A 461,373-nucleotide genomic window follows, 5' to 3' on the forward strand; every position below is an offset into this window, starting at 1 on the left:
CCTTTCTCGAACCGGGCCGCCCGGAGAATGTCCTGGTACTCGTCGTCTCCGGCCATAGCTTCAAGGTCCTGCTCATTCAGGCCGGCGTCTGGCCGCCCCAGGTAATCCAGATCCCTCCCGCTGCGGGCAAAGTAACGCCCAATCAACAACAGTACCACCTGCACCCTGAACGCATTCTCATCGTGCTCTTCACTTTCGTCGTCACTGCTCTCCTTCAGGAAGAAAAATGCGCCGGTTTCATTGAATACAAGCTCACTGCCCAGGTGTTCGTAAAAGGTGCGGAAGTGGGATAAGTGGTTGTACAGCAGGTTGTATAGTGGATTGGCCCGCAGCTCCGAGCGGTTGTTGTCCCACACGTCCCGCACGATCACCCGGCCGGCCTGGAACTCACGGTAGATGGCCGCGCTGTGGGCGGGCAGGATCTGCTCGAAGCTGCCGACGGGCGCTGCGCTCAGGCTGTTTTCCGTCTCGGTCATGTCAGAAAAATCAGGCATGGCTTGGCTCTTGTTTGATGTCGGTTACGCCGGGCTCAAGCCGGCGTTTTCGGTAGACGAATTGCTCGCTGTCCGGCGCCTGCTCCAGGGTGCGGAAGCGGTTGGTGGTGACCACCTGCATACCCTCAGGTGGCGAATTCACCAAGCGGTTCAACGCTGCCAGCAGGTCCGGAAAGCGGTAGCCGGGAATAAAACCATCCAGCCGGCCGTGCAGCTCCCGCACCAGATCCGCCGTAGGCCTCAGCTCCAGCGTTTCCAGCCACTGATAAAGCTGGTTGATGCGCTGAACGTCGATACGACTATGGCGGCCGCTGCCATCCACTTCCTGCAGCACCGGCACTTCCGCTTTGCGGCGAAGATCACTCAGGCGCAGGTCCAGTTCGCTGAACAACAGCTGGTAGTAGCTGGAAGACTGGCCAAAGGCATAATGCTTGGGCCGCTGTTGTGCCCGCAGCCCCACCAGAAATCCGGTGCTGCGGGCAAACTCCCCACCTTCCAGCCACTTGCGGCGCAGGCTGAGGGTTTCGGTGTCGTCTTTGAGCGCCCGCAGCTTGCCGTAGAAGTGCTCCATAGCATTGTACTGGGCCATGCCCCGGCGGGTTTTGCGCAGGAAGTGCTCCACTTCCTGGGCCACTGCCTGAATGGGTTTGTACAGCGCATTCAGGCTGAGGGACGAGCGGAAAATCTGGTCCGCCAGGCTGTGGTTGTCGTTGGTTTCCAGTAACCGGACCATGGCTTCCAGAGTTTCGAACAAATTGCTGCCATCGGGCAGTCGGGTGTCCGGGTTCAGGAAGACCAGGGTGGGTTTGATGTGCCGGTCGTACAGGGTAACGATCTGTTCAAACAGGTTCTGGCGAAACTCCAGATACTTTTCTGGTGCCCGGCTGGCATCACCAGACAAGTCCGCCAGCTGGGCACTGATGGTTTGCATCCGCAGCACGTTCTGGCGCAACAGGCCGATGAGCTGGCTAACCCGTTCGTTCAGGTCGTCCCGCAGTTCGGTGTAATCCGGGTCTGCTTCACTGAAACTGCTGATTTCAAGGCGGTTGCGTACATCCCGCAGGGTCACCAAATGGCCCCGCAGGCGGGCGTCGGTCAGCTCCTGATACAGCGAGGCGTTACAGGCGCGCATCAGGTTGATCAGGGCGTCCTGGAACACCAGCCGGCGCTCGCCGTCGGCCTTGATGATGTCGATGATCAGGCCGCTACGGAACAGGTTGTCGGTGTTCATGGCCAGCCGGACCCGGTCCCGGTCGGCCTTGCCGAGGTTACCGGTATAGTCCATGACCTCGGCCACCAGGTCGCTTTCACGAATGTAGCGGGCCTCATTCCGGTCCATGCGTTCGATCATTCGGAACAGGATCTTCGGGTGCTCGAACAGCAGCCGGGTGGTATCCAGGGTGCTGAAGCGCTTACTCATCCACCGGCTCCAGCAGGCTGTTCTGGGTCTGGTCCGCCCAATGGCTCAGCGGTTCGCCGCCGGTGAAGCCTTCGGCGCCGCCCCAGAACACCAGGGTACGTTGCGGGCTGTATGGCCGAGCCGTGCGCATTTGCCCCACTTCCAGGTGCCGACCAATCAGGTAGATCACTTCGGCACTGGCACTGTGAGTGGCGGCGGAGAACAGGTTGAAGCCCTGTCTGCGCAGCCGTTCCAGCAAGGACGGCATCTGGCTGATATCTACACTGGCCAGCTCATCCAGCACCATGGGGAACGATAACTGCACGCCCGGGTACAGCACCCGCTTGAGCAGCCGGTACACCAGTTCCAGGTTGATCAGCGCGGTGGTGGAGGTGGACTGGCCTTTCTTGTCCAGGTTCGCGGCGTTTTCCTTGCGGGTGCGGTAGGAAATGCCGGTGATCACCTTGTCCATGGTCAGGCGTTTGCTGCCGCCCTGCTCGCCGAAAAAGTCGGCCACAAACACCCGCAGGCGGTCGTAGAAGGCGTCGGACTGCAACTGGTTGCCGTAGGGGTCGATGTTGTTGGCTTCTTCCACCAGGTTGCGGAATTTCGGGTCGGTGTGGATGTCCACCCGAATTTCCACCAGGTCGTTGATGCGAACGCCGTCCAGCTCCCGATTGAGCTGGGCTTCAAAGCGCGCAATGTGTTCGTGGTTGGATTTCAACGCCTGGCGGTAGCTGGCCACGGTCTCGTTGTGGATGGCAATCTGCTCTTCCAATACCTGCCAACGCTCGGCCATACCGGCGAACAGGTCCGCAAGGCTCTTGAAGGTCTCACGAATAATGGACGACGCTGGGCTATCTTTCTGCAACTCGCCGTCGCTGTCCTCGTGGATGCCCAGATAAACGAACTGGCGCAGGTGATCGAGTATGTTGCGGCGCCGTTCTTCCAGATCGTCCAGCTGGGTTTGCAGGTCGTCAAAGGCGGCAGCGGAGACTTTCTCAATGGCCAGTGGCTGTTCCGCGTCCACCGCTTTCAGGTGCGGGAAGCGGTGTTCAACGGTGCCTACGCTACGGCTCAGGCCCGCCAGCTCCCGCTCCCGTTCCTCGATGCGGTCTTTCTCAGCCTTGGCCTTGGCGGCCTTCTGTTGCACCGCGTCCTGTTTTTCCTGCTCCAGGCGGGCTTGCTCGTCCAGTTTGGCGAGCTGTTCTTCCGCCGCCAGCTTTTCCTCCGTCGCGTCTTTCAGGGTAGTGGCCGCCGCAGGATAGCGCTGTAGCGTTTCCAGGTCTTTCTCAATAGCGCGGATTTCTTTTTCCGTTCGCTCAATCAGCCGGGGCCGGTCGTGTTCCTGATTGGCGGTGTCCGCAAGCTCTGAACGTTCTCTTTCAAGGCTGTTTCGTTCACTTTCGATGTGATGCCGCTGTTCGGCAAAGTTGGTGTGGCGAGCGGGTTGGCTCTGGTATTCGGCGTCAAACCAGTCAAAACCCTGATCGTTGGGTATGAACAATCGCGCGAAGGCTTCAATAGTGGACTTGCTGTCCGCATCCAGATCCTGACCCGGACTGGCCATCATCAACCGGGGATCGACAGCACGAAGCGGCGCGGCGGTGGCTTCGTCCAGCTGGTTCTGCAACTGCCACTGCTGCTTGCTTTCCCGGTCTCTCAGACTTTCCAGCTGTCGTTCCAGGTCCAGCTTCTTGCGCTGTATCTGTTCCAGCCGAATCTCTGCCTGGGCGGCGCTTTTCAGGGCCGCCAGGTGGCCACGTTTGCCCTCGAGTTCTTCCTTCTGGATGTCCTCGATTTCCTGCAGGGTCATCTCGCCGTATTGCGCAACCAGCAGCTCGCCGTCTTTCTGGCTCTGCTCCGCCTGCTTGATGCGTCGGTCAGCGGAGCGGATCTCGCCTTTCAGTCCGCTGACTTCCTGTTCCAGTTTTTTCAGGGTTTGCAGCACGTGGCGCAGGGTGTCGTTCTGTTCGTTAAAGGCGTCCAGCGCCACCCGCCGTTTGGCGCCGATGTCCGCCAGGGCACTGGCCACGCCGTCCCGAAAGGCGGCAAAATCGTGCTGGCTGCGCAGCAAAGTCTGATAGGCCTGGTAGTCGCGGTTCAGCTTCTCAAACCTTGGTCGCTCTTTCTCGATTCGGTTGAGCTGGCTTTGCTGCTGTTTCAGTTGGTCATGGCGATTCAGGAAGTCGTCGATGTTGAAATCGAAGGCATCATCGGCGAACTTCTTGTCCGCTTCGATGATGCTGGCCACGGCATTGGCCATGGCCTGGTCGTCGGCCTTCATCTCGAACAGCAACAAAATCAGTGTGCGCAGGGACTGCACCCGGCGCTCGTCGGATTCCCCCAACGGCAACACCGAATAGCGCACGGCATCGGCGTTCATCAACTCGCTGCTGTAAAGCATGGATTTGAGTTTGGCGGGGTCGTTCACCAGCTTCGTGTCTTTCGACAGTTTTTTCAGGGCTTCGGACAACCGGCTGAACGACAACTCCGGCACCGCCTGGCCAATGCCGTCTTCCCCATCGCCATTCCAGAACAACGGCCGCAGCTGGTCGTAGCTCACCGGCACAAAGGCCCGGCCATAGCTGAGCTGGCTGGCGTTGTCCCGGTACAGAATCTGGCAATGGGTGCCCGCCGGGTTCTCCGCTTCCATGATGAGAAAGCTGAACTGGCTGGGGAAATAGTGCTGGTAGCTTTCTTCGTTGGTGTAGAAACTGCCGGCGCTGGCGTTGCGGAAAGCAAACTTCTTGCGGCTGTTCTTGAAGTTGTTCTCCGGCAACAGGAACAGGCGCAGGGAGTTCAGCAAGCTGGATTTACCCAGATTGCCCGGCCCCAGAATCAGGCCATGGTTATCCACCGGAATTTCCACATAACAGAAGCCGGCGGAATCCACCAGCACCAGGCGGCGAATGCCGAAGGTAAAGGTGCTCGCGCTCGCCTGTGAATCACTCATCCAGAATCATCTCCTGTTCCATGAATTTGCCGGTGGCCCGGAAAGCCTGCGCCAATGACACAAACCCCAGATCTTCCGCCAGCATGATGGCCTTTGTAAACCTTTCGGTGGCGTCCGGGGTTTTGCGGAAGCGGCTCAGCCAGAGCTGCCAGTCAGCCGGCTGCAGATAGCAGGCTTTGTTGCCCAACGCCGATCGCACCGATGCAAACATCTGCAGGCCGCCGGCATCGTAATCAAAGGCGCAGAGCACCTCATCGTAACCGGCCAGCCAGTTCAGGTCTGCCGTGCGGGTAATCCGGTTACCTCCGCCAAGTACTACATCACAATCTTTCAGAGCCACGGGCTCGCCAAGGCACTCCCCGGTAAAGGCCAGCATCTGGCGGTAATGATAAAAATTGCGTTCGTTTTCCACCACCAGCACCCGGGATGCAGGCGTATAAGCAATATCCACCGAATCCCCGGCAATCACTACCGAGTCCGGCCGGTGGCCGGTCAAGGCGTGATGATACACCAGCCGGAAACTCACCTCGGTGCCATGGCGGTGGGAATCGCCCTTCCTCGCCGCATCTACCCGGCTCACCGGGGCTGCAGCCTGCTCCCGAAGCGCCTCAAAGGCAGCCTCATCCAGAACGGTTACCCGCCAGCGGTTCGGCCCCGCCTTTTCCGTTGAAAAAAGCTCACGATGTCGCTGGCGCAGGACATCCGGCAACTTTTTCAGAAAGGCCTCGTAGTTGATGGCCTGGCCCTGAAGGATTTTCTCGAGGTAGTTGTTCAATGGCTCACCTGTTGTCGCCTTGGTAAACTTGCCGGAAAGTTTACAACCCGAGGCAGATTATGTCCCTGAAGTACCGCGTGATTCCCGTCACTCCCTTTGAACAGAACTGCACCCTGCTCTGGTGTACCGAAACGCGTAAAGCAGCGGTCGTAGACCCGGGCGGGGATCTGGATCGCGTTCGGGCAGCAGCGAAAGCCGAAGGCGTTACCCTGGAGAAAATTCTGCTCACCCACGCCCACATTGACCACGCCGGCGGTACCGCCGAGCTGGCAAAGGCGGAAGAACTGCCCATCGAAGGCCCCCATAAGGAAGATAACTTCTGGATTCAGGGCCTGGCCATGCAGGCGCAGATGTTCGGGTTTCCGGCGCCGGAGGTGTTCACGCCTAACCGCTGGCTGGAAGACGGGGATACGGTGACCGTTGGCAATGAAACCCTGGAGGTGTTGCACACTCCGGGCCACACGCCGGGCCATGTAGTGTTTTTCCATCGTGGATCAAAGCTGGCCCAGGTGGGTGACGTGCTGTTCAATGGCTCTATCGGCCGAACGGATTTCCCGAAAGGCGACTACAACACTCTGATTCATTCCATCCGGGAAAAACTGTTCCCCCTGGGGGATGATGTGAACTTCATCTGCGGCCACGGCCCTATGTCCACTTTCGGCCAGGAACGGGCTACCAACCCTTTCGTGTCGGATCACCGGGGCTGAGCGCCCCAGTACCAGCGGCCGGAATCAGTGTTGTGACAACCGGAACTGCTCGATGGTCTTACGCAGAGTTTCGGCCATAGCCAGGAGGTCACCGGCAATGCGGGCGGTTTCCTGGGCGTCGCTGGAGGTTTGCTCCGCCGAACGGCTGATTTCGATCACGTTGTGATTGATGGATTCCGACACATCGCTCTGTTCGTTGGCCGCGCTTTCCATTTCTTCGTTCAGGCCAGTGATCTCGCGCACCGCCGCCGCAATGGTCTGCAATTCCGTTTCCACTTTCAGAATCGACTCCACCTGATGCTGCGCCAGTTCAGAGGCATGGCGCATGGTGCCCACGCAATCCACCACCTCTTTCTTCAGGCCATCTATGGTGTGGCGAATCTCCTCCGTGGACGCCTGGGTGCGGGACGCCAGCGCGCGCACTTCATCAGCCACTACGGCAAATCCACGGCCCTGCTCACCGGCACGGGCGGCTTCAATGGCGGCGTTCAGTGCCAGCAGGTTGGTCTGGTCTGCAATCTCGGAAATCAGCTCCAGACGGGTGGCCATCTCGGTGGTGCGCTGATCCAGCTGTTCGATTCGCTGGGCACCGCTCTGCACCTCGGAGTTAAGTGTCTCAATACCCTTCACGGCGTTGTGGGCCAACTGCTCACCGGTCTCCGCCGCCTTCGCTGTGTCTGCGGATTTGCGAGCAGTATTCACCGCGTTCTCCCGCACCTGAACTGCGGATGCCGCCATCTCTGTCGTGGCGCTGGCCACCTGGTCGGTGTTGTCACGTTGAGCAAGCACTTCACGTTCCGTGGTTTCCGCCTTGCCGGCAATGGTCCGTGCCGCTGATTCAACTTGGGCAGCGTTGTCCATCACCGTATGCATGCTCTCCCGAATCTTCGCCACCATTCGGTTAAAGGCGCGGGACAGTGAACCGATTTCATCGTTGCGGGTAACGTCCAGCTCAATGGATAGATCCGAATTCCGGGATATTTCATCCATCCGGTCATGGAGCCTGCGCAACCGGGAAAACACCAGCCGCCCCAGGACCAGCGCGGTCAGGAAGAAAATCACAACGAAAATGACCACCTGAACACCACCACCCACCAGCAACTGCTGCTGCAGGCGGGCGTCGCTCTGGGCCAGGGAATAGTCCACCCGGATGGCACCGAGAATCTCCCCTTCCTGGGCCTGGTGGCAGCCGAGGCAATTCACCCCCTGATAGTCTGCCTCGGCAATAACCGGCTCAATCAGGGTATAAACCCGGCCCTGGTCATTTGCCGAGTAAAGCTCCACCCGCTCGCCACGTAGTGCCCGCATATCCTCAGGTTCGCGACGCCGCTCCTCCGCATTACCCGCGCCGTACATCGCGTTCAACTGATCACTGCGCACCACCCGGATGTCCAGAACATCTTCGGATGCCTTGGCCCTATCACGCAGTACATCCCGATTGTTGATGGTGCCTGTCACCATCATGGTGTTGAGCCCGTCAAAGTAGGATTTTGCCAGCCCGTCTACATATTTGTGGCTGAACTCCTCAAGATGCGCGCGCTGCGACTGGGCGCTGTAAACAACGGTGAACGCAAGAATGATGGAAAACGCCACGGCCAGAGCCGACAGCAGCAAAAAGCGGATCGAGTGTTGTTTTTTCATGGTACCCCGGCAGCGGAAGATCAACTGAACAACCACCTGTTATGACGGCAGTTTCGGGCATAACTTTATAGACATACGTCAATTTTTATATGACCCAGATCAGCCCGATGCCATCCCTATGACACTCGTTGCAAAGTTTTACATTTCCACGCAAGTAAAGACTGCCAAACCTCAAGAACAACCTGGCCCAAAACCTGCTTGTTACTCACAAACACACCCCATAATCGAATTTCCGGCAGTTATTTACCGCCGAGGAGGAAATGCACCATGTCTTTGCTGACATCCCTGATACAAGCCAGCACACGCTTTCAGCAAGCCATGGACAGCCGCCAGGCACCCGCAGCCAAGCCCGATGGCGAGAAACCCGCTGCCACGAAGCAACCCGAAGCCGCCGGTAACCCGGGTGATGACCGCTTTACCCCGTCCGGGCAGTCAGAACTGGACCCCGGCAGCCTGAAAGCTCGCAAACTCCCACTCGGCCAGTACAAACAGACCGTTGCGCAGGATCTCTCCTTTGTTCGTGAAACCCTCCGGCACAAACTTGCCGAGTACAACCTGCACCCGGCAACGGCCCTGAGCGTGGGAAAAGGCGAGAACGGCAATGCGGTAGTTGAGGGGAAGCTGCCAGAAGAGCTTCGCGAAAGAATTGAAATGGACCTGAACAACAACCGGGGCTTCCGGGAAGCCTTCAGTCGGCTGAGCGTCAGCGAACCGACACTACACTTTATGGATAACGCCCTGAAGCTCAATCAGGCCTACGGCGTGAACAACTCCCTGCTGGATTCACTGCTCAGCGACAATCAGCAGTTCAACGGCTTACAGGATGTCATCCACCGTTACGACAGCCTGAAACGCAACGCCAACAGCGGCCAACCCGACTTTGGTAACAGCGCACAACGCTACGCCTTCAACCTGAACACCCGGGCCTGATACCCGGGTGACATTGATCTTTGACCGTTAAACCTGAAACGGAGCGGGATCACCTTTACCCACCCGCGTAACCTCCGGGGCATCCCCGAGGAAGTTCACCACGGTAGTCGCTTCCATACCGCAGAACCCACCATCAATGATCAAATCCAGCTCGTGTTCCAGAACATCCCGGATTTCATAGGGATCGGTCATTGGCTCAGTTTCATCGGGCAGAATCAGGGTACTGCTCATGATCGGCTCGCCCAACTCGCCCAGCAGCTCCCGCACAATCTCGTTATCCGGCACCCGCACGCCAATAGACCGACGCTTGGGATGCAACAAACGGCGCGGCACCTCACTGGTGGCTGGCAGAATGAACGTATACGGCCCCGGTGTGAACGTCTTCAGCAAACGGTACTGCGTGTTATCCACCTTGGCGTACACACCAATATCCGACAAATCCCGGCACACAAGCGTAAAGTTATGCTTGTCATCCAGCTTCCGGATACGCTTGATACGATCCGCTGCCTGCTTGTCACCCAGGTGACAACCCAGCGCATACCCGGAATCCGTGGGATACACAATCACCCCACCCTTGCGAAGAATATCAACCGCCTGGTTGATCAACCGCTTCTGCGGATTCTCAGGATGGATCTGGAAAAACTGACTCATGAATTCACTCCCTGTCCCAATTTCGCAGCCATGGCGTCATCGCCCTTCGAACCACCCATACAACCGGGCGAATCCGGCGCCGCCTGACCACTGGCCGCCCACTCCTCCGGCGTATACAAATGCAACGCCAAAGCATGCACAGGCCCCGCCAGCTCTTCCGCCAACACTTTATAAATGGCCTGATGCCGCTTAACTTTCATCTGACCGGCAAAATCCGGCGACACCAACGTCACCTTGAAATGGGTTTCCGAATTCGGCGGCACGGAATGCATGTGGCTCTCGTTCTCCACAGCCAGCAGCTGCGCGGCAAACCCGTCTTTGAGCTTGGTTTCAATTGCGTTCTGAACTTTCATAAAAAATCTTCTGCTCCAACTTCTCAAATGACCACTCGCACTATCGCGGCGGCTTGCAGGGCGCCCGAAAGCGCTCTCTACCGGGCGAATTGCACGGAGTCTCAAGCGGCTGTGGTGGAAGCTTTCCCAAAAGTGTGTGTTGCCAGGGATGGCAACACCAAGCCCCCATGGACGGGTTCACGGCGTCTTTTGGGAAAGCTTCCACCACAGCCGCCTCCCCCAACACAACCAGTCTACTACACAACAAACGATAAGCCCGAAGCCCTTGACACAAAAGCCCCAAACAGACACATTCCGATGCCACTCAGCGAACCACCAACACCATGCACCTGTACATCGCCGAAAAACCCAGCCTGGCCAGAGCCATCGCCGCCGCCCTCCCCGGCCCGCACCAGAAAGGCCAGGGCTGGATCCGTTGCGGAAACGGCCAGGAAGCCGCCACCGTCAGCTGGTGCATCGGCCATCTGCTGGAGCCGGCCGAGCCCGCCCGCTACAACCCGGCATGGAAAAAGTGGCGCCAGGAAGACCTGCCCATGTTCCCCGAACAATGGCAGCTCACCCCCAAAGACAGCGTAAAACAGCAACTCAAGGTGCTCGAATCCCTGATTCGACAGGCCGACGTGATCACCCACGCCGGCGACCCGGACCGTGAAGGCCAGCTACTGGTGGATGAAGTACTGCGCTACGTTGGTACCACCGTTCCGGTAAAACGGGTACTGATTAACGACCTGACTCCCAGCGCCGTCGCTCGCTCCATTCAGGCACCCAGAGACAACAAGGAATTCCGCCGGCTATCCCATTCCGCCCTGGCCCGACAAAGGGCCGACTGGTTGTATGGGATCAACCTCACCCGGTTCTACACCCTGAGCTACCAGCAACAGGGTCAGGACGGCGTTTACTCGGTTGGCCGAGTACAAACACCGGTGCTCGGCCTGGTTGTGGAGCGGGATAACACCATCGAGAACTTCGAGCCCAAGCCCTGGTACCGAATTGAAGGTCAATTCCAAGCCTCCGAAGAGGACGCGGACCAACGCCCGTTTACCGCCCGCTGGCTGCCGGATGAAGCCTATGAAGACCATCTGGACGAAGAGAAACGCCTGCTCAGCAGGGACGTGGCCGAGCAAATTGCCCATGCCGTGAACGGTCGGCCTGGCACCATCGCAGAATCCCGCTTCAGAGACCGGCCCGAGCCACCGCCCCTGCCGCTGTCCCTGTCGGCACTGCAGATAGAAGCCGGGCGACTGTTCCGGATGGGTGCCAAAGACGTGCTGGACACCGCCCAGAATCTGTATGAACGGCACCAGTTGATCACCTACCCCCGGTCCGACAACCGTTACCTGCCCGAGGAACATTTTCATCAACGGGAGCAGGTGATTCGCGCTATTAGCCGGGTATCCGGCGAGCTGGAAGCGCTCACAGGGCAACTGGACAGCAACCGGCGCTCTGCGGCCTGGAACGACAAACAGGTGGACGCCCACCACGCGATCATTCCAACCGTCCGCCCTACCCCGAATGGCAAGCTGACGGCCGCCGAGGAAAAGATCTATAACCTGATCAGCCGCTACTATCTGATGCAGTTCGCCCAGGATGCAGTTCACCGTGAGGGAAAACTGACGGTGCAGGTTCAGGAACACAGATTCCGGGCCACCGAGACGGCGATACTCACCCCCGGCTGGAAAGCCCTGGAGCTGAAACTTCGGGAGAACAACAACGAGCCGGAAAAACCACCGCTGCCAAGGCTGGGGAGTCGTGAGCCGGTCACCTGCAGCAACACCACGGTAACCGAACGCAAAACTCAGCCACCCCAGCACTTTACCGATGCCACCTTGCTGTCGGCGATGACCAACATCGCTCGTTTCGTGGCGGCCCCGGAACTGCGTAAAACCCTGAGGGAGACCGATGGCCTTGGCACGGAAGCCACCCGCGCCGCCATTATCGACACACTGTTCCGGCGAGATTACCTGTACCGGGAAAAGCGATTCATCCGCGCCACCGACAAAGGCAAGGCGCTGATTGCGGCGCTGCCGGACACTATCCGTACCCCGGACCGTACAGCGGTCTGGGAAGCAACACTGGAGAGCATCCGCCGCGGCGAAGACGACCCCAGGGCATTTCTGGAGTCGCTAAAGCAGGAGATCCGCGAATTCATTCATCGGGCGCCCGATGCGACCGGAACTCCTGCCAGCGAAACGTCTGTGCATTGCCCAAAGTGCCGGGCGCCCATGATCGAGCGGGAAGGAAAATTCGGACGTTTTTTTGCCTGCACCCGCTACCCAAAATGTAAAGGCACGCGCCCTCTGGAAGACAGTGCACCAGCAGACGGAACCGGGCAGAAACCCGTGCCCTGCCCCCATTGTTTTTCACCCCTGGTGAGGCGCCAAAGCAAAAAAGGCTGGTTCTGGGGCTGCAGTAATTTCCCGGCCTGCCGACAAACAGTGAATGACGCCAACGGCAAACCTGAACTGTAGTTACGGAATTCTACATATCACTACTGAACGCAGCCTCATTTTTTGGGATACTTGGCCTCTAATGCAGGGGATTTCTACTCCGCTCTGTGCCAAGACCACGAAATCGGCAACACCATCGAGGGCCAAGCTTAATGCGCATTGCTCTGCTGGAAGACGAACATGAACAAGCGCAACACATTCAAGCCATTCTCTCCGAGAAAGGTCATCACTGTGACAGCTTCCCCACCGGCCAGGCCTTTCTCGGTGCCGTTCTGCACCGAAGTTATGACCTGATTATCCTGGACTGGCAAATTCCAGACATGACCGGTATCGACGTGCTGGAGAATGTGCGCGCCCAGCTGGACTGGCCCATTCCGGCCATTTTCCTGACCCAGCGGGACAGCGAGGCCGACATCGTCCGGGCGCTGGACGCCGGCGCCGACGACTACCTGTCTAAACCGGCCCGGGCGGCCGAGCTCACCGCCAGGATCAATGCCCTGGCCCGCCGCAGCAACCCTGACAGTGACAAAGAAGTGCTGGTTTACGGTCCGTTTGAAGTCAACACCCGGCAACGAGTCATCCTGCTGCACGGTGAACCGCTTACCCTGACCGACAAGGACTTCGACCTCACCCTGTTCCTGTTTCAGAACCAGGGCCGGCTCCTGACCCGCGAGATGCTGCTGGAACGCGTGTGGGGCCTTGCCCGGGATATCAACACCCGGACCGTTGATACCCACATGAGCCGACTACGCCGCCGGCTGGGTGTAAATCCGGAGAACGGATTCCGCATCAAGACCATTTACCAGCGCGGCTATCGCCTGGAAGCGATCAAAGCCACTGAAGCTGACGAGCCCCGGGAAGACAGTGCAACCAATGCTTGATCGAAAACGCCAAAGCGTCACAGGTTTGCTCCTGTTGATTGTAACCAGCCTGCTGCCCGGCGTGGCTGCCGCCGAGATATCGGTTGCCCGGGGCTCTTCTTCCGCCGCGCCCGCTCAGCAATCGGAAAGCGCCCAGGAATGGGTGTATACGCTCCGCTCCGGTGAGACACTCAGCGACATCGGCCAGTCCTTGCTGATGGACCGGGTAACCATTGGCCAGGTGCTGCAATACAATAACCTTCCCGGTAACGCCAGGCTGTCTGCCGGGGAACAAATTCGCATTCCTCTGGCCTGGTTGAAGCGCCAGCCCGAGCCCGCCAGGGTTAGCTCCGCCAGCGGTAATGTTATTCACGTATCGGGCACCACCGGCCAGAAAACGTCACTGACCGAAAATTCTGTCATCCGGGTGGGCGATGAAGTGATCTCCTCTGCCGGCACTGCGACTATCGTCCTGGCTGATGGCTCCGAACTGCGTATGGCGCCCAATTCCAGACTCATTTTCAACCGCCTCACCCAATACGGCAAAGCCGGAATGGCAGATACCCGTGTTCGCCTTCAACGGGGCGAGGTGCATACCCGAGTAAAGCCGGTGCTGGAAGATGGTGCCCGGTTCGAAATCGAAACCCCATCAGCGGTCGCCGCTGTTCGAGGTACCGTGTTTTCCATGCAGACATCCGCCTCTGGCAGCAGCGTTCAGGTAACCGAGGGCGTGGTTGATTTCGGCCAGCCGGGCCAGGTACGCCGGATTCCTGCAGGCTATGGCGCCAGCGTGTCCACCGCGAGCGCCACCCCCATGAACATCCGCCGGCTACCACCGGCCCCGGTGCTCAACCCCATCACTCCGGTTCTCACACAGCTACCGGCTGAACTCAGCTGGCAGCAGGACGGCGCCAACCGGTATCGCGTCGATATCTTCGAAGAGGATGGCGGCACCTGGCTACAAAGTCGGGAAATGCCTGGCCATCGCTTTGACATTAGCCAACTGGACAACGGGCGCTACGAACTCCACCTGGCCGCACTGGATCGTCAGGGCATCACCGGAATGCCGGCCATCACGTCGATCGAAGTTGACCTGCAGGCACGAACACCTGATCTGCTTTCGCCAGAACCCGGTGAGAGCGTGAATGACGACATGCCAGAGTTCCAATGGCGCCTGAACGGTACCAACGAAGTTGCTCGGGTTGAAATCGCAGAAGATGAAGAATTCCGACGGCTGATTACCTCCAGTGAATGGGCGCCAGACAACCGAGCCCTCCCCTCCCGACCCCTAAGCCCCGGCCAGTACTACTGGCGAGTGGTCAGCGAGGCCGGCGGTAACTCCGTGGCCGCGTCCCAGCCCCGGTCACTGGTTGTGAACGGCACTTTGCCGCCGGTACGAATCATCAGCATCAACTACCTGGACAACCAGGTGCGCGTGTTCTGGGAGAAGGTGGATACCGCAAAAGACTATCGCCTCCAACTAGCGGAAGAGCCCGGATTCAACAACATTATCAAGGAAGCAAACGTGGCAGATACCACAGCGGCCTTGCGTCTGATTCCCGGAAGAAGGTATTTTGTGCGCGTCAAAGCTCTTTCTGATGGTCCGCTGGCAAGCCGATGGGGCCCGGGGAGGGAGCTTTACCTGGATTAAATACCTCCACAACAAGAACGAACCGCACGGCCCATGAGAAGGGATTGGTTAACCTTAAAGACGACACCCTGGTCTCTGGGCTTGCTGCTCACAGGCATCCTGCTATTACTCCAGATAACCACCCTGGAAGAGCGCATTGATTTCTGGCTTTACGACAAAGCCATCACCACCTGGCCTGCGCCCATTGATGACAGCCTGGCTCTGGTGGGCATCGATGAACACAGCCTGGACGCGCTCGGGCGCTGGCCCTGGGACCGAAACCTCCATGCCCGGCTGATTGATCAGCTTGCCGATGCCGGCGCGGAAGTCATTGTGCTGGACATCCTGTTTCCCGAACCCTCCCCCAGCGACCAGGCCCTTGCAGACGCCATGGAGCGCCATGGCCGGGTTGTGCTGCCCATACACTACTCACCGGCAACACCAACACAACGGATGGCCGAACAACTGCCCGCACCGCTGCTGGAGAAGACAGCTTCTGCACTCGGGCACGTGCATGTTGAGCTGGAAGACGATGGCGTGGCCCGCGGCCTGTACCTTTACAACAGCCTGGGCAATCATCGATGGCCCGCGCTGGCACTGGCGGCACAGGATCGGGTCAACCCCAGTGGCCACGCACCGGATGCGCCTGCCTATACCAACGTCCGCAGCGAATTCCGCTTTGTGCCACTGGCCGGCGGAGCAGATACAATCCCTGCCCATTCCTACGTCGATGTGCTGAACGGCGCCGTGCCCCTGGAGACCTTCGCTGGCAAGACCGTCTTCATAGGAGCCACGGCGGTCGGTTTTGGCGATATTCTTAGTACACCGTTTTCCGGCCTGGGCAGGCCCATGAGTGGCGTTGAGTTCCACGCCAACGTTTATTCCGCCAGTCGCCAGGACACACTGATCTCCTCCGCACCTGGCTGGGCCTCCATTGCACTGGCACTGGTGATCCTCCTTGGCCTGGCCAACTCCCTGCCGAGACTCAAGCCCGCAGCGACCGTCCTCGCCTGTAGCACAGGTTTTGTCCTGGTGTTGATCACCTACTTTGTGGTCCTACGCAGCTTGCATTACCACCTGTCAGCCGCCAATGCCCTATTGTTGCCCATGATCGCTCTGCCGGTGGCCAGCGGTCTTCGGCTTGCGATGGCCAACCGCTTCCTGAACCGTCAACTGGATGACTTGGCCAGAACACCGCAACTTGCCTTGCCAGACCCCTCACGCAGGCACCCTCACCAACTTCTCGAACACCTGAGCGCGCTACTCCAACCCCAGGGTTGGCTGCTGGCGGAAGGCAGAGACCTGCTGGCAGTCAAAGGCATGACACTGGCCGATGTCCCGACCAACATCCAAGTCGGGCAATGGAGTCATCATGGTAACCAGAGCTGGATACGCCTTATTCGCGGCGGCAGCGGGTACCTGCTCGGGCTCACCCTCCCGGATGACCTGAGCCGGGAAGTTATCCAGCTGTACTTGCAGAACCTTAAACTGGAAGACCCAAGCGCGCCCGCCCTTGAGCCGGGCGCCCAGGAGAACCTGTCCCGGCGCATTGAAAAAGTCCGAACCGCCACCGAGCGCCTCAGCCAGATGCAGGCATTCATCAGCCATAGCTTCGAGCGCATGCCAGACGGCATAATCGTAACGGATGAGCTGGGTGTTATCCGCTTCGCCAACCGGCACATTGAAGCCTGGTTCCGGGAGCCCATGCCGAGCCTCAGCGGATTACCCCTGACGCGCCTGCTGGAAGGCCATGACCCAAGGGACGCGGCGCCCTGGTACGAAACCGTGTCTGAGACGTTGACCCTTCGGCAAAGCCGAACCGTTGACCTCAAAATTCACAACAAGGACTTCCTGATTCACCTGGCACCGTTCGCATTGCCAGACAGCAATCAATTCGGAATCATCGCCAACATCTCAGACATTTCCGAGCTTCGGGAGCAGCAGCGGCAGCACCGGGAAGCCATCGACTTTATTTCTCACGATGTTCGCTCTCCGCTGGTGTCTCAGTTGGCATTGATTGAGCAACTGAAACGAGACCCTAGCCATATTGATGAGCGCCAGCTTGAACAACTGGGCAGGCTGGCCCGGCGCAGCTACCACCTGGCGGAAGAATTTGTGCAGCTGGCGCGGGCCGAGCAGCTGACGGAAACCCGGTTCTACGAGTGTGAGTTTCTGGCTATCGTAGAAAACGCACGGGACAGTGTGTGTGAGCAGGCACAGGAAAAGCAGATCAGCCTGCAGGTGATCGGCACCGAAGACCTCTGGCTGAAGGGGAATGCGGAATTGCTGGAACGGGCAGTCATCAACCTGATGACCAATGCCGTTCAATACAGCCCGCCGGGATCTGCGATCACGGTTCAGGTATACCGCGCTGGCCACCTGGCATGCCTCGCCATCGCCGATGAGGGTAGCGGGATAGATCAGGCAGAACTACCGATGCTGTTCGATCGCTACCACCGGCAGAAACGCAGTGAGCTGGCAGGCACCCACGGCACCGGGCTGGGCCTGTCGTTCGTGAAAACCGTTGTTGAAAAACATCGGGGCGACATCTCTGTTGAATCCACCGCAGGCGAAGGCACCACTTTCATCCTGAAACTGCCCATTGCCGACCCGATGCCGTGACTTGCTCACGCCCCTCAGGACCGAATGGTCTTGCTGACAGGCGCTGAGGGCTCGCTGACCAGACCCTGCTTATCTTGCACCTGGATCGTGAAGTACCAGGTACCGGAATCCAGATTGTCCACCGTGTAGCTCATCTCCGGGTAGACGTCGGCCTCGCCAATGATCACCTCACCAGACAGATTTTCGACGTCCTGGCCGTACCGGATCACATACTTGTCGAGCTCGCCCATGGCAATACCGTCGCCATTGACTCGGGTAGAGGGTGCTGACCAGCTCAGGACAGCTGCACGGGCCGGCTCAGGCTGCACACCCGAAGGGCCTGACCCGACATTACCGGAGGTATTGGAGCCCGAGGTATTTGCACCACTCCCGGCATCGGAGCCACCTCCACCACAGCCGGTGAGCAGAATCCCTAGTAAAAACGCGGCCGTCCATGCCTTTGACAATTTGATGACGCGTTTCATTGGCTATTTGCACCATTATTCCGTCGACTTTGTGAAATTCTATAAAATCGGATCGGATGATGATGCGAATGACGTCATTTTTGAAGTTAGAAAATTGTCATTTTTTTGACTTTACAGTTGGTGAAAAATTGTGCATACGATCAGGCAAAACGCCAAACGCGGATCGTGTAAGAGAAGAGTTCAGGAGGTTATCGGGCGTAGAAAACGAAAAAGGCCGGCTAAAAAGCCGGCCTTTTTCTGATTGGTAGCGGGGGCTGGATTCGAACCAACGACCTTCGGGTTATGAGCCCGACGAGCTACCAGACTGCTCCACCCCGCATCAAAACTTTTAACGAAATCTTTTGTTTACCGGGGTTGCCCCGATCAACGTGGCGCGAATATTACAGCGCACCACCGGGACTGTCAATCCATATTTTCAAACAGGTCGGTGGGATAGCTCAACTCGGGCGCACCCTTCTCGCTGGCCGGGTGAAAGAAACCTACGGAGTCAATTGCTTCCTGGACAGGACGAAAGGATCGGCGATGCTCCGGGGTTGCCCCAAGACGCATCAGCGCCTCCAGGTGCACCGGCGTCGGGTACCCCTTATGTTGCGCCAGACCGTAACCGGGATAGGTTTGCTCCAGCAACGCCATTTCCCGGTCACGCGTCACCTTGGCAATGATAGATGCCGCGCTGATGGCCGGGTGTCGACTATCCCCTTTTACCACCGGCTCCGATGGCCAGCGCCAGTTCGGGCAACGGTTGCCATCCACGAGAACGTATTCCGGAGCGATGGAAAGACCATCCACCGCCCGCTTCATGGCCAGCATCGTGGCCTGGTAGATATTCAATTGATCGATCTCGCCAGGCTCACAGCGCCCCAGGCACCAAGCCGCTGACTTTTCGACAATCTCATCGTACAGTGCCAGGCGCCGCTTCTCAGTGAGCTTCTTGGAATCCGCAAGGCCCTGAATAGGCCGCTCGGGGTCCAGGATCACCGCTGCGGTGACGACGGCACCGATTAAAGGGCCCCGGCCTACCTCGTCCACCCCGGCGAGTCGCCGGCCTTGATAACTGCATTCAAACGGAGGGAGCTTCTTACCAGCCATTAGCCATGACGCTCCAACAACTCAGAAACAGCCTTGGCGGCCCGCTCATCGGCATTCTGTTTCAGAGACTGATGAAGCTCGGAAAAGGCCCGCTTCAATGCAGCCCGCTCCTGTTCATTTTCCAGTCGCTCAAGCACAGCAGCACCCAGGCTTTCAGGAGTGGCATCGTCCTGCAACAGTTCCGGCACTAATGGTTTCTGGGCGAGCAGGTTCGGTAACGCCACCCAGGGCACTTTTACCAGCCGCGACAGCAGCTTGTAACTGAAGTTGCTCAATCGGTAGCCCACCACCATTGGCTTTTTGAGCAACATCGCTTCGAGGGTGGCAGTTCCTGAGGCAAGCAGCACCACATCACTGGCAGCCATCACCTCACGAGAGCGACCACGCACCAGGGTAACCGACAGTTTGACGTCCAGGGATTCCACCAACGCCTGAACCTGCCGTTCCCGATCCCGGTTTACACAGGGAATCACCAACTGAATGTCTGGCCTGCGGGCCTGTAGCCAACGGGAGGCCTCCAGGAACAGTGTACCAAGGCGCTCCACCTCCCCACCCCGACTGCCTGGCAAAACGGCCAGTACCGGCTTGTCTGGCTCAAGCCCAAGGCTCTCCCGGGCGGAACCGGTATCCGGTTCCATGGGAATACGATCAGCCAGCGGGTGCCCCACAAAAGCGACCGGCACCTGGTGCTCTTCGTAGAAACGGGCTTCAAAGGGAAACAGCGTGAGCATCAGGTCCACAGACTTGGCAATCTTGAAAATACGCTTCTGGCGCCACGCCCAGACCGAAGGACTCACATAATGAACCGAGGGGATACCCGCCTCCCGACACCGCCGCTCGATAGCCAGGGTGAAATCCGGTGAATCAATGCCAATCACGACATCCGGCGGAGTGGTAAAGAGATAGTCCAACAGCCGGGCGCGGATACTGAACAACTCCCGAATACGCCCCAGCACTTCCACCAACCCCATAACGGATAACCGCTCCATGGGGACCAGGGAATGAAACCCTTCGGCGTTCATCTCATCGCCGCCAATACCAACGAAGCGGGCATTCGGATAGCGATTACGGAGAGACCGGATCAAGCCGGCACCGAGGATATCCCCCGATGCCTCACCGGCGATAATGGCAATGGTCAACTTGCGGGAACTGACCATGTCAGCCTGTGCGTGCGTCACCGGCAGCCTCCTGCCGGATCAGCGGATGATGCCGCGATCCGCTCCCCGGAGCGAGTCGATCAGCGGGCGAACCTCTGGCACGTCAGCAAAGCTGCCCTCAAGTTCTTCCAGTGCCTGCTCTGTGGTCAGGCCCTGACGGTAGATCACCTTATAGGCCCGGCGTAAGGTCAACAAAACTTCCTTGCTGAAACCCCGGCGCTTAAGCCCCTCCACGTTCATGCCGTGGGGCTGGGCTGACTGTCCGCTGGCCATGACATAAGCGGGGATATCCTTGAGCACGATACTGCCACCGGCCGCCATGCTGTGGGGCCCGATATGGCAGAACTGATGCACCATGGTGCCGCCGCCGAGGATGGCGTAATCACCTACCGTAACGTGACCAGCCAGGGTGGCACAGTTCGCCAGAATGGTGTTGTCTCCAACGCAGCAGTCATGGGCAACATGCACGTAGGCCATTAGCAGGTTGCCATTGCCAATGCGGGTTTCGCCCCGGTCCTGAATCGTTCCGCGGTGGATGGTGCAGTTCTCGCGGATAACGTTGTTGTCGCCGATCACCAGTGTCGTTGGCTCACCGGCGTACTTCTTGTCCTGACACTCTTCCCCGACACTGGAGAACTGGAAAATACGGTTATTGCGACCGATAACTGTCGGGCCCTTGATCACCACATGGGAAAGAATCTCGGTGCCCTCACCGATTTCCACCCCCGGGCCAATGTAACTCCAGGGACCTACCGTAACGTTATCCGCCAGTTTGGCTGACGGGTCCACAATCGCCTGAGGATGGACACCCGACCAGTCATTTGTCGCCATCAAACTTCTCTCTCAGCGGTCAATATTTCTGCAACGCACGCGACTTCTCCGTCCACCAATGCGCGGCATTCGAATTTCCAGATACCACGCTTGCCAGACACAAACTCGGATTCCATATCCAGGCGGTCTCCCGGCAGCACGGGACGCTTGAAGCGTACTTTACTGGAGCCAGCCAAATATTGTATCACGCCATCAGACGGTTTCCGTTCCACGGTCACAAAACCGAGAATTCCGGAAAGTTGCGCCATGGCCTCAATAATCAGCACCCCGGGCATAATGGGGTTGTCCGGGAAATGCCCGGTGAAGAAAGGCTCATTGAAGGAGATATTCTTGTATCCCTTAATCGACTTTCCTTTTTCGACTTCGGTTACCCGGTCCACCAGCAGAAACGGATAGCGATGCGGCAGATACTCCAGGATTTCATCAATTTTCATCATCTTGCTTGGCCTCAGCCCTCTAGCTTTTTTTCCAGTTCCTTGACCCGCCTCGCCAGAACGTCCAACTGCCTGAAGCGTACCGCATTTTTTCGCCATTGCCGGTTGGTATCTGCGCTGGTACCCGACGAATACACCCCGGGCTCTGCAATGTCGCCTGTGACCATCGTCATACCGGTCAGTTGCACCTGATCCGTAATTTCCAGGTGGCCGGCAACACCAGCGGCGCCCCCGAACACACAATGCCGACCAATCTTTGTGCTGCCGGCAATGCCCACTTTCGCGGCCATGGCGCTGTGGTCGCCAATGCGCACGTTGTGCGCAACCTGAACCAGGTTATCGATCTTTACACCATTGCCAATCACTGTGTCGTCAACCGCACCCCGATCAATCGTGGTATTGGCACCAATCTCTACATCATCTCCGAGCACCACGCCCCCAACCTGGGCAATGCGGTGCCACACACCACGCTCGTTGGCAAAACCAAAGCCATCTGAACCGATGACTGCCCCGCTGAGAATATGACAACGCAGCCCGAGCACTACATCATGGGCCAGGGTAGCTCGCGGGCGCAGGACTGACTGATCACCGATCCGGGAACGGGCTCCGATGAAACAGCCGGCCCCGATGACAACTTGATCACCGATTTGCGCATCCGCTTCAATCACCACGTGCGGGCCGACACAGGCAGAGTCCGCAACGGTTGCCGAGGGATCAACCACGGCGGTAGGGTGAATACCGGCAACCGGTGCCGGCGTGGCGTCAAACCAGTGACTGATGCGAGCGTAGCCCAGGTAGGGGTTGTCCAGTAACAGGACATTGGTCGGAGCATCGGCCGCATTAGCCGGCGACACAATCACCGCAGAGGCCTTGGTCTGCGCCAGATACTTGGCATAGGCGGGATTAGCCAGAAAACTCATCTGCCCGGGGCCCGCAGCCTGCAGCGTTGCCAAACCGGAAATGGCTGTGTCCGGATCTCCCCTCAGCTCAGCACCCAACGCCTCGGCCAGTTCCTGCAAACGAAAGGATTTTTGCACCATTGAACCTTCTCCCGATGCGGTAGTAACAGTGCCTGGCCAGGTTTATCGGTTAAGCTTCTCGAGCAATTCCGAGGTCAGGTTCATCTCCGGCTTAACGTAGACAACCGCTTCGCTCGGCAGAATCAGGTCCAGATTGTGCTCTTCCAGCAGCTCTTTGACGGCCGCGTCTACTTCAGGGCGAGCGTTCTCCAGAAACTGCTGTTTGCGCTGCGCAACAGTCTGGTCCAGGCGCTGTTTGAGGAAGTTGAACTCCTGCACTTTCTCCTGGAACTCACCGGTCAGCTTGTTGCGCTCGCTTTCATTCATCATGGCGCCGTCTTTCTCGATCCGATCCTTCAGCCTGCGGGCCTGTTCCTGGGCCTCACGAACCTTGGCTTCTTCGCCAGCAAAATCCTGCTGAAGTTTCTCACTGAAAGACTGGGCGTCGTTGGACGAAAACAACGCCTGGCGCAGGTCAACCACGCCAATTCTAGTCTCCGCTGCGAGCTGCAGCGAGAATGCCATCAGAGTTGCGCCAACAATGGCAGATAGACGTTTCATCGGGAATCTCCTGTGTTTCATCCTTTGTTTTTCTGTTTACTGCAATCAGAAGGTTTGCCCCAGCGAGAACTGGAACACCTGAGTATCATCGCCCGGCTTGTCATTAAGCGGTTTCGCCAGGCTGAAAGCAAGCGGACCCACTGCCGTAATCCACTGGAAACTCACACCAGCCGCGGTCCTCACTTCCTTCAGTTCCGGGTCGAAGCCGCGATCGGTATCGAACACCTGGCCTGCGTCAAGGAAGAAGGAAGTACGCATGGAACGGGTGTCGCCCGCAAAAGGTGTCGGGAAAATCAGCTCCAGGCCGGCTTCAGTCAGCAGGTTGCCACCGAAGGGGTCCGGACTGGAGAAATCAAACTCTGCCGGCTCAGCACGATTACCAAGGGAGTTTGCCCGGTAACCACGCACCGAACCATAGCCACCCGAGTAGAAGTGCTCAAAGAACGGCATCTGGGTACGATCGCCATAGCCATCCCCGTAACCCACCTCAGTGCGAGCCCTGACCACCCACCGCTGCGTATCGACCAGCGGGAAATAAAAATCTGTTCTGTGGGTGGCCTTATAGAACGTGAGGTCACTTCCGGGCACCGCCACATCCAGCGACAGAGAATGGCTATAACCGCGAGTAGGCAGTACGCCGCGGTTCAGTGTGCTGCGCCGCCAGCTGCCGAACAGGAAATAGTTGGTAAACGAATCACCTTCGTCGGCAATGAAGTCACGCACCTCAACCGAGGAAAAGATGCCGGGTTTGAGATTGGATTGAGTGACACCCACACCGAAATTGAGCCGGGTGATGGCATCTGTCGGATACCCGAAGGTTAATCTGGCGCCATATTCATCCAGCAAGTAAGAGGAGATATCCTGCTCTTCAAAATCGGTTTCTCTGGCAAACAAACTGAAACCACGGCTGACGCCGTCGACAGTGTAGTAGGGATCCAGATAGGAAATATTGGCGCTTTTAACAGAATCGCTGACGTTTACACCAAACGACACCCGCTTACCTGTACCGAAGAAGTTGTTCTCGGAGACTGCAGCACCGAGGATCACACCGGAGTTCTGGGAAAAACCGATCGACGCTGACAAGCTGCCCGTCGGCTGTTCACGGACACTGTAATTCACATCCACCAGATCATCGGTTCCGGGTACTGGGGCGGTTTCGACGTCTACAGTCTGGAAGAAGCCCAATCGCTCCAATCGGGTTTTTGAGAATTCTATGCGATCAGATGACGCAACGCCCCCTTCCATCTGGGTCATTTCCTGACGCAACACTTCATCCTTGGTGGAGATATTGCCCTCAAAATTCACACGCCTGACGTAAGCGCGCTTGCCCGGCTCGATAAAGAAGGTCACCGCCGCTGTGTTGTCTTCGCCGGGTTCAGGGACCGCATTGACGTTGGCAAAGGCATAGCCCTCGCGCCCCAGGCGGAACGACAACGCCTCAGAGATGGAGGTCATCTGGGCGCGGGAGAATACATCTCCCTCTTTAACCGGGATCAGTTTGCGCAACTCTTCTTCTTCGACGATCAGGTTGCCGCGAAGGCGAATGTCCGAAATCGTATACTGGGGGCCTTCATCCAGGGAGATGGCGATAAATACCTGCTGCTTGTCCGGTGAAATGGACACCTGGCTGGATTCTACGGTGAAATCCAGATAACCGCGGTCAAGGTAAAATGAACGCAACGATTCCAGGTCACCACTCAGGCGCTCCCGGGCATACTTGTCTTTATTGGTAATGGAATTCCACCAGCTGCTGGTGCGCAACTCAAACAGGCTGATCAGCTCTTCATCACTGAAATCCTGATTTCCAACAATATTAATGTGCTTGATTGAGGCAACAGTGCCTTCGTTGATATCGAGACGAACCGCTACCCGGTTTCTGGGAAGTTCTTCAGCCGTGGCACGCACTCGCGCGTTATAACGGCCCTGTGCGATATAGGAGCGCAGGATCTCAAGCTCCAGCCGTTCGAGGGTCGCTCTACGGAAAACCTGACCTTCTTCCAGCCCGGCGCCCGCCAGCGCATCCATCAACATATCGGTTTCGATGTTCTTGTTGCCGTCGATCTCAATGGACGAAATGGAAGGGCGCTCCTTGACCGACAGAATGAGTACACCGCTGTCACGGCTGGCTTCGATGTCGGTAAACAGACCGGTCCTGAACAACTCCTTGATGGCATTGGCCAGACGGGTCTCGTCGATTTGCTCGCCAATGTTTACCGGAAAAGCCGAGAAGACGGAGCCCGCTGAAACCCGCTGAAGGCCTTCTACCTCGATATCCGCTACCGTGAATTCATCCGCCAGCACAGGCTTGATACCAGTTGCGGTAATGGCTAGGCCAACGGCTACAGCTAGAAGGGAACGTCTCATTCAGTTATATCGCCTGGTTAATGTGCGGTAAGGAGCCCGCAATTCTCACAACCGCATCAGGTCGTTGTAAAGAGCAAACACCATTAAAGTCAGAATCAAAGCCATACCAATTCGTAATCCAAGTGCCTGAACCTGTTCAGATACCGGCTTTCGGCGTATAGCCTCGATGGTGTAATACACAATGTGGCCACCGTCCAATACAGGAATCGGCAAAAGATTCAGCACCCCGAGGCTGACACTCAGGTAGGCCAGAAAACGGATAAAATCTTCAAACCCGGAACTGACACTGGCCTCAGCCACCCGGGCAATGGTTATCGGCCCACTCAGATTGGTGGGCGACAACAGGCCCGTGACCATTTTCTTGATGGCCACCAGCGTCAGTCGGGTATCCGCCCAGGTTTCATGCACCGCATTCGGAATGGCCGCAAAGGGGCCGTAACGGACTTCACGCAGAAACTCGTCTGGCCAGGTGATCGCTTCGACACCTGCACCCACGAAGCCAATTTCCTGGCCGTCGTCGAGGGTTCGGGTAGCCGGGCGAACGGTAAGCTCCAGGGGAGTGCCATCACGCTCTATGGACAGCTCAAGGTCGGTTTCCGGCGCATTCCTGATGTAGTCCACCAGGGCAAACCAGTCGGCCACCGGCTCGTCGTCCACGGCAACAATACGATCGCCGCTCCGAAGCCCTGCGGCAGCAGCCCGGCCATCACTGGTGACCTGCCCCAACACAGCCGGCACCGCCGGTCGCCAGGGCGTGATACCGAATTCTGCCAGGGGGTTAGGCGTATCATTGCTCAGACGCCAGCCATTCAGGGCTCCGTCGACTGTGCCTTTTGATCCATTCTGTGACACCTCAAGTGTCACCAGGCCCTGTTCTCCGGTTCGCTCCAACAGGCGCATATTAATATCACGCCAGGACGTCACCCGGTGACCATCCACAGCATGGATTTCCATGCCCTGCTGCAACCCTGCCCTCTCGGCCACACTGCCGGGCGTCACATCCCCTACCACCGGAGCAACGGTTGTTACGCCCACTACGCTCAGCAACCAGTAGGCGAAGATGGCAAACAGGAAATTTGCTAGCGGGCCGGCAGCAGCGATGGCAATTCTCTGGGACGGCGGCTTGGAGGTAAAGGCCTGATCTTTCAGCCCCTCCGGTACGGGGCCTTCCCGCTCATCGAGCATCTTGACGTAGCCGCCCAACGGGATCGCCGCCACCGCAAACTCGGTACCGTGACGATCGTACCAGGAAAACAAGGGTTTACCGAAGCCCACGGAAAACCTGAGCACCTTGACCCCGCACCGCCGGGCCACCCAGAAGTGACCATACTCGTGCAGGGTCACCAGGATTCCCAGTGTTAATGCAAGTGCCAGAACGGTTTGAATAATCTGCATAGAGTTTCCGGTTTGAGGCCGTCGGCCAACATGAACATTCCCGCAGGACTCAGACAGACAGCAGGCTTATCTGTTCCCTGGCCCGGCTGCGAGCCTCGGCATCCTTGGTAAATATGGTGTCGAAGTCGCTCGCTGGAACGACCGGCGTCGCCGCCAATGTCCGCTCTATGATAACGGGGATATCGGCGAAGCACAGCTTACCGTCCAGAAACGCCTCCACCGCCACTTCGTTGGCGGCATTCAGCACCGCTGGTGCCGTGCCACCACTGGCGAAAGCCTCGGCGGCCAGCCGCAGGCAGGGGAAGCGCTGGAGATCCGGTCGTTCAAAATGGAATTTACCAATGGCAAACAGGTCCAGAGGTGCAACCCCCGCCTCAATACGCTCGGGCCAGGCCAGCCCGTTGGCAATTGGCGTACGCATGTCCGGGCTTCCAAGTTGAGCCAGAACAGAGCCGTCCGCGTACTCCACCATGGAATGGATAATACTCTCCGGATGAACGTGAACCTCAACCCGGTCTGGCGTGGTATTGAACAGCCAGCAGGCTTCAATCAGCTCCAACCCTTTGTTCATCAGCGTGGCGGAATCGACCGAAATCTTCTGGCCCATCGACCAGTTCGGGTGCGCACAGGCCTGAGACGGAGTAACACTGCGGAGCTCTTCTGCTGCCATGGTTCGAAACGGCCCACCAGAGGCGGTCAACAGGATCCGGGTAATACCGGCGGCCTTCGGATCCCGAATTTTGTCTGCTGGCATACACTGGAAAATGGCGTTGTGCTCGGAGTCGATGGGCAGCAACTCCGAGCCTGAGGCGATTACCGCGTCCATAAACAACTGGCCCGACATCACCAACGCTTCCTTGTTGGCCAGCAGTACCCGCTTTCCGGCCCGCACTGCCGATAAGGTTGGCGCCAGGCCCGCAGCGCCAACAATGGCGGCCATGACTGTATCGGCGTCGCTCGCAGCAGCCACGGCACAGAGGCCTGCCTCACCCCCGAGCACCTGGGTATCCGGGCAATCGGCCAGCAACTCCCTGAGCTCGTCCGCAGCGCGCTCACTGGCCATGACAGCCACCTTGGGGCGAAACTCCCGGCACAGGGTTGCCAACTCCCATGCCCGCGTGCCCGCTGTCAGCGCGTAGACCGAGAACCGGCCCGGGTGTCGGCGAATCACATCCAGGGTGCTGAGCCCGATGGAGCCCGTTGCCCCCAATACGGTAATGCAACGTGTTGTCATAGTTACCAGTGACCGGTGGTCAACCAACCCAGCAGGGTGATTATCAGGGCAAATACAGGAATGGCGGCAGTCAGGCTATCGATGCGATCCATGATCCCGCCATGGCCGGGCAGCAATTGACTGCTGTCCTTGATACCCCGGAACCGCTTGAGCATGCTTTCAAGAAGGTCGCCCAGCACCGACACAAAACCGGTGACCAGTGTGGCAACGATCAACAGAGCCATTTGAACAGGCGTGGCGCCAGCCAGCTGGCTGGCGACAACGGCAAGCAAGGCGACCGCCGCCAGGCCACCCCACACACCGGCCCAGGACTTACCGGGGCTGACCCGGGGCGCCAGTTTGGCCTTGCCGAACGCTCTGCCCGCAAAATAGGCGCCAATATCCGCCACCCAGACCACAAGAAATATATAGAGAATCGCCAGGCGGTTATCTGCCAGGTCACCAAACTGAAAGCCTCCGGTTCGCAGGTGGTTCAACCCCACCCAGGCCGGTATCAGTACCAGCAGGCCCATCACCGCTCGCACTGGCACGGCACCCCAGGAATCCGATCCAGCCGGATACCGGCGCACCAGCCAGAAGCACACCAGCCACCAAATCACGGCAAGCCAGAGCACGGCCACCGAAGGCACGTTCAGCAGCCCATAGAGTAACGCCGCAACAACAGCGGCGTAGATCACCCGGCCCGGCTGCGTCTCAATGCCGGACATATTTGCCCATTCCCAGGCACCCAGAGTGATGATCGCGCCGGTGAACAGGGCAAACCCCAGGGGTGATGTAAAAAAGATGCCGCCAATCGCGATGGGAGCAAGAACAAGAGCTGTGATGATGCGGGTTTTTAACACGGTATAAGTCGCTGTATCGTTATTGTTGTGAAGCTCGCGCCGCGATCTGGTCGTCGGTTTGCCCGAAACGACGCTGGCGACGGCTGTAGGCTTCCAGTGCCTTGCGCATTTCCTCAGCCTTGAAATCCGGCCAGTAAACGCTGGAAAAGTAGAACTCGGTATAGGCCAGGTGCCACAACAGGAAGTTGCTGATGCGCTGCTCGCCGGCGGTACGGATCATCAGGTCCGGCATGGGCAGGTCGCCGATACTGAGGTGCTGCTGGATCAGGTCGTCGGTAATGTCTGACGGTTCAAGTTGACCAATCCGAACCTGCTCTGCCACCTTCCGGGTTGCCTGGGTTATGTCCCAGTGGCCTCCGTAGTTCGCCGCAATCACCAGGGTCATCGCCGTGTTGTCGCGGGTCAGCGTCTCGGCTTTCTCCATGTGCTCCTGAAGCGTTGGATTGAAAGCCGAGCGATCGCCTATTATGCGCAAGCGGATATTGTTGCGATGAAGCTTCCGGACCTCGCGCTCAAGGGCAATCAGGAAAAGCCTCATCAAAGCCGACACTTCGTCTTTCGGGCGACGCCAGTTCTCGCTGGAGAAAGCGAACAGGGTGAGCACCTCCACCCCTTCCCTGGCGCAGGTTTCCACCACGGCCTTTACCGCATCCACACCAGCCTTGTGACCAGCCACTCCTTTGAGCCGATGAGCCTTGGCCCAGCGGTTATTGCCATCCATGATAATGGCCACATGCCGGGGACAGTTGTCTGCCATCACCGGAATTTCTGCGGTTATTTGTGCCGTCATGAAACCCTCTGTGCGGCGGAGCATCCACCCCGCCGCGTGCTTTCTACTGAATGGACCTGGCGGTCAGACCGCCATCAGGTCCTCTTCCTTCGCCTTCAGCATCTTGTCGACTTCAGCGATGTACTTGTCAGTCAGTTTCTGGACTTCGTCTTCGCCCCGGCGCTGATCGTCCTCACTGATCTCTTTTTCTTTCAGCAGGTCTTTGATCATGCTGTTGGCATCGCGGCGAGCGTTACGGATGGACACCCGACCATGCTCGGCATCCGCTTTCGCCTGCTTGACCATTTCCTTACGGGTTTCTTCGGTCAGCATGGGCATGGGCACACGAATCACATCACCGCTGGTAGACGGATTCAGTCCCAAATCCGACGTCATGATGGCCTTTTCGATGGTGGGAACGAGATTCTTCTCCCAAGGGGCAACCATCAGGGTGCGATTGTCTTCAACGTTAACGCTGGCAATCTGCTTCAGCGGCGTTTCCTGACCGTAGTAGTTCACCATCACACTGTCCAGAATCGCAGGGTGGGCACGGCCGGTGCGAATCTTGTTGAAAGCCGAGTGCAGAGCCTCCAGGCTCTTCTTCATCTTCTTCTCGGCATCTGCTTTGATATCGTTTATCACGTCAGCATCCTCGAAACGTTCGTCTGGTTATAGTGCAGTATCCGTCCAGCTTTCCACAGCCGGCAACCAATTATTCAATCAATGTGCCTTCTTTCTCACCGGTCACAATGCGGGTCAGTACGCCCGGCTGGCTCATATTGAACACGCGCAGCGGCATACCATGATCCCGTGCCAGGCAGATAGCCGTGAGGTCCATCACCCCGAGCTTTTTGTCCAGAACCTCATCGTAGGTCAGGTAATCGTATTTTACAGCGCTGGGGTCAAGATGGGGATCCGCATTGTAGACACCGTCAACCTTGGTGGCCTTCAGCACGGCATCGGCCTCGATCTCGATACCCCGCAGGCAAGCGGCGGAGTCTGTGGTGAAGAACGGGTTACCGGTACCTGCGCTGAAAATAACCACGTCACCCTCTTTCAGGTCACGTACTGCGCGCCGGCGGTCATAATGCTCAACAATACCGCTCATTGGAATGGCAGACATCACACGGGTCCGGATATTGGAACGCTCAAGCGCATCACGCATGGCCAGACCATTCATGACCGTGGCCAGCATACCCATGTGATCCCCCGTCACACGGTCAAGGCCTGCGGCACTCAGCGCTGCCCCCCGGAACAGGTTACCACCACCAATCACCAACCCCACTTGTACGCCAATACCGACCAGGGCACCGATTTCAAGCGCCATGCGATCAAGAACTTTGGGATCAATACCGAAATCGTGATCGCCCATCAGGGCCTCGCCACTGAGCTTCAGCAGAACACGCTTGTATCTGGGCTGGTTTTTTGAAGATGTCGGCATGGTGATCCCCTTATCGTCTGTTGGCTATCCGGCGCAAACCCGTTGCAGGCTTGTATCTGACATACTCCTCGAAAAAAGGGGTATCTCAGATACAAGCCCGCCACGAAAGCCGGGCACACCCGACTGACGTGGCAGACTCAGGTAAGCGCTGCCACCTTGCGTGACAGCGCTCAGAAGAGGATCAGGCCTTGCCTGTGCCAGCGGCAGCAGCCACTTCAGCAGCGAAATCCACTTCTTCTTTCTCGATGCCTTCACCCACTTCCAGGCGAACGAAACCAACCAGCTCGCCACCGGCAGCTTTGATCAGGTCGCCCACTTTCTGGTCGGGGTTCTTGACGAACGGCTGCTCAATCAGGCTGTTCTCAGCCAGGAACTTCTTGATGCGGCCACCCATCATCTTTTCGATGATCTCAGCAGGCTTGCCTTCCATATCCGGCTGCGCCTTGATGATCTCTTTCTCTTTTTCCAGCTCTTCAGCCGGCATGTCGTCGGGCTTGCCAACGCGCGGGTTAACAGCAGCCACGTGCATCGCGATGTCACGAGCCAGCTCTTCGTTACCTGCAGTCAGGGCCACAACAGAGGCAATCTTGTTGTTGCTGTGAACGTAACCGCCCACAACCGGACCTTCCACCTTGATGATGCGACGAACCGTGATGTTCTCGCCGATCTTCTGAACCAGCGCCTCACGCTTGGCTTCCAGATCGCCAGCCATCAGGGCCGCAACGTCGGTTTCACCTTTTTCGAAGGCAACGTTCAGAACGTCGTTGGCGAAGTTCATGAAGTTGTCGTCGCGAGCAACAAAGTCTGTCTCGGAGTTCACTTCCAGAATGTAGGCAACGGTGTTGTCGTCAGACACTTTAACCAGAGACACGCCTTCAGCGGCGGTACGGCCGGCTTTCTTGGCGGCTTTCAGACCGGAAGACTTGCGCAGCTCTTCGATTGCGGCGTCAACGTCACCACCGGCTTCAACCAGTGCCTTCTTGCATTCCATCATGCCAAGGCCGGTACGCTCACGCAGCTCTTTGACCATTGCAGCGGTAATTGCAGCCATGTTCAGTCCTCTTAATCGTTTCCGAATTCGGTGGGGAGGTATGCCCGGATTAACGAGCGGACATACCTTACAACTCAAACGTGAAGTTTAAGTGTTACTCGGCAGCCGGAGCGGCGCCCGCAGCGTCTTCGCTGACTTCAACAAACTCGTCAGCGCCAGCGCCTGCAGACTGGGAAGCTTCCAGGCAGGTATCGGCAACAGCCTTCACGTAGATCTGGATGGCGCGGATGGCGTCATCGTTACCCGGGATTACGTAATCAACGCCGTCCGGATCGCTGTTGGTATCAACAACACCGATAACAGGAATACCCAGCTTGTTGGCTTCCTTGATAGCGATACGCTCGTGATCCACGTCGATAACGAACAGCGCGTCAGGCAGGCCGCCCATATCCTTGATACCACCGATGGAGCGCTCGAGCTTGTCCATTTCACGGGTACGCTCAAGGGCTTCTTTCTTGGTCAGCTTGTCGAAAGTACCGTCTTTGCTCTGGGCTTCCAGATCACGGTAGCGGCGAATAGACTGACGGATGGTCTTGTAGTTGGTCAGCATGCCACCCAACCAGCGATGGTTAACGTAGGGCTGGCCGGAACGCTGAGCTTCTTCCTTGATGATCTTGGACGCAGCACGCTTGGTGCCAACGAACAGGATCTTGTTCTTGCTTTCTGCCAGCTGCTGAATCACATTCAGCGCTTCGTTCATGGCAGGAACAGTCTGCTCAAGGTTGATGATATGAATCTTGTTGCGGGCACCGAAAATGTACTTACCCATTTTCGGGTTCCAGTAACGGGTCTGGTGACCAAAGTGAGCACCTGCTTTGAGCAGGTCACGCATATTTACCTGAGCCATGATATTTACCTTTTAGCTTCGGGTTAGTCCTCCACGCGTCCGATTGCCCCAACCAGCCTCCTTTAAACAGGAGCTGGCACCCTGGGACAACGTGCTGACACGTGTGTGAATTTGCCGGATTCGTTTCCGGCGGGCGCGTTTATACCATAAAGCGACACCGGGGTGCCATTATTTTTAGCGCAACCCTATAGTCACGATAGCAGGCAGCTCGCCTTGTACCTGACCCCTCAGGCCCTTAAAATGCCTGTTTGATGCAAATCAACAGGTATAGCGATGCAAGTATCCATCAAGACTCCCGAAGAAATTGAAAAAATGCGCGTGGCCGGCCGGCTGGCGGCCGAAGTTCTGGAAATGCTGGACGAACACGTAAAGCCCGGAATTTCTACCGAGGAGCTCAACAGCATCGCCCACGATTACATCGTCAACAAACAGCAGGCTATTCCGGCGCCGCTCAACTACAAGGGTTTCCCGAAATCCATCTGTACATCGGTCAATCATGTGATCTGCCACGGTATCCCGACCGAAAAGAAAATTCTGAAAGACGGCGACATCATTAACATTGACGTCACCGTTATAAAGGATGAGTACCACGGCGACACCAGCAAGATGTGGGTCGTTGGCAAACCCAAGCCCGGTACCGAACGCCTGATCCAGATCACCCAGGAGTGCCTATATAAAGGTATTGAACTGGTCAAACCCGGCACCCGCCTGGGCGACATTGGCCACGTCATCCAGCAGCATGCCGAGAAACATCGTTATTCCGTGGTAAGAGACTACTGCGGCCACGGCATTGGCAAGGTGTTCCACGAGGAGCCGCAGGTCATGCATTACGGCAAGCCCGGCACCGGCATGGAACTGCAGGAAGGCATGACCTTCACCATCGAACCGATGATTAACCAGGGCAAATACCAAACCAAGCTGATGGCCGATGGCTGGACGGTGGTCACCAAGGACCACAAACTGTCTGCCCAGTGGGAGCACACCATCCTGGTGACCGCTGACGGCTATGAAGTGCTGACCAAACGATCGGAAGAGTCATTCTAAGTGGACCGAAGCGAGCTGGAATCCCGTATCAGCAACGACACCTCACCGGTATTTGCCGCCAGGGAACTGTTACGGGAAAGCTATAATGCTGACGCCGAAGCTTTCCGCCAGGGTGCCGATGTAAGAGCCCTGGTTCATGCCAGAGCCAACACCATAGACAAAGTGCTCAGGCTGATCTGGAATCGGTACCCGTTTTCCCGCTCCTCCGACATTGCCCTGGTCGCCGTCGGCGGCTACGGGCGCGGCGAACTACACCCCCACTCAGACATAGACCTGCTTATCCTGACCCGCCACGGCATAGAAGAGGCCTGGCAGGATGACCTGGGCGCATTCGTTACCCTGCTCTGGGACCTCAAGCTGGATATCGGTCACAGTGTGCGCAGCATGGAAGAGTGCCTCTCCTCGGCCCGGCAGGACATCACCATCCTGACCAACCTGCTGGAGACCCGAACCATCGCCGGCCCCGATGGACTGCGGGCAGAGCTCAGTGAGCTGGTCTATTCCGACGAGGTCAGCTCGGATCGTGACTACTTCCTGGCCAAGCGGGAAGAGCAGCAACAGCGCCACAAAAAGTACGGCGACACCGAATACAACCTGGAGCCAAACGTTAAAGGTTCCCCCGGCGCGCTTCGGGACATCCAGACCATCGGCTGGATCACCAAACGCCACTTTGGCCTGCAGAACATTGCCGACCTCACCCGCTTCAGCATTCTGACCGAAGAAGAACACCAGATCCTGCACCAGGGCGAAACCTTCCTGTGGCAATTGCGTTATGGCCTCCAACTGATCGCCGACCGCAATGAAAACCGGCTGCTGTTCGACCACCAACGTGCGCTCGCGGAAATGCTCGGCTACAAAGATGAAGGCAAACGGCTGGGCGTAGAGCTGATGATGCAGTCCTACTACCGCACCGTACTAGCCCTGGCGGAGCTGGCTGACGTTATCCTGCAGTACTACGACGAAGCCATTATCGGCGAGGGCAGTGAAGACGAAATCCGCCCCCTGAACAAACGCTTCCAGATTCGCAACCTTTATATAGAAGCCATCAACAACCAGGTATTCGCCTACGCCCCCTACGCCATCATGGAAATCTTCGTGCTGATGGCCCAGCACCCTGAAATCAAGGGCATCCGTGCGACCACCATCCGCTCGTTAAGGGCCCACCGGCACCTGATTGACGACGCCTTCCGGTCCGACCTGGCAGTCACCACCCTGTTCATGGAACTGTTACGCACGCCACACGCCCTGGACCAGACTCTGTCTGCCATGAAAAAGTACAACGTACTGGGCCGCTACCTGCCGGAGTTTGGCCAGATCATCGGCCAGATGCAGCACGACCTCTTCCATATATACACGGTCGATGCCCACACCATGCGCGTGATCCGCAATATGGCGCGGCTGAACAGTACCGACGTGCGCAATGAATACCCCCTGGCCTCCCGGCTGATTCATCGGTTGCCCAAACTGGAAACGCTGTTTATTGCTGGCCTGTATCACGATGTGGCCAAGGGCCGTGGCGGTGACCACTCAGAACTGGGCGCCATTGACGCAGAAGCCTTCTGTGAACGCCACCACTTGAGTGAGCGGGACACCCAGCTGGTGTCATGGCTGGTGGAAAACCACCTGCTGATGTCCATGACCGCCCAGCGCAAGGACATTTCAGACCCGGACATCATCCAGGCCTTTGCCCGCGCAATGCCCAGCCAGGCCCATCTGGATTACCTGTACATTCTGACGGTGTGCGACATCAGCGCCACCAATCCAAAACTCTGGAACACCTGGCGCGCATCCTTGCTGCGCCAGCTTTACATTGAAGCCAAGCGCGCCTTGCGCCGTGGCACCGACACGCCAGTAGACCGCCAGGCCTGGATACGCGCCACCAGGGAAGAAGCCCGTCAGATCCTGCACGCACAGAATATGACCGATGAGCAGATTGATCCTATCTGGGAAACCGTAGACGAGGACTACTTCCTGCAGGATTCCACCGTGGATATTGCCTGGCAGACGGCAGCCATCATTCGCCACGGCGACAACCCGGACCCATTGGTGCTGATTCGTGACACCCGGGGCGGGCCGACAGACGGTTACTCACAGATCATTATCTACATGAAAGACCGGGTTGCCTTGTTTGCGGCAACCACGGCGGTGCTGGAACAGCTGAACCTGAACATCGTGGATGCCCGCATCAACTCCAGCGAAGGCCCCCACTCGATCAGCTCCTACGTGGTATTGGATGAACAGGGTCAGCCACTGGGCGTTGATCCGGCCCGCAAGGAAAGAGTGCGCAAGCGCCTGATCGAAGAACTCGATGACCCGGAAGACTACCCGGACATCATCCACCGGCGCACGCCCCGGCAGCTGAAGCACTTTGCTTTCCCAACCGAAGTGACGTTTTCCAATGACACCATCAATCAGCGCACGGTGATGGAAGTCATCACCCCGGACCGCCCCGGCCTTCTGGCCCGCATCGGCCAGGTGCTGCTGGAACACCGGGTGCGACTGACCAACGCCAAGATCGCCACCCTGGGCGAGCGCGTGGAAGACGTGTTCTTCATCACCGATGAACACGGAGAGCCATTGCGCGACCCGGGCGTGTGCCAGGCCCTGCAACAGGACCTTTGCAAAATGCTGGACGACATTCAATGAACCCGAATCTCGAAAGACTTCACCCTTACCCGTTTGAAAAGCTGGCCAAACTGAAAGCCGGCATTACGGTGCCTGAACACCTGAAACCCATCTCTCTGGGAATTGGCGAGCCCAAGCACCCATCACCCGCATTCGTGAAACAGGTGATCGCCGACAACCTGGACAAACTGGCCAACTACCCCACCACCAAAGGCATCGACGAACTGCGCGAAGCCATCGCCACATGGGCCAGCAAGCGCTTTCAACTGGCCGAGGGCACCCTCGACCCAGCGCGCAACGTGGTTCCGGTCAACGGTACCCGTGAGGCCATTTTCGCCCTGGTTCAGGCGGTGGTCGATACCAGCAAACCGGCCACGGTGGTAAGCCCGAATCCGTTCTACCAGATCTACGAGGGTGCCGCTTTCCTGGCCGGCGCCGACCCCGTGTACCTGCCCTGTGATAACAGCAACAACTTTATTCCGGATTTCGACGCGGTGCCGGAATCAGTCTGGAAAGACTGCCAGGTCTTGTTCCTGTGCTCCCCGGGTAACCCCAGCGGCGCAGTCATCCCCCGGGAGACTCTGGTAAAGGTTATCGAACTGGCCGACCGTCATGACTTTCTGGTCGCCTCCGATGAATGCTATTCCGAACTCTACCCGGACGAAGCCACCCCGCCCGAAGGCCTGCTGCAAACCTGCGCGGCCATCGGTCGTCACGACTTCAAGCGCTGCATTGTGTTCCACAGCCTGTCCAAGCGCAGCAACCTGCCCGGCCTGCGCTCCGGCTTTGTGGCCGGTGACGCCGAGGTACTGGCCGGTTACCTGAAGTACCGCACCTACCACGGCTGCGCCATGCCCGTTCACAACCAGCTGGCCAGCATTGCCGCCTGGAGTGATGAAGACCACGTGCGGGAAAACCGCGCCGCCTACCGGGCCAAGTTCGAAGCGGTGGTGCCCATCCTGCGTGAAGTGATGAACGTGGACTTTCCGGATGCCGGTTTCTATCTATGGCCGGAAACGCCGATGGATGATGAAACCTTCGCCAAGGAGCTGTCTGCACAACAGAACGTGCACGTGCTGCCCGGCCGGTACCTGTCCCGAACGGTAGATGGCCACAACCCAGGTGCGAACCGAGTGCGCATGGCGCTGGTAGCACCACTGGAGGAGTGTGTGGAAGCAGCCCAGCGAATCGTCGATTTTGTAAAAGGTTTCAAAGCATGAAGTTATATGGCATCAAGAACTGCGATACCGTGAAAAAAGCCCGTAAGTGGCTGGACGACAACGGCATCGCCTACGAATTCCACGACTTCAAGAAAGACGGCCTGACCAGCGAGAAGCTGAGCCAGTGGGAGCAGGCCATAGGCTGGGAAACCCTGATCAACAAGCGGGGCACGACCTGGCGAAAACTTCCCGACGAGCTTCGTGATACCATTAGCGCCCAAAGCGCCCACCAGATCATGCTGGAGAATACCTCCATCATCAAACGCCCGGTGGTTGAGCGGGGCGACGAAGTGACCGTGGGCTTTAACGCAGACCAATGGGCTGCGTGGTAAAACCAATTTTCAATCGTTAAGTACAGGAGCAACCACCAGATGAGTTTTGCATTCGGCATTGGCATCGGCACCCAGAATAACCAGGGCGAATGGCTGGAGGTGTATTACCAGCAGCCGATCATGACCCCAGGCAAAGACCTGATCGACGTGGTTGAAACCGCGCTGGACTACAAAGGCGGTAACCAGGCCATTGATGTTAAAGCCGAGCAACTGACCAGGTTTGCCAACGCCCTGCGCCAGCTGGGCCAAACCGACCAGGCGAAACTTGCGGAAAAAGCGGCCGAGAGCAAGCGCCCTGTTGTGGTTACCGTACTGGCTACCGACGATACCGCCTCCAGCACCCCGGAAGTGTATCTGAAGCTGCACCTGATCTCCCACCGGCTGGCCAAGCCCCACAGTGTAAAGCTGGACGGCATTTTCGGCCTGCTGCCGAACCTGGCCTGGACCAACGAAGGCGCCATCGATCTGAACGAACTGCCAGAGCGCCAGCTGCAGGCCCGTATTGAGGGCCGCACCCTGGAAGTGAAATCGGTCGACAAGTTCCCGCAGATGACCGACTACGTGGTACCCAAAGGTGTGCGTATTGCCGATACCGCCCGTGTTCGTCTGGGCGCCTATGTGGGCGAAGGCACCACCGTGATGCACGAGGGCTTTATCAACTTCAACGCCGGCACCGAAGGCACCAGCATGATCGAAGGCCGCATTTCTGCCGGCGTGATGATCGGCAAGGGCTCTGACCTGGGCGGTGGCTGCTCCACCATGGGTACCCTGTCTGGTGGCGGCAACATCATCATCTCCGTGGGCGAAAACTGCCTGCTCGGCGCTAACGCCGGCATCGGTATCCCCCTGGGCGATCGCTGCACCGTTGAAGCTGGTCTGTACATCACCTCTGGCACCAAGGTGAACCTGCTGGATGACAACAACAAACAGGTAGAAGTCATCAAGGCCCGCGACCTGACCGGCAAGAACGACCTGCTGTTCCGTCGCAACAGTCTCACTGGCGCTGTTGAGTGCAAGACCAACAAGTCCGCTATTGAACTGAACGAAGAGCTGCACGCGAATAATTAATCGCTTGGGTTAGCCACGGACGACACGGACAATCACGGACAAAACCCTTTCTTGATGTCCGTGAACGTCCGTGTTGTCCGTAGCAAATTTTCTTTTTTACACAGGTTTCCCGCATGTCATTATCACCCACTTTAGAACTCGCCATGGACCTCATTCGCCGCCGTTCGGTGACGCCGGATGACGCCGGCTGCCAGGAACTGATGATGTCCCGCCTGGCGCCGCTGGGCTTTGCAGGCGAGAACCTGCGGTTCGGTGATACCGACAACCTCTGGGCCCGCAAGGGCTCAGACGGCCCGGTACTGGCATTTGCCGGCCACACCGATGTGGTGCCAACCGGCCCGGAGAAAAACTGGGCCCACCCGCCCTTTGATCCCGTGATCAAAGATGGCTATCTGTATGGCCGGGGCGCAGCAGACATGAAGGGCAGTCTGGCGGCCTTCATTACCGCCTGCGAACGGTTTGTGGCGAACAACCCTGAGCACCGCGGCTCCATTGCCCTCTTGATCACCAGCGATGAAGAAGGCCCCGCCCAGGACGGCACGGTGAAAGTGGTAGAAACCCTGGAAGCCCGCAACGAAAAGATGGACTGGTGCCTGATTGGCGAGCCTTCCAGCACCCATCAGGTGGGCGATGTCATCAAGAACGGCCGCAGGGGCTCCCTGCACGGCTACCTGACAGTACACGGCGTACAAGGCCACGTGGCCTACCCTCATCTGGCAGAGAACCCCGTGCACACGGTAGCACCGGCGCTGGATGCACTGGCCAGGGAATTCTGGGACAACGGCAACGACTTCTTCCCGCCGACCACGTTCCAGATTACCCGGATTGAATCCGGCGTGGGCAGCAACATCATTCCCGGCGAGTGCCTGGTGCACTTCAACTTCCGCTACTGCACCGAAAATACGGCAGAAAGCCTGGAAGAGCGGGTAGTGGCCATTCTGGACCGGCACCAGCTCAAGTACGACCTGCAGTGGCACCTGAGCGGCCGCCCCTTCCTGACCGACAAGGGCGCCCTGGTTGCCGCCAGCCAGAACGCCATCCGCTCCGTCACCGGCCGCGAGACCGAGCTGTCCACCTCCGGCGGCACCTCTGATGGCCGCTTCATCGCACCGACTGGAGCACAGGTAGTAGAACTCGGCCCCATCAACGCCACCATCCACAAAGTGGACGAATGCGTAAAGGCCGAAGACCTGGATACCCTCTCCGAAATCTACGAACAGATACTGGAAGAACTGCTAGGCTAACTCTGAGGGGTCTGACCCCGGAGCTCAAGCCATACACCAACTTCAATAATGCGGAGGCGGAGTCTCATCCTCCTCCGCCTTGATGTTCGAGGGCGAAATATCCTTCAACTGCTTGTGCAGCACCTTCTTGGCATCCCACAGCTCCCGAATATCCATCTCCTGCTTCGCCACCTGCTCACTCAGGGTATTGATCACATCGTCCTGGAACGCAAGTCGCATTTCCAGCTCTGCAAGCCTGTCTTCCAGTGTCTTTTTGCTCATGAGATTTGGTCAGCCCTTTCGGTAATCTGGTATGATGCCGCCTTTTACCGCCAACATTGAACATTGGCGGCGTTCATTGGCCGGGCATGCCATGTTACCCGATGTCTGGCTTTTTATCGTTAGTGTTAACCCATGGAGAATATTCAGCCAATGCGTAATCCAGCCAAAGCGATCCGTCTTTCCCTTATGATCGCCATTCCGGCACCCCTGGTACTGTTTCTGCTGCTGTCTGTCACACCGCAATTCCTGGCCGCGCTGAGCGCTGGCAACGTCGCCGAGGCACTGGGCAGTGTTGGTGGCCTTGCAGCGTACCTGATTGCCTTTGTTATTTTTGCCATCACCGGTTTTCTGGCCATCGCGCTTGCCACCAAGCAGCCCTCCGCAGCGCCGGCTTCCAGAAGCCAGAGCCGCCCGGCACGCAACAGTCGCCAGAACAACGTTTATGATGACGAAGAAGACGATTTTGACGACACCACACCGGAAGGTGACGAAGAAGGCACCGTCAAGTGGTTCAACGTCAAGAAAGGCTTTGGCTTCATCGTCCGCGACAGCGGCGACGAGATCTTCGTCCATTTCCGCGCCATTCGCGGTCGTGGTCGCCGAGTCTTGCGTCAGGGCCAACTGGTTCGGTTCAACGTTGTGGAAGCCGACAAAGGCCTGCAAGCAGACAACGTGTCTATCCTGAGCGAGTAATTTCAAAGCACGGAATACGAAAAAGGCAGCCTCCAATGGCTGCCTTTTTACCTTCTGGCGATCGGTTCAGTTCCAAACCACCCGTTGTTCACCCCGGTGGTCCAGGCGCCACCACTTCTCATCTTCCACCGGATCGCCCTCTTTCCAGTCACCGGTGCTGCACCGTATCTCCCCTTCCATGGCACGCCAGGCACTTCGGGCGCAGTCCAGGTCACTGTTCCAGGGCAAATCGTCGCCCTCCATCAGCACAGAGGTAAACCTCTTTCCAAAGGCGCCGGGATACAGGGTAATCCGCAAACGGGTACCATTGAACAACGCACTTCCCTTCACCACCGACGTGACATCCGAATCGTCCAGTTGAACGTCATCAAGCTGGTTCTCCAGCCAACCGGATATGGCCGCCGGTTCCAGATCACGAATATAAATTTCCAGGTCCTGCACCCAAGGTATCTCCCTGCTGTTGTTCACAATTCAGCACATAGTGAACCGGCCCGGGCCTGGCTGCAACCCATCGTTCCAGTTCCTGGCGAAGATCCTCCACCAATAACCGGCGCAGGGTGCCGGAACGCTTACGTTCGTGCCAAACCACCTCAGCGGCGGCTTGTTCAAGATCCAGTTGTTGTATCTGCAGCTCTACCCGCTCAGCACACTCACCCCGGGCGAGGGCCACCAGGGACTGGCGCCGAAGGGTGTCGTGTTCTGCCGCCAGAGCCACCGCCTCCAGCGGTCCCCGGCTGGCAAACAGGTCAAGCCTGGCGGCTGCCCGGTGCAACCATTCGAGCATACCGCCGGGCGTTGCTATACTTCGTGTTTGGCGGGACGCCGCATACTCCATCGCTGCCGGCGACAATTGCAGGTTCCAACGCTTTTCGATGGCTGGCTGGTGTGCTGTCAAGATCGCTCTTCTCTGCGCCTCGCTAACACCCGGCATCGCCATGGTTTCCAACTCCCGGCCCAGAATGGCGGTCAACCGGCTGTTGTCTGTTCGTCCTTTACCCCTGTCGTCTGATGCCAGCATCAGGATTGGCCCCTGCCATCCTGTCACCAGTTCCCGAACAGCACCATCCGGCATGCTCATCAGTTCCAGTAGGTCGAGCGGTGCCACATTGTCCAGAATCATCGCTGGCCACTGTGGGACTCCGCCCCCGCCTGGTGGGACCACCGGCTGATCGGACGCCATCACCTCTGCCTGGCGGCGCAAGTCCATCTGCACCCACGAGAATCCCGGCGTTGCCAGCAACATCCTCAGCCAGGCGGTTTTTCCGCTACCACGGGGGCCTGCTACCCAGATCAACCCATTCCGGTTTGCGGATAAAGCCACCACAACGTCCTCAGCCAGCTGCAACCAGGCTGGATCAGTCACCGTAACGGGGCTGAAAGGTTGGTCAGGCGAAGCCGGAGGCGTGCAGGCCTCACCCTCCGCACTCGGCCAGTGGCTGACCAGTTCCAGCACCGCCACATAGGCTTTGTCTTGCAGGCGCTCGGCAAGGTGAACCAGCCCATGCAACAGTACAGGCCAGTCCAGCCAGGGCTGATCGGTCGCTTCACGGGTGCTGGAAATCCAGTAGATAAGCTGGGAAGACAGGTCCCCATCGCCACGTACTTCTGCAACAATGGGTTGTTCACCCTGGATGGTGCGAATCAGTTCGTCCAGGTCCACACCCTGCCGTTTCAGAAACGAAACTGCCTCCGGAACGGCATCGAGCAATGCCAACAGGTAGTCTTCAACCGTAATCACCGAACCACCGCGGCTGGCGACATTGTTGCGGGCCTGCAAAAGCGCAGTCTGACACTGGGGCGCAAGGCACCCTTGCCAATCATCCATCGGCATTCTCCTTCCTTGGGTTTGGGGCAGCATCATCCTGATGCATGGTTTGAACAGCAAGGGATTTTAGGGGGAAGAGCGGCCAACAGCAACGGTTAGCCGCCGGTTTTGCTGAGTCGGCCGCACTATGTTCAGGTTGGAGCTTGGGCCGATGCCTTGCAAGCCAATCACAGGGCCAGGCGCATCCCGACCCTGTGGCGCTGATCACTCAGCCTGATTGGGTGACAGGGTGACCGCAAACGCGGGTGACGCCCACCCCGGAACAGGCTGATCGTTGCTGCTCAGCGGCGCGCCGCCATGCACCACCGTCTCGGCATCACCGTAATGCATCCAGGTGACGGTTGGCTCCTGGCCAACCGGTGGTATGCTGTAATCGCATACCCCGTTCGGGAAGATCTCCGCAACCTTCTGGGCAAAGTTCTCCGAGGTATAAATACCCTGCAGCAGGTTGGCCGGGTAGTCCGCAGGGTCTACCGGCTTGAGCTGACACTTGTTATTCAGGGTGCGAATGTCATCTCCGGCCACGGTTCTTGGGGTACCAAACCGGGTTTGCACCAGCAGTGCCTGGGTTTCAACAATCGGGTCTGTGATCGGCGCCAACAAATCGGTCACCAGCGAGGGCAAGCCAAGGGCGCCAAGATCCAGGCCACACACCTGTCCGGTGGCCACGTCCAGGATCTCACCCATCTCTGCTGGCAATCGGTTGGTCGGCGAGTATTCCAGGCCGGGCAGAACCGGGTCCGGGTACAACAGGCCACCGGTGAGCGGCAGAATCACACCCCATTCGGCGGTAGCGCCCGACAACGACAGGCAGCGATCACGGGCGAAGCCGGGCCGATTGCGAATCACTTTCTCCGGCAGGCTATCGTGGCGCTCATCCGCCTCGATGCCCGCCAGCCACTGGTCCATGGTCAACAGGGCCTCAGTGGTAAACACGGTATCCCCGGCGATCGGGAAGGCGCCATACCAGATCACATGATTGAGCGAATGGCCCTGAACCTCCTCAATGCGGGCACGGGTTTGCCAGGAGTGGAAGGCATCGTGGGCAAAGCCGGGGTCCGGGCCTCGCAGATCAATCATCGGCACACCGGCAAGATTCTCTGCAGTGTTGATGGCGCCGGTGCGATAAGCATTGGTGATGGCCTGGATATCGCCCAGGGTACGCTCTGGCTGATATTTGATGTCCACGTTGAAGCCACCAATCTCCCGATTCAGATCCAGGAACTGGGAACCGGTAATCAACCCTTCCTGCAATGCTCTGAGGCCGTACTGAACCCCTTCGTTATCCAGCGGAATGCCGGCAAAACCCCGGCCCAAAAGCTGTTCATTCTCAGACCACACCTCCGGTGGCCGCTCGCCAAACTGGTTGACCATGTAATCGATCAACCCGCAGCGCAGGCCGCCCGGTCGTTCCTCAGGATGATAGACCTCAACGCCGTCTTTCAGGCGCCGGCAATCCTCCTGATCCGGGTAGGCCGCCGGGAAAAAGGCCAGGTCTGAAACCACTGGATTGACGGGCAGGTGCCCGTAGATAAAGGGCCACTGGGTTGGCAGCAGGCCGTTGGTCAGCAGATCCGTCATGAAGGAGAAGAACCCTTCCGGACCCTCCGGCATCTGCAGCCCAAGGTAGTTGCTGATCAGGTTGTAGTCGGCAAACTGGGTAGCGGTGGTCCAGACATCCGGATAGGAACACTGAACAATCAACCCCTGGTAGATACCGGGGTAGGCATTGGCAATGTGTTGCTGGGCAATCGCCCCGCCCGAGCAGCCAGTGCCAATGGTGTAACGAACAGGGCCATAGTTCTCGATGATGTGCTCCTTGGCCATCATCAAAGACTCGGCAGCCGTGACCAGGTTCACGTTATGGCCGAGGTTGGCCTGGGCGGTGGACAGGGTTACAAAACCCCGGGCCAGCGCCACGGAAATACTGTCTCCCAGCAACAGCTCGTTACCGCTAGTCAGGCCGGAAATGTCACCGTTGGGCGGACTGCCCATACCGTAACTCACCCCCACGTTACCACCGTGATGAACCAGTACTTTCCCGTTCCACTGCTCCTGGGGATTCAGGGCGGTCCAGTCGTTTCCAGGTTGGAACAATGACATTACCTGGTAACGGTCCCGGTTCAGCACACCGGTTGCCACACGAACGATGAACGGCATTTCAACGCCTTCGTCGGTGGTCACGGTGGCGATGTCGTCATCGGCGGGAGGGTTTTCCGGGTCGTAAGGCAAAAAAGCATCCGGCAGGCCGGGGTCTTGCGGATCAAACTCGGTGAACAACCGGGTGAAGCGCTCCGCCGGAACATATTTGAAGCGGTATTCCGCAGGCTGGTTGCATTGCTCGTCCATCGCAGCGGCGTTGGTGCAGGTCCAGGGTTGAACCTGGGGGCCCGAAAATACCGGCCCACCTTTCGGGTGGTTAGTGATGGTCTTCACCAGCCGGCTACTGCGATTATCCAGCAGCACTTCCAGCGTGTTCTCGCCCAACGCCAGGCCGGTAACAAGGCCACGCAGCTGCCCCTGCTCCATCAAGGTAAACTGCCCGGTAATATCCTGGCCGTTCAGCAACACACGGGCAGCCTCCGGGTTGGCAGCCTCGATGTCGATCAGGGCATCGCCACCGCTGATCAGATCGGCGCGATTGGACAGAACCCGCACCTCGCCCTCACCTATTGGCAGACCTCTGTTGCCATCGGACTGACCGGGCGGCGTAGTGCCCGGAACCGTCGGCCCCGGGCCCTGGGCATTGGTATTATCGGAAGCGTTCTCTGAACCGGAACCCCCGCACCCCACCAAACCCAGCATAACGGCTGCAACCAGAGCGTTTCTGGAGAACATAACGACCACCTCATTTGTTGTTGTTTTAGTAACAGAGCGTTACATAGCGCAACAAATGATAAGCGAGTGTTATGTTTCAGGGCCTTGGTCAAATCGCCCGGGGCCTGCGTCAAAAATGTGAATCAAGTCTCACTTTAGTCTGACCAATAGACTCCATGGCTTCACCAGGTACCGGTGTTTTCCATACTGGCCCAAGGCTCCTGAGCCGGCAGTGCATCGCCCTTCTGCAGCAGTTCAATCGAGATATTATCTGGCGTGCGGATGAAGGCCATATGGCCATCCCGAGGCGGACGATTGATGGTAACGCCGTTGGCCTGGAGCCTTTCGCACAGCGCATAAATGTTGTCCACCCGGAATGCCAGGTGCCCGAAGTTGCGGCCGCCAGTGTACTCCTCAGGGTCCCAGTTATAGGTAAGCTCAATCATCGGCGCCCTGTCTTCCCGGGCACGGGCTTCGTCTTCCGGAGCAGCCAGGAACACCAGCGTAAAACGGCCTTTCTCGCTGTCTTTACGAGAAATCTCCACCATACCCAGCAGGTCGCAGAAGAAATGGAGTGTGTCATCCAGATTGCTGACCCGAATCATCGTGTGCAGGTATTGCATATAGGGCTCCTGTGGTTTCGTGACTCTCAAACACGCCCAGTTTACGTTATTCTCAGGCCATGACGACAAACGCAGATACCGAAACCCTGCTCAACCTGCAGATACCGGCCATCCGGCATCTCGCCTGGCTGTGCACGGCACCGCAACTCCTGGCCGCCCCCGTGAGCTTTGAGCCACTGCAGTGGCTGCCCGATGATTACCTCGACAAACTCAAACACTGGGACAAGCACCCAAACACCATGCCAGCAAGACTCGCGGCCACCACCGAGCGCCGCCTTGGCCATTACTTTGAGCGTTTATACGAAGTGCTCCTGGTCGATCTACTGGGTTGGGAGCTGCTGCTGAAGAATCAGCAGATCAAGGCCGGCAACCGAACCATCGGTGAGCTGGATTTTCTGGTGCGGAATCCACACACCCGGTGCCTGGAACACCATGAAATTGCCATCAAATACTATCTGGGCGTCAACGAAGGCCCCGAAATGACCAAGTGGTACGGGCCAAACGCCAAGGACCGCCTGGACCTTAAAGTAGACAGAATGCTCAGCCACCAGAGCCCTATGGCCCAGCGGGCGGAGGCACAGGCGCTGTTAGCGGAGCTGGGGATTTCAGAACCAATTATTCCGAGAGTATTTCTGCCGGGGTATCTGTTCTATCCCGGTGATGAGGTGGAACTTCCGGACTATGTGCCGGCGGGCCATAGGCAGGGGCAATGGTGCTATGCCCGGGATTTGGTGAACTCGGATCTGACGGACTGGGTGCCCCTGAAAAAGCCACATTGGATTGGGCCTTGGAGACAGGATGAGCAGCCCGACACTGAGGCGGCGCGGGAAGCGGTGGCGTTTGTGGAGGCTAAGGGCGTGCCAGTGTTGTTCGCGCGGTTGGAGTGGAAGCCTGCGCTTGGGTGTTGGGTTGAGAGGGAGCGGTGGTTTGTGGTGCCGGGGGAGTGGCCTGCTTGACGCCCAAGAGTAACGTATGACGGAACTACATCCTGATAAAAACCTCAGCCCACTCCGGCAAGACGTCCTGATGCAGCACCCACTCTGCCCCACGATGCTCGGCCACTCGCAAAAACGGCTTCTCGGCACTGGAGTTGTCAACAAGATAAAGTTCGTCTACCAAGCCAATGCTTGCCTTCACATTCTGCATAGTACGAGGGATGCGATCTTCGATCTTCTTCTCAGGAACTCCATGCCCTCCCGCCTTTACCCGAGAGGACACCCGAGCCTTGTTCAGCGCCACAAAATCGAGGTGGAAGTAAACCATTCGGATTCGAAAGCCCGCCGCTTTGGCAGCTCCCAGAAAGTCCAGCTTCGATGAATGAGAGAACACTGTTTCAAAGCAAAAGCTGCTGCCCTCCTCCAGAAAACGAAATCTTTCCTTTTCGGCAATCAAAGCCGCCGCATAGCTGTGTTTCTCAGGCTCGTCCGGCCAGAGGCTCCTGGCAATGTTATCTGCGTTGATAAACGGAAAATTTCGGCGAGCCAGAAATTTTTCATAAAAAGTCGACTTGCCGGCCCCATTGCCGCCGACCAATATCCAAAGTTCAGGCTGCGTCGTCTCGATCATTCAGCGCCTCAAAAGCTCCATTTCTGAAAACACCGGTTTGCCGGGTACCATCAGGATGGATAGCCTGCAGATAGCCCGGTTTGTTTGGTGAACGCTGATAGACAACACGATTATTAGCAATAATCTTAGCTAGCTCACCGGAATCACGGGCAGCATCCACCTCAGCCCATAATTCATCACCGGATACCGGCTCCGGAACTAACGGCTCCACCTTTACCCGACGATTGCCCTGCGCAATGGACATCAGATCCTCAGCCGAGACTTCGCCAGCGACAATCCTGCCAATCTCCGCCCAGTATTCGATCTGTTTGGGCGTAGAACGACGTTGAACCTGAGCCTCTGCAGCCGCCTCCCGGATCAGTTTGTCATCGATTCGAATTGCAGTTGCCATGGTGCCCTCCTGAAATGATTGCCGCGAACCATGCGTACAGATTACTACAGGAGTTGCATTTTGCAACAGGGCGAGCCTGATCATAACTCGGAGAGTACAGCTTCGACTACTCGAAGATGTGCTTCCCGTTTTCATCCTTCCTTACATCCATAAAGCCCATGTGAGGAAAAAGTCGAACCTTGATCGTGTACGAAAGTGTAGTGGTCAACGGGAGGCAACCCGGTCGGCAGCGGAAGCGGCGAAAGATAGGTCACGTTGCCGCTTTTGAAAGCGTCCGAGTTGCCGGCTCTAGGTGCCTTGGTATCTGCCATTTTCTTCATGCACCTGCCTCAAAGAGAACAAGTGCCAATCGAGCTCCCACGACAACCGGAAAGAGTGGCCTTACATGGCACAGGCTGTTTCAGGTCGACTTTGGCGATAGGTGGGCATATCTACACGACCCAATTGCGGAGTGACTCTGCATTGCCTGCGGCCCCAAGCAAACTGCCGCTGGTTTCTCAACAGCTCCGCACCTTCACCTTTTTGCCAGGCTTCAAGATCAAGATCCCGCCAGTAGCGGGGGTTACGGCCAGTAGTCTGATCGTACTTGGCGGTCACCGGGTCCAGGTGGCGAAACGGCTCCAATCGGGGCATATCTGGCAGGGGTTGGGTGACGTCCATGTAGCGCTGCACCATATCCCACAGAGCCAGCACCTCAGTTTTCTCGGCTTCAATGTTGCTCAGGGAGGTTTTATTGAATTGCTTCTGGGTGTAACGATGCACGAACATCAGCCGGTAGAAGATACCGCCCCGCTGGACCACTCGCTCCACGTAGGCATCGAACTCCACAAACGGGGCCTCGAAAGAACGCCCCTTGCCCAGGGCGAACTTTACCTGCCCGGTGACCCGATTGAACTCGCTGCAGCCATCTTCCAGAGTTTTGTCTAACTTCTTTTCCAGAGTTTTCTCGAAAGGTTTCAGGAGAGCTCCAACGACGTTGGTCATAAGCCAGTTGGTGGTAGGGGGGATGATCCAAAATGAAAAGAATATCCAAGCTGGCACCAATATTAATAATAGCGATATAAACCAATAGGCACTTAAGTCAAGCTGCTTTGGAATGGTAACAAGCCCCCACCCCAATAACGCCAAACCGCCGACTAAAACCAGTAATGCCCATGCAAATGGCAACAACAATGCCAAAATCTTAAGCCCTATTTTCTCGTTAAGGAAACGCAGCCTTTGATGATCCCACCACCAGTCCTTCCTATAGAATTCTGGATCGTCTCGCTCACTCAACTGGACTGTCTCAACATCCTCCACGATTCGGTAGTACGGGTTAAGGTTGGCGTAGGCGCCATACGGCTGAAGCTCGTCCCCAACTCGTTCCCGTTTAGCCCTGGTTTCAGGTAGCCCCACCGCCTGATCAGACCGATAGGCGGTCGAAGCATATTCTTGTGTCTCTATCGGTATGGTCATACAGAAACTTCCTTAAGGAACCAATAGGGTACTAATGGCTCGGAATGCGGATTAAAAACACTGCGGGACTTATCCGGTGCCCCGCCATGGCGGGTATCATTATAGGGTTCGTAATTCTCCATCACAGGCGTGGGAAAGACCACAGGTCCCTGTTCTGTGCCAACCACAGCCTGCAATCCAACCCGTATCGTTGTAGTGACTTCTTCCTGATATCCAAAACTCTGGAAGCTGCTGGCCTGGAACTCCCGTTTAACCAAAAAACGCACGGCGGACTCATGAGGCAGGGACTGCCTCGCGACAATTTGTGTAAGGGGAGTAGTCGACAACACGACTTCCTGCTCCACTGTGCCAACCGCTACGTTGGAGGTTTCGGCACGGCTGTTCATGTACGCCACTTCCTGTACCACAATCTTGAAAGGTTGGGTTGGCAGGTCTGGACGGCACTCCTGTAGCACCTTCAACCGACTGACCACTGGAGTTTGTAAAGTGATGACATAATCATCCGGCTGTGGCGGATGGTCCGGGCTAGTCAACGCCGGATCCGGATCGACATCCCCGTATCTTTTTGCGGAAATATTGACCGGGGAAAGCAGTGTTAGCAACTGCCCGTAGTAGGCCAGATCGTCCAGGTGCACCGAGGAGTCCTGCGGGTGCGTCCCCAATGGCCCCTGTTTCAGCACCCTTTCGAAGAGGTCGTCTGCCACGCTTCCCGCATACAATGACCCACCCAAAGCCATGCTCATACCGAGAACGGCCCACCCCCAACCCGGAATCGCCAGCAGCCCGCCTATCAATGGTACTGACAGGAAGATCAAACCACCGGCGACCGCTATTCCGTGCCCATTCGCAGCATCAAAATCCCCCCGGCTCAGACTGATCCTCATATCCCAATAGCTCAACCCAACTGCCACTCCTCCTGCCACGAAACTGGCAAGGCCAACCGTCCTGACAAGGGTGCTTGCTCCTACTGTTGCAAGCCTTTTCCCTATTAGCGGCGCCCTCTTCATATCGAAGAGTGGACGACTGGAAACCCTATATAGTTTTGATGACTGAGCTAAGTCGATCCCCGCTATTTCGTGCATAACTACACTCAATTTCATTGATGCAGCAGTGAGATCAACGATGGCACCAATGGATTTCCCAACGCTCAATGAAAATGCTCGACTGTCAGCTTGGTAAGCTGCAAATGCGGACCGTACTTCCAAGAACAAATTAAACGCCGCCAATGCCACCAATCCACTGGACACGCCCGGGCCATCCACCACCGCCCCAACACGCTTGGCGAGGTCCACCTTTAATACACTGAGCTTCCTTGCCTCCGGGTGTCCGGCAGGCACCACGTAGACCCAAGTATTGCCAGCGATTTTCTTGATAGCTTCTTCCAGCTCATTAGAGGCACGGGCGGGGCTGGTAGAACCCTGGACCTGTCCAGATCGATCCACAAGATCCGCATAGAGGTAATCATTGGCGCGAGTGAGCAGCCCACCCTGGCTGCGGTCGAAGTCGGTCAGGCCACGGCGAATGCCATCACCCTCCACGCCAATAATGGTGTGCTTGGTAGGATCTACGTCACCTCGACGCATCAGATCCACCCCCGCCAGACCGGGGTCAGAAAGGATGGCATTGGCAGACGCGGCCTGCATGATCCTGTGGACCTGGATGGCCTCCACGCTACCGTCTTCCATCAGCCTTCTGCAGGCGGTCAGTACTGAGGCACTCCACTCCCCCAGCACCCCACTTACCAGTGCCCCAACGCGCCCTGCATCCTTAACCTCCCCGGCCACTTGCTCGCCAGTGGACTCCTCGTCGTACTGGAACTGTTTCTCAGCATACGCCAGGGCCTGGAGGTTGAGGCGGCCCAGGTGCTGATCGTTAATCTCCGTCTGGTCGCTGGCGAGCGACCGAAGTTGTTCGTAGGGAGATGACTGCGTGCCTTCCTCCCCTGTTTCGGCGGCGATTCCCGGCGACCACTTTGCCAACATTGATTCGTCCGATAGCCACTTTGCCAGAGCGCTAGGGATCCCCTGATCATCATCCACTCCCTGTGCTTTGAGCACCCCTGGGATTTGCTGCAGTACATTCAAGTTGTCCGCGCACAGCAAAAAGGCTTCACAAGCCGCTACATCCGGGCTTTGCAGATAATCGTCGAACACCGAGTTGAATGACGAGCTCTTCATCAATTTCTTCAGGCGGCGCGCCTGGTCTTCTATGTTCCGAACAGCGTGATTCCTTTCGGCCGTTTCCAGAATGTCATCCAGCTGTTCCCGGTTGATAGCGTTCCGGTAGTTCGCAAGGTCTCCACTCTGACCGCTCGGCGCCGGGTCGAACACTGCCTGGCGGATTAACATGGCGGAATGGACCAGGGGTTTATCCTTTATAGCAACATCGATGGCATCCAGATAATGCATGGCCAAGTGCAACTGGGCCAGGGCGTGGCGGAACAGGAAAAAAGGGTCCGGGATGGCCACGCAAACGACCCCCTTCTGCGAGCGAAGATGCTGCAAAAGATCCGCTCCAGGTGGGCAGGTAAGGTCAAGAATGTTCGCCGACTCCTTCGCCTGTTTCTCATTGCGCTCTAATAATTTCGAGAGCTTGCTGCATAGTTCGTCTTCACCCGGCCCTTCAAAACTGAGCACGAAGTCACAGGGATTCTCTATCATCAGTTCAATGCCCAGATCCCTGTGCCTGAGCTCGGGAGCATCCTCAACACGTGATGCAGGAAATCCGGTTTCAAAGCTCAGTGAATCAACCGATGTGACAGCCCAGGCGTGACCCACACCCGTCGTCCTTGCATTACGAGTCGCTGCACTCTCTTCAAGTTTTTGGATGTAGGCCCAATCCCACTGGATTTCACTGTAGGCCATGCGGAAATCGTGCATCACCGCTTGCCCCTGGAGAAACACCGGAACAAGCACATCGTCCAACCACTGTCCGGCTGATGGGCGTATCATTCTCAAGTCAGATTCTGGGTCACCAACCTCCGCCCGCACTGCCTGAAGATCAATATCGCTGAATTGGGAGTTCTGACTGATCTCTAATTCTCGCCAGAGCTTGTCTTCGCGGAAAATATAAAGAAAGCCAGGCCGCAACAGTGCTACGCCTTTCCCTTGATAAACAGGGGCATTTGAGCCACTTCTAACAGGCAAGTTGCTGGCGATCTCTGCCAGGGGCTTAATCCTTACGAGGGTATTATCCTGGTAATCTTCGCGCTCGATGTTAGATCTTGCGTGCTTCAGGAGAGAAATCGAGATCTTGCCGCCATCGCGCTTGGGCACAGTCAGTACGAGATCTGCGGGATCGGTATCGTCGTAATCTGCTGTTCGTAGAATCGAGCGATCCCGGGATTCATCCGAAAAATCCACAGTGTCCGTCATACAGTTTCCTCCCCATCAGTCCCTTTAATCGCTTCCACAGAATCTCGCTCAAGATGTCCGCCAATCACATCAATGATCAGTTTTCGATCTGAGCCCGGTAACTGATCAAACTCCTCTTGGTCAGGAGAGGCAGATTTGCGCTGGCCGACCATGGCCAGTTCGGGGGGCTGTGGCGTTGCCGCCCCATCTTTGCCAACAAGATTTGGCAGTTCCGGATTAGCAGAACTTTGCCCAGCCCCACTCCCCGGCGCCCCACCAGAATTAATCTTGATCCCAGGCCCAGCCAACGTAACCCCGCTTGGGTCCAGCTTGATAAAGCTGCCGCCACCAGAAATCGTCAGCTCCGCCCCGGCATCCAGCACCACTTTCGCACCGGCTTTGTGATGAACTTCTGTGCCGGCTTCCGAGGCCATGGTGCGGCCGGTCTTCTGGTGGAAACTGCCGGCGATGGTCTGGCTGCAATCGGCGCCGACGGAGGCTCGGCTTTCACCATCAGTGGTGCAGTGGTCTGCCGCTTTCACATGGCTGAACTGGTGGTTCTCCACCGTCAGGTGGCTGTCGTTCTTGATGACTTCGGTACGGTTGTTTTCCGTCAGCAGGTCCAGGTCTTTCTGGGCGTGGACGTAGATCTGTTCCTGGTCGGCTTCGTCTTCAAAGCGCAACTCATTACTGCCCTCACCCTTGTGGGTTTTGGTTTTCAGGGTGGTTCTTGTTTTGTGTTCTGGCAGCGCATAAGGCGGTGTGTTGGTGGCGTGGTAAGTCCTGCCGGTGATGATGGGCTGGTCCGGGTCGCCGTCCAGGAAGGAAACTATTACTTCGTTGCCGATTCTGGGCAGGGCCATAAAGCCGTATTGGCCGCCAGCCCAGCCCTGGCTGACTCGCAGCCAGGCACTGCTGTGTTCGTCGTTTTTTGAGTAGCGGTCCCAAGGGAAGCGTACTTTGACTCGTCCGTACTGGTCGCAGTGGATCTCCTCACCCTCGGGGCCGGTGACGATGGCCATCTGGGGGCCGTCCATCATCGGTTTGTGTTCGCACAGCGGGCGCCAGGTTTTATCGGCGGGGATGGCGGTGAAGTCGTTGTGGTAGCTGGTGGGCTGGCTGCCACCTTCTTCCTGCATCGCCTGAGGCTGCTTGCCGGTGTGGGTGATGGCGGTCAGCAGCCATTCCCGGTTCAGGCTCTGGCTGTCGTGGTCCTGCAGCTCGACTTTGGCGCCGGGGGTGAAGTCGGGGCGGTTGCTTTCGCCCTTGGCCAGGCTGGCGTCGTTTCTGAGGGCGTCCAGTCTGGCCTGGGTGAAGGGCTGGCCACTGGCGTCGGCTTTGTAGCGGCCGGGGTAATCATAGTGCTGGTAGTCTTCGCGGTGGTTCGGGCTGCCGGCGCTTTGTTCGTGCATCAGGGCGTAAGCGGGGTTTTTGAAGGTGTAGTCCTTCATGGCGACCGAAGCGGCTTTGATACGCTCTTCGTAGGCGAAGCTGAACACACAGGCCTGCTTGGTGCTGCCGCCGGCTTGGGTGTTGCAGGGGACCGGGTCCAGCTTAGGGGCGTCGCCGTGGTGGTCGGCAATGATCAGGGCCGGTTGTTCTTCGCCGTCCACGCTGCCGTGCTGGTAGCGGTAATGCCAGCCTTCTTCGGCGGCCAGGCGTTCGATAAATTGAAGATCGGATTCCCGGTGCTGGACGCAGTACTCCCGTTCTTCCGGCGGGCGTTTGAAGTCAAAGACGGTGTCGATGATGCCCCGCTCTTCCAGCAGGGTGCGCACGATGGCATCGGTGGTCTGGGTCTGGAAGATGCGGCTGTTGTGCATCAGGTCCAGGCGCCAGGCCGGGGGCTGGATGACCACTTGATAGGCGGTGCGGCGGTGGCCGGTGTTGCCTCGGACGAATTCGTTGACCACGCCGGTAAACCGCCGTACCGGCTGGCCGTCTTGCCACACCACCAAATCCACCGGTTGTTCCAGAACGTCAGCAGCGGCCACATCCGGGTCGGTGCTCGCCAGTTCTAACCGGCCATGAAACAAGGAAGACAGCTGTTCGGCCAGCTTAAAGCCAACTACCGAAAAGTGATCTGAGGGGAATTCGCCTACACGGGCGGTGAACTGCAATCCGCTTGCCTGGGGCATGACTTCGGTCCCTGAAGAATAGTGGTTTGTAACTGACTCATCCTGAGCCCGACCGATTATAACCGCACAGTCGTGGATTACAAACCACCGTTCTTTGCGCTACTCCTCAACAAAATCATAATTCCTGATCAGATGGCAGACCGCCGAACACGGTAGGTTTTCATCTCAAGCTGCTCGGCGGTGTCATCCAACCCCACCTGGCCACCAAACTGTTCCAGAAGCCCCTCAAGTACCTCACCCTGTTCTTCGTCACCTCGGTGTCCGAACACAATCGCCAGCGGATTAGGGCAATAGGATTGCTCCCACAACCGATACACCTCATTGCCATAGCTACGGTACCCAGACGTTGTATACCACTTCCAGTTCTCATCCTTACGGCTCACCTGGTTCAGCTTGGCCAGATCCGCTACAGACAATACCGGCCCGGGCGCGTCTTCTTTTTTGAGGTATCCGGCAAGGCTGTCTGCAAGTTTCAGAACCCGGGGTTTCTCGCAACCGTACGATTTGCTACGGCTGATCACATAGAGATAGTCGCCAGGCTCGTTCGCGCCCTGCTCTTCATTGGCTTCCTTCGAATCGACGCCGTTTTCAACCTTGGGGCCATGGTCGACCTCTTCGAGGCGAATGGTCTCGATGCCGGAAACATTGAAAGGCCGGGATGACTCCTCCGGTGTTTCAGTCAAGCCGGCCAGAAACTCGTGGATAGACTCCTGATCCCCGCGCCCTCTCCCAGCAACCACATGAGAGGGTACATCCGCGAAAATGGTCACTGTGCTGTAGTCAGAACTGACCACACTGTCCAACAGCGCGGCCTGCTTTAGCCGACGTTCCAGATAAGGCCGCTCCGCCTCGCTATATCCGGGTTTGTCCGGAACCATCGGATAGCTTTGCAGATAACCGTAGGGGCCTTGCAGAAGCAGATAGCTGAAATACCGGTCATCCCAGACGGATCTGAGTTCCTTTAACGGTAAACCAGAGTCTGATCGAATCTCCTGAAAAAACTCTCCCATCCCGTTAAAAACGGCAGGAGTCAGTACATCATCACCGGCGCCCGCTGCAGACAGAGATATCTCAACCCACTCAACCGCCCTGCCTGACTCCTGCCATTGGTAAGAACGACTGCCCGATTCTGCAAGCTGCAATACTGCCGATGTCTCAACCCGCCCCAACAATGATCTCGCCATCAACTGGCCGGTCGCACCATTCTCAACACCATGGAACCAATACTGATTGTCCTGCCGATATCCAACTCCCTGAATACCCGCCAGCAACAACCTGTTGTTCTCACCCTCAGCGACCCCCGTCAGGGCCCCCAACGGGAGATCAAGCTCCGGATAAAACATCTCTCCGCCCGCAGCGCGCCGGGCCACGATACCCTCACTTCCAACCAGGATCACACTGCCGTCGGACAACAGGCGCCCACCGAAATAGCCCACCTTGCTGGCGCTTTTGATGCTATTCCAGCTCACTCCGCCGTCCGGGCTATGCATTACCGTGCCTTCTGCTCCAAAGGCCAGAGCCTCACTGCCACCTAAGCCTATTACGCCCAATAGTGGCTTGAACCCCTCACGAAACACTTGCCAGTCGTCGCCCCACTCCGAACGGGAAAGAATGTCACTGCCATCGGTAACAATCAGTTGATGCCCGCTCTCCAGAATGGCCACTCCGTTGAGGTCTGAGCCGTAAGACCTCGCCGCCAGACGCTCCCGCGTCCAGTTTTCACCACCATCAAGCGTCGTGAGAATAAACCGGTTGGGCCCAACGATAATGCCCTGGCCCTGGCTATCGAAAGCCACGTCCATCAGCGCCTGATCAGCATCTATCTGCTGGTCCAGTTGAAGAGATTCCCAGGTGTCGCCCCCATTATCCGTTCGCAACACCGTGCCATCATGGCCAACGGCCCAACCAGTCTGATCAGACACAAAGCTAACCGCAGTCAAAGTGCTATTCACTCCGGAACTGACCACTCGCCAGGAACTACCGTTGTCATCCGAAACCCTAATCGCACCAGATTCACCCACTGCCACGATGCGGGAACCCGCACGATCAAGATCAATGAATACCTGCGAAGGAAATACCTCGGGCGTTACAGCCAGCCCGCTGTCAGACGCACCCCGCTGGTCATCGCCAGACGCATCCGTATTGTCACTGTTACTGCAACCACCCAACACCCCAAGCGCCAGCAGGCCTGCGGCAAACACTCCGATAGCGCGGATTTTCAACATGATACCTTTGTCCTCAAACCGTCCGTGTTCCTGCACAGCCTCAAACCATGCTTTTTCATCAGCGCACCCGCGAAGTCGACAGGGAGTCCAGGGCAATATCGCCCTCGCTGATGAGCGTTCCATTTTCGTAGCGCTTGCGAATCACAGACATGCCGCCGTAACCCATTTCAATCCACTCCCCGTGGGGCTCGCCGTCGCGATAGCTCCGTTTCTTCAACATCTGGCCAACGCTGGAGAACTCGTAGTGAACGCCTTCCGGTTTCCCACGCCGGTAATTGCCCTGGCGTACGATGCGCCCGTTATCGGTCGTTTCCAGATAGTCGCCATCCGGCTCGTCTTTGTAGAAGTTAGCCACCACGCGATGACCGTAACCATCACTGAAATCGGCCGGTCCATGTTTCTGTCCATTTTCATAATGGATGACGTCTGAGCGCTCTCCGGTCTCGTCAAAGCGCTCGTAACGGCCGTGGCGTTTGCCGGCACGATAGTTCACTTTCTCGGTTATGCCATTGCTCTGTAGCGTTAGCCACTGGCCTGTTTTCAGGCCATTCTCGTAACGCCCTTCCTCGCGGGAACCACCACTGCCCTCCCGGAGGGAATCGCCATGTTTTTCCCCGTCCTTGTAGTGCTCCCGCACCAGGGTCGACCATTGCCGGGTCAGGAGCAGACCCTGTAGCCCTTTGTCATCCTGCTCCCGCCGGGCGATGAGCTCACCACTCTCGCTGTATTCTTCCTTAAGCTGCCAATCACCCACCTTGTGTTTAAGCTTGACCAGCCGCTCACCGTCGCCATATTGCTCATCCCGGGACTCAACAAGCCGGCCGTTGTCATCCAGAACGCGCATCACCTTGCGAGACAGACTACCGTCCATTCGGTAGTAAAGATCTTCACCCACCGGCTGAGACCGGAACTTACTGGCAATATACACACGCTTGGGTGTGCCGTCGGGGTAGTAGGTTTTCTGCAAACCCAGCCGGTTACCCTCGTGGTAATGCTCCTCACTGGCCAGAATTCCATCTCGATAGGTTTCCAGCACTCCCTGATACTTGCCATCCAAGAAGGTGGCTTTCCGGATTAGGTGGCCCTGTTCATCTAGCTCCCGGTAATTTCCTTCCCTGGCCCCATTCACGTAGTAGGCCTCTTTGGTCAGCTGACCATTTTTATACTCGGCATAATCGCCATGGCGCCGATAATTCCGGATGGAATAGCGACGGGTTACCCGGCCTGCCTCGTCATATTCGGTGTAGTCTCCATCGGCGATGCCGCCGCCATAATAGTCAAGTGAGCGCTCAAGCTGGCCGTTCGGGTGATAAGCCTTGTAGGCACCGTGGAGCACCGGGTAATTGTTGCCGCAGTCGCAGATCTGGTCACGAACCACGTAACTGGCCTGCACCGATACCTGCCCATCGGCGTAATATTCCACCACATCACCCAACAGGTCCTTGCGGTTAAAATCCGGCGTGGGTGAGAGGCCTTCCAGCGCAACCTGGCCGTCAGCGTAGAAGAGTTTGACCTGATAAAACTCATCCACCTTGGGAAGTGGCAGCTCAAGGTAACTCGCCTTCCGGTGCCAGGGATTGGCAGGGTCGTAGTAATCGCCATTTTCCGTAAACCATACCCGTTGGTCGGCTTGCAGAATCAGCGGCATGCAGAGCAATAAAGTAAACAACAGCTTTTTGGTCATGGTCTCATCCTGAGTTATTGACCGGTTGAATCAAGGCAGCGGCGGGAACTGCACAGACACTTGCCTGGCCTCCCGCTCCATACTCACGGGGTAACGGACCTCAGCGATTTCGCCCCAGAAACGGAGATCCATGCCACCACCATCCCAACCTTCCGAAGGGTTCCCTGAGTAGGCAGGAGACAGAGGCTCCAGAACTTTACCGTCCCGGTTGTAGGCGATCAAAGGCAGCTCTCTTAGATTGAATCGCTGCTGGATCTGCTTGAGAGTCTGGTGTTGGGACTTGCTCAGTCTCAGGGTGCTGGGGTCTACCCCAAATAACTGACCGCTATCGGGAATGGCCCCCCTGTGCAGCACTACCTTGGTTATGCAGTCAACATTGACGTCAATCTCAAGGTCGTAGAAATATTTCAGGCCATGCTCGGTAACCAACTCACGGCCGGGCTGATCGTTATAGGCGCCGGATGCAAACAGTAGTTGTGACGTTCCATAGCTTTGCTCGGCAGAAAAACTGACAGGGCTGCCCTGGTACATTGGTTCGCCAGCCACAGAAATGTCGCAGCGCCCGGCGCCCTCACCAGGAACCACGGCACTGAGCCTGTTCTGACGAACGCCTTCGAGTACCACCTCATCCAACTCAAATGATGAAAACTCCAGCACCGGCTCCCGGTACTGCTCCAGAGTTCGCTCACCAACCACCGGCCCGCCATCTAACGTGGGGAGCGCGTTCGGGGCTACAAACGTACGCTGCTCCACCTCACGGTCGTACACATAAACCTGAACGCCTTCAATGGGCTGGCCACCCTCTGCCCCCAACTCATAGATCCAGTCACCGTAGCGCTCTTCCATAGGGGAGGCTATGAGTGTGTCGGTGGCTGAATGCGCAAATTGCTCGGCCCTGGCCCAGTGATCACCCTCATCCGAGGTTTCCAGAAAGGCATTCCGCAGAGGTTCAATCGCCGTATGAGTCAGCCGCAGGCTGAACGTCGGCAGAAAGTCGCCTCCGGCATTCACAGGATAGGCGCCAATCAACGGAAAGCTGGTGGGTAGCGACCCCCCGGGCTCATGGGCCCGAACCAGGAGCCCATCGGGATCCCAACTTTCAACAGAAAGCGTCAGCCCAAGGCTCTCGATGTGGCGGGATGGGGTTTCCGGCGTCAGCACAAAGCCGTGCAGCTCTCCGGGCACGATAACCGTGGCATCCACCTCCACCGAGGCAATCGCATCCAACTGATCGCGCGTTAACTCACTGGCGATAAACGGCACACGGCGATGGTCTGCGCTGTCAATCGAATACAGAGTGTAACGCGGATCACGCGGTACCGAATCGATCACTGGTTCACCCTCGGCATTCAGCAGCCGGACGGCACTCGCAGGCTCAAACTCAACGGCTGCGAAATGATAATGCTCAATCTGGAAATCCAGACCCAGGCGACCATCAACTTCCTCATTGCCGAACCAGAGCAGCGACCTCTCCAACTGTTCAAAGGATTCTTCGGGCGTGGCCAGGCCAAACGGCGGCAGGTAATAGGTTTCGAACTCCGGATCGGTGGTATCAACAACCCGGCTATCCAGCGCCCCCAGTGCCCGGTACCATGCCTGCCCCGCCGTGAATCGCGGCTCTATACCGGTCTGGGTCAACGTCATCGTGCTTTTCATAGCCAGGTGCTCGTCGGCGTATTCAAACACCCCACTGATTCGGGCAGCAGCGCGCCTCGGCCACCCGGTCAGGCGCTCAAGCTCCATAAAGCCCTCGATTTCAACGGCAGCAGTGTCTGTGGCACCCTCTGTTGTCACCGAACGGAACTTCAAAGAAACGGTGTCGTCATTTACGTGGCTGATTTCGTATTGCACCGCTGGCAGCGACTGACCGCCCATATCGCGCGCCGGCACCTGCCAGCTCAGGCCTGCTCGGGGCTTACCCGAAGGAAAAGCTGGCTGGTAGGTGTGCATCACGCTGAGATCGCGGCTCAGCATATCCCGAACGGGTTCAGGCAACCGGGAATCTTTCGTGAGCTCGGCCAGGGCGGCCTTATTCACGTAATTGGTTTCAAGTACCTGACCATCGCTGGCAACCCGTTCAACAATCCCGGCCTTGAGCAATGCCGCCATAGACTGCAGCCGGTCACTGTATTCCGGAATCTGCTCGGTATCGAGACCGAGACGATCCTGCTCCCAAAGCTGGGTATGCAAAGAGCGGGATTGCAACTCAACCACATCGTTGTCTACCGCCAGTACGTCACTGCGCAGCAGGCTTTCCATTCGGACACGAGTCGGCTCCCTGCGAAACCCGCTGGGCGTTTGCAGTTCGGCGGTTTGTTCGAGAATAAAATGGCGGCTGTCGCCCGGCTCGGGCTTAAAGGCAAGGCTGTCGCCGGTGAACCAGAACATTCCGGCCAAACCTAACGACAGTAACAAAGCTACTGCGACGAACATCCTCATCGTCTCTGTCCCCTCCGTGGGTCATCAGTCAGTTAATGCGGCGGGATTATAGGGGCTGCCTCCACAGAACTCAATGCAACAGGCTCGCAATGGGGTCAGACCCCAAGACATTTCACCCCATCAAATGTTCTGGGGTCTGACCCCAACTTAGTTGGAGAGCCAGACGCTTTGGTAGGGTTTGAGGGTGATGACTCCGGCGAGGTCGTCGATGGCCATACCGGAAAGCAGATCGGTCCACTGGTCGGTGCCAATGAGGTTGATGTCGGTGAGGGCCACTTGCTGCACTTCGTCGCTTATGTTGTGGATGCAGAAGATGGATTGCTCCCGGCGCATGCTCTGGCGCCAGAAGCCGAACAGCTGCAGGCCCAGGTGCAGGGTGAACTGGGTGGCGTTGGGGTGGAAGGCGGGTTGGGCGCGGCGGATGGCGATCAGGCGTTTGAGTTCAGTGAAGGCTTTGCTGTGGTGGCTGAGTGGGTCCGCCAGGGCGGCTTCCACGGCATCCAGCTGCCACTGGCCGCGGTTAATAGAGCGGAAGCGGCCGGTGTGCTCTACCCGGGCATGGTCATTTTCGGTGGCCAGCAGGCTGTGAATATAGAACGCGGGAATACCTTCCAGCGCCAGCATGATGGTGTGGGCACACAGGAATCGCTGTAACTGCCAGTGGTCTGCGCCACCCTCGGCGGTGCCTTTGAGGGCATCCCACAAGGCAATGTTCATTTCGTAGGGCTGGTCCCGGCCGTCGGCAGTGCGCCGGTAGGATACCTTGCCGCCAAAGGATTCCATGGTGTTGATCAGCCGCTGTTTCTCGTCCTCATCCAATAGGCCGTCAGTGGGCCGCAAGCCAACGCCGTCGTGGGAGGCAATGAAGTTCAGGTAGGTGGTGCCCATCTGCGCCGGCGGCATGCTCATCAGCCAGGTTTTCAGATGCCGGCAATTGCCGGTGACCAGGGTATTGATCAGCAGTGGCGGCAACGAGAAGTTGTAGATGGCATGGGCTTCGTTGGCGTTGCCGAAATAAGTCAGGTTCTCCCGGTTGGGCACGTTGGTTTCGGTGATCACCACCGCATCCGGCGTGTGATGCTCAATCAACAGCCGCAGAATCTTGATCAGCTCGTGGGTCTGCTGCAGGTGAATGCAGGGCGTGCCCGGTTCTTTCCACAAGAACGCCACCGCATCCAGCCGGAAGATCTTTACTCCGCGTTCCAGGTAATAGTGGATAATCCGGGCAAACTCGATCAGCACTTCCGGGTTGGCGAAATTCAGGTCCACCTGGTCTTCGCTGAAGGTACACCATACATGGCGTTCGCCGTCGTCGGTCTGCACTGGGGTCAGCAACGGCGAGGTTCGGGGGCGCACCACCATGCTTAAATCGTCTTTCGGGTTGCCCTCAAAGAAGTAATCCTTGCCCGGCCCCACGCGCTTGCGAAAGTTCTCGAACCAGCGGCTGCGGGCCGACATGTGGTTGATCACCAGGTCTGCCATCAGCTTATAGTCCGCGGCGATGGCCTCGATGTCTTCCCAGCCACCGTGGGACTCGTTCACCGCCAGGTAATCCATCACCGCAAAGCCGTCGTCCGAGCTGTACGGGAAAAACGGCAGGATATGCACGGCACTGATGACGTCCTGCAGGCAGTCGTCCAGAAATCGCTTTAAAGTCACCAACGGCTTTTCATCCGGCTGCTGAACGGTATCGGCGTAGGTGATCAGCACAATGTCCGATGGGTCCCAATGGTTCTGGTGCGCCGGCGGTGCCTCGGTATCGGGCTCCAGCGCCATCGCATCCATCAACTGCTCTGCCACAAAGGCACAGTCCACCGCCGGGTAGACCACTTCCAGCATGGCCACCAGTTTGCTGTCGAGGGTCTGGCTCATGGCCGGAACTCCTGGTTATCCAGTTCCACCGCTTCCAGCAACTGCTCCCGGATATCCGGAATGGCGCTGGTTACCCGGTTCCAGCTCGGGATGAACGGCGTGTCCATGGGGTTGTCGAGGAAGTAGGCGCCGGCGCGCATCACGTTCTGGGCGAACAGCTCCACCGCCTTCTCTTCCTTGTGACGATCGAAACTCAGGCCGTTAATGATGGCGTCGTTCTGGTAGGTCTCCACAAAATCCAGGGCAATACGGAAGTAACTTGCCTTGATGGTGCGGAACTTTTCGTTGGAGAAAATCTCACCGTTAGTGGCCAGCTTGCGGAACAGCGCCTTGGAGATGTCCACACTCATCTTGGACAGGCCACGGCTGGCGTCTTCCGGTGACAGGTCCTGATGCTTGTGGTCATAAACATCCGCCACGTCCACCTGGCACAAGCGGTTGGTGGCGTAGTTGCGCTTCATTTCAGACAAAACGCCGATCTCGAGCCCCCAGTCGCTGGGAATACGCAGGTCATTAATCACATCGGTACGGAAGGAGAACTCGCCCGCCAGCGGGTAGCGGTAGCTGTCCAGGTAATCCAGAAAATCGTTGGGGCCACACACTTTTTTGAGGGCGCGAATCAGTGGCGTGACCAGCAGGCGGCTGACCCGGCCATTCATGCTGCCGTCCGCCACCCGTGCATAATAGCCTTTGCAGAACATGTAGTTAAAACCGGGGTTGGCCACCGGGTAAATCAGGCGCGCGAGCAAATCCCGGGAATAGGTCAGGATGTCGCAATCATGCAGGGCCACGGATTTACTCACACCCGAGGCCAGCACATAACCAAAGCAATACCACACATTGCGGCCCTTCCCCATCTCCGTGGGCGCCAGGCCCTGCTCCCGCAATTTCATATCCAGTGCCCGCAACCGGGGGCCATCGTTCCAGAGCACCTTGAACGGCTGCGGCAGCTCGGAAAAATACTCCAGAGCATGGCGGTACTGGGCTTCATCGGCACGGTCCAAACCGATCACAATCTCATCCAAATACGGAACCTTGGTCAGCTCCTGGACGATGTTTTTAAGCGCAGGCCCTTCCAGCTCCGAGTACAAAGACGGCAACACCAAAGACATAGGCCGGGCTTTACGAAAGCTCATCAGGTCCGCTTCAATATCCTCCACGGGGCGGCGCACAAGGTTGTGCAGGGTGGTGATAATGCCATTCTGGTAAAAGTCGCCCATGGCGGCTCCTCCTTTACTGGTAGCCGTACTCAAAGAGCAGATTGAGCACGCATTCATTCCAACCCTCCGGGCCGGGCTTGAGGGAGCGCATGGCGTGCCGGGACGACGGCAACTGAACCTGATCACTGTTCACCCCGCGAATCACCACCGGTACGTCGGCGGCCTCCAGCATGCACTGGTCGTTGGGGCTATCGCCCAGGGCGATGGTCACAATCGGTTCCTCACCAAAGTGCTCCTGATAACGCTTCAGCAAGAACCGGGCCCCTTCCGCCTTATCAAAGGTGCCCATGGCATGCCAGAAGCGCCCGCCCTGCACCAGCTTCAGGCCCTCCAGCTCAAGCGCCGCGCGGAATTGCGCCAGCTCTTCCTCCGTGCCATCCCACACAAGCGGCACCGTCGCCAAACGCTGTTTCGCCCGGGCCGCCTCCGTTACCGTCAACCGGGTAAGCGACGCCACCTGCTCCGCAGACAGGTCATCAAAGCTCCGAAACTGTGCACCGGATTCCCTCTGCACCAAAATAGTGCGAACAACCTCCTCATAAGACCTGCCAACATGAACCACTTCTTCCTCCGCATTGCCCAGGCAGCCAGCAGGAATCACCACCGCCGCGCCGTTCTCCGCAATAAACGGCCCCCGCAGCCCCATCATGCTTTGCAACTCACTGATCTCCGCCGCCGTTTTGCTGGAATTGAAAATCAACGGAATGCCATTGCACCCCAACCGCGCCATCGCCGGCTTCGCTGCCCGCCAGCTATAGCTGTCGTGATCCAGCAAGGTGCCGTCCAGATCCGTAAAAACAATCAACCGTGGTTGCATTTCCCCACCCCGCTCTGCAATGTAACTGGGGTCAGACCCCAAGACATTTGATGCGGTGAAATGTTCTGGGGTCTGACCCCAAATTAGATTCAAGAACCAGGCCAGACTATGAGCACGAATGCCTTTAAGGTGGAACACCGTTACCTGGAATTGCCAGACAGCTTTTATACGCGGGTGAAGCCGACGCCTTTGTCTCAGCCGGCGATGGTGTGTTTCAACCACAATCTGGCAGCGCAGATGGGGTTTCATGTTAATGATGAAGCTAAGTGGGCCGGTGTGGGTGCCGGGGCGGAATTGCTGGAGGGTATGGACCCAGTGGCGATGAAGTACACCGGGCACCAATTTGGCGTGTACAACCCGGAACTGGGCGATGGCCGGGGCTTGTTACTGTGGGAAACCTTGGCGCCGGACGGCACCCGCTGGGACTGGCACCTGAAAGGGGCAGGCACCACGCCCTACTCCCGCTTTGGCGACGGCCGGGCCGTGCTGCGCTCCACCATTCGCGAATACCTGTGCTCGGAAGCCATGCACGGTCTTGGCATTCCGACCACTCGCGCCCTGTTTATGGTCAGCGCGAAAGACCCGGTGCGCCGGGAATCCATCGAAACCGCTGCCGCGCTGATGCGAGTGGCGCAAACTCACATCCGTTTCGGTCACTTCGAATTCGCCGCCCACCACGAAGGCCCCGAGGCACTGAAAACCTTGCTGGAACACGTGGTCACCCTGCACTTCCCGCACCTGATCAGTCTGCCGGAAGAACAACGCCACCAACGCTGGTTTGAAGAAGTGGTGGAACGCACCGCCCGGCTGATCGCGGACTGGCAAGCGGTCGGCTTCTGCCACGGCGTGATGAACAGCGACAACATGTCGATCATCGGCGACACCTTCGACTACGGCCCCTACGCCTTCCTGGACGATTTCGATGCCGGCTACATCTGCAACCACACCGACGAGGGCGGCCGCTACGCCTACAACCGGCAGCCGCAGACCGGCTTTGTGAACTGTCAGTACCTGGCCAACGCCCTGCTGCCAATCATGGATGAGGACCACGTGCGCCGTGGTCTGCGCCGGTACGAAACCGCGTATAACGAACATTTCAAGAACAACATGAGGGCAAAACTGGGGCTGGAGGAAACCGACGACTCAGACATGAGCCTGATCATGGACACCTTCAGCATGCTGCACGAACACCGGGTAGACTACACCCGCTTCTTCCGAGGCATCTCCAACCTGCACCGCCATGGCAATGCCCCGGTGCGGGATCTATTTGCCGACCGAAGCGCGGCCGACGAATGGCTCGAACGCTACGAGGCCCGCCTCAAGACCGAAACCCGCGCCCACGACGAACGCGAATACCTCATGCGTCAGGTAAACCCCAGATATATCCTGCGCAACTACCTGGCCCAACAAGTCATTATGGAAGCCCAGAACGGCGACTACGCGCCCCTGAAAGAGCTGTTAAAGGTGCTCGAGAACCCCTTCGACGACCAACCCGAGTTCGAACACTACGCGGCCTTACCGCCAGACTGGGGCAAACACCTCAACATCAGCTGCTCCTCCTGAAGTTGGGGTCAGACCCCAGAACATTTGATGGGGTGAAATGTCTTGGGGTCTGACCCCAAATTATTTTACGAGGGCATCCTCGGTGTCTTTTACGGGAGCCAGGGCGTCGAGCCTGGCGCCGTGGCGCATCATGTATATAACCAGCAACACAGCTGGTATGCCCATGATGGCAGAGATTGTGAAGAACTCGGCGTAGCCGAAACTGGCCACGACAATACCGGAGAAGCCGCCAAGGAACTTGCCGGGCAAGGTCATCAGAGAGCTGAAAAGCGCGTATTGGGTCGCCGTGAAGGACGCGCTGGTCATGCTGGATAACCAGGCAATCAGGGCAACATTGGCCATGCCACCGCTGAGGTTATCGGCACTCACCACCACCGCCAGGGTCATCATGTTAGGCGGGTAATTAGCCAACCATACAAACAGCAGGTTGGTGGCGGCCGTCAGAATGGCCCCCGCCAGCAGGATATTGCGCACGCCATAACGAACCACCAGCACGCCGCCAACCAACGACCCCATGATGGTCATGAAGAAACCAAAGATCTTGGTGACATCCGCCACCTGGGTTTTGCTGAAGCCCATGAAATCCAGGTAAAACGGGTTGGCCATAACCCCCATAGCAATGTCGGAAATCCGGTACACCGCAACCAGTAGCAGAATGGCAATCGCCATTTCTTTGTAGCGCCGGAAAAAGTCCAGAAAGGGTCCGGCAATAGCGGCATAAAACCAGCCCGCTGCCCGGGCAATGGCGGGGGGAAGGTGACCGCGTTTGCCGGCCTCTTCCTCAATCTTGTGTGCGATGTCCTGGGCAGCCGCATAGTGATTGACCCTTGGCTCCGGCACGATCAGTACCGTGGCGGCACCTACACCCACCAGCGCGGCCATCACCTGATAAGATACCTCCCATGACCAGTACTCTGCGAGATACAGCGCCCCGGCCCCTGCCACCAGAAGCGCCAATCGATAGCCAAAGATATACGTTGCCGCCAGCGCTGCCTGCAATCGCTCCTCGGCGATCTCAATGCGGTAGGCGTCAATCGCGACATCCTGAGTGGCAGAAGAAAAAGCCACCAGCAAGCCAAACAGCGCCAGAGTTTGTGGCGCCGCCACCGGGTCCACATTGGCCATCAGGTACAACCCGGTGGCAATACCGGCCTGGGCCAGCAGAATCCAGCTTCGGCGCTTTCCAAGCAGCCTATCCAGCACCGGCAGCTTCAGGCGGTCCACAATCGGAGCCCAAAACACTTTGATGGAATAGGTGATCCCCAGCCAGCTGAAAAACCCGATGGTGGCGGTTTGAACGCCCACATCCGCCAGCCGGGCATTGAGTGTTGAGAACACCAACAAAAACGGCAACCCGGCGGAAAAGCCCAGGAACAGCATCGCCAGCACTTGCCAACGGGTGTAGACGTAGAACGTGTCTAGAATCAGGGTAAGCAGGTTGCGGATGATAAGCTTAACTCCTTGGTGCAACTGTCGGGGACTACCCCCGGGCCTGGGTGATCAATCGCGGAAGTTATTAAACTGCAGCGGAATATCCAGCTCCGCCTCGCGCAGCATGGCAATGGCTTCCTGCAGGTCGTCCCGTTTCTTGCCGGTTACCCGCACCTTGTCGCCCTGAATGCTGGCCTGCACCTTCATCTTCTGGTCTTTGATCATTTTCACGATCTTCTTGGCCATGTCGGTTTCGATACCCTGCTTCAGGGAAAAATGCTGTTTCACCAGTTTGCCGGCCTTGCTCTCGCCGTCTTCCGCCAGAGCCCGGGCGTCAATGTTGCGTTTGGCGAAGGCCATACGCAGCAGATCAATCAGTTGCTCCAGCTGGAACTCCTGCTCGGCGCTCACCGTAATGCGCTTGTCTTCCAGTTCGATATCCGCCTGCACATTTTTAAAATCCCAGCGGTTACCCAGATCACGCTTGGCCTGATCCACCGCGTTGGTGACTTCGTGCATTTCAATTTCTGAAACAATGTCAAAAGAAGGCATGGTCGTTATTCTCCAAAGGCCACACGGGGGTATACTGTGGCGACATTAAAAATACCGGATGTTCCGAAACCGCCAAAGCATACCAAGAGCCGCGGCGAACCGCATCTGACAATGGACTGGTAAGAAGTAGACAAACGATGCCAAACCTGGACCTACCCATACTCGTAGTAGACGACGCCAAATTCAGCAGTATGGTGGTCGGCCGCACCCTGCGAAATGCCGGTTACCGCGATATACGCATTGCCAACAACGCGCCAGACGCCCTGAAGCTGATGGAACAGCGGCAGGTCAGCGTGTTGATTGCCGATTGGCTGATGCCTGAAATGGACGGGCTGCAACTGACCGACCACGTGCGCCAGCAGGATGAGCAGGACAACCACTACACCTACGTGATCCTGCTAACTGCGCGCGAAAGCGTGGAAGCACTGTCAGAAGCCTTCGACCGGGGCGTGGATGATTTTATCTACAAGTCAGACATGACCAAGCAGCTGATCCCCCGCATCTTTGCCGCCGACCGAATGGCCGACCGCCAGAACACCCTGCTGCGAGCCAACGCACTGCTGGTCGAAAACAATCGGGAGCTGGAATCCACCAACATCATCGACCTGGAAACCGGCCTGTGTAACAGCAAGTATGCCCGCCAGCGCCTGCAGAAAACCCTTCGCCACGCGGAATCCCGCGGCGGTTCCACCTCCTACGTGATGTGCGGCATTCGTAACTGGCAAGACCTGAAACGCAAGCATCCACCCAGCGTGATGAGCGAACTGGCCACCGGCATCGCCCGCCGTCTGAGCACCCTGATTCGCCCCATCGACGCCCTGTGCCGTGTTGGCGACAACCAGTTTGCCATCGTCTCCTACTTCCCGAACAGCGACCATTGCTCCACCACCGCGTTCCGGCGAATTTTTGATGGCATCAACCACAAGGCCCTGAAAACCACCGCGGGCTTTATCTCCGTGGAAGCCGGCATGGTGCTATGCCGCGCCGATGCCCAGGACGGCACGCCCTCGGTGCAGGATATGGAACGGGCGGCGGTGCAAGGCCTGGTTGACGCCTACGAAACCCGCCGCTTTACCGAAACCAAACCCGAGATACGGGAAGGTGTGTAGCCCTCACAAACGGTAACAACGGGACACAGATCACAAACAGACAGGAAGGGCGCGAGGGCTTATTCTGAGATCGTGGAATCAAGCAGTATCCGCCCATGGCGGAGGAGCCGAGTAGTAACTCCGCCGTATTATGGGCCCTGACTCCACAGGATTAACGAATTTTTCAGGCACTTTCGTTCTTTCCGAAGTATTTTCGAGCCAGCTCTTGTGAGCTGGCTTTTTTATTGGTTTTCCGGGTCTGTTTCAGGGGCCTGTCCCCGCATGGGGACTGACCCACTTTTGCCCGTCCTTGCACCAAAACTCGAACCCATGGGTCCAAAATGGGTCAGTCCCCGTTCGGGGACAGACCCTTACGATAATCCCCAGGCGTCTTCCCAGCAGCCGCCTTAAACTTCCGATGAAACGACGTGGTCTCGCTATACCCCAACCGCAGCGCGATATCGGGAATACTCATCTCGGTATTCCGCAAATAGTCCTCAGCCATCTGCTGGCGCACGTCATCCAGTAGTTTCTGGTAGGAAACGCCTTCCTGGCTCAGTTTGCGTTGCAGGGTGCGGCTGGTCATGCCCAGGTCTTCGGCGATCATGTCTTGCCGGGTCACGCCGCTGGCCAGTTGTTTCTGGATGCCTTGCTTCACTCTGGAAGTTAGATCGGTGTCGGTATCCAGCAGTGCCAACTGCGACAGCGCATGGGCTTCAAGGGTCTTGCGCAGCAGAGGGTCTGGCTGGCGAAGGCGGGTGGCCAGTAGATCCTGGGGCATGGTCACCACATTCTCCGGCGCTTCGAACTCAACCGGGCAGCCCCAGCGATCCTGATAAGCGCTCTCACAGCCAGGCCCGGGCGAGGAACGTTTCAGGGCAACCCGAATCGGAGAGGCTTCATCGTTATCTGCCAACCAGCGAGCGTAATTTATCCAGGAGGCGAACACGTTATCCACCACCTGGGGCCACACCACCGAGTCGGTAAAGTTGCAGGTCCACACCAACGACACTTCATTCCCCTTCATCCGAAGGCCGGTCGTGCCCATGTCCCCTACCAGTTTTTCATAGGGCGCAATTCGGGTGACGGCCTCCCCCAGCGTGGCACAGCTCATGGTGATATAGCCAAGCACACTGTAGGAACCGGGCTGAACGAAATCACCGGTTTCCAGGCCAAGGATGGGATTGCCGGATGCTTCGGCCAGCAGGCGAATAAACGTCTGAAGCTGCTCGCCCGTCAGGCGGCCGTCATCGGTATCAAGGATCTTCGGCTCAAGGCCGGCTTTGCTGAACAGCTCTGAGGTACTGATGCCCTTGGCATCGGCGTAGCGAACGTATTGGCGCAGGGCGGCGACAGAGGCGGTTCCAAGAGGGGTCATGACGACTGCTTTGGTTGTTGATTTTATGCAGCGAGTATAACCGAAAATGGGTAGGGCTGGGTGTTATAGGGTTTGTCCTCAGGGTCTGTCCCCGAACGGGGACTGACCCACCTTTGCCCGTCCCTGCTACCTGAATCCGAGCCCATTGGTTCCAAAATGGGTCAGTCCCCATGCGGGGACAGACCCTTGGGACAGACCCCTAGGTCAGAGCCTAAAGCTTCCGCCCTTTCCCAGCCGCAATCCGCAGCCGCAGCGCGTTCAGCTTGATGAAGCCTTCGGCGTCTTTCTGATCATACGCACCTTGATCTTCCTCAAAGGTGGCAATCTTTTCGTCGAACAGGGAGTCGTCAGACTTCCGGCCCACCACGTCCACGTTGCCCTTGTACAGCTTCAGGCGAACGGTACCGTTCACGTAGGTTTGGGTCTGGTCGATCAGTGCCTGCAGGGCTTCGCGCTCCGGGGACCACCAGTAGCCGTTGTAGATGACCTCGGCGTAGCGGGGCATCAGGCTGTCTTTCAGGTGGGCCACTTCGCGGTCCAGAGTGATGGACTCGATGGCACGATGGGCGCGCAGCATGATGGTGCCGCCCGGGGTTTCGTAGCAGCCGCGGGACTTCATGCCCACGTAGCGGTTTTCTACGATGTCCAGGCGGCCAATACCGTTGGCGCCGGCCACCTTGTTCAGGGTTTCCAGCACTTCATGGGGCTTCATTTCCTGGCCATCAACGGCAACAATGTCGCCCTTCTTGTAGGTCAGCTCCACGTAAGTCGGCTTATCCGGCGCGGCTTCCGGAGACACGCTCCAACGCCACATGTCTTCCTCGGCTTCCGCCCAGGGGTCTTCCAGGTTCATGCCTTCGTAGGAAATGTGCAGCAGGTTGGCGTCCATGGAGTACGGGCTCTTGCCCTTCTTCATTTCCACCGGAATGTTGCGCTCTTCACAGTACTTCAGCAGTTTTTCGCGGGAGTTCAGATCCCACTCACGCCATGGAGCGATCACCTTAACACCCGGCTTCAGCGCGTAGGCACCCAGCTCGAAACGAACCTGGTCGTTACCCTTACCGGTAGCGCCATGGGAAATCGCATCCGCGCCGGTTTCGTTGGCAATGTCGATCAAACGCTTTGCAATCAGCGGGCGGGCGATGGAAGTACCCAGCAGGTACTCGCCCTCATAGATGGTATTGGCGCGGAACATCGGGAACACGTAATCGCGCACAAACTCTTCACGCAGGTCCTCGATGTAGATTTCCTTAACGCCCAGCGCCTCCGCCTTGGCGCGCGCCGGCTCAACTTCCTCGCCCTGGCCGATGTCGGCGGTGAAGGTCACCACCTCACAGTTATAGGTGTCCTGTAACCACCGAACGATCACGGAAGTATCCAGGCCACCGGAATAAGCCAGCACCACCTTTTTAATATCAGACATGCCCTTGCTCCAGACTGAACAGAATGGATGTATTGAAAAGAAGGTGCGTATTGTACGGGAGTGCGGGGGGAATGGCTATTGGGCGGAAGAAGTCTGGAAAATGCGCTGTAACTCGCCGTTGTCACGCATGTGTTGCAGCGCTTCTTTGAAAAGGCGAGCGTGTTCCGGGTTGCCGCTGTCTGGTGACATATACAGCCGGGCCTTTTGGCCTTTTACATGCTCCTGCAGACGGAACTCTTCAGCTGGAAAGCCGTAAGCATCAATCGTCATCGCGATGTTGTGATCGCTGGCAAGCACCGCAGAAATCCGCTCCAGCATCAGCATTTCAATGGCTTGCCGAATGTTATAAACCGGCACTTTCAGCACGGCCTCATCCGCTTTGAACGACTCGCCGAGATAGGTACCCCGCACATAGCCAACCCGCTTGCCGGCCAGGCCTTCCAGAGTCAGGGGGAAATCGGTGTCACGCAACGCCATCAGCATCAGATTAAGCTGAAGTACGGTATCGACGGGAAAAGCGTTCTCGTCCAGGTCTGGACTTTGAAACAGAAAAGTAAACTCTGCGCGCCCCGTGAGCAGGTCAAGGATGACCCGCCGCAGAGGAAGCAACTGCGCACTCACGGGCACACCCGAGAGTTCTGATAACCGGTCCATCAGCGTAATCAGACTGCCTTGCAGTTCACCCTGATCATCCTGAAAGCCCCAGGGCCAGACATCAGGAATCGCAAACATCGCCGGCGAACTGGCTGGAAGGCTCTCGCTTGAGCCGACAACTTTATCACTAGCGCTGGCCTGGGCAGCTACAAACAGAAAGGCCACCAACAGCCCGCGAAAAAACGCCATATGTTCGACCAACGCTAACTCAAACCGCCTGCTGCTGGCTCACCACCTCATCACGAATGCCATCCCAGCCGTCTTTCACAGAACGCAGCAGGTTCAGCACTTCATCCAGCTTGGCAACGTCATTCTTGGCGCTGGCTTCCAGCAAGGTGCGCTCCATGTAGTCGTATAGAGCCTCCAGCTGGGTGGCCAGCTCTCCGCCTTTTTCGAAATCCAGGAACGCCCGCAGGCCACCGATAATCTCAATGGCTTTATTGAGCAACTGAGCCTTGGCTGCGTAATCCTTGGCCTGAATTTTGGACTTGGCCATGTTAATCCGCTCAATCGCCCCGTTATACAGCAGCTGAATCAGCTTGTGCGGGTCTGCATCGGTGATGCTGGTTTGGGTATTAACGCGCTGATACGCCTGTAAACCGTTCATATATAACCTCGTTTCACCGTTGTCCGGCATGCCATGGTTGGCTGGCCAACCATCAGTATAGCCGAATTAATCTCTCTGCCTGTTCGGCGCCAGGGCCGCCAGCTGCTGAGTCACGTAATCCCGCGTATTATTCAACTGGGAGATCAGGGAGTCGGCAGCGCTGAATTGCTTCACCAGGCGTTCCTGATAGCTTTCAATCCGCAAGTCCAGCTTGATCCGGTCTTCCTGAATGCGCTCAAGATCCCGGTTCAGGGCATCGGTGCGAGAACTTAAAGCACCGTCTGCACCCAGAATACTGGTGATGGCATCTACCGCTCGCTCACTCACACCCTCGATGAACTTCACCGAGCCGCGATTGCCAACGTCACCGCCGGTAATACGCACCTGCAGACCAGCGGCATCGCCACCGGCACTGTTTGCCAGAAACAGCACCTGGCCGTCGCCCTGAGCGGTCTGGCCGTTGATGGTGCCTTGGACATCCTGGCCGGCGGTGCCGGTGGCGGTATTCAGACCAGTCACATTATTCAGGCTGGTCAGGCTGACATTTGAGTCACTGCCAAAGCGATTGGATGTAAAGGTCAGGCCTTCGGTCGCGTCATAACCCACCTGGACTGACCGGCCCGCCGCACTCAATGCGGAATTGTTGCGCAGTGCCTCTTGAATGGCCGCAGCAAAATCAGCCCCGGAATAGTCGCCAGCCGCAATTGAAACAGTAGCATTAGTTGCGCCATCCACCCGGAAGGTAAAGCTGTTATCCGCCTGCACCTGAATTGCATCCGCAGTATCTGGAATTGCATAGTTCAGGGTACCGCGAGACGCCATCTGGGTGACGTTGATATCGAAGTTTCCAGGCTGAGTATTGGACCCACTGCGAACAAACTCCACCTGGGAATCGCTGGTTCTGCCCTGCTCGGCAAACAGTGCCGTAACATCATCCGGGTTTTCCCGAAGCTGCTGCTGGAATTTCTGACTATCAAACTGCAGCTCACCGGTGCGGAAATCCGTGCCAATTCCCACATCCGCCAGGCTGCGAACGCTGGCGTTTTCCAGCCCGGGAATAATATCTGTCAACACTCGCTTCAACTGGTTCTGGATATTCCGAACCGTGGAATCCCCGGTCAGGATACTGCCTTGCCCCGTCTCGCTATCAAATGAAGACAGCTCACGGATGGTGCCCTGCAGCTCGTTGAACTTGTCTACGAACGCCTGAACACGCTCGGCAACCGCCGCCGTGTCCTGCTCCACTTTGATAGTGGACTTACCCTCACCAGTAATGTTGAAGGTCAGCCCATCCACCACGTTTTCAATGGTGTTGGTGGCCCGGCGAATTTCCACGCCGTTGATTTCCATCACCGCATCGCTCGCCGCAATGGTCTGGCGCATGCCATCCATGTTTTCGGGATCTGCCGTATCGAAAGCGAACCGGCTTAATCCCGGGGCAGCACCATCTTCAGTAACGGAAATATTCACGGCATTGGCTTCACCGGTCTCATCCGCAGACAACACCAGTTGGAAACCGTTGCCGGTATCAATCACACCGGCAGACACGCCCGCATTGGCCTCGTTGATGGCATTCGCCAGGCCTTGCAGGGTGTCGTTGGAAGAATCGATGGTGATGTTGGTGGTCTTGTCACCCACCTGAAGCGTCATGGTGCCACGGCCCACACTGGTGGCATCCCGGTCGGCGAACACATCCCGGCTGGCCAGGGCCTGGGACTGCGCCAGACTTTTCACATCGAGGCTGTAAGAGCCGCGGCTGGCCTTGCTGGCATCCACCGACACATCAATGTTGCTACCCGAGGAAGTGGCCGAAAACGACTTCATCGCATCCGCAGAACCGAGCTGACGCATAGGCAGGCGCAGCTCCGTTACAGCGCTCCGCAACATGCCATAGGCAGAAATAAGCGCTTCTGTACGCTCCGTTTTCTGATCCAGCCGAACTTCCGTGGGCCTGCGCTCCGCAGCCACCAACTGTTCGACAAGATCCGACGTCAAAACGCCGGAGCCGATACCTAATGATGAAATACTGGCCATAACCGTGCCTCCTCAGGGGGGCGAATCTCTGTACTGATCAGTTTATCGGCAGCAGGCGGCAAAACTTTGCCCTTTTTCGGAAAATTCCTATGCCGATTTGTAACAGTGCGTAAACGCAGAACACCGCCGGCTCTTCTCAGAGGCGGCGGTGCTGAAATACCGTCGTTTACATCCGCGCAAAAGCGGCAAGCTTTTACACCTTGATGTTAAACAACGTCAGCGGTTCGTCCTGCTGCAATTTTTCTGCCAACCTCATTGCCACTTCATCCGGGATCTGGCGGATCACTTCCTGGGTTTGCTGATCAACCACCCTTACGATGGTCTGGCCCATTTCATTATCCACTTCAAACTGAAGATCCCGCTGCACGGTTTGAACAAAGTCGTTCAACTGGCTAACCGCCTCATTCAGCTCCTTGCGCTGCTCTTCATTACGGGCCTGCAGCTTTTCAGCCTGCGAAGCCTGTTGAGCAACCTGGGGAGCCTGCACCTGGCGGGTACCGGCAGCCGAAGCAGCAAGGTCAGGGGCGTTCCGGCCCTCGGCCTGAGATGACGACATTGCCTTGGCCGGAGCCTGGGCGCCAGAGCGCACCAGTTTCAGGTCCGGGCTGTTCAGGTTAACGTCATTCATAGCTGTACCTCGCTATCCTTCAACGGCGGAAGGCCGGAACCCGAGGGTTCCGGCCGTTACCGCTATGCCCCTTACTGCAGGAGGGACAGAACCTGCTGCGGACGGGCGTTCGCCTGAGCCAGGACGGAGATACCGGCCTGCTGCAGTACCTGGGATTTAGCCAGGTTGGCAGTTTCTGCCGCGAAGTCAGCGTCCAGGATACGGCTGTTGGAGGCGCTGAGGTTCTCGACCGAGGTGCTCAGGTTCGCAATCGTAGACTCGAAACGGTTTTGGACCGCACCGAGCTGGCCGCGAATTTCGTTTACAGTACCCAGTGCGGCATCAACCCGCATGATGGCATTGTTCGCATCGGATACCGTGCTTACACTCAGGTCAGACAGGCTACCGGTGCCACTGGCCTCCAAATCAAAGCTATTAGCGCTCTCCAAATTGGCAACCGTAAAGGCCTCGGCCGATGCTTCTGAAGCTGCTACGTCGTATGCGAAATCCTGAGAAGCAGTGAGCTTTACCTGGTCGTTCTCATCTACCTCTGCAAACAATCCACCAATACCAGCGCCGTTGATCTGCTCGGCGACGTACTGTGATTTTTCAGCGTCAGTGGCACCGCTTCCCAGCGCATCGTTGAACGCTTCCAGCCGAACAATAATCGGATCACCACCACCTACACTGAATACTGCAAAGGAACTGGTAGCATCAGCACCAAACTCCCCGGCTGTGCCTGAGGCAGAAAGGACACCACCAATCTGCGCAGCCCTTGTACCCTTCTCCAGATCCACACTGATGGTCTCACCAGCGTTAGCACCAACCTGGAAGCTCTGCTTGCCGAAGTTACCGTCGAGGACTTTCGCTCCGTTAAAGGAAGTCTGTCCGGAAATACGGTCAATCTCCGCAATGCGCTGTTCTACTTCGTCATTCAGCGCTGCCCGGTCAGAGGCACTGTTAGAGGCGTTCGCTGCCTGAACCGCGAGCTCCCGAATGCGCTGCAGATTGTTGGTGATCTCGTCCAGCGCGCCCTCAGTGGTCTGTGCCAGGGAAATACCGTCGTTGGCATTACGGATCGCTACGTTCTGACCAGAAATCTGGGACTGGAAACGGGTCGAAATTGCCAGGCCAGCTGCGTCGTCTTTCGCGGAATTGATACGAAGGCCAGATGACAGTCTCTGAAGAGCCTGGTCATTCAACCCTTGGGATTTGCTCAATTGATTCTGAGCGTTCAAAGAGGCAACGTTAGTGTTGATACCGAGAGCCATAGTGCTTCTCCTTTAAAACCGTTTCAGTTTTGCTTGGTGAAGGCCTGGCCCCCGGTTCTCTCCTGGGGTGCCCCGCCCTGTTAATCCTCTTAACGGCACCCCAAAAGGTATCTTTAGAATTTTTTCGGATGAATATGTAAAAAAATGTTTCAGTAACTATTGCTACTCCCCAACTTTCTCCACGTCAGCGACAAATTCAGGATCCCGGTCACCTATGAACCTTCGGGACCATGGGTCGCTGTCCATATCTCGATCACACAGCATGACCTTGGCAAAGTGCTCAGGCGCTGTCTCCAGAAAATTCAGAAAACCTTGCTCCCAGATCCTCAAAAATGACTCTAAATCATCATCTTCACTGGCCATGCCATGGCAAATCCCTACATAAAGGAAGTGCTGCAAGGTCCCCCTCAACAACTGACTTACCATAAACTGGGGGCCGGAAGGAGCTGTTTTTCCGGGAGGTGCTGGAACGCGATGGAGTTGTTCTCGCATGGAATTGACCAAAGTACAGAGATCACGACGACCTCGAAGCCTGGCGGACTTCACAGTTCTGACATGTTCTCCACATACCTTTTCCAGCTCTTTTTGCACTCCCTTTAACGCCTCAATGAATAACTCCGAGCCCACGGTTCTCGAAAGGCCATCAAACAATTCCCCCGCCCCAAACGCTAAACGATCCTGATTTTCCTCACACTGCCCGATGAAGTCGTCTTCGGACATCCATGGCGCACCTTCAATAACGGCGCCGTCGGAGCAATTTCGTATGTCAGGTGGAGTTCCTGAAGATCTCAACCTATAAATCAACTCCTCAACTGAGCGCTTTGCAGAGTAGTAATCACTCCGAGTGTATACGGTTCCCCCATCAACGGATGGCGTTTGGAATACCCGCCTCTTCTTAACCGCTGAGTGAACACGCTTCTGGATATCCTTCGCAATGGAAGAATCAGTATCGTCCCCATAGACTGACTTACTGGAGTGGTCCCTCTCTTTATCTTCAAAACCGTAGTCGGTTCCAAACAGGTATATTTGCCGGAACCCCAAGGAGTGCCCTATAGACAACGCAGCATTTGTCACGGTGGGATTACAGTTGGCGAACGACTCTGCCGACAAACCCAACAGCGCCGGCTGCATATTGTCACTCTTGAAATAGTAATAAACGTTATCAAAGAGTGTCGGTACGAAAGGGTTTACTTCGTTCACTGCCAATAACGGTATATCGCGAATTTTGTCCTGACCAATGTCAGAAAGTAGCTGGTAAATCAGGTACGATGGATCGAGCTCTGCGTGGAAGTCTGGTGTGACACCGTGCGCCAACAGTGGTCGCAGCGCTGTGCCTGCGCTCACCACCACCACTTTGTCACGGACCTTCTTCAGGCTTTCCACCCGCTTGTCAAGTGAAGGCCCGCTCCCGACAACAACAAGCGGCTTACTTTGGGACGGCATCTCGGTTTTCGGAAGATAGCGCCCACCGCGCCTCATGTTGTAAGCGGTATTGGACAAACGCATCAACTCATTGTCGTAGTTGGACCAGTTAGTGCTGATTACCGCCAGGTCATTCGCATTTTCCAGGACCGCTTTCGCAAGCTCAACGTCAGCTAGATGATTGTAATAGGTTGAGAAGAATGGATAAAAAGGCACGTCTTTGGTCATGTACCGACTGACCAGACGCCGTATCTCCTCTGGCTGTTCAGCCCTGCCGATAGCAAATGTAAGGGAGAAACCTTTCCGAGAAAAACGTGAGCAAATCTCTTCCCAGTCCACCGTATATAAACTGACTGCAAATTTTTCCGGTTCCCGCTCAATGATAATGCCATTAACAATGGGAGCCTTCTTAGTCAGCGCATCAATGTGATACCCTAGGCCACACCCAAGAAACACCATTGAGGGAAAAATATTGCCCCGAATATAGCCCTTGAATGTCGAGGGCGTGACCGGGCTGGACTTAATGATATTTTGCAGAATCCGGTCCGCAAAGTTTTCTCGCACATAAGAGCTTGCCCAAGGCGGCGAGAACGTTCGGATTCGTTTACTCTCGGGATTTTCATCCAGCACCTTATCGGCTTCATCGATTGAATATTCGCGCGCCAAGCCCCGGTAACAAGACTTGCCGTTGGCAACCATATCCACGTCATCCCGCCCCGGTGTAACCACCAACTCGACGCGCTGAAGCTCCATATTTGCAAGCATCTGGTAAATAGCAGGCCGGCGCCTCTGGAAATACTCCAGATTTTTCTGGAGCCGTTGCATAAAGATTTGACCGTCATCCTGTTCCGTCTGCCGATTTTGTTTCTTACTTTTTTTTGCCATGAAGTACTCCGGAAAGGATAAATGTAAAAAGAGAACACCCAGGGAACAGGTAAAGGGTAGCCAGATTCTGCCATAGCAACAAACACTTCTCACGCACCATCCACTCTAAGAAACCGGCAAAGTTATTCCCTTTGGTTCCGTCAAATAGTTGCCTCCCCACAGTAACCAGAGATGCAAGAATAAAAAAATAGACCAGAAAAAACAGACCCTTAATGGCTCAATATCAATTCTGGCACGGTAATAGCTTGAACCACAAAAACGGCAATTATCCGAATTTGGCCGGCAAGCTCTTTTCAGGAGGTTGCGGCCTCTCTGAGCAGGGAGAATAGACAATGCCTCAGATTATCAACACCAACATCGCCTCGCTGAATGCTCAGCGTAATCTCAACGCTTCCCAGGGGGAGGCAAATGTCGCACTTCAGCGCCTTTCCTCCGGGCTACGGATCAACTCAGCAAAAGACGACGCGGCAGGCCTGGCCATATCTGAGCGCTTCCAGTCACAGATTACCGGCCTGAACATGGCTCAAAGAAATGCGAACGACGGTATCTCTCTTGCCCAGACCGCCGAGGGCGCACTGGACGAAGTCGCCAACAACCTGCAGCGGATACGGGAACTGGCCGTTCAATCCGCTAATGCCACCAACAGTAATTCAGATCGTCAGGCACTGAACCAGGAAGTTCAGCAGCGCCTACAAGAGATAAACCGCATTGCCTCACAAACCTCATTTAACGGTCTTAAGGTGCTGGACGGCACCTTCCGGACTCAGACCTTCCAGGTAGGCGCCAATACCGGCGAGACCATTGGTGTAAGCGGGCTAGACACTCGCGGCAGCCAAATTGGGTCAATCATCGATCAGACTCAACTGTTCTCTGATCTCGCCCTTGGGCCAACTGAGGCCTCGGCGGCGCTTGGCGCCTTCCCGGCATCCGGCGTATCCGAAATTGAGATTACGCTTGGATCTTCGGTAATCGGTACCGTCAGGGTAACAGACCCGGACAGCGTGGAAGATTTCCTTGCGCAATTCCGCGAGCAGGTCCGAAATAACCCGGATCTTCAGGGCATCACCATTGAAGCGGGTTCCGCCTCAGGCTCCGTTGTTATTGGCAACAGCCTCGACCAGGAATACGCTTTTGACCTATCCAACATCGGGGGCCCTAGTGGCTTAACAGTCAGTGCAGCGTCCAACGACACAACTCTCGACGAATACTTCAAAGCCGGAAATACGATCGATTTTGCAGTAAGTATCCAGTCTGATCGCAACGAGGACCCGGTGGACATCGAAGTGCGCGGCGCAACATCGATCAACGACATCGTCGCCCAAGTAAACGCCGCGTCCAACCGGACAGGGGTCCAGGCAAACCTCGACTCAAGCAATCGGAACATCATCTTCTCATCCCAGTTCGGTGAGGAATACTCGGTCAGCATCTCGGCGACAGTGGATGCTGACACTATCGACATCACGGTCGACGGCTCACAAGAAATAGACGCACTCTCTGCTGACTTCCTGGATATTTCTACCCGAGAAGGCGCCGATCGAGCCATGATCGCAGTGGACTACGCCATAGACACCATCAACGGCTTCCGAGCCGAGCTGGGTGCGGTCCAGAACCGCTTCGAGTCCACCATCGCCAATCTGAGTACTACCTCAGAAAACCTATCGGCCTCCAACAGCCGAATCCGCGATGCCGACTTCGCCGCAGAAACCGCCGAACTGGCTCGCACCCAGGTGCTCCAGCAGGCTGGTCTCTCCGTACTGGCCCAGGCCAACGCCAGGCCCCAGCAGGTGCTCCAGCTACTGCAGGGCTAAACTCCCGCAGCACAAACAAAACGGCCGGGCTAATCATCCGGCCGTTTTACTTTTGGGGTCAGACCCCAAGACATTTCACCCCATCAAATGTACTGGGGTCTGACCCCAAAACTGGCACACCTTTCGCAACACCTCCCTCAAAGCACGGCAAACCGTCAAAAAACTGCAGACCTTTGCCGCATCGAATCATGGCTGGTAACGAGGTGTTCCATGCACGTACAACATCACAATGCTCATCTTCCCCGCTCGGTTCAGGCGCAGGCGGCGCGGTTGGTTTTGCAGGCGAATCTGGCGTATGGGGAGTCCAACAGTAACGGGCTTTCCTATGTGCAGCGGCTGAAAGCGCGGTTTGAATGCCGGGAGTACCTGGACCAGGCGCTGGCGCTGGAGCCGGAAAACGCGGCGGCCCTTGGACTGCTGGGCCGGGTGGAGATGGACGATGGCCAGCTGGAGAAAGCCCATGCACTGTTCAATGCCAGCCTGAACAGCCAGCCTGGGCAAGCGCAGCAGTACTGCAACCTGGGTTACTGGGCGTTGAAGAGCGAGCGACCGGCCCTGGCGGAGGAGTACTTCCTGCGGGCGCTGGAATGCGACCGGCAATCCGCCGCCGCTTTCTGCGGTGTTGCCCACGCCAAGCGCCTGCAGGGGCAATTCGATGTGGCCTACCTGCATTACCGCAAACTGCTGCAAACCGGTTCCCGCTGGGATTCGGTGTATTCCGGCATGCTTACCTGCGCGCAGCATCTGCAGATTCACAAGGCAGACACCGACCTGGCGCAGGATGCCATCGCCCTGCTCCGCAAAGACGGCCTGCCGCACCAGGAAATCGGCCGGTTTGTCGGCGCCATCATCCAGCAGCAGTATGATCTGTATAACCCGAATGCCGAGGTCTTCCTGGATGCTGCCGCTGAAGACGAACTGCTGATTCTGGCCCTTCAGAAAACCCTGATGCCCAACGCTGCCGTGGAAGAGCTGGTGGTGATGCTACGCCGGGCGATCATGGCGGAAGTGGCGCAAACCGCCAGCCTGCGGGACGAACTTCAGCCCCTGTGCCTGGCCATTGCCGAATACGCAGACCGCACTGGATACGCACTGGCCGCGGAAGACGATGAAGAGCGCCTGGCGACCACGATCAACGACAGCGTCGTAGCGCAATTCGCCGTGCGCGAACCGCAAGAAGCCCTGATTGGCTCGCTGATGATCAGCGCCATGTACGGTGCCCTGTTCCATCAAAGCTTTGCCATGCAACTGGGGCAATGGAACCTGGTGGACTGGCCCCTGGCCATGCAGCCGATGATGGCCGCCAGCTATTACAGCCGCGCCGAAGAAGAAGCCATCAAACAGAACTTTGATGAGAAGGCGGAAGAGCTCTGCCTGGCCAAAACCGACGTGCCGCAAGCCTGGCCGGCGTGGAGCCAGCTGGCCTACCGCACCGAAACCAGCCTGAAAGCCGTGATGGCCCAGGAACTTGGACTCAATACAAACAACCTGCCCGCCACCCTGCGCATTCTGGTGTGCGGCGCCCAGTCCGGCCAGCGCGCCATGGAACTGGCACAGTACCTGGACGATGTAGAAGTGATCGCGGTGGACGAGTCCCTGGCTAACATCGCCAAGGCCACCCGCATGGCGCAAACCCTGAACATGGACAACATCGTGTTCTGGCCCTGGTCCATCGCCCAGCGCTTCGTGGCCGATGGTCATCAGGTCCATTGGGTGGAAGTGGGCCGCCTGCCGTCACCGGCCATGACCGAACTTTCCCTGGCAGCGCTCATCAACAGCGCCTCCATTGCCGGTGCCGTGGTGCACATGCACACCAGCATGGCCGAGCAAACCGCCGGCGACAAACAGATCCGCCGACTCATTGCAGAACACCAGCTGCAACCCACCCGCACCAGCCTGCGCCAGCTTCGCCGCATGGTGCTGGCGAACAAGCAAGACGCGGTATGGGCCAACCTGCTGAAAGACGACGACTTCTACAGCCTCGGCGGCTGCCGCGACCGCTGGTTTCGCCCACAAGACGCCGGCCAGCTCAAAGAACTGCTGGCGCTGGTCAGTAACGAAGTGGAATGGAAACTGGTCAAAGCTCGGGACGAAGACGGCCACAGCCTGGCCACCGCCCCGGTACAACGCCAAATCCAGGCCGAGGCCCTGGGCAGCGAAGTGCAAAGCATCATGGGCCAGAACCTCAGCGTCTACTTCCAACGCCGCAGATAAACGTTGGTAAACGTTGGGGTCAGACCCCCGGACATTTGGCAGCATCAAATGTCTTGGGGTCTGACCCCAATTTTACATGTAGGGGATGAGGGATTCGCCGTAGAGATGGAGGTCTTCGAGGATTTGCTGGTTCCTGGGCGTGAGCTCCGGGTCGGCGGCGAGTTTTTGCAGGATGCGGCCGTACTCTTCGAGGGAGCGCCAGCCTTGCTTGGGATGCATCAGGCGTTGGCTGCGAAATTCTTCCCAGCGTTCCATTTCTTCGCCGCTCAGAGTGCCCGGGTAATTTCGGGCGCGGTAGCGGAACAGCATGTCTGGCAGGCGTGCGTCTTCGAAGCTCACGTCTTGCTCGCCCAGGGTATCTGCCGGCTGGGTTAACAGCCAGTTCAGTTTCTCCCGATCGGTTTTGCTGATGAAGCCACCGGCGTAGAGTTGTTCGTCCGGGTCGGTCAGGTCGCTGCCGGCGAAATCCTGCTCGAAGGCTTGAGCGATGCGGCCTGGCAGGTCTGGCGCTTGCCGCAGTTTGGCCAGGTTGGCGCGCAGCACGTCGCCATCCAGCTCCAGTTCCGCCAGCCGTTCCGGCGACAGGGTTGACAGCATGTTGGCCGGGGCCAGCACCGGGCACTTGTTCAGTTGCACACCTTTCAAGGGGAAGCGGCTAACGCCCTCACCCAGCTCTGCCTGTGACGTAAATACCCGCTCACGAATCTGCTCCACGGTGGCGTTGATCAGTTCAGTGGGGTCTTCCCGCAGGTCGTACACAATCACCTGGTTCTTGTTGCTCAGACTTTCCGCCACCGGCGCCACCAGGGCGCAGCATCCGCGGGTGGCCGGGTACTTGGCAGAGATATGGAACACCGGTTTCATGGCGGCGGTGTCCAGCATTTGCCGGGCGGAGTGCTTGTCTTTATTGTTCAGAACGAAATCAAACAGCTTGGGCTGCTTTTCTTTGATCAGTTTGGCCACGGCGATGGTCGCCAGCACGTCAGACATGGCATCGTGGGCAGCCTCGTGGGCAATGCCGTTAGCCACCGTCAATTCCTCCAGCTTGAAGCTGGGGCTGCCGTCTTCTTTCTTCGGCCAGTTGATGCCTTCCGGGCGGAGGGCGTAGGTCAGTCGCACCATGTCGATGATGTCCCAGCGGGAGTTACCGTTCTGCCATTCCCGGGCGTAAGGATCGCGCAGGTTTCGGTACAGGGTGTGGCGGGTAACTTCATCATCAAAACGCAGGCTGTTGTACCCCACGGCGCAGGTGCCGGGCTGGCTGAAGGCTTCGTTGATCTTGGCAATGAATTCCGCTTCCGGGAAGCCGTCTTCCAGTGCTTTCTGCGGGGTAATGCCGGTAATCAAACAGGCTTCCGGGGAAGGCAGGTAATCGTCTGTCGGCTTGCAGAAGATCACCAACGGATCTTCGATCACGTTCAGATCGGCATCGGTGCGTACGCCGGCGAACTGGGAGGGGCGGTCATGAACCGGGTCCACGCCGAAGGTTTCGTAATCGTGCCAGTAGAAAGAACGGATCAAGGGAGCACTCCTGCCAAACGGATCAATGGCAGGAGTCTACCAAAATTCAAAACAACTTCGTCCCCATATCCACCTGATGAGTCCGCAACCGGTCTACACCCTCACCCGTTAACTGGCTCAAGTCCACCGTCATATTCGTGGGCAGGTTGATGAACACCCCCTTGCCCACGCTGATGGTGTTGGCACCATCCAGACTTTGCCAGGCCATGTTTTCATCACGCTGGAAACCGATAAAGAAGCCATCGGTGAAGGCTACCTCGCCCTCTGCGGCACCTTCGTCACCCACGATGATAGAACGCAGGTTGGTGAGCGGCGCGCAGTTCGCCAGATCACCACTGACGTTACAACCTGCCAGTTGATCGGGATTATTCGGGGCCAGCCCTATGTGCGTTGCACGGCGGTTGGTAGGGGCGCCCTCTACACCACTAAACAGCTGGGCATTGTAGACCTGTCCGGCGGATTCAATCTTCAGCCCCGGCAAGTCACCACTGAAACTGGTGGTATGAGAAGACATCGAACCCCGCGCCTGCTGGAACCCCAAACGGAAGCCCGCCAGGCCCTGGGCATCCTCAGCCAGCTCGATATAAGGCCGCTGGGCCTCAAAAGGGATAACCTCGCCTTCATTATAGGTTCGGCCATTGAATACTTCGCCGTTGGCACGGGCGATATGCCCCAAGGCCAGGTGGCTTGCTGAAAAATCGGTGCCGCCATCAATCTGGCCCACCTGAATGTCGTCCACATTCACCCGCGTTTCCACATCCATACCCAGGGTCATGCGGGTGAAGTCGTGGTTTTCGCCGGCAATGTTTTCTATCTGCATAAACGCCTGCCCGGTCACCTCACCCATTGCATCATCTGAAATGGGCTTAAGATCGGCCTGGGCAACGGGCGAAATACCCAGGCAGAACATGGCAAGGGCAGCGTATCCGTACGCTTGCGTCTTCATATTAGTGTCTCTGATTGTTTTTGTGAGTCAGTTTCCGACGCCGACTCATGCCGCCCGCTTATTTTGTTATTTCGGTGCTGGCATACGGCCACGTTATTCTTTGTAACGTTATGTTTCTTTTTGACCGCAACACGACTATAGCGGAGCCACCTGCGTATATAGAGTGCGCCACATCACATTCGCCCATTACACAGATGTCATTTCCTCGTTAAGCATGATCGCCATCACAGGATTACACTTAACTCTGCTCATCCATGGAATGAACAACAAAATCAGCAGAACCATTACTGTAGCAAGTAGATACACATAGACCGACACTGGTATACTGCATAACTTTACTCAGGGCCTCCACCAACGACCGATGTCTACCCACATCCTGATTTGCGACGACTCCGCCCTCGCCCGCAAGCAAATGGCTCGCGCCCTTCCCGACGGCCTGGCGGACGACATCCTGTTCGCCACCAACGGTGAAGAGGCCCTGCAGATTCTGCGCGAGCGCAAGGCTGAACTCCTGTTTCTGGACCTCAACATGCCAGAAATGGATGGCTACCAGGTTCTGGAGCACATCCGCAAAGAAGATCTGCCGGTGCTGACTATTGTGGTCTCCGGTGACATCCAGCCGGAAGCCCGTGAGCGCGTTCGTAAACTGGGCGCCATCGACTTCATCAAAAAGCCCACAGACACCGGCATTGTAAGCAGTTTGCTCGAGGAGTACGGTTTCTACCGCCCCGGCGAACTGGAAACCGCAGCGCTGAAAGATTCCTCTCTGCGCAGCACCGTCACCAAAGCCCGGGAAATCTCCGTCAGCCTGAACGACTACCTGCAGGAAATCGCCAACGTGGCCATGGGCCGCTCTTCAGATCTCTTGGCCCGCTTGCTCCGGGTGTTCGTAAAGCAGCCGATCCCGAAAGTGGCGTTTATCGCCAATTCCGAACTGCACATGGCCATCTCTGCCGCACAACGAGCCGACGACTATTCCGCCGTGTGCCAGGGTTTCACCGGCGCCGGCCTCGCGGGCGAAGCACTGCTGTTGTTCGAAGACGCCAGCTTTCAGGAAATGGCGGAACTGCTGCATTACGATGTAGTCGAGGGCGAAGCCGTTAACGTGGAAGTGCTGATGGACATGTCCAGCATCCTATTCGGCGCCTTCCTGAACGGCATTGGCGACCAGCTGGACCTGAAACTCGGCCTGGGCCACCCAACGGTGCTCGGCCAGCATCGGCCCATCAATGAGCTGCTGGAGCACCACAGCAAGCGGGAAGAACAACTGCTGTGCATTGAAATCAGCTACGCCATCGAAAACCGCGACATCCATTGCGACATGCTGATTCTGTTCACCGAAGACTCGGTGCCCTTCCTTGAAAAACGCCTCGAATACCTGGTGGATTGACCATGGTCTTTCAGAACCCGGAAGCAGACGCCTTTCACTGGCTGGTAGACATGCTCGAATCGGTCGAGGTTGGCCTCGTGGTGCTGGACCTCGATTTTCGCGTGCAGGCCTGGAATGGCTTTATGGAGCATCACAGCGGCATCACCGGCAGCCAAATCCAGAACAAAGTCCTGTTCGACGTGTTCCCAGACATCCCGCAAGCCTGGCTCACGCGAAAGGTAGATGCCGTGGCCATGCTCAACACCCGCGCCTTCACCTCCTGGGAACAGCGGCCTTACCTGTTCAAGTTCCGGAACACCCGGCCCATCACCGGCACCGAAGAGTACATGTTCCAAAACCTCACTATCAGCCCGCTGACCGGGACCAACGGTGAGGTCGACAAGATCTGCCTGCTGATTTACGACGTCACCGAATTCGCCAGTAGCAAACGGGCGCTGGAGCGGGCCAACGAACAGCTCGCCAAACTGAGCATGACAGACCGCCTGACCGGCCTGCTCAACCGTGGCACCTGGGAGAACCTGGTAGATGCGGAATACGAACGCTACCGGCGCTACGGCCAGGCCACCAGCCTGGTGATGTTCGACATCGACCACTTCAAGCCAGTCAACGATACCTACGGCCACCTGGCCGGCGATGAAGTCATCCGCCACACCGCCCAGATTACCCGCAGCAGCATCCGCCAATCCGACAGCGCCGGGCGCTACGGTGGTGAAGAATTCGGCATCATCCTGCCGGAAACCGACGCAGAGAATGCCCGCCTCATCTGCGAGCGCATCCGCGAGAGCATCGAGAAAAGCACCGTGGAGACCAACGCCGGCAACATCACCTACACCATCAGCATGGGCATCGCCCAACTCACCGACGAGCCAGAGAACTATATGCAGTGGATGCAGAAGGCAGATGAGGCGCTGTATGCGGCCAAGGAGAGTGGCAGGAACAGAGTAGTAGTTGCTGAATAATCGCGAGGTTGGCGATTGGCGCTGGCAGAAGGGTGGGGTCTGACCCCAAGGGGTCAGACCCCTTTGTAGCCTGCGAATTTGGTGCAGCGCACCCAACTCAGCGACGGGGTCTGTCCCCACGGGACTGACCCCAACCGCACCAACTAAAATGGGGTCTGACCCCAACTTAGAAGAGGCGGTCGATGAGGCCGGTGATGGCTCCGGTTATCGGCGACAGCAGCCGGCCAAGCAGGCTGTCGGCAGTGCTCAGGGCGTTTCGATCCAGTTGTTCAGTGACTTCGCGCACTACGGTGGCCAGCGCATCCGACAGGAAGTTGGTGGGCAGAGTGGCGTTCTGATTGATCGGGTCAGGGGCCTCCTCAAGCAGCAGCACTTCCAATACCAAGGTATTCAACGCCGAATTGATTGAACCGATCAGCGCATCAGAAGCGGCGGAGCTGTCGAGTTTGGAAACTTCCTCCAACGTGCCACCAACACCTCGCAAAGTGGTCGCCAACAAGCTAGTGACACCCCGCAGCACTGGCGCTGGCTCGGCCTGTTGATCCACGGCATCCAGAATGTTCTCCAGATTAATCACCAACTGTACGACCGGTCCAAGCAGGAACGCGGTGTCTTCCGACAACCCCTGGCCAGAGCTCTCATCGCCCTCACCCCCGAAACCAAGGGCAAAGGCTTCAAACGCCGAGCCCAGGCGGTCAAAGGGGGCTGGCAATTCAGAGGTATCAATAGCGTGCAAACGTTCGGCAGCCGCTTGTACCGCCAACGTAGCCTGGGCCATATCCTCCGGAGAGCCGGATTCGGAGACGGATGACGCCGCCGCATCCAACGTGACCAGCAGCGTATCCAGCCCGTTGATCAGCTGGGCAACGGCTTGCTGGGTTTCAGCGTTCGGATTGGCCATGTTCAGGGTATTCAGGCCACTGACCAGCTCCTCCCGGAACAGCTCCAACGGACCCGTAAAGTTACCGTCAAAACCCGCACCGTCAGCCAACGGCACTGGCAGGGAAACCGGCGAGCCGGAGAAATCCTTGCCCCGAGCAATATTCATTGGCTCGACCTTTTCCAGGCACTGGCTGTAGGCCGGGGTAAGCCCACCATCAGCACCCAGCACACCAAAGCCTTCCAGCTCCGGGTCTACGGTGTAGGCCTCGAAGCACATTTGTGCCGGCGCGCCCGTGGCCGGGTTGCTTTCCATCGCCTGCACCCAGAAAAAGCCGTAGGTATCGCCGGCCTGGTACATGGCCTGGTTTCGGCTTTCATCCTGCAGGGAGCGGGTTTTGCCGGCGGCGCCGCTCACCAAAAAACGGGTTCGACCACAGCTTTCCACCGGCTCCAGCAATTGCAGGTCGTGGTCGTGCCCGGTCATGATGAAATCGGCGTAGTCGCACACCCCCTCTTCCAGAAAATCCTTCCAGCGCTGGCCGGAGATCACCGGCAGAATGTACGAGGGAATGAAATCATAGTTGCCTGCGTTGCCGTGCAAGCCATTGGACAGATACGGGTGATGGGCCATGGCGATGTTGAACAGCGCCTGCGACGAGATCAGCTCGTCCTGGGCCCACATCAGCTGCGTCATGCCGTAATTCTGCCAGGTAAAACGGGAATCCGCGTCTGCCAACAGCGAGGCAATCGGGTTGGAATCCAGCGACACCACCGTTAACAGTGGCTTGCCTTCTCGGGTTTTCGGCATCAACGCGGTGGGTATTTCGCCGCTATTGAACGCATAGTAGCGGGCAGGCATGCGCCACCGAGGGCTGTTGCCCTCATAATGGTAATCCACCTGAATATCGCCCCGGCTGTTGTTGGCGCCATCGCCACCCACATAGCCGGTGTTGTCGTGGTTACCCAGCACCATATAGAACGGGCGTTCCCCCATGGGCTCAAACGGCTTCTCAAACTTCTCGATAAACTGAATGTCCTCTACCGAGGTGGCGCCGTCTTCATAAATGTTATCGCCAAACCCCAGCACAAACTCGCAGGGGCCTGCTTCTGCCGATTTGAGCTCGCAAACCTGCGCCATCGCCTCGCCCACCGCATACTGGCCGGGGCTGCCGGAGCCAGAATCGCCCATGGCGATAAACTGGGTTGAGGCCACCGCACGGGCACTATCCTCGTCACCAGGCGTAGTCGCATCGGGTTGGGTGCCCGGCGTGGTGGGTTCGGTTTCGTCTTCACCGGAACCGCCACAGGCCACCAGGGTGAGCGGTATGATCAAAAGGGCAAGCAACTTCAGTTTAGAGTTCATACGACAGACTCCAGGGAATGAACGGCGCCCAGCACAGCCGCCAGTTCCTGTTGATGTTGAGGCGTGGCGGCCGGCGCCAGCAGACTGGTTTGCCTGGTTCTCGGGCGGGATGGAGTAAGGTTGTCAGTGATCAGGCGATACCGCTGGCCCGGTTGTTTGGCGGCTACTTTCACCAGCTTGCGCTTGCCACTATCCAGCTCGCCTTTACGGGTTTCATCAGCAATCGACGCCACATAATGGAACTCCGCCTGGGCGCCGAACCGGTCCACATCCATCAGAATAAAACCGCGGGTTTGTAGCTCAGCGTACTTCACGTGCGGGTTGGTGGTGCGCACCGCGACCGCAGCCAATTCCGCCAAACCAGCCGGGAAGCCCGGCGAGGTCACAGACGGGCATACAAACTCCACCGCCAGCGCTTCAGGCGCAAACAAGTCACCCACCACAGACGCCGGATTCCGATAGATCTCATTGGCCCAGGAGGTATGAATATCACCGGTGAACACCACCACGTTCTCCACACCGTTCTGCTCGATGGCGTCCAGAATGCGGGTGCGGCTTGCGGTGTAACCATCCCATTGGTCCATATTCAGGCCCTGTTGGGTGGTGCCATAAGGCAGCTGTTCGGAGATCAGTTCCGGCTGGGGCAACTCCGCCAGGTTCAGCTGCCCGAACATCACCTGCTGGCCAATCATCTTCCATAAACTGCCAGAGCTGGTCAGGCCGTCCGTCAGCCAGCTCATCTGGGCATCGCTGATCAGCTTTCTGTCCGGGTCTGTGCGTTCGGGGCCGAAAGGCAAAGACGCCTGGGCATCCCGGCCTTCGATGCGGGTATCCAGCATCCACAAATCAATCAGATCGCCATACCGGAACCGGCGCCACAGGCGCTGGCTGTCTGCGCCGAAGTCCCGCACCGGCATCCACTCAAAATAGGCACGAATGGCTGCCTGCTTGCGGGTTTCCCAATCCCCCTCCGTGGCCGGGTCATGGTTCTCCGCACCATCCATATAGGCGTCATTGGCAATCTCATGGTCATCCCAGATGCAGATCATCGGGTATTGCTGATGCACCGCCTGCAAATCCGCGTCTCGCTTGTACTGGCCGTGGCGAATTCGGTAATCGGACAAGGAAAGGATTTCATTCGCCGGCTCATGGACGCGGTTTGGCACTGCAGCGGGGTCATCATAGTTCCCCGGCTCGTATTCGTAGAGGTAGTCACCCAGGTGCAGCACAAAATCCAGATCCCGCTCTTCCACCTTCGCCAAAGCGTTATAAACAGAGAAGTGGCCATAAGGCAGGTTGGAACAGGAAACCGTGGCAAACCGGGCCCGCCGCACACGCTGGTCCGGCGCCGGGAACGTACGGGTACGCCCAACCGGAGACACATTGGGGCCGCAACGGAAGGCGTAGTAATACCAGGTGTCGCTGGCGAGGCCAGTGGCATCCACCTTCACACAGAAATCAGAATCTGCCTCTGCGGTTGCGGTAAACACCTGAGGCTGCGAAAGATCCGGCTGACGGCTGACCAACACCTGAACCGGCACCGAGGTTTCCGTAGGCAGTGCCGGTGTCACCCGCGTCCACAGGATTACCCGGTCATCCAGCGGATCGCCAGAGGCAACCCCATGCTCAAAGAACCCCACCGGCTCATTACCAGGCTGCCCGTTACGCCCGGTGACAGGCCTTGGCCCGGCAGGCAACTCCACCGAAGAACCAGAATCACCACACCCCACCAAAGAGAAAGCCGGCAGCGCCAGCGACGATGCCAGGAAAGATCGACGTTTCATTGTTTTCACCCAGAAGCTGTATACAAACCAGGATTTTATGGAGCGATCGTTACAATTTTATTGCATAGCATATGCTATGCCGCACATTTTGACAAAAAACAAGTTTGGGGTCAGACCCCAGTACATTTCGGGTGGTCAAATGTCTTGGGGTCTGACCCCAAATTATAGAGTCAGTTGATAGCGGGCGTAGCGCCCTTTGCTTTGGATGGGAGCTAGTACACCCTGGGCGACCAGGTTCTGAAGGTCGCGGGTAGCGGTGGCTTTTGAGCAACGGGTCAGGTTCTGGTACTTCTTTGCGTTAATTCCATCTTCAAAACCTGGAACATCGTGCCCGAGCATTTTGCGAATCAGCTTCAGCTGCCTGTCATTCAGATCACGGTTGTTCAGCGAGTCCCAGAAGCGTGCCTTTTTTACCACATACTGGATAACCTGGATGCTGCCGTCCAAAGCCTCAACAACCCGCTCACCAAACCAGTTCACCCAGGGCGTTATATCCAGCGTCTCTTTTGAGGCTGTATTCAATTGCTGGTAGTAGGCTTTCCGATGTTTACTTAGCACCGTCGCCAGACTCATCATCAACGGCTGCTCTAACATCTGTGAAACTGCCACATCGGCAATCGCCCGGCCTACCCTTCCATTACCATCTTCATAAGGATGGATAGTTTCAAACCAGAGATGAGCAATCGCAGCACGGGCCACACCAGGCAACTCCGGCGAATCGTTGTTGAACCAGTCCAGAAACACCCTCATTTCCGCCGGCACACGTTCCGATGGTGGCGCCTCGAAGTGAACGGTAGGATTGTACACGGGGCCAGAAACAATCTGCATAGCATCAGAGTGCCTGCGCCACTGCCCAGCTGCTGTTCGCGCACTCGAAAACGAGCTTGAACCGGCCTCAGGGAGAACCAACTTGTTCCAATGGTGCAATCGCTGCTCCGCTAGAGCTTCACCATAAAGGTCCATCACCTCGAGAATAACAGCCGAAATACCGGCGGCGACCGGGTCATGCACAGCCACCTTCTCATCCGGTTTCAGGAAATGATTCTTGATGGAACTGCGCACATCTTCGCGATTGAGCACCTCACCTTCAATGGCACTGGTCTCAATGGCAGCACTCACCAGAAGATCCAGCCTTGCCTCGCTTTCGAGATCCTCCGGAACAACCGACATCGCCCCCAGAATTCTCTGGGAGGCCGCCAGCGCTTTCTGCGTCCAAAATTCCGCTTCTGCATGATCAAAGCGAAAGTGCGGCCAGTCTTTCAGTTCCCAAGTATACATTGTGCGAGCCATTGGAATAGATTCATCGGCTCATATTATGAAATTTATTGAGCCGAAGGAAGCGTTCTATCGGCTCAACAGTGCTTGGGGTCAGACCCCAGGACATTTCGGGTGGTCAAATGTCTTGGGGTCTGACCCCAAAAGTGATTTCGTGGCTGCTTGCGCGGAAGGTTTGGGACATGGTGGTGCCTACCTGAGTGAAGGCGGGTGTCTTGGTTGTGTACGAGTCTATCTGGCCGGCAATCTCAGTGAGTTTTTGCGCCAGTAACTCAAGATCTGTGCTTACCTCACCAGTCGTCAGGCCGCAGGATTGGCGGGCGAAGTTTTTCAAGTAACTCAAGGGCCACCATACCTTTCGGCCAGCCAGGGTAAGCGCGGGCACATCACGCTTCAGGTAGGGCGTGGTCGAAACAATGTCGTAGGTGGGTGCCAACCAGCGTTCACCAAACGGCTCGCAATACAACAAGCCAAAGTTCTTCAGATGGGCATCTCCATTGCGTACAGCCCATGAGAGCAGTACAGACCTGAATAGCCAGCGCAAGCCTTCACGGCGGTGTTGCGGGGAGAGAAATAGCGATAATGTTTTAGCCAGCTTCTCATAACTACCAGAATATTTATCCTCAGGCAGCAATCCTTGCAGAACACAGGCATCTTCAAAACCTAACCACGAACCATCCGGCCGCCGGTCAAAACGAGACATGATGAACAACCGGCCATTATCAGAAAGATAGAAATCCGGTACCGGCAACCCGAACTCCCGAGCCACAGTCATGCAAAAGTATTCATTGGCTGCCAATTGCGGATAGTCATCGCCCCAGGTCTTTACAATGTAGCCTTCGGTGCGAAGCGTCGATTTTTCAGAAATAGAGGCCGGCACCAAAACCTTCGGTTGCACGCCGGAAACGCCTGAACGAAGGGCGTACTTTTCAACGAGCTCCTCAAACAAAGAGTCGTCCTTGGCAGCCAGCAACCCGCCCAACGATTCGCCATGGTGCTCATCACCCATCCCTGCAAAATCACCAGCCGTCACGACCACTCGACCAACCTGATGCCGACCCAGTGTTGCCAGCACCGTCAAATCCCCGGAGCCGTAAAGCTTGGCGACATGCTTTCTGATGATGTCGCCCAAATAGCCCTCTGGCAGGTTCTGGGCAAAGATCGGATGCACACCGTCGAATGCATAAGACGCCTCACTCACCGGCATGGTCACCGACACCGCAGACTGCTCGGGCACACCTTCGCGATACACAAACACCGATGGTTCCGGCCGCTCTGGTGAAGACAAGTCACCCACAACACTGCCAGATACCTCTACCCTTGCCCGGCGAACAGAAGTCATTCCAGCCCCCGTTCATTATCTCTCTGAAGGTCTTTTAACGTAGGCAATCCCCCCATAACACGCACCGAAAATTCCAACCCCAGAACAGCTAGTACCCGTTCCAGCTTGGCATAACCCATTTCAGGGAGGTGCTGATTCTCCAGTTTCGACAAGGTTGTCCGGTCAACGCCCGCCATGTCAGACAAAGCCTGCATGGATAAGCCTGCGCGCTTGCGCTCTTTTCTGATAAACGGACCAAGTTCGAGAAGGGTCATGTGGATATACTCTACATTTCGACGAAAATCTTCTATATTGTAGCGTATATTCACAATTTGGCGAGAAGAATAGGCGGCGTAAACGAAATCGGGCCGCTGATTCCGCGGCCCGATTTAATTAATCCTGCTGCCAGCTTTGAACAGCTTCCTTACCGTGCTTTTCACGCCACTCGTTCAGAGTCTTGTGATTACCGCCACGGGTCTTAACCACTTCACCGGTATGCGGGTTCTTGTAGGTTTTCATCGGGCGCTTGGCGCGGGTGCCGGTTGAAGCGTCCGCTTTGGCGCCAGCAATCGAGGGGTCAATCGCCGCCAGAATCTGCAGAACATCCTTGGGAGATTTGTCATATTCCTTCATCAACGCGCGAACCTTGTTTTCAAATTCCAGTTCGCCTTTCAGTGCTTGGTCCTTCTCGAGCTGTTCCAGCTCAGCGGCCAGCTTTTCCATCAGCTGTTTCTTCTGGTAGTAATCGTTAATCTTTGCCATGGAAATAAAACCTTATTCGATGGGTTTTAATAAAACATTGAATATGACGAGAAGTCGCGGACAATCATAATAAACAATTCACACATTGGCAAAATAAAACGCTTACAGGCGATTAATAAAAAAGCCCGACAACAATGCCGGGCTTTTATTTTGTCGAGTTCATCAACACTCACATTTGGTCGGGCGCAACTGCGATGAGCTCGTTCAATGAAATTGCAGTTCCGACATGACGGCTCGAAAGCTTCTCATCATCAGTCACCAGAACAAAGTCTCCCTTTATGGCGGTTGACGAAATTATTGCATCCGGGAGTTTGAGCAATGTGTTCCTGCGAATCTTAACTGCCGTTTCCTGAATCGCGGGAAGCAATTGCACAACTGTGATCCGCTCTATGACCTCACGCAACTTCACCTCATCATTAGCCGTCAGCGCCGGCCAAGACAACAGCTCCATTTTAGTTATTACTGAAACTGCATAGTGCGCTGGGGGCAATTTTAAATTGCGACCAAGTGCATAAATAATGGCGTTGGTATCCAGCAGGTATCTACCACTCATCCCTCATTTCCCTCTGCATGACCACGGCATCCTTTTCCTTGAATGCCTGAATATCAACATCACTGAAATCCAGCGAGGATTTCTCAATAGCCAACGACGCCTGGTCACTAACCATCAAAAGAATCCGAGCGTGACTGTCTTCCAGCTGCGTGTACTCTGATGGAATTTTAACCATGCCATTTTTGATGTCTGCTTCAAATTCGATAGCGTACATCGCTACACTCCTCATCAAATAGCCGTCAGACAACTATATCAGGTATCCGATCCGAACACCGATTACAGCCGCAAGTCTGCATGCCCCAACGGCAACACACCTTTCAAATCAAACAACACACCGTTGCCGTTGGTATAACCACGTAATTCATCCGCATTCAAAGCCACGTATTCCCTGTGCGGAACGGCCAGCAAGACAGCGTCATAGCTTTCTTTCGCCGGCTCTGGTACCAATGAAATACCATATTCATGCTCTGCTTCGGCATTATCTGCCCAGCAGTCGGTGACATCCACCTGGCAGCCATAATCCTGAAGTTCGCGCACCACATCAATTACACGGGTATTGCGCAAATCCGGGCAATTTTCTTTAAAGGTAAAGCCCATAATCAAAATACGGGAATCGGCAATGGTGTGGCCTTTTTTAATCATTGCCTTCACCAGGGCCGAAGCAGCATAAGGCCCCATATTGTCATTCACCCGGCGCCCGGCAAGAATAATCTCCGGGTTATAGCCAATGGCCTGGGCTTTATGGGTCAGATAATACGGGTCTACCCCAATACAATGCCCGCCCACCAAGCCGGGTTTAAACGGCAAGAAGTTCCATTTAGTTCCGGCGGCGGCCAATACTTCATTGGTGTCGATCTTCAAACGAGCAAAGATCATCGACAACTCATTCATCAACGCAATATTCAAATCCCGCTGGGTGTTTTCAATCACCTTGGCGGCTTCCGCCACCTTAATGGAACTGGCCTTGTGGGTACCGGCGGTGATGATATCCGCGTATAAGGCATCCACTTCCTCGGCAATCTCCGGCGTAGAGCCGGACGTCACCTTCATGATCGTTGTTACCCGGTGTTCTTTATCGCCCGGGTTGATCCGCTCCGGGCTGTAACCGGCGAAGAAATCCTGGTTGAACACCAGGCCAGACAACTTCTCCAGCACCGGCACGCACACCTCTTCGGTGGCACCCGGGAACACCGTGGATTCGTAAATCACGATGTCGCCCTTCTTCAACACCTTGCTCACACTCTCACTGGCCTTCACCAGCGGCGTCAGGTCTGGGCTCTTGTATTCATCAATGGGCGTAGGCACCGTCACGATGTAGATCTGGCAATCCGCAATGCCCTCCAGCGAATCCGTAAACAACAAATGCTTCGCAGCCGCCAACTCATCCGCAGACACCTCACGGGTAAAATCCACCCCATCCTTAAGCTCGGCAATGCGCTTGCTGTTGATATCAAAACCAACCACCTCGCGCTTCTCACCAAAAGCCGCTGCCAACGGCAAGCCCACATAGCCCAGGCCAATAACACCAATCCTTTTCATGAACCCTCCAATTTTGGGGTCAGACCCCAAGACATTTTGATCGGCCAAATGTTCTGGGGTCTGACCCCATTATTTGATGTTCTGCTGATAGGCTTGATCAAGCTGCTGCTGGATAAGCCGGGTCGTCTCGGCGCTCACGCCCAGCGCCTTCGCTGTGGCGGAGAAACCGGCCAAGGCATCCAGTACACGCTCTATTCCCTGCCTCGCCTGTACCCAGCTGGCAAAGCCTGCCTCAGCGGCCAGCTTTTGCATGGCCTTCAACGGTGGTTTCTTGCCAAACCCGGCATAAGCCGTGCTGTGTTCGCCAAACCGGCCAGGGCTGAAGGTCACGTCATAGAACGGTGCAGGCTGCCAATCGCCATCATCGCTTTGCAGAAACGCCCAGTTCTTGCTGTGATCGTCCTGATTCACTGCGAACAAATTAAACACTGCGCGCAAGAACTGCAGCTGCGCCGCGTTAACGCCACGACATAACTGGCCACTGGCCTTGATCAAATCCTCGTAATCCAGACTGGGCGCCCGGAAATCCGCATCCAGCAAACCACAGGCACTGTGCAGATGAACGCAACCGGGCACATCCTGTGGGCGCCACACCCGGTCAAATCGCTCAACCGCTAACCAGGCCTTGGCACCCGATGCCTCGGGAGCCGGCAGAAGCTGCCAGCGGGGAGGCTGCAATCCCGCGCGCTCTGCCAGTGATAAATAAACCGCTTCACACAGCCCTTCTTCATGGCCCAGAGGCAGATTGGCAGAGGTAAACTTAACCAGCCAGGCTTCATCACCAGCGATGGGCCGAGTGCGACACACGCCGTACTCCCCTTCAGAAAAATACAGTTGCGCCTTGGGCCGCGCGCCTGCGGAGCTTCCGGCGGCAACCAGTTCGGCCAACACATCCGTCGTTTGCCCGTCGAATACGGCCTGCGCCTGAAGCCCAAGCTCTGCTGTTTCAATCAGCTTGTCATCCGCTACCGGCGCAATTTCCGCCACCGGCGTATAACTCAGTGCACCTGTGCCCGTGGCGCCCACAAACGCCAGCCTGTCCATCGGCGTTACCTGGGCTGGCAGAATACCCTGCTGACGAAACACCCGGTCCATCAACAGCAACCCCCAGCCATCAGGCAGAGAATCCGCGAACACCCCCGGCAGCCCGCCATGGGGATCGCGGGGAGCCAACTGAACCGTCGCATCCCACTTCAGCGCAAAGGGCGACAACGGGCTAAACCTGGCCAGGTAATCTGCATCGTACTGAAAGAATACACCTTGCCGGTTCTGCGCCAGGCCACCAACCAGGGCCCGCTGCCCATCGCTGAACGTGCGCCAAACCGATAACTGGCGAACCGGGGCAAAGCTCACTGGGCAAGCACCTCATCCAGTGAACGCGGCATAGGCTTTTGCTCCGCGCTCGTCAAATCCTGCAACCGATGAAGATCATCCACGCACTGCCACAACAGTAAAAACTGACGTAATGAAATCTGCCCTGTGGTTTCAAACTTCTTGATGGTCGGTGCCGGCACAGTACTGCGCTCCGCCAGCGCCGCCCGCGACCACTTCAAGGCCTTCCGCCGCTCCTGCACGTACGCCGCCAAGGCAACCTGTACATCCCGCCCTGAAATCAGATTCACAGAGATACCCCCATATCCAAAAGCCAATTAATCATATCAAATTGGATACAGTAGTATCTATTTTAAATTGGGGTCAGACCCCAAGACATTTTGATCGGTCAAATGTTCTGAGGTCTGCCCCCAAATTTATGACCCCAAATTTACAATGTCACGCCGCGCGGGTGGTTATGAGCGGCCAAGCACCACTCTCTTTGGCATCAAGAACCACAATCTCTACAATCGAGCCGTCTTCCGCATAGCTGATATGGGTGTTCCAGTCCTGAGAAACCTCTTTCACAATCGCCTTATCGCTGAGATGGATTGTCAGAATATCTTCCGATTCATCATAAACGGTACGCATATCATTAACCCTCCCAGGAAAAATGGTGCATTACAGTTTTTACTACCAGCAAATCTTTTTCATAAACCACTGGTACACATAACAGATTGTCACAGCGTTCCTCAAAAAAATGAGCTATCCAGAACCGCTTACTATCTTTGAATCGAGTTTGCCCTTCTTCAATCAATAAAGACAACTCCCTCTCACTGACAGCACGTGAATGCATGCGCTGAGCAGCATGCCGAGTAATCTGCACTTCCTTGGCGAATCGTTTCGAATACATATCGAGTTTTCATCCTTGAACCAACATTTACCCAGGTATCACCACAGCAGCCTCAGGCAGACTCTCACGCAACTTCCCCTGCAACGCCCGCTTCGCCCCGTCATCCCCATGCACAATCCGAATCTCGCTGGGCGGTTGTGGAATGCCCTCCACAAACCGCAGCAAATCCTCCTGCCCGGCGTGGGCAGAATAGCCGCCTACGGTGTGCACCTGCGCCCGGATATCGTAGCGTTCGCCATCCAGCTCAACCCAACCGCCCCGGGGGCCATAGGTCAGAATGTTGCGGCCCGGAGTGCCTTTAGCCTGGTAGCCCACAAACAACACATCGTTGCGGGCATCGCCCAGCATCGCTTTCAGATAATTTACCACCCTGCCGCCGGCGCACATACCGGAACCTGCGATCACCACGCAGGGGCGGTGAGATTTGGCCAGGTATTCCACAGCATTGAGGTGGTCTTCGTGGGAATTGATAACGGTAAGCTGCTCGAAAGAAAGCGGATGGCGGCCGGCTGCCACCAGGGCACGGGCTTCTTCATCCCAGAAGGGTTTGAGGTCTCGGTAGATTTTGGTGAACTCGGCGGCCAGGGGGGAATCGACGACGATTTCCAGATTGCTCCAGGTCAGAGACTCGCTACGGGGTCTGTCCCCTTGGGGACTGACCCCAATGGCACCATCCCCGAACTCCGCAATCAGCCCTTCGATCTCATACAAAAGCTCCTGAGTGCGCCCAATACTGAAAGCCGGTATCAACACCGTACCGCCGTCTTCCAACGCATGCTCCAGAACCGCCTTCAACCGGTACCGCCGCGTTTCCCGGTCTTCGTGGTTCTTATCGCCGTAAGTACTCTCAATCACCAGGCGATCAGCACGCTCCGGGGGCGCGGGCTCCGGAAGCAGCGGAGAATGGGGCGCGCCGAGATCGCCGCTGAACACAATACGCTCCGCCGCCGAGCCGGATAGCGCATCACACTCCACATAAGCCGAACCCAGAATGTGCCCGGCCCTCTGCAGGCGCACCTTCAAACTCCCAACTTCCTCCTCAAACACCGAATGCCATCGACCATAAGGCAGCGGCACCACCCTCGCCCGTATCAGCTCCAAAACACGATTAATCAAAGCGCGATCCCGGGTGAAGCCAATCTTCAGGGCGTCTTCCAGGATTTCCGGAAGCATGATGGCGGAAGGTTCAGAGCAAATGATGGGGCCGTCAAAGCCGGCGGCAAGCAGGTAGGGAATGCGGCCCACGTGGTCGATGTGAACGTGGGTAACCACCAGGGCGCGAATGTGGTCGATGGGGAAATCGATGGCGAGATCGGCGGCGGAGGAGCCTCGGGATTCTTCCTGGCCCTGGAACAGGCCGCAGTCTATGAGGATGCCTGGATGGGAGTTTGACGCTGGCAGAAGGGTGGGGTCTGACCCCGAGGGGTCAGACCCCTTTGTAGACTGAGAGCCTTTTGTAGCCTGCGACATTCGGAGTTCGTGGCACGAGCCCGTTACGCCATTCACGGCGCCGTGGTGAAGAATTTTGATCATGGCAACATCCTTGTCGTCCTATCAATTACTTGGGGGGCAACTCCGAGTCATTTCAACTGAAGCACTTTTCCACCGGCATCCAGTGCCGGCGGGGTGGGCAGGTCACCGTTGTTACACCAAACAAGATCGGCAACATCACCATTCGGTTCGTATGCAGTTCGGCCTTCTTTCAACAGTTCCACTACAGCCCGGCAGTCGAACGCCTGGCTAGCTCGAGTAAACTTGCTCAAAAGGTCTTCTACATTGGCCCAAGGCAAAGAGACCTCTCGGGCCATCATAATACGGGGATGTGAAGTACCCTGTGGATTATCACCAATAAGAAGCTCCTCATAGAGCTTCTCTCCCGGGCGTAATCCCGTGAAAACAATTTCTATATCCCCTGAGGGGTTATCATCCGATTTTTCTTCCAACCCCATCAGGTGAATCATCTTTCTTGCGAGATCAGCAATCTTGACCGGCTCTCCCATGTCCAACACAAATACCTCACCACCGCGCCCCATACTCCCGGCCTGCAACACCAACTGGCTCGCTTCCGGAATGGTCATGAAATAGCGAATGATATCCGGATGCGTCACCGTTACTGGCCCGCCGTCCCGAATCTGATCTCTGAACAAAGGAACGACCGATCCTGATGATCCAAGCACATTACCAAAACGCACCATTGAAAACACAGTTTTGCTCTGGCGTTGAGACAAGCCTTGCAGCACCAACTCCGCCATTCGTTTGCTGGCCCCCATCACATTAGTAGGCCGCACAGCCTTATCTGTGGAGATCAGAACAAAACGTTCAACACCGGCAGAGATGGCCGCCTCTGCCGTATGCCAGGTACCGAATACATTATTCTGGATACCTTCAATAATATTATGCTCAACCAGAGGCACATGTTTATACGCCGCCGCATGATAGACAGCCTGAACGCCAAAGGCCTTCATGACAGCTTCACACCGCCTGAGATGCGTCACACTGCCCAGAACCGCATGCACCGAAACATCCAGGCTCTCAACATCACTGATCGTGCGCAATTCCCTCTCGATGGCATACAGAGAAAACTCGGATTGCTCAAACAACACCAGCACCCGGGGCTTGTGGCGCAAAATCTGGCGACACAACTCAGAGCCAATTGATCCACCCGCCCCGGTTACCATTACAGACTTTCCGTAAAGGCTCTCGGAAACGATCGCCGCATCCGGGCGCACTGGGTCACGCCCCAGCAGGTCCTCAATCTCCAAATCGCGTATGTCGTTGATCCGTGCCTGCCCAGCTACCAGCTCCGACATCGAAGGAACGGTCTGGACAGGTATAGACAGCCTCTCAAGCGCGGCGAGCAATTCTTTTCGATTAACAGGCACCGCGTCCTCTAATGCGAGCAGCGCCCGTGAGGCATCCAACTCTCGTACTGCTTTCTCCAAATGCTCTACGGAATAGACCGGCAACCCACTAATTAAAGACCGGTGATTGCTGCTAACCAACGAGACAAACCCCACAGGGCGGTATTCAACGCCCTGGGCCAAGGCGGATGCCAACTGCATCCCTTTGGGCCCGGCGCCCACTATTAAAACTGTGTTCTTGGCCTTCTCTCTGGGCCGGCGAACAATCGCACGTACCGTAAAGCGCGTACCCGCTACCAATAAGAAAGCAAACGCACCATAGATAACCGGCACTGAGCGAGGGACCAACGCCTGGAACAGAAACCCAAAAACAATCAGAGCAACACTGGAAATGGCGACACCCAGAATGATCGCCAGGAAGGCGTGCTCACTGAGATATCGAATAACAGCCCGATACAATCCGAGCTTGATAAAAGCGCCAATCGTAATCAGCACCGTGGCAAGCGACACGAGAAGCTGTTTTTCATTAGGCATCCACGTGAGTGTCTCGAACCGCAGCGCAAAAGCGCCCCAAATCGCAACAGCCAGCAAGAGGAAGTCGACAGCCACCGAAACCAAACGCTTGGCAGGTCGAGACCACCCCAGTACTGATTCAATAGCATTCGATTTCACCTGCTACTCCCCCGATTTCACGCGATCACCCGACCCTTTGCCAGTGGCCGTTTGAACGATATAACGGAAATAGTGCTTTAAATCCAAAGAGCGCAACATCGCTGCATCGGTTTCAGCCAGCAATTGTGGAGTCGACATATCAATACCGTTCACCTGTGCCAGCCCCGTAATACCAGGGCGGGCCTTCAGAACTCCACGGCTCTCCCGCTCCTCAATAAGCTCGACCTGATTAAACAAACAGGGCCTTGGACCAACCAGACTCATCTCACCTTTCAGCACATTCCAGAGTTGAGGCAATTCATCAAGCTTTGTCCGCCTGAGAAACCGGCCAACCGGCGTAATGGATGATGAATCTGCCAGATGGCTGGCAACGGATTTAGTCTCCGGCGCCATGGTGCGAAACTTTATCAAGGTAAACGGTTTCTTGTACCGCCCAACCCGCTCCTGACGGAACAATGGAGAGCCGGTATCAAACAACCCGACGATAAAGATAACCACAAGAAAAGGCAGGCCAAATACCAAGCCAACAGTGGCAAAAACAATATCAAGAATCCTGATCACGCCAGATCTCCAGATTCCCCTGGGCAGTTATAATCACCCACCGTCAATTTCAACCCTTCTTTTACCGAGTAGGGTGCAGACCAACCCAGAACATCACGAGCCTTACTCGAATCGACCCTCAATGCACCTGTCAAACGCTCAACCGCAGCCCTTTTACCTAACAACACTGCTGCAAATCGAAACAGAACCACCGGCATTAACACCAGCCATGGGGCTCGACCCTGGGCGCGCCTGAGTTCCACCAAAAGCTCTGAAAACGAAAGCGTTTCATCGTCACTAACCAAGAAAGTCTCTCCCGCGGCGGCCGGCAAGCTAACACATTGAATCAGGAAATCTGCAAGATTGCCGACGTAAACCATGCTACGTTTGTTCTTCATAGAACCAAATGGCAACGGTATCGGCAAGTTACACAGCTTCAACAAACTCGCAAAATTTCCCTTAACGCCAGGGCCATAGACCAAAGGCGGCCGCACCACAACCAACTCCATGCCCACTTGTTCACAGAACTCCTTCAGCTTTAGCTCTGCCTCGTGCTTTGAACGTGCGTACGCATCCTCAGGAACCGGCTTATCGGCCTCGCAAAAGGGGGCCCTGTGATTGGTGTCTTCTCCATGCACCTTAACGGTACTTATAAACACAAAGCGTTTAACGCCCGCCTTGCTAGCCTCACTGGCCAAATTAAGTGCGCCATCCACGTTAACACGCAGATACTCCTCCAGGGGATCCAAAGATTGGTCTTTCATCACATGAGCGCGGGCAGCACAATGGACCACCACGTCAACTCCATAAAGTGCATCAGCCCAGCCTTCGCAATTAACCAACTCAAGTCCAGACACAAAACGGAATCCGGGGTCATCAACGACTCGCCCAGAACGCGCTACTGCAACCACCTCATAACGGTCTGACTGTGCAAGCAGGCGCTTTACAACAGCGCTGCCAACAAATCCCGAAGCACCGGTCACCAAAACCCGTTGCTTACTCATTGCCCGGGCCGCCTGATCAGTTCCAATAACTTGAAGGGAATTTTGCTCAAAACGAAAAGGAGATTGGTGTAGATGCCGTTATCACGGCAGGCTCGGACAATCTCGCGATTCAGACGTATGCTACTTCTGACTCCACTCGTGCTGACTCCGCCCGCACGCATTCGAACCAGAACCTTATCCAGATACATCCACTTCAATCCGGCCACCAGCAGCCAGCGAACGAACATGTCGTAGTCCGCGGCAATACGCATGTCGAGGCGGTATTCACCCACCCGTTCATATGCACTCTTCCTGACAAAGGTTGCGGGATGCGGTGGCATCCAGCCGAATCTAAGCTTCCAGGGTCGAAAATGCTCTGCACCGTAATAGCGAGTAACCCTTAACAGATCCTCCGGAGCCACAAAAACAACATCGCCAAAGACGACATCAACATCCGGGTTTTCAGCAAAGACACGTACAACGGACGAAATAACGTCTTCTGATTCATAGAAATCATCAGAGTTGAGTATACCGACTATATCACCCGTAGCCCGGGCAACACCTTTGTTCATGGCATCGTATAACCCTTCATCCGGCTCTGATACCAGCACATCAGATTCCCGCACTCGGGTACGCACCTTGTCAACCGTACCGTCAGTTGAACCACCATCGACAATCACGTGTTCTGTATCAGGATAAGTTTGCGATGAAACCGCAGCCAAAGTCCCCTCAATGGTTTCAGCGCTATTAAAACAAACAGTAATGACAGAAACTTTCAAAAAACGAACCTCAGGTCTCGGAAAAAATCAGCGATTTGTACTGTGGCCTATAAAAATAGGCCATTGGCCCTAAAAGAGCATAGTCAATCAGATTCCCAAAAAAAATAACATCAAAGAAACCTCGGAAAAGCATTACGCATAGCAGTACAAGGAGGAATCCCGAACTCGATGCAAGCAAACGTATAAAAATCAAAAAAATTACCACTAAACTTACAAACAACATAAATCCAAAGTTAGAATGAAAACGAATGAAGGCATTGTGAGGATTTCCACCATACTCCTGGATAGCCAACACCAGCTTCTCGTCGCCCCCTAAAAGCAATGAAAACAGATTCAGCTCACCCAAATAACCGAGAAGCATTTCATACCTTGGACTTTCAATACCTGATGAAAAATTGGTTTCTGAAGATAGATAATCAGCCACAACAGGCCCTAACACGATTGCAGCCATAACCGAAGCACAGAAGTAAAACAAAGAAAACTTAAACTTCCAACAGAAAAAAAGAACACAAAAAACCACCAGCATCAATGCCACAATATTAGATCTTCCATAAAGCGGGATCGTAATCAGGGCAGAAGAAATTACTATCAGAATACTAGGGCGAACATCCTTCTCATAACATATCCATAGATAACCACCTAGCAGGGCCAGAACCACTGCACCGACTATATTTCTACTGTAACCGGAAAAAATCTGATTAAATTCTCCGGGGCCAAAACCGAGGGCAAGCCAGCAAAAATACAAATACAGCAAGTAGCCCAGCAATGGAAATTTATAGGCGACGTCTCCAAGGTTAAAATCCCTGATAACCACAGCCATCGCCAGCCCACCCGTCAGGAAGAGTGCGGCAATCAGTGAGCTACCCCCTGAGCGATCGAGGGCAGCGAGCCCCATGAGAAAAATGAACAAGACATATATAATGTGGGGCAGCTTAAGATCGTTCGAGAAGCACGCAAAAAAAAGAAAAAACGAAAAGGATAGCGCAGCAAGAATGAGCCGAATGTAGAAAAAACCAGAAAACAGTGCCAGGAACAGCAGCAGCGTATAAACAAGCACCCCTACCATTAAGATTTGTCGAACCAGCGTGGTATGTGATGAAACGTTCGACACCTCAGGCCTATCCATCGCTGATACCCTAAACAGAGTCACTTCTACCCATTCTTGGAAATGCGTCTATGAAAGAGCCCGGCGTCTGATTAAAAATCTTGACACCAAGAGACGCCGACAGCTCGCCGATTACCCGGTAACTTTTATGCACAAGGCGATAACTCTCAAAAATCTCCTCCATGGAAAAATGCTGACCAGAAAGCCGATCTTTATATAAGGGTGACAGATCTGGCTCCTTATCGTAGAAATGACTATCTTTTATGTACAATAAGTTATCGTCAGAAACGTGGAGATTTTTATGCCAGGAATGATCGGCGCCATCGATTACCACTTTGGAGTGGCCGTTCAGAATTGACAAATAAATGGCAGCAATCAAAACATTGTTCGCGCGGGGCATCAATATCTGATGCTTCATTAAATACAAAAAAGGAAACCTAAAATACAACTTCAAACCAACGTCTCGGAAAAACACAAGCCTTATGGATGTACCCCGAAACAACTCAATCAAAGCCTGACTCATCGAATAGAATCTAATGGGAATATACAGATTCATGTCCCAATCAACCGTCTCTGCCAGTTTTATAAACAAGCTATTCCCAGATGCCAGATCAGCTTCAAGTGCATTAAAATAATTCGGATCGAATATCACATACTCTGATGGTTTGCATAAAATAAAGGCATCCTGAAAAGCAAAATTATTCACACAATAAACATCATGGCTACTGCCAATAGATGCCCAGTCGGCAGAAGCAACAAAATCTTGCAGTGAGGGCCCATTCCCCAGTATCAGCGCCTTTTTATGGCGAGATAGATGACTACACCGACTATAGAACTGGTTATTTCTGGCAACAAAACTTCTAAAATAGACAGGCCAGTAACTTAAGTGACGTCTCAGTTTACTTATCACAATTAACCGCATCCATTTCACGTCTAACCCGCACCAGAAAGTCTACAAACAATGTCAAAATCACCGCAGAAATTAGGGAGGCCAGAACAACCACCGCAAATTTGATAATAGTAGGCAGGCCCTCAGGCTCCATTCCTGGCCTCGCCAAAGTCAGGACCGTCGCTTCGTCCAGCGATTGTACCCGCTCAAGAAGCTTCGAACGCCGCTCAATCAGGGAGGCCAGTACCGCATCCCCCCCAGAACCATCTGGCGTCTCCTTTATGCCCTGTTCAACCGTCTCAATTTGGAGATCTAATCGTTCTGCAACCTGTTGCAGTAACTTCAAGTGATCGGCAACCAAACTGGAAACAGCTGTCTCGTGAACGTCACGAACAAGAGCTTCACCCGACCTGGGCAAAGTAGTTGATAGCGCAATCAGATCATCCGAGCCAACGCCGTACACCGACACTTTCAGTTTCTCTCCGCGCGAACCCTCGAGTGCAGCAATCGCATCAGGAATATGATCTCGCTCCAGGCGCATTATCGATGCCTGAAGCGGCTCAACCGGTCTACCCTGCGACACCATTGCAGGCTTTATAAGTGTTAGGTAACTGAACTTCTCCTCGCTCAAACCTACCAGCAAACCTCCTGCCACCAATGGCAACAGAAAGCTAGAAAGAAACAAATACTTCCAAAGAAAGAACGCCTGAAAAATCGCAACCAGACTGATTGCCTCTATGTCACCCGACTTAAAACCCTGATCCGCTCTAGACATTTTCACGGTACCACTTATAAGCGCTTCGCAACCCATCTTCCAGCTCGATGCTTGCCCCCCACCCCAACGCCTTCAACCGGCTCACATCCATTAACTTCCTCGGCGTACCATCCGGCTTGCTGCTATCAAACACAAGCCTTCCCGAGAATCCGGTTACCCTGGCAACCGTCTCTGCCAGTTCCCGGATGGTGCAATCCACACCGGTGCCCACATTGATGTGTGAAAGCATTGGCTCGGTGTTGCTGGTGTAGGTTTCGTAGTCCAGCTCCATCACGTGCACACTGGCCGCGGCCATGTCATCCACGTGCAAGAACTCACGCATAGGTTTGCCGCTGCCCCAGATAACAACTTCCTCATCGCCCGCTTTCACGGCTTCGTGAAAGCGCCGCAACAAAGCCGGGATCACATGGCTGTTTTCCGGGTGGAAGTTATCATTCGGGCCATACAGATTGGTGGGCATCACGCTGCGGTAGTCCCGCCCATATTGGCGGTTGTAGCTTTCGCACAGTTTGATGCCGGCGATTTTAGCAATCGCATAGGGCTCGTTGGTTGGCTCAAGAATACCCGTTAATAAGGCGTCTTCACGCATGGGCTGTTCGGCAAACTTCGGATAAATGCAGGACGACCCGAGAAACAACAACTTTTGCACACCGGCCTGGTGAGCAGCATGAATCAGGTTGGCTTCAATCATCAGGTTTTCGTAGATGAATTCCGCCGGGTAAGTGTTGTTTGCGTGAATACCCCCAACCTTGGCAGCGGCAATGTATACCTGCTCCGGTTGATGCTCGACAAACCAGGCCTGCACGGCCGCCTGATCAAGCAGATTCAGTTGATCACGGCTGGCGGTAAGAATATCCGTATAGCCCAACGACTCAAGGCGACGCACAACGGCAGAACCCACCATACCCCGATGCCCAGCTACAAATACCCTCTGATTGCGCAGTTCAGACATCTCAGTTCTCCACCGATACCGGCACGTCATGGCCATGGGCCTTGAGCAAGGCATGGCGCCTGGCAGTCTGCAGGTCTTCCTGAACCATCTCGGCACACATCTCCTGAACCGTGATCTCTGGCACCCAGCCAAGCGTTTCCTTCGCCTTGGTAGGATCCCCCAGCAAAGTCTCCACCTCAGCGGGGCGAAAATAACGGGGGTCTACCCGAACCACTACGTCCCCAGGCTTAACCGCCGGCGCAGAATCACCGGAGACAGACACAACCGTTGCTGTTTCCTCTACGCCTTCACCGTCAAAACGAAGCTCGATACCCAATTCAGCCGCAGACCACTGGATAAACTCCCGAACCGAATACTGAACGCCGGTCGCGATAACAAAATCTTCCGGCTGATCCTGCTGCAGCATCATCCACTGCATGCGCACGTAATCCTTTGCATGCCCCCAATCCCGGAGCGCATCCAGATTGCCCATATACAAACAGCTCTCCAACCCCTGGGCAATATTGGCCAGGCCGCGGGTGATCTTCCGGGTAACAAAGGTTTCACCGCGCCGCGGTGATTCATGGTTAAACAGCACGCCATTGCACGCATACATGCCATAGGCTTCCCGATAATTCACGGTAATCCAGTAGGCATAGAGTTTGGCAACCGCATAGGGGGAGCGGGGATAGAACGGTGTGGTTTCCTTCTGGGGAATTTCCTGCACCAGGCCGTAAAGCTCAGAGGTGGAAGCCTGATAAAAGCGAGTTTTCTTCTCCAACCCCAGCAAACGAATCGCCTCTAACAGGCGCAAGGTACCCATGGCATCCACATCTGCGGTGTATTCCGGCGACTCAAAACTTACCGCCACGTGGGACTGCGCCCCCAGGTTATACACCTCGTCTGGCTGGACTTCCTGCAAAATCCTCGTGAGGTTGGAAGAATCCGTCAGGTCACCGTAATGCAACACAAATCGTTGATTATCAGTGTGGGGATCTTGATAGATATGGTCTACACGCTGGGTATTAAACAACGACGCCCTGCGCTTGATACCGTGTACCTCGTACCCTTTTTGCAGCAGGAACTCTGCGAGGTAGGAACCATCCTGCCCGGTAACACCGGTAATCAACGCCTTCTTCATCGTAAAACCCTAAAAGTTTCCAAAAACAAAACAGAAACGGGCCTTCGCTCCACACGAAAGCCCGCTTGCTCGGAGATTGGCGCAAGTTTACGCCATCAGCACGATTTTTTCAGTAACCATCACGTAAACAACCCATTGGTTAGGTTCACCCCTAACGCACGGAAATCCTATTTTTTCGCGGCATCATCCGCCTCAAGCACCTTACTACAAACATCTCTTAGAGAGTCGGCCCAGCTTCCTTCTCGAATTCCCACTCTCGCCTCAAGTAATGACCCATCGAGAACAGAAAAAGCCGGGCGTTTCGCAGGCGTTGGGAATTCAGAAGTGGGTATTGGATTAACTACCGGGAACTGGAAGTCGGCCTTTAGATCCCCGCAAGCTTGGAAAATCTCCTGTGCAAACCCATACCAACTGCAGTGTTGCCCCCCAGAAAAATGGTATGTGCCGTTCACTGGCGGTTTTTCTGCCAAAACTCTCAACGCTGCGGCCAGATCCCCAGCATAGGTGGGCGTACCGATCTGATCATTCACAATTGCCAGACTGTCACGCTCACTCCCGAGCATCACCATTGTCTTTAAAAAATTGCTGCCGTATTCACTAAAAATCCAAGCAGCGCGGACAATGACATAGCGCTTAGCCTTCTCCGCTTCCTTCTCACCGGCTAACTTGGATTTTCCATACACACCCATCGGATTGACGGAATCTATCTCACGGTAGGGCCGAGTTGATGAGCCATCGAATACATAATCCGTGGACACATGAATCAGAAAAGCGCCAATCTTATTGACCGCCGCGGCTAAATGAGCGACAGCCTCGGCGTTCACTTTGAATGCTAGATCCGGTTCTGCTTCCGCTTTGTCAACCGAAGTATAAGCCGCAGCGTTAATTATTACGTCGGGCTCATGGGCAAGAACAAAAGCCTCAACTGAATTGGAACTTGTGATATCGAGCTCACTTCGGCCTGCTGCAATAACCTCATGGCCAGATTCTTTAAAACTGTCTTGCAAGCATTTTCCCAGCTGCCCGCACGCACCCGTTATCAGTACTCTCATGAACTACAAAACTCCCGAAAACTAGGGGCCTTCGCATCTTTCTCTGATAACTTGACCTCAAGATCAATAGGCCACTTTATCCCTATATCTGGATCATCCCATGCAATCGCACCTTCATCTGTCGGGTCATAGTAATCGGTGCATTTGTACTCAAAGTCTGCCGTCTCACTAACAACTACAAAGCCATGCGCGAAGCCAGGGGGCACCCAGAACTGGCGCTTGTTATCACCACTCAGATAAACACCTTCCCACTGACCAAAGGTGGGCGAATCACGACGAAGATCTACTGCAACATCAAACACTTCACCACTCACCACCCGCACCAGCTTCCCCTGTGGCTTCGTGATTTGAAAGTGCAAGCCACGTAAAACGCCCTTACCTGACCGGGAGTGATTATCTTGCACAAACGGCAAACTGATACTTGCCTCTTGGGCGTACCGCTCCGCCTGAAAAGTCTCAACAAAAAAGCCCCGGTGGTCTCCAAACACTTGGGGCTCAATCACCACACAATCCTTAAGGGTCGTCGGAACAACCTTCATACCTGCTCCTCAGCCAATCTCATTAGATACTGCCCGTAACCGGTCTTGGCGAGCTGCTGCCCCTTTTCGGCCAGCCAACCCTGGGTTACCCAACCGTTCCGGAAGGCAATTTCCTCAAGACAGGCAATTTTTAATCCCTGGCGATGCTCAACCGTTTGAACGAAATGCCCAGCTTCGATAAGCGAGTCGTGAGTTCCCGTATCCAACCAGGCGAACCCTCGCCCAAGAACACTCACATTCAAGTCACCCCGCCTTAGATAGGTATTATTTACATCGGTGATCTCTAATTCACCTCGATTTGAAGGCTGGATTTGTTTAGCAATATTCACTACATCGTTGTCGTAGAAATACAAACCTGTCACGGCGTATTGTGACTTGGGGCGTTCGGGCTTTTCTTCAATCGACAGTGCCCTGCCCGACCCATCGAACTCCACAACTCCGAAACGCTCGGGATCCGTCACATGATAACCAAACACCGTGGCCCCTGTTCCACGACCGACTGCCTCACGTAGCATCTGACTGAAACCATAGCCATGGAAAATGTTGTCCCCCAAGATCAAGCACACACTATCGTCGCCGATAAATTCTTCACCAATGATAAACGCCTGAGCAAGGCCATCCGGAGAGGGTTGTGGTGCGTAGCTAAGCTCGATACCAAAGTCAGATCCATCCCCAAGTAATTTAGAAAAGCTGGGCAGATCCTCCGGGGTGGAAATTACAAGTATTTCTCTAATTCCGGCCAACATCAGAACCGAGAGCGGATAGTAGATCATCGGCTTATCATAGACCGGTAACAACTGTTTAGAGACGCCGCGAGTGATGGGATGAAGCCGGGTGCCAGAACCGCCGGCAAGAATGATACCCTTCATGCGTTTTCCCCCAAACGATCCAATCGGTACTCTCCACTCAACACTCGCTGCCACCACTCAGGGTTATCCAGGTACCACCGGACAGTTTTACGAATGCCCGTCTCGAAAGACTCTTCCGGCAGCCAACCCAGCTCTCGTTCAATCTTACTGGCGTCTATCGCATACCGAACGTCGTGTCCGGGCCTATCCTTTACAAACGTAATTAACTCTCGGTAGTGGGCCACCGTAGAGGCCGGCTGCCACTTCAGGTGCGGATAGGTGCCCGGTGGAGACATTTCTTGCAACAGATCACATATGGTTTCCACCACTTCGAGATTTGTTTTCTCGTTATGGCCACCAATATTGTAGGTCTCTCCTACCAGCCCCTCGGTAGCCACGCGCAGCAACGCACGCGCATGATCTTCCACATACAGCCAATCACGAATCTGAGAGCCATCGCCATATACCGGCAAAGGTTTGCCCGATAAAGCATTCAAAATCATGTGCGGTACGAGTTTCTCAGGAAAATGAAAAGGCCCATAATTATTGGAGCAATTGGTGATCACAACCGGTAGACCATAGGTTCTATGCCAAGCCCGCACCAAATGATCGGAACTGGCTTTAGACGCCGAATAAGGCGAACTCGGCGCATAGGCCGTTGTTTCGGTAAACAGGTCGGAAGTATTCTCCAGATCTCCATAAACTTCATCTGTCGAAATATGGTGAAACCGGAACACCGATTGTTCTGATTTATCCAGACTTAGCCAATACCGACGAGTTGCTTCTAACAGCGTATAAGTCCCTACGATGTTGGTTTGAATAAAATCTGATGGACCATCGATCGACCGATCAACATGACTTTCCGCCGCCAAATGCATAATGTGGGTTGGCTGAAACTCAGAGAACACGCGATCCAATGCCGAAGCATTGGAAATATCTACAGGAAAGAAACGGTAACGAGGAGACCCAGAGACCCCCTTAACAGATTCCAAATTGCCCGCATAGGTCAGCTTGTCTAGGTTAGCCACGCTGCACCCAGACATCTGGGCGATCTGTCTAATTACGGCTGACCCAATGAATCCGGCACCACCTGTAACCAGAATCCGCATCACTTAGCCCGGATTTCTCATGACGGGATAAAAGAAAGCGGCTGAAAGTGCTATGATTTCAAGAGCCTAACCAATCCACCAAGCACCAACAGCCGCTTCCAAAATGGTACCTGAAAAACTGACCTTCTCGCCACTCTCTCGCCGTCAAATTGAAGCCGACTTCTCCGGTGGCCACATTACCTCCGATGCCGGATTGCTCCTACTTCGCGAAGTCGACAAACAACACCAGCTCACTCAGCGCCTGGCTACGGTTCTGAACGATGCCCGTAATCCGGTACTGGTTCGCCACAAGCTTCAGACCATGATCCGGCAGCGGGTCTTTGGCGTGGCCGCCGGGTACGAAGACCTGAACGATCACGAGGCGCTACGCACTGATCAGGCACTTCAGACCGCGACCGGTGAAGATGCCATTCTGGCGGGCAAATCGACCTTGTGCCGCATGGAACAGCGCGTGGACCGGCAGGCGGTGGTCAAAGCCCACGAACTGCTGTGGCATCACTTCATTGAACAGCACGAGACTCCACCCAAGGAAATTGTGCTGGATTTTGATGGCACCGATGTTCCGGTGCATGGCGACCAGCCCGGCAAGTTCTTTAACGCCTACTACGATCACCATTGTTACTTCCCACTGTACGTGTTCTGCGGTCGCCATCTGCTGGTGAGCTACCTGCGCACCAGCAACCGAAGCGACAGCCGCCACAGCTGGGCCATTCTGGCCTTGCTGGTGAAGTTCATTCGGCAGTACTGGCCGGATACCCGCATCGTGTTCCGGGGTGACAGCGGCTTTTACCGTCCCCGATTGCTGAGCTGGTGCGACCGGAACAACGTGGACTATCTGGTCGGCATCAGCAAGAACAGCCGGCTGCTCAAGGAGGTAGACGTACCCTCGATGCTGGTTCGCAAGGCTCACAACGAACTGGGTGAAAAAGTCTCCGCCACCTACCGGTTCCAGTACCAGGCCCGAACCTGGAAACACCCCCGCTGGGTGATCGCGCGTCTGGAGGAAGGCGAACTGGGTGCCAACCCCAGGTTCATTATCAGTTCCCGTTACGACGACGGCGTTAAACTCTACTACGAGCAATACTGTGCCCGGGGTGACATGGAAAACCGGATCAAGGATCAGCAGTTGTGTCTGTTCGCAGATCGCACCTCCAGCACGCGGTGGTGGACCAATCAGTGGCGGTTGCTCCTGTCGGGCTTTGCCTACACGCTGTTCGAGCGATTACGGGCCCACTTGAAGAAGACGCCCTTCGAGAGAATGAGCGCCAGTAACCTGCGGCTGAAGCTGATCAAGGTGGGCGCGGTCATCATTCGCAACACTCGGCGCATACGGGTGTTGATGAGCGATGCCTATCCTTACAAAGACGAACTCTCTGACCTGGTGCGTCAACTGGTTCCGGGATAGAAGCCCGGGCTCCCCCGGCCCGACTCAATGGGGGAAAGGGGGCCGTGTGTCCGGACAACAGGAATTGATCGATTATTGATCAGTCACGGCCGCCAATGAGCGGTAATGGCGGTAACCCGCACAGTCTGCGAGACTTGCTGGGGACCTATGAGAAATCCGGGTTAGTCCCCGCAAACGGCCCAAGCCAATAACCCCGGTACATTCCGATCTTCCTTTTTAATCGAACCGACAACTTGCGCTCACGCTGCCCCAACTTGTAGGCTATCAACTTAACGGCGTTGCGTAGTAAGGCCCCGGGCCACAAATAGCTTCTCCTGATTCCTAAAAACTCAATCTCTGACTTCACATACTTCAAGCCTTCTCCGCCGGCACCTCCAAACTCCTGACGTATCCAGGGCTCTCGAGAATGAAACACCCCCATATCGAAATACCGTCGGAACTCCTCGGAAACAGTATAATTATGAGAATGACGGCAGCAGGCGTCTCCGGCGTACGCTACCTTAAAGTCTGCAAGTAACATCTTTGCAGCTACATACATGTCTTCGGCAAAAATAACGTGCTCTGGAAATCCTCCCACTTCTTGTAATGCCTCTCGGCGGTATGCAGCGAATGAATTGGATATAAAAGCAGCCTTAATACCTAAAGCCGGTATGTCATCCTTGGATTTGACCCGTGAAACCGGAGGATAGTTAAAAAACCTGGCATGTTGCGCCAAAGGGTTTGCCTCATAGTGAGGTAGCTGACGACCACAAACCGCGCCAACGCTGCTGTCCGCCAACGGAGTCAGAATATTTCGAATGGCGTCTTTATCCTCAAGATAAGCGTCCTGAGTTAGAAAGACATAAACATCATAGTCGGGGAAATCATTCACCATCTTCTGACGCGTGCCGCCATGGTTAAATTCTGCCCCGGGGATGACAACAAGTTGCGTTACTTGCCCACATAATTGTCGACGTTGCGCCAGCTCTCCAGTGCCGTCAGACGAGCTAGAGTCGACGATTAACAGGTCAAACTGTGTGGTTTGGCACTGCATGCTGTCAAGTAACCGCTCTAGGTCATCCCTCCCATTGAACGTAGGCACGATACACGCAATGCGTAACTTGGTAAGGTTCTCGTTAATCATCTGTTCTTAACTCCATTCCTCGGGACATTCTTTCTTCCAATCTTCAAAAGCCGCACGCAAGGAATATTGATAGGAATACCCTTTATCTAAAAGATACTGGGGTCGTATATTGTTTGATCGCACCAATTTTCTAATCCTCACCGGACTGAAGGGATGACTTATACCCAAAGGCTTGGCGAAGAATTCAATGACGTACGAACAAGTTAAAAGTACCTTATACGATATATTAGGGACCCGGCGTTTAACTCCAGCCACATCACAAATAGTATCAACGTACTCTTGGATAGATGGACCCGGGTTCATGCTCATATTAAACAGGCTTATTTTTTCGCCATGCTTATCCTGGTTCTCCAAAACCCAACAAATAGCCCCACACAGTTCTTTAACGTAAGTACCTGCTTTCCTTGTGTTTCGGTTGCCCATATAAAAAAAGTAACGTCCAAGAACAGCTTTGATCAGCCGAGATACGTTACCGCCTTCGCCGGGACCAAATACTACACCTGGGCGAACAATCACCAGACGACGATTAACCTCGTCCCTGGCCTGCCAGATCTGATGTATTTTTTCAGCAACCAACTTCGAGCCGCCGTAAGCGGTTGCAGGAACCGGCAACGATGACTCTGTTCTTACTTCTTCACTCGGCCCATAAGGAGAGATAGAGCTGGTGAACACCAAGCGGTTACAGTTCACCTTCTCTGCAAATGCACACACATTCTCTGCGCCTAGCAAATTGGTCTCGTAATATTCATAATCTTCGTGACCGGGCTCCCGATGAATCGCCGCAAAGTTTGCAATCAACGACACATCTTCCGACGGAACCCAATCTAGTTTTTCACGAACATCAACAGCTTTGTATTCGATGCAAGGATCAGCGTCAAAAAGACGCCTTCTAAAGTCACTCGGCTTTTCATCAAGAGATTGATTATCAACAATGTAGGCTTTATCTATGCTTTCCTTTTCTAAAAGAAATTTAGCAAAATAAAGGCCTATAAATCCTGCACCACCGAATATAACAGCAGTATTCAAACCTATGCCTCCAAATTCCGAACATTGAAAACCTTTCACTAAATTGAAAAAATAATCCTGAACTAAGAATGCCTCTGTAGCTAAGTTTTTTCAGATCGTTATTAGCCGTCTCTGATAACCACAGAAAACTCATCGTCGTGCGACCAGACGAAATCCGCACCTGAAGACTTTTACAGACAATATCGTCGTGACAAACGAAACTAATATGTAAACACCAAGCGCGCTCTGTATTAAATTTACAACCGGAGCAAAAAAAACGACTGCTGACATATACGAGTAGAGTGGAAGATATTCTATTTTACCACTGCGAAACTTATAATAGCATAGGGTCATGACCATCGCCCACGCCGACAAAAAAAGGAAAGAAAAGAAACCGAAATCCACCCAAAGTGGACCTAGGATTGTGGTGTAAATGCCAGATCGAGGCGAAGCTGACTCCAAAAAATCGGGGCCAACCGAAACACCAAAAAATTTGGCTATCACGCTAAATGTGTACACGCCGAACTGATGGTCATACTCCTCAAAATTATCGAGCAAAAAAGAAAACTCTAAAGCCCCGTGAAGATAATATTGTGCGAAGTTTATTATTACAAAATAGAAAACAGAAAAAATCCCTCCATCTTCGGCAAGAGACGCCCCCAAACTACTCGGAACTAATGTGAATGCATAATTACTATGGAAAGCACTATATAAGGGGGAAATACCATGCGCCTCTAGCCTATTCAGTAAAATCATGCCTGAAACATAAAAGAGAGCAACACCGACAATTGAAAGAATCACCACTGAAAGCGTTTTCACCTTAAAAACGAATCTAGTATAAAAAAACAAGATGAATAGGGTAACGAGAACAATACCCCGACTCCCTATAAACAAAATTTCAATAGCAGGAATAAAAAAAAGTACAATTACAAATAACCTTGAATATCCCTTTAAATCAAGAACATTTAGGAAAGCTGGCAAACTTAAGCATAAAGCATAGAACGGCCCGGCAAGAACTCCAAATATCGACGTTGACTCTAGAGAATACCGTCTTTCGGCAGCGCTACTAAATGACAAAACATCCCTTATTATGACCTTGTCCACAAATTTAAAAAACACGCTCATGATAGCTAACAGAAGAAGCATATTGAAAGCTGCTCCTAGACTTCTCAGGTATGAATTCGTTAATTCAATCTTAGCTGGCTTCGCAATACTGGGGATAAATAGTTGGCAGGACATCCACCCGATGACCAGGGAAAGCTGTCCCATCACGAGTAATAAGACGGCTTCCAAAGAAGGCGCATATTTTACCTCAACTGGGGCAACTAACCACACGCTTAGGTAAAAAAATAAAGACCCGAAAATAACGCTAAATGGTGTCATTACTTCCTTGTTCTCCTAACACACGGAGCAAAGCATGAGCCAGCTTCGAGACATTATCAGCTCGTAAGCATTTGGGATCGGAAATCGGTTCACTCACCTCTCCTGGAATGCCATGTTCCAAGAGAAATTTCGCCACTTTGAAAGATACATCGTTATCTATCTGGCAATCCTTACCTCCAGAGATATCTGCTTCCGAAAGGGAATCGATACTAGCTTTTATGGCGCTGAAGTCACTAAACGGTGTATCACCGATTATATAAACGGGTTTCCCGGCCAATAGCCGCTCTATCTGGATTGTTCCGGTTACAGTTGCGACCATATCACACACATCAGAAATATCAGCCATAGGTACAGCCCGATCTAAGAAATATATATTTCCTTTGGAGCTGAGATCGATTATTTCCAACCTATTCATTTCGAAATACGGCTTTGGATTAGTTTTCAACAGTAAAACCCAGTCACTTGGAAGAGCGAACGCAAGTTTTTTTATTACGTCTAATTGGTTATTATTCGGAGCTCCCCAAACCTCAAGGTTAAACTCAGGCTGCATTTGAAGCGGATAGAGCAGAACATTCTTCTTCAATTTACGAAGAGTATCTAAATCGACGCTAACCCTGTCCCACAATCGTAACTGATTGCTTACTTTCTTCTTTTCAACAAAATTTTCTAATGGGTTTTGCGTGTTAAACACCTCTCCATATAAAAATCCAGCTAACACCTTTAGGATATCGAGTTTTTTTAAGAACCCCTTTTTCATCCTCCAAAATCTTTTAGAACTCTTTCCCATATAATCTGGAACTGGCCTATTTTTTTTGTAGTACTCTAGATAATCCCAAACATCGGAATCAGAAACATTCTGGATTTTTACCGGGTTCCATTGATCGTATTGAAATATGCTTATACACCCATTTGGAAATCGCGCGCTCTCTATATCATAAAACGGGATACCCAGTTTTTTGGCGATCAAACATGCGTAGTGCGCATAGAAAGTTCCAAGCTCACCAACAATAAAGTCGGGATCTTCTTCGGTTATAGCATGCTCAATTCTTTCACGGTAATAAGGGTAATACCATGGCTCTCGATTGAAATGAATAGTAAACCGATCGCTTGAGATAACCTTTTTATCTAAATCATCAAACTTGAAGTCATCTATATTTTCTATTTTTGGAAAGCCTAACTCATATAGTGTACCTCGCTTTGGCCTATAAAACGGATTCATTACTAACCAACTCAACTCCAACTCGGGCTTCAAGGTTGATAGTTCATATGCAACACTCTCAAACAGCTCGGTTTTAGATCTTATTTCAATAAACATCAACTTCATGATAAAACCTATTAAGCAAAGGATACTCCATAAACAGCGAAGGCACTGCGCTTCGTTTAAAGCGCAATTTATATTTGTCGCAGGAGACATAGCCACGCGGGCGGGGGGGGGAGGGGGTGGCAGATGCCCAAAAGAAATTAGCTAGATATTCGTTTAGCCCGAGTTGACGCTTGGTTCCAACGCTTCTCTGACTACCGGTGTATAAGCAGCAATCCTTTTGGATACTCTCCTTCCAATCACCCAATCCGTATGCTTTGGCGGTAAGCCATAACCAGGCCTCACACTTCTAATGCAATCTGGGCCAATTATGTCACCTTTGTTCATGTCCTTTATAAAATATAGAGATCGTCTGAACTGCACATTTCCTTGTTCACTGGATTTTTGGCCATAATCAACGTTTCCTAAAGCCTTCCATGCAGTCTTGCTATCTCGACAAAGCGCGGCGAGGTCTGCCGGCTCTAGTGAAAAACTGTCATCAGGACCACCACCATTCCTGTCCAGTGTAAAATGCTTTTCAATCAGAGAAGCACCCAGAACAACACTTGCGATGGCCGTTGTATTGTCAATAGTGTGGTCGGACAGTCCGGTAACCAAGCCGAAGCGCTCAACCATATCCGGAATGGTTCGTAGGTTGTAATCTTCAGCAGGTGCCGGATATCCACTCACACAATGCAATATCGCCAACTGCTGGCAACCGCCATCGCGCGCTGCAGCGATCGCTTCTGCGATCTCTTCCGCATCGGCCATACCGGTTGAAATAATCATGGGTTTTCCAGTGGACGCAACGTAACGGATCAGCGGCAGGTCGACCGCCTCGAACGAGGCTATCTTATATGCCGGTGCGTTCAAATCTTCGAGCAAATCCACAGCGGTATTGTCAAAGGGTGAGCTAAAAATCGGAATACCCACCTTGCGTGCATGTTCGAATAACGGTTTGTGCCACTCCCACGGCATATGAGCCTCTTCATATAGCTCATAGAGTGTTCGGCCATCCCACAACCCACCCTTGATTCGAAACTCCTCAGCGTCAGAGTTCAGCGTAATCGTATCGGGCCGATAGGTTTGGAGCTTTACGGCATCTGCACCTGCTTTTTTCGCTTCTTCAATAATGCGCATGGCCGTCTCGAGCTTTCCGTTATGGTTAGCAGAGAGTTCGGCAATTATGTAGGGAGGATGGTTCCGCCCAATCTTACGGCCAGCGATGCTGATTTCCTTTGACATATTCAGCCCCCAATCAAACGAATAAGTTTCTCTTGCATCTTAGGGCGTTGCTCCGCCCATTCGTCCGACAAGAGGCCAAGCCGGTAGATATCAACGTATTTGTCGTCCCGCTTGTATTGATCTCGCAGGATACCTTCCACTTTGAACCCGAACTTTTCATGCAGTTTGATCACAGGCGTGTTGAAGGCAAGCACTTCACAGCAAAGTTTATGGAGTTTTAGCTCATCAAAAGCATAATTCAACGCCAATAACTCCATCCTGCTGCCAGTTCCTCTGGGTGCGTTGGGCGAAGCGTAAAAGGCCCAGGATGAATTCCCGTTTGCTTGGTCAATGCCTGTAAAACCGACCACGCCCACTGCCTGCTTGTCTTGCTCATAGATGAAGTATTTATGAACGTCGGAACCTTGAACTTTAGCCCACCACGCCTGATGTTCGCCTGGTGATATTTCATGTGTGGTATACATGTTCTCTCTGACAGACGGCTCGTTACGCCACGCAAGCATCAATTCCAGTTCAGAATCTTGTATTGGTCTAATTGTGCCAAATTGGGCCGGAAGCTCAGTCATTGTTTTATGCCCTTGTCAGTCGGTTCCTAAATGATTTATCACTCGCTGGCACCCCAAGCCATCCACTAACGAAGTACCAGCCTTACTCATGGCAACTAATTTTTCGGCTAATTGATTGTCGGTTAACAGACAGTCTAACTCCGTCTGCAAGTGCTCAGTGTTCTTAATAACAAATGCCGCACCTTTCCTCGCAATTGCCTCTGCCGCTTCTTTCTGGTTTTCAGCCAAAACCATCGTTACTGTTGGCAATCCTAAACAACAACGTTCCCAGGAGGTACTTCCGGCGGCACCAATGCAAAAATCCGCCGTACACATACGCTTCGCCATATCGGTCACATTCACGCCCACTGTGGCTCGGTACGGGAGCGTTTCTGCTTGCCGTCGAACCTGCTCAAGGGCCGGGGCGGACGCCCCCATCACTATGTCCAGTTCAGTTTCCGGTGGCAATGAGCTTTGCGCTAGTGCGCCTAACACTTGGCCGGTTACGTTGTCCTGATCTACACCACCCAGTGTGATTAATATGCGTTCGAGTTTGGGAGTTTGCCTACGCTCCAGGCTGGCTTCCCGGAGTTCGGCAAATTCGGGCCTCAAAAGCGCGTAGTGAGGGCCAATTAGCCGGGTACAGGTTTCTGGAAGCAAGCCATTATAGTCCTGAGCCTTCCGGCCCAGGTTTTGATCTAGCAGTAATTGGCATTCATGGGGCCGGTCAGCAATGTCATCAATTACCATGATTTTGTTCGCATGGGCGCCTACCCTGCGTTCCCATCGTGCATCCAGGGCGTAGTGATCTACCACCAACCAATCTGTTTTTTGGCCGTTAAGTGCATTAAGTGTTTGCTCTGCATCCTGCTGCCACGGTACGCCCAACCACTGGGCGTGCTCGGGGGTAGCAGCATCTTCGCTACCAGTACTGTGTAATGCCCTCATCTCCTGACTCAGCAGATAGAGCTCAAACCCACGCTGGGCGATCACTTCGGAAAGGTTTCCCGGGTGATCCCGGCATATAAAGAGGCATTCATGCCCCTGATCACGCAGCGCGTCTGCCAGGGTAAGGCAACGCATAACGTGGCCTGTACCGATTTGAACGGAGGCATCTGCCCGGAAGGCGATCCGCATTATTGGGCGCCCTGCTCTTGCATGGCTTTGAACAGCCACTCGGCTCGTACCCAGTCTTCCGGGGTATCGATATCCTGAACCCGGTGCCTCGGTAGCGTTACGGGGGCTGCATCCTCTGAGAAGATCGGGCGCTCTTCCGTCCAGGCTTGGGCCGTTCCCCAATAGAACTGGCCTGCGTCGTGCCAGGCTTCTTCAAGATCCTGGGATCGAGTTCCGAAGTGTTCCGGATTAAACATGGCTACCCGCCCGCCACCGGTGATGCGAATAGCGCGCTGGATGGGGAAGGCGTAGCTGGTTACCGAGAAAGCATAGCTGCAGGCTTCGCTTTCCAGCAGTTGCTGGCCCCGCTTCAGATCTTCAGGGGAAACGAATGGGGCGGTCGCGTAGATACAGCAGGCTTGAGACACCGCGCAGCCACTATCGGCCAACCATTCAACCGCATGCCGGATAACGGGGATGGTTCCGGTGTAGTCGTCCGAGAGTTGGGCCGGGCGCATGAAGGGGGTTTCAGCTCCGTATTGCCGGGCAACCGCAGCAATTTCCTCATCATCCGTCGACACGATCACCCGGTCAAAACAGCCGCTTTCCAGTGCGGCCTCAATAGACCAGGCAATCATCGGTTTGCCGCAGAACGCTTTAATGTTTTTGCGTGGAATGCGCTTGCTGCCGCCGCGGGCGGGGATAATGGCTACTGTTGTCATGGTCATTTTACCGCCAGCGCCTTGCGAAGCGCTGCAACCACTTCGTCCTGCTGATTGTCCGTAAGGCCCTGGAACATCGGCAGGCTGATAGCCTCCCGGTAGTAGGCCATGGACTGCGGAAAGCTCTCTGGTTCAAAACCCATCGCTTCGTAGTACGGCTGCGTGTGTACCGGGATGTAGTGCAGGTTGACGCCTATGCCCTGTGCCCGTAAAGATTCAAACACCTCTCTATGAGTTCTGGAAATACTGTCCAGCTTCAGGCGAATAACGTAAAGGTGCAGGCCGGAATAGCTGTCCGGGTGCTGCCAGGGCAGCACGATAGGCAAATCCGCCAGCAGTTGGTTATACCGTGCTGCCAACTCGTGCCGGCGGGCCACAAACGCATCCAGCCGCTGCATCTGGCTTACACCCAGCGCTGCCTGCAATTCTGTCATCCGGTAATTAAAGCCCAGATCCACTTGCTGGTAATACCAGGGCCCATCTGGTTCATGGGTCATCAAGGATGGGTCTCGGGTAATGCCGTGGCTGCGCAACAGATTCATTTTTTCCGCCAACCGCGCATCGTTGGTTACCGCCATACCGCCCTCGGCCGTCGTCACAATCTTGACCGGGTGGAAGCTGAACACAGTGATATCGCTGTAACGGCAGTTGCCGATGAACTCGTCCCGATATTTGCCGCCAATCGCGTGGGATGCGTCTTCAATCAATCTGAAGCCATACTCCTTTGCAAGGGAGCCAATCGCTTCCATATTGCACGGCTGGCCACACAAGTGAACCGCTACCACCACTTTTGGCAAACGGTTTTCCTGCTTTGCCAGCTCAAGTTTTTTCTTCAACGCAACCGGGCAGAGGTTGTAGGTTTGTGGGTCGATATCCACAAAATCGACCCTGGCACCGCAATACACGCCGCAGTTGGCGGAGGCCACAAAGGTAACAGGCGTGGTCCATAACCAGTCGCTCTCCCCCAGGCCCAATGCCAGGCAGGCAATGTGCAAAGCAGAGGTGGCGCTGTTCACCGCGAGGGCATACTCGGCCCCCACGTGGCTTGCCACCGCCTGTTCAAATTTAGGCACCATCGGGCCCTGAGTCAGGAAGTCTGACTTCAGCACCTCCAGTACCGCATCGATATCTGCCTGGTTAATGTCCTGCTTACCGTAGGGAATCATGATCAGATCTTGCCAATTTCGCTGTTGTGGCGGTCGATCCAGGCTTGCAACTCTTCGTCCGTCATCCACTCGGTGTTGTTATCGCTGGCGTACACAAAGCCTTCGGGCACCGGCTTGCCATCTTTGATGCGATCTTTACAGGTTCCCCAGTCATTGATGTTGGGCAGGATCTTGAAGTGCTCGGGGTACTCGTAGGTGAAGTATGAATCCTCGGCCCCAATCATCTGCTCATGCAGTTTTTCACCCGGGCGAATCCCTACCACTTCCTGCTTGGCTTCTGGTGCCACAACGCGAGCCAGATCGGTCACCTTCATCGAAGGAATCTTCTTCACATAGATCTCGCCACCCACCATGTCTTCAAAGGCATGCCATACCAGCTCCACGCCCTGCTCCAGGCTGATCATGAACCGAGTCATACGCGGGTCTGTGATCGGCAGCACGCCATTCTCTTTGATAGACATAAAAAACGGGATAACTGAGCCGCGGGAACCCATTACGTTGCCATACCGAACCACAGAGAACTTGGTTTGGTGGCCACCGGCGTAGGAGTTGCCAGCCACAAACAGCTTGTCGGACGCCAGCTTGGTGGCACCGTACAGGTTGATGGGGCTGCTGGCTTTATCGGTAGAAAGGGCAACCACGCCTTTAATGCCTTTATCGATGGAGGCATCGATCAGGTTCATGGCACCGTGGATGTTGGTTTTTACGCATTCGAACGGGTTGTACTCGGCCGTGGGTACAATTTTGGTGGCCGCAGCATGCACTACGTAATCCACACCATCCAACGCCCGGTATAAGCGGTCTCTGTCGCGCACATCGCCAATGAAGAAGCGCAGGCGGTCGTCGCCCTGAAACAGCTTGGCCATCTCCCACTGCTTCATTTCGTCCCGGGAAAACACGATGATTTTCTTGGGGTTGTACTTTTCCAGGGTCATTGGAATGAATTTGTGGCCGAAGGAGCCGGTGCCGCCGGTGACGAGGATGGTGGAATTTTCGAACATAGTCACTTTCTCTGGATTTTACTGTAAAGATGAATGGTATCACCGCCAGTCGGCGGGTGTTAATCGGTAGAACTGGAAGGTTTTCCAGACCAGCATAAATACGAAGGCGGATATCAGCCCAAAAGGCACTGCCAACTCTCCCGCTATGGGCGCCAAGGTTGCGGTACTGGCCAGAAAAACCGCGAATCCGGCGATGTGGGCAATAATCAGCGCCTTGTCTTTGCCTCTGGCGTACAAGCCATAATGCGGGATCATGCCGACAACGAACAGACCGGTGGAGAGAAGCAGCCAGGCAAACAGATCAATACGCTCAAGATAAAGCGGTTTATCCAGCCACTGCAGTAATGGCATGGCCGCCAGCCACGCACACGCAGAGAACAGCGCAGTGAGGGCTATCGTCTGCCAGGCCAATTGGTGGTACTTTTTCCGGAACTCTGCGGCATTGTTGTTGGCATGGGCAGCGATCATAGCCGGGTATAGGAAAGTAAATACGCCCGCATCCATAAAGCCCAACAACGCCATGCACATGCCAATAAACAGTACGTAGGCACCCAGCACATCCAGCCCTGCCAGGGCCTCAAACCAGTACCGATCTACAGTGTAGATGCCACGCAATGCCAGTGTGGCAATCAGCATGGGAATCGCAATCTTCAGGCCTTTTCTCAACCACTTCCAATCTACTCTTTTGAGCCAGCCACCCATGGGTATTCGCCATAAAACGGCTACACCAATCAACATCCCAATACTGCTGCCGGCTATCCAACCGGTAAGTACGGTTGGCAGTTCCTGGCTGGGCTCATTGAGAAACATAACGGCGACCACCGCCACACACCAGGCGCCGGCGCGGAAGAACAATACCCAACTAGCGACGAGTTGCCTTTGCAGCGCCACCAGAAGGCGGTTCAGTTCCTGGGTTATATGCTCCAATACCAGAATGACCAGAAACCAAGGAAGCAACCACCAAGGGAGCAATTCCAGGGCGAACAAACCGACAGTAAGCGGCAGGAATACCGCGTACAAGATCAGACTGAGAGCAACCTGACTCTTAAGCAGCTGGCCTCGGTTTTCCGGCTCTGCTTTCAGGATCTCACGGGTAGTGAATATGTAGAAATCAAAGCCCAGAAAATAGAGCCCATAGCTGATGGTTACCGTCAGAAGGCCGTACAGGCCCAACTCCGCAGGCTCCAGAAATCTCGCCAGCATAAAAATCAGCAGGAATTTGCTGACCAGGGTTGTGCCCCGGAGCCCGAGATTGGTAAGCCTGATTAAAAGGTGTTTCATTCGTTGGCGGACAGAGCCTGCGACGTTTCCCGCGGCCCATGATCATTGCGGTTGTCGTTGTTGATAAACGCTCTTATGAAGACCAAAAATACGCCCAACATTCCACCCAGCAGAGTGGCAATCACCACAATTAGTGCACGTTTAGGTTCACTCTTTTCTTCCGGAACCACTGCCGGGTCTACGGTGCGGAACACATATTCCCGTTGAGCATTGGCAAGCATTACCGTGCGGGTTTCGTTTTCGATGAGTTGGTAAAACACCTGCTGCATGCCGGCGATGTTGGTTTCCTTGAGTTTGGCGTCCAGGTAGGCAATGCTCGCTTCTGCTTCTTCAACATCCTGTACTCGCATGTGCTCATTAATATCGTGCACCAACCATTGCGCCCACTGCTGCGCCGCGCGGGGTGAGTAGTGTTTTACACTCACAGTGATCATGCCGGTGTCTTTGGCCTCGCTCACACTGAGGTGGTCTTCTCTGAAGGCCTTTACCAAATCCCAGTTGGTGGGCTCTTGACTCTTACCTTTACGGTCTGGCAACCATTCTCCCGTATTCGGGTTGTAGACATCTGTGTCGTAAATCCATTCATCGGTTTCCTCTCGCCAACCTTTGACGGCATATAAAGGAATCACCAGGTTATGGCGGTGGATGAAGGATGTGAGGAAGGCCCGTGACTGTAGAACCTCTTTAGCAATAACAGTCTGATTGGAGTTTCCTCCACCCAGGCTGATACCCGCCAGGCTCGCCAGGCCACCGAGCTGGCCACTAATACCGCCCAGCTTGTTTTCATCGTTGGCTGGGGCCAGGAGGACGCTTGACTGGTAGATATTGGGTTTGTATAAGGCGTAGGCTATGCCTGCGGCGGCGAAGACGAATGTTAAACCCAGGATAAGCCATTTTCCTTGCCATAGGGTGGCGAAGAGTTCTCGGAGGTCTATTTCGTCGTCTGGGTAGTTTGGTGTTTGGTTCATGGTTTGTTCGGCCACGTTGTTTGTGCCTTTGTTAAAAATTTTACCTTGTGGGTCAGACCCCATTCGGGGTCAGACCCTTGGCCGCTGATATTACAGGTTGCCGACGGCGGCGGCGCCCAAGGCGATTTGGTAGACGATCTGGCTTACGTTGGTCCAGAGTTCGAGCTGGTTCAGGCGGTCTACGTCGATCGGCATGATGATGGTGTCGCCGGGCTCGAGTTGTTGGCTTCTGCCGCCGAACCAGCGGCTGCGTTGGGGGAGCGTTACGGAGCCGTCGGCTTTTACTACGTAGACTCGGCTTTCGTCTGCCTGGCGGGTTGGGCCGCCGGAGCGTTCTAAATAGTCATCCACGGTCAGGCCGGCCTGGTGCAGGTGGCTGGTGGGGAATTGTACTTCGCCAAATACGGAAACGGACTGCGGGATGATCGGCACGGTTAGCCGGTCGCCGTCTTGCAGGCGGATGGCTTGGTAGTTTTCGTTTTCCAGTACAGCGGCCAGGTCTATGACCATTCGGCCGACTGGGCGGCTGTTTTGCACGTCTTCCAGCAGGTCTTGTACCTGCTGGGCCCTTTCCGCACTTTGGCCGCCGAAGCTGTTACCTTCCAACTGGATTCCAAGAAGGTCGCCTTGCAGTCGTTCTTCGGCTTCACGCAGGCGCTGCTCTTCGAGCCGTCGAAGTTTTTCGCGGGTGAAAACGGCGCCACGGGGGAAGGCGTTACTGGTCAGTCCCCCTGCCCTTTGCAGTACGTCTTTCAGGGTTTCGCCGTCGCGGAAGGTGTATTCGCCGGGGTAACGGACTTCACCAGCCAGGGTGATAGTGCGGGTTTTGGCGAAATCCGGGATGGATTTGATCAGGATGGTGTCGCGGCTTTGCAGGCTGAGGTCTGCGTTGCCGGCCATGGCGTCTGCCAGGTTCACGTTGAGGATGTTGGTCTGGCCGATGCCATCGTCATCGGTGGTGTAACGGGCCACTTCAGCTTGATATAGAGAGGCGGAGTCTTTCAACCCGCCAGCAACAAATACCGCATCCGCCAGGCTGCGGGTAGCGGGCATGGGGTATTCGCCGGGGTAACGTACCGGGCCACTGATGCGGATGGTTTGTTGGGGGCTGCCTGGCCGGGCTTGGGCTTTCAGGCGTTGGAGAACCGGAGCGAACAGGCGTTCCCGGGTGAAATTCTCCGGGCCCTGTTCTGACGCGCCTTTCTCAGCGTTGGCTAAAGCCTCGTTCTCGCGCTCATTTTCTGGTTTCTGCTGCAGATCTACTTTGCCTGCATCTGAAAACAGGAACAGGCGGTCTCGCTCTTCCAGAACCAGGTCGTGCTCGCCGCCCGGGCTTCGCACCGCGTCTCTGAGGCGGAGGTTAAGCACGGAAATGGTGTCGTCTTTGGGGTTGGTACGAACCACCGCTGCGTATTGCTTGTCTGCAACCGGGAGCAGATCGGCGTCCAGGTTTCGAATTATGGAACTCACGCGCATACCCGGCATCCAGGCAAATTTGCCGGCACGGGTGGCTGCACCTTTTACTTCCACGTATTGGCCGGTGATGTCTGAGATAGACGGTATGCGAACACGGTCGCCGGCTTGTACGCGGGCGTTTTGGCCCTGTTGGGCGGTGTAGTCTGCCTCTGCGATGATGCGCAGGAAATCTTCGTTGGTACGCTCGATGTTAACTCGCTGGGGGTAGGCCTGTGGGGTGAGGCCGCCAGCCATGCGCACCAGGTCGGCCAGGGTGTTGTCGCCTTTGAGTTCGTACAGGGCCGGGCGGTATACCTCGCCTTCTATGCCGGCGCGTTTGCCTACAGGCGGGATGAAGATGACATCGCCCGGCTGCAGGCGATTGTCTGCGCTGCTGTCGCCTTTTAGGAGCAGGTCGTACAGGTCCAGGGTGCCCACGAGTTTGCCGTTGCGTTTGTGTTGTACGTTACGCAGGGAGCCGTTTTGCTTTACCCCGCCGGAGACATACAGGGCGTTGGTGATGGTAGACAGGGAACTGACGGTGTAGGAGCCGGGGTTGCGGGCCTCACCCAGCACGAATACGCGCATGCTGCGCAGTTCGCCCAGGGTAATGGAGGCTTCTACGCCGATGTACTGTTCGGATACCCGCTTGCGGATTTGTTGGCGGGCTTCGTCGAAGCTCAGGCCTGCCACGGTGACCGGGCCGGAATCCGGGAAGCTGATGGTGCCATCGCGGCTGATGGGCAGTTCCAGATTCTGGTTCTGATTGCCCCACATTTGTATGCGCAGTACGTCGCCCGGGCCCAGGGTGTAATCGGAGGGGACGGGGATTTCTGTGACCGGTGCGAAAGTGGTGGGGCTGCCGGCGAAGAGGTCGTAGCCGTAAGGCTTGAGGCCACCGTTTTTAGTGGTTTGTTTGTCTTCCTGTTCTCTTTGTTCTCGAGCCCGGTCTCGCTCTTCATCGGTAATGGTGGTTACCGGCTCTACTACGTTGACCTGTTCCGGACGCTGGGTGGTGCGTTGGGCGCCGGTAAGACTGCCAAGATCCACACCATATTGACGTGCCAATGCTTCTTGTTGAGCCTGGGGTAGACGCTTGAATTGCTCGATCTGGGCTTGGCTGGGAGCCTGGGCACCAGCCGCCAAAGGGAACAGTATCGCGAGTGCCAGTAACAGCTTTTTCAAATTCACTTGGGCTGATTCCATTTGTTTGTGTGCGAAGTCGATCAAAAGCGGTAAGTCCAGCTTGCTGCAGCAGACCACTGGTCTTGTTCACCGCCTAGCAGCCGGATTTTTTTGTCCGTGGCTTGAACATTCAGGTTCAACCAACCGTTCATGAATTCTGTTCCATACCCTGCGCTGGCTATAACAACTTTTTGCGCGCCATCTGGCACAAAGTAGGCGATCTTGTTATCGGGCTGAACAACTCGATTTCTGCCATCTTTGTTCAGGTTGGCGTGGCTGAGTGAGAAGCTAAGGTCGCTGCCATTATTCATGAAATGAAACAGCCCTACTGTGAGGGTTTCCGAATCGCCATCAAATGTTGAGGCCATGTTTCTGCCCAAGTACTGGTAGCCTGTTCTGTATCGGCCATGACTGTAGGCATAATCGGGAATGGTACTGCCAAAAAGATCGTCGGCCAGAGTGTTGGCATACTCAACAAACCACTGTTGGTCAGCGCTCATTAACTGAGTGGTCCAGTCTGTTCCGAACAACCAGGACTTCCGGGAGGGCATGTAACCGGCTTCGTCTTCTCCCATCATCTCTACATAAAAACTCATGGTTTGCTCACCAACTGGGAAACCATAGCGAATATCAATGGCACCCAACTGGTTACCCGGGTCTGAGCCGTCATAGGCGTTATCGTCACCGATGAAAGCATCCCAGAAGGTAGAGAGGCTCTGAGAATAACCTTCTCCGCCAAACATAATAGCCCGCGAGAAGCCTATATCCAGCCCGGTTATGGGCCTTAAGGCCAACCGCATTCCTACCAGGCGTGTTTCAGGAACGACACGCTCTTTTTCCATCTGCCCCGCAAAGACGGTGAGATTCCAGGGGCCAATCCAGCTAAGCCAAGGGTGCTCTGGTGCGGCTGTATCGGCTCGGTTCACGAACACCGCTGGCATTGGCCTGGCATTTGTAGAGAGGAGCAAAGACGATTGCCAACCTGGCCCCCACCAGCGATCAATGGCACCAACTCCGACCACCCAGTTTCCAACAACGCCAGCCACATAGGAGCCGTCTGCACGGAAATCCTTATCATCTGACGGGTTGGCGGCGTATTGAGGCGATAATCCCATGGCCAGGTATTCACCTTGCCACTGAACCGTCAGGGCTACCTCACCCTCTTCCCTCGGTTTTTGTTGGAAACCTCTCACAAAACCAGGCTCAGAAGTGCCCCCAACCATGATTTCTGAGCGGAACCCGGAGCGCCCCTGTTCTGTTCGTTCGAAACGCAAATAGGCATTTTGGGAACCGGTAGCGGGAAGGTCGCTGGAAACGCCAGTCGTTATCCCACTATCTATGTCATTCCACATAATCGGCCAGGTCGTTACACCCCGCTCGTAATGGCCACGATCTGCCAGTTTCTGAACGGCGTGCCTGGCTCTCAAATCGCCCGGTTCAAGCCATGGTGCGGCATTCAGTGCTGATGACGCTATAAGCGCAGGTACAAAGACGGTTAAACGACGGTTCCGAAGGGATTTCATTAAAATTTTTCCGCTTGTGCTCAATAGATGTTCTTAGACAGCAGCGTAAATGGTGTTTTGAGCAGGATTTTGATATCCAACCAAAGACTCCAGTGGTTGATGTATTCCAGGTCCAACTCCACTCGTTTTTGCATTTTATCGATCGTATCGGTTTCACCACGATAACCGCTGATCTGGGCAAGCCCGGTAATGCCGGGTTTAATACGATGACGGGCCATGTAAGCAAGAATTTTGTCTGAGTAGTAGTCGTTATGAGCTACAGCATGCGGCCGGGGCCCCACTAAAGACATGTCTCCACGCAAGACGTTGAATAATTGAGGCAATTCATCGAGAGATGAACGGCGAAGAAAGCGCCCAACCCTGGTTACTCTCGGGTCTTCCTTCTGCGCCTGTTTAACCTGAACATCATTGTGAACCTTCATCGAACGAAATTTCAGGACGTTAATAATATTTCCGTTCCAACCATGGCGCTTTTGCTTGAAGAGAATCGGGCCAGGGGAGGAAATTCTCACCGCCACCGCGCAAGCCAAAAGAACCGGGCTGGCCAGAACGAGGCCAAGCAAGGCAACCGATCGGTCCATGAACGATTTCATCAACGCACTACCTGGATACGAGGTTAGAGGGCTCTCGTTCAAGTGTATTGCCGCGAGCCCTCCAAGATTGTGGATACTGTGATTGAGCAGCTTCAGGTTTGCGAAGTCAGGAACCCATATAACGTCGACATTCGCATCCAGCAAATCTACATATAGCCCTTCGATCTGATCAGTTTCCCTGGCGGGAAGCGCTATGTAGACCCGATCTACATTATTCTCCTGAAGCAAGGAGCGCAGCTGGCTTACCACTCCCAGTGTCGGAAAGTAGGTTGTTTGCACCAGATCAGATTCCTGATCGTCATCAAGCGCAACAATACCAAGCATTTGTTCTTTGCGCTCATATCGGAGCTTGGTGGCCAGATTGAACGCAAGTTGGCCAGAACCAATAACAACCGAAGCTGTTGACGCACTCAGCTTACCCTCAAACTTTCTAGCGAGCCTCTGCAACGACAGGTACGCGACTGCCTGTAAGGCAAATCCACCAGCTATCCACTGAAGAACCACTTCTCGTGAATATACCTCTGTCGTTTTGGTTACGAATCCAATAAAAATCAGCGTGCCGGTCAGAGTCGCCCACACTGCCGCCAATCTGGCAATTCCTACCAGATAGCCATTGCGGGTGCTGTACAAACGGAACAATGCACAAAGCGGCACCGCAAGAAGCGCAGATACAACAGCCAGGATCCGGTACGCGGAGGGTACGTCACCGGACTTATCCAGCGTAAGCGCCACTAGCAATGCTACCTGTATGACAGTAGCAATAATCCACTGCCCCCAGAATACTAACTGCACTGGCGCACTGGCCATTGGCGCAAGAGGGTATTCGTGGCGTGGCTTGCTGAGTTTCACGCCGGCGATTGACTGAGCGTTAAATTTTGGGCGGGACAGATCGTTCATTTATTTATATTCAAGCGCTGCTGCTGGAAGCTCTAAAGGAGAAAACTGACCGATCGAACACGCTACCGCCCCACCGACCAGGGCCCAGTGTTTTAAGGTCATAGAATTTTGTTTTCTTGAGACAAGGATATAACGAAAAAGCGGGAGGAAAGTTCCTAACGCGATCCTTGTCAGGTTGTTTGTGGTGTGTTTCAGAAGTGTGACGATTCTACGGGATGCTGGGTTACACGCAAGTGACAAAAAGGCTGACTGAGTATTTTGTGGACAGTTTTGGGAGTTAAAGTTTGTGAAATATTCCGGAATGCAAGTAACTTGGTCACATTTTGGACAAGTGTTTACCCTAGGGGTCTGTCCCCGAATGGGGACTGACCCTTTTTGGAGCCATGGGCTCTAGTTTGGGGGCAAGGACGGGCAAATGGGGGTCAGTCCCCATTCGGGGACAGACCCTTGCCCATGGGCTCTAGTTTGGGGGCAGGGACGGGCAAATGGGGGTCGGTCCCCGTTCGGGGACAGCCCCCCTGGCAGACACCTTAGAACCAGTCGCGCAGGTCAGGAATTTTGTTGCTGGGTTCTGATTGCAATACCGCGCTTACTCTGATGCCGTGGGCGTTTTCTAGTTTTTCTATTTCCGGCTTTGGTAGCATGCCATTGGTTACAATAAAGGCTTTCTCGAGGAGACGGCCTGGCGCGGATTTTTCCAAAGCTGCCTTCAACAACTGGTACTCTGGCCGATGTTTTCGGGTATATGCGAGTTGCTCAAAAGCATGGCGGATGTCGCCGGCACCTTTGAGCTCCACCAGCGCAGCGACTTTCTTTCCGCTGCCACTGAACAGGTACAGTGCATCACATTTCATGTTGTTGTCGGTGAACACACACCCGTCAAGCACGATGGCTTTGGCCTCTTCGCCGCGCCTGGGGGTTAGCGTCACTTTCTTGCCCTTTTCTTCAAGACTGAGCTCTGATTTGCAAACCGCAAACTGGTTGCCCATGCGCATGCATTCGCAATGCTGGTAGGGGCTGGCATCAATCATCCTTTTGATTCCACTCCAAGTCTCGCATTCTGTCATACAACCTGTTTATCTGGTTGAAATGTGGCAACAGAGTGTTATCCACCAACCCTGTTTCGTCATCAATCAGCGGGTATTTTTCACTGTTTTCCATGCGGTAGGCCCGCACATCGCTCAATGAGAGCGGAAGCAGGCCGTCAATGTCTTTATCGCCAGTGGAGTCTGGCCCAAGTTTATGCCGCTTTAGATGGTTGTTCAGGGTTTCCACTACAAACGGGCTGTGGGTGGTCATGACGAACTGAGTATTAGGGAAAGTTCTCAACAAGTCGGCCAAGACCCTTTGCTGCCAGGACGGATGAAGGTGAAGATCTACTTCATCGATCATCACGATGGCTTCCGCGGTTAGCGGGTTTTCCAGATGCGGATTGGCCAGCCCCATTCGCATACTGAGATCAATCACCAGTCCCAGCAGGGTTTTGTAACCATCGCTGAGCTGCATCAGATCCAGCGTTTCACCGTTGATGGTCACTGCCAGCCTAAGCGGGTTTACTTGGATGTGAGGGTGACTAATGTCCGGAAAAACTGAGCCTATTGCGCTTCTGACCGCATCGAGTTCTTTCAGGGTTACATCAAAACTGCGCTTCTCCCGCTGCAGCCGGTTCTCTTCGTTTTCTTTGTTGTAAAACCAGATGAAAGCTGACTTGAAGCTGCTTTGAGCTTCAAGCGCCTGTTTTAGTGCCTCTAAACGGGTATGAGACTTGGGGAAACCCTTGCGCCTGAGAGGTACCTGCAAGACGGCGCGGCTGACACCGTAATAGGCCATCATAGGGAGCTGATATTGCTCACCTGCGTTCATTTTATCTATGACCGCCTCATCGAGATACGCCTCGAGACTCTTTAGTCCCAGAGGGGAAGGCGTCGCCTTTGCGGTCGCTTTGCTTTTATCTCGGCGTTTTATTCGGTCCCAGGCTAACCCTTCGGCGGTTGTTAGTGCCACACGTACGTACGGGGCTGCCACGTTGTTGAATTGGCGTATGTCGCCATTTTCCTTGAACGTAATTCCGGAAACGGAGGGCAAGTGCGTTAAGACCGCACCCAAGCCGATGGCGATGCCGTCCAGCACCGAGGTTTTACCGCTTCCGTTGTTGCCCAATAATACGGTGAGGCGACTGCCTATCTCGAGATCGAGATGATCACAGGCACGGAAGTTTTCCAAGGTCAGGTGCTTGAGTTTCATACTGTTAGCAATGTCGGTTGTTGATTCGCAATCTTGAACTAAATGGGGGGTATTTCCAAGCGGTGTGGGGGCCAAGGGGTTTGTTCCAGGAGGGGGACTGACCCATTTTGGAACCCATGGGCTCTGGCTGGGGGGCAAGGACGGGCAAATGGGGGTCAGTCCCCATGCGGGGACAGACCCTTGCCCATGGGTTCTTTTTTGGTGCAACAGACGGGCAAAGGTGGGTCAGTCCCCGTTCGGGGACAGACCCTTCAACCATAAAAAAAGCCCGCGGCAGTGGCGGGCAAACAGAACAAGCGACTTCAGTCTCGGTCAGGTCGGCAACACGCTTTACGGAGTACAGCTTTGCAGCGTTACGAGACTGAGCGAACCAAAGCGCTCGGAGGAGGACTACGATTGGGGCCGGAAACCCCGCTTTGGTTCGCATTTATTATGCTATACGATGCTTTCTGATTTTTCATCTTTTTTGGTGGATTTTTATGGAATAAGGAATTGCGGCTCTAGATCAGGACCAAGGTTGACCAAAGAGCCACTAAAACCTGCCATTTGCGCCATAGGTTTGGCCCTTTCTGCACCTGTAGAGTCAAGATACGTAAATTCATTCGATAATAGCTCGATAACAAAAAGGTGTCGCCATGCCGGCAAGCGCTGTTTCAAAGGTCAGCAAGGATAGCTCCGCAGCCCAGGTACGGGATGTTATTCGTTCGGTTGGTTTTGATCTGGTGTTTCAGCCCAAGGTGGCGTTCAGCCATGGCCGGCTGGGTGGCATTGAAGTACTGGCCCGGTGGCCGCAGGTGGTGTCCGGGCGGCAGGCGCCGGATCAGTTTGTGCCACTGGCCGAGAAAAGCGGGCTGGCGCCGATGCTGGATTTGCATGTGCTGGAGCGCACCCTACGGATCTGGCGCTCCTGGCCTGCCGTTACCCGCCTTTGCTGGAGCCCTTTCCCTATTTCGGTGAATGTGTCTGCCATGAGCGTTCAGGATGAAGACTTTCTGCGCTCGGTTACCTGGCTGCTGGCTGAGTCGCCCCGGCCCAAGCTGATGTTTGAGCTGACCGAAACCGCCCCCTTCCATAACCCTGTCGCGGCCGCGCAAACCCTCGAAGCTCTCTCCGGCCATGGCATTCAGGTGTCACTGGATGATTTCTGCACTGGATTTAACAACCATGACCGCCTGAACACCTTGCCGGTCGCCGAGCTGAAAATCGACCGGGCAGACACCGCTAAACTCGATACGGTTGCAGGCATCCGCCATGTTGGGCAGATGATTGACCAGGCCAAGGCCGCCGGGCTGACAGTAACAGCGGAAGGTATCGAGTGCCGGGACCAGTGGAAAACCTTGCGCACCCTGGGTTGCGACTACGGCCAGGGCTACTGGCTGTGCCCGCCCCTGAGCGCTTCAGATGCGGTTGAATTCGTGCAGAGCTACACACCCAGCCGGTTGTTGTCAGCCACCAACGAGGAAAACAACGCCCTCGGGGCCGTTGATCTTGCCCCGGGACTTGTCCATAATTTGCCAAAATGAATTAAGCATGAATTAGTCCATTCGATTAATTTCATGTAAGAAAAAAGATAGCAGACCAATACAACCAACAATTACAACAAGAGGCAGCCCATGACAAAGGCCTTGATCCATCGCTTACGTGACCGCAGCGCCCAGGCGCTGGGTGCATTCTCTGCTGGCAAGAAGGCTCTGCTTGCCGGTGCCGCCATCACCCTGGCCGGCTGCTCGGCCAACCCGGTGTACACCACCACGGGCATTGTGCTCTCCAATTACGCGGAGGGCGAAGCCACCCCCTATGTACTGGAGATGAAAGACCCGGAGATGGCCTGCGCGTTGGGGCTGTCCCTGGACCCGCTGGTGTACTCTTTCTCCCGCGTAACCTCCCCGCCCGACACCACCGGCTCTTTGCTGATGCTGCTGGCGGCAAACTGCTCTGAATATAACGCCATGGAGGCGGAGATCACCTACCTGCGCGCTAACCACGAGGGCAATGTGAACGAAGCGCGGGATGCCCGGGAACAGGTTAAGCGCCTGAACGCGGAGATTGCCCACCGGCGACTTCTGGCGTTTGAACGGGCCATGGCCGCCTATAAATTTGACCCCGGCGCCGAGCCGGTGGAATGCCCGTTCCTGTTTGATGACCAGGATGAACTAACCTTTCTGATGGGCCTGGTAACGGGCATGCAGGCCATTGTGAACGATGCCAACTCCGGCGCCATGGCGGGTATTCCGCGCAACATTGCCCCGCAAGCAGAGCGGGCGGTGCGCTGTGTCGAGAATGAAAAATGGGGCGGTGTGCCCAATGCGGTTCGGGCCCTGGTATGGCTGTTGTTGCCAGACACCCGCCCGCCGATGTCGCCAGACCCTTGGGAAGTTCTGGAACACAGCCGGGAGCTGGGCTTCGACCGGGGCTTCCGGGTAGCCAGCGCTTTGGAAGTGGTGGCAGCGGAAACCTTTGGCCGGCCGGATGTGCTGGAAGAAGCCATCCGGGCAGCCGCCGATGCGGAATCTGAGATGGAGGTGTCTTCAGCCTACCAGTTGCTGGACAGCGTCGCGCACCGGGTGTTGCTGCATTCCTCGGATAAACACTGGGCCGCCAACTATGGCTACCGCACGCCGTCCAATTCGTTTGGCAGCCTGTCGCCGGTATCGTCCAACCGATCAACCCAAACAATGGATCTGGACGACCTTCTTTAAGGTCGCCCCTGACTGAAAACAAAGACAATGTATAACGGGAGTAGTAACCATGCGTAAGTTTATCGGAGCCCTGGCACTCACCTGTGCAGCGCCGCTGGCCTCAGCCAACAACGTGTCTGTGTGTGTGTTTGATGTGATCGGTGCCAACGGCGATGTGTTCAACGTGATGAAGGATTATGCCCTGGAGATGCGTTCTCTCGGCGTTAACCTGCAACTGAAGCCCTATACCGATGAAGGCGTGGCCGTGGGCGATTTCAACGCCGGCCAGTGTGATGCTGTGGCGGCAACGGACCTGCGCACCCGGCCGTTCAACAAGTTCACCGGCTCGATCAGTGCCGTGGGTGCCTTGCCCACCTACGACAACCTGGAAACCCTGCTGGCCACCCTGGCCCAGCCCCGGGCGGCAGACCTGATGAAGAGCGATGGCTATGAAGTGCTGGGCATCTTCCCGGTGGGCGCCGGTTACCTGTTCGTAAATGACCGCTCCATCAACACCGCCGGCGCCCTGGCAGGCAAAAGGATGGCCACCCTGGATTACCAGAAAGACGCCATCCACATGGTGAACTACGTGAAGGCCACGGTGGTGCCGTCTGACATCACCAACTTTGCCGGCAAGTTCAACAATGGCTCGGTAGACACCGCCTACGCGCCGGCCTTCGCCTATGAGGCCCTGGAATTGTACAAGGGTATTGAGCCTGATGGTGGCGTGGTGGACTACCCGCTGGCCCAGCTGACCGTACAACTGATTGCCCGTGAAGGCGTGGTGGATAGCGACACGGCCCAGAAAGCCAGGGAAGCGGCCTGGGGCATGTATCCGCAGGTAATGAACCTGATCAGAAGCCAGGAAGCGGCCATTCCGGATGAAAAGTGGATCAAGATTCCCGATCAGGACATTGTGGGCTATCAGGAAATGTTCCGGGAAAACCGCCTGGAAATGAGGGATGGGGTAAATCGCGCTCCGTCTGTCTACGACCCGCGCATGCTCAAGCTGATGGCCAACATCCGCTGCTCCAGCAACCCGGGTTCGGCTGAATGCACGGCGGATAACCGGGAATAATCAATTTGGGGTCAGACCCCAGGACATTTGATGAGGTGAAATGTCCGGGGGTCTGACCCCAATTTGGTTTAGGAGGTGGTTTTGGCGCGCTGGGTGGTGGTGGCGGTTTTGGTTTCGCCCTGATCGCGCTTGATTAATTGATCTGCACTCATTTCAGACAAAGCCAGTGAACCATGACAAATCGCGGCGACCTGCTGGCTGAATTCTCGGGACATGTAGCGTTCAGAGGAGTGCGCCTCAGCTTCGCCGGAGCGGGCTCTCAGCTCACGGCCATTGAGTAACTGTACGGTCATTCCGCTCTCGGCCATGGCTCGAACGGCGTCGAGGTAGGCGTTCTGGTATTCCTGGCGCATGGTGTTCTCCACGTTCTCAAACTAGCAATTTGAGTTACATTGAATCTCTCAGTAAATACATACGTCCCTTTTGTGTCCCCAGCTTACTATATTAGCCTACTTTGGCTAATTCGCTGACCATTGTCACATAATCCTCATAATACTTTACTGGAGTAATCCACTCTCTGCGTATCAGACCTTTGTCTGAGGCTACATCGTCCCGCAGGCAGGAGATGAGAATGTAGCCGTAAGTCTTGTAGAAAGTTTTAATCTCGTGGCCCTGATGTACATCGGCAGACGAATGCCAGTCGGCGTAAACAACGTATTCTTCGCCGTCCAGCTCGAATGCCACCATCTGGGGCGATTCCTTGCCGAAGGATTCGTTAAGGAAAACTGCGTTGGTGGGTGCACCGCCTGATGGAGGCAAACCGTAGAGAAACCAGATCACGTTGGCAACGTCACCGCTTTGGTCCCTCTGAATTGCGACTGTTCCGTCCAGAACAATAGCCATAGTGTCTCCTCGTTTTACAGCTCTTCACGCCGCTGGATGGCTTCCAGATATTCGTCCATTTCTTCCTGGCTGGCGAACACGGTGAGGTCGGGCATAAGTTTTACAATTTCGAAGACTTTTTTCACCCCTTTGCTCATCTGGCTGACGCTCATCTGGCCATTCCTGGATTTCATCAGCTTCAGGGTTTTGAAGATCACCCTCAGCCCGGCCGAGCTGATAAAGGTAACGCCCGCCATATTGAACGCCACGACACGGGTGGTTGAGGTAATGGCATCGGCCAGGCGCTCATCCAGCTGGGGAGCGGTGTCGCTGTCCAGTGAGCCCTGTAGCTCGAAACTCAGGGCCTCATCCGTGGTGTACTGCTCGACAATGGTCAAAGACATGAATCATCTTCCCTGGGAGTGGTGGTATCAAGTGTTACCGTCAGTTTGTTAGTGCCGTTCTGATAACAGTAGTTCATCTCATCACTCAGCTGCGACATTATCGCAAGACCCAGGCCACCAACGGGCCGGGTTTCAATAGGCTGATCGGCCACCGGCGATGCTTTGGTTGGATCAAAGCGAGGGCCGGGGTAATCAAACTCCAGCATCACCTTTCCATCTTCACACACTACCTCAAGAAACCACTGACAGGTGTCAAGTTTTGTTGCGACATGCTCTTTGATGTTGGCATGGAACTCGTCAATGATGGTGTAGCAGTCGTTCACCCTGTCGTTATCAAGGCAGGTAGCGCCAAAATGATCACGAACTCTTTGCAGGATGCTTGCTACTGTCTCGTTGGACTGGATGGATAGTGCCATGATGTTGGATTGTCAGTAAGGTGATGTCGTCAGATTGGGGCGCGCCGCCGGCGAAAGACAACAGCTGCTCACGCATGTAGTCAAGCAGCCCTTCGCTTTGGTTTATAGCCCGGTAGCCCAGGTTCAGCAAACGTTCTTCGCCAAATTCCTGCCCTTCCCTGTCAAAGGCCTCGGTTACACCGTCGCTGTACAGGGTAATACTCTGATCCGGCTGTATTCTGGCACTCTCAACCGTGTAGTCCACATCTTCATACACGCCAAAAGGTGCCGAAGGGTTCCCCTCCATGAGTTTGGGTGTGGATTTACCATCCACAAACATGGGGGCATTGTGGCCGGCGTTCAGCCATTGCACTTCGCCGGAACTGAGCTCCAGCACCCCCAGCACCATGGTGACGAACATGCAGGCGTCGTTTGCCCGGCACAATTCATTGTTGAGGGCATGGGCCATGCCCTCCAGGTCGCCATCCATGGAGCGGGCCAGGTAGTTCAGCAGGCTGACGGTACGAGCCATAAACAGAGCCGCCGGGGCGCCTTTATCCGAGACATCGCCTACCGCAATCAGCAGTTTGCCACTGGGCAGGCGGATAAGCTCATATAAGTCCCCGCCCACGGCCCGGGCCGGTTGCAGCCAGGCTTCGATGGTCCAGTTGCGATACTGCTCCCGCAATTGGCCACCGCCCGGCACCATGGACATCTGGATGGAGCGTGCCACCGAGAGCTCGCCTTCCAGCTTTTTCCGTGCCCGCTGCTCACTTTCCATATCGCTGGCCATGGAGAGCACCAGGCGGCGATTGAGCAACACGGTGCGCACCATGGAGCCGATCACCTGCAGGTGATCAATGGTGGCCTGGGGGATGTACATATAGCGGGACTGCACCGCCAGGAATCCGATAAAACCGATGTCGTTGAGCTCGTCTGTCAGAGCCGTCAGGAGGATCGGCTTTGGCTCGTCGGTCAACCGAACCCGGTTATAGATGGCGTCTTGGGGTGTCAGGTATTCGGCTGCGGTGTCGGCCAGCATTTCTCCCACGATGGTCATGGGAATCGGTTGCGCCGAGTTGTTGCGGGGCTCCGAAGCCCCGGAGGCTGACGTATTCTGTTGCACCGTGGCCAGGCACGAAAAATCCTGATCATCTTCGTTGCGCTCCCACAGGGATAAGGCACCGAGTTCGTACTGGGTGACGATGCGGTGCAGCAGGTACCGAAGATTGGGCTCGAACTCTTCGCCGCTGGGCAGGTTAACCAGATCCACCCCGAGCTGACGAATAAAGCGTTCGCTGGATGCCGCAGCTTCCAGAGTTCTCTGCCACTGCTTGCGCTCGATGGCCAGGCCGGTGAGCGACACGATGGAGGCCAGGTCTTCCAGTTGCTGTTCGTTCGGGTTGCTGGGTTGCTGGCTGAATATGGTAACTACGCCCAGCAACTGATCTTTTTGGCCGACCACGGGCTCAGACCAGGACGCCCGCAAACCCATATCTGCCACCACCTTGGTGTAGCCTTGCCATCGATGATCGTCCAGGATGGATTCACACACGGTGCGATTGCGGGTGTAGGCGGCCGTGCCAATGGAAGTACCGCCGTAGCGAGCGGGAATGGCTGGCAATGTTTCCCGGAAGTCTTTGGCGAGCCCGCTGTTGCCCACCGGTGTGAGGGTGTCACGCTGCTGGTCGTAACGGGTAATCAGGCACCGGGTATTTTGCAGGCGGATTTCCGCCAGCTTGCACAGGCTGTCGGCCAGGTTTTCCATGGGCGCACTGCTGTTGATGCCGGTAAGAATGCGATTGCGCAGTTTGTCCGCCGCCTGGTTCATCTTATAGGCGTGGATATTGTTGGCGCTAAGGGTTCGCGCCGGGCGGCCCTCGAAAACGGTATTGCTGATGTAGCAGTCCATCCAGATGCCTTGTTGCCCCTCTGTGCTGAACAGCCATTCCTGGCGCAAGAATCCGGAAGTCTTGAGCTGGCTGATCCAGCTTTCAAAGTCCAGCAGTGAGTATGGCGTGGTTTGCCAGGCATCCGGGCGCATCAGCACCTTGTCAGACAGCTCTTCAACGGAGTCGCAGCCGAACAGATCCAGGGCGTGTCGGTTGGCGAACAGGAGCGTTAGCGTGATGCGATCGAACACCATGATCACCGCAGACCCCTGGTCCAGCATGGCCCGGGTGTCTGACATGGAGGAGCGCAGCCGGCGCTGGGCGTCTTCCTTTTCGTTGGCAAGCTGATGCTCTTGCCGCTGAGAGCGGTTGCGGGTGTGGAGGTGCCAGAGGGTGATGGCAACGAGTAGAAGGCCCAGCAAAGCAACCAGAATTGTCTCTGGTTGCAGTAACCGCGCTGGCCAGGCCGTGCCCTCAAACATCGCTGTAGCTCTTTGGTTGCTGGGGTTTATTCTTCAAAGACTACATTCTCCACCAGCTGGGAGCCAGTTTGTTCGGCGCCCAGTACCCGCAAGTGCATACCGCCGAGATCTGCGCCCAGGGCGGAGAGCAGTGGGGAGACGAGGCTGGTGACGACTTCCTCAAGCACCGCAGAAAGGAGGGTTGTGAGCGGGCTAACAATACCACTGGTGAGCTCATTGATAATGTTCTGCTCATTGCTGGAGGTCGAGCCACTGCAATTCAGCAAGGATATGTTGGTTACCTCTGCATTCACACTGTCGAGGCCACCCGTGGATGAAATCTCTCCGGTTTCACACACGCCACCGGGACAGTAGAGGTTGTAGGTTTCCAAGGTTTCATCAGTGGCACTGGAGCCTATATCCACATCTGCATCGGCGCTGAGACAGACTTCCATATCCACCAGTGTAACCACTCCCAGAAACTTCGCTTCTACACCCAATATTGGCGCATATATCGGCTCTGGCACAGTTTGTCCGTTTGCCGGGTCCAGCGTACCGGACTGAGCACTAACTGCCCCTCCTTCTACCCGAAAATCGAAACGGGTGGTGTTGCTGTCCCCCTTGGCACAATCCGCACCCTCAAAAAAGGCCTCACCACCGCCGACTTTGACAACAAGGGGAATCCGAATGCCGCCGTCATCATCCGTCAACAGATTAACGTCTAGCGATCCAAGCGACAGCACATTCAACAAGGTGGTTACCGTGCCAATCAGACCGGAACTAAGATCTACCTCAATCCGGGTATCCAGGCCAATATCGGCTGCTGACAACTTCGTCATCCACTCGCCATCAGCGTTTTTCCGGGCCGGGCCGATAACAATTTTTGGCGGCTCATCCACCCACAACCCCAATGTCACATCCACATCCGCAAGCAGGCTTTCGGAACCTACAAGACTGTTCAGCAGCGCTGAATCGGAGGCATCCAGGTCCAGCGACAGCAAACCACTGCCAGCCTGATTTGAAGCTCGAACGCTGTTCATAACCAAACTGATCACGAAATCGTAGACCGGAACGGTCGTCTGCCGCGGAGGTGGGGGCTCTGCCAATACTTCAAAGATTGCCGATGCGTTCAGGCCGCTGAGACCAATAGCACCAGTCAGGTCATCCACCACTCGGCCAGCCGGATTGGCTGTTCCCCCAGCGAGCGTGACCACGGCATCCAGCACATCCAGCAGCGGCTCGTCAACCAGATCGGTCAGATCATCCACACCAAGAGCGGCCAACAGATCCCCGACGCCGATCAAGGTATTCTCAAGGCTGTTCAATGCCGTTGCATCCAGACTATAACCGGGCATACCCAGCACGCTGCCAATCAACATACCCAGCAGACCATCCTCCACCGTGGCGGTTGAACCGGCAGCACTCAGGGTGGCGTAGACCTCTTTGCGGGCAACGGCATCGGCGGAAATGGTGATGGGTGGGAACAGCATCTGCGGCAGCAGGAAAGAAACGGGCTCGGTGCGGGTATAGCGCACCAGCGTGGCGTTGGTCTGGGCCATTTCGGTGGTCGGGTTTCGGCTGGCGAAGCGCATGGGGCTGGTGGCGGTTTCGCCGGGGCGGAGCACACCGGGGAGAATTTCCAGATCGCTCGCCTCGCCGTCAAAGCCTGCCGCTTGCGCCGCCAGCAGGGCGCGCTGCTGCATGGCATTCCAGGTAACGTTTGTGCCACCACAGGCCTGGGCTTCATCGGCTGCAGCGGTGGCTGCGGAGTTCACAACAGACTGCATTTGAGACTGCATCATCAGCAGTCGTGAGCCGTCAATCAGCAGGGTCACGAAGATGAACACCAACGCCAGTAGCAACGGTGTTGCAAAGATCAGTACGCCCTGCTGCCGGCTCTTATTCATCGCGGGTAGACTCACCTATGCGTTGCGGTATCGGTTGCTGGAAAGACTCTTTCAGCCGCTCCAGGGTCTGTATAACCACCGGTTCGCTCAACTCCCCGCCCCTGGCAGGCTGTTCCGATTGGGCTTCAAGCATCCGGGAAACCTTGGAATCCGATTGTTGCTCAAACGAAAGACCAGCTAATTGGCTCGCCTGACGTTTGCCTGCGGCAATTTGTTCTTCGGTCAGGCCGATTTGCTGCTGCAACTGTTTAACCGCCGCATGGCCACCGTTCAGGTAATAAGCTGCAATCAGGTTCTGCCGGGTGGATGCCCTGCCCCGAGAAAGCTCATAGGCGGTGCGCAGTTCAAAGGCGGCGCGGTCATACCGGCCTGCCCGCATCAAGGCGTAGCCCAGGTCGTTACGGATATCGGCATTGGCCGGGGCCTTGGATTTGGCTTGAGTCAGCAGGTCAATGGCTTCCAGATTGTTGTCTTTTTTTGCTTGCACCACACCCAGCCCATGCAACGCCTGGTAGGAATTGCATTCGGCTACGATGGCACGGAACACTTCCTCGGAATAGTCCAGCTGGTCTACCTGCCCCAGTAACTGAGCCCAGCGCAACCAATGGGCCTGGGTGTCGAACGACAGCCCTTCCAGCCTGGCCAGGGCCGCGTAGTATTGGCGGTCTTCCATGGCGGCGTCGATGGCGTCCAGCTCTACCCGATGCTCGGGCTGCGCCACCTCGGAGCAGTTGATCAGGTAGACCCCGTTATCCAACGAACCGCTCGTTTTGGCTGGCCCGGTGCTGCCGGTGCCCGTGGTGGCCATGGAGGAACAACCGGCCAGTGCCAGGCCCAGGCCAATCACCCCTAGCTTCGCTGCCATTCCTTGCCATTTGCCTGATGTGTTTGCTACCCGCATGGTCAGAGTTCACCTTTTGTTGTCACGGTTGTGCGCTATCGCTGGAATGCATCAAGTATCGACAGTACCGCTGGCCCGCCGATCAACATGAACAGAGACGGCAGCATGAAGATCATCATGATGATGGTCATTCGAGCGCCAATCTTGTTGGTTTCTTCTTTCAGTTTGCTGCGTTCTTCGTGCTGGGCTTCTTCCACAATCTGGTCCAGCCCGCCGGCTACCTTGGAACCCAAGGTGCCGGACTGTTTCATCAGGGCCACGTAGTGGCGTAGCACGGTGAGATTTCGGTTTCGACCCAGTTCGTCCAGGGCATCTGTGCGGTCTGCCCCGCTTTCCATCACCCGGTTGAACCGGTCAATGCGGTGAATCAGTCGGGGCATGAGGTCCCGGGCCTGATGGGAGATCAGCTTCAGGGAGCGCTCTGGGCTGAGGCCGGCCTCCAGCAGCATTCGGGTCATGTGGCAGAGCTCGATGGCTTCGCGGTTCTGAAGTTTCTCGGCGTCTTCACCGGCGCTGCGAGCAAAGCGCCGGGGCAAGTAGAAAGCGGCCAGCAACACCAGGGCAGCCATCACGAAATCCAGCCACCAGAAGGCGGCAAAGGCAACGCCAAACGGCGCCAGCCAGCACCAGAACAGGTAATGCTGGCGAGCCTGGAGCGGTGTTTTGCCGGTGGCGTCCAGGGCCGGTTCCAGCTCCCGGAAATCCGACGCGAAGAGTTTCCTGTCTACCAACCACATCAAAAATTCGCTGTAGGGAGATTCCGTCTGGCCCGCGTCCATGGCAATTCGCTCACGGCGTAAACGGGCGCTCACCCGGGCTTTTAGGGCCCAGCGCGGTGCACCGTAAACACCGGCAATCACCGCCAACACCGCCAGCACGGCGGCCAGAATCAGAGCAACATCAGCCACGGCCCACCCCCCTGATCAGATTCCAGATCATCACAATGCCCAGCAACTGCAGGCCGCCAGACACCATTAACAGGGTGTGCCCCACCTCCGAGTGCAGCAGTTTCTCGGAGAACTGTTCGTTCAGCACCACCATGTACACCGCCAGGCCTGGGGGCATGATGGCAAAGACAATGGCGGTGAACCGGGTTTCTGCCGTGGCGGCCATGAATTCCCGGCGCAGTTCCTGCTGGGAGCGAATGGCCTTGGCCACTTCAAACAGTACGGGTTTAACCGAAGAACCAAAACGGGAGGAAGTTCTCAGGGCAATGGCGATCTGGGTAAACGCAGGAACCTGGTAGAAACGGGCGAAGGCATCCAGTACCAGCGTGTAATCGCGGCCCTGGCTGACGGCGTTTTTAAGCCGGAACACCATAGGATCAAACACCGAGGAGGCATCGCTGAAGGCGTTGACGATGCTTTGTTCCACGGAGCGGCCGACGGAAATGGAGCGCAGCATGCCATCCAGAATACCCGGCAGCTCCTCGAAAATCTGCCGGCGTTGGCGCTCGAATTTTACCCGCCAGGTGGTGACAGACGCCGTGACCACAAAGAACACCGCCACCAGGGCTTCCACCGGTCCTCGCAGCATCAGCACGGCGACCAGGATGGTCAGAATTACCGCCACCATTAGCATGAACTTGGCGCCAGACATGCGGAAACCGGCCCGCAGCAGTATGTTTTGCAGTGGGCCGAGATCGATTACCGAGACTTTCTGCTCCACCCGCACTTCCGGAGCCAGGCGCCGGGCCGTGCGTTTTTTGATCTCACCCGCGGCCATCAGCCGGCTCAGGGTGAGCTGCAGCATGATCACCAGCACCGCAGCCACGCCGGCCATCAGGCACAACAGCCAGATCAGCTGGGTATTCACGGGGCAACCTCGGCATCTTCCGGCGCCAGCCAATCCAGTTCGCTGGAGCGGTACAGGGTTTCCATGCGGTAGGGGTCGTCTTTGGTGGGGCGCAGAGCCACCACTTCACTCACCAGCCGGCGGCCATTGGGCAAGCGCGTGAGCTGGACCACCACATCCAGGGACGAACCGATCAACCGGGCGATGGCCCGTTCGCCGGCGTCGTAGCCGTTCACCGCCAGCAGGGTTTCGATACGAATCAGCGCATCTTTGGCGGAGTTGGAGTGGATGGTACTCATGGAGCCTTCGTGGCCTGTGTTCATGGCCTGCAGCAGTTCGATGATTTCACCGGAGCGCACCTCGCCCACAATCACCCTGTCTGGCCGCATCCGCAGGGCGTTGACGATCAAATCCCGGGCGGTCACGCGGCCGGTGCCTTCGGTGTTGGCCGGGCGGGTCTCCAGGCGCACGATGTGCGGGTGGTTCAGCTGCAGCTCGGCAGAATCCTCGATGGTAACGATGCGCTCGTCTTTGGGAATAAACTCACTGAGCAGGTTCAGAATGGTGGTTTTACCGGTGCCGGTGCCGCCGCTGACCAACAGGTTGCGGCGGGATTCCACAATATCCGCAAGCAGGTCCAGACATTCACGGGTCATGGAACCCATATTGACCAGCTGGTTGGCGGTCAGGTGCTTGCTGGAGAACTTCCGGATAGACATGGATGGCCCATCCAGCGCGATGGGCGGGATGATGGCGTTAACCCGTGAGCCGTCGGGCAGGCGGGCATCCACCATGGGGCTGCTTTCGTCCAGCCGGCGCCCGAGGGGGGCCAGAATGCGGCGAATGATGCGCAACACGTGGTCGTCATCAATAAACCGAACCTGAACTTTTTGCAGCACGCCGGCAATTTCCACGAACACACTGCGGGCGCCGTTGATCAGGATGTCGTTCACCTGGTCATCCGCCAGCAGGGGCTCCAACGGGCCAAAGCCGACGACTTCATCCACCATTTCCCGCACCAGCATGGTCTGGTCGGCCATGGCCAGCGGGATGCGGTTGATGGACACGTACTGGTCCACCGTGGACTGGATGAACCGGTGAAGCTGCTGGGCGTCTATCCGTTCAACTTCGATACCCTCTTCGTCGAGGCGTTCCACCACATGGGTGTGAACGTTCTTTTTCAGGTTCTGGTAATCGTCGTCAATACGGGTTGCCATAGTCCGCCCTCTTAAACCGCTGCGCGTTTAAAGGTGAATTTGCGGCGGGTTTCCCCGGCAGCGCAGCAGGTGCGTATAAAACCGCCCAGGCTCCGGTGATAGGCGCTTTTATGGAGCAGGTTGGCGATGGGCAAGCCGGCATTCATCGCGTCCAGGCGGTACCGCCATTCCAGGGGCAGCGCCAGGTCACACTTGTGGTCCAGGGTTTTCTCGATATCAGACAACGACAGGCTGGCCCGTTTCTCGTAGCCATCCACCACCACGTAGCGGGAGCACTCGGGCGCAACCCACTCCTTGATCTCTTGCAACAACTTCTCCGTCGCCTGCACCTGGTCCACCACGGGGTGGGTCACGGTGATAATGCGATTAACGCTGGCGCCGATGGCACGGAGCCATTCCCCGGTGTGAGCCGGTTCAACACGGATCACCATGTGGTCGAACAGGGTGGCCAGCTGGCTGATGGTGATGTACAGGTCTGCGGCGGCGTCGCCTTTGAGCAGTTCGCTGCTGATATCGCCCGACAAAAGCCGCAGGCCGTCCCGGTATTCCTCCAGGGCGGTTTCCACCAGCGAACGGTCGATACTGTCGCCACGACTGATCAACTCGTCCAGGGTCAGGCGGCTTAGGTTGTCGAAGTAGAAGGTGCGGTTGGCCTCTGAATTGGAGTCCATGGCCAGGATGCTCTTGCCGGCCTGGTATTCATTCAATTCCGCCACGAAGTTCTGGCAGAAGAAACGTGTATCCACAATGCTGGACGCAGACACCACCAGGGTGATGTCGCCCCGGCCGGCACTGGGTGCGGCCGTTGGCGCCTGGGCGGCAGAATCGGCTATGCGCCGAATGCGATCGCGGGCCGTGTCAGCATCCACTCCGGTCACCAGGCAATCCCGAGCGCCTGCGCGCATGATGCTGAGCAGCAGGTCCTGAGACAGCCGGTGGGCCACACCAATCAGCTGTGAGTTCGGGCAGGCCTTCTGTATGGCGGCAAACACCTTCAGGGCCCGGTTGGCGTCGTTCTCATCGATGGCCACCAGCACCACCGGAGCGCCGGTTGCCTGTACCAGGCGGCTAACCCGAGACAGATCGGTGGAGCTCAGAAACTCCAGATTCCATTCCGATTCAAGCACCCGCTCCAGCCAAACACGGGCACCTACATCATCGGCTACGCAGATTATGGATTCGCTCATGGGTACCCTTCCCTTACCAGCTCAGGCCGCTTTCGATCGGCTCGCCTGCACTGCGACCGTTGATCACCATGTCCAGCCAGCCGGTGCTGCTGTACTCGTATTCTTTTCCAAAATTGCGAACATCTGCCGGCAGCTTCCGTTGCGGGCTGACCAGCCTGGGGGTGACCACCATGATCAGCTCTTTGTCTTCGGAGGCGATGCGGTCTGACCGGAAGAACGCGCCCAGAATCGGAATGTTGCCCAGGCCCGGCAGGCGATCACTGGTGTTGGTGGTGGAGCGGCTGACCAGGCCACTGATGATGAAGCTCTCGCCGGAGGCCATGGAGACCATGGTTTCGGTGCGGCGAATGCGTAACCCGGGCACAGCAACGCCGCCGGTGGCCACGCCTGATGAGAAATCGAGCTCACTGACTTCGGGGGCCACTTTCAGGATGATCTGGTCTTCACTGACCACAGTGGGTGTGAGCGCCAGGCTGACGCCAAATTCCTTGAACTCAATCTGGATATCGCCGTCCCGGGACGACACCGGAATGGGAAACTCACCACCGGAGAGAAAGGTGGCTGTCTGGCCACTGAGGCTGACCAGCGAGGGTTCCGCCAGGGTGTAAGCAAAACCGCCGGATTCCAGGGCGTTGATGATACTGAGGGAGCTGGAGCCAAAGCTGAACAGGTTGAAGCCTTCGGCGCCTACGCCCGGAACACCAGCTGCCGAAGCGCCGGGGAAGCCCCGGGTGGCACCGCTGCCCGGCGGGGCGATGGTAACGCTGTTGTTGCCGCCATTGAACAGTCGCGAGTAATAAACGCCCAGGGTATTGAGCTCGGAGCGGTTCACTTCCACCACGCGAATGTCGGTTTGCACCTGCATGGGCAGCGGGTTTTTTGACCCCAGAACATCGGACACCTGGAAGTTGGTCTGGCGCGGGCTGGTTTCGCCTTTCAGCCAGGCGCGGACAATGGCGGAACCCTGGGCTTCTGCTGTCACCAGCACTTCCTGTTTTCCGGTGGCGGTGACGGACACGACATCCGGATTGGACACTGAGAGCTTTTCCAGCGGTTTCATAAAGGTGAGCACGTGCTGTTCCCCCGGAGCCACGGATACCCGGTCGGCATCGGCTATCGCTGGAGTAGCAATCAAGAACAACGCGGCACCCAAAGCGGTGGCGAACGCCCTGGCCGTTGGCTTCAGGCGGGAACAGAGATCAGCGTACATAGACACTCCTTGAGCCGGAACCTTCGTAAATCTTGACCTCTTGGCCGGGGTTTCTGGCAGGCGCCTGTCGGGGTTGCTGCGCAGGGGCAGGCTTGGGTTTGGCACTGGGGCGGATGTCTGTAAGCAGGCTGATCTGCTGTTCTTCCACCGCTTTGCCGGCGATGTCATCCAGCGCTTCTTCGCCAATGGCTTTCAGCTCTGGTCTGGCGGCGACAAAGCTCAGTCGCGATTCCGAAGCGGCGAGGACCAAACGGGCAACCTCCGCCTGCGGTACCGACAGCACCATGGTCTGGTTGCGGCGCTGGGCGTCGTCACTGGCGTCACTGCCAGGTTCCAGGGCACCGCGTACTGCCAGCACCTCGACATTGCGCATCAGGCGGGTGGTGCCGGTATCGGTTCCGCCAGAACCCTTGAAGGTCGCGTAAATATCCACCTGGTCGCCCGGCTGGATCAGCCCACCGACGCTGGACAGAGCGTTCAGTTCAAAAGCCATGGCGCGAGCGCCGTCGGCCAGGGACAATTGCAGCGGCGTGCCCGAATCAATGCTGGATTGCGACAGCAGCATGCCCGCTTTAAGCGGTCTGTTTAGAGCCGTTCCAAACGGGGCTTGATCTGGGGAGAGAGCGCTTTTCAGGGCCGCCGGCAGTTCAAACTCCTGGAACTGTTCCTGCGCGAGCACGGTGCCGGCTTCCAGGTCCTCAATGGCGACCAGATAGCGGAAAACCGGCGCTGCCTCTTTCTCCTCTGCCGCCGGGGCCGGCGCCTGTTCCGCTGACGGGGTGGCTACGGGTGTTTCAGGAGATTGCATCAGCCCGTAGAGGGCAAGGCCGATGGCGGCCAGTGCCAGAACCAGGGAGGGCGCTGCGTATACGAACTTTGACCTCATTCAGCCTGTCCTTATTGTTCGCAATGAGAGTTGCCGCGCAGGGGCAAGGTTTGTCACGTCAAAACGCAATGGCGGAGCGGGCGGTCAGCTGACTGGGCATGGGAGGAAACGCACCAATGCCCGCAAACCGCACCTGGGGCATGAAGGAAGAGTCACCCGCATCTGCCACCAGCACACACTCCAGCAGCTGCACACCACCATGGTTAACCACACCGCATTCGCGGGTAGCAATGTGGTCGGCTGCCGCCGCCGGCAACCGGCCACTGAGCGCTGCAAGCACTTCGCTGCTGTAGGCTACGGCGTTATCTGAAAAGGTGCTGTACTCACGCCGGTCGAGCGAGAATACGGCTGATGCGGCGCGGTCTACTGCTACCTGCATCTGGTACTTGTTATAGAAGAGTACCCCGTATCCCGCCGCCCCGTAGATGATTGCAAGAATCATGGGGAAGACCAGAAGAAACTCCAGAGCAATAACGCCTTTTTCTTTTTTTATAGTCATAAGGCACCTATGCAAATCAATACTTGTACTGCACAAACAAGTTGTTGATTAGTTGGCGTCTACTTGATCCTGAGCGTTGCCAAGCAGGGAGTTGAAAGTATCAACTATTTTACTGCCAATGCCGCCTTCGTCGCCGGCGGTTGCGATGACCACCCCCAGAATAATGACAATGACCGCCCCAAGCATCAGATACTCCAGCGAGGAAGCACCCTTCTGACGAGAACCGGCGAACGGTTTAGAAAGCAGGTTCGAGATATTGTAATTTTTCATGACCAGGCCTCTTTATATAACAAAATAGCATTTATTTGTTTTCCGAATGAATCCAGCTTCTAATTTATGCGTACAGAATAACTGGGCGCATTCGATCATGGTTCCGTGATCACAATTTCATCCTAACTGCATTATTCGGACTTGACACCTTTATAACTGAAAAGGTTTGTAAAGTTATTTGCCCGAAATGCCAAGTTTCAAGGCTATTTGTGCCAACGGCCATCCCGCCAGAACTGTCCGAGGTCCAGCCCACGGGCGATAACCTCCTCCTCTACACACTCACGCATGGCCCGGTAGATTGGTTCCCCTTTCTGCCTTTGCTGCCAGAAAACGGTGGCAAGGCGGCGGGCGAAGAATGGACAAGCGGCCTCTGGCTCCGCAAATTCATAGCTCATTACCCTGGATGCCCCGAACAAAGGCGCCAGCTGGCTCAGCTTGAAGTCCGGATCTTCCTGCTGGATGGCATCGAAAATGTCACGACCAGAGGCCGGTACCGGCATGAACAGATCGATATCGTCCGGGTAGCGGAACAGATAACGCAGGAGAATAGAGGTAGGGGCATCGATACGCTGGTTCGCCCGCTGGCGGAATCGATAGAAGGCTTTTACCTGAATACCAAATACCCAGTATGCCTCGGCACTGGTGAGGCCAAAGCTTTCCCGGAACAATGAGAAGGGGCTGTCACTGCGACCCAGAATCGGGCGTTGGGCGCGGCTATAGGAGGCCAGTTTCTGGTCAGACACCTCTTCGGTGTTGGTCCATTTACCTTTCTCGATCGCCTGCTCAGGACTGGTATCCCGTGAGGCGGCCTCGTCTTGCAGGATGCCAAGGTATTGATCGTTGAACCAGACCTGAAAGCGCTGATTCACGTCGTTTTCGAAGTTCAGCAGCAGTTCATCATTCATCCAGTCCGTTAGTGAATCCCGCTCGCGGAGCAGGGCCCAGCCATTCAGGTTCTTTGCGGTGGCCAGGACATCAGCGGGCACCTCTGGGGTTTTGCTGGCCAATGCCGCGAGTGCGTCTGCGAATGCACGGGCATACTTTGCCACCACCAGTCGCTGCAGGCGAATGATGGGCAAACCGGCCCCTTGGGAGCCGTCAGCGCTCTCCGACAGCAGTTTGTAGGAAGAAATATACGAGCGGCCAAACAAAGGCGCAAAGCCCGCCTTGTTGGGTGTTCTGCCATCCGCCCCCGGCATAAACGGCTGCAGCAGGGAAAACACTTCCGGGTGGGAGGGGCGCAACGGAATGGGTACCCACTCCGGGTGTTTCAGCAGCAACCGCACCAAAATGGCCTGGCTTGGCCGCAATCCGGGAAGTTCGGCCACCGCGTCGTCGTCATCGGCCAGGCCCAGGGTTTCATCGGGCGTTACGTCTCGCCCGACCGTTTCGATAGAGCTTTTCGCTCGCTTAAGCTGGCTCAACCGATTCAACGGGACGTTCATCAGCATGGCCAGATCAAGATCACGGACTTCGCCGCCACCAAGGTAGCTCTCCAGCACTGCTTTGAGGCTCATCAGGGATTGGCCGTTGATCGGTTTTGACGGGTGAGTGAGTTCGCTTCTTGCCATGCTTTGCCTTTATCCTTTAATACTCATTGATAATATCCACACTGAATCACAAATGGCACGCTTTCGTTTTTGTATAATATTTTTTCAATGTTACCATACGAAGCTGAACAGTCTGGGTGCTTCTGATAGACATTGAGCAAACGCTCTGAGGTGCAGAAAATAGTGCACTTACCATTACCCAGGCTTTCATCATGCTGATTTTCCGGAGTGTAAAGCCACCGTGTCTGCCATTGGTACCAAAACGTTCTTCTTCTACGAGGGCGAACAGCAACCTGCAGAATACACCATCTGCCAACCTGACTATTTTCAGGGGCCGGATTTTCAGCTTCCCCGTAAAGGCATTACCCTCCTCTATGGCAACAAGGGCCCTGGCAGTCTGATCGGCGCTGCCGTTCGTGAAAGCGCATCGACAGGCCTGGGCGTCTGCTTTGCCGATATCAAAGTCGATATTGGCGATTGGGACAGCAATAAGCAGAAGCTGTCTACCTTCAACGCTTGCCGCTTCCTCAACTTGCCCCTGCGGGCCAACCGGGAAGTGCTGGACGACGTTAACCGGTTATGGAACCAGTGGCTGGACGCAGAATGCGCTCCCCGTGAGGATTTCCCCCGCAAGCCTTCCAACCGGATGGACCTGCTGGACAAACTGGTGGAGCTGGCCCCATATCGGGAGTTAACGGCCATTGCCTATGACGCCGTCACCCGCTTCGGTACCGCCAAGTTCGTCACCATCTATAACCTGGACGCCATTCTGGACGACCAGATTACCGTGATCCCACCGCAGACAACGCTTCGCTTCTCCCTACCCGAAAACGCCTGACCCCTTCTCTGCTGCACCACTGCATAAAAGGCCATTAAGCCGCCCCTACCCCTGCGCAAAGCAAGCCGCTCGGGCCAGAGTGTCAATTAACGTGAAATTGTGTAATCTTTTGTTTGCGTATCGCATAATACAACTTATACTGATTTTGCATTGAGATCACAAGGAGATAATCCATGCAACGACGCATTCTGGCTCTGGCTGCACTGTTCGGTGCCGCCCTTGCGCCCGGCCTGGCCGCCGCTTCTGAAAACTTTCCGATCAGTTACACCACGTTGGGACTGGAGGGCAGCTATGTCGACTCCGGCAACTCCCGCAATAAATCCGCGGTGGAGGGTAACCTGGCCAATTACTGGGAGGGTGGCCTCAACATTACCCACCAGTTCAACCCCAATTTCAGTTTGTTCGGCCAGGCCAGTTACGCCGAGCCGGAAACCCGCGTAAACAATGTCGATATTGAACTGTGGCGCTTTTCATTGGGTGGCCGCATTCACCCCGGCAAATTCCGCCTGGGTGGCTGGCGCCCGTTCGCCGGCGGCGGCTACAGCAACACCAACCTGGATATTGATGGTGGTGACAGCAAGAACGAAGACAGCCTCTACCTGGAAGGTGGCCTGCAGCGCATGCTCGCGCCCCGCTTTATGTTTGAGGCCGGCGTGCGCGCCCGTACCGAGCTGGAAGACGGCTATGTGGACGGCCAGTACTTTGCCGGCATTCACTACCTGTTTAACCGCAAGTTCCCCGCGGCACCCAGTGCTGAGATTGCGCCCCGGCGCGAGCCGGTGATTGCACCGCCCAAAGACTCCGACGGCGACGGCGTGATTGACGAACTGGACAAGTGCCCGAACACCCCGCAAGGCGCCCTGGTGGATGCCGACGGCTGCCCGAAAGAGCTTACCCGGGAAATTCGCGAAACCCTTTACGTTGAGTTTGAGCTGGACAAAACCGAAGTACGCGAAGCCTTCTACCCGGACATCGAAAAGCTGGCCAAGGTGATGAAGGAATACCCCACCTCCACGATCTTGTTGGAAGGCCACACCGACAGCACCGGTTCCGCCAGCTACAACCAGCGGCTGTCCAAGAGCCGAGCCGATGCGGTGATGAAGGTGCTGATCAACGAATTCGGCATTATGCGCAACCGGATTACCACATCGGGTATGGGCGAATCCCAACCCGTTGCTTCGAACGACACACCGGAAGGTCGTGCACAGAACCGCCGAGTGGAGGCCGTTGTCTCCGGCGAGCACACCGAAATCATGAAGAAATAAGCAGAGGACGCGATCATGACGATTACAAAACGCACTTTGACAGCATTGGGTATTGCCTCTTCACTGGCCTTGGCAGGCTGCGGCGGCAGTGGTGAAGGCCCGGGTGACCCGAGAGTCTCCGTACCTCAGGACCCGACGCGGGACCAGACTGAGCAGGCGCAGTTCTGCGCATCCTCAAGCAGCACTTTTGCGGTGACGGAATTCGTACCGGCAGATGGCGCAAGCGATGTGGCGCTGAACAGCAACGTGCGAATCACCTTTAACGCCAATGTTGACCCAGCCAGCGTGGCGGCCCACGTTCGCTTGCTGAACGGCGTCAATCAGGTGGCGCTTGAAGAGGGCAGCCCTCGAGTAATGGGCAAGTCTGTGGTGTTGAACCCACAGGGCAATCTGAGCGCCAATACCGAGCACACCATTGAAGCTTTGTCTGGCCTGCAAGCCGATTGCCCGGATAACGACACCGCCAAAACCCTGGGCACCAAAAATGCCGCCAGCTTTACCACCGGCGACGTTACTCAAGAAGACACCACCAGCCCGACCGTGGCGGCTTCCAGCCCACAGAATGGCGAAACCATGGCGTCGCCTGATACTCGCATTTTCATGGAGTTCAGTGAGCCGGTTGACCCTACTACCGTTAATGAGGAGACCTTTGTTGTTCAGGAACTGGACGATAATGGCAATGTTGTAGGCGTGGTCTCCGGCGCCATCGGTGTGGTTGGCAACTCCATTGAGTTTACGCCTGATCAGAACCTGTCTGGACAAACCTACTATCGCGTCATCACCACCAACGGCATTACCGATCTTGCCGGCAATGGTGCGGAATCGACGGATTCGGTTGTGTTCCGAACCGGTGGGCTCGTGCTGGCCCTGAATGAAGGCGTGATCAACCAGATCCCGCTGCTGGGCGCGGCCCTGAATGAACTGGGCGGAACCCTGCTGGACCCGCTGGCGTTCGGCGATTCGGAGGACGGCCTTAACAGCCTGGACAACGCGCTCATTCTGAAGCTGCCGCTGATTGAGGGCCTGTCTGAAATTCTGAACGACGGCACTCAGATTGGTGGCATGTCGACCACGAACGTGGATGGCGTTGATTTTCTGAACTTCCTGACGGGGGTGGTCGCGGTTTGTGATCCGAAATCCGTAAACAACGGAGAGCCCGGCGTTAACTGCACCCTGGCACTGGATCTGGGCCTGGGCCAAAGCCAGATCACCGCTCTGGCGGACGCCTTCACTGGCGGTAACCCGGAACAGGTTCCGGACCTTCTGCTGGGGCTGTTTGAGGGCTTGGCCTCTGGCGACATGAGCACCGTTCCGCCCGAGCTGGCCGACCTGTTCGAGGAAAACGACCGTGGCCTGCTGCAACTTCGCCTTGTAGACGATAACGGCCTGCCACTGCCCGCTCCGCTGGAAGACGGCCTGATGACGGTGCTGGATGCCGTGGCAATGATTCCGGTGCTGGGCGAGCTGACCAATCAGCAAGACGCCAAAGCCTTGGCAGACATTGGCCTGCTGCAAGGCTCCCTGGTGCGGGTTGATCTTGGCGGCCTGGCTTCCATCACTGTTTTCGACGGTTTTGAAACCTTCGTTGGCCCCAACGGCGTTCTGAACCTGGGCGGAGCCCTGTTTGACACCCTGCTGGCACTGGCACCGGAAGACGGCGGAAGCGGCGGCATGCCCAACCCTGAGGATCTTCCCCTGATTGGCGAACTGATTAGCCTGCTGGATGCCGGCGGCTTCCCAGACGGCGGAGAATTCGGACTGGCGGATGAGTTCATCGAAAGACTGCAAAACCTGTTCGAGATGGACACACCCTTTGAGCCGGAAGACCTGCCCCTGCTGGGTGACCTCCTCACCCTGCTGGACCCGGCAAACTTCGGCGAAAGTGACTTGCCGGTGATTGGCGACCTGATCGAGGAACTGATGGCTCTGGGCGACCTGTTCGACCCAAGCAACCTGACCGAACTGCCGGAAACCTTCGCAGGCCTGTTCGGCAACCTCTTCAACTTCTAATCCCACCTTTGGGGTCAGACCCCCGGACATTTGGCACCATCAAATGTCTTGGGGTCTGACCCCATTGTTTATTTTTCAAGCAAACCCTCCGATTTCTTTCTATAACTGTACTTGAACACTTCCTTACAACTTGCACCTACAGAAATTGGGAGCCGAGCCGATATACTTCACAGGAATTACTATATAACAATTTGCGCTTTACGGAGTTCGTATGCGAAAGAACCTTCCTGTTACCAATACCGAGCGCACCTTCTTGCCCAGCCAGAAGTTGATTTCTTCCACCGATCTGAAAGGCAAGATTCAGCATTGCAACAAGGCCTTTGTCGATGTCAGTGGTTTCAACCGCGAGGAGCTGATTGGCCAGCCCCACAATATCGTTCGCCACCCGGATATGCCGCCCGAGGCCTATGCAGAAATGTGGGGGTGTCTGAAAGCCGGCAAACCCTGGATGGGGCTGGTCAAGAATCGGTGCAAAAACGGTGATTTTTACTGGGTGAGTGCCTACGTGACACCGGTGACGGAGAACGGCGAGATCATCGGCTTTGAATCGGTTCGCTCCTGCCCTGCCCGGGAGGATGTGGCCCGCGCCGAGAAGCTGTATGCCGGCATTCGGAAGGGTATGCATCGAAGCCGGTTGCAATCCCTCTTGCCCTCCGTGCCCCATATGCTTGCCGGTTTAGGCCTGGTGGCCGCCGCGTTGTTGTATGGCGCAGGGCAGGTTGACGGTGCAGCGGGACTGCTGGCGTTGGCATTTTTGGGCCGGCACATATCAGCGTCCGGGGCGCGCTCGAAGCTTATTCACTCTGTGATGGATCAGATGGGTCGCACTTTTACCAGTGATCTCGCTGCCCGGAGTTATACCGATGACGGGCTAAGTCTGGGCCGGCTGAAAGTGGCGGTTATGGCCCAGAGGGCGCACCTGGACGCGGTGCTAACCCGGCTGGAGGATTCATCTGCGGCGATGAGGTCGCACACCACGCGGGACCTTGAAATTGCCTACGACACCCAGCAAACCATGCAGAAGCAGCAGCAGGAAACCGAACAGGTGGCGGCTGCCATCCATGAAATGTCGGTGACCATCGGTGAGGTTTCACAGAATGTGCAGTTGACTGCCGACAAGGCGGACAGCGCCCGCCAGGCGTCGGATCAGGGTGTTGCCACCATCAACTCTACCCGGGCCGCCATCGAGGATTTGAAGCAGACCGTGCACAACATCGGCCAATCGGTTAACGATCTGGCCCAACAAACGCACCGGATTGCCTCTGCCGCGAAAATTATTGAAGACATTGCCGAGCAAACCAACCTGCTTGCCCTGAACGCCGCCATAGAGGCAGCACGGGCCGGTGAACACGGCCGGGGCTTTGCAGTGGTGGCCGATGAAGTAAGAAACCTGGCCCGCCGAACCCGGGAGTCGACCAAGGAGATTCATGGTGTGGTGTCCGAACTCATTGGCAAATCCGAGCAATCGGTGCAGGTCGCCGAAACCGGCGTAACCGCCGCTGATAATGGCCTGGAAAAGATGCTCGAAGCCCAGGCGAGCCTGTCAGACATAGCCGAGTATGTGGTCACTATCGCTGAAATGGCCCTGCTGATGGCCACCGCCGTTGAAGAGCAGGCTCAGGTTTCTGATCAGATCAACGAACAGGTCGAGCGCATTTCCAACATGGCGGAACAGAACCTGGTCAAGGGCGAGGAATCCACCCAAAGCGTGCGCGAGATGGGCGACATCGCCAAAGACCTGCACGAGCTGGTCGTCCGCTTCAAATAAAAGTTGGGGTCAGACCCCAGGACATTTGATGGAGCGAAATGTCCGGGGGTCTGACCCCAATTTCAGGGGGTGATGGTCTGGAAGATGCCGGAGCCGCCGCAGGCTTCGGCGTTGTCGTAACCGGAATCGACGACCTGGCCGATCCAGTAATTCAGCAGTTCGACGGCCTCGGTGTGGCTGACGCTCTTGGCGATGGGCGGCATTTTGCGCTGGGGGTCGCTGGCGTCTTCCACTCGGCAGGAGACGATGGAGCGCCCTGGATCACCTGGTACGACGACATGTTGCCGGCCGCAGGAGCCGCCGCCGGTGGCGGTGGGTTTCTTGCAGATGCCGTAGCCGGCGTCGATCTTGCGGTAGTGGTCCAGGTAGTAGCCGGTGTTGGAGGCGGCGCCTTTGTCGTTGTGGCAGTACTGGCAGTTCACTTCCAGGTAGGCCCGCAGGCGGGCTTCCACGTCTTCATCTGAACCACTGGCGGCGCCGCTGTCGCCGGGTACGTTCCAATGGGGCAGGCGTTCGATGTTGGTCGCCACGCCACGGCCATCAATCTGCAGCGCCGGTGCGTTGGCCAGCAAGCCCTGGTCCTTCCAGTGCTGCAATTGGTTCACCCGGGGGAAGCCGCCCTGCCCTGCGGTGCCCATGAATTCCGATTCCGGTCGATAAGCACGGTTCAGGTTACGGGGTTTGGGGCCGATGGGCGCCGCTCCCGCTTCCAAATCGTCGTTGGAGTGGCAGGTGATGCACTGGTTCTGGTTGGGAATGGCGTAGTTGTCTGTGGAGCCAGCCAGCAGTTTACCAGTGTGCTGGTCTTGATAGTGCCAGCTCACGCTGCGGGTTTCGCCACCGGGGACCAGCTTCGCTAATTTCTGGCCATTGGCATCCGTTGTCCAGCTGTAGGTGGGTCCACTCCAGACCGCCTTACCACTCTGGGAGGTGCGCTTGATTAACAGGCGGGTTTCTACCAGTTCCTCTGTACCCTTGCTTTCGTCGGTGAAGGCGAAGGTTTTGGCGATCACGGTGCCATTCGGGAAGTGAATGGTGCCATTAAGGTTTCCGCCGTTCTGGCCATCCACATACAACGCTTTGGTGCCGGGTGGGATGAATGCGACCCGGTACTTGGTGGCATAGTCTGAGAACAGCTTGGAGTTCAGTACAAAGGGTACACCGCCCTCGTGGGGCATGCTCCGGGGATCCTGTGCGTCTGCAAACAGATTGTACTGGTCCAGTGTGGGGCAATCCACGGCCAGGGCGTCGCGGTTGATCTGGCCGTCGGCAACCGGCGCTTCACACAGCTGGTTGATGAATTCTTCGGAGGGTGCCGGATCTATGCCTCCACTGCGCTCAAACGGAGGAATAGTCACCCGGGGCAGGCTGGCCAGGGTGCGGCCGAAGCGGGCCTGGCATTCGTGTACGCTCATATCCGAATCGGCAAAGAATTCAGTCGGGCCGGTGAGGATGTCGCTCAGGCTCTGCCAGGACAGCAGGGATGGGTCTGGGTCCATTGCCGCAAATAACAGCTCCAGGCCGCGGGTGCCGTGGAAGTTCATGTAGGCAAGGCTGTCGCTGGAAAACTCGTTGCTGTGAATACAGGCGCCCCATTCCGGCAGTTTACGGTCGCCCTGGTTGTCAAATTTGTAGGCGTTGTACAGGCACTCAGGATTGGGGTGCTCGTTGGTATGAATCGGCTTGCCATTGGCTTTTTTCGGCACTGGCTGGCCGTTGGCATCCACCGGGTAGGGGCAATCGGCATCCAGCTCATCCAACAGTCCGTCCCAGACAATATGGGCACCTTTTCCCGGCCGATTGAGGTTCTTGATGCCAATCAGTGTCGGCAGCACGGTTTCCACCTCGCCCTCCACCAGCACTTTTTCCAGATTGGGCGGCGGCAGATCGTAGCCGGAGTTCTTCATCACGTTGTTGTGGATGTGCAGGCCTTCGGTGTACGGGTCCAGCTTTTTGTCGGACGTTTTACCCTTGCCATCAATCAACTCATAGCTGGTGTAGATGATCGCTGCGGTGCTGTTGTCTTCGAAGAGGTTGTTGTATATCTCGATGTTGTCGTAACCCAGGGTAATGAACCCGGTGCCCCGGGGCACAGCAGAGACGATGCCACTGGGGGCAACGTTGTAGGTGTTGTTGTTACGGGAAATGTTATTCAGCATCACCGAGGTGTCGCCGTACTGGGTGATGTTTTCCAGGTCGTAGATCAGGAAACCGCCGGTGTTACATTCCGCCAGGTTGCTGTCGTATTCCCCGCCCTGCACGTTTTCGATCTCGAAACCCATGACGTTATAGGCGGCGCGGCTGTTGCGGATGATGGCGTTATTGGTCTGACCAACGTAGATACCGGCATCCGAGGCGCCGATGGATTCTGAGTTATCCACCAGAATGTTTTCCGACTCCACGGGGTAGATACCGTAACGGCCGCTGGAGGCGCTGGGTACGTAATCCGGCGTCGGGTCGCCCTCGTTGAATGGCGGGTTGGTGCACTCCACGTGCAGCCGGCTGGCGACGTTTTCCCTGGTGATGGGTTCACCGCCACCGGACCAGATAGCGCGGACGTTCAACAGGGTGCCCCATTTGACGCCCTTCAGCTTGAAGGCATCGCCCGGGGAATCCAGGATGGTGAGGTCCTTCACGGTAATGCCCATTACATTCAACGCTTCCAGACCGGTCACGTTGTCGCTGTTGCGGAAATTCAGCACGGTCTCATCCTTGCCGCAACCGCGAATCTCCACGTCTTCCGTGGCCTGGATCAGCAGGCCATGGTAAAGCTCGAAATAGCCACAACCGAATTCCAGGCTATCGCCAGGGCGCAGCTGAATCATCGCCGCCACCATGTCTTCCGTGGCCTGCTCACCGGGCGTCACTTTGAATACCCGGCCTTCACTGAATCTGGGCGGTTGCTCCGTTTCCTGGCCCGGCCGGTTGGCATCGGCCCGGTCATTACCCGATGAACCGCCAAAACAACCGGACAACAGCAGCACTGCACTAATCCCCAGCACCGCAAAACCTGACGTTATCAGTCTCTGTATCATGGCAATTATCCTTCTTCTTATATTTTTGGGGTCAGACCCCAAGACATTTGATGATGCGAAATGTCCGGGGGTCTGACCCCAATTTCATAGCGGGGCGTTTTCGATGCGTTCCCACATGCGCAGGTAGGCTTCGGCCGAGGTGAAGAGTTGGTTGACGGCGTCGTCGATCAGCTCTTGCGGGCGGTCGGAGTGGAGCATCATGTCGGCGATCTGGTCCGGGTAGAGGCCGTAGTGGGCCACGCCGCGGCCGTCGTAGAGGCCGAATTCCCGGTCGCCGGTTTTCTGTTTGTGGAAGATGACGCGGCCATCCACGGAGGTGAACGGGTACAGCCTGGCTTCGTCTTCGGCGCTGCCGGGGTTGTTGGCAAGCTGGGCGATGCCGTTGACGTCGGAGGCGAAGCCAGCGCCGCCGAAGGGCCCGACTTTCTGGTCGTCCGGGCGGGGGCGGTTGCCATCCTGCACCAGTCTGTCTACCCAGTTTTCGCGCACGCCACCGAAGGAGGCGGTAATGCCGCCCTGAGCGGCGATACGGTCGCGAAGGGCTTCGGTGCCACCCCAGCCGCCGTGGCTGTTGATCACCGGGTATCCCAGTTTCTGGGTGATGTCGAGGATACGGGCAGCAGCTTTTCGGCTGATATGGTCGGTTTCGATCATCATCTTGCGGCGGACCAGTTCCTGGATGAGGAAATCGCCCAGGTCAGTCAGGCCGCGGCGGTTACACAGGTGCCCGGTGCCCTGGCGTGGGTCCAGGGCTTTGAGCTCTTCCGGTGTTTCCGGGAAACGGTCGCCCAAGTAGTCGATTTGGAACAGGAGCTGATCCAGGATGCCAAAGGCCTGCATGTCGGCATTCTGATCGGTTTCGTCACCGACGTATTCGGTACCTTCCGGGCACTCTTCAAACTCTATGGGGTGGCCGGTTTCCAGCAGGTTGCCTCCATAGAGTACGGCGCCAATACCAATCCCGGAGGAAAGGTCTGGCAGATGGCCACCGAAGGCGTTGTCGAATTTGTGCACGGGGAACATGTTGCGAACCCCCAGTTGGTGGAGCTGGTCCAGCCGCTCGACGATGTCTTGCGCGGTGCATTCGGGCACGCCCATAAACTCGCCGCAACGCATGACTTTCGACATTTCTATGCCCAGCACCACGGCCATCTTGCCCTCGCCAATTACTTCCCTGGCCTGGGCCGGGCTGGTGACGATCTGGAACCAACCTTCACCGGGGCCGCCGTGCTGCGCGTCTATGTAGTTCTGCATTTCATACATGCGTTGGATTTGCAGCAAGATGGCTTCCATGGGGTCGCAGTCGTTCTGTTTCTGGGGGTTAATCCCGCAGAGCACTTCGTTGTGCACCAAGTGATTCACCAGGATTTTCATGCCGGAATAATGGGCACGCTCCAGCCAGCGGTAGTAACTCTGGTGGTGTTGCAGGGAGTTGTAACGGGGCCAGTCGTTGAAGGTGGGCCAGCCCTGGGTGTCGTGTGGGCCGCTGCCACTGGTGACCAACTCCACAAAGCCCGTGGTGCCCCAGGGGCCATGGGCCACTTCGCAGTTCTCGAGGGCATGGGTAACGCCAAACTTGTGGAACGGCGCACCGTAGTTCACCCGGCCGCCGATGAATTCATAGGCCGAGATGTGGGAGTGAGTGTCCACGTACCCGAAGATATCGTCGTTATCGATGCCTTTGATGTTTTTGAAGCGATCGACCTCTCTCAGATACACCGCCGGGCCACGATCGTCCGCCACTTCCAGGCTGAGGTCTGCTTCCGGATAATCAGCACAGCCCTGGGCTGGCTCAAACGTGAAGGCATTGCTGGTATCACGTAACGACGGTGACGCCAGGGTTAAACCATCTTCCGAGGTGCCCAGCATCAACCCGGTTACGGCAGAGGTGAGCGTATACTCACTGTCTTGCAGCTTGTTGACTTTCCACACCGCCAGATCGTTCGGGCTATCGACCGTTGCCAGTGCCGGGCGTACGTCTGTATTGGCCAACTGGTCGCCGGCGAATTCCAGGCTTTCACCCAGTTCCCGCAGCAATCCGCCCAAGGGTGCGATCGGATCCAGCAGCAGGTTGGTGGTATCTCCCAGCCCCGCTACCAGGTAGCTCAGCTCACCGATAAACATACCGGTGGTATCCAGAAATTCGCCACCGGGATCACTGATGCCCAGCAGTTCAAACTGCCCCGCCTGGCCGGTTTCGCGCTGGTAATCAGACATCAATAGATAGGCACCGAGTTCCGTCGGCCGCAGATAGAAACGGGCAGCCTGGCTGGCGTTATTGGTTACGCCGTAGGTCTCGCCGGAGCTTTCCGAGATAAACCGGCCATCTGCCTGCAGGCTGTAACAGCCGTTGGCGAAGGCAAAGCGGGTATTTTCGTAGGCGTAAGGTTTGCTTGTCTTGCCCGGAGGCGACGGCGGGACGGGGTTACCGGGGCTTGGACGTTGTTCGCTGTTTTGCGCGATGTCTGAAGAAGACTCCTCACCGCCACCACAGGCGGACAACAGAAGTATGGAACTTGCACAAACCGCCGAAACCAGCAGGCGCTGGCGCGCTGAAATGGCCACGTTACGTCTCCTTTATAGGCTTGAAGCCCTTTTTGTTTTAGTATCGCACTGCATAATTTATGCTTAATTATTGACCAAAAACAACAAGGAGTCACGTATTGGAAAGAGGCATTCCGGGCCAATCTTTCAGGCTCAGGACAGGCTGGCAAACAGAAGGGAAAGAGCCCGCCCCGGCTGGGGCGGGCAGAGGTTATCGCAAGGCGAGGCTTTTAACGAACTCCCGCCCGGCGCAGGGCAGCGGGGGTGTAGTCATTGGAGCGAGCGGTAACGCCATAGGTGTAAGGATCGCTCTCTTCGTTGGTCAAACCCATCACCAGGTAGCGACCAGACATCAGATCGTAGAGGGTTTCGGCAGCGTAGGCCGGTACGTTGATGTCGTAGCCCTGAACGTGGTGGGACTCTGCAACGCGCCACAGGTCGCCACGGCCGTCATAGTGATCTACCACGGCAATCTGCCAGGAATCTTCATCCACGAAGAAGTCGCGACGAGCATAAATGTGCCGCTCTCCATCTTTCAGAGTTGCGCGCACGTGCCATACCCGATGCAGCTCGTAGCGAGTGACCGACGGGTTGATGTGGCCCGGCTGGATGATGTCATTGTAGCTCAGGTCACGGGACGCCAGGCGGTAGGAGTTATACGGGATGTACATTTCCTTTTTACCCACCAGCTCCCAGTTGTAGCGATCCGGAGCGCCGTTAAACAGGTCGAGGTTATCGGAGGTACGCTGGCCGTCTGCTGCGGTACCCGGGCCGTCATACGCCACCTGCGGTGCCCGGCGAACCCGGCGCTGGCCGGAGTTGTACAACCAGGCACGGCGACCTTCTTTTACCTGATCCAGGGTTTCGTGAACCAGCAGTACGTTACCCGCCAGGCGTGACGGTGCGGTGATCACCTGTTTGAAGTAAAACAGGACGTTGTCGTCCATGCCCGGCTTGTAGTCGGCCAGCTCGACCCGATCCGTCAGGTGCTCGGTGAATTTCACCGGGCTGAAATCGCCGTTGGCCTGAGGCGTTACCTGGGCCACGTTACGGATGATGGACCCACCGCGGTAACGGGTGATGTGGTTAAAGATCACCTCCTGGCCCTTCTGGGGAATCGGGAACGGTACGCCTCGCTCATAATTCTGCAGACCGTTGCCATCCGGTGTCAGGGATACGGTGGTGGCGTTCTCCTTCGCCAGGTCCATCAGTTCCTGCGGGTAGGTGGACGTGCGGCGGGTTTCATACACCGGAATCGAGAAGGTGCTGTAGGTTTTGATCATCGCCACCTGGCCGGGGGACAGGTTGTCTGCGTATTGGTCCACGTTGCTCTGATCGATAACGAACTTCACTTCGTCGTTGGGGAACGGGTCCGGGTAAATACCCTGCTGAGGCTGATTGACGCCGGGGTCGGTCAAACCACCATCCCACGCCGGGATGGCGCCGCCGTTGCCGGCCTTTTCAGCGCCAATTGGCGTCAACTCGTTACCCAGCTTGGCCGCTTCGGATTCGGATACCGCAGCTATGGCTGTAGAAGCTCCGAACAGGGACAGCGCAATGGCGCCGGCAATGAGGTGTCTCTTATGGGTTTTCATGGTTGATACTCCTGTTATTTTAGCCATCAGAATGAGTAGGAGATGCTGGCCGCGATAAAGTCGCGATCCGAGATTTCGTTGTATTTGCCACCAAAGAAGTTGGTGTAGCTGATCGAGCCGGAGTAGCGGTTCTGGTAGTTGGCATCCACTCCGATACTCACGGACTTGTTGCCTTCCTTAAAGTTGCCACCTGGGTCTGGCGCGTAGCCCTTTACGTCGTGCGACAGAACCAGCTTCGGCAGCAGGTTGATGCCGGCAAAGGCGTTGGAGTAATCCAGCGCAAACAGTGCCCGGTAACCCCAGGAGAAGGATGTGGTGAAGCCGTCGCCACCGCAGTTGGTGGGGTTAATGTTCAGGCGAGTGGTTTCATCGCCCGGGCCCTGGCTACAGAAATCACCGGTGAAGGATTCGCCTTCCAGTGGAACCGGGCCGACGCCAAATAGACCGGAGCGACCATAACGAGCTTCGCTCTTATCGGGTAAGTCATGCACATAGGTAGCGCCAATCTCGGCGATGGCAATAAAGCGGTCCGCGCCAACCACCCTGTCCACGAAGTGGATAAAGGTTGCTTGGGCCTGAGAAACGTCGTAACGATCGAAGCCATCCACCGGCTTACCTGCGTAATTAAAGCCTGGGTCGCTGGCTTGCACGCGCTGCTCCAGCTTACTGACTACCTGCCCATCAGGACCACGCTGCTGAATGCCACCGTAGATCAACTCAAAGGTATTCCATTGAATAGGCTGATTGGGACGGAAGCTGTATTCCGCACCAAACGATGTGCCAGTGGGGAGCGTGGTATTGATGCTGATACCGTAGAGTTCAATGCCCTTGGGGTAATCAATGTAGTAGCTGGGGAAACGAGAGAACGGCAGATCAGGATCGTTGATTTGGCCGGCTTCCGGTGATTCCGGGTTTGCCACGATTCCGCTGATAAACGGTAAGCGGCTATGGTAACGCAGGTAGTAGAATCCTAGCTCGGAATCCAGGGCCGGTACGTACCAACGCAGGGCGACACCGAACTGATCTCGGTCACCAGGCTCTACGTCACCCTCGCGAGGCGCCACAAAACCTTCCTCAAACGCCTGTGCATCTGGCACTTGCCCAGCAAGCAATACTGGGCCACAGCCATCGGAGGCTACGTCTGCGGTAGAGAAATAGGTGCCGCAATCGTCGACTTTGAACGGCTCCCATTCAAGCTGAACGTAGGCTTCCAGCGTTAGCTCCGGAGTCAGGCCGACAGAAGTGTAAACCATGTTGACCGGCAGAAGCACATCCTTCAGTTCGGCACCCGGGGTGCGAAAGGCTCCGGCATCAATCGGGTTGATGGAGTTGATGCCACCCAGAATAAACGTACTCTCACCCCAGCTGACCACTTGCCGGCCAACCCGCGCAGAGATAGGCACATTGCCCGCGTACCAGTCCGTAAACACGTAGGCGTCGAGCAGATCAGCGCCCGCGGCGTTGTCTTTGGCTTCAGGGTTCAGCTCACGGCGTTGGCCCACAGGGTCGACAGCGCGCTTGTTATCCTTGAGCTCGAAGTCATAGTAGTAAGAGCCACGAACCAGGGCGCCAATCCGGGTGAGGTAATCGCTGTTTGGCCGGTAGTCGAGGAACAACTCCGAGCGGCCCCGCAGAATCTGTGAGTAGGGGTCGCCTTTCTTAAAGTTCAGGTTGCCATCGTCAAAGTTGTTGGACGAGGCACCGGTATCGCTGAACGCAAACTCCGGCCCGAGGTTGCCCTGTGAGATAAGGTCTGGGTCCTGGTCTTCCACACGAACGGCGATACCGGCAGTTAATGTGGTGCTGAAGGACGCATCGATACCATAGACATTGAAATCAATGGCCGCTGCGGGCGAGGCAAGCAGTGCAGATATTGCCGCTGCCAGGCCTGAGTTACGGGTTTTGAATCGTTTGTAGTTTGTTGTTGTCATGATACTGCTCCAGTGTCTGGGTTACCCCGGCGCTACTATGGACGGGGTAACTGATAGCCGGTTTGAATAAGGGAGTTAGCGGTGTGACCGGGGCTCAGCCCCCAAACAATCCACCCAAGAAGCCGCCCAGGCCGCTATCTAGCAGGCCACCACCATCGCTTTCTTCGCCGCCTTCGGGCTCAGAGGGGTCGCGACCCGCGTCGGTTTCACCTTCACAGGCGGCATCACCCGGAGAATTGCCGACTCCTTGCACCACACAGGTATTTGTCACACCAACACTGAAGGGAACGGCGGGGCCGGTCTTGCTGCGGAATAGCGCAACCATCTGGGCCGACATCTCGTCAAACACAGCACTGGAGCTGAAAGGGTCTGCATCCTTCTGACCGGCGGAAACCGGATTGCCGTGGGAGCCCTCCAGGTAGCGGGTAATAACCGGGCGGTTACCGTCATTCTCGGCACTACCGGTGTCGACTGCCCCCATGAACCGGGCCAAGGGATCGGTCCCTGCCAGAGGAGCCGGCTGGCTGTTTATCTGGAAACCGGCATCAGTCACCAACTGCAGCGGGCCCTGGTCATACAGATCGGCGTCTGCGGCGTTGGGAATGGTGCCATCGGAGGGACGATCCGCATCGCCTTCCAGGCCGACAATCGAGGTAAGCAGGGTTGCACTGTTGCCGGATTGCTCGAACAGCGGAGCGAACGCTACTGGATCGGTGGAATCCAGCAATGCCTGGAACACGTTGAAGTAAATGTTCAGCTCGGTTCTACCCTGTGACAGCAGGCCATCGGACGCCTCGTTCAACGTAGGCAACAGAACTGGCGCGACAGTCTCGCGGGAGTTCTCCGCGAGGCGGCTAAACTGACCGCCAGTGTTGAACAGAACAGAGGCCAGAATCGGGTTGAGGTCTGGATTATCCTGCGCTGCCAGGTTGTTGATAACCGGGTACGGCACTCCGCCCATACCACTCAGGGAATGGCTAATGAAATAGACCCTATCGGTGTTCATGTTCAAGCCATCGCCACACTCGGCACAGTCGTTGATGGCTTGTTCAATAGCCGGCAGTAGGGCGTTCACATGCAACAGATCCAAAGCGCCCTGGCGCATGTTGTCACGGGTGTTGGCGAAGTTGGTGAAGTTCAGGAACAGGCTGCCAGATTCTGGGTTTTCCACCTGGTCACCCGGCACTGCCTGCATGTTGGGCCCGGCCGTGAAACCGAAGTGGCGCTCGGTGGCGTTTTCCGAGGCGCCCGGCTGCTGGCTGATTTCCACCATGCCACCGTCTGCACTGGCAGCAGCCTCACCAAAGACGCCATTCAGGGGCATATCGATGCCTACAGTGATGAAGCAGTCTTCGTTATTGGTTGGCGTGGGGTTATCAGACAAGCACAACAGCCCTGCGGCAGTCGCCATGGGCAGAATGGCGGACCGATCCTGGGTGGCGGCGTGCTGATAGATAATCACCGGGTAACCACCGGCCGGGCCAGGGCCAAACAGCGGATTGGCGTCCGGTGCGGTGACAATAATCGGAATGGTTACATCGCCCTGCTTCTGCGCAAACGGGAATCGATGACTCACTCGATCTGACTTGGCCTGAGGCAGCTCAGGAATCTCGCTGAAATCAGCAGGGAGCCAGGAACCAGTTTGCAGCGCCGAGCCATCCTGTCCCTCCGGAAACTGCTGGTAATAAGGTAGTGAAATCTCCCCCTCGTACACTCGGATGTTCACGCGCACATCGGTGATCACCAGGTCAATCGCCACCTGCTCCAGCGCCGGATTTACCTCACCGCCGGCTTTCTGGCTGAAGAATCGCACCGGTGCGGGTGCACCGGATGCCGGATCATAAGCACGGGGGAGGTCGGTAGCTTGCGCCACTTTCTCTGCGAGCTCATTCGCTTCAGCTGTAACATCGACGACGTCTGCCGCAGCTTGAGCAGCGGTCATTTGAAGGGTGAACGCCAGCTGTCGGTCGACTCTTTCAGACGCTACCAGATCGGTATAGCGCAGCTGAATGCCGTTCTCGCTGGCATCACTGAGAATGTTGGCCAGATCTTCCCGATACAGGCGGTAGCTCGGGTCTGTGAGCAGCTCGAAGATTCTCTGGTTAATCTGGTCATCCTGTTCGGACTGGCCCGAAACCGCTTGATTGGTGAAGTTGAGCTCACCAGCGATGACCTGATCAATCACTTCCTTCTTGAGGTCCGTTAACAGGTGCTGACGAAACCAGGCTGCCGGTGCTGCATTTGCCAGCAGCACATCTTCAACGGCGGTTGTCGTGAAGCTGATCGCAAAAGTGATGTCCTCGTAGGTGGAAGGCTCAGCTGTGCCGCCACCCTGCTCCCGCTTAAAGCCAAAGAAATCGCTGCCGTAGTCACGGGCAGGCGCCATGATGTCCCGGAACGGCTGAAGGGCCGGGTTGCTGATGACGAACTCAGGGTTAGAAGCGGTCTCAAAACGATTTTCTTTGGTAAGCTTTTCGCCGTCCTTATCCACAATTTTATTGCCCAGAACCACCGCATACTTGGTTTTCGGCTTCAGCGGCTTGATAGGCAACAGGCGAATGGCATTGTTCTGGGCACCGCCAGCGGCACCGGCTGGCCCGTTCGCATCCACGGTAATGATTTCAACACGGAAGTTTTCTTCCAGCAGGCTCTGATAAATCTCATCTGCGGCCGCAGTGTCGCCCTCTGCTTCCAGGCGTTTGGCCAGGCGGTAGCGATCGGCTGCGACAATGCCACCGACTTCGCGGGACTGCTGGAAAACGCTGTCGCCGGAGGGGAATTCAATTTCCAGCACGTAGATGTTCTGGTCCGGGTTGGGCACCACTTCGCCGTCAATCTCAACGAAGTTGCGGGCGTCCAGTGTCTGGTTCGGGTCCAGGCTGTCGCTGATCTTGATATCGAACGGCGCGAGAATGGAGTTGCCGTCCACAAAACCCAAACCGGTGGTAACCGGGTTGGCCGGGTCGGTACCGTTCAGCATGGTGCCGTCCAGCTCCGGGTTCAGGAAGAACAGCGGATCGCTGGGCAGCGGAAATGCGGTTTCCAGCGGCCGGAAAATGGGCCGAGTTCCGTCAGAAATAGTGTTCGGGTTGCTGATGTTGTACGCGGGATTTGCGTTCTTGTCAGTTTTCCCACCGCTGTCCAGGCACCCAGTGAGTGCAGTACTGGCGGCGAGGGCGGTGACGAGTGCTCTGTGTTTGAATCTAGCCATTGTGACCATCTCTCCTGCTTATTTTTGTATTTCTGGCAAGACAGACTCCTTTCTACCAAGCCTTTTCACCTAAAAGTCTATCGCATAATATAACGCATTCCAACCTTTTTAATCCAAATATGCGCCCACTATGGCGACATAACTACCCTATAATACAATTTATGCTTTATTCTCAGATGGTTAAGAAGAAAGAATGAACAACAATTCAATGCTTTGCAGATGGAGACTGTCTGGTCAGGCGACTTTAGACTGCGCCAACACCCGATTTCGGCCTGATTGCTTGGCTTTGTACAAAGCCTCATCGGCGCGCTTAACCAGGCTTTGAGCAGTATCACGGGGGGTGAATTCGGCAACACCCAAACTGATGGTGACAGAACGGCACACCTCAAAATGGGCGGTTTCCACTGCTTTTCGAACGTTTTCGGCAACCACCATGGCGTTGTCCAGGGTGGTTTCTGACAGGATCACAAGAAATTCTTCTCCGCCCCAACGGCCTAATACATCGGTGGCCCGTATCGCCCCGGCTGATAGCCGGGCCACTTCCTGCAGCACCACATCACCCACGTCGTGGCCGTAGGTATCGTTGAAAGACTTGAAATGATCGATATCGAATAGCACGACGGACAGAGGGTTGCGGTAGCGCTGGGAACGCTCAATTTCCTTTACCAGAGACTCTTCGGCAAAGCCCCGATTGGTCAGGCCGGTCAGCTTATCGGTTCTGGCCTGGCTGAGAATACCGTTCAGATAACTGTGGCGCTCCAGAATGATGGAGGTGACAAACAGGTAGTTTGCAATTCTGTTGCCATCGGGCAGAGGAAAACCGTCATTGAAGCTCAGGATATCAAAGGTGCCCAGCACACTACCGTCTATCTTTTTGATGGGAAAGGAATGCCAGGTCTGCACGGCTTCCGGTAATCGGGCAGCCGGGGGCTGATCCCGATGCTTTTGTGCAGTGGACTCCCGCCTGACAACCACTTGTTCGCCCAGCAAAGCGGATGTGGCGTGGGGGGCACTTCCATGCACCAGCCTCGCTTCGCTGAACTGCCGGGCAACCGCCTCTTTGATGCCTTGGTGCCAGGCCAGCTTGAGTGTTTTGGTGTTCTGGTCCAGCACGGAGATGCCAAAGGCCATCCAGAGGGTCGACTCCGGGCTCGGGTGAAGCAGTTCGAAGGCTTTTTCGAGCCCCTTTGACAGATCCCCCTCGTTGAGGATCGATTTGATGATGCGGTTTTCCTGCTCGGCAGGGGTCACTGCAAGTGAGGAATCCGGGTCGCAAGCGATCGAGGCCGAGCTGCGAAGATCATCCAGTGACGACGCCACTTCACTATGCTCATTGCTCAATTGCGCTACACGGGCATTCAACCGCTTCAACTGCTGGGTGGAAGTGGTTCTCAGCGTTCTGATATCGGCCTTGAGCCTCACCACACTGGCAAGTAGTGCTGCGGCGAGCACCAGCACAGACAGACCGATCAACATTGCAAACGGCTGATCCAGATATTCGGCCAAGCGTGATCACCATCCTTAGATTACGTCTTACCCCGAGTGCCTTTCATAACGCATCGCGGGTGCCGACAACACATCGACTAATCAACATGCTGCCTTTAGCCCACTGCCGGATTCAGTATGGTTTGTGTAATGATAGAAAGAGAAATGTGAATTCGCGTAATAGCTCACACTTTACCTTCGTTGCTAGCGACGGATAACGGAAACCGGCACCTTTACCTGCTGCTGCTTCTGCATAAAGGTGATCAGAACGATGGCTCGCTCCTCACCATCGTAGGCCTGAAAGATAGCGCTGATACCCTTAAACGGCCCTTCGTCCAACTCGACCGGCTGGCCCGGCTTGATACCGCCCTGCTCCGCGACTTTATCCAGGCTGATTTTGATGTGCTCAATCACCTCATCGGCAATGGCGGCCGGCTTGTTGGCAAATCCCACGATACGAGCAACCCCTCGGGTGGAGCGAAGCTTCGACCACATGGGATCGGTCTGCTCCAGGTTCACAAACAGGTAACCGGGAAACAGCGGCTCCAGCTTCCTGGTCCGCTTGCCGGCCCGAATCTTCTCCACCTCAATCTTCGGGTAGAAGCAGGAAACCTCTTGATTCTGCAAATGCTGCAGTGCCCGATCTCCTTGCGCCGGTTTGTGTTGCAAAGCATACCAAGTCATGAAACATCCATTTTTGGGGTCAGACCCCAGAACATTTGATCAGGTGAAATGTCTTGGGGTCTGACCCCAACTTCAAAAATACCAGCTACCCGCCGCAATGAAATGCGGATTCAGCACATCTTCCTTACCGTATTTCAGGGGTTCGCCCTGGGGCGTTTGCACGTTGCCGCCAGCGGCCAGGAGGATGGCGTGAGCGGCGGCGGTGTCCCATTCGCTGGTGGGCCCCATGCGGGGATAGATGTCGGCATGGCCCTCCGCTATACGGCAGAACTTCAGGGAGCTGCCCGCCTGCACGGTTTCGTGGGGGCCGAGGGTATCAATGAAGGCGCGGGTTTCATCGTTCAGGTGGTTTTTGCTCGCCACCACTCGCAATGTTTCCCGGGGTTCCACCACGCGAATGCGGTGTATGCGGCCAGTGCGATCACGCATGCTGGCACCCTCGCCTTTAATGCCCCAGAAAGCTTCTTTCAATGCTGGCGCCGTGACCACGCCCATCACCGGCTCGCCGTCTTCGATCATGGCGATGTTGACGGTGAACTCCCCGGTGCGCTGGGTGAAATCCTTGGTGCCGTCGATGGGGTCAATTAACCAGAAACGACGCCAGTGTTTGCGCTCTTCCCAGGGAATCTCTGCGCCTTCTTCCGACAAGATCGGGATATCCCGCGTGAGGTTACGAAGCCCCTTCATAATGATGTCGTGGCTGGCCGTGTCAGCAGCGGTGATGGGTGACTGATCTTCCTTGTAATTCACCTTGAAATCGGACTGGTAGATATGCAGCGCCTTCTCGCTGGCTTCATCTGCAATTCTGATCACTTCCGGAAGAATAGAGCTGTAATACATGTTTGCGTCCTGCTGGCCGTATCTGCCTCAATAATAGCAAATTTTGGGGTCAGACCCCCGGACATTTGATGGGGTAAAATGTCTTGGGGTCTGACCCCAACTTGAATTTTTGGGCGGGTTGCGGCAGGTTGTTGTGGTTATAAATCAATTCACAAGGACTGTGAGATGCCCCGCCGACCACGGATTTGCCCGGCCGGGATGCCCCAGCATGTTATTCAGCGGGGGAATAACCGGCAGGAATGTTTTCAGGATCTGGCCGATCACGCCACTTATGCAACCTACCTTTCCCGCTACCAGCGTGAGTTCCAGGTGGATATTCACGCCTGGGTGCTGATGAGCAACCATACCCATCTGTTAGTGACGCCCAACGCTGAGGGCGCGCTTTCAAGCCTGATGAAGGCGGTTGGTCAACGCTACGCCCAATATTACAACCACAAGTATGACCGCACCGGTACCTTGTGGGAGGGGCGGTTCAAATCCTGCCTGGTGGATACCGATCAGTACTTTCTGCAATGCCAGCGGTATATCGAGCTGAACCCGGTTAAGGCGGGCATGGTGGAGTATGCCGGCGACTATCAATGGTCCAGCTATAACTGCCATGCCTATGGGATGCGTTCGGGTATGCATACGCCACACGACTGCTACCTGAACTTTCAGCCCGATGCCGAAAGGCGTTTCGTCAGCTACCGCGCCTTTATCGCTAGCCCCGCGCCAGAGGGAATGGATGAGCAGATTCACTATGCAGCCATCTCTGGCAAGCCGTTAGGGTCTGAGGAATTTCGGGAACGTATCAAGGCGAAATTCGGAGAGTTCTAATTTGGGGTCAGACCCCAGGACATTTGATGGAGTGAAATGTCCGGGGGTCTGACCCCAATTTTATATTTCGACTTCTTCGAAGAGTTCGGGCACCTCGGCGGGCCAGCCGAATTTCTCGGTGATGCGTTTGCGCATGGTGTCGCTGGCGACGGGTTCGCCGTGGGTGACGTAGACTTTTTCTGGTTTCAGGGTGCCCTGCTCCAGCCAGGCCAGGATTTCGTTGTAGTCGCCGTGGGCGCTCATGGAATCGAGGTTGTGGATTTCCGCTTTCACTGGCCAGTATTCGCCGTGGATTTTGACGGATTCGGCACCGCTCACCAGCGCATCGCCACGGGTACCCGGCGCCTGGAAGCCGGCGAACACCACGCTGTTGCGGGGATTAGGCAACAGGGTTTTCAGGTGGTGCAGCACGCGGCCGCCGGAGGCCATGCCACTGGCAGACACGATCACGCAGGGGTAGCGCACGGCGTCCAGCTCGATGGATTCCTCAACCGTGCGGACAAATTCGGTTTTTTCATCCATCAGCTCGCACTGGGCGCGGTTTAGTTTGTGTTCTTTGTGATGCTGGCAAAATATTTCTGTGGCTTTGATGGCCATCGGGCTGTTCAGGTACACCGGCAGTTTCGGGATTTTGCCCTGCCCCATGAGTTTGTGAATCACGTACAGGAGCATCTGGGCGCGGCCCACCGCAAACGCGGGCATTAACACGATGCCTCCCCGGCCGGAGGTTTTGGTGATGATCTCGGCCAGGTCGCCTTCGGGGTCTGACTCTCCATGAGTCCGGTCGCCGTAAGTGGATTCGCACACCAGAACGTCCGCATGCTGCAACGGCTCGGGTGGTCGCATAATGAGATCGTTCTGGCGCCCTACATCACCGCTGAACACCACCGTGCGGGCGGCGCCTTTGTGGTGAACATGCACGCAGGATGAACCCAGGATGTGCCCCGCCGGAGTGAAGCTCACCTCAAAGCCTTTCACGGGCTCGAACTTCTCGTGGTAGTGCAGAGACTCAAAGTGTTTCAGGGCTTCCCGGGCGTCTTTTTCGGTGAACAGCGGCTCGGGTTTTTCGTGTTTGGAGAATTTCTTCCGGAACGCGTACTTGGCGTCTTCTTCCTGCAGGAAGCCGGCATCTGGCAGCAGCACTTTGCACAACTCGTGGGTGGCTTTGGTGCAGTAGATCCTGCCCTTGAAGCCGTTTTTTACAAGTGCTGGCAGGTAGCCGGAGTGATCAATGTGGGCGTGAGTGAGCACTACAGCATCGATGGTTGAGGGGTCCACCGGAAACGTCGCCCAGTTTCGCCGCCGCAAGGTTTTTACCCCCTGATACATGCCGCAATCCACCAGCAAGCGGTGGTTTTCATCCGAGAGTAAATAGCGTGAACCAGTGACGGTGCCTGTGCCGCCGAGGAAGCGAAGTTTCATAGGCCTGTAAATCCTTGTCTGGTGGATAATAATTCCAGCTTAGCGCAAAAATACTAAAGGGTCTGTCCCCAACGGGGACTGACCCACCTTTGCCCGTCTGTTGCACAGAACCTGAGCCCATGGGTTCCAAAATGGGTCAGTCCCGGTTCGGGGACAGACCCTTTAAAGGCCTTGCAGATAGGCGGCAAGGGCCTGGATATCTGTTTCAGATAACACAGCGGAAATACCAATCATTGGGGACGTATGCTTTGTTGGGTCCATGCCCTGGAAGCGTTTCAGCGCCAGAGTGACGTATTCCGCAGGCTGGCTGGCCAGGCGAGGCATGTCGCGGAAGCCTTCGGCGGTTTTGCCGTGGCAGGCGGCGCAGCGCTGATCGTAGAACTGCCCTCCCTTTTCGGCAAGCCTGGGATCGGCGCCTTGGCGGGGCTGGGCTTTCTGTTCGCTGTAAAACACGGCGATATTGATGCGCTCTTCGACGGTGAGCGTTTTCGCCAGCTGAGACATTACGTAATCCTCACGGGCACCGCTGCCGAATTTCTCGAACTGCTCAAACAGATACAAAGGGTGCTGGCCTGCCAGGTTGGGAATGTAGTCGCGTTTACTGTTGCCGTCGCGGCCATGGCAATAGCCACAGAAGCGGATGCGTTCTTCGCCGGCATCGTAGCTGGCTTGCCGGCGCTCATCGTCGGCGACAATGTCTTCCAGTTGGGCCAAGGCGCTGTAGACGGAGGAGGCGCCGGCCAAGGGTGTGAGTGCCAGTAAAGCGATAAAAAGCAGGAATTGAATTGAGCGGTTTTGCATTCGTATTGCCCAGATGAATTTTGATGGGCAAAGGATAACGACGGGGCTGCGGTGTGATCTTGCGAAAGATCAATTAAATGGGAGTTTGGGGACAGACCCTAAACAGCCCCCTTAAACCCCTTACCCACCAAATAAACCTCCCGCGAGCGGGCTCTTGAGGAGTCGGGTTTTCTGACGACGACCTTGGTGAAGACATCGCGCATGGCTTTAACGTAGTCGTCGTAACCCTCACCATGGAAGACTTTGGCGACGAAGCTGCCTTTGGGCTTGAGGATCTGGCAGGCCATGTCCAGAGCCAGTTCCACCAGGTACATGGAGGCAGCCTGGTCGGCGGCGTTGACGCCGCTGATGTTGGGGGCCATGTCTGAGATGACCACATCGGCCCTGGCGCCATCCAGAATCGCCATAATCTGGTCAAAAACTTCCTGCTCGGTGAAGTCACCCTGGATGAATTCAACGCCGGCGATGGGGTCCATATGCAGGATGTCGGAGGCCACGACCCGGCCTTTGTGGCCAACCAGTTTGGCCGCCACCTGGGACCAGCCGCCGGGCGCGGAGCCCAGGTCCACCACCAGATTGGTAGGCTGGATTAGCCGGTCTTTTTCGTTGATTTCCAGCAGTTTGTAACTGGCACGGGAACGGTAACCGTCCTGTTGCGCTTGTTTCACAAAGGGGTCGTTAACGTGCTCTTCGAGCCAGCGGTTACTGCTTTTGGAACGGGCCATGGTTTGCTATCTGCGTTAATGCGGAAAAAGGGCATTGTACGCTGCCACCGGCGTTGCCGCAAAAGCACCGGCGCCTGACAAGTACCCATCTCCAAAGTACAATGGCGGCCATTCTGACTTTCATTCCAACCCTAATCCGCCGGGCAGTCGCCGGGCGGCCTGGACACACCATGATTCGCGTTACCGAACTGGCTTTACCCCTTGACCACCCCGAGGCTGCCCTGAAAGCGGCGCTGCTGCATCGCCTGAAACTGAAGAACGATGAGCTGCTGGAGTTCACCGTCTTCAAACGCAGCTACGACGCCCGCAAGAAGAACACCGAAATCAAGTTTGTTTACATCATTGATCTCGAAGTAAAAGACGAGGCTGCCGTGCTGGCCCGTTTCGCCGACGACACCCACGTTCGCCCGGCGCCGGATACCGCCTATTACCCGGTAGCCCAGGCGCCTGCTGGTTTGGAACAGCGGCCGGTTGTGGTCGGGCTTGGCCCCTGCGGTTTGTTTGCGGCTTTGTTGCTGGCGCAGATGGGTTTCAAGCCGATTGTGTTGGAGCGGGGCAAAGATGTACGCCGGCGCACCAAAGACACCTGGGCACTTTGGCGTAAAAAGCAGCTGTCGCCGGAATCCAATGTGCAGTTTGGTGAGGGCGGTGCCGGGCTGTTCTCTGATGGCAAACTGTACAGCCAGATCAAAGATCCCAAGTTTTACGGCCGCAAAGTGATGGCGGAGTTCGTGAAAGCCGGCGCGCCGGAAGAAATCCTGTACGTGAGCAAGCCCCATATCGGCACCTTCCGGCTGACCGGCGTGGTGTCCAAAATGCGTGAAGAGATCATTCGCCTGGGTGGCGAGATTCGCTTCGAACAGAAAGTAACCGACCTGCTGGTGGACAATGGCCAGGTAAAAGGAGTGGAACTGGCCAGTGGCGAGCAGCTGATGAGCCGGCACGTGGTGATGGCCCTCGGCCACAGCGCCCGTGAGACGTTCCGCATGCTGCACCAACGCGGCGTATTTCTGGAAGCCAAGCCGTTCGCCATCGGGTTTCGGATTGAGCATCCGCAAGGCCTCATCGACCAGGCCCGGCTGGGCAAATACGCCGGCCACCCGGCACTGGGCGCAGCGGATTACAAGCTGGTGTACCACGCCAGCAACGGTCGTGCGGTGTACAGCTTCTGCATGTGTCCCGGCGGCACCGTGGTAGCGGCCACTTCGGAACCGGGGCGAGTGGTTACCAACGGCATGAGCCAGTATTCCCGGAACGAACGTAACGCCAACTCCGGTATTGTGGTGAACATTGACCCAAACAAAGACTTCCCGGGTGGCCCGCTGGCCGGCGTTGAACTGCAGGAGCAACTGGAAGCCAACGCCTACAAACTGGGCGGCAGCGATTACTGCGCACCTGGGCAACTGGTGGGGGATTTCATCGCGGGTAAGCCGTCTGAAAAACTCGGCGAGGTGGTTCCGTCCTACAAACCCGGTATTCGATTAGGCGACTTGGCGCCTTCCCTGCCCGCCTATGCCATTGACGCCATTCGTGAAGCCCTGCCCGCCTTCGGCCGGCAGATTCGCGGTTTCGACCGGGCCGATGCGGTGTTGACCGGCATTGAAACCCGCACCTCCTCCCCCGTGCGCATCACCCGCGACCGAGACACCCTGCAAAGCCTGAACACCCGCGGCTTGTACCCGGCCGGAGAAGGCGCAGGTTACGCTGGCGGTATCTTGTCTGCCGGGGTGGATGGCATCAAAGTGGCCGAAGCGGTGGCCAAAGCCATGATGGCTGAGCTGGACACCGCCGGGAGCAATCCATCGTGAAGCTGGACGACATCAAGAAACTGCACCAGAAGAAATACCGCCAGGCCTTCGGACATTTTCTGGTGGAGGGTGAGCATCTGGTGTTGGAGCTGGAGAAGGCTTGTGGACAGGCACCATCTACCTGGGGGCAAGCGCAGCTCTATGTCACCAGCGCCTACGAACACTGGCGCAGCCCCTGGCCGAAACACCTGATCAGCGACCGGCAGATGGCCCTACTGGCCGACACCAAAACGCCTCAAGGTATCCTGGCGGTGGTACCAATGCCGCCGGCGTCAACGGAAAGCACCGCCCCCGGCGAAAAAGCCGTTTACCTGCACGAAGTCCAGGACCCCGGCAACCTGGGCACCATCTTGCGCACCCTGGCCTGGTTCGGGGGCATGCGCTGCCTGCTCAGCCCTGGCAGCGTAGATCCGTTCAACCCGAAAGTGGTCCGCGCCAGCATGGGCGCGATTTTTCATGTGCCGATCGAAACCGAGGTGTCATTGGATTCCCTCGCCCGGCGCTATCCCCGCATCGCCTGCCTGGACATTGGCGGCGAAGCCATCGCCACGCCGGCTTTCGCAGACCACGACTGTTACCTGTTCGGCAACGAAGCCCGAGGTGTGCCGCAGGAAGCTTTGAATGAACTGGCCGCCCAGCGTTTCACCATTCCCGGAGCGGCGAAGATCGAATCCCTGAATCTGGCGTCTGCGGTAAACATGGCGGTTTATGAGCTGAACCGGGGCACCATCGCCAACGTTGCATCCCCCTTCAAGGCAAACCAATGATTCGTAAATACGTGATCGGAACCCTTTCCCTCGGAGTATTCCTCGCCTTCATCCTGGCCATGGTGCTGATGGTGCAACTGCACCGCTACGGCATCGCCGTGGACGTCGCCCGCCTCGAAAACCTGCAAACCTGGGCCGGCGACGACGAACAGCGACAGGCGCAGATGCAGAGATACTTCGAACATTGCATCGACAACCACCGAGACCCGGAAGACAAACGCAGCCCGGAGCATATTCGCTCTTTGTACCAATGCGCAGAAGACCATGGCTCCGCCGAGATCGCCCAGGTAGTCCGGCAAGCGCCCAATACCATAGAAACCCCAGCGCCCCTTCGCTGGTTCTGGTAATTCAAGTTGGGGTCAGACCCCAGAACATTTGATGGGGTGAAATGTCTTGGGGTCTGACCCCATGCTATTCTGACGGATACGCGAGATAGAGCGTCAGAATGAGCGCGCCGGCACACGTTAACTGACTGGTTCGCTCGGCCATGAAGTATCTTAATTTTCAACATTGCTACTTGGCCGATGAATCAGCCATACCAGGCGGTAATGGAATCGAACCTTCTCTGACATGCTGATAGGTTATGTCCTCGTACCACGCAGGATTACCCTCAACAACTTCGGCGACAACGTTTTCTGCCAGAGGTATGTGAAAGTCGTGGCCGCGGTCGTAATTGCAGGTGTTACAGAACGCCTCCCACCAGGCAAGCGCTTCTCCCTTACCCGAAAACCCAACAATCAGAGTATGACTATAGTCCTCAAGCGGGTAGTCCCGATACCACTGGCGTAAATTGCCATCGAGGTCATCGGGTAGCGAGAAAGTGACTTCATAGAACGTTTGGGTTCGGAAAGAAAACCAGCGGCCCTGCACGGTTCTGGGGGCAGGTTTAGGACTTATCCCCACGACGCCCCCTCCCGGGGGGATATGGTCATAACCACCACGCAGTGACCCGCCACGAGCGCTCCATATTTCATCGAAGGAAATATCTTCTACCCAAACTGGCCATCCCTGCGGCCCACCCGCAACAGAAACGGCAAAGTCGTACTCGCGGGGCTCGGAGGAACAGGCCGAAGCAAAGATCGGTAGCAGGATGATGAAGATTGCTCCAACAGCCGGGCCCTTACACATGCACCTCTCCTGTCTCCTTGTCCATGGAATGGCTACCACGGCGACGGCATACTTCCCTCATCAATCAACTCCTGAGTTTGCAATCGATAGCCGCTCGGATCCCCTTCAACCACTTCGGCCTGGACGTCTTCGATCAGCGGGGTGTTGAAATCGTGACTGCGATCATAGTTGCAGGCATTACAGAAAGCCTCCCACCAAGCCAGCGCCTCGCCCTTACCGGAAAATCCGATAATCAAGGTATGGATATACTCGTCACGTGGGTAGTCCCGAAACCACTTACGCAACTGGTCATCAAGATCCTCCGGCAGCGATAGGGTAACTTCATAGAATGTCTGGGTGCGGTAGGAGAACCAACGGGCATGCACGGTGCTGGGGGCAGGCTTGGGGCCCAATATGGCCACACCACCCATTGGAGGGAGTTGATCGAAACCATGTTCAATTCCCCCAGCCGGTACCCTCCAAGATTGATCAACTATTACTTCGTCAACCCACACAGGCCACCCTTCGGGGCCTCCCGCCACAGACACGGCAAAGTCATATTCCCGAGGTTCCGAGGAGCAAGCTGTTACCAAGACCAGCAATAGAAATGAAAAGGCTACCCTTGCCGTAATGTTATTGCGCATGAGCAACTCCTTTGCTGAGCGGGGTTATGGCCTTAGTTGGCCGGTTGAAAAACACTGTTCGATTACCAGAGGGGTCCGGCTCCAGACCAAGCCGGTAGATGCTGTCAGAGGTGTGGATATATCCACCCAGGTAATCTCCTGACGCATCAAGTAATCCCCCACTTGTATGCCAACTGCTCAGAGCGGCCTGCAAGTCTTGAGGGATTTGGAAGTCCTTGTTGTTGGTATTCATCTGCCTGAGTGGCACGTCGCTCTGCAACGCGAATTCGTACATCCGATGCAGGTTATAGATAGCCAACTCCTTACGGGTATGCCTACGCTCCTGCACGTGGATATCTCCATTTGGCTGCGGCACCGCCACCACAGCCCGGCCTGGGCGCGCGTACTTCGCCTCAAGTTGCGGAATGGCTGTGCGTTGAGTATGGCCGCCGTCCGCAAGACCCGAGTGGATGCCCAGAACGATCTTCTCAATATTCTCGAAGCCCTTGTCTGGATTTTCATAACCGCCGCCCACATCGGAATGGGCACCCGGTACGGCTATTTCCTTAAAGTGGGATGGCCCATTGCCATCTGCATCGAGAATACTACTGAGTGGGAAATTCTTGCGGATCTCATGATGGGCCGTAAGGTGCACCACCCGTTCGGCACTGCTGGGCGAAAGATTCAGGTTAAAGTCGATGTTGGCGTTGTCTCCGGGCAGGTAAAAACTACCCACAGTGTCAAACAGGCCGACGAAATTTACCCGGGCCTTCACACCAGGAGGGAAAGCCGATACCGATTTGACCCCCAGCATCGGCGCAAACAAAGAGGCGCCCTTAAACTGGGGCAGCAGGACCGTTTCAGGTTGTTCATTGATCAGATTGACAAAATGCCGGGCCAGGGCCGCGCCACGGCTGAAGCCGAATACATCGAAGACTACTTCGTCGTAATCCCCGGAAAATATATCTCTTCGCATTCGTTCAAGTGCATAGCCTATTCTGTCATGCCCCCCTTCCGGCCCGATGCCCAATCCCAAACCCATCAGGTCGTCCTGGGACTCAAATCCATCCGGAGTGTGCTTGCCATCAATGGTACCCGGCCCACGAACATAGACCCTCCGGATATTAGTCGTCTCCCTGTAAAGGTCATACAACTTCGCCACATTCGTCACATCGCGGTTCGCCAGGATCTGGTCATGGCCTCGATGGTTGCCAGTGCCATCAAAAAACAGCCCCAGGCGAAGGGTTTTGCCAGACTCATCAATATCCTTGCTGGCCTGAGAAGGGGTTGCGGCTGAGCCAGCCCCTCCACCATCGTGGCTGGACGTGCTATTGCGCAGCTGCGCGCCGGAAGAGGCCTGTGTGCCGTTTGAGCGTGTTTCTGCTGTACTGGATTCTGAGCTCAAAGGCGCAGAGTGAGAATTTGCCCCCGAAACACCAGAGAATGGCAATGGCGCATGGGTATCGCCTACCACCACGCTACTGCTGCCAATGGTGACTCCACCACAGGAAATCGCACCACCGGTTGTAGCAACGGGTAACCCGTTAATGAAAACCGTGCTTGAACCGGAAGCAATAGTACGCGGATGAGGGGAATGCTTGGGTTTGGAGTGCGGGGCAAGTTGGTCACCTACCCGAGCGACGGGCTTGCCGTCGATGAATACATCCGGGGAACTATTGATTACCGGGGTGGGCGGGAAACCCTCGTGGTCGGTACCTAGATCCCCCAACAGCACAACTTTCTTGCCGCTCATGGCTTTGCTCCTTGCTTCTTCCTTGATACCCGAATAATCCCGGGGTTCCTTGACGGGCAATCCTGCCCTTATACAAACTCTATTCTGACCGCATGCGCTCCTTATGCAGCGACGCAGAGTGTATCAGCATGACTCGGCCTGGCGGAAGTATCACCCGGCTTGATCCTGACCGGCAACGGAATATTAAGCCCCCATCATTCTCCCATGATTCGCGCGGCCCGTTCATCCATGCAGCTTCGGACAAACGTTTTCACGACGTCCTGGTCCCCAGATTTATAAAAATCTACCATGAAGAACTTCGGGATTTCCCGTGAAGTTGGGGTCAGACCCCGGAACATTTCAGGTCACCAAATGTCTTGGGGTCTGACCCCAAATTTAAACGGGAGCTGTTCGTTATGGTACGCCTCTTTCTTCTTGCCCTCTCCATGGCCGCAAGCGCTGGTCTCTCGACACCGGCCGCAGCTGATGAAACACGTGACTGGACGCTAACGGTCGAAACCGGGCCCGTCTGGCTTTCCCGCAACGATGTGCAGATACCGAACGACAGCTCAGGAGATCGCTTTGACCTCCTGAAACTGACCGGACAGGGAGCCGACCCGTATTTCCGGGTGCATTTGGCCTACCAGCTATCTGACAAGCATTCCGTCAGTCTTCTTTATGCCCCATTACGCACTTATGGCCATGGCACGCTGCCCAGCGATGTGCGCTTTGCTGGGGAAACGTTTGAAGCAGGAGGCAGCGTAAAAGGCGTTTATAAATTCAACACCTACCGGCTCGGCTGGCGCTATCACTGGCCAGAGCATGGCGACTGGAAACTAAGCGCCGGGGCCACGCTGCTGGTCCGCGATGCCAATGTTCGACTCAGCCAGGGCACCACAAGCGCCGATGACCCAGACCTTGGCGTAGTCCCACTGCTGTCTTTTCAGGCCCGACGGGCTTTTGCTCAACGCTGGGCTCTAGAGTTTGACGTGGAGGGCCTTGGCGCGCCCCAGGGCCGGGCGATTGATGCCGCCGTGGCCGTAACCTATCAACTGTCGCCGCAGCTGGAAGGCCGGCTCGGCTACCGAACTCTGGAAGGCGGAGCAGATAACGACACCGTCTACACCTTTGCCTGGGCCCACTATGGCTTGCTTGGATTAGGCTACCGCTTCTAGGCGCGCGGCTGGCCACCACGATTTGGGGTCAGACCCCAGAACATTTGATGGGGTGAAATGTCTTGGGGTCTGACCCCAAATTATCAGCCGTGGTATCCTTGCCGCCCTGTTTCCAGTACATCCGTTCATCTGCAACTAGTTTAGGTTTTCTTATGCGAATGATTATTCGAGCTTTTTTCCGCCTGCTGCGGCTGGTTCTCACGCCATTTATGTTGCTTTCAGAGAAACTCAGTACACCGAAGGCCATCAGCCGTTCGCCTGAGCAGCAAGCAGAGATTGATAAGGCCACTGAAAACCTGGCGCTCTACCAGTTCCGGGCCTGCCCGTTTTGCATCAAAGTTCGTAAAGAGATGGCTCGGCTGGGGCTGAATATCGAGCTGCGTAATGCACAACACGACCCGGCGCATCGTGAGGATCTGTTGAATGGCGGCGGCACCGTAAAAGTGCCCTGCCTGCTAATCACTGATGACCAGGGTGAGAAGCAATGGATGTATGAATCTGGTGATATCAACGCCTGGCTCAATCGGCAGTTTGGATAAATAAGGGGTAATGACCATGTTAAACGTAAACGAATACTTCGGCGGCAAGGTAAAATCCATTGCCTTCCAAGGTGAGTCTCTGCCTGCAACCGTAGGTGTGATCAGTTCCGGTGAGTACGAGTTCGGGACCAGTAAAAAAGAAGTGATGACCGTTGTGAGCGGCGCATTAACCGTTCAGCTTCCGGGTAGCGATAGCTGGACCCGCTACGGGGCCGGCGATGCCTTTGAAGTAGCGGCCAACACCAGCTTCAAGGTGAAGGCTGACGTAGATACCGCCTATTTCTGCACCTACGAATAACAACATGGGGGTCAGACCCCAGAACATTTGGCAGGGTGAAATGTCTTGGGGTCTGACCCCGAATTCACTCACCCTCGCCGTTGTGATCGGATAAACGGCCAGATTGTGCCGACTGGTGAGTTCGTTCCATTTCACGCTCCAGAAAGTAGCTCAGCACCACCCTGATCAGCACAACAGCACCGAGCATGGCAATATGCTCCCAAGCGGGCGCTATAACGCTTTTGATGATGTCTGCGCCGATAAAAATATCCAGCGCCAACAGAAGATGAGCACCCAGGCGCTCACGAATACGAGCAGTTTTTCTCACCAGCTTCGCGTGAGCGCCTCTGTGGCCAGTCAGCAGTGTGAGGAAACGAATGACAGCCTCCGCAACACCCCAGACAACAACAGCCACACCCAGCAGGCTTATCAGGTAGAACAACATCGTCACGATACGGACAGTCAGGTCTTCGAGCATGAAGTCTCCAGGTGTGAGGGCATGAGAAGCTGCCTGCAGAACAGCATCTCATTCAGATTGTAGCTGGTGAAAAACTTTGTCGCCGTTCAAGTTGGAACGACGACTATTTGGTTCGCCTACTAACGGCCTGATTTCAGTGATATGTTTAATGATTATTGAGCCGGACATCAAAAAGAGCACACAAACAACACCATGAAACGCGACCTGGACTTCCCCCAATTCAGTGGACACGCATCGATAACTCCGCAGGAGGAGCAAACCGATGCCGGAAATGATCACGGGGAAGAAAACCCAGCAGTACACCACTGAGTTCAAGGTCAAAGCGGTGGAGTGGAGTCACCAGGCCCACCGCAGCGTCAAAAGCGTTGCCGAAGCGCTGGATATTCACCCCTTCATGCTGTCACGCTGGCGAAAGGAATACCGTGAAGGAAAGTTCGCCATGAAACGGGTCAAGAAAGCGCCAGCCGACGCCAAAAAGAAAATACAGGAACAGGATGAGATTGCCCGCCTGAAACGCCGAGTGTCGGAGCTTCAGGAGGAAAACGACATCCTAAAAAAGTTTCAACGTTTTCAGGCCGAGGAACGACGGAAGCGTTCCGGTTCGTCTGGAAACACCGACGGGAACACAACGTAAAAGCGCTGTGTCGGCACTTGAAGGTGTCGCGGTCTGGTTACTATGCCTGGGCAAACCGGAAGCCTGGCCTGAGAGCCACTGAGAACGCCGAACTGCTGTTGAAGATCCGCCGTGTATACGACAGCAGCAAAGGGCGCTATGGCAGCCCCAGGGTCTATCAGGCCCTGCGCCGGGAAGGCGAACAGGTTGGCGAGAATCGTGTGGCGCGCCTGATGCAGAAATGGGGCATGAAAGCGCGAGTGATGCGAGTGTATCGCCGAATGAGCAAGCGCCGTGACGAACTCAAAGCTCTTCCTAATCACCGCCTGAGCGTCGAGAAGCCCGTGGCGGTGAATCAGCAATGGAGCAGTGACGTTACCTACATCAAGCTAGGTCGAAAATACGTGTTCCTGGCGGTGGTTCTGGATCTGTTCTCGCGCAGGATTATCAGCTGGCGATTGGATGAAAGCCTGAATGCGGCACTGGCCAAAGGTGCCCTGAGAGAGGCGTTTGCAGCGAGGCGACCGGAAGCAGGTCTGTTGTTCCACACCGATCGAGGCACGGAATACCGGGCTCAGAAAACACAGGCGTTTCTGAACCAGAACAGCGTGCGCCACAGCATGAATCGACCGGGACAATGCACAGACAACGCTGAGGTTGAATCCTTCTTCAAAACCTTGAAGGGAGAATTGCTGCATGCGACCAGCTTTGTGACGATGCGGCAGTTACGGAAACATATAAAAGACTATATTGAGGGCTTTTATAACAGTCACCGGCTACACAGTGGCCTTGGCTACCGGACTCCGATAGAGTTCGAGGGAATTAACTGATGGGGCGTGTCCATTTTATTGGGGGAAGTCCAACCGCGCCAGAGCCTACATACGCAACCGCCTTGTATTCCTTTGCATCATTCTTCTGATTGCTGTGTTCACCGCCCGCTTCCTGTTCCCCCAGGGTGAACCTGTCGTTCAGCGAGTGCAGGGGACTATTATTGAAATCAATCAGGGTGAAGGCGAGAGCCTGAGGACCGGAACCTCGACATCTCTTAGAACCGCGAGAGTCCAGCTTGCTGATGGTTCAGAGACACGGGTAATGATCAGCGGGCCCGGTCTTCAGCCGGGGCAGAGCATCCAACTGATTGAGCAGCGATTTCCCGATGGAACTCTGCGCTACAGTTACCCCAGGGCGGAGCTATAGTAGCCAGTGCAGGGGGAGGCAGTTACCCATGATCATAATGGGGCCTGCCCACAACTTCAGAGCACGGTGCAATTTGCTGGTGTGTAGCTGGCCCGCCATTGGGCGGCGGCTGATTTATCGATGACACAACGCCATTCCCCTGCCACAGCGCGCTCATATCGCAGTATGACGCCTGCCAAGTTGGGGTGAGCATTGCCCCCCATGGTCACTTGCAGGTGACCAGATCCGTCAGAGTTCAAGGTGCCGATCTCGGTGGCAACATTACCTGTGGTGAGGTTTGAGGGGCTATAACCAAGAGATTGGTTATTGAGACCAGAAGTACCTGTGGTGTTGGCCTCAAATCCAGAGCGATAGGCGCCAAGTTCGCTAACCGCCCGCCCGATTTGACTTTTTACGAGGTATCCCTGATACGCCGGGATGGCTACCGCTGCCAAAATGCCGATTATTGCAACAACGATCATTAACTCAATCAGAGTGAAACCTTTGGTATGGTTTTCCATTACTTCGCCTCGCTGAATAATCCCTAGAGCATCATCAGCAAGATGGGGGCCATGTTTGTCGAGATAAACCAATTGCATATTCCCGCCCGCCTTGAACACCCAGCCGGAACGAAAGTGAATACTTATTCTGTTCTTGAAGCCTTACATTACAGGCAGCACCATTCATTTAAGGTGCCCCACAATACTAACCAAAGAACACTTCTTCCGACGTTCGCTAAGCCAAACAGTCTTCTGGACTGGTTACTCGACTGCTCAACGATCCGGTTGATGTGTGTTTTAAACAACTTGGCAAAACTCACCCCTTTGAGATAATACCGGCCCTGCAAGCCATTGCGCCCTCTCCGACTCATAACCTTGATCATTTATCCACTGAACCTCGCCACTACTCACCTCGAATAGTGCTGCTGTGGCAGCCGAGCAATTCAGCAATCTGACTCTGTATTTTTCCGGCCACACGCAGGGCCAACACCAGGTGTCTTCGTGCTCGGGTTGATTGCCAGTGCTTCATCGCCGGTTCGCTTTAAGGAATAAAGCCTGTGAGGGTGCCACCGACGCGCGCCCTCACTAGGTTAAGTCAAACTGCTGCAATTAATATCTGGATTCACGCTAATAGTTACTTCCGATCTAACCAAAACTCCATGCCTTCAAGTATACAAGCCTCAAAATATGACATATCCAATGGAACATGTTCATTAATAGACTTCAAATCTCGCGACAGAATGTTAACACCATCGGGATAAAGTCTAACTGCTGTACGAATTCGATCGCAAGCTACATCCCCCCCATGCACCACCGCAGTCAATGCAGCCCGCCTGTGCAGGAACAGCTGTGAGGGCCAGGTCTCGACGAAGTGATCAACTTCCATTAGTTGGCGTTCATAACCACCCGAAGGCGGATCCAATCGCAAAATTCGCACACTCATCGCGCCTTTGCCCAGAATACTGCTTCGAGAGATATCTTGGAGTCGATATTGATCGGAGTCATCAATATCAAGAGTCTGAAATATACGAACAACATGCACATAGTCGCGAACCGCATAAACGGAAACCAGAAGCGCCACAATCAATACTATTGAAGTTATACCAATCAACACGGGCCTTTGGGACCAAGAGATTTTGTACTTAGAATCAAACAAACTGAGAAAAGCCACAAAAATTAGCAGGAAGGGAGAGAACCAGAATGAAAACTCTACTTGATTCTGCAACAACATAACAGCGACTATTGCAGCCGAAAATACGAATACCGGCGTTCTTGGCCTAGTCCAATACAAGAATAGAAGGTAGAAACAAAACGACAGAAAAACCAATAGTCCCAGAAGGCCATATTCTACCAGCAACATCAACAAGAGGTTATGCGGGTGTGTCCACATCAATTGGTTATTCACCGGATAGCCAGACACCTCCATTGTCATACTAAACAGAGGATAGCTACCCGGACCATTACCCAGCCAGAGACTGTCAAGCTCTGATACTCCTCCAATGACTTTTTTCCACTCACCAACCCGCTGAACGTCGCCAAACCTGAGGCGCGCATCAGATATTTCTGAAAAGCTTTCTCTATCAATCAATCCCGCTTGAACCGACCTTTTCGTCAGGAATTCATCCGCAACAGGAACAACTGAGTATGCAAGTACAAGCGATAATAACGTTAATAAAACACCTTTCGACCATAGGGTCTGCCAGCGGAATGAAACTGAAAAATAATTACGAATAAACTCAATCAACGATATAAGGCAGAGGATCGCGATCCCCAAATAAAAGAATCGACTGCCTGTTAAAACGGCGCCAATGCAGAGCCAGAAGGGATAAAGCAACCACAGTTTGGAACGGACTTTTCCAGTTGCAAAAAGATAGATAAATGAAATCAACCCCATCAGCACGACAAGAGCAGTAAGGTTTGGCTGCCCCAACGCACCGATCATCCTAGGGCCGCCGTCTGCAATCCATGGAAGAGCAGGTGTCAGCAACCCATAATAGCGAAGTATACCCAATAAAACAGAAAGGCCAGCTACTACAGTGGTGAACCATGCCAAGGCTCCAGCTACACTCGAGTCCGAATAGCGCTCTGTTAGAGTGGAAATCGCTACGGAAACTAAAAGTGCCGTCAAGAGAGATACCAGATACACGAACGCATGGTAATGATCCAAACCATCCAACAAAACAAATCCGGCAAATATCACGAACAAAAAAGATGCCGAGCGAGAGACAGCTAAATCCGCCCCCCTTTTGTACATCACGGTAAAGAAAAGAAAGAGCCCCCCTATTACACCTAGAAAGTTTTTTACAAAGTCCACATCTGGGTAAAAATTCAGCGGCACAAGAAATGACAGGGCGCTAATGAATACAGTAAGGCGGATCATCAATGGTAATCCCTCATAAAAAAAGGGCGCTCAAAAGAGCGCCCTTTCACTACTAACTAAATAATCAGTTACAGCCAGCAGGAATGTATGAGGCCTTCCATGCTGTCGCACCGCCCTGAGCAACAGTACAAGTCCATCCCCCATTAGCAGCACGTGTCAGGGTGATCGTCGCACCTGTAATACCAGCACCAGCGTTCTGACCAAGCGTTGCAACCAAGCTGCCAGTACCGCCGGCGAAGTTGGCATTAGACGCCGAAGTCTCAGTGGTCAAGTTTGAACCAGTGAAGCCCAAGTCGGCATAGGTATTGGTTGTGATGCCACGAGTTAGACGTTCTTCCACGGCTGTCCGGAGGGAAGATAGCTCACTATATGCACGATTCACCTGAGTACGCGCGGTGTAATCCTGATACTGCGGAATAGCAATGGCAGCCAAGATACCGATGATCGCCACAACGATCATCAGTTCGATCAGGGTGAAACCCTTCTGACCATGGTTCATCTTGATTTCTTGCATGTTATCGACCTCTAGAGTTGTCGTTTCTTTTTCAAAGCTCCGACGGTCGGGAACCTTCCCAACCAGTCTCGCTGAGCCTGTGATAAGCTAAGCAGACAGTGTGCCAATTGCAAGATAATGTTAAAAACAAAAGTACATTCAGGGTGTTGCAGCCATTCGTGACGCACATCACACACGACAGATCTACCGTGACATCGCCCCAACACGTCCAGGAGTGACGTTTTTTGTCACCACCTACTTACGCAAGCCGACAAGCACACTTAAACGACATGTCTTTGAGAAAGATCAAACCTGAGACTCACCCCGCTTTCCAAACCACGGCCATGCATCTAAACTCTGTGTTCATAAACTCGAGTTTCAGCCACTTACAAGACTTTCCTCAGAGCATTTATGGCGAGCAACAACCGAAACGTGACATTGACAGGCTTAGCCCGTCGATTTGTGGATGACGGGCTTCTGGACGAAGATACCGCCAAGGATGCATTCCTTCAGGCTTCCCAGAACCGCATTCCACTGATCACCTACCTCACCCAGAACCACCTTGCGGACAGCTCCAAACTGGCGTTCTCTGCTGCCATGGAGTTTGGCGTCTCGGTGCTAGACCTGGATTCTTTCCTGCCGGAAATGATGCCGGAGAAGGTGGTTGACGAGAAGCTGGTACGGAAACACAACGCCCTACCCCTGTATAAACGAGGCAACCGACTATTCATCGCAGTGTCGGACCCCACCAATATTCAGGCCTTGGATGAGATCAAATTCAACACCGGCCTCAGCACCGATGCAATCCTGGTGGATGATGCAAAGCTGCGCACCGCTATCGACAAGTATCTGGAATCCCATGACACCACCATGGGTGACCTGGACGATGCAGACTTGGAAGGTGTGGAAACTGAGGGCGGCGAGCAGGATGACGACGGCGCCGTCAGTGCTACCGAAGTAGATGACGCACCTATTGTTAAGTACGTGAACAAGATGCTGCTGGATGCCATCCGCGGCGGCGCTTCCGATATTCACTTCGAGCCTTATGAAAAGATCTACCGGGTTCGCTACCGGACCGACGGTATCCTGAAAGAGATTTCCCGCCCGTCTATCAAACTTGCCCCCAAGATCTCAGCGCGAGTAAAGATCATGGCGCAACTGGACATCTCGGAGCGGCGTATTCCTCAGGACGGTCGGATCAAAATGAAGCTGTCCAAGACCAAGGCCATCGACTTCCGGGTAAACACCCTCCCCACCCTCTGGGGCGAAAAAATTGTGCTGCGGATTCTGGACCCGAGTCAAGCCAAGTTGGGCATCGACGTGCTCGGTTACGAGGAAGACCAGAAGCAACTGTATATGGATGCATTGGCCCAGCCCCAGGGTATGATTCTGGTAACCGGGCCGACCGGTTCCGGTAAAACCGTTTCCCTATATACCGGTCTGAACATTCTGAACACTCCGGGCATCAACATATCTACAGCAGAAGACCCGGCGGAAATTAACCTGGAAGGCATCAACCAGGTTAACGTGAACACCAAAGTAGGCCTGGGCTTCGCTGAAGCGTTGCGAGCGTTCCTGAGGCAAGACCCGGATGTGATCATGGTGGGCGAGATCCGGGATCTGGAGACCGCCAACATTGCGATCAAGGCGGCACAAACCGGACACCTGGTTCTGTCTACCCTTCACACCAACAGCGCTGCGGAAACCCTGACTCGAATGATGAACATGGGGGTGCCCGCGTTCAACATCGCCACATCCGTAAGCCTGATCATCGCCCAGCGCCTTGGCCGCCGGTTATGCAGCTGCAAACAGCCGGCAGATATCCCGAAAGACGTGCTTTTGAAGGAAGGGTTCACACAAGAACAAATTGATACAGGCTTCACGTTGTACCGCCCCAAGGGCTGTGATAAATGCTCTAGTGGATACAAAGGCCGCGTCGGTATTTACGAGGTGGTGAAGATTACTGAAGAGCTGGCGAGCATGATTATGGAAGAAGCCAGTTCCATAAAAATTGCAAAACAAGCGCAGGCAGAAGGCTTCCGCAATTTAAGGCAATCCGCTCTTCTGAAAGTGATGGAAGGGGTGACCAGCCTTGAGGAAGCCAACCGCGTGACGAAGGATTAAGCATGGCAGAAAAAGCGCAAAAGCTGGAATCATACGTTTGGGAAGGCAAAGACCGGAAGGGCAACAAGACCAAGGGAGAGTTGACCGGCTCTAACCTGGCCTTGGTGAAAGCCCAACTGAGAAAGCAGGGCATTATTCCGGATAAGGTTAAGAAAAAGCCCAAGCCTTTGTTTGGTGGCAGCAAGAAGATCACACCGTTTGATATTGCGATGCTGACCCGCCAGTTGGCCACTATGATGAAAGCTGGCGTACCGTTAGTTCAGAGCTTCGATATTGTCGCGGACGGACTTGAGAACAAAGGCTTGCAGGAACTGGTGATGAGTATCCGAAACGATATTTCCTCCGGTACCGGGTTTGCTTCTGCCCTGCGCAAGCATCCCAAACATTTCGATGACCTCTACTGCAATCTAGTTGATTCCGGTGAAAAGGCCGGTGCGCTTGAGCAAATGCTGGATCGCATTGCCACATATCTTGAGAAGACAGAGCTGCTAAAGAAAAAAGTAAAGAAAGCTATGACTTACCCCATTGCGGTAATCGTTGTGGCCATTGTGGTCACCGCCATCCTTCTGGTGAAAGTGGTTCCGCAATTTGAAAGCTTGTTCCAAGGTTTCGGCGCCGACCTCCCGGTGTTCACACAAATGGTAGTGAGAATGTCCGAGTGGCTACAAACGTGGTGGTTCGTAGTATTACTTGGGATTGTCGGCACCATTTTTCTATTCAAGGAATCCAAACGCCGCTCCCAGAAATTCTCTGATATCGTGGACAAATATGTCCTCAAGCTGCCAGTAGTGGGCGAAATCCTGGACAAATCCGCCGTCGCCAAGTTCGGCCGAGTGCTCTCCACCACCTTCGCCGCCGGTGTTCCCCTGGTGGACGCCCTGGACTCCGTTGCCGGAGCGACCGGCAACGCGGTTTACCGAGATGCCATTATGAGAATCAAAAACGATGTCTCAAGCGGCACACAACTGCAGGCCACTATGCGCCAGCAGGATATCTTCCCTGTAATGGCGGTGCAGCTCACTGCCATCGGTGAGGAATCCGGTAATCTGGACGAAATGCTGCGTAAAGTCGCCGAGCACTATGAGGCTGTAGTAGATGATATGGTCGACAACCTCACCGCCCTGATGGAGCCAATGATTATGGCGGTTCTGGGTGTCCTTGTAGGCGGCCTGATCATTGCCATGTACCTGCCAATCTTCCAGATGGGTCAAGTTGTCGGCTAAACACCACCCTTTCCTGCTCCCCACCCTCTCCGGGGAGCAGGCACTCAATCAATCTTATCAATGAGTTTTTGAATGCCCTCTCTCGACCAATTCCTCTCCACCCCCTGGCTCCTTTACCTAACCGTCACCCTATTCTCCCTCTGCATAGGCAGCTTCCTGAACGTCGTCATCCTGCGCCTGCCGAAAATGATGCAACAGGAATGGCGTTGCCAGTGCGAGGAATTCCTGGAAGTACCGGAGAAGCAAAGAAAGCGGGAGACACCACTCTCCCTCTCGAAACCCGCTTCCACCTGCCCCTCCTGCGGCCACCAGATCCGGGCCTGGGAAAATATCCCGGTAATCAGCTGGCTGGTGCTTCGGGGCAAGTGTTCATCGTGCAAGGCATCGATCTCACCACGCTACCCTATCATTGAAGCCATCACCGCGATCTTCTCAGTCATGACCGTCGCTCTACTGGGGCCGACTGAAGCGGCGCTCTGGGCCTTGCTGCTGGTTTGGGCCCTGGTGGCGCTGACGATGATCGATTTCGACACGCAGCTGTTGCCAGACAGCATTACCCTGCCCCTGATGTGGCTGGGACTGGTGTTGAACTATTTCGGCGTGCTGACGGACTTTAACAGTGCCTTCTGGGGTGCTGTGGCGGGGTATTTGTCGCTGTGGTCGGTGTACTGGCTGTTCAAGCTGGTGACTGGCAAAGAAGGCATGGGGCACGGGGATTTCAAGCTGTTGGCGGCGCTGGGCGCCTGGCTGGGGTGGCAGTTGTTGCCGGCGGTGATTCTGCTGTCGTCTCTGGTGGGGGCGGTGGTTGGTATTGCGCTGATGGTGTTCAAAAAGCATGGGCGCGAGGTGCCAATTCCGTTTGGGCCTTATCTGGCGGCGGCTGGGTTGCTGTGTTTGTGGTTTGGGGTGGAGATTCAGGCGATTTGGTTTGGGTTTTTGGGGGTTTGAGGGTATCGCTGCTTTGGTGATTGTCGCGGGCAGAAGGGTGGGGTCTGACCCCGTTCGGGGTCAGACCCCTTTGTAGACTGGTTGTTGGAGTATTTATTTGAAGATTGTTGGTTTAACTGGCGGGATTGGTTCCGGTAAGTCTACGGTGGTGCGTATCTTTGGGGATTTGGGTGTGCACTGGGTGGATGCGGATGATGTGGCGCGGGAGGTGGTTGAGCCTGGAACGGCTGGGTTGGCCGCGATTGCTGAGCATTTTGGCCGCGAGATTCTGCAGGCAGACGGCGCACTGGACCGGGCGGCGCTTCGGCAGCGGGTGTTTGAGAACCCGGAGGAACGGAATTGGCTCGAACGCCTGTTACATCCGGTCATTCGCGAGGAGCTAGTCAGGCAACTGCAATCACCGGAAGCCCCCTATAGCCAGCCTTATGTGCTACTGGTTTCGCCATTATTACTGGAAACCGATCAGCATGAACTGGTGGACCGCATTGTCGTAGTAGATGTACCGGAAGACATTCAGATTGAACGCACCATGGCGCGGGATGATAATAGCCAAGCTCAGGTTGAGCGCATTATGGCTGCGCAAATGGCCAGGGATGAGCGGCGTTCACGGGCAGACGCTGTTATTGATAATAACCGCCCTTTACAGGATGTGGAGCGCCAGGTTTGTGAATTGCATAATCGGTTCCTGTTTGAGTTTCGTTAAGGAGCCTCGGCTAAGACATCTGGCCGCCCCGCTTTTGCTTCATACGTTGCTTGCTTCATCGCTTGCTCATTCAGCAGAGCCAGTGTTTACAGTACGAGATTCTGCCATTCCGGATGTGCTTGCACCGGAGTCACTCCCTTACTCGTTCTATACGTTTGAGCCCGATGAATACTGGGCAGAACCAGAAGATTCCTGGTGGATGAGTTTCAGCAACTGGGTGATCCGCCAGGAACGCATTCATGGCAGCACGGTCCAGAACTTTGGCGCCTGGGCCGATCGCACTTTGTCTGGTTCTACGCATTCGCTACCAAACAACGAGAGTTATCTGAGAATCGGGTTTGCGGCGGAATCCGAGTACAGTGATCCGGCGCAGTTCAAACCGGAACTGCGATTCCGGCTGGATGTGCCCACCACCCAGCAGAAGCTGCGCCTGGTCATCGAGAGTGAAAGCGATGAACTGATCCCGCTGGGCGAACGGGAACGGGACAGGCAACTCACGGAGCCCAACCGTACCGATACGGAAACCACCGGTGCACTGCGTTTCCTTGCACAGGTGGGCGACGCCATCAACCTGTCCACCGATGTCGGCGGCCGCCTGAGATTACCGCCAGAGATGTTCTGGCGAACCACCGCCAGCAAGGGGTGGCAACTGGATGATGCCTGGGCGCTGAACGTGCAACAGCGAGTATATTATTACCATACCCGGGGATGGGGTGCCCGGTCATGGTTCGGCGCCGACCGGTCACTTGGCAACGGCTGGCACTTCTACACGTCATCGGAGCTCGAGTGGTTGCACCAGGATCGCAAGTTTGAGGCGGCACAAATACTCAGCACGCGCAAACGGCTCAGCCATCGGTCCGTCCTCACCCCCAGGCTGGGGGCACTTGGTGAGAGCCAGCCATCGTGGCGAACCACCTCATACTTTGCCGATATTACCTGGCGCTATCGGTTATACGAAAGCTGGTTGTTTGCGGAGCTTATCCCGGCCATGGAGTTTCCACGCGAGAAGGGCTTTAAAGATCAGGCTTCGGTGGTTTTTCGAATCGAAATGTACTTTTCGGGCATGATTGATCGACAATGATATGACAAGACCACGCCATAAATCACGACCGGCAGACCAGGCTCTCACACTTACCCCCATTGCCATTACCCGCTCTTGCTTCAAAGACAAGTTCGGCGTACCACGCCAACCGGGGCTCACGCGCCATGCCCATGCCGAACTGCTGATCCAGAGCCCATTTGACCGGGAGGACGCTTTCCGTGGCCTGGAAACCGCCAGTCATCTGTGGCTTACGTTTCAGTTCCACGAAGCCATTCGCGCCGAGTGGCGGCCGGTGGTTCGCCCTCCAAGGCTGGGCGGTAACAAGAAGATCGGCGTATTCGCCAGTCGCTCGCCTTTCAGGCCGAACAGCCTTGGTTTGTCAGTGGTCAGGAACGAGGGGTTGATTCGCAAAAACGGGCAACTGATTCTGCGCATTAGCGACCACGACCTGATCGAAGGCACGCCAATTCTGGACATCAAACCCTATTTGCCGTTTGCCGACTCCGTGCCAGAGGCTTCCCTCGGCTGGGCGGAATCGGCACCCACCGAGCGCACCGACGTGGTGTTCAGCGCTGAGGCCACCAAGCAACTGGCTGCCCTATCAGCGGATGATTATCCGGATGCGCAAGCGCTAATCGAAGATGTTGTCAGCTACGACCCCAGACCATCGTTTCGCCGCGGCCGGGATGAAGAGCGCATCTACGGCGCCAACCTTTATGATCTGAATGTGCGTTTCCGGTTTGTGAACGATGATTCAAAGATACGTGTGGAAGTCATATCCGTCTGTTAAACTGCTGCTGGTGATTTTGTAGTCGACACAGGGAACTTGTGCCTTGCTTTCCAACCGGTTTTTAAAGCGTTTAGGTGTTCGCCCGCTGGCTCTCCGCTTGCTGGGGTGGGTGCTGCTCTATAGCCTGATTCTGTCTCTGGTGGCGACCGGCGTTCAGATGATTGGCGAGTTTGATCGCCAGAAAGCGGAACTTCAGTCGAGCCAGGGGCGGGCCGTTGAGCTGATATCCGGTAGCATGGGCACCAATGTGTGGGTGATGAACTTCAGCGAAGTGGCCAACAGCCTCGATGACATGCGGGCCATGCCCTCGGTACAGTATGCCCGTGTCATCACTACCACGGGTGAGGAATTCAGCACTGGCCAGTATCCCGAAGGCCGGGTGATTTCCCAGACATTTCCCCTCGAGTTCAACCGCTCCACCTTTGACCAGCCCCGCCGGGTCGGGGAACTGACGGTCGTTTCCTCCGTTGAGCAAATCTACGAGAACGTTCTGGACCAGGCGCTTATGAACCTGTTGTTCCAGTCGCTGGTGGTGATGCTGGGCACTCTGGGCCTGTTGTTGATTGTTCGGGTAACCTTGTCCCGGCACCTGGAAACCATGGCTGATTACGCCGCCAAGCTAAACCTCGATGCTCTGGTTGACCCACTTCAGTTACGCCGAAAGCCGCCGCGCCGACCGGACGAGCTGTCAGAGCTTGAGCAGGCCCTCAACAAGATGCGCCTGCAGATTCTGGAAGACACCCGTTCGCTCAGGCAGACGACGATCAAAACCCAGGGCGAGCGCGATGAAGCCATTCGGGCGAACCACGCCAAAAACCAGTTTCTGGCCAATGTCAGCCACGAGCTGCGCATTCCCCTGCAGTCGGTTCTGGGCTACGCCAACCTGCTGACCGACACCCCACTGGATCAGGAACAGCGGGAGTATGTCAGCACACTGCTCAATGCCTCTGAAAGCCTGTCGGCCATTATCAATGACCTGCTGGACATCTCCAGTATGGAAGCCGGCAAGCTGGAACTGGAAGCGATTCCGTTCGACCTCCGTGAAACCCTCAACGATCTGATCCACATGCTGGGTTCCCGGGCCAGGGAAAAAGGCCTGGCTCTTGAAATGCGGGTTGACGAGAACCTGCCCTGGGCCATGGTGGGCGACCCCGTGCGACTGCGGCAGATACTGCTCAATCTGCTCTCCAATGCCATCAAATTTACCGATTCCGGTCATGTACTGATCAGCATAGAAGTCCTTGGGCGGAAAGAGGGACATGTTCGTTTACGCCTTGCCGTTGAGGATACTGGCGTTGGCATCAACCCGGAAGACATTCCGCTGGTGTATGAACCCTACGTACAGCTAGGCCAACGGTTCCAAAGGCAACTGCCCGGTGCGGGACTGGGGCTGACGATCTGCCGCCAGCTTGTTGACCTGATGGGTGGCTCCATGGATCTGGAAAGCCGCCCCGGGCAGGGGTCCACGTTCTGGGTGGAGCTGACCCTACAGGCGGCCGGCGATGCCTCAACCCGTATTCGGCCTGACTCCCATATGGTCCGGGGCCGAAAGATTCTGGTGGTGGATTCTTACGAGCTATCACGCAAGATCACACTGGAAATGCTGTCCCGATATGAGGTTCAGATTGAGGCAGTGAAGGCCGCTGGTGAGGCCCTGACCTCACTGCGCCTGGCCTTCGATGCTGGCGACCCATACCACGCCATTATTCTTGATGGTTTTGTGCCCGACATGGACAGCGATTTATTGTGCCGGCAGATACGCAGCAACCCGCAGTGGGCCGACATGAGGCTACTGATTCTCTCGTCTAACCCTCAGCGCGGTGATGCCGAACATTTCCGGCAGGCTGGCGCGGATGCCTTCCTGAGCAAATCACTGCGGGAGTCTTATCTGATTCCCATCCTTAACCAACTGTTCCTGGACGTGGAAAAACAGGAACGCCGATTCCTGACCCGCTTTTCGCTTCAGGCAATAACCGATGTCACAGTCAAACAGCGGCAAATTCCCTGCGGCCGTATGCGCGTGCTTCTGGTTGAAGACAACCCGGTGAATCGCACCCTCACCCGTCGGCTACTGGAAAAGCTCGGCTGTGAGGTGATGACCGCCAACGACGGCCAGGCCGCGTCTGCCTTGTGGCAGTGGCATCAGTTTGATCTGGTATTTATGGATTGCGTTATGCCTCGCATGGATGGCTTTGAAGCCACCAGAAGGTTGCGCCGCTGGGAAGAAGACCATCACCGGGCCAGGGTGCCGGTGGTTGCGCTAACCGCCAGCGCAATGGAAGAGGACGAGGAACGCTGCCGGGCGGCAGGCATGGATGCGTTTGTCGCCAAACCTGTCAACCTTGAAATGCTGCGGGCAGTACTGGAACAATACTGCCAGGCCGCTGCTGAATCCTGAGCACCGGCATGTTACCCATAGCCCGGATTCTGATATGAATGTTGAATGCCCTACTTGCAAAAAGTCCGTCGAATGGACGGAATCCAACCCATTTCGGCCTTTCTGTTCCGAACGATGCAAACTGATGGATCTTGGCGCATGGGCCAATGAGGAATATCGGGTGCCGGCTGAGAACGTTTCCCTGGATGATCTCGACCAGATCGACGAAGCCACCCGGCACTGAGTCGGCAAGACCACATCAACCCGACTGACTACCCTTTCCAGCGGCTTACGGGCATTTAAGTTGTGATGCGGTTGGCAGGTCGTTACCATCCTCTCAGTCATAACTATCGCTGATGCCGGCAGTTCCGGCCGGTCCGAACTCAAACGACAGCAATAAAGGTGTAAACATGAAAGTAACCCGCATCTCCGCTCTGGCGCTTTCTCTGGCAGCCGCCCCTGTATTCGCCGCTGATCTGGACCTGAGCCTGACCAATAACTCGGCAAAGGGCCAGGTGAACTTTTTCGGCGCCCAGAACGACATTCAGCTGGGTGCAGGCTACACCTACCGTGACAGTCGCCGCCATATCGGTAACCTCGACTTTCACGCGCAAGGCCGTACCTCCATTGGTAACCTGCCAACCACAGCCGGCGTGGGCCTCAAAGGGGTCTTTTACGATGAGCGCCGCCGCAATGTGGATGGTGGCGCTGTTGGTCTGGGTGGTTTTGCCACCGTGAATGTGCCAGACGTACCCGGCCTGTCATTTAGCGGCAGCCTCCACTACGCCCCGACCATTCTGTCGTTTGGAGATTCCGACGACATGACCAGCCTGGAACTGCGCGGAAGCTACCGCGTGATTCGCAACGCAGAGGTGTTTGCCGGTTACCGCTACCTGAACACCGAGCTGGACTTTGCCGGCTCCCCAGACATCAATCTGGATGAAGGTGTGCTGGCCGGCATCAAGATTTTCTTCTAACCGCGCCATACCGATACTGAATCCGTTACCCGGCGAACAGGCGGGTAACGGATTCGTGCTACTCCTCACGCTCTCCCCCGCTTTTTGTTGCTAGGCTTCCCGGATACATACTCAACGGATTGTCTGGCATGAGACTGAACCTCCCCACCCTTCTGGCCACCACCCTGATACTCAGCGCCTGCAGTGGCGACAGCGCGATCGATGGTGCCAGGGAGATCCCGAATCGGTTCGGCAATGCCGTCAATGCCCTGGACGATTTCAGCCCTGGCAGCACCGGCGACTCCAACAACGCCCGCGGGCTCAGACCAAACGAAGTCCGGGTCACCATGGAAGTACCCGCCAGCGTTGCCCCGCAGGGTGAACCCACACGCAGGAATCTGCGGATTGTGGTGCCCGACCGTGTCGAGGTTTACCGTACGGACTATACCCTCAGGAAAGACCTTGGCACGGTGCGTTTTTCAACTGCCACGGACGACGATGGTTACCTGATCATTGCGTTTGAGGACGGTGTCCCGCTCGGGCCCGATGTTGTTATCGAAGCCTCCTATCGCGGCACCACGCTCAAAGCCCTCGCCGCCGACGCGGACCGGGATGTGAAGGTCAACCCGTTTTCCCATTACCTGGTTGTCGAGGGGCTGGGGAATTACGATGCCGTCGATTTTCAAACGGTCATGAATTGTGTCAACAGCAGCCTTTGCCTGAATAAGTATGTCTGGGGCACGGTCGCGGACCAGGTGCATGACTTCGAGATCGATATCGGCACCAATGCAAGTATTGCCAGCGCCCTCGACCGGCTGGATAACCGGGCCGACTTCAAAGCCTACGTGGCTGCCATGGCAGATTATGCCCTGCTCGGCCAGGATAATTCAGACACCGTCCGCGCCAGTTCCGCCGATTACAATTCGGTCTTCCTGGGGCTGGAGCTTGGCCAGACCTTCCGGGAATCCAATGCGTTCGGTGCCGGCCAATGGGGTGTCCGTACCGCCCAGGAAGAGGCGCTAACCGCCACCGGAAGCGCCTATCTTTACCCAGCGCTCACGCTCACATCCTTTGAAGCGTTCAACATCAATGTCACCTCTTTGGCCACCGACATTCCGTACGATCGGCAAACACTCATTCACGGTACTGACAACGGCGGTTCCCAGACATTCTTCAATCGGAGTTCGGATCTTTGGGCGCGCAACAGCCATTCAAGCGCTCCCGGGGCGGCCACACTCACCCCACCCCGAAGCGATGCCCAGAACGGTGATGCGATCAACCCCGCCCGGTTGCTGGCAGGCCGCGCCCTGTACCAGAGTGTGACTGGCCGCGACAGCAGCAGAATCACGGGTTGGACCCGAAATCCCTATCATCTGGATGCTTTCACCTCCGCGCCGGCAGAGCCGGATAGCAGCCCGGACCGAGTGCTCACCAGCTATTTCTCGGCCGGCAAAGCCATTGAGCTTCAGGAAGAGGGAGGCAAACTCAAACGCCAGGACACTTTGGAAGACCACTACCTTTCTGTGTTTGAGCTCCACCTGGAGCGCAGCAGCGATTTCAGCCTGTCCACACTGGCAGAGCAACGCTATAACCTGGTGTATATCGCACCCCGATTCGGCAATGAAGATGACCCACTGGTTTTCGAAACCGGGCACGGCACCTGGGACACCCAAACCCCTGATGGCAACCGGCTGGCAGCTGAGGCGACGCTTGCTCAGTTCCGGGTTGTCCGGGCCAGTAATGGCCAGGTGCGAGCAGAGGCGAGTTCTGGAACCGGTGACTGGAATCTGGCTAACAGACTGTCTTGCCTGAGCCAGTCAGACCGGTACATGGGCAGGCTGACCCTTTATGAGGAAGATCCCGGCAATGAATGCAGTACGCCCGAAATGGGCCCAGAAACCACGCCTCCATATATGGGCCTTGGCGCCACCACCCCGGACGGCTCACTGATGGCCTTCAATCTGGATGACAGTTACCTTGGCGACGGCCTGGTGATTGCCGGCAAGGCTCCCACTGACCCACTGGTGCCGGCCCTCTACAGGCTTCAGGGCGTTATCGTCTCTATGAACGATAACACCAGCCGAATGCATCAGATCCATAACGGTTCATTAGAGTTACATGATGATGGCAACGCAACCCTGACTGCAAAAGGTGTCCAGATTGACCACGACATCCCATCCAGTAACATCTCTGAGCCAAGGCAAGCCAGCCTGGACTCCTCACTCGGCGTCACCGCAACGGAAGACGGCGAGATCACCCTTAGCGGCGGCGAACTCACACTCGCGGGATTCTACACAGGAACAGGTGACCAGATATTTCTGACCTTGCGGGATAACACCGGCCCCGAGTTTCAGACCGGATTACTGATAGCCACGGTGATCCCGGAATCGGACTAACAGAACCAATACTCAGGACGCTCTCGTATAACCTGTTATAATTTCTGCCATATCGCCTGACATACCCATAAAGACGAGAGGTTTTATGACTGCAGTTACCCGGGCGCTGATGCTGTTTGTTCCTTTGATTCTGTTTGCTACTGCTGGCGCCCTGTATGTTCCACCCGGCAGTTCTGGTGGTGGAGGTGACGATGACGAAGTGATTCTGGCATCGCTTCCCCGCCTCCCAGCCTGGGCACAGGACGACCTGCCCGACTTTTCGGTCTATCGTGATGCCACCGAACGTAAAGTCGCGTTCTTCTCGTTCCTTTACCCGCGGATTGTTCTTGCCAACTCCCGCATTCTGCTTGAACGGGAATACCTTGAGTCGCTTGCCAGCAAAGCCGAGCTCTCAAACCGGGAAGAACGATGGCTGACCGATCAGGCGCAGCGCCTGAGAGTTGACGCCCCAACAGGGAGCAATGAGCAATTTGCACTTTTAAGAAAGCGCCTGGATGTTATTCCGCCATCGCTGATTCTTGCCCAGGCAGCCAATGAATCTGCCTGGGGCACGTCTCGCTTTGCCACTGAGGGTAATAACCTGTTCGGTCAGTGGTGCTTCAGCAAAGGCTGTGGTCTTGTACCCCTGAGCCGTGTTGAAGGGGCCAGCCATGAGGTGGCAAAATTCTCCTCTCCCTATCAGTCCGTTCGCTCGTATATCCAGAACCTGAACCGACACCCCACCTACCAACTGGTCAGAGACCTCCGATTGCAGAACCGCCAGGCGGAACAGCCGCTTTCCGGGCTGGCAATGGCGGAAGGCCTACTTGGCTATTCCGAACGGGGTGAGGAGTATATAAAAGAGATTCGCTCCATGATTCGCTACAACAACCTTGAGTTCTATGATCAGGAATTCAGGAATTTGTTGGGAGAGCGCACCCCCGCCAAGTTCAAACAACTGGCCTCAGCAAAGGCAGATACTGCACTGCTTCCCGGCGCGGAAGGCGCCTCGGCCAGCCCGTTTGAAGGCTGACGTTAACATCTGAACCTACAGAGATAGTGCCCATGCTCAATTTCCTGCCCGCCCCATTGAAAGGGGTTCTGGTGGTTCTGCTTATCCTGCTGAATACCATTGTTTTCCTTCCGTTCCTGCTGCTGTTCGCCATCATCAAACTGGTGATTCCGGTCACGCCCGTGCGTAAGGTCTGCACTGTGATCGTCAATGGCATCGCCTGGTACTGGATAGGCTTCAATAACACACTGGTAAAACTGTTCCACAAAGTTGAATGGGACGTTCGGGGCGCTCAGGAACTCAGCCGCAAGCACTGGTACTTCGTGACCTGTAACCACCAGAGTTGGACAGACATCCCCGCCATCCAGTACGTACTGAACAGCAAGATCCCGTTGCTGAAGTTTTTTCTCAAGAAGCAATTGATTTGGGTACCCCTGCTAGGCGTTGCCTGGTGGGCGCTGGATTTTCCGTTCATGCATCGCCATACCAAAGAGCAGATCGCCAAACGTCCGGAACTGAAAGGCAAAGACATCGCAGCCACCCGAGCGGCCTGTGAGAAATTTCGCTACACGCCGGTAACCATCTTCAACTTTATGGAAGGCACCCGCTTTACGCCAGAAAAACAGGCCCGCCAGAATTCGCCCTATAAAAACCTGCTGAAACCCCGCGCCGGTGGAACGGCGTTTGTATTTGGTGCCATGGGCGAGATGATTCACACCATGCTGGATGTGACCATCGTGTACCCCAACGGCAAGCCCGGCATCTGGGACTACCTGTGCGGCAGGGTAGACAAGATCATTATCGACATTCGCACCCGGGAGGTTCCAGAGCGATTTCTGGGTATGGATTACGAGGGTAACCGGGAACTGCGCGTGGACTTCCAGCGTTGGGTAAGCGAGATATGGGCGGAGAAAGATGCCCGGATTGAGGAGCTAAAGGCCGGGGGCTGACTAAAGCAGCCCCAACTCCCGGGCCCGCACAATCGCCTGGGTTCTGGACTTCACTTCCAGCTTGGCATTGATTCTGCGGGCATGGGTTTTCACCGTATGCAGGGAGATGTGCAGCTTGTCTGCGATTTCCTGGTTTGACAGGCCCTTGGCAATCAACTCAAGAACACCCTGCTCCCGGTCACTGATTGGCTCCGCGAGCGCATCGACAACCACCACCGCGCCCTCGATACCAAACAGTTCGCCCAACGCACTGGTAAAGGGACATTTCTCCAACCCTCTGAAGGTCTTTTCCATGAGGGGGCGTAGCTCCTGCATCAGTTCTGCGAAAGGACTGATGAAGTGCTCCCTGGCGGCCTCCCGAACGACACTTTCCAGCTGTCGCCTGCCAGCAGGCAGCCCTTTTTCCTCCGTCAGGAGCACCGCATCCAGCAGGCCCGCATGAAGCAGAAGCCCCCAGGGTAAGGTGTCTTCGTAACGGTGATACACAGCAGAGAGGTGTTCCCGGGCCCGAATCAGGTCGCCGTTCACCAGATCAATCCGCACCTGCAAACAGTCCAGCAAGCCTGGAATCATCGGGAACAGTTCAGGAACACAGCCGTCCTTACGGAAAGGCGCCAGCTTTGTCATCGCCTGAGAGGCGCTCTCAGGTTGACCGCAGGCCAACCAACAGCTCGCCTTCAGCGCTTCAAGTACCGGCAGGTAAACAGACTCATCAACCTGCCAGGAATGCATGGTTCGTTCGGCACGGCCAATCCATACGAAGGCGTCATCCATACGGCCCTGAGCCCGACACATCAGAACCCTCAACGCCATAGCAAGCAGCAGCCCCAGATCACGAGTTTGCTCCGCATGCCGGGCACAGCTCACCAGCAGGCGATCGGCCTCTTTCAGACGCCCTTTATGCCAGAGCACCAGAACCAGATTCAGTTGTAACCGTGTTTCCCCAATCCGGGCGGGCCGACTGAGCTCTTGCATGGCGGTATCCAGCCCGGTTCGCAAAAGCTGTTCTGCATGGCCCAGAGCACCCTTGCCCAGCTCAATTCTGGCGTGAGCATAGACTGCCAGTGCTTCAGAACCGGAGTCGCCAGCTTCCCGAGCCAACTTTGCAGCGGTTCGATTGGCATCCCGCGCTGCCTGAAAGTACCCACCAGCGCATAAGGCACTGGACCTGACAATTTGAGTCACCAGTTGCGCCTGGGTAGACAAGCCTCCGGTCGCCAGCGCCTTGTCAGCCATCTCAAGCGCAGGTGCCACAAAGCCCTCACCACGAAGGATGAACGCTTTAAGGGCGTATATTCGGGCTTCCTGTTCTTTCAGATCCGACACACTGAACGATTCGAGCAACTCTCGCGCCTGGCGGAATTGGCCACCAATCGCATGAACCCAGCCGTAGACGATTCGCAGCCTGGCACTCCGCTCCAGCAACTGGGCAGGCAGGCTTCGTCGCAGCGTCAGCAACGAAGCCGTGTCTTGCCCCAACAGCAGTGCCTCGGTGCCCTCGGACGCGATGCGTATGACTTCATCATTTTCACCCGCCAGCAAGGCGTACTTGAGCGCCTCCGGAAACTGCTCCCGTTGCCCAAACCAACGGCTTGCCATCAACATACGGGTGGCATAACCGCCCATCACGGGCGCCTGTAACCAGGCTTGGAGCAATGGGTTCAAACGATACCAACGCCCCCTCCCCGGCACCTGCTTTAATGGCAATCCGCGTTCCGCCGCCGACGATGGCGGCATATCTGGCTCTGCGGTGGTGCCCTCCAGTGTCAGGAACAGCTCATCTGAACAGCTTTCGAGCTCCGCCATCACTCGCAAACTGCGAACCTGTGACTGCGCCAGCGGCGCAAGCACGGTGCTCTTGATAAACCGTTCCACGGACTCGGTTTCGTGAACCGGCTTTCTTTCATCGCCACGAGCGAGCTCACGAAGGTACAGGGCCAATGGAGTTGGCCAGCCTTCCGTCAGATTGTACAGGTGGTCGATGGCCACACTGGTAATCAGGCGTTCATCACGTGCTTGCTGAAAAAACTCGAACGTTTCCGACCGGGAGAACTCGAGGCGATCCACAGATAAGTGCTGGTAGACACCCTGCAGATCCAGCGTGTGGCTTTCAAACGGCAGGGGTAAACGTGATGCCATCACCACCGCCAGGTTGCCAGGAATGTTCGTAGCCAGTTGATGGAGTAATCCCACCACAGCCGGGTTCGTCAGATGATGAAGATTATCCAGAACCAGTACATCCCGATTGGACTCCTTCTTTCGGGCTTTGGTGACCAGAAGAACAGAAAGATGATCCTGGAAAGTACCGCCATTTGGCGCTGAGACGTCAGACAGACCAAGGGCCGTGGCCAACAGTGAGAGAAAACGAGAAGGGGCGTTGTCACCGCCGTTAAGTGTAACCCAACGAATACTGGCATCCGGCGCAGCATTGAGCGCGCTGACCAGGGAGTGGGTTTTGCCATAACCACTGGGCGCCTCCAGAAACAACAGATGCCCTGGCGACATAGCGGCCTGGATCTGCTGGTCCAGCTCTGGCCGGATTAGCCTGGAGACAGGAATTGCCGGCATCTGAAGCCTTTGCTCCAGAAGGTCTCGCACAAGCTCTCCATGCGCAAGGCCATTGTTGGCGGACTGAAATTCATCGTTGGCTGCACAGCCATCATTATAGGATTTCACGCACTGCCCCATTTGAAACCGGCTTCCTGCTATTCGCAGGCCGGCGTAAAAAGAACCTTCTTTTCACGGATTCTGGCTTGGCGCCCTGCATCGGGTACGCCTTTAGTATTAGTCGCTTACGGAAGGTTAAACCAAAGGTGGGGTGAGCTGCAAAATTTTGACGTGTAAAAAGTTTGTCAGTGGCAGATTTTTAACACCAAAAGTTCGGTTGCCACCACAAAAAAACGGCGGGCCAATGGCCCGCCGTTTTTTCTACTGCTGTACCTGTCCCGTTACCGGGTACCCGCGCGGCGCAGAGCGGCCGGGGTGTAGTCCCGAGACTGGCGCTCAACCCCGAAGCTGTAGGGATTGTTTTCTTCGTTGGTCAGACCCAAGGCCAAGTAACGACCAGAAAGAAGGTCATACAGCACTTCAATGGCGTACCAGGGCACATCCTGATCGTAGAACTGCATGCCGTGTGCTTCAGCGACACGCCACAGTTCGCCGCGGCCATCGTAGTGATCAATCACAGACGCCTGCCAGGAGTCTTCATTCAGATAGAAATCACGCTGCGCGTATACATGACGCTCACCATCTTTCAGGGTAGCCCGCACGTGCCACACACGGTGCAGCTCATAGCGAGTAAGATCCTGATTGATGTGACCCGCCTTGATGATGTCGCTGTAGCTCAGGTTACGATCAACAAGTTTGTAAGAGTTGTAGGGGATATACATCTCTTTCTTGCCAACCAGCTCCCAGTTGTAGCGATCTGGCGCGCCGTTGAACATGTCGAAGTTGTCAGAGGTACGCATACCATCGGCAGCAGTACCCGGGCCATCGTAAGCTACCTGAGGAGCGCGACGAACGCGACGCTGCCCTGCGTTGTAGATCCACGCACGGCGTGGCTCCTTCACCTGATCCAGGGTCTCGTGAACCAGCAGAACGTTACCCGCCAGTCGGGCCGGAGCGGTAATAGCCTGCTTGAAATAGAACAGAACGTTATCGTCTTGTCCTTCCTGGTAGTCAGACAGGTAACGGTTCCAGGTCAGCTCATCCTGGAACTTCACTACAGAGAAAGCACCGTTGGCAGTAGGAGTAACCTGGCCAACGTTACGCTGAACCGAACCACCGCGGTATCGGGTAATGTGGTTCCAGATGGCTTCCAGACCGTTCTGAGGAATCGGGAACGGGGTTGCATTGGCGTAGTTACCAATACCATTACCATTCTGGATCAGTTCAGAACGGGTGGCGTTCTTTACCGTCTCATCCATGATGTCCTGGGGATAGACGGCCGTACGATGCGTGGTGTAAACCGGCAACTTGTAATTCGGATACTGCCGAATCATGGCAATCTGGCCTGGTGACAGATTGTCTGCGTATTGATCCACGTTACTTTGATCAATCACAAACTTTGGCTGCTCGTTCGGGAATGGGTTTACATAAATACCATCACCCTTATAGCCTGCCGGCGGGGTGGTCATGCCACCTGTCCACTCAGGGATGTCGCCACCGTTGCCTGCGCGCTCGGCACCCATCGGTGTCAGCGTGTTGCCCAGTTTGGCTGCTTCTTCAGCAGAAACCGCGCCCCAGGCCTGGCCCGCAAAGAGACTTGCAGCCAGTACGCCTGTGGCCAGTAGTTTCTTGTTCAGTTTCATTTAAATTACCTCGTTAAACGAATTCGGTCCGGTTCAGAATGAGTAAGAGACGCTAGCACTCACGAAATCACGGTCGGTCAACTCGTTATACGGCTTGCCACCGAAAAAGTTTGTGTAACCAATGTTACCGGTGATTTTGTTCTGGTAAACCGCTTCCAGAGACAGGCCAATGGATTTGTTGCCCTCGTTAAAGGCGCCGCCGGGCTGCGGTGCATAACCTTTCACGTCATGACTCCACGCCAGCTGGGGAGACAGGTTGATGCCTGCAAAAACGTTGGGGTAGTCCCAAACCAGGCGGGAACGGTAGCCCCAGGAGAAGGACGTGGTGAACCCTTCGTTGTTACAGTAGTTGGTGTTGATGTTTGCGCCAAGCGCACAAAAGTCCGCACCTGAATCCAGCGGGAGAGCGCCAATGCCAAAGGTACCAGAACGACCGTATCGGGCCTCTGATGTGTCGGGAAGGTCGTGCACATAGGTTGCACCAAACTCGGTGATCAGAGACATGCGGCTTGCGCCCATCACCTGATCGAAGAACTTGATCAGAGTGAACTGGGCCTGAGACACCTTGAATCGGTCATAACCTTCTACTGGCTTGCCAGCCAGGTTGGCATTATTGGATTCTTCGAGACGCTGACGCTCCAGGCCACTCAGCACTTCACCATTCGGCCCACGTTGCTGGAGACCACCAAAGATCAGCTCAAACGCATTCCACTGCAGTGGCACATTGTCGCGGAAGCTGTACTCTGCACCCAATGACCAACCACCCGGGGTGGTGGTGTTCACACTGATACCATAAAGGTTGATATTCTCAGGGTACTCAATGAAGTAACTTGGGAAGCTGGAGTTTGGCAGGTTCGGATCGTTCTGCTGCGTGGCACTGGGCGATGCCGGGTTGTTTACAAGGCCGCTTACATAGGGCAGGCGGCTGTTGTACTTGATGTAGTAGAAACCAAATTCGGAGTCATTGAGCGCTGGAACGTACCAACGGAATGCCACACCGAACTGGTCTTTGGAATCTGCTTCTTTATCGGCCAGACGCGGTGCAACAAAGCCCTGCGCCAATGCCTGAGAGTCAGGCAGTTGGCCAGCCAACAATACCGGGCCGCAACCGTCAGCGGCAAAGTCGTTGGTTGAGAAGAATGTACCACAGTCATCCGGGCGAACCGGATCCCAGTCAGCCTGAACGAAGGCTTCGACAGTGATAGAATCAGTAAGACCCGCAGACACATAGAACATTTCCACCGGCAGCAGAGCATCTTTCAGCTCGGCGCCCGGGGCGCGGAAGGCAGGAACGTCAATCGGGTTAATGGTATTGATACCACCCTGGATAAACGTACTTTCACCCCAGCTAACCACCTGCTTACCATAACGGGCACTGACAGGCATATTGCCGAAGTACCAATCAGTAAAAATGTACGCATCAAGAATTTCACCACCGGAAGCGTTGGCCTTGGCGCGGTCATTCAGCTCTCGCTGCTGGCCCACATCGTCAGTCGCCCGACCTTCGTCTTTTAGTTCGAAGTCATACCAGTAACGGCCACGTACAAGGCCACCCACACGAGTCAAGACATTGCTGTCTACAGCGTAATCCAGGAAGAGCTCACTGTTGCCCTTAACAATCTTTGAGTAGGTATCACCCTTGTCAAAGTTCAGGTTACCGTCATCATAGTTGTTAGTGGATGCGCCAATATTGGCAAGGGGTCCACCCGGTGCATAATCTGGCCCCAAGTTACCCTGTGCAATCAAGCGCTTATCCTGATTTTGAGTTCTCCAACCCACACCAGCTGACAACGTGGTATTGAACTGCGCTTCAACATCTCCCACATAAAAGGAAATAGCAGAGGCCGGGGCGGACACGCCGGCGGCTATGGCGACGGCAAGCGGTAACTTGGTCCAACGCTGCCACGGTTGAGTTTTTCTTGTCATTGGAAGGCTACTCCGTTGTTGTTCTGAGTCGCTGCTCGGTTGTTCTGATTTTGGTGTCTTGGCGGCTGTGCATACAGTGCCCTGATGCTTGCACTATAGCTAAGGCCTTTGAGGGCTTTGATCAGTCAAAAGTATGATTTTGCTGTCACTCTCCGTTTAACCGTGTTTTCGCACTCCCTCACTATAGACAAGATTCGGGAGTGCAACCACTTTGACTGTATTACAGAACTTCGATGGCCATGGCGGTGGCTTCACCCCCTCCAATACACAGTGCGGCAACGCCCTTTTTCTTGCCGTAGTGCTTCAGGGAGTGCATCAGCGTGACCAGCAGGCGAGAGCCGGTGGAACCGACCGGATGGCCCTGGGCGCAGGCGCCGCCGTGCACGTTCACCTTGGCCGGGTCCAGGCCAAGTTCTTTGATCGGCATCATGGCAACCATGGCGAAGGCTTCATTGATTTCGAACAGATCAACGTCGTCTTTGGTCCAGCCGGTTTTCGCGAACAGGGTTTCGATGGCGCCCACCGGAGCGCAGGTGAACTCGCTCGGGTGCTGTGACTGGGTACTGTGGGCCACGATTCGGGCCATCGGCTTCAGGCCGCGCTTCTGGGCTTCGGACTCACGCATCAGAACCAGAGCGGAGGAGCCGTCAGAAATCGATGAGGCATTGGCGGCTGTTACCGTGCCGTCTTTGGCAAAGGCCGGGCGCAGGGTCGGGATTTTCTCGATGTTCGCAGCATGGGGCTGCTCGTCATCTTCAACGACCACCTCGCCTTTGCGGGTTTTCACAGTGACGGGGATGATTTCTGCTTTCAGCAAGCCTTCTTCGATGGCTTTCTTGGCACGAGTCAGGGACTGGATGGCGTACTCATCCATGTCTTCCCGGCTGTAGCCTTTCTTGTCTGCCATTTCCTGGGCAAAGGAACCCATCAGGCGACCGGTTTCCGCATCTTCCAGACCGTCCAGGAACATATGATCCTGCGGGGCCTGCCCGGGGCCCATACGATAGCCCTGGCGGGCGCCAAGCAGCACGTAGGGTGCATTGGACATGCTTTCCATACCACCGGCGACCATGATGTCGTTGGTGCCTGCCTTGATGAGGTCATGGGCCAGCATGGCCGCTTTCATGCCGGAGCCACAAAGCTTGTTGATGGTGGTGGCGCCGGTGCTGTCGGGCAGGCCGGCCTTACGCATGGCCTGGCGGGCCGGGCCTTGCTTGAGGCCGGCAGGAAGCACATTGCCCATGATGACTTCCTGGATATCGGCAGGCTGCAGGCCGGCGCGCTTGACGGCTTCGGCGATGGAGATGGCGCCCAGTTCAGGGGCTGAAACCGGGGCAAGGCTGCCCATAAATCCGCCCATGGGAGTGCGTACGCCGCTTACGATAACTACGTTGTCTTGGCTCATTTGTGACCTCTCTTGGTAACGGGTCTGTCCCCGGGTGGGGACTGACCCTCTTTTATGGAGTTGGGTTCTAAAATGGGTCAGTCCCCTGCGAGGGCAGACCCTATAACCGCTCTGATTTTTGGAGCTGGAGTCCAAAATGGGTCAGTCCCCGTTCGGGGACAGACCCTATGGCTTATGGGGCGCTTCCAGGTATTCCCGGGATTGCATTTCGAGCAGGCGGGATTCGGTGCGCTCGAATTCAAAGCTCAGGCGGCCGCCGGTGTAGAGTTCGGTGATGGGGGCAGCAGCCGAGATGATGACCTTGACGTTCCGGTCGTAGAACTCGTCAATCATATTGATAAAGCGACGAGCCTGGTCGTCATTGTTTTTACCCAGCTGCGGCACGTTGCTGATGATGATAGCGTGGAACTGACGCGCCATTTCGATGTAGTCGTTCTGGCTCCGCGGGCCGTCACACACGGATTTAAAATCGAACCACACCACATCATCTGCGTGGGCCTCCGCCGGAATTTTGCGGCCGTTGATTTCCATGGTTTTACTGTGTTTACCCGCCTCAACAGCAAGGGCATCAAAGCTGGTGCGCAGGCTGACATCGGCCTGGTCGTCCAGCGGGCAATGGTAAAGCTCAGCCTGTTCAAGGGTTCTCAATCGGTAGTCCACGCCGCCGTCGACGTTCACCACGTCGGTATGTTTCTTCACCAGCTCTATAGCGGGGAGGAAACGGGCCCGTTGCAAGCCATCCTTGTAGAGGCCGTCTGGCACGATATTCGATGTGCATACCAGGGTAACACCGCGGCCAAACAGGCCATCCATCAGCGTGGCGAGAATCATTGCATCGCCGATATCGGAGACGAAGAACTCATCGAAACAGATAACACGGGTTTCATCGGCAAACTTTTTGGCCACCCTGTCCAGCGGATTTTTCTCGCCCTTAAGCTGCTTAAGCTCGTTGTGAACCCGCTGCATGAAGCGATGAAAATGCACCCGCATCTTGCGGTCAAACGGCAACGCCTCGTAGAAAGTGTCCATCAGATAGGTCTTGCCGCGGCCCACACCACCCCAGAAATAGAGCCCCTTGACTGGATCTTCTTTGCCTTTCTTAAATTTACGGCGCAGTTTTGCCAGGCCTTTGTGGCGTTCACTTTCGGCATCGACCAGTTTGTCGTACAGTGCCTGAAGGCGACGGACGGCATCTTCCTGGGCCGGGTCTTTGTGAAAGTCCGGGCGTTCAAGGTCCTTTTGGTAACGCTCCCAAGGGCTCAGGTTCGCGACGGTTTCAGAAGACATGGCTGCTGTCATCAGGGTTTCCCGGGATTGTAATGGTGTTGGATTTTCGGCGCGGTATTGTCGCTTATTTCGTACTTTTTCGCCACGCCGGGCGGGTGCTAGTGTCTCGTCTGGCTAATTCCTTAGCCAGACGAGACACTAGAGCAATACGACGATTCGCTCAGTGCCTGGCCATGGGCTCAATCAGTCAGGGGAGTTATACTCTTTGAATGAGGATTAGCTCACTCGCATGCAACGAAAGGACGTTTTTATATGACAAACCTGATTCTGGCGGCGGTAGCCGCGTTGGTGGTTGGCATTGTCATCGGGATTCTGGTGGGCCGTTCAGGCCAGGGAGCAACGCTCCGGCAGCGCCGGGCAGAGCAGCAAATTGAAGAATTGCGCAGTGAGTTTACTCGCTATCAGGCACAGGTTAATGAGCATTTCATGGAGTCTGCCCATTTGCTGCGCCGGTTTAATGATGCCTATCGCGATGTGAATCAACATATGGCCCGTGGCGCGAACCGGCTTTGCAATGATGAGGACTGGCTGGAGGAGCTTGGACAGGACGGCTCTGGCCGGCTGGAGCACGGCAGTGATGAAAACTCAGAGCCACCACGGGATTATGCGCCGAAGGCTGATCCTGAGGACAAAGGCACACTGGCCGAGGACTATGGCCTGAATGCGGATGGTACCAAGCGGTCTGCTTGAATCCCTAATTCCAGCGCCAGCCGGGCGTTTTGGCTTGGAGCCCTACCTCAAATAGCCTTCTGATTCTGTGCATGGCCAGTCAGGGGTAGGGCTTCCAAAAACCGCTCCTTCGGCACATCCTTGTGGCGCTTCTGCTCCGCCATCCATGGCTCCGCACATTTTTGGAAGCCCTACCCCTGACTGACCAACCCGACTTCACCGAGACCTCCCACGACCCACGAAATGAGATAGCCCTGGAACTCGTGTCAGGATTTCCGACGAGGACAAACCAACACTCTATACCGGGTTATCACAATCGACGAACCGGTGGCTCACACCACACTCTTTGGCCAACGCCTCTCCCAGCGCTTGGACACCATAGCGCTCTGTGGCGTGGTGGCCCGCTGCAAAGTAATGGATTCCGCACTCTCTGGCAGTGTGAGTGGTCGGCTCTGAAATTTCCCCGCTGATGTAAGCATCAACCCCTGCATTCAGCGCTGCATTAATAAACCCCTGGGCAGCACCGGTGCACCAGGCTACGGTTTTGATTTTTTCGGGGCCATTACCAACATGAAGGGGCTGCCGATGAAGGGCTCTGGCGATGTGGAGACCGAACGTTTCCGGAGTCATTGGTTCAGAAAGCTCGCCCTGCCAAACCAGTCCGCCGATGGGCGTGGCGTTCTGGATATTCAGGACATTGGCGAGTTGGCGGTTGTTGCCATATTCGGGATGGTCATCGAGCGGCAGGTGGTAGGCCACCAGGTTGATGTCGTTATCCAGCAGCTGCTTGATGCGGTTCTTCTTCATGCCGCGGATGGCCTGGTCTTCGCCTTTCCAGAAGTAGCCGTGGTGGACCAGAATCATATCGGCGTTATGTTTCACCGCTTCGTCGATCAACGCCTGCGATGCGGTTACCCCGGACACGATAACGCTTACGTACCCACTACCCTCTACTTGCAGGCCGTTCGGGGCATAGTCTTGGAAATTTTCCGGCTGGAGCCACTCGTTGATTTTGGCGAGGATTTCGTTTCGGTTTGCCATGTATACCCCCTATCTCGCTAATATTCAGGGTTGATTCAGCGCGCACATAAGCTTGGGGCGAGGGGCTGGAAAGGCTTTCCAAAAATGTGCGGAGCCATGGATGGCGGAGCCCAAGCGCCACAGGGATGTGCCGCAAGGAGCGTTTTTTGGAAAGCCTTTCCAGCCCCTTGCGATGCGCAATACCTAAAGCGCTGACCCTCTCACAAGTCTGCTGTCAACTTAGAGAGAATCAAGGCCCTTGATCAACGCGTTATTTTGATCGCTCGTACCAATAGTAATTCGCAGGAAGTCGCTAATCCGCAGCTTGTTGAAGTGACGAACGATAATGCCCTGCTCTCTCAGCTTGGCAGCAATATCAGCGCCTTCATGGCTTGGGTGACGGGCGAAGACGAAGTTTGCCTTTGATGGCAGCACTTCAAAGCCAAGATTCTCCAGCGCAGCCGTAACCCGCTCACGCTCTTCAATCACGCCGCCACAGCATTTCTCAAACCACTCGCGATCTTCAAACGCCGCGATCGCACCGGCCAACGCCAGACGATCGAGCGGGTAGGAATTGAAGCTATCTTTAACTCTATTCAAAGCCTCAATCAGTTCCTCATTACCCACTGCGAAACCTACCCGAAGGCCGGCCAACGAACGAGCCTTGGACAGAGTCTGGCTGACCAGAAGGTTCGGGTATTGATTGACCAATGAAATAGCCGTCTCACCACCGAAGTCTACATAGGCTTCGTCAACCACCACCACGCTGTCCGGATTCGCCTTCAGGATTTCTTCCACATGCTCCAGCCCGAGATACCGGCCGGTAGGCGCATTCGGATTCGGGAAGATGATGCCGCCGTTGGGGCGCTTGTAGTCTTCCGGGTTGATTTCGAAGCTTTCGGTCAGCGGGATGACATCACTTTCAATCTGGTACAGGCCGCAGTAAACCGGGTAGAAGCTGTAAGTAATGTCCGGAAACAGGATCGGCTTGTCGTGTTTGAGTAAGCCCTGGAAAATGTGGGCCAGAACCTCGTCTGAACCGTTACCTACGAACACCTGCTTGGCGGAAATACCGGAATCCGTGTGATAGGCAGCAATCGCTTCTTTCAGCGCCTGCCCTTCCGGGTCCGGGTACAAGCGGAGGTTGTCGTTTAGCTCGGACTGAATGGCTGCAATCACCTTCGGGGATGGCCCGAAGGGATTTTCGTTGGTGTTCAGCTTGACCAGGTTGGCCATTTTCGGCTGCTCACCCGGCACATACGGCTGCAATTCGCTGACCAGCGCGCTCCAGAACTTACTCATTGATACGGTACTCCGCGGAACGGGCGTGAGCGGTCAGCCCTTCACCGCGCGCCAGCACAGACGCTACACGCCCCATCCGGTCGGCACCTTTGGGGCTGAAGCCGATCAAGGAGGAGCGTTTCTGGAAATCGTAAACCCCCAGCGGCGAGCTGAACCTTGCCGTACCGCTGGTAGGCAGTACGTGGTTCGGGCCGGCACAGTAGTCACCCAAGGCTTCGGCGGTGTAACGGCCCATGAAAATGGCACCAGCGTGACGAATATCATCCAGCATCGCCTGCGGGTCTTCCACCGACAGCTCCAGGTGTTCCGGAGCAATCCGGTTGGAGACTTCCGCCGCTGCTTTCAAATCCGCCACGTGAATCAGCGCACCACGGCCAATCATGGACGTGCGAATAATCTCCTCCCGTTCCATGGTCGGCAGCAGCTTGTTAATGCTGGCTTCCACCGCATCCAGAAAAGCCGCATCCGGGCTGATCAGAATACTCTGGGCCTGCTCGTCGTGCTCAGCCTGGGAAAACAGATCCATGGCGATCCAGTCCGGATTGGTCTTGCCATCGCAAATCACCAGAATCTCGGACGGGCCGGCAATCATATCGATACCCACAACCCCGAACACTTCCCGCTTGGCCGTAGCCACAAAAATATTGCCAGGGCCGACAATCTTGTCCACTGCCGGCACAGTCTCAGTACCATAGGCCAACGCCGCCACAGCCTGCGCGCCCCCGAGCGTAAACACCCGATCAACTCCGGCAATCGCGGCCGCCGCGAGAACCATGTCGTTCACCACGCCATCCGGCGTCGGCACCACCATGATCAACTCACCGACACCCGCCACCTTCGCCGGAATGGCATTCATCAACACCGAAGACGGATACGCCGCCTTACCACCAGGCACATAAAGTCCCGCCCGGTCCAGCGGCGTCACCTTCTGCCCCAGAATCGTCCCGTCCTCGTCCTGATACTGCCAGGACTTCTGATCCTGCCGCTCATGGTAATCCCGAACCCGCTCAGCGGCCTTCTCCAGAGCCACCCGCTGATCCTGAGGAATCCGCTCCAACGCTTCCTGAAGACGGCTCTTGTCCATCTCCAACTCCGCCATGGAACTGACCTTCAACCGGTCAAACTTCTCCGTAAACTCCAGAACCGCCGCATCGCCACGGGTTTTCACCTCACGCAGAATATGCCGAACCGACTCATTCACCTGATGGTCAACACTGTCATCCCACGCCAACAGCTTGGCCAGCGCACCATCAAAGTCGCTCTGGGTTGTCGTCAGTCTGGTGATTCTGTCGTTCATCTCGTTAATCCTGCGTTGGATTGAAAACTTACAACCGCTGGATTGCCCGCCAGCGAATCGGGGAATATTCAACAAAGCTCAGGGGCTTCCAAACTCAAAAGTACGCGAAAGCCATCGGGTAGGCCTTTCCAAAAATTTCGAAGGCCAAGGATGGCCTGAGAGAAGCGCACATGGATGTGCTCGTAGCGGTTTTTGGAAAGGCCTACCCGATGGCTGACATGCACCCAAAAAGAAGGAAGCCTTACTCCGAACCCGAACCACGACGGCGATCCACCGCAACCGCCATCTTCTCTATGATGGGATTAATCTGCCCATGCTTCATCTTCATAGAAGCCCGATTAACCACCAACCGCGAACTGATATGATCAATCAGCTCCCGAGGCTCCAGCCCATTGGCCTTCAGAGTATTGCCCGTATCCACAATATCGACAATCTCATCCGCCAGATCCAGAATCGGCGCCAGCTCCATCGCCCCATAAAGCTTGATGATATCCGCCTGCCGCCCCTGAGCCGCATAATAGCGCCGCGCAAGATTTACGAACTTGGTGGCCACCCGGATTCTCCCGGCCGGCGGCTGCTCGCCCTTCTTGCCCGCGGTCATCAGCTTACAACGGGAAATGTTCAGATCCAGCGGCTCATACAGGCCTTCCCCGCCATGCTCCATCAGCACATCCTTGCCCGTGACTCCAAGATCGGCCCCGCCATACTGAACATAAGTGGGCACATCGGTGGCACGGATAATCAGAATCCGCACGTTCGGGTCTGTGGTCGGGAACACCAGCTTGCGGGACTTCTTCACGTCGTCGACCAGCTCAATACCGGCCTCCGCCAGCAGCGGCAAGGTCTCTTCGAGAATTCGTCCCTTCGACAAGGCGATGGTGATGGAATCTGTCATGGGTCTTTTCGGGTCCCGTTGGTTCATTATGCCGGCAAACGGCGAATACTTGCGCCCAGCAGCTGCAGTTTTTCCTCAATACATTCATAGCCACGGTCTATGTGGTAAATGCGGTCTACGATGGTGTCGCCATCAGCCACCAGGCCTGCGATAACCAGACTGGCCGAGGCTCGCAGATCCGTGGCCATAACCGGCGCGCCCGTCAGATGCTCCACACCTTTAATGATGGCGGCGTTACCTTCCAGACTGATATCCGCGCCCATGCGAATCAGCTCCTGCAGGTGCATAAAGCGGTTTTCAAAGACCGTCTCTACAATGGTCCCCGTGCCCTCGGCGACGGCGTTCATCGCCGCAAACTGGGCCTGCATATCCGTCGGAAATGCGGGGTATGGCGCCGTTCGCAGGTTAACCGCCTTCGGGCGCTTACCCTTCATATCCAGCTCAATCCAGTCCGGCCCGGTGGTGATGTGGGCGCCTGCTTCTTCCAGCTTCAGTAATACCGCCTCAAGCAAGTCTTCGCGGGTATCTTTAACCTTCACCCGGCCACCCGTGGCGGCCGCAGCCACCAGATAGGTACCGGTTTCAATGCGATCCGGCAGCACGTTGTAGTGGCAACCGTGCAGGCGCTCTACGCCATTGATCTCAATAGTGGCGGTGCCATGGCCCTTGATGTCGGCGCCCATGGCAATAAGGCATTCGGCCAGATCCACTACTTCCGGTTCTCGGGCAGCGTTTTCGAGGATGGTTTTACCCTCAGCCAGGGTCGCGGCCATCAGCAGGTTTTCGGTGCCGGTTACCGTTACCGTGTCCATGAAGATATGGGCACCTTTCAGGCGACCATTGGTTTTGGCCTTGATGTAACCATTCTCAACCTTGATATCCGCGCCCATCAGTTCCAGGCCGTGGATGTGCAGGTTGACCGGGCGGGTACCAATGGCACAACCGCCAGGCAGGGAAACTTCTGCCTCACCAAAATGCGCCACCAGCGGGCCCAGTACCAGAATGGAGGCGCGCATGGTTTTCACCAGCTCATAGGGCGCATGAAAATGCTTGATGGTGTTGGCGTGAACCTCAACACTCATCTTTTCGTCAATCAGCAGCTCGACACCCATCCGGCCAAGCAGTTCGATCATCGTTGTGATGTCGTTCAGGTGCGGCAGGTTGCCAACGGTCACCGGCTCATCCGCCAGCAGGGTAGCTGCCAGAATCGGCAGCGCCGCGTTCTTGGCACCGGAGATGCGAATCTCGCCATCCAGAGGCTTGCGCCCCCTGATCAGAAGTTTATCCACAATATCTGTCCTGTTCGGTTCAGGCGTTGGCCTGCCGCTCGGCCCACTCGCTCGGGGTGTAGGCCTTCGGGTGAAGGGCGTGAATGGTGCCGTCCATGATGTGCTGGAACAGTACCTTGTTAATCATTTGCTGCCGTTTGATGGTTGGCAGGCCTTCGAATACCTCACCCACCGCGACCACGAGGTAATGGTTGCCATCAACCTGCACCTGCACCTCGCAATCGGGCAGTGCTTGTTTTACTAGATCGGTAACCTGGGCGGCGTCCATAGGGATTCCTCGGCTGTATTGAAATCAGGGGCGGAATTGTAACCAATTCCCGGGCGCCGGTCAGCTGTGTGAGGCAAATCCGGGAATCTGATCTTTAAGATTGCTGAGTGCAGCCAGCGACAATAGGCGGTCGCTGGCGCCTTCAAAGGTAAGGGATACTTGCCGACTGAGTGCCAGCCGATGCCAGCAAAGGAGCATAGAGAGCACCACGCTGTGGGCGGTGCCCAGCCCGGCAAGGTCGACCGTAAGCGAGCTCTGGGCACCCTTGATTAGCTGTTCACCCTGTTTGCGCAACGGAATCACCGAATCGGCATCAACCGATCCGGTTACCCGCAAAGTAGTGCCATCCAAAATGACCGCAGGCGCGTCACTGGTCATGACTGGTCAATTTCCTCGTCCAGGTTCAGCGATTCCACCGCGTCGCTCCAACCATCGATGACCAGTTGAATCTGGCCCCGATTAGCCTCCATTTCCTGGGCAAAGCGGTCGCGGAAAGCCAGGCCGATATTGATACCCTCAACGATGACGTTTTCCATCATCCACCGACCTTCGGCATTGCGGTACATGGAATAAGTGACGGGATAGCGATTACCTGAGGAGGTGACGACTTCCATCTGCACGGTTGCGCGATCGTTGTTCTGGGCCATGATGGACGCCTCTTTCACCTGGATAGTGAAATCATCGGCCGACACCAGCGCCTGGGCATAACTGTCAAACAGGCTGCGCTTGAACTTCTCGACAAAGTCATCGCGCTGCTCTGGCGTCGACTGCCGGGCGTAGCGGCCCATTACCCGAGCCGCAATGCGACGGAAATCCACGAACTGGTCAAGGGTTTCATCCATGCTCGCGTAAAAGGCTTCCGGGTCGGATGCGTAGAGGCCCTTCTCCGCCTGAAGCTTTTTTACCAACTTCTGGGTATTGTCATCCACATACTGCCTGAGCTCTTCTTCCGGCCCTGCCCAGGCCTGGCCGAACCCTACTGCAAACAGGGCGAGTATCAGTATAAGGCGTTGTTTCAAAACAAGCATTGCAGTCTCCTGTGCGTTTATTCCCGTTGCCTCACCGGCCCGAGGCGAAATTGCTGATCATCCGTTCCAGATTCATGGCAGATTGGGTGGAATAGAAGGTATCGCCTTCTTTCAAGGACTCAAGATCCCCACCAATGGAGATATCAATGTACTGCTCCCCCAGAATTCCGGATGTACGTATTACTGCTGCACTGTCCGCCGGGATGTTATCCACGTCTTTGTGGATAGACATGGTCACCCTGGCCTGAAAGGTTTCCCGGTCCAGAGTGATCGACTCAATGGTGCCTACCGTCACACCCGCCATGGATATCCGGCCCCGGGGCGCCAGCCCGCCAATATCGTTGAAGTTTGCATGGAGCCTGTAGGTAGCGCCAGCGGCCTTGGGGGACAGGCCACTGACCTGCAACGCCAGGAACAGCAAGGCAGCCAGCCCGGCGATAATAAACAGACCGACGATGATTTCTGTTGTTCGTTGTGCCATGAGAGGCTCCCGGAATACCTGTTAGAAATTTCCAAACATGACAGCGGTCAGCACGAAATCCAGGCCGAGAACCGCCAGAGATGAATACACCACAGTTTTGGTAGTGGCCGAACTGATCCCTGCCGAGGTGGGCACACAGTCATAACCCTGGTACACCGCAATCCAGGCACAGACAAAACCGAACACCACACTCTTGATCAGCCCGTTGAGAACGTCATCCACAAAGTCCACTGAGGCCTGCATATTGCCCCAATATGAGCCTTCGTATACACCTAACCATTCAACACCCACCAACATGCCACCCCAGACGCCAACCACCGCGAATATCATGGCCAGAATGGGCAGTGAAATAAAACCCGCCCACAACCTTGGGGCGATCACCCGGCGCAACGGGTCGACCCCCATCATTTCCATGCTGGAGAGTTGCTCAGTCGCTTTCATCAGACCGATTTCGGCGGTTAACGCAGAACCAGCACGGCCAGCAAACAGCAGTGCCGCCACCACTGGCGCCAGTTCACGCACCAGGGTCAATGCGATCATCTGGCCGATGGCCGCCTCCGAACCAAAATCGCTGAGAATAGTGTACCCCTGAAGACCAAGCACCATGCCGATGAACAAACCCGACACCACCACAATGGCCAGCGACAGCACACCGACTGCATATAACTGCTTTACCAGGAGCGGAAAACCTACAGAGGGCTTCGGTACGCCCCCGACAACGCCCGCCAGAAACTGACAGGCCCGCCCCAGTGACGCAATAACATCAAGACCCGTTCGCCCCAGGGCAGCTATGCGATCCATCATGCGCCACCCCCGCAGATACCGAAATCAGACGCTGCATCGCTGTTCGGGTAATGGAACGGCACCGGGCCGTCGGGCTGGCCTTTGAGGAACTGTTGAACCCGCTCGGAGGGGTGCGCCCTGAGTTCATCCGGAGTTCCCTCACCAATGACCTTGCCATCCGCAATGATGCACGCGTAGTGGCAGATACTCAGGGATTCCGGCACGTCATGGGAAACGAGCACACTGGTCAGGCCCATGGAGCTGTTCAGATCGCGGATCAACTTGACTAGAACCCCCATGGCAATGGGATCCTGCCCGGCGAAAGGCTCGTCGTACATGATCAGCTCAGGGTCCAGCGCGATACTACGGGCCAGCGCCACCCGGCGTGTCATCCCCCCGGACAGTTCCGAGGGCATAAGGTTGCGGGCACCACGCAGGCCCACCGCTTCGAGCTTCATCAGCACGATGTCCCGAATCATATCTTCCGGCAGGCGGGTGTGAACCCGCAAAGGAAAGGCAACGTTCTCGTAAACACTCAGGTCGGTGAACAGGGCGCCACTCTGAAAAAGCATGCCCATCTTTTCCCGCAGCACGTACAATTCCTTGCGCTTGAGCTTTGGCACCTCACGGCCTGCCACCACCACCTGACCGGAGTCGGGACGCAGCTGGCCGCCAATCAGTCGCAACAGCGTGGTCTTACCGGTGCCACTAGGGCCCATGATCGCGGTGATCCGCCCCTTCGGAATATCCAGCGAGACACCATCGAATATGCGCCGGCCGGAGCGGGAAAACACCACGTCGTTAAGGCTTATGTATGCAGATGACGCCATAATCCATCCTGATTAAAGAGCGCCTACATTATGACATGCGCCGCTTCAGCTCAATGAAAAGCCGGTTAAAGCTACGTAAAATGTCTTGATGGCAATGATCAGTTTCCCTGAACGTTGGCTGCCACGCGTCTCAACAATGATATACTCACGATTCAGTCGCCCGATCACCGACGTTTGGCCGGGCAAACCAGACCGACCGAGCAGACTATCCGCCGAGATGACAGATTCACACGCTCCAGACACCCCCGACTACCGCTCCTCAGCAGTTCGAGCCATCCGCATCGAGCGGGAAGCTATCGAAGCCCTGGAAGGCCGTATCAACGGCGACTTCACCAGAGCCTGCGACGTTATCATGGCCTGCAAAGGCCGGGTAGTGGTCACCGGCATGGGTAAATCCGGCCATATCGGCAACAAGATTGCAGCCACATTGGCAAGCACCGGCACGCCCGCCTTTTTTGTTCACCCGGGTGAAGCCAGCCACGGCGATATGGGCATGATCACCCCGCAAGATGTGGTGGTTGCCATCTCCAACAGCGGCAGCACCAGCGAGGTGGTGACCATTCTGCCGCTGATCAAACGCATGGGGGCACCGCTGATCAGCATGACCGGCAACCCGAACTCTGTGCTGGCTCAGGAAGCGGTCGCCAATCTGGATGTCAGCGTTGCCCTGGAGGCCTGCCCGCTTGGCCTGGCACCCACATCCAGCACCACAGCAACCCTGGTCATGGGCGATGCGTTGGCCGTAGCCCTGCTGGAAGCCCGAGGCTTCAGTGCCGAAGACTTTGCCTTCTCTCACCCGGGCGGCAGTCTGGGACGGCGCTTGCTGCTGCGGGTTTCTGACATCATGCATACCGGCGACCAGATTCCCAAAGTTCTTGAAACTACCACCCTCAGCGGCGCCCTGCTGGAGATCAGCCGTAAAGGGCTGGGCATGACCACCATCGTCGACGCCCAGGGGCATCTGACCGGCATATTTACCGATGGCGACCTGCGCCGGACCCTGGACAAATCCGTCGACGTTCACACCACTCCGATCCGGGACGTCATGACCCGCCACGGCAAAACCATTCAGGCTGACCACCTGGCGGCCGAGGCACTGAACATCATGGAAGAGATGAAGATCAATGCCCTGCCCGTCACCGACGACGACGGCAACCTGGTTGGCGCCATCAATATGCATGACCTGCTGCGTGCGGGGGTGATTTAATGAGTGACTTCGCACCGCCTATGCACACCGGCTGGGACGACACGCTCAAGGCAAAAGCCGCCAGAATTCGCCTGATCGCCCTGGACGTAGACGGCATCATGAGCGACGGCCGGTTGTATTTCAGCGCTGCCGGCGACGAACTCAAAGCGTTCAATATACTGGACGGTCTGGGTCTGAAACAGTTGATGATGGCTGGAATTACCGTGGCAGTCATTACCGGGCGCAGGTCACCACTGACAGAAAAACGGATGACCGACCTCGGCATCCCGCACCTGATGCAGGGCCGGGAAGACAAGAAAGTTGCGTTACAGGAACTGGTTGCAGGCATGGATATCGCTCCGGACCAGATTGCCTATATGGGCGATGATCTGCCTGATCTGCCCGCCCTGACATTCGCCGGCCTGGGCATCAGCGTGCCCAACGGCTACTGGCTGGTGCGCCAGCATGCCGACTATTGCACCCAGGCCCTGGGCGGTCACGGCGCCGTGCGTGAAACCTGTGACCTGATACTCTGGGCGCAGAACCGGCTGGAAACAACTTTGGCCCCCTATCTGGGCGAGCCGTCATGATTCCGGAGGTGCTGTCAAACATCGCCCGCAAACCCTTGGCGAGAACCCTGGCACTGGCGGTCACGGCTCTCGCCACTGTCTTCCTGATGTGGCAGAACGAGGAAGGTGACAGTGTGCGGGGCGATGCCGCAGAACTCAGGGGCCCGTCGGAACCCGACAGTTTTATCATCGAGGGCCGCTACACAACCTGGGACGAACACGGCAACCTTAAGATGTCGATATCCAGCCCCCGAATTGAGCAGTTTGAAGACACCAACTACGCCACCATGAATGCTCCAAGGGCCAGGATTTTCAGCGAACAGGCTACCCCACCATGGATAATCGAAGCGGATGAAGGTAGCCTCCGCCAAGACGATGATCAGGTGACCTTGACGGGCAACGTCGTCGTACTCCGGCAAACCGGCGACTCTGAAGCCACCCTGAAAACCGACTCACTGACCCTGGATAACCGCCAGGGCACGGTATACACCGATCAACCGGTCACCATTACCGAACCGTTCGGCGTTACCCAGGCCAATGGCATGAAAGCCTGGATAAACGAACGCATACTGGAACTCAACTCCCGGGTGGAAGGGCAATATGAAACCATCAGGTAAGCGCACATACCGACTGCCGGTCATACTGGCCGCACTGATGCTGGCCAGCCCGGCAACCGCGTTTGATCTGGATTCCGACACCCCCATCAAGGTCAGCGCTGATTCCGCCCGCCTGGACGATACCGAAGGGACCGCCATCTACACCGGCGACGTTGAACTGGTTCAGGGGGCCACCCAGCTGAACGCAGAACGGGTGGTACTGTATCGAAGCCCCGAAGGTCTCAGCCGGATTGAGGCAAGCGGCGAACCCGCCCGATATCGCCAGCCGGCACGGGAAGGTGAAGCCATGACAGACGCCCGGGCGCGGACCATCACCTGGTCAGCGGCGGAAAACCGGCTGACGTTCGAGCGCCAGGCAGTGATTGAACAGGGCAACAATGTGTTCCGGGGCGACGTCATCCAATACGACACCGTGCGCAGGGTGGTCACTGCAGAAGGCGGCACGCCTTCGGAAGAGAGCTCTGGCCGGGTGGAAATGGTGATTCAGCCTCGCGGCTCCAGCAACCCCTCAGACGAATAGGTTACTGATGGCAGTTCTCAGGGCCAGCAACCTGGCAAAAAGCTACAAACAGAAAAAAGTGGTTCTCGATGTGTCTCTGGAAATCCGGTCCGGAGAAATCGTAGGCCTGCTCGGCCCCAACGGCGCCGGGAAAACTACCTGTTTTTACATGATTGTCGGGCTTGTACCCTCCGACCGCGGCCGAATCACCATTGACAGCCAGGACATCACACCCCTGCCCATGCATGGCCGAGCACGCAAAGGGATCGGCTACCTGCCCCAGGAAGCCTCGGTATTCCGTAAACTGACCGTGCGCGACAACATCATGGCCATACTGGAAACCCGAAAAGGCATGAAACGGCCTGAGCGGGAAGCCAAACTTGAGGAACTGCTCGAGGAATTTCACATCACCCATATCCGGGACAGCTTGGGTATGGCGCTGTCCGGTGGTGAACGGCGGCGCGTCGAAATCGCCAGAGCGCTGGCCATGGAACCTGCGTTTATTCTGCTGGATGAGCCCTTCGCCGGGGTAGACCCCATCTCGGTCAGCGACATCAAACACATCATCCGGCATTTGCGGGACAAGGGCATTGGCGTACTGATCACAGATCACAACGTGCGGGAAACCCTCGATATTTGTGAAAACGCCTACATTGTCTCCGGCGGACACATCATCGCCTCCGGCAATGCTGAAGCCATCCTGGCCAATCAGCAGGTCAAGGAAGTCTACCTGGGTGATGAGTTCCACCTGTAAGCGGAAGAAAACCCCTCGACGACCGAGGTCTGATTGTTTTGATGATCTGTAGCAAGTAAACTCGGCAAAGAACTTGCTTATACTGACAACAGTGAGCGGCAAGTAACCAGCGTATAACAATTTTTTTGCCTGACAGCAGGCAACGTCACTACCGGGACACCCTTGATTTATGGATCTTGAGCCATGGTTATGAAAGCCTCATTACAGCTTAAGATGGGCCAGAGTCTGACCATGACGCCCCAGCTGCAACAGGCCATTCGCCTGCTTCAGCTTTCCACCCTCGACCTCCAGCAGGAAATCCAGCAGGCACTGGAATCCAACCCCATGCTGGAAACCTCCGAGGATGACGATCAGTCTGACACCCCCGATACGGATGCCGACACCCGGGACGAACATAAAGACCGGGATTCCGACCACGATGAACCGGCCACCGAGGCTGCCTCTGACTGGGATGAAAACGAAAATGGCCCGGACTGGGCTTCTGAAAACGACATTCCGGATAACATCCCCGACGACCTGCCCGTAGACACCGCCTGGGACGATATCTACCAGTCTGCACCGGCGCCAGCCAGCAAAGGGGACGACGAGAACGAGTCGGATTTCGAAACCCGCAATTCACCGGCCGAGACCCTCCAGGACCACCTGGAATGGCAGCTCAACCTGACCCCCATGAGCGAGCGTGACCAGGCAATCGCCCACGCCCTGATGGACGCTGTAGACGAGCGCGGTTACCTGACCTCACCAATTGAGGAAATCCATTCCGGCCTGCAGGACGAAACCGAAGAAGACCCCCTTGAACTGGACGAGGTAGAAGCGGTCCTGCACCGGCTACAACACTTCGACCCGCCGGGCGTGTTCGCCCGGGACCTGCAGGAATGCCTGCTGATTCAGCTCAACCAGTTGCCGCCAGATACCCCCTGGCTTCGACAGGCACGCCTGGTGGTTACCCAGTTCCTGCACCTGCTGGGCAACCGGGATTACGCGCAACTGCTGCGCCGCAGCAGACTCAAAGAAGATCAGTTGCGCGAGGTTCTGGCCCTGATTACCAGCCTCAACCCTCGCCCGGGTGACGTGGTGGACCGAGCGGAGCCGGATTACGTGATACCAGACGTCATCGTCCGAAAACACGAGGGCCGGTGGCGTGTTGAGCTCAACCCGGAGATCGCCCCGAGAATTCGGGTCAACGCCAGCTATGCATCGCTGATCCGTCGCGCCGATAGCAGTGCTGATAACACCTACCTGCGGGATCAACTGCAGGAGGCCAAGTGGTTCATTAAAAGCCTGCAAAGCCGCAATGAAACGCTACTGAAAGTCGCCACCCGGATTGTTGAGCACCAACAGGGTTTCCTGGACCAGGGGGAGGAAGCGATGAAGCCGCTGATCCTCTCGGATATCGCCCAGGCCGTGGAAATGCACGAATCCACCATTTCACGGGTCACCACGCAAAAGTATATGCACACACCCCGCGGCATTTTCGAGCTGAAGTACTTTTTCTCCAGCCACGTCAGTACCGCTGAGGGCGGAGAATGTTCCTCCACTGCTATTCGTGCGATGATCAAGAAACTGATTTCAGAAGAAACTCCGAAAAAGCCGTTGAGCGATAGCAAGATTGCAGCCATGCTTGGAGATCAGGGCATCAATGTGGCCCGGCGCACCGTTGCCAAATACCGGGAGGCCATGCACATCCCTCCTTCAAACGAGCGCAAACGACTGGTTTAATGTTTTTGCCGGTGCACGAAGCACCGGACACGCAGCCCGGTGGCAACACCGGCATGATGACAACAGGAGACGCCTATGCAACTCAACATTTCAGGCCATCACGTAGAACTGACCCCTGCATTGAAGGATTACGTCAACACCAAGTTCGAGAAGCTGGAGCGTCACTTTGACCACATCAGTAACTGTCAGGTGACGCTGGAAGTTGAGAAGGTACGTCAGATGGCTGAAGCCACCCTGCATGTCATCGGTGGCGATATCCATGCAAAGGCAGAGAGTGAGGATATGTACGCCGCGATTGATTCGCTGGTGGACAAGCTGGACCGCCAGATCCTCAAGCACAAAGAAAAGAATGTAGACCGGATGCACGGCAACGGCTGAGCGCGCTCATAGCGCCACCGTACCGGGTGTTTCAATGATACGAGCTGCGGCGGGGCATACCGGCCGCAGCCTTTTTTTTACGGAATCACAGTCGATCCATGAGCGATACATCCCTGACCATCGACAACATTCTGGCTCCCGAACTGACGCTGTGCAGGGTGCCAGCCTCCAGTAAAAAGCGGGTACTGGAAACCATCGCAGAGCATATTCATCATCAGGATGAAATCCTCAGCGACACCGAGATTTTCAGCAATCTGGTTTCTCGCGAGCGGCTTGGCAGCACCGGTATCGGCCAGGGTATTGCCATACCCCATTGCCGGCTGGAGGGGCTGGACCGTGTGATCGGCGTGCTGATGACACTGGAAGAGAGCATCGACTTCGATGCTATCGACAATCAGCCGGTCGACCTGGTGTTTGCCTTGATCGTGCCCAAAGAAGCCACCAGTGAACATCTGGAGTTGCTAAGCCAGTTGGCCGAGAAATTCAACGACAACGGGTTCTGTGAACAGCTTCGCCAGTGCCAGGATGCAGCATCCCTTTACCAGCGCATGACCGCGGCATCCTGATAAGCAGTAGCACCAACAGAAGCAGGCAGGAGCGTCCATCATGAAACTGATCATCGTCAGTGGCCGATCCGGGTCCGGTAAGAGTACCGCGTTGCATGTGCTCGAAGATCTGGGTTTTTATTGCATTGACAACCTTCCCATCGGACTGCTGTTCCCGCTGACCCGGGAAGCGGCACAACAGGAAGCGCCGGGGCGGCTCCGGAAAATGGCCGTCAGCATCGACGCCCGCAACCTGTCTGCCGAACTGGCCAACTTCGAACAGATCTATCGCCAGCTTCGCGATGCGGGAGTCGTTGTCGAGATTATCTTTCTGGATGCCGATGAACAGTCCCTGCTGCAGCGGTTCCACGCCACACGCCGAAAGCACCCGCTGAGCGATGACCGTACCTCCCTCCGAGAAGCCATCACCAACGAAAAGGCACTGTTGGAACCGCTGTCAAAACTGGCAGACCTTTACATCAACACCACCGGCATGTCGATGTATGAACTGCGCGACATGGTCAAACAGCGAGTGGTCGGTCGCAAGGATCAGGAGCTTGCACTGCTGTTCCAGTCATTCGGTTTCAAGCATGGCGTACCGGTCGATTCCGATTACGTTTTCGATGTGCGCTGCCTGCCCAATCCATACTGGGATACCAGCCTGCGCAAATACGTCGGTACCGATCAGCCGGTTATCGAGTTTCTCGAGCGGGAACCTCTCACCGGGCAAATGGTGGACGACCTGATCCGCTTCCTGGATACCTGGCTACCCTCGTTCGCCGACAGCAACCGCAGCTACATGACCATTTCTATTGGCTGTACCGGTGGCCAGCACCGTTCCGTCTATGTCTGCGAGCAACTGGGCCAGCACTTCCGCACCCGATACAACAACGTGCAGGTTCGTCATACTGAACTTCCCCACCTCCAGGCCCGAGGGGAGATCTGATCCAACATGATCTGCCGCCCCGTCACCATCATCAATAAACTGGGCTTGCATGCCCGCGCCACCGCCAAGCTTGTGGCCACCGCCTCCGGCTTTGACAGCCAGGTACGAATCCGCGGCAAGGGCCGGGACGTGGATGCCAAGAACATCATGCAGGTGATGATGCTGGCTGCCAGCCAGGGTACTGATATTGAACTGGTCGCCGACGGCCCTGATGAGCAGGAAGCCATCGAGGCACTCGTAGAACTGATCGGTGATTATTTCGGCGAGGGGGGTTGAGCACACCCTGGTTCGTCATTCACCTACAATCCTTTCTCACCTGACGGCGCTAACTCCGCTATAATGCGACAGTTTTCTGATTGCAGGTGGTTCCATGACCGATATTCTGGAAAAAAGTCAGGCCCGCCAGCGCCTTCGCTCCCTCAGTGAGGCCCTGGACAGTGGTGCGCTCAAACAGGTTGCCCGCATCCTCAATGGCGGCCTGAGCCCCAGCGATATCGCACACCTGCTGGAATCTTCCCCTCCCCGCCAACGCGCCCTGCTGTGGAACCTGGTCGATAAACAACTGGAAGGGGAAGTACTCCAATATCTCGGTGACGACATCCGGGCCTACTTCCTGAGCCAGCTGAACGCCCAGGAACTTGCAGATATCATTGAGGATTTTGAATCCGACGACCTGGCCGACCTGCTCCAGCAGCTGCCAGACACGGTGATCCAGGAGGTCCTGGACACCATGGACGAGCAAGACCGGCAGCGGGTAGAGGAAGTACTCTCCTACCCCGAGGACACTGCCGGCGGCCTGATGAATACGGACACCATTACGGTGCGCCCGGATATCAGTATTGACGTGGTACTGCGGTACCTGCGCCGCCACCGCAACCTTCCCCCCATGACCGACAGCCTGATTGTAGTCAGCCGGCGGGACGAATTCATTGGCATGCTGCCCATCACCCGAATGCTGGTGTCCAACCCCGCATCCACGGTTCGTGAGGTGATGGACACTGACATCGAGCCGATTCCGGTGACACTGTCCGACACCAAGGTCGCCACCCTCTTCGAGCGCTACGACCTGATTTCTGCTCCGGTGGTGGGTGACGACAACAAGCTCCTGGGCCGGATCACCATCGATGACGTGGTCGACGTTATCCGGGAAGATGCGGATCACTCGCTGATGAGTATGGCCGGTCTGGACGAAGACGAAGACACGTTCGCACCAGTGCTCAAAACCACGCGGCGGCGGGCGGTGTGGCTTGGCATTAATCTGATTACCGCGTTCACCGCCTCCGCCGTTATCGGACTGTTTGAAGAAACCATCGCGAAAGTGGTAGCACTGGCAGTTCTGATGCCCATCGTAGCCAGTATGGGCGGCATCGCCGGTAGCCAGACTCTCACTCTGGTCATCCGCGGCATGGCGGTCGGGCAGATCAGCGGGGCAAATGTCGGTTGGCTATTGAATCGCGAGTTCCTGTCCAGCGTTCTCAATGGCTTGCTATGGGCGCTTGTTGTCGCTGTCGCTGCCATATTGTGGTTCCAGGACTGGCTGATCGGGGCAATTATCGCTGCAGCATTGATCATCAACCTGGTAGCCGCTGCCTTGGTGGGCACCGTGTTACCGCTGTTCCTGAAGTCCCGAAACATAGACCCTGCCTTGGCTGGCAGCGTCATCCTGACAACCGTTACCGACGTTGTCGGTTTCATGGCCTTTCTGGGACTGGCCACGATTTTCTACGCTTGAGGAGCCAACCATGAGTCAATCCGACAACCACCCGCACCACGAGGAGCTCGAGGAAGATTTCGGCCCGAGCAAATCCCAGATCAAGCGGGAAATGCATGCGCTCCAGGACCTGGGTAAACAGATGCTGGATCTCAATGACGAGCAATTGGCGTCACTGGACATCAGCGACACCCTGAAGGCTGCCATCGTGGAATCACGGCGCATTAATCAGCGCGAAGCACGCCGCAGACATTTGCAATACATTGGCAAGATCATCCGCCAGGAGGATGACCCGGAGGCACTGGCTCGTGCCATTGGTGCATTCAATGCCGGCAGTGAGGAGCACACCCGCCGGCATCACCTGGCCGAGCGCTGGCGCGACAGGATGATCTCCGAAGGCGACAAGGTGGTGGGGGAGTTTATCGATTATTGCCCGGCGGCAGACGTGCAGCACCTGCGCAACCTGGTTCGCAATGCCCGCAAGGAAGTGGAGAAACAGAAAAACACCGGCCAGGCCCGTAAACTGTTCCGGGCCCTCCGGGAGTGGATTGATGACGCAGAGCAGTAAAGCAAACGGCTAACCGGAGCTCTACGTTAAAGGCGGCGGTGCTCCCAGACCGGCATTCTGGCCCGAACCTGGTTCAGTTTTTCCATGTCCAGGTCTGCCACAACCAGGCCAGGGCCCTCATCCAGTTCCGTCACCACCCTGCCCCAGGGGTCACAGATCAAACTGTGGCCATAAGTCTTGCGGCGCTCACTGTTTTGCCCCCCTTGGCCGGGGGCGACCACCCAAACCTGGTTCTCGATGGCCCTGGCTCGAATCAGTGGGTGCCAATGGGCGTCTCCAGTTTGCCAGGTAAAGGCGCTGGGCAGGCACACCCACTCGGCACCCTGTTCCCGCAGCGCCCTGAACAGTTCAGGAAACCGCAAGTCGTAGCACACTGCCATCCCCAGCCGGCCGGCGGGAGTGTCCACGGTAACCACCTGGTCACCTGGCTCGAAGGTATCCGACTCCCGGTATTGGCCATGGGAATCCTCGACCATGGCGTCAAACAGGTGAATTTTGTCGTAACGGGCAACTTCCTCGCCCTGATCGTTGTAAACAATGCAGCTTGCACGCACCCTGTCGGGAACATCAGAACCATCGGGTCGTGTTGCCAGAGGCATGGAACCACCTACAATCCATAGCCCCAGCCTCTCGGCCTGTTCTGAAAGAAAGCGCCGGATCACCGATTCACCGCCACTTTCCTGCCGACCACACTCCCGCATCTGAGCGGTGGCCAGAACCGCAAAATTCTCAGGTAATACTGCCACTTTCGCGCCTTGGGCGGCAGCATCACGCAACAGCGCCTCGGCCTCGGCCAGGTTACCGGCCAGGTTGTGACTGCTGACCATCTGAATCGCTGCAACTTGGGTCATGCTCCGACTCCTCTACTCACCCGTATCGAAAACCCGGCGTAGCTCCACTTTGGGCTCGCTCCAGTTACCGGTGACACTGTAAGTGGCGCTGGTCAACTTGCTTAATGGGTCACCCAGAATTTTGTCCAGTACAAAGAGTGCGCCGCCAATGGGGGCGCTCGCTCCCATCAGTATGGCAGCCAGGGGCAGGTTCTGGGTAACCGGAAGCACCAGCACCAACCGCATATCCAGGCTCTCATCGGCCATATTGGTGGATCCACTCATCTTGAAAGCCCCGGAAGGCCCCACCAGTTGCAGTTCTGGGTCGAGGGTAACCAGACCGTTTACGATGACAGCCTTGCCGGAAATGGCGTCAAACGCAATACCCCGCTCATAAAGATCCGAGAAGTCCAGGCGCAGCCGGCGCCAGAGCGTGTCGGTGTTGAGCAGGTTGAAAATTCTGAACAACTGGGCTGAGCCACTTTGCTCCAAAATGACGCCGTCATCCAGGCGGACACTGACCTGGCCACTGAGCTGCTTCAGGGCAAATTCATCCGGTCGGCCGGGCCAGTCCAGATCCAGGTCAACCTGGGTCTGCTCATTATTCATTGGAATCGGCGCACCGGTCAGCGCCTCCAGTTCCCGGAGGCGGCCGCCTGAGAGGGTTCCGACAAATCGGCTGGTTTCGCGATCATCAACCACACTCCAACTCATCCTGCCGGTGAGCGCCAGCGTCTCCAATTGCCCTTCAATTTCCTCGATGTTCAGGCGGAACGGCTGCGGCCGCATGGCGAACTGCCAGCGGCCGGCAGACTCATCGCCCAGTCTGAGGTCCGAGATGGTCACATCAATATCGGGCCAGCTCCCCACGTCCAGAGCTCGAAACGCTTCCAGTTGCTCCTCCAGGGTCAATAACTGCCGGTCCTCCTGGTCTTCACCCCCGGTATCTGAGCGCATCAGACTGAGTCGTTGCAGATCGGCTTCGATCGTTCCCTGCGTGGGCACCATCACCCTGCCCTGAACCCGATCAGATTCCGTGTTGAACACCCAACGATCTCCCAGATCCAGTGCATCGATCTGGATATTCCTGAGACTGTGCCCCGCCAGGTTCAGTTCACTGAGTCCCAGCTCAAAGCCCGACGATTTCCACAGCAGATCAAAGGCCAACCGGTCCTGCCAGTCCCCCGTCACACGGACACCCTCATTTTCCGTAGGGTCTATCAATGCCTGCAACCGGGCCTGATCCGACTCTCCCTTACCCAAAGGCTGCGGCCAGTCCAGTGCCAGGCCTTGAAAATCGGAGGATACCGTTATCCGGGAAGCGCGCTCATCCGACACGCTCAGCTGTGCCGAATAATCCAGGCTGCCCGACATCCCGAGTGCGGAGCCCTCCGGCAACCCGAACTGATGCAAAAACGACGGCAATGGAACCCGGCCGGTCTGGCGAATAGACAAGGCTGCGCCCTTACCTGCCGGGCCCTGTTCTGATTGTTCAAACTCAACAGTCACCGGTTGCCCGAAGAACTCCGCCAGAAGAGGCTCTCCGGAAAATCCCCGAAGGGTATCGTAGCGGACCTCGCCCTCGATTCCTGCCCAGACCAATCCCGCTGCCGGGTAGGAGATCCTGGCTCCGGAGGTTGCCACCCGTGCGTTCACCGCTGTCTGCTCACCAGCCCCCAGTGGCAGATCAATATTCAGGGCTAACCGGTAGAGCCCCTGATAATCCAGCTCTGTGGCGGCCATTCCGGCCATGTCGCCAAGCGGTGTCTCGGTCATCCAGAACGGCACGCTCTCACCTGGCACATCGGCTTGTGCATCAACCCTTACGCGAGTCGGCCCCTCGCCATCTCCCGGCACAACCCTTACGACGCCCGAGCGCAGTTCCAGCCCGCCTGTCAGGGCCTGTTCCAGAGTGACCAGAGTGCCTGCATTCTGAACCTCAACCCGGCCACGGGCGCTCTGCACTTCCGGCCAACGTTCGTCGTAACGGACAACACCACGGTCGAACTCATACCACATGGATGAGACAAACGATCCCCGGGGTGCCTCGGAATCGATCCGGCCGTGACCGTAATACTCACCGGCGGTGATATCGGCTTCGATAACGGCGGTGGTTAACCACTGATAGAGCCCCGGGTCCACCACCTTGGCCGGGACAAAATCTGCGAGCATGGACGCATCGCCGTTCTCAACGCCAACGCGCAAGCCCAGGTTGTCTTCGCCAAACCGATCCAGCCTTAAATCAAACGCACCGGTGAGCGTTGTACGGTCGGCGTAGGTAAATCGCAGATCGTCGGCAAATACACGGGTTATCGGGCCGGCCAGCTCCCAGGATACGGTGCCAGCCATCGAATCCAGCGGCCAGCCAGCATCATAGAGTTTTGGGAAACCCAGGTAGGCGGGCCCGGTGGTATCGAGGGTTACATGGCCCGAACGGGCCGTCATCAGGATATGGCCATCAAGCCCACGGGCGGCCGGCGCCCCTTGCGCCGCCTCAACCGACACCTGCCGCAATCGACCGGACAGCTGGAAACCGGCCGGATCTTCCGGCAGCGTCAGGATCACGTCGTCAAGGTAGCCGGATGGCCGGTATTGCTCCAGTGCGTGATTGGCCACGGCCGGAAGCAGGGGAAGGTTCTGCACAAGCCGCCGGATCGGCGCCAGCGGCACGCCATCGGCAATCAGGATATTACCTCCGGAATCGGGCTCAAGGCGCAATCCAAAGGGTTGGACATCGTGGTCCAGCCACTGCCACTGTAGTTGCTGGAGCTGTAAGGGACCATCCCGGCGCCAGCCAAAACGAGCCTGGATACTCTCCAGCGGAGCCAGCGACTCCATATTGACCCCGAGCTGTAAATAGGGCGTTTGCACGATCCCCTGAACCTGCTCCAGCTCACCGCTTTCAAAGGTCAGCCAGGCACGACCGCCCAGATCAGCCCCCTCTACACGAAGACCGCGCCAACTAAGATCGTCCACCAGACCATCAAACAGGCGCCCGGAATCGACATCCACATACAACTGGCCGGTAAACTCGCCCCGGAAAAAGTGCTGCCCCACAAGGGCAAAACTGGCGAGCTGGGTCGTGGTTCCTGGCTGCATGGCCCTGCCCGAGGCCTGAAACAAACCACGGCGGTAGACCAGGTCCAGCTGGGGAATATCGAAATGCCGGGTATTGCCTGAACCATCATCAATGCCAAGGCTGATCCGGGTCATGGTCAGCCGCGGATCAGAAAGCCAGCGCCCGGCCAGCCTGAGCCAGGTTTGCAGGTCCTGGCCACCGGGGCGGGTCAGGTCGGTCAGCTCATCCGGCGGCTCGAGCAGGTCCAGGCCGGACTGCCGGGCCAGGCTCAGGGTTAAGCCATCGGCCTCAAAGTCCTCGAACACCAAACGAAATCGCAGTACCGACGACAGAAAATCCAGACGCAGACGCAAGTGCTCAAGCTCGGCAATGGCTTGGCCGGTTTCCGGGTGGTGAACGGTCAGATCAGTAGCGGTTACTGACGGGTCAAGCCAGTGCCAGCGGGAGGAAAGACGACCAATCCGGACATCCAGCCCGGTTCGATCAGAGAGTTGCTCAGAGAGATCGCCAGTGAAACGGTCGATATTGCTGGTCAGCTGCCTCCCCACTCCAACGTACAGGGCAAACACCACCAGTAAGGCGAAAATCAACCACCAGACTCCGTTTGCCAGGTGCTCCAGTAACTGCGCCAGCTTGCCGGCGCCCCGGCGATGCTGCTGAGCTTGCTCCTGTTCACGGCCTTGCATCGTAATCGATACTCCTTCGACAGCCCGGTTCAGCGGGCGTCAGAGCAGGACCACATCGTACTGTTCCTGACTGTAGAAGGGTTCTACCTGGAAGCGTATGGTCTTACTGATAAAGGTCTCGAGGTCTGCGACATTGTCGGATTCCTCGTCGAGCAGACGATCAACCACTTTCTGTGACGCCATCACCAGATAGTTCTCAGCTTCATAGGCCCGGTTCACCCGGAGAATCTCGCGGAAAATCTCATAGCAGACGGTCTCTGCCGTTTTCAGGAAGCCCCGTCCATCGCAGATCGGGCAAGGCTCGCACAGCACCTGCCCAAGGCTTTCTGTGGTGCGTTTTCGGGTCATCTCCACCAGGCCAAGTTCCGAGACACCGGTGATCTTGGTTTTGGCATGATCCCGCTCGAGCATCTTCTCCAGCATCCTGTGTACCTGGCGCTGGTGCTCCGGGTCGTCCATATCGATAAAGTCTATGATGATGATACCACCGAGGTTTCTGAGCCTCAGCTGCCGGCTGATGGCACGGGCGGCCTCCAGGTTGGTCTTGAAGATGGTTTCTTCCAGATTCCGGTGGCCGACAAACGCGCCGGTATTGATATCAATGGTGGTCATCGCTTCGGTCTGGTCGATGATGACGTAACCACCCGATTTCAGCTGCACCTTGCGGCTAAGGGCCTTCTGGATCTCATCCTCGACCGAATACAGATCAAAAATCGGCCGCTCACCGGGATAGTATTCAACCTTGTCGGCGAATTCCGTGACGAACTCCTGCACAAACTCTATTACCCGCTGGTAGCTTTCCCGGCTGTCGATGCGCACTTTTTCTGTCTGCGGCCGGATTAGATCCCGAATGGTGCGAATGAACAATGGCAGGTCCTGGTAGACCACGGACGGTGCGGGCGCGCTACCAATCCGATCCTGTATGGACTGGCTAAGCCGATGCAGGTAGGCCATATCGGCGATCAGGTCTTCAGCCGCCGCCGCTTCCGCTGCCGTGCGGATAATATAGCCACCCTGAACGTCGTCGCTCTGTTCAGCCGCCTCTTCAATCAGGGTCTTCAGCCGGGTGCGCTCGTTGTCGTCCTCAATCCGCTGGGAAATACCAATATGGCTGACCCCCGGCATAAACACCAGGTACCGGGAAGGAATAGAAAGCTGGGTCGTCAACCTGGCTCCCTTGGTGCCGATGGGGTCCTTGGTGACCTGAACCACGAGCGATTGCCCCTCACGCAACAGGGTGCGGATATCCGGCACGGTTTTCGGGCCATCCGAAGGCTCCTCCGGCCCGGACTGACTGCAGGCAACATCCGAGGCGTGTATGAATGCGGCCCGCTCCAGGCCAATATCCACAAACGCCGCTTCCATGCCCGGCAACACTCGAACCACCTTACCCTTGTAGATATTGCCAACAATACCCTTGCGGCTGGTCCGCTCGATGTAAGCTTCCTGAAGCATGCCGTTTTCGACCAACGCCACCCGGGTTTCCACCGGCGTAACGTTGATGAGAATTTCTTCGCTCATGTTTGGCTCTCCTTACAACTCGGCCAGTTCTGCCAGACCGGAAAACCGGCCTCTGCCAACAACCCGGCGGTTTCCAGGAGGGGCAAACCCACCACCGCGCTATAGCTGCCCTGCAATTCCTGGACAAAGATACCACCCAGGCCCTGAATGCCGTAGCTACCGGCCTTATCCATGGGCTCGCCACTATCAACATAGGCCCGGATCTCGGCCTCGGAAAGGCTTCGAAAGGTCACGTTGGTGACCGACAGGTGCGATTGGCAGACCTCTCCCCGCGCCAGCGCCACCGCCGTCATCACCTGGTGTTGCTGGCCAGACAACCGGGCCAGTGTGGCTTTTGCCTCTGCCGCATCGACCGGTTTCCCCAGAATCTTACCTTGCAAGACCACCGAGGTATCCGAGCCCAGAACCAGTGCGTCAAGATTCTCACCGGCCACTCTTAACGCCTTCTCACGAGCCAGGCGTTCCACATAATGCTCCGCCGACTCACCCTCGGCCACGGTTTCATCAATATCCGCGGGCTGCACCTGGAACGTCAGCCCGATTTGCTGTAGCAGCTCAGCCCGGCGAGGAGAGGCGGATGCAAGAATCAGTGTCTTCATGGTGCTAGCCCAGCTTCCGGTTCAGGCGGTCCAGCAGGCCACTGACAAAGGGCCAGGCGACCGCACTGGTTAATGCTGGCCACAGGTAACTGAACCCCGCCGTATCGGCGCCCAGCAGTTGTTTGATGAAGTGCACCAGCATCTGGTTGATGCCCAACAACAGGAAGACCATAAGGCATTGTTGCGGTAGCGGGTACATTCTCAAGCGCTGATGGATGGTCAGCACCAGGAAAGCAATGAGTGCCATACCCAGCGCATTGGTGCCCAGGGGGGTGGCCTCAAGCACATCCAGTAATAGCCCGAGACACCAGGCCATCAGAATCCCAAACTGCGCCGGTGCACGGAAGGTCCAGTAAAAAACCACCAAACCCAGCCATTCCGGACGGAATTCAAACCAGCCTACCGGGAACAGGGATATACTCAACACCAGCGCAAGCACAACGGTCACGAAAAACAGCGGGTAGCTAATGACCGACAGCATCAGTTGGCCTCCTCTTCCGTGGTCTGCGGTTCCGCAGACTCGCGGCGCTCCCGGGACTCAGGCTGAAACACCACCAGCACAAGCCGGCTCTGGTTCAGTCTGGCCATGGGCCTGGCCCGAATCGTCACGAAGGGTTCCCCTGGTTCCTTGGTGATCTGGCTGACCTCAGCCACCGGATAGCCCCGGGGGAAACGGCCACCAAGGCCGGAGCTGACCAGGGTATCGCCTTCCCGTATATCGGCAGTATCCGGCACATGCACCAGATCCAGCTGATTGACTTCACCATTGCCCAATAACACCGAACGCAAGCCATTTCTGACCACTTCTACGGGCACCGCATGGCTACTGTCCGACACCAGCAACACACGGGAGGTGAACTGGCTGGTCTGCACTATCTGCCCCATCAAACCTTCGGCATCCAGTACAGCCTGCCCGGTGGTCACACCGTCGCTATGGCCTTTGTTGATGATGATCTCGTGGGAAAACGGATCGGGCGAGACACCCACCACTTCGCCCACGATCACCCGGTCATCCAACACTTCAGAGGAGTTAAGCAGCCGGCGCAACTCGTTATTCTCTGACGCCAACGCCGCATATTTCAGCGCACGCCGCTCGAGTATCAGCATTCGGGCCTTGAGTTCTTCGTTTTCACTCTGGAGGTCTTCACGGCTGACAAAGAGCCCGGAGAACCAGTCACTGAATCGGTAGGGGGCATTACCCAGCCAGTATACCGGAGCCAGGCCGGTGGCGAGAGTACTGCGAACAGGTGTGAGCTTGTCAAAACGGGCATCGGCAGCGATCAACGCTGCCGATACCAGAATCACAAGAAAGAGTCTGAAGCCGGGTACCGGCCCCTGGACAAAGATGGTTTTAATGGCTTAGCCCTCCCACGGGATTAACCCTCCTGGGAGAACATTCCGATGCCACCGCGATCAATGACTTCCAGCGCCTTGCCGCCACCACGGGCAACACAGGTCAGGGGGTCTTCGGCGATGATCACCGGCAGACCGGTTTCTTCACTGATAAGTTTGTCGAGGCCTCGCAGAAGTGCACCACCACCGGTAAGCACGATTCCGCGCTCAGCGATATCAGACGCCAGCTCAGGTGGAGACTGCTCAAGCGCGCTTTTGACGGTTTGCACGATCTGGGCAAGTGATTCCTGCAACGCGTCGAGAATCTCTTCGCTGTTCAGGGTGAACGCACGGGGCACACCTTCTGCCAGGTTGCGACCACGCACATCAATCTCGCGGATATCCAGGCCTTCATAGGCGCAACCGATTTCATGTTTGATCCGCTCGGCGGTGGAATCGCCGATCAGGCTGCCATAGTTGCGGCGCACATAGGTAACGATGGCTTCGTCGAACTTGTCGCCGCCAACCCGCACCGATTCAGCGTAAACGATGCCGTTCAGGGAAATAATGGCGATTTCCGTAGTCCCACCACCGATATCGACAATCATGGAGCCGCTGGCTTCTTCAACCGGCAGGCCTGCACCAATGGCCGCGGCCATGGGCTCTTCAATCAGGAACACTTCACGAGCACCCGCGCCCAGGGCAGACTCACGGATGGCCTTGCGCTCCACCTGTGTGGACTTGCTGGGCACACACACCAGCACGCGAGGACTGGGAGTAATAAAACTGTTTTCGTGCACTTTATGAATGAAGTGCTGGAGCATTTTTTCGGTAACAACGAAATCCGCAATCACACCGTCTTTCATTGGGCGGATGGCGGTTATGTTGCCGGGGGTACGGCCGAGCATGCGCTTGGCTTCGGAACCCACAGCAGCCACCATTTTCTGGGAGCCGCTGGTGCGGATGGCAACAACGGAGGGTTCGTTGAGTACGATTCCGCGTTCACGCACGTAGATTAGGGTGTTGGCGGTGCCCAGGTCGATGGACAGGTCGCTTGAGAAGATGCCTCGGAGTCTTTTGATTAACATTCGTGTTGTTTCAACCTGAGAGTTGCGGTTGCGGATGTAGAAGAATCACGCAACTTTAGCAGTGAGGCCATTCTCAGGCAAGGCAACATCAGGGCTCTCAGCTTACCATTCTCACATTTTCGGTACTGTTTCGGGGCCAATCTTGGTTGTGATTCTGCTAATATGTCGGGCTTGTTTTCTCTGGGTGCAAGGATGCCTTGGGGAGGGGCTTTCCAAAAAACGCTCCTTTGGCACATCCCTGTGGCGCTTCGGCTCCGCCATCCATGGCTCCGCAGATTTTTGGAAAGCCCCTCCCCAAGGCATCCCCGGACAGCTGAAAAGCGCCAAAATCAGCCAGTTAGAGTCGTTCGGGCTCTTTAGGATTAAATTGTTTTCACACACGCTTTAATGGAGGCAACGTGAGCATTTCCCGCGAGGACATCGAGAAAGTTGCCGTGCTCGCCCGCATCAAGGTGGACGGCGAGCAGGTTTCGGCTCTGGAGAAGGATCTGGGCAATATCCTGGATCTGGTGGATCAGTTGAGTGCAGCGGATACCGATTCCGTGGAGCCGATGGCGCATCCACTGGATGCCGTACAGAAGCTGCGGCCGGATGTGGTTACCGAGACCAATCAGCGGGAGGCGTTTCAGGCAATTGCGCCGGCGACCGAGGATGGGTTGTACCTGGTACCCAAGGTCATTGAGTGAGTTTTCGGGCCACTGACATTTCCGTGTAACCGGCAGGTTGTCTGACGATCACATATTTCGGGATTGATGATGCATAACAAATCCGTAGCAGAACTTTCCAGGGAACTGGAGAGCGGCAAGATTTCCAGTGTGGAGCTGACTCAGCAGTTCCTCGACCGTCTGAAACATGAAGACGGCAAGTACAACAGCTTTATTACCATCTCCGACGAGCATGCATTGGCCGAGGCGAAAGCGGCGGATGAGATGCGGGCGGCGGGTAAGGCCACGGTGTGGACCGGGGTGCCCTTTGCTCACAAGGATATTTTCTGTACTAACGGCATTCGCACTACCTGCGGCTCAAGGATGCTGGAGAACTTTGTGCCACCCTACGACGCCACAGTGACGGCGAACTTCAAGGCGGCCGGCGCAGTGTGTCTGGGCAAGACCAATATGGATGAGTTCGCCATGGGCTCGTCTAACGAGTCCAGTTTCTACGGCGCGGTAACCAACCCCTGGGGCCTGGCCAGCGGTGACAAGCGGGTGCCGGGTGGTTCTTCCGGTGGTTCTGCCGCTGCCGTGGCGGCGCGGCTGGTGCCGGCGGCGACGGGTACGGATACCGGTGGTTCTATCCGCCAGCCGGCGGCCCTGTGCGGCATTACTGGCCTGAAGCCGACTTACGGCCGGGTGTCTCGCTATGGAATGATTGCCTTTGCTTCCTCTCTGGACCAGGGCGGGCCGATGGCGCGCACCGCCGAAGATGCGGCGCTGATGTTGAATGTGATGGCGGGGCACGATCCGAAGGATTCCACCGGCATCGACCGGGAAGTTCCGGATTACACCGCTACCCTGAACGAGCCGCTGAAAGGCCTGAAGATTGGCCTGCCGAAGGAATACTTCAGCGACCAGCTGTCTCCGGCCATGGAAGCGCAGGTTCGCAACGCGATTCGCGAGTATGAAAAGCTGGGCGCGACGGTAAAAGAAGTGTCACTGCCCAACGCGAGGCTGGCCATTGCTGCTTATTATGTGATCGCTCCGGCGGAGGCTTCTGCCAACCTGTCCCGGTTTGACGGTGTGCGTTATGGCTACCGCTGCGACGATCCGAAAGACCTGATGGATATGTACACCCGCACCCGGGCGGAAGGTTTCGGGAATGAGGTGAAGCGCCGGATTCTGGTGGGGACCTACGCCCTGTCCGCTGGTTACTTTGATGCCTATTACCTGAAGGCCCAGAAGGTTCGCCGTCTGATCCAGCAGGACTTCATCAATGCGTTTAAGGAAGTGGACGTGCTGATGAGCCCGGTGTCTCCGACACCTGCGTTCAGGCAGGGCGAGAAGAACACCGACCCGGTGTCCATGTACCTGGAAGACGTGTTCACCATCGCCATCAACCTGGCAGGCATTCCGGCCATGTCGGTTCCGGCGGGGTTTGTCGACGGCTTACCGGTGGGGCTGCAGATCATCGGGGATTACTTCTCTGAGGCCCGTTTGCTGAATGCTGCCCATCAGTTCCAGCAGGTGACCGACTGGCACCAGCGTGAACCCCAATAAGCCCGGATTAGGAGACGAACACATGCAGTGGGATATCGTGATCGGGCTGGAAATTCACGTTCAGCTCGCCACCCAGACCAAGATTTTCTCCGGCTCCAGCACCGCCTATGGTGCCGAGCCCAACACCCAGGCCAACGCCGTTGACCTGGCCATGCCCGGTACCCTGCCGGTACCCAATGAACAGGCCTTCCGTTATGCGGTGATGTTCGGCCTGGCCACCAACGCCGAAATCGGCCGCCGCTCGGTCTTCGAGCGCAAAAACTACTTCTACCCGGATCTGCCAAAGGGCTACCAGACCACCCAGCTGGCCCAGCCGATTGTCGGCCCCGGCTATGTGGACATCGACCTGGCCGACGGCAGCACCAAAAGGGTACGCATTCACCACGCGCACCTGGAAGAAGACGCCGGTAAATCCCTGCACGAGGATTACCACGGCATGTCCGGCATTGACCTGAACCGGGCCGGCACGCCGCTGATCGAGGTGGTGACAGAGCCTGACATGAACAGCGCCGACGAAGCCGTAGCCTTCGCCAAGAAGCTCCATAGCCTGGTGACTTCGCTGGGGATCTGTGATGGCGATATGTCTCAGGGCTCCATGCGCTTTGATGTGAACATCTCCCTGAAGCCGAAAGGCTCTGACACCCTGGGCACCCGCACGGAAACCAAGAACCTGAACTCCTTCCGGTTCATGGAGCAGGCCATCGCCCATGAAGTAGAGCGGCAGATGGATATCCTGGAGGATGGCGGCCGCATTGTGCAGGAAACCCGCCTGTACAATGGCGACCGGGACGAGTCCCGGTCCATGCGCACCAAGGAAGAAGCCAACGACTACCGCTACTTCCCCTGCCCTGACCTGTTGCCGGTGGAAATCGATGACGCCTTCATCGAAGACGCCCGCGCCCGCCTGCCGGAACTGCCCGATGCCCGCAAGGCCCGCTTCAAGGAGCAATACGGTCTGAACGACTACGACGCCGGCGTGCTGTCTGGCGACGCCAAGCTGTCTGCGTTCTTCGAAGAAACCGTGGAGCACGGCAAAGACGCCAAGCTGGCAGCCAACTGGATTCAGGGCGAATTCTCCGCCCGCCTGAATGCCGACGAGAAATCCGTGGCCGAAGCTCCGATTTCAGGCGCACAACTGGGCGCACTGGTCACCCGCATTGCCGACAACACGGTTTCCTCTGCCGGGGCGAAGAAGGTCTTTGAAGCCTTGTGGTCAGGCGAGAACCATGACGTGGATGCGATCATCGACGCCAAGGGGCTGAAGCAGGTCTCCGACACCGGCGCCCTGGAAGCCATGGTCGACGAGGTGCTGGCGGGCATGCCGGATCAGGTGGCCCAGTACCAGGGCGAGGAAGATCCTAAGAAGCGCAAGAAGATGCTTGGCGGTTTCATGGGGCCTTTGATGAAAGCGTCCAAGGGCCAAGGCAACCCCAAACTGTTCAACGAGATTCTTGTTCGCAAGCTTGGTGGTTAAGTTTTGGCTTTGGTGTGGGCCGTTTTGTTTCGGCCCTAGCCTGTTGAGTTTGGGGAGGGGTCGGTTTATTTATGACTACCCCACCGCATGTTGGATCGAGGGCTTGGCGAGGGACTTCTCCCAAAAATCTGGAGCGCCAGGGAAGGCGCGACGAAGCCCTACAGGGACGTATTCACGGGCGTTTTTTGGGAGAAGTCCCTCGTCAAGCCCCAGCCACCAACATCCAGCAGGCTAGGGCCGAAGCCCAAAAACCGCGACAGAAGTCAGACCAAACGAGCCCAAAGGTCATGTTCGTCGGCGTGCTCCACAACAGCCTGCACAATCTGGCCAGGGACCAGGTCGGTTTCGTCGTTCAGGTAAACCATGCCATCAATCTCCGGCGCATCCGCCTTCGAACGACCAATCGCACCCTCTTCATCAACCTCGTCGATGAGCACGTCAATCGTCCTGCCGATTTTCGCCTGCAATCGGGCAGCTGAAATCTCCGCTTGCTTCGCCATAAAGCGGGCCAGCCGCTCTTCCTTGACCTCTTCCGGCACAGCACCTTCCAGCTCATTCGCCCTGGCGCCTTCAACCGGGCTGTAGGTAAAGGCACCCACGCGGTCCAGTTGCGCCTCATCCAGCCAGTCCAGCAGGTACTGAAAATCTTCCTCGGTTTCACTGGGGAAGCCGACAATAAAGGTTGAGCGAATGGTCAGTTCCGGACAGATTTCACGCCATGTCTTGATGCGCTCCAGGGTCTTGCTGTCGTGGGCCGGGCGCTTCATGGCCTTGAGCACTTTCGGGCTGGCATGCTGGAACGGGATGTCCAGGTACGGCAGGATCTTGCCTTCAGCCATCAGCGGGATGATGTCGTCCACATGGGGGTACGGATAGACGTAGTGCAAGCGAACCCATACGCCCATCTCACCCAGAGCCTCACATAGGGACTGCATCTTGGTTTTCACCGGGCGGCCCTGCCAGAAACCGGTGCGGTATTTGATATCCACACCGTAGGCGGAGGTGTCCTGGGAGATCACCAGCAGCTCTTTAACGCCAGCGTCTACCAGTCGTTTCGCCTCATCCATCACATCACCGATCGGGCGACTAACCAGTTTGCCGCGCATGTCCGGGATGATGCAGAAGGTACAGCTGTGGTTACAGCCTTCGGATATCTTCAGGTAGGCATAGTGCCTTGGCGTAAGCTTGATGCCCTGCGGGGGTACCAGATCCACGAATGGGTCGTGGTCTTTCTTCGGCGGTACATACTGGTGTACCGCTCCCACAACTTCTTCATAGGCCTGAGGACCAGAGACCGCCAGCACACCTGGATGGGTCTCGCGAATCTTCTCCGCTTCCACGCCCATACAACCGGTCACAATCACCTTGCCGTTTTCGCTGATGGCTTCGCCGATGGCATCCAGGGATTCCTGCTTGGCCGCATCGATAAAACCACAGGTGTTAACCACCACAATGTCGGCATCGTTGTAGGTGGGCACGACCTCGTAACCATCCAGCCGCAATTGAGTCAGGATACGCTCTGAGTCTACCAGGGCTTTGGGGCACCCCAGGCTGATAAAGCCAACTTTTCCGCCCTGAGCAGTGTCTTGTATTTTCTCGGTCATAAAGTTCCGCAGGAATCCCGGAGCCTGGCTCCAAATGTGTGTAGGCGGCGATTTTAACTCACTGGGATATCATCTGCAGCTCTGCACTTCCCACATATGCCACCAAAAAACACGTATAAACGCGAAATGACGCACCAAAATGTGACGCCGTGTTCAGAAAGTTTTAATAAAGCTGCAACAATATACGCACTTACCTTGCTGATCACTTTTTAAGCAGCTACAATTTCAAGCGCTTAAGTGTTCTTCTGGAAGGCAATTATGGGAAAGGCAACGTCGTTCGATACTACTCGCGCCAGAAAAATTAAAATGAAACCTGCACCCGCTAAACAGAATCTCAGAAATCAGCAGCGAGTCGATGTGTCGACCGAGATTACTGTTGAGAAAAGCGACGGCTGCTGCCTGACCTGCAAGGTCTCTAACCTGTCACGTGCCGGTGTTATGATTTCCTGTGATCAGGACGTTGTTCAACAGCTCATTCCCGGCATGCGTGCGCCGGCCCCCGGTCACTGGATTGGCGTGAAAACCCGTTTCACCGTGCCTGTGCTTCCAACGCAACCAGTCACTGTGCTTGCAGATGGCAATATCGTGCATATGCGGCGCATCTCCCGAAATGAATTCCAGATAGGTATCCAGTTCAGTGAATTTGAGGGCAACGGGTTTGATTACATCGACCGCTATGTTGCCAAACTGCTGTCTGACGCCCGAACAGCGAATTACGACACCCACTGAAACCACCGACACCGGCTCAGCACGCCCGGAGTCCCCGGCACGTTGGGTTCGGCGCCATATTATTAGAACTTAAAATTCTTACCAGAAATCTTCTTATACCCTGCCGCCGCCTGATATAGTTGGTCAACCGATTTACAGCCATCACACAGCCCCTGCGGCAATGGATGACCATGACCACATACAACCTCACTCATCTCAAACAGCTGGAAGCCGAAAGCATCCACATAATCCGGGAAGTGGCGGCCGAGTTCGACAACCCGGTCATGCTCTATTCCATCGGCAAAGATTCTGCCGTGATGCTGCACCTTGCCCTGAAGGCCTTCTACCCTGGGAAGCTGCCTTTTCCGTTACTGCATGTTGATACCACATGGAAATTCCGGGAGATGATTTCGTTCCGGGACAACGTGGCGGAGAAGTTTGACCTCGACCTGATTGTTCACATCAACGAAGAAGGCGTGAAGCAGGGTGTCGGACCCTTCACCCACGGCAGCGCCAAGCACACCGACATCATGAAAACCCAGTCCCTGAAGCAGGCCCTGAACAAGTACAAGTTCGACGCCGCATTCGGGGGCGCCCGCCGGGATGAGGAAAAATCCCGCGCCAAGGAGCGGGTATACTCCTTCCGCGACGAGCACCACCGGTGGGACCCGAAGAACCAGCGCCCGGAGCTCTGGAACATCTACAACGGCAAGGTTAACAAAGGCGAGAGCATTCGTGTGTTCCCGCTCTCCAACTGGACCGAGCTGGATATCTGGCAGTACATCTACCTTGAAAACATCGATATCGTACCGCTGTATTACGCGGCGGTGAGACCAGTGGTAGAACGCGATGGCACCCTGATTATGGTGGACGACGACCGCATGCCGCTGAAAGAAGGCGAGAAGCCTATGATGAAGTCAGTGCGCTTCCGTACGCTGGGCTGCTACCCGCTGACCGGTGCCATTGAATCCGAGGCCAACACCCTGCCCGACATCATCCAAGAAATGCTGCTGGCCACCAGCTCAGAGCGGCAAGGAAGGGTCATTGACCACGATTCAGCCGGCTCCATGGAACAGAAAAAGCGGGAAGGGTACTTCTGATATGTCACACCAGTCTGATTTGATCGCCGACGATATTCTGGCTTACCTGAAGCAGCACGAGAACAAGGAACTCCTGCGCCTGCTCACCTGCGGCAGCGTGGATGACGGCAAGAGCACGCTGATTGGCCGGCTGCTGCACGACACCAAGATGATCTACGAAGATCATATGGCAAGCCTGAAGACTGACAGTGCCAAGATGGGCACCACCGGTGAGAAGCTGGACCTGGCCCTGCTGGTGGACGGCCTGCAGGCCGAACGGGAACAGGGCATCACCATCGATGTAGCCTACCGCTATTTCAGCACCGACAAGCGCAAGTTCATCATCGCCGACACCCCGGGCCATGAACAGTACACCCGCAACATGGCCACCGGCGCCTCCACCGCGCAACTGGCGATCCTGATGATTGATGCCCGCCACGGCGTGATGACCCAGACCCGCCGGCACTCCTTCATCGCCTCCTTGCTGGGCATTCGCCACATTGTGGTAGCGGTAAACAAGATGGACCTGGTGGACTTCAGTGAGGATCGCTTTAACGAGATCCGTGAAGACTACCTGGCGTTCGCCAACAAATTGGGCCTGAAAGATGTCCGCTTTGTGCCGATCTCCGCCCTGGATGGCGACAACGTGGTGAACAAGAGCGACAACACGCCCTGGTTTACCGGCCAGCCGCTGATGGAAATCCTGGAAACTGTGGAAGTTTCCCGGGACAAGAACCTGGAACACTTCCGCTTCCCAGTGCAATACGTCACCCGCCCCAACCTGAATTTCCGGGGCTTCTGCGGCACCATCGCCTCCGGCGTTATTCGCCCGGGCGACACGGTGATGGCCCTGCCCTCACGCCGCACCAGTAAGGTCAAGGAAATCGTCACCTTCGACGGCAACCTGAGCGAGGCCTACATCGACCAGGCGGTCACCCTGACCCTGGAAGATGAAATCGACATCAGTCGCGGGGATATGCTCGTAAAGGCAGAAGACGAGCCTGAGGTGCACAACCGGTTCAATGCCAACATTGTGTGGATGACCGACGCGCCGCTGGAAACCGGCCGCCTCTACGACATCAAGCTGGGGCCCACGTTTACCTCTGGTACGGTGAAGAGCATTCATCACCAAACCGACGTAAACACCCTGGAGCAGAACCCGAACCCAAGCCAGCTTCAGCTGAATGAAATCGGCCTGTGCGAGCTGACCCTGAACCAGCCCATCGCGTTTGACGCCTACCAGCGCAACCACGCCACTGGCAGCTTCATCGTCATCGACCGGCTGACCAACGTAACCGTTGGCGCCGGCATGATTGCAGGCCTGACCGATGGCCTGGATTCCCTGGACCCGGTTACAGTGGAAGAGCGCGAGCGCCGCCTGGCGCAGAAGCCGGCGATCATCGCCTGCACCGGCAAGCAGGCCCCGCAACTGGCCCTGGCCGTGGAGCGGGCGCTGTTTGACCAAGGCAAGACGGCGGTCGTGGTGACTGAAGAAAACACCGGTGACGCCGACGAACGCCGCCGCGTAGCCCAGCTGCTGACGGCACACGGCCTGGTGGCTGTGGCCGTAAACCTCGGGTCTGACATTGCCAATGCCAGCGTTTCAGCTGATTCGGAGGCGGATATTCCTGCTGCCGTTGCCGGGCTTCTGCAGGAGTTGGCTCGGAGTCAGCGGGTTTAACTTTGGGGTTTGGCCTCTTGTACTGATTCCCCATCCTTGGCGGGCGGGCTTGCCGGGGTGGGGGATGGTTTTTCTTTGGAAAAACAAACCACCACCCCGCGACCCGCCCCCAAACTCGAAACAGGGAAATGACCGAAAAGCCAGACCATGGCACAATCCCGCTCCACCAAGATTAACCACAGGAGCTGAACACCATGGCCATCAAACACCTGCGCACCGCCTTCGCCAGCCAGTACCAGCCGGGCCAGCCCGCCCGCCTTGTTGCCGGCGAGGCTCAGCAGGAGCCCGGTGGCGATTACGAAGCCCTGCACAAACAGATGAAGCGCCTGTTCAACAGCAAACCCGGCAAGAAATACGGCCGCTTCTCGGACGACATCGGCGAATGCCCCTTCAGCGCCTGGTTAAAAGACTACCTGGAAGACAAACAAACCTTCGCCGCCATGACCGACCGCCTGTTCGGACAATGGCAGGAACTGCTCAACGGCAGCCAGGAGGAATTCGACGGCCACCTGATGGTGGTGCATGACGCCCTGGCAGATTCGGAAGTGGTGTACCTGTTCATCCTCGAAACCGACGGCGCCATGCGTTTTGACGGCAGCCAGAAACTGGACGCCACAGATGTGCTGAGCCTGTCGCGCCTGAACCTGGCGGTTCGAATCGAAGTGGATGAATGGCGCAACGAGAACTCCAGCGACAACTACATGACCGTGGTCCATGCCCGTGGCACCGGCGACCCCGGTGAGCTGTTCCTTCGCCTTTGCGCCTTCACCAACAGCGTGGACGTGGAAAAGGAAACCATGACCTTCCTGGACGCGGTGGAAGCCTTCGCCAAATCCAGCGAACCGGAAAAAGCCGGTGAAGTCCGTGCCAAAGCCTACGAGTTCTGCAAAGACCAGCATGCCCTGGGCGAACCGGTAGCCATCGAGGCCCTGTCCAACTACCTGGACGAAAGCCAGCCCGAGCGTTTCAAAGAATTCGCCAGCAAGAACGCAGAAATGCCCGAAACCGGCGTGCTGCACCCGGACCATCGCAAGGTCAAGAAACTGGTGCGTATTGCCGGCTCTGGTGGAGGTATGAGTGTGTCATTCTCTTCAGATCTGGTGAACCAGGCGGTGTACTACGACCGTGACAAAGATGCCTTGACCATCACCCGACTGCCCAAGGCTTTGCGGGAGCAGTTGCAGCGGTATCTGGAAGCGCGGGAGGACTGAGTGTTGTTTTCCTAGCCTGAGAATATTGGGGCGGGTTGCGGGGTGGGTGAATCTTTTTTCTTTGGAAAAACAACTCGCTTCGCTCAGACATCTTTTTCCGGCAGAAAAAAGATTCACCCACCCCGCACCGGCATGACAAATGTGCTGGTTTCCGTTAGGACTCGTTTGCTTCTATGTTTTCTGGTTGCTCGTCCCATCTGGGGCGATTGGCCCTTATTTTTCTGACTTCCTGCATCCAGCCTACTCCGTCGATCAGTTCGCCGGTTTCGTGGTCGATTGGCGGATACGGCAGATTGCGGTCGTCGCAGTAGCGCTTAACCGTCGGCTGGCACCAGCAGAACAGCAGGCGGTTGTATTCCTCATCTGGCATCCGCCGCTGGTCAAACATACCCGCCAGCTTCCGCTGACGCTGGGCCTCGGAAAGGATAATCGAACAGGCTGAAGACACATTCAGCGACTCCACCATCCCCATCATCGGAATCACAATATGCTCATCCGCCTGCTCGGCGGTCACCGGGTTCACGCCATCCACCTCGTTACCCATGATAATCGTGCACGGCACGGTGTAATCCACCTCCCGAAAATCCACCGCCCGGTCTGACAACTGCGCGGCATACAGCTTGTGGCCCTGAGCTTTCAGCTCCGTCACCGCGTTGTCCATGGTGGGATGGGTATGCGTCGTCACCCAGTGAAAACTGCCACCGGCTGTCTTACGAAATGCCCGAAAACCCTCCTTGGGCCAAACCACGTGCATATTGGCCAGGCCAAAGGCATCGCAGGACCGGATGATGGCCGACAGGTTTCTGGGCTTGTGCACCTGATCCGTCAACACCCGCAGATCGGGTTGACGGGTGTTGAGAACTTGTTTGATTCGGGCGAGGCGTTCGGGAGTCATAAGTGTATTGGCTAGCAATGATTTTTCCGGCTCCCACAAACCAATAATCAAGCTTGTAGAATCCAGCAAAGTGTCTGGGAAGGTTTTTGGGGTGGGCTTTCCAAAAATTTCGAAGGCCATGGATGGCCTGAGAGAAGCGCACATGGATGTGCTCGTAGCGGTTTTTGGAAAGCCCACCCCAAAAGCCTTCATGCTCATAAGTGGCGAATAATAGCACAGAGCCAAATGAGGAATACCGAGACAACGGTGGTTGATGTTTAAGCACCCCGTTATAATGTGCAGTCCATTTTTGCCAGCGCCCCACACCACCCCGGCGCCAACACACCAAACTACGTGAGACCCATGGCCAAGAAGCTGTTCATCAAAACCCACGGCTGCCAAATGAACGAGTACGACTCTGCCCGCATGGCAGACCTGCTCAAAACCGGCGAAGCGGTTGAAATGACCGACAACCCGGATGACGCCGACATCCTGCTGCTGAACACCTGCTCCATCCGCGAAAAAGCCCAGGAGAAAGTGTTCCACCAGCTCGGCCGCTGGAAACGTCTCAAAAGCAAAAAACCCGATATGATCATCGGCGTCGGCGGCTGCGTAGCCAGCCAGGAAGGCCAGGCCATCCTCGACCGGGCCCCTTACGTAGACATGGTCTTCGGCCCGCAAACCCTGCACCGCCTGCCAGACATGATCACCGAAGTGCGCACCAAGGGTAACGGCGTAGGCGTGGTCGACGTCAGCTTCCCGGAAATCGAGAAGTTCGACAACCTGCCCGAACCCGGCGCCGACGGCCCCTCTGCGTTTGTCTCCATCATGGAAGGCTGCAGCAAGTACTGCACCTTCTGCGTGGTGCCCTACACCCGTGGCGAAGAAGTCAGCCGCCCGGTGGACGATGTCATCGCCGAAGTGGCCCATCTGGCCGCCCAGGGCGTTCGGGAAGTGAACCTGCTGGGCCAGAACGTCAACGCCTACCGCGGCGACACCCACGACGGCGACCAGATGGACCTGGCAGAACTGATCGAAGTGATCGCCACCATCGACGGCGTCGACCGCATCCGCTACACCACCTCCCATCCGGTGGAGTTCAGCGACGCCCTGATCGAAGTCTACGAGCGGGTACCGGAGCTGGTCAGCCACCTGCACCTGCCAGTGCAAAGCGGCTCCGACCGCATCCTCGCGGCCATGAAGCGCGGCCATACAGCGCTGGAGTACAAATCCAAACTCCGCCGCCTGCGCAAGATCCGCCCGGACATCAGCTTCTCCTCCGACTTCATCATCGGCTTCCCGGGTGAAACCGATAAGGATTTTGAGGACACCATGAAACTGATCAACGACATCGGCTTCGACATGTCCTTCAGCTTCATCTACAGCGCCCGTCCGGGTACGCCGGCGTCTGACCTGCCGGACGATACACCGATGGAGGTCAAGAAACAGCGCCTGAGCATTCTGCAGGATCGACTGAATCAGAACGTCATGGATATCAGCCGCAAGATGGTGGGCTCTACCCAGCGGATACTGGTGACCGGCCTGTCCAAGAAAGACCCTGGCGAGTACGCTGGCCGCACCGAGAACAACCGCATCGTTAACTTCCGCCACGAGAATCCTGAGGTGGTTGGACACTTTATCGACGTGGAAATCGTCGAGGCCTACCCCAACTCACTTCGCGGTGTGCCTGTTGGTTCTGAGTTTTACTGAGCTTTGGCTCCCATGGCTTCTGGTTTTGGGGGCTTGGTGACAGGGTGAGGGTGCCTCCCAAAAAACGCCTCGCAAGTACGTCCTTGTAGGGCTTCGTCGCGCCTTCCCTGGCGCTCCAGATTTTTGGGAGGCACCCTCACCCTGTCACCGGCAGACTTCACAACGGCATGCCAGACAAATGACGAGCCAGAGCCCGACACCGACCAGTGATTCCGGGATTGGCTTATCCGAACCACTTGTTTTTCACCCTTTCGGCCTGCACATTGTTTAAACAGGTACAGGGCGGGCAGGGCCGTCAAAAAATCTGGAGCGCCAGGGAAGGCGCGACGAAGCCCTACAGGGATGTATTCACGGGCGTTTTTTTGACGGCCCTGCCCGCCCTGTACCGATAACGTTGCAGCCTGAACAGCCTACTCCCCAACAGCAGAAACCCGGGGAGTAAAACGAAACGGAGCAAGATTGAACACTCACGACACCAGACAATTTGACCTGCACCCGGTGAACCAGCGTCGGCTGGCGACCCTGTGTGGCCAGTTTGACGAACACCTGAAGATGATTGAAAAGCGCCTGCAGGTAAAAGTCGGCCGGCGTGGACACCACTTCCGGGTGGAAGGTCACACCGAAAACGTCGCCGCCGCCACCGAAGTCATCCGGCACCTGTACCGGGAAACCGAAGCCAGCGAAGATATTCCACCGGATACCGTGCACCTGTTTATCCGCGAAACCGGCCTGGAGCGCCTGCCGGATGACGTGCCCTACGACGAAGGCCAGATAACGGTTATCAAAACCCCGAAGCTGACCGCCAAACCCCGTGGTCAGAATCAGCAAAAGTATGTGCATAACATCCGCACCCACGATATCAATTTCGGCATTGGGCCGGCAGGTACCGGCAAGACCTGGCTGGCCGTGGCCTGTGCGGTAGAGGCACTGAAAGACGAACAGGTGAAACGCATCCTGCTGGTACGCCCGGCGGTGGAAGCCGGCGAGAAACTGGGCTTTCTGCCCGGCGACTTGGCCCAGAAAGTGGACCCTTACCTTCGGCCTCTGTACGACGCGCTCTATGAAATGCTCGGTTTTGACCAGGTAACCCGACTGATCGAGAAGAGCGTCATCGAGATTGCACCACTGGCGTTCATGCGTGGCCGTACCCTGAATAACTCGTTCATCATTCTGGACGAGAGCCAGAACACTACCCGGGAGCAGATGAAAATGTTCCTCACCCGGATTGGCTTTGGCTCCACGGCGGTGATTACCGGCGACACCACCCAGGTGGACCTGCCGCGCGGGCAGAACTCCGGGCTGATTCATGCCGCCAGCGTGCTCAGCAAGGTCCCCGGTATTGGCTTTACCCGCTTTGAATCAAAAGATGTGGTTCGCCATCCGCTGGTTCAGCGCATTGTGGAAGCCTACGACTCGTTCGGTGACGGGGGCTCAACCAACCCATGAGCAAACTGACCGTGGATTTCCAGGTAGCTTATGAAAGCACCGGTGTACCCGACGAAACACAGTTCCAGGTCTGGGCTGAAAAGGCATGGCTGGGCGAGGATCCGTCTGAAGTGACGATCCGTATTGTTGGTAACGAGGAAAGTCAGGACCTGAATCACCAGTACCGGGGCAAGGACAAGCCCACCAATGTTTTGTCCTTCCCATTTGAAGCACCACCGGGTATAACGGTGCCATTGGCCGGAGATCTGGTGATTTGCGCGCCGGTTGTTGAAAAGGAAGCGCAGGAACAGCATAAAGAACCTGTCGCCCACTGGGCCCATATGGTGGTGCACGGTATGTTGCACCTCCAGGGCTACGATCATATTGAAGATAACGAAGCCGAGGCCATGGAAGCCCTCGAAGTCCGGCTGCTTGCGCAGCTTGGATTTGCTAACCCTTATGAAGCAGAGGAAACGGAACCAGACTCATGAGCGACGATCAGTCGAGTCGCAGCCAGGGCGGCAAGTCCTGGCTGGAGCGTATATCACAGGCCTTCTCCAGCGGGCCTGAGTCCGTCGAGGACGTGCTGGAGATTCTGCGGGACGCAGAGTCCCAGGAAATTATTGACGTCGATTCCATGAGCATCATCGAAGGTGCCATGCAGGTCATCGACATGCGGGTGGATGAGATCATGATCCCCCGTTCCCAGATGATCACCGTCAAAGCCTCCCAGGATCCGAAAGAATTCCTGCCGGAAATCATGTCATCCGCCCACAGCCGTTTCCCGGTCATCGGCGAAAGCCAGGACGACGTGATCGGTGTGCTGCTGGCAAAAGACCTCCTCCCGCTGGCAATCAACAACGAACTGAACTGGACCAGTATCCGGGAGATCCTCCGGCCACCAACATTTGTTCCCGAAAGCAAGCGGTTGAACCAGCTGCTCAAAGAGTTCAAGGAAAACCGCAACCACATGGCGATTGTGGTGGATGAGTACGGCGGCACCGCCGGCCTGATCACCATCGAGGATGTGCTGGAGCAGATCGTGGGCGAGATCGAAGACGAACACGACTTCGACGAGGAAACTCACATCAAGGCCCGGGGCGACGGTACCTACGCCGTGAAAGCCGTCACACCGATCGAAGACTTCAACGAATTTTTCGAAACCATGATGGACGAGGAAGAGTTCGACACCATTGGCGGCCTGGTTCTCAAAGAGTTTGGTCACCTGCCCAGACGGGGAGAAACGGTTGAATTCGGCGGTTTGCAGTTTACTATTGCCAACGCCGATAACCGAGTCATCCGTTTGTTGCAGGTAACGCGAAGTGAATCATGAACCTGGCCTTGGTCGCCCTCTGAATCTGCGGTTTACTGACCACCCCTGGTTTGGCCCGGCAATCCTGCTGATTGCCGGCGCACTCCAGACCCTCACCTTTTCACCTTTTCATTTGTGGTGGCTTGGCCCCCTCTCGGTTTTTCTGATTGTCCTGGTAACACTCCACCAAGCCTCGGAAAAACTGTTTCGCGCCGGATGGTTTATCGGCCTTGGCCTGTTCGGTTCGGGCGCAAGCTGGATTTACATCAGCATCAGCGAGCACGGGAACACCTCAGTGCCAGTGGCTGTCCTGCTGATGGTCCTGTTTATAGCAGGGCTGGCGCTGTTCCACGGCCTTGCCTTCTGGTTCTGGGGCAAACTGGCCAAAGAAAGCATGATCCGGCGCCTGCTCCTGTTTCCGGCCATCTGGGTTCTGGGAGACTGGCTACGGGGCTGGTTACTTACAGGCTTTCCCTGGCTATACCTCGGCACTGCCCATACGGACGGACCACTTGGCGGTCTGGCCCCCCTCACAGGCGTACATGGCATCACCTTCTGGATCGCAGTCACGGGTGCGTCTGCCTATGCCATCTGGTGGCTTGTTCTGTCCGGGCACCGCAAATCAGCAGCGGTCACCGCAGTACTCACTCTGCTGCCCTGGTTCCTCGCGCCGGCCATGAAACAAGCCGACTGGACTGACCTGAGCGAACAGCCGGTCACCTTTGCCGCCATGCAAGGCAACATTCCCCAACAGATCAAATGGGACCCGGATTTCCTGCGGGACCAGATTGTGGCGTACCTGGGCATGACCGAGGCCCACTGGCAACGCGATCTTATTTTATGGCCGGAAACCGCGATTCCGATCCCCCAGGACCAGGCCGGCAAGGTGCTTGATCACATCCACGAAGAGCTCGGCGATGAAAGCACGCTGATCACCGGCATTCCCTGGTACGGCTACAGCGATCGTATCGACGACTTCACCTTCCACAACAGCATCATGGCCATTGGCAACGGTGAAGGCATCTACCACAAGCAGAAGCTGGTGCCGTTTGGCGAATATGTGCCGTTGCAGGGCGTTCTGCGAGGACTGATCGGCTTTTTCGACCTGCCCATGAGCAGCTTCACCCCCGGGCCAAAATACCAGTCTCCACTGGTGGCCAACGGCATCAACATCATGCCGTACATCTGCTACGAAGTAGCCTATCCGGACTTTGTCGCCTTCAATGCCCGTAACTCCGGCTTGTTGTTAACCATCAGCAACGATGGCTGGTTCGGTGATTCCATTGGCCCGTTGCAACACCTTCAACTGGCCCGTATGCGCGCCCTGGAAACCGGCCGCTATATGCTCAGGGGCACGAATAACGGCGTTACCGCGATCATCAACGAAAAGGGCGAGATCACCGAACGGATTCCGCAGTTCCAACGGGCAGTACTGACCGGTGAGGTCTTCCCCGCCACCGGCAGCACGCCCTACATGCAGACCGGTTCTTGGCCGGTGCTGACCCTGGCGGTGATCCTGATCGTGTTTGTGCGGGAACGGGTAATCCCGAAAAATCCTACTCCTTAGGTGGCCAGCGGCTGGTTACCCGCTCGAAGTAATGGGAACCGCAAGCCTCGCAAGGGTGCAAGTGGCTGGTTTTGGTCAGGCACACCATGTGGTTGCAATTCATGCACCGGAACATACCGGCGGTGGCCACTTCGCCCGAGATATAGTGGCTTATGTCCTGGTTCTCCAGTTTCTGTTTGAGTTCCAGGGTGTCCACCAGGGTTTTGTCGGCCACCGAAAGCAGTCGATCCGCCAGGGTGTGCTCCAGTAACGAGATATCCAGCTGCAACCATTCTTTCAGCCCCTCACCGGTTTCCTCGACAAAGTTCAGCAGGTGCTCCAGGTCCCGCTCGAGGTAGGCGCCGAGCAGGTCGGCTTCCTCACGGGTCATTTCCTCCAGTTCGTATTCAAACTCAACCGCTTTCTGAACTTCTTCCTCCAGGGTCTGAAGTGAGGTTTCCTGAAGCTCATGCAAACGGGTTTGCACCCGCTCCAGCATTCTGTCGTAAGCCTCAAGAGCTTTGCCTGAAAGATGATTGCGTTCTGGTTCTGTCATATTCGTCCCGCCTGTTTTCCAGTTGTGGTGCAAGGGTCAGGATGAGGCAGCTCTTCCGCCCAAGAATACCCCTCGCAGGTTTGGGTTGCTGCCGGGGATGGCTTCCCGGGACTGTGCGCAGCATGGATGCTGCGCTCAAGCCCCCAGGGATGGGTTTACGGCGTGTCCCGGGAAGCCATCCCCGGCAGCAACCTGCACCAAACCCACGAATAACCTCCATACCGGAAGTCTGGCACAAGTCTGCGAAATTGGCAGACTACCTGTTAAGCCTTGGGTGCGTTAGAATGTTCGGCCCTTTCGAACCTCATTTTCACACAGGGTACTTTTGGTAATGGCAGGAATGGACGAACAATACAACCCAAGTGATGTAGAGCAGACCGCCCGCGACTTCTGGGAAACCAACGAAACCTTCAAAGTGAAGGAAGAGCCCGGCAAGCCCAAGTACTACTGCCTGTCCATGTTCCCCTACCCCAGCGGCAAACTGCACATGGGCCACGTTCGCAACTACACCATCGGCGACGTGATTTCCCGCTACCAGCGCATGCAAGGCAAAAACGTCATGCAACCCATGGGCTGGGACGCCTTCGGCCTGCCCGCCGAGAACGCCGCCATTGCCAACAAATCCGCCCCCGCCAAGTGGACCCGGGCGAACATCGAATACATGAAGAAACAGCTCAAGCAACTGGGCTTTGGTTACGACTGGGGCCGCGAGCTGGCCACCTGCGATCCCGAATACTACCGCTGGGAACAGTGGTTCTTTGCCCGTCTTTACGAAAAGGGCCTGGTGTACAAGAAAATGTCCACCGTAAATTGGGACCCCGTCGACCAGACGGTTCTGGCTAACGAGCAGGTGGTGGATGGCCGCGGCTGGCGCTCCGGCGCCCTGGTTGAGCAGAAGAAGATTCCCCAGTGGTTTATCCGCATTACCGATTACGCCGAGGAACTGCTGAACGACCTGGACCAGCTGGAAGACTGGCCCGAACAGGTCAAGACCATGCAGCGGAACTGGATCGGCAAATCTGTAGGTACTGAGCTGACCTTCCCGCTGAAAGACCGGGAAGACGGCCTGACCGTTTACACCACCCGTCCGGATACCCTGATGGGCGTCAGTTACATGGCGGTGGCAGCAGAACACCCGCTGGCCAAGGCTGCGGCTGAACGGCACAGGGATGTCGCTGAGTTTGTCGAGCAGTGCCGCAACAGCAAAGTGGCCGAAGCAGAACTGGCCACCATGGAAAAGAAGGGCATCGACACCGGGTTCAAGGCCATTCATCCGCTGACCCAGGAAGAGGTGCCTGTGTGGGTCGCCAACTTTGTACTGATGGACTACGGCACGGGCGCACTGATGGCCGTTCCCGGCCACGATGATCGTGACCACGAGTTTGCCCTGAAGTACAAGCTGGCGATCAAACAAGTGATTGCGCCCAATGACAGCCGCGACATCGATGTACAGGAAAATGCCTTTACCGAGAAAGGTGTGCTTGTATCGTCCGGCAAATACAGTGGACTGACCAGCGAGGAAGCCTTCGGCGAGATCGCGAAATACCTTGAAGACAACGGTATCGGCAAGCGCACCGTGAACTACCGCCTGCGTGATTGGGGTGTGTCGCGTCAACGGTACTGGGGCGCGCCCATTCCGATGATGACGCTGGAAGACGGCACGGAGATGCCGGTGCCGGATGACCAGCTACCGGTTCGCCTGCCGGAAGGCGTCGAGATGGACGGCGTTCAGTCACCGATCAAGGCCGACCCGGAGTGGTGCAAAACCGAATACAACGGTCAGGCGGCCACCCTAGAGACCGATACCTTCGACACCTTCATGGAGTCGTCCTGGTATTACGCGCGCTTCTGCAGCCCCAACTACGACAAGGGCATGCTGGACCCGGCTGCGGCCAACTACTGGCTGCCGGTGGATCAGTACATCGGTGGTATCGAGCACGCCATCCTGCACCTGTTGTACGCCCGCTTCTTCCACAAACTGCTGCGGGACGTTGGCCTGGTAGACAGCTCGGAGCCGTTCAATCGCCTGCTCTGTCAGGGCATGGTGCTGGCTGAGACCTACTATCGGGAAGATGATTCCGGCAAGATTACCTGGATTGCCCCGGCCGATGTCACGGTCGAACGGGACAACAAAGGACAAGTGGTGAAGGCGGTCCACAATGAAGACGGCCAGCCAGTTCAGATCGGCGGCGTCACCAAGATGTCCAAGTCCAAGAACAACGGCATCGACCCTCAGGCCATCATTGACCAGCATGGCGCCGACACCGTTCGTCTGTTCATGATGTTTGCTGCGCCGCCAGAGCAGTCCCTCGAATGGTCTGACAGCGGCGTGGAAGGCGCACACCGCTTCCTCAAGCGGCTGTGGCGCCTGGTCAATGAGCAAACCGCTGGTGGTGAAGTACCCGCCCTTGAGGCTGGCAGCCTGAACAGCGCCCAGAAGGATCTGCGTCGCAAGACCCACGAAACCATTGCCAAGGTCAGTGACGACATCAGTCGTCGCCTTACCTTCAATACGGCGATCGCCGCTGTGATGGAACTGCTGAACGAAGTCAGCCGACTGACAGACAACGAGCCCCAGAGCCTCGCCGTTCGCCAGGAAGCACTGGAGGTGGCGGTTCTGGTGCTGTCGCCCATCGTGCCACACATCAGCCATACTCTCTGGCAGGCCCTTGGCCACTCAGAACCCGTGGTTGATGCCAGCTGGCCGGTTGCCGATGAGAGCGCCATGGTCCGCAGTGAGATTGAGGTTGTGCTGCAGGTCAACGGTAAAGTACGGGCAAAAGAAAGCGTGCCCGCAGACATCGGCAAGGCGGACCTGGAAAAACTGGCGCTGGAGAACGAAAACGTTATGCGCTTCACCGATGGCAAAACCGTGCGCAAAGTCATCGTTGTGCCCGGCAAGCTGGTTAACGTGGTGGCTAACTGATATGCCTTCGGTGCCCTTTTTTCTGAAAGCCCTCCGGCTGCCGTTACTGGCAATGCTGGCAACCGCCACGCTTGCCGGGTGCGGTTTTCAGTTACGGGGCACCTCACCGGTGCCGGCCTCCCTCCAGCCACTGGCGGTAGACTGCCCCGATTCGCTGCCCGGACGGTTCTGCCAGTCGGTGCGGGATCAACTCAGGCTGGGGGGCATTGATCTGCAGGATGCCTCATCGGCGGACTACGTGCTTCGGCTGAGAAGCTACCAGCAGGACCGCCGGGCATCCGCCATTACCGCTCAGGCCGCCGCGGCAGAGTACATACTGCGACATCAAGTCACTATGGAGTTGCTGACCGCAGACCGGATCCCGCTGATCGCGGCAACCGATCTGACCACCAGCGAGACCTATCGTTACGATGAAACCAATGTGCTGGCCAAGCAACGGGAAGAAGAGGAATTGAGGCAACAGCTGGGGGACCGGCTGGCGCAACAGGTACTCTTCAGGCTGGCACCGATGACCCGGGAGCGGATTGACGCGGCTATCGAAGAGCACGAAGCAAGCCAGAAGCAAGCCGACGCGCCATGAAGACCCAACCCGGCCAGCTCCCCCAGTTGCTCAAGAAAGGTCTCGCTCCGGTCTACCTGATTTCCGGTGACGAGCCCCTGCTGGTGCAGGAATGCTGTGACCTGATTCGAAAGACGGCCCGGGACTCGGGGTATCAGGATCGCCTGACCTACCACGCCGATCATCAACTGGACTGGAATGCCGTTGCCGATGAATGCAACGCCCTGTCCCTGTTTGCCGAGAAGCGGCGTATCGAGATTCACCTGCCAACGGGCAAGCTCGGTGATGGCCGAAGGGTTCTTGAACAGGTTCTTGAGGCACCGCCTGAAGACGTTATCCTGCTACTCATCAGCGCCAAACTCGACGCCGCAGAAACCAAACGCAAGTGGTACAAGGCTCTGCAAGGCTGCGGTGTCCATGTACCGGTCTGGCCGGTTGAGCCCGATAAATTTGCCGGCTGGCTGCAACAGCGGGCCAGCGGACAAGGCCTGAGCCTTACCCGCGGGGCCCTGGGGATGCTCACGGAGCGGCTTGAGGGGAATCTTCTGGCTGCCAGCCAGGAACTGGACAGGTTGGCGTTACTGACGGCTGGCAAAACCATCGACGAAGAGACTATCGAGCAAGCGGTCCAGGACAGCGCCCGCTTCAATGGCTTTGAGTTGGTCACCGAGTTACTCGCCGGTAAAGCCGCCCATGCGGGAAAGATCATCGGAATCCTGCAGCAGGAAGGTGAAAACCCGCTGGGTTTGTTGAGTGTGCTGGTGCGAGACCTGCACATCATCATCGAACTGAAAACTGCCCTGCCCCCGGGCGACAATCCTTCGGGCTTCCTGAAAAAACGCGGGGTGTTCCAGCCCAGACGAGCGTCGGCGATCCAACAGGCGGCACGGCGGCTGAATATGCGCCAACTGCATCAGGCCATCAGCCTTTGCAACACCACAGACCGATCCGCCAAGGGGTTTGATGGTCTTACCCCCTGGCATCACCTCAGGGATTTGTCGGCGGTTCTTGCCGGTGCTCACCCTAACTGATCCAGGTCAATCCAGTGCGAACCTGCGCAAAACCCTGACTTTCACCCTCTTGACAGTTTTTTACATTCCGGCGCATTGTAGACTTCCCAACTCATCAGGGAAGGAGAATCGCTATGAGCCTGCAAGACGAATTCAACAAACTGTCGGAAAAAATCAAGCAGTACCGTGACGAAGCCCGTGTGCAACTGCATCTGGCCAAGGAAGATGTAAAAGATGAATGGGACGACCTGGAACAGGACTGGGATCGCTTCCGCCAGAAACTGGATCAGGTTGTCCATGATGCGGAGAATGCCAGCCATGAGGCGAGAGACACGGCTCGCCAATGGGGAGAAGATCTCAAGACCCGCTATCAGGACATCCGCAACAAAATGAAATAGATTGTTAACGCGTTAACAATTTACAACATGAACGATCCGCACAGGGGCTTCTCTATTTGAGCCTCTGTGCCATACTTCACAGAAAAGAGTGAACACTCCGTCATACTTTTGTCAGATTGTTCATTTTGCCATCAATCGCTCGTCGCGATGGCCACGGTATGCGCCGTGCAATGTGAGGTATAACGGCCCTATGAAAAAAATAACGTTAGTTCCCATCACGCTTATACTCGCCCTCTCAACAACCTTGGTTATTGGCCAGAATACCCGTTTCAGTGATCCAGAGACGGTCGTGAAAGATCAGTTCTGGGGCAATCTCTATGCAAACGGCGGAACGTCGTTTTTCTGTGACGCGCCGTTCACCAGCAAGGGGTTCGTTATGACGGATGGCTATGTCTATCCGCCGGCTGATATCCGCAGCGCGCTGAATTGCGGCACCACAAGCCAATGCAAGCAGGATAATCAATACCGTCAGATTACGTCGGATCTTCACAATATGGTGCCGGTTCGTTCGCGGGTCGAGATGCGGAGGCGGAATGCCCGCTATGAGAATCTGGGCGATGCGACGCGGGCGGATGATTGTGGTATTCGGGAGAGTGCACAATTCTTTGAGCCGCCGGAGCATGTGAAGGGGGATGTTGCCCGCACGATGGCTTACATGGTGGATACTTATGGGCTGCCTTGGCTTGGGGCGACGTCGGTGTTCCAGGAGTGGAATGAGCTGGATCCGCCGGATGATCGGGAGTTGGCGCGGCATCAGCGTATTGCCGAGATTCAGGGTAATGAGAATCCGTTTGTGGTTAATCCTGGGTTGATTAATCGCCTCTAAACTCTCAAAAAGTGCAAGCGCTGGTCAGGGTGGAGCTTTCCGAAACACGCTGTGAATACGTCCTTGTACGCTCTGCTCCGCCATCCCTGGCTCCGCAAGGTTTCGGAAAGCCCCACCCTGACCACCGCCCGGACTCTTGCGATCAGCTGAGCAAGGTTTCAGAAGGGCCTCCCCACATGCCAGCCGATAGACTTCAGTTCGCTATCAACAAAAAAGCAGGCCACTTGGGCCTGCTTTTTTGCTATCTGGAGTAACGAATCTGAATCAGATTTCGTTAGCCGCCAGAGCCATCATCGCATCGCTGCCACTGCGGATGCCTTCGGCCAGAGACACGGTCTTTGGCAGCAGGCGGTCGAAGTAGAAGCGGGCTGTTTTCAGCTTGCCGGTGTAGAAGCCGGAGGTATCGCCCTCGGCTTTCGGGGCGGCGGCTTTGACGGTTTTGGCCCACATGTAAGCCAGGGCGGTGTAGCCGAACATGTCGAGGTAGTCGACAGCAGCGGCACCGATGGCGTTGGGGTTGTCGCCGGCTTGTTTGATGACGTGTTCGGTGACGTCAGACAAGCGCTCCAGAGAGGCTGCCAACGGCTCCAGGTAGGGCTTCAGGGCGGCATCGCCAGTGTTCTCTTCGATGAACGAGGCGACGTCCTGCACGAACAGTTCGTACAGCTTGCCCTGGCTGGCAACCACTTTACGACCCATCAGGTCCATGGCCTGGATCCCGTTGGTGCCTTCGTAGATCTGGGTGATGCGGCAGTCGCGTACCAACTGCTCCTGGCCCCATTCGCGGATGAAGCCGTGGCCACCAAAGACCTGCTGGCCGATGATGGTGGTGTCCAGGCCCCGGTCGGTCAGGAAGGCTTTGGCGACGGGAGTCAGCAGGGCAACCATGCCTTCGGCGTGTTTGCGCTGTTCGTCGTTGTCGGAGTACTTGGAGATGTCCAGCCACTGGGCTACGTAGGTGGAGAAGGCACGGCCACCCTCTACGTAGCTCTTCATGGTCAGCAGCATGCGGCGCACGTCTGGGTGTACCAGGATTGGGTCAGCGGCTTTTTCGGGCTGCTGGGCACCAGTGGGAGCGCGGCTCTGGATACGCTCGTTGGCGTACTCACGGGCGCTCTGCAGGGAGGCTTCGGCGGCGCCGATGCCCTGAATGCCAACGCCCAGGCGCTCGTAGTTCATCATGGTGAACATGGCGGCCAGGCCTTTGTTCTCTTCACCAACCAGCCAGCCTTTGGCGCCGTCGAAGTTCATCACACAGGTAGCGGAGGCCTTGATACCCATCTTTTTCTCGATGGAACCACAGCTGAACTGGTTGCGCTCGCCCAGGGAACCGTCGTCGTTCACCATGAATTTGGGCACCAGGAACAGGGAGATGCCTTTCGGGCCCTTCGGCGCGTCCGGAAGCTTGGCCAGCACCAGATGGATGATGTTCTCAGCCATGTCGTGCTCGCCCCAGGTAATGAAGATCTTGGTGCCAGTCACGTTGAAGGAGCCATCGTCGTTCGGCTCGGCCTTGGTGCGGATGATGCCGAGGTCAGTACCGGCGTGCGGCTCGGTCAGGTCCATGGCGCCGGACCATACGCCGGAGTACATGTTGGGCAGGTACTTCTCTTTCAGTTCCTGGCTGCCGTGGGCGTCCAGGGCCAGGCAGGCACCTGCGGTGAGCATCGGGGCCAGGCCGAAGGCCATGTTGGCGCCCTGCATCATTTCTTCAAACTGAGCCACCAGTGTTTTCGGCATGCCCATACCGCCGAAATCGGGGTTGCCGCCGAGGCCATTCCAGCCACCTTCCACGATGGTCTGGTAGGCTTCTTTGAAACCTTCCGGAGTGGAAACTTCGCCTTCGTTCCACTTACAGCCCTGCTCGTCCGCTTCGCGGTTCAGGGGTGCCAACACGCCACTGGTGATCTTGCCCGCTTCCTCAAGGATCGCGTCTGCGGTGTCGGGATCTACGTTTTCTGCAATCTTGGGCAGTGATGCCCAAAGCGCTGGGGCATCAAATACTTCGTTCAGAACGAAACGCATGTCACGAAGGGGTGCCTGATAATCAGCCATGTAAAACTCTCCAGAAATTCAGTCAGTCACTTGGGGGACATGGAAAACGCCTTCTCGATGAAGGTCTGATAATCCCCCGCTCGGCTATGTGTCCGAAACAAGGTTGTTGTTCTATGGCGCGCTATTCTACCTCAAAACACGCCCGGGACTCATGAAAAAAGCCCGCCTCCGGACGGAGAACGGGCTTTTTCTGTGCCATCAACCAGATAGCAACCCCGCCTTAGATAGCGAAGGCTTCTTCCGGCATATCCAGCAGGCTGTCAGAGCCGGCCAGCATGGTTTCTGCGTGGGTCTTGGTACGCGGCAGCAGACGCTTGAAGTAGAAGCGTGCAGACTGGACCTTGGCGTTGTAGAACATCTCTTCGGAGGTGCCGTCAGCCATCTTGTCCAATGCTACCTTGGCCATACGGGCCCACAGGTAAGCGAAGACCGCGTAACCGGAGTACATCAGGTAGTCCACCGCAGCGGCACCGACTTCTTCACGGTTCTTCATGGCGGTCATACCAACCTTCATGGTCAGATCGCCCCACTCCTTGTTGATCGCAGCCAGCGGCTCGATGAACTCTTTCAACTGCTCGTTGTCGGCGTTCTCTTTGCAGAATACGTGAACCTGCTTGGTGAACACTTTCAGAGCTTCGCCCTGAGTCATCAGAACCTTACGGCCCAGCAGATCCAGCGCCTGGATACCGGTAGTACCCTCGTAGATCATGCCGATGCGGGAGTCACGTACGTTCTGCTCCATGCCCCACTCAGTGATGAAGCCGTGGCCACCGAATACCTGCATACCCAGGTTGGCAGACTCGTAACCGATTTCGGTCAGGAACGCCTTGGCGATCGGGGTCAGGAAGCCCAGCAGCGCGTCAGCGTGCTTACGCTCTTCTTCGGTCTTGCCGCTGTGAACCACGTCCACTTGCTGGCCAGCCAGGTAGATCAGGGCGCGGGCGCCTTCAGCGACAACCTTCTGGGTCAGCAGCATGCGGCGCACGTCCGGGTGCACGATGATCGGATCTGCGATGCCGTCCGGGTTCTTCGGACCGCTCAGGGAGCGCATGGCCAGACGATCCTTGGCGTAGGCCAGGGAACCCTGGAAGCCAAGTTCAGCGGCACCCAAACCCTGGATAGCGGTACCGATACGGGCCGTGTTCATAAAGGTGAACATGCAGTTCAGGCCCTTGTTCTCAGGCCCGATCAGCCACCCCTTGGCGCCGTCGAAGTTCATAACACAGGTAGCGTTACCATGGATACCCATCTTGTGCTCCAGGGAACCACAGGATACCGCGTTACGCTCTCCGGCAGAGCCGTCTTCGTTCGGCAACTGCTTGGGAACGATGAACAGGGAGATGCCCTTGGTGCCTTCCGGTGCGCCCGGCAGACGTGCCAGTACGATGTGAACGATGTTCTCGGCCATGTCGTGCTCGCCGGCAGAGATAAAGATCTTGGTGCCAGTGATGCTGTAGGTGCCGTCAGCGTTCGGCTCGGCCTTGGTACGCAGGGTGCCCAGGTCAGAACCACAGTGCGGCTCGGTCAGACACATGGTGCCGGTCCACTCGCCGCTGATCAGCTTGGTCAGATACGTCTGCTTCTGCTCTTCGGTGCCGTGCTCTTCGATGGTGTTGGTGGCACCGTGGCTCAGGCCAGGATACATGCCCCAGGACCAGTTGGAAGTCCCTACCATCTCACTGACCACCAGGCCGATAGAGTGCGGCAAGCCCTGACCACCGTAGTTGGGGTCAGCCGTCATGGACGGCCAGCCGCCTTCAACATACTGCTGGTAGGCTTCTTTAAAGCCGGTCGGGGTTTTTACACCGTCTTCACTCCAGGTACAGCCTTCCTGGTCACCCACCTGGTTCAGCGGAGACAATACCTGCTCACAGAACTTTGCACCTTCCTGGATGATGGCATCGACCATATCCGGAGTTGCATCTTCGGCACCTTCCAGATTGGCGTAGTGCTGCTCGCTGTTCAGCAGCTCGTTCATTACGAATTTGATATCACGCAGGGGCGCTTTGTACTCAGGCATGGAATCCACCTCGGTTTTCGGACTCGGCTGAAACAGATAACAGCCTTTGGCCTTGGGTTTGCTCAGACACTGTGACACATCGCATCACAGCCTTAATTAAACACTTGTTTGAAACATACGTTTTGCGACACAGAATTGTCAATAGCCTTGGCTAAAAATTGTGTTGCATTGTGTGTTCACCGAAGCGGAAAACACCGCCACAACAACAATGGGAAACCGCCGGAGCTGACGGATTGAGAGATGGAACAGTCAGGTCATTCAGACAAATAAAGACGTTGGCTCGCCGAACACGCCTTCGGCACCCTGCATGGCAGAAACGCTGCGGTAGGTTTCGTCGGCCTGGCGGGCAATGCCGGTCTGGCCTTGGGCTGTCTCGTCCCGAGCCGATTCGGAACCAGGCGTTGGCTCACGCTCGCCTTCACCGGCCGCCAGCTCAGACTGCGCCTGTAACATGGTCTGCATGGCCTGGGCCGCCACCGCACGATCCTGCGCTGAGGGTTGTGCCGGCGCCATGGCGGCCGCTCGCACCACACGCATTTTCTCGATAGTTGCCTGCGGATCGCCGGCGACCGGGGAGACATCGATGGGGACTTCACCGCCCACGGCGTACTGGGCACCGTCAGGGCCGCGCTGATAGGTAAACGACATAGCTCCGGCGTACTGACCGCCGACTGCCTGGTGCGCCGCCTCATGGGCCCGAACTTCCCGGTCCCTGGCTTTCAGCTCGCTCAGCTGTTTAAGCTCGGCCTCCGTGAGCCCCTGCAGGTCGGCCTTTGCATCCGCGTCACCATCGACAAATCGGGAGGCTGATCTGGCGTCGGAGGACTGCTCAACACCCCGGGTACGATCATCAGCATCGGTAGAGAAGCCTTCACCGGGCGTTGTCGAGGAAACACCACTCGGCGGAATGCTGCCAGTCGCCGACGCGGCACCGGAAACCACCGGATAAACAGGGGGAATCGAGGAAAGGATATTCACGGCTCAGTAGTCAGGGTCAGGCGCGGATGTCCAGGAGTGTTCCCAGAGTTTCGTCAGCCGTCTTCACAACCTGTGCGGACGCCTCGACACTGCGCTCGTAGAGCGTCATTTCAATCAGTGGCTCAGCCAGATTACCCGCACCCTCAGCAGAACCCTGAGGGCCGTCAACACCGCCACGGGCAATCTTCCGGGCCGCGTTTTCCATGCCCGCCATGCCATCCTGGATACCTTGGATACCAAGAGAAAGGGTGTTGTTGATCATGTCTAGGCCACCTATGACAACAGATTGACTTATTTACTCACAGATTTGGTCAAATTTCAATCAACGGGCGAATATTCAGGAATCTTGCCAGAACTTTCGGCAACTGGTCAGCCGGAGTGCCATCCAACCACGGCAAAACACCCAGGCATGGTGCCCCGAGGTGCGTTGTCAGATAGTTAAGGGTGTCCTGCTCACAACTCATGACATTCTCTTCGGGATGATTGGCTACCCAGCCTGCCACGAACAGACCATCGGCCCTGATGGCCTCCGCGGTGAGCATGGCGTGGTTAATACAGCCAAGTTTCAGGGGCACGACCATTACCACATCCAGCCCCAGCTCCCGGGGCACCGCTGCGTAGGTTTCCCGATCGTTGAGGGGAACCCGCCAGCCACCAGCACCCTCAATCAGCATCAGGTCAGCGGGCCGAATCTGCAGGCCACGGCAAAAGCCCACAAGGCGCTGGGCCGTGATGTTCTTGCCCGCCTGTTGCGCCGCAACGTGGGGGGCAATGGCCGGCTCCAGTGCTATGGGGTTGAGGGCATCGTAGGGAAGCTCTTCGGTAATGGCGGCCTGCAACATCAGGGCGTCTTCATTACGCAGTCCATCCGGGGTCTGCTCGCACCCTGAGGCAATGGGTTTCATCGCCAGCGTGCGCTTTCCCAGCTGCCGGGCAGCCTCCAGAATGGCAGCAGCAGCGATCGTTTTACCCACGCCAGTGTCGGTGCCTGTTACGAAGTAGGTTTTTTTTGCCATTTTCTGGGGTTCCTGCTGCATCTTTTTGGGGTGCCAGGTGAGTGTGTGGTGCGTCTTTCCGGGACACGCTCAAGACTTCCATGTGCGCTTAGATCGGGCCATCCCTGGCCCTCTATAGTCCCGGAAAGACGCACCACACCCTCACCGCAAACTTTCAAGATTGCCGTCCTTATTCGATCACTGAAAATCGTAATTACTCGGCTTTGACCAGTACAACCAGCCAGCGTGATAACTGGCGATGATCTCGCCATTACCTTGTTTTGGATAAGCAGCACACATCGCCTTGAATCGTCCCGGGGCGGTGATGGTTCTGCGGCGCTCTTCGCCTTTGAACACGGCGCCGAGGTGTTTGAGTTCCCGGTTCAGGGCCATGGGGGAATCATATGGCAAAGCCAGGGTTGCCGTGTCCAAGGTGGAACCAGGGAGCTGCTGGCCGGTTAATCGCTTCCAGTCCGCATAGCGGGTAAAACGGTTTACATGGGGCTGGCCGGGGTCGGCGTAGGCCCAGGCTTGCTTGAGTTCTTCGAGGGTGCCTTCCAGCAAGGTGGAGATGGCGAGGATGCCGCCGGGTTTGAGGATTCTTTGGCATTCGGCCAAGACGGCTTCCGGTCGGGTGCTCCACTGGATCATCAGGTTGCTGTAGATCAGGTCGGTGCTGTTGTCTGGCAGCGGGAGCTGTTCGGCGTCTGCGTTGAGCCAGCGGATGGTCTCGGAGCTGCAGGCTTTAGCCTGCTGCAACATGCCGGGGGCCAGGTCTGCGCCGGTGATGGCGGCGTTCGGGTATTGGCTTGCCAGTTTGCGGGTGAACCAGCCGGTACCGCAGCCGAGATCCAGGACAGTTGCCGGCTTCAGGTTCTCCGGTATGTTGGCGAGCATGGTGTCGCCCATGGCTTTTTGCAGGCGGGAGGCGCTGTCGTAGGTCTGGCTGGCGCCGCCGAACCCCCGGGCAATGCAGGCTTTACTGCCGGTTCCGCCTTCGGCACGGGTTATTGCCGTCAGATCGCTGTAGGCGCTCATACCGCAACAGGCTCCTGAGCAGCCTGCTCCGGCAACAGAGAGCGGCACTGGGCCAAAGCTTGCAGCAATCGATCGAGTTGCTCTTCAGAATGCGCGGCGCTCAGGGTTACCCGCAACCGGGCCTCGCCTTCCGGCACCGTGGGCGGGCGGATGGCAGTGACCAGTATGCCCTGCCCCTCCAGCGCACGGCTCAATGCCAAAGCTGCATGGTTATCCCCCACCATAATGGGCTGGATGGGCGTGTGCGACGGCATCAGTTGATAACCCAGCTGCTGCGCCCCGGTACGGAACCGGGCGATCAATGCCTGCAAATGGGCGCGGCGAGCATCATCCTGTTCGATCAGATCAATACTGGCACAGCTTGCCAGCGCCACCGCCGGCGGCATGGCGGTGGTGTAGATGTAGGTTCGAGCCTTCTGCACCAGATAATCCATCAACACCTCCGGCCCGGCCACAAACGCACCGCTAGTACCCACTGCCTTGCCAAGAGTGCCAATCAAAACCGGCACCTCATCCTCAGACAACCCGGCCTCAAGCACACTGCCCCGCCCCTGGGGTCCAAGCACACCCAAACCATGGGCATCGTCCACCACCAACAGAGCATCGTGGGCCTTACACACCCGGGCAAGTTCCTTCAGCGGCGCGATATCACCGTCCATACTGAACACACCATCGGTCACCACCAGCTTGTGCCCCGACGTCTCCGCCAACATCCGCTCCAACGCCGCCACATCGCCGTGGCCATAACGCCGAACACGAGCCCGGCTAAGGATGCAGCCATCAATAATCGACGCGTGATTCAAGCGGTCAGAAAAAATCGTATCCCCTCGCCCCGCCAACGCCGAAATCACACCCATGTTCGCCATGTAACCGGTGGAAAAAAACAACGCCGAACTACGCCGGGTAAACGCCGCCAGCCGCTGCTCCAGCTGATGATGGGCATCATGGTGCCCACAAACCAGGTGAGAAGCCGCCCCACCCAACCCGGTCTCGGCCAACGCGTCACGCAGCGTGGCGATATTGCCAGGGTGATTAGCCAGCCCAAGGTAATCGTTGCTGCAAAACGACAACAGCTCTGCCCCGTCTGCGACCAACTCCGGCTTCTGCGGCCCGGAAACCAGGCGACGGGACCGGTACAAACCGTCCCGTTTACGCTGTTCAATCTCCAGGGCGAAATCACGCATAGAAAAAGTACCTAAATCAACTGCTGTTGTACGGAATCCACGAACGGCGTTTGGCGTGAAGGTCGGGCAAGGCTTTCCGGAACTATAAAGGGCCAGGGATGGCCCGTCCTAAGCGCACATGGACGTCTTGAGCGTGTTTCGGAAAGCCTTACCCGACCTTCACCCGCACCGCACAGAACGCCCAAAACCAGAAACCTCAGGCCGACTCCCGAGTAGCGTCATAAAACATGTGCCGAGTAGCCTCATACTCCACCGCCTCGGCCAACGCCTCAGTCTCCTGCTCCTCGGTAGCACACTGCTCCCGCTGCTCCGGCCGAATCCCCAGCTTGCCGAACAACTGCATATCCGCATCCGCCTCAGGATTGGACGTGGTCAGCAACTTCTCTCCATAGAAAATGGAATTGGCACCCGCCATGAAACACAACGCCTGCATCTGCTCATTCATCTGCTCGCGACCCGCAGACAACCGAACATGGGACGCCGGCATCATAATCCGCGCCACCGCAATCAACCGGATAAAATCAAACGGCTCCAGGTCTTCAACATTTTCCAGCGGTGTACCCTTCACCTTCACCAGCATATTCACCGGCACACTCTCCGGGTGCTGCGGCAGATTCGCCAGCTGAACCAGCAAACCAACCCGGTCATCTTCGTCTTCACCCATCCCCATGATGCCGCCACAGCAGACCTTCATGCCGGCCTTGCGGACGTTATCCAGGGTATCCAGGCGGTCCTGGTAGGTGCGGGTTGTGATGATGTGGTTGTAATACTTCTCGGAGGTATCCAGGTTGTGGTTGTAGTAATCCAACCCGGCGTCGGCCAGCTCGCGTGCTTCTTCTTCCTTCAGCATGCCCAGGGTCATGCAGGTTTCCATGCCCAGGGATTTAACCTGCTTTACCATATCGAGGACATAAGGCATGTCTTTTTTGGACGGACTGCGCCAAGCCGCCCCCATACAGAACCGGGAAGCCCCTTTCTGCTTCGCCGCCCGGGCTTCCGCCACCACCTTCTCAATCTCCAGCAGCTTTTCCTTCTCCAGCCCGGTGTTGTAATGGCCACTCTGGGGGCAATACTTGCAGTCTTCCGGGCAGGCACCGGTCTTGATGCTCAACAGGGTGCTGACCTGCACTTCGTTTGGGTCAAAGTGCTCGCGGTGCACGGTCTGGGCCCGGAATAGCAAATCGTTGAACGGCAGATTGAAAAGATCCCGGGCTTCCTGAAGTGTCCAGTCGTGACGGAGTGCTGTGGCGGTCATGGCAAAGTCCTGTTAACCTTCGCAAGGTTTTTGGTTTACGGATAAACCGAGATGATAAACGGACTGAACCCGCTGTCAACCTTCATTGAACGAAAGGTTAACAGCGTACAGAGTGGAGGCCGCTGCGTCAGCTGCCTGTCACCCCACGCACACCATGGGCTGTGCACTGGCTGCCGGGACGACCTGCCGGCCAATCGCTGGCATTGCCACAGTTGCGCCCTGCCCCTGGCCTTTGCCACACCGGGTATGCGGTGCGGCGAATGCCAGACACTGCCCCCGCCCTTTTCCCGATCGCTGATTCCCTGGCGCTACCAGTACCCGGTGGATGGCATGATTGGCCGCTACAAGTATCAGGGCCACCGCAAGTTTGCGCGCCCGCTGTTAATCGGTTTCGCCGGCTTTCTGGAACAGCACCTTGAGCCGGAGCAGAAACCGGATGTTCTGATTCCCGCCCCGATGCACTGGCTCAGGCGCTGGCAACGGGGCTTTAATCAGGCCCAGGACATTGCCGAGTTTGTTGGCGCCCGGCTGGACATTCCGGTCGCGGCCGGGGTGGTGCGCCGGTCGCGAAGGGTGAAGGCTCAGCGGAGTCTGAACAGGGCTGCGCGACTGCAGAATCTGCGGGATGTGTTTGAGGTGCGCGGAGTGGTGCCGGAGCGGGTGGCGATTGTTGATGATGTGGTTACCACGGGGGCTACGGTCAGGGTTCTTGCTTCTGCGTTGAAGGAAGCGGGGGCTGGCGACATTCAGGTTTGGGCTTTGGCTCGGACTCCTGGCTAGGAGGTCCGGGAAACTGGTCGGGGACCTTTGTCTGGTGTCAGCAGCGATGAGGTCGCCCTTTCCGGGACACGCTCAAGGCATCCTGCTCGCTTAGGACGGGCCATCCATGGCCCTTTATAGTCCCGGAAAGGGCGACCTCATCGCTGCACTACCGGCTGCGTTGGTTTCCCCGACCACCAAAGGCAGTTCTCCCCTACATCCTACTTTTCTCGTCTAATAGCAGTTTCACCTCTTCGGCTATTGCCAAGCATGATGTCAGTCCCGGTGATTCAATTCCAAACAGATTAACCAGGCCGGGCAGTCCGTGTTGTGCCGGGCCGTCTATGCGGAAATCGAAGAAATCGCCATCGGGTCCAGTAAGCTTCGGGCGAATACCGGCATAGGCGGGTTGAAGTCGGTCTGCATCCAGGCCTGGCCACCATTGCCGGATCCCGTCGGCAAAGGCGTGCACCCGGTCAGGATTCACCGTGTAGTCTTCCTCGGGAATCCACTCCACGTCGGGGCCAAAGCGGGCCTGGTTGGCAAGATCCAGGGTGAGGTGGACGCCCAGGCCGCCGGGCTCGGGCAAGGGGTAAATCAGGGTATTGAAGGGGTGTTTGCCGGCATAGCTGAAATAAACACCCCGGGCCAGCCACTGTTTCGGCCTGGCGGCATCGGGCAGGCCCAGCCATTGTCGGGCAAGCTTTGGGGCGCCCAAACCGGCGGCGTTGATTACCTCAGAAGCCTCAAGTTTTACACGCTGACTGCCACCCAGGGTCAGGGTATGCTTCCCGCCGTCGGATTCTGCGGCCAGCACCGGGCTGTTCAACACCAGTTGTCCGCCAGCATCCTCCAGCTCCCCCAACAGCGATAGCATCAGGCCATGGCTGTCGATAATCCCGGTTTCCGGAGACCACAGACCGGCCCGGGCGTTGATGGCAGAAAGTTGTCGGGTTATGTCCCGGCCATCGCGAAGCTGCAATTCGACGCCATTGCCCGCCGCCTGTGCCTGGATGCCGGAAAGGCGGTCCGTCTGGGCAAGGTTGGTTGCGATGATCCACTTGCCGCATTTGCGATGGCCTACCTTGCGGCTGTCACAGTAGTCATACAACAGTTCACGGCCCCGAACGCAACAATGGGCTTTCAGGGACCCGTGGGGATAATAGATTCCAGCGTGCATAACCTCGCTGTTGCGGGATGAGATGCCCTCGCCGAAGCGGGAGGCCGCCTCCAGCACCAGGACATCCCGGCCGGTCAGAGCCAGTTGCCGGCCAATGGCAAGGCCAACCACGCCGGCGCCAATGACCACCGTCTGTATGCTAAAACGCTCTTCGCTCACGATTTCTGACCATTTATCGATATCAAACGAGGAAATTACCGCAGATAACCGCTGACTGCATTACCTCTAACCCCAGAACCGTTATACTTCATCCTACGGGTACCAGGACGCACGGAGCAGGGATTATGTCAGACAGGAAGCAGTTCATTACGGTTATGGTGGTTGCCGCGCTGTTCGTTAGCTGGATTGGCTGGCGAGGGTTTGAGGTTATCAGCCTGAACGATCAATTGATGGCCGATAAAACCGTGGCCAGTTACCCATACCAGCACAGGGTGCTCCGGGTGGAAGGGGATACGGCGGTGATCAGCTCGCTGCGCTCCCACTCGGTCTCGACTCAGCAGGCATTGTCTGCGATGTTCCCGAGCATGCGTCATCTGGCGGACACCCACCGGGACTGGCAAAGGGCGGAGCGTGAGTTGGCGCAGGTCCAGGCCCGGGCCGGCGATATTATTCTGGCAACCTCGGGCGTCAATCGTGTTCGCTGGGAACTGGACGAAAACTGGTATCATCTGCAATCCATGAAATCCCGATACAACACGGCCTTCTGAATTTTATGCAACATGAGCCTCCGGAACTGACAACGTCCACACATCCCTACGATCAACTCACCCCGGAAGTGATCCTGGACGCGCTCGAGGAAGCAGGCTTTGCCGTCAGCGGCCGGCTGTTCGCCCTGAACAGTTACGAGAACCGGGTTTACCAGATAGGGCTCGACGATGGCCCGCCGGTGATTGCCAAGTTCTATCGCCCGGGTCGCTGGAGCGAAGCCGCGATCCGGGAGGAGCATGAATTCTCGCTGGACTTGCAACAAGCCGACATTCCGGTGGTCGCGCCGTTGGTCATGCCCGGGGGCGATACCCTGGGCCAGCATCAGGCATTTCTGTTTGCGGTTTTCCCCCAGCGCGGCGGGCAGGCACCCGACACCAGCGTCACAGACACGCTGTACCGACTGGGCCAATGGCTGGGGCAGATCCATAACCTTGGGGCGCTGAAATCCTTCAACCACCGGCCGGGGTTTGACCTGATCCAGGGGTTGGAAGAGCACAATGCGCTGCTGGTCAACGGAGGCTGGGTGCCGGACGACCTGCGCCCGGCCTGGGACAGCCTGATCCCGGATCTGATTGCCGGCTGCCGCCAACGTATGGCAGACGCGGGAACCGTTGATACCCTGCGAATTCACGGAGACTGCCATGCCGGCAACATTCTGTGCCGGGACGAATCCATGCTGTTTGTAGACCTGGATGACTGTCGCACAGGGCCGGCCGTGCAGGACATGTGGCTGCTGCTTAACGGCGAAGCCTCCGAACGCGGGGCGCAGCTCGGCGAGTTGATCGAAGGCTATGAGATGTTCCGGGACTTCAACCGCCGGGAACGACATCTGATTGAGCCCCTGCGGTGTTATCGGCAAATCGCCCATTGCGCCTGGCTTGCCCGGCGCTGGGAAGATCCGGCCTTTCCACGGTTCTTCCCCTGGTTTGCCCAACCCAGATTTTGGTCAGACCAGATCCTGGCCCTTCGCGAACAACTTTCCGCACTTCAGGAACCGGCCATCAGCCTGCCCGGGCAATTCTGATCATCATTCAACGAGGTACCCATGAGCGATAACGACGAAGCCCGTTATACCGTCCGCAGCCTTATTGTGACCGGCATAGCCGCCATCATCGGCACCGTCCTGGTGTTAGAGGCCACCGGCCGCATTGACCATACCGAACACAAGGACCATGTGCCGGTCGGCGACTTCAAGGCTATTCATATCCAGCCCGGCGACAGCTTCCGGATGTCCAGAAAGTCCTCAGAGCTGCACGCTGTGTGCGAGAATGGCTACCTGGCCATCGCCGCCGATGTCGATCCATCCTTTCGGGGCATCCTGGTAGATTACAAGAACCGGGGTGTACGCTGCCAGCGGCCCTCTCCCACGGACCTGGCCCCAGCTACAGGTTCTGAAGAGGACGGCGATGAGTAAGGGCAAATCCGGGGCACCAGAGCAGCTGACCGACCGTCTGTTCGCTACCGAACGCAACCCCGAGGATTTCCGGTTCGATGCTTCGGTGGCCAGGGTCTTTCCCGACATGATTCGCCGGTCGGTGCCCGGCTACACCACCATCATCCCGATGATTGAGGTGATCACCGAGCAGTACGTACAACCAGCCTCCCATTGCTATGATCTGGGTTGCTCGCTGGGCGCTTCCACCCTGGCCATGCGCCACGGCATTCCTCACCGCGACTGCACCCTGGTGGGTGTCGACAACTCCAGCGCCATGATCGAGCGTTGCGAGCACTACATCGCACTGGATGACCACGAACTGCCGGTTACCCTGCGCTGCGAGGACATTCTGGAAACAGAACTGAGCCGAGCCTCGGTAACCACATTGAACTTTACCCTGCAGTTCGTACCACCGGAGCAGCGGCTGGTCCTGCTTACCCGGATTGCCAAGGCAACCCTGCCAGGCGGCGTACTGATCCTGTCAGAAAAAATCCGCTTTGAATCGGAAACCGAGCAGGATATCCAGACGCGGCTGCACCACGAGTTCAAGCGCGCCAACGGCTACTCCGACCTGGAAATAAGCCAGAAACGGGCAGCCATCGAAAAGGTATTGATTCCGGAAACCCTGGCCGCCCACCGTGACCGGCTGATACAGGCCGGCTTTGATCAGGTACTGGTCTGGTATCAGTGCTTCAACTTTGTTTCCATACTGGCCCTCAAGAACCGTTGATCCCAGGACATAACCGACCCCATGGCACTTTTCGACTGGCGAGCGCACTTTCTCCCGTTCATCGACTTCCTGCAACAGTCCGGGCATGAGCCCTGGGCAGAGCGGCTTACCCGCCAACTGATTGCCCGGTTTGAAGACAACCCCCACGGCGACCTGCCCCGCTGGCAAAGCGCACTGGATTTGTTACCCGAGGTGCCCGGTGTTGCCGCTGACCTGAACTGTTCCGCCATTACCCTGTCGGCTCCCGACCCACTGACCCAGGCGCAGAGTGAAAGTCTAGAACAGGGCCTGCGGGGCCTGATGCCCTGGCGAAAAGGCCCATTCGAGTTCTTCGGCACCCACATAGACACCGAATGGCGATCAGACTGGAAATGGGACCGGGTTGCTCCTCATCTGTCAGACCTCAGGGGCAGAACCATTCTCGACGTTGGCTGCGGCTCCGGCTACCACTGCTGGCGCATGGCCGGGGCTGGCGCCGGCCGCGTTGTAGGCATCGACCCCGGTCTGCTGTTCATGTTCCAGTTTCTGGCAGTCAAGGGTTACCTGGGTGAGGTTCCGGTAGACCTGCTACCGGTGCGAATGGAGGACTTACCGGACAACCTGCAGATGTTCGACACCACCTTTTCGATGGGTGTTCTGTACCACCGTCGCTCGCCCCTGGACCACCTTCTGGAACTCAAGGGCACCCTCCGCCCAGGCGGCGAATTGGTACTGGAAACCCTGGTGGTTGACGGTCCGGAAGGCTTCAGTCTGATGCCGGAAGACCGCTACGGCCAGATGCGCAATGTCTGGTTCCTACCCAGTTGCCCCACCCTCTTACGCTGGCTGGACAGAACCGGGTTTCGCAATGCGCGGGTGGCGGATGTCAGCGACACCACCACCGAGGAACAACGGCAGACGGACTGGATGCGTTTCAACTCTCTGGCGGATTTTCTCGACCCGAACGATTCGAGCAAAACCATCGAAGGCTATCCGGGACCCAAGCGCGCAACCATCATCGCCGAGAAGCCCTGACGTAATACCCGAACATAAAAAAACCGCCTGAGGCGTGACAGCCAAAGGCGGTTTTTTTGTTCTTCGAGCTTACTCTCCGAACGGATGGCGCAGAGTGATGGTCTCCACCCGGTCAGGGCCCGTGGAGATAATATCGATCGGCGCTTCAATCTGCTCCTCCAGGAAGCGGATGTAGGCCTTGGCATTCTCTGGCAGCTGGTCAACGGTGGTCAGGCCTACCGTGCTCTCGCTCCAGCCCGGCAGCTCTTCATACACCGGTTCAATATCCTTGTAGCTATCGCAACCAATGGGCGGGCGGGTAATCTCACCATTCGGTGTCTTGTAGCCAACGCACACCTTCACCGTTTCCAGGCCGTCCAGCACGTCCAGTTTGGTCAGGCAAATGCCAGACACGCTGTTGATCTGGATGGCGTGGCGCAGGGCCACCGCATCAAACCAGCCACAACGGCGGGAGCGGCCGGTGGTGGTGCCAACTTCGTTACCTTTTACCGCCAGGTGCTGGCCCATGTCGTCAAACAGCTCGGTCGGGAAAGGACCTGAGCCAACACGAGTGGTGTAGGCCTTGGTAATGCCCAGCACGTAATCCAGGAACATCGGGCCAAAACCGGAGCCCGTGGCGGTGCCGCCAGCGGTGGTGTTGGACGAGGTAACGTACGGGTAGGTACCCAGATCGATATCCAGCAGAGAGCCCTGAGCACCTTCGAACAGGATGTTCTCGCCGCGCTTGCGGTAGTCGTGCAGAATATCGGTGACATCTGCAGACATGGGCAGGATTTCCTCACCCATCTGCTTCAATTCGGCCAGGGCCGCATCGATGTCTTCCGCCTCTTCCTTGAAATACTCGGTCAGCACGAAGTTGTGGTAAGACATGATTTCCCGCAGCTTTACTTCAAAGTCTGCCAGATTGCACAGATCGCCCAGACGCACGCCACGGCGTGATACCTTGTCTTCGTATGCGGGACCAATACCACGGCCAGTGGTGCCAATCTTTTCGTTACCCTTGGCGCGCTCGCGGGCCTGATCAATACGCACGTGGGTACGCAGGATGATCGGGCAGGCCAGGCTGATCTTCAGGCGATCGCGCACGGCCACACCGTTGGCTTCCAGTTCACGGACTTCTTTCAGCAGGGCCTCCGGTGACAACACCACGCCATTGCCAATCAGGCACTGGACATTCTTCCTGAGAATACCGGAAGGGATCAGGTGCAGCGCTGTTTTCTTGCCCTCGATCACCAGTGTGTGTCCGGCATTATGGCCACCCTGAAAGCGCACCACCGCAGCTACTTTGTCTGTCAGCAGGTCAACAATCTTGCCCTTGCCTTCATCACCCCATTGGGTGCCCAGCACAACAACGTTTTTACCCATGATTCTCTCTCAATTCAGACGAGCCGAAGGCTCAAGTCCTGCACATTAATCCAGTGAAACCGACACCTGGCGACTCAGGCCAGTGCCTCGACAACCCACTTACCATCCTTTTTGACCAACTGACGATCACAGCCACGCTCGGCTGGATTGGTGTCAGTGTCATCGGGCAAGGCCCGTACCACCGTTTCCGTCATTCTCAGGCCGGAGATCACACCTTCAAGGGCTGAATCCGTCTCCGCAGGTGCCCAGATGGCACCAGACCTTTTGGACGGACGTTCCCCCAGTGACACCAGGGCCCGGATATCGAGACTGAATCCTGTGGCAGGGCGAGCCCGGCCAAAATCACTGCCGATGGCATCGTAACGGCCGCCTTTGCCCACCGCATCACCATGGCCGGGCACATAGGCCGCGAACACCAGCCCGGTGTGGTAGTTGTAGCCACGCAGTTCGCAGAAATCGAAGCCAAGACTGACCTCTGGATAATCCCTGGCCAGCATCTCTGCCACCCGCCCCAACTGATCCAGGGCCGCATCCAGGGCGGTCGAGGCGCCGCTGAGAATCGAGCGAGCCTCGTCAAGTGCTTCCACGCCCCCGCTGACCCGGGCAAGCTCACGCAGGCGTGCACCGCCCGAACCGGCAGGGCAATCGCCCAGGAGCGCATCCAGCTCAGGCACCGATTTGCGTGCCATGGCATCGAAGACGGCCGCTTCGGTGTCCCGATCAAAGCCTGCCTCGGTGATCAGGCTCTCGTAAATCGATACATGGGCCAGATCCATATGCACACGGCGCAGGCCCGCAACCCGGAGCGCTTCCAGCATCAGACTGATCACTTCAAGATCGGCGGCTTCCGAGGCACTGCCAAACAATTCGCAACCGGCCTGGATCGGCGTTCGGCCGGTCAGCATATGGCGCGGACGGGTGTGCAAGACATGGCCGGCATAACAAAGCCGGGTGATGCCTTCGTGCCCCAGGGTATGGGCATCGATGCGCGCCGCCTGTGGCGTCATGTCGGCGCGCACGCCCATCATGCGACCGGTCAACTGGTCGGTGAGCTTGAAGGTTTGAAGCTCCAGGTCGTGGCCCGTACCGGTAAAGAGGGATTCAAGGTATTCAATGAGCGGCGGGATAACCAGCTGGTAACCCCAGCGCTGGCAGGTATCCATTACATCCCGTCGCAGGGATTCGATCTGTCCGGCCAGCGGCGGCAAAATGTCTTCCACCCCGTCAGGCAGTAACCAGCGATCAGATACAGTCATGAGATTCTGTTGTCCGTTTTTCCCGCGCCGGCAAAACACTCCGGGGGAATGACTCAGGATTTAGGATGCCAGGGGCTGAAAACCCAAAGCAAAACCGGCGAAATTCTACACCGTTGGCAGACACAAAAAAACCGGAATACCGAGGTATTCCGGTTTTTTGATCTTCAGAGCCGATCAGTTGGCGCCCATCGGGTCCTTCAGGAAGCGCATGAATGCGCTGTCGGAATCGATCACCATGATGTCATCCTTGCCCGAGAAGGTATTGCGATAGGCCTGCAGGCTGCGATAGAAGCTGTAGAATTCCTCGTTGGAACCGTAAGCATCTGCGTAGATCTGCGCAGCTTCACGATCACCGGCACCGCGGGTCTGCTCGGCTTCAGCAAACGCTGTGGCCAGAATAACCGTCTGCTGGCGATCTGCATCAGCCCGGATACCCTCGGCCAGCTCCTGGCCCCGGGAACGGAATTCCTGGGCCAGCTTCTGGCGCTCAGCAGCCATCCGGCGGAAGACGTTCTCACTGACCTGCCCCGGCAGCTCAATCGCTTTTACCCGGATATCCAGGACTTCGATACCGAACTCTCCAACCACGTTGGAATTCACCCGGTCACGAAGCGTGTTCATAAGCTGATCCCGCTGGCCGGATACCACTTCGTGCATGGTGCGAACACCGAACTCATCCCGCAGGCCATTATCGACCCGAGACAGAATCAGAGACCGAGCCCTGAATTCATCCCCGCCCGTGGAGCGGTAGAACTGATCCACGTTACGGATGCGCCACGCCACGTAGGAGTTTACGTCCAAAGGCTTCTTTTCCACCGTCAGGTACTGGCGAGACGGCAGGTCCATGGTCAATACCCGGATATCGAACTCGCGGATCTGGTCAATCACCGGCACCTTGAAGTGCAGGCCTGCCGGAATGTCGGTCTGAACCAATTCACCGAACCGCAGTTTAACGCCCCGGTGGGTTTCCGGGATGATGTATACACTTGACAGCACAAGCAGGACAACAATCAGAGCGCCTGCAAGGCCCACAACAGCTTTGGGTCCCATAACTTATCTGCTCCTCCGAATGTTGGTGTCCTGACGCGAGCGCAGCTCTTGCAGCACCTGGTCCGTCAGCATGCCGATATCGGCCTGGTTGCTGCCGCCAGATGAGCGGGAGCTGCTTGATGAACCACCAGTGCCTTGCATCAGACGATCCAGAGGCAGGTACATCATGTTGCCGCTGCTCTCGGTATCGATGAAGATCTTGCTGCTGTTCGCCAGCACCTGTTCCACCGCCTGAATGTACATGCGTTCGCGGGTAACCGCCGGCGCAATTTCATACACTTCCAGCAGCTGAGTGAAACGAGAGCTCTCACCTCGGGCACGCTCAACCACTTCTTCCAGATAGGCGTTGGCCTCCTCGATCAGGCGCTGGGCCTGGCCGCGAGCCTCCGGCACGATCCGGTTGCGGTAGGTTTCCGCCTCTTCCTTCAGCCGCTGTTCGTCTTCCCGGGCACGCTGCACTTCACGGAAGGCATCCTGCACCGCAGAGGGTGGCTGGGTGCTTTCAACGTTGACCCGGACAACTTCAAGACCCGCGCCATATTCACGAAGAAAGCTCTGCAGGCGCTGCTCGACACGAATAGCGAGTTCAGCACGCCCTTCAGTCAGCACCTCATCCAGAGTGGAGCTACCCACTTCGTGACGCAGGGCGCTGTCAGTGGCAAACGACAGGGCTTCGTTAGAATCCCTGACGTTGAGAACGTAGTCACGGGCATTGCCTACCCGATACTGAACCTGCAGATCAACCGTTACCAGGTTTTCATCCATGGTCAGCATCTGGCCACTGGACTGGGCGGTACGAACGTTGGTTACCCCAACCTTGTACACCCGATCAATCAACGGCACCTTGAACCTCAAACCCGGGTTCTCAGTGGTGCTGTACTCACCAAACCGGAGAACAACAGCCCGTTCCTGTTCGTCTACGGTATAGAACGACTGAAACACCACATAGCCAAGCGCCAGGATAGCTGCCAGCGCAATGACGGCACCAAACCCGCCAGCACTGCCACCGGAGCTGCTACCGCCGGAATTGCCTGAGTTGCCACCTTTGCCACCCAGCATCCTGTTCAGCTTTTCAAGGCCTTTTTTCAGCGCCTCATCCAGGTCCGGTGGCCCCTGATCATTGCCGCGACGACCACCCCCGGTTCCCCAGGGATCGTTGTCGTTACGGTTTCCACCCGGTTCATTCCAGGCCATAGTTCTCTCCGTTCATGTATTATCGAATGGCTGCAAATACTAGGGATTTATCAACGCCCCGGCAATAGCTTGCGGCTTTCGGACTCATCGAATCTCCAGCCTGAGCGCTTCTTCCCTGACGCCCGCCCGGCTCAGCAACTGCATCCAGTCCCGGTTTTGCAACCTCACCTCCAGCACTGTATCACCGGTCTCCCGGTGTTCTTCACTCAACACAGACCCAGCCTCGTGCAGAAGGGCGCGAAGCTTGCCATCGGCCGGCCCAAGCAACACAAAGTGATGCACAACGTCCTCCGCCAGCCGTTCAACCAGCGCATCGAACAGAAGCTCAAGACCCTGCCCGGTCACCGCAGACACCCAGGCCCGAACGGGCACACCATCCTCGTTCCGGTCTATCCTGGGCTCAAATCCATCCAACAGGTCAATCTTGTTGAACACCTGAAGGACCGGTATTTCGTCCGCACCGATCTCCGCCAGCACGCTCTCCACCTGTTCCATGCTGTCATCGCGACGCTCGTCGTGACAATCAATCACGTGCAGCAGTAACGTTGCCTGAGTGGTTTCTTCCAGTGTTGCGCGAAAAGCCTCTACCAGCTTGTGGGGCAAATGCCGGATGAAGCCGACCGTATCCGCCACTACGACCGGGCCAATATCCGGAAGTTCCAGACGACGCAAGGTTGGGTCCAACGTCGCAAACAACTGATCAGCAGCATATACGCTGGCTGTGGTGATTCGGTTGAATAATGTGGACTTCCCAGCGTTGGTGTAGCCCACCAGGGACAAGGTCGGAATATCGGCCCGTTTGCGGGCACGGCGGCCCTGGTCACGCTGTTTTCGGACTTTCTCAAGCCGCTTGTGAATAGACTTGATGCGTTCCCGCAGCAATCGACGGTCGGTTTCAAGCTGGGTTTCACCGGGCCCCCGCAGACCGATACCGCCTTTCTGGCGCTCAAGGTGGGTCCACCCTCGAACCAGCCTCGTTGACATATGCTCCAGCTGAGCCAGTTCCACCTGGAGCTTGCCCTCGTGGGTACGGGCACGCTGGGCGAAAATGTCCAGGATAACGCCGGTACGGTCCAGCACCCGACACTTGAGCTCCCGCTCGATGTTGCGCTCCTGACTGGGCCTGAGGGCATGGTTGAAAAGCACCACGTCCGCCTCGCTGGCGGCAACGGCATCGCGGATTTCGTCAAGCTTGCCTTCGCCAACAAAAAGCCGGGGGTTGGGCTGCTTGCGGGAGCCTGTCACCATCATCACCGGCTCAACGCCGGCGGAGGTCACCAGTTCCCGAAACTCACCGGGGTCTTCGGTATCATCGTGGGCGGTGAATTCTATGTGAACGAGAACCGCCCGTTCTCCAACGTCAGGACGCTCAAACAAGATAGGTTAAACTCCATAAAAACAAACACCCGCGGCCATTCGAGCTCTCGGGCTGTCCTGGAACGCGGGTGTAGAAACCGGAAACTCCGGAAAGATCAGTCTTCAGACTCACCTTCACCTGCCGGGTTCTGCGGCGGAAGGCGCACATTGCGAGCAGGGACCACAGTGGAAATCGCATGCTTGTAGACCATCTGGCTGACGGTGTTCTTCAGCAGAATAACAAACTGGTCAAAGGATTCGATCTGGCCCTGCAGCTTGATGCCGTTGACCAGAAAGATAGAAACCGGAATGCGTTCCTTGCGCAATGCATTGAGGTAAGGGTCTTGTAAAGAATGCCCTTTTGACATGTGAGTTCTCCTGTTTATAAGTAAGTGCAGATCGTCATTTTTCTGATTTAAATGTGGTGCCAAGGCCGCTTTTTTTCAAGGCATTAACCACCACTTGCGGATCACCGGCGTTCAGCCAGTGAACATTCGGCCATTTTCGTAACCAGGTCAGCTGCCGCTTTGCCAGTTGTCGGGTGGCGGCCACGCCCTTGTCGACGAAAGTCTGGTAATCACAGCTACCCGTCAGGTAATCCCACGCCTGCCGATAGCCAACGCAACGCATCGAAGGCATGTCAGGACTGAGATCACCCCGCTTCATCAGTGCACGGACTTCGTCCAGAAACCCTGCATTAAGCATAGCCTGAAAACGAAGCCCTATACGCCGATGAAGCTCAGAACGCTCGGCTGGAGCCAAGGCAAACTGGAAAACAGTATACGGCAGGCTCGGGGTTTCGTCTGCCTGCCAACGGGTAAAATACGTGTAATCCTCAATACCTGACACCGCCTCCTGTTCAGAAGTTCCCGATTGCGCCTGCCAGATTTCAGAAATGGGTCTGCCCGTCAGGCGAATAACTTCCAGTGCCCGCATCAGCCGCTGGCGGTTATTTGGGTGGATTAGCCCGGCGGCAACGGGATCAAGGCTTGTCAGTTCCCGGTGCAGGTACTCCCAACCGTGCTCTGCCGCCTCCTGCTCGATGCGCGCCCGCAACTCCGGGTTAGCGGAGGGCAAGTCGGACATACCGTGCAACAATGCCTTGAAATACATCATGGTTCCGCCAACCAACAACGGGATGCGGCCGCGGCGGGTGATATCTGCCATCTCGGCAAGCGCATCACGACGAAAATCCGCAGCGGAATAGCTGTCGGCAGAATCACAGATGTCGATCAGGCGATGAGGTGCTCTGGCCAGTTCTTCGGCATCAGGTTTTGCGGTACCAATATCCATACCCCGGTAAATCATCGCGGAATCGACACTGATGATGTCACATGGGAGCATGTCACAGAGGGCGATGGCCATATCGGTTTTGCCGGAAGCCGTCGGCCCCATCAGAAAGATAGCCGGCGGCAGCGCATGCCCCGGTTGGTGCTCAGTGTCCGACATGGAGTGACTAACGCCCCCTCAGGAACAGTTTGTCGAGTTCTGACAGCGTAACCAGAGTCCAGGTGGGGCGGCCGTGATTGCATTGGCCGCTTCGCTCGGTGGCTTCCATGTCACGTAACAGCGAGTTCATTTCCGGAATGGTGAGTTGCCGGTTTGCCCGAACAGAACCATGGCAGGCCATAGTGCCCAGCAGTTCGTGAGTGACGGCTTCTACCCGGTCGCTCTGCCCGTGCTCAATCAGATCCGCCAGCACGTCCCGGACCAGTTGTTCGGTGTCGGCGCCCCGCAATAACGCCGGGATCTGCCGCACAGCCAGGGTCTCCGGGCCGATTCGTTCAATTTGCAACCCCAGGTGCTGCAACTCCTCGCCGTGAGTTTCCGCCAGCGCCGCCTCTTTCTGGCTTACCGCCAATGACAACGGCACCAGCAGGGGCTGGCTTTTCAGATCTTGCTCGGCCAGGGCGTGCTTCATACGCTCATAGGTGATGCGCTCATGGGCAGCATGCATATCAACAACGATCAGGCCAGCCCGGCTCTGGGCAAGGATGTAGATGCCATGTAGCTGGGCTATGGCATAACCCAGGGGCGGCTCTTCATCGGTGTCTCGTGGAGGCGTGACCGCAACCGGCTGGCTGGCATGGTCAGGCCGGGAAGCAACCCCCCCACCCTCATTCAGGGATTGATAAAACGCCATCTGGTCACTGGCCTTCCATTCCTGCTGCGGCTGGGAAGCCGACCCAACACCAAAGCCGCCTCCGTTGGCATAACCACCAGCTACAGGCGGCGCCTGGTCCGGGAGAGATGCCCCCATCCCAGCTGGATGACCGGCGGGGTTGGCAACAACTGCCTCTGGCTCGCGCCCGAAAGACTGAGCGACCGCACCGCGCAAATGATCATCCGGGCGAACATCAGCCAGAGCCCGGTGCAGGGTGCGGAAGATAAAATCATGGACCAACCGACCATCCCGGAACCGGACCTCGTGCTTGGTGGGGTGCACGTTGACATCGACGGTGGCGGGTTCCACTTCCAGATAGAGCACAAAGGCGGGGTGGCGGTTGTTGTAAAGCACATCCCGGTAGGCCTGTCGCACCGCATGGGCGACCAGCTTATCCCGAATGACCCGGCCATTCACGAAGAAGTACTGCAGGTCCGCCTGGCTGCGCGAGAAGGTGGGCAATGCCACCCAGCCCCAGAGCCGCAGGCCGGTCGCTTCCGCGTCAATAATAACGGCGTTGTCTATAAACTGCTGTCCGCACAGCGAACCAATCCGTCGCTCCTTGTCGACCTCCGACTCTGCTGGCCGCAGGCTCTGCACCACACGCTGGTTGTGGCGCAGGGTAAAGCCAGCATCAAATCGGCTCAGGGCCTGCCGGCGAATACACTCTTCCACATGATTGAATTCGGTTTTTTCCGTTCGCAGGAACTTGCGCCGGGCTGGCGTGTTGAAGAACAGGTCACGGACTTCCACGGTGGTTCCCACCGGGTGCGCGGCCGGAGAAAGACGGGCATCCATATCCCGGCCTTCCACCTCCACTCGGGCCGCGGCTTCCTGGGCTTCGGTGCGGGACGTGAGTGCCAGGCGCGAAACGGAACTGATACTGGCCAGGGCTTCACCACGAAAGCCTAATGTACCGACAGCTTCCAGGTCATCGAGGGTCAGGATTTTACTGGTGGCATGGCGGCTGAGGGCCAGCGGCAGGTCGGCTTCGTCAATGCCCGAGCCATCATCACGCACCCGGATCAGCTTGACGCCACCCTGCTCCACTTCAATATCAACCCGGCTTGCACCTGCATCCAGCGCGTTTTCCACTAACTCTTTGACGACGGATGCAGGCCGCTCCACCACCTCGCCCGCAGCAATCTGGTTGGCGAGCCGGGGCGATAGCAACTGAATGTGGGGCATATCCGGGAACTACCTCTTGATCAGGATGAGGGGATGCGAATGGTTTGCCCTACCATAACACGATCATCGGTCATCCCGTTAAAGCGCATTAACTCGCTGACGGTGGTCTGGTTCTGCCGGGCCACACCAGACAAGGTGTCACCCCGCTGGATACGGTACCGGCTAACCTGCCCGCCACCTTTCTGATTTTCCTTCTGCCAGGCCAATAGCGTGCCCGGTGGAGGCGTTCGCTGAAAATACTCGTGAATACCGTCCATGATGGCGTTGGCCAGTCGATTGCGATACCACTCGGTGGCCAGGTTCTGCTCTTCTTTCGGGTTCGAGATAAACCCGGCTTCCACCAGTATTGACGGTATATCCGGAGACTTCAGAACCGCGAAGGCCGCCTGCTCAACACCGGGCTTGTGCAACTTGGCAACACCGCCCAACTGCCCCAGCACAGAGCTCCCCACCCCGAGACTGGCATTGATGCTGGCGGTCATGGAGAGATCCAGCAGAACACCTGCCAGCATATCGTCGCGACCGTCCAAAGACACGCCACCAGCACCGCCAATCAGATCAGAGCGATTCTCGCTTTGGGCCAGCCAGCGCGCGGTTTCACTTGTCGCTCCCCGCTGGGACAGGGCAAATACCGATGCGCCACTGGGTTGAGGTGTTCTGAAGGCATCTGCATGCACCGAGACGAACAGATCCGCGTTGTACTTGCGCGCCAGCAACGTGCGATTGCGCAACCCGATGTAATAGTCCCCGGTGCGGGTAAGTTTGGCGGTAAAGCCCGGCTGCTTGTTGATCAGATCCGCCAGGGTTTTGGACATTCTGAGCACAACATCTTTTTCCCGGGTACCTCTGGGGCCGATAGCGCCTGGGTCTTCACCGCCGTGGCCCGGGTCGATCACGATGATGATATCCCGCTTGCCGGCTGAATCCTGAGTCACCGTGGGGCTGGCAGCCCGTTCGAGACGGCTGCCCTTCTCGTCAATCAGGTCGACCACCAGCCGGTGCCCGTATTGCTGATTGGGCTCCAACACAAAACTGCGGGGCTTGATGTCGCTTTTCAGATCGAGTACCACCCTGAGGTCGCTGCCATTGCGCGGTGCGCTGCGGATCCGCTCAATCGGACTGCCACTGAGGTCCACTTTGCTGAAATCCGCTTTCAGGGAGGTATTTTTCAAGTCGATTACCAACCTCGAGGGCCCGGATAGCGCAAACACGTTGTGCTCCACACTACCGGCAGTATCAAGGACGAGGCGCGTGTGGTCAGGCGCGGGCCAGAGCCGCACGCCTTCAATCTGGGTAGCAGCCTGAGCGAGGTTAGCCGCCAGAGCCACCATCAAACACAGAAAAAGTCTCATGAATCAGGCCCTATCAGCTCTATTTGATTCAACAGGGAGGCGCCGAACTCCGATCGGGCACGCAGTACTACCGACCGGCCTTCTCCCTGCCGTTCCAGGTGGATTTCAAGATCTGGCTCTGGCAGAACACCCTCTCCCCGCTCCGGCCATTCAATCAGACAGAAACTGCCGCCCGAAAAGTAATCGCGGATTCCCATGTACTCAAGCTCCTCGGGATCGCCCAGACGGTAAAGGTCGAAATGGTATACCGGCGGGTCCAGGTCTTCATAGGGCTCCACAAGGGTATACGTTGGGCTTTTAACCGCTCCCACATGCCCGAGCCCTCTCATTACACCGCGGCTCAGAGTGGTTTTCCCCATGCCCAGATCGCCATCCAGGAACACCACAATGCCCTGATCGGATGCCTTCACCAGCCCGGCAAGCTCACCGCCCAGGCGCTCTGTTTCCGCTTCACTCTCCAGAAACAACCGGCGTTCATTGCCGAAAATGCTCATAACGCCTCCTGGTCGTCACGGCTGTTCACCTTTTCTGCTTCCCACAGCACCTTTGGCAAGGCGCTGATTACATCCGTGGGCGTCAGCCCCATATAGCCATAAGTCTGCACCGCCTGGTCCGCCGCGGCCAGATGCAGAGCCGCAGCCATTGTCGTGGCCTGCCGGGGGTCCTTCAGCTGTGCCAGCAACGCGCCGGCGATGCCGGATAAAACATCGCCCATGCCCCCGGTCGCCAGGCCCGGATTACCACCAGGAACAATCACCGGAAGTGCCGAGCCACTGGCGATAACGGTACCCGCGCCTTTCAGCAACACCACCCCGCCCAGCATGGTTTGCAGCCGGCGGGCTGCAGACACCCGGTCCGCCTCAACGCCAGCGACATCACAACCCAACAACCGCGCCGCCTCGCCGGGGTGTGGCGTCAGTATATGGCTATCAGACACCACGGGCACTCGCCCGGCCATCAGATTGAGCGCGTCGGCATCCAACACCCGCGGCAGCCCGCTTTGTTCAACCTGTTGCAGCATCTGCTGCCCCCAGGCCAGCTTGCCCATGCCAGGACCACACACCACCACATCGGCCCTAGCCAATAATGGCGGCAATTCTGAGCCATGGATCAACCCGTGCACCATCAAGGACGGGCAGCGGGCAAGCGCAGCCGTAACATGTTCCGGGCGGGTAGCCAGGGTAACCAGACCGGCCCCGGCCCGGGACGCCGCCTCGGCCGCCATGATACCGGCGCCACCAAAACCCCGGTCACCGGCAACCACCAACACGTGGCCAAAACGCCCCTTGTGGGCATCAAGCGGACGGACAGGCAGCTGTTCCTTGCACTGGGCCCAGGACTGCAAGCGGGCAAGCGGCGGCTGGCCACTGCCAGAGATATCGTGGCCGGTATCAAGAGCCTCAAACACTACCTCACCGCAAACACCGGCACCGGCACCCGTGTACAAGCCAGCCTTGGCGCCAATGAAAGTCACCGTTACCTTGGCCTGAATCACATCACCCGCTGAAGAGCCTGTTGTGGCATTCAGGCCGGACGGCAAATCCACCGCCAATACCGGCAAACCCGATTCATTAACCCGCCGAATCACACCTGCAAAGGGCTCCCGGGGCGTACCCGTCACTCCTGTACCCAGCATCGCATCCACCACCAGGGTTGCAGACGCCAGATGTTTTTCCAATCCGTCTTCGCCCAGTTCGCCGATATCTTCAACACTGACACCTTCCGCACGGGCCCGGTTCAGCGCGTTAAGTGCGTCCCCGGCCAACTTACCCGGCGGTGCTACCGCAATGCACCGGGCGGCGATACCATGCCTGTGAGCATTCGCAGCCACCAAGTAGCCATCGCCGCCGTTGTTACCAGCACCGCAAAGCACCAGAATCGACCCGGGGACAGGCCAGTGACGCAACAACTGGCGAAAGGCCGCCCGGGCAGCGGCCTGCATCAACTCAAAGCCATCAACGCCTTGCTGATCAATCAGGTAGCGGTCAATTGCTCGCACCGAGTCGGCGGAGTAGAGCGCTTCTGGTAGACTGCTTGCATTGCGTATTGGCATTCGCCAAAGCTCCAGCTAAAGAAACCGGTTTAAGAAAACTGGCCAGATACCTGTAAAGAATAGCAAAACAGGGAAAAAGGTCATAACTTAATCAAATTAAATCTTCGCAGGTTACACAGCCGACTTCTCCCATGACGTCAAACCCAGAGCTCCGCTCCGAGCGGCCCGAACATGAGGCACTGCATGCCCTGCCCGACCAGATCCGGGCCTGGGCCAGCGAGCTCGGCTTTGCCGACGCCGGTATCACCTGCGCTGATACCGGGCCCCACGCCGAACGCCTGCAACAGTGGCTGAAAGCCGGCTACCATGGCGACATGGCGTATATGGCAGACCACGGCGACAAACGCTACACCCCCGACTCACTGGTGCCCGGTACCACCCGCGTTATCTCAGTACGGATGGATTACCTGCCCGCTCCGGACAATCCGAAGCAGGTACTGACTAACCGCGAAACCGCCTACGTGACTCGTTACGCCCTGGGCCGGGATTACCACAAACTGATGCGCAAACGGCTGGCCACCCTGGCGGCAAAGATTGATTCCGCGGTCAGCGGCTACGACTACCGAGCCTTCGTAGACAGCGCACCGGTTCTGGAACGCGGGCTCGCCCAGCGGGCGGGGCTGGGCTGGATTGGCAAGAACAACATGCTGATTCACCCCAAAGCCGGTTCATTCTTCTTTCTGGGTGAAATCTTTACCAGCGCTCCGCTGCCGGTAGACCAAGCCTTTGACAGCCAGCATTGTGGCTCCTGCTCCGCGTGCCTGGAGGTATGCCCTACCGACGCCTTCGTTGGCGCTCACTTACTGGATGCCCGCCGCTGCATCAGCTATCTCACCATTGAACTCAAGGGGCCCATTCCGGAACAGCTGCGGTCAAAGATGGGCAATCGGGTATTCGGCTGCGACGACTGCCAGCTGGTTTGCCCCTGGAACAAATTCAACAAACCGACCCGGGAAAACGACTTTCAGCCCCGGCATGGCCTCGACAATAGCAGCCTGGCCGAGCTTTTTCTGTGGACGGAGGACGAGTTCCTGAAGCGCACCGAAGGCTCGGCCATCCGCCGAACCGGTTATGAAAACTGGCTACGCAACCTGGCGGTCGGGCTGGGCAACGCCCCGAGCACCATTCCGGTGATCGAGGCACTGAAACAGCGGGCCGACCACCCTTCCGCGCTGGTGCGGGAGCATGTGGCCTGGGCGCTAAAGCAGCACGGCATTACAGCTTGAAGAAGGTCTCCCGGTAGTGGCGAAGTTCGTCGATGGAATCGCGAATGTCGTCCAGGGCCAGGTGGCTGCCTTTCTTTTTCACGCCATCAAGTACATCCGGGCGCCAGCGGCGGGCGAGTTCCTTGATGGTGGAGACATCCAGGTTACGATAATGGAAGAAGGCTTCCAGCTCGGGCATATACTTCACCAGGAAGCGGCGATCCTGGCCGATGCTGTTACCACACAACGGTGATTCGCCGGCGGACAGGTACTGTTTCAGGAAGGCCAGGGTTTCTTGCTCCGCTTCGGCTTCGGAGGTTTTGCTATCTTTCACCCGCTGGGTCAGGCCGCTGGCGCCATGGGTGTTGGTGCACCATTCGTCCATGGCATCCAGCAGGCTGTCTGGTTGGTGAATGGCAATTACCGGGCCTTCAGCCACCAGGTTCAATTCTGAATCGGTAATTATCGTGGCCATTTCGATGATCCGCTCTTTCTCCGGATCCAGGCCGGTCATTTCCAGGTCTATCCATACCAGTCGGTTGTGGTCGGGCATTCGTCTTGACACCTATGCGGTTTTGGTTGGGTGTTGTCGCGGATGTGGGGTGGTGTTCCGAAAAACGCTCCTTCGGCACATCCATGTGGCACTTCGGCTCCGCCATCCATGGCTCCGCAGATTTTCGGAACACCACCCCACACCCGCTTTTCAAACCTGGCGCCTGCCGCTGTTCCTCTGTGTCGCAATTCCGTGGAAATCTGCAATGGTATCTGTGCGGGCATTGGGAGGTCTTTCCGGGAGTGTCTGAAGCCATGGATGGCTTCAGTCAAGCGCACATGGATGTGCTCGTAGCGTCTCCCGGAAAGACCTCCCAATGCCTGCACTTGCACCAAGCCCAGAATCCACGAAACCAGAAGTAGAGGCAGGCACCAAAACTCTGCCTATTGTCCATGATTCACGTATCATGTGTCACACCACTTTCCCGGAACATTTGAGAGCCGATGGCCAAGAGAAAACTGAACAAACGCCAACAGTGGCGCATCGAGAAAATCCAGAAGGAACGCACCGAACGGCTGAACCGCAAGGAAAAAGCCGTGGAAGCGCAAGCCGAAGCCGGCGAACTGGGGCCTGAACAGGAAGGCCTGGTGATTGCCCACTATGGCCAGCAACTGGATATCGAAGCGCTGGAAGGTGACGACACCGGGCGTGTGTTCCGGTGCTTTGTTCGAGCCAACATCGACAACCTGGTGACCGGTGACCGGGTGGTGTGGCGGCCCGGGAAAAGCGAGACCGGGGTGATCGTAGCCCGCTGTGAGCGCAACAACCTGCTGCAGCGGCCGGATAACTTCGGCGCCTTGAAGCCAGTGGCGGCGAATATCGATCATATTATCCTGGTGATTGCACCGGAGCCGGAACCCCACGACAACCTCATCGATCGCTACCTGGTGGCCTCGGAAAGCTCCGACATTCCGGCGGTTATCCTGCTGAACAAGACCGATCTTATTACCGACCAGAACCGGGCCCAGATTGATGCGCTGCTGGGTCGCTATGAAGCGCTTGGGTACCAGGTGGAGCGTACCTCTGCCACTGCCTGCGCCGGGCAGCCTGCGCCAGAGGTGGAGTCACTGGTCCGGGACAAAACCAGCGTTTTCGTGGGCCAGTCGGGGGTGGGCAAGTCATCCATCATCCAGACCTTGCTGCCGGATGAACTGCTCCGAGTGGGCGCGGTATCCGAAAGTACCGGCAAAGGCGTACACACCACCACCACGGCGAAGCTGTTTCACCTGCCGGGCGGCGGCGACCTGATTGATTCTCCAGGGATTCGGGAGTTCGGTTTGTGGCACATGACCCCACAGGAAGTGGAGTATGGTTTCCGGGAAATTCGGCCGCTGATCGGGCTTTGCAAGTTCCGCAACTGCCGCCACATGGGAGACCCCGGCTGCGCGCTTGATGCGGCAGCAGAGGCCGGAACGGTGTCGAGGGAACGGCTGAAGAGTTTTCACCGGATTCTGCAAGATATGGCAGAACAACAGTCCCGGGGGCTGAGAATCACCTGAGGCAACAGCCCCGCGCACGGCGCCAGCGGAACGTTACCAGTTCAACTCTCCGGGCGCCGGTTCCGGCCGCTCCTCGAACCAGTCTCCCCGCTCCAGTTGCTCTCTCGCTTCCTGCTGCTGTTCTTCCGTCGGCTGGGTGAGGTCAATCAACGGCTGATCTGACCTGCCCGCGCCGGTTTCAATACTGTCAGCGGCTTTTTTGTTGAGCACGATGATCGAGATCCTGCGGTTCACCGGGGCTGTCGGGTTTTCCTTGTCAAACAATACAGAATCACTCAGCCCCACCACCCGGGCAATCTGCTGAAGACGCACGCCGCCGGCAACCAGGGCTCGCCTGGCCGTGTTGGCACGGTCTGCCGACAGCTCCCAGTTGGTATAACCGGGCCGGCCAACAAATGGCGTGGCGTCGGTGTGTCCGGTAATGCTGAGTTTGTTATTGACCGAACCGAGAGTTCGGGCCAGCTCAAACAGAATGTCCTGGGAATAGTATTTGAGTTCAGCACGCCCACTGTCGAACATCGGGCGGCCAGAGCGATCAACAATCTGGATTCTCAGCCCCTCATCGGTGATGTCGATCAGCAATTGATCCTTGAATTCCTGCAAGGTCTCGCTTTGCTCAATCCGCTCCTGGAGCTCCTGGAACAGCTGTTCCATGCGACGCTGTTCGAGCGTGTCAGCCAGTTGGTCAACCACTTCGTCCTGGATCTGGACAGGGCTTGATTCGATGTCCTGGGTCGCTTCGTTGATAACCGATGCACTACCCCCCAGGTCCACCGGGCTGCGAGCACCGCCTTCCATGAAACCGACAGGGTCTTTGAAATACCCCTCAACCGCCAGTTTCTGTTCGGGAGACGCTGTGGCCGTAAGCCAGAGAACCAGAAAGAACGCCATCATGGCGGTGGCAAAGTCTGCAAAGGCCACCTTCCAGGAGCCACCGTGATGGCCCCCGACCACTTTTTTCTTGCGTTTGATGATGATCGGCTGTTCTTCCACAACTCAACTCCGGGCGATTGGGACGCAGCTCGTCACTTCGAACGAACGTGGTCGTTGAGTTCCTGGAAACCAGGTCGTTTATCCGTGGGTAACGACTTGCGGCCGAATTCAATGGCCATCTGGGGCGCCTGACCAGACACCGTCGCAACGATAGCCGATTTCACACATTCATAAGCCTTCAGCTCGTACTTGGCTGAGTGTTCCATGGAAATCGACATGGGGCCGACAAAGCCATAACCCATCCAGATACCCAAGAACGTACCGACCAGAGCCGCTGCCACACTCAGGCCGATTTTCTCGGGCCCCTCGGTGAGAAAGTTCATGGTGATGACAATACCCAGTACCGCCGCCACGATACCAAGGCCCGGCAAGGCGTCGGCAATCTTGTTGACCGCGTGAGCGGGCTCTTCCAGCTCATGCTGACGACTATCGATCTCGTTTTCCATCATGCCTTCCAGCTCATGGGGCGCCATGTTGCCGGAACTGATAATGCGAAGGTAGTCAGTGATGAAATCCAGAAGATCGCGGGATTTCATGATGGCCGGGTAACGGGTGAAGATCTGGCTGTTTTCCGGGTTGTCGATGTCCTCCTCAATGGCCATGACCCCCTGCTTCCGAGATTTGTCGAACACTTCATATAGCAGGCTGAGCAAATCCATATAGTAGGACTTGTTGAACGGCGAGCCGGTCAGCAACCGCATGAAACCCTGCCCTACCTCTTTCACCGTGTGCATGGGGTTGGCAATGATGAATGACCCAACCGCCGCGCCGCCGATGATCAAGATCTCGGTCGGCTGCCACAGCACCATCAAATGACCACCGTGCAGCACGTATCCGCCCAGCACACTTGCAACAACTATCACCGCACCAATAATCAGCAGCATGAAAAGATATACGCCTTTTGTTATCTCGTTAACGACCGAGGTCAGTCACGGGTTCTCCACCCCGACCGGGGCGAGCTGTGCCCTGATAATAGCAAGGCTCTGAACGAACAGCGAAGGCGTGAAACAATTTCTATACACGGGGCCGCTTTTGTTACACTGCCGCCTCTGTTCTTACCGAGACTTATTGATGTTTGACAAACTGTTCGTACTGAGCCAATACATTACGCCCCAACGCGCTGTCTCTCGCCTGGCAGGTCGCCTGGCCGACAGCACGAGCGCCCCGGCCATGAAAAACCGCGTTGTTAACTGGTTTATCGGCCGCTACGGCGTAAACATGAGCGAAGCAGCTGAGTCAGACCCTACCGTCTATCCATCGTTCAATGCGTTTTTTACCCGCGCCCTCAAACCCGGCGTGCGCAGTGTGGCAGAAGGCAGCGATGTATTTGTCAGTCCGGTCGACGGTACCATCAGCCAACTAGGGCAGATCAGTAACGACAGAGTTTTCCAGGCCAAGGGCCAGTCCTTCGGGCTGACGGAAATCCTCGGCGGTGACGACAGCCGGGCTGAGCCGTTCCGGCACGGGGAGTTCAGCACCATTTACCTGTCGCCCAAAGACTACCACCGCATTCATATGCCCATGGCCGGCACACTGCGGGAGATGGTCTATGTGCCGGGCAAGTTCTTCTCGGTGAACCCGGTTACCGCGGCGCATGTTCCCAACCTGTTCGCCAGAAATGAACGCGTTGTCTGCATTTTCGATACCGAGGCAGGTCCCATGGCCCTGGTTCTGGTGGGCGCGATGATCGTGGGCAGCATGGAAACCACCTGGGCCGGAGTAATTGCGCCGGAACCTGCACAGATAACCCGCTGGGTTTATCAGGGCGAAGACGCGATCAGTTTTGAGAAAGGTGAGGAAATGGGCCGGTTCCGTCTGGGCTCCACGGTTGTCCTGGCAATGCCCAAGGGCGCGGTAACCTGGGACGCCAATCAGGTTCCCGGCAAAAGCGTACGCATGGGCGAAGCGTTTGGCCGGGTAGCCAGCAAGAACACCTGAGACCTGACTCAGGCGCGCTCGACCGGAAACGCCAGCACGTCTTCTATCCGCTCAGCCCCGGTTTTCAGCATCAGCAGGCGGTCCAACCCCAGGGCCACACCGGAACACTCGGGCAGCCCGGCGTCCAGGGCTGCCAGAAAACTCTGATCAACAGCCATTTCCCCCTTGCCCGCCGCTTTTCGGCGGCGGTTGTCCTGTTCGAACCGGGCTCGCTGCTCAACCGGATCGGTCAGCTCCCAGTAACCGTTGCACAACTCAAGCCCGTCAATGTAGAGCTCGAATCGATGCGCTACCGGGAAGCCATCGTCGTCTGCGGTCACTTTGGCCAAGGCTGCCTGACTAGCCGGATACCGGGTAATGAACACCGGCCGGCCCTGCCCCAACAGTGGCTCCACCTTGAAGCTCATCACCAGGTCCAGGCAATCATCACGCCCCATGCCGGCCAACTGCTCCGGCTCCAGCCATTGCTGACAGTACTGGTACAGGTCGTGATCCGTGATGGCCATCGGATCGATGCCGGCAAGCGCCTGCAGGGCCTCACGGTAGGTCAGCACATCCGGGCGATCACATCCCAGCCAGTCACACACCAGGTCAGCCACTTCGGCCATCATCGCCGTGTCGTCCAGGCCCACCCGGTACCATTCCAGCAACGAAAATTCGGGGTTATGGCGGCTACCACGCTCGCCATTACGGAATACCCGGGCAATCTGATAGATACATCCCGAGCCCGCCGCCAGCAGGCGTTTCATGTGATATTCAGGGGAGGTCTGCAACCAGCCGCCGGAAACTCCCGCAGCGTTGACCGCCGCCGCGATACCGTCGAGGTTGATATCGGTGACGCCATGCCGGCCGAGCACCGGCGTTTCCACCTCCAAAACACCCCGCTCTGCAAAAAAGCCGCGCACCCAGGCTAGCTGTTGTGCACGGCTTTTAAGATGCTCCCGCGAGGCAGAAGGCTGCCAGACAGGCTGATCGGTCATTGTCGGATCAGCTGCTCTTGACGCGGTTAACGTACTCGCCAGAGCGGGTATCCACTTTCAGCACTTCGCCAATGGTGATGAACAAGGGTACGTTCACCACTGCGCCGGTAGACAGTGTTGCCGGCTTGGAACCACCCTGGGCGGTGTCACCTTTCATACCCGGATCGGTATCCACTACTTCCAGCTCGACAAAGTTCGGCGGTGTGACGGTGAGCGGCGCGCCGTTGTACAGGGTCACGGTGTAAACATCCTGCTCTTTCAGCCACTTGACGGTGTCGCCCACGGCCTTGGCATCGGCAGCGTACTGTTCGAACGAGCCGTCGGTCAGCATGAAATGCCAGAACTCGCCGTCGGTGTACAGGTATTCCATGTCCTGGTCCATCACGTCCGCGGCTTCCAGACTCTCACCGGATTTGAACGTACGCTCCCAGACCCGGTTGGTCATAAGGTTGCGCAATTTAACGCGGTTGAACGCCTGCCCCTTACCGGGCTTGACGAACTCGTTCTCCAGCATGATACAGGGGTCGCCATCCAGCAAAACTTTGAGACCGCTGCGAAATTCGTTGGTAGAATATGAAGCCATGAAATGTCCACCTGACAGACTGTCGTTAAAATTTCAAAGGTCGCTATGATACAGCGAACCCCTGCCCGTATAGAAGCCCGTAACGAAGAGCCTTCATTGATCGCTACCGAACAGCGTCAACAGCCCCACAATTCGGCTAAAGGCTGGCAACAGATTCTGGCAGAATCCGTTACCTGCCCGGAGCAGCTGCTTGGGCGCCTGAACCTGCCGGCGGAGCCCTGGCTCAAGGGTGCCAGCGCGGGCCACCAACTGTTTCCCGTGCGGGTGCCCGAGCCGTTCATACGGCGAATGACTCCGGGTGACCCCAACGACCCCCTGTTGCGACAGGTACTGCCGCTGGCGGAAGAATCGCGACAACAAGCAGGTTATGTGCGCGATCCGCTGCAAGAGAACAACGCCATCCAGACCACAGGGCTGATCCGCAAGTACCAGAGCCGGGCACTGCTGATGGTAACGGGCCAGTGTGCAATCAACTGCCGCTACTGCTTTCGCCGCCACTTCCCCTATGAATCCCAGCGGCTCGGTCCGGATGACCGCCAGCAGGTTCTGGCGACCCTGAAAGCCGCACCCGAAATTAACGAAGTGATCTTCAGCGGTGGTGATCCACTGGCAGTGAATGACCGGCTATTGGCGCAATGGGCCGAAGCCCTGGCAGACATACCGCATATCAAGCGCCTGCGAATACACAGCCGGCTACCGGTCGTTATTCCGCAACGGGTGTGCGACGCCCTGCTGGGCTGGCTTGGCAATTCGCCACTTCAGAAAATCCTCGTGGTGCATGTTAATCACCCGGCAGAGCTAGACTCAGACACACGAAAAGCCTTTGCGCGCCTTCGCGAAGTGGGGGTGACCCTGCTCAACCAGAGCGTGATCCTGAAAGGGGTCAATGACTCAGCCAACATCCTGGCCCGGCTGAGTGAAGACCTGTTTGATTCGGGCGTTATGCCCTACTACCTGCACGCGTTTGATCCCGTTGCAGGCGCCCATCACTTTGATGTCAGCGACCAAGCGGCGGCAGCGCTGGTTCGGGCGCTTATGACGCGGCTGCCGGGCTTTCTGGTTCCAAGGCTGGTCAGGGAACTGCCCGGGGAGACCAGTAAAACCCCTATTTTCACAGGCGATAATCAGGCCAACATCAGCGTAACGTGAGACATGTCGCAAAAGCGGTCCCACTTACACTTGTCAAAGATTGTCAACTCATGATCTTCTCGCTTTTTGTTATTGGTTTGCTATCTTAAAGTTCTATAGGTAAAGACAATAAAAGCATGTATTTTCGACACTTTCGGTCGATACATACTCAAAGCGACTCAAACACTGGCGTGAGATCATGGAAGGCAATATTCTGAAACCTGAACTGAAGGTTCCTGAACAGAAAACCGCAAGCCTGTCGTTTTGCGATACGACACCCAAGGCCTTTCGTCTGTGGATTGACCAGCTACCGATGGCCAACATCGGTGAGGCATCCCGCCAGCTTTACCATGCGATTATTGAACTGAACCACCTGTTTCTGGCTCCGCAGCAACGAATGCAGTTCCTTGAGCTGGTTCGCGAGAAAATTCATTTTGTCTGCAACGAGTTGTCACGGCACTTTCTGGGCCTGGCCATCGCCCTGCCCGAGAAACAGCGCAAGATTGCCAACCTGGCCCAGGCCCTGCAGCTTCATCTGGCCAGCGGCTATAAATTGTGTGTACTGGAATATCTGGATAACGGCGGTCTGGACAAAAATCGCCGCCACGTTGCCGCCGCCATTCACCGCGCCACGTCCGAGCTGGGCGCCACGATTGTCCGCTCCCATCAGCTCTACTGCCCAAGCCCGGCCCTGAGCTGGCTAGAATGCCACCGTCTGTACCGGTTTGCGCACCGGAACAAACTGGCCGCACTGGAAATCGATGACGACACCCTGACCCATCGCCGCGCCAGTACGGTGGCCGACAGTTACAAACGCATTCTCCTGCTGGGCTGCGCCCGCCCCAATCAACTCCGCCAGGCTGAGCTGACGCAGGTTTATGAGCTGTTCGAGTCCTGGACCGAGTTCTGCCAGTGCGGCCCGGACATTGGAACTGACAGCCTGTTCGTGATCAACATGGAACTGGACAACCCGCCAGTCTATCGGAGCTTGCTGGAAAACAAGCCGGGGGACGAGAGCTGCGGTTTTGACACCAAAGATCTTTCCACGCAGCTGGCCGAGGTGCTGCACGCCAGGCGCAGCCACGAGAAAGATACTACGCGGCTACAGGTATCGTCCAAAATCAGCGACACCCTGCTCACACATCTCAGCCAGGCGCTGGGTATTCTGGCCAAGCGGAATTTCAACCGCATTTCCAGCCAGGGCACGCTGGAGGTCTGCGTCGGCCTGACGGCCACCCACTATTTCGTCGCCGGTGAAAAGACCTTTGCCGAGTTCCTGAACGGCAACGAAACCATTGATCCCGAGCAGGAAAACCGGTTTGTCCGCAATGCCAACCGGAACACGGACGCCTGGGCCGGAGCCCACGACGCGGGCCCAAGTGAGGACAGGCTGCACGCGGCCGATGCACCGATCAACTTCAAGTCGGGTACCGGGGCCGCCATACCCACGGGACAGGAGAAGAGCCGCCCCCGCTCCCATCATGCACTGCTGATCAACACCAGCCCGGGTGGCTACTGCGTTGCCTGGGAAACCAATGTGCCGGCCTCCCTGCAGGCGGGTGAGATTCTTGGGGTACGGGAACAGAAATCCCATCCCTGGAGCATCGCCGTGGTGCGCTGGTTGCGTCAGGTCCGGAATCAGGGCACCCAGATCGGCATTGAGTTGCTGGCCCCCAGTGCCGCGCCTTGCGGGGTTCGATTGATCCAGAAAGTGGGCAACAGCAGCGAATACCTCCGGGGGCTGCTGCTGCCTGAAATCAGCGTCGTCAATCAGGCTGCGACCCTGATTACCCCAAGGCTGCCCTTCCAGAGTGGCAGCCGCATCTCATTGCTGCACGATGGCCGGGAAGATCAGGGACAACTGCTCAAGAAGGTCTCTGCCACCGGTAGCATCAGCCAGTTTGAACTGAAACTGCAGAATCCGGCGGCCCTGGCCAGTCCGAATGGCGCCCCGCCATCAACGCCCGGCGCCACGGAAGACGAATTCGACTCCCTGTGGCCATCACTATAACGCCAAAGGTCGGAAAGACTGTGAACCACGGCTACTGCCAGGGTTGTTATTGATCGCCAACCCCTGCATCATTCAGCGGAAGTGACCGTATCCATGAGAAGTCTTACGAATGCAGAAAAAAAACGCGACCGTACACCTGCTGATTCTTGATCCATCTCAAAATGATGCTGAATCCATGGTCAGCCTGCTCCGCAACTCGGGCAAGGCCACCCGGGCACACCGTATAACCTCGGAAGAAGATCTGGAAGAAGCCCTGAAAACCAGCAACTGGGACCTACTGTTGGCCCGGGACCTGGAGCAGGAGTTCGGGCCGGATGACGCCCTGGCCATGGTCAAGCGCATGGACAAGGACATCCCCTTCGTTCTCCTGACCGAGGAAGTCAGCCGGGAAAGAACGGTGAACATTATCCGGGCCGGCGGGCAGGATGTTGTGCCGTTCGAGTACAAGGATCTGCTCGTGCTGGTGGTGAAACGCGAATTGGCCGCCCTGGAAGAGCGCCGCCGTCGTCGGGTTCTGGAGTCCCACCTGCGTGAGGCCGAACAGCGCTGCCAGCTGCTTCTGGAAAGCTCCAAGGACGCCATCGCCTACATCAACGATGGCATGCACATCTACGCCAACCAGTCCTACATGGAGTTCCTGGGCTACGACGACATTGACGACCTTATCTGCATCCCGGTTCTCGATACCCTGACCCCGGAAAGCCAAGACAAGTACAAAGACTTCATGAAGGCCTTTGCCGATGATGGCAAGGACGGCATGACCCTGAACTGTACCGCACGCCGCAGCGACGATCAGGAATTGAACGTAACCATGTCTGTCTCTGCCGCCACCTATGATGGCGAAGCCTGCACGCAGATTGTCTTGCAGCCGGAACACAGCGATGCAGAGCTGGAAGAAAAGCTCAAACAGATCAGCAGCCAGGATCTGCTTACGGGCCTGTATAACCGTCAATACCTGATGGACGCTCTGGCCCAGGCCATTGCCAATGCCGGCAAGAACAACCAGACCGGCGCCCTGGCCTACATCGCCCTGGACAACTTCATAAGCATGAAGGGCCAGGTCGGTATCGCCGGTGCCGATCTGTTGCTGGGTGATCTGGCCTCGCTGCTAAAAGAACAGGCCGGCGAGGAAGTGACGCTGGCCAGGCTGAGCGATGATGCCTTCTGCCTGATGTGCCTGCCCTGCGATGAGAAACATATGGAAGGCATTGCTGAGCGGGTCCGCAAAGCGGTTGAAGATCATCTGTTCGACATCAACGGCAAGACAGTACCGCTGACAGTGTCCATCGGCATAGCCGCGATCACGGAGAATTCGCCCAAGGCAGAGGAACTGATGGGGCGTGCCCATACCGCCTCCGCCGAGGTGAAGAAGCTCGAGGGCCATGAACGTGGTAACGGGATCGTGGTCTATAATCCCGCCCAGTACGAAAGCCTGGATGAAAGCAACTCGGTTGAGGCTATCCTCAAGGCCCTGGACGACAACCGCTTCCGGCTGCTGTTCCAGCCTATCATCAACCTGCGGGGTGAGGGCGAAGAGCATTACGAGGCCTTCGTTCGCATGCTCGACAAAGACAACGAGGAAGTTTCTCCCTACGACTTCCTGCCCCCCATGGGGCCGAGCGATACGGCCATCAAGATTGACCGCTGGGTGATCCTGCAAACCATCAAACAGCTGGCAAGCCACCGGTCACGGGGTCATGACACCAGGCTGTTCCTGAACATCACCGCCGAGACACTGCAGGACAAAACCTTTACGCCCTGGCTCAGCGTTGCCCTCAAGGCGGCTCGCCTGCCGGGAGACTCACTGATTTTCCAGATCCGCGAAGGCGATGCCAACAACTACATGAAGCAGGCCAAGGAGTTCACCAAAGCGGTACACGAACTTCACAGTAAGGTATCCATTGCCCAGTTTGGCTGCGCCCTGAATCCGTTCAACACGCTCAAGCACATTGACGCCGACTACGTGAAGATTGACGGCTCCTTCACGGAAGAAATCCAGAAGAGCGATGAAGCCAAGGAGCAGGTCAAGGAAATGGTCAAGAGCCTGCAGAATGCCGGCAAGCTCACCATCATACCGCTGGTAGAGAACGCCAGTGTACTGGCAACGCTGTGGCAGGCCGGGGTGAACTATATCCAGGGTTATTACCTGCAGGCACCAGTACCGGAGATGAACTACGACTTCGGGGACCACTGACCGGACGCCAATTCCGGATAGAGGAAAAAGGGGCGAGGTGTCAGAACCTCGCCCTTTTTGCATTCACAGGCTGCTGTTCTAGAGGGTCTGATTGGTATCACTTTCGCGAAAACCGATCAGGTACAGAATGGCGTCCAGGCCCAGGGTGGAAATGGAGTGCCGGGCCGATTCCTTGACCAGCGGCTTGGCACGGAAGGCCACGCCCAGGCCCGCCTGGCTCAGCATCGGCAAGTCGTTGGCACCATCACCCACGGCGATGACCTGCTCCCTTGAGATATGCTCTTTTTCGGCAATCTCGAGCAGCAGCTCGGCTTTGCGCTTGCCATCCACAATCTGGCCTTTGACCTGGCCGGTCACCTTGCCGTCGACAATGTCCAGTTCGTTGGCATACACGTAGTCAATGCCCAGTTTCTGCTGCAGGTGGCGGGCAAAGTAGGTAAAGCCGCCAGAGAGAATCGCGGTGCGGTAGCCCAGCGCTTTCAGGCTTCGGATCAGGTGCTCAGCCCCCTCTGTCATACGCAGCCGACCGGCAATACTTTCAAGCACCGACTCATCCAGGCCTTTGAGCAGCGCCAGTCGCTCGGCGAAGCTCTGACTGAAATCCAGCTCGCCCTGCATGGCCCGCTCGGTTATTTCGGCTACCTGCTCGCCCACGCCAGCCTCATGGGCCAGCTCATCGATCACCTCGGCCTCAATCAGCGTGGAGTCCATATCGAACACCACCAGCCGACGGTTTCGCCGGAAAATGGAGTCTTCCTGGAAGGCGATGTCCACGTTCATCTCACCGGCAATATGCAGGAAGTCCGCCCGAAGTTGTTCCAGGTCTGACGGCGTCCCCCGCACCGAAAACTCGACACAGGCAATGCGGTTCTCCCCCTGATTGAGCGACGGGCGTGCAGAAAGGCGGGTAATGTTGTCAATGTTCAGCCCATGCCGGGCCGTAATGGCCGATACCCGGGCAATCTGTTCGGCCTTGATGTCACGGGATAGCAGGGTAACGATGTAGCAGGCCCGGTTACGCCCTTCGGCCCATGCCTGGTATTCCTCCACCGTGATGGGGGCAAAGCGCACCTGAAGGTCCAGGGCATGCAGTCGAAAAAGAACGTCACGGATCACCGGGGACGATTTCGACTCATCCGGGATCTCGATCAGTATGCCCCAGGTCAGGTGGTCGTGAATCACCGCCTGGCCAATATCCAGAATCCGGACATCGTACTGCCCCATGATCCCGGTGATCTCCGAGGTCAATCCGGGCTTATCTCGCCCGGACACGTTTACCAGAACCAGCTCACTCACTGTCGGCGCCCTCCACGTCCTGAGCTTCTTCCTGGGCACGGGCCGCAGACGGAATCACATCAATGCCGTCTACCCGCTGGAGCCCTCTGGGCAATTTGTGACCACGCCGGCCACGCTCACCAAGATAATGCTCCAGATCTGCAAAACGCAGACCCAGTTTGCGTTTGCCGGCCTTCACCTCCAGTTGGTCTTCTTCACCGAAGACGGCGGCAGCCACCACATACTCCTCACGATTCTGAACGCGGGCAGAGGGAATGCTGATGATCTTGTTACCCTTACCCTTGGCCAGTTCCGGCAATTCGCTGAGCGGGAACACCAGCATCCGCCCCTCGTTGGATATAGCCGCCAGGTAAAGGGTTGTTGCTGTCTCTGGGATCAGCACAGGGGGCATGATTCGGGCCCCTTTGGGCACAGACACCACCGCCTTGCCAGCTCGATTCTTGCTGATCATGTCGTTCAACGAGGTCACGAAACCATAGCCGCCGTCGGTGACCAGCAGCGCTTTACGCTCCGGATTTCCCATCAGCAGCCCAGAGAAGGTCGCCCCGGACGGTGGGTTGATCCGGCCGGTAAGAGGCTCGCCCTGCCCTCGGGCAGACGGCAGACTGTGAGCCATGAGCGCATAGGCACGCCCAGTGCTGTCGAGGAAGATGGCCTGCTGATTGTTTCTGCCCCTGGCAGCCAGCGCAAAGCGGTCGCCAGACTTGTAACTGAGCCCGGACGGATCAATGTCGTGCCCCTTGGCAGCCCGCACCCAGCCTTTCTCCGACAGCACCACAGTGACCGGGTCGTTGGACACCAGGTCAATCTCACTGAAGGCCTTGGCTTCTTCACGGGCGACGATCGGAGAACGGCGATCATCACCGTAGGTTTCGGCATCCTGCTGCAGTTCGGTCTTGATCAGCTCGCGCAGGCGGTCTTCCGAGCCCAGAATAGCTTGCAGTTCGTCCCGTTCCGCGGCCAGCTCGTCCTGCTCACCACGGATTTTCATTTCCTCGAGTTTTGCCAGGTGGCGCAGTTTCAGCTCAAGAATGGCTTCCGCCTGGTCGGCCGACAGGCCAAACCGGGACATCAGTACGGCCTTGGGCTTGTCTTCGGTACGAATGATCTCAATCACTTCATCGATGTTGAGATAGGCAATCAACAAGCCTTCAAGGAGGTGTAACCGGGCCAGAACCTTGTCCAGGCGATGTTGCAGACGGCGAGTAACCGTGGTTTTACGGAACGCCAGCCACTCGGTCAGAATCTGGCGAAGCCCCTTCACACCCGGGCGGCCGTCATTACCAATAACGTTGATGTTAACCCGGTAGGTTTTCTCCAGATCGGTACTGGCAAACAGGTGCGCCATCAAGCCATCCAGGTCGACCCGGTTAGAGCGGGGCACAATCACCAGGCGGGTAGGGTTCTCATGGTCGGATTCATCACGCAGGTCCGCCACCATGGGCAGTTTCTTGCCCTGCATCTGCTGGGCAATCTGCTCCAGCACCCGGTTACCGGATACCTGATGTGGCAGATCAGTAATCACGATCTCGCCACTTTCACGAACCCAGCGCGCTCTCATACGCAGAGAGCCGCGGCCGGTTTCATAGATCTGCATCAGATCCTTGCGGGGGGTAATAATTTCCGCATAGGTGGGAAAATCCGGCCCCTTGATGTGTTCACAGAGCTGGTCAACGGTGGATTCCGGGTCATCCAGCAAGCGAATGCAGGCGGCGGTGACCTCTCGCACGTTGTGCGGCGGAATATCGGTGGCCATGCCCACGGCAATGCCGGTGGTGCCGTTCAGCAGGACATGAGGCAACCGGGCTGGCAGAACGGACGGCTCCTCCATGGTGCCATCAAAGTTCGGCGCCCAGTCCACGGTTCCCTGCCCCAACTCACCCAGAAGAACATCGGCAAAGGCAGCCAAGCGGGATTCGGTGTAACGCATGGCGGCGAACGATTTCGGGTCGTCCGGCGAGCCCCAGTTACCTTGACCATCCACCAACGGGTAGCGATAGGAGAACGGCTGCGCCATCAGCACCATGGCTTCATAGCAGGCGCTGTCACCATGGGGGTGGAACTTACCCAGCACATCACCAACGGTACGGGCAGATTTCTTGTACTTGGAGGTGGATTTCAGCCCCAGCTCCGACATGGCATAAACAATCCGACGCTGCACCGGCTTGAGCCCATCCCCTACGTTGGGCAATGCACGGTCCAGGATCACGTACATGGAGTAGTCGAGGTAGGCCTTCTCGGTATAATCCCGTAGCGATACCCTTTCGAAACCTTCATCCGTTGTCTGAAACTCTGGCATAGATGCCTCTTTGCCTTAACTGCCTGTTTTGAAATGCGGCTTTGATGCAGCCCCGATAACCCGGCACAAACACCGGGCAATGTGGCGCACATTATATGGACGCAAGCAACGATACACCAATTTCCAATAGCGGAATTCCCGCATGGAGAGTCTGTAAGGTGCACCGTATTCTCGCCACAGTGAATAGAAAGCCGTTTTATCCCCTGACAAGCGGAAACCTATGAAACCCAATCTCAAAGCCTGCGGGCACGCCCTGGTGACAGCCTTGGTGAACGCCACCCTGGCCGTCGCGCTGATGCTGCTGGTGGAATTCGCCATCAGTGGATCATTCCAGATGCCGGAGCCTTACCTTTGGGCCGGTCTGGTCATCGGCGTTGTCATCTTTATCGCCCAGTTCTGGCGCCAACGGCATCTGTGCCGAACCAGTGAACAATCCGGCAACGTGCAACAACCCTGATTCGTCATCAAATCCTGAGCTAAATCAAGATTCCACCCTCATGTTCAGGGTGACAACGCCCCACCCCCTGCTACGCTTAGCCTCTAGAGCAACAACAATAATCTGGAGGCTGAATGAACGTTTTAAACAATCTGGGGTTGCGCACCAAGATCGCCCTGCCCTTTTTCATCACCGCTCTGGCATTGGTTGTCTCCGGTGGATTCGGCATGCTGACAGCCAAAAACCTGGTGGAAAGCACTGAAGATATTGCCGTTACCCTCCTGCCGTCGGTTGCCGAAATCCTCAACGGTGACCGCGACCTGTATCAGGCTTTAGTTGCTCAGATGATGGTGGTCGACCAGACCCTGAATGGTGAAGACACAACAGACGCCATCGCAGATTTCGAGGAGAACGTGGAGCAGGCACGCCGGCGTTTTACCGACAGCGTAGCGCGGCTCCGAGGCACAGGGATCAGCTCAGTGACCGGAGGCTTTGACCAGGCCTTTGACCAATGGGAGCGCTCTGCGCGCCAGGTTCTGGCACTGGCAGAGCGGGGGGACGGAACACAAGCCAGAAACCTTGCCGCCACTGAAACCATCGGGCTGTTCCAACGGCTACGGGCCTTCTACGACAGAGCCGAAGGCCACGCGGATGAACAGGCCCAGAGTCGCTATTCCGAAGCCCGCGCCGAAGGCACTTCCAGCACCGTAACCATTACCGTTATCACGGTCGCGGCCATCGTTATCAGTATTGCCCTGTTCCTGATTTTCCTCAGACTGATCATCCGATCCATTCAAGCCCTGCGCAGCCAGCTCGATAATATTGCCCAGGGTGAAGGCGACCTGACCCAACGAATACCGGTGGCCGTGGAGGACGATCTGGGGCAACTGGCCAGGAGTTTCAATCAGGTACTGGAGAACCTTCAGGGCATGATCGGCTCAATACAGACCCTGAGCCGGGATCTGGGCCAAGGCGCCACTGAACTGGCGTCTGCTGCGCGGGACAACAACGAGGGCGTTACCCGACAGACCGATTCGATATCCATGGTGGCAACAGCCATCAATGAAATGCAAAGCGCGATCGAAGAAGTTGCCGGGAATGCCTCAAGGGCGGCCGAGATCACCCGGGAAGCAGACCTAAAGGGGCAGAACAGTGCCGAAATCATCCGGAATTCATCCAGGCAGGTGCACCGGCTGGCGGCCCAGATCTCCAAGGCGGTTGGTGTGATCCGCAAGCTGTCTGATGATTCTGACAACATCACCTCGGTTCTGGATGTGATTCGCGGTATCGCCGAACAAACCAACCTGCTGGCCCTGAACGCTGCCATTGAAGCCGCAAGAGCCGGTGAGCAAGGCCGGGGCTTTGCGGTGGTGGCGGATGAGGTGCGAACGCTCGCCCAACGCACACAACAGTCCACCGAGGATATTCAGACCATGATCACAGCACTGCAGACTGGCGTTTCGGATGTGGTCAATGTGATGGAAACCGGCAGTAAAGAAGCAGCTGAGACAGAAAAACTGGCCACCGAAGCGGAGCAGGAACTGCAAGCCATTCTGGAGGCGATCTCCAATATCACCGATGTAAACACCAGCGTGGCATCGGCCACCGAAGAACAAACCCAGGTTGTGGACGAGATCAATCGCAGCATTACCGACATTAACGACCTGGCCGCGGCCAGCGCTGAGCGCTCTCGTGCCATCGATGGGATCAGCAAGTCACTTAAGGACTATGCTTCAGAACTGGAGCAACAGACAGGCAGGTTCCGGGTTTAACCCCGGAACCTGAGACAGAGGTTTCAATCAGGATTACTGACGAATGCCTTCGATGGAGATCTTGATTTCAACGGTTTCAGAGGCTTCACCCAGATCCATCGGAATACCGAAATCCTTCAGACGAAATTCGGTCTCGGCCTCAAAGCCCATACGGTAGCCGCCCCAGGGGTCTTCACCGTGGCCAAGCATTTCGGCTTCCAGGGTGATCTCACGGGTCACGCCGCGCAGGGTGAAGTCGCCGATGATATCAGCCTCGCCGTCGTCATCCACAACCACCCGCTTGCTTTTGAAGGTGGCCTGCGGGAACTCACTCACGTGCAGAAAGTCCTTGCTGCGCAAATGCTTGTCGCGCTCGGCGTGGTTGGAGTCCACACTGGCCGTGTCGATTGTAACGGTGACCGTGCTGTTCTCCGGGTTCTCGGCGTCGTAGACAAATTCGCCGTCGAAGTCGTTGAACCGGCCATACAGCCAGCTGTAGCCAAGATGGGAAATCTTGAAGGTGATGAACTGGTGGGCGCCCTCTTTATCAAAGGCATAGGTGCCGCTGTGTTCGCTGGCATTGGCATTGGCAGTGCCAATCAGTGCCACTGAAACGGCGGATGCGAGCAAGAGTTTTTTCATGGTCTTCTCCCTGAGTGAGTCATGGTTATCGTTTCGGTCTTCGGATCTGCGTCAACCGCGGCCAAGCATGCGCCTGAGCGTGGCATCCCGATCAATAAAATGGTGTTTCAAGGCCGCCAGGGCATGCAGCCCGGCCAACCCGACCAGTGCCCAGGTGCTCCAGTAATGGACCGCACCCGCGGTGTCCTCCATCCCCCTGATCCGGCCGGTGACTGAAGGCACCTCAAACCAGCCAAATACGCTGATGGACGAGCCATCGGCCGTGGTAATCAGGTATCCACTGATCATGGCTACGAACAGAAGCAGATAGAGCAACCCATGGGCCCCGTGGGCGGCAATCACTTCCCACCGCTGGTGCTCAGGCAGCGGCCTGGGAGGCGGAGTCACAACTCGCCACAACAGCCGGGCCACCACCACTATGAACAACAGGATGCCAATGCTCCGGTGAATGTGTGGGCCCTGTCGGTACCAGGGGTCATAGTAGGACAGTTCCACCATCCACCAGCCGAGCCCGAACAGGCCAATGACCGCCAGCGCCACCAGCCAGTGCAAACTGACAGCGATCAGACCGTAGGCGGTGTTGGTATTTCGTAATTTCATGATTTGGGAAATCCTCCATCCCTGGACTGAGCCACCCTGTGCGACTGATACGTTTAGGTCAGTCTAGGCCCCGAACTGCCGGGTGAAAATCAAAATATTCTGCCGGGATGCATCAAATTATCTGATCAAGTCTTTGGCGGACACCGGGGTTGGCACTGGCCACTTTGGTCGAATACGGGTTCTACGGATTGTGCAAATTCACAGCAACGCTAAACTTCTCACATACTTTAATTCGCCCCGTCGGGGGCCTCAGTGACCGAGAGGAAACGACATGGAACTGGAATTCGACGAATCCGTAGTAGTACCCAGCAACAATTAATATGCTCCATTCTGAACCCCCGGCCTGCCGGGGGTTCTGCTCTCCAAAGCCCCGCCCCGAATTCCCCATACCAACACAAAGTCACAAACTGTTTCGAGTTTTACCGGTTAAACAGTGGTAATGATTCCTGTTTTTTGGCAATCTGCGCTTTAGCTAAACAGTTAACGCCTTGAAATACAGGCAAACGTGCCAGGGATGTGGGCACTCTGGCTAACAGTTCAGTGGTCAGCACCACAACTGCTGCTCCTGATGCGTTCGTTAAACGGTTCAGACTCGCCTATGTCCCACAGCCTTACCGATATCCTGCCAGCGCCAGAACTGGACCTGCTCTCGCCCATGCTCACTCAGCAAGGAGAGACCTGGACAGCCGATTTCAGAGGGCTAAAGCTCAGAACCGCCCTGCAACCGATTTACAGCATCTCCCACAAACGGACCGTTGGTTATGAGGCCCTGATCCGGGCGTTCGACAACGACAACGCGGCTGTACTTCCCAACCACCTGTTTGAACTTCCGGACACCGACGCTGAAAACCTGCTGCTGGACCGGCTGTGTCGATACCTGCATATCCGTAACTACAGCGGCATAAAAGATCAGCTGAACTGGCTGTTCCTGAACGTATCCCCCCGGGTGGTGACCAGTGGCAGCCAGTCGGATTCGTTCTTTGGGGCGCTTCTGAAAAAAACCGGGCTACCACCCCATCGAATTGTGATGGAGATTGTTGAGCAGCCCACAGACGATGCTGAGAGACTGAAAGATACCGTCGCCTACTACCGGAAACTTGGCTGCCTCACCGCGATCGATGATTTTGGCGCTGGCCACTCGAATTTCGAGCGAATCTGGAACCTGTCGCCAGATATCGTCAAACTGGATCGTACGCTGCTGACCCGTGCCACTGACGATCAGCGGGCACGGCAGATTCTGAATGGCATGGTGTCACTGCTTCACCAGTCGGGATGCCTGGTACTACTGGAAGGCGTGGAAACCCGTGATCAGGCCATGATAGCCATCGATGCTGGTGTGGACTTTGTACAGGGATTCTATTTCCGGCGCCCTTGCCTTGAACTCGGGGAACTGCCCCACACGCCCGCAGACCTCGAAGAATTACTTCAGGAATACAAGAAGCGCAAACAGATCACCCAGGACCCCACACAGCAACTGGTCAACTATTTCAACGGGCCGTTCCGGCGGGCCATTGAACGGCTGCAGGACGGCAGCCTGATGTCACAGGCCTGCTTTGAACTGCTGAACCACCCCGCCGTATCCCGCTGCTATCTCGCAGATGACAAGGGCATCCAGATTGAAGACACCCTGGTCTCCGACTCCGCCATTGAGAAGCGGGACCCCCGTTTCCGGCCGCTGGAGAACACCACCAGCGCCGACTGGTTCCGCCAGCAATACCTGCGCCAGGCCCTGGCTCAGCCTGAGAACCTGCACGTTACAACACCCTACCTGTGCGTAACCGGCGCCTATATGTGCGTCACCCTGTCACTGGCCTACCAGCATAAGGGGCGTTTGCAGGTTTTGTGCTGCGATATCCTCGCCAACCCCCATCAAACACCGTAAACCACAGAAATAACGCCAACCGTCACCAGGCCGATAAAGACATTCATCGGCAAACCAACCCGGATAAAATCGCTGAAACGGTAGCCTCCCGGCCCGAACACCATCATGTTGGTCTGATAACCCAGTGGTGTGGCAAAGCTTGCCGAAGCGGCCATCATCACCGCAATGATAAACGGCTCGGAATCCACGCCCATCGCAGACGTGAGCGACAGCACCACCGGCACAATCAGGACGGCGGCTGCGTTATTGGTGATGACTTCCGTCAGCACTGACACCACCAGGTAAACCAGCAATAACGCCAGCAGGGTGTGGCCATCGCTCAGGCTGAACACCGCACCGGCCAGATAACTCGCCGCTCCCGTCTGTTCCAGCGCTCCGCCCATGGCAAAGGAAGCGGCGATCGTGAGAATCACCGGAACGTCTACCGCTTTCTGGGCCTGGCCAACCGTACAACAGCCGGAAAGGATCATCACGAATGCTCCTACCAGGGCAGCGTTGAGCATCGTCATGATGCCGCAGGCGGCAAGCCCGACCAACACCAGCAAAATGCCCCAGGACAACCAAGCCCGGTCGTGGCGCGGCGCTTCTGTCTCAAGGTCGTTGATCAGCAGGAAATCCTTGTTGTATCGCTGCCGGCTGACGAACGCAGGGCGCGCTTCCAGTAACAAGACATCGCCGGGCTTCAGGCGAATATTACCCAGGTTACCCGGCACCCGTTCACCTCCCCGCGCAACCGCCAGCACCACGGCACCGTAGCGATCCCGGAACCGGGCATCCCTGATGGTCTGGCCAAGCACATCTGACTGGGGCGACAACACGGCCTCCACCAAACGCCGTTCGGCGCGGTCCTTGCTGAGAGACGGCTCATCATCATGCACCGAAGGCACGATGCCGTTGATCCGCAACAGATCAGAAATTGCCTGGGTATCGCCGGCAAACACCAGGCGGTCACCGCCCCGAAGACGCTCTTCCGATGGCACCGCCGTCACCACGCTGCCATCCCGCTCAATTTCAACCAGGTAGAGTCGATCCAGCTCCCGCAGCCCGGCCTCACCTACGCTTTTGCCGACCAGCGGCCCCTCGAACGCGACCGCCACTTCCAGCGTAAACTCTTTGACCGAGCCGAACTTCTGCTGGTCTTTACGGTCTGGCAACATCCGCGGCAGTACCAGCAACATCACAGCAACCCCGATGATCGCAACCGGCAGCCCAACCTGGGTAATGGCGAAGATTGAAAAGCCTTCTTCACCGGTCAGCTGCTGGTACTGACCATTGACCACCAGGTTGGTACTGGTACCGATCAGGGTGAGCGTTCCGCCAAAAATGGCGGCATAGCTGAGGGGAATCATCAGCTTGGAAGGGGCAATACCAATCTTGCGGGACCAGGCATGAACGGCCGGAATCATGGTGGCAACCACCGGCGTATTATTCAGAAAGCCACTGAGCAACGTGACTGGTAAGGCAATGCGGGCCTGGGCCCCGCGAACGGTTTTCGGGCTGCCCAGAATGTAGTGCACCAGGAGGTCGACACCCCCGGAATGGTGAACACCGGAGGCCACCACAAACAGGGCAACCACTGTGATCAGCCCCGGATTACTGAAGCCGGCAAGGGCCTGTTCCGGGCCGATGATACCGCTGGCACTCAGCACCACCAATGCCGCCATCATCACCAGATGCGGCGCAAAGCGGCCAGAGCTCATCAGTAACAGGGCGGCACCCGCCAACCCAAGGGAAAACCATCCGTGCCAGTCCATAACTCGGTTATTCCGGTTAGAAAACTGGCAGGATAGCGGCCCTCATCAATTCTGAGAAAGAATAAGTAATGATTTTTATAGCACTGCAGGGAATATCAAACCGCAATATCCGCCATATTGCCGTAGGCTTCCAGCCAAACCCGGCGGTCTGAAGCCCGCTTCTTGCCCAGCAACATGTCCATTCGCTCATCGGTGTCGTCACCCTCTTCCAGGGTGAGCATCACCAGGCGGCGAGTGTCTGGCGCCATGGTGGTTTCGCGCAATTGCAGGGGATTCATCTCACCCAGGCCCTTGAAACGGGTCACCTGAACCTTGCCCTTCCGCTTCTCGGCTGCCAGGCGGTCGATAATACCCTGCTTTTCGTGCTCATCGAGGGCATAGAAGGTTTCCTTGCCCAGATCCACCCGGTACAGCGGCGGCATGGCGACAAATACATGGCCGGCAGAAACCAGTGGTCGGAAGTGCTTTACGAACAGCGCGCACAGCAAGGTGGCGATATGCAGGCCGTCGGAGTCGGCATCCGCCAGGATACAGACTTTGTTGTAGCGCAACCCGGTAAGATCCTCTGAGCCCGGATCAACACCGATGGCCACGGCAATGTCGTGAACTTCCTGGGAAGCCAGAATTTCACCGGAATCCACTTCCCAGGTATTCAGGATCTTGCCCCGCAGCGGCATCACCGCCTGGAATTCCCGGTCCCGGGCCTGCTTGGCGGAACCGCCAGCCGAATCACCTTCCACCAGGAACAGTTCTGAACGGGTGGTATCGGCACCGGAGCAATCAGCCAGTTTGCCGGGCAACGCCGGGCCGGAGGTCACCTTTTTGCGGGCCACCTTCTTGCTGGCCCGCAGCCGGCGCTGGGCATTGCTGATAAACAGCTCAGCCAGGGCTTCAGCAATATCGGTGTGCTGGTTCAGCCACAGGCTGAAGGCGTCTTTCACCACGCCGGAGACAAACGCCGCCGCCTCACGGGACGACAGCCGCTCTTTGGTCTGTCCGGAGAACTGAGGCTCCTGCATCTTGAACGACAGCACATAGGCCACCCGCTCCCAGATATCCTCGGGCGACAGCTTGACCCCCCGGGGTAGCAGACTACGGAACTCACAGAATTCCCGCATGGCTTCCAGCAAGCCCGTGCGCAAGCCATTCACATGGGTACCGCCCTGGGCGGTGGGAATCAGGTTGACGTAGCTTTCCATGACGGCATCGCCGCCCTCCGGCAGCCACTGGATCGCCCAATCCACCGCTTCCTTATTACCGGAGAAACTGCCGGTGAAGGGCTCAAGCGGCACGGCTTCGATGTCTGCCAGGGCAGTACGCAGGTAGTCCCGCAAGCCGTCCTCATAGAACCACTCGTCTTTCTCGCCGGTTTTTTCCTGCAGGAATGTCACCACCAGGCCCGGGCACAGCACCGCCTTGGCCCGCAGGTTATGCCGCAGACGGCTGACGGAGAAATTGGGACTGTCGAAGTATTTCGGATCGGGGGTGAACTTCAGGCGGGTACCGGTATTGCGCTTGCCAACGGTATCGATCACTTCCAGCTCGGATGCCTTGTCGCCGTTGGCAAAGGTCATCCGGTGAACCTGGCCGTCCCTACGGATGGTCACTTCCAGATGGGTAGACAGGGCATTCACCACAGACACACCCACCCCGTGCAAGCCGCCGGAGAAGTTGTAGTTGCCCTCGGAAAACTTACCACCGGCGTGCAGGCGGGAGAGGATCAGCTCAACCCCCGGAACGCCCTCTTCCTTGTGGATATCGACGGGCATACCGCGGCCATCGTCTTCCACACTCAGCGAGTTGTCACTGTGCAGGATGACATCAATCCGGCGGGCATGGCCGGCCAGCGCCTCGTCCACACTGTTGTCGATGACTTCCTGAGCCAGGTGGTTCGGCCTTGAGGTGTCCGTGTACATGCCTGGGCGTTTTCGCACCGGGTCAAGACCGCTCAGAACTTCAATGGCATCGGCGTTGTATTGTTGCTGGCTCATAGTAACGGCATGGCTCCGCAAGTGGTCGTTAAAGCTGAGCCATAGCTTAGGGATTCGGGCTGAAAGATCAATGTTTGTTTTGTGGCTACGCCAAGTGGTTTCAGTTTCCGAGCTCTTTCAACAACGGCGTTCCAGACAACCCGGATACTTCCAGGCGCTGCCACTGGCTGTCCGCTACCGCAAGCACCGCGCAGGGCGAGGTAATCACCTGCGCCACCATCATGTCCGGCGCGGGCGAATTTACCTTCATGGCCAGTTTCAGGGTTTTCCTGTCCGCCGTGGCAGACTCAAGCCCAACGCTATAACCGGCGGTTGGCTTCTGGCCCAGGGTGACAATCACCAGTGACTCTTTCTCAAGATTAACCTGGCGAATAATACCGGTTGCCATATTCTGCCCGCCAATATCCAGCAATGCCTCCAGTTCCGAACCGGTCCGCACGTGCGCGACGCCTGGTCCGGTCAGGCCACAATGGGCAGACTGGGTTACCTGGCGCACCTGGGGCTGCATGCCGGCGTTTTCACCGCCGGTGGCACTGCAAGCCGTTATCAGGGCCGCTGCCAGCGGCAAGGCAAACAGCCGGGGAATGCGATCTGTCATTGTGTCGTCCTGGGTCGGTTATCACTGTTATTGCGAGCGCTATCGCGCTCTGGCGTGATCAAACGGTAACCCTGAAACCCCGGCCTGGGCAAGATGTCCGGGGTTTCCGCAGAAATTGTGGGGCGGGTAAAGCTGGTGGTCATCCGGAGATCGGAAAGGCTTTGGCCTTCCTCAATAGTGATCACCTCCCGCAAACCGGAAATCGGGTATTCCGCGCAGGCCTCGCCGGGCTGACAGATGATGCCGTCGCCATCAATATCCGTGCCCGCCACCAGAAAGTAGTCGCCCGGACTGACTTCATTGATCCGGCGCGGCTCCTCTCCATCCCAGGATTCAAAGCGGAAACCGTAGCTGCCATTGGAGGCCTCCACAGCAACCTGGGCCTCGGCCCAATAGAAACCGTCATCATCCGGCGTGGTGTCCACCAGCAGGACGAAGTGGGTGCCGGCGTTGCGGGCCTGTTCGTCGCTGATGAGCTGGGCGATGACAGGAATGCGCAAGCTGCGTTGAGTTCCATCATCGTCATAGGTCACACGGATATCACCCCGGTAAGCCGTATCTGGCTCAATCTCCGACTCCACCAAGGATACATTGAATACATACCGCCCGTTCTCAAGGGTCGGTTGGTTTGAGCTGAGCCAGACAAGGTTTTCGGTAAGAACAACGTTGGAAATTGAGCCATCACCAATCTGGTTCAGGGTCACCGTGGCACTTGTCACCCCCTCATTGCTGAGCGAGATCTGGGACGGCGATGGCGACAGAATCGTCACGCTGCCCTCCAGATTTGCCTGAAGCGCCTTGGCGGCATCGAGAACGCCAAAACCCAACTGGTCATTTCGGCTTCCCGGATAATCGGTGAGTTCGCCGCTTTCCAGTAGAGCTCGAACCTCGCTGTAGTTGAGGGTGTCTTTCTGGGCTTTCAGCAGTGCAATAACGCCTGACACATGAGGCGTGGCCATAGACGTACCCTGCAAGCCCGTATAACCGGCAACGAATTGACCGGCCTGCCCCACCGCACTGGTACTCCAGATCAGATCGGCGCGGCCATCGTTATTGCCATCCCGGCTGGCATCTCCGCCGGGTGCTGCGAGATCAATCCAGCTTCCGAAGTTTGAGTATGAGGCTAAACGGCCAGCGGCATCTACTGCACTGACAGCAAGAACATTGGTAAAGGCAGCAGGATATGATTTCGTTGACGTTGCTGAGTTACCAGCAGCCCCGATAAAGATCATCCCCCTATCAACACCGTATTGGATTGCCCTTTCAAGAACACCATCAAAAGGCAGGCCGCCTAAACTCAAATTCACAACTTCAGCCAAAGGCCCGCCGGTTCCATTATCATCTTGACCCGTGACCCACTTTATTGCATTCAGTAGATCTTGCGATGAGCCGGTACCTCCCTCCCCCAAGACTCTGACAGGGACGATTTCAGTGCCAAATGCAACCCCGCCAATTCCGTCACCGTTGACCACAGCGGCAACAGTACCCGCGACGTGCGTACCATGGAAAACGCTGGCACCCACACTACTACCCGGATCCTCCGGATAATCATCGTTATCTACAAAGTCGCGAAGATTGGACTTCGAAATATTGCGATCAAGATCTGGGTGCCAGGCAGTCGTTCCGTTGGGGCTAAACAAACCGCTGTCCAGAACAGCAACGCTGACGCCCTCGCCACCGTCAGGCGCCAACTGCCAGGCACCCGGCCCGTTAACCAGATCGTAGTGCCACTGCAAACGGTACAGAGGCTCATCCACCGGCGAGCTCTGCATGCTCGACATCTGATAGTTCGGTACCGCGTCTTTGACACCCGGCATCTGCCGAAGCTGGGTAATCCAGGACAGGGTTTCCGCCTGTATTTGAGTCGCACTGACAGCACGGGAAGACGCCTGGGCAGGCATCCGCATCAACCAGTCCGCGCCGCCCAGGTGCCGCTCAGCGTTGGCCGTGCCGGCGGCCATTGAAGACATAGCCCCAGGAGCACTGGAATCCAGCGTGACGATGGCTTGTTGCGGTAGAAACTGATGATCCGGCCAGTCAAGGCTCAGGCTGTCGAGTTGGGTGTCGGCGGCTTTGACCAGCACGTAGCGGGCAGGGCCGTCTCCGGTCACACTGACTTCAACCGTGTAATTGGCTTCAGCAGCAGTATCATCCAACCTGATGCTCACTGAGGGTGTTTCCGGGGAGGTTTGCTCTGGTTGCGGAGTCTCTCCATTTCCACTCACCCGCAACTCAAGCTCCGCAACTCCATCACGGCCGCCAAAATTTCTCAGAATCACCGTTTCACCCGGCCCCATCGGCACGGTGTAGGTATCTACCGGGTCAGCCGCGTAACTGAACAATTGGCCGTTGAGCAACGGATAGGAACCATTTCGCGAACTGACAAACCCGGCAAGAACAAAACTGGCCGGCAGGGTTTGGGCACCCGAAGCGGGGCTGGCATCGGTAAACCGCAACTGATCCATCGTGTCCTGATCAATCCGGCTGCCAGATTCGATACTGATCACACCAGACAGAGGACCAAGATCAATAGCCGGAGGCTGAGACTCCGAACTTCCGGAACCACCACCGCATCCTGCGAACAACACCACTCCCGAAAGCACAAGATACTGCGGCAATGTTCTTCTCACGATTACCCTCTTTGCCTATCTTTTTTATGAACTTCCTTATCCATACGCAAACTATAAGACAAAAGTTCCACAATTTGCTCGCCTAAGGTCCGACAAATGCGAGAGAGTCTGGCTCGGGAGAAGGTTGGAGGGGCTTTCTGAAACACGCTGTGAATACATCCCTGTACGCTCCGCTCCGCCATCCATGGCTCCGCAGGGTTTCAGAAAGCCCCTCCAACCTTCTCCCTCCCCCCAACATTTGCGGTCAACCAAAACAAGAAAACCCGTGAAGCAGAACTCCACGGGTTTTCACACATCATGGCAACTACAAGGCGTAGAACAGCATCGGCACAAAGGCCACCAGCAGCAAGCTGGGTATCATCACCGCCAGCGGCAACAGCAGGCGCTGGTAACGGTGCCAGAAAGTACCCGTGCGCTCTGCCGCCAGCACTTCAGTCTCACCAACCACCTGCCGCGTTAACAGATGGTTCAGGGCCACAGGCGGGCTCAAGTAACCCAGCTCGAAGGCTACCAGGCACACAATCCAGAAGTGCAGCGGGTCTACGCCAATCTGTATTGCCGGCTGGGCGATGGTGGCCGATACCAGAATCACCGCACCGAACGGGTCCATCACCATGCCGATCAGCGTCAGCATCACTACGATGACCATCATGGCAATCCAGGGGCTGGTCAGGGTCTCCGGGAAAATCGCATGGACAATGTCGGAGCGCTCCAGAATACCGCCCAGGCAGATGGAGAAGCCGATCAGGGCCAGCAGCGCGCCAATGTGAACGGCTGAATCACTGGCAGCATTGCTGCTGCGTTCAAAGAACGTTTGCATCCGGGAAACAGAAAGTTCCTTACTCTCCTTTCCAGAGTCCAACACCACCAGGGCGAGCATCACCAAAGGCAGAATCATCGGCGCACTGTACTCATTGAACTTCAGGCCCAGGACCACCCAGATTGCAAAGATCACAGCGGCGGCAGTCAGTGCATAAGGTACCAGTGGCAACAGTTGTTTCAGCGCAAGGCGGAAAGCACCCGGTGCCGGCCTGGGCTTCCAGTTACCTTCGGTCTTGCACACGATGAACGAGAACAGGCTGGCAGACAGAATGAACACCCAGAAGCCCCAGCCGTACATTTCAGAGGTGGTCACTTCTTTGTTCAGTGCTGCGATTACCACAATCAGCAGGCACGGGTTGAGCACCACCCCGAGACTGCCTGACATCGCGGTGGTCGCCAGGGACAACTGCCGCCCGGCACCCGCTTTTCTCAGTTCGTCATACACCACACCACCCACGGCAAGAATAAAAATACCGGAGGCACCCGTGAACGCCGTCGGGAAGGCGGTGGCAAAGATAATCACCGAGGCCAGCATAGGCGCCGGCAGATTGAACGGCTTGACGATGTTCAGCAGCAATTCCGGCACCCGGGTCTGCTTGAGCATCATGCCCACCAGCACATAAAGGCCGATGTTGATGAACATGGAAGACAGGTTCGCCATCATGCCGAAGTAGATCGCCAGGCCCGAAGTGTAGCCGTCCACAAAGAAGAAGTAGGACATGGCTATCAAACCCATCATGCAATACAACGGGATGACCAGGCTCGATGACAAGCTCAGGCTGCCGGGCTTCATGCGCTCGGGTATGTGGAAGAAGCGAATGGCGTTGATCACCATGAACATTCCGAATACACCGGCCCAGGCGTATTGCAAAATCATAGTGTTTTCCGTGCCCGGCGATGTCGATAATCGCCCGAGATAGGCGTTCAGGGACAGCACCATCAAACCGTTGACGATGAACTGCACGCCCTGGCTCAAGCGCCACTCTGACCGGTTGCGGGACAGCCGCAGGGCAATGTGGTCCGCGTCCAGCGCCGAGATCGCAGCAGCCATGGCAAACATGGCGATGAACAGGTACTTGGTCAGTTCAATGTTGTCCAGCAGAAAGCCAGCCAGTCCCTGTTCAAAACTCTTGTAGGCACCCAGTGCCCATGTGGCGTGCTTCTGGTTCTCGGCATACATCAGGTGGCGCTGCTCACACAGGGCCACGTTGCTCTGCAGAGACTGCCTCAGCGCATCCGCGTCTGGTGGGGAGCTGAACAAATCGTCCGGATCAGGCTTGTAAGCCTGAATCCTGCGCTCAACCTCGGCATCCACATCCACGAACATATTACAGGTGGGTTCGGTCGCATCCGGGTTCAGCAGATAATAGTTCGGCCAGACCTGCTCACCAATCCACAACATTCTGGAGTGCAGGGAATTCCCCATGCCCAGCAGCAGAGTTGACAGGAGCAAAAGCAGTAGAATAACCCCATGTATCCTGTGTACGGGGTAGAGCGTCCTTGCACCAGAGGCAGTCATCGCGCGCCAGTTCATGTGTTTTCTCTCCGATTATTCCCGGTTGTCAGCCGTGCACTCAGACGCGCCCGGGTTACTGGCGCAGCGAATTTTGCTCAATAGACTCATCATGCGTGGGTCGTACACACTCGGTGCACCGTTCACACCATCACGCATTTCCAGACGGTTTTCACGGAACATCTCCTGGTAGCCAGTAATGTCCTGGTCCGGAATTCGAATCCATTGCTTTTCAGGGATCGCTTTCTCCTGGCTCTCGATCAGGTTCATCGCCTGCGGGAACATATCCCAGGCCACTTCACGGGATTTCTGCGCGGTGTCATCGTCCAGAACGCCTTCGCGGGCAATGATCTGGATAGTCAACTGGGCCAGTGGGTAGTCAACAATACCGCCTTTATCACCGATACCCTTGTATAACTCGAGGGCTTCATAGGCGAACGCTGGCGCATAGGCGGTATCAACGGAGCCGTTATTGAACTTACCAGCGAAGTTGGTGATATCCGATGGAACCACCGTTGCCTTAACGTGATTCACCATATGAATGGCATCACGCTGATAATCGAGAGTGGCCATTCGCTTCCCGGCCAGTTTGCTTGCGGTGTTGATGCTTCGGTCGTTGACGAACAAATACCCCGCACCGGCCGGCACAATCGCCAGCACTTCATAGCCGCCGGACTTCATCAGAGATGCCGCCCTGGGCTGGGCCAGTGTCGCCAACAAGGTTTCCAGATCATCATAGGTCGGAATGGCGCCAACCGCACTGACACTGCCCGTAAACTTGTTGAACGGCCGAGTCCGGATATCGGTTGCGGCAACGGCGTCACACTGGCCGGCGTTAAAATCACCAACGGCCACACCTTCGTCGGTATAGGGGCGAAGATTGAAGTCCACTCCATGGGCTTTCATTTCCAGGGCGTAGTCTTTGACCAGATTGTATACGTCGCCGTTGGCGCCGATAACGTCAAACACACACATGGAAACTGTCTGGGCTGATGCCAACGGAGCAGCAACGGCCAACGACAGAGCGGCAAGGGATTTACGGATCATGACGACCTCCGGGTCATTCTTGTGTTTATCGTTGAAACTGGGTCAGGGCCTGGCGGCCTGCTCTCAGAGCAGGTCGTCCAGGTCCATGGTTTCGGTATTGGTTCTGGCGCGTTCCGGGCTCATCTTGCCGAAGAAATTGCGCGGCGTGCGGTGACCATATTCGGCAGTCCAGTGCTTGTCTGAGGAAAACTGAACGATGGTTCGAGCCACTTCATCCACCAATCGGTAATCGTCCCATACGTCGATTCGGTCGTCGGCGTCGGCGAAGTGCGCAATGGCATCGGCGAGCACATCAGGGCGTCCAAAGGTTTCAGCAGCTACGATCTGAACCGCGTGGGATGCCCGAATACCCGCATTCACGCCCATTTCGGAGCTGTTCTCAAGCACCTGCCAAGGGTCAGGCGACAGCTCGGGACGGGTATCGGGCAACAGCAACCAGACCAGCGCGCGAACAGCATTGGGCAAACCGCCCCATTTTTCGTTGTCAACACATTGCGCGGCACGCTCTGCCCTCGGCGCTATATTACGAGGCACGCCTGCAAGCGCACCAGAGTTGGAGTCGTTCACGATGGCCTGCATACCGGTCAGAAGCCCCAACAGAAACGTCAGTTCGTCCTGATCGGTAAACAGGAAAGGGCACTCGATGGGCTCGGCAGCCGGATCAAAATCGTAGGCTGCCATGGCCCGAAGATAGGCATTGTATCGGCGCGAGGCCGTAGTGGCGTACAAACGCTTGGCGCGCTCACGGGCGTCTTTTGCAGCAGGCACATCGCCATTGTACTGGGCACGGAGATAGTCCAGTTCTGCGTTCCAGGCACGGTATTCCATGCAATTGCCGGCCAGCAGCATAAGCAGTGACCCGGTGCTGTCAGGCGCGGAGGTTACGCGAGAAAAGGAGTAGACGAGAGGATCAGTACCCTCACCCAGCGCGCACGCCATTTCAGTGTCCGACATCTGCAGCACATAAGGTGTTGCTTCAGACTCTGCGTAGCTGGAGAGCACCATACCCGTCGTCGTATATATGGGGTTGGCGGAGCAGCCGGCCAGGACCATCGCCAGTCCTGCAAGTGCGAACTGTTTGAGCAGGGCCGAACTACGGCCCACTAGGGAAACCTCTGGGTAGAACATAATTTGCCCTGTCTTGCTTTGTTTTTGTCAGTAAGGGATGACGAGTGTTTTTTTATCACATATTCGCGTCGTCAAACCGTGAACCAGAACCTTCACAGCCAACATCCAGGCTGTTCCCCGAGGAACTGGTCTCTACGACGCGAAGAATGCTTTGATTTTTGTCAGACAAGAATGGCTGGAATGCCGAAAATTATATGCCGATCGGGCCAATGGCCTCTAAGGAAAGCACAAAAATTTAAACTAATTGATATAAAACAATAAGTTCCAAAGGTAACCTGTTGTTACAGTCCGAGCATCGCCATGACTTGATCGGTCAACCCGTCCAGCGTCAGTCCACCGCGCTCGGGTTTGTACCAGGTCACCGTCCAGCTCAGCGCTCCGGTCAACATCCGCCTTACGATAAAGGGATCCGCCTTGAGCTGGCCAAGCTCGTTAAGCTCCTCCAAAACAGATAGCCACAGCCCTTCGTATATCCCCCGCAATTCCAGCACCTGGACCTGAGAGCCCTCCGAGAGACTACGCCATTCATAGACCAGCACTGCCATGGCTTCGCCAGTCTGGCCATTAATGGATTCCAGCTCACTTCGCACCAACGCCCGAAGCTTGCCCCGGGGGGACTCCTCGCTGTCGGCTGCCGCCTGCATCAAAGCGGTATTGAGACGGATGGTCTCAACCATAACCGCCTTCAGAATTTCCTCTTTGGTTCGGAAGTGATGGAACAGACTACCGGACTGGATGCCGACGGCTGCCGCCAGATCACGCACAGTGGTGCGCTCATAGCCTTTGTCCCGGAATAACCTGGCGGCTTCCTTTAACAAGCGCCCGCGGGCACTGGCAGGGTCGGAAACGAGCTGTTCGGCAATCAAGGACTGAAGAATCTGGTTCTGGTTCACAAAGGCCATCCGGTTGTCTTGGTGGGACTTTTTATTCTACCCGAGATTTGCCTGTTTACAAACCAAGCGCTTGCTTGGTATTGTCATTATCAACGTTGGATAACTTCCCGCCGACGCGGGCTTCACAACAAGGCCAAGAACATGTCACACGCCAACAAAACCATCCGCATCGGTTGCTCCGCCGCTTTCTGGGGTGATACCGAAACGGCAGCCGCCCAGCTGGTGCACCGGGGCAACATCGATTATCTGGTGGCCGATTATCTGGCCGAGATCACCATGTCCATCATGGCTGGCCAGAAGATGAAGGACCCCACCCAGGGCTATGCCCGGGATTTTGTGGAAACCGTTATGGCGCCTTTGCTGGGCGACATTAAAGAAAAAAGCATCCGGGTGCTGGCCAACGCCGGCGGCGTGAACCCGGTGGCTTGCCGGGATGCGTTGCAGGCGTTGTGCGAAAAAGCGGGGGTCGATCTGAAAATCGCCCTGGTGCTGGGCGACGACCTGCTGATGAAGAAAAAGAAGCTCGCCGATGCCGGCGTCACCGAGATGACCACCGGCCAGCCCTTCCCCGCCATGATGGTGAGCCTGAATGCCTACCTGGGCGCACCAGGCCTGGTGGCTGCCCTGGAACAGGGTGCCGACATCATTATTACCGGCCGGGTAGCGGACAGCGCGCTGGTGCTGGCGCCGCTGGTGCATGAATTCGGCTGGCGCTGGAACGATTACGACAAACTTGCCCAGGGCAGCCTGGCCGGGCACTTGCTGGAATGTGGCGCCCAGTCTACCGGTGGCAACTTTACCGACTGGGAAGATGTGGCCGACGGCTACGCCAATATGGGCTTCCCCATTGCTGAGGTGAGCGCCTCCGGCGACTTTGTAATGACCAAGCCCGAAAGCACCGGCGGTCTGGTCAGCCGGGGCACGGTAAGCGAGCAGTTGGTGTATGAGATTGGTGATCCAAGGGCCTATCTGCTGCCCGACGTTACCTGCGATTTCACCCAGGTTGCACTTGAGGAAATCAGTAAGGATCAGGTTCGCGTTTCCGGTGCCAAAGGTCTGCCACCTACCGACAGCTACAAGGTATCTGGCACCTGGCCGGATGGCTTCAAGTGCACGGTCACCTTTTTGCTCGCTGGCATAAACGCGCCCGCCAAGGCTCAGAAAGTCGCAGAGGCGATTCTCGCCAAAACCTCGGCGATGTTTGTGGAGCGCGGCCTGCCGGATTATTCCGAAACCAGCATCGAGTTGCTGGGTACCGAGACCACTTACGGCGCCCATGGCAAGGGCGATCAATGCCGGGAAGTGGTGGTGAAGATTGCCACCGCCCACCCGAAGAAAGAGGCACTGGTGCTTTTTTCACGGGAAATCGCCCAGGCTGCCACGGGGATGGCACCGGGTATCACCGGCATTGTCGGTGGTCGGCCAACCGTTTGGCCGAAGATTCGTTTGTTCTCTTGCCTGGTACCAAAATCGGAAGTGGCGGTTTCGGTGGATCTGGCAGGCGAGAAGTCTGAGGTGGTGGTGGCTACCGAGGGTGGTTTCGATCCGGGTGCTCTGGCGGCTGAGCCGGAGTCACGGATGGAGGTGGCGGCGGATACCACGGTTCCGTTGATCAAGCTGGCTTGGGCCCGGTCCGGGGATAAGGGTGATCACAGCAATATCGGGGTGATTGCGCGGGATCCGGAGTATGTTCCTTATATTGAGGCGGCGTTGACGGAACAGGCGGTGGCAGATTGGATGGCGCATACGTTGAATCCGGAGTCTGGCAAGGTGACGCGCTGGTCTATGCCAGGGTTGCATGCGTTCAATTTCTTGCTGGAGCACAGTCTTGGTGGTGGTGGTGTGGCCAGTTTGCGGATTGATCCGCAGGGTAAGGCGTTTGCGCAGCAGCTTCTGGAGTTTCCGGTGCCGGTGCCTTCGAATTTGGTAGCACAATGAACATTCTAATCACTCTCCGGCGCAAGCTTCTTGCTTGGGGCTCAGGCCCACAACTTGGGTGGCGGCACCCTGGTGGGGGAACGCCCTACAAAAAGCGCTCCTGCGGCACATCCATGTGGCGCTTCGCTCCGGCCATCCATGGCCTACGAGATTTTTGTAGGGCGTTCCCCCACCAGGGCGCTCCGACTTTTTACGTGGATTCTTTGTATTCAGATAAGGAACTTTTATGAGTTATCAGTCTGTTCTTCGCCCGGGCTTGTTTGAAGGCCAGGTGTTTATCGTGACCGGCGGTGGCTCCGGTATTGGCCGCTGCACGGCTCACGAACTGGCGGCGCTCGGTGCCCGGGTTGCGCTGGTGGGTCGTAAGCAGGAGAAGGTAGACGCGGTTAAGGCCGAGATTGAGGAAGACGGCGGTATTGCCAGTGCTCATGCCTGCGATATCCGTGAGGAGGAGTCAGTCAAGGCGACGGTGAAGGCGATTATTGAGACCCACGGTGGGCTGAACGGGGTGGTGAACAACGCCGGCGGGCAGTTTGCGTCTCCGTTGACGGGGATTAACCAGAAGGGTTGGGAAACCGTGGTGCGCACGAATCTGACCGGTGGTTTTCTGATTTCCCGGGAGGCCTATACCCAGGCGTTGAGCAAATCCGGCGGTTCGATCGTGAACATTGTGGCGGATATGTGGGGCGGTATGCCGGGCATGGGCCACTCAGGGGCCGCCCGGGCCGGGATGGTGAATTTTACCCAGACGGCGGCGGTTGAGTGGGCGCCGTCCGGGGTTCGGGTGAATGCGGTGGCGCCGGGGTGGATTGCTTCCAGCGGGATGGATAATTACCCGACTCATATGAAGTCGTGGATTCGCAGCCTGGCGGATGCGGTGCCGATCAAGCGGATGGGCACGGAATCGGAGGTGAGTTCGGCGATCTGTTTCCTGCTTAGCCCGGGGGCGGCGTTTATCAGTGGCGATTGTCTGCGGATTGACGGTGCGGCATCCCAGGGCGGGCGTGTGTGGCCGATGCCGAAGGCAAAGAATAACGAGCCCTACAACGGTTTCCATCGGGCGGTAACGCCGAAAGTTTTGAGTGACGACTGAGGATTTCCCATGCAGGTACTGGAAACAACAATAAGCCCCCAGTCCGACGAGTTCCGGGCCAATGTCGAGGCCATGGAAGCCCATATCACCACTTTCCGGGACGTGGAGCAGAAGGTGCTGGACCTGGCGGAATCGGCCCGGGAGAAGTTTACCAAGCGGGGCAAATTGCTGCCGCGGGATCGCATCAATCGGTTGCTGGATCGGGGCAGTGAGTTTCTGGAGCTGTGCTCCCTGGCCGGTTACAAGATGCACGATGACAAAGACGGCTCCATGGCCGGTGGCGGGATTATTGCCGGTATTGGCAGGGTAGCCGGAGTGCGCTGTCTGGTGGTCGCCAGCAACAGCGCCATCAAAGGCGGAACCATTACCCCTGCCGGTCTGGACAAGACCCTGCGCCTGCAGCAGATTGCCATGGAGAACAAACTGCCGGTGGTGTCGCTGTCAGAATCTGGCGGCGCCAACCTGAACTACGCCACGGATATTTTTGTGCTCGGCGCCCGGGGGTTTGCCAACCAGGCGCGGATGTCCGCAGCCGGAATTCCGCAAGTGACCGTGGTGCATGGCAACGCCACCGCCGGTGGTGCTTATCAGCCGGGTCTGTCGGATTATGTGATCACCGTGCGCGAGCAGGCCAAGATGTTTCTGGCCGGCCCGCCACTGCTGAAGGCGGCCACGGGCGAGGTCGCCAACGATGAAGAACTGGGCGGTGCAGAAATGCACGCCACCGTGGCTGGCACCGCTGAATACCTGGCCGAAGACGACGCCGATGGCATCCGCCAGGCCCGGGAAATTCTCGGCGCCCTGCCCTGGAATGAAAACCTGCCACTGCGCCAGGAACCCCAATGGGATGAGCCGCTGTATCCGGCTGACGAGCTGCTCGGAGTGATTCCTTCTGACGCCAAGAAACCTTACGACGTTCGTGAAATCCTCGCCCGCATCGCCGACGGCTCCCGTTTCCTGGATTTCAAGAACGACTACGACAACCAGACCGTATGCGGCACCATCCGCATCCACGGCCACAGTGTCGGTATTATCGGCAACAACGGCCCGATCACTCCGGCCGGTTCCACCAAGGCGGCGCAGTTTATCCAGCTGTGCGACCAGGCCGGTACGCCAATCCTGTTTCTGCATAACACCACCGGTTTTATGGTGGGCACGCATTCCGAGCAGAACGGCATCATCAAACACGGGTCCAAGATGATTCAGGCCGTAGCCAATTGTCGGGTTCCGAAACTCGCCGTGGTGATAGGCGGTTCCTACGGCGCCGGCAACTACGCCATGTGCGGCCGGGGACTGGACCCGAGATTCATCTTCGCCTGGCCCAACAGCCGCACCGCCGTCATGGGCCCGGCCCAGGCTGGTAAGGTCATGCGCATTGTGGCGGAAGACAAGCAACGCAAAAGCGGCATCGAGCCGGACGAAAAAACCCTGGCGTTCCTGGAGCAGGCCACCGCCAAGAAACTCGAAGACGGCTCCACCGCCCTGTTCGGTACCGCACGGCTGTGGGACGACGGTCTGATCGATCCAAGAGACACCCGCCGAGTGCTGGCCATGGCACTGTCGGTTTGCCGTGAAGCCGAACAAAGACAACTACGACCCAACGTTTACGGCGTCGCCCGTTTCTGATTTCCACACTGATTGACTGGGAGAACAACAATGAAATTCACAGCCGAACACGAAGCCCTCAGAAAAACCGTCCGCGATTTCGTGGAAAAGGAAATCAACCCGCACTGCGACGAATGGGAAGAAGCCGGCGAGTTTCCGATTCACGACCTGTTCAAAAAACTCGGCAACCTGGGCCTGCTGGGCATCCAGAAGCCGGAGGAATACGGCGGCATGGGTCTGGACTACAGCTACAACCTGGTCGCGGCCGAGGAACTGGGCATGGCAAAATGTGGCGGTGTACCGCTGGCCGTGGGCGTGCAGACCGACATGTGTACCCCCGCCATCGCGCGCTTCGGCTCCGACGAACTCAAACGGGACTTCCTGGCTCCGGCCATCGCCGGCGATATGGTGGGCTGTATCGGTGTGAGTGAAGTGGGCGCAGGTTCCGACGTGGCCGGCCTGAAGACCACGGCGAAGAAAGACGGCGATGACTACGTCATCAACGGCTCCAAGATGTGGATCACCAACTCGCCGAAGGCGGATTTCATGTGCCTGCTGGCCAACACCAGCGACGACAAGCCCCACAAGAACAAGACCCTGATGATCGTACCCATGAACACACCGGGCATCACTTTCAGCCCGCACCTGAACAAGCTGGGTATGCGGTCGTCTGAAACGGCGCAGGTGTTCTTCGACGACGTGCGGGTTCCCCAGCGCAATCGCATCGGTGCCGAGGGCACGGGTTTTATGATGCAGATGCTTCAGTTCCAGGAGGAGCGTTTGTGGGGCGCGGCCAATGTCATCAAGGCTCTGGAAAACTGCGTTACCCAGACCATCGAGTACTGCCGCGAGCGCAAGACGTTTGGTCAGCCGCTGATCGATAACCAGTACATCCACTTCCGCCTGGCGGAGTTGCAGACCGAGATCGAAGCCCTGCGAGCGCTGACGTACCAGGCCTGTGAGCTGCACGTTGAAGGCAAGGATGTCACCAAGCTGGCGTCCATGGCCAAGCTGAAAGCAGGTCGTTTAGGCCGCGAAGTGACGGACGCTTGCCTGCAGTTCTGGGGTGGCAACGGCTACATGTGGGACAACCCCCTGTCACGGGCTTACCGAGATGTGCGGCTGGTCTCCATCGGCGGCGGCGCCGACGAAATCATGCTGGGCATTATCTGCAAGCTGATGGGCACCTTGCCTGGCAAGAAACGCGACTAACGTTGTGCAAGGCCTTGTGGGCAGGTAGGGCTTTCCGGGACACGCTGTAAATACATCCATGTACGCTTGACTGCAGCATCCCTGCTGCAGACAGTCCCGGAAAGCCCTACCTGCCCACAAGGCCCCGAACATTGCCATTAGTACCCGATGCCGGCCTGAAACGGAGCCTGATATGGAACAGCAATTACCACAGTGTGAAACCCTGATTCTCGAAAAACAGGGCCCGACACTGCTTATCACCATCAACCGCCCGGACGTCCGCAACGCCATGAGCCTTCACATGGTCGCGGAACTGTCCACCGTGTTCAGCGAAGTCGAACACGACCAAACCATCCGCGCCGTCGTCATCCGCGGCGCCGGTGGACACTTCTGCGCCGGCGGCGACATCAAAGACATGGCCGGTGCCCGGGGCCAGAAAGCCGGCGAAGGCCGCGACGACCCGTTCTACAAACTCAACCGCGCCTTCGGCCAGATGATCCAGCAGGTCAACGAATCCGCCAAAGTCGTCATCGCCATCACCGAAGGCGCCGTCATGGGCGGCGGCTTCGGCCTAGCCTGTGTCTCCGACCTCGCCATCGCCGGCCCGACAGCCAAATTCGGCATGCCGGAAACCACCCTCGGCGTCATCCCGGCCCAGATCGCCCCGTTCGTGGTCGAACGCATCGGCCTCACCCAGGCCCGACGACTGGCCTTGCTGGGTTTGAGAATCGACGCAACGGAAGCCTGCGCACTCGGCATCGTTCACCAGGTTGCAGAATCCGAAGAACAACTCAGCGACATGCTCAACCAGGCACTGGAACGCATTCGCCTGTGCGCCCCGAATGCCACGGCAGAGACCAAAGCCCTGCTGCACCGGGTCGGCCATGAAGCCATGGCCGGTCTGCTGGACGATGCCGCTGAAAAATTTGCGGCCGCTATCCGGGGACCAGAGGGCATGGAAGGCACCATGGCGTTCATGCAAAAGCGTGAACCAGATTGGGCCAGCAACAACAGCTAATTAACAACCAGAAGCCGCAGACCGTTAGTAAATTATCCTGCAGGCAAGAACAAAGTCAGCGGAAGCGCCGCTGGCGGGGAGGGCCTCCGGAAAATGTGCGGAGCCATGGATGGCGGAGCCCAAGCGCCACATGGATGTGCCGCAAGGAGCGTTTTTCCGGAGGCCCTCCCCGCCAGCGGTGCGCACGAGCACCCAAACACGCAGGCGCGTTTCAAGACAGGTGACATACAAATGCTAAAAAAACTACTCATCGCTAACCGAGGCGAAATCGCCGTCCGGGTCATCCGCACAGCCAAGGCGCTGGGCTACCGCACCGTTGCCGTCTACTCCGAGGCCGACGCCAACGCCCTGCACGTTGAACAAGCCGACGAAGCCGTCTGCATAGGCCCGGCACAGGTTGCCGCCTCCTACCTGAACGCCGACGCCATCCTCGATGCCGCCGCCAAAACCGGCGCCGACTGCATCCACCCCGGCTACGGCTTCCTCTCCGAAAACTCCGGCTTCGCCAAAGCCATCAAACAGGCCGGCCTCACCTTCGTCGGCCCACCCGAAAACGCCATCGAACTCATGGGCAGCAAACGCCGCTCCAAAATCGCCATGCAAGAAGCCGGCGTACCGGTGGTTCCCGGATACGAGGGCAACAACGCCAGCGACGACGAGCTCATCACCGCCGCCAAAGACATTGGCTACCCCCTCATGCTCAAAGCTTCCGCAGGCGGCGGTGGCCGGGGCATGCGCCTGGTGGAAAGCGAAAACGAGCTGGCCGACAACATCAAGCGGGCCCGCTCAGAAGCAAAGCAAGCCTTCGGCGACGACGAACTGATCATCGAGAAAGCCGTTATCGAACCCCGCCACGTGGAAATCCAGGTCTTTGCCGATCGCCATGGCAACGCCGTGTACCTGGGCGAACGGGACTGCTCCGTGCAGCGCCGGCACCAGAAAGTGGTTGAAGAAGCGCCCTCACCCTTTGTTACCCCTGAGTTGCGCAAAGCCATGGGCGAAGCGGCCGTCAAAGCCGCCCTGGCCTGCGGTTACGAAGGCGCCGGCACCGTGGAATTCCTGGTCGACAAAGACCGCAACTTCTACTTCCTGGAAATGAACACCCGCCTGCAGGTGGAACACCCGGTCACCGAACTGATCACTGGTCAGGACCTGGTCGCCTGGCAGCTGATGGTCGCCGAAGGCCGCTCGCTGCCGCTAGCGCAGGACGAGATTGAACTCAACGGCCATGCCATCGAGGTGCGCCTGTACGCCGAAGACCCGGCCAACGGCTTTACTCCACAAACCGGCACCCTGCATCAATTTACCCCGGCCGAAGGGAAAGGATTGCGCTACGACACCGGCGTGCGCTCCGGCGATGTGGTCAGCCCCCACTACGACCCCATGCTGGCGAAAGTCATTGCCTGGGGCCAGAACCGGGACGAAGCTCGCCGCCGGCTGATCCGGGCCCTGGAAGATACCGCCGTATTTGGTGTGACCACCAACCGGCACTTCCTCAGTCGCATTATTGCCGACGACACCTTCGGTGCCGGTGAAGCCACCACCGCGTTCCTGCAACAGGCGTTCAAGGATGATCCATCCCTGGCGCCCCAGCCGCTCACCATCCGTGAACTGGCCCTGAGCGCCTGCGTTCTCAGCTTAAGCGGCACAGGTCAGGAGGGCTGGAGCAACGCCCCGGCTACGGTCATGCCCATGAAGCTGGAAACTCAGGATGACAGCCTGGAACTGCTGGTCCGCCACAGCGGCCACACACTGCAGGTATCCCACGGCGAAGAACATTACGAGCTGCAGCTGCAAAGCCATGAACCTGGCCTGCTATGCATTATCGACAACGGGGTTCGTCAGCGGTGCCAATACTACCGGAGCGGAGATTCCCTATATTTGCAGGCATTCGGGCGCTCCTGGTCAGTTCGGGACATCACCCACCAGCCGGCACAGGGTGCCCAAGGCGCCGGCAGTGGCAAGGTACAGGCCAGCATGGACGGCGGCATCATTGATGTGTTGGTGGCCGAAGGGGATCAGGTTGAACAGGGCCAGACTCTGGTAATCCTGGAAGCCATGAAAATGGAGCACCCGGTGAAAGCCGATCGCAGCGGCACCATCGGCCAATTGCTCGCCCGGCAGGGTGATCAGGTTAAACGGGGCCAACTGCTGGTTCAGGTAGAAGCTAACGAGGAGGCCGACGCATGAGCCGACTCCATCAACGCACCGTGTTCATCACCGGCGGCAGCCGGGGCATCGGCCGCGCCATCGCTCTGGCCTGCGCCCGGGAAGGCGCCAATGTGGTGATTGGCGCCAAGACCGATACACCGCATGCGAAACTACCGGGCACCATCCACACCGTGGCGGAGGAAATCCGCAACGCCGGCGGCCAGGCGCTGCCGCTGGTGCTGGACGTGCGGGATGAACGCCAGGTAAGGCAACGAATGGAAGAAGCCGCCAATCATTTCGGCGGCATCGACGCACTGGTCAACAACGCGGGCGCCATCCGCCTGACTGGTGTCGAAAACCTGAAGGTAAGCCGCTACGACCTGATGCACCAGGTCAATGCCCGGGCGGTGTTCACTTGCAGCCAGGCTGCCCTGCCCTGGCTGAAGGAATCCGGTGGCCACATCCTGAGCCTGTCGCCGCCACTGAACCTGAACACCCGGTGGTTTGCCCAATACGGGCCCTACACCACCACAAAATATGGGATGACCATGCTCAGTATGGGTATGGCCGAGGAATTCCGACGATACGGCATCGCCGTGAACTGCCTGTGGCCAAAAACGCTGATCGCCACGGCGGCCATCGAGTACGAAGTGGGTGGGCCGCAACTCATGGCCCAGGGCCGCAAACCGGAGATCATGGCGGATGCGGCCATCAGCATTCTCTCCCGCACCGCAGAGGAACTGACGGGGCAGGCGCTGATTGATGAAGAGGTGCTTCGTCAGGATGGCATAGAGGATTTTGAACACTACCGGTACGCACAGGGCGACAAACCGCTACTGCCGGATCTGTTCCTGGATTAGCCGCGGGGCTCTTTGTGTTGCTCCGCGGTTCAAAACCTATAAAGACAATGACGACTGAAACGGAAGCAACATGAGCCAAGACATCGTAACCGCGCGCGACATCCTACGCAGCCTGCCAACGGTCCTGAAAAAATTCCCCTATGTGGCCAAGGGGCTTTATTACTACCGGCTGAAGGACGACAACAAAGACCTGACGCTGGGCCGGCTGGTTGAACGCAACGCCGACAAATACCCCCAACGCCCGGCCATTCTGTTTGATGATCGCACCATTACCTGGTCAGAGCTCGACGCATGGAGCAACCGGGTTGCCCATTACCTGAAGGACCAGGGGCTGGTGAAGGGCGACGCCATTGCCGTGCTGCTGGATAACCGCCCGGAACTGCTGGCCACCGTGGTTGGCGCCGCCAAGGTCGGCGTGGCCTGCGCCATGCTGAATACCTCACAGAAGGGCAAGGTCCTGGCCCACAGCATCAACCTGATCCAGCCCCGTATGCTGGTGGTGGGCGCTGAACTGGTTGACCACGCCGAGGGCGTGCGTGACGACATCCAGCTACGCCACACCAAGCCCCTGCAGTACCTGGCCGATGCCAATACCCTCAATACGTTTGGTGAAGCACCGCAGGGCTACACCAACATGGCGCTCGAAGTCAGCCAGCGGTCTTCCACCCGTCCCATGCTCTCCAACAACGTTACTATGGGCGATACGGCTGTTTATCTGTACACCTCCGGCACCACTGGCTTGCCCAAGGCCGCCCCTGGCTCACATCGCAAGTTTATCCGGGCCTATGGCGGCTTTGGCATGCTGTCCCTCGCCATGGAACCGGAAGACGTTCTCTACTGCACCCTGCCCCTGTATCACGGCACCGCGCTGCTGGTGTGCTGGGGCTCGGTACTGGCCGGCGGCTCCGCCATCGCCCTGCGCCGCAAGTTCTCCGCCAGCGCGTTCTGGGACGACGTCCGGAAATACAACGCCACCACCTTCGGCTACGTCGGTGAACTCTGCCGCTACCTGCTGAACCAGCCCCCCAGCGCACAGGACCGCAACCACCATTTGACCAAAATGATCGGCAATGGCCTGCGCCCGTCGATCTGGACCGAGTTCAAGGAGCGTTTCGGCATCGACAAAGTGGCGGAGCTTTACGCCTCGTCTGAGGGCAACATCGGCTTCAGCAACTTCTTCAACATGGACAACACCGTGGGCTTCTCCACCGCCCCGTACAAGCTGGTGAAGTACCATGAGGGCACCCGCGACCCGATCCGAAATAGCAAAGGTCGCCTGGAAGAAGTGAAAAAAGGCCAGCCGGGTTTGCTGATCGGCGAGATCAACAAGAAGTGGGCGTTCGAGGGCTACACCCAGAAAGAGGCCACGGAAAAATCGATCCTTCGTGATGCCTTCAAAAAAGGCGATGCCTGGTTCAACACCGGCGATGTGCTGAAGGAAATCGGCTGCCGGCACCTGCAGTTTGTCGACCGCATGGGCGATACCTTCCGTTGGAAGGGTGAGAATGTTTCCACCACCGAGGTGGAGAACATTATCGACGGCTCCGGCATGGTTCAGGAGGCAATTGTCTACGGCGTGGAGATTCCGAACACCAATGGCAAAGCCGGCATGGTGACGCTGGTGCCGCAGAATCCGGAGGCGTCTTTTGATGCGGACAGGCTGTTCGCCTATCTTCAGGACAATTTGCCACCGTATGCGATACCGGTTTTCGTGCGGGTAACCCACGCCATCGAGAAGACGGGCACGTTCAAGTACCGGAAGGTGGATATCCAGAAGCTTGGCTACTCTCTGTCTCGCCCCCATGAGGAGGTTTACGCGTGGCTTCCGGGCTCATCCTCGTACACGCAGCTTACGCCGGAGTTGGTGGCCGATATCGATGCTGGTGGTGTTCGGTTCTGACTTTTGGTGGTGGGGGCTAGTTCGGCCCTAGCCTGCCGGGTTTCGGGGGTGGTGAGAGTGGGGACTCCCTCCCAAAAAACGCTACGAGCACATCCATGTGCGCTTCGCTCCGGCCATCCATGGCCTCCGAGATTTTTGGGAGGGAGTCCCCACTCTCACCCTCGAATTTCGGGACAATAGTCAGCAAAAACAGGACTCACCAGCGTCATTATTCAGATGACTATTCCTCGATGCTCGAACGCCGGGTTGGGGACGTCTTCCAAAAAATCTTGAGGGCCAGGGATGGCCCGAACGAAGCGCACATGGATGTGCTCGTAGCGTTTTTTTGGAAGACGTCCCCAACCCGGCGCACACCTGAACCAGAAGGCTAGGAAACCAGCTCAGACCAAGGTTCAGGAACCAACCCGAAGAACAATCTTACCCGTGGCACGGCGACCAGTCAGGGCTCCCAGAGCCTCGGCGTACTGGTCGAACTCGAAAATTTCGCTGACCTTCGGGTCGATTTTGCCCTCGCTGTACAGCTGCAACAGCTCCATCATGTTCTTCGCACTGGCCTCCGGCTCCCGCTGGGTGAAGCTGCCCCAGAACACCCCGACCACCGAACAGCCCTTCAGCAACGTCAGGTTTGCCGGTACCTTTGGAATATCGCCTGCGGCAAAGCCGATGATCAAGTGGCGGCCGTTCCAGGCCATAGAACGCAGGGCCTGTTCGGTGAAGTCGCCGCCGACCGGGTCGTAGATCACGTCCACACCCTTGCCTTTGGTGAGCTTCTTCACCGCTTCTTTCAGGGATTCTTCAGAGTAGTTGATCAGCTCATCAGCGCCGGCGGCCTTGGCCACCTCCAGCTTTTCGGCTGTGCTGGCCGCCGCGATTACCTTTGCGCCCATGGCCTTGCCTAGTTCAACGGTCGCCAGACCAACACCACCGCTGGCGCCAAGCACCAGCAAGGTCTCGCCAGGCTGAATGTTAGCCCGCTGTTTCAGCGCATAATAGGAGGTGCCATACACCATCATGAAACCGGCCGCCTGTTCGTAAGGCATGCCGTCTGGAAGGGGCAACAGGTTGGATTCGGGGGCAACCACTTCTTCAGCAAACGCACCCCAGCCTGTGAGGGCCGCTACCCGGTCACCTGGCTTGAAGCGGGTGACTTTCTCGCCCACTTCGAGCACTTCACCCGCCAGCTCGCCGCCCGGTGAGAATGGCATGGGTGGCTGCAGTTGGTATTTGCCCTCTATGATCAGGGTATCCGGGAAGTTGAGGCCCGCGGCCTTCACCCGGATTTTCACGCCCCGGCCCTTGGCCTCCGGGCTTGGGATGTCTTCAATAACCAGGTTTTCGGCAGGTCCGTATTCTTTGCACAGAATGGCTTTCATGATCTCTCCTGATACCTTGGGGCCGATCAGCGTAACTGCAGTGTTCGGGCTCAAGCGGCGTCTTGTTCAGCTTTTTTATTGAATCGCACCAAGCTAAACGCAGTTGCATCATGAAGCAAATCAAGATCGCTTATCGTTTCGTATAAACCACGCTGATTCAGCCCTACAACATAGTCGCGCTGACCGCCAGCGCCACGACCAGGCCCACCGCAGCAACAACCAGCCCGGCTTTAAGGCCTGGTGACAGCGTTTGTGGGGCGGGTGACGTACTGCGGACCGGCTCGTCGTAGTTGACCAGCTTCTGGTCCTGACTGGAGCGGCGGATCAGGTCGATCATTTCTTCACACTGGGTGCTGTCAAAAGCGGATGGATTGAACTCTGGCAAGTGGTGCTTCTGAAGAAATGCCTGAACATCTGCAGAGGCCGGCACGTACTTCATCGACCAGTTTGTGAACGACCGCTCGGCCACCGGCTCCTCGATCAACGTCCGGACATTACGATGCCTTGGGTCCTGAAGAATTCTCTGGTAAGTGTCCCGAACGGCCTCCTCTTCACCCTCCAGATATTGGAAAAAGCGGTTGTCACCGTAATACAGCCCGCCTACAAGCCCTACTTTTCCGTTGTTCCGACGAGACACAAGCAGAATACGGGCAACGTGGGGCTCAACCCCTTTCTCCAGAGGTTTGGCTTCAAAGGTTGCTTCACTGGCGTAGGCAAGGCGAATCAGCGGCATTTATGGTGTACTCCGGATCAATGAAAACGGGGGTCGTTTAACATACGCCATGTCAGCGGCTGGCAGATCACTCTTCAGGTAATTCTGTATCCTGTCTCCGTTCTTCATCATTTCTCGGCACAGGTGGGGTGCCGTCAGGTGAATCCAAGCCCGTTTTCGGCTATCCTTCGCACTCCCGTTTGATCACCCTTGCTTACGTACACTTTCTGCCCCAGAGCCGGCCATGTTCGACATCATCTATACACTTGAAATGATTGGGGTTGTGGCATTTGCCATTTCCGGCATGATTGTCGCTCGTTCGAAGAACATGGACCCCGTGGGCATTTTTGCCATCGGTTTTATTACTGCGCTGGGTGGCGGCACGTTGCGGGATCTGATCATGGATAACCACCCGCTGTACTGGATCAAGCACCAGGAGCAGCCTATCCTGATTCTGGCCATGGCGATTGTATTCAGTTACTGGAGCCGGGCGCACAGCCTCAAGGAATCCCGTATTGTTTTCCCGGATGCCATTGGCCTCGGCATTTTCTCGATTCTCGGCGCCCAGTTGGCGCTGGACCTGGGCCATTCCTGGTTTATCGCGTCCATGCTCGGCGTAATGACGGGTTGCTTCGGCGGCGCACTGCGCGACACTCTGTGCAACGAAGTGCCCTTCATCTTTCGTAAGGATCAGATCTACGCCTCCATCGCATTCGCCGGATGCTGGCTGTACTTTGTGTGCCAGTGGTTCCTGGAAAGCGAGTCTATCGCCCTGACCATCGGCCTGTTGTTCATAGTAACCGTACGCATGGTGGCCGTCCGTTTCGATATCCGGCTACAGCGAGATCACAGCACGGGCTGAACGGTCAATCATTCCTTGGCCTTGGCCTGAGACCCGTGAGCCGGTAAGATTGCCGTTTTTTCACCCAGTTCACGATTTCCGCACGTAAACAGAGTTTCAAACCCCAACCCAGGCATCCCGAGAGGCAGACCCCCGTCATGCTTGAACGACTGTTCCAACTCCAGGCCCACGGCACCAATGTTCGTAAAGAAGTGGTAGCGGGCATTACCACCTTCCTGACCATGGCGTACATCATCGTGGTCAACCCCAGCCTACTGTCCTCCACCGGCATGGATTTCGGTGCGGTATTTGTTGCGACCTGCCTGGCGGCAGTGATCGGCACCCTGATTATGGGCTTGTGGGCCAACTACCCCATCGCACTGGCCCCGGGCATGGGCCTGAACGCGTTCTTCTCGTTCACAGTGGTAGGCAGCATGGGGTACACCTGGCAGGTGGCCCTGGGCGCGGTATTTCTCTCCGGTTTTCTGTTCTTCCTGCTGAGCATCTTCAAGGTGCGGGAGTGGATCATCAATTCCATTCCCATGTCTTTGCGGTTTGGTATTTCTGCCGGCATTGGCTTCTTCCTGGCCCTGATTGCCCTGAAAAACGCCGGTATTGTAGTGGATCACCCCGCGACGCTGGTCAGCCTGGGTGACGTCATGGTTCCCGAGGCACTGCTTTTCTTCGGTGGTTTTGTGCTGATCTGTGCGCTGTCTTTCCGTCAGATCACCGGTTCTGTGATGATCGGCATTATCGCCATTACCGTGATCGCGATGATGCTGGGCATGGTGGAGTATCAGGGGCTTGTGTCGGCCCCACCAAGCATTGCCCCCACCTTTATGCAGCTGGACCTGGCTGGCGCCCTGAACGTAGGCATGATCAGCGTGGTGTTTGCCTTCCTGTTTGTGGACCTGTTCGATACTTCCGGCACCCTGGTGGGCGCTGCCCAAAAAGGCGGCCTGCTGGATAAAGACGGCAAGCTGCCGCGCCTGGGCCGGGCCCTGATGTCAGATTCGGTAGCAACCATGGCGGGCTCTGCACTGGGTACATCCACCACCACCAGCTATGTGGAATCCACCGCCGGTATCGCGGCAGGTGGCCGCACCGGCCTGACCGCCGTCGTGGTCGCCCTGCTGTTCCTGGCCTGCCTGCTGTTCTCACCCATTGCCAGCGTTATCCCGCCTTACGCAACGGCCCCGGCGTTGCTTTACGTTGCCTGTCTGATGGCCAGCGGTCTGAAACTGGTGGACTGGGACGACATCACCGACATCGCTCCGGCCATCGTCACCGCCTTGATGATGCCGCTGACGTTTTCTATCGCCCATGGTATTGCCCTCGGCTTTATCACCTACGTGGCAGTCAAGGCCCTGGCCGGCAAATGGTCTGATCTGAACTGGAGCGTCACCACCATCGCCGTTGTCTTCGTTCTGAAATTCATGTTTCTGGATCTGGCGTAAGCCGGGTCCACACAGGTGAGTTATGGATTATTTTTCCGAGAGTATAAAGAAAGCCATCCGCACCGTGCCGGACTGGCCAAAGCCCGGGGTTTCCTTCCGGGATATCACCACGGTTCTGCAAGACAAGACCGCGTTCCGCAAGCTGATTGACGCCTTTGTGCACCGCTACCATGGCCAGCAAATCGACGCCGTGGCCGCGGTGGATGCCCGCGGTTTTATCATCGGCTCGGCCCTGGCCTATGAGCTCAACGCCTCACTGGTACTGGTGCGCAAGAAGGGTAAACTGCCTTTTGATACCCTGGTGGAAGACTACGAGCTGGAATACGGCACGGCGTCGGTGGAGCTGCACAAGGACGCCTTCAAGCCGGGCGATAAAGTGGTGCTGGTAGACGACCTGATTGCCACCGGCGGCACCATGCTGGCCGCAACCCGACTGATTCGGCGCATTGGCGCGGAAATCGTGGAAGTAGCCGCCATGATCGACCTGCCAGACCTGGGCGGTTCGCGCAAGCTGCAGGAAGACGGCCTGCAGGTTTATACTGTGTGTTCGTTCGAGGGAGAATAACCACCGTTAAAGGAGGCGACCATGCCCGATTATCAACATCACTGGAAAGATGGCACACCGGTTCATCTACCCCTGGGCAAAATCGTGTGCATTGGTCGCAACTACGCTGAGCACGCGCGGGAACTGAATAACCCGGTGCCCGACGAGCCGTTGCTGTTCATCAAACCGTCAACGGCAGCGGTACATATTACCCGCCCTCTGGACTTCCCCCGCAACCAGGGCGAAGTCCACTTTGAAACCGAACTGGCCGTGCTCATCGGCCGGCCGCTCACCAACGCTTCTGCCAGCGAAGCCGAGGGGGCCATTCTGGGCTACGGCCTGGCGCTGGACCTGACGCTGCGGGATGTACAAAGCAAGCTCAAGGAGAAAGGCCAGCCCTGGGAGCGGGCCAAGGCCTTTGACGGCGCCTGCCCGCTCTCCCCGTTTGTGGCTGCCGACAAGCTTCCCAAAGGCAACATCCGTTTCACTCTGGACATAAACGGACAACGCCAACAGACCGGCGACACCCGTGATATGCTGAACCCCATTGTGCCGCTGATCGCCCACATGAGCAGCCAGTTCACCCTGCAGCCCGGGGACGTGGTGCTGACCGGAACTCCCAAAGGCGTCGGGCCACTGGTCTCCGGCCAGACCCTGTCGCTGGAACTGGAAGATGTGCTGTTTGTGGAGACAACAGTGGTCTGATTTGCCCGCCTGAACGCATATTCAGGCGAACCACGCGTTTCAGGGAAACAGACAGGACCATGGCGAAGAAACCGGTTACGTCCCGTACAGGACGCTTCTTCAAACTCGCAGGCATGACAGCCTCCGTGGCGGGCCAGTACGCGGGCCAAAGGGCCCGGCGCATGTTCCGCACGGTCGACGACGAAGGCGCTCGTAGCGAGAGTTACACCCGTATGGCCGGCGAGATTGCCGACACCTTGGGTGAACTCAAGGGTGCAGTGATGAAGGTGGGGCAAATTGCGTCCCAGACCCAGGACTTCCTGCCCAAAGAGTTTTCCCAGGCTCTGGAAAAGCTCCAGAAAGAAGCCCCACCCATGCCTTTCGATGTCATTCTTGCGCAGGTGGAGAGCGAGCTGGGCAAACCGGTGGGCGAACTGTTCGAGTACCTGCAGGAAACCCCCTACGCATCCGCCTCCATCGGCCAGGTACATCGTGCTCGGCTGCACGACGGCACCGATGTGATCGTCAAGGTGCAGTACCCCGGCGTTGACGAATCCTGCGACTCCGACCTGAAACAGCTACGCCTGGCCCTGAAGCTGGGCGGCCTGCTGAAAATGCCCAAGGAGACCGTAGACCAGCTGTTCGGCGAAATCCGCCTGCGCCTGAAAGAAGAACTGGACTACGAAAACGAAGCCCGCAATCTCAAACTCTTTCACGAATTCCACAAAGACCAGCCCTGGGTGGTTATTCCGGAGGTGGTCGACAGCCACTCCACCCGGCGGGTACTGACCCTGGAACTGGTGGAAGGCGACCATGTCAGCCAGGTGACCCCGGAACGCTACAGCCAGGAAACCCTCAACGACATCGGCCACCGCATCTTCACCATCATGGCCGACCAGCTGTTCCGCTTCCAGTGCATCCACGGCGACCCACACGCCGGCAACTTCGCCTACCGGCCGGATGGCACCATCATCATGTACGACTTTGGCTGTGTTAAAAAACTGAAGCCGGAGATTGTGGAGGCGTACCGAAAAGCACTGATTGCAGCGTTGGATGAAGATTACCAGGCTCTCGATCAATATCTGATCGATCTTGGCGCCAGGGTTGATAATCAACCAGCAGTAGACGAAGCCTACTACGCCATGTGGCGAGACATCCTGATCATTCCGTTCCTGAATGATGAGCCTTACGACTTTGCCGAGGCCGACATCCACAAGCACGTAGCGGCAAAAACCAGCACCGTGTTCAAATACCTGGATTACTTCAAGCCGCCCGTGGAGAGCATCTTTATAGACCGGATGATTGCCGGGCATTACTGGATGTTGAAACGACTGGGTGTACAGGCAGCTTTCAGATCAGAATTGGAAAAATACCTGAGAGGTTGAGGAACGGGCCCTGTCGGGGAGTGCCAAATATGTAGCACAGCAGCACTCCAAACATGGGTGCTAGCCCAACATCGTGACCCACTCACTCAAGCCATCACTCGCACCTTTACGAATGACCCTTGCCCTGGAAACCGAGGCCGGCTCGCCGGGATCAATCACGGTGATGGGCACATCGATGTCGACCTCGTAAACCAGTCCGGCAGCCGGGTAGACCTGTAGGGATGTCCCAACAATAAGCAGACGGTCAGCAGTACGAACCACCTCAGCGGCCGCATCCAGCATCGGCACTTCCTCACCGAACCAGACAATATGCGGCCGCAGCTGGGTGCCGCGTTCGCATACATCGCCGGGGTGAATTTCCTTGTAGCCGATGTCGTAAATCAGCTCAGGAAAACCAGAGCTGCGGGCCTTGGTGAGTTCGCCGTGAAGGTGTAGCACGTTGGTGGAGCCGCCCCGCTCGTGCAGGTCATCCACGTTCTGGGTAACCACCGTGACGCGGTAGCGGCTTTCCAGCTCGGCCAGCAGGCGATGGGCAGGATTGGGCTGGGCAGATTCCAGCTGGTGCCGGCGCTCATTGTAGAAACGCAGCACCAGTTCCTGATTACGGGCAAAGGCCTCCGGCGTGGCCACGTCGTACACGCTGTGTTGCTCCCACAGGCCGCCGCTGTCGCGGAAGGTGGAGAGACCGCTTTCAGCGCTGATACCAGCGCCGGTGAGCACGACTATGTGTTCCTGCACTCGCCGAAAACCTCGCCTTCAACGAACCCGGATCAATCGAAAATCTTGCCCGGGTTCATGATGCCATTGGGGTCGAACACCTGCTTGATGCCGCGCAGATAGGCAATTTCCGCCTCGCTGCGGGTGTACTGCAGGTAGGGCTTCTTGGTCATGCCCACACCGTGTTCGGCGGACACACTGCCCTGGTAGCGCTCAACAATCTCGAACACCCACTTGTTCACCTGCTGACATTTCTCGAAGAAATCCTCGTTGGCCATGCCTTCAGGCTTGAGAATGTTCAGATGCAGGTTGCCATCACCAATGTGGCCGAACCAGATGATCTCGAAGTCCGGGTAGTGGTCGGTCACCACGCTTTCGATTTCCTGCAGGAAACCCGGCACCTTGGACACGACCACGGAAATATCATTCTTGTAGGGCGTACGCGGGGCAATCGACTCGGAAATCCGCTCCCGCAGCTGCCACAGGTTCTGGGCCTGGGTCTCGCTCTGGCTGATCACGCCGTCCAGCACCCAGCCTTCCTCTACGCAGTGCTCGAACAGCGCCATGGCATCGTCCATCACCTGGTCAGAGACTGCCTCGAACTCCAGCAGCGCGTAGTAAGGTGCTTCTGTTTCAAATGGAGCCTGCACCTGGCCGTGAGCCAGAACGTGGCCCATGGCCTGATGGGAGAAGAACTCGTAGGCGGTCAGGTCCAGCTTGCTCTGGAACTTCTGCAGCACATCCATGGTGTTGGTCAGGTCCCCCAGCCCCAGCACCAGCACCGTCAGGTTGTCTGGCTGGCGGGTGAGCTTCATGGTGGCTTCGGTAATAAAGCCCAGGGTACCCTCGGCACCGATAAACAGATGGCGCAGGTCGTAGCCGGTGTTGTTCTTTTCCAGGTCCTTGTTCAGGTCCAGGATATCGCCCTTTCCGGTGACCACTTTCAGGCCGGCCACCCAGTCGCGGCTCATGCCGTAGCGGATCACCTTGATGCCACCGGCATTGGTGGACAGGTTGCCGCCCAGCTGGCTGGAACCCGCTGAGGCAAAATCCACCGGGTAGTACAGGCCGTTTTCTTCGGCAAAATTCTGCAACTGTTCAGTGACCACCCCAGCCTGGCAACGCACAATGCGGTCGCTGGCGTTGAAATCCAGAATCTGGTTCATGTTGTCGAACGCGACGACCACCTCACCGTTCGCCGCCACCGCACCGGCACTCAAACCCGTGCGTCCGCCTGAGGGCACCAGCGCTATCTGGTTATCATTGGCAAACTTCACCAGCGCCTGCACCTGCTCAGTGCTCTTGGGCAGAACAATTGCCAATGGTTTGGGGGGATAGATCTTGGTCCAGTCCTTGCCATAGGTGTCCAGGTCGGCCGGGTCCGTCAGCACTTTTCCCGGTGCGTCACCGGCGGCTACCAGCTCTTTCAGGGAAGCAATGATCTGTTCGGAATTCATGGATGCGTCAGTCTCGTCAGGTTTGGGCCGGGCCTGTGGTTCGGCGATTCGCAAGGAATTGATTCAGGCAAACCGGCGCGCTGTGAAAAGTTCCTTTTATGGTATCATACCGCCCCTGTTCTGTGAGCCGGGTTGACGATCCCCGGCCGCGGTCATTTCACGTGACGAAAGGTTCGGAAGCAAGCCCATGTCAAATACGTCTCTCGAAAAGAGCAAAATCCGGATCCTGCTGCTGGAAGGCGTGCATCAATCCGCCATTGATACCCTGAACGCTGCGGGTTACACCAACATTGAGTACCTGTCCCATTCCCTGGGCGAGGAAGAGCTGATCGAGAAGATTGCCGATGCGCACTTCGTCGGTATTCGCTCCCGCACCCAGTTGACCGAGAAGGTATTTGACGCTGCCAAAAAGCTGGTGGCCGTGGGCTGTTTCTGTATTGGCACCAACCAGGTCGACCTGCAAGCCGCCACCCGCCGTGGTGTTGCGGTATTCAACGCACCGTTTTCCAACACTCGCTCCGTCGCCGAGCTGGTATTGGCCCAGGCCATCCTGCTGCTGCGCGGCGTGCCTGAGAAGAGCGCCAAGGCGCACCGGGGCGAATGGCTGAAATCCGCCAAGAACAGCTACGAAATCCGTGGCAAGAAGCTTGGCATCATCGGCTACGGCAATATCGGTACCCAGTTCAGTGTTCTGGCCGAAGGCTTGGGCATGGATGTGTACTTCTACGATGTGGTCTCCAAGCTGTCGATTGGTAATGCCACCCAGGTAGGCACCCTGCAGGAACTGCTGAACATCGCAGACGTGGTTTCCCTGCACGTACCGGAAACGCCGGCCACCAAGTACATGTTCAAGGCCGAGCAGTTCGCCCAGATGAAGCCTGGCTCCATCCTGATGAACGCATCCCGGGGCACCGTGGTCGACATCGACGCCCTGGCCGACGCCCTCCGTTCCGGCAAGCTGCTGGGTGCTGCGGTAGACGTGTTCCCGGTTGAGCCGAAGTCCAACGATGAAGAGTTCATCTCTCCGCTGCGCGAGTTCGACAACTGCATCCTGACCCCGCACGTGGGCGGTTCTACCATTGAGGCCCAGGAAAACATTGGTCGCGAAGTAGCCGAGAAGCTGGCCATGTACAGCGACAACGGCACCTCCGTATCCTCTGTGAACTTCCCGGAAGTGGCCCTGCCGTCGCACCCGAACCAGCACCGCCTGCTGCACATCCACGAAAACGTGCCAGGCGTGATGTCCGAGATCAACCAGGTATTCTCCGAGAACGGCATCAACGTTTGTGGCCAGTACCTGCAAACCAAGGAAGACATCGGCTATGTGGTTATTGATGTCGACAAGGCCTACGGCGAACTGGCGCTGGAAAAACTGCGCCAGGTGAAAGGCACTATCCGTTGTCGGGTACTGTTCTGAGCGCAGTGCTTACGCTAAAAAACCGGGGCCTGGCTCCGGTTTTTTTATGCCATTTCGGGCCACAATACCCCGAATCAAGGTGACTTCAACAAAACTTAATCCTGATGCCCTTGAGTTTCCAGCACCCGAGGCCATGCTGGTAGGTACCACTCATTGAAACGGTCGTGGTAAATGCCCGGCCCGACAGGAGAGTTAGCTATGTCATTGAAGGATTCTTTGCAGCGAAAACTGGAAACCCAGACAGAGCACTGGAGCAAACAGATCGAAAGTCTGAGAGCCGAGGCCAATGAGAAAATTGCCAAAGCAAAGGACGAAGAAGCTGAGGCCAAGATTCAGAGGGACTTCTCAGAACGCATCCAGGCCATGGAAGACCAGATTGAAACGGCCCGAACCAAGCTGGGCGAGCTGAAAGAGTCTGGCGAGAACCAGCTGGATGAACTCAAAAAACGCATTGATGAGTGGCTGCCCAGTAACACCAACTGATGCCACACCTGCCAACACGGCAAACAAAAAGCCCCGGTCTTTGCAGCCGGGGCTTTTTCGTTGGGCGATGGCAAAACCCGGCCGGGCTTTACTGCATCGGTACCAGGGTCAACTCAACACGACGGTTCTGCTCACGGCCAGAAGCGGTGTCGTTGGAGGCGATCGGGTAACGCTGGCCATAGCCCACAGCGCGGGTCCGGCGCGGCTCAATACCCTGATTCAGCAGGAAGTCACGAACGGATGACGCGCGGCGCTCTGACAACAGCTGGTTGTAGTTTTCAGATCCTGTGCTGTCGGTGTGGCCTTCGATCTGGATAATTGTCTTGTCGAATTCCTTGAGCACCAGAGCCACGGATTCCAGGGTGTCGTTGAAGCCAGGGCGGATGGTGGACTGGTTGGTATCGAAAGTGATGTTGCCAGGCATGATCAATTCAATCTGGTCACCGTTACGAACCACCCGAACGCCAGTGCCTTCCAGCTTATGGCGCAGCTCGGCTTCCTGACGATCCATGTAGTAGCCGATACCGCCACCGATGGCCGCCCCACCGGCCGCACCGATCAATGCGCCCTTGCCGCGGTCACTTTTGCTGGAGGTTGCCGCACCCACAGCAGCACCACCGATAGCACCAATAATACTGCCCTTGGTGGCACTGGAGGTCTTCTCCTCACCAGTGTAAGGGTCGTAAGTCATACAGCCACTGAGGCCAACGGTTGCCACTGCAAAGGCAAGAATGGTCTTTTTCACTGCTATCTCCTGCTTCAGTTCCTGACTGGCGGCCACCAAGTGGCGCAAACCAATGTGTTATTCCGCGAACGTATCAATAATGGTGTTAAACACCGTCGCCTGCAAATCCTGCGCTTCGTTTACCAGATGATGACGCCCATCCGGGATTCTTTGTTCCCTTACTGAGGCAAATTTATTCCGGATAATCCGCAAATTGTGCTGCCAGTCCACGGTCAGATCCTTTTCCCCCTGGACCACCGTCACCGGAAAATCCACCGGCCGTGCCGATTCTATATGTGGCACCCATTTACGCAGGGCCGTCACCCAATCCACATGCACGGCCCTGGCCTGGAGGGGATCATGCTCCCGCAGAAAGTCCAGAAAGCGCGCGTTGCCACTGTTGGCTCCGAACACCCTCCGCCAGCGGGTCAGGAACGGCTTGACCAGACTGTGCAGAATCTTGGCGCCCAACCACCCCATGGGACGAACCAGTGGCGCCAGCAACACCACCCTGCGGAAATCCGAGGTTTCCCGGTTATGGTGATTCGATAACAGGTAGTCGATCAGAATCGCCCCACCCGTACTCTGTCCTACCGCAAACCAGGGGCCGCGGATTTTATCCCGCACATGGGCCATCACCTCCGACAACACCGCCTGGTACTCCAGAAAGCTACCTATGGCTGCCGGCGTACCGCTGGACAACCCGTGCCCGGGCTGATCGTAGGCCAAGACATCAAAACCGGCCCCAAGGCAGCGGTCAATCAGCTGCGTGTACAGCCCCACATGATCAAAGTAACCATGCAGAATGAACACCGTGCCTTTGGGGGCAGACGACTCCGGCAGCCGGAAGTAATGAACCATCACCTCATGCCGTTCAGCCTTGATGTAACCCTGATGGTAAGTAACCTCCGGGTGCTCTACCCATAAGTCCAGGCCATAAAAACGGCAGTAGGCCTCCATCTCGACACTGAGTTCACGGTTGATGGCCGGATCAAAGGGTTCCAGACGATCCAGCAAAGAATGTCTGTCCCAGTTCGGAATTTCTATGGTATCTGTTTTCCAGTACACGTAGAGTTAAACGCCTGTCATGAATCGAGAATTGTTCGACATCCTAACGCATTCACGAGGGAGAACACAGATGTTCCAGCCGCTTCTTGAAGCCGGGCTGCGCCAGACAATGCAGCGCTTGGTCCGCCCGATGCTCTCGAATGCTGTACCCCTGAAACTACAACGCCAGCTGATTCGCCAGGCCTACCGGTCGTCCGTACCGCCGCGCAGCGCCCGGTTTGTCCGGGACGATCTGGGCGATGTTCCCGTGGTGCGAACCACGGCAACAGCAACGCCATCCGGAACGATCCTCTACCTCCACGGCGGCGGCTACATCATTGGCTCCGCCAGCACCCATCGGGGTATCACCGGGCACCTGGCCAAGCTGTCCGGGTGCGAAGTGATTACCCCCGATTACCGACTGGCTCCGGAACATCCGTTCCCGGCGGCGCTGGATGATGCCGAATCCGTTTACCTGGCGCTGATCAACCAGGGGCTGTCGGCCAATAGCCTTGCCTTGGCCGGTGATTCGGCCGGCGGCGGGTTATCCATCGCTCTGGCGATGAAATTGCGTGACCACAAACACCCGCTGCCCTCCTCAATCACCTGTTTCTCGCCTTGGGTTGATCTCAGCCAGGGCGCGCTCTATCAGCCGGAACGCGAGCCGGTGTTACAGGAAAGCTGGACCGCCAACGCCGCCCGAATGTACGCCGGCGACACACCGCTGACCACGCCACTGGTATCGCCGGTGTATGGCCAGTTGGATAACTTGCCGCCGTTACTGATCCAGGTTGGCAGCGAGGAAATCCTGCTGAACGATGCTACCCGGCTGGCAGATGTCGCCAAGCGAGATGGCGTAGCAACCCGTCTGGAGATCTACAATAACCTGTGGCACGTGTTTCAGGTCCATTGCGGCCAACTGGACCGCGCCACCGAGGCCGTGCAGGTTGCCGCCGACCATGTCAGGACCCATCTGGCAAGCTGAGAGCACCTCTGATAAGCGCTTCTTTACGGGCTTTGGACCAGCGTTTGACCTGCCATTCCAGTTGCGAGGCCCGGCTACGGTTGCCGACCGATGCCTGGAATGCCAGAGTCAAAGGCCCTTTGCCCCGCAGGCTGCGGGCCCCTTTGGGGGCCCCGGCCTGATGCTCTGATAAGCGGCGTTCCACGTCTGTGGTAATGCCGGTATACAGGCTGCCGGTTCTGGTGCGAACCAGATAGAGGTACCAGCCCTCATCCATGGTCGAGCCCCCGCTGTCGAACCCGAACCTTCTGCTGCTGCAACCACAACCCGGCCATGATCAGCGTCAGCCCGACGTAGGTAGACGGCATGATGGTTTCGCCGAGGATGAAGTAGATAAATACCAATGACAGAAACGGTGAGATGAAGATCAGGTTGCTGACCTTCGCCGTGTTCTCAGCCTTTTTCATAGCCTGGGACCAGAGCACAAAGGCAATTCCCATCTCGAATACACCAACATAAACCGCCGCTGTCAGGGACCCGCCCAGTGGCAAGTCGAGCCCCACCGTGTACCAGCACGCCAGGGTTATGAACGGCAAGCCGAACAGGAAATTCAGAAACAGGCCAACCACCGGATCACGGGTGTCGCGAGTGGCAATAATCCAGTAGCTGGCCCACACCAGGGTGCTACCCAACGCGAAGGCGACGCCCAGCGGGTCTGAAAAGCTGAGGCTGGTGACCGCGCCCCGGGTAGCAATGACCACCACGCCGGCATAACAAACCAGACCAGCAAGGATGTCGATGCGGCGCAGTTTTTGGCCCAGAAAGGGCACCGAAAGATAAGCAAGCACCAGCGCCCAGGTGTAGTTGAGCGGCTGCGCCTCCTGGGCGGGCAGGCGGTCAAAGGCGCCGAACAGGAGGAAATAGTACAGGCACGGATTGATCAACCCCATCCCGATGGACTGAAGGTACTGCCGGCGGGATAGCCCAAACACCAGACGCCAACGGCCCTGGGCCATCAGGATTCCACCCATGACCAATACTGAAGCGGCGCAAGCCACCAGCAACATCTGCACCGGAGCCAGCTCGGCCAGGGCCAGTTTGAAGGCGGTTGCCACAGTTGACCAAAGCAGCACTGTCGCCAGACCATAGAGCATGGCCTGTTTCTGATTAGTCATTGGCCGACCCTGTTTCCGTCTCCAGCCAACGGTAGAGTGTGCGGCGGTTGATACCGAGAATCTGTGCCGCCCGGCGTTTATTGCCATCCACCGCCGCCATCACCCGGCGCACATAGTCCTGCTGTAAGGCCTCCAGCGTTGGCCACTCTGACAGATTGACCGAACCCGGTGCCGCCAAAGGCTGGGGAGAGACCCCCTGACGCTTTCGGATGCGCTCCGGCAAATGCTCCGGTTGAATGGTATCGCCCTCGCAGAAGGTAACCGCCCGCTCAACGGCACTGGACAACTCCCGAACGTTACCAGGGAACGGATAGTCCCGAAGCACTCGAAGGGTCACATCACTGAGTTTGATAAACCCCCGGTTGTGGCGGCGGCAGGCTTCCTTGAGGAAATGCATGGCCAGCAATTCAACATCCTCACCCCGTTCCCGAAGTGGCGGAATACCGAGAGACAGGGTTTCCAGGCGATAGTACAGATCCTCCCGGAACTCCCCCTGCTCCACCGCCTTCATAAGATCAACGTGGGTGGCGGCGAGAATCCGCACATCCACGGTTTCCTCATGATCAGAGCCGACCGGCTTGATGGAGCCTTCCTGAAGCACCCGTAGCAGCTTGGCCTGCAGAGCCAGGGGCATCTCACCAATCTCGTCCAGCAACAAGGTGCCACCACTGGCTTCCGCAAACAGCCCCTTGCGCCCCTGTCTGGCGCCGGTAAAGGCGCCGGCTTCATGGCCAAAGAATTCACTTTCCATCAGGTCCGGCGGAATGCCCGCACAGTTTACGGCCAGGAACGCCTGCCCGGCCCGATCACTCTGCTGGTGCACTGCCCGGGCCACCAGCTCCTTGCCGGTCCCGCTTTCACCGTTGATCAGAACCGCCGCCTGGCTACGGGCCACCTGCCGGATTTCGGTGCGCAAGCGCGCCATGGCCGGACTGTCGCCCACCAGGCCCAGGTTATTTCCACCATTCTGACTGGCCTGAATCTCCGCCAACTGCCGGTTGATGTCCGCCTGGGCCAACAGCCGCTTTATCTTGAGCCTCAGGTGGTCCGTCGAAAGTGGCTTGGTCAGAAAATCATCGGCACCGGCTTTCAGTGCATCCACCGCCTGATCGACCGTGCCAAAGGCGGTAATCACGATAAAGGGAATGCCCGGATGCTCTGCCTGCTGAAACGACAGCACCTGCAGGCCGTCGCCATCCGGCAGTCGCAGGTCCGAGACGATCAGGCTTGGCCGTTGTTCCCGCAGCTGCTGCCGGGCCTCATCAACGGTCCCGGCCCGGAGCATGGTGTAACCGTCCATCTCCAGCTCTTCGGCCAGCAACTGGCCCAGGCTCTGGTCATCCTCAACCAGTAGTATGGTTGCTACCGAATCACTCATACGCCGGTCTCCCTGGGAAAATACAGACTCATTCGACACCCGCCCAGGCTACTCTCCTCCACACCCACACGACCTCCATGTTCCTTTATGACGCTGTTCACAACGGCCAGCCCCAGGCCGGTGCCCTCGCCGGCGGGACGGGTACTGTAGAAGGGCTCGAAGATCTTGTCCCTATCCTCAGGCGCAATACCCGGCCCGTCATCCTCTATCCGGATTTCCCAGCAATCATCGGACTGATGGGCCGTTACCCTTAGCCGGCTGCGGGCAGACTGGCAGCCATTACGGATAACATTCAGGCAGGCGAGGCCAACCCGTAGCGGCTCAGCCCGGGTGGGCATGGATTGATCAATGCCTTGGGTCTCAAGCTGACAACGACTGCACCGTTCGTCTTCGGATGCGCGGGCCAGAACGTCTCGCAGAACATCAGACAGGTCCAGTGGTCGCCTGGAGTCTGGCACGTGCCGGAAACAGTCCAGTAATTGCTGAATGATGGTGGTCATCCGCTGCACCTGGTGCTCAATATCCTTAAGGTGCCGCTGTTGATCGTCCGGCAGCCCCGCCCTGGCGAGTATCCGGGCACGGCCCTGAATCACATTCAGCGGCGCCCCCAACTCATGGGCAACCCCGCCGGCGACGCGGCCAATCATGGCCACCTTCTCCTGGTACTCCAGTTGTTCGGCCAGCGCTCTTTCCCGGGCAATCCGGTCTTCGATCTCGGCCTCGGCATCGCCCATGCGCCGGCCCATATCCCGAATACCCCGATGAATCTGTCGCAACTCCCGAGGGCCGGCCGCAGGGGTCGCCAGAAGCCAACGGCCAGGCGCCAGTTTATCCATGTTCTCCATCAATCCATTCACGTGGCGCCCCACAGTACGGTAATGCCCCAGCACCACCACCAGGATGATGGTCATAGCCAGCACAGACCAGATACCCACCGCCCACCAGCGGCTGGAGGCCACCAGGTCGTGGAAGTCACTGCGCTGCCTGGTCACCTGTAGCAGCCCCTGAATGCGGCCGTCTTCGCCGACCAGTGGCGTGAACTGCGAAAACACCGATTCGCCATCAACCCGCCGGAAAGCACCGCCCAGCTCGCCACTGGCGATCACCCGCTCGGCACTCACGCTGTTGGTGACGTCAGAATCCGCCACCCCAAGGCTCGCCACCCGGTTACCTTCTTCATCAAACACGGACGCCCCGGAAATGCGGCCAATCTGGAAGATGGATTTGAGGGATTCCCCAAGCACCAGTTCGTCTTTCTCCACAAGGGCATTGGACAGCGGGCCGCTGACCGCCCTGGCAACCAGCTCGAGGTCTTCACGAAGGCGCTCATTCAATGCTTTTTCGACCGCGCCCAGGCCGATGTATATCGCAATACCGCTGAACATCAGCAGCGGAACCACGATGCTCAGAACCAGCGTCAACTGCAGCGAACGAAACAGGTCACCAATTCGGCGGCCAAGGGAAGCCATGAGCGATTCCTATGTAGAAGTGTCACAGCATTTGTGCCACATGTGGCATTTCGCCACAACCTGGATTACCCGAACGTAATGCTGGGATAAACTCAAGCTGCTGTTTTTATTGACTTTATATTTATTTTCGAAAGTTGGCACAGCACTTGTTAAGTCTATTGTGTGTTTCACAAACCGGCAGAACTTCTCAAATTTCTGCCAAACCTCAAGGAGCTTGTTTATGAATAAACTGCTGATTTCCATTACCGCTTCCCTGGCCATGCTCGCGGCTGCACCTGCCATTGCCCAGCAAGATGCTCAGCAAGGCGCTGAATACGCAGACCCAGCGGCCCAGAATGCTCAGGATGCCAACTACAGCGATTCCGAGCTGCAGCAGTTCGTGGAAGCGCAATCCGGCGTAATGGAAGTTCGTGAGGACTACATTGCCAAGATTGAAGCGGCCGATTCCCAGCAAGAGGCCCAGGAACTGCAAATGGAAGCCAACGACAAGATGGTGGGCGTGATCGAGGAAGTCGGCATGGATATTCCGACCTATAACGCCATCGCAACGGCTTACAGCAGCAACCCGGAAGTACGTAACCGCGTTGACTCAATGATGTAAACGAACCCTGCAAACCGGTTCGTCCTTCAGCCCCGCCCCAGGCGGGGCTTTTTATTTCCTGCCCGGTGATATTGCCCCCCTCCGGATCTGCCTCCTGAGCTATCTTGTGGTACCTTTTCCGTCAGGAGAAACCGACAGCTTTTCATCTTTCCGGACCGGAGTCCGCCCGCTATGATCAAAAACCACGTCCGCCACTGGCTGGCACTGGCCGCCTGCACCGCGATGCTTTCCGGATGTTCCGACGACCCGTCACCCGGCGACCAAAGCAGCCAGCAAACCATCTCGGAGAAATATCCGATTACCTGGCGCTTTGCCCTGGAGGAAATCGAGGGGAGCGTGCAGCATCAGTACGCGGAGACGTTCCGGGCTTACATTGAGGAACTTTCCGACGGCCGCATTGAAGTGGATGTTTTTCCCTATGGTTCTCTGGGAACATCCACCCAGCTCACCGAGCTGGCCCGCAATGGCTCGGTGAACCTGGCCTTTGCCTCACCCGGCCACCTGGCCGACACGGTTCCGGAATCTGGCATTTTCAACCTGCACTTTCTTATGCCCGAGCAACCGAAAGCCGCGCGGCAGTTGCTGGAAGATCCGGAGTTGATCTCACAGTTCCAGCAGCCCTACCAGCAAACCGGCCTGCAATTACTGGGCTTTATTTCGGAAGGCTGGATGACCTGGACCGCCAATCAGCCCCTGCGCTCGCCAGACGACTTCCAGGGCCTGCGCATCCGTACGATGACGTCAAACATGGCTGCCGAGGCTTACCGTGCGTACGGGGCGGAGCCGGTTCAGACGCCCTATTCCCAAGTCTACAGTGACCTTCAGCTACGCAAGATCGACGGCCAGACCAACCCGGTGTTTGCCATTGAGGAAATGGACTTCCACGAGGTGCAGACCACCCTCACCATGGCACAGGCGTCCTATTTTGTCGCCTCGATCGTGTCTAATCAGCAGTGGTACAACAACCTGCCCGAACAGGAACGCACCTGGCTGAACGAGGCGGTGCGCGATCTGGCGGAGTTCGCCTGGGACAGCCAGGAAGCCCTTAATCAGCAGCGACTGGAGCGCATGGTGGAAACCGGCGGAATTCAGGTAATCCGGCTTAACCAGGAGGAGCGGGAACGATTCCGGCAAGCCAGCCTGCCGGTACGGGACAAATACCTTGAACAGACCGGTGAAACCGGCCGGGCCCTGCTGGAATTTGTGGACGAATGGACGCAGCCCTAGGCTGCGTCTGTCACCCGCTTTGATACCATCCGAACGCCTTCCCGGGCACAGACATCGGCCGCCCTTGCGGTCAGGTCCGAGATAAACCGGCTCTGCTCCCTGGGCTCCAATGGGTAGGCCTTGAGGCGATAGCGCATGGCGTCGTCAGTGGCGGAAACGGTCACAATCACCGGCTGATAGGTTTTGGTCAACGGGCAGGTAAACACCACGTCCCGAAACAGCTGCTGCATCCGCGCCACGTTGTGGTTTGGGTCCAGGTGCAGCTCGGCCACACACATCAGGTTGTCGGTGCCGTCATTGCCGTTCGCCAGCAGCGTATTCCACAACAGGCTGTGGGGAATCACGATCACGGTGTCATCCAGGGTGACAATCTCCGCTGCCCGAGTACCGATCGACCTCACCTCACCGTACCGACCGTTCACCTCAATCCAGTCCCCCGGGCGATAAGGCATCTCATAGAGGGTCACAATGCCCGCGATCAGACTGTTGGCGTAATCCTTGAAGGCAAACCCCAGCGCTAGGCCCAGGGCCCCGAAAATTGCCACCATGTTCTCAAAAGACGGCTCCACCAGGATGGGCACCACCGTCACAATGGTCAGCACAATAATCAGTAACCGCAGAAGCGGTACTGACGCCAGCAGGTAAAGCCTGAGTTTGCCCCCGAGCTTCCCCGCGAGGGCCGGAAGCAGCTTCTGCACCAGCATGATCACTAAAGATGCCAGTATCACCACCATCAATGCATTCAGCAACGCGTCAGTAGTGATCGAAGCAAATGTCTCCTTGAAACCGAAATCGCCCATCCAGATCTCCTAGAAACCATCCACGGGATAGCCCCGGGCCTGAAGGTTCTTGCGAACGGCGGAGTACCCCAGTGGGGTGACCCGATACACATCCGATTCAGGTGCTCGGCCAACCAGCTCGGACCGGATTAGCCGGTCCAGAGTCAAGGCAATATCCTGTTTCTGTAGCCCGGTCACCAATGCCACCTGCTCGGTATCAAGGCCGTCGTGCAACAACAAAGCATGCAGAATGTGGCTCGGCTGTCGCCCGGCACTCGCAGGCACCGAGGGCAGGCTGATCTGATCCAGCGGAGCAACCCAGCACCGACGCCCGGCCAGCCGGACAACTTCCTTGCCCGAGTCTTCATCGTCTTTCTCGGGCCGGGCCCGCAAGGTACGTTGCCAGATAGCGAGCGCAACACCCCGGTTGCCCCGGGCAAGGGTTGCCAGGTCCTGGTTAAAGCTGCTGTATTTCAGGTCAGAGTCCTGCCCGGGTGCCGGCAGAACATACAACCCATCGCGGGTCATTCTGGCAGTAACCTGCTGCTCTCCCTGGCCGGACGCCAGGTAATCCAGCCACCGGGTCAATTGCTCACCAGTCAGCGGCGCCAGGGTGTAAGGTGCCAGGCTGAGCTCCGGTGAATACTGGCGCCAGAACTGCCAGCACCAGCTGGAACAGCCAACCATGCCATTACCGGCATGGTCCAGCGCGATGCGAGCGAAGAGTTCCCGAAGCAGATTCAGCCCGCCCGGATGCCTGAGCCAGAAATCCGCAAGTTCCGGAATCACCCAGTCGCCGCCGGACAGTTGTTCGTCCCACCAGGCGCCAGCGTCCTGCTCTGTCATCAACAGGTTATCCGGAGGTGTCAGCACTCTCCGGGACAGGCAGCGCAGGGCTTCCTTCACCCCGGAAAACGGAGGCGCCACCACAAAGTTCACCTCACGATGGCAGGCTCCGTCACGGTGTAGCTGATCGAACTGGTCCACCAATACCTGCGCCAGCAATGCGGCATCCGGTTCCGGTGCAAATTCCTTCAGCCGATCCCCAGACAGCATCGGCAGATCATCCAGGCTCTGGAATGCCTGCTCCTCCGGACTGATACCGGCTCTCAACTGGTCAAGAATGTCCCGAAAGGCGCCGCGGATGGTTTTCTGAACCGAGGTCTCAGGGGTTTTCCATTGGTCCAGCGCAATCAGTCCGCCAGGCAGATACGGGTGGTCTTCTACAACGTCATTCGCCAATGCGATACTCCCGCCAGATTATTCCGGAACCAGCCAGCTCAGGGACTGAGATAAGCCAAGCCCTGCGTCGCCCTGCACATCATCCATCATAGCCATGAAGCGTTGTTCAAAGCCCCAGGGCGGATTCACCACCAACAAACCTGAACCGACCATGCCGCGCTCCGGCGGTTGATCCAGCCGCACCTCATGGCGCAGGATCTTGCGCAAGTCGCCTTTTTCCAGCTCGCTGATCAGGCGCCGCTCCAATCCGCTGGTGAGGATGGGATACCAGATAAGATAGACCCCGTGACGGCATTTTTTCCATGCCTTGTGCAAAGTATCCGAAACCTGCTGGTAATCGTCTTTGATCTCATAGGAGGGATCTATCAGGGTCAGCAGTCTTGGCTGGGGCGGAGGCAACTGTCGGACCAGTCCTGCCAGTCCATCCTGCTGCAGCACCCGGACACCGGCATCACGGGCCCAGATTTCCAGGGCTCGCCCCTCGGACGGGTGCAGCTCAAAGGCCGTCACGGAATCACCAGGGCGGGCAAATTCCGCAAACCAGGCGGGAGAACCGGGATAATGGGCCAGGGTTTCACCAGCACCATTATGACCTGCCAACACCTCCAGCATCGGGCGCCAGTCCGTTGACGCCAGCCTCTGGCGCATGGCCCACAATCGCTGGATACCGCTGTCGGCCTCCGCCGTTTTCCTGGCCCGGTCGCTGGCCAGATCGTATATGGCACTGCCGGCGTGGGTATCAAAACAGGCAATCGGGGTCTTTTTCGCCTGCATCATGGCCAGCGCAAGCGTGAGGGCAGCGTGTTTTTGCACATCGGCGAAGTTGCCAGCGTGAAAGGCGTGAAGGTAACTCAGCATATCGGGCTCCTGATCTCAGGCGCCCATTAAGCATCACCTGCCGGGCCCAGGCAACCCTGCTGGAAGCCCGCAGCGTGGCACTTGCACCCTCCAAGCCGGTGATCAGGCACCCGGCAACCTGCTATGCTTGCGCTCTTGTGAAATAAGGAGAACAACCTTGCCTGGCCAGAGTAACGCCCCCGTTGACCAGCTGTATGCCCTCATCGCTAACGAAGAAGACGCCAGGGTCTGCAAAGACATTCCCGAAGAAGCTTGCCGGGAGGTGCCCAGGAATTTCTTTCTGATTCTTGCGGCCAATGTTTTGACCAAGCTCGGCGACCTTTTGATCAGCCCGAAAACCGTTCTGGCGTGGATGATGAGCGCCGTCGGCGCCCCTGCCCTGGTGGCCTGGCTGGTGCCGATACGGGAATCCGGTTCCATGGTGCCTCAAATGGTGATTGCCGCCTGGGTTCGGCGCAAGGCGGTGCGCAAGTGGTTCTGGACACTGGGTAGCTTCGGGCAGTCAGTCAGCGTGGTTGGTATGGCCGCCAGCGTCTGGTTTCTGGAAGGTTATGCTGCCGGCCTGGGCATCATTGCAGGGTTAGTGGTGTTTTCCCTGGCCCGGGGCTTTTGCTCGGTGGCCATGAAAGACGTTCAGGGCAAGTGCATCCCGAAAACCCGTCGGGGCCGGTTGTCTGGCCTTGCCACCACCATTGGCGGCTCCCTGACGGTCGCCATGACCGCTCTGCTGTTCTGGGATCGTGGCGATCCAACCCTCGGGTTCTACAGCCTGCTTCTGCTGCTCGCAGCCGCGCTGTGGATCATCGCCGGTGTTCTGTTCGCCAGTGTGGAAGAATTCCCCGGTGAAACCGGCGGCGGCAACAATGCCATGACCGAAGCCATTCAGAGTTTGTCGCTGCTGAGAGACGATGCGCCCTTTCGCCACTTCGTGGTAACCCGTGCCCTGCTGCTATGCTCGGCCTTGGCGTCGCCCTATTTCGTAGTGCTGGCGCAGAAGCAATCGGATGTCGGCTGGATGCTTGGGGTGTTTCTGTTGGCCAGTAGCTTGGCCAGCTCGGTCAGTGCCAGTTTCTGGGGCTGGGCGGCAGATACCTCAAGCCGGCGGGTCATCATACGGGGCGCAGCCATGGCCAGCGCCGTCTGCCTGTTGGTGGGCTTCAGTGCCTTGATCTTCGGACCGGGTGTAGGTGGTGCCTGGTTCTACCCCGCCGCATTCTTTGTTCTGAGCATCGCCCATGCCGGTGTGCGCCTGGGGCGTAAAACCTACCTGGTGGATATGGCCGGAGGCAACAAACGCACAGATTATACCGCCGTCAGCAATACGGTGATCGGGGTTCTGCTGCTGGTAACCGGGGGGCTTACCGCCGCGCTGTCGCTGATTTCAGACATCGCGGTGATTATCGTGCTGGGGCTGATGGGCTTTACCGGAATGGTCAGCGCCCTGCGCCTGAAAGAGGTCACCGAAGACTGAGCGTCCCGTTACTGGGGTGCCTTGCCGTCGTTCAGCGCCAGGGCGCCTTTAACGATGCGATAAATCACCCAGATGGCCATCCCCAGAAGGATAAACCAGCCAATAATAACCATCAGGGTAAGGGTGCCGATGACCAGCCACAGCAGGCCAATCCAGAAGGTGCGGATCTGCCAGCGGAAATGGGGCTCAATCCAGGTGCCACGCACCTCATCCATCTTGACGTAGTTGATGATCACCCCGACCAGCGCAGTGATCCCGCCAAGAAAGAATGCCAGTCCCTGCAGAATATAGACAATAATCGCCAGGTTGCGGGCCGCATCCGTACCCTGCGGTTTGTTCTGATCCGATTCAGCGGGAATAAACTCAGGCTCAGCCACGGGCAACTCCTTTCAACCAAACCCGCAGCATAGCAGCGAACCTCAGTGCCCGGAAGGCCGGTAACCTATCCGGAAACCACCCCAGTGCTTGCCGTTGACATAGATGGGCACCGACAGGTCATGCATGATCTCACCGGTATCGCGCCGGTAGGTTTGCAACAGCATGTCCTGAGTGTGACTGCCGCAACGAATACCGGTGCGATCATTGAACAGTCGCTTGCTCCGGCTTTTCACCAGATCCACTTCGGGGTTACCGGTGGGCGGGTGGGCAAAATCCCGATTGTGGGTTGGCACGTAGCCATCCGGGGCGCAGGCAATGGAGAAGACGATGGCATCGTGGGAATTCTTGATGCTCTCCTGCACCGCTGGCAGCACCTGGTCAGTGAAACGGTCGAAGGCGCTGCTGTATTGCTGGGGGTTGGTGTTCGGGATCGGCTCTCGCTTCTTCTCGAATAGGGCCGATTCGCTCAGTTTGCCCTGCTGAATGGCCTGCTCAAAAAGCTCACCGATCTGGGCGGCTCCCGCACGCGCCTGATCAAAGAACGATCGGTGGTAACTTTGACTACTGTTCAACGCGAACGCGGCATTGGCGTTTTCCGCCAGTTCCATCAGGGTGGCCGCCTGGCCCGCCAGAGAAGCCACACTACTGTCACTTTCAGCAATATGATCTCGCACCGATTCAATGACAGAGAACACCTGTTCCAGACTCTGCTCATTGGCCTGGTCAATCTCTGCAATACGGGCAACCTGCTGCTGCACCCGGTCGGATTGGTCGCGAATCAGATCCAGCTGCGCGCCAACGCTTTCAACGGATGTCAGCCCCTGCTCCACGGAGCGGGCCAGGTCCTCAATTCGGGCAACGATCAGGGAAGTATCGCCCTGGATTTCTTCCAGGGTTTCCGCCACTTCGCTGGTCGCTTGTGCAGTGCGCCCCGCCAGCTGTCGAACCTCATCCGCCACCACCGCAAAGCCCCGGCCCTGATCACCGGCCCGCGCTGCTTCGATAGCGGCGTTCAGGGCCAGCAGGTTGGTCTGCTCAGCAATGCCCTGGATGGTAGAGGTAACGCCCTGGATCTTGGTGGACTTTTCGTTCAGAGCCTGAATCAGGCTGAGATTCTCGCCCGACTGCTGATGCACAATCCGGACACTTTCAATAGCGGAAACCAGCGCCTGGCGCCCCTCAACGCTGACTTCCCGGTTCTGCAACGCCATGGTGGCGGCGTTGGTGGCCTGCTCGGACGACTCACGAACAGACTCGGTTATCTTGCCGGCGTAATCGGCCATCTGGGCGGTTTCTTCCACCTGCCGGTCGAGGCGTTTTTTCACCTGATCCGCCGCGTAGGACACTTCGGCGGCGGAAATGGCGTTCTTGTCGGCACTGTCAGACAGGGTTTCCACCAGCGCCTTGCCGGCACGGGCGTCCTCCAGCAACTGCTGGCATTGGGCTCTCAGGGGGTGGCCTTCCGCAAGCGAGCCATCGTTCAGGCCGGCAATGCCTTTCTCGATCGGCTCCAGTACCCGCACAATCAGATAACCGGCGGCCACCACCAGACCAAGCACCAGGCCAATCAACATCGAGGCCGCATCCAGCCCTAACAACGGTGCCACCCACAGACAGGCAATGCCGAGCGCAACAGCAATGCCCACCCCCCAAATAATTGCAGCGCGATCGAGTAAGCCCATGGTGCCCTCTTCTTTATCATTGCGTACGCAAACATTTTGTTATTTAAGGCCAGCGTTGAGAGTAAAGAAATGATTCAGGTTAATAACTGCTACTTTAGTGGATTCTGGATGCCACTATCTAACCATTGTACCGTTTATCGGCGGTTCCAAGGATCTCTGAAGGTTGCAACAAAAAATGCATCATTCGGTCACGTAACAGACACCACCCTGTCACTCAACAACTTTTAAATAACTCCCACAACACTAACCAATGTGATGGGAGACCTCCATGTTCAGGAAAAAGCAAACACTCGTAGTTGATAACAGCGGTATCGATCCAGTAACCAACTTCAGTAACAATGAAAGCTTCCAATCCGTGCTTTCATCTCGCATGGAGCGCCGCACGGTTCTGAAAGGTGCAATGGGCGCATCACTGGTAGGTTTCTTCGGATTATCAGTGGCCGGATGTAACAGCAGCTCCTCCGACAATAGCGACACGACGACTCCCGACGGCGTGGGAACCCCTCAGGTCAGCTTTAAGGCTATTCCCATCTCAAGAGAAGACTCCATAGTTGTTCCAGAGGGCTACAACGCCCAGGCACTGGCCCCCTGGGGGACACCGCTGACCGGCAGCTATCCAGACTATCGCGCTGACGGAACCAACTCGGGGTCGGATCAAGAGCAGCAGGTTGGCTCGCACCACGATGGCATGCACTTCTACCCGATCGACGTCAAAGAAGGCGGCAGCAGCTCCGAGGAAGGACTGCTGGTGATGAACCATGAGTACGTGGATGTTCCCGTCCTCCATGCGAACGGCCCCAGTCTGAACGACGGCCAACGTCCAGCCGATGAAGTTCGGAAGGAAATTGCTGCCCACGGCATTTCAGTCGCCCATATTCGAAAAGACGAAAATGGCGTTTGGGACATCGTCCACGGCAGCCCATACAACCGCAGAGTAACAGCCGGCACGCCAATGGATATCGCAGGGCCCGTTCGCGGTACCGACCTGGTTGTATCCCGCTACAGCACCGATGGGACGCGTACTCGCGGCACGATCAATAACTGTGCTCACGGCGTAACACCCTGGAATACCTATCTGACCTGCGAAGAGAACTGGGCGGGTTATTTCGTCAATAAAGGCGAACGCAACAAAGAACAGCTTCGGTACGGAGTTAGTACCAATAATGGACGGTATTCGTGGGAACTGGCAGACGATGGCGCTGACGAGTACATTCGCTTTGATGTCACAGCCAGTGATGGATCTGCAAAAGACGACTATCGCAACGAAGCCAACACGTTTGGCTGGATTGTAGAAATTGATCCGTTCAATCCCGAAAGTGTTCCCCAGAAGCGCACTGCGCTGGGCCGATTTGCCCACGAAGGCATCGTTTTCCAAGAGCCGATTGAAGGCGAACCACTGGTTGCCTATTCCGGCGATGACGCCCGCTTTGAATATATCTATAAGTTTGTATCCAAGCAGCCGTACTACGCTTCCTCCGCAGGTGGTTACCTGCTGAACGAAGGCACGCTCTATGCGGCCAAGTTCAATGATGATGGATCGGGTGAATGGCTGCCACTGTCAATAGACGACGATGCTTTTTTCGCCAGAATGACAGCGGCCGTAGGGACCACGGTTGGCAACATCACCTTTGAAGAAGCCTTTGCTACCCAAGCCGAGCTGTTGATGAACTCACGCTTGGCAGCCGATATCGCCGGCGCAACAAAAATGGACCGTCCGGAGTGGGGAGCAGTTCATCCGAAAAATCGCGACGTCTACTTTGCGTTGACCAACAACACCAGTAGAGCCGAAGAAGACACCAACAACTCGAATCCGCGCGCAAACAGCATTTCCGGCCACATTATTCGGTGGACTGAAGCAAACGGAAATCCTGTCTCTGAGACGTTCAGCTGGGATATCTTTGTTATGGCCGGCAACGCCGAGGGAATGACCAGCGACGGCTTTGAAAAAGAAGTTGGTCAGAACCTGATTACTGGCGAAGCACTGACTGAGGATTCTACCTTCGCGGCACCTGACGGCCTCTGGTTTGACCCCAACGGTACCCTGTGGATCCAGACTGATATGAGTGGTTCCCTTCTGCGAGGGGAAGGCAATGCTGGCGACTTTGGCAACAACATGATGCTGGCGGCAAACCCGGAAACCGGCGAAATCAAACGATTCCTCGTTGGCCCCACTCAGTGCGAAGTCACTGGCGTTGTGACCACTCCGGATGGCAAAACCATGTTTGTGAACATTCAGCACCCAGGTGACACATCGACGCCAGGTAACTTCACTAGTAACTGGCCAGATGGTGGTACTAACCGCCCACGCTCAGCAACTGTTGTAATTACAAAAGAAGACGGCGGCCTTATCGGCAGCTGATTGATCTGAAATATACAAAAGGCGCTCCCCGGAGCGCCTTTTGTCGTTTCATTCAGAGCACAATAAACATTCGGGCAATTGCCGTCATCCCTGGGCTTTTACTGCACCATCTCGTCATAACCCTCTTCCATGGCATCACCGGCTTCATCGGCTGCTTCGCCCATTTCTTCACCGGCTTCTTCGGCGCCTTCCTTCATCTCGCCCCAGGCACTTTCATCCTGACCCGTGGCGTTTTCCCAGGATTCCTCGGCAGCGTCGGTGGCATCATCCATCATCTCGCCGGCGTTCTCGCCCGCTCGCTCAAAATCCGCACCTTCGTCGCTTTCAGAACTGCAGGCTGCCAGACCAAAAGTTGCAACCAAAGCCAGTGCGCTCAGTGTGAGCTTGTTCATAACATATCCCTCTGTTGATACATGTTTACGACACCAACAGAGTAGGGCCGATGCCCTTTAGATAGCAATTACCTGCCGATTACTCTTTGGTTAACCGCTGGCCGTCCACCATGATGACATGCTCCACGCCGACCACTTTACCTTTCCCCAATACCAGAAAGTCATGACCGGCGCGGCTCAGGAGGTCGCGGATAACTTCATGCACCACGCATATCTGCCCTGCCGGGTCCCGATACACGATCTCGGCCAGTTGCCGTGACCGCACGTACTCGCGAAGCCTTTCCTGAACGCTCCAGGAGATGATCGCAGGAGAAGGATTTGAGGCACTCATAGTTTCTTCCCTGTTGTTCTTGTTTTGAGAAAGTCTGGACCAGAAGCGCAAGTCTTGCCACTTCCAATGAAAGACCGCCTGAGCCATCCGAGGCTCCGCCCGGTGTTGACCCCTCAAGCATTGTCATTCGGGGCCAAGGTCTCCATCGACCACAAACGACTGTTGAATTGCAAGATTGTCCGACATAAATTGATAAAACAATAACCCAAGAACACCCACGGAGAGTCAGACATGAACGCCAAAGTGAAAGGTGCCCCGGATTCCCAATCAGTCGAAACTACCTGGAAGGACCCGAAACGATACATGTGGCTGCTCGGGCCCGCGCTTCCCGGCATCGGCCTGGCGGCGTTAACTGGCTATGCCCTGGCCCCGAAAAAACTCAAGGCCCTGGCCTGGACTGGTCCGGCCCTGGTGCATGGCATCATTCCCGCACTGGATCGCGCCATTGGTGAGGACAAGAGCAACCCGCCCGAATCAGCAGTGAAGTCTCTGGAGCAGGACAAGTACTACGACCGCATTGTGAAGGCGTTTATACCCACCCAGTACGCCATGACCTTCATGGGCGCCTGGCTTGCCAGCCGCAAGAAAACGCCCCTTGAAGACAAGATCGGCCTGACCCTGACCGTGGGTGCCATTAACGGTGTAGGCATCAATACCGCCCACGAACTGGGCCACAAGTCCAACAAGCTGAATAAACTGATGGCCATGGCGGCACTGGCGCCCACCGGCTACACCCATTTCGTGGTTGAGCACAATTTCGGGCACCACAAGCGAGTAGCCACCCCGGAAGACCCGGCCAGCAGCCGGATGGGCGAGAGTTTCTGGAAATTCCTGCCGCGCACGGTGTTTGGCGGCATGAAGTCAGCCGTCAAGATCGAGAAGGCGCGGCTTGAGCGGAAGGGCAAAAGCTTCTGGAGCCTGGACAATGAGTTGCTGCAGGGCTGGGCCATGAGTGCCGGGTTCTTTGGTGCGACTACGCTGATCTGTGGCCCGAGGGCGGTGCCCTTCCTGGCGGCGCAGGCGGTGTACGGTGCGAGCCTGCTGGAGAGTGTGAATTACATTGAACACTATGGCCTGCTGCGCCAGAAAGACGAAAACGGAAAGTACCAGCGGACTCAGCCGGAACATAGCTGGAACAGTAACCATGTGGTGACCAACCTGTTCCTGTATCAGCTGCAGCGGCATTCAGACCATCACGCTCACCCGACCCGGAGTTATCAGGCGTTGAGGCATTTTGAGAAGGCGCCGCAGTTGCCGGGTGGCTATGCATCAATGTTGTTGCCGGCTTACCTGCCCCAGTGGTGGTACGAGACCATGGACAAGCGGGTGATTGACCACTATGAGGGGGATCTGACGAAGATCAACTGGGATCCGGATCGTAAGGAGGAGTTGATGGCCAAGTATGCGGATTATGCTGCGGAAGTGGCGGCGGAGGCTGCGGCTCGGCGGGCTGACTCTGCTTCTGAGTCTGAGGCTGCCTGATTTCGTGGTTTGATTGCCGGTCCCAGCCTGTTGGTTGGGTGCCGGCTGCGGGTTGGGGCCACCCTTCCGGGAGACGCCGTGAACCCATCCATGGGGGCTTGAGCGCAGCATCCCTGCTGCGCACACTCCCGGAAGGGTGGCCCCAACCCGCCGCTTTCGCTTCCGTGGGATAGTCGCTGATCCGACGGTTCGCTACGGACGAGATTTTGAATGACGGGCCAATCCAGCTATTTACCTTTGAACACCGCTTCCCTTCTTTCCAGGAATGACTGGATTCCTTCCTTGACATCTTCACTGGCCATGACCGGGCGCAGCTCCGGGAACAGACGTTCCTTGGCCACTTCCTGGCCTTCGGACACGGCAATCTTGGACGATTTCAGGCTGCCCTGAACGCCCAAAGGTGCGGCCTTGGCGATCTTTTCGGCGATTTCCATGGCTTTATCGAACTGTTCACCGGGTTCGACCAGTTCCTGGATCAGGCCCCATTGGTAGGCCTGTTCAGCGGTCCATTCGTCGCCGGTGAGCAGGTAGCGCTGGGCGTTGCCCCAGCCGATTTCACGCTGCAGGCGGATGGTGGCGCCGCCGCAGGCGAAGATGCCGCGTTTGACTTCCAGCTGGGCGAAGCGAGTGCCTTTGGCGGCTACTCGGATGTCGGTGTTGAGCATCATTTCGACGCCGCAGGTGAAGCAGATGCCTTGGGCGGCGAAGACGACGGGTTTGGTGAGGCTATCGCCGGTAATGTCGAACGGGTCGAGTTCGCCTTCGCCGGGTTCGATGCCTTTGCCGTTAGCGAACACGCCGGCCCAGTCGTCCAGTTGCAGGCCGCTGGTGAAGTGGTCACCTTCGGCGTACATGACAGCGACGCGGAGTTCCGGGTCATTCTGGAGCTGGTAATAGGCCGCGGCGATTTCGTGGTACATGGCCCGGTTCATGGCGTTCATTTTTTCCGGGCGGTTCAGGCCTATTTTCAGGATGTGGCCTTGTTTTTCTATGTTTACGAGTGACATTGGCGTTTTCCTCTGCTTTGGGCGCCTAGCCTGTTTGTTTGGGTGCTCGCACGATCAACGGGTAGAGCTTTCCGGGACACGCTGTGAATACGTCCCTGTACGCTTGACTGCAGCATCCCTGCTGCAGACAGTCCCGGAAAGCTCTACCCGTCGCTCGTGCCTCAAACTTGGCAGTAATGCTTAAATATTAAGTGCTGCTTTCGGTCAGTTTTTGATGACTTAATTCCTACGTCTGCAGAGCCTGCGAAATGCACCAGTGCTCGGGCGCGTTCGGCCGGTGGGCCTTTCCGGGACCGTTGAGGGCCATGGACGGCCCGAAACGAGCCTACAGGGACGTACTCGTGGGCGTGTCCCGGAAAGGCCCACCGGCCGAACGTGCTTACCACCAAAACAGGCAGGCTACGAACAGGACCAAGACTCCAGAACTAGAACCAGTCGGCCTTCATATTCAGACACGTATCATCCTGATTGCGCAGCAACACCAGATCCTGGGCCACGGTGGGCAGCTCCCAGTGGAAGAAGTACTGGGCGGCCTGGAGTTTGCCCTGGTAGAAGTTGCGTTCGCTGTCGCTATTAGCAGAGGCCAGAGCTTTCGCTGCCGCATTAGCCTGACGCAACCACATCCAGGCGACGATGATGTGGCCGAAAAGGTGCAGGTAGCAGCTGGCGTTGGCCAGGGTTTTGTCTACCTCACCACCCATCAGGGATTTGCCCAGACTCTGGGTGACTTTCACCGCCTGCTGCAACGTCTCACTCAAAGACAAAGCCCACTGCTGGCAACGATCGGTGGTGGCCGCTTGCAGGTCGGTCTGCATTTCCTGCATCAGCAGTTGCAGGCCGTGACTCTGGTCTTGCCAGATCTTGCGGCCCAGCAGGTCCAGGGCCTGGATGCCGTTGGTGCCTTCGTGGATCGGGTTCAGGCGGTTGTCGCGCCAGCATTGTTCCACCGGGTATTCACGGGTGTAGCCGGCGCCGCCGTATACCTGGATCGCCAGGTCGTTGGCCTTCGGGCCGTACTCAGAAGGCCAGGCTTTGATCACCGGGGTGAGCAGGTCCAGCAGCTTGCCGGCTTCCATTCGTTTCTGCTCATCCGGGTGGGTGTGCTGGTCGTCCATCAGGCGAGCACCATACAGGCACAGCGCCAGGCCGCCTTCGCTGTAGGCTTTCTGGGCCAACAGCATGCGGCGTACGTCGGCGTGGTCGATGATGGGCACCTGCGGGCTTTCGGGGTTCTTTTCGCTGGCTTTGCGGCCCTGCAGGCGGTCTTTGGCGTATTCCAGGCTGTGCATGTAACCCCGGTAGCCGATCACGGCAGCGCCAAAGCCAACGCCAATGCGGGCTTCGTTCATCATCTGGAACATGTATTTCAGGCCCTGATGGGGTTCGCCCACCAGATAACCGTGGCAAGGGGCGTCGTCGCCGAAGCTGAGAGCGGTGCTGGTGGTGCCGCGATAACCCAGCTTGTGAATCAGGCCGGCGAGGCTGACACCGTTGCGTTCGCCCGGGTTGCCGTTTTCGTCGACGTGGAATTTCGGGACGATAAACAGGGAGATGCCTTTCACACCGGCCGGGGCGCCTTTGATTTTCGCCAGCACCATGTGAACGATGTTTTCGGTGATGCTCTGTTCACCGCCGGAGATGTAGATCTTGGCGCCTTTGATCAGGTAGTGGCCGTCGTCGGTGGGCGTGGCGGAGGTGCGGATGTCCGCCAGGCTGGAGCCGGCGTGGGGCTCGGTCAGGGCCATGGTGCCGCTGTAGCGGCCACTGAGCATGTTGGGCAGGAATTTTTCCTTCTGCTCGTCGTTGCCAAATACGCGGATAAGGTTGGCGGCGGCGGTGGTCAGGAATGGGTAGCCGGCGGTGCCTGGGTTGGCAGCGGTGAAGAAGCCGTTGCAGGCGGCCATGACGGATTCCGGCAGTTGCATGCCGCCGAGGTCGTAGTCGTAGCGGCCGGCGAGGAAGCCGGCTTCGGCGTAGGCGTCGAAGGCCTGTTTGACGTCGGGGAGCATCTCGACCTGGCCGTTGACGAATCTGGGCTCGTCTTTGTCAGCAGCGCTGTTGTGGTTGGCGAATTTTTCTTTCGCCATTTTGTCGGCGGTTTCGATGACGGCGTCGAAGGTGTCTTTGCTGTGTTCGCTGAAACGCTCACGTTCGGTGAGGGCTTCGGTGTTCATCACTTCGTAGAGCTGGAATGCCAGGTCGCGGCGATCGATCAGGGTGTCGGTCATTCTTGGTCTCCTGTTTATTGCCTCTAGCGTCTCACAGTCTCGGCGGTTGTTGGAATTGTCATTTCTGACTTATTCTTGGTTAAAATCGCCAACCTTTGCTGGTGATTGACGCCCGACAGGAGGTGGCGAGACGGCCTCTGGCATGGGTACCCCCTTCCGGGAGACGCCGTGAACCCGTCCGTGGGGGCTTGAGCGCAGCTTCCCTGCTGCGCACACTCCCGGAAGGGGGTACCCATGCCAGTGGCCTGACTGGGAGGCTGCCGTCATGCCCGTCTGTACGACTCCACTACTCACCGAATAGGGAATGTCCCATTGAAAACCGTCACTATCATCGGCTTCAACGGGGCGCTTGCAAGCGCCATCACCGGGATCATCGACTTGTTCCGCCTTGCCGGGGTCACCTGGGCGCGGATTCACGGAGAGCAACCCCACGCGCTCTTCAACACCCGGCTGCTGACGGAGAGCGGGGAGCCCTGTCGGTGTATTAATGGTGTGACGTTGCTTGCAGATGGGTCGTGGCAGGAGGTGGATGGGCTTGGACTTGATGATTTGCTGATCATTCCGACCATCGGTGCACCAATTGATGAAATTCTGGCCGGCAATCAGGCACTGGTTAAATGGCTAACGCAGTTTCGGGCGGTGCCGGAAGGTCAGGTTCGGGTGGCGAGTAATTGTACCGGGGCGTTTTTGTTGGCGGCCGCAGGCTTGCTGGATGGACGGGAGGCGACGACCCATTGGGGGTTCGGGGATCAGTTCCGGCGGCGGTTTCCGGAGGTGAAGTTGCACCCGGAGAAGCTGGTGACGGTGGACGGGCCTGTCGCCTGTGCCGGGGGCGGTATGGCCTGGTGGGATTTGGGGGTGTATCTGGTGGAACGTCTGGCGGGAGCGCAGGTGGCTCGGGAGTTGGCGAAGGCGTTTGTGATTGATGCCGGGCGTACCAGCCAGGCGCCTTACAGTGTGTTGCAGGCCAAGCGGTATCATTCTGATTTGGCAGTGCTTCGGGTACAGGATTGGCTGGAGGCGCATTTTCGGGAGCCGGTGTCTTTGGCGGCTCTGGCCGATGCCGAGGGAATGTCGGAGCGGTCGCTGTTACGGCGCTTTCAGCAGGCGACGGGGGATGCTCCCTCGACCTATCTGCAACTGCTCAGGGTGGAGGAGGCTCGTCGACAGTTGGAGTCTTCACGTCTCGGGCTGGAGGCGATTACCCGGGCCGTGGGGTATGAGGATGTCAGTTCGTTCAGCCGGCTATTTCGCAAGCATACAGGGCTTGCTCCGGGGGCCTATCGGGCAAAATTCAGCCGTTAGTCGGAGCATTCCGGGTTGGATTGCGTCTTTGGTAGTATTCGGCTGGCCCGGGTTATGCATCAGAATAAGTGAGTAGGCGGTTTTTTGCCGTTTTACGTAAATAATTCTGACATAGCCAACCCCTGCGGGGAGGTCGTTCACATGAACACGTCACTGAAGCAAAGCCAGGCCGATATTCTCAGCCGTCTCTACGACATGAAGCGCAAGCAGGTAGAGCACGCCCTGCAGCAGGGTAACAGCCTTCGCTGCCAGGTACTGCAAGCCGAGGCAGAGGCCATCTCCAACGCCCTGAAATCCATTCGGTAGCCCTCTTTACTCCAGACGACTACCAAATGCCATTTATGGTCACCTGCTGACGTTTCCTGTCAGCCTGACTAAAGAGAGGCAGCCACTTCGGTACCCTGCCGGATGGCGCGCTTGGCATCCAGTTCTTCCGCCAGATCAGCCCCGCCGATCAGGTGCGCTTTGACTCCCCCCTGCGTAAGCTGATCAAAAAGCTCCCGATAGGACTCCTGGCCCGCGCAGATGATCACGTTATCCACCGGCAACACTTTGCTCTCTCCGGATTTGCCATCCTTGTCTGTCAGGGTGATGTGCAGCCCCTGGTCATCAATGCGGTCGTAACGGCATCCTCTGAGCATCTCCACGTCCCGGTGCTTCAGGCTGCTGCGGTGCACCCAACCTGAGGTTTTACCCAGGCCGGCGCCTACTTTTCCTGTTTTGCGTTGCATCAGGTAAATCTTGCGGGGAGACGCGGTTGCCTCCCGCTCCGCCAGGCCGCCGGGGCCCTCAAACGCAGGGTTCACACCCCACTCGGCCTGCCAGTCGGCCACACTCACCTGCTCGCCCTCGGGCTGTTTGCCAAAGTCGTGAGTCAGGAACTCGCTGACATCAAAGCCGATGCCGCCAGCTCCGATCACTGCAACGGTCTTGCCCACCGGTTTGTTATGGCGAAGCACGTCGAGATAACCCAGCACTTTCGGATGGTCGATGCCGTCAATCTTTGGTGTCCGGGGTTTTACGCCGGTGGCAACGACGACATCGTCAAAGCCCTGCTCAACAAGGTCTGAAGCCTCCACACGGCTTTCAAGCTTAAGGTCAATCTCCAGCAACTCTATCTGGCGCTGGAAGTAGCGCAGGGTCTCGTAAAACTCTTCCTTGCCGGGTATGCGCTTGGCGTAATTAAACTGGCCACCAATTTTGTTGTCGGCTTCGAACAGGGTCACCTTGTGGCCACGTTTGGCGGCGGTGGTTGCCGCTGCCAGGCCCGCCGGCCCGGCACCGACCACGGCCACCCGCCTCACCACCGGGGCAACGGTAAGCACCAGTTCAGTTTCGTAACAGGCCCGGGGATTAACGAGGCATGAAGCGCGCTTGGCCTGGAACACATGGTCCAGGCAGGCCTGGTTGCAGGCGATACAGGTGTTGATTTCATCGCTACGCCCCTGCTCTGCCTTGCGGACAAACTCGCTGTCGGCCAGTAACGGGCGAGCCATGGACACCATGTCGGCCTTGCCGGCGGCAAGGATCTCTTCGCCTTTCTCCGGCGTGTTGATGCGGTTGGTGGTGCACACCGGAATGTCCACCTCGTCGTAGAACTTGGCCGTAACATCGGCAAAGCCACCACGGGGCACCGAAGTGACAATGGTGGGAACCCGGGCCTCGTGCCAGCCAATGCCGGTATTGATGATGGTGGCACCGGCCTGTTCGATGGCTTTGCCCAGCGTCACGATCTGGTCCCAGGTCTGGCCGCCCTCCACCAGGTCCAGCATGGACAACCGGTAGATGATGATGAACTCCGGCCCTACGGCCTCACGCATGCGGCGCACGATCTCCACCGGCAGGCGCATGCGATTCTCGTAGGGCCCGCCCCACTTGTCAGTTCGCTTGTTGGTACGTTCGCACAGGAACTGGTTGATGAAGTAGCCTTCGGAGCCCATCACTTCAACGCCATCATAGCCGGCGAATTTGGCCAGCTTGGCGGCGTTGACGAAATCGTTGATCTGCCGCTCAACGCCCTTGGTCGACAGGGCCCGAGCCTTGAACGGGCTGATCGGCGCCTTGGTTGCCGAGGCAGACACAATCAGCGGCTGGTAACCATACCGGCCAGCGTGCAGTAGCTGGAGGCAGATCTTCCCGCCCGCCTCGTGCACTGCACCGGTCACATGGCGATGCAACAAGGCTGTTGCCCGGTTATTCATGGTTGACGACAAAGGCGCCAGCTGGCCAACCAGGTTGGGCGAAAAGCCTCCCGTTACCATAAGGCCAACGCCACCCTCGGCGCGTTCAGCAAAATACCGGGCAAACTTGTGAATATTCCAGAAACGGTCTTCCAACCCGGTGTGCATGGAACCCATAAGCACACGATTCTTCAGCTCGGTGAAGCCAAGGTCGAGCGGTTTCAGCAAGTTAGGGTAATTCGCAGTCATGATACAGGTCGCCAGAGTGTGATGAATGAACGCTGACTGAGATTAGCACACCCTCTACGACCAAGGTATTACCCGGCGGGAACCTTCTGCTTTATTTACCGTCAGACGGCACCGGTTGCGGAGCACGGTTTACCTTGCCTTTGATCAATCTGTCAGATAGTCTTTCTGGCACCTATAAAGGGCTAAACCATAGATATTCCCTATCAATGAATATCCTGCACCCCGGTGTCGGCATATCGCCGCGGTGCCCAAATGGAGCTTTGACGCACATGCTGTTAGCTGTGTTATCCGGCTTTTTGCTGGCAATTGCCGCCCCTTTCCTACACCGGGTTGCGGGCAAATACATTGGGTGGGTGCTGGCACTTTTGCCGGCAAGCCTTGCGGTTTACTTCAGCACCTTTCTTTCTCAGGTTCAGGATGGGCCGGTGCTGCTGGAGTATCAGTGGCTGCCAGGCCTCGATATCTCCCTGAACTTTCTTGTTGATGGCCTCTCGCTGACGTTTGCCTTACTGATCAGCGGTATCGGTACGTTTATTCTGATCTATGCCGGTTCTTACCTTGCCGGCCACAAGTATCTGGCCCGCTTCTATGTGATCATGCTGTCGTTCATGGCATCGATGCTCGGGCTTGTGCTCTCGGACAACCTGATTACCTTGTTTGTGTTCTGGGAGCTGACCAGCATCACCTCTTACATGCTGATTGGCTTCAACCACGAAGATCTGGATGCCCGAAAGTGTGCATTGCAGGGTCTGTTTGTGACAGTGGCCGGCGGCCTTGCGCTGATGGCCGGGCTGATCATGCTGGCCATAATGACTGGCAGCTACTCCCTCGCGGAAATCCTGGCATCCAGTGAGCCGCTGCATCAGCATGTTTTCTACACGGGTGCCGTGCTTTGCATACTCGCGGGCACCTTTACCAAGTCGGCGCAGGTGCCCTTCCATTTCTGGCTGCCAAACGCCATGGCGGCGCCGACTCCGGTCTCCGCTTTCCTGCACTCCGCCACCATGGTCAAGGCCGGCGTTTATTTGATGGCCCGGCTGAACCCCTCACTGGGTGAAGGTGAGCTGTGGAGCCTGATGCTGATGGGCTTCGGCGCTGCCACCATGTTTACCGGTGCCTGGCTCGCGTTTGGCAGTACCGGCATCAAGAAGATTCTGGCCTACTCAACCGTGATGGCCCTTGGCACCCTGACCATGCTGATCGGTGTTGGCACAGAACTGGCCATGACCGCCTTTATCTGTTTCCTGGTGGCCCACTCCCTATATAAAGGCGCGCTGTTCATGCTCGCCGGTGCCCTGGATCATGAAACCGGCACCAAAGACATCACGCTGATGGGTGGCTTGCGCAAATCCATGCCCGCGACAGCGACTATTGCCGCCTTCGCAGCCCTGTCCCTCGCAGGCCTGCCTCCACTGTTCGGCTTTATTGCCAAAGAGTTGATGCTCGAAGCGCTGATTGACGCGCCGGTCTGGAGTGGTGTGCTGCTCTTCGTGACGGTTGCCTCTGCCATGCTGATCGTTGGCGTAGCGGGTCTGGTTGCTATCAAACCCTTCTTTGGCGCCAAGGGAGATACGCCGAAAACGCCTCACGAGGCACCGTTTGGCATGCTCATCGGCCCAGCGGTGCTGACCATTATCGCACTGGTTTTCGGCCTGCTGCCCTTCATCCCGGAGAATGCCCTGCTGACCGCTGCGGTTGCCTCGGTATATGGCAGCCCGGTGGATTTCTACCTGGCCCTCTGGCATGGCATTAACGCACCGCTGATGCTCTCCGCAGCCAGCCTGGTCGTTGGCCTGTTGCTGTTCAAGGCCTGGCCGCGCATTCAGCCAACACTATACGCCATTAACTACGCAGGCGGTCGTGTCGGCCCGGAGGCGGGCTACTTCAAGTTCATGGAATGGATTACCGTAGTGGCAAGTTGGCAGACCCGGATGCTGCAGAACGGTGTACTGGGCATCTACATGCTGGTTATGGTTGCCGTTACCTTTGGTCTGGCGGGCTACACCATGCTGGACCAGTATGGCGTGCATTTCACACTTAACCTGGCCGACAGCCACTTTTATGAATGGGGCATTGCGCTCTTGCTGGTCGCGTCTGCGGCGTTTGCCAGCGGCACCCATTCCCGCCTGGGCTCCGTGGCGTCCATGGGGGTTCTGGGCTTTGGCGTAGCACTCACGTTCATCCTGTTCAGCGCACCGGACCTGGGCATCACCCAGCTACTGGTGGAAACCCTGACAGTGATCCTGCTGGTTCTGGTTCTGTTCAAGCTTCCGGAGTTCGTCAACCTGTCTACACCTTTCCAGCGTTATCGGGATCTGGCGGTGGCAATCTTCGGTGGCGTTGTTATCACCCTGATGATTCTGGCGGTGCTGGACATTCAGTACTTCGAATCCATCTCCTCCTATTACGTTGAGAACAGTGCCCCCCTGGCCTATGGCCGGAACATTGTGAACGTAATTCTGGTGGACTTCCGGGCACTGGACACCTTGGGTGAGATCTTCGTGCTGGCACTGGCTGCCCTGGGCGTGTTCTCCATGCTGAAACTGAAAGCGGAGGATCAGCACAAGCCATGAAATCCAACACCATGATTCTGCATACCGCGGCCTTGCTAATCATGCCGCTGCAACTGATGTTCTCGATTTTCCTGCTTTTCCGTGGTCACGATGAGCCCGGTGGCGGGTTCATTGGTGGGCTGGTTGCCTCTGGCGCGTTTGTGCTCTATGCCTTTGCCTTTGGCGCGGAAGCCACCCGTCGGCTTCTTCGGGTTGGCCCGAGAGACCTGCTGGCCGCCGGCCTGCTGATGGGGCTGGCATCCACACTACCAGCATTTTTCTCAGGCCAACCCATGCTGACAGCCCACTGGTGGGACTTACCGCTGCCCGGTGAAGCCTACCTGAAGCTGTCCACACCGCTGATTTTTGACATTGGCGTCTATCTTGCCGTTCTTGGCACCATCATGACCTTTGTGGTTGGCCTGATGGAGTCCGAAGAATGATCTTTTTCCCAGAGCAGAATTCCGGAGGATCTCTATGGAGAGCCTGATGGCGTACGTAGTGGGCATCATGTTCACTGCGGCCTTTTACATGATGCTCAGGCGGTCCATCGTCAAACTGGTTATCGGTTTGATGATACTCAGTAATGCCGCCAACCTGCTGATCTTTGTTGTGTCCGGCATGACCCGTGGCGCGCCGCCGCTGATTGCGGAAGGCGCCAGCGCCCCGGCAGGCATGATTGCAGATCCGTTGCCCCAGGCCCTGATCCTGACTGCAATCGTGATTGCCTTTGGTGTGTTGGCCTTCGCCGTGGTTCTTATCCGCCGAGCTTACGAAGTGGTTGGAACCGATGACCTGGACCAGATGAAGGATACGGACACTTGAGCCCGGAAATCATTCTTCCTGTATTTATTCCCCTGACGGCTGGCGCCCTGTCGCTGGCACTGTGGCGGTCGATTCGCTATCAGCGCATTCTGGGTGTGCTGGCCAATATCCTGTTGCTGTGGAGTGGCATCTGGCTACTGATGTCCACCACCGACCAGGGCTTTGTGACCATGGAAATGGGCAGTTGGCCGGCACCGTTCAGTATTGTGTTTGTGGCCGATGTTCTAGCCGCCATCATGATCGTACTGACCGGGATTATCGGCCTGGCCATCGCTATCTACTCGCTGGCGTCCACGCCCCGGGGCCATGAAAAGTTTGGCTACTACCCGCTGATGCACCTGTTGCTGGCCGGCGTGGCTGGCTCTTTCCTGACCGGCGATATCTTTAACTTGTTTGTCTGGTTTGAGGTCATGCTGCTGGCCTCCTTCGCCCTGCTGACCCTTGGCGGTGAGCGAGCGCAAATGGAAGGGGCCATCAAGTACGTCACCCTCAACCTGTTCTCGTCTGCAATTTTCCTGTCTGCGGTGGGCCTGCTCTACGGCATGGTGGGTACCTTGAACATGGCGGACATCGCGCAGAAAATTGGACAGGTGGAAGACACCGGCATGCTAACGGTGGTTGCCATGATGTTCATGGTGTCGTTTGGCGTAAAAGCGGCGGCGTTCCCGCTGTTTTTCTGGCTGCCAGCGTCTTACCACACACCCCAGGTAGCGGTTTCAGCGCTGTTTGCCGGCCTGCTCACCAAGGTGGGGGTGTATGCCCTGTTCCGGATGTTCACCCTCGTTTTCACCCAGGATGTCGAGTACACCCACAACATCCTGCTGTGGGCGGCCACCCTGACCATGCTGACCGGTGTTCTGGGCGCGGCAGCGCAGTTCGAATTCCGGCGCATCCTGTCGTTCCACATCGTCAGCCAGATTGGCTACATGATGCTGGGCCTGGCCTTGTTCACCCCGCTGGCCATCATCGGCGGTGTGTTCTACATCATGCACCACATCATCGTGAAGACGAACCTGTTCCTGGTCAGCGGCTTTACCTATCGCCTGCTGGGCAGCTATGAACTGAAAGACCTGGGCGGTGTTTACAAGTACCGCCCGCTGCTAGCGGTGCTGTTCCTGATCCCGGCCCTCTCTCTGGCGGGCATTCCACCGCTGTCAGGTTTCTTTGCCAAGTTTGTGGTGATTCGCGCCGCACTGGAGGCAGAAGCCTACCTCGTCACCTTTGTGGCCCTGCTGGTTGGCCTGTTGACGCTCTACTCAATGATCAAGATCTGGGCAGAGGTGTTCTGGAAGAAGGTACCAGACCACGTCAGGAATACCGAAGAGCTCAAGGGCAAGCTGAACGAAAAACACGCCTGGGCCTACTATCTGCCAATGGTTGGCCTGGCCATCTGCACCCTGATTATCGGCCTGTATGGCCAGCCAATCTATGAGCTGGCAGAGATGTCTGCCGAGCAGCTGATGAACCCGCAGCTCTACATCGAAGCGGTGTTGGGAGGTGATCAGCCATGATCGGATTTTTCTGGAACGTTTGCCTGGCACTGGCCTGGGTAGCCCTGAGCGGTTCGTTCACCGCCTGGAATCTGTTTGCGGGCCTGTTCTTCGGTTACCTGGCGTTGATGGTGCTGCAGAAGCATGTTCCCGCGCTGAAGGGTTATTCCCGGCGACTACCGAGACTGATTTCCTTTTCCCTGTTTTTCATCAAGGAGCTGGTCAAGGCCAACTTCCGGGTGGCGTACGACGTAGCCACCCCCGTCTGGTACATGAAGCCCGGCGTTATTGCCTTTGAGATGGAAGCACACACCGACGCGGAAATCATGTTCCTGAGCAGTTTTATCTCGCTGACCCCCGGCACCCTGAGCCTGGACGTCTCCGATGATCGGCGAGTGCTCTATATTCACGCCATGTTCCTGCAGGATGAGGAGCAGTTGCGCAAGGATCTCAAGGAACTTGAGTTCCGGATTCTCAAGATCATGCGCTGAGGAGCCCAAACGTGCTGGATGTTGTTATCAATATTGTCTATTTCATGCTGTCGGTGGCCCTTCTGTTCGGGTTTATCCGGTTGATTAAAGGGCCATCATTGCCCGACAGGGTGGTTTCTCTGGAACTGATCGCCTCTATCGTGGTCGGTTACGTAGGGGTGCACGCCATCGATACCGGCGTGCCCAGCCTTCTGGATGTTGCCATTGTTATTGCCCTGACAGCGTTCCTGACGGCCGTTGGTTTTGCCCGGTTCCTGGAGCGAGGAGGACCCAAAAGTGAGTGAACTGATAGTTGCCATATTGCTCCTGACGGGTGCCAGCTTCATGATTCTGGCTTCTGTGGGCATCCTCCGGCTTCCGGACCTGCCCACCCGAATGCACGCGTCGACAAAGGCCGGTGCCATGGGTGCCATGATGACCATGGCCGGTGTGGCGGTGTATTTCGCGGATGTGGTGGTGTTTACACGGGCGTTCGCGATTGTGATTTTTATCCTGATCACCGCGCCGATTGCCGCCCATGTGATTGGCCGGGCAGGCTACTTCCTGGGCACACCACTTTGGGAAGGCACAGTGAAGGATGAACTCAAAGATAACTACGACGACAAAACCCACAAGCTGTACAGCGGCTTTGAACCCGCTCCGGAAAGCGTGATCCCGCCCAAGCACGAAAAGCGCAGCGAGGATGACGAAGACTGAACAAACAAGAACAGCCATCCAACAAGACGTCGAAGAGGTGTAGACCATGGCACAAACCCGCATTCTCCCCGCGGCCGACAACGCTTATCAGTACCCCCTTCTGATCAAACGGCTTCTGCTGTCTGGCCCCCGCTATAACCCGGACCAGGAAATCGTTTACGCCAACCGCAGCAAGTACACCTATACCGACCTGGTAGAGCGCATCCACAAACTCGCCAACGCCCTGACAGACGCGGGCGTAAAGCCCGGCGACACCGTTGCCGTCATGGACTGGGATACCCCACGGTACCTGGAATGTTTCTTCGCGATTCCGATGATCGGTGCCATTCTGCACACGGTTAATGTGCGCCTGTCACCGGAACAGATTGTTTACACCATGAACCACGCGGAAGACGATGTGGTGCTGGTACATGACGACTTTATGCCGATCATCGAAGGCGTCAAAGACGAAATCAAAACCGTCAAAACCTGGATTCAACTGACCGACAGTGACGGTGCCAAAGCAACGTCTGTCGATACCCACGGCGAATACGAGGCCTTGCTGGCCAAAGCCGACAATCAGTTCGATTTCCCGGACTTTGACGAAAACAGCGTGGCCACCACGTTCTACACCACGGGCACCACCGGCAACCCCAAAGGCGTGTATTTCAGCCACCGGCAGTTGGTACTGCACACACTGGCCATGACCGGCACCATCGCTCACTTCGATGAAATGCCGCTGCTGCGTTCATCCTCCGTGTATATGCCGGTCACCCCCATGTTCCATGTTCACGCCTGGGGTGTGCCCTACGCAGCCACGATGATGGGCATCAAGCAGGTTTACCCGGGCCGCTACGAGCCAGAACTGTTGGTTGACCTGCTGAAAACGCACAAAGTGTCTTTCTCGCACTGCGTGCCCACCATTATGCAGATGATGATGGCCACCGAGTCCATCAAAACGGCCGACCTCAGCAACTGGCATGTACTCATTGGCGGCAGCGCCCTGACCAAAGGCCTGTGTGACGCTGGCGCCAGACTGGGCATCAAGATGTTCACCGGCTACGGCATGTCGGAAACCTGCCCGCTGCTGAGCGCCACCCACATGAAGCCGGAAGATCTGGAGCTACCGCTTGAGCAGCAAACGGCTATCCGGGTGAAAACCGGCATTGCCGTACCGTTGGTTGACCTGGATATTGTCGACCCTGATGGCAACCCGGTTGCCCACGATGGCGAAGCCAAGGGCGAAGTGGTTGCCCGGGCACCGTGGCTGACCCAGAGCTATTTCAAGCAGGCTGACAAGGGCGAGGAACTCTGGGAAGGCGGCTGGTTGCACACCGGTGACGTGGCGAGTATGGAGCCAGACAACACGCTGACCATCAAGGATCGCATCAAGGATGTCATCAAGACCGGTGGCGAGTGGCTTTCCTCGCTGGACCTTGAGAACCTGATCAGCCAGCACCCGGCCGTTGCGGGTGCCGCTGTGGTTGGCGTGCCCGATGAGAAATGGGGCGAGCGGCCGCATGCCCTGGTGACACTCAAACCCGGTGAGCAGGCCGGCGTCGAGGACATCCAGAGCCACCTGAAACAGTTCGTGGAGAGCGGCGAGATCAACAAATGGGCAATCCCGGAGCAAATTGATTTCGTGGAGGATATCCCCAAGACCAGTGTTGGCAAAATCAACAAGAAGTTGATTCGAGACCAGCTCAAGGACTGACCACCTCCGATCTAAAAAAGCCGGCCACTGCCATGCAGTCGCCGGCTCTTTTGTGCCCGGAGATCAGAGCCCGGAGAACGTGAAGTCAACCTCGGGTTTACGCCCTGCCACAACGTCTGCCAATGCCGCTGCGGAACCACAGGAGTGAGTCCAGCCCAGGGTGCCATGGCCCGTGTTCAGGTACAGGTTGGCAAAATGGCTTTTCCCGATATAGGGCACGTTCGAAGGCGTTGCTGGCCGCAGGCCAGTCCAGAACTCGGACTTGTCCCAGTATGCGGCTTCCGGCATCAGTTCCGCTGATCTTCGCACGATAGCCCGGCACCGAGTGTAGTTCAGATCCCGGGTATAGCCATTGAGTTCAGCCGTACCAGCCACCCGTATCCTGTCCCCCAGTCGCGAATAGACCAGTTTGTACTCGTCATCGGTCAAACTGACATTGAACGCCGCGTCCGGGTTCTTGACCGGCACGGTGATTGAGTAGCCCTTGGCGGGGTAAATGTTCAGGAATAGCCCCAGTTTGCGGGCCAGGATGGCACTGAAGCTGCCGAGACTCAGCACATAGCTGTCCGCGCGAAGGATCTGGTGTTTGCCTTCGTTAACGACCTGCACGCCCAGAATACGGTCACCGGCGCGATCAAAATCCAACACCTCGGTCCCGTACACAAACGTTACGCCGGCCTCCTCACAACGCTTTGCCAACGCCTGGGTGAAGGCCCGGGCATCACCACTTTCATCATCGGCAGTGTATGTGGCTCCGGCAATTCGATGGCGCACTGGCTGTAATGCTGGTTCAATCTGCACCGCCTGCTCCGCATCGATCACCTGTCGGTCACAGCCAAGCTCACGCATGATCCGGGCTGGCTCCATGGCCGCATCAAACTCTGCAGGGTTGGTGTAGAAATGAAGGATACCTTTCTCGAGGTGGTCGTATTCGATACCCACATCTCTGCGCAGTGCCTGCAGGCAGTCCCGGCTATAGGTGCCCAAATTAACCATCTGGCGAATGTTATGGGCTGCCTTGGCTGAGGTGCACTGGGTCAGGAAAGACAAGGCCCAGCGCCATTGGTAGGGATCCAGTCGGGGGCGGAATAACAGAGGCGCATCCGGCTGAAACAGCCACTTCAGTACCTTGACAGGCGCCGAGGGATTGGCCCAGGGTTCGGCATGAGACACAGAAATCTGGCCACCGTTGGCATAACTGGTTTCCAGGCCTGACTGGCTCTGGCGGTCGACTACCGTTACCTGATGGCCCTGCTGGTGCAGATACCAGGCCGAGGTAACTCCTACGACACCGGCCCCTAGAACCAGTACATGCATGCGCGCCTCCTCTGAATCGTTGTCTGTAGTGAAACCTCAGCCTCCGGATTTTTTTACCGTCCATCCTTTCTGCTGAAGCAAGGGCACGAGAATATCCCGTTGGTCTCCCTGAATTTCCACCACACCGTCCTTCACTGTACCACCTGTGCCGCATTTGGCTTTTAGCACTTTGGCGTAGGCCTTCAGGTCTTTGTCATCCATCGGGATACCAGTGATCAGGGTGACCCCCTTACCTTTTCGCCCTTTGGTTTCCCGGCTGACCCGAACAACGCCGTCACCCGACGGCCGTTCCGGCTGCCCGCAGGTACAATCAGCGACCGGGTTCCGACACTCCGGGCACATGCGCCCCTGCTCTGTGGAGAAAACCAGGCCGCCTTCCAGCTTTTTCATTCCCATACACCAGCCTCTGCCTGTTGATCAGTTCAGGCCGGGAGGGTATTTGGAAAACATTTCCGAGACAACCTCGTCAATCAACTTGCGCCGGGTTTCCGGTGACTGGTTTTCGTTCAGGTAACGGCGGCTCGCAGCACGCCAAACCACCTCTGAGGAACGTCTATCAGCCAGTTCGACAACCAGCTTGCCCTCGGTGATTTCCCGAACCGGTGGCGGAGCCGATACGCCCCAGCCAAAGTTGCCTCTTCCGAAACCGAAGCCAAGCCCTACACCCACTTGCTCCAGGCGCTCTTCCGGAACGATCTGCCAGGTAACCAGCAGGTCAGCCTCCGTATCAGGAACCCGCTTCATTGCTTTGCGGGTCATTTCGCGCTCTATCGCGGCACGAACCCGACTGTCATCCAGCGACGTGAAGCCGGAATCCTGTTGTCCCGGTGCATATGCCCAACTGGTGAAGTTTCCGAACACTGTCGCCGAGTTGTAGTCGGTAACCACGTTGCTGGCGCAGCCGGTGATAAATGCGGCCATCACCGCTATGATAAACATTCGCATGGTCTTCTCCTGCGTTAAACACTCATATGGTCCAGTATACGCCCGACCGGGCACTTTCAGTTTGCCACCCGGTTCAGGTTTCCAAACGGTAATCCAGCTTTTGCGCATCGCAGAACGCAGCGAACTCTGTCGCACGGGCTTCAGGTACCGACACCAGCGCATTGACCCGGTTACTGTACTGAATCGATTCAATGTGGCCTTCATGGCCTTCACACCAGTGCCGAAGTGGCTGTTCGTCTGCAAAACCCAGAACCACCTCTGCCTGCACCCGGATCTGCTGTATGGTCCGGCCCACCTCCGATAACACGCTCTCTGCCGCGCCGGCGTAGGCGCGAACCAAACCGCCCGCACCCAGCTTGATGCCCCCGAAGTAGCGGACAACGATCACCAGTACGTCCCCCATGTCCTTGTGCTGGACCACGTTCAGGATGGGCTTGCCGGCAGTACCAGAGGGTTCGCCATCGTCATTCATGGCGGCTTCGGCCGCCGAACCGGGCCGGCCAATCTGGTAGGCCCAGCACACATGACGGGCGTCCGGGTAGTCCCGGTGGGCACGGGCAACGTGTTCCCTGACCTCATCACGGGAGCTTACCGGATACACCCGGGCGATGAAGCGGCTCTTCTTCACTTCCGTTTCTCGCTCAAGGTATCCTGAGGGTACAGGGTAATCTTTACTCATGGAGCAACCTATGACCTCCGAAGATAACGATCAAAACAGTCCTGGCACCGCTGCCCCGGCAAAAATACGCAAGGCGGCCTGCGGCATTCGCTTTGATGAGGACGAGCTGCTAGAAGGCATCGACTTCTCAGCCGCTGAACGCCTTAAACCCGAAGGTGAGCCAAAACCTGCCAAAAGGCAGTCAACCACCGATAAAAACGGGTAGCCGGATGGTCACCTGCAGGCCACCCTCGGAACGGTTCCGGGCCGAGATTGCGCCATCGTGAGCGTTGACAATGTCCCGGGCAATGGCCAGCCCCAATCCCCACCCCTTACCGCCCCGGGATTTATCAGCCCGGAAAAACGGCTCGAACAACTGTTGCAATAACTCGTCTGGTGCGCCGGGGCCATCATCGGCAATATCCAGCTGTATGCTGCCATCCACCAACGCTAATGATGCGTGCACGGATTTCCCCGGTGGCGTGTGGTCCAGCGCATTCTGTAATACGTTATCCAAAGCTCGCTGCAATAACCCCGAATCCCCAAGCACCGACACCGCTCTGGTGTCGTCAGCTGCGGTGAGTTTACAGTCCACCCCACGGTGTTCGGCGTAATCGGCCGCATCCCGCAGCACCCGGTTCATCAGCGCCAGAGGTTTCACCGGCTCACGTTCCATCGAGCCACCGTTCTCGGACACCCGGTAAAGGGTCAGAATTTGTCCGGTCATGGTTTCCAGCCGCTCGTTCTGGCGCAGGATGCTGTCCATGAGTGCGGGGTCGGCACCGCCGTCACTGGCAAGTTCAATGGCAACCCTCTGTCGCGCCAGCGGCGTTCTCAGGTCATGGGAAATATCACGCAGCAGGTGGTTCTGGCGTTCCAGTAACTGACACAGCCGATCGGTCATGGCGTTAAAAGCACTGGCCAGCTGACCGACTTCGTCCCGGCGGCGGGCAATCCGGTTTGGAACCCGCAACTGGGTGTCGCCATCCGCGATTGCCTTTGCCGTCGACTCCATGTGGCGCAAAGGCCTGGAAACGAATCGGGCAATCCACCAACAAGCCAGAGAGATCAGCACAAAAGCCAGTCCAAGCTCGACAAAGCGGAAGAATTTAGGGTCTAGCCAGCCATCACTGCCCATACGCGGCCAGGCAACCAGTTGATAGCCTTCGTCCAGAGTGATGACCGCAGGCTTGTTGGGATACCAGCCCGACTGGATGCGTTCCCGAATCTGGCGTGGCAACCGGTGATGTCCCTCTTCTTTTTCGATCAGCATCAGGTGCAGGTCAAGGCGTTCGCCTTCGGCTCTCAGAAAACGCCACATCGCCCCGCGATCTTCTCCCAAGCGCAGGGCCAGGGCTTCCCGGGCCAGCTCATGCAATCCTACCTGGCGCTCAATGGCCTGGCGTTCCCGGTCCAGCAGATACCGGGTTGCGAGATTGCTGGCCACCACGGTAACCGCCATGGCGAGCCAGATTGACAGGAAAATACGCCAGAACAAGGGGAACATAAAGCGCTTCATACAGCAGGCACCCGGTAGCTGTAACCCAGGCCTCGTATGGTTTCGATTCGAGGAGGATCATCATTGCCGAGCTTCTTGCGCAGGTTGCTGATGTGCATGTCCAGAGTACGATCGTAGGCTTCCAGCCTGCGGCCAAGGGCCCACTGCATCAGGTCGGTTTTGCGCACCACACTGCCGGCGTGGGCCAGCAACACCTGAAGCACCTCGTATTCGGTCGCTGTCAGTTCCAGGGGCGCATCATCCTGATATATTCGCCGTTGGCCGGGCTCCACCCGCAGGTCCCCGTAGGTGCGGTTGGCGTCCACATCGGATTTCTGGTCCCAGGCGATGCGGCGAAGCAGCGCCTGCAGGCGGGCAACCAGCTCGCGGGGATTGCAGGGTTTCGGGATGTAATCATCGGCGCCCACCTCAAAACCGACAATACGGTCGGTCTCGTCGCCCCGGGCGGTCAGCAGAATCACCGGCAGGTGGGTTTGCCCACGAAGTTCGCGCAGCACATCCAGGCCATTGATGTCTGGCAACATGATATCCAGAACCACAATATCGCAATCCTGCCCCAACGCCAGGGCCAGGCCATCCCGGCCATTGGCCGCTTCCCGTACCGTGAATCCCTGATTGGTCAGGTATCTGGCCAGCAGTTCTCTCAGCTCGTCATCGTCTTCGATCAACAATACCCGGTTCTGCATGCTGCTCTCTCGTCTGTTATACGGCCACAGTCTAGCACGGCCGCCAGAGGGTTCTGATCTACCACGTTTTTTCTTTACCGAACCTTTACAACGCCCTGACACCATCTGACTTGGCACGGCGTACCATGGCAGTCATCCGATAACGCCTGACAGGCACAACCGAACCCTAGAGGTAATCGTTATGAAAGCTAAATCATCTCTGCTAACCGCTGGTGTACTGATGGCCACACTGTTTGCCGCCAGCCCCATAGCCATGGCGGAACATCACGGCAACAAGCACAAAGCCGGAAAATGGGATAAACAAGAAATGTGTGAAAACTTCCGCGAGGGCAAAGGCCCATTCAGTGAAGAAATGCGGGAGAAGTACCAGGAAAAGCGAGAAATGCGCCAGCAAAAGATGCAGGAGCACCGAGCAGACATGGCCGACCGCCTGAAACTGAACGAAGAACAGCGGCAGATCTGGGACGAAATCCACCAGGAACGCCAGGAAAAGCATCAGAATCGCCGTGGTAACTGGCAGGAAAAAATGGAAAAGCACTGCGCCAACACCGAGGAGTGATCACCAGCGGGGTTCTGTCGTATGGTATAGGGTCACCTAAACAAGCTTGATCCGCCCCCATGACCGAACCCGCTGTTCCTGAAATCACACTAAGCACCTGCGCCAGCATTGCCGATATCCCGGAGCGGGACTGGCAACGGCTGGCCGGGTGCGACAACCCCTTCCTGCGCCATGAATTCTTTCAGGCACTGGAACGCTCAGGCTGCACCCGCACCGAAACCGGCTGGACACCCAGCCATCTGGTATTTCGCGTTGACGGTAAAATTTGCGGTCTCGCCCCGGCTTACCTGAAAAGCCACTCCATGGGCGAATATGTTTTTGACTTCAGTTGGGCGGAAGCCTACCAACGCTACAACCTGCCCTATTACCCCAAACTCCTGATCGCCGTGCCGTTCACCCCCTCCCAGGGCCCCCGATTCTTGTTGGAGGAAGGCTTCCGCGGGCAGCTCACGCCGGCACTGCTCGACTCGCTTCTGACCGACCTGACCGAACAACTTGGCGCGCATTCCTGGCACCTGCTGTTCCCGGACACCGCAGACCAGGCTCTGTTACAGCATGAGGACGAACTGCACCGCATCGGATGCCAGTTTCATTGGCACAACCACGGCTATGAAGGATTTGACGATTTCCTCGCGGCGCTCACCTCCCGCAAGCGTAAATCCATTCGCAAAGAACGCCGGCAAGTGGCCGAGCAGGGCATCCACTTCCAGCATTTTCACGGGCGGGATATTTCAGATCAGGTACTGTCGGCCTTCTACGTGTTCTACCAGGCCACCTACCTCAAGCGCGGCCGCCCACCCTACCTGAACAAGCTGTTCTTCGAGCAATTGCGGGAGACCATGCCAGAACACCTGCACCTGATCATGGCGGTTCGCGAAGGCCAGCTGATTGCCGGCGCCCTGTTCCTGGCCAGCGACACCACCCTGTATGGCCGTTACTGGGGCTGCCTGGAAGAATACAACCACCTGCATTTCGAAACCTGCTACTACCAGGGCATTGAACTCGCCCTGACACTCGGGCTCCAGCACTTCGATGCGGGCGCACAGGGAGAACACAAACTGGTGCGGGGCTTTGAACCCATCATTACTCATTCCTGGCACGGCATCCTGCACCCGGGGTTTCGAAAGGCTATCCAAAGCTTCACACACGAAGAAGCAGAGCATGTGATAAGTTACTTTAACGACGCTCAATCCGCCCTGCCATTCCGACAGCAGGAGCCGGATTAGCCTCTATACTGTAACCTCAGTACGGGAATTCGACGGAGGTCGAACGCCATGGACACTGGCCAACTGGGCACTTTTCTCTCATCAGATCATCTGCCGTTACTGCTCTCGGCTGCAGCCATACTGCTTGCCTTGGGCTCCATCCTGTTTACCGCCAGCGCCCGGCGTCGGCACCGGGAGGAGTTAACAACCCTGCGTGAGCGGGCCGACACCCTCTGGCGGGAGGTCGACGAGTTTCGGGTAGCGCAGTTCAACCGCACGGGCGAGTCCGGTTCATCACCACACATGTCCTCTTTGTTTGACGAAGCCCGGTACCGCACTGAAAAAGAAGCCTATGACAAACTCTGGCCACAGGTGTGGCACCTGTACGAGCGCCTGGGCATGTTCCTCAGGGCCGTTGAAGCCGGTGAGGCATCGGGGGAATTGAGGCTGGAAGCCCGCCATGCGGCCCTCGAAGCCCGGAATCTTCTGAACAGAAATCGCCCATTCTGCAGCGACGTGGTCGACGGGCTCGCCACCCGACTGATTGATACCGAAATCAAGGCACACCTGGCAGCCTGCCAGCATCTTGACCTGCTGAAAGATGTCTCCAACACCTCGTCCAGCCATGACCGACGGGTGTTGCAGGACAAATGCCACAGCCTGCACGAAGGCGATGCTCGGGACCTGATCAACCAGCTCGCATCAACCATCCGCGAAAGAAGTATCCGTAACTCATAGAGTGCGACCCGGGTTATATTGCTTTGACCAAGGGTGATCCGGAACTTATTTGCCCGGGTACAGTCTGTGAAACCTCCCCATGACGGACACGCCAATGACACGACTATTGAAGTACTCCGGCTGGTTTCTGGGCGCACTGCTGTTGCTGTTCTCCGGCCCCCTGCTGCTGGCAGCCACCGGCACCCAACCAGAACGAAATGCCTGGCAAACCGCCAGCCGTGACAGCGCTGGTATAGCACCAGCGGCGGCAGACACTCACGAGGCTATCGTTCAGGTATACGGCGCCCGGGCCTGGAGCTGGCGCGGCTATTTCGCGGTACACACCTGGGTGGCCACCAAAGAGGAAGGCGCCGATCACTACAAGGTGCATGAGGTCATTGGCTGGCGCCAGCACGTAGTCAGCTCCCGCCCGGACGATCCAGACCGCCACTGGTTCGGCGCCCGGCCAGAGTTGTATGCCGATATCCGGGGCGATGAAGCCAAGGCACTGATTCCCGACATCTACGAGGCGGTGCAGTCATACCCGTATATTAACGAATACGAGGCCTGGCCCGGCCCCAACAGCAACACCTTCGTGGCCTGGGTTATCCGGGAAACACCGGGGTTGAACGTGGCGTTACCCAATCATGCCATCGGCAAGGACTATCTGGGCAGCCGTGTGGGGGCAACAACACCCGGTGGTGCCGGTTACCAGCTTTCGCTGGGAGGCTATGTTGGTGTTCTGGCGGGCGTCCGGGAGGGTGTAGAACTGAATATTCTGGGATTGTCGCTGGGTGTTAATCCCTTGGCGCTGGGGATCAAGTTACCTGGGATTGGTGAGCTGGCATTGAGAAACCCCAATCCTATGCCAAACGCAGCTCCCTGAGTTTGAACACGGTCGGGGAGCGGGTAAGCCTCCCCGACTAAAGCAGACCACGCCGAAGTTTGAAAGAGCTGGTCGGGTGGACCTTCCCAAAAATGTGCGGAGCCAGGGATGGCGGAGCCAAGCGTACACGGACGTATTCACAGCGTTTTTTGGGAAGGTCCACCCGACCGGCTCTAACTCCCAAGCTCAAAGTCAGAGCCTGGCAAACTCCAAATACCGACTGGCCGCCTGTTTTTTCTCGTCCTGAGAATTCAGCAATTCCAGGCGCAACCGGTCGATCACCTTCAGGTAATCATCCAGCGGGGACTTTTTCTTGCCCTGCGATTGAGAAGCCTCGATAAAGTCCTGCTGCTTCTTGCGAATTTCGTTCAGCTTCTCCAGTGCATTCTGGATTGCCTCGATACGGGCGCTTACCGGCCCGTTACCATTAGAGTTTCCGTTTCCGTTGCCATTGGCAGCTTCGTTGCCACCGCGTACACCAAGGAAGGTGTTCTCTGCCGGCGCAGATTCGGTGTTCTGCTCCGCCAGATCCAGTTCCTCCAGGGTACGCACCTCACCACCTGTGGTCAGGTAAATGCCAGAAGCCTTGATCTGGCCCAGGGGAACGCCCTGCGGGTTGGTGAGAGTAAACTGATCCTCAACGCTGCCAACGTAGAGAGCCTGAACGCCCACTGCCTCCAATGACCGCAAGGCCTGGCCGCCATCGGCGGTTTGCACCCACACCGACAGGGATTCGAACACTTCGTCGTTGGCGTCAATCCAGCGGTTGCCGTCGTCGTCATACTTGGCGAGTTCGCTGAAACCGGAACCGGTTTGGGGACCAAACAGCTCGGAGCCGTCGTCTACCTTGCCGTTGCCATTGCGGTCAAACACCAGGTAACCGCTGCCAGCACCCAGGCTGGCAAACTGGCTGGTCTGGCCGTCGCCGTTCATGTCAAATTCGAACAACGTGTCGGTCAACCGCGCGGTGGAAGCGCCGAAGTTGATCACCAGCGGGTCAGTCAGCGGGCGTTCCTGAATCTGGATCAGTTCGGAGTATTCGTAGGTGCGTGACTGTGATTGTCGAAGTGATAGGGTAAAGTCAATGGTTTCGCCGTTTTGCAGGGTGATGCTGCCGGTGGATGCAAAGCTACGACTCTCGCTTTCCGAGTAGAACATATAGCGGCCGGCAGTCACCGACAGGCTGCCCTGGGATTCCCCCACGGCCTCTCCGCCCAGAGCCGCCCGGCTGACGGTCAATGCCTGCTGGCCGAGCAGGAACAGGTCGGCGGATTTTTCGATCAGCTCGGCACTGGTAAACGAGGCCGTGCGATTATCCCCACTCACCTGGCTGGCACTGCTGAACGCCAGCTGTTCCTGGCTGCTATAACGGTAGGCCGCCTGTCGGAACAAAGACAACTCAGTGGCGCCGGCCTGCAATCCCTGTTGGGGCAAACCCGCGTTCTGCTGGGTAATGCGCAACTGGCTACTGTCCATAGCCTGCACCTGGCGGGTGCTGTTCTGAAACAGGGAAATCTGACTGGATGAAATCATGGTGTTCGTGCCTCAACTGACCTGTCAGGGTATCGGCACATCACCGGAAAACTTGAGCAGTTTTTAACCAGCCAGAATCAGAGACTTAGTTGAGATACCGCACCAACGCGGCAGCCAGGAGGCCCAGAGTGATGGCCGGCAGGGGTTTGCGGATGGCCAGCATGGCAACGCCGGTGGTCACCAGCGCAGCCAGGGCTCCCAGATCGCCAGTCACCGCCATGGGCACAATAATGGCAATCAGCACCGAGCTCGCCATGGTGTTGATGAAACTCTCAACCCGCGGGCTGATGCGCAGGAACGACATGATGAACACCCCGCCGAAGCGGGTTACGAGGGTCACCACTGCCATGATGGCGATCAACGCCAGAACACCCAGGGTTGTGGTTTCAATCGCCATGCCGGACCTCCAGGTTATCTTCCCGGCTCTGGGCTCCGGGTTCCAGCCAGAACAGTCCGATCACACCGCCAGCCAGTGCACCCACCACAACGTGCATATTGGGCGGCAGCCATTTCCACGCCGCCAGCGAAGCAGCACCTGCCACCAGCCAGGCCACGAGAATACGCGGCGATTTCTTGCCACCGAGGGCCATGGCCAACAGAAAGCAGCCCAGTACCATATCCAGGCCCAGTGCTCTGGGGTTCTGTAGCAGGCCACCGAAGTACACACCCAACCCGGTACCGATCATCCAGGCCAGCCAAAGCACCAGCCCACCACCCAGGATCACCTCAAGATTGCGCCGCCCACTCTGATACTCCTGCGCCGAGACCGCCCAGTTGGCGTCTGTCAGCAACAGCAATAGTCCGTAGCGCTTGCCCGGCGAGACGTCTTTGAGCATGGGGTACAAAGAAGCGCCCATCAGCAGGTGCCGGGAGTTGATGGCAAACACCACGGCAATCATTGGCAGCACCGAGACTTCGGTGCCCCACATGTCCACCGCGGCGAACTGGGACGCACCGGCGAACACGGTGGTGCTCATCAGGATGGATTCAAGGGGCGACAAGCCCTTCTGGATGGCCGCCAGGCCAAAGGCAGCACCAAACGCCACCACGAACAATGAGATGGGAAGTAAACGAAAAAACTCAGCTCGCACCCTGTGCGGCTGAAATTGGTAAGGATATAAACTGGCAGACATTACGAGAAACTAAGCCGGAACCGCCAAAACGCGAATAGGTAATAACCGCTAGCCCGGAATTATTTTTCCTATTTTGCTCAATCAGTTATATGAACAAATCACACTTTTGCGAACTCGGTCGCCCCGCCCTTGTTGACGTGAACGTAAACTTATTCTAGTTTGTTTTCGTCCAGCCCCAAAAGGGCAACCCGGCCAATCCACCGGGCAGGACTGATGAAATCGAACATCCGGCCAAAAGCCGGGATTACAAAAACAAGACAAACCTACCGCCGCGATCCGGCCAGGTGGGAGAGGATTTCAACATGTCTGATCTTTTACGCTCCCCAAAGGGGCTGCGTCCCGTCAGCCTTGACGATGTCTGGGAAAAAGATGCCGGTTCGGTCTACATGAACGGCAGCCAGGCCCTGGCGAGACTTCCCCTGCTCCAAGCCCAACTCGACCGCAAGAACAACCTGAACACCGCAGGCTTTATCTCTGGCTATCGCGGATCTCCCCTTGGCGGTTTTGACAAGGTTCTGTGGAAAGCCCGGGACCACCTCAAAGAAAACAACATCCATTTTTTACCCGGGGTGAATGAAGACCTTGGCGCCACCGCTGTCTGGGGCAGCCAGCAGGTCAACATCTTTGAAGGTGCCCGTTACGACGGCGTGTTTGCCCTCTGGTATGGCAAAGGCCCGGGTGTGGACCGCACCGGTGATGTGTTCAAGCACGCTAACGCGGCGGGCACCTCCCGATTTGGTGGGGTACTGGCCGTCGCTGGCGACGACCATGCCTGCAAATCTTCCACCCTGCCCCATCAAAGTGATTATGCGTTTCTGGATGCGGGTATGCCGGTGCTCAACCCCGCCGGCATTCAGGACATTCTGGATCTGGGCCTCTACGGCTGGGCCATGTCGCGGTTTAGCGGCTGCTGGATTGGCTTCAAAGCCCTGGCCGAAAACATGGATTCGTCCATTTCTGCCAACCTGGATCTCAGCCGGATCAACATCCGCATTCCCACACAGTTTCCCATGCCGGAAGGTGGCCTGAACTCCCGCTGGCCAGACAAACCCATGGCGCAGGAGGAACGACTGCACCGCCATAAGCTGGAAGCCGCCAAGGCCTTTTGCCGGGCCAACCGCCTGGACCGCACGGTGCTTTCGGTTGAACGGCCCCGACTGGGCATCGTCACCACCGGCAAAGCCTACCTGGATGTGATCCAGGCGCTGGCGGACCTCGGCCTGGGCGATGAGGAACGTGAAGCCATCGGGCTGGCCGTGTACAAGGTCGCCATGCCCTGGCCCCTGGAACCCGAGGGTATTTTTGAGTTTGCCTCAGGGCTGGAGGAAATTCTGGTAGTCGAGGAAAAACGGGGATTGATTGAAGAACAGATCAAGACCCAGCTTTACACCTGGCAGGATGGCCGACGCCCCAACGTCATCGGCAAGCGGGACGACCAGGGTAACGACCTGCTACCGACCATCGCTGAACTGACACCGGCCATGGTGGCAAGGGCCATCGCCTCCCGCCTGGATGGCCGTTATTGCAACGACAAACTGCAACAGCGTCTCGGTTTCCTGACCGAGAAAGAAAACAGTCTGGCGCAACCCCGGGAGCGTCTGGAGCGGACCCCGCACTTCTGCTCTGGCTGCCCCCACAACACCTCTACCCAGGTACCGGAAGGCAGCCGTGCCCTCGGCGGCATTGGCTGTCACTACATGGCGACCTGGATGGAACGGGGTACCGACACCTTCACGCAGATGGGTGGTGAAGGCGTCACCTGGCTTGGCCAGGCACCGTTTACCAACCAGAAACACGTGTTCCAGAACCTGGGCGACGGCACCTACTTTCACTCAGGCGTACTGGCCATTCGCGCGGCCATCGCCTCCGGTGCCAACATCACCTACAAGATTCTCTACAACGACGCCGTGGCCATGACCGGCGGCCAGCCGGTGGATGGCACCCTGACGGTGCAGCAGATCAGCCACCAGCTGTATGGTGAGGGCGTGCGACGTATCGCGGTGGTCAGCGACGATATCGACAAATACCCGTCGCGGGCCGATTTCGCGGACCGCACCACCTTCCATCACCGGGACGACCTGGACGCCCTGCAACGGGAAATGCGTGAGATCGAAGGCTGTTCGGTGATCATCTACGACCAGACCTGCGCGGCCGAAAAGCGCCGGCGCCGCAAGCGCGGCACCATGGAAGACCCAAACCAGCGCGTGATGATTCACTCGGACGTGTGCGAAGGCTGCGGTGATTGCGGTATCCAGTCCAACTGCCTGTCGATTCTGCCTAAAGACACAGACGCCGGGCGCAAACGCACCATTGACCAGTCCTCCTGCAACAAGGACTTCTCCTGCGTGCGCGGTTTCTGCCCGAGCTTTGTCACCGTCAAAGGCGGCAAACTGAAGAAACCAGCCGGCGTCAGCTCAGCCGTGGACTTCCCTGAGCTTCCGGAACCCACGCCGGTCACCGGCAATAATCCTTACGGTATTCTGCTGACCGGCGTCGGCGGCACCGGCGTGGTGACCGTCAGTGCCCTGCTGGGCATGGCAGCCCACCTTGAGGGCAAAGGCGTCTCAGTGCTGGACCAGGCTGGCCTGGCCCAGAAGTTCGGCGCTGTCGTCAGCCATATCCGCATCAGTGACCGGCAAGATAACATCCATGCCGTGCGGATTCCCGCCGGCGAGGCCGACCTGATGATTGCCTTTGATCTGATGGTCGCCGCCACCGACGATGCCCTGGCCAAACTGGATAATCGTTTCTCACGGGCGGTGGTCAATACCGAGCAGGCCATGCCCGCCGCCTTTACCCGAGACCCGGACATCCAGTTCCCCGGTGAATCCATGGAGCAGACCGTCAAGGAAGCCTGCCGGCCCGATGGCAGCTGGTTCCTCAATGCCGGCGACCTTGCCAAAGCTCTAATGGGTGACGGCATGGCGGTCAACCTGTTCACCGTCGGCTTCGCCTGGCAACAGGGGTTGCTGCCGCTCAGTGCCGCAGCCATAGAGCGGGCCATTGAGCTTAACAACGTGGCGGTCGACAAAAACAAACAGGCCTTTCTGTGGGGCCGCCGGGCTGCCCATGATCTGGAGCGGGTGATGGCCCTGGCGTTCCCGAAACCCAAAGGCACACCTGTGCAGGTAATGGAAACCACGGATCAACTGATCAAACGCAACATGGAACACCTGAGCGAGTACCAGAACACTGCCCTGGCCAAGCGTTATGAAAGGCTGGTGCGCCAGGCGGAACACACCATCTCCCAGAAACTTGGCCGGGACCCACTGCTGTTCCGGGCCATCGCCGACAACTACGCCAAGGTACTGGCCTACAAAGACGAGTACGAAGTGGCGCGACTGTTCAGCAATGGCAGCCTGCGCAAGCAGCTGGAGGAGCAGTTCGAGGGCGACATTGAGCTGGAATTCAATCTGGCACCGCCCCTGCTCAGCCGGAGCAAAAATGGCGAACGCCCGAAGAAACACACCTTTGGTCCCTGGATGGAAACCGTGTTCGCCTGGCTGGCGAAAGCCCGAAGCCTGCGAGGCACGCCCCTGGACCCTTTCGGATACACCGCGGACCGCCGCCTGGAGCGCAAGATCATCCGGGAATACGAGGCCGATGTGGCGTTCCTGCTCAAACACCTGAGCAAAGACCACGCCGATGCCGCGCGAAACCTGGCCAGCCTGCCCGCGAAGGTCCGCGGTTACGGCCCGGTCAAAGAAGCGGCCTATCATGCCACCCGAAAAGAACGGGCGCAGTACCGGGCTGAACTGAACCCCGGTGAACGGGCACACCAACAAATCGCCAACGCGGCGGTCTAAAACAAAAACAGCCGGCGCAGGCCCCACAAGGGTAGCGGCCGGCCACGGAACAGAGGTGAAACGCCATGAACGTATTCAGCCATCCGGAGTTCGATCACCACGAACACCTGTCTTTTGTCTGCGACGCCGAAACCGGCCTGAAGGGCATCATTGCCATCCACAATACGTCACGGGGTGCAGCACTCGGCGGTTGCCGAATGTTTCCCTACGCAAGCGATGAGGAAGCGTTGCGGGATGTGTTGCGACTGTCCCGGGGGATGACCTATAAATCGGCCCTGGCCAATCTCGACCTGGGCGGCGGCAAGTCGGTCATCATCGGCGACCCGCGAAAGCACAAGACCGAAGCCCTGCTCGAAGCCATGGGCAGGCACCTGGAAAGCCTCGGCGGCCAGTACATTGCCGCGGAAGACTCCGGCACCAGCGTGCCAGACCTGAAAGTGATGGGCCGCCATACCCGGCACGTGGCCGGCGTAACCACCCGCACCGGGTTTGACGGCCAGCCCAGCACGGGCGACCCCTCGCCGGTAACCGCCTACGGCACTTTTATTGGCCTTAAAGCAGCCGTAAAGCACAAGCTCGGCACGGATAATCTGACCGGCCTGAAGGTGGCCATCCAGGGCATTGGTAATGTTGGCTTCCGCCTGGCCCGCTACCTGAAAGAGGCCGGTGCAGAACTGTGGGTCACCGACATTCACGCCGATAACCTCAAGCGCGCAGTGGACGAGTTTGGTGCAACGCCCGTTGGCTCCGATGACATCCTGAGCCTGCCGGTGGATGTTGTAGCCCCCTGCGCCATGGGTGCAGTGCTGAACGACCAGAGCATTCCGGCCATCCGGGCGGCCATCGTTGCCGGCGCCGCGAACAATCTCCTGGACCGCCCGGAACATGATGCGGCCCTCAAACACCGGGGCATCCTCTACGCTCCGGATTTCGCCATCAACGCCGGCGGGATCATCGATGTATTCTACGAACGCACCGGAGGCTCACCCGAGCAAATCCGCGCCCACGTAGACACCATCGGTGACACCCTGTCGGAAATATTCCAGCGCTCTGATCGCACCGGGCTCCCCACCGGTGAGATCGCCAATGAACTGGCAGAAGAGCGCTTCCGAAAGCACGCCGCGGGTGCTGGGCTGGCGCCCAGGCGGCTGGCTTGCGCCGGTTGACCTGACACCGGTGCTTCCGCTTGGGAGCCGCAGGGTTCTGCGGCTCCCCTTTTAACCCCTGAAACAAAAACAACACCTTCGGGAGATCGCTATGTCTGTCACTTCATCCGGCTCCGCCACCTATTCGGATGCCCTTGAGGGCTCCAATGCAAAACGAGGGCTATGGTCCTCACGGTTCGCCTTTATTCTGGCTGCCACCGGCTCCGCCGTCGGGCTTGGCAATATCTGGAAATTCCCCTACGTTACCGGCGAAAATGGTGGCGGCGCCTTTGTACTGGTGTACCTGCTGTGCATCGCCGTTGTCGGCATTCCCATCATGATGGCCGAAGTCATGATCGGCCGCCGGGGTGGTCGCAGCCCGGTCAACAGCATCCGACTGATTACCGAACGGGACAGACTTAAACCAGCCTGGAAACTGGTAGGCGCCATCGGCGTCCTTGCTGGCTTTTTAATACTGTCGTTCTACTCGGTGATTGGTGGTTGGGCAATATCCTACGTGGGCACAACCGCCAGCGGGCAGCTGGCCGGGCAATCCGCCGAAGCTGTGGGAGCCATTTTCTCCGGCTTGCTAAGCAATCCGTCCACCCTGCTGCTCTGGCACACGGTGTTTATGGCCCTGGTGATGGTGGTCGTCGCCCGGGGTGTCCGCTCCGGCCTTGAGCGGGCCGTCAGTATCCTGATGCCAGCGCTGTTCGTATTGTTGCTGCTGGTGGTCGGCTACGCGATGACCACCGGCCACTTCGGCCAGGCCGCAGCGTTCCTGTTCCAGCCCGACTTTTCCAAACTCACCACCTCAGGCGTCCTGGTCGCCCTTGGCCATGCCTTCTTTACCCTGAGTTTGGGCATGGCGGTGATGATGGCCTATGGCTCTTATCTGCCGAAGAAAATCTCCATCGCCAAGACCTCCATCACGGTGTCAGTCATCGACACCGGCGTAGCACTGCTGGCAGGGCTGGCGATCTTTCCCATTGTCTTTGCCAACGGCCTCGAACCCGGTGCCGGCCCCGGCCTGATTTTCCAGACACTGCCCCTCGCGTTCGGCCAGATGCCCATGGGTACACTGTTCGGCACCCTGTTCTTCGTGTTGCTGATCTTCGCCGCCTGGACCTCCGGCATCTCCCTGCTGGAGCCCATCGTGGAATGGCTGGAAGAGCAGAAAGGCATGAACCGGACCATCAGCACCATCGCCGCAGGTGGCGTGTGCTGGGCCCTGGGCATTGCCTCCGTGCTATCACTGAACCTGTGGGCGGACGTTGCCCCGCTGGGCTTCATTCCCATGCTGGAGGGCAAAACCATCTTCGACCTGCTCGACTTCTTCACCGCCAACATCCTGTTACCGCTGGGTGGCCTGCTGGTCGCACTGTTTGCCGGCTGGGTGATGTCCCGCCAGGCCATGGAGAACGAACTGTCGTTGTCACCGACCATGTTCAACCTGTGGTTTATCACCGTGCGGTTTGTTACCCCGGTGGCCGTTGCCATCGTGTTTATCTACAACCTGATGTAACCCCTATTGCCCGGGCAATACACTGCCCGGGCTCTCCCATCCCGCCTGTTCCGGGCACCAACGTACCAATTGATAAGCATCTGTCCCTTTCTGACCGGACTTTTACGGCTCTTGGCGCGTAATGTGTGATTGTTAGACAAACACAATCGAGGCAGTCGCTATGTCAGCAGTCACAGCATCTTTTCCGGTACGCCGTCAGGACTTTGGTTTTGAGGATGTACCGCGCCACTGGGTCGACAGTGACCCGTTTATGACCCACCTGTTCAACGCCCTCTCCGCACTTTTCCCAGACGGTGAGCGCTTCTTCGTGGACAGTGTTCGGGCAGTACGTGACCAGATCAACGACCCTCAGTTGCAGAAGGACATCAGCGCCTTTATCGGGCAGGAGGCCATGCACGCGAAGGAGCATGGCCACTTCAACGAGGGTGCCATCAATCAGGGTTTCGATATCAAGAAACTGGAAGGCTGGACCCGAGGCTTCCTGTCCGCGAAAGACCTGCCGCTGCTCAACAACAAGCGGGTGCATCTGGCTGCTACCGTTGCCCTGGAGCACTTCACCGGCATCCTCTCAGCGCAGCTGCTGAAGCGCGAAGACCTGGTGAATGCCATCGACCCGTCCATGCGAACCCTGTGGGCCTGGCACTGTGTCGAAGAGAACGAACACAAAGCGGTGGCCTTCGACACCTATGAACAACTCTACGATAAAACCGTAGTGGACTACGCCATCCGCATGGGTGTCATGGCGTTGATCACAACGCTGATCATGGTAGCCATCCACTCGTTCATTTTTGAGCTGATGCGCGAAGACAAGCAGTTACTGAATCTGAAGTCCTGGGCCAAAGGTCTGAACCGTGTGTGGGGCCGCAAGGGCATGTTCACCGCGATCATTCCGGAGTACCTGGATTACTTCAAACCAGACTTCCACCCCTGGCAGCACGACACCGAGTTCCTGCTGCACAAATGGCGCAAGCAGCTGAACTTCTCCTGATGCCCGCGCCTGCTCGCCGGACTCAGTCCGGTTTTCGGGCAGGCAAGGCTTCCCCCTTCACAGACGTCGGTCTGGATATCCACCTGCAAAGAACTCAGCTGTCGGCAATGCGAAAGCCGACTTTCATCACAACCTGATAGTGGCCAACCTTGCCGTCAACGATGTGGCCGCGGGTTTCGGTCACTTCAAACCACTCCATGTTGCGGACGCTTTTTCCGCACTCCTGAAGCGCATTATCTATGGCGTCTTCAATGCCTTTCTTTGAAGAACCGACAATTTCCACCTTTTTATATACGTGGTGATCAGACATGAAAACCTCCTGAAAGCTGCTCCTTTTACTTGAGCCTAGAAGACCAGGGGGCTGTCAGCAAACCGGGGATCGTGGTTACCAGGGGTAGTGATTACCCCAACCTTGCACTGGCTGGGGCCTTGGAAAAAGCCGCTTAAGGTTTTCAGCCTGGTTTGCGGGCCACATAGACGGTGTTGAACGATTCGCGGTTCTGGAAGGGGTTGTAGAAGCTGACAACGTGGCAGGCTACGTCGGTAAACACTTCCCGCAGAGTCGCCATGAATTCATCGTCCTCACCTTCGTTGGACCACATGGCAAACACGCCACGGGGTTTGAGTTGCCGGGCCATGAGGCGGAGGTTGTTGGCGGTGTAGAAGCTGGCGCTGGAGTCGTGCAGCAGCGCTCTGGGCGAGTGGTCTATGTCGAGCAGAATGGCATCAAACTGTTTGCCTGGTGCTTCCGGGTCAAAGCCGCCGGTTTCGGGGTCGGCGATGGCGAGGTCGAAGAAGCTGCCGTGTATGTAGCGGTTGCGGGGGTCGGCATTGAGGTCTTTGCCAAGGGGCACTTTTTCTTGCTGATGCCAGCCGATGACGGGTTTCAGGTATTCGACCACGAGCAGTTCGCTGACGCGCTCATGCTTGAGAGCGGCCACGGCGGTGTAGCCAAGGCCGAGTCCGCCCACAACAACACTGAGCTTGTCGCCTTCGGTTTCGCCCAGGCCGATGTCTGAGAGGGCCACTTCGGCGTCGACAAACATGCTGGACATGAGGAATTCTTCGCCCAGTTTCACTTCGTAGATATCCCGGTCACCCAGTGCCGGAATCCTGCGGCGGCGCAGCGTGATTTCCCCGATCACCGAGGGCTGGCTGTCAATTTGTTCGAAAAGCAGTCCCATAGTCTTTGACTCTTATTCTGGAATTTCACGAGCGCGCATCTTCGGGAGTTACCATCACCCAGCCTGATAGACCGTGCTGTCGCAGTTGGGGTAAGGCTTTCAAAACACGCTCAAGCACATCCATGTGGCGCTTGGGCTCCGCCATCCCTGGCTCCGCACAGTTTTGAAAGCCTTACCCCAACCGCTCCTATCGTCTACTCCCCTGCCCGCTCCTGGGCAGAGACGTTCAGACAATTTGCGAGAATACTCCGCATCTTCTCCGCACCCAGCTCATTCATCAGTGCGATATTCCGATCAGGAATCCCGTCCACATCCGGATGGCTATCAATCGCCGCCTCCAGACTCGCTTCCCGCAACAAGTGCAACATGGGGTACGGAGACCGGTTGGTGTAATTCTCAGCAGCCCCCGGCTCGGTTTCGGCGAACTGGTAATCCGGGTGGAAACTGGCGATCTGATAAACACCCTCCAACTCCAGGTAGGCCAGCAACGCATCGGCAGCGTCCAGAAACTCGTTGTAGGCGTAGAAATCCTGCAGAACACCCGGGTGTATCAACAACGTGGTTTCGATCTCCGGTTCGTCTCCCAGACGCTGCAATTCTGCATGCAGAGCCTGCAGGAGGTCGTCGTCGTTCTTCGCCTCTGTCACCGTAAACCGAATCCGGTTCTTGACCAGTTCCCGTTTGGCGAAAGGGCAGAGGTTGTAGCCAACGACTACGTCTTCGACCCACTGACGGGTGGCGTTAATGACCTGAGATTCGTTCAAAATAGTTGCCTTTACTTGTTTCTGAATACAGCTCCGAAGTCAGAGCGCGGGTGTGGGTTGGGCCTTCCAAAACTGTGCGGAGCCATGGATGGCGGAGCTCAAGCGTCACACGGACGTGCCGAAGGAGCGTGTTTTGGAAGGCCCAACCCACACCCGTGCCGGCACCCCATGCTTGATACTTAAACGTAGCCCTGACTCCGCAGATAATCATCATAAGTACCGCTGAAATCGGTAATGCCATCCGCCTTCAACTCAATAATCCGAGTCGCCAGCGACGAAACAAACTCCCGGTCGTGGCTGACGAAAATCAGCGTGCCCAGATAGTTCTCCAACGCCAGGTTCAACGCCTCAATAGACTCCATATCCAGGTGATTAGTCGGCTCATCCATCAGCATCACATTCGGCTTCTGCAGAATCAGCTTACCAAACAGCATCCGCCCCTGCTCACCGCCAGAAATCACCTTCACCGACTTACCAATATCATCCCCGGAGAACAACATCCGTCCCAACGTACCGCGCACCAGCTGCTCACCGCCGGTGGTCCACTGCGCCATCCAGTCGGTCAGGGTATCGTCCCGGGCAAAGTCGGCGGTGTGGTCCTGGGCGAAGTAACCTACCTCGGCACTGTCGGTCCATTTCACCTCGCCTGCATCCGGCTCGTAGGCGCCGGCCAGGCACTGCAGTAAGGTGGTTTTACCAATTCCGTTCGGGCCGATGATAGCCACCCGCTCTCCCGCCTCAATCTGCAGATCCAGGTTTTTGAACAGGGGGCCTTCGTCGAAGCCCTTGGTCAGGCCTTTCAGGGTGACCGCCTGACTGTGCAGTTTCTTGCCCTGCTCGAAGCGGATGAACGGGCTCACCCGGCTGGACGGTTTCACTTCCTCCAACTGGATCTTGTCGATCTGGCGGGCGCGGGAGGTGGCCTGTTTGGCTTTCGAGGCATTGGCGGAGAAGCGGCTGACGAACTGCTGCAGTTCGGCAATCTGGGCCTTTTTCTTGGCGTTGTCTGACAACATGCGCTCGCGGGCCTGGGTGGCGGCAGTCATGTATTCGTCGTAATTGCCCGGGAACAGGCGCAGTTCACCGTAATCCAGGTCCGCCATGTGGGTACACACACTGTTCAGGAAGTGGCGGTCGTGCGAAATGATGATCATGGTGCTGTTACGGGCCACCAGGATGTTTTCCAGCCAGCGGATGGTGTTGATGTCCAGGTGGTTGGTGGGCTCGTCGAGCAGCAGTACGTCCGGGTCGGAGAACAGGGCCTGGGCGAGCAGCACGCGCAGTTTCCAGCCGGGGGCCAGGGCACTCATGGGGCCGTTGTGCTGTTCCAGCGGAATGTCCAGGCCCAGCAGGAGTTCGCCGGCGCGGGATTCGGCGGTGTAGCCGTCCATTTCGGCGAATTCCACTTCCAGGTCCGCCACCGCCATGCCGTCTTCTTCGCTCATTTCCGGCAGGGAGTAGATACGGTCCCGCTCTTTCTTCACCCGCCACAGTTCCCCATGGCCCATGATCACGGTGTCCATCACCGTGCAGTCCTCGTAGGCGAACTGATCCTGGCGGAGTTTACCGAGGCGGATGTTGGGCTCCAGCATCACTTGGCCGGCGGACGGCTCCAGGTCGCCACCGAGGATTTTCATCAGGGTGGACTTGCCGCAGCCATTGGCACCGATCAAACCGTAACGGTTGCCGTTGCCGAACTTGGCGGATACGTTTTCAAACAGGGGCTTGGCCCCGAATTGCATGGTGAGATTGGCGGTGGAGATCAAGAAAAGAACCTGTCAGCGTGAGGGCCGGCAACAAGCCGGCAAATAAAAGCCGGCATTGTACAGGTTTGGGCGCAAGACTGTGAGGCCGCAAAAACACGGATAAAAAGGGCTTGCCAGCAGCACGCTGTGCGGGCAGCATTCGTGTCAGACGTTTCCGTCCATTCCTCCATCCGACAACAGGAACTTGACCATGGCACAAGCAACTGCACGCCACATTCTGGTAGACAGCGAAGCAAAATGTGAAGAACTGAAGAAGGCTATTGAAGGTGGCCAGGATTTCGCCGAAGTGGCGAAACAGCATTCCTCCTGCCCGTCCGGCCGTAACGGTGGCGACCTGGGTTCATTCGGCCCTGGCCAGATGGTTCCCGAGTTTGACAAGGCCGTGTTCAGCAGCGACCTGAACACCGTAATTGGGCCGATCAAGACCCAATTCGGCTATCACCTGCTGGAAGTGACTTCCCGCAGCTAAGCCAGTGCAACTGCTGTCTGCGCTTGACTGCGCAGACAGCAGGCGTTTGTTATCGGGATTCGCCTGTCCCGAAATTCCTGAACCGCGCCAATTGGCTACCGATGGTTTCAATAGGGTCCGTAATAGACGCCTGAATGCTCTCTGTGACCACCTCGGTAAAGCGTTTACCCGACTCACTCTCCAGAAAGTCCAGATACAGGCCCAGTTCCTGAACACTGATATCCCGGTAGGTGTACAAATAGCTGTCGTATACCTGTTGCCCAACCATGCCCTGCAACATCCCGCGCTGGTTCTCCAAACGCTGACGTAACCGCTCGTAATGCACCGAGTCACTGCTCAGGGCCGCCATGGCCGTTGCCAAACCCAACTGCACGGCAATGGTAGTATCCACTGTGGTTTCCGTTGCGCGGGAAGCCCGGTCAAAACGGTCAAACAGCTTTTCCCGGGTGGTGCCCTTGTAGGCTTCGTTCAGCTCTCCGGCGCGGCTTCGTACCTCTGACCAGGCGGCAGGTGCAGACGCTGCTATCTCCGCACGGGATATCTTCTGCGCAACAGGCGTCTGGTACCAGGCATGAACCTCCTCAAGCTGTTTGTTCGTCAACGACTCATCCAGGCTGTCCACCAGCTTACGCTCGATGTCCTCGGCCCTGTAGCTGCTGCTGACCACATAACCAATGGTGTCGGCCACCATCGGCGGCACCTGGCCGCTCTGTTTGAGACCGTCCCGTATACCCTGGCTCATCATGGCCGGATACTGGCCCACGATGTCATCAATGGGCGATGCTGCCAGAACGTCACGGGCATCCGTTGATGCATGGGCCATTCCTGACGATATAAGCCCGGCAACTAAAAGAGGTTTAACTAGGGTGATCAGTCTCATTTCTCTATTATCCTGTTACTGCAATGGCCCTGTTTATGACACGCCTGAAGCCATTACGGCAAGTGCCCCAAGGCCTTTGGAGATGACAGTTTGGTAGGGATGTGGCGCAGAAGAACCCGAAAATCTCGAAATATCCGCAACAAGCGGTTTAATGTATGGCGCTCCCGCATCAGCTGGTACGGCCTGCCTTTGCTGGGGCTGGTGATCGGCACCTGGGCAACCCTACGATTCAGTCTGCTGGCCCCGGAACCTCCGGCCAACCCGGAAAACATCTGTGAGATCTTCATGGAACATACGGTGTGGTACGACTATGCCCGGGCCTCCGAGGAGAAATGGGGCACCCCCATCGCCACACAGCTGGCTTTTGTCTATTACGAATCGTCTTTCCGGAGCCATGCCCGGCCGCCCCGCACCCGGCTTTGGGGACTGATTCCCTGGAAGCGCCCCACCACCGCTTACGGTTATGCCCAGGCCCTTGACCCCGCCTGGGGCGAATACCTGGTGGCGAACGACGCATCCTGGCGAACCGTGCGCACCGACATGCAATACGCGCTGGATTTTGTCGGCTGGTACAACCACCTCAGCAACCGCGAGCTGGGCATTCCATTCAGCGCACCCCGGCAGCTTTACCTGGCCTATCATGAAGGCCGGGGCGGCTACGCACGCCGCTCGTTCGAACAGAAACCGGCCATACAGTCCCTGGCCCGAAGGGTTCAGAACCGCGCCTTCCGCTACGACAACCAGTTAAAGCAGTGCGAAGCGGAGTTCCAATGTTGGCGCTGGTACCAGTTCTGGCCGTTCTGCAAGGCCGACGCTTAGGTTCAGAGCGACGCGCTTATCTCAATGGCAGATTCCAGCGCTTTCAGGCGATCAACCAGGAACTCCATAACGATGCGCACCCTGGCCATCTGCTGGGTATCCTGGTTTACATGCAGCCACAAATCCACGCTCTCGCCCTCCAGCGGGTCTGATAGCCTGCGCAGCTCTTTCGCGGCCTCGCCCAGATAACAGGGCAACACCGCCAACCCCGCTCCAGACCTGGCCAGGGTTGCCATGGATTGCAGGCTGTTGCAGCGAATCACCGAGGAGACGTTCTTCAGGTGCTTCCGGTACCAACGCCCGGTCGCCAGATGGCTGAAACTCTCATCCGGCAGTATCCAGGTGCAGTCTTCCGGGTGGTTCTCGATATCCATATTGCGGTGTCGACGGCAGTATCGGGCGGCCCCGTAGACAGCGGAATCCACAGCGGCAATGCGCTCGCCCTCCAGGGTCGCCTGGGGTTTATTCTCCGGCCGCAAGGTCAGGTCTGCCTCCCGGTGGCTGAGGTTCGCCACATCGTTATCGGTCAGCACCTCCAATTCGATATCCGGATAGGCGTGAACCAGCTCCGCCAGGATCGGTCCGAGCAGTTCATTCATCATGGCATCTTCGGCCGCCACCCGGACCTTACCCACCGGCGCGGCATCGTCACCTACCAGTTTGCGCTCCAGGTTTTCCACATCGGTAGCCAGCCGCTGGGCCTCCCGAAACGCCATTTCGCCAACCGGAGTGAGCTGCAAACCATCCCGGTTGCGCTCGAAGAACTGCACCCCCAACGACTCTTCCATCTGATCAAGTCGTCTTAAAACAGTGGTTTGGTGTACACCCAGCAATTCACCGGCTTTCGCCAGCGTTCCACCTATTGCCAGAGCCCGTATATATCGAAGATAATCCCAGTCCATAGTTACTGCATATTCGCAACGTGAGTACGGATTTTAACGTATTCAAACTGCAAATAAGAACTCCTAGAATAGTCGTTAAATTAAAGATAGATCGCTAATTAATCCACCAGACAAAGGAGGAAGGCGCTATGACCAAGAGCCATATCGCAACCGTAAACCCGCTGCCGTCAAGTATCCTCCACAACAGTACCGAGGTCAGGCGCCAGTATACCCGCGCTGCTGCACAGCAGGCGATGCAGTTTTTCAGCCGTAAGGTGCGGATTTTCAACCGCAAAGCGGCTGCGGTTGCCCCAGACATGCCCCAGGTACAGGGCGGGCACTGAGATTACCGGAACCCGGTAACCGAAGCACAAATAAAAACGCCGGCATGTTTCCATGCCGGCGTTTTTTATGGTGAGTGTTTAACGCCCTGATCAGAACTCCCAGATCACCTTACTCTTCTTACCAAACCACTCGTCCATCTTCTGATTGTAGAAGTCCTCGATCACATTGCGCTTGATCTTCATGGTCGGCGTTAACATGCCGTTTTCCATGGTCCAGGGCTCCTTGACCACTACTACGAAAGCCACTTTCTCATGGGCTTCGCTCTGGGCGTTAACGGCATCAAGCTCCCGGGCCAGTTCCTGTTCCAGCTCCGCCCGGTCACCACCACGATCCAGTTCATCCCGGGCCTCTTCTGACAACAACACCATCAGGCACGGCTGAGGCTGGTTGGCGCCGGCCACACACACCACTTCGGCTTTCGGATGATTGAACCGGTTCTCAATTGGCACGGGCACCACGTATTTGCCCTTGGAGGTTTTGAACAGATCCTTCACCCGGCCAGTGATACGCAGGCAACCATCCTGGTCGATTTCACCCATATCGCCAGTTTTGAGAAAGCCGTCATCGGTCAGGTCCTCTTTGGTCTTCTCTTCGTTCTTGTAGTAGCCGAGCATCTGACCGGGGCTCTTGACCTGAACCTCGCCACCTTCGCCAATGCGGTGAGTAACACCAGGGTTTGCCATGCCGACCGTACCCACCTTGGCCTGGCCGGGGCGGTTGGCGTGGGAGTAACCGAAGTTCTCCGACATGCCATACACTTCCAGCAGTTCCAGACCAAGGCCCCGATACCAGCCGATAATCTCTCCAGACAACGGTGCCGCGCCCGTCAGGGCGGCCCGACAATGGTCCAGGCCCAGCTGTTTGAGCACCTTCTTTTTAACCAGCGAGTTCAGGATCGGAATATTGAACAGGATTTTCTGCTTCTTGGGCGGCAACTTGGCATTCACGCCCAGATAGAACTTCATCCACAGGCGCGGTACCGAGAAGAACAACGTGGGCCGGGCCCGCTGCAAGTCTTCCTGGAAGGTATCCAGGGAGTTGGCAAAGTACAGGTGGAAACCGTAGTAAAGGGACTGGGTTTCAACCGCTGCCCGCTCCGCCACGTGGGCCAGCGGGAGGTACGACAGCATGCGTTCGTTGGAGGATACCGGGAACAGTTGCTGGAGGCCATCGGCCACCGAAATCATGGTGCGGAAGCTGTGCATCACGCCCTTGGGCCGGCCGGTACTGCCAGAGGTGTACACGATGGTGGCCAGCGCATCCGGGTCAGGCAGTTTCGGCTCAGCCGGTGATTGCTCTTTGATGATCTCCTGCCATTTGGGAGTGTCATCGCGCGGCGACAAAGGCAGAGACACGATGGGCATGTCAGCAGGAATATGATGCTTGATGTCGTTCCAGCCGTCGGCCGTACCGTCCAGCTTACCCAGGAACAACAGTTTAGCCTCGCTGTGTTCAAGAATGTAAGCGGCTGTTTCACCATTCAGGGTCGGGTAAAGCGGCACGCTGACATGACCGGCTGCCCAAATGGCCAGATCCGACAGTATCCAATGCGCGCTATTCTTGCCCAGGATTCCGATATTGCTGTGCTCCGGTAGACCAAGGCTGTTCAGGTAGGCGGCCATCCGGGACACCTGATCCGCAGCCTGCGCCCAGGTAATGTCTTCCACCCGGCCATCCGGGAACGGCTGGGTAAGGTAAACGTTATCGGGAGTGTGCTGGGCCCAGTAGTACAGGCAGTGCAAAGACGTCTGCTTTTGTGGGTCTATAGCCATGGTGGCTCCTTGTTGTTGTTATCTTCGGTTGTCTGGAATCGCTTTTTATTGTTGCATTCATACTAGCCAACTTTCCCGCGTGCTCAATAGCAATAAACATCCCGGGCGTTGACCATTTAGCTCGAAGCTGAGACGCACCTCCCAAAATATTTCGTGACATCCATCAAGTCTGGTCTAGATTGAGAAGTACCGCGTATTGATAACCAATACCACAAGAGACTGTCGCTCTATGAGAACCTCGACTCGCTCTGCTTTGATCTTCCCCGCCTGGGCCGTAATTCTCATCGGATCTGGCGCCTTTCTCTACACCGCCTACGCGGGTTTTCTTGGTTCCTGAGAGCCGACTAGCGCCTGAAACGGGTCTCAAGCACGACCGCCGAGTTAGTCCGCTCAACTCCTTTTAGGTTCCCGATGTCATCCAATACACGGCTCAACTCCTCCAGCGATTGGGCCTGGACGATGGCAATCAAGTCGTACTCACCACTGACCGAAAACAACTGGCAAACCTGAGTAATCTGCTCCAGTTCAGCGTTGGTGCGATCGGTAAGTTTCTGGTGCACCTTGACCGACACATGGGCCTCTACCTGGTTGGCGGCATACTCACCGCCCAGCTGAACTGTATAGCCGCGAATGATTCCCTGCGCCTCCAGTTTTGCCAGTCTGTTTTGTACGGTGGAACGGGAAACATGCAACCCCTTGGCCAGGTCAGTCACACTGGCGCGAGCATTCTGCCGGAGCAGTCCCAACAATTTCTCGTCTTGCATACTAATCATTTTGATCACCTGATTCGTCAATATGGCTAAATTCTAGACCATATCGACCAATTTGAATCTACAGATCGGCATAACCAGCCGCCATACTGAACCTAAACAACGTTCAGGATGTCGGCCATGTTGATCCGCCCTATTGCACTTCGGGATCTTGATCCCCTTTATCAGATTGCCGTTGAATCCGGACCGGGATTCACATCCCTGATGCCAGACCGGGACGCGCTGGCACAGAAGATCGAGCATTCCATAAAGAGCTTTGAGCGGCGCGTAGACAATCCCACAAACGAGCAGTATCTGTTTGTACTTGAGGATGAGCACAGCCATGAGATCATGGGCACAACTGGCATCCAGGCCAGTGTTGGGCTCGACCGGCCGTTGCACCACTTCAAACGCGACAGAACGATCGGGCCAGCAGGCCTCGCGAGGGAAACCCTGACCCGTTGCGAGCACTACGCGGGCTGCACCGAAATCTGTTCGCTGTACCTTCGCCCGGACTATCGCCAGGCCAATGCCGGCAAACTCCTGTCAAAAGTCCGGTTTCTGTTTATGGCACTGCACCCCGAGCGTTTTGCAAACACCGTGATAGCAGAGATGCGGGGGGTGTCTGACACTCATGGCCACTCGCCTTTCTGGAACTGGCTGAGACATCAGGTGGTCGATCTGGATTTTTCCACGGTAACGCAACTCTCCGCCCAGAGTGATGCTCGTTTTCTGGAACAACTTGTTCCCCCTGGTCCGTTCGACATTGCAGACATGACCATTGAAGCTCAGGCAGTCATCGGCCAGGTTCACCCGGACACCCGCCCGGCGCTACACTTGCTGAAACAGGAAGGATTCCGGCATCGTGGACTGGTGGATCTTTTCGATGCCGGGCCGACCATTGAATGCGCACGGGATGCCATTACCAGTGTTCGCAACAGCGGGCTATACCGGGGTTTATATGGCGGCACCCGGATTACCGCCCACACCGGGTTCCCCTTGATTGTGGCCAACGGCCAGTGTTCCGGATTCCGTGCGACGATCATCGATTCGCTGTCAGGGGGAGACGAGCCGGAGCAAGTTCCCCTACCGACTGGCATTCAGCGGAAGCTGGGCTTGAATGGTGGAGACCAGGTGTGCGCACTACCCCTGGTCAAAAACCGCCCCACACTGAACACAAGTGAGATGAGTGCTCACCAGGAGTTCCGTCATGCACAATGATCTGAACGCGCTTTTTTCCCGGCTCTGGCAATCCTATCGACGGGTGACGCCCTCGGCTGAGCGTATTCATCAGTTGCTGGGCGAACGCGAAAGCCACCCCATCGTGAATGATCACATTGCACTGCGCACTTTTAACCTGGCCCCGGTACGCCTGGACAAACTGGCCGGCCACTTTCTCAAGCTGGGCTATCAGCCGGGTGGCGAATATCATTTTGAAGCCAAAAAGCTCTACGCACGGCATTACGAGCACCCTGACCCGGATGTTCCCAAGGTGTTCATCTCTGAGCTACTGGTGGATCAATGTTCAGTGCAACTGCAGGCCATCGTTTCTGGCCTTGTGGCCCAAACGAATCCGGGCGCGGTAGATGCCGATGATTTTCTGACTTCCGGCCGCCACTGGAAACTGGATTACGGCACTTACCGTTCACTTCTGGAGGAAAGCGAATACGCTGCATGGACCGCAGCCTGGGGTTATCGAGCCAACCATTTTACGGTCAGTATCAATCATCTTGAGAGCATCAAAACCGTTGCGCAGATCAACCAACTGCTCAAAGACCACGGCTTCGCCATAAACACCTCCGGGGGTGAAGTAAAGGGGTCACCTCAGGAACTGCTCGAGCAATCCTCCACCCTGGCAGACCGGGTCGCCCTGGAGTTCACTGATCAGGTGGCCACGGTACCCAGCTGTTTCTATGAATTCGCCCTGCGCTATCCGAAACCGGATGGCAACCTGTACTCCGGCTTTGTGGCGGCGTCTGCAGACAAGATCTTCGAGAGTACCCATGCGTCAAACTGACTTCGGCGCCTCCTGGCACTGACGTCAGGACCATCCCTGCTCACCCAACAGGGGCACGAACCGGACATCACCGAAGTCTTCGCGCTCGAAGTCAGCATCCGTCCGGCGGGTAATACACACCAGCCGCTGCACGGAATGCTCCGACCCCACAGGAATAATCAACCGGCCACCGACGGCAAGCTGCTGTTTAAGGGTCTCAGGTACGGCGGGAGCACCTGCAGCAACGCAGATGCCATCAAAGGGCGCAGCCTCCGGCCAACCAAGGGTTCCGTCGCCGCAGCGAACATGCACCTGGCTGAACCCCGCCCGCTCCAGGTTCCTCCTGGCCTGCTCTGCCAACTCAGGAATCCGCTCGATACTGAAGACCTCCAGGGCGAGGCTGGCCAAAACGGCTGCGGCATAACCCGATCCAGTCCCAATATCCAACACCCGTTCCCGCCCCTCCAGCTGAAGCGCCTGCGCCATCAGCGCCACGATATAGGGCTGGGAAATTGTCTGCCCCCAACCAATCGGCAAGGGGTAATCTTCATAGGCTTCGCCCGCCAGATGCTCGGGAATAAAGCGTTCTCGGGGCACCCTGTCCATGGCTTCCAGCACTCTTGAATCGAATATCCCCCTGCCGGCAAGCTGATACCGAACCATGTCTGCGCGCAGGTTGTTGAAATCCGGAACCCGTTCATTCATCACCGGCCCCTCCCTGATTACCCGTCGTTACAAAGCCATAACGCTTTTACAACAGCGCAAACTTTAACCACTGTCTACTTTTTACCCACAGGTTACTCCTCTGCACGGATGAGGAGAACCAAAAACAAAAATAACGGCGAGGGTTTAACCCTCACGCTCAGGGAGATAATCATGTCTACATCTGTCGACCACCTGATGGAACGCACCCAGGATGCCAGCGATCTGCTCGCCGATATCGTGCCATCAGCCATTACCCTGGCCACCATGCTCCGACATCGCCAGATGGCAGCCTGGCTAAGGGCTGAGTTTGACGGATACCCCGATATAGACAAAGCACCACCTTATCGGCTCGACCTGCCCGGACACATCGTTGCCAAATCCCCGCAGTATGGCTGGATTCCTGCGCCGGTCAATGACACCCAAACCAAGGAGTTCGGGCACCTGAACCTGATGGAAGGGGTAAAAGAGCTCGAACATACCTGTTTAAGCTGCAAAAAAGGCAATGGCAATCGGGTGTTGCTGGATAAAGAGGCCATGTCAGACCTGCAAAAGCAGATTAATCTCAGTGCCGAACTGGCCATCAACCTCAGCCGGGAGGTTTACTGCCGGCTACTCCGAACCCTTCGGGCAGCGCTCTATCTGTGGGCCGAGCAGCTGATGGACGCTGGTATCTCTGGCGATCACAACCACTATAGTCCGGAGGAACGAAAGCTGGTCTCGCATCTTGATAGCCCAGAGGCTTTCTGGCGCAAAGCCATGCAGGAACTGGACACAGTACCGGTGGCAGATGTTCGGGAGCTTGGCTTTCTGGAACGCATGTTTGGCCGGGCCGGCTAAGTCAGGAAAGCCACGTAAAGACCAAAAGGCTATACTGGAGGACACGCGAACCGATTGAATCGTCTATAAAGGAGCCAGGAGCGCCACTATGAGAGACGCACGATGGAAGTATCTCAGATCACGCGGCCTGGCTCTGATTCTTCTACTGGCATGCCCCCCCGTCTTCAGTGACGATAGCATCATCAATCGCATAGAAGCCCTTCAGGCCGGGCATCCTGTCACGGTTCTCGACGCACCGATACTTGCAAAGGAGGCCCTGACCCGTTTCTACGAGCTCAGGGAATTTGACCTGGCCTGGGATTCCTACAATGCCCGACGTCAACTGGCCCAGGCCATCAGTGAGGTGGCTGATCAGGGTTTAAACCCGCTGGATTATCACCACGAAACGATTGCCGCCCTGGCCCTGCAACCGACGGATCAGGTCGAGGAAGAAGTGCGGGCCGATCTGGACCTGGTACTGTCAGACGCATTCCTGTTGCTTTCCTCCCATTTGCAGGCGGGGAAAGTCAACCCGAGGACCATTCACGCTGAATGGACCGCCAATCGCCAGGATCTGGAAACCCACACCGTGCTTGCACAAGCACTGGACACCAATTCCGTTTACCAGACCCTGCAACAGCTAAAACCTTCAGCGCCAGCCTACCAGAAACTGGTCACGGCGCGCCGCACCCTGACCGCATTGCTGGGGCAGCCCTGGCACGAACTCGCCGCCACTCCCACACTCCGACCGGGAGACAACGACCCGCGCATCCCCGAGATACGTCGTCGGCTTGCCCTTCTTGGCGATATCCCGAGTGCCGACCATGATCGCCCGGATGCCTACGATGCGTCGGTCGAAAGTGATAGCTACGACGACGAGCTGTTGATCGCCCTTCCCGCGTTCCAGGCCCGGCATGGCCTTGAACCGGATGGAATCATCGGGCGCCAGACTTTTGCTGCCCTGAATAGATTACCTGTCGAGCGCATCCGCCAACTGGATGCCAGCCTGGAGCGTTGGCGTTGGTTGCCGGACGATCTTGGTGATACCTACGTACTGGTCAACATCGCCGGCTTCGAGATGACCATGGTACGCGCTGGTGAAGAAATCCTCCGCCAGCGGGTAATTGTTGGGCGCCCGTACCGCCAAACCCCGGTATTCAGTGACCGCATCCGCTACCTGGTATTCAACCCTACCTGGACCGTCCCACGGAAGCTGATGATCCAGGACCAGCTACCAATTATCCGCAGCGATCCCGGCTACCTTGAGCGCATGAATTTTAAGGTCTATCGGGGATGGGGCGCTGATCGCGTGGAAGTGGACCCGGCTACTATCGACTGGCACACTCTGTCGGCCAATAACTTCCCGTATCAGTTGGTTCAGGAACCCGGGCCGATGAATGCCTTGGGACAGATAAAGTTCATGTTCCCGAATCAGTATGATATTTACCTGCATGACACCCCGGGGCAGGCCCTGTTTGGCCGAGCTGAACGAACGTTCAGTTCCGGCTGTATCAGGGTTGAGCGGCCCTTTGAATTGGCGGAGCATCTGCTGGAAGGTAACAGCAACTGGTCGCGGGCGAATATAGACCGGGCCATTGAACTCAGAGACCCAGTCAATGCGATGCTGAGAACGCCGATACCGGTTCATCTGCAATACTGGACGGTGTGGGTTGATCAATCAGGAGTGATACAGTTCCGGAACGACATCTATGGACGAGATCAGCGGCTGATCGACGCGCTCCGTTCAGATCCCCAAGGCGCGCTGATGCCAACACCACGGAGGCCTTGATGACGAGAGTAGCTTTACTGACTGCCCTTATGCTGATCCTGACAGCCTGCCAGAATCTGCCAGATCGCCAGGAGGGTCTGGACAGCGACGTAGCGTTTCTCAAAGCTCACCACTGCCTTGAGGAATCCGTAGACGACGTCAACCGCATTCACTTCGGCCCTTGCCTGAAAGTTATTGAAATCAACGGTCAGGCACCGGTAGTCAGGGACGACGACTTTATCGAGCTCCCCCTTCAACAGCCTCTCACCATAGGCACAAGTTGCGTTTATCGACACGCCGATGGCACGCCGATACCCGCCACCGTTGAAACTGCCGACTTTCAGGTGCGTGCGGACACCTTCACCCGTGGCGGCCAGAGGTGGTACCTGCATGCCCACAAGCAGGCCCGCAGGGTGATTGGCTGCGAGCCCACGCTATCTCGCTCAGTTCACCCCACCCGGAGCACAGACTGAACTGCCCACCGGCCTGCCCCAACCAGGGATCATTCGTACCGGGCAACAATGGCGTCCAGCTCACCCTCGCTGCGGGCGCTGTCCAGCGCTTTCTGAAGATCCGCCACAATGCCCGGACTGGTTTCCAGACTGATGGCCAGATACATCGGGGTTTCCCGAAAAACCAACACAGGCTTAAGGCCGGTAATGCCATGTTCGTCTTCAGCAACCAACGGCCCCACAAGGCCATCCGTTACCCACAGGTCGGCCTGGCCCAGCGCCAGACGGCGGGGATTCACATCGCCCGATGTATTCATGATCACGTTAAATCCCTGATCCACCAGGTACTGCGACATGACATCGCCCCGGTAGCCGGCAATTCTCAGGTCTTTGGCATCATCCAGAGTGGATAGTGTTATATCGGAGTCTGGAGCCGCAAACAGGGTCCATTCGATGGATGCCAACGGGCCCACCCACTGGAACAGCTGCTCTCGTTCATCGGTGCGCGCCGTACAGAACAGACCATGGTTTTCACGACCCTGCACCCAGTCGTAGGCGTAGCTCCACGCACGCATTTTCATCTGCACATCGTAATCTACCCTTGCCAGCAAGGCTTTCACCATATCGGTGCAGATACCGGTGATCTGGTCCTCGTTGTGGGCAAAGCCCTCACCTGAAACAGAGGCGTTATAAGGAGGATAATGTTCGGTAAAGATATACAGCCGCTCAGAAGCCTGAACCGTGGCACTTGAGGCCGCTAGCGTTAATCCGACGAACAATGCCCCCGTAACGTTTCGCAGGGCGTTTCTGGCTGATGCGATGACAACGTGCATGTTTTTTTCCTTTTGGCTGGCAATCGTTGGTATGACGCAAAAATAGGCAGAGTTGGAAGTTTGTGCCAATCGATATGGCAGTTTATGACAGCATAACTCCGTAGTCCGTATCCGGCATTGAAAGTTCCGTGTCAATACGTAACTAGCCCGACCTGGCTTTTCGTGGCCCTGGAGCAACAACCAGGGCCACGCCAGCCACCGCAACAACCCCGCCGGCCATGGCCATTGGCCCCAAGCGCTCATCAAACAGGATAAACGCCTCCAGTGCCGTTACCGGTGGCACCAGGTAGAACAAACTCGCCACCTGAGAGGCTGCGCCGCGTCGAATCAACCACATCAAAAGCAAAATGGCACTGACCGACAGGCCAAACACCAGCCAGCCAAGGGCCAGCTTGAACTGCAGCGACCATTCCACACTTCGGGACTCCAGTACCATCGCACCAACACCAAACAAGACGGCCGCTGCGGTGTACTGAATCATGGTGCCGGATACCAGATCAACCGACGTGCCAAACCGTTTCTGGTAAACGGTGCCAAGGGAGATTCCGATCAGCGCCAGCCCTGCCCAGACCAGCGTCAGCCCGGGTAACCCTGTATCGCCGGTGCTGGTTCCTCCAAACTTTTCTACGATTACCAGCGAAACACCCACAAGCCCCAAGACCAATCCCGCCCACTGCTTTCGCGAAACCGCCTCACGCAGAAACACCACAGCAGCCAGCGCTGTTACCAACGGCTGCAAGCCCACAATGAGCGACACCAACCCTGATGACATACCCTGATCAATGGCGTAGAACACCCCTCCCAGGTAGCAGCCGTGAACCAGAATACCGGTGACTGCCACATGACCAGCGCTTCGCCAGCCCGGCCATCGGGCACGCATGACGATGGCCAAGACTGCCAAAGGTAATAGCGTGAACAACATGCGGATAAACAACAGCGTAAAAGGCTCTGCATACGGCAGGCCGTACTTGGCACCAATGAAACCGGTGCTCCAGAGCCAGACAAACAGGGCAGGAACAAAAAAGGAAAAGAAAACCGGGGGCATGGCTCAAAGCTCGGCTGATAGGAAACCTGGCAGGAGACTATACCCTGCCAGAACCCGGCCAGACAGACACAGAACTCCGCTAACCAACCATTACAGTCAGGCGCTCGTCAACATCGACTGCAATTTCTGGGTAAACTCAACGGCCTCGCAGCCCAGAGGGGTCAGATAACCCCCGTCTTTCTGGCTGATCAGACCTTTTGCAAACAGTGACTCTGCCGCTCGAACCGTTTCAGGCGCCGCCGTATGGGCATGCACCTTGATACCCTCCTGAGTAGAAATCGAGGGAAATTGCAGCAACAGGTTCAGCTCAGCAAGATGGTTCGGAGAGAACGGCATAAAAGCTCCTTATCGTTCGAATTATCTGCAGTTTAGCTTAAATACCGGAGCGCCATGGCGGAATTAAGAAGAAATTGATCCAGGTGCATATTTTCCCTGAATATCCTATTGTTACGTTCACCACTTCATTATTTTAATTGCACAAAGCTGGCACTGGCTGATCGCAACACGGACATGTTGACCATGGATAACACGAACGGCCAGCAGGCCGACTACTACCCCCGCCCCCTGCGTCACCTGAGCGTCTACCTGGCCACACTGGTTAAAGGCAGGCTCTGGCTCAAGGTGCTGATTGGCATGGGACTGGGCCTTGTGGTGGGCACCCTGCTCGGCCCCTCTGTTGGACTGGTCGAGCCGGAAACCGGCACGCTGATCGGCAACTGGCTGGCCTTTCCCGGGCAACTGTTCCTCGCCACCATCCAGATGATTGTGATACCGCTAGTGATAGCCTCGGTGGTAAGAGGCCTGGCCGCCAGCGACAACCTGGAACAACTGCGCAAGATGGGCGTCCGGGTTACCCTGTTCTTTGTCATCACGACAGCGATTGCAGCGACCATTGGCCTCTGGGTGGGCGGCCTTGTTAACCCGGGCGATCTGATGACCGGCCTGACGGCACCGCCTGTCGATGCTGTGCCGGTTGCCGCCGACATCCCCGGTCTGGATGCAATCCCCCAGACTCTCATTGGCCTGCTGCCCGGCAACCCGCTCGATGCCATGGTGGAAGGGCAGATGCTGCAGGTGGTTATTTTCTCTATCATCATCGGCGTTGCACTGGTCAGTATGTCGGGGGACAAGGCCAAGCCGATGCTGGACCTGCTCGACTCCCTGCAACAAATCTGCATGACGGTGGTTCGCTGGGCGATGCGCCTGGCGCCCTATGCAGTCTTCGGATTGATGGCACAACTGACCACCACGCTCGGGTTCCGTGCGATGCTGGGCATGGCGTCCTACGTTGCCACGGTACTGCTTGGCCTGGCCATTTTGATGGTTTTCTACCTCGCCCTTCTCAAGCTCCTCGCAGGGGTGCGGCCACTTCAATTCCTGAAAGACACCCGCGATGTGTTGCTGCTGGCCTTTTCAACCTCCAGCTCCGCCGCCGTCATGCCACTGTCTATTCGCACCGCGGAAGACAAACTGGGTGTGCGGCCTTCCGTTTCCCAGTTTGTCATTCCCCTGGGTGCCACCATCAACATGAACGGTACGGCGCTCTACCAGGCCGTGGCCACAGTGTTTCTGGCCCAGGTTTATGGCATTGATCTGAGCGTTGGCAGCATGGCGCTGGTGGTAGCCATGGCCGTAGGTGCATCCATCGGTTCGCCCGCTACACCGGGGGTCGGTATTGTCATACTCGCCATGGTGCTTCAATCAGTGGGCGTGCCGCCCGCAGGTATTGCCTTGATTATGGGCGTGGACCGGATACTGGATATGTGCCGCACCGCCATCAACGTGACCGGTGATCTGGTCGCTTGCCGGCTGATGGAAAACTGGTCGGGCAAACGATTACCAGACCAACCCGAACCGGTGCCCGATGAGGCCAGAGGCCCACAGTAAGTTTGTGACCCCATGAACAATCGGTATCATCAAGGCACGAAACTCCTACACTTACAGGGGCATCTACCGCGATAATATCGGCAGATTGTCATGCAGAATAAACGTACCGGGTCTTTGATGAATTTAAGCGGTATCTCCCTACTGGCCAGAATAACGATCGCCCTTCTCACCGGATTCGTTCTGGCGACCGGCATCGCCCATGCCGACAGCATCCAGCGCATTGTCCATCCCGATGGCCGGGTAGAATTCACCAACGTGAAAAGCCCGAGCCAGCCCCGGGCTTCAACCCGTAACGAAACCGTGTACCGCTACACCGATGAGCACGGTGTGGTCGCGTACAGCAGCCAACGGCCCAGCACAGAAGACGTCGAGGTTATCCGGTTTCACTGCTACGCCTGCGACCCGGGTTCCAAAGTGGACTGGCACAAAACCCCTCTGTTCGTGAGTCCGTTCCGGGATGAAATCCTGACAGCCGCTCAGGAGTTCGATGTCGACCCGGCTCTGGTTCGGGCGGTCATTCATGCCGAATCTGCGTTCAACCCGAAGGCCGTGTCGCCGGTCGGTGCCCAGGGCCTGATGCAGTTGATGCCCGGCACCGCAGATGAACTGGGCGTGAGAGACCCATTTGCCATTGAAGACAATATACGTGGTGGGGTCGATTACCTTGCCCGCATGCTCAAACGCTTCAATGGCGATGTCCGGCTGGCAACCGCCGCTTACAACGCCGGCCCTGGCGCCGTCGGGCGCTTCAATGGCATCCCACCCTACGCGGAAACCAAGGCCTACGTCGAACGGGTCGGCATTCTGCACCAACGCTACGCCAGCAACTGATGGGCACGATTATCAAGCGCCCTGAAATCAAGGGCGATATCGTGCATGTGGCAAGCGACCCCCATGGCAACATCCTGGTGATCGATGACCGCAAGCACCGGATTCTGAGCTTTGATTCGGTGTTTGAGCAAAGCAAGATCTTGCGCGCATCCCCCAACGTGCCAGTGCATGAATACAACCGCGCCATGCTGCTGCCAATCGCTTTCGCCTCACCCGGCAGGGTAACGGTGCTGGGCCTGGGTGGTGGCGTACTGGCCCATGGTCTGTTCACGCTGCTTCCGGACAGCATCATTGATGTGTATGAACTTCGGCGAAAGGTTGCGGAAATCGCAAAGGACTGGTTTGCACTACCCGAATCAGAACGGCTAAGGGTGCATATTGCCGACGCCCGCCTGGCCGTCGACCAGCTACCCGAAGCCAGCACCGATATGATCCTGACGGACCTGTACAGTGCTGACCGTATGAGCCCGGCGCAAAGCCAGCGGCAGTTTATCAAAGCCTGCAGCCGGGCATTATCCTCTACCGGCTGGCTGGTTCTTAACTACCACCGAATGCCGGAACCAGATGGCAATCTGCTGCGGGAACTCAAGCGCCAGTTCCCGTTACTTCTGGTGTTCAAGAGCCGGACCAACAATTGGGTGATCTACGGGCGCAAACAGGACTTTGACCCCTGGTCCATCGACAAATCCCGGCTGAACGCCCTGGAAGAGCGCCTGCCCATTGGCTGGCGGAAACTGATCAAGAAGCTGAGCCGGCTGGTGCCGGCCGTTACCCCAAGCGAGCCATGAAGCTCTCCCGTATTATCAGCAACCAGAACGGTGTCAGTCGTCGCCATGCAAGACAGCTTCTGGCTTCTGGCCGGGTGAGCGTGGACGGCCAGAGGTGTCAGGACGGCGCAGAGGAGGTTTCCCGGTTTCAGGAAGTCAGAATTGACCAGAACATCATCCAGCAAGCCGAACCCGCTTATTACCTGATGCTCCACAAACCCGCCGGCTACCTGAGCGCCACTCAGGATGACCAACACCCGACCGTCATGGAACTGATTGCGCCGGAAATACGGGAGCACTTGCACATCGGCGGCCGCCTGGACCGGGCCAGCACCGGGCTTCTTATTCTGAGCAGTGACGGGCTATGGTCCCGCCGGCTCACCGAGCCTGCCATCAAACTACCGAAAACCTACCGGGTCACAACCGCGTCACCCATCAGCCCTGAAACGGCCACGCGCTTTGCCGAGGGCATCTGGTTTGAATACGAACAGCTGACAACGTCCCCTGCCCGGTTGGAGCAACTGAATGACCGCGAGGCTCGGGTAACCATCTTTGAGGGGCGGTATCACCAGGTAAAGCGCATGTTCCACGCGGTCGGCAATCGGATCACATCACTGCACAGGGAAAGCATGGGCAGCCTGGTACTGGACCCGGAACTTCCTGTTGGTGGGTATCGTCACCTCAGCGGCGACGAAATCAGCTCCGTCGGCTGACGGAGCTGATCAAAACATCAGGCGCGGCTGAGGAACTTACGCTCTTCCACGTTCACCTTGATGCGATCACCGGTAGAGATGTGCTCAGGCACCTGAACCACCAGGCCGGTGGTCAGGCGGGCTGGCTTGGTGCGAGCCGTTGCCGAACCGCCCTTGATAGACGGGTCGGTTTCTTCAATGGTGAGCTCAACGGTCGGCGGCAGATCAATGGCCACCGGCGTTTCACTGACCAGAATCGCCATCACGCCCTGGGTATCCTCGGTGATGAACAACAGCTCGTCTTCAATGGCGCTTTTGTTCAGCATGTACTGGGTGAAGTCTTCGTTATCCATGAACACGTACTCGTCGCCATCGGCGTAGGAGAACATGACCGGACGACGCACCAAATCCGCCAGATTCAGCATGTCAGAGTCTTTAAAGGTCTCATCCAGCTTCTGGTTAGTCACTACATCGTACATGCGCATGCGGTACAAGCTGCCGCCAGCACGGCCCTGAGGTACCGAGCGCTCGATATCCTTCACAAAATAGACGCGTCCGTCGTATTCAACGGCCTGGTTCTTCTTGATCTCACTCGCTTTAGGCATAACATCCGATTCCGATAAAAAGGGTTTTCTGTGGCGCTGATATACCATGACTGGAATCAATAAGCGATAGTCTCTCAGCCATTTGCTTTTGAAAGCGCGTCTCGCGTTCTCAGCCGCCCTTCCCGGCGAATTTCGGCTTTCTCGTAACGACGAATCTGGTCTTTCGTTTCCGGAATCACCGGTGGCACCTCAACAGGCCGATCGTTCTTGTCCAGGGCCACAAAGGTGAAAAATGCGGAAAGGATGTGGCGGGTCTCACCGGTATAGCTGTTCTCGGCCTCTACACGGGCACCAATCTCCATCGACGAGCCCCAGCTGCGGTTCAGAGACAGATTGAATAGCAGTGTGTCATTCCCCTTGGCAGGGGCCCGGAAGTGGATGGAATCCACCGCAGCAGTCACGCAAACATGGGCCGAATGGCGCTCTGCCACCACCAGAGCCAGGCGATCACACTTGGCCATGATCATGCCGCCAAACACTGTGTTGTGTGAGTTCATATCGTTGGGGAAAACCTTGTACACATGCTTGTCGATGGCGGATGCCGCCACCGGCTTACCCGGCTTTTCAGACATTTCACTCGCCCCCTCTCGTGTTTACCCACAAACTCTGCGAAACCTCTTCTGGCCTGGCTGTTCAGAATCAAACCTGCCAGCCAGTTCCAGAAAGAGGTGGGCTCGGGTTAACCCATCAGATCAAAGTGAGCAGCGTCCTGTTCGATGCAGCGGTCCAGCAGCGCCAGGTAATCGCCTTTCACCTTCAGCTTGGTTTGCTTATGCGCATTCAGGTTGAGCTGCTTCATCTGAGTTGCAACCGCTACCGCTCGCTCCATCAGCTGCTCAGGAGCCACCGCCTCATCCAGGAAACCAGCCGCAACGGCACCTTCCGGGTTAAAAATCTCGGCATTCACCACCGAACGGTAGAAATACGGCGCCGGCATACGGTGGCGGGCGATCTCGATACCAGCGTGGTGCATGGTCATACCGATAGCCACTTCGTTCAGGCCCAGCTTGAAACCGCCCTCTACGCCAATGCGGTAATCCACAGACAACAGGATAAACGCACCCTTGGCGATGGCATGGCCACTGCAAGCACCAATCACCGGGAGCGGGAACGCCGCCAGGCGACGGGTCAGGGTTGAGCCCACCTTCACCAGCGCCATTGCTTCTTTCGGGCCTTTCTGCATTTCTTTAAGGTCGTAGCCGCCAGAGAACATACCCGGCTGGCCAGTCAGAATCACAATGGCCTTGTCTTGCTCGGCCTGGTCCAGAGCGGCATTCAGCCCGGCAAACACGTCGTGGCTCAAGGCATTGGCTTTGCCGTTGTTCAGGCTGATGGTGGCAATGCCGTCGTTCAGTTCGTAGCTTACGAGTTCAGTCACCTGTGCATCCTCATCTACTGCGTTTTATTAAAGTGAGTGTTTGTTAACATCAGAATCCCAAGATTGTGGGCGATCTGGGGCATCAGGTAAAGCCCTGATCATCGCCATGCCACCGCCGCGCACCAACGGTCATGGCCGAACAATACCGCCCTGGGGCACCAGGCAATTCATCATCGAGATAGAGACATCCCGGAACATCGCCTCGGAGGTCACCCGGTCCGGGAAGTTGTCGTACACAGCCCGGCGGCAGGTGGACGTTCGGGATTGCGCACGCTTCTCGCAATCGTTAACTGCGTCACTGCCGGCAGGCTGCCCTATCGCCTGCGCGCAAACCTCCGAAATCTGGGTAATTGCCCAGTCCACCACGTCACTGCTTTTGGCAGGGTTAGCCTGAAGATTGGTAAAGCGGGCGGGATCGGTCGGATCAGAGGATTCCTGAGTCTGGCCCCAGAACACGTAGACGAGGGCAACAGATACCATGGCAACCGTAACAATGGGGAACTTCATTAACGCTTTCCGTTTATGCGGCGACAACGCCGGGTGATAGACATGCAGGCAGCCTACCCCAAGCGGCTTCGTCATGCATCACCCAAGGTTACGCACAGAATCTGTGGATAACTTTGTGCGTAGTCAAAGGATAGCCGGCCTGAGCCCAATAGAACCGGGGGTTCAAGCAATATGGCCGCAAAATGACCGGGTCATAATTTATCCACCAAAGAGTAGCTTCCCTCCAGACGCCAATGCCCTATACTGCGACATATCCCATACTCTCAAATCCATCCACCGAAGACTCCACCCCGAGTAGCCAAGCCTGGAGGTACGGTCGTGAAAAACAAACCTGAAGAACTGGCCGCCGACAGCTCGGTCTACAAAACCCTGCTGGAGTCTACCAGGGCCATTCCCTGGAAGATCGACTGGAAAACCATGAAGTTTGCCTATATCGGTCCCCAGATCGAGGCTCTGCTGGGCTGGACACCGCAAAGCTGGCAGAGCGTAGAAGATTGGGCCACCCGCATGCACCCGGACGACCAGGGCTGGGTCGTGGATTTCTGTGTCGCTCAATCCAAGTCAGGCATTGATCACGAAGCTGACTATCGGGCACTGCACAAAGATGGTCACTACGTCTGGATTCGGGATGTGGTGCATGTTTCCCGCGATGAGAATGGAGAGGTCGAAGCGTTGATCGGTTTCATGTTCGACATCAGCGAGCGCAAGAAAACCGAAGAAAAAGTCGTGGCCTTGCAAAAAAAGCTCGAGGAATATTCATTCCAGGACGGCCTCACCGGCGTAGCGAATCGCCGAATGTTTGATTCATTCATGGACGAGGCCTGGCATAGTGCCCTGAGAAATCATCAACCTCTCTCGGTGCTGCTTTTGGATATCGATAACTTCAAGCAATACAACGATCTTCATGGTCACTTGCAAGGGGATGAGTGCCTTAAACGTATAGCCAAAGTGCTCATGGGTGCTGCAACGCGTTCTAAGGACTTTGTTGCCCGTTTTGGTGGCGAGGAGTTTGTCATCGTTCTGCCGGAAACCAATCCTGCGGCAGCACTGAAAGTTGCCGAGCGGTGCCACCAACATCTCCTGCGAGAACAGATTGCCCATGGGAACAATAGCGCAAGCCAGCTGGTCACGCTAAGCATCGGCGTCGGCACAATCACACCGGCCCGAAATGATTCACTCAATGACTTTCTGGAGCTTGTGGATCAGCGCCTGTACGAGGCGAAACACCAAGGCAGGAACCGCATCGTGGCAGCCTGAAGCCACCACTCCACCGAAAAGTCATGTAAGCCATGACGACACAACGTATTTTCCGACAGGGAATCGTTACAAAAAAATCCCGGTTCAACGTTTACAAATTCCAAGTCCAACACAACACTTGCCACTGAAGTCGTCAACCAGCAGCTGTAATCTGGTTGTTTTTTTGTACGGAAAGCCATGCATCCACGGTCACCTTGCTTCGATATCTGGCCGTATGCTGAGGAACTGAACGACAAGGTTGTCTTGCCGCAGGGAAACGTCCAGCGGCACCGGTTGTATTGTCTGCATCGCCCGCCCGGCAAGGGGCCCACCCACCAGGATGCACAATCAACCGAAAGGACACATCATGCCCAATCAACTGTGGTTAAGGATTGAACCCGAAAAGGCCATCAACAGCGCAGACGCAGAATCTCTACAGGTCCGTGTCAGCTACGAGATCTCGATCCAGACCGAAGACAAGCAGAATGATAGTCATCCTGCCAGCGACATTATCAGACTCGATCGCCATGCCAGTGCAGAAAGCAAACTCGAACCCGTCCTCCTGAGCAAGCCCATCCACGCGCGACTGGAAAGCCGACAGGGCCAGGAGCTGGCAGACCTGGGCGAGATTGATACCGGGCCCGGCAAGAAAGGGGAGCCCGTCACCCTCGTCATTCCTGCAGAGTCCCTGAAGCATGCCCTTGAGCGCAACAACCCGGAGCAGCAACCGGTGCTGGAACGATCCGGCCGTTTTGTCACGCTTGGCCAGGTCGACCGCAGGTTCGATGACTATTCACTGAGTGTCGATCTGATCGATACCGAGGCAAAACATCAGGCGATTTCCAGTCTGCTGGCACAAAACGCTGACAACGGCACCAACGCACGTTCAGCCGAAGTGGCTCTGGATACCCATACGGCCGGCCATCTCGGGGCATTGTCACTGACAGGCGCAGACCTCAAATTCGATGGCAGTTTTCATGTAAAGCGTCCCTTCAACGCCGGTACTGAAGCCAATGGCTGGATCTGGGTGTTGAACGGACCAAAGTTGATTGTCGGTTACCAGTCCGACGGCTCCGTTTATACCCCATTGCGGGACCTCCGCATCATGCTGCCCTGGCAAGATCCGGTGAGCGATGGCGAGGAACAGGTTAACGGATCGTGCTGCAATAATGGTCATCCGCCCCTGAACATGGACGAAGACAGTCTGCTGAACGATCCGGACCTGTTCAGCGACGACCCCGGCTCATTTTGTCGGCCTTTCAGCAACCCGGCCCGCATTCTGGGCGAACGCCGTTTCCAGACCGTCTTCCGGGTGGAGCAGCCTGAGATCGAATCCACCTCCAACACAAAACCGGATTACCGGGGATTGATCGCACCCAGGGATGCCAATGAGTTCCGAATGATGTCCACCGCCATGGTGGCCAGCGAACAACCGGACAGTGAGGCCGCCGGCGTTAGCCGGGCCAGGTTCGCCATTGACACTGCCAGCCTGCAGCGTTTTCTGCCCAAAAACCCCGGCGTATTCATGCCGCCCATTAAAGCCATTGATTTCCTGCCACTGCCCAAACTCCCCTGGCTGAACAAGCGGCAACCTGTGAGCGCCCGAAACCCCATCGACTGGGACGGCGACACCACCAAATATCAGGCTCTTTCCGTGGCGGGTGGCCACATCATGGAATGGCGGGTGCAGTGGCGATCCAACGGCTATTCCCTGGGCGATGTGGCGCATACCCTTACCCTGGCACCACGGCAAACCCGCCGGATTGTAAAACTGGATTGGCGACGCCGCGAAGCGAGCATCCGGCGCGAGACCAGCCAGTTTGCGGAAGAGGTTTCCCAAAGCACATTCAGCGACCGGGATTACCACAACGCCGTTCGGTCCAACCTGAACGAATGGAGCAAGGGCGGCAGCAGTTCCAAAACCACCGGTGTGGCAGGTGGCATCGGGTTTGCGCTCGGCCCGGTGGTGATTGGTGGTGGTGCCGCCCACGGCCGGGCCAGTTCCAGCAGCTGGCAACAGGGTGGCCGCAGCGTGTCCGCGGCAGAGGAACAAAGCCTGAGAGACGCCATCCGCCAGTTCGGTGATTCCTTGCGCCAATACGAATCCACAGTGGTGAACGAAGTCAGCCAGGACGAATCGATTGAAGGCGTTTCGGAGGTGGTCCGCAACCCCAACTACTGCCACTCCCTGACCGTCATCTACCATGAGATTCTCCGACATATCCGCGTAGACACTGTGCTCGCCGGCGTGCGCGAATGCCTGTTTGTGCCCTTCGCGATTCGGCCGTTTACCTTTTCCCGCGTGATTCGCTGGCGCGATGTGTTCGAGCGCTACCTGCAAAAGCGCGACCTGCGTTGGGCCTTGAAATACACCGAAGACATTCAGAACCACTGGCAGGGCTCCGATGTTCCAGCCGGCCCCCGCAAGGCCCAACCTCTGGAAAGCCTGACGGGAACCATTTACATCAAACTGGGCATTGAACGCCCGCGAGACGAGGTGGTATCGGATCAGATCGACGACCAGCTAAGCGAAGAAGGTGCCGTCGGCGAGAAAATCACCACGCGGGTGTGGCAGGCCTACGCCAACATCCTTCCCATACCGGTGGGCCAGATTGTGGCCCGTATCCGCGGCTTCTCTGCCGCCCAGCGGGATGCCTATTTTCAGCGGGAAATCGCACCGGCGATGGCACGGCGATGGGTTGACCGACTGCGCCTGGACAGCCAGAACGGCGAACTCGAAGGCACCGATTTCACCCTGGTGGGCGAATACCGGTTCAACCGCACGGTGCGAGTTGATTTCAACGTGCCATCGGAGGCCCTGGCCGGGAACAAACGGGAGGACATCGCCAAGCTGATTCTGTCCGCCACCGAGCACCTACCCAAAGGTTCCGTGGCAAACGTGACCAGTGCGAACATTCATTTTCACACCAGCCATTACGAGCGGCGTGTCAGCTCACCACGGGGTACGGATGACCTGATCTCCCCTCCCGCCTGGGATGACAACGAAACCGATCGCCCGGCCCCGAGCGAGAGCGCCACGCTGTCTTTCCGGCCGTCTAACTGGGAAGAGCAGAATATGCGGCTGGAAGCCGAGAAAGCGAACCGCAAGTTACTGGAACACATTAACGACAACCTGCACTACTACCATAAGGTGATCTGGTGGACCATGGACAGGGACGAGCTGTACATGCTCCTGGACGGCTTCGCCATATCCCCCAGCGATGGTCGCTCGATCGCCTCCGTGGTTGAACGTGAACCCATTGCCATCATGGGCAACACACTGGTGTTCAAGGTGGCTGCTGGCGCGTTCCTGGGCATCAACGGCCATGAAAGCTATGAAGATGCCTTCCGCTACTACAAGGGCGAAGGCGCGCCGGCGATGCCCATGCGAATCAGCCTGCCCACCGATGGCCTGTACGCGCAGGCCATCATGGACGAGTGCAACGCCTGTGAAGAGCATGAAGGCTCAACCGACTGGGTGCTGAAAGATGAAGACCCGGCCCTGGCCGACTTCCCGGGCAACTTCTTTGATTCTCGCCGCAGCCAACCGCAAGACATGACCCCCACCAACATGCCGGATTCCATCATTAACCTGCAGAATGCGCCTGCCGCACCAGCCCCTCAGGGATTTGGCGACATTCTTGGAGCCGTGGCAAACAGCAACGCCTTCCGCGACATGGCTGGCCTTGAGGGCACCCAGAAGAACGCTTTGGGTGCGCTGAATTCGGCGGCCAACCTGGCCGGTCAGTTCGGCGGCTTTGCATTACAGACCCGACTGGCGGAACTGCAGGCAGAAAAGGACGCAGGCGCAAACTTTGACAAGAAACGCGCCGCCATAGACCGCGCCGTTGAAAAGGGTTCCATGTCAAAACAGGATGGCGAAGCGGCTTTGCGCAAACAGGCAGAGCAAATGGGGCAAAAAGCCGCCGATGGCGTCTCTGACCGCGCCAAATCCATTGTTGAGCAATTCGGTAAAGATCGGGATGTGTCGGTCACCGAGCAAGACGCTGGGGGCATTCGCACGGTGAGTGTGGGCAACGGTTTGCAGCTCGCATCGTTCCGGCCAGATGCTGACGTTGAAGCCCTCGAACGGTCTCTGGCGAATCAAAAGATTATTGAGCGCTATAACCGCGGCACCGCCTGGAAACGGGACATTGTTGCCAACGCGGAAGCGGAGGAAACTGCCTGGACCAACGACGACGGGACCAAAAAGCAAGAAGGTACTGAATTGGCGAAGCTCCAGGATTACTTCGGAGCTATTGGCCAGTGGGCCGTGGATCAGTTCGCGGAGGACTCGCGAGACAATGAAGCCGCCTGGAGTGCCGCGTTTATTTCCTACGTCGTCAAGAACGCCGGCGTAAAGCCCAGCCATGGGTTCAGTCCCAGCATCCGGCACATGACCTACATTGTAGAGGCACTGGTGAACCGAAAGAACCGGGATCTGGACAGGCCGTTCTGGCTTTACAAAGCAGAAGACCTGTCACCTCAGGTCGGCGACATCCTCTGCAAGCCCTGGAACGAGACCCCTTGCGCCAATCTCACATTGGCCGGGCTGGAGAGCCAGTTCATCGAAAAGAAAGCCAGCGGCGAATACGCTATCAAAGGAACGCCAACCGGGCATTCCCACACCGATGTGGTCATCCGGCGTTTCTCCGATGACGGGACCGATTACATCGAAACCCTTGGTGGCAACACCCGTGATCTGTCTGGCGTAGCTCACACCGTTGGCCGCCGACGTTGGCGCCTCAGTGCGAATGGCCGGGTAGACGCGTGTGTCGATCGCAATAACGAGGTAATCGAAGACTGCCCGCCATTTGCGTTCATCCGGATTGTACACCCGACAACGCAGCAACTGCTCGACGCAGCCGCCGATGAGGAGGGAGGAGTCAGTGTCTAATTCCGTGTAACACCGGGATACGCCTTCCTCGCCTCTGGCCGCCGGAGGCTTGCGAAGGCGTCAATTTCCCACGGCCGCATGGCCATCAGCAAGCTGACTCCGAAACGCTGTTCTAATGGCAGGGCCAGGTCTTCCTCATGGCAATGACGAAACTCAAGGGCCAGGCGTTTCAGTTTCTGTTGCACGGATTCGTTCGATTGGGGCGACAGCATACCGCTTACAAAAAGCCGCATCTCACCCGGCTGGTGGAATCGACATTTCAGGAAATCCTGCTGAACTTCCGTTTCAAAAAACCGCTGGATTGGCCCCCGGGGTTGCCAGGCGAAGTCGTGGCTGACCAGTAATTTGATTCGGTTACCGGGCAACAACTCCACCAGTCCCATGCGATCAAGCCGGGCCAGATAGCGGATTAACTCCGGCTCCTCTATCTGATAGTTCTGGAGTATCTCGCCAAACTGCCAGCGGTTCATGGCACACACCGCCACCAGCAACAGGCGCAGGTCAGACACCAGCTCCCGTTCCTGTTCTTCGCTCAGCTGTTCAACCCGGGGCTCGGGGGCCAGCTTGCGAACCAGATCGGTGATCTCCATCCCCATCAGTCCACATACCTGGTCCAGGCGCTTCAAGGAGAACTGACGATCTGAAAACAACCGTTTCACACTGGCCTCTGACAACGCCAGCGCCTGTGCCACATCCTGGTAGGTCAGCCCGTGTGCCCTGAGTTGGCGTTTCAATTCACTGACAATCGCGCTGGTTTGCGCCATAACCGTCCCCTTTCTTACCAGCCACTCAGCCAAACGTATCAATATACGATACCCGATGTATAGGACAGTACTACCTTTATAGAAAACCTCGCCCGCCCTCCCTGGTTCACGCACAGTGGAGCCGTTCCAACAACAACGTCATCAGGAGTTAATCATGGACAGCGAACTCAAAAGCAATTCCGCCGGGTGGGTATTCTTTGTGAAGGTTTCCTTTGCTATCGCGCTTTTTGCGGCCGCCGCCGGCGTGGTGTTGGCACCGGTGGATCTGGTGCTCAAAGGCTACATGGCCATCAGCGCCCTGTTTCTTGTCAGCACCACCATCACGCTTTCAAAAACCATCCGCGACGAACACGAGCACCAGCGCATCGTCAACCGCATCTCCGAGGCACGCACCCATCAACTGCTGAAAGAATACGGGGAGTAACACCATGAGCATCTGGCGCAAACTGGACACCCTGTTCCGGGCATCGGCCCAGGAGCCGGTAGCAAAACTGGTGGATGCCAACGGTATCCGGATATTCGAACAGGAGCTGCGCGATGCAGAACAGGCCATCGCCCGCTCCAAGCGGGAACTCGCCTGCCTGATGGCGGAAAAAACCCGGCTGGCCAGGGACAACGAACACCTGAGGGCCACCATCGATAAACGGGAGCATCAGGTAACCGAAGCGCTGGAGAAGAACGAGGAAGAGCTGGCGCTGGAGCTGGCCAACCTGATCGCCGAAGATGAACCACTTCTTGAGCGCCAGCAACAGCAGCACGACAAACTGCAGCAGCAGGAAAACCGGTTGCGCAAACAGCTGCGGGACTCTGGCCGGGCGCTCAAGCATTTCCACAGTGAACTCCGGCTGGCCAGAGCCAACCGCCACGCAGAGCAGGTTAACCGCCAACTCCGCGGACACGCACGGGGGCTGAGCAGTCACATGGAAGACCTCAATCAATCCGTTTCCCGCATTCAGGCAAGACAGGCCGAAGCGGAAGATATCGAGGCGGCGTTGACAGAGCTGGACCGGGAACAGGAGGACGAAACCCTGGACTCGAAACTGAAAGCCGCCGGCATCAGCAACGGAAAGAGCAGTGGCGAACAGGTTCTCGCGAGGATTCGTTCGCGGTCCTCTGCAAACGCCAAAGGATGACCTCACCTCGCCACCGACAAGAACCCTATAAGCAGAAGCTCATCACTTCTGCTTATAGCTAACCTTCAATAAAATTCATTTGCCTCATCATTGCCCGCTTCCTAGGATGGAGACATCCAAAAACCAGAACAAGAACCTGTCTCCGGGATGAAGCGCCATGACGTTCAGATCTGTCCTAATCGCCAACCGCGGTGAAATCGCCATTCGCATTGCCCGCGCCTGCAGCGAGCTGAACATACGAACCGTCAGCGTGTTTGCTGAGGACGATTCAAACGGCCTGCATACCCGCCAGTCAGACGAATCCGTGCCCCTGAAAGGCCGTGGTGTGAAAGCCTATCTGGACATGGAACAACTGATTACCGTGGCCAAGGCCCACGAGTGCGACGCCATTCACCCCGGTTACGGATTTCTGGCGGAAAACGCCGAGTTCGCTCGCCAATGTGAGCAGGCAGGGTTGATGTTCATCGGACCGGCGCCGGATGTGCTGGAATTGTTCGGTAATAAATCCTCTGCCAGGGCCCTGGCAGAGCGCTGTCAGGTGCCCTTGGTCAACGGTATCAACAGCCCGGTTAGCCTGGAGGCGGCAGAAGCCTTTCTGGCCCAGCATGGCGCCCTGATGCTCAAGGCGGTTGCCGGTGGCGGCGGGCGCGGCATTCGCGCGGTGACCAGCAAGGGCGAGTTGGAACAAGCCTTCAGCCGCTGCCGATCTGAAGCACAAGCTGCCTTTGGCAATGGTGATCTGTATGTTGAACAACTGATTGCCCGCGCCCGCCATATTGAAATCCAGATTCTTGGGGATGGCACCGGCGCCGTCTCCCACCTGTGGGAACGGGACTGCAGCATCCAGCGGCGCAACCAGAAACTCATCGAACTGGCCCCGAGTCCGGGCCTCGACCCGGTGCTCCGGGACGAAATGATCAACTGTGCCCTGGTCATGGCAAAAGCGGTCAACTACCGAGGGCTCGGCACCTTCGAGTTTCTGGTGGACGAAGATCAACCCGGTCGGTTCTACTTCATGGAAGCCAACCCGAGGGTTCAGGTAGAGCATACCGTCACCGAGGAAGTCACCGGCATTGACCTGGTCCAGACCCAGCTGAAGCTTCTATCTGGCCAAACCTTATCTGAACTGGCCCTGGACACCCCGCCGGCCGTGCGCGGCGTGGCCATTCAGGCCCGGATCAACGCCGAAACCCTTCGTTCCGATGGCACCACCATGCCCGCAGCGGGCACGCTCACGGCCTATGAGCCGCCAACAGGGCCCGGCTTGCGGGTGGATGGTTCAGGTTATACTGGCTACGCCATCAATCCCGCCTATGACTCCCTGCTCGCGAAGCTTATCGCCCACGGCCCGGACTACCAATCGGCTCTTCGACGGCTTTATCGTGCTCTGTGTGAATTCCGACTGGACGGCGTGGCCAACAACATCGGACTGCTACAAAACCTGCTGCACCACCCGGCCGTCAAAGCCTGGCAAGTCAACACGCGATTCGTGGAAAACGAGCTTTCAGAGCTTGCCCCCTCAACGTCTGAAGGCAAGCACCCGAGGCATCACTTCGACAGAACAGAAGCGACGCACGACACAAAACTGAACACACCATCATTACCTGCCGGTGCCATCAGCATCGCAGCGCCCAGTGCAGGCACGCTCGCGAGTGTTGAGGTCCGGGAAGGCGACACCATTGCAGCGGGCCAAACCGTTGCCGTTCTCGAAGCGATGAAGATGGAATTCATCGTGCAAGCCGGGCAATCCGGTATCGTTCAAACCCTCCTCGCGGTGTCAGGCTCAACGGTAACTGAGGGTGAAGCTTTGCTGATCCTGGAACCCTCAGAGGTCAGCGATGACACCATTCAAACCGAGCAGACCATCGACCTCGATTACATCCGGGCTGATCTGGCGGAGGTCTTCCAGCGCCACGATGCGTTAACCGATGAGCATCGTCCCGACGCGGTCGCAAAGCGCCGCCGTACCAGTCAGCGAACCGCCCGGGAGAACGTCGAGGATCTGCTCGACCCAGACAGCTACAACGAATATGGGGCACTGGCGCTGGCTGCCCAACGGCGTCGCCGGTCGGTGGATACACTGATTGAACTAAGCCCCGCGGACGGGCTGATCACCGCCATCGGCACCGTCAACGCCGAGCGCTTCGGCGCTGCAGCCGCCGGTTGCGCCACAATGGCTTACGATTACACCGTGTTTGCCGGCACCCAGGGACTGGCAAACCACCGGAAAACGGACCGACTACTTGCCCTGGCAGAACAGTGGCGAATTCCGCTGGTGCTGTTTGCCGAGGGTGGCGGCGGCCGCCCATCCGATACCGACACTAACGGCGTGTCACACCTGGATTGCCAGAGCTTTGTCAGCATGGCTCGGCTCTCGGGCAAGGTGCCAACCGTCGGGATTGTTTCCGGCCGTTGCTTTGCCGGCAACGCGGCCCTGCTGGGTTGTTGCGACACCATTATCGCTACCCGGAATGCCAACCTGGGTATGGCCGGCCCGGCAATGATAGAAGGCGGCGGCCTGGGCCGATATGCCCCCGAGGAGATCGGGCCGGTCTCCGTGATGGGCCCCAATGGCGTGATTGATGTGGTGGTCGAAGACGAGGCCGAAGCTGTCGCCGTGGCCAAGCAGTATCTGTCTTATTTCCAGGGCTCCCTCGCGGAATGGACCTGCGCAGATCAGCGCAGGCTTCGCCATCTGATTCCCGAGAACCGCATGCGCGTTTACGACATCCGGGAAGTCATCCAAACGCTCGCTGATGACGACAGCGTTCTGGAGCTCCGCCGCCAATTCGCGCCCGGGTTAATTACCGCGTTCATTCGAATTGAGGGCCGCCCCATGGGCCTGATAGCCAACAACCCCATGCATCTGGGAGGCGCCGTCGATGCCGCAGCGGGCGATAAGGCAAGCCGTTTTATGGAACTCTGTAACGCTCATAACCTGCCTATTCTGTCGTTGTGTGATACCCCGGGGTTTATGGTTGGGCCAGAGGCGGAAACACAGGCCACCGTGCGTCGCGTCTCCAACATGTTCCTGGCCGCAGCCAAACTATCGGTGCCCTTCTACACCGTGGTTCTGCGCAAGGCTTACGGACTTGGCGCACAAGCCATGGCCGCCGGCAGCCTGCTGACGCCCTTTTTCACGGCCGCGTGGCCAAGCGGAGAGTTCGGCCCCATGGGGCTTGAAGGGGCGGTGCGCCTGGGGTTTGCCAAGGAGCTGGCAGCCCAACCAGATGACGCAGCTCGCAAGAAGATGTTCGATGGCCTGGTCGCCAAGGCTTACGAACAGGGCAAAGCCATCAACGTCGCCAGTTATCTGGAAATCGATGCGGTCATAGATCCCAAGGACACCCGCGCATGGCTGGCAAGAGGGATCTTAGCGGCCGGACATTGAAACTGGGAAACCCCGGAAAAGGCTGCTATTTTCTAAGTTAATCGCCTGCTTCCCGGCCCACGGTTATTCGCGGGCCGCTCCCGGAGCCTAGAAATGAAACGATACCTGACCATGCTGCTGGTATCGCTGTTTACATGGATTGAGACAGTCACCGCAGATGATACACAACACCTGAGCATAGCGGTTGGTGACTGGCCGCCGTATTTTGATCAGGAGGCACCCGATCAGGGGATTGTCGCCCAATTGCTGCGAGATGTGTTTGCCGAGGAAGGCTTTACGGTCTCCTACCACTTCCTCCCCTGGAAGCGAGCTTACTATGAAGCCGCAATGGGCAAACACGATGCCACGGCGGTATGGATGCATGCGGAGGAACGTGAGCAGGACTTCACCTTCAGCGACCCGGTCCTCAAAGAGCGGTTCGTGGTTTTTCACCTGAAAGACCAGCCGGTCAGTTGGTCCAGCGTCGAAGACCTGTCTGACCTCAGGCTCGGCGGCAGTATTGGTTACAGTTACGGTTCGGCTTTCGATCAAGCCGTAGAGGATGATCTGCTTAGTATTGAATGGGTCGCCAGTACCGTGCTGAATTTCCGCAGGCTCCTGTTCGACCGCATCGATGCGTTCCCCGAAGAGATCAACGTGGGCTATCACATTTTGCGTCGTGAACTTGACCCGGAGGAAGCCAGCCGCATTACCCACCACCCCCGCCCTCTTCTCGAGAACGAAAGTTTCGTGTTGTTTCCCAAAACACGACCAGACACCGCACAACTGACAGACCGCTTCAATGAACGACTGCAGGCGTTCCGTGATAGTGGCCGTTATAACCACTACTTCGAATCCCACAGCCAGGCTTCTGCTGGGTCAAACTGAAAATGTAAAGCCGGGGATTCCACAGTACCCGACTGGCTACACCTGCCATAACCTACCGCGCTCCAGAATTTCTCCCCCATAAGATGGAGCGTGTTCATGAAAGGGAAAATCGGGCTGATTGTTGCCCTCATGCTGACCTCAGGCTGCGCAACGGCCAACGAAGAACTCCGGATCTACACAGAACAATACCCCCCTTACAACATGACCACGAATGGTCAACCGTTTGCACACTCGGAACGGGATATCACAGGACTATGCACTGATGTCCTCAAGGCGGTACTCGAACAAAGCAGCCTGAAATACAGCATCAAGCTGAGGGACCTGAGCTACGGAATCAACCGGAGCGAACAACACCCCAATCACGGCATCTATTGCGTCTCCAAAACCGCTGACCGGGAGCCTGCGTTTGACTGGGTTGGACCATTAGCCAGTATCAAATGGACGCTCTTCGCGAAAGCCGGCACCACTATCCGACTGAGCAAACTGGAAGACGCCAAGAACTATCGCATTGGCGGTTATCGCGGCGATGTCATGACCACGTATCTTGAAGAGAAGGGCTTTAATGTGTCCGCCATCAGCACCAACGGCCTGAATGCCCGGCGCCTTGAGCAGGACCAGATCGACTTGTGGGTAGCCGATGGCCTGGCTGGCCCCTACCTTGCCGCAGATGCCTCAGATGTGACAGATCTGGAGCAGGTTCTGGTGTTCCGGGAAACCCCGATGTACCTGGCCGTGAACAAGAGCACAGACCCAGACATCCTCAAAGCCCTGAACCAGAGCTTCCAGGCACTGGTCAACTCAGGTGAAATCGAGACCATCTCCCGCGCTTACGGTTTTTGATTCTGCATCTCCCGGTGGCCCGTCTGCCACCGGGAGAGCCACCGTCAACCAGAATCAGAACCGGCTCCTCCCCCGCAGCAACACCTGTAAAGCATCAATGCTGTCGTCCCCATCCAGGGGAAACGCCAGATCAAAGTGCAACATTCTCTGTACTTCAACTCTGCTGGATGCCAACCTCAAGCCAACCCCAACATCCCTCAACACACCACCGTCCGGCCCGTTACTCTGACCGTCAGCAAACCAGGCGCGGCCAGCATCAACGAACACAACCCCGCCCATCCGAAACAACTTGAAAGGATGCCAGTCGGGGAAGTACCGGCGCTCGAGTGTCCACAAAACCCTTCGGTCCCCTTGCTGGTATTCACTGGGATAGCCACGAAGCCCGTTTTCACCTCCAATCAACAGTTGTTGGTCGGCGGTCAGGTTACGAGCAGCGGTAAACGCAAGACTCGTGTACCAGCCGGTCCAACGAACGGACCCACCGTGAAAGTACTCCAGGCTGAGGGTGCCCAGGAGATTCTCCACGCGGTCTTGACCGAGCCGATAGGTGCCGCTCTGATTCAGGCCGTAGCTGGCGTAGTTGGTTTCCGTCGCCAGCAACGAGTCCTGAAAACTCATGTTCAGGACAACCCGATCTTCCGTTGCCCCCAACCCTGAGCCTGAATAACCCAATTCCGTGCGCCACAAGAAACCATCCCGAACGTCTTCAACCCGCTGTAAACGGGTCAGGTTGGTCATCTCGCGAAAACGGTTCTGGCGGTAATCAAAACCAATCCATGGATAGCTCAGGGTTCGATCATCCGGCAACACATCCAGGGCAGGCTGATCAGGTAACGGCTGAAATCCGAACGCCTCGTAGCGATACCCCGCCAGCAGGCGGAGCTGCCGCTCGTTGCGCTCAGCCAGGCGCCATCCGCCATCAACACTGAAATACTCCCGGCTACGGCGGTAATCGGCAATGGCTTCTGCCCCCACGTAGCGGGATTCCTCCCGGACATCATCCACTCCAGCCAGGCCAAAGCGCCAGTTGGTGCGCTCGCTGAAAAATGGCCGTTCCAGATAGGCGCTCCGCCCCCTCCCATCACTGCGGTCATCGTAGGAAAAACCCGCCTGCCAGTGAGAGCCAGCGACATTGGGATCGTCCACAAACAAACTGGTTTCGGAGCGGTCCGGGTCCTTGGTGTAGGAAATTCCCAGGCTCTTGCCGGAACCCAGGAAGTTCGGATCGGAGATGCCCGCATTGGTGGTATTCTCGCCACCGGATCTGGTCAAACCCAGGGTTGGCAGTAATGTCCAGGTATCCCGCGCCAGAACACTCACCTCCACCTCATCCCCACAAAGGCGGGTAACCCCCACCCAGGCCGCTGTCAGATATTCCCGCTGCCGCAAGACCCGCTCAGACTCTTCCAGCAACCCGGGACTGTAGATGTCGCCCTCAACAAACACCAACTGGGAACGAAGGGCCGACTCCCAAGTCGGTGTGTTGAGTGTATTGAGGGCGCGGTAAAGGAAGTTATCCTGCTTTGGGTCGCTGGTATCAAAAATGGGGCGCTGAATGATTCGAATGCTGCCAATTTTCGCACCCGGGGGAATCACGAGATTGCTCTGGCGCGCCAGCTGATCCCGTGGTTTGTCCAGATCAATCATTTCCGGCTGGATGTCACTGACAGTACACGCCTCGTCTGGCGACTCGGCCCCGAGTGCAGGACCGGCCAGAATCAGACTGGTCGCCAACAGCCCCCTCCGGCACACGATAGCTGCTTTGCTGACTGCCCGTACTGTCATATCCCGCCAATGAAACCGCCAACCTGGCGCAAATTAATAAAAGGATTCATCCGAAGCTATGACAGGATAGAACAACAATCACAAAAAGAGGCCAGACCATGATTGGTTTTCCCATCGCCCTGATCTTTGCCAACGGCTTCGAATGGTACGCCCACAAGTACATCCTGCATGGCACGCCCAGGCCTGGGCAGCCGCGCTACAGCCCAATCCCCAAATCCATGAAGAGCCACTGGCAGCACCACAAAATCGTGCGCACCACCGATTACCAGGATGATGGTTACGCGGAAGGCCTGAGCAACTGGCGCACCCGGGATGAAGTCACGTCTCTGCTCAAGCTCACAGCTATCACATCCCTGGCCATGCCGGTAGCGCCGTTTTTCACCCTGGGCACCTACTATGCTGCTGCTCGTTATTTTTACGTGCACCGGCGCTCACACCTGGAGCCTGAGTGGGGTAAAAAAGCGATTCCCTGGCACTACGACCATCACATGAACACCAACCAGGATGCCAACTGGTGCGTAACACGCCCCTGGTTCGACTACATCATGGGCACCCGGGTAATCGCCAACGAGGCCATGGCCGAGTCTAACCCGCTGGGCATTCGTTTACCCGAGATCGTTGAAAAGCCACTGAACCAAGCCTGCCGAAGGCTCTTTCCAAAGAGCTTCGAAAGGTTGAATCAAGGGCAGCTCGTTTAACTCTTTGTGGCCAATCTCCGGATATCGTCGTACTCCCGAACCTTAATTGCGGCTCGGGAGTTTTCGGCCCCGGTAAACTCGATCAGCTCATTCACCATCGCCTCGGCAACTGTCTCCGCCTCGATGGCCCGATACTTGTGCAGTGGTCCAATCAATGCGCGGTTGGCCAGCGGCATTACGGCCATCCCCAACGCTTCACCGGTACGGTGTTCCTTCCTGTCGCCCAGCAACAAGCTTGGGTGATAAATGGCAAGATAATTGAACCCAAGACCTCGCACCGCATCCTCCAGCTCGCCTTTCACGCGACTGTAGAAAACCGTGGACCGGGACGAGGCCCCTATGGCGGACATCAGGATTAATCGGTTCACGCCCGCCGCCTTGGCTAGTTTGGCCGCCCTATAGGCGTAATCGTAATCCACCTTACGGAATGCTTCTTGCGAGCCCGCCTTCTTGATCGTGGTACCCAGGCAGCAGATCAGGGCATCAACTTTGAAGATAGCAGCACGGGACTCCAGGGTCTCAAAGTCGACCACATGCTCCGCCAGCTTCGGGCTATCAATACCCAGTGAACGGCGCACCGGCACCACCACGGATGAGACACCGGTGTGCTTTAGCAACTTTTCGACCACCAGGCGCCCGGTCAGGCCTGTGGCTCCCAATACCAGAACGTTCATGACATACCCCTGAAAATTGATTAGGCTCACCGTAACACCAGAATCCACTTTGTGCAGTTAAATGGAAGCCCATGCTGAAAATCTCCAACGCCGTTGAACTGGCGGACTGGGAAATTGAGATCACCCAGATACGCGCGCAAGGCGCTGGCGGGCAAAACGTCAACAAGGTGGCATCCGCCGTTCACCTCCGCTTCGACATCCTCAACTCCAGCTTGCCGCCTTTCTACAAGGAACGGCTGATGGCATTATCAGATCAGCGCATCAGTAAAGACGGCATCATTGTGATCAAAGCCCAGTCTTTCCGAACTCTTGAACTGAACAAGGAGGATGCGCTGGAGCGACTGAAAGAGCTCATTCAGGAAGCGGTAAAACAAAAGAGGGCCCGGCGCCCAACCAAGCCTACCAAGGGGTCACAACGGCGGCGAGTGGACAGTAAAACGAAAAAGGGCAAAACCAAGGCGCTCCGGGGAAAAGTTCAGCTTTGACGGTCTGTTTTACCCACAACATCTGTGGATAACTTTGTTAGGAACGAAAGGATAGGCAGTGCAAACCCTTTAACCACAAGGGCTGGTGGAATGCGTAGGTTATTTGATCAACCGGTTCATCCGCCCGCCTTAAGTGATCAATTTATCCACAGCACAGCAACGGAAGAGCGATGGCATTGCCCTACTTTATTGGCTGCCCTCAATGGCAAGACCCGAACTGGAACAGCCAACTGCCACCCGCCGGCACGCCCCTGGCGCGATATGCCCGGGTATTCAACACCGTTGAGGGCAACACCACCTTTTACGCCAGCCCCAGCCGCGAACAGTGCCAGCTATGGCGGCAGCAGGTTCCGGACAACTTCCGATTCCTGTTCAAACTGCCTAAAGCCATCACCCACGAACGCTTCCTGAGCGGCACTGACGATGAACTCGAGGCCTTTCTGTCGCTGATTGAACCGCTAAATGATGTGCTTGGCCCCATGTTGCTGCAACTACCAGCAAGCTTCGGCCCGGAGCGGCTGGATCAACTCTGGCGCTTTCTGGATACCGCACCGGAGTTTCTGGACTGGACCGTAGAAGTTCGGCACCCGGCGTTCTTTGCCAAGGGTGAGGAGGAGCGTGCCCTGAATCAAGGCTTGCGGGCCCGCAAGCTCGCCCGGGTTGCACTGGATAGCCGGGCGCTGTTCTCGGCAACGCCCGACTGCGAATCAACCGTCGATGCCCAGCGCAAGAAGCCCCGAGTTCCGGTGCACATCCTCCCCAGCGATGCATCGCCGGTGATTCGCTACATAGGGCATCCCGACCTGGAGACCAACCGGGCATTTCTCGCACCCTGGGTGCAGCGAGTGGCAGCCTGGGTAGCGGCTGGCACTCAGCCCTATGTCTTCATGCACATGCCCGACAACGGCCACGCAGTGGCACTGGCCTCGCTCTGGACGGAGCTTCTGCGGGAAAAGCTTCCGGAGCTGGAGCCTCTGCCAGTGAACGTTTCAACGCCGCAAATCGGGCTGTTCTGACCAAACGCCGACTATGCAGCTACCGCAGTGTCCAGAGCCGGCTCACCAAGGGGTGGCTCGTCCGCCAGCAGCACATCCCGGAACGAGAGGTAATAAGCACCGGTAAGCACTGCCCCCCAAACTATGGCCGCAAGAATCATCGCCACTACCCAGAAACTCATTGATGCCGTTGACGCACTGATCGTGAACAGGGGGAAGAAAAAGAGCTGGCTCAGCGCCATCACATTCACGGCGAAGAAAATCAGCACGAACAGGTTCTTGAAACTCGCCCGAAAACTGTGACCAATCGCCGCAAAGACGCCTTCACGAGCAATCACGATCAACGGCACGACATAGCAGAAGAGCGCAGCGAACAGGGTCACAGCCGCCACCACCGAGAGGAACACGAACAGGGCACGCAACATGAAGTTTTGGGTTCCCAAGCCGAAACTCATGGCGTCACCGTAGTAGCCGGTGCCGAAAAGCGCACGCTCAAGATCTGCTGTACCCACAATCCAGTAACCCACCAATGCCATAGCCAAGGCGACCAAAGCCATCATCAGCAACATAAGCACAAGGTGAACGATACTGTGCCCCCCAAACGCAGCAAACAAACTGGTGAATCGAGGACGCCCTTCAGCTGCAGAGTGAAAAACGGCGATCATCCCGGCGTTCAGTACCAGTGTCAGAACCGCGATCGCAGAAACGATCAGAACCATCGTAAAAAGACTGCCTCGAAACATCAGCTCGAACGAAACCAGCTGAATCAGCACTGGCGCAACAATCACCAGCAGGTATGCCGGCAGAATCACGCCCCAGTTGTCACGGAGCAGTTTTATAGACCCTGAAATCCAGTTCAGTGGCGGCCCCGCTTTTACTTTGCGCGGTGAAACAGAAACGGGTTGGTAGGAATTACTTTCATCGTGAGTTTGCACAGCAGGAAGTCCTTAATTTGCTTTCCAGAAATGATGACCAGCAAGCTGATCTGTCCAAGGCTCGGCACCCTAACAGATCATGTCCTTGATCTGTGTCCAATATCGCCCCGTGCACGCGTGAGACATTGTCCATTCCCGCCGTCTGCACGTATGGGACAGCGCAAATCCACTATGCTTCACTCAAACAACACGTTATCCGACTACAAGGAGAAGAATATGTTCAGCCTGGAAAATCGAGTCGCTCTGGTGACCGGCGGCGAGCATGGTATCGGTAAAGGTATTGCTGAGGTGCTGCACAAAGCCGGCGCCAAGATCGTGATTGGCGGTATTGATGAAGCAGCCGGCCAGCAAGTAGCCAAGGAACTTGGTGGGCTGTTTATCAAACTGGATGTTACCCGACAGAGCGACTGCCAGGCCGCCATTGCTGAGATTGAAAAGCAGTTCGGACAGCTGGATATTCTGTGTTCAAACGCCGGCATCTTTCCCCAGGCCAATCTGGATGAGATGACCGAAGTCCAGTGGGATCAGGTACACAACGTCAACCTGAAAGGCACCTTCTTCATCGTGCAAGCCGCCATGGCGGCCATGAAGAAGCGGAGTTACGGTCGTATTGTGCTGACGTCATCCATCACCGGTCCGGTCACTGGCTTCCCGGGGTGGAGCCATTACGGCGCCAGCAAGGCAGGCCAACTGGGGTTCATGCGCAGCGCTGCCCTGGAAGTGGCCAATAGCGGCATCACCATCAACGCGGTGATGCCCGGTAACGTGCTGACAGAAGGTCTTCAGGCGCAGGGAGAGGAATACCTCAACCAGATGCGTGCTGCCATTCCCACCCATACGCTGGGAACCCCTGACGACATAGGCCACGCCGCCTGTTTCCTGGCCTCCGAGGAGGCCCGCTACATCACCGGGCAGCAAATCATTGTTGATGGCGGGCAGGTTCTACCCGAATCTCCGGACGCAATTCCGGGTTGACCTTCAAGGCACACTACACCGAAGGTTATAGCTACGTGACATTAAAGCCCGTAGGGAGTCCCTGGCGGACTCCCGGTGCACCATAATTATGCCCGCTCCCCAAAACCGCACCAACTCCACGCAAATCTGCTAATCCATACCTGCTTCAGCACCACCTTTTGTGCACTTTGCACAAGCTCAGCCCGATGGTTACTCACTTTTATGCCAACAAACCACAAATGGCATAAACGTTGCGAACACTCCATATGTTGATAGACAACTCGGAGTGAACCTCATGGCAACCCAAACAAGCTCACAAGAACAGGACTACCCGCTTGGCCCGGTACCACTGGATAAACGAAAAAGTGTCTGGTCTATGGGATTGGTGCTTCTCGGCTTTACCTTCTTCACCGCCACCATGTGGGCCGGCGGCAGTGTCGGGGTCGCCTTTGATTTCCCTACCATGTTGATGGTGCTCGCCGCCGGTAATTTGCTGCTAGGAATTTATGCCGCCATGCTTGGCTATATCGCGGCAAAAACCGGGTTGAACACCGCCTTGATGAGCCGGTTTACCTTTGGTGAGCTGGGCAGCAAACTCTCCGACTTCATTCTTGGCTTCACCCAGATTGGCTGGTACGCCTGGGGAACGGCCACCATGGCGATACTTCTGGTCAAGCTGACAGGCATGCCCGAGGGCATGACCACGCCTTTGATGATTCTGTTCGGTTTTGCTTTCTGCGTAACGGCATTTATCGGCTATCGGGGTCTGGAATGGCTATCTCGGGTGGCGGTACCCGCCATGATCATTCTGGTCGCCGTGAGTATGACGATTGCCACATCGGATGCCGGCGGGCTTAGCGGTTTGCTGTCCATCACGCCAGCCAGCGAGATGACAGTAGCGGCTGCCATTACCCTGGTATTCGGCACCTTTGTCAGTGGCGGAACACAGGCCACCAACTGGACCCGCTTCGCCAAATCAGGCAAAACGGCCGTCATTGCCACACTATTGGCCTTCTTCCTGGGTAACGGCCTGATGACCCTGATCGGCGCCTTTGGTGCCCTGGTTTATCAACAGGCAGACATTGTCGACATTATGGTGGCGCAAGGACTGGCAACGCTGGGTATCCTGATGCTGTTCCTTAACCTGTGGACCACCCAGGACAACACCGTCTATAACTTTGCCGTGGCCGGCTGCAACCTGGTCCGCACCCGCCGCCGAAAACTGGTCACTGTTGTGGGCGCCGGCATAGGCACGGTTCTGGCCGTGATGGGCATGTATCAGTGGCTGATTCCCTTTCTTGTACTGCTGGGTACGTTTATCCCGCCCATCGGCGGTGTCATCATGGCCAGTTACTTTATTGGCTATAAACGCCAATACCCGGATCTGGCTACCGCATCACTACCTGCGTTCAACCTACCTGGCCTTGCCGCTTACGCAATCGGCTCCTCCGCTGCCTATAGCTCACCCTGGATTGCACCAATCGTCGGCGTACTCGTAGCCGCTTTGAGTTACAGCGTGATTCTGGTGGTCGGCCAGGCAGTACGTGAACGGCGGGCACTGGTTATGGGAACCGCCTGATGGCACTTCGCTGCAACGACATTCCGGGACTTCCCGGGCTCGACGCAATTCGGCTGCGAGGTGGCAGTGCAGCCGCCACCAACCCGGTACGCTGGCCCTACCTCGCGGAGAATCGCTCCTTCAAAGACTGGGTTAAAGGTGGCGAACTGGTATTTGTAACCGGCATCAGCCGCCATCGCAGCCCACAGAATCTGGCGGAATGCCTGTATGAGGGTAAACAGTGCAACGTAGCCGGGCTGGTGGTTCTTACCGGGGATGCGTACATTGGTCAGCTACCCAAAACACTGTGCGCACTGGCCGACGATCTGGCACTGCCATTGTTTGAGCAGCCCTATTCTTTGCCGATGGTTGAAGTGACTGAAGTCATCGGCAGGGCTATTGTGATGTCAGAACATACCGGCACTGAATCATTTGATGCCGACAACCTGGCCAGCTCGACCGACCTCATAGAGGCGTGGATCCAGTGCCTCGGTAACCAAAGCGCCATGGCAAAGTTGCTGGGCTGCCATCGGAATACCATTCGCAACCGAATAAACCAACTCACCGACAGCCTATCGCGGGAAACTGACAAAGCAGACGTTTTCAAATCCAGGCTATTGGCCCATCTGCTTTTAAAGCCTGCACCATCTGCGCAGCAGAATCAGGAGACGAAATGACCGAATCACTGAATGCTATCGTTAATGCCCGCTTACCGGGCAAGGATGGCCTGCATAAACTCACCATTGCCGATGGTCGTTTTACAGACATACACCCAGTACCTGAACAAACTCCCGCCGGGAACAACGAACTTGATGCTGCCGGCAACCTGGTTACCCCGGCATTCGTTGAGCCTCATATTCACCTTGATGCTGCCATGACTGCAGGTGAACCAAGATGGAACCAAAGCGGGACCCTGTTTGAAGGCATCGAGTGTTGGGCCGAGCGCAAGGCGATGTTGTCCCGTGAAGATGTTATCAACCGGGCCACCGAAGCCCTCAAACTGTTTGCTGCCCACGGTATTCAGTATGTTCGTACGCATGTCGACGTTACCGACCCCAGCCTGACAGCCCTCAAAGCCATGCTGGAAGTTCGCGAGCAGACAGCCGGATTGGTTGATCTTCAAATCGTGGCGTTTCCACAGGAGGGCATTCTCTCCTTCAGGAATGGTCGAGAACTGATGGAAGAGGCTGTGCGGTTGGGCGCCGATGTGGTGGGCGGCATCCCCCACTTCGAGTTCACCCGGGATTACGGCGTTGAGTCAGTGCGCTGGCTGATGGAACTGGCCCACAAGAACGACCGACTGGTGGACGTGCACTGCGATGAAATCGACGACTCGGAATCCCGGTTTCTGGAGGTGCTCGCCGCCGAAGCCCTGCGCCTGGACTACGGCTCAAGGGTAACGGCCAGCCACACCTGTGCCATGGGTTCGTACAACGATGCCTATTGCAGCCGCCTGTTCCGCCTGCTGAAAAAATCCGGCCTGCGGTTCCTGTCCATGCCTACCGAAAGCCTTCACCTGCAAGGCCGTTTCGACGGCTACCCGAAACGCCGCGGCCTGACCCGCGTACCGGAACTGCTCGACGCTGGCCTGAAAGTCGCCTTCGGCCAGGATTCCATCCGCGACCCCTGGTACCCCATCGGCAATGGCAACATGCTGCGCACTCTTGATGTCGGTCTGCATGCCTGCCACATGCTCGGTATGAGCCAGATCGAGCGATCCCTGGAACTGATTACCGACAACGGTGCCGCTGCGCTGGATCTGAAAGAGTACGGTATCGCCAAAGGACTGCCGGCACGGTGCATTGTTCAGCAGGGTCAAACGCCTTATGAGGTTTTGATGGGACAACAACCGGTACTGGCGTCTATTCGGGATGGGAAATTGCTGATCAAGAGGGATATCATCAAGTACGATACTGACCTGTGCCTTTGAGGAGAATGCCAATGATTGACGAGGACACCCTGACAGCACTGAAAACCGCGTTCACCTTCATGCCCCAGCCGGTCGAGATCAACCGCTACGAATACGGCGACGACGCCGACCGCATTTTGGCCCAGGTGAACTTCGTCCGGGAGGTACTGGTCAGTCACGGCATTGACCCGGAGGAAGTCGCCGGCGAGATTAATCCGGACACTTCCCCCAACTCCTGTTACTGAACGCGTTATGCCAAGGCTGTTTTTCGGGCTTGAGATTCCCGAGGCTATCAAGACGAGCCTCCTGCAAGTCAAAACACAAGTGGCGGGAGCCCGTTGGCAAAGCCGCGGGCAACTGCACCTGACCCTGGCGTTCCTTGGCCAGGTAGAAGATCAGCAGGTGGCCGTGGCCCGTGATCTGGCGAGGGGAGTTACCCAATCGGCCTTTGAGCTTAATGTGCAGGGGCTGGGGTGTTTCGGTTCTCCGGAAAAGCCCAAGATCCTCTGGGCGGGTGTATCACCAGAGAACGCGCTCAGAGAGCTCCAGAAAAACCTGGCAACCGCGTTGACCGACAACGGGTTCACACTCGAAAACCCGAGCTTCAAACCGCATATCACGCTTAGCCGATTTCGACATCCGGCGGGTTCGGTGGCCTCGCTGCTTGAAAGCCACCAAGGCACCCTGTTTGGATTGATGCCGGTTCAAGACTTCGTACTTTATAAGAGCACACCTGGGCCGGGAGGCTCCGTTTATACCGTTACTGAGCGGTTTACCTTGCAACCCTGATACTGCTTTCAGCGTCGGGGCTTTACCAGAAACCAGCTTGCCACAACCAACGTCCCAAACAGGGTATAGACCAGAATAAAAACCCAGTCCGGCGCGTTGTAGTACAGAATGGTTTCCAGCCAGTGCTGAATGAACGAGCCCTCATAACCACCCTGCCCGGCCTTTGCACGCAATTCCATTTCCCAGATCGTCAGCGGGCACAGCACGCCAAGCCAGGCCTGAAGCACGACAATACCAATAACCACAAGATGGCTCAGCCGGAACCAGAGATTTCGAACCCAATTCCACTGGCGAAAGTAACCGACCAGGGTAGCCACCAGACCAAAGATGACGAACACAACCAACAGGGTGTGAAACACTAGCAACAAGTCTGCAAGTATCTGAAACCACTGAGCGTTCATAAACACCTCCCTCAGCACCGAACCCGCCCCACAAACCGCGACAACCGGCAGAAGATTTCTCTAGAATAACCTTCTAAATACCATGACATGAGAACCCCATGCCGCTGGACGCTTTTGACCGTGTTTTACCCGGTGCCCGCAAAGCCAACAAACGCCATATACTTCGCTGCGCGCTGACCTGCTTTCTTGAGCACGGCCTTGAATCCACCACCATTGATATCATCCGCCAGCGTTCCGGGGCCAGTGTTGGCACCCTGTACCACCATTTTCACAACAAAGAGGGCCTGGCCGCAGCGCTGTTTTTCACGGCCCTGGACGATCACAGGGCAAACGTATGGCCAGAGATAGAAGCCGCAGGTACCACTCGACAGGTTATTGAAGCGCTGGTTACCCGTTATATGGACTGGGTTACCAACGAACCGGAACTTGCTCGCTTCATGTTTCTAGCGCGGGCCAGTGTGGCAGCAGGCCCCTACCGAGAGGAACTGACGCAAAGGAACCGTGAGCAATACAGTGTGATTCACCGTTGGCTGGCCGAGGGTCAAAGCCAGGGCGACATTCGATCTCTGCCACGGGAAACCTATGCCTCCCTACTTCTTGGGCAGGCTGAGAACTACTGTCGGGCCTGGCTGGCCGGGCGCGTACCAACGCCACCGTCGGAACACGCCATGCTCTTTGCAGAGGCCGCCTGGAGAGTTCTTTCAAAAAGCTAGAATATTATTCTAGAAATAAATTCCAAATATTGGCACTATCTCCTGACCGCCCTTTTCTAGCGCAGGAGAATGCATTATGAATGTTGTCAGCCTCTACAACCGGCTTAGCCGTCTGCCCATGGGCAAAACCCTGTTCAGTCGTGCGGTCTGCCAGACCGCGCCGTACTTCTCCAGCATCTCACCAACGGTAGAGACTCTAGCCCCGGGCCGCTGCGTGGTCACCATGAAAAAACGCCGAAAGGTCACCAATCACCTGAAAACCGTTCATGCGATTGCCATGTGCAACATGGCGGAACTGGCCGGCGGGTTGCTCACCGACGCCTCAGTTCCCAAGGGGGCACGCTGGATTCCCTCTGGCATGACCGTCAAATATCTCAAGAAGGCCAAAACGGACCTCACCGCTACCGCTGATGGCTCCAGCCTCGACTGGTCTGAGGAGGGGACTGTCAGGGTGCCTGTCTCTGTGACGGATACCTCTGGCCAGGAGGTGTTTCATGCCCTGATCGATATGAACATCAAACATACCCGCTAACCGGCGCACCGCACAGGAGGAACCCGCCATGGGGGAGCTTTTCGAATTTGGCAAACAGATCCTGGCCCAACAACCGTTCAGCGTACTATTGGGCACAGAGTTGAAAGCATTTGAGCCTGGCAAAGCGGAACTGAGCCTGATCGTGAAAGAAGAGCTCAAGCAACAGCACGGTTTTGTCCACGGCGGAGTGGTCAGCTACCTCGCTGATAATGCACTGACCTATGCCGGAGGTTCGGTTTTGGGGGATTCAGTCACCTCCGAATACAAGATCAACTACCTTCGCCCTGCTATTGGGGAACGATTAATCGCCAGGGCTCGGGTACTCTCCTCTGGCAAGCGCCAGGCTGTGTGCCAGTGCGAGATCGTCGCAACGGACAACGGCGAAGAGAGGATAGTCGCCGTGGCTCAAGGTACCATTACCAGGGTGGCGAGCTGACGCCCGGCGTATCTATACTCCTAGTTGACTAATAGGTCGCTATGAACAATTCATTAGAATCTCAGCGGGGAAACTGCAATGGGAAGTTCAAAACTGGTCGGTGTCGTGTTATTGGTGGTAGGCGTTGTCCTGCTCTACTTTGGCTATCAGTCCAGCCAGGCTGTTGGCAATCAGGTTACTGAAGCGCTGACCGGTCGCTTCACGGATGAAACCATGTGGTATCTGATTGGGGGTGCAGCGGCAACCGCAGCGGGAGCCTTTCTGACGTTTATGAAGAAATAGTAGATGCCTCAGCCAGGAATACCCTTCCGACTCCCCTAATGGATTAGCTGGCACTGTCGACAGCAGTGCCGCACAACCTAGTGTGTATTACCTAATTCCCTCCAATAGACTTTTTAAGCCTGCTTACCAAGCCAATCCAAGAACAACACCGCTTCCGTGAGCGCAGTAACCCATGGACATCGATTGATACAACGGAGTGTTGTTCTATGCGCACTATTGCACGAAAGAAAACCCTTACCCTTCTGTTCTCCCTCGTTCTGATCGCCGCCTGTACCGCAACCATCAAGCCCGAGTGGACCGCCCTGTATAACCACAAAGCCAACGTGGAACCTGATCGCCTGACCTGGCTGGAAGATCTTTCGGTCAACAGCTACGGTGATGTCATGGTCGCAGGCACGACCATTCGCACCGGTCTGGCTAATCGAGCTCAGGACATTCTGCTTGTCCGTTACTCCGATAACGGCCAACGGCTCTGGGCGGTCGATTTCGATCTGGCCACCGGTGACTACCGCAGTGACGACAGCGCCCTTGCCATGGTTATTGATGGTCAGGACAACGTGTACATCCTCGCCAATCAGTTCAAGGTTCTCGATGAAAATACGTCGTCCGCCGGCGCCTGGCTGATCAGTGCTGATGCCAATGGCAACGAACGCTGGCGCTATAAGCTCAGCGACAGCAGCGAAATGCGCGCGTTGAGTCTCAGCAATGACAAGCTTTACGTAACCGGGCCCAACACCCAGGTATTCAATCTGGAAGGCACGCCTCTTCTGGGCGTCGAGCATCCGGAGCATACCGCGCACTCGGTAACCGCCAGTGCCAACGGTAATTTCGTCGTTGCCAGCGGCCAGGCTGTCAGCCTGTTCAACGCAAACGGAGAGCAACTTTGGCAGCAGACCGGTGTAACCGGTGAATACCCGGCCGGCGAAGTCATCTTCACCATGAATGGCGACATCGTGGCCACTAATCTGTTGGCAGACAACGGCGGTGCTCGCATCACCCGCTACACGCCCGCCGGCGACAAGCTGTGGACCACAACCTTCGGCGCGGCTTACAAGAGTTACGGCTTGCCCGGACCAGCCCTGGTATTCGAAGACTATCGTGGCGACCTGCTGCTGACGTCTTCCAACTCTGATGGTCACCGTATCGTTAAACTCGACAGTGCCGGCAGGACCGTCTGGAATAAAACATCGCGCAACGGGATCATTAAAGATGCCGCCTTGAAAGGGTCTGACCTGTTTGTGGTTGGCGGTGGTTTCAACGCCAAGTACGAAAGCGACGGCAGCCGGGTGGCGGAATCAAAAACCGACCGGAACGTGCAGATTACCACCGGCAGCGTTGCCATTGATGGCAACAAGCTTTACGCCGGCTACAGTGCAGAGAACAATGGCAGCTTTGCACTCCACCTGTCACAGTACCTGGACCGGTAAAAATTGCAGGGACCGAATAGCCGACTGCGATGCAGCCGGCTATCACAGCCCCTCAAGATACCGCAGCCCGGAAAGCTGGGCCATTTGCCGTTGAATCCAGTCGACCCGTTCCTGCACATAGGTCGACGGAGCGTTCACACTCAAAACCTTCGGGTTTGGTAAAACGGCGGCCAGGCGTGCAGCCTGGGCTTGGGAAAGATAGCGTGCCGGCTTGCCGAAGTAGGCCTGGCTGGCCGCCTCCACACCGTAGATACCCGGGCCGAATTCCGCGATATTCAGATACACCTCAAGCACTCTCTGCTTGGGCCAGAGGCCGTCGATGGTCACGGCCAGGCCCGCCTCAATGACCTTGCGAGCAAAACTGCGCCCGTTCCAGAGAAACAGATTCTTGGCGGTTTGCTGGGTGATTGTGCTGGCGCCCCGCAGCCCCTCCCCCGCCTTGTACTCCGACACAGCCTTACGGATAGCATCCACATCCACGCCACGATGATAGGGGAACCGTTGATCTTCACTGGCCACCACCGCCAGCGGCATCCACGGAGAAATATCCGACAGCGGCACCCACTCATGCCGTAAGGGCCGGGGCGGGTTATCGAGTTGATACGCCAGCATAAACGCCGACGTGGGAGGGTTCACAAAGCGGAACAGCAGAATAGCCAGCAACAGCAGTGCGATAACGACACCGAGCGCGATCGCCACCATACGCAAAGATGTGCGAACAAAAGACCTCTTGGCCATAACCAGAACCTACCCACCGCCATTGGCTGAACACGAACAAACAGGCTGTACATGTTAGCCGACACGACAGGCTTT

The 461,373-nt window shown here is 56.9% G+C and carries 409 protein-coding genes and 1 tRNA gene (1 of these 410 cut by a window edge); 166 read left to right on the top strand and 244 right to left on the bottom strand.

Features of this window, described 5'->3' with window-relative positions:
- The 4 genes in view from ACNSOI_RS12325 to ACNSOI_RS12340 are tightly spaced (each overlapping or abutting the next) and all read right to left on the bottom strand, a layout consistent with a single transcriptional unit that may run on beyond the window.
- Nucleotides 1-494 carry the 5' portion of a condensin complex protein MksE gene (locus ACNSOI_RS12325; protein ID WP_197463858.1) on the bottom strand. 130 nt of this gene lie to the left of the window's left edge, so 494 of the gene's 624 nt are visible here — the first part of the coding sequence; its start codon is at nucleotides 492-494; its stop codon lies beyond the left edge, outside the window.
- Entirely contained in the window at nucleotides 487-1,914 is a 1,428-nt protein-coding gene (locus ACNSOI_RS12330; RefSeq protein ID WP_138434958.1) for a hypothetical protein, read from the bottom strand. Before ACNSOI_RS12330 ends, ACNSOI_RS12325 begins: the two co-directional genes overlap by 8 nt.
- Nucleotides 1,907-4,849, bottom strand: a complete 2,943-nt coding sequence (locus ACNSOI_RS12335) for a hypothetical protein (RefSeq protein WP_420194140.1) — start codon at nucleotides 4,847-4,849, stop codon at nucleotides 1,907-1,909. The genes ACNSOI_RS12330 and ACNSOI_RS12335 overlap by 8 nt, the downstream gene beginning before the upstream one ends.
- On the bottom strand, nucleotides 4,842-5,624 hold the full coding sequence (locus tag ACNSOI_RS12340) for a Wadjet anti-phage system protein JetD domain-containing protein (RefSeq protein ID WP_286250537.1): 783 nt from the start codon (nucleotides 5,622-5,624) through the stop codon (nucleotides 4,842-4,844). The genes ACNSOI_RS12335 and ACNSOI_RS12340 overlap by 8 nt, the downstream gene beginning before the upstream one ends.
- 59 nt (nucleotides 5,625-5,683) lie before the next feature.
- On the opposite strand from ACNSOI_RS12340, the gene ACNSOI_RS12345 reads away from it, so the two are divergent.
- Nucleotides 5,684-6,331, top strand: coding sequence for an MBL fold metallo-hydrolase (locus ACNSOI_RS12345; protein ID WP_286250539.1), 648 nt, complete (start codon nucleotides 5,684-5,686; stop codon nucleotides 6,329-6,331).
- A 24-nt stretch (nucleotides 6,332-6,355) separates the two neighbouring features.
- Here the strand turns inward: ACNSOI_RS12345 and ACNSOI_RS12350 are convergent, their stop codons facing one another.
- Nucleotides 6,356-7,972: a methyl-accepting chemotaxis protein gene (locus ACNSOI_RS12350; RefSeq protein WP_420194141.1), complete on the bottom strand. Its 1,617-nt coding sequence runs from the start codon at nucleotides 7,970-7,972 to the stop codon at nucleotides 6,356-6,358.
- A gap of 267 nt (nucleotides 7,973-8,239) precedes the next feature.
- On the opposite strand from ACNSOI_RS12350, the gene ACNSOI_RS12355 reads away from it, so the two are divergent.
- Complete coding sequence (locus tag ACNSOI_RS12355) at nucleotides 8,240-8,902, top strand: hypothetical protein (RefSeq protein ID WP_420194142.1); 663 nt, start codon at nucleotides 8,240-8,242, stop codon at nucleotides 8,900-8,902.
- Nucleotides 8,903-8,929: 27 nt separating this feature from the next.
- Here the strand turns inward: ACNSOI_RS12355 and ACNSOI_RS12360 are convergent, their stop codons facing one another.
- Nucleotides 8,930-9,553, bottom strand: a complete 624-nt coding sequence (locus ACNSOI_RS12360) for an L-threonylcarbamoyladenylate synthase (protein ID WP_061333110.1) — start codon at nucleotides 9,551-9,553, stop codon at nucleotides 8,930-8,932.
- Entirely contained in the window at nucleotides 9,550-9,906 is a 357-nt protein-coding gene (locus tag ACNSOI_RS12365) for a BolA family protein (RefSeq protein WP_072676968.1), read from the bottom strand. Before ACNSOI_RS12365 ends, ACNSOI_RS12360 begins: the two co-directional genes overlap by 4 nt.
- 323 nt (nucleotides 9,907-10,229) lie before the next feature.
- Here ACNSOI_RS12365 and ACNSOI_RS12370 point away from each other — a divergent pair, with 323 nt between their 5' ends.
- The 4 genes from ACNSOI_RS12370 to ACNSOI_RS12385 all read left to right on the top strand — a co-directional run bounded on the left by ACNSOI_RS12370 (nucleotide 10,230) and on the right by ACNSOI_RS12385 (nucleotide 17,465).
- Nucleotides 10,230-12,374 (top strand): DNA topoisomerase 3, encoded by a 2,145-nt coding sequence (locus ACNSOI_RS12370; protein WP_420194143.1) that lies wholly within the window; start codon nucleotides 10,230-10,232, stop codon nucleotides 12,372-12,374.
- A gap of 131 nt (nucleotides 12,375-12,505) precedes the next feature.
- Nucleotides 12,506-13,234: a response regulator transcription factor gene (locus ACNSOI_RS12375; RefSeq protein ID WP_058090244.1), complete on the top strand. Its 729-nt coding sequence runs from the start codon at nucleotides 12,506-12,508 to the stop codon at nucleotides 13,232-13,234.
- Nucleotides 13,227-14,864: a FecR domain-containing protein gene (locus ACNSOI_RS12380; protein ID WP_152438522.1), complete on the top strand. Its 1,638-nt coding sequence runs from the start codon at nucleotides 13,227-13,229 to the stop codon at nucleotides 14,862-14,864. Before ACNSOI_RS12375 ends, ACNSOI_RS12380 begins: the two co-directional genes overlap by 8 nt.
- Before the next feature lie 81 nt (nucleotides 14,865-14,945).
- Nucleotides 14,946-17,465, top strand: coding sequence for a CHASE2 domain-containing protein (locus ACNSOI_RS12385; protein ID WP_420194144.1), 2,520 nt, complete (start codon nucleotides 14,946-14,948; stop codon nucleotides 17,463-17,465).
- Nucleotides 17,466-17,479: 14 nt separating this feature from the next.
- On the opposite strand, the gene ACNSOI_RS12390 is transcribed toward ACNSOI_RS12385, so the two are convergent.
- The 17 genes from ACNSOI_RS12390 to rpsB form a co-directional block, all read right to left on the bottom strand.
- The gene (locus tag ACNSOI_RS12390; protein ID WP_342630682.1) at nucleotides 17,480-17,929 is read right to left on the bottom strand and encodes a fibronectin type III domain-containing protein; all 450 of its coding nucleotides are present in this window, start codon (nucleotides 17,927-17,929) and stop codon (nucleotides 17,480-17,482) included.
- Between the two features lie 242 nt (nucleotides 17,930-18,171).
- A tRNA-Met gene (locus ACNSOI_RS12395) sits at nucleotides 18,172-18,248 on the bottom strand.
- A gap of 83 nt (nucleotides 18,249-18,331) precedes the next feature.
- Nucleotides 18,332-19,018: a ribonuclease HII gene (rnhB, locus tag ACNSOI_RS12400; RefSeq protein WP_420194145.1), complete on the bottom strand. Its 687-nt coding sequence runs from the start codon at nucleotides 19,016-19,018 to the stop codon at nucleotides 18,332-18,334.
- Nucleotides 19,018-20,175, bottom strand: coding sequence for a lipid-A-disaccharide synthase (lpxB, locus tag ACNSOI_RS12405; protein ID WP_420195722.1), 1,158 nt, complete (start codon nucleotides 20,173-20,175; stop codon nucleotides 19,018-19,020). Before lpxB ends, rnhB begins: the two co-directional genes overlap by 1 nt.
- 39 nt (nucleotides 20,176-20,214) lie before the next feature.
- Nucleotides 20,215-21,006: an acyl-ACP--UDP-N-acetylglucosamine O-acyltransferase gene (gene lpxA, locus ACNSOI_RS12410; protein WP_420194146.1), complete on the bottom strand. Its 792-nt coding sequence runs from the start codon at nucleotides 21,004-21,006 to the stop codon at nucleotides 20,215-20,217.
- A complete protein-coding gene (gene fabZ / locus ACNSOI_RS12415; protein WP_058090249.1) occupies nucleotides 21,006-21,443 on the bottom strand; it encodes a 3-hydroxyacyl-ACP dehydratase FabZ in 438 nt (145 codons plus the stop codon). Before fabZ ends, lpxA begins: the two co-directional genes overlap by 1 nt.
- 11 nt (nucleotides 21,444-21,454) lie before the next feature.
- Nucleotides 21,455-22,477 carry a UDP-3-O-(3-hydroxymyristoyl)glucosamine N-acyltransferase gene (gene lpxD / locus ACNSOI_RS12420; RefSeq protein WP_396631713.1) on the bottom strand — a complete coding sequence of 341 codons (1,023 nt, stop codon included), beginning with the start codon at nucleotides 22,475-22,477 and terminating at the stop codon, nucleotides 21,455-21,457.
- A gap of 45 nt (nucleotides 22,478-22,522) precedes the next feature.
- Entirely contained in the window at nucleotides 22,523-23,020 is a 498-nt protein-coding gene (locus ACNSOI_RS12425; RefSeq protein ID WP_061333431.1) for an OmpH family outer membrane protein, read from the bottom strand.
- A gap of 45 nt (nucleotides 23,021-23,065) precedes the next feature.
- Nucleotides 23,066-25,384, bottom strand: coding sequence for an outer membrane protein assembly factor BamA (bamA, locus tag ACNSOI_RS12430; RefSeq protein WP_420194147.1), 2,319 nt, complete (start codon nucleotides 25,382-25,384; stop codon nucleotides 23,066-23,068).
- A gap of 45 nt (nucleotides 25,385-25,429) precedes the next feature.
- Nucleotides 25,430-26,779 carry an RIP metalloprotease RseP gene (gene rseP, locus ACNSOI_RS12435; protein WP_420194148.1) on the bottom strand — a complete coding sequence of 450 codons (1,350 nt, stop codon included), beginning with the start codon at nucleotides 26,777-26,779 and terminating at the stop codon, nucleotides 25,430-25,432.
- Nucleotides 26,780-26,828: 49 nt separating this feature from the next.
- On the bottom strand, nucleotides 26,829-28,013 hold the full coding sequence (gene ispC, locus ACNSOI_RS12440) for a 1-deoxy-D-xylulose-5-phosphate reductoisomerase (RefSeq protein WP_061333434.1): 1,185 nt from the start codon (nucleotides 28,011-28,013) through the stop codon (nucleotides 26,829-26,831).
- 2 nt (nucleotides 28,014-28,015) lie between these two features.
- Complete coding sequence (locus tag ACNSOI_RS12445) at nucleotides 28,016-28,855, bottom strand: phosphatidate cytidylyltransferase (RefSeq protein WP_420194149.1); 840 nt, start codon at nucleotides 28,853-28,855, stop codon at nucleotides 28,016-28,018.
- 19 nt (nucleotides 28,856-28,874) lie between these two features.
- Nucleotides 28,875-29,645 carry a polyprenyl diphosphate synthase gene (uppS, locus tag ACNSOI_RS12450; RefSeq protein WP_061333436.1) on the bottom strand — a complete coding sequence of 257 codons (771 nt, stop codon included), beginning with the start codon at nucleotides 29,643-29,645 and terminating at the stop codon, nucleotides 28,875-28,877.
- Nucleotides 29,646-29,708: 63 nt separating this feature from the next.
- Nucleotides 29,709-30,266, bottom strand: a complete 558-nt coding sequence (gene frr, locus ACNSOI_RS12455) for a ribosome recycling factor (protein WP_061333437.1) — start codon at nucleotides 30,264-30,266, stop codon at nucleotides 29,709-29,711.
- A gap of 70 nt (nucleotides 30,267-30,336) precedes the next feature.
- Complete coding sequence (pyrH, locus tag ACNSOI_RS12460; protein ID WP_058090258.1) at nucleotides 30,337-31,065, bottom strand: UMP kinase; 729 nt, start codon at nucleotides 31,063-31,065, stop codon at nucleotides 30,337-30,339.
- A 181-nt stretch (nucleotides 31,066-31,246) separates the two neighbouring features.
- Nucleotides 31,247-32,116 carry a translation elongation factor Ts gene (gene tsf / locus ACNSOI_RS12465; RefSeq protein WP_061333438.1) on the bottom strand — a complete coding sequence of 290 codons (870 nt, stop codon included), beginning with the start codon at nucleotides 32,114-32,116 and terminating at the stop codon, nucleotides 31,247-31,249.
- A 94-nt stretch (nucleotides 32,117-32,210) separates the two neighbouring features.
- Complete coding sequence (rpsB, locus tag ACNSOI_RS12470) at nucleotides 32,211-32,963, bottom strand: 30S ribosomal protein S2 (RefSeq protein WP_058090260.1); 753 nt, start codon at nucleotides 32,961-32,963, stop codon at nucleotides 32,211-32,213.
- A gap of 273 nt (nucleotides 32,964-33,236) precedes the next feature.
- Here rpsB and map point away from each other — a divergent pair, with 273 nt between their 5' ends.
- The 6 genes from map to dapE all read left to right on the top strand — a co-directional run bounded on the left by map (nucleotide 33,237) and on the right by dapE (nucleotide 40,496).
- Nucleotides 33,237-34,007 carry a type I methionyl aminopeptidase gene (gene map / locus ACNSOI_RS12475; RefSeq protein WP_106695231.1) on the top strand — a complete coding sequence of 257 codons (771 nt, stop codon included), beginning with the start codon at nucleotides 33,237-33,239 and terminating at the stop codon, nucleotides 34,005-34,007.
- On the top strand, nucleotides 34,008-36,653 hold the full coding sequence (locus ACNSOI_RS12480) for a [protein-PII] uridylyltransferase (RefSeq protein WP_061333440.1): 2,646 nt from the start codon (nucleotides 34,008-34,010) through the stop codon (nucleotides 36,651-36,653).
- The gene (gene dapC / locus ACNSOI_RS12485; RefSeq protein WP_420194150.1) at nucleotides 36,650-37,852 is read left to right on the top strand and encodes a succinyldiaminopimelate transaminase; all 1,203 of its coding nucleotides are present in this window, start codon (nucleotides 36,650-36,652) and stop codon (nucleotides 37,850-37,852) included. The genes ACNSOI_RS12480 and dapC overlap by 4 nt, the downstream gene beginning before the upstream one ends.
- Entirely contained in the window at nucleotides 37,849-38,184 is a 336-nt protein-coding gene (locus ACNSOI_RS12490; protein WP_374815354.1) for an ArsC family reductase, read from the top strand. The genes dapC and ACNSOI_RS12490 overlap by 4 nt, the downstream gene beginning before the upstream one ends.
- A gap of 39 nt (nucleotides 38,185-38,223) precedes the next feature.
- A complete protein-coding gene (gene dapD, locus ACNSOI_RS12495; RefSeq protein WP_420194151.1) occupies nucleotides 38,224-39,252 on the top strand; it encodes a 2,3,4,5-tetrahydropyridine-2,6-dicarboxylate N-succinyltransferase in 1,029 nt (342 codons plus the stop codon).
- A gap of 113 nt (nucleotides 39,253-39,365) precedes the next feature.
- The gene (dapE, locus tag ACNSOI_RS12500) at nucleotides 39,366-40,496 is read left to right on the top strand and encodes a succinyl-diaminopimelate desuccinylase (protein WP_061333444.1); all 1,131 of its coding nucleotides are present in this window, start codon (nucleotides 39,366-39,368) and stop codon (nucleotides 40,494-40,496) included.
- A 42-nt stretch (nucleotides 40,497-40,538) separates the two neighbouring features.
- Here the strand turns inward: dapE and ACNSOI_RS12505 are convergent, their stop codons facing one another.
- Nucleotides 40,539-40,757, bottom strand: a complete 219-nt coding sequence (locus tag ACNSOI_RS12505; protein ID WP_058090267.1) for a SlyX family protein — start codon at nucleotides 40,755-40,757, stop codon at nucleotides 40,539-40,541.
- Between the two features lie 150 nt (nucleotides 40,758-40,907).
- On the opposite strand from ACNSOI_RS12505, the gene ACNSOI_RS12510 reads away from it, so the two are divergent.
- Nucleotides 40,908-41,450: a cold-shock protein gene (locus ACNSOI_RS12510; RefSeq protein WP_106695226.1), complete on the top strand. Its 543-nt coding sequence runs from the start codon at nucleotides 40,908-40,910 to the stop codon at nucleotides 41,448-41,450.
- Between the two features lie 66 nt (nucleotides 41,451-41,516).
- Here ACNSOI_RS12510 and ACNSOI_RS12515 read toward each other — a convergent pair whose 3' ends face one another.
- The 4 genes from ACNSOI_RS12515 to ACNSOI_RS12530 form a co-directional block, all read right to left on the bottom strand.
- Complete coding sequence (locus ACNSOI_RS12515) at nucleotides 41,517-41,891, bottom strand: hypothetical protein (protein WP_072676890.1); 375 nt, start codon at nucleotides 41,889-41,891, stop codon at nucleotides 41,517-41,519.
- Nucleotides 41,863-43,275: a hypothetical protein gene (locus ACNSOI_RS12520; protein ID WP_286250596.1), complete on the bottom strand. Its 1,413-nt coding sequence runs from the start codon at nucleotides 43,273-43,275 to the stop codon at nucleotides 41,863-41,865. Before ACNSOI_RS12520 ends, ACNSOI_RS12515 begins: the two co-directional genes overlap by 29 nt.
- A 204-nt stretch (nucleotides 43,276-43,479) precedes the next feature.
- Nucleotides 43,480-46,113: a DUF6351 family protein gene (locus ACNSOI_RS12525; RefSeq protein WP_420194152.1), complete on the bottom strand. Its 2,634-nt coding sequence runs from the start codon at nucleotides 46,111-46,113 to the stop codon at nucleotides 43,480-43,482.
- A 161-nt stretch (nucleotides 46,114-46,274) separates the two neighbouring features.
- Nucleotides 46,275-46,715, bottom strand: coding sequence for a VOC family protein (locus ACNSOI_RS12530; protein ID WP_420194153.1), 441 nt, complete (start codon nucleotides 46,713-46,715; stop codon nucleotides 46,275-46,277).
- A gap of 59 nt (nucleotides 46,716-46,774) precedes the next feature.
- Here ACNSOI_RS12530 and ACNSOI_RS12535 point away from each other — a divergent pair, with 59 nt between their 5' ends.
- Complete coding sequence (locus tag ACNSOI_RS12535; RefSeq protein WP_420194154.1) at nucleotides 46,775-47,671, top strand: DUF1853 family protein; 897 nt, start codon at nucleotides 46,775-46,777, stop codon at nucleotides 47,669-47,671.
- Nucleotides 47,672-47,696: 25 nt separating this feature from the next.
- Here ACNSOI_RS12535 and ACNSOI_RS12540 read toward each other — a convergent pair whose 3' ends face one another.
- The 11 genes from ACNSOI_RS12540 to ACNSOI_RS12590 form a co-directional block, all read right to left on the bottom strand.
- Nucleotides 47,697-48,281 carry an AAA family ATPase gene (locus ACNSOI_RS12540; protein ID WP_420194155.1) on the bottom strand — a complete coding sequence of 195 codons (585 nt, stop codon included), beginning with the start codon at nucleotides 48,279-48,281 and terminating at the stop codon, nucleotides 47,697-47,699.
- Nucleotides 48,259-48,672, bottom strand: coding sequence for a TA system antitoxin ParD family protein (locus ACNSOI_RS12545; protein ID WP_286921958.1), 414 nt, complete (start codon nucleotides 48,670-48,672; stop codon nucleotides 48,259-48,261). Before ACNSOI_RS12545 ends, ACNSOI_RS12540 begins: the two co-directional genes overlap by 23 nt.
- 381 nt (nucleotides 48,673-49,053) lie before the next feature.
- Nucleotides 49,054-50,127 (bottom strand): hypothetical protein, encoded by a 1,074-nt coding sequence (locus ACNSOI_RS12550; RefSeq protein WP_420194156.1) that lies wholly within the window; start codon nucleotides 50,125-50,127, stop codon nucleotides 49,054-49,056.
- Nucleotides 50,124-53,501 (bottom strand): toxin VasX, encoded by a 3,378-nt coding sequence (locus ACNSOI_RS12555; protein WP_420194157.1) that lies wholly within the window; start codon nucleotides 53,499-53,501, stop codon nucleotides 50,124-50,126. Before ACNSOI_RS12555 ends, ACNSOI_RS12550 begins: the two co-directional genes overlap by 4 nt.
- Entirely contained in the window at nucleotides 53,498-55,618 is a 2,121-nt protein-coding gene (locus tag ACNSOI_RS12560) for a type VI secretion system Vgr family protein (RefSeq protein ID WP_420194158.1), read from the bottom strand. The genes ACNSOI_RS12555 and ACNSOI_RS12560 overlap by 4 nt, the downstream gene beginning before the upstream one ends.
- 128 nt (nucleotides 55,619-55,746) lie before the next feature.
- Nucleotides 55,747-57,843, bottom strand: a complete 2,097-nt coding sequence (locus tag ACNSOI_RS12565) for a YCF48-related protein (RefSeq protein WP_420194159.1) — start codon at nucleotides 57,841-57,843, stop codon at nucleotides 55,747-55,749.
- A 58-nt stretch (nucleotides 57,844-57,901) separates the two neighbouring features.
- Nucleotides 57,902-59,527, bottom strand: a complete 1,626-nt coding sequence (locus tag ACNSOI_RS12570; protein WP_420194160.1) for a hypothetical protein — start codon at nucleotides 59,525-59,527, stop codon at nucleotides 57,902-57,904.
- A gap of 30 nt (nucleotides 59,528-59,557) precedes the next feature.
- Nucleotides 59,558-61,960, bottom strand: coding sequence for a hypothetical protein (locus ACNSOI_RS12575; RefSeq protein ID WP_420194161.1), 2,403 nt, complete (start codon nucleotides 61,958-61,960; stop codon nucleotides 59,558-59,560).
- Between the two features lie 153 nt (nucleotides 61,961-62,113).
- A complete protein-coding gene (locus ACNSOI_RS12580) occupies nucleotides 62,114-63,838 on the bottom strand; it encodes a sugar phosphorylase (RefSeq protein ID WP_420194162.1) in 1,725 nt (574 codons plus the stop codon).
- The gene (locus ACNSOI_RS12585; RefSeq protein WP_354449142.1) at nucleotides 63,835-65,058 is read right to left on the bottom strand and encodes a glycosyl transferase; all 1,224 of its coding nucleotides are present in this window, start codon (nucleotides 65,056-65,058) and stop codon (nucleotides 63,835-63,837) included. Before ACNSOI_RS12585 ends, ACNSOI_RS12580 begins: the two co-directional genes overlap by 4 nt.
- Nucleotides 65,059-65,071: 13 nt before the next feature.
- The gene (locus tag ACNSOI_RS12590) at nucleotides 65,072-65,875 is read right to left on the bottom strand and encodes an HAD-IIB family hydrolase (protein ID WP_286250625.1); all 804 of its coding nucleotides are present in this window, start codon (nucleotides 65,873-65,875) and stop codon (nucleotides 65,072-65,074) included.
- 108 nt (nucleotides 65,876-65,983) lie between these two features.
- On the opposite strand from ACNSOI_RS12590, the gene ACNSOI_RS12595 reads away from it, so the two are divergent.
- Nucleotides 65,984-67,438, top strand: coding sequence for a protein adenylyltransferase SelO (locus tag ACNSOI_RS12595; RefSeq protein ID WP_420194163.1), 1,455 nt, complete (start codon nucleotides 65,984-65,986; stop codon nucleotides 67,436-67,438).
- Between the two features lie 60 nt (nucleotides 67,439-67,498).
- On the opposite strand, the gene ACNSOI_RS12600 is transcribed toward ACNSOI_RS12595, so the two are convergent.
- The gene (locus tag ACNSOI_RS12600) at nucleotides 67,499-68,908 is read right to left on the bottom strand and encodes an AmpG family muropeptide MFS transporter (RefSeq protein ID WP_420194164.1); all 1,410 of its coding nucleotides are present in this window, start codon (nucleotides 68,906-68,908) and stop codon (nucleotides 67,499-67,501) included.
- 30 nt (nucleotides 68,909-68,938) lie between these two features.
- Complete coding sequence (locus tag ACNSOI_RS12605; protein WP_058092389.1) at nucleotides 68,939-69,421, bottom strand: YajQ family cyclic di-GMP-binding protein; 483 nt, start codon at nucleotides 69,419-69,421, stop codon at nucleotides 68,939-68,941.
- A 137-nt stretch (nucleotides 69,422-69,558) separates the two neighbouring features.
- Between ACNSOI_RS12605 and ACNSOI_RS12610 the strand changes: the two genes are divergently transcribed.
- The gene (locus tag ACNSOI_RS12610; protein WP_058092390.1) at nucleotides 69,559-70,530 is read left to right on the top strand and encodes a response regulator; all 972 of its coding nucleotides are present in this window, start codon (nucleotides 69,559-69,561) and stop codon (nucleotides 70,528-70,530) included.
- Between the two features lie 325 nt (nucleotides 70,531-70,855).
- Here ACNSOI_RS12610 and ACNSOI_RS12615 read toward each other — a convergent pair whose 3' ends face one another.
- The 8 genes from ACNSOI_RS12615 to ACNSOI_RS12650 form a co-directional block, all read right to left on the bottom strand.
- A complete protein-coding gene (locus ACNSOI_RS12615) occupies nucleotides 70,856-71,887 on the bottom strand; it encodes an AraC family transcriptional regulator (protein WP_420194165.1) in 1,032 nt (343 codons plus the stop codon).
- A 211-nt stretch (nucleotides 71,888-72,098) separates the two neighbouring features.
- A complete protein-coding gene (locus ACNSOI_RS12620) occupies nucleotides 72,099-73,310 on the bottom strand; it encodes an argininosuccinate synthase (protein WP_061333619.1) in 1,212 nt (403 codons plus the stop codon).
- Between the two features lie 75 nt (nucleotides 73,311-73,385).
- Nucleotides 73,386-74,153 (bottom strand): substrate-binding periplasmic protein, encoded by a 768-nt coding sequence (locus ACNSOI_RS12625; protein ID WP_420194166.1) that lies wholly within the window; start codon nucleotides 74,151-74,153, stop codon nucleotides 73,386-73,388.
- A 19-nt stretch (nucleotides 74,154-74,172) separates the two neighbouring features.
- Nucleotides 74,173-74,571 carry a flagellar export chaperone FliS gene (gene fliS / locus ACNSOI_RS12630; protein WP_420194167.1) on the bottom strand — a complete coding sequence of 133 codons (399 nt, stop codon included), beginning with the start codon at nucleotides 74,569-74,571 and terminating at the stop codon, nucleotides 74,173-74,175.
- Nucleotides 74,572-74,637: 66 nt separating this feature from the next.
- Nucleotides 74,638-76,605, bottom strand: a complete 1,968-nt coding sequence (gene fliD / locus ACNSOI_RS12635; RefSeq protein WP_420194168.1) for a flagellar filament capping protein FliD — start codon at nucleotides 76,603-76,605, stop codon at nucleotides 74,638-74,640.
- A 193-nt stretch (nucleotides 76,606-76,798) separates the two neighbouring features.
- Complete coding sequence (locus ACNSOI_RS12640) at nucleotides 76,799-77,233, bottom strand: flagellar protein FlaG (RefSeq protein WP_106695127.1); 435 nt, start codon at nucleotides 77,231-77,233, stop codon at nucleotides 76,799-76,801.
- A gap of 71 nt (nucleotides 77,234-77,304) precedes the next feature.
- Nucleotides 77,305-78,483 (bottom strand): flagellin, encoded by a 1,179-nt coding sequence (locus ACNSOI_RS12645; RefSeq protein WP_420194169.1) that lies wholly within the window; start codon nucleotides 78,481-78,483, stop codon nucleotides 77,305-77,307.
- 162 nt (nucleotides 78,484-78,645) lie between these two features.
- Nucleotides 78,646-80,790, bottom strand: a complete 2,145-nt coding sequence (locus ACNSOI_RS12650) for a 6-hydroxymethylpterin diphosphokinase MptE-like protein (RefSeq protein WP_420194170.1) — start codon at nucleotides 80,788-80,790, stop codon at nucleotides 78,646-78,648.
- 332 nt (nucleotides 80,791-81,122) lie between these two features.
- On the opposite strand from ACNSOI_RS12650, the gene ACNSOI_RS12655 reads away from it, so the two are divergent.
- Nucleotides 81,123-82,598: a flagellin gene (locus ACNSOI_RS12655; RefSeq protein WP_420194171.1), complete on the top strand. Its 1,476-nt coding sequence runs from the start codon at nucleotides 81,123-81,125 to the stop codon at nucleotides 82,596-82,598.
- Nucleotides 82,599-82,808: 210 nt separating this feature from the next.
- Entirely contained in the window at nucleotides 82,809-84,812 is a 2,004-nt protein-coding gene (locus ACNSOI_RS12660) for a tetratricopeptide repeat protein (RefSeq protein ID WP_420194172.1), read from the top strand.
- Nucleotides 84,813-84,884: 72 nt separating this feature from the next.
- Here ACNSOI_RS12660 and sbcB read toward each other — a convergent pair whose 3' ends face one another.
- Together sbcB and ACNSOI_RS12670 are read right to left on the bottom strand one after the other, a co-directional pair.
- Entirely contained in the window at nucleotides 84,885-86,333 is a 1,449-nt protein-coding gene (gene sbcB, locus ACNSOI_RS12665; RefSeq protein WP_420194173.1) for an exodeoxyribonuclease I, read from the bottom strand.
- Nucleotides 86,334-86,379: 46 nt separating this feature from the next.
- Complete coding sequence (locus ACNSOI_RS12670; protein ID WP_420194174.1) at nucleotides 86,380-87,279, bottom strand: DUF6160 family protein; 900 nt, start codon at nucleotides 87,277-87,279, stop codon at nucleotides 86,380-86,382.
- 361 nt (nucleotides 87,280-87,640) lie between these two features.
- On the opposite strand from ACNSOI_RS12670, the gene ACNSOI_RS12675 reads away from it, so the two are divergent.
- Both ACNSOI_RS12675 and ACNSOI_RS12680 read left to right on the top strand, forming a co-directional pair.
- Entirely contained in the window at nucleotides 87,641-88,669 is a 1,029-nt protein-coding gene (locus ACNSOI_RS12675) for a response regulator (RefSeq protein WP_420194175.1), read from the top strand.
- 2 nt (nucleotides 88,670-88,671) lie between these two features.
- Nucleotides 88,672-89,628: a GGDEF domain-containing protein gene (locus ACNSOI_RS12680; RefSeq protein ID WP_420194176.1), complete on the top strand. Its 957-nt coding sequence runs from the start codon at nucleotides 88,672-88,674 to the stop codon at nucleotides 89,626-89,628.
- 166 nt (nucleotides 89,629-89,794) lie between these two features.
- Here ACNSOI_RS12680 and ACNSOI_RS12685 read toward each other — a convergent pair whose 3' ends face one another.
- The 27 genes from ACNSOI_RS12685 to rfbB form a co-directional block, all read right to left on the bottom strand.
- A complete protein-coding gene (locus ACNSOI_RS12685; protein ID WP_420194177.1) occupies nucleotides 89,795-91,873 on the bottom strand; it encodes a metallophosphoesterase in 2,079 nt (692 codons plus the stop codon).
- A complete protein-coding gene (locus ACNSOI_RS12690) occupies nucleotides 91,870-93,657 on the bottom strand; it encodes an alkaline phosphatase D family protein (protein ID WP_420194178.1) in 1,788 nt (595 codons plus the stop codon). The genes ACNSOI_RS12685 and ACNSOI_RS12690 overlap by 4 nt, the downstream gene beginning before the upstream one ends.
- 162 nt (nucleotides 93,658-93,819) lie before the next feature.
- Nucleotides 93,820-94,935, bottom strand: coding sequence for a Fic family protein (locus ACNSOI_RS12695; RefSeq protein ID WP_420194179.1), 1,116 nt, complete (start codon nucleotides 94,933-94,935; stop codon nucleotides 93,820-93,822).
- 115 nt (nucleotides 94,936-95,050) lie between these two features.
- Nucleotides 95,051-96,274 (bottom strand): type II toxin-antitoxin system HipA family toxin, encoded by a 1,224-nt coding sequence (locus tag ACNSOI_RS12700; protein WP_420194180.1) that lies wholly within the window; start codon nucleotides 96,272-96,274, stop codon nucleotides 95,051-95,053.
- A complete protein-coding gene (locus tag ACNSOI_RS12705) occupies nucleotides 96,271-96,528 on the bottom strand; it encodes a helix-turn-helix domain-containing protein (protein ID WP_420194181.1) in 258 nt (85 codons plus the stop codon). The genes ACNSOI_RS12700 and ACNSOI_RS12705 overlap by 4 nt, the downstream gene beginning before the upstream one ends.
- 118 nt (nucleotides 96,529-96,646) lie before the next feature.
- Nucleotides 96,647-97,015, bottom strand: a complete 369-nt coding sequence (locus ACNSOI_RS12710; protein WP_058089975.1) for a histone-like nucleoid-structuring protein, MvaT/MvaU family — start codon at nucleotides 97,013-97,015, stop codon at nucleotides 96,647-96,649.
- Between the two features lie 169 nt (nucleotides 97,016-97,184).
- A complete protein-coding gene (locus tag ACNSOI_RS12715) occupies nucleotides 97,185-97,568 on the bottom strand; it encodes a type II toxin-antitoxin system VapC family toxin (protein ID WP_420194182.1) in 384 nt (127 codons plus the stop codon).
- Entirely contained in the window at nucleotides 97,558-97,782 is a 225-nt protein-coding gene (locus ACNSOI_RS12720) for a hypothetical protein (RefSeq protein ID WP_420194183.1), read from the bottom strand. Before ACNSOI_RS12720 ends, ACNSOI_RS12715 begins: the two co-directional genes overlap by 11 nt.
- A 62-nt stretch (nucleotides 97,783-97,844) precedes the next feature.
- The gene (gene tviB / locus ACNSOI_RS12725) at nucleotides 97,845-99,107 is read right to left on the bottom strand and encodes a Vi polysaccharide biosynthesis UDP-N-acetylglucosamine C-6 dehydrogenase TviB (RefSeq protein ID WP_420194184.1); all 1,263 of its coding nucleotides are present in this window, start codon (nucleotides 99,105-99,107) and stop codon (nucleotides 97,845-97,847) included.
- Between the two features lie 69 nt (nucleotides 99,108-99,176).
- Nucleotides 99,177-100,460: a type II toxin-antitoxin system HipA family toxin gene (locus tag ACNSOI_RS12730; protein ID WP_420194185.1), complete on the bottom strand. Its 1,284-nt coding sequence runs from the start codon at nucleotides 100,458-100,460 to the stop codon at nucleotides 99,177-99,179.
- Nucleotides 100,457-100,729: an XRE family transcriptional regulator gene (locus tag ACNSOI_RS12735; protein WP_228703942.1), complete on the bottom strand. Its 273-nt coding sequence runs from the start codon at nucleotides 100,727-100,729 to the stop codon at nucleotides 100,457-100,459. Before ACNSOI_RS12735 ends, ACNSOI_RS12730 begins: the two co-directional genes overlap by 4 nt.
- Before the next feature lie 148 nt (nucleotides 100,730-100,877).
- The gene (locus tag ACNSOI_RS12740; RefSeq protein WP_106695112.1) at nucleotides 100,878-101,069 is read right to left on the bottom strand and encodes a DUF2283 domain-containing protein; all 192 of its coding nucleotides are present in this window, start codon (nucleotides 101,067-101,069) and stop codon (nucleotides 100,878-100,880) included.
- 4 nt (nucleotides 101,070-101,073) lie between these two features.
- Nucleotides 101,074-101,331: a DUF4258 domain-containing protein gene (locus tag ACNSOI_RS12745; RefSeq protein ID WP_420194186.1), complete on the bottom strand. Its 258-nt coding sequence runs from the start codon at nucleotides 101,329-101,331 to the stop codon at nucleotides 101,074-101,076.
- 27 nt (nucleotides 101,332-101,358) lie between these two features.
- Nucleotides 101,359-102,864 carry an MBL fold metallo-hydrolase gene (locus tag ACNSOI_RS12750; RefSeq protein ID WP_420194187.1) on the bottom strand — a complete coding sequence of 502 codons (1,506 nt, stop codon included), beginning with the start codon at nucleotides 102,862-102,864 and terminating at the stop codon, nucleotides 101,359-101,361.
- 47 nt (nucleotides 102,865-102,911) lie between these two features.
- Nucleotides 102,912-104,864 (bottom strand): polysaccharide biosynthesis protein, encoded by a 1,953-nt coding sequence (locus ACNSOI_RS12755; RefSeq protein ID WP_420194188.1) that lies wholly within the window; start codon nucleotides 104,862-104,864, stop codon nucleotides 102,912-102,914.
- 3 nt (nucleotides 104,865-104,867) lie between these two features.
- Nucleotides 104,868-105,425 carry a sugar transferase gene (locus ACNSOI_RS12760; protein WP_420194189.1) on the bottom strand — a complete coding sequence of 186 codons (558 nt, stop codon included), beginning with the start codon at nucleotides 105,423-105,425 and terminating at the stop codon, nucleotides 104,868-104,870.
- The gene (locus ACNSOI_RS12765; RefSeq protein WP_420194190.1) at nucleotides 105,422-106,408 is read right to left on the bottom strand and encodes a UDP-glucose 4-epimerase family protein; all 987 of its coding nucleotides are present in this window, start codon (nucleotides 106,406-106,408) and stop codon (nucleotides 105,422-105,424) included. The genes ACNSOI_RS12760 and ACNSOI_RS12765 overlap by 4 nt, the downstream gene beginning before the upstream one ends.
- Nucleotides 106,405-107,166 (bottom strand): glycosyltransferase family 2 protein, encoded by a 762-nt coding sequence (locus tag ACNSOI_RS12770; RefSeq protein WP_420194191.1) that lies wholly within the window; start codon nucleotides 107,164-107,166, stop codon nucleotides 106,405-106,407. The genes ACNSOI_RS12765 and ACNSOI_RS12770 overlap by 4 nt, the downstream gene beginning before the upstream one ends.
- Before the next feature lie 10 nt (nucleotides 107,167-107,176).
- On the bottom strand, nucleotides 107,177-108,292 hold the full coding sequence (locus tag ACNSOI_RS12775) for a hypothetical protein (RefSeq protein ID WP_420194192.1): 1,116 nt from the start codon (nucleotides 108,290-108,292) through the stop codon (nucleotides 107,177-107,179).
- Nucleotides 108,293-108,302: 10 nt separating this feature from the next.
- Nucleotides 108,303-109,181, bottom strand: coding sequence for a hypothetical protein (locus ACNSOI_RS12780; protein WP_420194193.1), 879 nt, complete (start codon nucleotides 109,179-109,181; stop codon nucleotides 108,303-108,305).
- On the bottom strand, nucleotides 109,171-109,935 hold the full coding sequence (locus ACNSOI_RS12785) for a hypothetical protein (RefSeq protein WP_420194194.1): 765 nt from the start codon (nucleotides 109,933-109,935) through the stop codon (nucleotides 109,171-109,173). The genes ACNSOI_RS12780 and ACNSOI_RS12785 overlap by 11 nt, the downstream gene beginning before the upstream one ends.
- The gene (gene fcl, locus ACNSOI_RS12790) at nucleotides 109,928-110,887 is read right to left on the bottom strand and encodes a GDP-L-fucose synthase (RefSeq protein WP_420194195.1); all 960 of its coding nucleotides are present in this window, start codon (nucleotides 110,885-110,887) and stop codon (nucleotides 109,928-109,930) included. The genes ACNSOI_RS12785 and fcl overlap by 8 nt, the downstream gene beginning before the upstream one ends.
- Nucleotide 110,888: 1 nt before the next feature.
- Nucleotides 110,889-112,007, bottom strand: coding sequence for a GDP-mannose 4,6-dehydratase (gene gmd / locus ACNSOI_RS12795; RefSeq protein ID WP_420194196.1), 1,119 nt, complete (start codon nucleotides 112,005-112,007; stop codon nucleotides 110,889-110,891).
- A gap of 167 nt (nucleotides 112,008-112,174) precedes the next feature.
- On the bottom strand, nucleotides 112,175-113,059 hold the full coding sequence (gene rfbD / locus ACNSOI_RS12800; protein ID WP_420194197.1) for a dTDP-4-dehydrorhamnose reductase: 885 nt from the start codon (nucleotides 113,057-113,059) through the stop codon (nucleotides 112,175-112,177).
- Nucleotides 113,056-113,598: a dTDP-4-dehydrorhamnose 3,5-epimerase gene (gene rfbC / locus ACNSOI_RS12805; protein WP_420194198.1), complete on the bottom strand. Its 543-nt coding sequence runs from the start codon at nucleotides 113,596-113,598 to the stop codon at nucleotides 113,056-113,058. The genes rfbD and rfbC overlap by 4 nt, the downstream gene beginning before the upstream one ends.
- Complete coding sequence (gene rfbA / locus ACNSOI_RS12810; RefSeq protein ID WP_420194199.1) at nucleotides 113,595-114,467, bottom strand: glucose-1-phosphate thymidylyltransferase RfbA; 873 nt, start codon at nucleotides 114,465-114,467, stop codon at nucleotides 113,595-113,597. The genes rfbC and rfbA overlap by 4 nt, the downstream gene beginning before the upstream one ends.
- Nucleotides 114,464-115,555 carry a dTDP-glucose 4,6-dehydratase gene (gene rfbB / locus ACNSOI_RS12815; RefSeq protein WP_420194200.1) on the bottom strand — a complete coding sequence of 364 codons (1,092 nt, stop codon included), beginning with the start codon at nucleotides 115,553-115,555 and terminating at the stop codon, nucleotides 114,464-114,466. Before rfbB ends, rfbA begins: the two co-directional genes overlap by 4 nt.
- Nucleotides 115,556-115,658: 103 nt before the next feature.
- Between rfbB and ACNSOI_RS12820 the strand changes: the two genes are divergently transcribed.
- Nucleotides 115,659-116,960 carry an IS1380 family transposase gene (locus ACNSOI_RS12820; RefSeq protein ID WP_420194073.1) on the top strand — a complete coding sequence of 434 codons (1,302 nt, stop codon included), beginning with the start codon at nucleotides 115,659-115,661 and terminating at the stop codon, nucleotides 116,958-116,960.
- 145 nt (nucleotides 116,961-117,105) lie between these two features.
- Here ACNSOI_RS12820 and ACNSOI_RS12825 read toward each other — a convergent pair whose 3' ends face one another.
- The 17 genes from ACNSOI_RS12825 to ACNSOI_RS12905 form a co-directional block, all read right to left on the bottom strand.
- On the bottom strand, nucleotides 117,106-118,083 hold the full coding sequence (locus tag ACNSOI_RS12825) for a glycosyltransferase (RefSeq protein ID WP_420194201.1): 978 nt from the start codon (nucleotides 118,081-118,083) through the stop codon (nucleotides 117,106-117,108).
- A gap of 6 nt (nucleotides 118,084-118,089) precedes the next feature.
- Nucleotides 118,090-119,109, bottom strand: coding sequence for an NAD-dependent epimerase/dehydratase family protein (locus tag ACNSOI_RS12830; RefSeq protein ID WP_420194202.1), 1,020 nt, complete (start codon nucleotides 119,107-119,109; stop codon nucleotides 118,090-118,092).
- A gap of 129 nt (nucleotides 119,110-119,238) precedes the next feature.
- A complete protein-coding gene (locus ACNSOI_RS12835) occupies nucleotides 119,239-120,471 on the bottom strand; it encodes a hypothetical protein (RefSeq protein WP_420194203.1) in 1,233 nt (410 codons plus the stop codon).
- Entirely contained in the window at nucleotides 120,458-121,795 is a 1,338-nt protein-coding gene (locus ACNSOI_RS12840; RefSeq protein WP_420194204.1) for a hypothetical protein, read from the bottom strand. The genes ACNSOI_RS12835 and ACNSOI_RS12840 overlap by 14 nt, the downstream gene beginning before the upstream one ends.
- A gap of 153 nt (nucleotides 121,796-121,948) precedes the next feature.
- Nucleotides 121,949-123,016: a pseudaminic acid synthase gene (gene pseI / locus ACNSOI_RS12845; RefSeq protein WP_420194205.1), complete on the bottom strand. Its 1,068-nt coding sequence runs from the start codon at nucleotides 123,014-123,016 to the stop codon at nucleotides 121,949-121,951.
- 2 nt (nucleotides 123,017-123,018) lie between these two features.
- Nucleotides 123,019-123,582 carry a UDP-4-amino-4,6-dideoxy-N-acetyl-beta-L-altrosamine N-acetyltransferase gene (pseH, locus tag ACNSOI_RS12850; RefSeq protein ID WP_420194206.1) on the bottom strand — a complete coding sequence of 188 codons (564 nt, stop codon included), beginning with the start codon at nucleotides 123,580-123,582 and terminating at the stop codon, nucleotides 123,019-123,021.
- A 15-nt stretch (nucleotides 123,583-123,597) separates the two neighbouring features.
- Entirely contained in the window at nucleotides 123,598-124,698 is a 1,101-nt protein-coding gene (gene pseG / locus ACNSOI_RS12855; RefSeq protein ID WP_420194207.1) for a UDP-2,4-diacetamido-2,4,6-trideoxy-beta-L-altropyranose hydrolase, read from the bottom strand.
- Nucleotides 124,698-125,405 (bottom strand): pseudaminic acid cytidylyltransferase, encoded by a 708-nt coding sequence (pseF, locus tag ACNSOI_RS12860; protein ID WP_420194208.1) that lies wholly within the window; start codon nucleotides 125,403-125,405, stop codon nucleotides 124,698-124,700. Before pseF ends, pseG begins: the two co-directional genes overlap by 1 nt.
- Complete coding sequence (pseC, locus tag ACNSOI_RS12865; protein WP_420194209.1) at nucleotides 125,402-126,565, bottom strand: UDP-4-amino-4,6-dideoxy-N-acetyl-beta-L-altrosamine transaminase; 1,164 nt, start codon at nucleotides 126,563-126,565, stop codon at nucleotides 125,402-125,404. Before pseC ends, pseF begins: the two co-directional genes overlap by 4 nt.
- Nucleotides 126,566-126,567: 2 nt before the next feature.
- On the bottom strand, nucleotides 126,568-127,566 hold the full coding sequence (pseB, locus tag ACNSOI_RS12870) for a UDP-N-acetylglucosamine 4,6-dehydratase (inverting) (RefSeq protein ID WP_420194210.1): 999 nt from the start codon (nucleotides 127,564-127,566) through the stop codon (nucleotides 126,568-126,570).
- Nucleotides 127,567-127,605: 39 nt separating this feature from the next.
- On the bottom strand, nucleotides 127,606-128,847 hold the full coding sequence (locus tag ACNSOI_RS12875; RefSeq protein ID WP_420194211.1) for a lipopolysaccharide biosynthesis protein: 1,242 nt from the start codon (nucleotides 128,845-128,847) through the stop codon (nucleotides 127,606-127,608).
- On the bottom strand, nucleotides 128,844-129,815 hold the full coding sequence (locus ACNSOI_RS12880) for a Wzz/FepE/Etk N-terminal domain-containing protein (protein WP_420195723.1): 972 nt from the start codon (nucleotides 129,813-129,815) through the stop codon (nucleotides 128,844-128,846). Before ACNSOI_RS12880 ends, ACNSOI_RS12875 begins: the two co-directional genes overlap by 4 nt.
- A gap of 90 nt (nucleotides 129,816-129,905) precedes the next feature.
- Nucleotides 129,906-132,461: an SLBB domain-containing protein gene (locus ACNSOI_RS12885; RefSeq protein ID WP_420194212.1), complete on the bottom strand. Its 2,556-nt coding sequence runs from the start codon at nucleotides 132,459-132,461 to the stop codon at nucleotides 129,906-129,908.
- A gap of 35 nt (nucleotides 132,462-132,496) precedes the next feature.
- Nucleotides 132,497-134,002, bottom strand: coding sequence for a capsule assembly Wzi family protein (locus ACNSOI_RS12890; protein WP_244178273.1), 1,506 nt, complete (start codon nucleotides 134,000-134,002; stop codon nucleotides 132,497-132,499).
- A complete protein-coding gene (locus ACNSOI_RS12895; protein WP_420195724.1) occupies nucleotides 133,999-135,378 on the bottom strand; it encodes an undecaprenyl-phosphate glucose phosphotransferase in 1,380 nt (459 codons plus the stop codon). The genes ACNSOI_RS12890 and ACNSOI_RS12895 overlap by 4 nt, the downstream gene beginning before the upstream one ends.
- 620 nt (nucleotides 135,379-135,998) lie before the next feature.
- The gene (locus ACNSOI_RS12900) at nucleotides 135,999-136,499 is read right to left on the bottom strand and encodes a hypothetical protein (protein ID WP_420194213.1); all 501 of its coding nucleotides are present in this window, start codon (nucleotides 136,497-136,499) and stop codon (nucleotides 135,999-136,001) included.
- On the bottom strand, nucleotides 136,492-137,787 hold the full coding sequence (locus ACNSOI_RS12905; RefSeq protein WP_420194214.1) for an AAA family ATPase: 1,296 nt from the start codon (nucleotides 137,785-137,787) through the stop codon (nucleotides 136,492-136,494). Before ACNSOI_RS12905 ends, ACNSOI_RS12900 begins: the two co-directional genes overlap by 8 nt.
- A gap of 560 nt (nucleotides 137,788-138,347) precedes the next feature.
- Between ACNSOI_RS12905 and ACNSOI_RS12910 the strand changes: the two genes are divergently transcribed.
- The 3 genes from ACNSOI_RS12910 to ACNSOI_RS12920 all read left to right on the top strand — a co-directional run bounded on the left by ACNSOI_RS12910 (nucleotide 138,348) and on the right by ACNSOI_RS12920 (nucleotide 141,468).
- On the top strand, nucleotides 138,348-139,235 hold the full coding sequence (locus ACNSOI_RS12910; RefSeq protein WP_420194215.1) for an EAL domain-containing protein: 888 nt from the start codon (nucleotides 138,348-138,350) through the stop codon (nucleotides 139,233-139,235).
- Nucleotides 139,236-139,325: 90 nt separating this feature from the next.
- Entirely contained in the window at nucleotides 139,326-140,411 is a 1,086-nt protein-coding gene (locus ACNSOI_RS12915; RefSeq protein ID WP_420194216.1) for a hypothetical protein, read from the top strand.
- Nucleotides 140,412-140,460: 49 nt separating this feature from the next.
- Nucleotides 140,461-141,468 carry a putative solute-binding protein gene (locus tag ACNSOI_RS12920; RefSeq protein ID WP_420194217.1) on the top strand — a complete coding sequence of 336 codons (1,008 nt, stop codon included), beginning with the start codon at nucleotides 140,461-140,463 and terminating at the stop codon, nucleotides 141,466-141,468.
- A 68-nt stretch (nucleotides 141,469-141,536) separates the two neighbouring features.
- Here ACNSOI_RS12920 and ACNSOI_RS12925 read toward each other — a convergent pair whose 3' ends face one another.
- From ACNSOI_RS12925 to ACNSOI_RS13000, 16 genes are all read right to left on the bottom strand, one after another.
- A complete protein-coding gene (locus ACNSOI_RS12925; RefSeq protein ID WP_420194218.1) occupies nucleotides 141,537-141,821 on the bottom strand; it encodes a hypothetical protein in 285 nt (94 codons plus the stop codon).
- A gap of 91 nt (nucleotides 141,822-141,912) precedes the next feature.
- Nucleotides 141,913-142,311 carry a hypothetical protein gene (locus ACNSOI_RS12930; protein ID WP_420194219.1) on the bottom strand — a complete coding sequence of 133 codons (399 nt, stop codon included), beginning with the start codon at nucleotides 142,309-142,311 and terminating at the stop codon, nucleotides 141,913-141,915.
- 14 nt (nucleotides 142,312-142,325) lie between these two features.
- Nucleotides 142,326-142,694, bottom strand: a complete 369-nt coding sequence (locus ACNSOI_RS12935; protein ID WP_420194220.1) for an STAS domain-containing protein — start codon at nucleotides 142,692-142,694, stop codon at nucleotides 142,326-142,328.
- Nucleotides 142,685-143,110, bottom strand: a complete 426-nt coding sequence (locus ACNSOI_RS12940) for an ATP-binding protein (protein WP_420194221.1) — start codon at nucleotides 143,108-143,110, stop codon at nucleotides 142,685-142,687. The genes ACNSOI_RS12935 and ACNSOI_RS12940 overlap by 10 nt, the downstream gene beginning before the upstream one ends.
- Nucleotides 143,052-145,463: a GAF domain-containing SpoIIE family protein phosphatase gene (locus tag ACNSOI_RS12945; RefSeq protein ID WP_420194222.1), complete on the bottom strand. Its 2,412-nt coding sequence runs from the start codon at nucleotides 145,461-145,463 to the stop codon at nucleotides 143,052-143,054. Before ACNSOI_RS12945 ends, ACNSOI_RS12940 begins: the two co-directional genes overlap by 59 nt.
- Before the next feature lie 26 nt (nucleotides 145,464-145,489).
- The gene (locus tag ACNSOI_RS12950; protein ID WP_420194223.1) at nucleotides 145,490-147,349 is read right to left on the bottom strand and encodes a pilus assembly protein TadG-related protein; all 1,860 of its coding nucleotides are present in this window, start codon (nucleotides 147,347-147,349) and stop codon (nucleotides 145,490-145,492) included.
- The gene (locus tag ACNSOI_RS12955; RefSeq protein ID WP_420194224.1) at nucleotides 147,342-148,214 is read right to left on the bottom strand and encodes a tetratricopeptide repeat protein; all 873 of its coding nucleotides are present in this window, start codon (nucleotides 148,212-148,214) and stop codon (nucleotides 147,342-147,344) included. The genes ACNSOI_RS12950 and ACNSOI_RS12955 overlap by 8 nt, the downstream gene beginning before the upstream one ends.
- Nucleotides 148,215-148,285: 71 nt before the next feature.
- The gene (locus ACNSOI_RS12960) at nucleotides 148,286-149,158 is read right to left on the bottom strand and encodes a type II secretion system F family protein (protein WP_420194225.1); all 873 of its coding nucleotides are present in this window, start codon (nucleotides 149,156-149,158) and stop codon (nucleotides 148,286-148,288) included.
- Entirely contained in the window at nucleotides 149,151-150,065 is a 915-nt protein-coding gene (locus tag ACNSOI_RS12965; RefSeq protein WP_420194226.1) for a type II secretion system F family protein, read from the bottom strand. Before ACNSOI_RS12965 ends, ACNSOI_RS12960 begins: the two co-directional genes overlap by 8 nt.
- Nucleotides 150,062-151,261: a CpaF family protein gene (locus ACNSOI_RS12970; protein WP_420194227.1), complete on the bottom strand. Its 1,200-nt coding sequence runs from the start codon at nucleotides 151,259-151,261 to the stop codon at nucleotides 150,062-150,064. The genes ACNSOI_RS12965 and ACNSOI_RS12970 overlap by 4 nt, the downstream gene beginning before the upstream one ends.
- A gap of 11 nt (nucleotides 151,262-151,272) precedes the next feature.
- The gene (locus tag ACNSOI_RS12975) at nucleotides 151,273-152,448 is read right to left on the bottom strand and encodes a response regulator receiver-like protein (RefSeq protein ID WP_420194228.1); all 1,176 of its coding nucleotides are present in this window, start codon (nucleotides 152,446-152,448) and stop codon (nucleotides 151,273-151,275) included.
- Nucleotides 152,449-152,461: 13 nt separating this feature from the next.
- Nucleotides 152,462-153,658, bottom strand: a complete 1,197-nt coding sequence (locus ACNSOI_RS12980) for a type II and III secretion system protein family protein (RefSeq protein ID WP_420194229.1) — start codon at nucleotides 153,656-153,658, stop codon at nucleotides 152,462-152,464.
- On the bottom strand, nucleotides 153,648-154,544 hold the full coding sequence (cpaB, locus tag ACNSOI_RS12985) for a Flp pilus assembly protein CpaB (protein ID WP_420194230.1): 897 nt from the start codon (nucleotides 154,542-154,544) through the stop codon (nucleotides 153,648-153,650). Before cpaB ends, ACNSOI_RS12980 begins: the two co-directional genes overlap by 11 nt.
- 58 nt (nucleotides 154,545-154,602) lie before the next feature.
- The gene (locus ACNSOI_RS12990) at nucleotides 154,603-155,043 is read right to left on the bottom strand and encodes a TadE/TadG family type IV pilus assembly protein (RefSeq protein WP_106695069.1); all 441 of its coding nucleotides are present in this window, start codon (nucleotides 155,041-155,043) and stop codon (nucleotides 154,603-154,605) included.
- A 48-nt stretch (nucleotides 155,044-155,091) separates the two neighbouring features.
- Complete coding sequence (locus tag ACNSOI_RS12995) at nucleotides 155,092-155,313, bottom strand: hypothetical protein (RefSeq protein WP_106695068.1); 222 nt, start codon at nucleotides 155,311-155,313, stop codon at nucleotides 155,092-155,094.
- A 203-nt stretch (nucleotides 155,314-155,516) separates the two neighbouring features.
- Complete coding sequence (locus tag ACNSOI_RS13000) at nucleotides 155,517-156,884, bottom strand: hypothetical protein (RefSeq protein ID WP_374814356.1); 1,368 nt, start codon at nucleotides 156,882-156,884, stop codon at nucleotides 155,517-155,519.
- A 220-nt stretch (nucleotides 156,885-157,104) separates the two neighbouring features.
- Between ACNSOI_RS13000 and ACNSOI_RS13005 the strand changes: the two genes are divergently transcribed.
- From ACNSOI_RS13005 to ACNSOI_RS13020, 4 genes are all read left to right on the top strand, one after another.
- Nucleotides 157,105-157,701: a hypothetical protein gene (locus ACNSOI_RS13005; protein ID WP_061331476.1), complete on the top strand. Its 597-nt coding sequence runs from the start codon at nucleotides 157,105-157,107 to the stop codon at nucleotides 157,699-157,701.
- A gap of 173 nt (nucleotides 157,702-157,874) precedes the next feature.
- Entirely contained in the window at nucleotides 157,875-158,966 is a 1,092-nt protein-coding gene (locus ACNSOI_RS13010) for an OmpA family protein (RefSeq protein WP_420194231.1), read from the top strand.
- 15 nt (nucleotides 158,967-158,981) lie between these two features.
- Nucleotides 158,982-160,976 carry an Ig-like domain-containing protein gene (locus ACNSOI_RS13015; RefSeq protein ID WP_420194232.1) on the top strand — a complete coding sequence of 665 codons (1,995 nt, stop codon included), beginning with the start codon at nucleotides 158,982-158,984 and terminating at the stop codon, nucleotides 160,974-160,976.
- 211 nt (nucleotides 160,977-161,187) lie between these two features.
- Complete coding sequence (locus ACNSOI_RS13020) at nucleotides 161,188-162,744, top strand: methyl-accepting chemotaxis protein (protein WP_420194233.1); 1,557 nt, start codon at nucleotides 161,188-161,190, stop codon at nucleotides 162,742-162,744.
- Between the two features lie 62 nt (nucleotides 162,745-162,806).
- Here the strand turns inward: ACNSOI_RS13020 and ACNSOI_RS13025 are convergent, their stop codons facing one another.
- The 8 genes from ACNSOI_RS13025 to cysQ all read right to left on the bottom strand — a co-directional run bounded on the left by ACNSOI_RS13025 (nucleotide 162,807) and on the right by cysQ (nucleotide 178,069).
- Entirely contained in the window at nucleotides 162,807-165,779 is a 2,973-nt protein-coding gene (locus ACNSOI_RS13025) for a parallel beta-helix domain-containing protein (protein ID WP_420194234.1), read from the bottom strand.
- Nucleotides 165,780-165,863: 84 nt separating this feature from the next.
- Nucleotides 165,864-168,344: a hypothetical protein gene (locus tag ACNSOI_RS13030; RefSeq protein ID WP_420194235.1), complete on the bottom strand. Its 2,481-nt coding sequence runs from the start codon at nucleotides 168,342-168,344 to the stop codon at nucleotides 165,864-165,866.
- Nucleotides 168,345-168,553: 209 nt separating this feature from the next.
- The gene (locus tag ACNSOI_RS13035) at nucleotides 168,554-169,918 is read right to left on the bottom strand and encodes a DUF1329 domain-containing protein (protein WP_420194236.1); all 1,365 of its coding nucleotides are present in this window, start codon (nucleotides 169,916-169,918) and stop codon (nucleotides 168,554-168,556) included.
- Between the two features lie 26 nt (nucleotides 169,919-169,944).
- Complete coding sequence (locus ACNSOI_RS13040; RefSeq protein WP_420194237.1) at nucleotides 169,945-171,849, bottom strand: DUF1302 domain-containing protein; 1,905 nt, start codon at nucleotides 171,847-171,849, stop codon at nucleotides 169,945-169,947.
- A gap of 94 nt (nucleotides 171,850-171,943) precedes the next feature.
- A complete protein-coding gene (locus ACNSOI_RS13045; RefSeq protein ID WP_420194238.1) occupies nucleotides 171,944-175,060 on the bottom strand; it encodes a hypothetical protein in 3,117 nt (1,038 codons plus the stop codon).
- Nucleotides 175,061-175,294: 234 nt separating this feature from the next.
- A complete protein-coding gene (locus ACNSOI_RS13050) occupies nucleotides 175,295-176,566 on the bottom strand; it encodes a GGDEF domain-containing protein (RefSeq protein ID WP_420194239.1) in 1,272 nt (423 codons plus the stop codon).
- A gap of 183 nt (nucleotides 176,567-176,749) precedes the next feature.
- The gene (gene rfaH / locus ACNSOI_RS13055) at nucleotides 176,750-177,229 is read right to left on the bottom strand and encodes a transcription/translation regulatory transformer protein RfaH (protein ID WP_058089919.1); all 480 of its coding nucleotides are present in this window, start codon (nucleotides 177,227-177,229) and stop codon (nucleotides 176,750-176,752) included.
- 72 nt (nucleotides 177,230-177,301) lie between these two features.
- A complete protein-coding gene (gene cysQ / locus ACNSOI_RS13060) occupies nucleotides 177,302-178,069 on the bottom strand; it encodes a 3'(2'),5'-bisphosphate nucleotidase CysQ (RefSeq protein WP_058089918.1) in 768 nt (255 codons plus the stop codon).
- Nucleotides 178,070-178,234: 165 nt separating this feature from the next.
- On the opposite strand from cysQ, the gene ACNSOI_RS13065 reads away from it, so the two are divergent.
- Nucleotides 178,235-178,885: a transposase gene (locus ACNSOI_RS13065; protein ID WP_068351376.1), complete on the top strand. Its 651-nt coding sequence runs from the start codon at nucleotides 178,235-178,237 to the stop codon at nucleotides 178,883-178,885.
- 60 nt (nucleotides 178,886-178,945) lie between these two features.
- On the opposite strand, the gene ACNSOI_RS13070 is transcribed toward ACNSOI_RS13065, so the two are convergent.
- From ACNSOI_RS13070 to rlmE, 3 genes are all read right to left on the bottom strand, one after another.
- Nucleotides 178,946-180,307, bottom strand: a complete 1,362-nt coding sequence (locus ACNSOI_RS13070) for an MBL fold metallo-hydrolase RNA specificity domain-containing protein (protein ID WP_058089916.1) — start codon at nucleotides 180,305-180,307, stop codon at nucleotides 178,946-178,948.
- Nucleotides 180,308-180,469: 162 nt separating this feature from the next.
- Nucleotides 180,470-181,108 (bottom strand): c-type cytochrome, encoded by a 639-nt coding sequence (locus ACNSOI_RS13075; protein ID WP_058089915.1) that lies wholly within the window; start codon nucleotides 181,106-181,108, stop codon nucleotides 180,470-180,472.
- Nucleotides 181,109-181,206: 98 nt separating this feature from the next.
- Nucleotides 181,207-181,833, bottom strand: coding sequence for a 23S rRNA (uridine(2552)-2'-O)-methyltransferase RlmE (gene rlmE / locus ACNSOI_RS13080; protein ID WP_058089914.1), 627 nt, complete (start codon nucleotides 181,831-181,833; stop codon nucleotides 181,207-181,209).
- A gap of 170 nt (nucleotides 181,834-182,003) precedes the next feature.
- Between rlmE and ACNSOI_RS13085 the strand changes: the two genes are divergently transcribed.
- The 3 genes from ACNSOI_RS13085 to ACNSOI_RS13095 are packed head-to-tail and all read left to right on the top strand — an operon-like array spanning nucleotide 182,004 to nucleotide 184,755.
- Entirely contained in the window at nucleotides 182,004-183,641 is a 1,638-nt protein-coding gene (locus ACNSOI_RS13085) for an NAD(P)/FAD-dependent oxidoreductase (RefSeq protein ID WP_058089987.1), read from the top strand.
- Complete coding sequence (locus tag ACNSOI_RS13090; RefSeq protein ID WP_058089913.1) at nucleotides 183,638-184,408, top strand: TrmH family RNA methyltransferase; 771 nt, start codon at nucleotides 183,638-183,640, stop codon at nucleotides 184,406-184,408. The genes ACNSOI_RS13085 and ACNSOI_RS13090 overlap by 4 nt, the downstream gene beginning before the upstream one ends.
- The gene (locus ACNSOI_RS13095; protein ID WP_420194240.1) at nucleotides 184,405-184,755 is read left to right on the top strand and encodes a hypothetical protein; all 351 of its coding nucleotides are present in this window, start codon (nucleotides 184,405-184,407) and stop codon (nucleotides 184,753-184,755) included. Before ACNSOI_RS13090 ends, ACNSOI_RS13095 begins: the two co-directional genes overlap by 4 nt.
- A gap of 166 nt (nucleotides 184,756-184,921) precedes the next feature.
- Here the strand turns inward: ACNSOI_RS13095 and ACNSOI_RS13100 are convergent, their stop codons facing one another.
- From ACNSOI_RS13100 to ACNSOI_RS13110, 3 genes are read right to left on the bottom strand one after another with little or no spacing between them, the layout of a single operon-like run.
- Nucleotides 184,922-185,536: a DUF2931 family protein gene (locus tag ACNSOI_RS13100; protein ID WP_420194241.1), complete on the bottom strand. Its 615-nt coding sequence runs from the start codon at nucleotides 185,534-185,536 to the stop codon at nucleotides 184,922-184,924.
- A 32-nt stretch (nucleotides 185,537-185,568) separates the two neighbouring features.
- Nucleotides 185,569-186,159 carry a DUF2931 family protein gene (locus ACNSOI_RS13105; RefSeq protein WP_058089910.1) on the bottom strand — a complete coding sequence of 197 codons (591 nt, stop codon included), beginning with the start codon at nucleotides 186,157-186,159 and terminating at the stop codon, nucleotides 185,569-185,571.
- Nucleotides 186,149-187,891, bottom strand: a complete 1,743-nt coding sequence (locus tag ACNSOI_RS13110; protein ID WP_420194242.1) for a type VI secretion system PAAR protein — start codon at nucleotides 187,889-187,891, stop codon at nucleotides 186,149-186,151. The genes ACNSOI_RS13105 and ACNSOI_RS13110 overlap by 11 nt, the downstream gene beginning before the upstream one ends.
- A 395-nt stretch (nucleotides 187,892-188,286) precedes the next feature.
- Between ACNSOI_RS13110 and ACNSOI_RS13115 the strand changes: the two genes are divergently transcribed.
- The 3 genes from ACNSOI_RS13115 to ACNSOI_RS13125 all read left to right on the top strand — a co-directional run bounded on the left by ACNSOI_RS13115 (nucleotide 188,287) and on the right by ACNSOI_RS13125 (nucleotide 189,882).
- Complete coding sequence (locus ACNSOI_RS13115) at nucleotides 188,287-189,045, top strand: hypothetical protein (protein WP_420194243.1); 759 nt, start codon at nucleotides 188,287-188,289, stop codon at nucleotides 189,043-189,045.
- A 152-nt stretch (nucleotides 189,046-189,197) separates the two neighbouring features.
- Nucleotides 189,198-189,584 carry a glutaredoxin family protein gene (locus ACNSOI_RS13120; RefSeq protein ID WP_058089908.1) on the top strand — a complete coding sequence of 129 codons (387 nt, stop codon included), beginning with the start codon at nucleotides 189,198-189,200 and terminating at the stop codon, nucleotides 189,582-189,584.
- A 16-nt stretch (nucleotides 189,585-189,600) separates the two neighbouring features.
- Nucleotides 189,601-189,882 (top strand): pyrimidine/purine nucleoside phosphorylase, encoded by a 282-nt coding sequence (locus tag ACNSOI_RS13125; protein ID WP_058089907.1) that lies wholly within the window; start codon nucleotides 189,601-189,603, stop codon nucleotides 189,880-189,882.
- A gap of 64 nt (nucleotides 189,883-189,946) precedes the next feature.
- Here the strand turns inward: ACNSOI_RS13125 and ACNSOI_RS13130 are convergent, their stop codons facing one another.
- The gene (locus ACNSOI_RS13130) at nucleotides 189,947-190,339 is read right to left on the bottom strand and encodes a DUF1622 domain-containing protein (RefSeq protein WP_058089906.1); all 393 of its coding nucleotides are present in this window, start codon (nucleotides 190,337-190,339) and stop codon (nucleotides 189,947-189,949) included.
- Nucleotides 190,340-190,601: 262 nt separating this feature from the next.
- On the opposite strand from ACNSOI_RS13130, the gene ACNSOI_RS13135 reads away from it, so the two are divergent.
- Nucleotides 190,602-191,782, top strand: a protein-coding gene (locus ACNSOI_RS13135; RefSeq protein WP_420194244.1) for an IS3 family transposase whose coding sequence is annotated in 2 segments (ribosomal slippage) — nucleotides 190,602-190,898 and nucleotides 190,901-191,782 — 1,179 coding nt in all. Because the reading frame shifts where the segments join, the coding sequence is not laid out codon by codon here.
- A 423-nt stretch (nucleotides 191,783-192,205) separates the two neighbouring features.
- On the opposite strand, the gene ACNSOI_RS13140 is transcribed toward ACNSOI_RS13135, so the two are convergent.
- The 3 genes from ACNSOI_RS13140 to ACNSOI_RS13150 all read right to left on the bottom strand — a co-directional run bounded on the left by ACNSOI_RS13140 (nucleotide 192,206) and on the right by ACNSOI_RS13150 (nucleotide 195,522).
- A complete protein-coding gene (locus tag ACNSOI_RS13140; protein ID WP_058089985.1) occupies nucleotides 192,206-192,649 on the bottom strand; it encodes a pilin in 444 nt (147 codons plus the stop codon).
- A 613-nt stretch (nucleotides 192,650-193,262) separates the two neighbouring features.
- Entirely contained in the window at nucleotides 193,263-195,008 is a 1,746-nt protein-coding gene (locus ACNSOI_RS13145; protein WP_420194245.1) for a Wzy polymerase domain-containing protein, read from the bottom strand.
- A gap of 64 nt (nucleotides 195,009-195,072) precedes the next feature.
- Nucleotides 195,073-195,522, bottom strand: coding sequence for a pilin (locus ACNSOI_RS13150; RefSeq protein ID WP_058089903.1), 450 nt, complete (start codon nucleotides 195,520-195,522; stop codon nucleotides 195,073-195,075).
- 390 nt (nucleotides 195,523-195,912) lie between these two features.
- Here ACNSOI_RS13150 and pilB point away from each other — a divergent pair, with 390 nt between their 5' ends.
- The 12 genes from pilB (at nucleotide 195,913) to ACNSOI_RS13210 (ending at nucleotide 210,001) form a co-directional block, all read left to right on the top strand.
- Complete coding sequence (gene pilB / locus ACNSOI_RS13155) at nucleotides 195,913-197,625, top strand: type IV-A pilus assembly ATPase PilB (RefSeq protein WP_420194246.1); 1,713 nt, start codon at nucleotides 195,913-195,915, stop codon at nucleotides 197,623-197,625.
- 2 nt (nucleotides 197,626-197,627) lie between these two features.
- Complete coding sequence (locus ACNSOI_RS13160; RefSeq protein WP_420194247.1) at nucleotides 197,628-198,848, top strand: type II secretion system F family protein; 1,221 nt, start codon at nucleotides 197,628-197,630, stop codon at nucleotides 198,846-198,848.
- Between the two features lie 72 nt (nucleotides 198,849-198,920).
- A complete protein-coding gene (locus ACNSOI_RS13165) occupies nucleotides 198,921-199,796 on the top strand; it encodes a prepilin peptidase (protein WP_420194248.1) in 876 nt (291 codons plus the stop codon).
- 97 nt (nucleotides 199,797-199,893) lie between these two features.
- Entirely contained in the window at nucleotides 199,894-200,499 is a 606-nt protein-coding gene (coaE, locus tag ACNSOI_RS13170; RefSeq protein WP_420194249.1) for a dephospho-CoA kinase, read from the top strand.
- 82 nt (nucleotides 200,500-200,581) lie between these two features.
- Entirely contained in the window at nucleotides 200,582-201,580 is a 999-nt protein-coding gene (locus ACNSOI_RS13175) for a hypothetical protein (RefSeq protein WP_420194250.1), read from the top strand.
- A gap of 1 nt (nucleotide 201,581) precedes the next feature.
- Complete coding sequence (gene tsaA / locus ACNSOI_RS13180) at nucleotides 201,582-202,331, top strand: tRNA (N6-threonylcarbamoyladenosine(37)-N6)-methyltransferase TrmO (RefSeq protein WP_420194251.1); 750 nt, start codon at nucleotides 201,582-201,584, stop codon at nucleotides 202,329-202,331.
- A 43-nt stretch (nucleotides 202,332-202,374) separates the two neighbouring features.
- Entirely contained in the window at nucleotides 202,375-204,729 is a 2,355-nt protein-coding gene (locus ACNSOI_RS13185; protein ID WP_420194252.1) for a response regulator, read from the top strand.
- A gap of 34 nt (nucleotides 204,730-204,763) precedes the next feature.
- Complete coding sequence (yacG, locus tag ACNSOI_RS13190; RefSeq protein ID WP_420194253.1) at nucleotides 204,764-204,952, top strand: DNA gyrase inhibitor YacG; 189 nt, start codon at nucleotides 204,764-204,766, stop codon at nucleotides 204,950-204,952.
- A 166-nt stretch (nucleotides 204,953-205,118) separates the two neighbouring features.
- Nucleotides 205,119-205,685 (top strand): YfaZ family outer membrane protein, encoded by a 567-nt coding sequence (locus ACNSOI_RS13195; protein ID WP_058089894.1) that lies wholly within the window; start codon nucleotides 205,119-205,121, stop codon nucleotides 205,683-205,685.
- A 128-nt stretch (nucleotides 205,686-205,813) separates the two neighbouring features.
- Nucleotides 205,814-208,060: a hypothetical protein gene (locus ACNSOI_RS13200; protein ID WP_420194254.1), complete on the top strand. Its 2,247-nt coding sequence runs from the start codon at nucleotides 205,814-205,816 to the stop codon at nucleotides 208,058-208,060.
- An 85-nt stretch (nucleotides 208,061-208,145) separates the two neighbouring features.
- Nucleotides 208,146-209,072: a glucosaminidase domain-containing protein gene (locus tag ACNSOI_RS13205; protein ID WP_420194255.1), complete on the top strand. Its 927-nt coding sequence runs from the start codon at nucleotides 208,146-208,148 to the stop codon at nucleotides 209,070-209,072.
- Nucleotides 209,073-209,104: 32 nt separating this feature from the next.
- The gene (locus ACNSOI_RS13210; protein WP_420194256.1) at nucleotides 209,105-210,001 is read left to right on the top strand and encodes an acyltransferase; all 897 of its coding nucleotides are present in this window, start codon (nucleotides 209,105-209,107) and stop codon (nucleotides 209,999-210,001) included.
- Here the strand turns inward: ACNSOI_RS13210 and ACNSOI_RS13215 are convergent, their stop codons facing one another.
- The 5 genes from ACNSOI_RS13215 to zapE all read right to left on the bottom strand — a co-directional run bounded on the left by ACNSOI_RS13215 (nucleotide 210,002) and on the right by zapE (nucleotide 218,905).
- A complete protein-coding gene (locus ACNSOI_RS13215; RefSeq protein ID WP_420194257.1) occupies nucleotides 210,002-212,689 on the bottom strand; it encodes a LuxR C-terminal-related transcriptional regulator in 2,688 nt (895 codons plus the stop codon). It lies immediately after the preceding gene.
- A gap of 260 nt (nucleotides 212,690-212,949) precedes the next feature.
- The gene (locus tag ACNSOI_RS13220) at nucleotides 212,950-214,311 is read right to left on the bottom strand and encodes a DUF1329 domain-containing protein (RefSeq protein WP_420194258.1); all 1,362 of its coding nucleotides are present in this window, start codon (nucleotides 214,309-214,311) and stop codon (nucleotides 212,950-212,952) included.
- 33 nt (nucleotides 214,312-214,344) lie between these two features.
- On the bottom strand, nucleotides 214,345-216,237 hold the full coding sequence (locus ACNSOI_RS13225) for a DUF1302 domain-containing protein (protein ID WP_420194259.1): 1,893 nt from the start codon (nucleotides 216,235-216,237) through the stop codon (nucleotides 214,345-214,347).
- 220 nt (nucleotides 216,238-216,457) lie between these two features.
- Entirely contained in the window at nucleotides 216,458-217,642 is a 1,185-nt protein-coding gene (locus ACNSOI_RS13230) for a thiolase family protein (RefSeq protein WP_420194260.1), read from the bottom strand.
- A 165-nt stretch (nucleotides 217,643-217,807) separates the two neighbouring features.
- Entirely contained in the window at nucleotides 217,808-218,905 is a 1,098-nt protein-coding gene (gene zapE, locus ACNSOI_RS13235) for a cell division protein ZapE (protein WP_420195725.1), read from the bottom strand.
- A 276-nt stretch (nucleotides 218,906-219,181) separates the two neighbouring features.
- On the opposite strand from zapE, the gene ACNSOI_RS13240 reads away from it, so the two are divergent.
- Nucleotides 219,182-219,619, top strand: coding sequence for a YhcB family protein (locus ACNSOI_RS13240; RefSeq protein WP_058092005.1), 438 nt, complete (start codon nucleotides 219,182-219,184; stop codon nucleotides 219,617-219,619).
- A 276-nt stretch (nucleotides 219,620-219,895) separates the two neighbouring features.
- Here the strand turns inward: ACNSOI_RS13240 and ACNSOI_RS13245 are convergent, their stop codons facing one another.
- The 11 genes from ACNSOI_RS13245 to ACNSOI_RS13295 form a co-directional block, all read right to left on the bottom strand.
- On the bottom strand, nucleotides 219,896-220,639 hold the full coding sequence (locus ACNSOI_RS13245; protein WP_420194261.1) for a Nif3-like dinuclear metal center hexameric protein: 744 nt from the start codon (nucleotides 220,637-220,639) through the stop codon (nucleotides 219,896-219,898).
- A 219-nt stretch (nucleotides 220,640-220,858) separates the two neighbouring features.
- Nucleotides 220,859-221,920 (bottom strand): histidinol-phosphate transaminase, encoded by a 1,062-nt coding sequence (gene hisC, locus ACNSOI_RS13250; RefSeq protein WP_420194262.1) that lies wholly within the window; start codon nucleotides 221,918-221,920, stop codon nucleotides 220,859-220,861.
- Nucleotides 221,913-223,217 (bottom strand): histidinol dehydrogenase, encoded by a 1,305-nt coding sequence (gene hisD, locus ACNSOI_RS13255; RefSeq protein ID WP_420194263.1) that lies wholly within the window; start codon nucleotides 223,215-223,217, stop codon nucleotides 221,913-221,915. Before hisD ends, hisC begins: the two co-directional genes overlap by 8 nt.
- Nucleotides 223,218-223,458: 241 nt before the next feature.
- A complete protein-coding gene (hisG, locus tag ACNSOI_RS13260; RefSeq protein ID WP_138437228.1) occupies nucleotides 223,459-224,112 on the bottom strand; it encodes an ATP phosphoribosyltransferase in 654 nt (217 codons plus the stop codon).
- Between the two features lie 26 nt (nucleotides 224,113-224,138).
- On the bottom strand, nucleotides 224,139-225,401 hold the full coding sequence (gene murA / locus ACNSOI_RS13265; RefSeq protein ID WP_152438669.1) for a UDP-N-acetylglucosamine 1-carboxyvinyltransferase: 1,263 nt from the start codon (nucleotides 225,399-225,401) through the stop codon (nucleotides 224,139-224,141).
- A gap of 19 nt (nucleotides 225,402-225,420) precedes the next feature.
- Nucleotides 225,421-225,669 (bottom strand): BolA family protein, encoded by a 249-nt coding sequence (locus ACNSOI_RS13270; protein WP_061331522.1) that lies wholly within the window; start codon nucleotides 225,667-225,669, stop codon nucleotides 225,421-225,423.
- A gap of 60 nt (nucleotides 225,670-225,729) precedes the next feature.
- Entirely contained in the window at nucleotides 225,730-226,047 is a 318-nt protein-coding gene (locus ACNSOI_RS13275) for an STAS domain-containing protein (protein WP_152438670.1), read from the bottom strand.
- The gene (locus tag ACNSOI_RS13280) at nucleotides 226,044-226,697 is read right to left on the bottom strand and encodes an MlaC/ttg2D family ABC transporter substrate-binding protein (protein ID WP_152438671.1); all 654 of its coding nucleotides are present in this window, start codon (nucleotides 226,695-226,697) and stop codon (nucleotides 226,044-226,046) included. The genes ACNSOI_RS13275 and ACNSOI_RS13280 overlap by 4 nt, the downstream gene beginning before the upstream one ends.
- Nucleotides 226,698-226,728: 31 nt before the next feature.
- Complete coding sequence (mlaD, locus tag ACNSOI_RS13285; RefSeq protein ID WP_152438672.1) at nucleotides 226,729-227,178, bottom strand: outer membrane lipid asymmetry maintenance protein MlaD; 450 nt, start codon at nucleotides 227,176-227,178, stop codon at nucleotides 226,729-226,731.
- A 21-nt stretch (nucleotides 227,179-227,199) separates the two neighbouring features.
- The gene (gene mlaE, locus ACNSOI_RS13290; protein WP_058092015.1) at nucleotides 227,200-227,982 is read right to left on the bottom strand and encodes a lipid asymmetry maintenance ABC transporter permease subunit MlaE; all 783 of its coding nucleotides are present in this window, start codon (nucleotides 227,980-227,982) and stop codon (nucleotides 227,200-227,202) included.
- Nucleotides 227,979-228,791, bottom strand: coding sequence for an ABC transporter ATP-binding protein (locus tag ACNSOI_RS13295; RefSeq protein ID WP_152438674.1), 813 nt, complete (start codon nucleotides 228,789-228,791; stop codon nucleotides 227,979-227,981). The genes mlaE and ACNSOI_RS13295 overlap by 4 nt, the downstream gene beginning before the upstream one ends.
- 217 nt (nucleotides 228,792-229,008) lie before the next feature.
- On the opposite strand from ACNSOI_RS13295, the gene ACNSOI_RS13300 reads away from it, so the two are divergent.
- The 12 genes from ACNSOI_RS13300 (at nucleotide 229,009) to yjgA (ending at nucleotide 238,283) form a co-directional block, all read left to right on the top strand.
- Nucleotides 229,009-229,998, top strand: coding sequence for a KpsF/GutQ family sugar-phosphate isomerase (locus ACNSOI_RS13300; RefSeq protein ID WP_420194264.1), 990 nt, complete (start codon nucleotides 229,009-229,011; stop codon nucleotides 229,996-229,998).
- Nucleotides 229,998-230,567 (top strand): KdsC family phosphatase, encoded by a 570-nt coding sequence (locus ACNSOI_RS13305; protein ID WP_420194265.1) that lies wholly within the window; start codon nucleotides 229,998-230,000, stop codon nucleotides 230,565-230,567. Before ACNSOI_RS13300 ends, ACNSOI_RS13305 begins: the two co-directional genes overlap by 1 nt.
- Nucleotides 230,564-231,163, top strand: a complete 600-nt coding sequence (gene lptC, locus ACNSOI_RS13310) for an LPS export ABC transporter periplasmic protein LptC (RefSeq protein ID WP_420194266.1) — start codon at nucleotides 230,564-230,566, stop codon at nucleotides 231,161-231,163. Before ACNSOI_RS13305 ends, lptC begins: the two co-directional genes overlap by 4 nt.
- Nucleotides 231,147-231,683: a lipopolysaccharide transport periplasmic protein LptA gene (gene lptA, locus ACNSOI_RS13315; RefSeq protein WP_342630824.1), complete on the top strand. Its 537-nt coding sequence runs from the start codon at nucleotides 231,147-231,149 to the stop codon at nucleotides 231,681-231,683. Before lptC ends, lptA begins: the two co-directional genes overlap by 17 nt.
- A 7-nt stretch (nucleotides 231,684-231,690) precedes the next feature.
- Entirely contained in the window at nucleotides 231,691-232,416 is a 726-nt protein-coding gene (gene lptB / locus ACNSOI_RS13320) for an LPS export ABC transporter ATP-binding protein (protein WP_058092020.1), read from the top strand.
- Nucleotides 232,417-232,605: 189 nt separating this feature from the next.
- Nucleotides 232,606-234,135, top strand: coding sequence for an RNA polymerase factor sigma-54 (locus ACNSOI_RS13325; protein ID WP_072678164.1), 1,530 nt, complete (start codon nucleotides 232,606-232,608; stop codon nucleotides 234,133-234,135).
- A 75-nt stretch (nucleotides 234,136-234,210) separates the two neighbouring features.
- Entirely contained in the window at nucleotides 234,211-234,513 is a 303-nt protein-coding gene (gene hpf / locus ACNSOI_RS13330; protein WP_072676729.1) for a ribosome hibernation promoting factor, read from the top strand.
- A gap of 98 nt (nucleotides 234,514-234,611) precedes the next feature.
- The gene (gene ptsN, locus ACNSOI_RS13335; protein WP_072676728.1) at nucleotides 234,612-235,079 is read left to right on the top strand and encodes a PTS IIA-like nitrogen regulatory protein PtsN; all 468 of its coding nucleotides are present in this window, start codon (nucleotides 234,612-234,614) and stop codon (nucleotides 235,077-235,079) included.
- 40 nt (nucleotides 235,080-235,119) lie between these two features.
- Nucleotides 235,120-236,004 carry an RNase adapter RapZ gene (gene rapZ / locus ACNSOI_RS13340; RefSeq protein WP_152438677.1) on the top strand — a complete coding sequence of 295 codons (885 nt, stop codon included), beginning with the start codon at nucleotides 235,120-235,122 and terminating at the stop codon, nucleotides 236,002-236,004.
- 6 nt (nucleotides 236,005-236,010) lie between these two features.
- Nucleotides 236,011-236,280 carry an HPr family phosphocarrier protein gene (locus ACNSOI_RS13345; RefSeq protein WP_072676726.1) on the top strand — a complete coding sequence of 90 codons (270 nt, stop codon included), beginning with the start codon at nucleotides 236,011-236,013 and terminating at the stop codon, nucleotides 236,278-236,280.
- Nucleotides 236,281-236,374: 94 nt separating this feature from the next.
- Nucleotides 236,375-237,736 carry a magnesium transporter gene (mgtE, locus tag ACNSOI_RS13350; RefSeq protein WP_420194267.1) on the top strand — a complete coding sequence of 454 codons (1,362 nt, stop codon included), beginning with the start codon at nucleotides 236,375-236,377 and terminating at the stop codon, nucleotides 237,734-237,736.
- 10 nt (nucleotides 237,737-237,746) lie between these two features.
- Nucleotides 237,747-238,283, top strand: coding sequence for a ribosome biogenesis factor YjgA (gene yjgA / locus ACNSOI_RS13355; RefSeq protein ID WP_072676724.1), 537 nt, complete (start codon nucleotides 237,747-237,749; stop codon nucleotides 238,281-238,283).
- 26 nt (nucleotides 238,284-238,309) lie between these two features.
- On the opposite strand, the gene ACNSOI_RS13360 is transcribed toward yjgA, so the two are convergent.
- Genes ACNSOI_RS13360 through ACNSOI_RS13390 form a run of 7 tightly spaced genes read right to left on the bottom strand, consistent with a single transcriptional unit; the run spans nucleotide 238,310 to nucleotide 247,418 of the window.
- The gene (locus tag ACNSOI_RS13360) at nucleotides 238,310-239,134 is read right to left on the bottom strand and encodes a carbon-nitrogen hydrolase family protein (protein ID WP_420194268.1); all 825 of its coding nucleotides are present in this window, start codon (nucleotides 239,132-239,134) and stop codon (nucleotides 238,310-238,312) included.
- Nucleotides 239,135-239,146: 12 nt separating this feature from the next.
- The gene (locus ACNSOI_RS13365) at nucleotides 239,147-242,878 is read right to left on the bottom strand and encodes a YhdP family protein (protein ID WP_420194269.1); all 3,732 of its coding nucleotides are present in this window, start codon (nucleotides 242,876-242,878) and stop codon (nucleotides 239,147-239,149) included.
- Nucleotides 242,879-242,917: 39 nt separating this feature from the next.
- On the bottom strand, nucleotides 242,918-244,399 hold the full coding sequence (gene rng, locus ACNSOI_RS13370) for a ribonuclease G (RefSeq protein WP_061331537.1): 1,482 nt from the start codon (nucleotides 244,397-244,399) through the stop codon (nucleotides 242,918-242,920).
- Complete coding sequence (locus ACNSOI_RS13375) at nucleotides 244,396-244,998, bottom strand: Maf family protein (protein ID WP_106695012.1); 603 nt, start codon at nucleotides 244,996-244,998, stop codon at nucleotides 244,396-244,398. Before ACNSOI_RS13375 ends, rng begins: the two co-directional genes overlap by 4 nt.
- 4 nt (nucleotides 244,999-245,002) lie before the next feature.
- A complete protein-coding gene (gene mreD, locus ACNSOI_RS13380) occupies nucleotides 245,003-245,479 on the bottom strand; it encodes a rod shape-determining protein MreD (protein WP_072676720.1) in 477 nt (158 codons plus the stop codon).
- Nucleotides 245,479-246,345 (bottom strand): rod shape-determining protein MreC, encoded by an 867-nt coding sequence (mreC, locus tag ACNSOI_RS13385; RefSeq protein ID WP_138437213.1) that lies wholly within the window; start codon nucleotides 246,343-246,345, stop codon nucleotides 245,479-245,481. Before mreC ends, mreD begins: the two co-directional genes overlap by 1 nt.
- Before the next feature lie 29 nt (nucleotides 246,346-246,374).
- A complete protein-coding gene (locus ACNSOI_RS13390; RefSeq protein WP_058092032.1) occupies nucleotides 246,375-247,418 on the bottom strand; it encodes a rod shape-determining protein in 1,044 nt (347 codons plus the stop codon).
- A 398-nt stretch (nucleotides 247,419-247,816) separates the two neighbouring features.
- Here ACNSOI_RS13390 and gatC point away from each other — a divergent pair, with 398 nt between their 5' ends.
- The 3 genes from gatC to gatB all read left to right on the top strand — a co-directional run bounded on the left by gatC (nucleotide 247,817) and on the right by gatB (nucleotide 251,105).
- Complete coding sequence (gatC, locus tag ACNSOI_RS13395; RefSeq protein WP_058092033.1) at nucleotides 247,817-248,104, top strand: Asp-tRNA(Asn)/Glu-tRNA(Gln) amidotransferase subunit GatC; 288 nt, start codon at nucleotides 247,817-247,819, stop codon at nucleotides 248,102-248,104.
- 69 nt (nucleotides 248,105-248,173) lie between these two features.
- Nucleotides 248,174-249,631: an Asp-tRNA(Asn)/Glu-tRNA(Gln) amidotransferase subunit GatA gene (gene gatA / locus ACNSOI_RS13400; protein ID WP_420194270.1), complete on the top strand. Its 1,458-nt coding sequence runs from the start codon at nucleotides 248,174-248,176 to the stop codon at nucleotides 249,629-249,631.
- Nucleotides 249,632-249,653: 22 nt separating this feature from the next.
- A complete protein-coding gene (gene gatB / locus ACNSOI_RS13405; protein ID WP_420194271.1) occupies nucleotides 249,654-251,105 on the top strand; it encodes an Asp-tRNA(Asn)/Glu-tRNA(Gln) amidotransferase subunit GatB in 1,452 nt (483 codons plus the stop codon).
- 263 nt (nucleotides 251,106-251,368) lie between these two features.
- Here the strand turns inward: gatB and rimO are convergent, their stop codons facing one another.
- On the bottom strand, nucleotides 251,369-252,709 hold the full coding sequence (gene rimO / locus ACNSOI_RS13410; RefSeq protein ID WP_420194272.1) for a 30S ribosomal protein S12 methylthiotransferase RimO: 1,341 nt from the start codon (nucleotides 252,707-252,709) through the stop codon (nucleotides 251,369-251,371).
- 306 nt (nucleotides 252,710-253,015) lie between these two features.
- Between rimO and ACNSOI_RS13415 the strand changes: the two genes are divergently transcribed.
- The 4 genes from ACNSOI_RS13415 to ACNSOI_RS13430 all read left to right on the top strand — a co-directional run bounded on the left by ACNSOI_RS13415 (nucleotide 253,016) and on the right by ACNSOI_RS13430 (nucleotide 257,388).
- Nucleotides 253,016-253,438 carry a PilZ domain-containing protein gene (locus ACNSOI_RS13415; RefSeq protein WP_061331542.1) on the top strand — a complete coding sequence of 141 codons (423 nt, stop codon included), beginning with the start codon at nucleotides 253,016-253,018 and terminating at the stop codon, nucleotides 253,436-253,438.
- 164 nt (nucleotides 253,439-253,602) lie between these two features.
- The gene (cysD, locus tag ACNSOI_RS13420) at nucleotides 253,603-254,517 is read left to right on the top strand and encodes a sulfate adenylyltransferase subunit CysD (RefSeq protein WP_286250991.1); all 915 of its coding nucleotides are present in this window, start codon (nucleotides 253,603-253,605) and stop codon (nucleotides 254,515-254,517) included.
- Between the two features lies 1 nt (nucleotide 254,518).
- Nucleotides 254,519-256,177: a sulfate adenylyltransferase subunit CysN gene (gene cysN / locus ACNSOI_RS13425; protein ID WP_420194273.1), complete on the top strand. Its 1,659-nt coding sequence runs from the start codon at nucleotides 254,519-254,521 to the stop codon at nucleotides 256,175-256,177.
- A gap of 194 nt (nucleotides 256,178-256,371) precedes the next feature.
- Nucleotides 256,372-257,388: a nucleoid-associated protein gene (locus ACNSOI_RS13430; RefSeq protein WP_420194274.1), complete on the top strand. Its 1,017-nt coding sequence runs from the start codon at nucleotides 256,372-256,374 to the stop codon at nucleotides 257,386-257,388.
- A 154-nt stretch (nucleotides 257,389-257,542) separates the two neighbouring features.
- Here the strand turns inward: ACNSOI_RS13430 and trmH are convergent, their stop codons facing one another.
- Complete coding sequence (gene trmH / locus ACNSOI_RS13435) at nucleotides 257,543-258,283, bottom strand: tRNA (guanosine(18)-2'-O)-methyltransferase TrmH (RefSeq protein WP_286920503.1); 741 nt, start codon at nucleotides 258,281-258,283, stop codon at nucleotides 257,543-257,545.
- Between the two features lie 342 nt (nucleotides 258,284-258,625).
- Between trmH and miaB the strand changes: the two genes are divergently transcribed.
- The 5 genes from miaB to lnt all read left to right on the top strand — a co-directional run bounded on the left by miaB (nucleotide 258,626) and on the right by lnt (nucleotide 264,276).
- Nucleotides 258,626-259,972, top strand: coding sequence for a tRNA (N6-isopentenyl adenosine(37)-C2)-methylthiotransferase MiaB (gene miaB / locus ACNSOI_RS13440; RefSeq protein WP_420194275.1), 1,347 nt, complete (start codon nucleotides 258,626-258,628; stop codon nucleotides 259,970-259,972).
- 459 nt (nucleotides 259,973-260,431) lie between these two features.
- The gene (locus ACNSOI_RS13445; protein WP_106695003.1) at nucleotides 260,432-261,418 is read left to right on the top strand and encodes a PhoH family protein; all 987 of its coding nucleotides are present in this window, start codon (nucleotides 260,432-260,434) and stop codon (nucleotides 261,416-261,418) included.
- A complete protein-coding gene (gene ybeY / locus ACNSOI_RS13450) occupies nucleotides 261,415-261,888 on the top strand; it encodes an rRNA maturation RNase YbeY (RefSeq protein ID WP_061331553.1) in 474 nt (157 codons plus the stop codon). Before ACNSOI_RS13445 ends, ybeY begins: the two co-directional genes overlap by 4 nt.
- Complete coding sequence (locus ACNSOI_RS13455) at nucleotides 261,885-262,730, top strand: HlyC/CorC family transporter (RefSeq protein WP_106695002.1); 846 nt, start codon at nucleotides 261,885-261,887, stop codon at nucleotides 262,728-262,730. Before ybeY ends, ACNSOI_RS13455 begins: the two co-directional genes overlap by 4 nt.
- A gap of 19 nt (nucleotides 262,731-262,749) precedes the next feature.
- Entirely contained in the window at nucleotides 262,750-264,276 is a 1,527-nt protein-coding gene (gene lnt / locus ACNSOI_RS13460; RefSeq protein ID WP_396631715.1) for an apolipoprotein N-acyltransferase, read from the top strand.
- Here the strand turns inward: lnt and ACNSOI_RS13465 are convergent.
- Entirely contained in the window at nucleotides 264,266-264,811 is a 546-nt protein-coding gene (locus tag ACNSOI_RS13465) for a zinc ribbon-containing protein (RefSeq protein ID WP_061331555.1), read from the bottom strand. The genes lnt and ACNSOI_RS13465 overlap by 11 nt on opposite strands.
- A 340-nt stretch (nucleotides 264,812-265,151) precedes the next feature.
- On the opposite strand from ACNSOI_RS13465, the gene leuS reads away from it, so the two are divergent.
- The 5 genes from leuS (at nucleotide 265,152) to ACNSOI_RS13490 (ending at nucleotide 270,530) form a co-directional block, all read left to right on the top strand.
- On the top strand, nucleotides 265,152-267,737 hold the full coding sequence (gene leuS / locus ACNSOI_RS13470; protein WP_420195726.1) for a leucine--tRNA ligase: 2,586 nt from the start codon (nucleotides 265,152-265,154) through the stop codon (nucleotides 267,735-267,737).
- Nucleotide 267,738: 1 nt separating this feature from the next.
- Entirely contained in the window at nucleotides 267,739-268,317 is a 579-nt protein-coding gene (gene lptE / locus ACNSOI_RS13475; RefSeq protein WP_420194276.1) for an LPS assembly lipoprotein LptE, read from the top strand.
- Nucleotides 268,314-269,327, top strand: coding sequence for a DNA polymerase III subunit delta (holA, locus tag ACNSOI_RS13480; protein WP_286251009.1), 1,014 nt, complete (start codon nucleotides 268,314-268,316; stop codon nucleotides 269,325-269,327). The genes lptE and holA overlap by 4 nt, the downstream gene beginning before the upstream one ends.
- A gap of 113 nt (nucleotides 269,328-269,440) precedes the next feature.
- Nucleotides 269,441-269,704, top strand: coding sequence for a hypothetical protein (locus ACNSOI_RS13485; protein ID WP_061331558.1), 264 nt, complete (start codon nucleotides 269,441-269,443; stop codon nucleotides 269,702-269,704).
- Nucleotides 269,705-269,894: 190 nt separating this feature from the next.
- Complete coding sequence (locus ACNSOI_RS13490; RefSeq protein ID WP_106694998.1) at nucleotides 269,895-270,530, top strand: endonuclease; 636 nt, start codon at nucleotides 269,895-269,897, stop codon at nucleotides 270,528-270,530.
- Between the two features lie 264 nt (nucleotides 270,531-270,794).
- Here the strand turns inward: ACNSOI_RS13490 and ACNSOI_RS13495 are convergent, their stop codons facing one another.
- The 8 genes from ACNSOI_RS13495 to bioB all read right to left on the bottom strand — a co-directional run bounded on the left by ACNSOI_RS13495 (nucleotide 270,795) and on the right by bioB (nucleotide 280,055).
- Nucleotides 270,795-272,585, bottom strand: a complete 1,791-nt coding sequence (locus ACNSOI_RS13495; protein ID WP_106694997.1) for an acyl-CoA dehydrogenase C-terminal domain-containing protein — start codon at nucleotides 272,583-272,585, stop codon at nucleotides 270,795-270,797.
- 220 nt (nucleotides 272,586-272,805) lie between these two features.
- Nucleotides 272,806-274,605, bottom strand: a complete 1,800-nt coding sequence (locus ACNSOI_RS13500) for an acyl-CoA dehydrogenase C-terminal domain-containing protein (protein ID WP_061331647.1) — start codon at nucleotides 274,603-274,605, stop codon at nucleotides 272,806-272,808.
- A gap of 258 nt (nucleotides 274,606-274,863) precedes the next feature.
- Entirely contained in the window at nucleotides 274,864-275,583 is a 720-nt protein-coding gene (locus tag ACNSOI_RS13505; RefSeq protein WP_420194277.1) for a putative metalloprotease CJM1_0395 family protein, read from the bottom strand.
- Between the two features lie 16 nt (nucleotides 275,584-275,599).
- Entirely contained in the window at nucleotides 275,600-275,845 is a 246-nt protein-coding gene (locus ACNSOI_RS13510; protein ID WP_072676701.1) for a flagellar basal body rod C-terminal domain-containing protein, read from the bottom strand.
- 49 nt (nucleotides 275,846-275,894) lie between these two features.
- On the bottom strand, nucleotides 275,895-276,599 hold the full coding sequence (gene bioD / locus ACNSOI_RS13515) for a dethiobiotin synthase (protein WP_061331563.1): 705 nt from the start codon (nucleotides 276,597-276,599) through the stop codon (nucleotides 275,895-275,897).
- Nucleotides 276,600-276,776: 177 nt separating this feature from the next.
- Nucleotides 276,777-277,616, bottom strand: coding sequence for a malonyl-ACP O-methyltransferase BioC (gene bioC / locus ACNSOI_RS13520; RefSeq protein WP_420194278.1), 840 nt, complete (start codon nucleotides 277,614-277,616; stop codon nucleotides 276,777-276,779).
- The gene (bioF, locus tag ACNSOI_RS13525; RefSeq protein ID WP_286251022.1) at nucleotides 277,613-278,800 is read right to left on the bottom strand and encodes an 8-amino-7-oxononanoate synthase; all 1,188 of its coding nucleotides are present in this window, start codon (nucleotides 278,798-278,800) and stop codon (nucleotides 277,613-277,615) included. Before bioF ends, bioC begins: the two co-directional genes overlap by 4 nt.
- A 196-nt stretch (nucleotides 278,801-278,996) precedes the next feature.
- A complete protein-coding gene (gene bioB, locus ACNSOI_RS13530; RefSeq protein WP_106694992.1) occupies nucleotides 278,997-280,055 on the bottom strand; it encodes a biotin synthase BioB in 1,059 nt (352 codons plus the stop codon).
- Nucleotides 280,056-280,106: 51 nt separating this feature from the next.
- On the opposite strand from bioB, the gene ACNSOI_RS13535 reads away from it, so the two are divergent.
- A complete protein-coding gene (locus tag ACNSOI_RS13535) occupies nucleotides 280,107-280,835 on the top strand; it encodes a ComF family protein (RefSeq protein WP_420194279.1) in 729 nt (242 codons plus the stop codon).
- 193 nt (nucleotides 280,836-281,028) lie between these two features.
- Here ACNSOI_RS13535 and ACNSOI_RS13540 read toward each other — a convergent pair whose 3' ends face one another.
- Entirely contained in the window at nucleotides 281,029-282,153 is a 1,125-nt protein-coding gene (locus ACNSOI_RS13540; RefSeq protein ID WP_420194280.1) for an NAD(P)/FAD-dependent oxidoreductase, read from the bottom strand.
- Nucleotides 282,154-282,278: 125 nt separating this feature from the next.
- Between ACNSOI_RS13540 and ACNSOI_RS13545 the strand changes: the two genes are divergently transcribed.
- The 5 genes from ACNSOI_RS13545 to cmoB are packed head-to-tail and all read left to right on the top strand — an operon-like array spanning nucleotide 282,279 to nucleotide 285,881.
- The gene (locus ACNSOI_RS13545) at nucleotides 282,279-282,701 is read left to right on the top strand and encodes a hypothetical protein (RefSeq protein ID WP_420194281.1); all 423 of its coding nucleotides are present in this window, start codon (nucleotides 282,279-282,281) and stop codon (nucleotides 282,699-282,701) included.
- A 5-nt stretch (nucleotides 282,702-282,706) separates the two neighbouring features.
- A complete protein-coding gene (locus tag ACNSOI_RS13550) occupies nucleotides 282,707-283,726 on the top strand; it encodes a serine/threonine protein kinase (RefSeq protein ID WP_061331569.1) in 1,020 nt (339 codons plus the stop codon).
- A gap of 21 nt (nucleotides 283,727-283,747) precedes the next feature.
- Nucleotides 283,748-284,116 carry a hypothetical protein gene (locus tag ACNSOI_RS13555; protein WP_058092062.1) on the top strand — a complete coding sequence of 123 codons (369 nt, stop codon included), beginning with the start codon at nucleotides 283,748-283,750 and terminating at the stop codon, nucleotides 284,114-284,116.
- Nucleotides 284,109-284,867, top strand: a complete 759-nt coding sequence (cmoA, locus tag ACNSOI_RS13560; protein WP_420194282.1) for a carboxy-S-adenosyl-L-methionine synthase CmoA — start codon at nucleotides 284,109-284,111, stop codon at nucleotides 284,865-284,867. The genes ACNSOI_RS13555 and cmoA overlap by 8 nt, the downstream gene beginning before the upstream one ends.
- A gap of 21 nt (nucleotides 284,868-284,888) precedes the next feature.
- Entirely contained in the window at nucleotides 284,889-285,881 is a 993-nt protein-coding gene (gene cmoB, locus ACNSOI_RS13565; protein ID WP_286251032.1) for a tRNA 5-methoxyuridine(34)/uridine 5-oxyacetic acid(34) synthase CmoB, read from the top strand.
- 69 nt (nucleotides 285,882-285,950) lie between these two features.
- Here the strand turns inward: cmoB and ACNSOI_RS13570 are convergent, their stop codons facing one another.
- The 11 genes from ACNSOI_RS13570 to ACNSOI_RS13620 all read right to left on the bottom strand — a co-directional run bounded on the left by ACNSOI_RS13570 (nucleotide 285,951) and on the right by ACNSOI_RS13620 (nucleotide 298,859).
- Nucleotides 285,951-287,246, bottom strand: a complete 1,296-nt coding sequence (locus ACNSOI_RS13570) for an adenylosuccinate synthase (protein ID WP_061331573.1) — start codon at nucleotides 287,244-287,246, stop codon at nucleotides 285,951-285,953.
- Between the two features lie 74 nt (nucleotides 287,247-287,320).
- Nucleotides 287,321-288,502, bottom strand: a complete 1,182-nt coding sequence (locus ACNSOI_RS13575) for an ATP phosphoribosyltransferase regulatory subunit (RefSeq protein ID WP_106694987.1) — start codon at nucleotides 288,500-288,502, stop codon at nucleotides 287,321-287,323.
- A 174-nt stretch (nucleotides 288,503-288,676) separates the two neighbouring features.
- Nucleotides 288,677-289,552: a protease modulator HflC gene (gene hflC / locus ACNSOI_RS13580; protein ID WP_061331575.1), complete on the bottom strand. Its 876-nt coding sequence runs from the start codon at nucleotides 289,550-289,552 to the stop codon at nucleotides 288,677-288,679.
- Nucleotides 289,553-289,555: 3 nt separating this feature from the next.
- The gene (gene hflK / locus ACNSOI_RS13585) at nucleotides 289,556-290,746 is read right to left on the bottom strand and encodes an FtsH protease activity modulator HflK (RefSeq protein WP_106694986.1); all 1,191 of its coding nucleotides are present in this window, start codon (nucleotides 290,744-290,746) and stop codon (nucleotides 289,556-289,558) included.
- Between the two features lie 84 nt (nucleotides 290,747-290,830).
- Nucleotides 290,831-292,126: a ribosome rescue GTPase HflX gene (hflX, locus tag ACNSOI_RS13590; RefSeq protein WP_420195727.1), complete on the bottom strand. Its 1,296-nt coding sequence runs from the start codon at nucleotides 292,124-292,126 to the stop codon at nucleotides 290,831-290,833.
- A 92-nt stretch (nucleotides 292,127-292,218) separates the two neighbouring features.
- Nucleotides 292,219-292,470: an RNA chaperone Hfq gene (gene hfq / locus ACNSOI_RS13595; RefSeq protein WP_058092070.1), complete on the bottom strand. Its 252-nt coding sequence runs from the start codon at nucleotides 292,468-292,470 to the stop codon at nucleotides 292,219-292,221.
- 34 nt (nucleotides 292,471-292,504) lie between these two features.
- Nucleotides 292,505-293,551 carry a tRNA (adenosine(37)-N6)-dimethylallyltransferase MiaA gene (gene miaA, locus ACNSOI_RS13600; RefSeq protein ID WP_420194283.1) on the bottom strand — a complete coding sequence of 349 codons (1,047 nt, stop codon included), beginning with the start codon at nucleotides 293,549-293,551 and terminating at the stop codon, nucleotides 292,505-292,507.
- A 7-nt stretch (nucleotides 293,552-293,558) separates the two neighbouring features.
- Entirely contained in the window at nucleotides 293,559-295,454 is a 1,896-nt protein-coding gene (gene mutL, locus ACNSOI_RS13605; protein ID WP_420194284.1) for a DNA mismatch repair endonuclease MutL, read from the bottom strand.
- Nucleotides 295,455-295,474: 20 nt separating this feature from the next.
- Nucleotides 295,475-296,806, bottom strand: coding sequence for an N-acetylmuramoyl-L-alanine amidase (locus tag ACNSOI_RS13610; RefSeq protein ID WP_061331580.1), 1,332 nt, complete (start codon nucleotides 296,804-296,806; stop codon nucleotides 295,475-295,477).
- Nucleotides 296,803-297,300 (bottom strand): tRNA (adenosine(37)-N6)-threonylcarbamoyltransferase complex ATPase subunit type 1 TsaE, encoded by a 498-nt coding sequence (gene tsaE / locus ACNSOI_RS13615; protein ID WP_058092074.1) that lies wholly within the window; start codon nucleotides 297,298-297,300, stop codon nucleotides 296,803-296,805. Before tsaE ends, ACNSOI_RS13610 begins: the two co-directional genes overlap by 4 nt.
- Nucleotides 297,297-298,859 carry an NAD(P)H-hydrate dehydratase gene (locus ACNSOI_RS13620; protein ID WP_286922062.1) on the bottom strand — a complete coding sequence of 521 codons (1,563 nt, stop codon included), beginning with the start codon at nucleotides 298,857-298,859 and terminating at the stop codon, nucleotides 297,297-297,299. Before ACNSOI_RS13620 ends, tsaE begins: the two co-directional genes overlap by 4 nt.
- Before the next feature lie 131 nt (nucleotides 298,860-298,990).
- Between ACNSOI_RS13620 and queG the strand changes: the two genes are divergently transcribed.
- Nucleotides 298,991-300,085, top strand: coding sequence for a tRNA epoxyqueuosine(34) reductase QueG (gene queG, locus ACNSOI_RS13625; RefSeq protein ID WP_286922063.1), 1,095 nt, complete (start codon nucleotides 298,991-298,993; stop codon nucleotides 300,083-300,085).
- Here the strand turns inward: queG and orn are convergent.
- A complete protein-coding gene (gene orn, locus ACNSOI_RS13630; RefSeq protein ID WP_286251051.1) occupies nucleotides 300,075-300,617 on the bottom strand; it encodes an oligoribonuclease in 543 nt (180 codons plus the stop codon). The two genes, queG and orn, sit on opposite strands and share 11 nt — an antisense overlap.
- A 443-nt stretch (nucleotides 300,618-301,060) precedes the next feature.
- Here orn and rsgA point away from each other — a divergent pair, with 443 nt between their 5' ends.
- Nucleotides 301,061-302,116 carry a small ribosomal subunit biogenesis GTPase RsgA gene (gene rsgA / locus ACNSOI_RS13635; RefSeq protein WP_061331584.1) on the top strand — a complete coding sequence of 352 codons (1,056 nt, stop codon included), beginning with the start codon at nucleotides 301,061-301,063 and terminating at the stop codon, nucleotides 302,114-302,116.
- 33 nt (nucleotides 302,117-302,149) lie between these two features.
- On the opposite strand, the gene motB is transcribed toward rsgA, so the two are convergent.
- Both motB and motA read right to left on the bottom strand, forming a co-directional pair.
- Entirely contained in the window at nucleotides 302,150-303,109 is a 960-nt protein-coding gene (motB, locus tag ACNSOI_RS13640) for a flagellar motor protein MotB (RefSeq protein ID WP_061331585.1), read from the bottom strand.
- Nucleotides 303,110-303,141: 32 nt separating this feature from the next.
- Nucleotides 303,142-303,993, bottom strand: coding sequence for a flagellar motor stator protein MotA (gene motA, locus ACNSOI_RS13645; RefSeq protein WP_061331586.1), 852 nt, complete (start codon nucleotides 303,991-303,993; stop codon nucleotides 303,142-303,144).
- Nucleotides 303,994-304,180: 187 nt separating this feature from the next.
- On the opposite strand from motA, the gene asd reads away from it, so the two are divergent.
- Nucleotides 304,181-305,047: an archaetidylserine decarboxylase gene (asd, locus tag ACNSOI_RS13650; protein ID WP_420194285.1), complete on the top strand. Its 867-nt coding sequence runs from the start codon at nucleotides 304,181-304,183 to the stop codon at nucleotides 305,045-305,047.
- 8 nt (nucleotides 305,048-305,055) lie between these two features.
- Here asd and epmA read toward each other — a convergent pair whose 3' ends face one another.
- A complete protein-coding gene (gene epmA / locus ACNSOI_RS13655; protein WP_420194286.1) occupies nucleotides 305,056-306,027 on the bottom strand; it encodes an EF-P lysine aminoacylase EpmA in 972 nt (323 codons plus the stop codon).
- Nucleotides 306,028-306,034: 7 nt separating this feature from the next.
- Nucleotides 306,035-306,610 carry an elongation factor P gene (gene efp, locus ACNSOI_RS13660; protein ID WP_058092083.1) on the bottom strand — a complete coding sequence of 192 codons (576 nt, stop codon included), beginning with the start codon at nucleotides 306,608-306,610 and terminating at the stop codon, nucleotides 306,035-306,037.
- A 45-nt stretch (nucleotides 306,611-306,655) separates the two neighbouring features.
- On the opposite strand from efp, the gene epmB reads away from it, so the two are divergent.
- From epmB to ACNSOI_RS13675, 3 genes are all read left to right on the top strand, one after another.
- Nucleotides 306,656-307,759 carry an EF-P beta-lysylation protein EpmB gene (gene epmB, locus ACNSOI_RS13665; RefSeq protein ID WP_420194287.1) on the top strand — a complete coding sequence of 368 codons (1,104 nt, stop codon included), beginning with the start codon at nucleotides 306,656-306,658 and terminating at the stop codon, nucleotides 307,757-307,759.
- Nucleotides 307,760-307,937: 178 nt separating this feature from the next.
- Nucleotides 307,938-309,749, top strand: a complete 1,812-nt coding sequence (locus tag ACNSOI_RS13670) for a GTPase (protein WP_152438717.1) — start codon at nucleotides 307,938-307,940, stop codon at nucleotides 309,747-309,749.
- A 109-nt stretch (nucleotides 309,750-309,858) separates the two neighbouring features.
- Nucleotides 309,859-311,943, top strand: a complete 2,085-nt coding sequence (locus ACNSOI_RS13675; protein WP_420194288.1) for an EAL domain-containing protein — start codon at nucleotides 309,859-309,861, stop codon at nucleotides 311,941-311,943.
- A 78-nt stretch (nucleotides 311,944-312,021) separates the two neighbouring features.
- Here the strand turns inward: ACNSOI_RS13675 and serB are convergent, their stop codons facing one another.
- Together serB and parC are read right to left on the bottom strand one after the other, a co-directional pair.
- Nucleotides 312,022-313,239, bottom strand: a complete 1,218-nt coding sequence (gene serB, locus ACNSOI_RS13680) for a phosphoserine phosphatase SerB (RefSeq protein ID WP_420194289.1) — start codon at nucleotides 313,237-313,239, stop codon at nucleotides 312,022-312,024.
- Nucleotides 313,232-315,538, bottom strand: coding sequence for a DNA topoisomerase IV subunit A (parC, locus tag ACNSOI_RS13685; RefSeq protein WP_420194290.1), 2,307 nt, complete (start codon nucleotides 315,536-315,538; stop codon nucleotides 313,232-313,234). Before parC ends, serB begins: the two co-directional genes overlap by 8 nt.
- A 220-nt stretch (nucleotides 315,539-315,758) precedes the next feature.
- On the opposite strand from parC, the gene ACNSOI_RS13690 reads away from it, so the two are divergent.
- Both ACNSOI_RS13690 and ACNSOI_RS13695 read left to right on the top strand, forming a co-directional pair.
- Complete coding sequence (locus ACNSOI_RS13690) at nucleotides 315,759-315,995, top strand: hypothetical protein (protein ID WP_061331593.1); 237 nt, start codon at nucleotides 315,759-315,761, stop codon at nucleotides 315,993-315,995.
- A 113-nt stretch (nucleotides 315,996-316,108) separates the two neighbouring features.
- Nucleotides 316,109-317,746 carry a methyl-accepting chemotaxis protein gene (locus ACNSOI_RS13695; protein ID WP_420194291.1) on the top strand — a complete coding sequence of 546 codons (1,638 nt, stop codon included), beginning with the start codon at nucleotides 316,109-316,111 and terminating at the stop codon, nucleotides 317,744-317,746.
- Between the two features lie 33 nt (nucleotides 317,747-317,779).
- Here the strand turns inward: ACNSOI_RS13695 and ACNSOI_RS13700 are convergent, their stop codons facing one another.
- Both ACNSOI_RS13700 and ACNSOI_RS13705 read right to left on the bottom strand, forming a co-directional pair.
- A complete protein-coding gene (locus tag ACNSOI_RS13700; RefSeq protein WP_061331595.1) occupies nucleotides 317,780-318,367 on the bottom strand; it encodes a YceI family protein in 588 nt (195 codons plus the stop codon).
- A gap of 51 nt (nucleotides 318,368-318,418) precedes the next feature.
- Nucleotides 318,419-318,967 (bottom strand): cytochrome b, encoded by a 549-nt coding sequence (locus tag ACNSOI_RS13705; RefSeq protein ID WP_061331596.1) that lies wholly within the window; start codon nucleotides 318,965-318,967, stop codon nucleotides 318,419-318,421.
- A gap of 598 nt (nucleotides 318,968-319,565) precedes the next feature.
- On the opposite strand from ACNSOI_RS13705, the gene ACNSOI_RS13710 reads away from it, so the two are divergent.
- On the top strand, nucleotides 319,566-320,849 hold the full coding sequence (locus ACNSOI_RS13710) for an EAL domain-containing protein (protein WP_061331597.1): 1,284 nt from the start codon (nucleotides 319,566-319,568) through the stop codon (nucleotides 320,847-320,849).
- On the opposite strand, the gene ACNSOI_RS13715 is transcribed toward ACNSOI_RS13710, so the two are convergent.
- From ACNSOI_RS13715 to ACNSOI_RS13750, 8 genes are all read right to left on the bottom strand, one after another.
- Nucleotides 320,837-322,603 (bottom strand): SLC13 family permease, encoded by a 1,767-nt coding sequence (locus tag ACNSOI_RS13715; RefSeq protein ID WP_061331598.1) that lies wholly within the window; start codon nucleotides 322,601-322,603, stop codon nucleotides 320,837-320,839. The genes ACNSOI_RS13710 and ACNSOI_RS13715 overlap by 13 nt on opposite strands.
- A 95-nt stretch (nucleotides 322,604-322,698) precedes the next feature.
- The gene (gene parE, locus ACNSOI_RS13720) at nucleotides 322,699-324,594 is read right to left on the bottom strand and encodes a DNA topoisomerase IV subunit B (RefSeq protein WP_374812318.1); all 1,896 of its coding nucleotides are present in this window, start codon (nucleotides 324,592-324,594) and stop codon (nucleotides 322,699-322,701) included.
- A gap of 100 nt (nucleotides 324,595-324,694) precedes the next feature.
- A complete protein-coding gene (locus ACNSOI_RS13725) occupies nucleotides 324,695-325,192 on the bottom strand; it encodes a protease complex subunit PrcB family protein (RefSeq protein WP_061331600.1) in 498 nt (165 codons plus the stop codon).
- Complete coding sequence (locus ACNSOI_RS13730; protein ID WP_420194292.1) at nucleotides 325,189-327,822, bottom strand: S8 family serine peptidase; 2,634 nt, start codon at nucleotides 327,820-327,822, stop codon at nucleotides 325,189-325,191. The genes ACNSOI_RS13725 and ACNSOI_RS13730 overlap by 4 nt, the downstream gene beginning before the upstream one ends.
- A 304-nt stretch (nucleotides 327,823-328,126) precedes the next feature.
- Entirely contained in the window at nucleotides 328,127-330,178 is a 2,052-nt protein-coding gene (locus ACNSOI_RS13735) for a TRAP transporter large permease subunit (RefSeq protein ID WP_420194293.1), read from the bottom strand.
- Nucleotides 330,179-330,193: 15 nt separating this feature from the next.
- The gene (locus ACNSOI_RS13740) at nucleotides 330,194-331,204 is read right to left on the bottom strand and encodes a putative solute-binding protein (RefSeq protein WP_106694973.1); all 1,011 of its coding nucleotides are present in this window, start codon (nucleotides 331,202-331,204) and stop codon (nucleotides 330,194-330,196) included.
- Between the two features lie 63 nt (nucleotides 331,205-331,267).
- Nucleotides 331,268-332,332, bottom strand: coding sequence for a hypothetical protein (locus ACNSOI_RS13745; RefSeq protein WP_061331603.1), 1,065 nt, complete (start codon nucleotides 332,330-332,332; stop codon nucleotides 331,268-331,270).
- A 281-nt stretch (nucleotides 332,333-332,613) separates the two neighbouring features.
- A complete protein-coding gene (locus ACNSOI_RS13750; RefSeq protein WP_420194294.1) occupies nucleotides 332,614-333,234 on the bottom strand; it encodes a TetR/AcrR family transcriptional regulator in 621 nt (206 codons plus the stop codon).
- Nucleotides 333,235-333,366: 132 nt separating this feature from the next.
- Between ACNSOI_RS13750 and ACNSOI_RS13755 the strand changes: the two genes are divergently transcribed.
- The 8 genes from ACNSOI_RS13755 to ACNSOI_RS13790 all read left to right on the top strand — a co-directional run bounded on the left by ACNSOI_RS13755 (nucleotide 333,367) and on the right by ACNSOI_RS13790 (nucleotide 344,981).
- Complete coding sequence (locus tag ACNSOI_RS13755) at nucleotides 333,367-335,163, top strand: acyclic terpene utilization AtuA family protein (RefSeq protein WP_420194295.1); 1,797 nt, start codon at nucleotides 333,367-333,369, stop codon at nucleotides 335,161-335,163.
- Nucleotides 335,164-335,389: 226 nt separating this feature from the next.
- Nucleotides 335,390-336,256 (top strand): SDR family oxidoreductase, encoded by an 867-nt coding sequence (locus tag ACNSOI_RS13760; RefSeq protein ID WP_420194296.1) that lies wholly within the window; start codon nucleotides 335,390-335,392, stop codon nucleotides 336,254-336,256.
- Between the two features lie 9 nt (nucleotides 336,257-336,265).
- The gene (locus ACNSOI_RS13765; RefSeq protein WP_420194297.1) at nucleotides 336,266-337,882 is read left to right on the top strand and encodes an acyl-CoA carboxylase subunit beta; all 1,617 of its coding nucleotides are present in this window, start codon (nucleotides 336,266-336,268) and stop codon (nucleotides 337,880-337,882) included.
- Nucleotides 337,883-337,912: 30 nt separating this feature from the next.
- The gene (gene atuD, locus ACNSOI_RS13770) at nucleotides 337,913-339,073 is read left to right on the top strand and encodes a citronellyl-CoA dehydrogenase (RefSeq protein ID WP_420194298.1); all 1,161 of its coding nucleotides are present in this window, start codon (nucleotides 337,913-337,915) and stop codon (nucleotides 339,071-339,073) included.
- A 172-nt stretch (nucleotides 339,074-339,245) separates the two neighbouring features.
- Nucleotides 339,246-340,070 carry an enoyl-CoA hydratase/isomerase family protein gene (locus tag ACNSOI_RS13775; RefSeq protein WP_420194299.1) on the top strand — a complete coding sequence of 275 codons (825 nt, stop codon included), beginning with the start codon at nucleotides 339,246-339,248 and terminating at the stop codon, nucleotides 340,068-340,070.
- Between the two features lie 231 nt (nucleotides 340,071-340,301).
- Nucleotides 340,302-342,260 carry an acetyl/propionyl/methylcrotonyl-CoA carboxylase subunit alpha gene (locus ACNSOI_RS13780; RefSeq protein ID WP_420194300.1) on the top strand — a complete coding sequence of 653 codons (1,959 nt, stop codon included), beginning with the start codon at nucleotides 340,302-340,304 and terminating at the stop codon, nucleotides 342,258-342,260.
- Nucleotides 342,257-343,081 carry an SDR family oxidoreductase gene (locus ACNSOI_RS13785; protein ID WP_061331611.1) on the top strand — a complete coding sequence of 275 codons (825 nt, stop codon included), beginning with the start codon at nucleotides 342,257-342,259 and terminating at the stop codon, nucleotides 343,079-343,081. Before ACNSOI_RS13780 ends, ACNSOI_RS13785 begins: the two co-directional genes overlap by 4 nt.
- Nucleotides 343,082-343,151: 70 nt before the next feature.
- Nucleotides 343,152-344,981 (top strand): long-chain-acyl-CoA synthetase, encoded by a 1,830-nt coding sequence (locus ACNSOI_RS13790; RefSeq protein ID WP_420194301.1) that lies wholly within the window; start codon nucleotides 343,152-343,154, stop codon nucleotides 344,979-344,981.
- 392 nt (nucleotides 344,982-345,373) lie between these two features.
- Here ACNSOI_RS13790 and ACNSOI_RS13795 read toward each other — a convergent pair whose 3' ends face one another.
- On the bottom strand, nucleotides 345,374-346,354 hold the full coding sequence (locus ACNSOI_RS13795; RefSeq protein WP_374812332.1) for an NADPH:quinone oxidoreductase family protein: 981 nt from the start codon (nucleotides 346,352-346,354) through the stop codon (nucleotides 345,374-345,376).
- A 163-nt stretch (nucleotides 346,355-346,517) separates the two neighbouring features.
- The gene (locus tag ACNSOI_RS13800) at nucleotides 346,518-347,087 is read right to left on the bottom strand and encodes a BLUF domain-containing protein (RefSeq protein ID WP_061331614.1); all 570 of its coding nucleotides are present in this window, start codon (nucleotides 347,085-347,087) and stop codon (nucleotides 346,518-346,520) included.
- 223 nt (nucleotides 347,088-347,310) lie between these two features.
- On the opposite strand from ACNSOI_RS13800, the gene ACNSOI_RS13805 reads away from it, so the two are divergent.
- The 5 genes from ACNSOI_RS13805 to ACNSOI_RS13825 all read left to right on the top strand — a co-directional run bounded on the left by ACNSOI_RS13805 (nucleotide 347,311) and on the right by ACNSOI_RS13825 (nucleotide 351,977).
- Nucleotides 347,311-347,928: a trimeric intracellular cation channel family protein gene (locus tag ACNSOI_RS13805; protein WP_420194302.1), complete on the top strand. Its 618-nt coding sequence runs from the start codon at nucleotides 347,311-347,313 to the stop codon at nucleotides 347,926-347,928.
- 137 nt (nucleotides 347,929-348,065) lie between these two features.
- Entirely contained in the window at nucleotides 348,066-349,364 is a 1,299-nt protein-coding gene (locus ACNSOI_RS13810; protein ID WP_061331616.1) for an NCS2 family permease, read from the top strand.
- Nucleotides 349,365-349,386: 22 nt separating this feature from the next.
- The gene (locus ACNSOI_RS13815; RefSeq protein ID WP_152438733.1) at nucleotides 349,387-349,929 is read left to right on the top strand and encodes an adenine phosphoribosyltransferase; all 543 of its coding nucleotides are present in this window, start codon (nucleotides 349,387-349,389) and stop codon (nucleotides 349,927-349,929) included.
- A gap of 21 nt (nucleotides 349,930-349,950) precedes the next feature.
- Nucleotides 349,951-350,613 carry a fumarylacetoacetate hydrolase family protein gene (locus tag ACNSOI_RS13820; protein ID WP_072676648.1) on the top strand — a complete coding sequence of 221 codons (663 nt, stop codon included), beginning with the start codon at nucleotides 349,951-349,953 and terminating at the stop codon, nucleotides 350,611-350,613.
- 59 nt (nucleotides 350,614-350,672) lie between these two features.
- The gene (locus ACNSOI_RS13825; protein WP_420194303.1) at nucleotides 350,673-351,977 is read left to right on the top strand and encodes an ABC1 kinase family protein; all 1,305 of its coding nucleotides are present in this window, start codon (nucleotides 350,673-350,675) and stop codon (nucleotides 351,975-351,977) included.
- 60 nt (nucleotides 351,978-352,037) lie between these two features.
- Here ACNSOI_RS13825 and ACNSOI_RS13830 read toward each other — a convergent pair whose 3' ends face one another.
- Nucleotides 352,038-352,715, bottom strand: a complete 678-nt coding sequence (locus tag ACNSOI_RS13830) for an SIR2 family NAD-dependent protein deacylase (protein WP_286251124.1) — start codon at nucleotides 352,713-352,715, stop codon at nucleotides 352,038-352,040.
- Nucleotides 352,716-352,747: 32 nt separating this feature from the next.
- On the bottom strand, nucleotides 352,748-354,151 hold the full coding sequence (locus ACNSOI_RS13835) for an FAD-binding oxidoreductase (protein WP_138437144.1): 1,404 nt from the start codon (nucleotides 354,149-354,151) through the stop codon (nucleotides 352,748-352,750).
- 187 nt (nucleotides 354,152-354,338) lie between these two features.
- Between ACNSOI_RS13835 and serA the strand changes: the two genes are divergently transcribed.
- Complete coding sequence (gene serA, locus ACNSOI_RS13840) at nucleotides 354,339-355,568, top strand: phosphoglycerate dehydrogenase (protein WP_061331620.1); 1,230 nt, start codon at nucleotides 354,339-354,341, stop codon at nucleotides 355,566-355,568.
- Between the two features lie 198 nt (nucleotides 355,569-355,766).
- Nucleotides 355,767-356,051, top strand: a complete 285-nt coding sequence (locus ACNSOI_RS13845) for a hypothetical protein (protein WP_061331621.1) — start codon at nucleotides 355,767-355,769, stop codon at nucleotides 356,049-356,051.
- Nucleotides 356,052-356,139: 88 nt separating this feature from the next.
- On the opposite strand, the gene ACNSOI_RS13850 is transcribed toward ACNSOI_RS13845, so the two are convergent.
- Together ACNSOI_RS13850 and ACNSOI_RS13855 are read right to left on the bottom strand one after the other, a co-directional pair.
- The gene (locus tag ACNSOI_RS13850) at nucleotides 356,140-356,796 is read right to left on the bottom strand and encodes an OmpA family protein (RefSeq protein ID WP_061331650.1); all 657 of its coding nucleotides are present in this window, start codon (nucleotides 356,794-356,796) and stop codon (nucleotides 356,140-356,142) included.
- Between the two features lie 57 nt (nucleotides 356,797-356,853).
- On the bottom strand, nucleotides 356,854-357,843 hold the full coding sequence (locus tag ACNSOI_RS13855; RefSeq protein WP_061331622.1) for an alpha/beta hydrolase: 990 nt from the start codon (nucleotides 357,841-357,843) through the stop codon (nucleotides 356,854-356,856).
- Between the two features lie 70 nt (nucleotides 357,844-357,913).
- Between ACNSOI_RS13855 and ACNSOI_RS13860 the strand changes: the two genes are divergently transcribed.
- Nucleotides 357,914-358,807: an alpha/beta hydrolase gene (locus ACNSOI_RS13860; protein ID WP_420194304.1), complete on the top strand. Its 894-nt coding sequence runs from the start codon at nucleotides 357,914-357,916 to the stop codon at nucleotides 358,805-358,807.
- On the opposite strand, the gene ACNSOI_RS13865 is transcribed toward ACNSOI_RS13860, so the two are convergent.
- Genes ACNSOI_RS13865 through ACNSOI_RS13880 form a run of 4 tightly spaced genes read right to left on the bottom strand, consistent with a single transcriptional unit; the run spans nucleotide 358,785 to nucleotide 362,808 of the window.
- Nucleotides 358,785-359,063, bottom strand: coding sequence for a GIY-YIG nuclease family protein (locus ACNSOI_RS13865; protein WP_106694958.1), 279 nt, complete (start codon nucleotides 359,061-359,063; stop codon nucleotides 358,785-358,787). The genes ACNSOI_RS13860 and ACNSOI_RS13865 overlap by 23 nt on opposite strands.
- Entirely contained in the window at nucleotides 359,056-359,961 is a 906-nt protein-coding gene (locus tag ACNSOI_RS13870) for a DMT family transporter (RefSeq protein ID WP_106694957.1), read from the bottom strand. Before ACNSOI_RS13870 ends, ACNSOI_RS13865 begins: the two co-directional genes overlap by 8 nt.
- On the bottom strand, nucleotides 359,954-361,339 hold the full coding sequence (locus ACNSOI_RS13875; RefSeq protein ID WP_286251138.1) for a sigma-54-dependent transcriptional regulator: 1,386 nt from the start codon (nucleotides 361,337-361,339) through the stop codon (nucleotides 359,954-359,956). Before ACNSOI_RS13875 ends, ACNSOI_RS13870 begins: the two co-directional genes overlap by 8 nt.
- Nucleotides 361,336-362,808, bottom strand: a complete 1,473-nt coding sequence (locus ACNSOI_RS13880) for an ATP-binding protein (protein ID WP_061331627.1) — start codon at nucleotides 362,806-362,808, stop codon at nucleotides 361,336-361,338. Before ACNSOI_RS13880 ends, ACNSOI_RS13875 begins: the two co-directional genes overlap by 4 nt.
- A gap of 220 nt (nucleotides 362,809-363,028) precedes the next feature.
- Here ACNSOI_RS13880 and ACNSOI_RS13885 point away from each other — a divergent pair, with 220 nt between their 5' ends.
- Nucleotides 363,029-363,409 (top strand): DUF4168 domain-containing protein, encoded by a 381-nt coding sequence (locus ACNSOI_RS13885; protein ID WP_058092126.1) that lies wholly within the window; start codon nucleotides 363,029-363,031, stop codon nucleotides 363,407-363,409.
- Between the two features lie 171 nt (nucleotides 363,410-363,580).
- Entirely contained in the window at nucleotides 363,581-364,636 is a 1,056-nt protein-coding gene (gene dctP, locus ACNSOI_RS13890; protein ID WP_420194305.1) for a TRAP transporter substrate-binding protein DctP, read from the top strand.
- On the opposite strand, the gene ACNSOI_RS13895 is transcribed toward dctP, so the two are convergent.
- From ACNSOI_RS13895 to ACNSOI_RS13905, 3 genes are read right to left on the bottom strand one after another with little or no spacing between them, the layout of a single operon-like run.
- Complete coding sequence (locus ACNSOI_RS13895) at nucleotides 364,633-365,436, bottom strand: mechanosensitive ion channel family protein (protein ID WP_106694953.1); 804 nt, start codon at nucleotides 365,434-365,436, stop codon at nucleotides 364,633-364,635. The two genes, dctP and ACNSOI_RS13895, sit on opposite strands and share 4 nt — an antisense overlap.
- A gap of 9 nt (nucleotides 365,437-365,445) precedes the next feature.
- Nucleotides 365,446-366,657, bottom strand: a complete 1,212-nt coding sequence (locus ACNSOI_RS13900; RefSeq protein WP_420194306.1) for a hypothetical protein — start codon at nucleotides 366,655-366,657, stop codon at nucleotides 365,446-365,448.
- 18 nt (nucleotides 366,658-366,675) lie between these two features.
- The gene (locus ACNSOI_RS13905) at nucleotides 366,676-367,515 is read right to left on the bottom strand and encodes a 23S rRNA (adenine(2030)-N(6))-methyltransferase RlmJ (RefSeq protein WP_420194307.1); all 840 of its coding nucleotides are present in this window, start codon (nucleotides 367,513-367,515) and stop codon (nucleotides 366,676-366,678) included.
- A gap of 157 nt (nucleotides 367,516-367,672) precedes the next feature.
- Here ACNSOI_RS13905 and ACNSOI_RS13910 point away from each other — a divergent pair, with 157 nt between their 5' ends.
- Nucleotides 367,673-368,986: an MFS transporter gene (locus ACNSOI_RS13910; protein ID WP_420194308.1), complete on the top strand. Its 1,314-nt coding sequence runs from the start codon at nucleotides 367,673-367,675 to the stop codon at nucleotides 368,984-368,986.
- Nucleotides 368,987-368,994: 8 nt separating this feature from the next.
- Here the strand turns inward: ACNSOI_RS13910 and ACNSOI_RS13915 are convergent, their stop codons facing one another.
- On the bottom strand, nucleotides 368,995-369,363 hold the full coding sequence (locus ACNSOI_RS13915; RefSeq protein WP_420194309.1) for a DUF4870 family protein: 369 nt from the start codon (nucleotides 369,361-369,363) through the stop codon (nucleotides 368,995-368,997).
- 42 nt (nucleotides 369,364-369,405) lie between these two features.
- Complete coding sequence (locus ACNSOI_RS13920; RefSeq protein ID WP_061331635.1) at nucleotides 369,406-371,046, bottom strand: methyl-accepting chemotaxis protein; 1,641 nt, start codon at nucleotides 371,044-371,046, stop codon at nucleotides 369,406-369,408.
- 268 nt (nucleotides 371,047-371,314) lie between these two features.
- On the opposite strand from ACNSOI_RS13920, the gene ACNSOI_RS13925 reads away from it, so the two are divergent.
- Nucleotides 371,315-373,405 carry a PhoX family protein gene (locus ACNSOI_RS13925; protein WP_286251161.1) on the top strand — a complete coding sequence of 697 codons (2,091 nt, stop codon included), beginning with the start codon at nucleotides 371,315-371,317 and terminating at the stop codon, nucleotides 373,403-373,405.
- Nucleotides 373,406-373,503: 98 nt separating this feature from the next.
- On the opposite strand, the gene ACNSOI_RS13930 is transcribed toward ACNSOI_RS13925, so the two are convergent.
- Nucleotides 373,504-373,797 carry a hypothetical protein gene (locus ACNSOI_RS13930; RefSeq protein WP_061333913.1) on the bottom strand — a complete coding sequence of 98 codons (294 nt, stop codon included), beginning with the start codon at nucleotides 373,795-373,797 and terminating at the stop codon, nucleotides 373,504-373,506.
- A gap of 79 nt (nucleotides 373,798-373,876) precedes the next feature.
- A complete protein-coding gene (locus tag ACNSOI_RS13935; RefSeq protein WP_058092140.1) occupies nucleotides 373,877-374,128 on the bottom strand; it encodes a hypothetical protein in 252 nt (83 codons plus the stop codon).
- Nucleotides 374,129-374,359: 231 nt separating this feature from the next.
- Here ACNSOI_RS13935 and ACNSOI_RS13940 point away from each other — a divergent pair, with 231 nt between their 5' ends.
- Nucleotides 374,360-375,610 (top strand): alkane 1-monooxygenase, encoded by a 1,251-nt coding sequence (locus ACNSOI_RS13940; protein ID WP_420194310.1) that lies wholly within the window; start codon nucleotides 374,360-374,362, stop codon nucleotides 375,608-375,610.
- 227 nt (nucleotides 375,611-375,837) lie between these two features.
- On the opposite strand, the gene ACNSOI_RS13945 is transcribed toward ACNSOI_RS13940, so the two are convergent.
- A complete protein-coding gene (locus ACNSOI_RS13945) occupies nucleotides 375,838-376,617 on the bottom strand; it encodes a crotonase/enoyl-CoA hydratase family protein (RefSeq protein ID WP_420194311.1) in 780 nt (259 codons plus the stop codon).
- Nucleotides 376,618-377,042: 425 nt separating this feature from the next.
- The gene (locus tag ACNSOI_RS13950) at nucleotides 377,043-378,845 is read right to left on the bottom strand and encodes an acyl-CoA dehydrogenase (protein ID WP_072676625.1); all 1,803 of its coding nucleotides are present in this window, start codon (nucleotides 378,843-378,845) and stop codon (nucleotides 377,043-377,045) included.
- A 312-nt stretch (nucleotides 378,846-379,157) separates the two neighbouring features.
- On the opposite strand from ACNSOI_RS13950, the gene ACNSOI_RS13955 reads away from it, so the two are divergent.
- Both ACNSOI_RS13955 and ACNSOI_RS13960 read left to right on the top strand, forming a co-directional pair.
- Nucleotides 379,158-380,150 (top strand): GlxA family transcriptional regulator, encoded by a 993-nt coding sequence (locus tag ACNSOI_RS13955; protein ID WP_286251169.1) that lies wholly within the window; start codon nucleotides 379,158-379,160, stop codon nucleotides 380,148-380,150.
- A gap of 141 nt (nucleotides 380,151-380,291) precedes the next feature.
- Nucleotides 380,292-380,456 carry a hypothetical protein gene (locus ACNSOI_RS13960; protein ID WP_167392899.1) on the top strand — a complete coding sequence of 55 codons (165 nt, stop codon included), beginning with the start codon at nucleotides 380,292-380,294 and terminating at the stop codon, nucleotides 380,454-380,456.
- 68 nt (nucleotides 380,457-380,524) lie between these two features.
- Here ACNSOI_RS13960 and ACNSOI_RS13965 read toward each other — a convergent pair whose 3' ends face one another.
- On the bottom strand, nucleotides 380,525-382,579 hold the full coding sequence (locus ACNSOI_RS13965; RefSeq protein ID WP_420194312.1) for an FAD-dependent oxidoreductase: 2,055 nt from the start codon (nucleotides 382,577-382,579) through the stop codon (nucleotides 380,525-380,527).
- 269 nt (nucleotides 382,580-382,848) lie between these two features.
- Between ACNSOI_RS13965 and ACNSOI_RS13970 the strand changes: the two genes are divergently transcribed.
- From ACNSOI_RS13970 to ACNSOI_RS14005, 8 genes are read left to right on the top strand one after another with little or no spacing between them, the layout of a single operon-like run.
- Nucleotides 382,849-385,152: a putative monovalent cation/H+ antiporter subunit A gene (locus ACNSOI_RS13970; RefSeq protein WP_061333099.1), complete on the top strand. Its 2,304-nt coding sequence runs from the start codon at nucleotides 382,849-382,851 to the stop codon at nucleotides 385,150-385,152.
- Nucleotides 385,149-385,574 (top strand): Na+/H+ antiporter subunit B, encoded by a 426-nt coding sequence (locus ACNSOI_RS13975; RefSeq protein ID WP_061333098.1) that lies wholly within the window; start codon nucleotides 385,149-385,151, stop codon nucleotides 385,572-385,574. The genes ACNSOI_RS13970 and ACNSOI_RS13975 overlap by 4 nt, the downstream gene beginning before the upstream one ends.
- A 34-nt stretch (nucleotides 385,575-385,608) precedes the next feature.
- Entirely contained in the window at nucleotides 385,609-385,956 is a 348-nt protein-coding gene (locus ACNSOI_RS13980; protein WP_058092148.1) for a Na+/H+ antiporter subunit C, read from the top strand.
- Nucleotides 385,953-387,467: a Na+/H+ antiporter subunit D gene (locus tag ACNSOI_RS13985; protein ID WP_072676621.1), complete on the top strand. Its 1,515-nt coding sequence runs from the start codon at nucleotides 385,953-385,955 to the stop codon at nucleotides 387,465-387,467. The genes ACNSOI_RS13980 and ACNSOI_RS13985 overlap by 4 nt, the downstream gene beginning before the upstream one ends.
- Entirely contained in the window at nucleotides 387,464-387,937 is a 474-nt protein-coding gene (locus ACNSOI_RS13990) for a Na+/H+ antiporter subunit E (protein ID WP_061333096.1), read from the top strand. The genes ACNSOI_RS13985 and ACNSOI_RS13990 overlap by 4 nt, the downstream gene beginning before the upstream one ends.
- 11 nt (nucleotides 387,938-387,948) lie before the next feature.
- A complete protein-coding gene (locus tag ACNSOI_RS13995) occupies nucleotides 387,949-388,221 on the top strand; it encodes a monovalent cation/H+ antiporter complex subunit F (protein WP_058092151.1) in 273 nt (90 codons plus the stop codon).
- Nucleotides 388,214-388,633 (top strand): monovalent cation/H(+) antiporter subunit G, encoded by a 420-nt coding sequence (mnhG, locus tag ACNSOI_RS14000; protein ID WP_072676620.1) that lies wholly within the window; start codon nucleotides 388,214-388,216, stop codon nucleotides 388,631-388,633. Before ACNSOI_RS13995 ends, mnhG begins: the two co-directional genes overlap by 8 nt.
- Before the next feature lie 46 nt (nucleotides 388,634-388,679).
- Nucleotides 388,680-390,326 carry a fatty acid--CoA ligase gene (locus ACNSOI_RS14005; RefSeq protein WP_420194313.1) on the top strand — a complete coding sequence of 549 codons (1,647 nt, stop codon included), beginning with the start codon at nucleotides 388,680-388,682 and terminating at the stop codon, nucleotides 390,324-390,326.
- A gap of 63 nt (nucleotides 390,327-390,389) precedes the next feature.
- Here ACNSOI_RS14005 and ACNSOI_RS14010 read toward each other — a convergent pair whose 3' ends face one another.
- The 4 genes from ACNSOI_RS14010 to ACNSOI_RS14025 form a co-directional block, all read right to left on the bottom strand.
- Nucleotides 390,390-391,643: a D-amino acid dehydrogenase gene (locus ACNSOI_RS14010; RefSeq protein WP_106694938.1), complete on the bottom strand. Its 1,254-nt coding sequence runs from the start codon at nucleotides 391,641-391,643 to the stop codon at nucleotides 390,390-390,392.
- 36 nt (nucleotides 391,644-391,679) lie between these two features.
- Entirely contained in the window at nucleotides 391,680-392,039 is a 360-nt protein-coding gene (locus tag ACNSOI_RS14015; RefSeq protein ID WP_106694937.1) for a translation initiation factor Sui1, read from the bottom strand.
- Nucleotides 392,040-392,060: 21 nt separating this feature from the next.
- Nucleotides 392,061-392,588, bottom strand: coding sequence for a DUF4136 domain-containing protein (locus tag ACNSOI_RS14020; protein ID WP_061333091.1), 528 nt, complete (start codon nucleotides 392,586-392,588; stop codon nucleotides 392,061-392,063).
- Between the two features lie 73 nt (nucleotides 392,589-392,661).
- A complete protein-coding gene (locus ACNSOI_RS14025; protein WP_061333090.1) occupies nucleotides 392,662-393,267 on the bottom strand; it encodes a YigZ family protein in 606 nt (201 codons plus the stop codon).
- A 10-nt stretch (nucleotides 393,268-393,277) separates the two neighbouring features.
- Between ACNSOI_RS14025 and ACNSOI_RS14030 the strand changes: the two genes are divergently transcribed.
- Nucleotides 393,278-393,472, top strand: coding sequence for a hypothetical protein (locus ACNSOI_RS14030; RefSeq protein ID WP_061333089.1), 195 nt, complete (start codon nucleotides 393,278-393,280; stop codon nucleotides 393,470-393,472).
- Here the strand turns inward: ACNSOI_RS14030 and ACNSOI_RS14035 are convergent.
- Nucleotides 393,449-394,765: a sensor histidine kinase gene (locus ACNSOI_RS14035; RefSeq protein ID WP_286251187.1), complete on the bottom strand. Its 1,317-nt coding sequence runs from the start codon at nucleotides 394,763-394,765 to the stop codon at nucleotides 393,449-393,451. The two genes, ACNSOI_RS14030 and ACNSOI_RS14035, sit on opposite strands and share 24 nt — an antisense overlap.
- Nucleotides 394,762-395,451, bottom strand: a complete 690-nt coding sequence (locus ACNSOI_RS14040) for a response regulator transcription factor (protein WP_286251189.1) — start codon at nucleotides 395,449-395,451, stop codon at nucleotides 394,762-394,764. The genes ACNSOI_RS14035 and ACNSOI_RS14040 overlap by 4 nt, the downstream gene beginning before the upstream one ends.
- Nucleotides 395,452-395,632: 181 nt before the next feature.
- On the opposite strand from ACNSOI_RS14040, the gene ACNSOI_RS14045 reads away from it, so the two are divergent.
- The 4 genes from ACNSOI_RS14045 to ACNSOI_RS14060 all read left to right on the top strand — a co-directional run bounded on the left by ACNSOI_RS14045 (nucleotide 395,633) and on the right by ACNSOI_RS14060 (nucleotide 398,818).
- Nucleotides 395,633-396,010, top strand: a complete 378-nt coding sequence (locus ACNSOI_RS14045; RefSeq protein WP_138437119.1) for a hypothetical protein — start codon at nucleotides 395,633-395,635, stop codon at nucleotides 396,008-396,010.
- A gap of 59 nt (nucleotides 396,011-396,069) precedes the next feature.
- Nucleotides 396,070-397,236: a GNAT family N-acetyltransferase gene (locus ACNSOI_RS14050; RefSeq protein ID WP_420194314.1), complete on the top strand. Its 1,167-nt coding sequence runs from the start codon at nucleotides 396,070-396,072 to the stop codon at nucleotides 397,234-397,236.
- Nucleotides 397,237-397,284: 48 nt separating this feature from the next.
- Nucleotides 397,285-397,953 (top strand): hypothetical protein, encoded by a 669-nt coding sequence (locus tag ACNSOI_RS14055; protein WP_061333085.1) that lies wholly within the window; start codon nucleotides 397,285-397,287, stop codon nucleotides 397,951-397,953.
- Between the two features lie 94 nt (nucleotides 397,954-398,047).
- Nucleotides 398,048-398,818 carry a DUF3750 domain-containing protein gene (locus ACNSOI_RS14060; protein ID WP_420194315.1) on the top strand — a complete coding sequence of 257 codons (771 nt, stop codon included), beginning with the start codon at nucleotides 398,048-398,050 and terminating at the stop codon, nucleotides 398,816-398,818.
- Nucleotides 398,819-399,010: 192 nt separating this feature from the next.
- Here the strand turns inward: ACNSOI_RS14060 and ACNSOI_RS14065 are convergent, their stop codons facing one another.
- The 3 genes from ACNSOI_RS14065 to ACNSOI_RS14075 all read right to left on the bottom strand — a co-directional run bounded on the left by ACNSOI_RS14065 (nucleotide 399,011) and on the right by ACNSOI_RS14075 (nucleotide 401,484).
- The gene (locus ACNSOI_RS14065) at nucleotides 399,011-400,351 is read right to left on the bottom strand and encodes a hypothetical protein (RefSeq protein WP_420194316.1); all 1,341 of its coding nucleotides are present in this window, start codon (nucleotides 400,349-400,351) and stop codon (nucleotides 399,011-399,013) included.
- Nucleotides 400,352-400,436: 85 nt separating this feature from the next.
- Nucleotides 400,437-400,748, bottom strand: coding sequence for an AzlD family protein (locus ACNSOI_RS14070; RefSeq protein ID WP_061333082.1), 312 nt, complete (start codon nucleotides 400,746-400,748; stop codon nucleotides 400,437-400,439).
- Nucleotides 400,738-401,484: an AzlC family ABC transporter permease gene (locus tag ACNSOI_RS14075; protein ID WP_061333081.1), complete on the bottom strand. Its 747-nt coding sequence runs from the start codon at nucleotides 401,482-401,484 to the stop codon at nucleotides 400,738-400,740. The genes ACNSOI_RS14070 and ACNSOI_RS14075 overlap by 11 nt, the downstream gene beginning before the upstream one ends.
- Before the next feature lie 302 nt (nucleotides 401,485-401,786).
- Between ACNSOI_RS14075 and ACNSOI_RS14080 the strand changes: the two genes are divergently transcribed.
- The 4 genes from ACNSOI_RS14080 (at nucleotide 401,787) to ACNSOI_RS14095 (ending at nucleotide 408,948) form a co-directional block, all read left to right on the top strand.
- Nucleotides 401,787-405,290, top strand: a complete 3,504-nt coding sequence (locus ACNSOI_RS14080) for an indolepyruvate ferredoxin oxidoreductase family protein (protein WP_420194317.1) — start codon at nucleotides 401,787-401,789, stop codon at nucleotides 405,288-405,290.
- Between the two features lie 65 nt (nucleotides 405,291-405,355).
- Nucleotides 405,356-406,456, top strand: coding sequence for a Leu/Phe/Val dehydrogenase (locus tag ACNSOI_RS14085; protein WP_058092167.1), 1,101 nt, complete (start codon nucleotides 405,356-405,358; stop codon nucleotides 406,454-406,456).
- 91 nt (nucleotides 406,457-406,547) lie between these two features.
- Entirely contained in the window at nucleotides 406,548-407,960 is a 1,413-nt protein-coding gene (locus ACNSOI_RS14090; protein ID WP_061333079.1) for a sodium-dependent transporter, read from the top strand.
- A 160-nt stretch (nucleotides 407,961-408,120) separates the two neighbouring features.
- Nucleotides 408,121-408,948, top strand: coding sequence for a metal-dependent hydrolase (locus ACNSOI_RS14095; protein ID WP_420194318.1), 828 nt, complete (start codon nucleotides 408,121-408,123; stop codon nucleotides 408,946-408,948).
- A gap of 94 nt (nucleotides 408,949-409,042) precedes the next feature.
- Here the strand turns inward: ACNSOI_RS14095 and ACNSOI_RS14100 are convergent, their stop codons facing one another.
- The 4 genes from ACNSOI_RS14100 to ACNSOI_RS14115 form a co-directional block, all read right to left on the bottom strand.
- Complete coding sequence (locus ACNSOI_RS14100; protein ID WP_106694924.1) at nucleotides 409,043-409,258, bottom strand: dodecin; 216 nt, start codon at nucleotides 409,256-409,258, stop codon at nucleotides 409,043-409,045.
- Nucleotides 409,259-409,400: 142 nt separating this feature from the next.
- On the bottom strand, nucleotides 409,401-410,132 hold the full coding sequence (locus ACNSOI_RS14105; RefSeq protein ID WP_420194319.1) for a spermidine synthase: 732 nt from the start codon (nucleotides 410,130-410,132) through the stop codon (nucleotides 409,401-409,403).
- Nucleotides 410,133-410,326: 194 nt separating this feature from the next.
- Complete coding sequence (locus ACNSOI_RS14110; protein WP_420194320.1) at nucleotides 410,327-410,896, bottom strand: DUF1415 domain-containing protein; 570 nt, start codon at nucleotides 410,894-410,896, stop codon at nucleotides 410,327-410,329.
- Between the two features lie 179 nt (nucleotides 410,897-411,075).
- Nucleotides 411,076-412,662 carry an ABC-F family ATPase gene (locus tag ACNSOI_RS14115; protein ID WP_420194321.1) on the bottom strand — a complete coding sequence of 529 codons (1,587 nt, stop codon included), beginning with the start codon at nucleotides 412,660-412,662 and terminating at the stop codon, nucleotides 411,076-411,078.
- 190 nt (nucleotides 412,663-412,852) lie between these two features.
- Here ACNSOI_RS14115 and ACNSOI_RS14120 point away from each other — a divergent pair, with 190 nt between their 5' ends.
- Complete coding sequence (locus ACNSOI_RS14120; protein WP_022987955.1) at nucleotides 412,853-413,131, top strand: peptidylprolyl isomerase; 279 nt, start codon at nucleotides 412,853-412,855, stop codon at nucleotides 413,129-413,131.
- 49 nt (nucleotides 413,132-413,180) lie between these two features.
- Here ACNSOI_RS14120 and ACNSOI_RS14125 read toward each other — a convergent pair whose 3' ends face one another.
- Entirely contained in the window at nucleotides 413,181-413,954 is a 774-nt protein-coding gene (locus tag ACNSOI_RS14125; protein WP_420194322.1) for a DUF2059 domain-containing protein, read from the bottom strand.
- 156 nt (nucleotides 413,955-414,110) lie between these two features.
- On the opposite strand from ACNSOI_RS14125, the gene ACNSOI_RS14130 reads away from it, so the two are divergent.
- Nucleotides 414,111-414,830 (top strand): lysozyme-like domain containing protein, encoded by a 720-nt coding sequence (locus ACNSOI_RS14130; RefSeq protein WP_420194323.1) that lies wholly within the window; start codon nucleotides 414,111-414,113, stop codon nucleotides 414,828-414,830.
- 2 nt (nucleotides 414,831-414,832) lie between these two features.
- Here the strand turns inward: ACNSOI_RS14130 and ACNSOI_RS14135 are convergent, their stop codons facing one another.
- Nucleotides 414,833-415,732 (bottom strand): LysR family transcriptional regulator, encoded by a 900-nt coding sequence (locus tag ACNSOI_RS14135; protein ID WP_072676597.1) that lies wholly within the window; start codon nucleotides 415,730-415,732, stop codon nucleotides 414,833-414,835.
- A gap of 128 nt (nucleotides 415,733-415,860) precedes the next feature.
- Between ACNSOI_RS14135 and ACNSOI_RS14140 the strand changes: the two genes are divergently transcribed.
- Nucleotides 415,861-416,055, top strand: coding sequence for a hypothetical protein (locus ACNSOI_RS14140; protein WP_061333071.1), 195 nt, complete (start codon nucleotides 415,861-415,863; stop codon nucleotides 416,053-416,055).
- A gap of 90 nt (nucleotides 416,056-416,145) precedes the next feature.
- Here ACNSOI_RS14140 and ACNSOI_RS14145 read toward each other — a convergent pair whose 3' ends face one another.
- Nucleotides 416,146-417,828 (bottom strand): AMP-binding protein, encoded by a 1,683-nt coding sequence (locus ACNSOI_RS14145; RefSeq protein ID WP_072676596.1) that lies wholly within the window; start codon nucleotides 417,826-417,828, stop codon nucleotides 416,146-416,148.
- Nucleotides 417,829-418,172: 344 nt separating this feature from the next.
- Nucleotides 418,173-418,601 carry an Lrp/AsnC family transcriptional regulator gene (locus ACNSOI_RS14150; protein WP_420194324.1) on the bottom strand — a complete coding sequence of 143 codons (429 nt, stop codon included), beginning with the start codon at nucleotides 418,599-418,601 and terminating at the stop codon, nucleotides 418,173-418,175.
- A gap of 117 nt (nucleotides 418,602-418,718) precedes the next feature.
- On the opposite strand from ACNSOI_RS14150, the gene ACNSOI_RS14155 reads away from it, so the two are divergent.
- Together ACNSOI_RS14155 and ACNSOI_RS14160 are read left to right on the top strand one after the other, a co-directional pair.
- On the top strand, nucleotides 418,719-419,798 hold the full coding sequence (locus ACNSOI_RS14155; protein ID WP_420194325.1) for an arginine N-succinyltransferase: 1,080 nt from the start codon (nucleotides 418,719-418,721) through the stop codon (nucleotides 419,796-419,798).
- Nucleotides 419,788-420,594, top strand: coding sequence for a DUF1338 domain-containing protein (locus tag ACNSOI_RS14160; RefSeq protein ID WP_106694914.1), 807 nt, complete (start codon nucleotides 419,788-419,790; stop codon nucleotides 420,592-420,594). The genes ACNSOI_RS14155 and ACNSOI_RS14160 overlap by 11 nt, the downstream gene beginning before the upstream one ends.
- A gap of 24 nt (nucleotides 420,595-420,618) precedes the next feature.
- On the opposite strand, the gene ACNSOI_RS14165 is transcribed toward ACNSOI_RS14160, so the two are convergent.
- Complete coding sequence (locus ACNSOI_RS14165; RefSeq protein ID WP_061333066.1) at nucleotides 420,619-421,278, bottom strand: protein-L-isoaspartate(D-aspartate) O-methyltransferase; 660 nt, start codon at nucleotides 421,276-421,278, stop codon at nucleotides 420,619-420,621.
- 171 nt (nucleotides 421,279-421,449) lie between these two features.
- On the opposite strand from ACNSOI_RS14165, the gene ACNSOI_RS14170 reads away from it, so the two are divergent.
- The 3 genes from ACNSOI_RS14170 (at nucleotide 421,450) to ACNSOI_RS14180 (ending at nucleotide 424,335) form a co-directional block, all read left to right on the top strand.
- Entirely contained in the window at nucleotides 421,450-422,115 is a 666-nt protein-coding gene (locus tag ACNSOI_RS14170) for a hypothetical protein (protein ID WP_138437098.1), read from the top strand.
- An 88-nt stretch (nucleotides 422,116-422,203) separates the two neighbouring features.
- Nucleotides 422,204-423,883, top strand: a complete 1,680-nt coding sequence (locus ACNSOI_RS14175) for a L,D-transpeptidase family protein (protein WP_286251230.1) — start codon at nucleotides 422,204-422,206, stop codon at nucleotides 423,881-423,883.
- A complete protein-coding gene (locus ACNSOI_RS14180) occupies nucleotides 423,883-424,335 on the top strand; it encodes a hypothetical protein (RefSeq protein ID WP_106694911.1) in 453 nt (150 codons plus the stop codon). The genes ACNSOI_RS14175 and ACNSOI_RS14180 overlap by 1 nt, the downstream gene beginning before the upstream one ends.
- 29 nt (nucleotides 424,336-424,364) lie before the next feature.
- Here ACNSOI_RS14180 and ACNSOI_RS14185 read toward each other — a convergent pair whose 3' ends face one another.
- The 3 genes from ACNSOI_RS14185 to ACNSOI_RS14195 form a co-directional block, all read right to left on the bottom strand.
- The gene (locus tag ACNSOI_RS14185) at nucleotides 424,365-425,147 is read right to left on the bottom strand and encodes a substrate-binding periplasmic protein (RefSeq protein WP_420194326.1); all 783 of its coding nucleotides are present in this window, start codon (nucleotides 425,145-425,147) and stop codon (nucleotides 424,365-424,367) included.
- A 142-nt stretch (nucleotides 425,148-425,289) separates the two neighbouring features.
- The gene (locus tag ACNSOI_RS14190; RefSeq protein WP_420194327.1) at nucleotides 425,290-426,192 is read right to left on the bottom strand and encodes a DMT family transporter; all 903 of its coding nucleotides are present in this window, start codon (nucleotides 426,190-426,192) and stop codon (nucleotides 425,290-425,292) included.
- 96 nt (nucleotides 426,193-426,288) lie between these two features.
- Nucleotides 426,289-426,528, bottom strand: a complete 240-nt coding sequence (locus tag ACNSOI_RS14195) for a TIGR02647 family protein (RefSeq protein WP_106694908.1) — start codon at nucleotides 426,526-426,528, stop codon at nucleotides 426,289-426,291.
- Nucleotides 426,529-426,711: 183 nt separating this feature from the next.
- Here ACNSOI_RS14195 and ACNSOI_RS14200 point away from each other — a divergent pair, with 183 nt between their 5' ends.
- The 4 genes from ACNSOI_RS14200 (at nucleotide 426,712) to ACNSOI_RS14215 (ending at nucleotide 430,390) form a co-directional block, all read left to right on the top strand.
- Nucleotides 426,712-428,079: a dicarboxylate/amino acid:cation symporter gene (locus ACNSOI_RS14200; protein ID WP_286251237.1), complete on the top strand. Its 1,368-nt coding sequence runs from the start codon at nucleotides 426,712-426,714 to the stop codon at nucleotides 428,077-428,079.
- Between the two features lie 117 nt (nucleotides 428,080-428,196).
- The gene (locus ACNSOI_RS14205) at nucleotides 428,197-428,910 is read left to right on the top strand and encodes a lytic transglycosylase domain-containing protein (protein ID WP_286255705.1); all 714 of its coding nucleotides are present in this window, start codon (nucleotides 428,197-428,199) and stop codon (nucleotides 428,908-428,910) included.
- Entirely contained in the window at nucleotides 428,910-429,698 is a 789-nt protein-coding gene (locus ACNSOI_RS14210; protein ID WP_072676585.1) for a spermidine synthase, read from the top strand. The genes ACNSOI_RS14205 and ACNSOI_RS14210 overlap by 1 nt, the downstream gene beginning before the upstream one ends.
- Complete coding sequence (locus ACNSOI_RS14215; RefSeq protein ID WP_286251238.1) at nucleotides 429,695-430,390, top strand: pseudouridine synthase; 696 nt, start codon at nucleotides 429,695-429,697, stop codon at nucleotides 430,388-430,390. Before ACNSOI_RS14210 ends, ACNSOI_RS14215 begins: the two co-directional genes overlap by 4 nt.
- 17 nt (nucleotides 430,391-430,407) lie before the next feature.
- Here ACNSOI_RS14215 and yeiP read toward each other — a convergent pair whose 3' ends face one another.
- The 4 genes from yeiP to ACNSOI_RS14235 all read right to left on the bottom strand — a co-directional run bounded on the left by yeiP (nucleotide 430,408) and on the right by ACNSOI_RS14235 (nucleotide 432,859).
- Nucleotides 430,408-430,974: an elongation factor P-like protein YeiP gene (gene yeiP / locus ACNSOI_RS14220; protein ID WP_058092192.1), complete on the bottom strand. Its 567-nt coding sequence runs from the start codon at nucleotides 430,972-430,974 to the stop codon at nucleotides 430,408-430,410.
- A 74-nt stretch (nucleotides 430,975-431,048) separates the two neighbouring features.
- Complete coding sequence (locus ACNSOI_RS14225; RefSeq protein ID WP_072678156.1) at nucleotides 431,049-431,546, bottom strand: acyl-CoA thioesterase; 498 nt, start codon at nucleotides 431,544-431,546, stop codon at nucleotides 431,049-431,051.
- A gap of 107 nt (nucleotides 431,547-431,653) precedes the next feature.
- A complete protein-coding gene (locus tag ACNSOI_RS14230; protein WP_152438793.1) occupies nucleotides 431,654-432,352 on the bottom strand; it encodes a crotonase/enoyl-CoA hydratase family protein in 699 nt (232 codons plus the stop codon).
- Nucleotides 432,353-432,481: 129 nt separating this feature from the next.
- Nucleotides 432,482-432,859: a hypothetical protein gene (locus ACNSOI_RS14235; protein WP_420194328.1), complete on the bottom strand. Its 378-nt coding sequence runs from the start codon at nucleotides 432,857-432,859 to the stop codon at nucleotides 432,482-432,484.
- A 318-nt stretch (nucleotides 432,860-433,177) separates the two neighbouring features.
- Between ACNSOI_RS14235 and ACNSOI_RS14240 the strand changes: the two genes are divergently transcribed.
- Both ACNSOI_RS14240 and ACNSOI_RS14245 read left to right on the top strand, forming a co-directional pair.
- Nucleotides 433,178-434,116, top strand: a complete 939-nt coding sequence (locus ACNSOI_RS14240) for a sensor domain-containing diguanylate cyclase (protein WP_106694903.1) — start codon at nucleotides 433,178-433,180, stop codon at nucleotides 434,114-434,116.
- Nucleotides 434,117-434,462: 346 nt separating this feature from the next.
- Nucleotides 434,463-438,992: a DUF2272 domain-containing protein gene (locus ACNSOI_RS14245; protein WP_420194329.1), complete on the top strand. Its 4,530-nt coding sequence runs from the start codon at nucleotides 434,463-434,465 to the stop codon at nucleotides 438,990-438,992.
- On the opposite strand, the gene ACNSOI_RS14250 is transcribed toward ACNSOI_RS14245, so the two are convergent.
- The gene (locus tag ACNSOI_RS14250) at nucleotides 438,989-439,756 is read right to left on the bottom strand and encodes a helix-turn-helix domain-containing protein (RefSeq protein ID WP_106694901.1); all 768 of its coding nucleotides are present in this window, start codon (nucleotides 439,754-439,756) and stop codon (nucleotides 438,989-438,991) included. The two genes, ACNSOI_RS14245 and ACNSOI_RS14250, sit on opposite strands and share 4 nt — an antisense overlap.
- A gap of 154 nt (nucleotides 439,757-439,910) precedes the next feature.
- Between ACNSOI_RS14250 and ACNSOI_RS14255 the strand changes: the two genes are divergently transcribed.
- The 5 genes from ACNSOI_RS14255 to ACNSOI_RS14275 all read left to right on the top strand — a co-directional run bounded on the left by ACNSOI_RS14255 (nucleotide 439,911) and on the right by ACNSOI_RS14275 (nucleotide 445,987).
- Complete coding sequence (locus ACNSOI_RS14255; RefSeq protein WP_058092198.1) at nucleotides 439,911-440,180, top strand: YiaA/YiaB family inner membrane protein; 270 nt, start codon at nucleotides 439,911-439,913, stop codon at nucleotides 440,178-440,180.
- 4 nt (nucleotides 440,181-440,184) lie between these two features.
- Entirely contained in the window at nucleotides 440,185-440,889 is a 705-nt protein-coding gene (locus ACNSOI_RS14260; protein ID WP_106694900.1) for a PspA/IM30 family protein, read from the top strand.
- Nucleotides 440,890-441,046: 157 nt separating this feature from the next.
- Nucleotides 441,047-444,280 (top strand): carboxyl transferase domain-containing protein, encoded by a 3,234-nt coding sequence (locus tag ACNSOI_RS14265; RefSeq protein ID WP_420194330.1) that lies wholly within the window; start codon nucleotides 441,047-441,049, stop codon nucleotides 444,278-444,280.
- 93 nt (nucleotides 444,281-444,373) lie between these two features.
- The gene (locus ACNSOI_RS14270) at nucleotides 444,374-445,147 is read left to right on the top strand and encodes a substrate-binding periplasmic protein (protein WP_420194331.1); all 774 of its coding nucleotides are present in this window, start codon (nucleotides 444,374-444,376) and stop codon (nucleotides 445,145-445,147) included.
- Nucleotides 445,148-445,243: 96 nt separating this feature from the next.
- Nucleotides 445,244-445,987: a substrate-binding periplasmic protein gene (locus tag ACNSOI_RS14275; RefSeq protein WP_106694897.1), complete on the top strand. Its 744-nt coding sequence runs from the start codon at nucleotides 445,244-445,246 to the stop codon at nucleotides 445,985-445,987.
- Nucleotides 445,988-446,041: 54 nt separating this feature from the next.
- Here ACNSOI_RS14275 and ACNSOI_RS14280 read toward each other — a convergent pair whose 3' ends face one another.
- Nucleotides 446,042-447,721: a BamA/TamA family outer membrane protein gene (locus tag ACNSOI_RS14280; RefSeq protein WP_420194332.1), complete on the bottom strand. Its 1,680-nt coding sequence runs from the start codon at nucleotides 447,719-447,721 to the stop codon at nucleotides 446,042-446,044.
- A gap of 149 nt (nucleotides 447,722-447,870) precedes the next feature.
- On the opposite strand from ACNSOI_RS14280, the gene ACNSOI_RS14285 reads away from it, so the two are divergent.
- Nucleotides 447,871-448,470: a sterol desaturase family protein gene (locus ACNSOI_RS14285; protein ID WP_072676578.1), complete on the top strand. Its 600-nt coding sequence runs from the start codon at nucleotides 447,871-447,873 to the stop codon at nucleotides 448,468-448,470.
- Here the strand turns inward: ACNSOI_RS14285 and ACNSOI_RS14290 are convergent.
- On the bottom strand, nucleotides 448,467-449,144 hold the full coding sequence (locus tag ACNSOI_RS14290; protein WP_286251263.1) for an NAD(P)H-binding protein: 678 nt from the start codon (nucleotides 449,142-449,144) through the stop codon (nucleotides 448,467-448,469). The genes ACNSOI_RS14285 and ACNSOI_RS14290 overlap by 4 nt on opposite strands.
- A gap of 71 nt (nucleotides 449,145-449,215) precedes the next feature.
- Here ACNSOI_RS14290 and arfB point away from each other — a divergent pair, with 71 nt between their 5' ends.
- Nucleotides 449,216-449,629: an alternative ribosome rescue aminoacyl-tRNA hydrolase ArfB gene (arfB, locus tag ACNSOI_RS14295; protein WP_286251266.1), complete on the top strand. Its 414-nt coding sequence runs from the start codon at nucleotides 449,216-449,218 to the stop codon at nucleotides 449,627-449,629.
- Nucleotides 449,630-449,799: 170 nt separating this feature from the next.
- Complete coding sequence (locus tag ACNSOI_RS14300) at nucleotides 449,800-450,645, top strand: DUF72 domain-containing protein (protein ID WP_286251268.1); 846 nt, start codon at nucleotides 449,800-449,802, stop codon at nucleotides 450,643-450,645.
- An 11-nt stretch (nucleotides 450,646-450,656) separates the two neighbouring features.
- Here the strand turns inward: ACNSOI_RS14300 and ACNSOI_RS14305 are convergent, their stop codons facing one another.
- Nucleotides 450,657-451,559 carry a hypothetical protein gene (locus ACNSOI_RS14305; protein WP_286922315.1) on the bottom strand — a complete coding sequence of 301 codons (903 nt, stop codon included), beginning with the start codon at nucleotides 451,557-451,559 and terminating at the stop codon, nucleotides 450,657-450,659.
- Between the two features lie 216 nt (nucleotides 451,560-451,775).
- Between ACNSOI_RS14305 and fabG the strand changes: the two genes are divergently transcribed.
- The 6 genes from fabG (at nucleotide 451,776) to thpR (ending at nucleotide 456,769) form a co-directional block, all read left to right on the top strand.
- Complete coding sequence (gene fabG, locus ACNSOI_RS14310) at nucleotides 451,776-452,534, top strand: 3-oxoacyl-ACP reductase FabG (RefSeq protein ID WP_420194333.1); 759 nt, start codon at nucleotides 451,776-451,778, stop codon at nucleotides 452,532-452,534.
- Nucleotides 452,535-452,808: 274 nt separating this feature from the next.
- The gene (gene codB, locus ACNSOI_RS14315; protein ID WP_286251274.1) at nucleotides 452,809-454,092 is read left to right on the top strand and encodes a cytosine permease; all 1,284 of its coding nucleotides are present in this window, start codon (nucleotides 452,809-452,811) and stop codon (nucleotides 454,090-454,092) included.
- On the top strand, nucleotides 454,092-454,748 hold the full coding sequence (locus ACNSOI_RS14320; protein ID WP_286251276.1) for a PucR family transcriptional regulator: 657 nt from the start codon (nucleotides 454,092-454,094) through the stop codon (nucleotides 454,746-454,748). The genes codB and ACNSOI_RS14320 overlap by 1 nt, the downstream gene beginning before the upstream one ends.
- Nucleotides 454,745-456,001, top strand: a complete 1,257-nt coding sequence (codA, locus tag ACNSOI_RS14325; protein ID WP_420194334.1) for a cytosine deaminase — start codon at nucleotides 454,745-454,747, stop codon at nucleotides 455,999-456,001. Before ACNSOI_RS14320 ends, codA begins: the two co-directional genes overlap by 4 nt.
- An 11-nt stretch (nucleotides 456,002-456,012) precedes the next feature.
- Nucleotides 456,013-456,225 (top strand): hypothetical protein, encoded by a 213-nt coding sequence (locus ACNSOI_RS14330; protein WP_044383963.1) that lies wholly within the window; start codon nucleotides 456,013-456,015, stop codon nucleotides 456,223-456,225.
- 7 nt (nucleotides 456,226-456,232) lie between these two features.
- Nucleotides 456,233-456,769 carry an RNA 2',3'-cyclic phosphodiesterase gene (gene thpR / locus ACNSOI_RS14335; protein WP_420194335.1) on the top strand — a complete coding sequence of 179 codons (537 nt, stop codon included), beginning with the start codon at nucleotides 456,233-456,235 and terminating at the stop codon, nucleotides 456,767-456,769.
- A gap of 8 nt (nucleotides 456,770-456,777) precedes the next feature.
- Here thpR and ACNSOI_RS14340 read toward each other — a convergent pair whose 3' ends face one another.
- A complete protein-coding gene (locus ACNSOI_RS14340; RefSeq protein ID WP_061333051.1) occupies nucleotides 456,778-457,170 on the bottom strand; it encodes a DUF2784 domain-containing protein in 393 nt (130 codons plus the stop codon).
- A gap of 98 nt (nucleotides 457,171-457,268) precedes the next feature.
- Here ACNSOI_RS14340 and ACNSOI_RS14345 point away from each other — a divergent pair, with 98 nt between their 5' ends.
- The 5 genes from ACNSOI_RS14345 to ACNSOI_RS14365 all read left to right on the top strand — a co-directional run bounded on the left by ACNSOI_RS14345 (nucleotide 457,269) and on the right by ACNSOI_RS14365 (nucleotide 460,560).
- Nucleotides 457,269-457,883 carry a TetR/AcrR family transcriptional regulator gene (locus ACNSOI_RS14345; protein WP_061333050.1) on the top strand — a complete coding sequence of 205 codons (615 nt, stop codon included), beginning with the start codon at nucleotides 457,269-457,271 and terminating at the stop codon, nucleotides 457,881-457,883.
- A gap of 76 nt (nucleotides 457,884-457,959) precedes the next feature.
- Nucleotides 457,960-458,415, top strand: a complete 456-nt coding sequence (locus tag ACNSOI_RS14350) for a hotdog fold domain-containing protein (protein WP_061333049.1) — start codon at nucleotides 457,960-457,962, stop codon at nucleotides 458,413-458,415.
- Nucleotides 458,416-458,443: 28 nt separating this feature from the next.
- A complete protein-coding gene (locus tag ACNSOI_RS14355; protein ID WP_420194336.1) occupies nucleotides 458,444-458,851 on the top strand; it encodes a PaaI family thioesterase in 408 nt (135 codons plus the stop codon).
- A 78-nt stretch (nucleotides 458,852-458,929) separates the two neighbouring features.
- Nucleotides 458,930-459,133 carry a DUF3185 family protein gene (locus tag ACNSOI_RS14360; protein WP_420194337.1) on the top strand — a complete coding sequence of 68 codons (204 nt, stop codon included), beginning with the start codon at nucleotides 458,930-458,932 and terminating at the stop codon, nucleotides 459,131-459,133.
- A 206-nt stretch (nucleotides 459,134-459,339) separates the two neighbouring features.
- Nucleotides 459,340-460,560 carry a PQQ-binding-like beta-propeller repeat protein gene (locus ACNSOI_RS14365; RefSeq protein WP_420194338.1) on the top strand — a complete coding sequence of 407 codons (1,221 nt, stop codon included), beginning with the start codon at nucleotides 459,340-459,342 and terminating at the stop codon, nucleotides 460,558-460,560.
- A 42-nt stretch (nucleotides 460,561-460,602) separates the two neighbouring features.
- Here ACNSOI_RS14365 and mtgA read toward each other — a convergent pair whose 3' ends face one another.
- The gene (gene mtgA / locus ACNSOI_RS14370; RefSeq protein ID WP_420194339.1) at nucleotides 460,603-461,298 is read right to left on the bottom strand and encodes a monofunctional biosynthetic peptidoglycan transglycosylase; all 696 of its coding nucleotides are present in this window, start codon (nucleotides 461,296-461,298) and stop codon (nucleotides 460,603-460,605) included.
- Nucleotides 461,299-461,373 lie beyond the last annotated feature (75 nt).

The sequence above is a fragment of the Marinobacter sp. GH_1 genome (genome assembly GCF_048595985.1).
Lineage (GTDB): Bacteria > Pseudomonadota > Gammaproteobacteria > Pseudomonadales > Oleiphilaceae > Marinobacter > Marinobacter shengliensis.

What these genes read in the sequence shown, in the direction of transcription:
- ACNSOI_RS12330 (WP_138434958.1), bottom strand. Translation starts at nt 1,914, where the DNA reads ATGAGTAAGCGCTTCAGCACCCTGGATACCACCCGGCTGCTGTTCGAG.
- ACNSOI_RS12335 (WP_420194140.1), bottom strand. Translation starts at nt 4,849, where the DNA reads ATGAGTGATTCACAGGCGAGCGCGAGCACCTTTACCTTCGGCATTCGC.
- ACNSOI_RS12345 (WP_286250539.1), top strand. Translation starts at nt 5,684, where the DNA reads ATGTCCCTGAAGTACCGCGTGATTCCCGTCACTCCCTTTGAACAGAAC.
- ACNSOI_RS12350 (WP_420194141.1), bottom strand. Translation starts at nt 7,972, where the DNA reads ATGAAAAAACAACACTCGATCCGCTTTTTGCTGCTGTCGGCTCTGGCC.
- ACNSOI_RS12355 (WP_420194142.1), top strand. Translation starts at nt 8,240, where the DNA reads ATGTCTTTGCTGACATCCCTGATACAAGCCAGCACACGCTTTCAGCAA.
- ACNSOI_RS12360 (WP_061333110.1), bottom strand. Translation starts at nt 9,553, where the DNA reads ATGAGTCAGTTTTTCCAGATCCATCCTGAGAATCCGCAGAAGCGGTTG.
- ACNSOI_RS12365 (WP_072676968.1), bottom strand. Translation starts at nt 9,906, where the DNA reads ATGAAAGTTCAGAACGCAATTGAAACCAAGCTCAAAGACGGGTTTGCC.
- ACNSOI_RS12370 (WP_420194143.1), top strand. Translation starts at nt 10,230, where the DNA reads ATGCACCTGTACATCGCCGAAAAACCCAGCCTGGCCAGAGCCATCGCC.
- ACNSOI_RS12375 (WP_058090244.1), top strand. Translation starts at nt 12,506, where the DNA reads ATGCGCATTGCTCTGCTGGAAGACGAACATGAACAAGCGCAACACATT.
- ACNSOI_RS12380 (WP_152438522.1), top strand. Translation starts at nt 13,227, where the DNA reads ATGCTTGATCGAAAACGCCAAAGCGTCACAGGTTTGCTCCTGTTGATT.
- ACNSOI_RS12390 (WP_342630682.1), bottom strand. Translation starts at nt 17,929, where the DNA reads ATGAAACGCGTCATCAAATTGTCAAAGGCATGGACGGCCGCGTTTTTA.
- rnhB (WP_420194145.1), bottom strand. Translation starts at nt 19,018, where the DNA reads ATGGCTGGTAAGAAGCTCCCTCCGTTTGAATGCAGTTATCAAGGCCGG.
- lpxB (WP_420195722.1), bottom strand. Translation starts at nt 20,175, where the DNA reads ATGGTCAGTTCCCGCAAGTTGACCATTGCCATTATCGCCGGTGAGGCA.
- lpxA (WP_420194146.1), bottom strand. Translation starts at nt 21,006, where the DNA reads ATGGCGACAAATGACTGGTCGGGTGTCCATCCTCAGGCGATTGTGGAC.
- fabZ (WP_058090249.1), bottom strand. Translation starts at nt 21,443, where the DNA reads ATGATGAAAATTGATGAAATCCTGGAGTATCTGCCGCATCGCTATCCG.
- ACNSOI_RS12425 (WP_061333431.1), bottom strand. Translation starts at nt 23,020, where the DNA reads ATGAAACGTCTATCTGCCATTGTTGGCGCAACTCTGATGGCATTCTCG.
- bamA (WP_420194147.1), bottom strand. Translation starts at nt 25,384, where the DNA reads ATGAGACGTTCCCTTCTAGCTGTAGCCGTTGGCCTAGCCATTACCGCA.
- rseP (WP_420194148.1), bottom strand. Translation starts at nt 26,779, where the DNA reads ATGCAGATTATTCAAACCGTTCTGGCACTTGCATTAACACTGGGAATC.
- ispC (WP_061333434.1), bottom strand. Translation starts at nt 28,013, where the DNA reads ATGACAACACGTTGCATTACCGTATTGGGGGCAACGGGCTCCATCGGG.
- uppS (WP_061333436.1), bottom strand. Translation starts at nt 29,645, where the DNA reads ATGACGGCACAAATAACCGCAGAAATTCCGGTGATGGCAGACAACTGT.
- pyrH (WP_058090258.1), bottom strand. Translation starts at nt 31,065, where the DNA reads ATGCCGACATCTTCAAAAAACCAGCCCAGATACAAGCGTGTTCTGCTG.
- tsf (WP_061333438.1), bottom strand. Translation starts at nt 32,116, where the DNA reads ATGGCTGCAATTACCGCTGCAATGGTCAAAGAGCTGCGTGAGCGTACC.
- rpsB (WP_058090260.1), bottom strand. Translation starts at nt 32,963, where the DNA reads ATGGCTCAGGTAAATATGCGTGACCTGCTCAAAGCAGGTGCTCACTTT.
- map (WP_106695231.1), top strand. Translation starts at nt 33,237, where the DNA reads ATGCAAGTATCCATCAAGACTCCCGAAGAAATTGAAAAAATGCGCGTG.
- dapC (WP_420194150.1), top strand. Translation starts at nt 36,650, where the DNA reads ATGAACCCGAATCTCGAAAGACTTCACCCTTACCCGTTTGAAAAGCTG.
- ACNSOI_RS12490 (WP_374815354.1), top strand. Translation starts at nt 37,849, where the DNA reads ATGAAGTTATATGGCATCAAGAACTGCGATACCGTGAAAAAAGCCCGT.
- dapD (WP_420194151.1), top strand. Translation starts at nt 38,224, where the DNA reads ATGAGTTTTGCATTCGGCATTGGCATCGGCACCCAGAATAACCAGGGC.
- dapE (WP_061333444.1), top strand. Translation starts at nt 39,366, where the DNA reads ATGTCATTATCACCCACTTTAGAACTCGCCATGGACCTCATTCGCCGC.
- ACNSOI_RS12505 (WP_058090267.1), bottom strand. Translation starts at nt 40,757, where the DNA reads ATGAGCAAAAAGACACTGGAAGACAGGCTTGCAGAGCTGGAAATGCGA.
- ACNSOI_RS12510 (WP_106695226.1), top strand. Translation starts at nt 40,908, where the DNA reads ATGCGTAATCCAGCCAAAGCGATCCGTCTTTCCCTTATGATCGCCATT.
- ACNSOI_RS12520 (WP_286250596.1), bottom strand. Translation starts at nt 43,275, where the DNA reads ATGGATGATTGGCAAGGGTGCCTTGCGCCCCAGTGTCAGACTGCGCTT.
- ACNSOI_RS12525 (WP_420194152.1), bottom strand. Translation starts at nt 46,113, where the DNA reads ATGTTCTCCAGAAACGCTCTGGTTGCAGCCGTTATGCTGGGTTTGGTG.
- ACNSOI_RS12530 (WP_420194153.1), bottom strand. Translation starts at nt 46,715, where the DNA reads ATGCAATACCTGCACACGATGATTCGGGTCAGCAATCTGGATGACACA.
- ACNSOI_RS12535 (WP_420194154.1), top strand. Translation starts at nt 46,775, where the DNA reads ATGACGACAAACGCAGATACCGAAACCCTGCTCAACCTGCAGATACCG.
- ACNSOI_RS12540 (WP_420194155.1), bottom strand. Translation starts at nt 48,281, where the DNA reads ATGATCGAGACGACGCAGCCTGAACTTTGGATATTGGTCGGCGGCAAT.
- ACNSOI_RS12545 (WP_286921958.1), bottom strand. Translation starts at nt 48,672, where the DNA reads ATGGCAACTGCAATTCGAATCGATGACAAACTGATCCGGGAGGCGGCT.
- ACNSOI_RS12550 (WP_420194156.1), bottom strand. Translation starts at nt 50,127, where the DNA reads ATGACCATACCGATAGAGACACAAGAATATGCTTCGACCGCCTATCGG.
- ACNSOI_RS12555 (WP_420194157.1), bottom strand. Translation starts at nt 53,501, where the DNA reads ATGACGGACACTGTGGATTTTTCGGATGAATCCCGGGATCGCTCGATT.
- ACNSOI_RS12560 (WP_420194158.1), bottom strand. Translation starts at nt 55,618, where the DNA reads ATGCCCCAGGCAAGCGGATTGCAGTTCACCGCCCGTGTAGGCGAATTC.
- ACNSOI_RS12565 (WP_420194159.1), bottom strand. Translation starts at nt 57,843, where the DNA reads ATGTTGAAAATCCGCGCTATCGGAGTGTTTGCCGCAGGCCTGCTGGCG.
- ACNSOI_RS12570 (WP_420194160.1), bottom strand. Translation starts at nt 59,527, where the DNA reads ATGACCAAAAAGCTGTTGTTTACTTTATTGCTCTGCATGCCGCTGATT.
- ACNSOI_RS12575 (WP_420194161.1), bottom strand. Translation starts at nt 61,960, where the DNA reads ATGTTCGTCGCAGTAGCTTTGTTACTGTCGTTAGGTTTGGCCGGAATG.
- ACNSOI_RS12580 (WP_420194162.1), bottom strand. Translation starts at nt 63,838, where the DNA reads ATGAGCCAGACCCTCGACAGCAAACTGGTGGCCATGCTGGAAGTGGTC.
- ACNSOI_RS12585 (WP_354449142.1), bottom strand. Translation starts at nt 65,058, where the DNA reads ATGGGCGACTTTTACCAGAATGGCATTATCACCACCCTGCACAACCTT.
- ACNSOI_RS12590 (WP_286250625.1), bottom strand. Translation starts at nt 65,875, where the DNA reads ATGCAACCACGGTTGATTGTTTTTACGGATCTGGACGGCACCTTGCTG.
- ACNSOI_RS12595 (WP_420194163.1), top strand. Translation starts at nt 65,984, where the DNA reads ATGAGCACGAATGCCTTTAAGGTGGAACACCGTTACCTGGAATTGCCA.
- ACNSOI_RS12605 (WP_058092389.1), bottom strand. Translation starts at nt 69,421, where the DNA reads ATGCCTTCTTTTGACATTGTTTCAGAAATTGAAATGCACGAAGTCACC.
- ACNSOI_RS12610 (WP_058092390.1), top strand. Translation starts at nt 69,559, where the DNA reads ATGCCAAACCTGGACCTACCCATACTCGTAGTAGACGACGCCAAATTC.
- ACNSOI_RS12615 (WP_420194165.1), bottom strand. Translation starts at nt 71,887, where the DNA reads ATGACCCCTCTTGGAACCGCCTCTGTCGCCGCCCTGCGCCAATACGTT.
- ACNSOI_RS12620 (WP_061333619.1), bottom strand. Translation starts at nt 73,310, where the DNA reads ATGTCTGATATTAAAAAGGTGGTGCTGGCTTATTCCGGTGGCCTGGAT.
- ACNSOI_RS12625 (WP_420194166.1), bottom strand. Translation starts at nt 74,153, where the DNA reads ATGGCGTTTTTTCGCGGGCTGTTGGTGGCCTTTCTGTTTGTAGCTGCC.
- fliS (WP_420194167.1), bottom strand. Translation starts at nt 74,571, where the DNA reads ATGAACGGTTTACAGGCGTATCAGCGCGTTAATACCCAAACCAGCATC.
- fliD (WP_420194168.1), bottom strand. Translation starts at nt 76,605, where the DNA reads ATGGCCAGTATTTCATCATTAGGTATCGGCTCCGGCGTTTTGACGTCG.
- ACNSOI_RS12640 (WP_106695127.1), bottom strand. Translation starts at nt 77,233, where the DNA reads ATGAATGACGTTAACCTGAACAGCCCGGACCTGAAACTGGTGCGCTCT.
- ACNSOI_RS12645 (WP_420194169.1), bottom strand. Translation starts at nt 78,483, where the DNA reads ATGGCTCTCGGTATCAACACTAACGTTGCCTCTTTGAACGCTCAGAAT.
- ACNSOI_RS12650 (WP_420194170.1), bottom strand. Translation starts at nt 80,790, where the DNA reads ATGGCAAAAAAAAGTAAGAAACAAAATCGGCAGACGGAACAGGATGAC.
- ACNSOI_RS12655 (WP_420194171.1), top strand. Translation starts at nt 81,123, where the DNA reads ATGCCTCAGATTATCAACACCAACATCGCCTCGCTGAATGCTCAGCGT.
- ACNSOI_RS12660 (WP_420194172.1), top strand. Translation starts at nt 82,809, where the DNA reads ATGCACGTACAACATCACAATGCTCATCTTCCCCGCTCGGTTCAGGCG.
- ACNSOI_RS12670 (WP_420194174.1), bottom strand. Translation starts at nt 87,279, where the DNA reads ATGAAGACGCAAGCGTACGGATACGCTGCCCTTGCCATGTTCTGCCTG.
- ACNSOI_RS12675 (WP_420194175.1), top strand. Translation starts at nt 87,641, where the DNA reads ATGTCTACCCACATCCTGATTTGCGACGACTCCGCCCTCGCCCGCAAG.
- ACNSOI_RS12680 (WP_420194176.1), top strand. Translation starts at nt 88,672, where the DNA reads ATGGTCTTTCAGAACCCGGAAGCAGACGCCTTTCACTGGCTGGTAGAC.
- ACNSOI_RS12685 (WP_420194177.1), bottom strand. Translation starts at nt 91,873, where the DNA reads ATGAACTCTAAACTGAAGTTGCTTGCCCTTTTGATCATACCGCTCACC.
- ACNSOI_RS12690 (WP_420194178.1), bottom strand. Translation starts at nt 93,657, where the DNA reads ATGAAACGTCGATCTTTCCTGGCATCGTCGCTGGCGCTGCCGGCTTTC.
- ACNSOI_RS12695 (WP_420194179.1), bottom strand. Translation starts at nt 94,935, where the DNA reads ATGTATACTTGGGAACTGAAAGACTGGCCGCACTTTCGCTTTGATCAT.
- ACNSOI_RS12700 (WP_420194180.1), bottom strand. Translation starts at nt 96,274, where the DNA reads ATGACTTCTGTTCGCCGGGCAAGGGTAGAGGTATCTGGCAGTGTTGTG.
- ACNSOI_RS12705 (WP_420194181.1), bottom strand. Translation starts at nt 96,528, where the DNA reads ATGACCCTTCTCGAACTTGGTCCGTTTATCAGAAAAGAGCGCAAGCGC.
- ACNSOI_RS12710 (WP_058089975.1), bottom strand. Translation starts at nt 97,015, where the DNA reads ATGGCAAAGATTAACGATTACTACCAGAAGAAACAGCTGATGGAAAAG.
- ACNSOI_RS12715 (WP_420194182.1), bottom strand. Translation starts at nt 97,568, where the DNA reads ATGAGTGGTAGATACCTGCTGGATACCAACGCCATTATTTATGCACTT.
- ACNSOI_RS12720 (WP_420194183.1), bottom strand. Translation starts at nt 97,782, where the DNA reads ATGTACGCTATCGAATTTGAAGCAGACATCAAAAATGGCATGGTTAAA.
- tviB (WP_420194184.1), bottom strand. Translation starts at nt 99,107, where the DNA reads ATGAAAAGGATTGGTGTTATTGGCCTGGGCTATGTGGGCTTGCCGTTG.
- ACNSOI_RS12740 (WP_106695112.1), bottom strand. Translation starts at nt 101,069, where the DNA reads ATGCGTACCGTTTATGATGAATCGGAAGATATTCTGACAATCCATCTC.
- ACNSOI_RS12745 (WP_420194186.1), bottom strand. Translation starts at nt 101,331, where the DNA reads ATGTATTCGAAACGATTCGCCAAGGAAGTGCAGATTACTCGGCATGCT.
- ACNSOI_RS12750 (WP_420194187.1), bottom strand. Translation starts at nt 102,864, where the DNA reads ATGATCAAAATTCTTCACCACGGCGCCGTGAATGGCGTAACGGGCTCG.
- ACNSOI_RS12765 (WP_420194190.1), bottom strand. Translation starts at nt 106,408, where the DNA reads ATGAGTAAGCAACGGGTTTTGGTGACCGGTGCTTCGGGATTTGTTGGC.
- ACNSOI_RS12775 (WP_420194192.1), bottom strand. Translation starts at nt 108,292, where the DNA reads ATGGATAGGCCTGAGGTGTCGAACGTTTCATCACATACCACGCTGGTT.
- ACNSOI_RS12785 (WP_420194194.1), bottom strand. Translation starts at nt 109,935, where the DNA reads ATGTCTAGAGCGGATCAGGGTTTTAAGTCGGGTGACATAGAGGCAATC.
- fcl (WP_420194195.1), bottom strand. Translation starts at nt 110,887, where the DNA reads ATGTCTGAACTGCGCAATCAGAGGGTATTTGTAGCTGGGCATCGGGGT.
- gmd (WP_420194196.1), bottom strand. Translation starts at nt 112,007, where the DNA reads ATGAAGAAGGCGTTGATTACCGGTGTTACCGGGCAGGATGGTTCCTAC.
- rfbD (WP_420194197.1), bottom strand. Translation starts at nt 113,059, where the DNA reads ATGAGAGTACTGATAACGGGTGCGTGCGGGCAGCTGGGAAAATGCTTG.
- rfbC (WP_420194198.1), bottom strand. Translation starts at nt 113,598, where the DNA reads ATGAAGGTTGTTCCGACGACCCTTAAGGATTGTGTGGTGATTGAGCCC.
- rfbA (WP_420194199.1), bottom strand. Translation starts at nt 114,467, where the DNA reads ATGAAGGGTATCATTCTTGCCGGCGGTTCTGGCACCCGGCTTCATCCC.
- rfbB (WP_420194200.1), bottom strand. Translation starts at nt 115,555, where the DNA reads ATGCGGATTCTGGTTACAGGTGGTGCCGGATTCATTGGGTCAGCCGTA.
- ACNSOI_RS12820 (WP_420194073.1), top strand. Translation starts at nt 115,659, where the DNA reads ATGGTACCTGAAAAACTGACCTTCTCGCCACTCTCTCGCCGTCAAATT.
- ACNSOI_RS12825 (WP_420194201.1), bottom strand. Translation starts at nt 118,083, where the DNA reads ATGATTAACGAGAACCTTACCAAGTTACGCATTGCGTGTATCGTGCCT.
- ACNSOI_RS12835 (WP_420194203.1), bottom strand. Translation starts at nt 120,471, where the DNA reads ATGACACCATTTAGCGTTATTTTCGGGTCTTTATTTTTTTACCTAAGC.
- ACNSOI_RS12840 (WP_420194204.1), bottom strand. Translation starts at nt 121,795, where the DNA reads ATGAAGTTGATGTTTATTGAAATAAGATCTAAAACCGAGCTGTTTGAG.
- pseI (WP_420194205.1), bottom strand. Translation starts at nt 123,016, where the DNA reads ATGTCAAAGGAAATCAGCATCGCTGGCCGTAAGATTGGGCGGAACCAT.
- pseH (WP_420194206.1), bottom strand. Translation starts at nt 123,582, where the DNA reads ATGACTGAGCTTCCGGCCCAATTTGGCACAATTAGACCAATACAAGAT.
- pseG (WP_420194207.1), bottom strand. Translation starts at nt 124,698, where the DNA reads ATGCGGATCGCCTTCCGGGCAGATGCCTCCGTTCAAATCGGTACAGGC.
- pseF (WP_420194208.1), bottom strand. Translation starts at nt 125,405, where the DNA reads ATGACCATGACAACAGTAGCCATTATCCCCGCCCGCGGCGGCAGCAAG.
- pseC (WP_420194209.1), bottom strand. Translation starts at nt 126,565, where the DNA reads ATGATTCCCTACGGTAAGCAGGACATTAACCAGGCAGATATCGATGCG.
- pseB (WP_420194210.1), bottom strand. Translation starts at nt 127,566, where the DNA reads ATGTTCGAAAATTCCACCATCCTCGTCACCGGCGGCACCGGCTCCTTC.
- ACNSOI_RS12875 (WP_420194211.1), bottom strand. Translation starts at nt 128,847, where the DNA reads ATGAAACACCTTTTAATCAGGCTTACCAATCTCGGGCTCCGGGGCACA.
- ACNSOI_RS12880 (WP_420195723.1), bottom strand. Translation starts at nt 129,815, where the DNA reads ATGAACCAAACACCAAACTACCCAGACGACGAAATAGACCTCCGAGAA.
- ACNSOI_RS12895 (WP_420195724.1), bottom strand. Translation starts at nt 135,378, where the DNA reads ATGGCCAGTGCGCCAGTGCAGTTAGTATTCTGGGGGCAGTGGATTATT.
- ACNSOI_RS12900 (WP_420194213.1), bottom strand. Translation starts at nt 136,499, where the DNA reads ATGATTGATGCCAGCCCCTACCAGCATTGCGAATGCATGCGCATGGGC.
- ACNSOI_RS12910 (WP_420194215.1), top strand. Translation starts at nt 138,348, where the DNA reads ATGCCGGCAAGCGCTGTTTCAAAGGTCAGCAAGGATAGCTCCGCAGCC.
- ACNSOI_RS12915 (WP_420194216.1), top strand. Translation starts at nt 139,326, where the DNA reads ATGACAAAGGCCTTGATCCATCGCTTACGTGACCGCAGCGCCCAGGCG.
- ACNSOI_RS12920 (WP_420194217.1), top strand. Translation starts at nt 140,461, where the DNA reads ATGCGTAAGTTTATCGGAGCCCTGGCACTCACCTGTGCAGCGCCGCTG.
- ACNSOI_RS12925 (WP_420194218.1), bottom strand. Translation starts at nt 141,821, where the DNA reads ATGCGCCAGGAATACCAGAACGCCTACCTCGACGCCGTTCGAGCCATG.
- ACNSOI_RS12930 (WP_420194219.1), bottom strand. Translation starts at nt 142,311, where the DNA reads ATGGCTATTGTTCTGGACGGAACAGTCGCAATTCAGAGGGACCAAAGC.
- ACNSOI_RS12935 (WP_420194220.1), bottom strand. Translation starts at nt 142,694, where the DNA reads ATGTCTTTGACCATTGTCGAGCAGTACACCACGGATGAGGCCCTGAGT.
- ACNSOI_RS12940 (WP_420194221.1), bottom strand. Translation starts at nt 143,110, where the DNA reads ATGGCACTATCCATCCAGTCCAACGAGACAGTAGCAAGCATCCTGCAA.
- ACNSOI_RS12945 (WP_420194222.1), bottom strand. Translation starts at nt 145,463, where the DNA reads ATGTTTGAGGGCACGGCCTGGCCAGCGCGGTTACTGCAACCAGAGACA.
- ACNSOI_RS12950 (WP_420194223.1), bottom strand. Translation starts at nt 147,349, where the DNA reads ATGAATAAGAGCCGGCAGCAGGGCGTACTGATCTTTGCAACACCGTTG.
- ACNSOI_RS12955 (WP_420194224.1), bottom strand. Translation starts at nt 148,214, where the DNA reads ATGGCAGCGAAGCTAGGGGTGATTGGCCTGGGCCTGGCACTGGCCGGT.
- ACNSOI_RS12970 (WP_420194227.1), bottom strand. Translation starts at nt 151,261, where the DNA reads ATGGCAACCCGTATTGACGACGATTACCAGAACCTGAAAAAGAACGTT.
- ACNSOI_RS12975 (WP_420194228.1), bottom strand. Translation starts at nt 152,448, where the DNA reads ATGAGCGAATCCATAATCTGCGTAGCCGATGATGTAGGTGCCCGTGTT.
- ACNSOI_RS12980 (WP_420194229.1), bottom strand. Translation starts at nt 153,658, where the DNA reads ATGTACGCTGATCTCTGTTCCCGCCTGAAGCCAACGGCCAGGGCGTTC.
- cpaB (WP_420194230.1), bottom strand. Translation starts at nt 154,544, where the DNA reads ATGAGGTCAAAGTTCGTATACGCAGCGCCCTCCCTGGTTCTGGCACTG.
- ACNSOI_RS12990 (WP_106695069.1), bottom strand. Translation starts at nt 155,043, where the DNA reads ATGACTATAAAAAAAGAAAAAGGCGTTATTGCTCTGGAGTTTCTTCTG.
- ACNSOI_RS12995 (WP_106695068.1), bottom strand. Translation starts at nt 155,313, where the DNA reads ATGAAAAATTACAATATCTCGAACCTGCTTTCTAAACCGTTCGCCGGT.
- ACNSOI_RS13000 (WP_374814356.1), bottom strand. Translation starts at nt 156,884, where the DNA reads ATGGCAAGAAGCGAACTCACTCACCCGTCAAAACCGATCAACGGCCAA.
- ACNSOI_RS13010 (WP_420194231.1), top strand. Translation starts at nt 157,875, where the DNA reads ATGCAACGACGCATTCTGGCTCTGGCTGCACTGTTCGGTGCCGCCCTT.
- ACNSOI_RS13015 (WP_420194232.1), top strand. Translation starts at nt 158,982, where the DNA reads ATGACGATTACAAAACGCACTTTGACAGCATTGGGTATTGCCTCTTCA.
- ACNSOI_RS13020 (WP_420194233.1), top strand. Translation starts at nt 161,188, where the DNA reads ATGCGAAAGAACCTTCCTGTTACCAATACCGAGCGCACCTTCTTGCCC.
- ACNSOI_RS13025 (WP_420194234.1), bottom strand. Translation starts at nt 165,779, where the DNA reads ATGATACAGAGACTGATAACGTCAGGTTTTGCGGTGCTGGGGATTAGT.
- ACNSOI_RS13035 (WP_420194236.1), bottom strand. Translation starts at nt 169,918, where the DNA reads ATGAAAACCCATAAGAGACACCTCATTGCCGGCGCCATTGCGCTGTCC.
- ACNSOI_RS13040 (WP_420194237.1), bottom strand. Translation starts at nt 171,849, where the DNA reads ATGACAACAACAAACTACAAACGATTCAAAACCCGTAACTCAGGCCTG.
- ACNSOI_RS13045 (WP_420194238.1), bottom strand. Translation starts at nt 175,060, where the DNA reads ATGGCTAGATTCAAACACAGAGCACTCGTCACCGCCCTCGCCGCCAGT.
- rfaH (WP_058089919.1), bottom strand. Translation starts at nt 177,229, where the DNA reads ATGACTTGGTATGCTTTGCAACACAAACCGGCGCAAGGAGATCGGGCA.
- cysQ (WP_058089918.1), bottom strand. Translation starts at nt 178,069, where the DNA reads ATGTATTACAGCTCTATTCTTCCGGAAGTGATCAGAATTGCAGATGAA.
- ACNSOI_RS13065 (WP_068351376.1), top strand. Translation starts at nt 178,235, where the DNA reads ATGCCCCGCCGACCACGGATTTGCCCGGCCGGGATGCCCCAGCATGTT.
- ACNSOI_RS13070 (WP_058089916.1), bottom strand. Translation starts at nt 180,307, where the DNA reads ATGAAACTTCGCTTCCTCGGCGGCACAGGCACCGTCACTGGTTCACGC.
- ACNSOI_RS13075 (WP_058089915.1), bottom strand. Translation starts at nt 181,108, where the DNA reads ATGCAAAACCGCTCAATTCAATTCCTGCTTTTTATCGCTTTACTGGCA.
- rlmE (WP_058089914.1), bottom strand. Translation starts at nt 181,833, where the DNA reads ATGGCCCGTTCCAAAAGCAGTAACCGCTGGCTCGAAGAGCACGTTAAC.
- ACNSOI_RS13085 (WP_058089987.1), top strand. Translation starts at nt 182,004, where the DNA reads ATGATTCGCGTTACCGAACTGGCTTTACCCCTTGACCACCCCGAGGCT.
- ACNSOI_RS13095 (WP_420194240.1), top strand. Translation starts at nt 184,405, where the DNA reads ATGATTCGTAAATACGTGATCGGAACCCTTTCCCTCGGAGTATTCCTC.
- ACNSOI_RS13100 (WP_420194241.1), bottom strand. Translation starts at nt 185,536, where the DNA reads ATGTGTAAGGGCCCGGCTGTTGGAGCAATCTTCATCATCCTGCTACCG.
- ACNSOI_RS13105 (WP_058089910.1), bottom strand. Translation starts at nt 186,159, where the DNA reads ATGCGCAATAACATTACGGCAAGGGTAGCCTTTTCATTTCTATTGCTG.
- ACNSOI_RS13110 (WP_420194242.1), bottom strand. Translation starts at nt 187,891, where the DNA reads ATGAGCGGCAAGAAAGTTGTGCTGTTGGGGGATCTAGGTACCGACCAC.
- ACNSOI_RS13115 (WP_420194243.1), top strand. Translation starts at nt 188,287, where the DNA reads ATGGTACGCCTCTTTCTTCTTGCCCTCTCCATGGCCGCAAGCGCTGGT.
- ACNSOI_RS13120 (WP_058089908.1), top strand. Translation starts at nt 189,198, where the DNA reads ATGCGAATGATTATTCGAGCTTTTTTCCGCCTGCTGCGGCTGGTTCTC.
- ACNSOI_RS13125 (WP_058089907.1), top strand. Translation starts at nt 189,601, where the DNA reads ATGTTAAACGTAAACGAATACTTCGGCGGCAAGGTAAAATCCATTGCC.
- ACNSOI_RS13130 (WP_058089906.1), bottom strand. Translation starts at nt 190,339, where the DNA reads ATGCTCGAAGACCTGACTGTCCGTATCGTGACGATGTTGTTCTACCTG.
- ACNSOI_RS13140 (WP_058089985.1), bottom strand. Translation starts at nt 192,649, where the DNA reads ATGGAAAACCATACCAAAGGTTTCACTCTGATTGAGTTAATGATCGTT.
- ACNSOI_RS13145 (WP_420194245.1), bottom strand. Translation starts at nt 195,008, where the DNA reads ATGATCCGCCTTACTGTATTCATTAGCGCCCTGTCATTTCTTGTGCCG.
- ACNSOI_RS13150 (WP_058089903.1), bottom strand. Translation starts at nt 195,522, where the DNA reads ATGCAAGAAATCAAGATGAACCATGGTCAGAAGGGTTTCACCCTGATC.
- pilB (WP_420194246.1), top strand. Translation starts at nt 195,913, where the DNA reads ATGGCGAGCAACAACCGAAACGTGACATTGACAGGCTTAGCCCGTCGA.
- ACNSOI_RS13160 (WP_420194247.1), top strand. Translation starts at nt 197,628, where the DNA reads ATGGCAGAAAAAGCGCAAAAGCTGGAATCATACGTTTGGGAAGGCAAA.
- ACNSOI_RS13165 (WP_420194248.1), top strand. Translation starts at nt 198,921, where the DNA reads ATGCCCTCTCTCGACCAATTCCTCTCCACCCCCTGGCTCCTTTACCTA.
- tsaA (WP_420194251.1), top strand. Translation starts at nt 201,582, where the DNA reads ATGACAAGACCACGCCATAAATCACGACCGGCAGACCAGGCTCTCACA.
- yacG (WP_420194253.1), top strand. Translation starts at nt 204,764, where the DNA reads ATGAATGTTGAATGCCCTACTTGCAAAAAGTCCGTCGAATGGACGGAA.
- ACNSOI_RS13195 (WP_058089894.1), top strand. Translation starts at nt 205,119, where the DNA reads ATGAAAGTAACCCGCATCTCCGCTCTGGCGCTTTCTCTGGCAGCCGCC.
- ACNSOI_RS13200 (WP_420194254.1), top strand. Translation starts at nt 205,814, where the DNA reads ATGAGACTGAACCTCCCCACCCTTCTGGCCACCACCCTGATACTCAGC.
- ACNSOI_RS13205 (WP_420194255.1), top strand. Translation starts at nt 208,146, where the DNA reads ATGACTGCAGTTACCCGGGCGCTGATGCTGTTTGTTCCTTTGATTCTG.
- ACNSOI_RS13210 (WP_420194256.1), top strand. Translation starts at nt 209,105, where the DNA reads ATGCTCAATTTCCTGCCCGCCCCATTGAAAGGGGTTCTGGTGGTTCTG.
- ACNSOI_RS13215 (WP_420194257.1), bottom strand. Translation starts at nt 212,689, where the DNA reads ATGGGGCAGTGCGTGAAATCCTATAATGATGGCTGTGCAGCCAACGAT.
- ACNSOI_RS13220 (WP_420194258.1), bottom strand. Translation starts at nt 214,311, where the DNA reads ATGAAACTGAACAAGAAACTACTGGCCACAGGCGTACTGGCTGCAAGT.
- ACNSOI_RS13225 (WP_420194259.1), bottom strand. Translation starts at nt 216,237, where the DNA reads ATGACAAGAAAAACTCAACCGTGGCAGCGTTGGACCAAGTTACCGCTT.
- ACNSOI_RS13230 (WP_420194260.1), bottom strand. Translation starts at nt 217,642, where the DNA reads ATGAGCCAAGACAACGTAGTTATCGTAAGCGGCGTACGCACTCCCATG.
- ACNSOI_RS13240 (WP_058092005.1), top strand. Translation starts at nt 219,182, where the DNA reads ATGACAAACCTGATTCTGGCGGCGGTAGCCGCGTTGGTGGTTGGCATT.
- ACNSOI_RS13245 (WP_420194261.1), bottom strand. Translation starts at nt 220,639, where the DNA reads ATGGCAAACCGAAACGAAATCCTCGCCAAAATCAACGAGTGGCTCCAG.
- hisC (WP_420194262.1), bottom strand. Translation starts at nt 221,920, where the DNA reads ATGAGTAAGTTCTGGAGCGCGCTGGTCAGCGAATTGCAGCCGTATGTG.
- hisD (WP_420194263.1), bottom strand. Translation starts at nt 223,217, where the DNA reads ATGAACGACAGAATCACCAGACTGACGACAACCCAGAGCGACTTTGAT.
- hisG (WP_138437228.1), bottom strand. Translation starts at nt 224,112, where the DNA reads ATGACAGATTCCATCACCATCGCCTTGTCGAAGGGACGAATTCTCGAA.
- ACNSOI_RS13270 (WP_061331522.1), bottom strand. Translation starts at nt 225,669, where the DNA reads ATGGACGCCGCCCAGGTTACCGATCTAGTAAAACAAGCACTGCCCGAT.
- ACNSOI_RS13275 (WP_152438670.1), bottom strand. Translation starts at nt 226,047, where the DNA reads ATGACCAGTGACGCGCCTGCGGTCATTTTGGATGGCACTACTTTGCGG.
- ACNSOI_RS13280 (WP_152438671.1), bottom strand. Translation starts at nt 226,697, where the DNA reads ATGCTTGTTTTGAAACAACGCCTTATACTGATACTCGCCCTGTTTGCA.
- mlaD (WP_152438672.1), bottom strand. Translation starts at nt 227,178, where the DNA reads ATGGCACAACGAACAACAGAAATCATCGTCGGTCTGTTTATTATCGCC.
- mlaE (WP_058092015.1), bottom strand. Translation starts at nt 227,982, where the DNA reads ATGATGGATCGCATAGCTGCCCTGGGGCGAACGGGTCTTGATGTTATT.
- ACNSOI_RS13295 (WP_152438674.1), bottom strand. Translation starts at nt 228,791, where the DNA reads ATGGCGTCATCTGCATACATAAGCCTTAACGACGTGGTGTTTTCCCGC.
- ACNSOI_RS13300 (WP_420194264.1), top strand. Translation starts at nt 229,009, where the DNA reads ATGACAGATTCACACGCTCCAGACACCCCCGACTACCGCTCCTCAGCA.
- ACNSOI_RS13305 (WP_420194265.1), top strand. Translation starts at nt 229,998, where the DNA reads ATGAGTGACTTCGCACCGCCTATGCACACCGGCTGGGACGACACGCTC.
- lptC (WP_420194266.1), top strand. Translation starts at nt 230,564, where the DNA reads ATGATTCCGGAGGTGCTGTCAAACATCGCCCGCAAACCCTTGGCGAGA.
- lptA (WP_342630824.1), top strand. Translation starts at nt 231,147, where the DNA reads ATGAAACCATCAGGTAAGCGCACATACCGACTGCCGGTCATACTGGCC.
- lptB (WP_058092020.1), top strand. Translation starts at nt 231,691, where the DNA reads ATGGCAGTTCTCAGGGCCAGCAACCTGGCAAAAAGCTACAAACAGAAA.
- ACNSOI_RS13325 (WP_072678164.1), top strand. Translation starts at nt 232,606, where the DNA reads ATGAAAGCCTCATTACAGCTTAAGATGGGCCAGAGTCTGACCATGACG.
- hpf (WP_072676729.1), top strand. Translation starts at nt 234,211, where the DNA reads ATGCAACTCAACATTTCAGGCCATCACGTAGAACTGACCCCTGCATTG.
- ptsN (WP_072676728.1), top strand. Translation starts at nt 234,612, where the DNA reads ATGAGCGATACATCCCTGACCATCGACAACATTCTGGCTCCCGAACTG.
- rapZ (WP_152438677.1), top strand. Translation starts at nt 235,120, where the DNA reads ATGAAACTGATCATCGTCAGTGGCCGATCCGGGTCCGGTAAGAGTACC.
- ACNSOI_RS13345 (WP_072676726.1), top strand. Translation starts at nt 236,011, where the DNA reads ATGATCTGCCGCCCCGTCACCATCATCAATAAACTGGGCTTGCATGCC.
- mgtE (WP_420194267.1), top strand. Translation starts at nt 236,375, where the DNA reads ATGACCGATATTCTGGAAAAAAGTCAGGCCCGCCAGCGCCTTCGCTCC.
- yjgA (WP_072676724.1), top strand. Translation starts at nt 237,747, where the DNA reads ATGAGTCAATCCGACAACCACCCGCACCACGAGGAGCTCGAGGAAGAT.
- ACNSOI_RS13360 (WP_420194268.1), bottom strand. Translation starts at nt 239,134, where the DNA reads ATGACCCAAGTTGCAGCGATTCAGATGGTCAGCAGTCACAACCTGGCC.
- ACNSOI_RS13365 (WP_420194269.1), bottom strand. Translation starts at nt 242,878, where the DNA reads ATGCAAGGCCGTGAACAGGAGCAAGCTCAGCAGCATCGCCGGGGCGCC.
- rng (WP_061331537.1), bottom strand. Translation starts at nt 244,399, where the DNA reads ATGAGCGAAGAAATTCTCATCAACGTTACGCCGGTGGAAACCCGGGTG.
- ACNSOI_RS13375 (WP_106695012.1), bottom strand. Translation starts at nt 244,998, where the DNA reads ATGAAGACACTGATTCTTGCATCCGCCTCTCCTCGCCGGGCTGAGCTG.
- mreD (WP_072676720.1), bottom strand. Translation starts at nt 245,479, where the DNA reads ATGCTGTCGGTCATTAGCTACCCGCTGTTTTTCGTGACCGTTGTGCTT.
- ACNSOI_RS13390 (WP_058092032.1), bottom strand. Translation starts at nt 247,418, where the DNA reads ATGTTAATCAAAAGACTCCGAGGCATCTTCTCAAGCGACCTGTCCATC.
- gatA (WP_420194270.1), top strand. Translation starts at nt 248,174, where the DNA reads ATGCATAACAAATCCGTAGCAGAACTTTCCAGGGAACTGGAGAGCGGC.
- gatB (WP_420194271.1), top strand. Translation starts at nt 249,654, where the DNA reads ATGCAGTGGGATATCGTGATCGGGCTGGAAATTCACGTTCAGCTCGCC.
- rimO (WP_420194272.1), bottom strand. Translation starts at nt 252,709, where the DNA reads ATGACCGAGAAAATACAAGACACTGCTCAGGGCGGAAAAGTTGGCTTT.
- ACNSOI_RS13415 (WP_061331542.1), top strand. Translation starts at nt 253,016, where the DNA reads ATGAAACCTGCACCCGCTAAACAGAATCTCAGAAATCAGCAGCGAGTC.
- cysD (WP_286250991.1), top strand. Translation starts at nt 253,603, where the DNA reads ATGACCATGACCACATACAACCTCACTCATCTCAAACAGCTGGAAGCC.
- cysN (WP_420194273.1), top strand. Translation starts at nt 254,519, where the DNA reads ATGTCACACCAGTCTGATTTGATCGCCGACGATATTCTGGCTTACCTG.
- ACNSOI_RS13430 (WP_420194274.1), top strand. Translation starts at nt 256,372, where the DNA reads ATGGCCATCAAACACCTGCGCACCGCCTTCGCCAGCCAGTACCAGCCG.
- trmH (WP_286920503.1), bottom strand. Translation starts at nt 258,283, where the DNA reads ATGACTCCCGAACGCCTCGCCCGAATCAAACAAGTTCTCAACACCCGT.
- miaB (WP_420194275.1), top strand. Translation starts at nt 258,626, where the DNA reads ATGGCCAAGAAGCTGTTCATCAAAACCCACGGCTGCCAAATGAACGAG.
- ybeY (WP_061331553.1), top strand. Translation starts at nt 261,415, where the DNA reads ATGAGCAAACTGACCGTGGATTTCCAGGTAGCTTATGAAAGCACCGGT.
- ACNSOI_RS13455 (WP_106695002.1), top strand. Translation starts at nt 261,885, where the DNA reads ATGAGCGACGATCAGTCGAGTCGCAGCCAGGGCGGCAAGTCCTGGCTG.
- ACNSOI_RS13465 (WP_061331555.1), bottom strand. Translation starts at nt 264,811, where the DNA reads ATGACAGAACCAGAACGCAATCATCTTTCAGGCAAAGCTCTTGAGGCT.
- leuS (WP_420195726.1), top strand. Translation starts at nt 265,152, where the DNA reads ATGGACGAACAATACAACCCAAGTGATGTAGAGCAGACCGCCCGCGAC.
- lptE (WP_420194276.1), top strand. Translation starts at nt 267,739, where the DNA reads ATGCCTTCGGTGCCCTTTTTTCTGAAAGCCCTCCGGCTGCCGTTACTG.
- holA (WP_286251009.1), top strand. Translation starts at nt 268,314, where the DNA reads ATGAAGACCCAACCCGGCCAGCTCCCCCAGTTGCTCAAGAAAGGTCTC.
- ACNSOI_RS13485 (WP_061331558.1), top strand. Translation starts at nt 269,441, where the DNA reads ATGAGCCTGCAAGACGAATTCAACAAACTGTCGGAAAAAATCAAGCAG.
- ACNSOI_RS13490 (WP_106694998.1), top strand. Translation starts at nt 269,895, where the DNA reads ATGAAAAAAATAACGTTAGTTCCCATCACGCTTATACTCGCCCTCTCA.
- ACNSOI_RS13495 (WP_106694997.1), bottom strand. Translation starts at nt 272,585, where the DNA reads ATGGCTGATTATCAGGCACCCCTTCGTGACATGCGTTTCGTTCTGAAC.
- ACNSOI_RS13500 (WP_061331647.1), bottom strand. Translation starts at nt 274,605, where the DNA reads ATGCCTGAGTACAAAGCGCCCCTGCGTGATATCAAATTCGTAATGAAC.
- ACNSOI_RS13510 (WP_072676701.1), bottom strand. Translation starts at nt 275,845, where the DNA reads ATGATCAACAACACCCTTTCTCTTGGTATCCAAGGTATCCAGGATGGC.
- bioD (WP_061331563.1), bottom strand. Translation starts at nt 276,599, where the DNA reads ATGGCAAAAAAAACCTACTTCGTAACAGGCACCGACACTGGCGTGGGT.
- bioC (WP_420194278.1), bottom strand. Translation starts at nt 277,616, where the DNA reads ATGAGCGCCTACAGCGATCTGACGGCAATAACCCGTGCCGAAGGCGGA.
- bioF (WP_286251022.1), bottom strand. Translation starts at nt 278,800, where the DNA reads ATGCGTGATTTCGCCCTGGAGATTGAACAGCGTAAACGGGACGGTTTG.
- bioB (WP_106694992.1), bottom strand. Translation starts at nt 280,055, where the DNA reads ATGACCGCCACAGCACTCCGTCACGACTGGACACTTCAGGAAGCCCGG.
- ACNSOI_RS13535 (WP_420194279.1), top strand. Translation starts at nt 280,107, where the DNA reads ATGATAAACGGACTGAACCCGCTGTCAACCTTCATTGAACGAAAGGTT.
- ACNSOI_RS13545 (WP_420194281.1), top strand. Translation starts at nt 282,279, where the DNA reads ATGTCAGACAGGAAGCAGTTCATTACGGTTATGGTGGTTGCCGCGCTG.
- ACNSOI_RS13550 (WP_061331569.1), top strand. Translation starts at nt 282,707, where the DNA reads ATGCAACATGAGCCTCCGGAACTGACAACGTCCACACATCCCTACGAT.
- ACNSOI_RS13555 (WP_058092062.1), top strand. Translation starts at nt 283,748, where the DNA reads ATGAGCGATAACGACGAAGCCCGTTATACCGTCCGCAGCCTTATTGTG.
- cmoA (WP_420194282.1), top strand. Translation starts at nt 284,109, where the DNA reads ATGAGTAAGGGCAAATCCGGGGCACCAGAGCAGCTGACCGACCGTCTG.
- cmoB (WP_286251032.1), top strand. Translation starts at nt 284,889, where the DNA reads ATGGCACTTTTCGACTGGCGAGCGCACTTTCTCCCGTTCATCGACTTC.
- ACNSOI_RS13570 (WP_061331573.1), bottom strand. Translation starts at nt 287,246, where the DNA reads ATGGGTAAAAACGTTGTTGTGCTGGGCACCCAATGGGGTGATGAAGGC.
- ACNSOI_RS13575 (WP_106694987.1), bottom strand. Translation starts at nt 288,502, where the DNA reads ATGACTGTATCTGATCGCTGGTTACTGCCTGACGGGGTGGAAGACATT.
- hflC (WP_061331575.1), bottom strand. Translation starts at nt 289,552, where the DNA reads ATGGGACCCAAAGCTGTTGTGGGCCTTGCAGGCGCTCTGATTGTTGTC.
- hflK (WP_106694986.1), bottom strand. Translation starts at nt 290,746, where the DNA reads ATGGCCTGGAATGAACCGGGTGGAAACCGTAACGACAACGATCCCTGG.
- hfq (WP_058092070.1), bottom strand. Translation starts at nt 292,470, where the DNA reads ATGTCAAAAGGGCATTCTTTACAAGACCCTTACCTCAATGCATTGCGC.
- miaA (WP_420194283.1), bottom strand. Translation starts at nt 293,551, where the DNA reads ATGTCGGACACTGAGCACCAACCGGGGCATGCGCTGCCGCCGGCTATC.
- mutL (WP_420194284.1), bottom strand. Translation starts at nt 295,454, where the DNA reads ATGCCCCACATTCAGTTGCTATCGCCCCGGCTCGCCAACCAGATTGCT.
- ACNSOI_RS13610 (WP_061331580.1), bottom strand. Translation starts at nt 296,806, where the DNA reads ATGAGACTTTTTCTGTGTTTGATGGTGGCTCTGGCGGCTAACCTCGCT.
- tsaE (WP_058092074.1), bottom strand. Translation starts at nt 297,300, where the DNA reads ATGAGCATTTTCGGCAATGAACGCCGGTTGTTTCTGGAGAGTGAAGCG.
- ACNSOI_RS13620 (WP_286922062.1), bottom strand. Translation starts at nt 298,859, where the DNA reads ATGCCAATACGCAATGCAAGCAGTCTACCAGAAGCGCTCTACTCCGCC.
- queG (WP_286922063.1), top strand. Translation starts at nt 298,991, where the DNA reads ATGACGTCAAACCCAGAGCTCCGCTCCGAGCGGCCCGAACATGAGGCA.
- orn (WP_286251051.1), bottom strand. Translation starts at nt 300,617, where the DNA reads ATGCCCGACCACAACCGACTGGTATGGATAGACCTGGAAATGACCGGC.
- rsgA (WP_061331584.1), top strand. Translation starts at nt 301,061, where the DNA reads ATGGCCAAGAGAAAACTGAACAAACGCCAACAGTGGCGCATCGAGAAA.
- motA (WP_061331586.1), bottom strand. Translation starts at nt 303,993, where the DNA reads ATGCTGCTGATTATTGGTGCGGTGATAGTTGTTGCAAGTGTGCTGGGC.
- asd (WP_420194285.1), top strand. Translation starts at nt 304,181, where the DNA reads ATGTTTGACAAACTGTTCGTACTGAGCCAATACATTACGCCCCAACGC.
- epmA (WP_420194286.1), bottom strand. Translation starts at nt 306,027, where the DNA reads ATGACCGATCAGCCTGTCTGGCAGCCTTCTGCCTCGCGGGAGCATCTT.
- efp (WP_058092083.1), bottom strand. Translation starts at nt 306,610, where the DNA reads ATGGCTTCATATTCTACCAACGAATTTCGCAGCGGTCTCAAAGTTTTG.
- epmB (WP_420194287.1), top strand. Translation starts at nt 306,656, where the DNA reads ATGATACAGCGAACCCCTGCCCGTATAGAAGCCCGTAACGAAGAGCCT.
- ACNSOI_RS13670 (WP_152438717.1), top strand. Translation starts at nt 307,938, where the DNA reads ATGGAAGGCAATATTCTGAAACCTGAACTGAAGGTTCCTGAACAGAAA.
- ACNSOI_RS13675 (WP_420194288.1), top strand. Translation starts at nt 309,859, where the DNA reads ATGCAGAAAAAAAACGCGACCGTACACCTGCTGATTCTTGATCCATCT.
- parC (WP_420194290.1), bottom strand. Translation starts at nt 315,538, where the DNA reads ATGCCAGAGTTTCAGACAACGGATGAAGGTTTCGAAAGGGTATCGCTA.
- ACNSOI_RS13690 (WP_061331593.1), top strand. Translation starts at nt 315,759, where the DNA reads ATGAAACCCAATCTCAAAGCCTGCGGGCACGCCCTGGTGACAGCCTTG.
- ACNSOI_RS13695 (WP_420194291.1), top strand. Translation starts at nt 316,109, where the DNA reads ATGAACGTTTTAAACAATCTGGGGTTGCGCACCAAGATCGCCCTGCCC.
- ACNSOI_RS13700 (WP_061331595.1), bottom strand. Translation starts at nt 318,367, where the DNA reads ATGAAAAAACTCTTGCTCGCATCCGCCGTTTCAGTGGCACTGATTGGC.
- ACNSOI_RS13705 (WP_061331596.1), bottom strand. Translation starts at nt 318,967, where the DNA reads ATGAAATTACGAAATACCAACACCGCCTACGGTCTGATCGCTGTCAGT.
- ACNSOI_RS13710 (WP_061331597.1), top strand. Translation starts at nt 319,566, where the DNA reads ATGTCCCACAGCCTTACCGATATCCTGCCAGCGCCAGAACTGGACCTG.
- ACNSOI_RS13715 (WP_061331598.1), bottom strand. Translation starts at nt 322,603, where the DNA reads ATGGACTGGCACGGATGGTTTTCCCTTGGGTTGGCGGGTGCCGCCCTG.
- parE (WP_374812318.1), bottom strand. Translation starts at nt 324,594, where the DNA reads ATGAGCCAGCAACAATACAACGCCGATGCCATTGAAGTTCTGAGCGGT.
- ACNSOI_RS13725 (WP_061331600.1), bottom strand. Translation starts at nt 325,192, where the DNA reads ATGACAGATCGCATTCCCCGGCTGTTTGCCTTGCCGCTGGCAGCGGCC.
- ACNSOI_RS13735 (WP_420194293.1), bottom strand. Translation starts at nt 330,178, where the DNA reads ATGAACTGGCGCGCGATGACTGCCTCTGGTGCAAGGACGCTCTACCCC.
- ACNSOI_RS13740 (WP_106694973.1), bottom strand. Translation starts at nt 331,204, where the DNA reads ATGATCCGTAAATCCCTTGCCGCTCTGTCGTTGGCCGTTGCTGCTCCG.
- ACNSOI_RS13745 (WP_061331603.1), bottom strand. Translation starts at nt 332,332, where the DNA reads ATGTTCTACCCAGAGGTTTCCCTAGTGGGCCGTAGTTCGGCCCTGCTC.
- ACNSOI_RS13750 (WP_420194294.1), bottom strand. Translation starts at nt 333,234, where the DNA reads ATGGCCTTTGTGAACCAGAACCAGATTCTTCAGTCCTTGATTGCCGAA.
- ACNSOI_RS13755 (WP_420194295.1), top strand. Translation starts at nt 333,367, where the DNA reads ATGTCACACGCCAACAAAACCATCCGCATCGGTTGCTCCGCCGCTTTC.
- ACNSOI_RS13760 (WP_420194296.1), top strand. Translation starts at nt 335,390, where the DNA reads ATGAGTTATCAGTCTGTTCTTCGCCCGGGCTTGTTTGAAGGCCAGGTG.
- ACNSOI_RS13765 (WP_420194297.1), top strand. Translation starts at nt 336,266, where the DNA reads ATGCAGGTACTGGAAACAACAATAAGCCCCCAGTCCGACGAGTTCCGG.
- atuD (WP_420194298.1), top strand. Translation starts at nt 337,913, where the DNA reads ATGAAATTCACAGCCGAACACGAAGCCCTCAGAAAAACCGTCCGCGAT.
- ACNSOI_RS13775 (WP_420194299.1), top strand. Translation starts at nt 339,246, where the DNA reads ATGGAACAGCAATTACCACAGTGTGAAACCCTGATTCTCGAAAAACAG.
- ACNSOI_RS13780 (WP_420194300.1), top strand. Translation starts at nt 340,302, where the DNA reads ATGCTAAAAAAACTACTCATCGCTAACCGAGGCGAAATCGCCGTCCGG.
- ACNSOI_RS13785 (WP_061331611.1), top strand. Translation starts at nt 342,257, where the DNA reads ATGAGCCGACTCCATCAACGCACCGTGTTCATCACCGGCGGCAGCCGG.
- ACNSOI_RS13790 (WP_420194301.1), top strand. Translation starts at nt 343,152, where the DNA reads ATGAGCCAAGACATCGTAACCGCGCGCGACATCCTACGCAGCCTGCCA.
- ACNSOI_RS13795 (WP_374812332.1), bottom strand. Translation starts at nt 346,354, where the DNA reads ATGAAAGCCATTCTGTGCAAAGAATACGGACCTGCCGAAAACCTGGTT.
- ACNSOI_RS13800 (WP_061331614.1), bottom strand. Translation starts at nt 347,087, where the DNA reads ATGCCGCTGATTCGCCTTGCCTACGCCAGTGAAGCAACCTTTGAAGCC.
- ACNSOI_RS13805 (WP_420194302.1), top strand. Translation starts at nt 347,311, where the DNA reads ATGTTCGACATCATCTATACACTTGAAATGATTGGGGTTGTGGCATTT.
- ACNSOI_RS13810 (WP_061331616.1), top strand. Translation starts at nt 348,066, where the DNA reads ATGCTTGAACGACTGTTCCAACTCCAGGCCCACGGCACCAATGTTCGT.
- ACNSOI_RS13815 (WP_152438733.1), top strand. Translation starts at nt 349,387, where the DNA reads ATGGATTATTTTTCCGAGAGTATAAAGAAAGCCATCCGCACCGTGCCG.
- ACNSOI_RS13820 (WP_072676648.1), top strand. Translation starts at nt 349,951, where the DNA reads ATGCCCGATTATCAACATCACTGGAAAGATGGCACACCGGTTCATCTA.
- ACNSOI_RS13825 (WP_420194303.1), top strand. Translation starts at nt 350,673, where the DNA reads ATGGCGAAGAAACCGGTTACGTCCCGTACAGGACGCTTCTTCAAACTC.
- ACNSOI_RS13835 (WP_138437144.1), bottom strand. Translation starts at nt 354,151, where the DNA reads ATGAATTCCGAACAGATCATTGCTTCCCTGAAAGAGCTGGTAGCCGCC.
- serA (WP_061331620.1), top strand. Translation starts at nt 354,339, where the DNA reads ATGTCAAATACGTCTCTCGAAAAGAGCAAAATCCGGATCCTGCTGCTG.
- ACNSOI_RS13845 (WP_061331621.1), top strand. Translation starts at nt 355,767, where the DNA reads ATGTCATTGAAGGATTCTTTGCAGCGAAAACTGGAAACCCAGACAGAG.
- ACNSOI_RS13860 (WP_420194304.1), top strand. Translation starts at nt 357,914, where the DNA reads ATGTTCCAGCCGCTTCTTGAAGCCGGGCTGCGCCAGACAATGCAGCGC.
- ACNSOI_RS13865 (WP_106694958.1), bottom strand. Translation starts at nt 359,063, where the DNA reads ATGGATGAGGGCTGGTACCTCTATCTGGTTCGCACCAGAACCGGCAGC.
- ACNSOI_RS13870 (WP_106694957.1), bottom strand. Translation starts at nt 359,961, where the DNA reads ATGACTAATCAGAAACAGGCCATGCTCTATGGTCTGGCGACAGTGCTG.
- ACNSOI_RS13875 (WP_286251138.1), bottom strand. Translation starts at nt 361,339, where the DNA reads ATGAGTGATTCGGTAGCAACCATACTACTGGTTGAGGATGACCAGAGC.
- ACNSOI_RS13880 (WP_061331627.1), bottom strand. Translation starts at nt 362,808, where the DNA reads ATGGCTTCCCTTGGCCGCCGAATTGGTGACCTGTTTCGTTCGCTGCAG.
- ACNSOI_RS13885 (WP_058092126.1), top strand. Translation starts at nt 363,029, where the DNA reads ATGAATAAACTGCTGATTTCCATTACCGCTTCCCTGGCCATGCTCGCG.
- dctP (WP_420194305.1), top strand. Translation starts at nt 363,581, where the DNA reads ATGATCAAAAACCACGTCCGCCACTGGCTGGCACTGGCCGCCTGCACC.
- ACNSOI_RS13895 (WP_106694953.1), bottom strand. Translation starts at nt 365,436, where the DNA reads ATGGGCGATTTCGGTTTCAAGGAGACATTTGCTTCGATCACTACTGAC.
- ACNSOI_RS13905 (WP_420194307.1), bottom strand. Translation starts at nt 367,515, where the DNA reads ATGCTGAGTTACCTTCACGCCTTTCACGCTGGCAACTTCGCCGATGTG.
- ACNSOI_RS13920 (WP_061331635.1), bottom strand. Translation starts at nt 371,046, where the DNA reads ATGGGCTTACTCGATCGCGCTGCAATTATTTGGGGGGTGGGCATTGCT.
- ACNSOI_RS13925 (WP_286251161.1), top strand. Translation starts at nt 371,315, where the DNA reads ATGTTCAGGAAAAAGCAAACACTCGTAGTTGATAACAGCGGTATCGAT.
- ACNSOI_RS13930 (WP_061333913.1), bottom strand. Translation starts at nt 373,797, where the DNA reads ATGAACAAGCTCACACTGAGCGCACTGGCTTTGGTTGCAACTTTTGGT.
- ACNSOI_RS13935 (WP_058092140.1), bottom strand. Translation starts at nt 374,128, where the DNA reads ATGAGTGCCTCAAATCCTTCTCCTGCGATCATCTCCTGGAGCGTTCAG.
- ACNSOI_RS13940 (WP_420194310.1), top strand. Translation starts at nt 374,360, where the DNA reads ATGAACGCCAAAGTGAAAGGTGCCCCGGATTCCCAATCAGTCGAAACT.
- ACNSOI_RS13945 (WP_420194311.1), bottom strand. Translation starts at nt 376,617, where the DNA reads ATGTCACTCGTAAACATAGAAAAACAAGGCCACATCCTGAAAATAGGC.
- ACNSOI_RS13950 (WP_072676625.1), bottom strand. Translation starts at nt 378,845, where the DNA reads ATGACCGACACCCTGATCGATCGCCGCGACCTGGCATTCCAGCTCTAC.
- ACNSOI_RS13960 (WP_167392899.1), top strand. Translation starts at nt 380,292, where the DNA reads ATGAACACGTCACTGAAGCAAAGCCAGGCCGATATTCTCAGCCGTCTC.
- ACNSOI_RS13965 (WP_420194312.1), bottom strand. Translation starts at nt 382,579, where the DNA reads ATGACTGCGAATTACCCTAACTTGCTGAAACCGCTCGACCTTGGCTTC.
- ACNSOI_RS13970 (WP_061333099.1), top strand. Translation starts at nt 382,849, where the DNA reads ATGCTGTTAGCTGTGTTATCCGGCTTTTTGCTGGCAATTGCCGCCCCT.
- ACNSOI_RS13975 (WP_061333098.1), top strand. Translation starts at nt 385,149, where the DNA reads ATGAAATCCAACACCATGATTCTGCATACCGCGGCCTTGCTAATCATG.
- ACNSOI_RS13980 (WP_058092148.1), top strand. Translation starts at nt 385,609, where the DNA reads ATGGAGAGCCTGATGGCGTACGTAGTGGGCATCATGTTCACTGCGGCC.
- ACNSOI_RS13990 (WP_061333096.1), top strand. Translation starts at nt 387,464, where the DNA reads ATGATCGGATTTTTCTGGAACGTTTGCCTGGCACTGGCCTGGGTAGCC.
- ACNSOI_RS14005 (WP_420194313.1), top strand. Translation starts at nt 388,680, where the DNA reads ATGGCACAAACCCGCATTCTCCCCGCGGCCGACAACGCTTATCAGTAC.
- ACNSOI_RS14010 (WP_106694938.1), bottom strand. Translation starts at nt 391,643, where the DNA reads ATGCATGTACTGGTTCTAGGGGCCGGTGTCGTAGGAGTTACCTCGGCC.
- ACNSOI_RS14015 (WP_106694937.1), bottom strand. Translation starts at nt 392,039, where the DNA reads ATGGGAATGAAAAAGCTGGAAGGCGGCCTGGTTTTCTCCACAGAGCAG.
- ACNSOI_RS14020 (WP_061333091.1), bottom strand. Translation starts at nt 392,588, where the DNA reads ATGCGAATGTTTATCATAGCGGTGATGGCCGCATTTATCACCGGCTGC.
- ACNSOI_RS14025 (WP_061333090.1), bottom strand. Translation starts at nt 393,267, where the DNA reads ATGAGTAAAGATTACCCTGTACCCTCAGGATACCTTGAGCGAGAAACG.
- ACNSOI_RS14030 (WP_061333089.1), top strand. Translation starts at nt 393,278, where the DNA reads ATGACCTCCGAAGATAACGATCAAAACAGTCCTGGCACCGCTGCCCCG.
- ACNSOI_RS14035 (WP_286251187.1), bottom strand. Translation starts at nt 394,765, where the DNA reads ATGAAGCGCTTTATGTTCCCCTTGTTCTGGCGTATTTTCCTGTCAATC.
- ACNSOI_RS14040 (WP_286251189.1), bottom strand. Translation starts at nt 395,451, where the DNA reads ATGCAGAACCGGGTATTGTTGATCGAAGACGATGACGAGCTGAGAGAA.
- ACNSOI_RS14045 (WP_138437119.1), top strand. Translation starts at nt 395,633, where the DNA reads ATGAAAGCTAAATCATCTCTGCTAACCGCTGGTGTACTGATGGCCACA.
- ACNSOI_RS14050 (WP_420194314.1), top strand. Translation starts at nt 396,070, where the DNA reads ATGACCGAACCCGCTGTTCCTGAAATCACACTAAGCACCTGCGCCAGC.
- ACNSOI_RS14055 (WP_061333085.1), top strand. Translation starts at nt 397,285, where the DNA reads ATGGACACTGGCCAACTGGGCACTTTTCTCTCATCAGATCATCTGCCG.
- ACNSOI_RS14060 (WP_420194315.1), top strand. Translation starts at nt 398,048, where the DNA reads ATGACACGACTATTGAAGTACTCCGGCTGGTTTCTGGGCGCACTGCTG.
- ACNSOI_RS14065 (WP_420194316.1), bottom strand. Translation starts at nt 400,351, where the DNA reads ATGATTTCATCCAGTCAGATTTCCCTGTTTCAGAACAGCACCCGCCAG.
- ACNSOI_RS14070 (WP_061333082.1), bottom strand. Translation starts at nt 400,748, where the DNA reads ATGGCGATTGAAACCACAACCCTGGGTGTTCTGGCGTTGATCGCCATC.
- ACNSOI_RS14075 (WP_061333081.1), bottom strand. Translation starts at nt 401,484, where the DNA reads ATGTCTGCCAGTTTATATCCTTACCAATTTCAGCCGCACAGGGTGCGA.
- ACNSOI_RS14080 (WP_420194317.1), top strand. Translation starts at nt 401,787, where the DNA reads ATGTCTGATCTTTTACGCTCCCCAAAGGGGCTGCGTCCCGTCAGCCTT.
- ACNSOI_RS14085 (WP_058092167.1), top strand. Translation starts at nt 405,356, where the DNA reads ATGAACGTATTCAGCCATCCGGAGTTCGATCACCACGAACACCTGTCT.
- ACNSOI_RS14090 (WP_061333079.1), top strand. Translation starts at nt 406,548, where the DNA reads ATGTCTGTCACTTCATCCGGCTCCGCCACCTATTCGGATGCCCTTGAG.
- ACNSOI_RS14095 (WP_420194318.1), top strand. Translation starts at nt 408,121, where the DNA reads ATGTCAGCAGTCACAGCATCTTTTCCGGTACGCCGTCAGGACTTTGGT.
- ACNSOI_RS14100 (WP_106694924.1), bottom strand. Translation starts at nt 409,258, where the DNA reads ATGTCTGATCACCACGTATATAAAAAGGTGGAAATTGTCGGTTCTTCA.
- ACNSOI_RS14105 (WP_420194319.1), bottom strand. Translation starts at nt 410,132, where the DNA reads ATGGGACTGCTTTTCGAACAAATTGACAGCCAGCCCTCGGTGATCGGG.
- ACNSOI_RS14120 (WP_022987955.1), top strand. Translation starts at nt 412,853, where the DNA reads ATGGCACAAGCAACTGCACGCCACATTCTGGTAGACAGCGAAGCAAAA.
- ACNSOI_RS14125 (WP_420194322.1), bottom strand. Translation starts at nt 413,954, where the DNA reads ATGGCCCATGCATCAACGGATGCCCGTGACGTTCTGGCAGCATCGCCC.
- ACNSOI_RS14130 (WP_420194323.1), top strand. Translation starts at nt 414,111, where the DNA reads ATGTGGCGCAGAAGAACCCGAAAATCTCGAAATATCCGCAACAAGCGG.
- ACNSOI_RS14135 (WP_072676597.1), bottom strand. Translation starts at nt 415,732, where the DNA reads ATGGACTGGGATTATCTTCGATATATACGGGCTCTGGCAATAGGTGGA.
- ACNSOI_RS14140 (WP_061333071.1), top strand. Translation starts at nt 415,861, where the DNA reads ATGACCAAGAGCCATATCGCAACCGTAAACCCGCTGCCGTCAAGTATC.
- ACNSOI_RS14145 (WP_072676596.1), bottom strand. Translation starts at nt 417,828, where the DNA reads ATGGCTATAGACCCACAAAAGCAGACGTCTTTGCACTGCCTGTACTAC.
- ACNSOI_RS14150 (WP_420194324.1), bottom strand. Translation starts at nt 418,601, where the DNA reads ATGATTAGTATGCAAGACGAGAAATTGTTGGGACTGCTCCGGCAGAAT.
- ACNSOI_RS14155 (WP_420194325.1), top strand. Translation starts at nt 418,719, where the DNA reads ATGTTGATCCGCCCTATTGCACTTCGGGATCTTGATCCCCTTTATCAG.
- ACNSOI_RS14160 (WP_106694914.1), top strand. Translation starts at nt 419,788, where the DNA reads ATGCACAATGATCTGAACGCGCTTTTTTCCCGGCTCTGGCAATCCTAT.
- ACNSOI_RS14165 (WP_061333066.1), bottom strand. Translation starts at nt 421,278, where the DNA reads ATGAATGAACGGGTTCCGGATTTCAACAACCTGCGCGCAGACATGGTT.
- ACNSOI_RS14170 (WP_138437098.1), top strand. Translation starts at nt 421,450, where the DNA reads ATGTCTACATCTGTCGACCACCTGATGGAACGCACCCAGGATGCCAGC.
- ACNSOI_RS14175 (WP_286251230.1), top strand. Translation starts at nt 422,204, where the DNA reads ATGAGAGACGCACGATGGAAGTATCTCAGATCACGCGGCCTGGCTCTG.
- ACNSOI_RS14180 (WP_106694911.1), top strand. Translation starts at nt 423,883, where the DNA reads ATGACGAGAGTAGCTTTACTGACTGCCCTTATGCTGATCCTGACAGCC.
- ACNSOI_RS14185 (WP_420194326.1), bottom strand. Translation starts at nt 425,147, where the DNA reads ATGCACGTTGTCATCGCATCAGCCAGAAACGCCCTGCGAAACGTTACG.
- ACNSOI_RS14190 (WP_420194327.1), bottom strand. Translation starts at nt 426,192, where the DNA reads ATGCCCCCGGTTTTCTTTTCCTTTTTTGTTCCTGCCCTGTTTGTCTGG.
- ACNSOI_RS14195 (WP_106694908.1), bottom strand. Translation starts at nt 426,528, where the DNA reads ATGCCGTTCTCTCCGAACCATCTTGCTGAGCTGAACCTGTTGCTGCAA.
- ACNSOI_RS14200 (WP_286251237.1), top strand. Translation starts at nt 426,712, where the DNA reads ATGGATAACACGAACGGCCAGCAGGCCGACTACTACCCCCGCCCCCTG.
- ACNSOI_RS14205 (WP_286255705.1), top strand. Translation starts at nt 428,197, where the DNA reads ATGAATTTAAGCGGTATCTCCCTACTGGCCAGAATAACGATCGCCCTT.
- ACNSOI_RS14210 (WP_072676585.1), top strand. Translation starts at nt 428,910, where the DNA reads ATGGGCACGATTATCAAGCGCCCTGAAATCAAGGGCGATATCGTGCAT.
- ACNSOI_RS14215 (WP_286251238.1), top strand. Translation starts at nt 429,695, where the DNA reads ATGAAGCTCTCCCGTATTATCAGCAACCAGAACGGTGTCAGTCGTCGC.
- yeiP (WP_058092192.1), bottom strand. Translation starts at nt 430,974, where the DNA reads ATGCCTAAAGCGAGTGAGATCAAGAAGAACCAGGCCGTTGAATACGAC.
- ACNSOI_RS14225 (WP_072678156.1), bottom strand. Translation starts at nt 431,546, where the DNA reads ATGTCTGAAAAGCCGGGTAAGCCGGTGGCGGCATCCGCCATCGACAAG.
- ACNSOI_RS14235 (WP_420194328.1), bottom strand. Translation starts at nt 432,859, where the DNA reads ATGAAGTTCCCCATTGTTACGGTTGCCATGGTATCTGTTGCCCTCGTC.
- ACNSOI_RS14245 (WP_420194329.1), top strand. Translation starts at nt 434,463, where the DNA reads ATGCCCAATCAACTGTGGTTAAGGATTGAACCCGAAAAGGCCATCAAC.
- ACNSOI_RS14250 (WP_106694901.1), bottom strand. Translation starts at nt 439,756, where the DNA reads ATGGCGCAAACCAGCGCGATTGTCAGTGAATTGAAACGCCAACTCAGG.
- ACNSOI_RS14255 (WP_058092198.1), top strand. Translation starts at nt 439,911, where the DNA reads ATGGACAGCGAACTCAAAAGCAATTCCGCCGGGTGGGTATTCTTTGTG.
- ACNSOI_RS14260 (WP_106694900.1), top strand. Translation starts at nt 440,185, where the DNA reads ATGAGCATCTGGCGCAAACTGGACACCCTGTTCCGGGCATCGGCCCAG.
- ACNSOI_RS14265 (WP_420194330.1), top strand. Translation starts at nt 441,047, where the DNA reads ATGACGTTCAGATCTGTCCTAATCGCCAACCGCGGTGAAATCGCCATT.
- ACNSOI_RS14270 (WP_420194331.1), top strand. Translation starts at nt 444,374, where the DNA reads ATGAAACGATACCTGACCATGCTGCTGGTATCGCTGTTTACATGGATT.
- ACNSOI_RS14275 (WP_106694897.1), top strand. Translation starts at nt 445,244, where the DNA reads ATGAAAGGGAAAATCGGGCTGATTGTTGCCCTCATGCTGACCTCAGGC.
- ACNSOI_RS14285 (WP_072676578.1), top strand. Translation starts at nt 447,871, where the DNA reads ATGATTGGTTTTCCCATCGCCCTGATCTTTGCCAACGGCTTCGAATGG.
- ACNSOI_RS14290 (WP_286251263.1), bottom strand. Translation starts at nt 449,144, where the DNA reads ATGAACGTTCTGGTATTGGGAGCCACAGGCCTGACCGGGCGCCTGGTG.
- arfB (WP_286251266.1), top strand. Translation starts at nt 449,216, where the DNA reads ATGCTGAAAATCTCCAACGCCGTTGAACTGGCGGACTGGGAAATTGAG.
- ACNSOI_RS14300 (WP_286251268.1), top strand. Translation starts at nt 449,800, where the DNA reads ATGGCATTGCCCTACTTTATTGGCTGCCCTCAATGGCAAGACCCGAAC.
- fabG (WP_420194333.1), top strand. Translation starts at nt 451,776, where the DNA reads ATGTTCAGCCTGGAAAATCGAGTCGCTCTGGTGACCGGCGGCGAGCAT.
- codB (WP_286251274.1), top strand. Translation starts at nt 452,809, where the DNA reads ATGGCAACCCAAACAAGCTCACAAGAACAGGACTACCCGCTTGGCCCG.
- ACNSOI_RS14320 (WP_286251276.1), top strand. Translation starts at nt 454,092, where the DNA reads ATGGCACTTCGCTGCAACGACATTCCGGGACTTCCCGGGCTCGACGCA.
- codA (WP_420194334.1), top strand. Translation starts at nt 454,745, where the DNA reads ATGACCGAATCACTGAATGCTATCGTTAATGCCCGCTTACCGGGCAAG.
- ACNSOI_RS14330 (WP_044383963.1), top strand. Translation starts at nt 456,013, where the DNA reads ATGATTGACGAGGACACCCTGACAGCACTGAAAACCGCGTTCACCTTC.
- thpR (WP_420194335.1), top strand. Translation starts at nt 456,233, where the DNA reads ATGCCAAGGCTGTTTTTCGGGCTTGAGATTCCCGAGGCTATCAAGACG.
- ACNSOI_RS14340 (WP_061333051.1), bottom strand. Translation starts at nt 457,170, where the DNA reads ATGAACGCTCAGTGGTTTCAGATACTTGCAGACTTGTTGCTAGTGTTT.
- ACNSOI_RS14345 (WP_061333050.1), top strand. Translation starts at nt 457,269, where the DNA reads ATGCCGCTGGACGCTTTTGACCGTGTTTTACCCGGTGCCCGCAAAGCC.
- ACNSOI_RS14350 (WP_061333049.1), top strand. Translation starts at nt 457,960, where the DNA reads ATGAATGTTGTCAGCCTCTACAACCGGCTTAGCCGTCTGCCCATGGGC.
- ACNSOI_RS14355 (WP_420194336.1), top strand. Translation starts at nt 458,444, where the DNA reads ATGGGGGAGCTTTTCGAATTTGGCAAACAGATCCTGGCCCAACAACCG.
- ACNSOI_RS14360 (WP_420194337.1), top strand. Translation starts at nt 458,930, where the DNA reads ATGGGAAGTTCAAAACTGGTCGGTGTCGTGTTATTGGTGGTAGGCGTT.
- ACNSOI_RS14365 (WP_420194338.1), top strand. Translation starts at nt 459,340, where the DNA reads ATGCGCACTATTGCACGAAAGAAAACCCTTACCCTTCTGTTCTCCCTC.
- mtgA (WP_420194339.1), bottom strand. Translation starts at nt 461,298, where the DNA reads ATGGCCAAGAGGTCTTTTGTTCGCACATCTTTGCGTATGGTGGCGATC.